The sequence below is a fragment of the Streptomyces sp. SudanB52_2052 genome (assembly GCF_964272415.1).
GTDB classification, from domain to species: Bacteria; Actinomycetota; Actinomycetes; order Streptomycetales; family Streptomycetaceae; genus Streptomyces; species Streptomyces olindensis.
In genome coordinates, this window is sequence record NZ_OZ186796.1 from 4,250,965 (window position 1) to 4,706,902 (window position 455,938).

Sequence of the window (455,938 nt, forward strand, 5' to 3'; positions counted from 1 at the left end):
TGACGGCTGATGCGCGCCGCACGCTCCTGCTGCTCGGCATAGAAGTTCAACGCGAGATTGACCGCCTCCTTCTTGGTCCTGACCTTGGCCAGAGCCATGGCGCGCTCCAGGGCGTCATCGTCGATGTCGATCTGGGTCACAGACATACGAGCACTCCTACGCGATGTTGGTGATGTACATAGAATAGTATGTCACCAACATTGGTGATGCCACACCTGAACGTCGGATCAGCAATCGCAACGGACACTCCAGATCGGTAGAACGGAACCCCAGGTCAGAATCCTGGGGGGTTTCTTCGTCAGTGGGCTGCCGTAACCGGTTCCCCTGCCTCCCTGTCCGGCTTCGTCCCCGCTTCGGCAGGGGCGGCCGCGATCGCCGGTACATGCCGCAGCAGTGTCGTCACCAGGACCGCCGTCACCAGGGTGAGTACCGCACTCGCGGTGGCCGCCGTCTGCAGCCCGGTGGTGAAGGCGGCCTTCGCTGTGGCCAGTAGCGAGGCGCCGTCCGGGAGGCGTTCGGCAGCGGCGATCGCTGCGCCCACAGTGTCCTTGGCCGCGGCGGGCGCTTCGTCCGGGATCTCGCCGCGGTAGACCGCGACCGCGAGGGTGCCCGTGACCGCGATACCCAGGGCGAGGCCCAGGTCGTAGGCCGTCTGGCCGGTCGCCGCGGCGGCACCCGCCTTCTCCACGGGCGCGGCGCCGACCGCCAGGACCGTGCCGAGGACGCTGATCGGGGCGACCCCGAACATGATCACGGCCAGCCCCAGCGAGGCGGTCAGGACGCCCTCGGACAGGGCGATCGCCGCGTAGCCGATGAGGGAGAGCAGCAGGCCGCCGACCAGGACGTACGCCGGACGGATCCGGCGTGCGAGGACCGGGGTGAGCTGGGAGCCGGCGATCAGCCCCGCGGCTCCGGGCAACAGCCACAGCCCGGCTTCCAGCGGCGACTGTCCGGCCACGGCCTGCAGATACTGCGGGACGAGATACTCGACGCCGTTGAGGGCCGTCATCCCGATCAACAGGGTGAGGAGCGCCCCCGTGAAGGCCCGGTCATGAAAGAGCCGCAGATCCAGCAGCGGCGTGGCCAGCCGGTTCTGTCGGCGTACGAACGCGACAGTGCAGACAACCCCGGCCGCCGAGGCGACGGCGGGCTGCCATGCGGGGGCACCCGAGGCCAGGCTCTTGATGGCGTACACCATCGGCAGGACGGCCAGCAGGAACAGTGCGACGCTCGCCAGGTCCAGACGTCCCGGGGTCGGGTCGCGGTACTCCGGCAGCAGCACCCGAGCCGTGGCCAGCGCGAGCAGCATGATGGGTACGCCCATGAGGAAGACCGAGCCCCACCACCAACGCGTCAGCATCACACCGCCGACGAGCGGTCCGACGGCCAGGCCGACCGAGAGGGCGGTCACCCACATCGCGATGGCCGTCGCGCGCTGGCGAGGATCGGTGAACATGTGGCTGATCAGGGAGAGCGTGGACGGAAGCACGGCCGCTCCGGCGACGCCGAGCAGCGCGCGGGCCGTGATCAGCACCTCCGGGCCGGGGGCGTACGCGGCGATCAGCGAAGCCATGATGAACCCGGCCGAGCCGGCCATCAGCAGCTTGCGACGGCCGATACGGTCGCCGATCGTGCCCATGATCACCAAGGTTCCGGCGGTCAGGAATCCATAGATGTCGGTGGCCCACAGGAGTTGGGCGCTGCTGGGCCGCAGATCGGCGGCGAGATAGGGCGTGGCCAGCCACAGCACGCCCAGGTCGGCGGTCATCAGGGTCACAGGGAGCAGCAGCGTGGCGAGCCCGAGCCACTGCCGGGCACCTGCCGTCTCGGGGGCCTGGGTTGCAATGTCTGAGGTCATGGGACGACTGTGCGGGGTGGTGTTTCGGATCCGGCTCGGACGGTGTTGCGGTGGTGTTCGGGAGGGCACACGGCGTCTCGCCTGGGGTGTTCGGGCATGCGCCCCACCTTCCGTTCGACGGCGCGGGAACGGTGAACGCCGCAGCCACCCGGGTGGGTACCGGGTGGCTGCGGCGTTTCGCGGAGGGGGCGACCGTGCTGAGCCGATCGAGCCGGAGAGCGTGCTGAACGGCTCGTCCGGCTGAGCGGTCCGGGGCGGTCACGCGACGGCGTGACCGGCCGGCCGTCAGCGGGGCAGGCGTTCTTCCAGTGCCTCGCCGGCGGCCGTGAGCACCTCCCTTACCCGCGCCGATCGCTGCGCCTGTGGGACGCCGGACAGTTCGGTGCCGTGCAGCAGACGCACCGACGAGTCGACGATCCCGCAGAATTGGGAGACGCCGGCCCGCAGTTGGATGTCCATCGCGGAGTCGAGGCCGGTCTTCGCGTAATCCGAGTCGGGTCCGCCCGCGAGGCCCAGCCAGAGCATCCGCTTCCCGGCGAGCCGGGGCTTGCTGCGGCCGTACGCGAAGCCGTAGTTCCACACCCGGTCGATCCAGCCTTTGACGACAGCCGGCGGCGCGAACCACCACACCGGGAAGACGACGAGGATGTCGTCCGCGGCGGCGATACGGTCCATATGGGCATGGACTTCGGGCGAGTACCTCTTCTCCCGGTCCTCCCAGTCCGGTTCGTCGACGGGCGTCAGCCGCGGGTCGAAGTCCTCCGCGTACAGGTCGAGCACGTCGACCGTGCCGTCCGCCTCCTCCATGCGGGCCTGCAGATGGCCGGCGACCTGGGCGGTCAGCGAGTCGGACCGGTGGTGGGCGAGGACCAGCAGGGTGTGGGGCATGGGTGTCTCCGATCTTCTCCCGTGGGTGAGAGCCTGTGTCGGTCAGATGCCGAGGCCGGAGCCTCCGCTCACGTCGATGTTCTGGCCGGTCACCCATCGGGCGTCGTCGGAGGCGAGGAAGGACACGACGTCGGCGACATCGGCGGGTTGGCCGACCCGGTTGAAGACGGAGAAGCCGGCGGCGTGCGCCTTGGCCGCGGGGTCGGCCATCCAGGGGTGGATGTCGGTCTCGACCGTGCCGGGGGAGACCGCGTTGACGGTGATGTCGCGGGAGCCGAGGGTCTGCGCCAGGGTGAGGGTCAGTACCTCGAGGGCGCCCTTGGAGGCGGCGTAGGAGGTCATGCCGGGGAAGGCGACCTTGGTGACGCCGGAGGACACGTTGATGATCCGGCCGCCGTCGCGCAGGCGTTCCAGGCCCTTCTGGATGATGAAGAAGGGAGCCTTGGCGTTGATGGCGAAGACCTTGTCGTAGGTGGCCTCGGAGACCTCGTGGATCAGGCCGGGACCTGCGATGCCCGCGTTGTTGACCAGGATGTCGAGGCCGTCCGCGTGCGCGTCGAACGCCCGCCACAGTGCCTCGGCGTCGCCGGGGACGCCCAGTTCGGTACGGATCGTGAAGGCGGTGCCGCCGGCCGCCTCGATGGTGGCCACGGTTTCCTTGGCAGCCGCCTCGTTGCTCGCATAGTGGACGCCGACACGCGCGCCCTCGGAAGCCAGACGCAGGGCGATGGCACGGCCGATCCCGCGACTGGCGCCGGTGACGAGAGCGGTTCTGCCGGTGAGTTTGCTCATGGTGGGTCCCCTTTGACGGGCTCAGTGATCGCTGCTGTCGGGGAACACCGTCGGGCGCGATGCTTCGGATCAGGCTCGGGCGGTGTTACGGCCCTGTTCGGGGCGGCTTCCGGCACTCCCTGTCGGAGTCGTGTGGGAAGTGTGCGCGGCCGGTTCGGGGACCGTCTTTCACCAGCTCGTCCCCGGCACGGGTTACCGTGACGCCATGCGATTCGGGGTGCTGGGGGAGACGGCCGTCTGGACCGATGCCGGGCAGCCGGTCCGTGTACCCGAGCTCAAGGTGCGGGCCCTGCTCGCGTCCCTGCTCGTCGCCCCGGAGCGGCCCGTGGCCGCCCACCGGCTGATCGACGACCTGTGGGGCGACGAGCCACCTGGCAACCCGGTCAGGGCACTTCAGGCCAAGGTCTCCCAACTGCGCCGCGTCCTGGAGGAGGCCGAGCCGGGCGGACGCGACCTGGTGGTGTCCCGGGCACCCGGCTACCAGCTGGTCGTGGCGGAAGGAGCCCTGGACGCGGACCGGTTCGCCAGGCTGGCGGCTCGGGCCAGGGCCGAACAGGACTCGCGCTTACGGGCCGGGCTCCTCGCCGACGCGCTCGCCCTGTGGCGGGGGCCGGCGTTCGCGGACTTCGCGGAGGAGACATTCACCCGGGCCGCTGTGAACCGGCTGGAGGAAGACCGGCTCGCCGTCCTGGAGGACCACGCCGAGGCCCGGCTCGACAGTGGTGAGCACACCGAGCTGGCCGGGGAGCTGGCGGAGCTGGTCGAGCGGTATCCCCTGCGGGAGCGGCTGCGGTCGGTGCAGCTGCGGGCGCTGTACCGGTCAGGGCGGCAGAGCGAGGCACTCGCCGGATACGAAGAGCTGCGGACTCGGCTCGCGGAGGAGCTCGGTCTCGACCCGAGCCCCGAACTGGCCGCACTGCAGCGGGCGATGCTCCAGCAGGACCCTGGACTGGGCGCCGTCCGCCAGAACACTGCTCCCGTCCGTACCAGGACGAACATCCTCACCCCGCTCAGCGGTCTCATAGGCCGGGAGGGCGAGGTCGCCGACGTACGCGAACTTCTCGGCACCCGGCGGCTGGTCACCCTCACCGGGCCCGGCGGCGTCGGCAAGACCCGGCTCGCGGTCGCCGTGGCCGAGCAGCTGAAGGGCAGTTTCCCGGATGGGGAATGGCTGGTCGAACTCGCCGGATCCGGTGGCGACCTGGCTGACGTCGTCGCGGCGACCATGGAGTTGCGGGACGACGGGATCTGGGGTGTACGGCCCGAAAGGGAGCGGCCGCTCGACGCGGCGGACCGGCTCGCCGAGGTGCTGCGTGACAAGCGGATGCTGCTCGTCCTCGACAACTGCGAGCATGTGATCGACGAGGCAGCGGCACTGGCGGAGCTGCTGCTGCGGTCGGCTCCCGGGCTGGTGCTGCTGACGACCAGCCAGGAGCCCTTGGCGCTTGCCGGGGAGACCCTGTGGGCCGTGCCGCCGCTCGCCGCGCAGGACGCGGTCGACCTGTTCTCGGCGCGGGCCGCGGCCGCCTCGCCCGGCTTTGTGCTGGATCCGCTCACCGCGGACGCGGTCGGCGCCATCTGCCGTCGTCTGGACGGGATTCCGCTGGCCCTCGAGCTGGCCGCGACCCGGGTGCGGGCACTCGGTGTGCACCGGCTGCTGGAGAGACTCGACGACCGCTTCCGGCTGCTGAGCGCCGGGCAGCGGGGTGCGCCGGCCCGCCAGCAGACACTGCGCGCCGTGATCGACTGGAGCTGGGAACTGCTGAGCGGGCCCGAACAGGCCGTGCTGCGGCGGCTCGCCGTGCACGCCGATGGGTGCACGCTGGAGGCGGCCGAGGAGGTGTGCGCGGGCGAGGGGGTCGACGCAGGGGACGTACTGAACCTGCTGGTGCGGCTGGTGGACCGGTCGCTCGTGGTCGCCGTCGACGCGACTGAGGGGCCTCGGTACCGGCTGCTGGAGTCCGTCTCCGCGTACTGCGTCGAGCGGATGCGGGAAACTCGCGAGACGGAGCCGGTGCGAAGGCGGCATCGCGCGTACTACACGCGACTCGCCGAGACGGCGGAGCCCGAGCTGCGTGGACCCGAGCAAGGTGCGTGGCTGGCACGGTTGGACGCCGAGAGCGCGAATCTGCGCTCGGCCCTGGACGGTGCGGTCGAGCGGCGCGAGACGGAACACGCGCTTCGGCTCGTCCACGCGCTCTCCTGGTACTGGATCCTGCGCGGTCGGCTCGGCGAGGCGCGGCGCTCGCTCACCGCGGCTCTCGCGCTGTCCGGCGGGGACGCGGCACTGCGGGCGAAGGCCGGCGCGTGGCAGGCCGGCATCGCCGTCCTGACCGGCGACGGCACCGACCGGGCGGCCCGGATCGGGACAGCGCTCCAGGCGTGCGAACAGGTCGGTGACCCGGTGGAGTCCGCGTGGGCGCGGTGGTTCCTGGCGCACGCGCTGTGCGCGACGGGAGATGTCCTGGAGAGCGAGGCGCTCACCGAGGCCTCCCTGGACGGCTTCCGGGCGCTCGGTGAGCGTTGGGGAGAGGCGGCCGCGCTGGCGGACCGGTCCGTACAGCGGCTGCTACGGGGCGATCTGGCCGGTACGGAGAAGGACGCGGGGCGCAGCGCGGAGCTCTTCGGGGAAGTCGGGGACGCGTGCGGCCGGCTGTGGTCGGTGTACCCGCTTGCGTCGGTCGCCGAGATCCACGGCGACTACGAGCGGGCGGCCCGGCTGCGGCAGGGCGGGCTGGACACCGCCGAGGAGTTCGGCCTGTCCACCCAGGCCGCGGACCTGCTCTCCGGGCTCGGGCGGACGGCACTGCTCACCGGCGACGTCGGCAGGGCTCGGGAGTACCACGAGCGGTCCCGGCGCCTCGCCGCCGAACTCGGCTTCCGTGCGGGCGAGATCAACGCGGAGCTGGGGCTCGGTCTTGGCGCGCGTCGCGAGGGGCTCCTCGACGAGGCGGAGATCCGGATGCGCACGGTCCTGGAATGGCACCGCCAGGTCGGTCTCGACGGGGCGAACGCCCTGATCCTGGCCGAGCTGGGCTTCATCGCGGAGCTGCGCGGCGACGCGCAGGGTGCGCTGGCACACCATGAGGAGGGCTACGAAACGGCCCTGGCCACCGGTGACCCCCGGGCGGTCGCCCTCGCTCTCGAGGGCCTCGCCGCGGCTTACGCCCTCGCGGACGCCCCCGGGACCGCGGCGCTCCTCCTCGGCGCCGCGTCCGCCGCCCGCGCCGCCACGGGCGCGCCGCTCCCGGCCGCGGAACGGACGGACGTCGACCGCACCACCACCGCGGCGACGGCGGCGCTGGGGGCGGCAGGGTTCGCGGATGCCTTCACGAGGGGGGAGTCGCTGTCGCCGGAGGCAGCGCATGAGCAGGCGCGGACGTCGCGGATCCTGTCCGGACACCAGCAGGCCGCCCGCGGAGCGGACCCGGAAAGCGGGGGGTGACTCCGTTGCTCGTCCCCGTCGGCCGCTGGTGGCGGCCGTGCCCACAGCGTGCCCGTAAGAGCAGACGACCACGGTCAGCAGCGGTGCGATCCGACCCTCACGAGCACCTCAGAGGGACAGCATCTGCGCAGGTCAACGCCATGGTGCCCGCCCGAGCGCCGTCGCTTCCCAAGCTGAGAGCGCGAGTTCGATTCTCGTCACCCGCTCCATGTGAAACCCCCAGGTCAGAGACCCGGGGGTTTTTTGTTGTCCAGACCGGTGGGCCGGTCGCGCACCACAACCGCACCATTAGCCTCCGGCAGCCCCCTCGCTGTGTTGCGCGGGCGAGTCCTTGTGGCGCTTCGCACGCTCGGCGCGCATCAGGTCGTCGAGCCCGGCGGCCACCTCTCGCTGCCGCTCCTCATCGGAGTGCTGATAGATCAGCGCCGCCTTCTCGGAGGACTGCCCGGCGCGCACCATCGTGTCGCGGAGGGTGGCGCCCGAACGGGTCGAAGGCCCGGACACCTGCATCGGACTCAGCATGAGACGCCAGCAGATACCGATCGCATCTGCGAGAGCGTCGACCTGGGCGACGGTGGCGATAGGCCGCTCGGCGGCGGACTCCTGACTCCCGCAATGAGACCAGGGCCTGTCCGGGTGGCGGGGAGGAACACCGGACAGGCCCTGGTGGATTGGGGTGAGGTCAGCCCCGGTGCAGCCAGGCGGTGGTGTCCGGTGGCAGCAGGCCGTCACCGTCCATCGGCCCCGAGACGAGGAGGGGGCTGTGGCCGGTGGGGAGGGGAGCGGGCTGGTCGGACAGGTTCACCGCGCACAGCAGCCCATTGCCCCGCTCGAAGAGCAGCGTGCCGTCCGGGCTGTCCAGCCAACGGAACTCCTCACCGCGCAGGCCGGGTTCGGTGCGGCGCAGGCGCAGGGCGGCGCGGTAGAGCTGGAGCATGGAGGCGGGGTCGGCCTGGTTGGCCTCGGCGGTGTACGACTTCCAGTCCTCGGGCTGGGGCAGCCAGGGCGCGGCGCCGGAGGTACTGAAGCCGAACGGCGGGGTGTCACCGGTCCACGGAAGGGGGACACGGCAGCCGTCGCGGCCGCGGAGGGTGTGGCCGGAGCGTTCCCAGATGGGGTCCTGGAGGAGTTCCTCCGGGATGTCCTCGACCTCGTAGAGGCCCAACTCCTCACCCTGGTAGACATACGCACCTCCCGGCAGGGCCAGCATCAACAGGGCCGCCGCCCGGGCGCGGCGGGTGCCGAGCACGAGGTCGGTGGGGATCGGCCGGTCCCGGAACAGGGCCTGGACGCCGGTGTCGGCGCGGCCGTAGCGGGTGACGTGGCGCGTCTCGTCGTGGTTGGACAGCACCCAAGTGGCGGGCGCGCCGACGGCGGCGAGGCTGGTGATGCTGCGGTCGATGACCTCCCGCAACGCACCCGCGTCCAGAGGGCACTTGAGGAAGTCGAAGTTGAAGGCCGTGTGGAGCTGGTCAGGGCGGAGGTACTCCGGCATACGGCAGGGTCGTACGTGGGCCTCGGCGACGAAGACGCGGGGGTCGGGGTAGCTGTCCGCGATGGCGCGCCAGCTGCGGAAGATGTCGTGCAGTCCGTCGCGGTCCCAGTGCGGGTGGTCCTGCTGGCCCTCGCCCGTGAGGACGGAGAACTCGGTCAGCCCGAGGTCGGGCAGCGCCGGGTCCTTGACCATGCCGTGAGCCACGTCGATGCGGAAGCCGTCGACGCCGAGGTCGAACCAGAAACGCAGGATCGACTCGAACTCGGCACGGACCTCGGGGTTGTCCCAGTTGAGGTCGGGCTGTTCGGGGGCGAAGAGGTGCAGGTACCACTGGCCGTCGGGCGTGCGGGTCCAGGCGGGGCCGCCGAAGGCCGCGTGCCAGTCGTTGGGGGGCAGGGAGCCGTCCTCGCCCTTGCCGTCGCGGAAGATGAAGCGGTTCCGTTCCGGTGAGCCGGGGCCTGCCGCCAGCGCCTGCTGGAACCAGGGGTGCTGGTCGGAGGTGTGGTTGGGGACGATGTCGAGGATCACGCGCAGGCCCAGCTCGTGTGCCTCCGTGATCAGTTGCTTGGCCTCGTCCAGGGTGCCGTAGGCGGGATGGATGTCGCGGTAGTCGGAGACGTCGTAGCCGCCGTCGGCCAGCGGGGACGGGTACCAGGGGTTGATCCAGATCGCGTCGACACCGAGGTAGGCCAGGTACTGCAGTCGGGAGCGGAGGCCGGCGATGTCGCCGGTTCCGTCGCCGTCGCCGTCGGCGAAGCTGCGTATGTAGACCTGGTAGATGGCGGCCCTGCGCCACCAGTCGGCATCGGCTGCGGCTTCGGCGGGCAGCGCGGTGGGGGTCGGGTTGCTCATGGGTGCTCGGTCCTGACTGTCTGAAGATGAAAGTGGGGGTGGTGGTCAGCCCTTGACCGAGCCCTGGAGCAGCGCCTTGACGAAGTGGCGTTGCAGGACCAGGAACACGAGGATCGTGGGGGCCATGATGAGAAGGGCACCGGCGTTCAGCAGGACCTGGTCGGTGCTGTATTTGGTGGTGAACGCCTGGAGCGCGCCTGCCATGGTGCGCTTGTTCGGGTCGTCGATGAGCACCAGGGCGAGCAGGAACTGGTTCCAGGTGGACAGGAACATCAGCAGGGCGAGAGAGGCGATCGCAGGGCGGGCGAGCGGCAGGTGGATGTGGAACAGCGCGCGCCAGGGGCCGGCGCCGTCCATGCCCGCCGCCTCGGACAGCTCCTTCGGTACGCCCACGAAGTGCGCCCGCATCCAGAACACCGCGAACGGCATGTTCATCCCGATGAGCGGGAGGATCAGCGCCCACTGGGTGCCCAACAGGCCCATGGCTCTGGTCTGTTCGTAGAGCGGGACGATCACGATCTCGTACGGCAGGGTCAGCGTCAGGACGAGGACCGTGTAGAAGACGCCGCCCAGCGGGATCTCCAGTACGGCGATCGCGTACGCGGCCATCGTCGCGATCAGGACCGCGACGGGGACGACGCCGAGCACGATGAGCGTGCTGGACTTGAGCAGTGTCGTGATGTTGGCGACGTTCCAGGCGTCGACGAAGTTGTGCCAGTGCGGGTCGGACGGCCAGCTCAGTCCTGAGGGGAACGTGCCCTGGGGGGCGAGGGCCGCGCTGACCATGCTCAGGAGCGGTACGACGGAGTAGAGCGCGGCGGCGGTGATGAGGATGAGTCCGGGAGCGCGACGGCGAAGTGCGCGTGCGGTCTGCGTGCGTTCGGGCATCGGACTACTTCTCCCGGAACAGGCGCTGGAGCGGGACGACGACGGCGATCACGACCAGGGCGAGGACGACGGCGAGCGCGGAGGCCGCGCCGAGGCGAGCGTCGTTGAAGGCCAGGTTGTAGACGGCGACACCGGGGACCATGGTCTGGGTGCCGGGGCCGCCCTGGGTGGAGAGGTAGACGACGTCGAAGCTGGCGAGCGCGGCGATGATCGTGATGGTGACGCAGACGCCGATCTCGTTGCGCAGACCGGGCAGGGTGACCGCCAGGAACTGGCGGATGGGGCCTGCGCCGTCGATGCGCGCCGCCTCGTACAGGCTGTTGTCGATCTTTCCGATGCCCGCCAGGAGCAGCATCGTGCACAGTCCGGTGGAGAGCCAGGTGCCGATGAAGCCGACCGCGGTCAGGGCCCAGGTGAAGTCCGCCAGCCAGGGGCGGGCGACGTCGTCGAGGCCGATGGCGCGCAGGAGTTGGTTGACCACGCCGTTGTCGGAATACATCCACGTCCAGGCGACACCGGCGGCGGCCCCGGGGATGATCTGCGGCAGGAAGAGCAGCGTGCGGGCCAGTGCTCCGGTGAAGCGGCCTTGCAGCTGCCGTAGTACGGAGGCGGTGATCAGGGCGATCGTCACCGGCAGGATGGTGAAGAACAGGATCAGGTAGAAGGCGTGCAGCAGGGAGGAGAACTGCTCGTTGTCCGTGAAGACCTGGGTGTAGTTCTTCAGGCCCACCCAGGTGGAGGCGCCGACGCCGTCCCAGTCGTAGAAGGAGTACTGGACCGACAGCAGGACCGGGTAGAAGTTGAAGACGCCGTAGAAGGCGAGGGCGGGGAGGGCGAAGAGCCAGCCGGCCCACCGCCGGGCCCGGAGCCGGTGGCGGCTGCGGGTGGCGGTGGCACCGGCGGGCGACTTGATGGATCGCATACTGCTCAGCTGCTCTTCAGCGCGTCGGCGTAGGTGGTCTGGAGGGTCTCGACCATCGCGGCGGGCTCGACCTTGCCGGAGACCAGCAGCTGGAGCTGCTGGGTCAGCTTGGTGTTGAGGGCCGGGGCGGCGTTCTGGAGCCAGCTGTCGAAGCCGTTGTCGGCGGCGATCGCGGCGTAACCGGCCTGGATCTGCTCGGTCAGCGTGCCGGACAGCGACGGCTTGCCCGGGGCGGCTGTGCCGGAGGTCAGGGCGGCGTAGCCGTTGTCGACGGCGACCTTCGCGGCCTCGGGGGTGGTGAGGAAGTCCAGGAACAGCGCGGCGGCGTCCTTGTTCTTGGAGCGGGCGGCGATGGAGAAGGCGAGGGTGTTGCTGGTCATGCCCGCGTACGGGCCGTCCTCTGTGGCCGGCGGCATCGGGAAGACGCCGTACTTGCCCTTGAAGTTCTTGTCGAGGGTCTGCGTGATCCAGCTGCCCTGGAAGAAGAACAGGCCCTTGCCGCCGGTGAACTGCCCGTACGACGCCTCCTGGTTGAGGGCGTTGACGTCGGAGGCGAAGTAACCGGCCTTGATCCACTTGTGGAGCGTCTCCGTGGCCTTGACCGCCTCCGGGGTGTCCAGGTTTGCGCCCGGCTGGTGGTACACGATGTCACTGAGCTTCTCGGCGCCCATGTAGTCGCCCAGCAGCAGGTTGTAGAGGTGGCCGATCAGGCCGTCCTGGTTCGAGGCGACGATCGGGGTGATCCCGGACTTCTTCGCCTCGGCCATGACGGCTTCGAGGTCCGAGATGGAGCCGGGCACCTTCTTCATGCCGACCTTTGCGGCCAGCTCCTTGTTGTAGAAGACGCCGACCAGCGGGCCCGCGGACCCGCCCGCCTGATACAGCGGACCGCCGCCGACCGCACCGTTCGACACCCGTCCGGGCGCCAGCGCCGAGGCGGGGACCTTCGAGCTCCAGCCGTACGCCTTGTCGTATGCGTCGAGGTTGGTGAGCAGGTTGTCCTTGACGCCGCCGAGGAGGTCGTAGGGCTGGACGAGGTCGGGCGTGGAGTCGGAGGCCAGCAGCCTCGGCAGGACGGTGTTGTAGTTGTTGTCCGCCTCCACCCGCAGCTTCACCTTGATCTTCGGGTACTTGGCCATGAAGGCGTCCGCCAGTCCCTGCTCGTACGTCTGCAGGCCGGCCGCGGAGAACAGGGTCAACTCCGCGGGGGTGTCGGCGACGGCGGTGTTGACGGCGGTCGGCGTCGGATTCGCCGCCGCGCCGGAGTCCGAGCCGGAGCCCGGAGCGCTGCACGCGGCCAGCGTCACCAGCGCGGACACCGCGGCGACGGACGCCAGCGGGGCACGCAGGCGTCGGCCGGCGATTGTGACGGGGGAGGTGGGGTGCTGCTCGGGCATGATGCCTCCTCGCATCCATGCGGCTGCCGATCCAGGGCACGGTCGGCAGACAGAGGTCGGCGAGCTTCCCGACCGGGCCACAGGGAGTGCGAAGGTCGTTTCGGAAGCGTTTCCGTTCCGGAAAGAGTGAGGCGGCCGAGCAAGCCTGTCAAGTAACGAAGCCGCAACTTACTTTTGACATGCTGAAACGATCAGACTGCCGGTCAGGGCAGCGGTCATCACCACCGAGAAACTCGGAAGCCATTCCGAAGATTCCGGAAGCGTTTCCGATCCGTTCGGCTGGTGGGTTAGCCTTCCGGCATGGCGCAGAGCTCCCAGAAGATCAACATGGCCGACGTGGCCCGTGCCGCCGGCGTCTCGATGGCCACCGCCTCACGCGCGCTCAACAACGACTACGGCGTCTCGGAAGCCACCCGCCGCCGCGTCCTCGCGGTCGCCGAGGAACTCTCCTACGTCGTCTCCCCCGAGGCGTCCCGCCTCGCCGGCGGCGCCACCGGCCGGGTCGCGGTGGTCGTACCGCACATCTCCCGCTGGTTCTTCGCGGCGCTGCTGGAGGGGCTGGAGTCGGTACTGCGCGCGGCCGACCTGGACGTGCTGCTCTACCACGTCGACGGCATCGAGGACCGCCACGACTTCTTCCACCGCCTGCCCGCCCGCCGCAAGGTCGACGCCGTGGTGGTCCTGGCCTTCCCGGTCGGTGAGGAGGAGCAGCGCCGCCTGGAGCTGATGGGCGTCACGATCATCGCCGCGGGCGGCCAGCACGCGCCCTACCCGAACGTGTCCATCGACGACGAGATCGCCGGCCGGCAGGCCATGGACCATTTGCTCTTCCTGGGCCACCGCCGCATCGCGATGATCGCGGCAGTCGACCCGGACCAGCCGGACGAGGTGCAGCCGTCGGGCCGCTCGAACGCGTACTACGCCGCCCTGCGCGACGCCGGCATCCCGGTCGACGAGCGGCTCGTCGTCACCGTCGACTGGGGCGGCGACCAGGGCGCCGACGCCATGGCCAAACTCCTCAGCCAGCCCGAGCCGCCCACCGCCGTATACGCCCACTCCGACGAGGTCGCCCTCGGTGCCATCCGCACACTCCGCCGCGCCGGACTGCGCGTCCCCGACGACATCTCCGTCATCGGCATCGACGACCACCCGGTCGCCGAGCTGACCGACCTGACCACGGTGCGGCAACCGGTACGAGAGCAGGGAGAACGTGCCGGGCGGATGCTCCTCGACATCCTGCGCGGCGAGGAGACCGAACACGACGTCGTCGTACCGACACAGCTGGTGATCAGGGGTAGCACGGCGCCGCCGCGCGGGTAACCGTGTCCGCCCGTCGGCGCAGATTCCGTACGTGGGGCGCCAAGCGCCAGCGGCGTACCTCGAAACATGGCGACGCGGCGAGCGGCATCCTGAGGCACGGCGACTGAGTGGAGGTCATGGAGTCCGGACCGGCGCAGACTGGACTGCCTTGCCGGATGCGGGGAGTTGGTCAAGCGAGCCCGCCACTCTTGGGTCGAGATAGGCGGCACGCGCTCGGGTAGTTGGTTGATCGGAACGCGCGTCGACGTGGGCCGCGCCTTCGCGGACCCGCTGCCTCCGCCGGACGACGAGCAGCTGTACATGCTGGGCGCCGCGCACAGGTCCTGTCTTACAACCGCTGTGGCGCTTCTCCGCACTGGCAGAGCCCAAGTTGCCGGCTCCGCCTGGCCACTGCCCCTTCTGCTTGGACCCACAGGGGCAGCCCACGGACGAGGACATCTACCCGAAGTGGCTCGTACGCGAGATGAAGCGACACGGCATTCGGAGCACGGACCCACAGCGGCGGCGTATCAACTGGCCGACGACACCTGTCTGCCAACACTGCAACCACACGTGGATGTCGGCCCTGGAGAACGACGTCATGCCATCCACAGCATGCCCTTTGTGGTGACACCCAGCAGGGTGGCGTCGAGATCGATGTCGAAGAAGAGTGCGCCGCCGGCCCGCAGGTCGGCCAGCCGGCGGGCCGCTGTGGCGGACGACCAGCCGGTCGCCGCGGCGAGGTCGGTGAGGCCAGCCCGGCCGTCGCGCCGGAGGGCGGCGAGCAGGCCGGCGTCGGCCGGGGTGAGGGCCTGCTGCGCGGGACGGGCGGGCGCGATGGCGGGACCCTTCGGCCGCATCTCACCCGCATCACCCCACATCCGTACGACAGCACAACAGCCGCACGAACGAGCATTCCGCGCCCATCGTCACCCCGCACGGAATTGGGGCAGCTGAGTCAGCGCCGAATCCGAAGAGGGTTCGCGGCGGCCAGGGATCCGTGCACGGGTTGGAGGTAGTGCAGGAACGCCTGGTGCGTCATGCCGGCTCGTGACGGATGGCGGCGATCAGGGTCGGCGTCGGCATCCTTCGTTTCTCCGGTGGAACGAGTGGCGATCGGCATCGCGGGGATATCCGCGATGCCGATCTCGACGGGTGTGTGGTTCTCGTGGTGGACCGGCACCGCGTGGTCAGCCCGCCGTCTGCTGGATCGGGTCCGGGGCGGCCGTCCGGCGGCGCCGGGCGGCGAGGCCGAGTGCGGCGGTGGCGACGGCCCCGGCGAGGGCGAGTACGCCCAGGGCGTTCGCCAGGGTGCCGACGGCGGAGGCGAGCGCGAGGACCACGAGCGGGCAGATGAACTGGCCGAGGAAGAAGAAGCCCGTCCACAGACCGGTGCCGCGGCCGCGGTCGGCGTAGTGGAGCTTGGACATGGCGAGGGTGAGCAGGCTCGGCAGCATGATGCCGCTGCCGAGGCAGTTGATCACCGCGCCGGCGGTCAGTACGACGGGGTTGGGGGCGAGCCAGATCACCGCGAAGCCGACGGCGCACAGGCCGAAGGCGGTGGGCAGCCAGGCTTGCGGGCTGCGGCCGGCCTTGGCGAAGACCACGGCGCCGATCACGACCGCGGCACTGGAGCCGGCGGTGGCCAGTCCGATCACGCCGGGGTTGCTCACGCCCATGTCGTTCAGGAGGAATGCCATCTCCACCTGGACGGTGTAGAAGAGGACGGCTCCGAAGAGGGTCAGCGCGCAGGTGCCGGCCAGCGGACGCCAGGGGAAGGGCCGCTTGGCCATCGGTTCCGAGGCGGTGAGGGAGGGCTCGTCCGCGTGGTCGGCCGGTCGGGGCCGCGGCAGGAAGGCGGCCATGGCCGGGGCGAGCAGCAGGCTCACCGCGTAGGCCCAGAACGGTGCGCGCCAGCCGGCCGATCCGGCCGCGCCGCCCAGCACGAAGAAGGCCGTCGCGGAGATCGAGGCGCACATCGTCTGCATCGCGAGGTAGCGATCGCGTTGCCGGCCGGAGTAGTAGTCGCCGATCAGCGTGGTGCTGCAGGTCATGATGGCGGCTTCGGCGACACCGACGAGGGCGCGACTGGCGACGATGGCGCCGAGGGAGTCCAGCCACAGGGGGGCGGTGCCGAGGATCGCGTACAGCACGGTCGAGACGACGAGCAGGCGTTTGCGGCCGAGCCGGTCGACGATGACGCCGGCGAAGGGGGCCAGCAGCGCCAGGGAGAGGGCGGGGATGGTCAGGGCCATGGGGACGAGCGCGTCGACGCCCGGCACGTCGGCGAAGTGGGACTGCATCTGCGGCAGGACGGGGGCGATGAGTACGGCGCCCAGGATGGGCAGGCAGCTGCCGGCCATCAGCAGCATGAGGCGAAGCCGGTGGCCGGGGCCGGACACGGCCTGCTCGGTCGGGGTGTCCTTGACGGCTGTGGGCGTCGGGGACGGGAGCGGGGGCACGGGTGCAGGCATGCGGGAACTCCACGTGGCGGGTCGGGAGGGGGACGGGATGGTGCGGCCGTCGTGGTCGGGCCGCCCGGTATCTGTGGGGAGCGGGGGGCCGATGACTGCCGGGCGTCGCGGCGGGCCGGCTCGCCGGGCGCCTGCCCGGTCCCGGCAGCGGAGGATGGTGTGGCTCCGGCGCCGGGTGGAGACGACTATGGGCCAACGGACAGGTCCTGCCTAGCCCTCATCCGATCGATATCGAAGATGTGGATCATCCAGACCTTGGATGCCAGGCACCTGCACGGGCCCGCTATCTCGGTGCGACTGTGGCGATACGGCCGGGCTCCGAAGCGGCCAGCTCCGCTCCCACGCGGGCCGCTGTCTCGCGCAGCCAGATGTGGGCCGCGTCGTGGGTGTGCACCGGGTGCCACCACAGTGCCTCCTGGAGAGGGACCGCCCCGTAGGGAGGTTCCATGAGGCGTACGGCGGCCACGCCGCGCAGCAGCTCGGCCAGGCGCTGCTGGACCAGGGCGATCCGGCGGGTGCCGGCGATCAGGAAGGGCAGCGCCTGGAAGCTGTCGACGGAGATCTCCACGCGGGGATCGACACCGAGCATGCTCAGCTGCCGGGCGGCCGGGGCGTCGTAGGCACGCTGGTAGATGACCCAGGGCAGTCGTGCCAGGTCGTCCATGGTCAGCTGGTCGCCGACCTCGTCGTTCGTCTCGGCGACCAGGAAGGCCCAGCGGTCGGTGAACAGGTCGACGGCGGGGAAACCGCCGATGATGCCGCGCGGCATCAGCAGCCCGTCGGCTGTGCTGAGCAGCGGTGTCGTGTCCTCGGTGACGTCGATGGGCGTCCGCTGGAAGCGCAGCCGTACTCCCGGGGCCTCGGCGTGCACGGTCCGGGCGAGCTCGGCGCCGAACACGGCGAGGGCGTAGTCGGAGGTGAGCAGGGTGAACTCGTGCTCCTCGCTGCCCGGGGCGAAGTCGGCCCTGCTGCTGAAGACCCGTTCCAGCAGGTCGCAGGCGGTCGAGGTGCGGTCCAGCAGGGCGCGGCCGAGGGCGGTCAGTTCGTACTGTTTGCCGACGCGCGCGAGCAGGTCGTCGTCGAAGTGGCGGCGCAGGCGGGCCAGGGCCGCGCTCATCGCCGGCTGGCTGAGCCCGACGCGCTGGCCGGCGCGGGTGACGTTGCGTTCCTCCAGTAGGGCCCGCAGGGACAGGACGAGGTTGAGATCGAGGCCTGAGAGGGACACGACGCCTCCAGAGCGAGGCCGCTTGCGGCGGCAGCACCATTTGCACCACAGATGATCAACATCTAAAGAATCTATTTCCCAGATTACGCGCTGGGGTCCAGATTGGTCCCACCGCAATCTGGAGGACATTCCCGTGAAACCCGCAGCCGCTTCCGCGTCCTTCTCCGGACCCTTCGCCCTTGGCGTCCTCTCCGCCCCTGACCAGGCGGCATTCCCCGGTCTCGTGACCCCCGGGGGGCGCGTGCTGGATCTTTCCACGGCCCTGGCAGAGCCGGCCCTGACGACCCGGGGGATCTTCGAGCGGTGGGACGAGGTGCTCCCTCGCCTGCACGCGCTCGCGGCCGACGAGACGGCCGACGAGGCGGCCAGCTGGCGGCCGTTGGAGCACCTGCGGGTGCACGCGCCGGTCGAGCCCCGCCAGGTCTTCCAGTGCGGCGCCAACTACCGGCAGCACGTGATCGACCTGGAGGTCGCCCACCGCTCCCCCGACGACCCCCGCACCGTGGAGGAAGCGCGGGCCGAGATCGCCGCGGTCATGGACCGGCGGGCGGCCGAGGACCTGCCGTACGTGTTCATCGGCCTGCCGAGCGCGATCACCGGCCCCTTCGACGACGTCGTACTCCCCGACTGGGCCGAACAACCGGACTGGGAACTGGAGCTGGCGGCCGTCATCGCCCGGCCCGCCTACCGGGTGACGGCCGAGGAGGCCCTGGAGTACGTGGCCGGCTACACCATCGCCAACGACCTCACCGACCGGGCCACCGTCTTCCGCCGGGACATGAAGGCCATCGGCACCGACTGGCTGCGCTGCAAGAACGCTCCCGGCTTCACCCCGCTCGGCCCGTGGATCGTGCCCGCCGCGTCGATCGCCGACCCCGGTGACCTGCGCGTCACACTGAAGCTCAACGGCGAGACCATGCAGGACGAGTCCACCAAGGACATGCTCTTCGGCATCGCCCGGCTGGTGTCGTACATCTCCCAGACCTCCCGGCTCCTGCCCGGCGACCTGGTGCTCACCGGCAGCCCGGCCGGCAACGGCATGCACTGGGGACGGCTGCTGCGCGACGGCGACGTCATGGAGGGCTCCATCACGGGTCTGGGCGTGCAGCGCACCCGCTGTGTCGCCCAGGGGACCGCGTCGTGACGGCCCCGCCCGACCCCGCGGACGCCGAGGGCGCCATCACCGAGGCCGCCAAGCGGTACTCCAACTGGGGGCGCTGGGGCGAGGACGACGTGCTCGGCACACTGAACTTCCTCGACGAGGCCAAGCGCCGTGAGGGTGCCGCACTCATCCGCCGGGGTGTCAGCTTCTCGCTGTCGCAGCGGTTCGACATGAACGGGCCGCAGAAGGGCTGGCGCCGCCGCACCAACCCCGTCCACACCATGCTGGACACGGGAACGGACGCGGCGCTGGGCAACCAGGGCTTCCCCCACGGCATCGGCGGCGCCGACGACGTGATCGCGATGCCCCTGCAGTGCTCCACCCAGTGGGACGGGCTCGGGCACATCTTCGACCACGGCAAGGCGTGGAACGGGCGGGCGGCCGAGAAGGTCGTCACCTCCGACGGCGATCTGGTCACCGGCATCGAGCACATGGCCCCGTACGTCGCCGGGCGCGGAGTCCTCCTCGACGTCGGCCGGGTGATCGGCGGTGAACGCGGGGAACTGCCGGACGGTTTCGCGATCACCGAGGACCACCTGACCGCGACGGCCGAGGCGCACGGCGTGGCCGTCGGCCGCGGGGACATCGTCGTCGTCCGGACCGGGCGGCTGGCGCGCGCCCGCCGCGAGGGCTGGGGCGACTACGCCGGCGGAGACTCGCCCGGCCTGTCCTTCACCACCGCCGGCTGGCTGCACGCGAGCCAGATCGCCGCGATCGCCACCGACACGTGGGGCTTCGAGGTACGGCCGAACGAGTTCGACGGCGCCTTCCAGCCGCTGCACCAGGTCGTCATCCCCAACATGGGCCTGCTGATCGGCGAGATGTGGGACCCCGACGCCCTCGCGGACGACTGCGCCCGCGACGGCGTGTACGAGTTCTGGCTCACCGCCGCGCCCCTGCCCATCACCGGAGCCGTCGGCTCCCCCGTCAATCCGGTCGCCGTCAAGTGACCTGTTCAACAAAGGAGTCGGCCATGGAAGGAAAACGAGTCCTGGTCATCGGAGGGGGCACCTCCGGCAACGTCATGACCGTGCTGCTGCGACGGGCCGGCATCGACGTCGACCTCGTCGAGGCCAGGCCGGACTGGAACGTACGCGGCTCCGGCATCACCCTTCAGGGCAACGCCCTGCGCGTGCTGCGCGAGGTCGGCGTCTGGGACGAGGTCCGCGAGCACGGCTTCGGCTTCGACGCCCTGGGGCTGACGACGCCCGACGGCACCGTGCTGCACGTCGGCGACGTCCTGCGCACCGGCGGAGACGACCTCCCCGCCACCCTGGGCATGCAGCGCCCGGTGCTCCAGCGCATCCTCGTCGACGCCGTCCGGGCATCCGGCGCGAATGTCCGGCTCGGCACCACCGCCGAGACCCTCACCGAGGACGACACCTCCGTGACCGTCCGGTTCAGTGACGGCACCGAGGGCCGCTATGACCTGGTCGTGGCCGCCGACGGCCTGCACTCCGCGACCCGCGCCGCCATCGGCATCGACGTCAAACCCGAGCCGACCGGCATGGCCATCTGGCGTGTCCCGGCGCCCCGCCCGGCCGGAGTGGAGTGCAGCGTCCTCTCCCACGGCGGACCCTGCTACATCGCCGGCTACACGCCCACCAGCGAAAACACGATCTACGCCTATCTGGTGGAGGCCGGCCGCGACCGCGCCACGATCCCGCCCGAGTCCTACGCGCGGGAGATGCGCCGCCTCGCCGAGGGCTACGGCGGTGCCTGGGACGAGATCCGCGACTCGATCACCGACCCGGCGCAGGTGAACTACACCTGGTTCGACCGGATGCTGGTCGAGGACTCCTGGCACCGGGGCCGGGTCGTCCTCGTCGGCGACGCCGCGCACTGCTGCCCGCCCACGATGGCCCAGGGCGCGGCGATGGCCATGGAGGACGCATGGGTGCTGTCCCAGCTGCTGACCAGCGGATCCGCGTGGGACGAGGAACTGCTCACGCGCTACTACGAGCGGCGGATCGATCGGGTCCGGATGGTCGTCGAAGCGTCCGTGCAGATCGGGCAGTGGCAGCTCGACGGCGTGCCCGGTGACGTGCCCGGGCTGCTGGACGCCACCCTGCCGGTGCTCAAGGAGCTGCCGTGACGGCCCACCCGCCCCCGGCTACCGCTGGGAGCCGCCCCCAGCCCGACCCCCGCCCCTCGTCGAGCACGGACGCCTGCACTTCCCCGACTGTCGACGTACACGCGCACGTTCTGATCCCCGAGGTCGAGGCCCTGGTGGCCGGCCTGCCGGGCCTGGCGGAGGCCAAGGTCCTCGACGCCCGCCGCAACGGGCCCGCGGCCCTGGCCGTCAGCGGCCCCATGGTCGCCGAGCGCATTCCGAGGCTGACGGACGTCGCCGTACGACTGGCCGCGATGGACGCGCAGGGCGTGGACGTCCAGCTGGTCAGCCCGTCGCCCTCGCACTACCACTACTGGGCGGACGAGGAGACGGCGGAGAAGGTGTACCGCCTGGCCAACGAGGCGACGGCCGCCCACTGCGCCCAGGCGCCCGGCCGGCTGCACGGTCTGGGCCTCGTCCCCCTGCAGCACCCGGAATCGGCGGTGCGCGCGCTCGAACTCGCCATGGGTATGGGCCTGTCGGGTGTCGAAATCTCCTCGCACGCGCCGGGCCGGGAGCTGTCGGACCCTGCGTACGAACCCTTCTGGACCCGGGCCGAGGAGACGGGCGCGATCCTCTTCCTGCATCCCTTCGGCTGCACGCTCGACGAGCGCCTGGACCAGTGGTACCTGTCCAACACCGTCGGACAGCCCACCGAGAACGCCGTCGCCCTGTCCCATCTGATCTTCTCCGGCGTGCTGGACCGGCATCCCGAGTTGAAGATCGTCGCGGCTCATGGCGGCGGCTACCTGCCCACTCACATCGGCCGCAGCGACCACGCCTGGTCGGCCCGCTCCGACGCGGGCGCGGGCTGCGCCCACCTGCCCAGCAGCTACCTCAAACGCCTCTACTTCGACTCCCTGGTCCACGACCCGCAAGTACTGCGGGCGCTGATCGGCGCGGTCGGCGCCGACCGTGTGCTGCTCGGCTCCGACTTCCCCTTCGACATGGGCACCGAGGACCCCGTCGGCGCACTGCGCGCCGCACACCTGCCCGACGACGACTTCCACGCCGTGCGCGGTGGCAACGCGACAACGCTGCTGCGCCTCACTTGACCCCCGCACAGGAGAACCCGCCATGAGCGCACGCCTGCTCACCCATCTGCGGCACGTCGACCTCGCCGTGCCCGACTACGAAAAGCAGCTCGACTTCTACGCCGGCGTCTGGGGCCTGACCCAGGTCGCCGAGGACTCCGGGATCTCCTTCCTCGCCGCCGAGGGCAGTCCCGAGCAGTACGTGGTACGGCTGCGCAAGGCCGAGGAGAAGCGCCTCGACCTCGTCTCGTACGGCGCCGCGAGCGCGGCGGACGTGGACACCCTCGCCGAACAACTCCTCGCGGGAGGAGTGCAGTTGATCTCCCAGCCGGGCAAGATCGACACACCCGGTGGCGGCTACGGCTTCCGCTTCTTCGACGTCGACGGCCGCACCATCGAAGTGTCCGCCGATGTGGACGTACGGCAGCACCGCAAGATCGAGGAGAAGGAGTCGATCCCGGTCAAGCTGTCGCACGTCGTCCTCAACTCCCCGGACCTGAACCGCACTCGGGAGTGGTACGAGCGTCACCTCGGGTTCCGGCTCTCCGACACGCTGATGCATCCGAAGATGGGCGAAGCGATGCACTTCATGCGTATCAGCAACCAGCACCACTCCATGGCCATCGCCCAGGGGCCGCACACCGCGCTGCACCACATCTCCTTCGAGATGCGCGGCATCGACGAGTACATGCGGGGCTCTGGACGGGTGCTCCGGGCCGGCTTCCGCAAGATCTGGGGCCCAGGTCGGCACCTGGCGGGCGACAACACCTTCACCTACTTCCTGGACCCGCAGGGCAACACGGTCGAGTACACCACCGAGCTGGAGCTGCTCGACGAGGACACCTGGCACCCGCACGTCTACGACTTCTCCCAGCCCGAGGTCACCGACCAGTGGGGCACGGCGAACCCGATGAACGAGCTGGTCGCCAAGGAGTCCTTCAACGACGTCGACCGCGGCTGCTTCGTAGCCCCGCCGGTCTGACCCCCTCGAACCCCGGGGACGCGGTGGCCCTGTCAACCGCCCTGACGCCCTTGCCGCGTCCCCGGTTCCCACCGCTGTCGAAGACCGCCGGAGCCTGGAGCCGTGCATGCGTTTCGCCACCTATGAACATCGAGACCGGCGCCGGGTCGCCGTCGTGGAGGAGGACGGCACCCTCCACCCCGTTCCCGGCGCGCGGTCGCTCACGGAGCTGATCAGCTGCGGCGACGGACTCGACGCGCTCCTGCGCGCAGGCGCCGCCACGCTGGACGTCCCGCCGGGCCCTCACGTGTCCGAGGTGCGGCTGCTGCCACCGCTTCAGCCGCCCACCGTGCGGGACTTCGTCACCTTCGAGGAGCACGTCGAAGGGGTACGGCGGTCCGTGGACGGCGTCGGCGGGGTGCCCGAAGCCTGGTACGACGCCCCGACGTTCTACTTCACCAACCCGTACGCCGTCATCGGCGCCCACGACGACGTCCCGGTGCCGCCGGGCAGCGGAGTCCTCGACTTCGAGCTGGAGGTCGCCGCCGTCATCGGCCGGGAGGGGCGGGACCTGACGCCAGAACAGGCACGGGACCACATCATCGGCTACACCGTCTTCAACGACTGGTCGGCCCGCGACCTGCAGTCCCGCGAGATGCAGGTCCGCCTCGGCCCGTGCAAGGGCAAGGACACGGCCGCCACCCTCGGCCCGTACCTGGTCACCGCCGACGAGCTGGAGCCGTACCGCGACACCGACGGCCTTCTGCGCCTGGCGCTGACCGCCTCGGTGAACGGCGAGGTGGTCGGCAAGGACCTGCTGTCCAACATGAGCTGGACCTTCGAGGAGATGGTCGCCTACGCCTCGCGGGGCACCGTCGTCCGCCCCGGCGACGTGCTCGGCTCCGGCACCTGCGGCAACGGCGGCTGCCTCGCCGAGCTGTGGGGCGTCCGGGGCGAGCAGTCCCCGCCCCCGCTGAAGCCGGGAGACACCGTCACCCTCACCGTGGAGGGCATCGGCACCGTCTCCAACACCGTGGTCGCGGGCAGGGATCCGGAGCCTCTGCCGACCGCCCGCCGCCGCAGCCGGGAGCGGCCGTGAACGACCTGCACCCCAAGAGGCTCCTCGGCAAGGTCGTCGTCGTCACCGGCGCCGCGCGCGGCCAGGGCGCCGCCGAGGCCGAGGCCCTGACCCGCGAGGGCGCCCGCGTCATCGGCACCGACGTGACCGAGGCCCCCGGCTGCCGCCGCCTCGACGTCACCGACGAGGAGCACTGGGCGGAGCTGGCCGCCGAACTGAGGGAGTCGTACGGCCAGGTGCACGGCCTGGTCAACAACGCGGGCATCACCTGGCGCGCCCGCCTCGACGAAGTGACCCCCGACGACTTCGCCCGAGTCCACGCCGTCAACGTCACCGGCCCGCTCCTTGCCATCCAGCACCTGACGCCGCTGATGCCACCCGGCTCGTCCATAGTCAACGTCGGCTCCACCGCCGCTCTCACCGCCCACTACCCGGTCGCCTACACGACCAGCAAATGGGCGCTGCGCGGCCTGTCGAAGGCCGCGGCCACGGAGCTCGGCCCGCGCGGCATCCGCGTCAACACGATCCACCCCGGCTTCATCGAGACCGAGATGACCGCCTCCGCCGCGCCCGCCTTCCGTGAGGCGAACATCCGCGAGACCCCGCTCGGCCGCACCGGCACGGTGGACGAGGTCGCCCCGCTCGTGGTCTTCCTCCTGTCCGACGAGTCGTCCTTCATCACCGGCGCCGAGATCCCGGTCGACGGCGGACTCACCGCGCACGGCGGCGTCAAGTCCATCTCGGACGCTCTGGGTTCAGCTGCTGTGGATTCGGCCGCTTCGAATCCGGAGGGGCATTGAAACGGCTGGAAGGGAAGGTGGCCCTGATATCGGGCACGGCCCTCACCCCCGGCCCGCTCGACGCGACCGACGAGGACTCCGTCCGTTTCGGTGCCGCCGACACCCAGCCGTACGAGGACTTCGGCTGCACGATGCGCGCCGAGCTGGACTCGGTATGGCTGCCCGCGCACGTCGCCCGGCCCCACCGGGTGCGCAGTCGCACCTCCATCGTCACCGTGGGGTCCCCAGCGAGCCTGACCGGCTCGCTCACCAACCAGCGGACCGCCTGCCCCCATGGCGTCCAAGGGCCGGTGATCGCGATGACCTGGCAGCTCGCCGCCGAAGGCGCCCCGTACGGCATCCGCGCCAACTGCGTCAGCCCGGGGTGATCGACACCGAGGCCACGCGCGGCGACCCCGCCGGCCGACGACCATCCCATGTGGACCATCGCCCGCCACATCTCCCTCGGCCGCGTCGAGCTCCCCGAGGAGGTCGTCAACGGGGCCGTCTTCCTCGCTTCCGACGAGGCGGCCACATCACCGGCGCCAACCTCGTCGTCGACGGCGGCCGGTCGTCCGTACTCCCCAGCTGAAAGGGACCACTTCCGTGAACAAGGTGAGCGCGAACGCCGACGAGGCGGTCGCCGACATTGCCGACGGCGCGTCTCTGGCCGTCGGCGGCTTCGGCCTCAGCGGCATCCCCGAAGTGGTGATCCGGGCCCTGCACGAACAGGGCGCCACCGGCCTGCAGGTCGTGTCGAACAACTGCGGCGTGGACGGCCGGGGGCTGGGCGTGCTGCTCGCCGCCGGCCGGATCGCCCGCGTGACGGGCAGTTACGTGGGCGAGAACAAGGAGTTCGCCCGCCAGTACCTGTCGGGCGAGCTGGAGGTGGAGCTGGTGCCGCAGGGGACACTGGCCGAGCGGCTGCGCGCCGGTGGCGCGGGTATCCCCGCGTTCTACACCCCGGCCGGTGTGGGCACCCAGGTCGCGAACGGCGGTCTGCCGTGGAGGTACGCGGCGGACGGCTCGGTCGCCGTGGCCTCCCCGCCCAAGGAGACCCGCGACTTCCACGGCCGACCGCACATCCTGGAGCACGCCATCACCACCGACTTCGCCCTCGTCCGGGCCTGGCGAGGGGACCGGCACGGCAACCTGGTCTTCCGCCGCGCCGCGGCCAACTTCAACCCGCTCGCGGCGATGGCCGGCCGGATCACGATCGCCGAGGTCGAAGAACTCGTGGAACCGGGCGAGCTGAGCCCCGACGCCGTCCACCTCCCCGGCGTCTTCGTCCAGCGGATCGTGGAGCTCACCCCCGCTCAGGCCGCTGACAAGCAGATCGAGAAGAGGACAGTACGAGCATGAGCACGACGATGGACACGCCCCGCGGCTGGACCCGCGACCAGATGGCCGCCCGCGCCGCCGCTGAACTCACCGACGGCTCCTACGTCAACCTCGGCATCGGCCTGCCCACACTCGTCCCCGGCCACCTCCCGCCCGGCGTGCAGGTGGTGTTGCACTCCGAGAACGGCATCCTCGGCACCGGCCGTTATCCGACCGCCGACGAGGTCGACCCGGATCTCATCAACGCGGGCAAGGAGACCGTCACCGTCCTGCCGGGAGCCTCCTTCTTCGACTCGGCCCTGTCCTTCGGCATGATCCGCGGCGGTCACATAGACACCGCGGTGCTGGGCGCCATGCAGGTGTCGGAAGGCGGTGACCTGGCCAACTGGATGATCCCCGGCAAGATGGTCAAGGGCATGGGCGGAGCGATGGACCTGGTCCACGGCGCCCGCCGGGTCATCGTCCTGATGGAGCACACCGCCAAGGACGGCAGCCCGAAGATCCTGACCGAGTGCACCCTGCCGCTCACCGGCGAACGGTGCGTCCACCGCGTCATCACCGACCTCGGCGTCCTCGACGTCACACCCGACGGCCTCACCATCGTCGAGACCGCACCCGGCATCACCCTCGATGAGATCACGGCGAAGACGGCCGCGCCCATGAGGCCCGGATCATCGATGGCTTCCCAGGCTGGGCACGTGAACCCTGGGCCACCTGCGGAGCAACGAGCCCACAGCATCCGAGAAGGCCGTCGAGAATGATCAGGCTCCGGTCACCCGGACGTGACCAACCCGCGCGGAACTCAGGGTCCTCGGCCTGCGTGGGATGGATCACCTTGACTGCGACCCGGGGTCAGCCGCGTAATCGCAAGCGACAATCCCGGCGACGCCGGCGATCAGGCCCGGGATACTGGTCGCCCATGGATGAGGTCGAAGTCGTCGTCGCCCATTCCGAGCGTGCGACTCTGCGCGTCGGCGACGTGTTCCTGAAGGTGGACGCCGATCAGGCGCGCCTCGACGTCGAGGTCGAGGCGATGTCCCTCGCGCCGGTGCCGACCCCTGAGGTCCTGTGGCGCAAGCCGCCCGTGCTCGCGACCGCCGCGCTCCCGGGCACGACGCTCGGGCGCCTCGGCGGGCCGGCGACCGGGTCGCCGGCGGCGTGGGCCGCGGCGGGCGCCGCCATCCGGAAGCTGCACGACGCGCCGCTGCCGCCCTGGCCCGGCAGGGCCGGCCGGGGCATCGAGGAGCTGACGAAGGAGCTCGCCGACGAGTGCGAGTTGCTCGTGACGAACGGCGTCCTGCCGGCCGACCTGGTCACCCGCAACCGCCAGGTCGCCGAGGCCGCGCTGCGGCCGTGGACTCCGGTGTTCACACACGGCGACCTGCAGATCGCGCACGTCTTCGTCGACGGCGACGAGGTCACCGGCATCATCGACTGGTCCGAGGCGGGCCAGGGAGACGCCCTGTACGACCTCGCCACCTTCCTGCTCGGACACGAGGAGCACCTCGACGACGTCATCGCCGGATACGGCGCCGACATCGACATCGACGTGATCCACGCGTGGTCGTCTCTGCGCAGCCTGCTGGCAGTTCGCTCGCTGATCGAGCAGGGCTTCGACCCCTTCGCGCCGGGCTGTGAGGTCGACGTGCTGAGATCCCGGATGTGAGGCCGCGCAGCCGCGGCAGTGCGCCGCAACGCGAAACCGGGCCTTCCCTCGGGGGGGGGGAGGCCCGGCTCCAAAGTGTGGGAAGCCCTCAGCCGACTGCGGCGAACGCGGCGGCCGTCCTACGGTCGCTCCGCGAGCAGCCGTACGGTGTCGGCGAGCCGCGTACGGAAATAGAAGTGGCCGCCTGGCTGTACGTGGAGCCGGAACCGGCCCGTCGTGCACCGTTCCCAGGGCCGGGCCGCGTGCACCGGCACCCAGGGGTCGGAGTCGCCGACGACGGCCGTGACGTCGCAGCGCAGGGGAACGGGCCGGGCGGTGTACCTCTGCAGCAGCCGGTAGTCGTTGCGCACGATCGGGAAGATGACCGCCCGCACGTCCGGGGTGTCCAGCAGCCTCGGATCCGTACCGCCCTCGCCGGCGAGGTCCGCCCGCAGCTCGTCGTCGGTCAACGCATCGGTGCGGGAGGGAACCTGGCCGATCCGGGAGCCGGGTGCCGAGCGGCCCGAGACGACGAGATGTGCGAGGCGGGCCCCGAAGTCGTCCTCCAGCAGATGCGCGACCTCGTAGGCGACGGACGCGCCCATGCTGTGGCCGACGAGCGTCGTGGGCAGCGCGGGGCCGGCCGCCCCGGCGACCGCGTCGGCCGCCGCACCCGCGAGGGTCGCCATGTCCGGGACGAGCGGCTCCGCCATGCGGTGCTCCCGCCCCGGGTACTGCACGATCCGCAGCTCCACGTCTGCGGGGAGGTGCGCGGCCCAGGCGCGGTAGTAGTTCGCCCCGCCGCCCGCGTGCGGGAAGAGGAGTATCCGGTGCCTGGCGTCCGGGCGCGGACGGGGCACCACGAACCAGTCACCTGGGTCAGCCATCGCCACCTCCCCGCTTTCCGTCCGAGGCGGAGACGAGCGACGTCCCCTCGTCCCCCTGCCCACCCGGTGCGGACGGCTGCGGTCCCTCCTCGCGGATCCGGAAGCGCTGGAGCGACTTCGGGGCCCACCAGATGGTGCGGCCGAAGATCCCCATGAGGGCGGGCACCAGCAGGCACCGCACCAGGGTGGCGTCCACCAGGATGGCCAGGGCGACGCCCAGTCCCAGCATCTTGGTGAGGGTGATCTGCGAGGTGCCGATGGCCACCATCACGATGGTGAGCAGCACCGCGGCGGCGGTGATCACCCCTCCGGTCTGGGCGATGCCGGCGCTCACGGCCTCGCGGTGGTCGCCGTGCCGGTCGTAGTTCTCCTTGATCCGCGACAGGATGAACAGGGAGTAGTCCATCGACAGGCCGAAGGTCAGGCAGAACATCAGCACGGGCAGCGAGGTCTCGATGAACCCGGTGGCCGTGAAGCCGAGCAGCCCGCTGAGGTGTCCCTCCTGGAACACCCAGACGGCGGCCCCGAACATCGCGGTGAGGCTGAGCGCGTTGAGCACGACCGCCAGGAACGGGAGCACCAGCGAACCGGTCATGAGGAAGATCATGACGAGGGTGACCATGACGATGAACAGCAGCGCGTACGGCAGGAGTTCGCCGATGACGTCCCGGCTGTCCACCAGCATGGCGGCCTGCCCGCCGACCCTCACGGAGGACGAGGGCGGCTCCTCCACGGCGCGGACGCGCTTGACGAGGTCCTGGCTCTCGACGGAGATGTCCTCGATGGTGGGGACGGGCCAGACGGTCAGGTAGTCGGTGCCCGACACCGCGCGGGTCGCGCTCGCCGCGGTGGGCGGCTGGACCAGCTGTCCGTCCTGGTAGGTGCCGGTCGGGCTGTCCACGCGCGCCACGCCCTTCAGCGCGGACAGTTTCCCGGCGTAGGCGCCGATGTCCTGCTGCTCCGCGTCCTGGGCCAGTACGTCGATGCCGCCGGTCGGGCTGACGGGGAAGGACTCGCGCAGGGTGTTGTGGACGATCCGGGCCTCGGCCTTCTCACCGAGCGTCCGGTCGTCCACCGTGCCGAACTCGACCTTCAGGAAGGGGAGGCCGACCAGGATCAGGAGCGCGGTGACGAGCACGGTGACCAGCGGCGCGCGGCGCATCGTCGTGCCGGCGAGGGCACGCCAGCGGCGTTCCGCGGCGGCCTCCCGCTCCTGGCCGCCCTTCCGGCGGAGCCGTAGCGCGTCCACCCGGTGGCCGAGGAGCAGCAGCAGGGCGGGCAGCACGATGAGCGCGGCGAGCGCGGCGAGCGCCACCACGGTGATCCCGGCGTACGCGAACGAGCGCAGGAAGTACATGGGGAAGATCAGCATCGCGGCGAGCGACACGGCCACGACGAACGCCGAGAACAGTACGGTCCGGCCCGCGCTGTGCATCGTGGCGCTGAGGGCCCGCGCGGTGTCGGCGTCGCGCTTCAGCTCCTCCCGGTAGCGCCGGACGATGAGGAGCGCGTAGTCGATCGCCAGGCCGAACCCGAGTGCCGTCGTCAGGTTCTGCGCGAAGACCGACACGTCGGTGAGGTGCGTGATCCCCGTCAGGACCGCGTTGGTCCCCAGGATGGCGATCACGCCGATCCCGAGCGGCAGCAGCGCGGAGACGACGCTGCCGAACGCCAGCAACAGGATGAGGAGCACCAGCGGAAAGGCGATCAGCTCGGACTTCACCAGGTCGTCGGCGGTCTGCTGCTGTGACTCGTTGCGCACGGCGACGGTGCCGCCGAGGGACACCTCCAGGTCGCCGACGGCGCCCCGGTAGTCGTCCTCGATACGCTCGAAGACCTTGCCCGCCTCGGTCTCGTTGCCCTTGATGTGGGCGACGATCAGCGCGTACCGGCCGTCCTTCGCGCGCAGCCCGGCATCACCGGTCTGCCAGTAGTCGACGACACCCGTGATGCCCTGTTCCCGGGCCAGTCGCTGGGCCAGCTCGGTGCCCTCGCGTTTCGTGCGGGGGTCGTCGGCCTCCGCCTTCACGAGCAGGACGAGATTGGGCCTGCTGGCCGGGAACTTGGCGTCCATCGTCTCGGCCGCCAGGCTGGACTCCGCGGCCGGGTCCTCGGTGCCGCCGAGTTGGAGCCGGTCGGTGAGACCACCGCCCACGAGTACCGCGCCCACCAGCAGCGCGACGACACAGGACAGCAGCAGCCTGGGCCGCCCCGCGATCCGAAGTAAAGCTGACATGCTTACCGCCGATTCTTCCTCAGAGGGACGCGTTCGGATGTCCGACTGCGACGTGAACGCACCCTGGGTTATGCCTCGGGCTTGGTGACCGCGAACGCGAACACCGAGCCAAACTTAATCAAGCGGTAGTTGACGAATCCCACGTTCTCCAGCTGCACGGGCAGCTGCTTGAGATCCGTGCGACGGATTCCGGTCAACCTGACCCCGATGCGGCTGCTGACGAGATCGTTGACCGCGAAGGTGCTGGCCACGTAGACCCCACCGGGCTTCAGGAGCCGGAACACCGCCTCGTAGGCGCCGACCGGGTCGGCGTACAGGTGCAGCGAACCGGGGTTGTTCACCCCGTCGAAAACACCCTCCTTGAAGGGCAGGTTCCGCACGTCCCCGCGGATCAGGTGAACGTTGCGACGGCCAACGGTCTCCTGCACGGTCTTGTGCAGCATCGCCTCGGAGATGTCCAGGCCGACCACGGTCGCCTCGGGCACCGCCCCGGCGAGTCGATCCGTGAAGTACCCCGCCCCGCAGGACAGATCGAGCCAGGCTCCGGTGCTCTCCTCGTCGAGCTTCAGCCATTTCCGGTAGATCTCGAACTCTTCGGCGTAGGACGGGATGTGGTTGCCGAAGCCGGCGAAGAGCCGGGAGAAGAACGGGCGTGAAACGGTCTCGTAGAGCCGGACGAACGCGGCGCTCTCCATCAGCTTCTGGGCGGGGGTCGGCGCGGCCGGATCGGGCTTGCCCGGCTCCCGGATCATGTCGATGAAGGCAGGGGTGACCGGGGCGCCTCGGCCGCAGGAGGAGCACTTCAGTTCGGTGGGCGAGGTCTGCGTGACCTCCGCCGAGCAGGACGGGCAGGCCAGCAGGTCGAGCACCTGGGTCAGCATCGGATGCCTCTCTTGGGTAGCTGTGTCACGTACTGCGGATCGGAGTGCGGAGTTCACGGCTCGATGCGCTCGCCGATCAGCTTGGCGAGCTGACCCACCTGCGGGCCGGTGAGCATGGAGAGGTGGTCGCCCGGCGTCTCGCACACCTCGACGGGGCCCGCGGTGAACCGTCCCCAGCCGCGCGCTTCGTCGTCCAGGAGCCAGGCCAGCTCGTCCGGGGGGACGTTGTCCGGGTGCAGCTCGGCGGCCCGGAAGAACGTCAGGGTTCCCTCGTACGGCACGGCGGGGACGTACAGGCTGTGCTGGTCGGCGATGTAGGCACGGATGAAGCCGCGCAGCCGGGCCTCGTCGTCGAACTCGGGCGGCAGCACGCTCTGTTCGCGCAGGGTGTCGCGGAACGCGGCGAGCTGGGCCGCCTCGTCGAGTTCCCTCAGCCGCTCGTGCGTGATGTCGAGCCGGCAGCCGAAGATCCGCTCGAAGACCCGGGCCAGGGCCACCAGCCAGTCGACGTGGCCCCAGTCCGCCGTGGCGTGCCGCCGCTCGGGCAGCGGCGCGGCGGTGTCCAGCATCCCGAGCAGCCGGACCTCGTGACCGGCCGCGCGCAGCCGGGTGGCGAGCTCCAGGGCGATGTGCCCGCCGAAGGAGTGCCCGACCAGGTGGTACGGGCCCTGGGGCGCGGCGGAGAGCACCAGGGGAAGGTAGTGCTCGGCGAGTTCCTCGACCAGCGTCTGCGAGGTCGTCTCCTCGGTGAAGAGCGGCTGGAGGCCGTACAGCATGAGGTGTTCGGGGAGGTGGGCGGCGAGGTCGTTGAAGTACACGAGGTTGCCGCCCGCTCCGGGCAGGAGGAACAGCGGCACCTCACCGCCGGGGCGCAGCCGGACCAGCGACCGCCGGTCGGTGTCGGCGGCACCGCTCTGGAGGGCCACGGCCATCTGGGCGATGGTGGGCCCCTGGAAGAGCACGGACAGCGGCAGCCGCCGCCCGAACTGCCGCTCCACCTCGGCCAGCAGCACCACGGCGAGCACGGAATTGCCGCCCAGGTGGAAGAAGTTGTCGCGCACGCCGACCGAGCGCTCTCCGAGGATCTCCTGCCACAGCAGCGCCAGCCGCATCTCGGTGAGCCCCCGGGGGGCGAGCCGGCCGGTGCGGTCGGTGCCGGACGCGGTGGGCTCGGGCAGAGCGCGGCGGTCGATCTTGCCGTTGGGGGTGTAGGGCAGCTCGTCGAGCAGTTGGAGGGAGGCGGGGCTCATGTAGCCGGGCAGCCGCGTGTCCAGGTGGGCGCGGAGCGACGTCTCCGTCAGCCCACTGCCGGGCCGGGGCACGGCGTAGCCGTCGATACGGCGTGCCACTCCGGTGCCGTGCGTGGTCGCCGCGGCCTGCGCGACGTCCGGGTGGGAGAGCAACGCCGCCTCGATCTCGCCGAGTTCGATGCGGAAGCCGCGCACCTTGACCTGGTGGTCGGTGCGGCCGATGAACTCCAGGGTGCCCTCCGGACGGAGGCGCACCAGGTCGCCGGTGCGGTACATGCGCTCGCCGGGCACCGCGGCGAAGGGGTCGGGCAGGAAGCGCTCCTCGGTCAGTTCCGGCCGCTCGAGGTAGCCGCGGCTCACCCCCTCGCCGGCGATGTGGAGTTCGCCGGTCGCTCCCGGCGGCACCAGCGTGCCCTGCTCATCCAGCACGTACATCCGGGTGTTGGCGACGGGGCGGCCGATCAGCGGCCTCCCGTCGGGGTCCACACGATGGGTGCTGGACCAGATCGTCGTCTCCGTCGGCCCGTACATGTTCTGGATACGGGCCGGGGTCAGCCGGGTCAGCCGCTCGGCGAGGGCGGCGGGCAGCTCCTCGCCGCCCAGCAGCAGCAGGCTCAGCTCGGCCAGCGCTTCGGGCCCGCCGGGCTCCGCCAGGATCATCGCCGCCTGGGACGGGGTGCACTGGAGGCGGGTGACCTGGTGGCGCCGGATGAGCTCGGGGAGGGCGGGCTCGGCCTCGGCGGGGCGCGCGGCGTGCAGTTCACGGGCCCGGGCCAGCAGCGGCAGGGAATCGAGGACGGCGTCCTCGTCCATGCCGAAGTCGATGAGCGCGGCCACCTCGTCGACGCCGGTGTCGGCGATGGCGTCGAGCAGGGTGACGGCCTGGTCGACGGTGCCGAAGAGCGCGGCCGTGCCGTAGAAGCGGTCGAAGGCGTGGTCGAGCAGGGTGTTCAGGTCGTCGTCGGGCAGCGCGGAGAGGTCGTCGCCCAGCCCCATGGAACGGGCGAGGCCGGCGAGCAGCCCCAGGGACGAGGCCAGATAGTCGCGGAACGGCCCGCGCACCGCCTCGCGCACCGCCTCCGGGTCCTCGCCGAGGAAGGTGTGCACCATCAGCGTGACCCGTCCCGGTCCCTGGTGTCCTGCCTCCTGCCGGGCCCGGCGGTAGACGGCGACCTTCTCCGCGAGCTGTTCGAGGTCCTGGCCGAGGAGATGGGTGAGGACGTTGCAGCCCGACTCCCCCGCCGCGCGGAAGGTGTCGGGGCTGCCCGCGGCGGTCACCCACAGCGGCAGCTCGGCCTGCACCGGCCGCGGCAGGGTCCGCACGGCGGTGGTCCTGCCGTGGCCGTTGGGGCGCTCGACGGGGGCGCCCGACCACAGGGTGCGCAGGGTGGCGATGCCGTCCAGCATCACCTGTTTGCGGTCCGCGTAGTTGCCGGGCGCGAGCACGAAGTCGTCGGCCTGCCAGCCCGAGGCGACGGAGATCCCGGCGCGGCCCCCCGAGAGGTTGTCCACGACCGACCACTCCTCCACGACCCGGACCGGATCGTGGAGCGGCAGTACGACGCTGCCCGCGCGGATCGCTATCCGTTCGGTGGCGGTGGCGAGTGCCGCTCCGATGACGGACGGGTTGGGGAAGATGCCGCCGAAGGCGTGGAAGTGGCGCTCGGGGGTCCAGACGGCCTCGAAGCCGTGCCGGTCGGCGAATCGGGCGCCTTCGAGCAGCAGCCGGTAGGCGCCGCCGCTCGCGGTCCCCTCGGTGCCGGAGGCGCTGGCGAAGTAGAAGAGGCTGAGGTCGGCGGTCCGGCCCGGGGCGCGCCCGTCGGCCGGGCCGGGGCCGGTCTGGAGGACGACGGTGGAGCCGTGCGTCAGCGTCCACACCAGCTCCAGGACGGAGATGTCGAAGGAGACGGTGGTGACGCCCAGCCAGGTCCCGACGCCGTCGGCGCCGAACTCCTCGGTCATGGCGGCGCAGAAGTTCACCACGTTGCGGTGCTCCACCATGACGCCCTTGGGCCTGCCGGTGGAGCCCGAGGTGTAGATGACGTAGGCCAGGTCGCGGGGGCCCGCCTCGGGGGCCGAGGGGTGGTCGGGGCGGGTCGCGACGTCGAGGGTGTCGAGTGTGTCCAGGCACAGGGGCTCGACGTCATCCGGGCAGTCGAGGGCGGGCAGCAGCGCCGAGTCGCTCAGCAGCAGCCGGACGCCCGCGTCGCGCAGGATGTACGCGGTGCGCTCGGGCGGTGCCGCGGGGTCCAGCGGCAGGTAGGCGGCGCCGGACTTGAGCACCGCCAGCAGTGCGGTCACCAGCGCGGGGGTGCGCGGCAGGCAGAGCGCGACCACCGTGCCCCGGCCCGCGCCGCGGGCGCGCAGCACCCGAGCGAGCCGGTCTGCCTGCGCGTCGAGGGCGGCGTAGGTGAGGCGCGTGTCGCCCTGGACCACGGCCGGCCGGTCGGGGGTGGCGGCGACCTGCCGCTCGACCAGGGTGTGGACGGTGACGGCGGGGAACTCGACGGCGGGGCCACGGCCCGCCTCGACGAGGGCGCCGCGCTCGTCCTCGGTCAGCAGCGGCAGGGCGGACAGCCGGGTGGCGGGGGCGGAGACCGCGTGGCGCAGCAGCGTCTGCCACATGCCCAGGAATCGGCGGGCGGTGTCGGCGTCGTACAGGTCGGTGGCGTACTCCAGGGAGCCGCGCAGCCCGTCGGGCGCCTCCTCGACGAGGAGCGTGGTGTCGAACTTCGAGGTCCCGGTGTGCACTTCCTCCAGTCGGCACTCCAGGCCCGGCAGGCGCGGAGCCTCGGAGGTGGCGTTCTGGAGGATGAACATGTGCTGGAACAGTGGGCTGTGGCTGAGGGTGCGCGGCGGCTGGAGGACCTCCACCAACTGCTCGAAGGGCAGCTCCTGGTGGTCGAAGGCATCCAGCGCGGTGGTGCGTACCCGTGCCAGCAGGTCCTCGAAGGCGGGGTCGCCGGCGGCGTCGACGCGCATCACCAGAGTGTTGACGAAGAAGCCGATCAGCGGCTCCACCTCGGGGCGCAGCCGTCCGGCCACGGGAGTGCCGACCGCCAGGTCGGCCGCGCCGCTCAGCCGCGACAGCACCGCCGACCAGGAGGCCAGCAGCACCATGAAGGGAGTGCAGCCGTGGGCGCGGGCCAGCTCCTCCACCGCGTCGCGGAGAGCCACGTCCAGGTGGTAGGGGACAACCGCGCCACGGTAGGACTGCGCGGCGGGGCGGGGCCGGTCGGTGGGCAGCTCCAGCAGTTCGGGCAACCCCTCGAGGCGCCGCTTCCAGTGTCCGGCCTCGTCGCCCAGCGCCTCGGGGGTGAGGTGGGTGCGCTGCCAGGCGGCGTAGTCGGCGTACTGGACGGGGAGTTCGGGCAGCTCGCCCGCGACGTCACCGTGGCCGGCCGTGCCCTGCTCCTTCTCGAGGCAGGCGCGGTACAGGGCGAACAGTTCGCGGTAGAGGACGCCGAGCGACCAGGCGTCGGCGCTGCTGTGGTGGACCGACAGCAGCAGATGGGCCCGCGCGGGGGTCTCGCGCAGCAGCACGGCCCGCAGCAGCGGGGCCTCACCGAGGTCGAAGGGGCGCCGGGCCTCGGCGGCGGCGAGCTCCTCGACCGACTCGCCCTCGGCGAGGACGCGTTCGGGCAGCGCCACCTCGGGGACGTCGACCACCCGGGCCACCGGCTGCTCGTGGGTGACGGAGATGACGGTGCGCAGGGCCTCGTGGCGCCGGACCAGTTCGGTGAGGGCCCGGCGCAGCGCGCTGACGCCGGTGTCGTCGAGCTCACCGTCGAGGATGACCCGGCCGGCGAGGACGTAGGCGGCGGCACCGCTGTCCGGCAGCATCTCGGCCATCACCCACATGCGCTGCTGCCCGAAGGAGAGCGGCAGCGGACCGGCGTCCCGGTCGAGGGGCGTGACCGGTGGAAGCGTGCGCGGGCCGTCGCCGCGCGCCTCCCGCAGCAGGCCGATCAGGGCGTCCCGCCCGGCGGACAGCCGGGCGCGCAGCTCCTCGTCCAGAGCGCCGGGCGGGGCGCTGAAACGGATGCGTCCCTCGTCCTCCCAGACCCGGATGTCACGGGAGCGCAGCTCCGCGAGGAGTTCAACCGGCGATGTCACAGCTCTCCCTCTTCCCTCTCCGCCGTGGTTCCGGGCGAGTCCGGGTGACGCGCCGCGGGTCCGGCCACCGCCCACAGCAGGGTCTCCAGGCTCTCCGCGACTCCGGCCACGGTCGGCCGGGCGAACACGACCTGCGCGGTGAGGCCGACGCCGTGCTCCTCGCTGAGCCGCAGCGCGGCCCGGGTCACGGCGAGTGAATGGCCGCCCAACCGGAAGAAGTCGTCGTCACGTCCGACCGAGCCGACGCCCAGGACGTCGGCGAAGACGGCGGCGACGGACTTCTCCAGCGGGGTGCTCGGCTCGGCCCCGCCGACGCCCTCCGCCACGGGCGCGGGGAGGCGCTTGCGCTCGATCTTGCCCGCGACGGTCAGCGGCAGCGCGTCGAGCGTGACGTACCGGGTGGGCACCATGTACTCGGGCAGCCGGTCCGCGCAGTGCCGCCGCAGCTCGTGCGGCGTCAGGTCCTGCCCGGCGGTCACCACCCAGGCGACCAGGGCCTGTTCGGCGCCCTGGCCACGGGCCGCGACCACGGCCTCGCGGACGCCGGGGTGGCTCAGCAGGGCGGCCTCGATCTCGCCGGGCTCCACCCGGAAGCCGCGCACCTTGACCTGGTGGTCGATGCGACCCAGGTACTCGATCGCGCCGTCACCGCGATAGCGCGCCAGGTCGCCGGTGCGGTACATCCGTTCCCCGGGCCGGTACGGGTCCGGTACGAAGTGTGCGGCCGTCAGTTCGTCCTGTCCCAGGTAGCCGAGCGCCAGGCACGGTCCGGAGACGCACACCTCGGCGGCGACGCCCTGCGGTACCGGCTCGCCGTGCCGGTCGAGGAGGACGACGCGCACGTTGTCCACGGGCCGTCCCACCGGGGGCACCGGCTCCCACTGGTCGGGCGCGCCGGTCAGGGTGTGCGAGGTGATCACATGGGCCTCGGAGGGGCCGTACTGGTTGTGCAGGACGGCTTCCGTGCGGGTGAAGAAGGTGCGGAGTTCCGATGTGATGTGGAGCTGTTCACCGGCGGAGAAGACCTCCCGCAGCGCGGTCGGCCACTGCTCGCGTGCGGCTGCCACCTCGGCGAGTTGCTGGAGCGCGACGTACGGCAGGAAGAGCCGGGTGATGTCTCGCTCCACCAGCCAGGGCAGCAACTGGAGCGCGTCTCGGCGGGTTTCGGCGTCGACCAGGACGACCGTGCCGCCGGCCGCCCACGTCCCGAAGGTCTCCATCATGCAGATGTCGAAGTGCAGGGGGCTGAACTGGAGCGTCCGGTCGTCGGCGGTGAAGGGGAAGGCCGCCGTCTGCCAGGCCAGCAGGTTGGCGAGGGCGCCGTGCCGCATCACGATGCCCTTGGGGCGGCCGGTGGAGCCGGAGGTGTAGATGGTGTAGATCGGGTCGTCGCGCCCGGTGACGGTGGCGAGTTCGGTCTCGTCGCGGTCCGACCAGTCCAGTTCGTCGAGCCGCAGCAGGCGGATGCCGTCGGGCGTGTCCAGCGGCGCGTCGCTCAGCAGCAGCGGGCAGTGGGCGTCGTCGAGGGTTCCGGCGGTGCGGTCGGCGGGGTGGTCCGGGTCCAGGGGGAGGAACGCCGCGCCCGTCTTCTGGATCGCCAGCATGGCGACGATCTGGCGGATGGAGCGGCGGGCGTACAGCCCGATCAGAGTGGACCGGCCGACGCCCTCCTCGGCCAGCAGCCGGGCGAGCTGGTTGCTCTCCGCCTCCAGCCTGGCGTACGTCCAGGACTCGGTGGCGTGCTCGATGGCGGTCGCGTCCGGGCTGTGCGCGGCCCGCTCCGTGAGGTATCGGTACACGGGCCGGTCGAGGTCCACTTCGCGGTGCGCGCCGTTGCGGCCGTGCACCAGGTGCTCGCGCTGATCGGCGGTGAGCAGGGCGAGTCGGGACACCTCGGTGCCGGGGTCCTCGACGGCGGACGCGGCGAGCTGCTGGAAGGCCGCGGCCAGCCGCTCGGCGGTGTCCCGGTCGAAGAGGTCCGCCGCGTACTCGAGCGAGCACGAGAGCCGCTCTCCCTGGTCCTCCACGAAGAGCGTGAGGTCGAACTTCGCGGTGCCGTTGTGCACCTCCTCGCGGCGGGCGGTGAGCTCCCCGGCCCGGATGTCGCCGAGCGGGCTCTCGTAGTACGTGAGCATGTTCTGGAAGACCGGGGCGTGGCTGGGCGACCGGTCGGGCCGCAGGGCGGCGACGATCCGCTGGAAGGGCACCTGCCGGTTCTCGAAGCCCTCCAGGAAGGTGCGCTGGACCCGCCGCAGCAGCTCGGTGACGTCGGGATCGCCGGACAGGTCGATGCGCAGCGGCAGCGTGCCGACGAAGAAGCCGACGAGGGCGGCCACTTCGGGGCGCTCCCGGTTGCTGACCGGAGTGCCGATCACCACGTCGTCGGTGCGCGCGTGCCGGCCGAGCAGCACCGCCCACAGCGCGAGCACCGCGACATACGGGGTGACCTGCGCCCCGGCGGCGGTCTCGCGCAGCCGGGCCGTCGTCGCGGGGTCCAGGACGAAGGGCACGGTGCCGCCGCGGTACGACTGACTGACCGGCCTGGGACGGTCCGCGGGCAGCTCCAGGAGCGGCGGCGCGCCGTCGAGCCGGTCCTTCCAGTAGGCCAGTTGTCGGGCCTCGGTCACCGGGGAGAGCGCGGCGCGCTGCCACTCCGTCGCGTCGATGGCCTGGACGGAGAGCGGGGGAAGGGCGTTCGTGCCCGCCGCGTACAGCGTGAACAGTTCGTCGAAGAGGACGCCGAGCGAGGCCGCGTCGGCGGCGATGTGGTGCACGGCCAGGAAGAGGTACGCCTGCTGTGGCGCGGTGGTCGCGAGGACGGCTCGCAGCAGACTGCCGCCCGCCAGGTCGAAGGGTTCGCGGGCGACCTCCTCGGCGAGGCGGGCCAGGGTGGCGTCCCGCTCCTGATCGGTGAGGCCGCTCAGGTCCTCGTGGACCAGCGGCAGCGGGGCCGGCGGACACACGGTCTGCTCGGGCGCTCCGTCGGCGCCGGCCCGGAACGCCGTGCGCAGTGACTCATGGCGGCGGACGAGGTGGCTGAGGCAGTCGGTGAGGCGCTCGACGCGCACCGGTCCCGTCAGGCGGACCTTGCCGCTGAGGACGTACGTGGGCTGGTGGCCCTCCATCTGGTCCAGAAGCCACAGCGACTCCTGCGCCGGTGACAGGGGGAAGGCCCGGCCGTCACGTGGCAGCGGCCGGACCGGCTGTTCCGCGGCGGCCTCGGCCCGCAGATGGCTGAGCAGCCCCTCCTTGTGCGCCCGCAGCTCCTCCCGCAGCTCGGCGGTGAGGGCCCCCTTGGCCGCGGAGACCCGCAGCTGGTCACCCTCGGCGTGTAACCGGACGCGTGCGCGACGCAGTTCCCCGAGCAGCTCCACGAGCCGCTCGGGTCCTTCCGCGGTGTCCGCCGTCCTGACGAGGTCCCCGTTCACAGCGTGATCTCCTCTCGTTCCTCGTCGCCGTCCAGCGCGCCGAGCACCTCGGTGAGCAGGCCCAGCACGTGGTCCGTGAGCTGCTCCACGCTGGGCCCTTCCAGCAGCCGCACCATCGGCACCACGACACCCAGGTCGGCCTTGACGCGGACGCGCAGTTCGAGGGCCATCAGCGAGTCCAGGCCCATCTCCACGACGGGCACCTGCGGGTCGATGTCCTCCGCCCCGGTCTGGAGCACCGCGGCGAGCCGCTCGGTGAGGTAGTCGCCGACGATCGTCCGCTGCTCCTGCGGTGCGGCCTGTGCGCAGCGCTCCAGCAGGTGCGCGGAGCCGCCGGTGCCGCCGAACTCCTCGAGGAACGCGGCGAACTGGCCGGTGGCCCGGGCGGAGGGCACGGCGGTGAACACCTCGGGCCAGTCGAGGCGGGCCACCGTGACCTGGGCGGGCCGACGCGCCAGCACACGGCCGAAGACGTCGAGGGCCTCGGCCGGTGCCATGCTGCCCACGCCGAGGCGGGACAACTGCTCGAGGCCGCCCTCGCGCACGGCGAGGCCGATCCCGTTCCAGGGGCCGTAGCCGAGCGCGACGGCGTCCGTGTCCAGGCCCCGCCGGTGGTGGGCGAGCGCGTCCAGGAAGGCGTTGGCCGCGGCGTAGTTGGCGGCGCCGACGCCGACCGGCCCGAAGACCGCGGGCAGCGCCGACACGAGCAGGAACAGCGAGGCGTCCCCGAACACCCGGTGCAGGTTCCACGCCCCGGCGACCTTGGGCTCGGCCACCTCGCGCAGCTGCTCGACGTCCAGCCCCGCGAGCATGGCGCCGCGGGCGATGCCCGCCAGGTGCGCCACCCCCACGACCGGGGGCATGCCCTCGCGCTCCAGTTCCGCGCGGAGCGCCGCGACGTCGTCGGCCCGCGCCACGTCCGCCACCGCGACGTGCACGCGGACACCCCGACCGGTCAGTCCGTCCACGGCCTCGCGCTGCGTGTCGTCGCTCACGCCGCGCCTGCCGACCAGTACGAGGTGGCGCGCCCCGCGCTCGGCCAGCCACCCGGCCATGGCCAGTCCGAGGTCGCCGAGGCCGCCGGTGAGCAGATAGGTGCCGTCCGGGTCGATGTCCGGCGCGGCGGGGGCCGGGGCCGCCATCTCCTCGGCGCGGACCAGGCGGGCGGCGAGCAGACTGCCGTCGCGGACGGCGAGTTGGTCGTCGACGGGGGTTCCCTCGTCGGGGCGCGCGCCGGTGAGGACGGCGCTCAGCAACGCGGCGGAGGCCGCCTCGTCGGGCGCCGTCCGCGCGTCGAGGTCGATCAGGCCGCCCCACAGCTCCGGGTGTTCGGCGGCCAGGACCCGGCCCAGTCCCCAGACCGGGGCCTGGAGGACACCCGCGGCGGTCACGGCCGTTCCTCCCACCGGCTGGGCGCCCCGGGTCAGCAGCCACAGGCGCCCGCAGCGCGTGGGGACATCGACGTCGAGGCAGGCGCGCACCAGGGCGAGCGCGGCCTCGGCGCCGCTCTGCTGTGCGGCACGGACCTGGTCGGTGGTGGCGTCGGGGAGGTCGGGCGCGTCCAGCGGCCGGGCCAGCACCACGCCCTTGAGCGGCCCGTCCGCGAGGGCGCCGTAGAGGGCCTGGCGGATGTGGGCGGCATCGGAGGCGGCGTCGGCTTGTACGGCCTCGACGGAGTCGCCCGCTTCCCGCAGGGCCACGGCGAGCGCCTCGCCGGTGCCCGCCCTGTCGGCGAGGACCAGCCAGCGCCCGGACTCGGTGTCCGCCGCGGGCGCGGCGGACACCGCGGTCCAGTCGGTGCGGTAGCACAGGTCGCGGCCGGGGTCCCCGCCGCCGTCCTCGGGGTCCACCAGGCGCATCCGCAGCCCCTGCGCGTACGCGACGGTCCCCTCGGCGTCGAAGAGCCGTACATCGGCTAGGAGTTCGTCACCCGTCTCGGCGGCCGGGGTGCGCACCACGTGGGAGTAGACCTCGCCCAACGGCTGCCGGTACGGCTCCAGCGTGCCGACGCCGACGGGGAGCGTGAGCGCCCCGCTGCCGTTGAGGGCGCCGGGTGCGAGCGCCCCGAGCAGCAGAAAGGCGTTGTCGAGGAGGGCCGGATGGAAGACATAGCCCTCCTCGGCCCACCGGGCCGGCAGCGTCAGCCGGCCCAGGACCTCGCCGTCGCCGACCCACATCCCTTCCAGGCATCGCATCCGGGGGCCGTAGGCGGCACCCGCGCGCTCGACGTGGTCGAAGAACTCCGCCACCTCGACGGTGTGACCGCACCGGGCCTTGACCACCTCCGGGTCGTCCTCCCAGGCGGGCGGCGAGGGGGAGGCGGCCGGAGCGGGTGCCACGACGCTCGCGGACTCCGGCAGCGACCGGTCCACCGCGGCCTCACGGACCTGCGGGTCCTGCTCCGCGAGCCGACGGAGCCGGTCGAGGTGGGGCAGCCCGTCGAGCACCTGCGCCGTGGTGGGGCCGAAGTCCAGCAGGCAGGCGACCTCGTCCACGAACGGGGCGAGCCGGCGCACCAGCGGCAGACAGGACTCGGGCGAGCCGATCAGCGAGCGGGAGGAGGCGAACCGGTCGTAGAGGAAGCCGGCGAACTGCGTCAGCTCCGCTTCCGGCAGGGCCTCGATGTCCGTGGCGGACTCCCGGCCACGGCTGCTGGCGAGTCCCTTGAGCAGGCCCATGTTCCCCTTGAGATAGGTGCAGTAGGGGTCTCGGGCCAGCTCGGTCGCGGTCTCGGCGTCGGCGCCCACGAAGCTGTGCAGCATGACGGTGACCCGGCCCGTGGCGGGGTCGAGACCCGCATCGGCCCGCGCCTTGCGGTAGACCGCGACGTTCTCGGCGAGCCCGTCCACGCCCTGGTCGAGCAGGTGGGTGAGGAGATTCGCCCCGGTCCGCCCGGCCCGGGCGAAGCTCGCGGGCGAGCTGGCCGCCGTCAGCCACAGCGGCAGCTCCCGCTGGACGGGGCGCGGGTAGGTGCGCAGGCTGACGGGTTCGCCGGTGCCGCTGGTCGCGGTGACCGCCTCGCCCCGCCACAGCGCGCGCAGTTGCTCCATGCCCTCCTCGAGGTGGCGGGCGCGCTCGGCATACCGCTCGGGGAAGTAGGCGAAGTCGTTCGGGTTCCAGCCGGAGGCGAGGGAGATCCCGGCCCGGCCGCCGGACAGGTTGTCCACGACGGCCCACTCCTCGGCCACCCGCAGCGGGCTGTGCAGGGGCAGCACCACGCTGCCCGCGCGCAGCCCGATCCGGCTGGTCTCGCGCGCCAGGGCGGCGTGCAGCAGGGCCGGGTTCGGGTAGAGCGAGCCGAGCGGGGTGAAATGCCGCTCGGGAACCCAGACGTTCTCGAAGCCGTGCGCGTCACCGAACCTGGCGCTCTCCAGCAGCATGTCGTACCGGGCGTCTTCGGCCAGCGCGTTCTCGTCACTGGCGAAGAACATCAGGCTGAATTTCATGACGCGCTCTCCCCGTTCTCCGCGCTGTCCCCGTTCTTCGCGCTCTTCGCGTTCTCCGCGTCGGTCGCGTTCTTCGCGTCGGTCGCGTTCTTCGCGTTCTCCCCCTGCCGCCCGTGCTGCCCGTGCTGCCCGTTCCCCGCGTGCTGCAGGGGCACCATGCGGGCCGAGGCGTGCTGGGTCCACTTGGTGGCGGTGTCGCCCTCGGCCTTGCTGTGCACGGTGAAGGCCAGTGCTCCGTCGGAGCCGTCCCGCAGTCCGACCTGGACGATCCGGGCGCCGCCCGGCGGGATGCTCAGAACGCTGTGGTACGTCACGTCCTGGAGCCGGTACGGCACGTCCGGCGCGAGCTCGCGGGCGGCGGCGAGCGCCATGTCGATGTAGCTGGTGCCCGGTGCGACGACCCGGCCCTGGATGACGTGGTCGTCCAGGACCGCGACCTGGTCGCGGGCGAGCGACCGCTGCCACACGTGCCTGCCGGGATCGGCCGCCACACTCTCCACACGCCGCCCGAGCAGCGGGTGACGGCCGGGCTCCCCGGCGAGGACGACGCCGTCGGCCGGCGCGGCCTCCAGGGTGTCGGGCAGCCAGAACCTGCGGCGCTGGAAGGGGTAGCCGGGCAGCTCGGTCGGCCGCCCCGAGTGCACCCGCGCCCAGTCCACGGCCACGCCTGCCGCCCAGGCGGCGCCCAGCGCGTCCAGCAGCGCGCGCTGCTCGGGCCTCCCGGAGCGCAACGAGGCCAGCCACACCGGACGGGGCTGTCCCTGCCCCTTCGCGGACTCACGCCGCACCGCGCGCCGGGCCAGCGGCGCGAGCACCGCGTCCGGCCCGACCTCGATGCCCGCCGTGCAGCCCTCCTGGCTCAGGGTGGCGATCGTGTCCGCGTACCGGACGGTGCCGCGCAGCTGCTCCACCCAGTAGTCCGCGGTCGCCATGCGGCGTCCGATCAGCTGGCCGGTCAGCGAGGAGACCACCGGGTGCTGGGGCGCGCGCATCCGCACGCCTTCCGCCGCGGCACGGAACTCCTCCAGTACGGGGTCCATGAGCGGGGAGTGGAAGGCGTGCGACGTGCGGATCTGCTGCGCGACGACGCCCGTTTCCGCCAGGTCGTCCACGGCCTTGGCGACCGCGGGGGCGGCGCCCGAGAGCACCACCTCGCCCGGTCCGTTCACGGCGGCCAGCGCCACCTCGTCGGCGTACGGGGCGAGGGCCGCGAGCGCGCGCTCCTCGCTCACCCGCACCGCGTACATCACGCCGCCCGGCGGGAGGTCCTGCATCAGCCGGGCGCGGGTGCCGAGCAGGGCCAGCGCGTCCTCCAACGTGAACACCCCGGCGAGGGTGGCCGCGACGAACTCGCCGACGCTGTGCCCGGACAGGTAGTCCGGCTCGACACCGAGCGAGCGCCAGAGCTGGGCCAGGGCGTACTCCGTCGCGAAGATCGCGGGCTGGGCGTACTCGGTGCGCGCCAGTGATTCCTCGTCCCGCACGACCTGGTGCAGGTCGAAGCCGAAGCGTTCCTTCAGCAGCGCCGCGCACCGGTCGAACGCCTCCCGGAACACCGGCCACTCACGGTGCAGTTCGGTGCCCATGCCCACCCGGTGGGAGCCCTGGCCGGTGAAGAGGAAGGCCAGCACGGGGGCCTTGCGCGGGGCGCGGCCGCGGGCGACCGCGGCCGCGGGCCGGCCCTCGGCGGCGAACCGCTCCAGGGCGGCACGGGCCTCCTCGGCGGAATCCGCGGTGACGGCGAGCCGCTCCGGGAAAGCGGTCCTGCCCTGGGAGGAGGTCCAGGCGAGATCAGCCAGGTCCCCGGGGCCGCTTTCGGTCCGGGCGAGCCGGTCGGCGTAGCGGGCCGCCAGGTCGCGCAAGGCCTCGGGGGTCCGCGCGGAGAGCAGCAGCGCCTCAGGCCGCCGTGCCTCCTTGGTACCGGGGACGGCTGCCGGCGTCGGCGCCGCCGAGAGCACCACGTGCGCGTTGGTCCCGCCGAAGCCGAAGGCGCTCACCCCGGCGGTACGCCGGTCCTCGGGCCAGGCCAGAGGGGCGGTGGGGATCTCCAACGGCGAGCCGGCCGCATCGATGTGGGGGTTGAGTCGGGTGAGGTGGAGGTGCGGCGGCACGGTGTCGTGCTGAAGGGCCAGGACGACCTTGATGAAACCGGCGATTCCGGCCGCGGACTCCAGGTGGCCGATGTTGGTCTTCACCGATCCGAGATAGCAGGGCCCGGCGGCGTCCCCCTCGGCGGCCGGCTCCGTCAGGAGCGCCTCGGTCAGGGCCTCGTACTCGATGGGGTCGCCGAGTGCGGTGCCCGTGCCGTGAGCCTCGATGTAGCCCAGCTCACGCGGAGCGATGCCCGCGGCGCTCCAGGCAGTGCGCAGGACCTCCGTCTGGGCGCGGCCATGCGGGGCGGTCAGGCCGTTGGAGCGGCCGTCCTGGTTGACGGCCGAGCCCCGTACGACGGCGAGCACGCGGTCGCCGTCGGCCAGCGCCAGCGAGAGCGGCTTGAGGATGACGGCCCCGCAGCCCTCGGAGCGCACGTAGCCGTCGGCGCGCTCGTCGAACGCCTTGCAGCGGCCGTCGGACGCCATCATCTGGGCGCGGGAGAAGACCGCGGTGAGGTCGGGCGCGAGGAGCAGATTGACCCCGGCGGCCACCGCCAGCGAGGACTCCCCACGGCGCAGGGCCTCGCAGGCCTGGTGGACGGCGACGAGCGAGGAGGAACACGCGGTGTCCAGAGCGAGACTCGGACCGCGCAGGTCGAGGAGGTACGACAGCCGGTTCGCGGCGACGCTCAGGGCGTTGCCCGTGCCGTAGTACGCGCCCAGGGCTCCCTTCGCTCCGGCGGTGAGCCGGCTGTAGTCGTTGTTGCTGATGCCGACGAAGACTCCGGTGTCGCTGCCCGCGAGGTCGGCCGGGACGATCGCCGCGTTCTCCAGGGCCTCCCAGACGACCTCCATGAGGAGCCGCTGCTGGGGGTCGATGGCCACCGCCTCGGCGGGCGAGATGCCGAAGAACTCGGGCTCGAATCCCGCGACGTCCCCGAGGAAGCCGCCCCAGCGGGTGCTGGCGGTGCCGTCCCGCTTGAGCTCCGGGTCGTAGAGCCTCTCCGCGTCCCATCGGTCGGCGGGCACCGGGGTGACGGCGTCTCCGCCGCCGTGCAGCAGCGTCCAGAACTCCTCGGTGTTCTCGGCGCCGGGGAAGCGGCAGGCCATGCCGACGACGGCGATCGGCTCGGCCGCGGCCGGCGTGGCGGGCGTGGCCGGCGTGCCGGTCCGCGGGGCGGCCTGCGCACCCGCCTCGTGCCCGGCACTCCGTCCGGCACTCCGTCCGGCGAGGTGGCGGGCGGCGGCCTCAGCCGTCGGGTGCTGGTAGAGGAGGGCGGCGGGGACGCGGCGGCCCAGCTCCCGCTGGAGCGTGCCGGAGATCGCCACGGCGGAGGCCGAATCGACCCCGTAGACATGGAAGTTGGCGGTCGGGTCCAGCTCGTCCACGGCCAGGCCCGTGTGCTCGGCGACGGCGTCGAGGATCCGGCGCACCAACGCGTTCTGGTCCCCGTCGGCGCCCGGCCCGTCCCCCTCGGTCTCGGGGCGCGGCGCCGTCCCCTGTGCGGTCCAGGTGGCCAGCGCGTCCAGGGTTCCTTCGAGGTAGCCCTTGCGGGCGGCACGGCGGGCGAGCTTGCCGCTGGAGGTCTTGGGGATGGCGCGGGTGCGCAGCAGCACCAGCGCGTGCAGCGGCACATCGTGCTCCGCGACGACGGCCGCCGCCACGGCCGGGCCGATCCGCTCGGCGTCCGCGTCCTCGCCCCGCACCTCCTGGACGACGACGACCCGCTCCTCGCCGCTCGCGGATTCCACGGAGAAGGCGGCGGTGCAGCCGGGCCGGAAGGAACGGTCGACGGTCTCGACGGTGCGCTCGATGTCCTGGGGGTAGAGGTTGCGCCCCCGCACGATGATCATGTCTTTGATGCGGCCGGTGATGACGAGTTCCCCGTCCGGCGTCAGGAATCCCTTGTCACCGGTGGCGACCCAGTTCGACTCCCCGTCGTCGGCGAGGCGGTTGCCGAAGGTGGCGGCGGTCTCCTCCGTCCGGCCCCAGTACCCCTGGCCCGCGCTGGGGCCGCTGATCCAGATCTCGCCGACCTGGTTGGCGTCGAGGGCACGCCGGGTGGCGGGGTCGACGATCGCGGTCCGTTGTCCGTGGCGGGCGTGTCCGGCGCCGACGAGTGCGCGGGAGCCCGCGGTGCCCGGCGCGACCTGCACGATCCGGTCGTGCTCCAGCTCCGCCCCGTCCACATGGACGATGACGGCGCCGCTGTCCGGGAGGCCGCTGGAGACGTAGACGGAGTTCTCGGCGAGTCCGTACGCCGGGTGCCAGGACTCGGGGCGGAAGCCGTGCTCGGCGTACATCGCCTCGAAGCGGGCGAGGGTGTCGGCGCGTACCGGCTCGGCCGCGTTGAGGGCCAGCCGCCAGTGACTCAGGTCCAGTCCGGCGCGGTCCTCGGGGCGGGTGCGGCGGACGCACAGCTCGAAGGCGAAGTTCGGCGCGGCGCTGAAGGTGCCCCGGTAGTCACTGAGGGCGCGCAGCCAGCGGGCCGGCTCCTGAAGAAACGCCTCGGGCGGCATGTAGACCAGTTCGCTCCCCCAGTAGAGGGCTTGCAGCAGATGGCCGATGAGCCCCATGTCGTGGAAGAGCGGCAGCCAGGAGACATAGACGGGGTTCTCGCTGTGTCCCATGGCGCGGGCCATGAGCTCCAGGTTGTGCATGAGGTTGGCGTGGCTGAGCATCACCCCCTTCGGGTTGCCGGTCGAGCCGGAGGTGTACTGGAGGAAGGCCAGGTCGTCCGGGGTGATGTCCGGGTGACGCCAGTCGTCGGCGGCCTCGAGCGGAACGCGGTCGGTCGCCGCCCAGCGGGCGTTGGGGTGGTACTTGTCCACCAGCGTGTCGCAGAGCCGGCCGGGGGCCGCGATGATCGAGGCCCCGCAGTCCTCGGCGACGGCGTTGAGCCGCGCCGCGTGTTTGTCGGAGCGCGGCGGATAGGCGGGAACGGCCGTCATCCCCGCGTAGAGGCAGCCGTAGAACGCGGTGGCGAATTCCGGACCCGACGGATACAGCATCAACACGCGGTCGCCCGGATGGCCCAGGGTCAGCAAATGCGACGCGATGGCACGCGCCCTCCGGTCGAGATCCGCGTAGCTCAGTCGCTCCGAGACCGTCACACCGTCGGCAAGAAAGGTGAATGCGGCGCGTCGGCCGTTTTCTTCGCCCCGCTGCCGGAGCAGTTCCACGAGATCCCGGGCCTGGACGCCCGGCGGCGTTGTTCGACGAATACCGCTCACGTCTACCTCTCTTAGGCGGGCTCCGCGCGGTGCGTTTCAGGAGCAGTGCGTGCTGGAACGGAAGGCGAGCAGGTGGGGCGTGCCCCACCTGCCGGGACAGACCCCAGGGGTCAGGCCGAGGCGTCCTGCGGCTCCGTCGGCGGGTAGAACAGGTCGACGGCGGGCGCGGCCCGCTTGAGCGCGCTGACCATCTCGTCGGCCGAGGCCAGCGGGATGAGCTTGCCCTCGGTGAAGGCACCGGTGGAGTAGCCGGTCAGCACGGCGGCGTGCGCGGCCTCCGCGTCCGGGAAGTCGACGACCACGGCGAAGTGGTATTCGACATCGCGGGTGAACCAGTAGTTGACGACCTTGCCGCCGAGCGAGCCGTAGAACTTAAAGGCGTGCTCGTCCCTGGCGATAATCGCCTGCGGGTCCTTGAGCACGCCTTCCACCACGTCCTGCGAATAGCGCGCGAGAATCATGTACTGCACGGAAAAGCCCCTCCCGGAGTGGGTCAGACAGAGTGGCGAAGAAACCGGAATCACTCGTCCCGGGGCCGGACGTGGGCGCTCGACACTCAGTGGAACCCCCGTTGCCACGGCCCGGCATTTTGAAATGCCATGCTGCCGAGGCACGGTTCGGGGGGACAAGCGCCGTGTCAGCAAGACGACATCGGCTGTCGCGACGCGGTCAGGGCAGGCCGCCCGGAGGGCGGGACTCCCGCCTTCCGGGCGGCGAGACCATCAGCCCACCGTCAGGATCACCGCGAGGGTGTTCGCCACCGCCTTGAGAACCCTGTCCCGGCGGGCGTTGCCGACGCCCAATCGCCAGCAAGGCCACGATGTGGATGACGTTGCCGTACCAGGTGGAGAAGGTCCCCACCGCGTTCTCGTACGGACGCCCCTCCTGGAACTCACCGCTGTGCACGGTGCCCGTCGTGGACGCGCCCGCGCTTGTGCGCGTACGGGGTGGCACGGGCCTTGAGGTCCCGGCGACTGAGCCGGTACGCCGACACCCCGTGCAGCACCACGGCCGCCTGCCGCCTTCTGCCACTCGGGGCGCACACCCGTATCCGTTGCCATGGGAGCGAACCTAGGGAGGCCGATGACGATAAGTCCAAATCATAGATCTTGTAGTCATCATAGGCGGAACCTATCCAGACCTTCCTCACACCCAGCCACGCTCGGCGGCGAGCATGCCCGCTTCGAACCGGCTGCGTGCCCCCAGGCGCTCCAGCAGGCTGGCGACGATGCGCCGCACCGTGCGGTCCGAGAGGTCCAACTCCCGTGCGATGACACGGTCGGTCGCGCCCTGTGTGAGCATCAGGAGCACCTTGCGGTCGGTCGCGCCCAGGGACTGGTCACCCGCCTCGACGACGGCGTCGGCGCGTCCCCACAGCATGCGCGCCAGTGCGCGGAACGCCTCCAGCACCCGCCCGTCCCGGATCCAGGCGTAGTCGCACCCCTCCTCGAACGCCGTGGTGACCAGCGCCCCGGCGTCCGTCAACAGCATGGCCCCCGGCGGCAGTCCGGCGCTCGTCCCCACCTGGAACCCGCACGCCCGGTGCCAGTCCACGAAGTCGGCGATCTCGGGAGTGAGCAGCACCGTGCGGGGCAGCACGGTGCGCACCTCCCCCGCCCGCTCCCGCAAGTGGAGGCCACTGCGGTGAACGGCTTCCAGCAGCGGCTCCTCCACCGAGGCGTAGTTCCAGTAACAGAAGGCCTCGCCCGTGCTCTCCCCGACGACCTCCCGGGCCGCGGCCTGGAGTTCCTCGGCGGTGCGGAGGCGCGGAGCGGGCAGCGGGCTCAGCATGACTTCCGGTCCTGGTCGAGGAACGTCGCGTCCGGCGGGCGCACGGCAGGCGCATCGGGCGCGGGGCGCGCCGGGCCGGGCGGCCCCTGGACCGGGGGCGGGCCGGCGGCGCTGTCGTCGGCCGCCTCCGACCCGGGCGGCCCGTCCTCCATCGGCAGCGCGCTGACCAGGCACACCACTGCCTCCAGGCCCCCGTGGGACAAGGACCTCAGCCGGAGCCGTCCCCCGGAGGACTCGATGAGCTTGGTGGCGATGGAGAGCCCGATGCCGCTGCCGCCGGACGCGTCCCGGCTCCAGCCGCGCTTCAGCGCCAACTTCCTTTCCACGTCGGACAGTCCCGGGCCCTGGTCCCGCACCGCGATGTGCAGGCCGCCGCCCACCCGCTCGACGCGGACCTCCACCACGCTGTCCTCGGGCGCGTACTTCAAGGCGTTGGCCAGCAGCACGTTGAGGGTCTGCTCCACCGCACCGATCCTGGTCATGGCCCAGGCCCGACGCGGCATGCTCAGCTTCAGCCGGACGCTGCGCGCCTCCGCGACCGGCGCCCACCCCCACACACAGTTCTCGGCGACACCGCACACGTTCTCGATCTGGACGCCCGGCACGTCGGGCGCCGACCGGGCGTGCTCCAGGAGATCCGTCAGCGTGCGGTCCAGCCGGTCCACATCGGCCAGCACGCGGCTGATGCGCACCCCCTCGGCGTCCGCGAGATGGGGGCCCAGGTTCTCGAGCCGCAGGCGCAGCGCGACCATCGGGTTGCGAAGCTGGTGGGCCACGTCCGTCAGGAAGTGCCTCTGCTCCTCGATCGCGGACTGGATCACGGACGCCAACTGGTTGATGTCCCGGGCGAGTCCGCGCACGGCGGGCAGAGCGGCGGCATCGAAGTCGGCCCGGACATGGAACGCGCCCTCGGACAGCGACCGTGTGGTGTCCCGCAGCCGCTCCAGGGAGGACTGCGCCCGACGGCGCAGCACCACCACCGGCAGCAGACACAGGGCGGTGCCGACCGGCACCAGCGCCGACAGCGCGAACCAGGCCATCAGGATCTCGCCCCGCAACCCGACGGCGGACTTCTCCACCAGGAGCGTTCCGGAGGCCCCGGCGGGCCCGAGGGCGCTCGCGACGGCGATCCGCTCACGGCCGCCGGGCGGCATCCCGCGCGGCAGCTCCACGGTGCGGGTCCCGTCCTGCGGGGAGAGCCGCTTCGCCTCCGCCACCAGGTCGGCAGGGGTGCGCGGCGACGTCACCACCGTGCCGTCCGCCCTCCGCACCACGGCACTGGCACCGTGCACGCGGGCCAGTTCGGCCAGTAGGAGCGCCTCGTCGGCCTCCTCCGGGGACTCTCGCGCCAGGGCCCGGACCAGCCCGGGAGTCGCCTCCCGGGCCGTCCGGTGCATGTCCTGCACCGCGCCGTCCACCTTGTTCTCGCCGAGCAGTAGACCGAGCGGCACCAGCAAACCGATGAGGACGCCGACGACGACCAAGGCCTGGACCGCCCCGTACATCTCACGCATCGGATATGTCGGGCGTCGGATCCGACGGCGGGTGGAAGCTGAACCCCACCCCGCGCGACGTTCTGATCCACTCCGCGCTGCCGAGTTTCCGCCGCAGGCTCGCGATGTGCGTGTCCAGTGTCCGGCTGCTGCCCATCCAGTCCTGGCGCCACACCTCCGCCAGCAGATACTCCCGGGAGAACACCCGACCCGGAGCGCTCGAGAGCAGCACCAACAGGTCGAACTCCTTGCGGGTAAGGTGCACGGGACGCCCCATCACCCGCACCTCGCGGCGATCCCGGTCGATGCTGAACGCCCCCTGGGTGACGACGGTGTCGGCGCGCTCCTCCTGGGTCCCGCGCGCGCGGCGCACCACCGCGACCATGCGGGCCAGCAGCTCCTGCAGCCGGTACGGCTTGACCACGTAGTCGTCCGCGCCCAGGCGCAGGCAGAGCACCTTGTCCATCTCGTCCGACCGCGCCGTCACGGCGATGATCGGGGCCCGGCGGACATCGCGCAGCCCCCGGCACACCTCAAGCCCGTCCATGTCAGGAAGGTTGAGGTCGAGCAGAATGACCTCACCCGGATCCTGCACCCGTAACGCCGCCCGGCCGGTGGACACATGGTCCACCGTCCAGCCGTGGTCCTCCAGTCCTTCTGTGAGGGCGCTCGCCACCTCTGCGTCGTCCTCAACCAGCAACACCTTCATACGACCCCCGTTGGTCAACATATGAGTGTGGGACGTCAGTCAACGTACGTCAGACCTCCCACATGTCGTGCCCGCTACAAACTTTTGACGTTGTGTTACAGATGTACAAGCACGTTTCTTTCACTGCCGCCCTACTGTCGGAGGCCCGGAAAGCCACTCCGGGACGCCAACGGGGCTCGCGAAGGGGACAGAGCGCGCGATGTGGAGGTTCCTGACCAATGCTGCGCCCAGGTCGCTGACCGCCTGGGTGCTGTGGGGCCTCATTCTCGGCGCCGCCTTCGGGGCCGCGGCACCCGGACTCGCCGTTCGTCTGCACGTGGTCGCCGACGGCTTCGTGTCCATGATGATGCTGCTGATCCCGCCGATCATCTTCACCACCGTGGCCGGCGGCATGGCCTCGCTGGGCAGCGGACGCCAGATGGGCCACCTCTCGCTGAAGGCCCTGATCTACTACGAGGCGGCCACCGCGGCCGCTCTCGTCATCGGGCTGCTCGTCGGGAACCTGCTCTCCCTGCTGCCTCTCCGGGAGGTCCCGCAGGAGCATGCCGCCGATCAGGTCGCCTCCCTGCGGAACCAGGCCGAGGACTTCTCCACCGGCCTCGACACCCTCCTCCCGGAGAGCTTCTTCTCCGCCTTCACCAGTGGAAATCCGATGCATGCGCTGTGCGTCGGAGCGCTGATCGGCGGTGCGATGATCCTGGGAGGTGAACGGGTCGTCCCCGTACTGGACTTGATCAACCGGTGCAGTCACCTGCTCTTCTGTGCCGTACGCCTCGTCCTCGTCTGCGCCCCGCTGGCCGCCTTCGCAGGCAGCGCGTACACCGCCAGCCGGTTCGGTGCGATGCATCTGAGCGGGCAGCTCTACCTCTTCCTCACCTTCGCTCTCACCTGCACCGTCGTGGTCCTCGGCGGGCTGGGTCCGCTGGCGCGGCTGCACGGCTGGTCGCTGCTCGGCCTGCTCAAGTACCTACGGCACGAGATACTGCTGGTCATCGGGACCTCGTCCTCGGGCCCGGTCTTCCCCCGCGTCCTGCGCAAGCTGGAACTGGCGGGAGTGCCTCGGGCGACGAGCGCCCCCCTGATGGCCGGCGGCCAGTCCCTGCACTTGATCGGCACCTGCATCTACCTCACGCTGGGCGCGGTCTACGTGTCCACCGTGACGGGGAACCCCCTCTCCCTCACGGACCAGTTCCTCTTCGTCGTCCTGGCGATGGTGATGTCCAAATCGGCGGTCGGTGTCACCGGTTCCGGGCTGCTGACGCTGGTCGCGACGGTCTCCTTCACCCAATCGTTCCCGCTCACGGCGATCGCCCTGCTGATCGGCATCGACCGCTTCATGTCGGAGTTCCGGGCCATCACCAACCTGATCGGGAACGCGGTCGCCACCCTGGTCATCACCCGGTGGGCCGGACAGCTCGACCTCGATCGACTGCACCTGACGCTGTCGGCGCGGCGTCCTGTCGAACCGGACCGGCCCGGCGAGGACACCTCCGTCGTCGAGGTCCGCATTTCCGACGACTGACCCACCCCGGAAAAAAACACCACACACGCACCCTCCATCCCCCCGCCCCCGCCCTCCAGCCCTTCCGTCATCGCGCCATCGCGTCATCGCGTCACCATGGAAAGAGGCCGTACGGCATGACAGTGAACGCCACCGCAACCGCACCGAGTCGCTCGCCACGAACCCCGGCACGAATGACCCTCCACCACCCCGACCGGAGGTTCCGCTCCGCCCTGGCGACGGCCCGGCACGAACTCGTACTCGTCCGCTCAGGGGAGACGATGAGCCCGGTCGAACGGGAGGGGGAGCGGCTGCTGCTGTTGAACCTGCTGCGTCGCTGGGTACGGATATCGGTCATCTGGGAGGAGCGGCTCGCCGCCCTTCCCGACGTCCGCGCCTACGTGGAGTGGCAGGCCCGCTCGGGAATCCAGGTGCGCACCTCGGCCCAGGTCCCCCTCCCCATCTCGGTGGTCGACAACACCACGGCCGTGGTCGGCCCCCTGGCCGGCGGGGGGAGCGCCGGCCGGGACCGGGAGGAGAACACCACCGTTTCCGACTGCCCCGAGACCGTGAGCATGCTGCACTACCTCTTCCTGGGCTGTGGGACGAGGCGAAGCCGTTCTCGGTGAGCGTCCACCCCTCGCTGGAAAAGGGACACGCCCAGGAAGTCCTGCGCATGCTGGCCAACGGCTCCACCGACGAGCAGATCGCCCACCGCCTGGTGGTGTCGAAGCGCACGGTCAGCCGTACCGTCGCCCGGCTGCTGGACGAGATGAACGCGCGCAGCAGGTTCGAGGCCGGAGCCATCGCCGCCCGTCGTGGCTACCTGGGCGCGACGAAAAGGGCTTTCTGATCGCACACCCGGATCCGCCGGGATCCGGTTTGTGACAGCGCTCGTCGTCGAGCGGACAGAGAGCTTCAACCACTCCCTACCGGTAGGTAAGTCTGCCTCCGTGACGAGTCCGGGTGACGGCCTCCCCGGCACCGCGCGGGCAAGGTGTTCCGGCAGAAGACGGCATGCGAGAGAAGGGGCGTCGATGACGAGTCCGGAAGCACTGCTGATCTGCGGCAGTCCGAGTGTGGGGTCGCATTCCAGGGAGGCGGTCGCCACCGCCGCCGAGTGCCTGGCGGAGCTGGGCGTGACGAACCGGATCTGGGATCTGGCGACCCGGCCCTTGCCCATCCTGGACGCGGCCCGCCACGGCCGGGGCATGAACTACGCCGACCCGGCCGCGTGCGAACTCGTGGCGCTCGCGGACCGCGCCGATGTGCTCGTGCTCGCGTCCCCCATGTACCACGGCTCCTTCAGCGGAGCGATGAAGAACGCCCTGGACCACCTGGACACCCCGCATGTCCAGGGCAAGCCGGTCGGGGTCCTCGCGCACGGCGAGAACCTCTCCGCCACCCAGGTCTGCGACAGCCTGCGGGTGGTCGTACGCGCCCTGAAAGGACTGGCCGTCCCCGACCAGCTCGTCACCGTACCCACTGACTTCACCCGCACCCACGACGGTCGACGCAGGCTCACCTCACCGGCGGCACGAGCGCGGCTGACCGCCATGAGCCGCCAACTGATCGCCCTGTCGTCCATGTCCTCGGCCGCCGGCGCTCTCGCCCTGCACGGCAACTAAGGAGCAGGTCCCCGATGTCGACGCCAGCACAGACCGGCCGCCGCAGAGCCGACCGCAGCCACTTTCTCTACCTCGCCGTGATCGTCGCTGTCGTCATCGGCGTGACCCTCGGCCTCGTCGCTCCACAGGCGGCGAAGGAACTGAAACCGCTGGGTGCGGCGTTCGTCGCGCTGATCAAGATGATGATCTCGCCCATCATCTTCTGCACGATCGTGCTGGGCGTGGGCTCCGTCCGCAAGGCGGCCAAGGTCGGCGCGGTCGGCGGGCTGGCACTGGGCTACTTCATGGTGATGTCGACCGTCGCCCTCGCCATCGGACTGGTCGTCGGCAACCTCCTGGAACCCGGCCACGGGCTGCACCTGACGCAGGAGACCGCCGAGGTCGGCGCCGAGCAGGCGAAGGACGGCGGCGAGGGGACCGTCGAGTTCCTCCTCGGCATCATCCCCACCACCCTCGTCTCCGCCTTCACCGAGGACGACGTCCTCCAAACGCTGCTGGTCGCGCTGCTGTGCGGGTTCGCGCTCCAGGCGATGGGCTCGGCCGGGGAGCCGATCCTGCGGGGGATCGGACACATCCAGCGGTTGGTCTTCCGCATCCTGTCGATGATCATGTGGGCCGCTCCGGTCGGCGCGTTCGGCGCGATCGCCGCCGTGGTGGGCGAAACCGGCGTCGACGCCCTCACGTCCCTCGCCGTCATCATGACCGGCTTCTACGTCACCTGCGTCCTGTTCGTCTTCCTCGTGCTGGGCCCCCTCCTGAAGCTGTGCACCGGCGTCAGCATCTTCTCCCTGCTGAGGTACCTGGGCCGCGAGTTCCTGCTGATCCTCTCCACCTCTTCCTCCGAGACGGCGCTGCCGCGCCTGATCGCGAAGCTGGAGCACCTGGGCGTCTCGAAGCCCGTGGTCGGCATCACCGTCCCGACCGGCTACTCCTTCAACCTCGACGGCACGGCCATCTACCTCACGATGGCCTCGCTCTTCGTGGCCGAGGCCATGGGTGATCCGCTCTCCATCGGTCAGCAGATCTCCCTCCTGGCCTTCATGATCATCGCGTCCAAGGGCGCGGCGGGCGTCACCGGCGCCGGGCTCGCCACCCTCGCCGGCGGCCTCCAGTCCCACCGCCCCGAACTGGTCGAGGGCGTCGGCCTGATCGTCGGCATCGACCGCTTCATGAGCGAGGCCCGCGCCCTGACCAACTTCGCGGGCAACGCCGTCGCCACCGTTCTCGTCGGCACCTGGACCAAGGAGATCGACAAGGAGCGCGTCGGCCAGGTCCTCGAGGGCCGAATCCCCTTCGACGAGGCCACCTTCGTCGCGGACGTCCCCGAGAGCGACGACGGCGACACCGGACCGAGCAGGCAGTTGACCGCGAGCGCCCCTGCCAAGTGAGGCGACTGAGACGACCGTTCGACTGAGACGACTGTGGGAGCGACATGATGATCGACGAGATACCCAAGGTGTCCGCCTACGCCGCGCCGGACCGGGACTACCGTGTGCCGTACCTCCCGGTCGGGAGCAAGGTCGGAGCCGCGGAGCTCGAAGCGGTCTCCCAGGTCCTGCGTTCGGGCGCGACGCTGTCCGGTGGCGCCTGGCGGGCCCGGTTCGAGCAGGACTTCCGCTCCTACGTCGGCACCCCGCACGCCCTGAGCACCACGAGCGGCACCGTTTCCCTCGAACTCGCCATCCACCTGCTGGACCTGCGCCCGGGGGACGAAGTGGTCGTCACTCCGCAGACCTATCAGGCCACCCTTCAACCGCTGCTCCAGTACCCGCACATACGGGTCAGGTTCTGCGATGTCAGCCCGGACACGATGAACATGGACCCGGTCCGCCTGGAACAGCTGGTCAACCACCGGACCCGCGCCGTCATACTCGTCCACTACGGGGGCCTACCCGCCGACATGCAGACGATCATGGCCATCGCCCGTGCGCACGACGCCGTGGTCATCGAGGACTCCGCACACGCCATCGGCAGCTCCTACCGGGGCCGCCGCCCCGGCTCGCTCGGGGACATGGGCTGCTTCAGCTTCCACTCCAGCAAGAACATCACGACCCTCGGCGAGGGCGGCATGCTCACCCTCCACAACGACGAGTGGGCCGAGCGGGTCGAACGGCTCCGGGGGAACGAGACGGACGCACACTTCGTGCCCCACCGGCACCGCTTCGGTGACTCCGCCGAAGCCCTCCCCGGCGCCCTCTACCCCGGGAACGCCTACACCCACGACTGCGCCGCCCTGCTCCGGCACGGCACCAACGCCACGCTCTCCGAAGCCGCCGCGGCCGTCGGCTCCGTGCAACTGGCCGCCCTGCCCGAGCTGGTGGCACGCCGCCGGCTGATCGCCTCCCGTCTGCGCGAGGTGCTGGAGAACCACACCGACTGCGTCGAACTGCCCGTCGAACCGGCGGGGGCCGAGCAGTCGCACCACCTGTTCACCTTCTTCGTACGCGGACCACGGAAGATCGACAGGGACCGGTTGGTCAACGAGCTCCGCGAGTGCGGGGTGCAGATGATCCTCCGCTACTTCCCGCTCCACCTGACCCCGGAGTGGCGCGCCCGCAGCCACTACTACGGCGAGTGCCCGGTCGCCGAGCGGCTGTGGTTCCACGAGCAGGTCAACCTGCCCTGCCACCCCGGGCTCAGCGACAAGGAGATCGACGTGCTCTGCGACCTCCTGGACGACTCCCTGCGCACCGTACGCTGCGGCTGAGGCCCGCCCGCGCAGCCGAGGGCGCCCCGCACGACGCATCGCCCCCGTCCGTGAACGCCGCGACCGAAAGCAGAACCCGTGTTGAAGCTCCTCGACGCGACCACCATCAGGGACCTGACCTCGGTCTCCGACCTCGCCGCCGTCATCGGCGAGGCGTTCGTCCCGGCCCAGGACGGCAGTGACGGGTTCGTCCGCAGCGCTGTGCAGACCCCGGGGGGACAGCTGCTGTTCATGCCCGCCGCCCACGGGGCCACCCTCTCCGTCAAGCTGGTCAGCCTCTTCGACGGCGCCACCGCCCAGGGGCTGCCGAGCGTCCAGGGGCTCGCCGTGGTCTTCGACGCCCACTCCGGCCGGCCCCTCGCCCTGATGGACGCCACCGCCCTGACCGCACTGCGCACCGCCGCGGTGACCACCCTCGCGACCGACCTGCTGGCACGGCGGGATGCCCGCACCCTGGCCGTCATCGGCGCGGGCGTGCAGGGGCGGAGCCACCTGGAGGGCCTCGCGGGCATCCGCCTCTGGGACTCCGTCCGGCTCCACAGCCGGGACATGGACAGGGCTCGCCGGCTCGCCGAGTGGGCCCGGGGCGTCGGGATCGAGGTCGAGCTCCACGACAGCGTCGAGAGCGCCACCGAGGACGCCGACGTGATCTGCACGGTCACGTCCGCCGTCGCCCCCCTGTTCACCGACGCCTTCCGGCCCCGCCCGGGCGCGCACATCAGCGCGGTCGGAGCGTACGGCCCGGCCCGGCGCGAGCTGCCGTCGCGGCTGGTCGCGGACGCCTCGCTCTTCGTCGAGTCCACGGAAGCCGTGCTGCGCGAGGCGGGCGACATCCTGATCCCGATCGCGGAGGGCCTCCTGCCGCCCCGCCCGCCCATGACCGAGCTGTCGGCCGTCCTCTCCAAGGAGCACCCGGGCCGCACCTCCGCCGAGGAACTGACCCTCTTCGAATCCGTCGGCATCCCCACCGAGGACGCCCTCGTGTGCGACCTGCTCTACCGGCGCGCCGTGCAGGCCCGCGCGGGCCGGGACATCCCCTTCTGAACGGGCGTCCCGGCATGGCCGCAATGAGGACCCGTCCGATTGACATGCCTCGCGGCTCCACCATGATGGGCGAGGCATCGGTGATCACCGTTCCTGACGAGGAAGAGGCTGCGCATGGCATCGGCTCGTTCTCTGCTGCTGCTCGGTGGTGCGCTTCGGCCGACCGGCGCGCACTGCATGGAGCAGGCCGAGGAGCGCGGGCTGGACGTGATACTGGCCGACACCCGGGAGAATCTGAGCAAGGTCCCGGAACTCGTCGAACGCGCCGCCCGCACCGTGGAGTTGCCGTACGCGGATGTCGAGGCCACGGTCGCCTGGGCGATGCGGCAGAAGGAGGCGGGCCAGGAGTTCCTGGGCGTGTACGGAACCCGTGAGACGGCGGCCGAGTCCGTCGCGGCCGTCGCCGAGGCCCTGGGGCTCCCGGGCAACGGCCGGGCCGCCGTGCGGTGTATTCAGGACAAGTTCGCCTGCCGTGCCGCGCTCGCCGAGCGGGGCTTCCGGCAGCCGCCCGTGGCGCGTTGTTCCTCGGAGGAGGAGATACGCGCGTTCCTGGCCGCCCACCGGCCGGGACCGTGGATCGTCAAGCCGCCCACCGGCCGGGGCAGCGCCGGGGTGTCGCTGGTGCGCGACGAGAGCGACCTGGCGGCGGCCCTGGTCCATCTGGCCCGGGCGCGGCGGGAGCTGAGGGAGGAACTCGTCGGTCAGGGGATGGACATGGCTGCCGACGAGCCGACCGAGGCAGCTCTCGCGGGGGACGTCCTCGTCGAGGGATTCCAGACGGGTGAGGAGTTCAGCGCGGAGGGCGTCTTCGTCGACGGTGTGCCGCGGCTGCTGGCCGTCACGGCGAAGGTCACCACGGGCGCCCCGCACTTCATCGAACTCGGGCATGCGATGCCCGCGGACCTTCCGCCGGACGCGCAGGCCGACGTGGCGTCGACTCTGGAGCGGGCCCTGCCGGCCCTGGGGCTGTCCTGGGGCGTGTTCCACGTCGAGTTCTGGCTGGAGCGGGACGGCGGGATCGTGCTCGGCGAGGTGCATGTGCGCCCCGGCGGGGACTACATCCACGTCATGGCGCAGCACATCACGGACACGCAGATGCACGGGGCCGTCTTCGACCAGTTCCTGGGCAAGCCCGTGGACGTCTCGGGCTGGGGCGCCCGGCGCGCCGCCGCCATCCGGTTCCTGACGCCGCCCGCGGGGACCGTCACCGCCGTGGACGGCTGGGCGGAGGTCGCCGCCTCCCCGCATCTCCTCGCCGGGAAGCTCGCCCTCGAGGAGGGGAGCGAGACGGCGCCGCTGAAGTCCTCCTACGACCGTTCGTCCTTCGTCTGTGTCACCGGGGCGACGCTCCAGGAGGCCGTCGACACGGCGGAGCGGCTGGCCGCGAGCGTCAAGATCGAGGTCACCCCCGCTGCAGCAGCAGCGGACGGTCCTGGCGACTGTTTCTGACCTTGTCGTAAAGACCGCTCCGCAAGGCCTTGGTCACCGCCAAGGTGCGGTTGGTGCAGTTCAGTTTGGCGAGGATGTTGGCGACGAGACGCTTGGCGCCGTGCAGGGAGATGCCGAGCTGCCGCGCGATCTGCTTGTTGCTCAGTCCGTCGACGAGGAGGACCAGTGCCTCCTGCTCCCGTGGAGTCATCCGTACCAGGTGGTCCTGAGAATCCCTGGGGGCGCCCACGGCCAGGGACAACAGAGCGTGTATCAGATTTCCGGAAACCGGCACCTCACCCGCGAGCATCCGCTCGATCGCCCGGCAAAGGCCCTTCTCGGACAGTTCCGCGGTCGACAGACATCCGCTCACGGCAATGCCGGCCAGCCGTTCCCACGGGGCCCGTTGCGTGTCGTCCACCAGGACCAGGACCTTCGCTCCCGTGGCCGCGCACAGTGTCAGGGCGGATCGGTTCAAGCCATCGATTTCGTGCAGCGAGACGATCAGTACCGGATTTCTTTCCCGTACGACGTCCTCCACGATCTCCTCGATGTCCTGGGACTCGTACACCCGCGCCCGCCGGCTCGCACCGTTCAGGATCTGCTCGACGCGTAACCGGGTGAGCCTGTCTCGGAGTATGACGAAGATGCCTGCCAGATCCGTCTCATCAGTCGCCGTCGGCTGCACGGACATGGTTCTGACTTCTCCTTGGTGAGGACCAGAGGGGGGAGGGGGCCCTAGCGGGAGATCTCGACCTTCGCGACCGAGGGATCGTCCTCGGGAAGAGGAACACGGGCCGGCGGGCGGCCGAAGCGCCGGACACCGCCGAGCCCAGCGATCGCGCCGACCACCGTGGTGGACACGACCGGCGCTATGAACATCCTCTGAGTGCTCACCGAGTTCTCCTCGTCCCAGCGCAGACGACCAACGTAAGTGGGCTCTGTCAGCACTGTGTTCGGTCCGGCGTACCGGGACGTGAGATCTTCGTAAAAACTCTTCACCGTCGCTCTCCCCCGGGGAGAGGACGCATGAGCCGTCAGACGGACGGGGGCCGGACGCGCCGTAACACCGTCCCGGCCGCGGCCACGGCACCCACCGCGGCGAAGGCCACCCAGTACACGGTGGGCGAGAAGACACCCCGCACGTACTCGAAGAAGCCGCCGCCGAGGAGCATGCCCAGCCCCTCTCCCGAGGCGAGGGTGATCTGCTTGCCGGTGTAGACGGCGACGAAGCTGCCGGTCGACTCGTCCCGCGCCTTCGCGAACGCCGTGTCCACGGACGGCGCGAAGAGGATCTCGCCGAGCGTGAACGTCGCCACCGCCGCGTACGCCGCGACCGGGTCGCCCCCCGACAGGGCGAGCACCGCGAAGGCCGCCGCGAAGCATCCCATGCCGGTGCCGATCACCGTGGTCAGCGCGACCCCGCGGGCCTCCATGAGCCGTGCCACCCCCTTGGAAACGGGGATCTGGAGCACCACGATGATGATCGCGCTCATGGTGAAGTACGTGGCCACCTGGAGCTTGGAGCCCGCGGTGGCGAACAGGTACAGCGGCAGCGCCGAGTACATCTGGGCGTAGAGCACCCACCCGACGGTGGAGACCAGCACCGTACGGCGCAGGAACGGCGACGAGCGCAGCGCCGTCCAGTACTGCCGGAAGGAGAAGCGCTTACCGCCCCGCTCGAAGCCCTTGCCCTCCTTGCGCACGACGAACAGCATCGACAGGGCCGCCGCGTAGTACCCGGCGGCGATCACGACCATCAGCCGCCAGGGGGCGTCGGTGTCCAGCACGGCGGTGCCGATGAGCGGTCCGACCGCCGCCGCCAGGTTCAGCATGACGTTCAGCTTCGCGAAGGCCGTGACCTGGGCCGGGGAGCCGCTGGTCCACTCCGCGACGACCGACCGCACGACCAGGCCGTTGAGGCTCACGCCGGTGCCGCCCGCCGCGAGCAGCACGATGAGCGGCAGCACGGAGTGGGCGACCGACATGGTGAGGAAACAGCTGCCGGACAGCAGGTTGGCCAGCAGCAGCACCCTGACGCCCGACCTGCCCTCGAGCCACGGGCTCAACACGATCGAGCCGGCCCGGGAGGAGCAGCTGAACACCATCAGCGCCAGCCCGACGACCAGGCCGGACTGGTGCCAGCCGTCCCTGACGAGGACGGCCAGGACCGGGGTGAGCGACAGATACCCGGTGAAGGCGAGGACGTACTGGACCAGCAAGGGGCGTATCGCGCGGTTCAGCCGGCGATCGCGCTCCTCGGCGGGGGCCGTGGACGGTAAGGCCGGCCCGCCCTCCGGTTGTGCGCTCACTCGGACTCCCCGGAGAGCAGCCGGGCACGCCAGCGCGCGGCGATCTCCTCCTCCGTGGCACCGCCTTCGTACGCCGGTGAGACGAGCCGGTCGGCCTTCAGGACGCGGACCAGGACGGCTGAGTTGACACGCGCCGGGTCGGTGCCCCGCTCACGCGCGAAGCGCCGCACGATCCGGTCGTACGTCTCCCCTTGCGTGAACACCTGCCCCACCCCGCGGAAGCGGTAGCCCTTGCGGCGGACCGGGTCCACGACATTGATCTCCACCGCCGGGTTCGCGGCGAGGTTGGCGACCGTGCCCGGCGAGTGCAGATCCAGGAAGACCAGGTGCTCGTCGTCCCACACCTCGGTCGTTCCCTTGGGAGACAGGTTCGGGGTGCCGTCCGGGCGGACCGTGGCGACGAAGCCCAGCCCCTGGGCCGCGACCAGGCGGCGCATGTCGTCGTCGAGCATCGCTGTCGAGCTACCTCCGTGCCGAGACCAGTTCCGGTTCCACATCGTTCGGCGCCGAGAAGACCTGCAGCCGTGAGCCGATGTCCACAGGCTGCCGGCGCCTCGCCACGGATCCGTCGCGGACCGGTGTTCCCATATACAACCAGCCCAGCGCGCGCTCGTGTTCGTCCACGGACAGAAACCGCCGCATCGGCGCCGCGTCGGCCTGCTCGCCCGTCCGCCAGATGCTGCCGAAGCCACGCGCGTGCAGCAGCAGCATCAGCGACGTCACCATGCCGGTGGCGGCGGCCAGTTGTTCCCACTCGGGCACGCGGGAGCGGGGGTCCGGGGAGAGGACCAGCCCGGCGAGGAGCGGGGCACGGTGTGTCTTGGCGACCATCGACTCGACGCTCTTGCCGTTGCACTCGGCCATCACCTCGCCCAGCGCCCGCCGGTCGTCACCACTGACCAGCAGCCATCGCCACGGGCGCAACCGGCCGTGGTCGGGGGCGCACGACGCCGCCTTGAGCAGGTAGGTCAGCTCCTCCATGGAGGGGGACGGCTCGACCAGCCGATGCTCGCTGCGGCGGGTGAGCACAGCGGTCATCACGTCCATGAGGTTCCTTTCGCGTAGCGGTCCAGGACGCGGTCGGCCAGGGCGCCGGCGGCACCCGTGTACCGCGTCGGGTCGAGGAGCATGGGCAGCTCCGAGAGGTCCAGGTGGTCCTCGAGTCCGGGTGTCTCGGCCAGTAGGTCGCCGAGTGGACGCCCGGTTTCGGCCGAGGCCGCCGACACCCGGGTGAGCAGTTCGCGTGCGACGGCCTTGCCCAGGCGTGGAGCCAGCACCGCCGTCAGCCGCTCCGAGACGAGCTGGTTCCCGGTCAGTTCGAGGTTCTCCAGCATCCGCGCCGGGCGGGCCCGGAGGCCTTCGGCGAGCTCCACGGCAGTGTGTGCGGCGCCGCCGCACAGGCGCAGGCACTCGCGCAGCATCTGCCACTCGGCGTGCCACATCCCGGCGGACCGCTCGTCCTCCGTCGCCAGGCCCTGGGTGAGCCCCGCCGCGAGTACCGGCACCTGGAGGGCGGCCGAGCGGATCATGGTCGCGAGCACGGGGTTGCGCTTGTGCGGCATGGCCGAGGACGCTCCGCGGCCGGCGGCGGTCGGCTCCGCGACCTCGGCGATCTCGGTCCGCGCCAGCACCAGCACGTCGACGGCCAGCTTGCCGAGGGCACCCGTGACGAACGCCGTCACGGCGGCGATGTCCGCGACCGGTGTGCGCAGCGCGTGCCAGGGCAGGGTCGGGCGGTGACCGAGCCCCACCTCCTCGGCGAAGGCCCGGGCCAACTGCTCCACGTAGGCGCCGCCGTCCAGCGGACGCGCGTACTCCAGGTATCCGGCCAGGGTGCCCGCCGCGCCGCCGAGGGAGACGGGAAGTCCTGCGGTCAGCAGACTGTCGAGCCGTTCGCCGGCGTCCAGCACGAGCTCGAGCCAGCCCCCCGCCTTGAGGCCGAAGGTGGTCGGCACGGCATGCAGGGCGAGGGTGCGTCCGGTCATCGGGGTGTCGCGGTGCTGTTCTACGAGGGCGGCCAGGGCCGTCGCGATGCGCCCCAGGTCGGCGCGTACCAGCCGCAGGGACCGGTCGGCGACGATCATGGCGCCGGTGTCGAAGATGTCCTGGCTGGTGGACCCGCGATGGACGTAGTCGGCCGCCGTCGGTTCGATCGCCGCGACGACCGAGGTCAGGCTCTTGACCAGAGGGACCACGGGGTTGGCGGTCTCCCGTGCCGCGCGGGCGACGGCGACCAGGTCCGTGTCGCTGAAGTGCGAGCCCCGGACCGCTTCGGTGATCGCGCGGGCGGCCGTTGCGGGAACGGTGCCCAGCCTCGCCTGGGCCCGGGCCAGACCGGCCTCGGCCTCCAGCATGGCCCGCAGCCAGGCCTGGTCGCAGACGGCCTCCTCCACTGGGCAGCCCGCGCGGACCGGGGACAGCAGACCCACGTCCAAGCAGGCGCTCACCTCTTCAACCATGGCAATCCGCCTTTCATCGAGCGTCGGCCCGACTGTCGGAGCAGTACGGACCGCCTGTGCCGACCGCGTCGAGGGGAGCGGGTGCGGCCGTCTCGGCCAGGCCGAGCACCGCACGTGCGATCGCGTCCGCATCGCCCAGGGTGACGGAGTCGACCCCGGGTCTGATCCCGGCGGCCGTGACCCAGTGCACCGCTTCCGTGGGCACGCCGTAGGCGAACCGTCGCGGGTGCGCCCGCCCCTGAGCGTCGATCAGGCGGTAGGGGCGGTCGGTGACGTCGAGCCCGTCGGTCTCGTAAGCCTCCGCGCCGCGGCCGGGGATCCGGTACGGGCGGCACTGTGCGGTGTGCAGCAGGTGCGACAGCAGCGGATCGGCGGTCCGCCGCAGGGAGGGCGGGGGCAGCCGGGCCTCGATCAGCGCGGAGACCCGCACCCGGTGTCCGGGGATCCGCGCCGACCACGCCACGAAGGCCGGCCGGACGGGGTCGGTCGACACGCGCAGCCCGGGGCCCAGCACGTCGAGCACCCCGGCCTCGATCAGCGCGCTCATCTCCTCGATCCGCTGGGCCGGCGGCCCGATGGACAGGAACGCGTTCAGCGGCGTGTACCAGCCGTCCAGGTCGTCGCGGTAGGACTCGCCGCTGATGCCCGCGTGGTCCACGACCAGCCGCACCTCGTTGCGCAGGTCCCGCAGGACGTCCAGCGCTGCCTTGAGCGGTCCGCTGACGTTGCCCTCCCGCGCCGCCCGGACGTCCTGCCGCACATACTCCAGCAGCCACTCCCGGTAGCTGTCCTGGGTGGCGAATTCCCGTGACCCGTAGGGGCGTTCGATCCACTCCCAGTCCCAGCGCTCGCCGCGGCCGATGCCGTGCCGGGTCAGCAGCTCGTCCTCCTCGGCGCCGCGGGCCGCGGCCAGGAACCGTGCGGTGAACGCCCCGGTCGCCGCACGGCCTCGGCGCCGGGCGAGGAGGGCGCCGTAGTAGACGCTCTCCACCTCCTTCGCGATCAGCGGCCACACGTCCGTACGGAAGTCCACCGGGGTGCCGTGCTTCGCCGCGGCGCGCAGCCGGGCGATCACCGGCGGGGACAGCAGCCGCGGTTCATGGCGACCGTAGGCGCCCTTCTCGTTCTCGCCCCGGGCGTGGTACGGAACGCCGCGCCGCGAACCGGCGTACAGCTGCGGCTCGCGGCCGGAGGGCAGGTAGACCAGCTCGTCGCCCTTGCGTTCGAAGGAGCCTCCGCGGCCCTCCGTCAGCAGGGCGATGTGGTCGAAGGCGTTCAGGCCGAGGCCGATCAGGAGCGTCGGCTCACCGGGCCGGATCGCGGACAGGTCCGCGTCGGCGGGGTTGCACGGCGGCTCATGGGCCAGACCGTGCTCTGCCGCGAAGCGCGCCAGCGTCAGGGTGTGCGGGTCCGGCCGGGCGGGCACGTGCCCCTGGGCCAGGACGACCGCGTCCAGGCCGGTGAGGCGCGCACCGCCCTCCAACGTCACCACCTGCTCGTCGGGGGCGTCGTCCAGCGCGACCGCCCGACACCGGTGGAAGCGCACGGACACCGACGCGGGGGCACCGTCCACGACGGTACGCAGCACCCACCGCAGGTATGCGCCGTAGAAGGCCCGCGTGGGGTAGGAGTCCGGGCCCAGGCTCTGGGCCTCGGCCAGGGTGGCCTCCCCGTACTCCTCCTCCGGCCCGCCGGGGGCGTCCGGCGATGCCTCGGCGGCCAGTCGGCGGGCCCACTCGTACAGGCTCGGGCCCGGTTCCACCGGCCCGCGCATCGTCACGCTGGAGTCGGTGAACATGGTGACCTGCGAGGCCACCGTGTTCATCAGCAGCTGCCGCGACTGGTCGGTGCGCCACACCCGTCCCGCGCCGGGCGCGGCGGGGTCGACCAGGTGGACCGTGCACGCGAGGGGCTCGGCCGACCGCCGGACGTTCGCGCAGATCCGCTCCACCACCGAGAGGCCACGCGGGCCCGCGCCCACTACGCAGACCTTCATCCGCCCGTCCGTCATCCCCGGCCGCCGGGTTGCGGCCGGCCGGCCACCGCCGCCATGACGCCGCGCAGCTCGTGGGTGGCCTCCTCGGCCCGGGCCAGCCGGCCGGCCAGTCGCTCGCGCGACCCGCCGGACGTGCGGCCGTGGCGCACCTGGTCGAGCCGGTGGGCCAGTCGCCGCCGTTCCCGGGCGAGCTTGCGCAGCCTGCGCCGTACGTCGTCATGGACCGGGGCGCCCAGCGCGGCGGGCAGCCACAGGCGCAGCCCCGGGGCTCCGGGAACCGTCACCGCGAAGGCGCCGTCCGGCGGCGGACCCGGGACCAGGGCCAGCTCGCTGAGGTGCCCGAACCAGCGCGTCGCGAGCAGCCGCGCCACCGCCGTGTCGGTGCTCTCGACGGTCACCGGGACGCCGACCGGGATGCCTGCCACGCCGCGCAGCCGTTCCGCCTCCTCCACCGTCGCCAGGACGGCCCGGACCGCCGCGACCAGTTGCTCGTCGGGCAGCCAGTCCGCGGCCGAGCGGGTGGCCGCCGCCTTGCGCAGCCCGGCCGCCGTGTCCGGCATGAACGGCTCGTACACGGCGGCGAGGTCGAGCAGCAGCTGCGGGGTGACGCCGGCGCCGTCGGCCTTGGCGCGCACGGTCGCGTAGCGTCCCAGGACACGCGTGCCGAACGCGGTGACGGCCTCGACGGCACGGTCGAAGTGCCGCTCCCGCAGATGCCGGCGGACGGCCGCCCGGGTGGACCGAGCGGCGTGCCGGGCGTAGTGCTCCAGCTCGTCCGCGGCGGTGGGCCGAGAAGCGGGCTCGGGGGTGCGCACGACGAGTTCGGCCAGGTCGACGGCGCGGCGGCGGACGACCGCCTGCTGCGTGAAGATGTCCTGGCGGATCCTGATGTCCTCGGCGTCATGGCATGCGGAGAGCAGTGCCGCACGCAGCACGTCGCGGCCGTGCTCGGCGAGAGCGTCGTCCAGGGTGACGCCGTTGCCGCGGCTCTTGCTCATCTTCTGGCCGTGCTCGTCCACGACGAGGCCGTGCAGCCAGCACTCGCGGGTGGGCGGAGAGCCGGTCACGAAGGTTCCGATGGCCAGCAGCCGGATGAACCAGAAGAACAGGATGTCGCGGCCGGACGTCATCACGGCGGCCGGATACCGGCTCCGCGCGGTGGCGGCCGGCCAGCCGGAGACGGCGATCGGCCAGTGGGCCGAGTTGAACCAGGTGTCGAACACATCGGTCTCGGCCCGCAGGGCGCCACCGCAGTCGGGGCAGCTCCCGGCCCCGGCGGGAGGCAGCGTCCAGTAGGCGCAGTCGCCGCAGACGACCGCCGGAATCGGCTGACCCCAGCGGATCTGGCGGCTGATGCACCAGTCGCGCGCGGAGTCCAGCCAGTGCCGCGCCTCGCGCTCCACACTGCTCGGCCGGATCACCAGGTCGCCGTTGTCCAGTGCGGTGCGCACCGGGGCCATGAGCGGGGCCAGCCGCAGATACCACTGGTGGTGGAGCCGGGCCATCAGCTCGCTGCCGCACACCCCGCAGCGCTCGACGGCGCACTGGCGCGCGACGGTGCGCAGACCGAACCGCTCGACCGTCGCACGGCGCAGCTCCTGCCTGGACAGTCCGGGCAGGTCCGGAACCAGCGAGCGGCCGTCGGCGTCGAGTATCCCGGTCCACGGCAGTCCATGGGCCTCGGCGAGTTCCAGGTCCTGCTGCCGGTGCGCGGGTACGACCGGACGCGGTGCGCCGGTCGCAGCCGCCAGGACGGGCAGTTCCCGGCCGGTGGCCGGCAGCACGGCCGTACCGCCGGCCGCCGGGTGCCCCTCGGGGACGGCGAGCGCCACCGCGCCCCACAGTTCCTCGGCCGCCGCGAGCTCCACCACCAGCGGTCTGCCGTGCGGCCGCACGACCAGCAGCGCCAGCGGGACCCGCTCGGTGCCCACCGCGTGCTCCACGTCCGGGACCGTGCTGCGACAGGAGGGACACCACGGCATGACCCGCGCCGAGCGGTGCAGCAGCCCCGCCTCGGCCAGCCGGACGAAGGTCCCGTCGACGAGCTCCCGGTACGCCGGGGACAGCGTGTGCAGTTCCGTGTCCCAGTCGCAGTCGAGGCCCAGGGCGTGGAACTGACCGACGATGACCTTGCGGTAGTGGTCGGCCCAGGCCCGGGTCCGCTCGGCCACCGGCAGGTCCGGCCGGAAGGTCTCGTCCCGGCGCACCGCCGCGTAGGTGCCGAGCCCCGCGTGGTCGGTGCCCGGCACGTACAGCACGTCCGTGCCGTCGAGCCGGGCCGAGCGGACCAGGGCGTCCTGCACCGACAGCGTCAGGGCGTGGCCGAGGTGCAGCGTGCCGGTGACGTTCGGCGGGGGCATGGGGACCACCCAACGCCGCTCGGCGGACGTCACGGATGCCGCCTGGTCATGACCTCGCTGAGCACGGTGCCGGTCGGCGGCCAGACGGTGACCGGGGGCGGGGTCCGCCGCGGCCGGTCGGCGGCGTCCTGCGCCGGCTTGATCCACAGGTTCCGCTGGAAGACGGAGACATCGAGGTTGGACACGAAGAACCCGCGCAGGAACTCCATGTGCGCCGGCAGCCCGTCGGGCAGTTTCAGCGTGAACCAGTACTCGCGGCTCGACCGGGGCGGCACCTCCACCACCTGCGCGCCGGGGGTGACGCTCACCCCGTGCTGGTCCGACTGGTACAGGCGCAACCCGACCGCGCCGCGCAGCGGACGGTCCTGGTTGTTGGTGATCAGGACGCCCTGCGCGTGCTCGCCGCCGCGCCGGGCGGTGTCCTCGCCGAGCGCGATCGGGGGGTGGATCCCGCCCGCGACGTCCCACACGTTGCCGCAGGTGCTGCACAGGGCGAACTCCCGGGCGGCCTGGGGGTGGTAGTCGTGCCGGTACTCCCGCAGGACGACGCGCGCCCGGCAGTACGGACAGACGGTGGGCGGCAGGTGCCGGGTCACCTGGAAGGTGCCGTCCACGGACTCGAACTGCTCGAGCCAGACGAACGCGCCGGAGCCGATGCGGCCGAGGAGGTGGTCGCACAGCGCCTCGTCCAGCCGGGCGACCGTCGCCCGCAGATCGTCGGCGGCCGCGTCCGCCTCCCGCAGTGCCCGGGGCGCGGTACGGCTCTCCGCGCGGCGCCGGGTCAGGGCGGTCGCCCGGGCCCGCAGCTCCTGCTCGGTGTTGTCGAACCCCGGCAGATAGGTGCGCAGGAGTCGGCGGTAGGCGGTCGCGTTCGTCAGCACCCGGCCGAGGTCCTGGACCAGGTCCTGGTGCGGACGGACGGGTTCGACGCGCAGGGAGAGCGAGTTCAGCCGGAGCGTCTGCCAGGAGAAGACGAACAGCCGGGCGCTGCCGTCCTCCTCCAGCGCGATCGCCGTGCGCAGGTCGATGTCGCAGGGCTGCCCGTCCGGGCCGACGGCGTCGAGGACGCGCACCGAGGGGTCGGGGCCGGGGCTCGGCAGGCGCAGCTCCAGCAGTTCGGACTCCACCTCGGTGAACAGCACCTCCACGGCCTGCCCGTCCGTCGCGCGGGTGGCGACCTGGGCGCGGTCGGCTCCCGCGGCGAACGGCGTGAACTGCTGGTCGCCGAGGACCAGGTAGTCGGGGGCCTCGCGTCCCCACAGGGGAATGGCGTTGTTGACCAGCCGGACCACCTCCCCCACGCTCCGGCCGGTACGCAGCAGCCGTTCCGCCAGGGCGAGTTCGACGTTGTCGTCGCCGAAGCGGGTGCGCCGGCTGCCGACCGCGGCGACCCCGGAACCCTCCTGGTAGGTGAACGGCAGGGTGAAGTGGGGGTCGAACGCGCCGTCGCCGCCCAGCCGCATCACGTTGCAGCTGTTGAAGAAGGCGACCGGTGCGGTCAGGGCGTGGGCCGGAAGGACCTCGCCGTCCTTGACGCAGCGGCCGTCGTGCACACAGGCGGGAAGCCGGCTCCCCGGGGCGAACGGCGTGTTCTGCGCCGACCGGCCGCACAGCGCGTCGGGCCCCAGGTGGAACAGGTCCTCGCGGCTGTGCCCGGACAGGAACAGCGCGTTGACGCCGCCCATGGCCTCGAGGTAACCGACCGCGGACCGCTCGCGGTTGAGCAGGAAGGAGTCCGGGCCGACCTCGGGATCGGTGTCCAGCCCGGTGAACACGGAGGTGGTGGTCGCGGCCAGCGGCAGCTCCAGCGTCAGCTGACGGCCCACCACCGAACTGAGGACCTCGACGGAGGTGGCGGTGAGGAAGCCGACGGGGCGGGTGGCGAGGGCGAGGCCGTCCGCGAGGCGCCCGCGTGCCGTCCAGGACCGGCTGGTGGCGAGCTGGGCGATCTGCTCGACCGTCACCTCGTCGTGCGGGAAGGACAGGGTGAGCGGACCGGACCACTGCCCGGCTGCCCGGACGGCCTCGGCGGCGGTCGGCTCCCACAGATACGGGCGTCCGGTGCGCGCGGCGAGCAGCATGCCCGGCAGCGACCACTCGGGGGTGCCCCAGCCGAGGACGGCTCCCTCGCCCACGTCCGGGGTGTCCGCGCCGAGCAGCCGTGCCATCGCGGCCAGCCGCTCCTCACGGACCCTGCCGAGTTGCTGCAACTGCGCGTCGACGCTGCGGTGCACCTCCCGGTGCGGGCCGTCGGTGACGGCGGTCAGATACCAGCGGACCGGGTGGAAGGAGTCCAGCGGGGCCGCCCAGCGGTGCCACAGCACCTGGAAGTGCCGCCACAGCTCGACCGTCTCCGGGGCGGCGTCGCGCAGGAACTCGTGCATGGTGACGGTCGGACCGGGATCCGGCAGCGACGACGCCGGCTCCCGCAGGATCGGTGTCAGGGCGAGGTCCGGACGCCGGATCGCCAGGGCCACCATCGGCCCGTAGTCGTCCAGCGATTCGGTGAGCACCGGCACCGCGGTGCCGCTGTTGTCACTCGTCATCGTCATCGGCGCTCCGACCGAAGTAGTCGGCATTGGTCTTGATGTACGACGTCCACTCCTCCGGCACCTCGTCCTCGGGGTAGATCGCGTCCACGGGACAGACGGAGGTGCAGGCGGCGCAGTCCACGCACACCTCCGGGTCGATGTAGAGCATCGGAGTCTCGGGGGTGCCCTCGATGCAGTCCACCGGGCACGCGTCGATGCACGCGCCGTCCTTGACCCCTTCACAGGGCTGGGTGATGACGTAGGTCATGACGGTGCCCCCTTCCGCGCGCTGATGGCCTGGTCGTAGACGGTGACCTGGTCGTCCTCGACCTCGGTTCGGAACGTCCGCAGATCGCGGCAGTTGGGCTGGTTCACGCGGGCACCGGTGCGGACGTCGAACTTCACGCCGTGCCAGGGGCAGCGCAACAGGGAGCCCGACAGCTCGCCGCCGGCCAGCTCGACACCCTGGTGGGTGCAGCGGGCGGCCGTCGCGTACACCCAGTCCCCGTACCGGAACAGCAGCAGCGCCCGGCGCCCGATGGTGACCGGGTGCGGTGTGCGCTCGGGGATGTCGTCGAGCTTGAGCGTGACGGACGGAACCTGCTCGGAGGGAGCGACGGCGGAGTCCACGGGATGCGTCATCGGCCCTCTCCCAGCATGGCTCGGCGACGTGCGAGTTTGCCGCCGTCCTTGTCCTCGTAGGTGTCCAGCTTCACGCAGTACTTCTCGTCGAACATCAGGCCGTGGCGCCACGTGGTCTCCGTGACGACCTTCATCCACCAGCTGATCCGGATGACCACGGCCAGCTCCGCGGGGGTGAACTGGCGGGCCTCGTCGTGGGTGGCCCGGTTGATGCGGAAGTCCGCGAGACCCTTGAGCCTGCGGGTGCCGCCCGGCAGATCGACGTCGAAGACCAGCGGGGCCCGGGTCACGAAGCGCACGCCGTTGGCGCGGTGCCCGTTGTGATGGGCGTCCTCCATCACCGCGATGTCGGGGTGCTGGAACGCCTGTGCCTGCATGCGCAGGGCGCGGTCGGAGCTGTAGTTGCGCACCCGGCAGACGACGTTGTAGCGCATGCGCTGGCTGATCGCGTTCATGATCTGGTCGTTCTTCAGCCGTACGCCCTTCGCGGCGGGGTCGAAGTCCGAACGCACCGCCGTGTACGACATGACGTCGCTCATGGCGATGTCCTCGGGCGTCTCCAGCTTGTTGCCCCGCGCGCAGGTGATGATCGAGTAGTCGGCGTCCAGCTGCGGCAGGGTCAGCGCGTACGTCGCGAGTGCGACGAGGATCTCCGCGGGGTTGGTGCCGCTCTCGATGACCTGCTCGGTCAGGCCGGTGAACCGCGCGACGTGACCGTCACCGGGGGGCAGCCGGTGCCCGGTGCGTGCCTCGAGGTGGTCCTGGAGGTCCTCCGGGAGCTCGTCCGGGTTGATGTCCGCCTTGGGCAGGAACCACTCCCGGCGTTCCCAGGTGGCCCCGTTGATCCGCATGCAGCGGATGTGGTGCTGCTCGATGTCCTTGCGCAGCCCGACCAGCGACTCCGCGATGTCGAACAGGGACTCGGACTCGGCCGGCGGTGTCTCCGGGCGGCCGAGGATACGGTGGTAGCCGCGGCGCTTGGCGGTGAAGTACTCCTCCAGCAGGCTGAAGCTCAGGTCGGCCTGGTTCAGTTCGCTGACGGCCACCTTGCCGACCTGCCACAGCCAGAGGGTGGTGATGAGGATCAGAGCCTCGTCGGTCCAGTCCGCGACCGGTTTTCCCCTGCATTCGCCGATGATCTCCACGGCCTTGTCGTTGTCGACGGACAGCTCACCGACAAAGAACTGCAGCGGTCGCGGAATGACTACCTGCTCCTGGAGTTTCTCCAGCAGCTCTTCCCTTTTCTCCGTGCCGAGTTCGGACCAGCGCTGGACGGCATCGTCTGCGGACAGCGAGGCGGAGGAGTCGATGACGGGTACGGACATGGCAGCCTTCCCTTCCTCGGCCTCTCAGACGGCCGCGTGCACGTCGTCCCAGAACCTCACGTGGCGGACTATCTGATCCTTGGCCGCCTCGACGAGCCTGCGGTCCTTCTCGGACTGCGTGGCAACCGCTCCCCACAGGCCGCGGAAGTGCTCCACCTCCAGTTCCTCGTGGAGGTGGAAGAACTCCAGGGATTCAGTGATGCCGTACTTCTCCTGGAACGCGTCGATGGTGAGCCGATTGCGCTTGGGCGCCACCAGCTCCCGGCCCGCCAGCGCCGCGAGGGCCTCGTCACCGCTGCGCTCGGGCGTCATGTAGAGCTCCGCGAAGTGGTTCTCGTACGCCGTGGTGTGCGGCAGCGGGAGAACGTCGCGGGGGTTGTCCACGCCCAGGACCTTGAGGAACTGGACGGCCAGGCCGTGGTGGTCGCCGGAGACCTCTTCCTCGATGTGCTCGCTCAGCTCCTGGAGGATGTACTCGGTCTGCCGCCCGCTGCCGAAGGCCGGGCTCTTGGCGATGCACACGCCGAACCAGCGGTGGAAGGTGTTGCGCCACAGGTAGTACTGGAGAAAGACGTCGCGCACGTGCTCCAGCGGGAGTTCACCCCGGGTGAACGCCCGCCAGAAAGTGCTGTTGTCCAGTTCTCGGTCGACCGTGTCCGAAAGCTCACCGACGATGATGTCGCTGGTGAATTCCGTCGTCACTTGCCCTCCTAGGATGGAAACCAGTATCGAAAAGGGCACGGCACAGACCGGAGTCCGGTAACTGGCCAGTGCCGAGTGAGGGACTCGAACCCCCAAAGACCTGAAGGTCCACCCGCAAAAGCAGGCGCGTATTCCTTTCCGCCACCTCGGCCCGAATTGCGGAAACAATTTAACGCGGATCCGGCGCACTGCCAGTGGCCGAGGGGAGTAGCCGTTCGGCTACTTCGCGGGCGCGCACGTGTCCCGGCTCCGGGTGATCGCCCGGCTCAGTCCCACGCGTCCGACAGGCGCCGCGTGACGACCGAGCTGAAGACGCGCACGCCGCGTGTCGAGCCCGGATCGATGCCCGTGAGCTCCCGCACCCGGCGGAGGCGATAGTCCAGGGTGCGGGGGTGGACGTTGAGGGCTGCCGCCGTGGCGCCGCGGTGCATGTCGTGGCGATAGTACGCGTCGAGCGTGACCAGGAGGTCCGGACCGGGCCGCAGGCTCCGTGCCACGGCGTGGAGCCATGCGTCGACGAACGGCGCGTCGGCGACGGCGAGTTCGACGAACACGTCCGACACGGTGTGCGGCCGCGGCCGGGCGGACGCCCGTCGCAGCGGTGCCGCCCGGCTGATCCGCCGGGCCAGGTCGAGGGCGTCGGCGACCTCGGACAGCGGTGAGGTGACGGTGCCGGCGGCGCAGGGGCGACCGAGAGCCTGGGCGAAGTCCCGTACGAGATCCGATACGAGGTCGGGTGCCAGGTCGGGCGCCAGGTCGGACGCCAGGTCGGGTACGGAGTGCGGCTGTTCGGTGCCGGCGGTACCGGGTTCCGGAGACGCCGGGGGTGTGGCGGAACGCAGGGGAATCAGGGCGATCAGCTCACCGCTCCTGTTTCCCTTGCCCGGGCACCACGTCATCGGCGCGTGGTGGGTTTTCACCAGCGCCTCGATCTCCCTTTCCAGGTCGCGATCGCCGGCGGGACGGTCCGGCACCCGGATCACCGTCACCGCGCAGCGCTCGGGCAGTTCCATGCCCAGGGCCGAAGCGAGTTCCGCCGCGATGGGATCTCCGTTCAGCAACGACCTGGCCAGCAGGGCGGCCTGCTCGACGTACGGCAGACGGTGTCGCAGCGCCGTCACGAATCCCTGGCTGTAGGCACGGATACCGCGTTCTCCCTGCGGGGCGAACCAGCTCATCATCCGCATGAGTTCGTCGACGCCGACGCCGCGCTGAGCTTCGGTCGCCTCGTTGATCTCGCGCAGCATGAGTGAGGTGTGCAGGCGCAGGACCCGCTGCCGCGCGTCCAGCGACATCCCCGCCGCGGCCCGCATCTCGCCGATCGCCGCGATGCAGCCGAGGTCGTCGTCGCTCAACTCACTGTTGTCCGGGGACAGTTCGATCGTACGGCGGCGCAGCCACAACGCGTACTCCAGCGTCTCGGCGCGCGCCCGGGAGTTCGTGTCCAGGAACCCGAACTCCGGGATCTCGCGCGCGTACGCCTCGACCTCCCGGCGCGCGTTGGCCGGAGCCTGCCGGGCCAACTCGGCGAAGAAGCTGCCCATGGGCGCGAGCATGCCATTCCGGTCGAAGCGGCCGACAGGGGAAATCCGGACGGCACTTATCACTCTGCGCACATCAGAGACAACCGCGTCTGGGGCGCTTTGTCACAGTGCGCAAAATCCCTGGATCGGGGCATTCCCATCGCCTGCTCCACTTGTGGAGGCGCTGTGAACTGGCCTTAATGGGAACCGCGTACCAGCCCGTGGGGGAACACGACAGCATTCATTCCGGCCACTGCTCCGGATCAGCGCGGGAATCGGTACGGGAATCTCTCATCCGCGCGCCACTCGATGGTGCCTGTTCAAACGGGAGGGAAACACCGATGAAAGCAGGAACGAGAAAGAGAATCGCGGCGGCGGTGGCGGTCATGGCCACGTCGACGGCGCTCATGCTCAGCGCACCGGGCAGTGGCTCGGCCGCTCCCGCCGCCACTCCCAGCCTGCGCGCGTTCGGGATCACGGGTGACGGCACCCAGATGGCCACGTTCACCACCGACCGGCCGAACGTGCTCAACTGGGTCAGGGACGTCATCGGGCTCACGGGCGACACGGCTCTGATCGGCATCGACTTCCGCGTGCAGGACGGCCTGTTGTACGGCGTCGGCAACAAGGGCGGCATCTACACGATCAAGATCCCGACGGGCACTCAGGACGTCGTGATCACGAAGGTGTCCCAGCTCCAGTACGCGCTGCACGGCACGAACTTCGGCGTCGACTTCAACCCGGCCGCCGACCGGCTGCGCGTGATCAGCGACAACGGCCAGAACCTGCGGCACAACCTCAACGACCACACGACGATCCAGGACCTGAACCTCACCACCCCGCCGATCGAGGGCACGACCAAGGGCGTCTCCGCCGCCGCCTACACGAACAACGACCTCAACGGGGCCACCGCGACCACGCTGTTCGACATCAACACGACCGCCGACCAGGTCGTCATCCAGTCCCCGGCCAACAACGGCACGCTGGCGCCGACCGGCGGCCTCGGCATCGACGCGCAGATCAACGCGGGCGTGGACATCTTCAGCACCCTGTCGGGCGGCAAGACGGTCGGCAACGACGCCTTCGCCGCTCTCACCGCCTCCGGCGCCAACAGGCCCTCCCTCTACAGCGTCAACCTCTTCACCGGCGAGGCCACGCTCGTCTCCGACGCCGTCACGTCCAAGTTCCCCCTGAACATCACGGACCTGGCCATCTCCCTGACCGGCAGCTGAGCCCCTCCCGCAGGTCACGTCCTCGCCGCGGCCCGGCTGCTCCCGGGCCGCGGCGAGCCCGGAGGATGTCGCGGGTCGCCGACCCTGTTGATCGCCGACTCGACGGCTGCGATCCGGTCGGCCAGGAGGCCGAGGGCCCCGACGGCTCGGGCGAGTGGGTCGTCCTCGGGGCCGCCGAGTGTCCGGGCTCGGACGTGGGCCGCCTTCACCTCGGTCCAGCGGGCGGTCTGCTCGGGGGTGAGGGTGCCGCGCAGCTCGGCGAGCTTCAGCAGGTTGGCCTCGGCTCCGGTGGTGAGGGTCTGGGCCTCGGCCCGGTAGTGGTCCTCGATCAGCGCGGCCAGTTCGGCGTCGTTCATGACGGGCTGGACGCGCTGGGCGATCCTGTTCATGGTGCGGTAGGAGCCCTGGAGCCGGAACGGCGGTTCCGTGCGGGTCGTGTCCGACTGGGCCGCCGAGGCGATGTACGCCGCGTTCACGGCCAGGACCGTGTCCCGAGCGGTGAGCAGATGACGGAGCACGGCCAGGATCCGTTCCAGCTCCGCGGGGGCGTAGGGATGGGTCAGGCGGTCGGCGCGAGCCGTCGGGTCGTCCTGGGCGAGGCGGATCAGCAGGTCGAGGTCGGCACGATCGCGGCCGGCGAGCGGGGCGAGGGCCTGGTTGGCGGTGAGGGCGTTCTCGATGAAGCTGAGCGCGAAGTGGTCGTCCTTGCCGGTCAGGACGTCACCGAGGTTCCACACGTCGGCGCGGTTGGCGAGCATGTCGGGCACCTGGAAGCGGCTGCCGGACTCGGTGTAGGGATTGCCGGCCATGGAGACGGCGAAGCGTTTGCCGCGCAGGTCGTAGGTGCGCGGTGCGCCGTCCCACACGCCCTCGATGCGGCGCGTGGCGTCGCAGAGGGGGATGAACTTCTGGAGCAGTTCGGGCGAGGTGTGCTGGATGTCGTCCAGGTGGAGGAGGGTGTTGTTGCCCGCCGCCAACGCGAAGTTGATCTTCTCGACCTCCTGGCGGGCGGTGGCGTTCGGGGCCTCGGCCGGGTCGAGCGACGTGACGGCGGGACCGAGTGCCGGGCCGTCGACCCTCACCAGGATCATTCCGAGCCGGTCCGCGACGTACTCCATGAGGGTCGTCTTGCCGTAGCCGGGCGGGGAGATGAGCAGGAGCAGGCCGCCGGTGTCCGTGCGTTTGGCCTCGCCCGTGGTGCCGAGTTGCTTGGCGAGGCTGTCGCCGATGAGGGGGAGGTAGACGTCGTCGATGAGCTTGCTGCGGACGAACGCGGACATCACGCGGGGCCGGTGGTCGTCCAGGCGGAGGCGGGTGCGTTCGGCGTTCACGAGGGCGGTGCGGCGGCGCTGGTAGGCCCGGTGGGCGGGTGCGTCGTGAGTGCGGAAACGGCGTGTGCGGGCCAGGAGTTCGTCGATGCGGACCACGAGGGCGCGGCCGGTGATGCGGGGGTGGCTGCCGAGCAGGCCCGTGACGGTTTCGGTGAGCGGCGCGTCGGACTCGTAGCGGGTCAGGCCGGGGCAGAGTTCGGCGGCCACCGCCTCGGCCAGGTCGCCGGGGGTGAGGTCGGTGCCGGTGGCGGTGGTGTACGCCGTCAGCCATGCCTCGACCAGTTGCTCGCGGGCGGCGGTGTCGGTGAGGGCGGTGAGGTCGTCGTCGTAGGCCGATGTGCCCACGGTGCGGCGGAACTTGTCGAGGAGGGTGCGGGTGCCGGCGCTGATGACGAAGCCGGGCGGGCCGCTGGTCAGTTCCTCGAAGAGGTACGCGGCCGCCGCTTCTCCGCCCGCGACGTCCGCCAGCTCCCGTCGCAGCTCGGCGATGGCGGGCGCCGGGCCGAAGGTGTCCCGGGCCCGGGCGAGGGACACCGCGCGCCGGGTCCAGCTCTGCCGCTCCTCGGCCGTCGTGCCGTGCGCCCAGAACAGCTGGGCGGCCGCGCGTGCGGCCGGTTCGTGGCGCAGCGGACCGGCGCCCTCGTGCAGGCGCAGGAGCGCGGTGAGGATCGCTGTCGCGTCGTGGTCGTGCACGCCGCGCTCGTAGCCCTCGTCGTACGACGACTCCGCGGCCTGCCGCACGAGAGCGGACAGGTCGGCTTCCGCCAGGGCCTCGCGCCCGTGCTCGTCCAGCAGGCGGGCGGCGAGGTGCTCGGCGCGGTAGACCTCGGGCGACTCCGAGGGAAGGGGGCGGTCCCAGTACGGGCGGGTGGCGGTGAAGTCCGGGCCGGTGACCGGGGAGCGGTAGTCGGTGCCGGTCAGGGCGAAGGCGAGGGTGTCGCCGTGCGGGACGAGGGTGAGGTCGAGCGGCTGGGTGTTGACGGCGAAGCGGTGGGTGCCGAGTCGGATCGTGCGGCCGTCGTCGGTGTAGAGGTCGGTGCGGTCGCGCAGGGCGCGGAGCGCTTCCTGCCGGGCGGCCTTGAGGCGACCGTCCAGCTCCTCGGCCCTCACCTGGTCGCCGAGGTCGCGCAGTTCGCCGGCGATGCGACGGACCTTGGCGGGCAGCGGGTCGGAGGTGAAGAACGTGGCGACGGCGTCCGCGTCCGGCTGGGCCGCGGCCCGGCGGGCGACGGTCCGCAGGACGCGGGTCGCCGACTCGGCCAGGCGTTCGGCGCGCCGGGCGCGGGCGTCGGCGAGGGTCTGCTTGCGGGCGGAGAACGCCTCATGCAGCTCGTCACGCCTGTCGGCGAGAGTGGCGAGGAAGTCCTCGGACTCGGCGAACCGGGACTCCAGCGTCTCCACCTGGACGAGCAGGCGGGCGAGCTGCTCGTCGCACGCCTCGGGGCTGTCCGAGGCGGCGAGCGCGCCGGTGACGGACTGGCCGAGCAGGGCGAACTCGGCGGCGAACTCGGCTCGCCCCTCCTGGTCGAGAAGTGCACGGCGGCGGCCGTCCAGGACGGCACGGGCGCGGTTCACGCCGCCGAGGACCTCGGCGATGCGCCCCAGGACCGCGGTACGGACCGTGGCGTCGGCGATGTCGATACCGGCGACGACCTCCGTCACCGTGCGCAGCCCGGCGGCGAGTTCGTCCATGCGGGCGGCGACGGGCGCCGCCTCGGCCACCGTGGCGATCGCCTCGGCGTCGGCGACGAGCCGTTCGACGTCCGCGTGGTGGCCGGCGAAGGCGTCCTCGCGGGCGAGGTGGGCCACGGCGCGCCGGCCGAAGGCGGCGAGATCGGACTCTGTGGCGGCGGCGAGTTCGTCGATGCGGGCGGCGTCCGCGTACCGCAGGTCCTTCAGGGTGAGCAGATGACCTTGCGCCCGGCGCAGTTCGGTCAGGCCGGTCACCCACTCGGCCGCGCTGCGCGCGGACTCGCCCCGCAACCGTCGTACGACCTCGGTGACCCGCGCGGCGGCTTCGGTGAGCGCGTCGTCGGCGTGCCGGGTGAGTGCCTGGACGGTCGCGAACTCGGCCAGCACCTGTTGTGCCGTGTCGCGCAGGTGCGCCAGCGGGGTGCCGAGGTCGCCGAGTTCGGGTTCCCCGAGCCAGTGGTGGGTGTCCGCCGCCCGGGCACAGGCGGCCAGCAGCGCCTCGTACACCTCGCTGGTCGGGGTCGTCCCGGCGACGGCTGCGGTGATGGAGAGGCAGTCGGAGATGCCGCGCACGAGGTCGGCGTTGCCGATGCGTGCCAGGGGGCCGGCGCCGATCGGCCGGGCGGCGGCGTGGGTGTCCGAGACGTACGGGGAGTTCCACAGCTGCACGGGGTGGACGCGCTGCGGTTCGTCGGTGTCGGCCCGGAGGATCACGAGCGCGCCGTCGTCGAAGAGGGCCCAGCCGTTGCAGGGCAGGGGGCTCGCCATCTCCTTGCGGATCGTGTTGTACGGCAGGAGGAGACCGCGGCCCTCCGCGCGCGCGTGGAAGGCGTAGAGCACGTCCTCGCCGTTCGGGGAACGGATCTCGCGCTCGAAATCCGGTTCCGCCGTGTCGAGTTCGTAGGTCTTGTGGGTGCCGGTGGCCAGGCAGTGGCCGCCGGGGAAGACGATCCCCTGGTCCTCGGGCAGGCGGCGGCACGCCCGGCCGATGCCGTCGAGGCGGACGACGGTCCTGGTGAGGGTGTTGAACACCAGGTGGCGGTCGGTGTCCTCCTTGTAGGGGCGGACACGCAGCAGGATGAGGGCGCCCACCCGCGCGTGGGCGATGTCCGCGTCCGCGAGGGACTGCAGCGGCTCGTCGACGGGCTCGGTGTGGACGCCCTCCGCCGTCTCCGTGTCGTCGTCGGTCTTGACGGTGAGGACGCCGCCGACCGTGGAGACGAAGACCTCGCCGCCGATGGAGACGTGCGGGTGACGGCCGGGGACGTGGTCCTCGCGGGTGCTGTCGAGCCATTCGACGTCGTGGGACGGCGGCAGGACGTGGTCGCGTTCCCCCCGGGCGTCGAGGAACGTGGCGGCCCGTCCGCCGTCGGACAGGGCCCAGCGCAACACCCGTGTGTCGTCCGCCTTCTCGCCGGTCTGGAACACGGCGAGCAGCCTGCCGTCGGAGCGTCGGAGCCGGAGCAGCCGGGCCTGGCGGTAGTAGCGGTGCAGGGCGCCGAACTCGCGGACGAAGTCGGGATCGTCGAGCAGGCCGGGCACCGCGTCGTCGGGCAGCCGGTTCAGCTCACGGTCGTACAGGGCCAGGACATCGCCGACGCGCGTGTCGGCCGCGCGGCTCGGGACCGCGTTGCAGCCGGAGAGCAGCACGTCGCCCACGGCCACGATGTCCCGGGGCACCGCGGCGTGTTCGGTGCGCAGGCGGCCGGTGCCGGCGCGTTCGAGCCGCGTCGAGCCGAACTCCTCGCCACGGCGGGCGTTGAGGGCCTCGGCGCGGCGGGCGAGTTCGGCGGCCTGCGCGCTGAGGCGGTCACGCAGCACCTCGTACGTGCCGGTGTCCACGGGATCGTGCGTACCGGCGCCCGGGCCGATCGTCATGGCATGCCTCTCAGGAAGTCGGTCAAGGGCCGGTCCGGAGCCGCCGCCCCCTGTGCGGCGGCTCCGGAACCGACAGGGCGGGTCAGGCGTGGGCGGCACTGCCGTTCAGGGCGGTGAGCGGCTTGTCCGCCAGGCCCAGTTCGCCGGCGCGGTCGAGCAGCTGCTGGAGCTGCCCCGAGTCGGCCCCGCCGGTCTTCATCAGCTTCAGCAGCAGCGCCGAGACCGTCAGGTTCCGCACGTCGGCCGTGGAGACCGAGCCGAGGACGCGGCCCAGGTCGTCGGTGAAGCTGGAGGTGCCGTCCAGCCAGGGCCGGGCCAGGGCCTGTGCGGTCTCGGAGTGCTGGACGAAGCCGTCGACGCCCTTGCCGAGCGCGATCGAGGACATCAGCCGGTCGAAGAAGACCGACTCGCCGCCGACGATGCTGATGTCGGCGCTCTCCAGACCTGTGGCGAGCACCGCCGCCTGTGCCTCGGCGACCTGCCGCTGCACGTCGAGCCCGGCGAGGCGGATCTCCTTGTCCGCCTGGACGCGCAGCCGGTACTCCTCGTGGCCGCGTGAGGCGTCGTCCAGGGCGGCCATGGCGGCGGCCTTCTGGGTCAGGCCCTCGGCCTCCGCCTTGAGCTTCTCGCCGATGGCCGCGGCCTCCGCCAGGGCCTGGGCCTGGGCGCCCTCCGCCTCGGCCCGCAGCCGGGCCTCGGTGGCGACGGCCTCCGCGCGGCCCGCCTTCTCGATGACGTCGGCTTCCTTGTCCCGGACCTGGACGGCCGCGAGGCCTTCGGCGGCCGCCTCGGCCTGGATGCCCTCGGCGAGGCGGAGCCTGGCCCGCGCGTCGAGGTCGGCCGTCTTCAACCGGGCCTCGGCCAGCGTCAGTTCCTCGGAGGCGCGGTGCGTGGCGGCCTGTTCGGCGGCCTCGGCGGCCTTGATGTCCTTGACCAGCTTCTCCTGCGCCTCGGCTTCGGCGGCGATGATCACGGCCTGCCGCTGCCGTTCCGCCTCCTCCACGGCCCGCAGCTTCTTGATGGACTCCTCCTGCTCGGCGACCGTACGGTCCACGGCGACGCGCTCGCGGATGACCTCGGCGATGTCCCGCCGCTCCGCCTCGATCTCCTTCTCGGCGGCGATCCGGGTCAGCTGCGTCTCCCGTTCCCGGCCGATGACTTCGAGGAGCCGGTCCTTCTCGATGCGCTCGTTCTCGACGGCGATGACCCGCTCGCGGTTCTTCGCGGCGACGGCGACCTCGCGGGCCTGGTTCTCGCGCTGCACACCGAGTTTCTCCTCGGTGGCCAGGAAGGCGCCCTGGGCCCGCAGCCGCTCCTCCTCCACCACCCGCGCCGTCTCGGCCTCCTCCCGGGCCCGTACGGTCGCGATCTCGCGCTTCTGCTTGATCTCCGCGTCGGCCTGCCGGCGCTCCAGTTCGAGGATGGCCTCGCGGGCGTCGACGTTCTGCCGGGTGATCTCCTTCTCCTCGGTGCGCTGCGCCTCGTTGGTGCGCACGTGCTCCACGGCCGTCAACTCGGTGATCTTGCGGATGCCCTGGGCGTCGAGGACGTTGGCCGGGTCGAGCTGGGCGACCGGTGTCTGCTCCAGGTAGTCGATCGCCGCGTCCTCCAGGTGGTAGCCGTTGAGGTCGACGCCGATGACCTCGATGATCCGGTACCGCAGCTCCTCGCGCTTGGTGTAGAGGTCGGTGAAGTCCAGTTGCTTGCCGACGGTCTTCAGCGCCTCGGAGAACTTCGCGTGGAACAGCTCCTGCAGCGTGTCCCGGTCGCTCGCCCGCGCGGTGCCGACGGCCTGCGCGACCTTGATGACGTCGTCGACGGTCTTGTTGACCTTCACGAAGAACGTGATCCGGATGTCGGCGCGGATGTTGTCCCGGCAGATCAGACCGTCCTTGCCGGTCCGGGTGATCTCGATGGCCTTCACCGAGATGTCCATCACCTCGGCCTTGTGCAGCACGGGCAGCACGACCTGCCCGGTGAAGGTCACGTCGACCTTCCGCAGCTTGGAGACGATCAGCGCCTTGCCCTGTTCCACCTTGCGGAACAACCGGGAGACGACCAGTACGGCGAGCAGGGTGACGGCGACGAGGACGCCGACGCCCAGGAGGATGACATTCATGGCAAACGTCCTTGAGGCGTGAAGGAAGCGAAGCGTGAGGGCGCCGGCGGCGAGGGCCGGCGGGGCACTGCTCTCAGGCGGCGTGACCCACGTGGTCCCGGACCTCGCCACGTTCGGGCGAGCCGGGTTCGTCGGGGAAGAGCCGGTGCAGGGGACGTACGAACAGGCGGGTCAGCCGCCATGCGACCGGCAGGGCCGCGACGGGCAGGGCCATGCGCAGCAGCCCGGTGGCGGGAGAGGGCGGCGCGCACGCGGCCAGCAGGAGGACGCCCCCGACACTGAGGAACCAGGCCACGGCCGTCAGCGTGGACACGGCCACCGACACGGGCACGCCGCCCATGCCCCAGGCACGGAGGTTCACGTCCGCGTCGAAACTGCCGGCCGAGGTGAAGCCGGCGGCGACGAGGAGCCAGAAGCACAGCACCACGACAAGGGCGGTGGTCAGGAGGATCGTGGGCGGGCCGGTGGCCGCCGAAACCAACGTCCGCATGCCCTCCCCCTCCCGTCCCGTCCCGTCCACATCGCCCGTCCACCGTGTTCGGCGGCGCGTCGCTCACTCAGGGTTTCCGATGCCGGACACCTGCCGGTGTCCGGCATCCAGATCCCCCGTAGTGCTCCCCGCGACCCATCCTGCACCGGCGGCGCACGCCCGCGCATTGCCGGTTCCCGGCAGTGTTGTCTAGGGTCTGCATGCCGGTCCGCCGCCAAGAAACCGTCAGCGGCGCGTCAAGAACTCGGGGGCGGCATGGCGGAGTTGGAGATTCCGGAGCAGCCTGGGAAGTCTGGTCAGCGTCCGTAGGGCCGTGTGCCCATTTCGCCGACCCCCGGAGGATCGCCGCCTTGGCCGCCACCCCGCCCCGCACCCCGTTCCTCGGTCTGCTCTCCTGGCCCGAACGACAGGCAGTGGCCCGCCGTCCTGATCGCCTCGCCCACCGGGGACGCCGACACCATCCCCGACGTCCACCAGCGCACCGAAGCGGGCGGAGCATGACCTGACCGCCACCGTGACGCGGCAGGCGGCGCCGATGGTGACCGCGGGTGGACTCAACCGCCGGACGTCTGCCCCCGGCGCGGCGTCTGGGGCGACCTGGCGGCCTCCGCCTCCGCCTTGGCGTCGCTCACGGCGGCGGCGGCCTGTTTCCCGGCCTCGTCAGCGGCCGCGGCGGCGGCGGACGATACCGTCCAGCCCGCATCCAGCTCCGGAGTGCCGCCCTCGTCCGACGACGGGCCGGCACCGGCGCCGGCCGCTTCCTCGGGTCGCGCCGCCGGCTGGTCACCGAACGCGCGGGTGACGGTCCGCACCGCCTCGGTCAGCTCTCCCGGGATCACCCAGAAGGTGTTGTTGTCACTGCTCGCCAGGTGCGGCAGCGTCTCCAGGTACTTGTAGGCCAGGATCTTCGGGTCGGCGTTGTTGCGGTGGACGGCCTGGAAGACGAGCTCCACCGCCTTGGCCTCGCCGTCCGCCCGAAGGATCATGGCCTGCTGCGTGCCCTGCGCCTCCAGGATGTCCTTCTGCTTCGTGCCTTCCGCGGTGAGGATCTTGGCCTGCCGCTCCCCCTCGGCGTGCAGGATGGCCGCGCGCTTGTCCCGCTCGGCCCGCATCTGCTTCTCCATCGCCTCCTTGATGGTGGCCGGTGGATCGATGGCCTTGATCTCGACGCGGTTGACCCGGATGCCCCACTTGCCGGTGGCGTCGTCGAGGACCGCGCGCAGCCGGGAGTTGATCTCCTCGCGCGAGGTGAGCGTCTCCTCCAGGTCCATGCTGCCGATGACGTTCCGCAGCGTGGTCACGGTGAGCTGGTCGATCGCCTGCAGGTAGTCGGCGACCTCGTAGGCCGCCGCCCGTGGGTCGGTGATCTGGTAGTAGAGCACGGTGTCGATGTTCACCACGAGGTTGTCCTCGGTGATCACCGGCCTGGGATCGGACGAGTAGACCTGCTCGCGCACGTCGAGCTTGGTGTTGATGCGGTCGGCCACCGGCACGACCAGGTTCAGTCCGGGCTGCAGCGTCCGGCGGTACCGGCCGAACCGCTCGACGTTGTAGCGGCGCGCCTGCGGCACGATCCGCACGGTGGAGGCCACGAGGAAGACGACGACGAGGGCCGCCACGAGAATGGGGATGACAACTGGATCCACAGTGCCTCCACTGCTGTGTGTTCAGCCGTTCACGGAAGGAGCTCGCGGGGGTAGACGATCGCCGTGGCCCCTTCGATCTCCATGACGTCCACCAGCGCCCCCACCGGGATCACATGGCTCTCGTCGAGGGCGCGCGCGGACCACTCCTCCCCGGAGAGCTTGATCAGGCCACGGGTCGCGGTGACCTCCTGCACGACCTCGGCCCGCTTGCCGATCAGCGCGTCACTGCCCTCGCGTACGAGGGGCTGCTGCGCCATCTGCCGCAGCGCCACCGGACGGACGACGACAAGGCCCACCGCCGCTGCCGCCCCGAGGGCCAGGAGCTGGCCGAGGAGGCCGACGCCCACACCGGCCACCACGGCGGCGACCAGCGCGGCGCCCGCCAGCAGGCCGAAGACGAGGGTCAGGGTGAAGAACTCCGCGACGCCCAGTGCCCCGGCGGCGAGCAGCCATACGAACCACGGCATGGGATCGCCCTCCTTCCGGGGCCTTCTCCACCAAGGTACCGACCGGACCGGCCGCCGCCTACCGGCCTCCGCCCGCCCCCGTCAGCGGTGCTCGGGATTGTCCGCACCCGGGCGGCAGCCTGCGTCCCACTGCGAGCGCTGGTTGCCGTGGGCGGGGATGCCTCCGGCGCGCTTCAGCAGGGCCGCGAGGTGCATCAGGTTCCAGGTCATGAAGCTGGTGTTGCGGTTGGTGAAGTCGTTCTCCGGGCCGCCCGAGTCCGGGTCGAGGTACGACGGGCCGGGGCCGACCGCGCCGATCCAGCCGGCGTCGGCCTGCGGCGGGATCGTGTAGCCGAGGTGCTGGAGGCTGTAAAGGACGTTCATCGCGCAGTGCTTCACGCCGTCCTCGTTGCCGGTGATCAGACAGCCGCCGACGCGGCCGTAGTAGGCGTACTGCCCCTGTGTGTTGAGAAGGCTGGAACAGGCGTAGAGGCGCTCGATCACCTTCTTCGTCACGGAGCCGTTGTCGCCGAGCCAGATCGGCCCGGCGATGACCAGGATGTCCGCGGCCATCACCCGCTCGTACAGCGCGGGCCACTCGTCGGTGGCGAAGCCGTGTTCGGTCATGTCCGGGTAGACGCCGGGTGCGATGTCGTGGTCGACGGCACGGATCTCGGACGTGGTGACCCCGCACGACATCATGATCGCCGCACTCTTGTCGATCAGGCCCTGGGTGTGGCTGAGCTGCGGGGACGGTTTGAGGGTGCAGTTGATGTAGAGGGCGGTCAGGTCGTCGAAGCGGTACGCGGCGTCGGTGGCGGCGTCGGTGGAGGGTGCGGCTGTCACGGGGGCAGCATCTCGCGCGGATTCCGGTTTGTCCCGGTCCGACGCACACCCTCACGCCTTACGGAGTCATGACGTACGGGCGCGCTCCCGTGGTGCGGTGCCTGGGCGTGCCTAGCGTGGCCCCCATGCGGGTACTGGTCACCGGCGGTGCCGGGTTCATCGGCTCTCATGTGGTGGAGGCGCTGACGGCGCGCGGGCACGAGGCGGTCGTCTTCGACGTACGGGAGGATCCCGGCGCCGACGTGCGGGACCCGGCGGCGGTCGCCCGCGCGCTCGCCGGTGTGGACGCCGTGTGTCACCAGGCCGCGATGGTCGGGCTCGGCAACGGGGTCCTCGATGCGGCGGAGTACGTCTCGCACAACGACCTCGGGACCGCCGTCCTGCTCGCCGCCATGGCGGAGGCGGGGGTGCGGCGCCTGGTGCTGGCCGGGTCGATGGTCGTCTACGGGGAAGGGCGGTACGACTGCCCGCGGCACGGGGGCGTACGACCCGGGCCGCGGGCCGTCTCCGACCTCGACGCGGGACGGTTCGAGCCGCCGTGTCCGGTGTGCGGGGAGGACCTCGCCCCCGGGCTGGTCGACGAGGACGCCCCGGCCGACCCCCGGAACGTGTACGCGACGACCAAACTCGCCCAGGAGCACCTGGCCGCCGCCTGGGCCCGCTGCACGGGTGGGTCGGCCGTGACGCTGCGCTACCACAACGTGTACGGGCCCGGCATGCCCCGCGACACCCCGTACGCCGGTGTCGCCTCCTTCTTCCGCTCGGCGCTCGCCCGGGGCGAGGCCCCGCGGGTGTTCGAGGACGGGCGGCAGCGGCGGGACTTCGTGCACGTCCGGGACGTGGCGGCGGCCAACGTCTCCGCCCTGGAGGCCCCGTCGCCCTCGGGGGCACTCACGGCGTACAACACCGGCAGCGGTGACCCGCACACCGTCGGCGACATGGCGCGGGCGCTGGCCGCCGCGTCCGGCGGGCCCGAGCCGGTGGTCACCGGCGAGTACCGGCTCGGAGACGTACGGCACATCACCGCGGACTCGTCCCGGCTGCGGGAGGCGCTGGGCTGGAAGCCGGAGGTCGGCTTCGAGGAGGGCGTGGCGGAGTTCGCGCGGGCCGGAATGCGGGACGCATAGGACCGGTGGTGCTGCCCGCATCAGGAAGCGGCGGCGGGCAGCACCACCTCGAAGCGGCGACCGCCGGGAATGGTGCGCACGGTGGCCCGGCCCTGGTGTGCCTCCCCTGCCCGGCGCCGAGCGCCCGTCGGCGCCATGCTGAGCACCGCCGGCGCCACCGCCCCCGACGTCCCTGTTTCGTAAGGAGCGTCAGTCCGGTATGCCCGATTCCCGTTCGTAGGGTGAGACCCGTGACGACGACATCTGCGGATTCGGACGTCGACGTGGTGCTGCCCTGCCTGAACGAGGCCGAGGCCCTGCCCTGGGTGCTCGAACGGATCCCGCCGGGCTGGCGCGCACTCGTCGTCGACAACGGTTCCACCGACGGCTCCGACCGGGTGGCCCGTGCGTACGGCGCGACCGTCGTGCACGAGCCGCGCCGGGGCTTCGGCGCTGCCTGCCACGCCGGGCTGACCGCCGCCACCGCCGACGTGGTGTGCTTCTGCGACTGCGACGCCTCCCTCGACCCGTCGCTCCTCGTCCCCTTCGTCCGCGAAGTGCGCGGCGGCGAGGCCGACCTGGTGCTCGGGCGACGGCGACCGCGAGGCCGCGGCGCATGGCCCGCGCACGCCCGGGCCGGCAACCTCGCGCTCGCGCGGATGCTGCGCCGCCGCACCGGACTGCGGCTGCACGACCTCGGTCCCCTGCGCGCCGCCCGCCGCGAGCCGCTGCTCGCCCTCGGCCTCACCGACCGGCGCAGCGGCTACCCGCTGCAGATGGTCGTCCACGCGGCCGACGCCGGCTGGCGGATCGCCGAGCACGACGTGCCCTACCTGCCGCGCACCGGAACCTCGAAGGTGACGGGCACATGGCGGGGGACCTGGCAGGCCGTACGGGACATGAGCCGCGTGTTGAGCGAGGCCCCGGCAGACCGAGGAGGAACCGTCCGTTGAGTGGGTTGCCCACGCTCCTGATCATCGCCAAGGAGCCGCGGCCCGGCCGGGTCAAGACCCGGCTCACGCCGCCGTTCACGCCGAAGGAGGCGGCCGAGCTGGCCGAGGCGGCCCTCGCGGACACCCTGCGCGCCGTGGCGGCCACGCCCGCCTCCCGGCACGTCCTCTGCCTCGACGGCACGCCCGGCCCCTGGCTGCCGCCCGGCTTCGACGTCGTACGGCAGTGCGCGGGCGGGCTGGACGAGCGGCTGGCGGACGCCTTCGCGCACTGTGACGGCCCGGCGCTGCTCATCGGCATGGACACCCCGCAGGTGACACCGGAGCTGCTCACCGTGGACTTCTCCGACTGCGACGCCCACTTCGGCCCGGCCGAGGACGGCGGCTACTGGGCCCTCGGCCTGGCACGCCCCGACCCCACCCTGCTGCGGGGCGTCCCCATGTCCACGTCCATGACGGGAGCGGTCCAGCGGAACCGGCTCGTCAGCGCAGGCCTGAGGGTGCGGGACCTGCCCCGGTTGCGGGACGTCGACACGGCCGCCGACGCCCACGCCGTCGCCGCGCTGGCCCCGCACGGGACGTTCGCGGCCCGGCTGACCCGGTACCGGACGGCGCGGCGCCCATGACCACGACACCCGCGGCCTGGGCCGCCGCCGACCCCTACGCCACCGCCCTGCGCGCGGGCCGTGGCCCGCTGTTCCTGCGCCGCGCCGACGGCTGGCTGCTCCCGCTCGACGTGGAACGCTGGTGCGCGCACGCCGACCCCGTCGACCGGGACGTGCTGGACCGGTGCGAGGGCAGCGTGCTGGACGTCGGCTGCGGACACCGTCCTGCTCATGGACGGCAACGTCGGCATCGGAGGCGATCCGCGCGCCCTGCTGAACCGGGTGGCCGAACTCCTCTCCCCCGGAGGTTTGTTGATCGCCGAGACCGCGCCGGTGGACATCGACGAGCGCGTCGAGGTGCAGGTCGTCGACGTCATCCACAGCTGTGGACCGGGCGGTGCGTTCCCCTGGGCGCGGCTCGGTACGCCGGCCCTGCTGCGGCAGGCCCGCCGGGCGGGGTGGCGGGCCGCCGGTCAGTGGGTGGCCGGCGGGCGCTGCTTCGTCGCCCTGCGCAGCCGCAGCGCCAGCAGCAGCGCCGCTGCGCCGAAGAGTACGGCGGTGATCAGCAGCCAGCGGGCGAGGAAACCGTCCGGCGAGAGACCGGTGCCCAGGCGGTAGCGCCGCTCCACCCTCCCGCTGATCAGCGGGAACCACACGAGCAGGAGCAGGCCGGACAGGGCCGCCGGGACGCGGACGTACAGGGCACGGTCCCGGTGGCCTGTCGCGTCCAGCCCCCGGACGACGGACCGGTCCGCCACCGCGTACAGCGGCAGCAGCACGAGGTCGTGCAGCAGCGCCGCCCCCACGAACCACACGGCCACCGCGAACCAGTCGTCGGCGAGGAGGCGGACGCCCGCGTAGCCGGTGAGGGCGAACGAGGCGCAGAGCAGCAGAAGCCGGAAGGGACTTCCGACGGGGACCCCGCGTCGCACCATGGGTTTCCCGGGCCGCAGCGCTGGTTTCCTGGGTCGCATCACAGATCTCCGAACGTCATGCGGGCCACCCACTTGGTGTTCAGCACGCCGGGCGCCGCGGGCACGATGATCCGCGCCGGGAAGCCATGGTCGGGGGAGAGGTCCTCGCCGTTGACGTACAGGGCGAGCAGGGAGCGCGGGTCGGCTACCTGATTGGCCCGCAGGGCGGCACGGCGGAAGGCTCCGCGCCGCTGGAGGGACTCGATGAGCACATCCGGCGGGTCCTCGTCGTACCCGACGAGCGCGGCGAGGTCGCGCAGCCGCACCCCACGCCACCACTGGTCGGACGTCGACCAGCCCTCGACGCAGGCGATGGGCAGCGCCGCGCTGTGCAGGGGAAGCCGGGCCAACCGGGCACGGCTCAGATGGACGGTGCCGGTGCGTCCGGTCACGACGAGGCGCCAGGCGTCCTCGGTCGTCTCCACCGGATCGATTCCGGCGTACCGGGCCGTCTTGTTGATCTGGAAGCCGTTCGGGCCGCTGCCCGGGTCGGCTCCGCCGTGCGGGGCCAGCAGGGCGGTGCGCCGCGGCAGCCCGTCGAAGCTCTGCCCGACGGTGGTCGCGAACAGCAGCAGCGAGCCGCCCCCGACGAACCACAGGGCGCCGCGCCGGGAGACGGTCGGCGGGTCCGGGCGCGGGGAGACCAGATCGGACGGGAGCGGATCCCGCGGGACCGGATCGGGCGGGACCGGATCGGGCGGGACACGATCCGGCAGGGTTTCCTCCCGCAGCCGGCGCAGGTTGCGCAGGGCCGCGGGCGCCTTCAGGACGACGTGGGCGGCGAACGCGGCGAAGAACACCCAGGCCCCGTAGAAGTGCAGGGTGTAGAAGGAGCCCGGGAAGACGTAGTCCAGCTGGATGTTGAGCACGCCCGTCACGAACTCGAACAGCGCACCCCCGACCAGGAGCAACAGCGAGATCCGCTCCAGCGCTTGCGCGAGCGAGCGGGCCGGGGGCAGCTCGAACAGCCTCGGGATCACCGACCACAGCTTGGCCAGCAGCACGGGGATCAGCGTGATTCCGAGCGTGACGTGGACGCCCTGGTTGAGCCGGTATAGCCATTGGGGGTCCGTCGGCCAGGAGAACAGGTAGAAGCCGAGGATCCCCTTCTCCGGGGTCTTGTCGTTCACCGGCGCCAGATTCGGGTTGTAGGCGGCGTAGGACACCAGCCCCGTCACGAACAGCACTGTGACCCCGCCGAGCAGGACGACGCCCAGCACCGAGGTCAGCCACGGGCCGCGCAGGGGACTGCGCCAGAAGCCCGGCGAGGAAGGAGACCGTGTCATGGCCCGACCGTAGGCCCGGCGCACCCCCGGAACGGCTCCGCGGCCCATGACGAAACGCTGACATCCGGCCCGGACGGAGGTACTTCCCCCCATCACCCGGCCTAGCGTGCGGATGTGACCCGCCCCCTCCTCCGCGATCTGTACGCCGCCCTGGCAGCCTCCCTCCTCATCACGGCGGCCGTGCTGGCCGGCCGGCACCTCCAGCACGCCCACCACACCCTGTTCGTCAAGTGGCCCCCGGTGCTCGCCACTTGGGACCCGCATGTGGGCCCCGGCACCCCGGCCGCCCTGCTCGTGGCGGCGGCAGTGGTGGCGTACGGCCCCGCCCTCGCCGCCGGCCTGCCCTGGCGGGCCCTGCTCGCGACGGCATGGGCGACGGCGACGGCCTGGATCGTCTCCCTCGCCCTGGTCGACGGCTGGCAGCGGGGTGTCGCGGGCCGGCTCACCACCCGCCACGAATACCTCCAGGTCGTCGACCGCTTCGACGACATCCCGGCCACCTTGCGCGACTTCACCCACCACATCCTTCTGGAGTCCCCCGACAACTGGCCCGCCCATGTCGCCGGACACCCCCCGGCGGCACCCCTCACCTTCGTCCTCCTCGACCGGCTCGGGCTGCGGGGCGGCGGCTGGGCCGGGGTGTGGTGCATCGCCGTCGGCGCCACGGCATGCGTGGCCGTGCTGGTCGCGGTACGGGCACTGGCCGGTGAGAGCCTCGCGCGTCGAGCGGCGCCCTTCCTGGTCCTGGCCCCGGCCGCGGTGTGGATGGGCACCTCGGCCGACGCGTACTTCGCGGCGGTCGCGGCGTGGGCCGTGGCGTCGCTGGCACTCGCGGTCAGCGGAAGGTCGGCGTGGTGGGCGGCCGCGGCCGGGCTCCTCTTCGGGCTCACCTGCTACCTCTCATACGGCCTCACGCTCGTCGCGCTCATCGGCGCGGCGGTCCTGCTGCTCGGCCGGCGGCGCGTCCGGGAACGGCCGGTGCTGCTCCTGCCGCTGCTCGCCGGTCTGGCCGTCGTCCCGACGGCCTTCACCCTCGCCGGATTCGACTGGTGGGAGGCGTACCGGCTCCTGGTGACGCGCTACCACCAGGGGGTGGGCGGCATCCGCCCCTACGGCTACTGGGTGTGGGCGAACCTCGCCTGCACGGTCCTGATCACGGGCCTGGCGACGGCACCAGGGCTGCGGCGGACGGGTGCCGTGCTGCTCCGGCGCCGTGCCGAAGCCCCTGGGCACGTCCGCCTCGCCGTTCTCGTGTCCGCGGCCCTCCTCGCCGTCCTGGTGGCCGACCTGTCCGGCATGAGCAAGGCCGAGACGGAACGCATCTGGCTCCCCTTCGCGGTGTGGCTGCTGCCGGCGTGCGCGTTCCTCACCCGCCCCCGCGTCTGGCTGGCCGCCCAAGCGGTACTCGCACTCCTGCTCAACCATCTGCTGCTCACCGGGTGGTGACACCCAGGAGGCGCGGGATCAGGTGTGCGCGCTTCCGGGGCGGGGCCATCGGATCTCCTTCGTCAGCGCTGTTTGTGCCCACGCACCCGGGTAACCCGCTCGACAGGACAGAGGCACCGTCGACCTCGCTTTTTGCCGCCCTTTGACGTGGCCGTCCGCTCATCGTCGGCCGGCCCGTCCGCTGACAGCCATCAGGAACCAGGAGGGGTCGTGGACTGGTACCCCTTGCGGCTGACCACCCCGGTCAAGCAGCACGTCTTCGGCGGCCGGGCCCTCGCCGAACGGCTGGGCCGTACCGGCCTGCCCGACGGCCCGGTCGCCGAGACCTGGGAGGTCAGCGATGTGGACGGCGAGGGAGCACGGGTCGTGGACGGCCCGCTGGCCGGCCGCACGCTGCGCCGGCTCGTCGAGGACCACCCCGACGAACTGGTGGGGCGCGGATGGCGCGGCCCGCGCTTCCCGGTGCTGACCAAGTTCATCGACGGCGCCGGTGCCCTGCCGGTCCATCTGCACGCCGACGACGACACCGCACGCCGGCTGGAGGGCGAGCCCCACGGCAAGACCGAGGCGTGGCACGTCCTCGACGCGGCACCGGGAGCCACCGCCCTGCTGGGGACGAAGGCCGGTGTGGACCGGGACTCGCTGCACCGGGCCCTGCTCGCGCAGGACTTCGACGCGGTCATGCGCCGGCTTCCGGTGCGGGCCGGGCAGACGGTCTACGTGCCCGGCGGCACCCTGCACAGTTTCGGCCCCGGCACCCTGGTCTACGAGATCGAGCAGACCTCCGACATCCAACAGCACGCCATGCGCCGGCACATGGAGGACGGCTCGGCACTCGACGACGAGGAGTGGCACACCAACCTCGGGCGGCTCCTCGACGAGTGGCGTCCCGGCCCACGCCCCGAGTTCCGCTCCGGCCTGAGCGTCCAGGTCGACGACGCGGTGGAACGCACCGTGCTGTGCGCCGGCCCGTACTTCGCCCTGGAACGGTGGCGGGCGGGCACCGCGGCCCCGCTGGTGTACGACTTCTCCACCGCGCTGGTCGTCAGCAACGCGGGCGCCCCGGTCACCGTGGAGTCCGGTGGCCGGTCCGAGCGGCTCGGACGCGCCCGGAGCCTGCTGCTGCCGGCCGCGCTGGGCCGCGTCCGGATCCAGGGGCCCGCCGACGTCCTCCTCGGCTACCTGCCCGACCTGGAACAGGACGTCCGCGCGCCGCTGCTCGCGGCCGGACACGGAGCCGCCGCCGTGGCCGCGCTCGGCGAGGGCCTCGCCGACCCGCTCACGTAGGAGGAGACCCGTAGGAGACCCATGAGCACCGTCACCACCAGCGACGACGTCAGCATCCACTACGAGGAGCAGGGCACCGGCCCTCCCCGGTCAGTCCCGCCCGGACTGCCTCTGTACCTGTTCCAGGACCTGTTCCGCGGAGCTCGCCCCGCTGAAGAGCTTGTCCCCGTGCTGGTTGAGCAGTTCGTTGACCCGGTCCCAGTTCTCCGTCGTACGCAGCGGAGTCGCCGTGGCGTTGGCGGCTTCGAGAACCTCCCGGGCACCGGCGAGGCGGGCGTTCTCGTACCACGCGTGCTGGGCCGACTCACGTGACGGATAGGCACGCCCCACCCCGCCGAGCCACTCCAGTTGCCTGGTGGCGGTCATGAGCGTGATCGCCTTGAACGCCCGATCCGGGTCGGGGCAGGACTTGGCGATGCCGAACCCGGAACCGGACGAGTACGTCCTGCTGCCGTCCGGGCCGGCGGGAAGGGTGGCGAGGCCCACCTGGAAGCCGGCCTGGTTCTTCAGGTTCAGCAACGCCCACGGCCCGCTGGTGCCCATGGCCACCTTGCCGCTGAGGAACTCCCTGTCGGCGAACGCGGGATCGGCCGCGGGCACTTGGGGGGCGACCTTCTTCCTGGCCACCAGGTCGGCGTACCACTGCACGCCGTTGACCAGGGCGGGCGTGGTCAGTCGCAGGTGGCCCGCGCCGTCGGTGGGCTGTGCCCCGGTCTTGGTCAGCACCATGGAGAACATCCACAGATCCTGAGGCGCCGCCACGAACCCGTACCTCCGGTGCCCGGTCAGCTCACGGGCGGCCGACTCGAACTCGGCCAGCGTCCACCCCGGCCTGGGCTCGGGCACGCCCGCGTCGCGGAACATGTCCTTGTTGTAGGTGAGGATCACCGGGCCGACGTCGTACGGCAGCGCGTACTGCTTCCCGTCGGCGCTCAGCCCCTCCATGACGGACTTGTCGAAGTCCGTCACGTCGAACTTGTTCCTGGCGATCAGGTCGTCGAGCGGCAGCATGCCCCGGGTGTAGCCCGTGGTGCGGAGCGCCTGCATGGAGACGATGCAGGGCGCGTCGCCGCTGTCGAGACGCGTGCCGAGCTCGGCGAAGTAGTCGCCGAAGGACGAGGTCTCGAGCTTGATCGTGATCCGCGGGTCTTCGAGGGACACCCGGTCCGCGAACTGCTGCCAGACCCGCTGTTCCTCACCGCCGTCGGCCCACATCGACCAGGTCAGCGTCTTCGGGCTGTCGTCGGCGCCGCACGCCATGACCAGCGTCCCGGCCAGCGCCGCGGCGACGGCTGCCCTCACTGCGATGCGCGGCCCTGTCATGACATATCCAAATGTCCCCTTGGTGCAATTTGCACACATTGTGACACAGGTGAATGTGCTCCCAGGCGAGCGGGTGCCAGGCGACTCCAAGAGCGCAGGGGTCACGAGCCCTCTTCCTGGGCGGGCCAACCGTCCGTGCCGGGTAGGAAGTCCACCGACATCGGCAGAAGTGGGGGGCGTGCGGTGAGCCTGAACGTGGTGACGTTGCTGGTTTCCGTGATCGCACTGGTCACGTCGGCCGGACTGGCGTGGGGACAACTCACGTCACACCGGAAGTCGACGGTGCTCGCGATGATCCTTGAGGGGTTCAGGGACACACGCGGCGACGAGTACCTGGCGTCAGTCGAGTACGTGCTGTACCGGCTGACGGTCGAGCACCCGGAGCCCGTGCCTTATCTGCAGCTGCCGGAGGAGACGAGGCGGCATGTTCAGCGCGTCGGTCTGTTCTACAACGATCTCGGCAAGCTGGTGGCTCATGGCCTGGTGGATGAGTCACTGATCATTGGTGCCTACGGCGGGAGCCTGCTACGGGCATGGAATCTGATGGCTCCGTACGTGTACCTGGAGCGGCAGGAGCACCAGCGAAGCCCCATGCGCTATTTCGAGGACCTCGCGTGGCGGGTGTCCTCCCGTCGGCCGGAAGACGTGTACCGCAAGCTGGGCTTGCGGGTCCTCCCGCCCTCGAACAGGCTCTGACCCCGACGGGGGCGGGAACGCGCCACCGTATGGACCAGCCACCCCGCCCCCGCACCTACCGCATACCAGAACAAGTCAGGCGCGTTGAAGGTGGACCCGAGTACGAGGCGGGCGAGGGTGCTGTGCGCGGAGAGTTCCGCCGGCACCTGGGTGAGTTGCAGGAACTCGACGGCCCAGCTGACGGCCAGGGCGCATCCGGCGGCCGGCAGGGGCCTCAGCCGTGGGGCCGCCAGGACGACGAGGGTGAGGATCAGGACGGTGTACAGCGCGTCTCCGCCGTACTTGGCCAGGCCCCCCGCCGCGACGGCCCTGAGTCCCAGCCCCGCGCCGACCGTCACGACCGCGGCCCCGGCCGCCGCCATGCGGGTCCGGGCCGGATCGGCGGCGCCGCAGCGGGTTTCGGCGATGCGAGTCACCCGGTCATGGTGCCTCACCGCCCTGACCGTGTTCGCCGTCTTCAGTGCCTTCAGTACCTTCGCTGCGATGTGACCTTCCTCGCGGCAGCGGGGTCCCCGCCCGTCCGGCGCCCTGCCGCCCGACGACACCCGCCGCAGTGGCACATCCACCGTCGAGGGAGGTCACAGCGCTGCGGACGAAGACGCCCGGCCAGAAAACCGTGCCCCCGGGACGAAATATCTGTGCTCGCGAAATGAGAAATAAGGGCAGGGCGCGCCGAGTATTCCCCGCCGCCGGGACGGATCGAAATTCATGGACCGCACACGGCCGATCGCACCGTGCTACTGTCGGTGTCAGTTGCAGGTGTGGTTGCCAGAGGGTTCATTTCCGACGGGTTAATCATCACGGCGACACGGAATTCACACAGGGTGGATTCCTGACACCGTCTCCGAAGGAGAATGAAATGGCTACTGGCACCGTGAAGTGGTTCAACGCGGAAAAGGGCTTCGGCTTCATCGAGCAGGACGGCGGCGGCGCCGACGTCTTCGCCCACTACTCGAACATCGCCACCCAGGGCTTCCGCGAGCTGCTGGAAGGCCAGAAGGTGTCGTTCGACATCGCGCAGGGCCAGAAGGGCCCGACGGCCGAGAACATCGTCCCCGCCTGACATCGGCGCTGACGCATACTTCGCAGCTGGGGCCCGCACCTCTGGGGTGCGGGCCCCAGCTCGCTGCTTTTCGGGGCGCGAGCCGTGAAGGCTCCCCCCACCTCTACTCCGGCTCGTATCGAGATTCTCGGCGCCGCTCATCCGCTGCGGGAATTCCTTGCCACGTGCCTCATCAAGGAAGGTCCCGCATGAAGCGCGCCCACACATCCCGCACCTATGACCGCTCCGCCGGTCCCCGCCGCTCCAAGGGCTACGGAAACCGACCGGCCCGACGGGCCGCCGTCCAGGGCGAGTTCGCACCGCCCGAGACGATCACGCCCGCGCTGCCCGCCGTCGAGTCGTTCGCCGATCTCGGCATGCCCGCGGCACTGCTCGCCACGCTCGGCCGCGAAGGCGTGACCGTGCCGTTCCCGATCCAGGCCGCGACCCTGCCGAACTCCCTGGCCGGCCGTGACGTCCTCGGACGTGGCCGCACCGGTTCGGGCAAGACCCTGGCCTTCGGCCTCGCGGCGCTGGCCCGTACGGCGGGACGGCGCGCCGAGCCGCGGCAGCCGCTCGCCCTGGTACTCGTCCCCACCCGCGAGCTCGCCCAGCAGGTCACGGACGCCCTCACGCCGTACGCCCGTTCCGTGAGCCTGCGGCTGGCCACCGTCGTGGGCGGCATGTCCCTCGGCAGGCAGGCCGGTGCGCTGCGCACCGGGGCCGAGGTGGTCGTCGCGACGCCGGGGCGGCTCAAGGACCTCATCGACCGGGGCGACTGCCGACTGGACGACGTCGCCATCACGGTCCTCGACGAGGCCGACCAGATGGCCGACATGGGCTTCATGCCCCAGGTCACGGCCCTGCTCGACCAGGTGCGGCCGGACGGGCAGCGGATGCTGTTCTCGGCCACCCTCGACCGCAACGTCGACCGGCTGGTCCGCACATACCTGCACGACCCGGTCGTGCACTCGGTCGATCCGTCCGCGGGCGCGGTCACCACGATGGAGCACCACGTCCTCCATGTGCACGACGCGGACAAACACCGGACGACCACCGAGATCGCCGCGCGGGACGGCCGGGTGATCATGTTCCTGGACACCAAGCACGCCGTGGACCGGCTGACCAAGCACCTGCTGAGCAGCGGTGTCCGCGCCGCGGCGCTGCACGGCGGCAAGTCCCAGCCGCAGCGCACCCGGACCCTGGCCCAGTTCAAGACCGGGCATGTGACGGTCCTGGTGGCGACCAACGTCGCGGCACGCGGCATCCACGTCGACCACCTCGACCTGGTCGTCAACGTGGACCCCCCGAGCGACCACAAGGACTACCTGCACCGCGGCGGCCGGACGGCCCGCGCCGGCGAGTCCGGCAGCGTCGTCACCCTGGTGACCCCCCACCAGCGTCGCGGCATGACCCGGCTGATGGCCGCGGCGGGCATCACCCCGCAGGTCGCCCAGGTGCGTTCGGGCGAGGCGGAACTGAGCCGCATCACCGGCGCCCAGGCCCCGTCCGGCATCCCGGTCGTCGTCACCGCGCCGGAAGCGGAACGCCCCCGCGGTGCTTCCTCGTCCCGGCCGCGTCGTGGTCGGCGCGGCCACGGCCGACCCGGCGGCGAGGCGGCGCGCCCCAGGGCACAGCGGCGGACCGGCTTCGGCTCGGCCGCCTGGAACTGATCCGCGGCCTCACCTTCCACCGGCCCGACGAGGGCCCTGCCGACGCGCGTCGGCAGGGCCCTCGTCGTCATGTCGCCGCCTTGCCACCGAGGGGATGCCGACGGAACCCTGCGATCCTCGGATCCCAAAATCTATCTTTGTCAGAGTAGACATTGCCTTCTGAGGCAGTTAGCATTTTTCCCGTTGACACAGTCAGGAAGAACGGAGGAGCAGACGCCATCAGGATCGCCCGGCCCGGGACGCTCTCGGTCCGGGTACCGCAAGACCCCGGATTGGATGGTGGTCCCCGGTCACGCAGCCGCGATCCCCGCACCCCTCCCCTCACCGGGCCGGGTAGCGGAAACAGAAGGTCGGCCGAGCATCACAGGGCCGACAGATGGTGTTGAATTTCCTTCGGGGCCCTGGTGCCGTACGGCACCAGGGCCCCTCGACGCGTTGCACTACGAGGTGACATGGCAGCAGATACCCCGCTCAGCGATCGTCTGGACGACGACGACTACCCCGCGTACACCATGGGCCGGGCCGCCGAGATGCTCGGCACGACCCCCGGTTTCCTCCGTGCCATCGGCGAGGCCCGGCTGATCACTCCGCTGCGCTCGGAGGGCGGACACCGCCGTTACTCCCGCTACCAGCTGCGGATCGCCGCGCGGGCCCGCGAGCTCGTCGACCGGGGCACCCCGATCGAGGCCGCCTGCCGCATCGTCATCCTCGAGGACCAGCTCGAAGAGGCCCAGCGCCTCAACGCGGAGTACCGCCGCGCCGCGCAGGAGGCGTCCGGCGGTTCCGGTACCGGAGCGAGCTGATCACATCCCCTCCCCGGCCTATCGATCATGCACGCGGCAACTGCTACGATCCGGCCATTCACCTGGGGGGGTGTCTGAAAACGCCATGTCGAGCCGCGCGTCGTGACCCGCGGCTCACCGGCGCACGCACAAGCCTCTCCAAGTCCCCGCCCACTCCCCGGAGAGGTCCCGCATGGGCAGACGTGCGCTCGTACGAGGCGCCACCGCCGTCGCCGTTTCCCTCACGCTCGCCGTAGGTCTCGGCTCGCTGACCGCCGGCAGCGCGCACGGTGAGACGGTCGCCGGAGAGGTGGTCGTGCCGGCCACCACGGCCGCCGTCCCCTGGACGAGCCTGCTGAGCGCCGGGCCTTCGGGATTCCTCCGCTACGAGGAGGGGCGCGGTCACCTCTGGACGAGCTACGACGGCACCGACACGGTCGTCGACCCGTCCGGCTGGGACTCCTACGGCAGCACGGCGTCCGGCGCGGGCACCGACGTCGTCGCCCGCTACGACCAGTCGGCCAGGACCGTGACGCTGCGCGACATGACCTCCGGCGAGGTCCGCGAGGTCCCGCTCCCCGAGGGGCACACGTACTACAGCACCCTCGGCTCGACGGTCGTCACGACCACGGGAAAGCCGGGCACGGACACCGTGCTGCACCTGCTGGACCTCGGCGAGGACGGCTCGGTCGCCGACCGCACGGTGACGGGCCTGCCCTCCGGCAGCTACCTGTGGCACTCGTCGCTGAGTGACGCGCGCGGGCAGATCGTGCGGTACCGCACGGGCGACGACGAGTTCACCGGCTGGCTCGACGTCGCGCAGGGGCGGGTGACGACCCTGCCGTACGAGGTGAAGGCCTGGTACTACCTCGTCGCGCTGAGCTCCACCCACCTGGTGTGGTGGCACGACGGCACCCTGTTCACCGTCTCGCGCGACGACCTGACCGGCACTCCGCGGACCGTGCCGCTCACCGACGTCGGGCAGGTGCTCGGCCTGGTCGGCGACACCGTGATCGTGTCCCGGTACGACGCGTCCTACGGACGCAACAGCACCCATCTGCCGGTCTCACGGGTCGACGCCGTCCCGCTCGACGGCTCCTCGCCCCGGACGATCCTGGGCCGCACGTCCCGGCAGGCCATGCCCACTCCGGGCGGCGGGCTCCTGATACCGGGCGGTGCCCACCCGGACCAGTGGGGCGTCTCCCTCGTCGAGCCCGCCGACGGCGGCGGGGTCACCGTGCGCAGGGTCGCGGACGCGTACCCCAAGCGGGCCGCCCACACGGTCTCCCGGCTGACCCTCGCCCAGGGGCGGCTGACCACCGTGGAGGAGGACCCCGCCGGGGAGTGGACCTACCTGCACACCCGTGACACCGGCGCCACCGGCTCCCCCACGGCGGGCACGCGCGTCAACCGCGGCCGTCTCGACCTGCTGCACTACGGGCAGGGCGGCCCGCGCCCGCTCGACACCGGCGACGGCCGGACGATCGTCTCCGGCTACGGCACGGAGGCCGAGGCGCAGCCGCGCGTCCTCGGGCCCACCCAGTCGATGCCCGGCACCCGGATCGACAGCTCCCGCGTCTACCAGACCGCGACCGCCGCCAGTGGCCGTTTCGCCGCCCTGACCAGGCCGTGGGACAGCGCCGGGGTGTCGGAGACCCGGGTCCTCGACCTCGACTCGGGGCGCACGGTGTTCACGACGACGGAGCGGGTGCGGGCCCTGTGGGGCACCACCGCCTGGGTGATGTCCGGCAACGACACGGTGGTCCCCTACGACCTGCTGACCGGGCGGCAGGGCGAGCCGGTGTGGTTCGGGCGCGGCTGCCTGCTGAACGACTTCCAGGCGGTCGGCCGCTGGCTGCTGTGGAACTGCGTGCTCAACCAGGAGGGCCAGGGCGTCTACGACACCGTCACCAAGCGGAACCTGACGCTCGTCTCCGGCGACGGCTGGGAACAGGCGCAGCTCGGCGACGGTTTCGTCGCGACCGTCGCGGACGGGCAGCTCAAGGTGATCGACGTCCGCAGCGGGACGCCCGTGTCGCACACCGCCGGGACGTTCGAGTGGAACTCCTGGGACGTCGACCCGTACACCGGCGTGATCGCCCAGCTCCGCTCCGACCACTCCATCCGCCTGACGCCCAGCGGGATCCCCGTGTCACCCCTCGCCCAGCTCGACGCCACCGTGCCGGCCTCGGCGGACGTGAAGGGCGGCGCGGCGCAGTGGAGCCCGAAATGGTGGCTGAACAAGCCCGCGGCCTCCTGGAAGCTCGTGATGGGCAACAAGGCCGGTGCGGTCGTCCGCACCCTCTCCGGTGGCCCGGCGCGCGGCGTGGTGGCCGCCGCGTGGAACGGCAAGGACGGCGCCGGCCGGCTGGTGCCCAACGGCGCCTACACCTGGACGTTGACCGTCACGCCCGCCGACGGGCAGGGCGCGGCGCTGACGAAGTCGGGCACGGTGAAGGTCACCGGCGCGGCGGCGGCCTGGCGGGACTTCGTCGCCTCGGACGGCTTCGGCGAGCTGGTGACGCTGAACGGCTCGGGCGGGCTGACGTACCAGTCCGGGACCGGCACCGGGACGTTCACCGGGAAGACGACGGGCTCGGGCTGGCCGACGACCGTGAAGGTGGTGCCGTTCGGCGACCTGAGCGGGGACCGGTGCAACGACGTGCTGGTGCGGTTCAGCAGCGGCGCGCTGCGCGCCTACCGGCCGGGGTGCGGGAAGGCGGTGACCCCGTCGACGGCGTACACCTCGCTGGGGACGTCCGGCTGGACCCAGTACAACGTGCTGACCTCGCCGGGGGACGTCAGCGGTGACGGGCGGGCGGACCTGATCGCCCGGCACGCCTCGACCGGGGACGTCTACCTCTACAAGGCGACGAGCACGGGGAAGCTCTCGACGCGGGTGAAGATCGCGTCCGGGTGGACGGGCTACAGGAAGGTCGTGGGCGCCGGTGACCTCAACGGCGACGGCCACGGCGATCTGCTGGCGCAGGACAAGTCGAACGAGCTGTGGCGCTACGACGGCACGGCCGCGGGCACGTTCAAGAGCCGGGTGAAGGTGTTCGACGACTGGGGCGCGTCGTACAACGTGGTCGTCGGCGTGGGCGACATCACCGGTGACGGCCGCGCCGACCTCGTCTCCCGCGACACCTCCGGCGCCGTGTGGCGCAACAGCGGCAACGGCAAGGGCTCCTTCGGCGGCCGTACGAGGATCGCCACCGGCTGGCAGGGGTACAAGGGCCTGTTCTGAGCCGTCCTGCGCGACTGTCCCCGGGGCGCGGCCCGACCGGTTGAACGGTCGGGCCGCGCCGCGTCGTTCAGTACGTCGTTCAGGAACGTCGTTCAGGGACGGGCGGGGTGGGGTCGCGTCACCCGGTCCGGCCGTACGTCCCCGTGCCGAGCAGGTCGGGCAGCGGGTTGACGAGGCCACCGGCCGGTGACTTCCGCTGGGCGGAGGGTGCGTCGGCCGGCCAGACCGCGGGGCAGTGGGTGCCGTCGCGCGGTGTCTTCAGGGTGAGGAGGTAGGTGTCGATGGCGTCCCGCGCGCACGGGCTGAGCCAGTAGTCGCCGTGGCCGACGCCGTCGTACGTGAGGAACACGGCCTCGCGGCCGATCTGCCGGGCCGCGTTGGAGCCCCAGGAGTGCGGAGTGGCCGGGTCGAAGCGGCTGTTGGTCATCAGGATCTTCGGGGTGCCGTCGACGTCCAGCCTGCGCTGCGGGTTCGTCACCTCGGCCGGCCAGTCCTGGCAGCCGGTCATGACCGTCCAGCCGAGGGGGCTGAGGCGGGTGACGGGGGACCGGCGGGCGAGTTCGCGTTCGAAGCGGGCGAGGGTGCCGTACGAGGAGACGTTGAAGTCGTAGTCCTGGCACATCACCGAGTAGAACGGGAACTCCGTCGGCTCGCCGAACTTCCGCAGGGACCGTGCCGCGGCGGGCTTGACGGCGTCCAGCTCGGCGAGGGTCCGGGCGAAGTCGAACCAGCCGGCCGGGTCGTAGAGGTTGCCCAGGGCGAAGCTCTGGAGGTCCTGGGGGGTGACCGTCTCGGGCGGGTCGCCCGGCAGGACGAGTTCCCCGGCGTCGGCGCGCTGGTAGAGGGCGTCGAACAGGGCGCGGGCGTCCCGGCCGTGGAGCGCGCAGGACGGGGTGCGGGCGCACCAGTCGGCGAACTGGCCGTACGACTCCTCCACCGCGGCGGCCTCGGTCTTCTGGAAGCCCCAGGGGCCCAGGCTGTGGTCCATGTTGGAGTCGAGGGTCATCGCGCGGACGCGGTGCGGATAGCGCTCGGCGTACTGCTGGCCGATGGCGGTGCCGTAGGAGACGCCGTAGTAGCTGATCCGCCGCTCGCCGAGGCCGGCGCGGATCGCCTCCATGTCGCGGACGACGCTCCCGGTGTCCATGTGGTCGACGAGCGGCCCGGTGAGGTCGCGGCAGCTCGCGCCGAGCGCGCGGTTCGCCTCGCGGAGGGCGGCGAAGGAGGAGGCGCTGTCCGGATAGAGCAGCGCCTCCTGGGCGTTCACCCGGTCGGTGTCGCACTTCACCGGGTTGCTGCGGCCGACGCCCCGCGGGTCGAAGCCCACGATGTCGAAACGGGCCAGCAGGTCCGGGGAGAAGCTGTCGGGGGCGCTGAACGCGAAGTCCACGCCGGAGCCGCCGGGGCCGCCGGGGTTGATCAGCAGCGAGCCGATGCGGCGCTCGGGGTCGGTGGCCCGGTGGCGGGCGAGGGCCAGGTCGATGGTGGCGCCCCGCGGCCGCTTCCAGTCCACGGGCACCTTGAGGGTGGCGCACTCGAAGGTGCCCTGGCCGGACGGTGACGCGCAGGGTTCCCAGGCTATGCGCCCGGTCGGCGAGGTCGTGGCGGTCGGGGCCTGGGGCGAGGGGCCGGCGACGGCGTTGCCGGCGAGCAACTGGCCGAACAGCGCGGTGGCCAGGGCTCCGACGGCCAGTCTGCTGCGCGTTCTCGCGCGCGGGGCGCGTGGGGGGTTGGACGGCACGGATGTTCCTCCATGAATCAGGAGTTCACAGACGGAACACAGCCTCGGTCCAACGCCCCTGCGAATCAAGGAAAATGATGTGCAATCAGGTGTGTTCTCGCCGACTGCGGCAGGGCCTACTTCGGGCCGGCGTCGAACTTGGAGGTCGACCAGAAGTAGCCGAGCACGGCCAGCCCCACGCACCAGGCCACGGCCAGCCATCCGTTGTGGCCGATCCCGGTGCCGAGCAGCAGGCCCCGCAGCGTCTCGCTGGCCGGGGTGAACGGCTGGTACTCGGCGATGGGCCGGAACCAGCCGGGCATCGCGTCGACCGGGACGAAGGCGCTGGACAGCAGCGGCAGGACCATCAGCGGCATCGCGTTGTTGCTGGCGGCTTCGGCGTTCGGGCTGACCAGGCCCATGCCGACCGCGATCCAGGTGAGCGACAGGGAGACGAGCGCCAGCAGCCCGAACGCGGCCAGCCACTCCAGAGCGGTGGCGTCGGTGGATCGGAAGCCGATGGCCACGGCGACGGCGCCGACGAGGACCACGCTCAGCACGCACTGCAGCACGCTGCCGACGACGTGCCCGACGAGCACCGAGGGGCGGTGGATCGCCATCGTGCGGAAGCGGGCGATGATGCCCTCGGTCATATCCATGGCGACGGACACCGCGGTGCCGATCGTCGTGCCGCCGATGGTCAGCATCAGGATGCCCGGGACGAGATACGCGAGGTACGCGGACCGGCCCTCCACGCTGCCCATCCCCGCGCTCATGGTGTCGCCGAAGATGTAGACGAACAGCAGCAACAACATGACCGGCGTGAGCAGCAGTTGCAGCGTCATGGACGGGTAGCGGCGGGCGTGCAGCAGGTTGCGGCGCAGCATCGTGGACGAGTCGCGCACGGCGAGGGAGAACCGGGCCGGGCGGGCGGGTGCCGGGGGTGTGCTCATCGGGCGGCCTCCGTGAGGGCGAAGAAGACGTCGTCGAGGTCGGGGGTGTGCAGGGTGAGTTCGTCGGCCTCGATGCCGGCGGCGTCGAGCCAGTCGAGCAGGGAGCGCAGTTCGCGCTGGCTGCCGTCGCTGGGCAGGTGCAGGGTGAGGGCGTCGTCGTCGCCGGTGGCCTCGCGCAGGGCGGTGGCGGCGGTGCGGTAGGCGGCGGGGTCGGTGAAGCGGAGCCGGACGTGTCCGCCGGGGACGAGCCGCTTGAGTTCCTCGGCGGTGCCCTCGGCGGCGATCCTGCCGTCGTGCAGGACGGCGATGCGGTCGGCGAGCTGGTCGGCCTCCTCCAGGTACTGGGTGGTGAGGAAGACGGTCACGCCGCCGGTGACCAGTTCGCGGATGATCTGCCACATGGTGTGGCGGGAGCGGGGGTCCAGGCCGGTGGTGGGTTCGTCGAGGAAGATGACGCGCGGGCCGCCGACCAGGGTCATGGCGATGTCCAGGCGGCGTTTCATGCCGCCGGAGTAGGTGGAGGCGGGCTTCTTCGCGGCCTCGGTGAGGTCGAAGCGGTCCAGCAACTCGGCCGCGATGCGCCGTCCTTCGTGTGTGGGCAGGTGGTGCAGGTCGGCCATGAGGAGCATGTTCTCCTCGCCGGTGATCAGTCCGTCGACGGCGGAGAACTGTCCGGTGACCCCGATCGCGGCGCGTACGGCCTGGGCCTGGGTGGTCAGGTCGTGGCCGGCGACCCGGGCCTGTCCGGCGTCGGCGGTGATGAGGGTGGAGAGGATCTTCACGGCGGTGGTCTTGCCGGCCCCGTTCGGGCCCAGCAGCGCGAACACGGAACCGGTCGGGATGTGCAGGTCGATGCCGTCGAGGACGGTCTTGTCGCCGTAGGACTTGCGCAGCCCGGTGGCGGAGACGGCGGCCGGCGGCCGACCATCCCCCTGTGTGGACGTGGACATGACAGATACAGGCATGGGGCCCTCCGTGAGAAGGCTGGGTGTGGGTGGGAGGTGCGGTGGTGGTCAGGCCTTGGCGCGGAGGATGTCGATGTTGCCCCAGTTGGTCCGTGCGCGGACCTTGACGCTGTCCTCGGTCTCCTCCGGGGCCTCGGACGCGACGAGCCTGTTGCGTACCTGCCCGCGGTTGGAGCTGACGTCGAGCCAGGCGGCGGTGCCCTGGCGGACGCCGATCTCGATGGAGCCGTTGGAGGTCTCCAACCGGACGTCGCCGCGGGCGACTTCGGCGACGCGCAGCGGGCCGTTGGTGCTGGTGCCGGTGACCGAGGCCTCGGCGCGCGCGATGTCGATGGCGCCGTTGGCGCCGCTCACCCGCAGCTCGCCGGTCACGACGCCGAGAGTCGTGTTGCCGTGCGAGTTCTTCAGGACGGCGGGGCCGTCGACGGTGCCGACGCGCACGTGGCCGGTGCTGCTGGTGATCTCGGCCGGCCCCTCGACACGGTCCACCGTGACCGGGCCGTGCGTCACGCTCAGCGTCAGCGGGCCGGTGGTGTCGAGGCGCACCTCGCCGCTCGACGTCTTCACCCGGACCTCGCCGAGCCGGCCCTCGCCGAGCACCTGGGCCCAGGAGCCGCCGGACACGTCGATGTCCGAGCCCGCGGGCAGCTCGACCGACACGTCGACGAGGCCGTTGGGCCCGAGGAGGGTGCGGCGCCTGGGCAGGGTCCTGATGGTCAGGACGCCACTCGCGTAGCCGACCTCGGTCTGTTCGGCGGTTCGTACGTCCTTGTCGCGCTTGGGGTCGCGGGGCCGCACCTCGACGACCGTGTCGGTGCGGTCGCCCGCGGCGAACCGGATGGCCGCGGCGGGCACGTGGGCGGTGACCGAGATCGGTTCCGGGGTGTCGAAAGAAGGCATGGCTGTCCCGTCCTCTTGAGTCCTTGGGACGTCCCCGCTGGTGGGACGTGGTGTGAGGTGGAGCGAGTGCGAGGGGGTGCGGCTAGCGCACCCAGCCGGTGAAGCTCTGTCCGATGGTGCGGGTCGTGTCCGTCGTGTGCGCTCGGGCACCGCCGTCGACCGCGGCCGACACGGCGCGCACCAGCCACGCGTTGACCGACAGGCCCTCGCGGGTCGCCGCCTCCTCGGCGCGGGCCTTGAGGTGGGCCGGCAGCCGCAGGTTGACGCGGGCGGTGCCGCCCTCGTCGCCGTCGGCGGGCGCCTGCGCCCTGACCGGTTCGACGGGCCCGGCCGGCTCCGCGGGGCCGCTGCCGTAGGCGGGCGGTGGTGTCACCACGAAGTCGGGGTCGAGCCCGCGCAGCCGTACGTCGACCGAGCCCGGGGCGAGTTCGCGGGTGATCTCGTCCATCGCGGCGGAGAGCACGTTGAGCAGCGTCAGCCGGGTCGCCGACTCCAGGGGAGCGGTGAGCCTCTCGGCCAGCTCGCGGGCGTCCTCGCCGCCGGCCTCGGCGGCCACCGCGAGTTCGCGGCGGAGAGTGTCGACATACGGGGTGAGATCCATGACGCCATCTTGGCACCACTATGGCGCCACACGCAAGCTCGTTTGGCGCGGAAGGCCTGGCGCCGCGTGACGCCACATGGCGCCAAGTGGCGTCGAGTGGCACCACTTGGCGCCATCGGATGCGCCACCTGTGCGGCCGGTCGTCTGCTGTGACGGTTGGGGCGGGGCGGGCGCTTCTACAGTGGGGCCGGCCGGTCCCCTGGACTGTGCCGCAGCTCGCCTGTGCCGCAGCCCGGTACGGAAACGATCCCTTGGGGGGACCGTGGCGAGAAGTGCCATGCCGAGACGTGTACGGAACCGCGCGATGGGCGTGGTGACGGCCCTGACGATCGCGCTCACCGCCGCACCGCTGGCGGGGGTCGCGCAGGCCCACCCCGCGCAGTCGGGCACGCTGAGCTTCAGCGGCGAGGCGGGCGAGCCCATGACGGGCGGCCAGTCGTACGCGTACTCGGCTGGTTCGGTCCAGCTGTTCGACGTCCAGGGCAGCACGGACGGGAACGCCCTCACCGTCGCGGTCGACGCGCAGGAGGGCACGCTCTGGCGCCTCCACATCGCCGCCCCCGACGGGCAGCGGCTGACCCCGGGCACCACGTACACCGGCGTGAAGCAGTGGCCGTACGCGCAGCCCGAGGACCCGGAGATGGTGTTCAGCGGGACCGACAACGGAACCGAGAAGTGGTGCAACACCAGCACCGGTTCGTTCACCGTCCAGAACATCTCGTTCGGCCCCTACGGCTACGTCCGCGCACTCGACGCCACCTTCGAGCAGTACTGCAACGGATCGACGGTGCCGCTGCGCGGTGAGGTGCACGCGGTCATGCCGGAACCGCCGGCCGAGCTGTCCCTGCGGATGGACACCTCCCCCGAGGGCACGGTCGACGTCCCGGACGGGAAGATCACCGTCGGCGGCACGGTGACGTGCAACAAGCCCGCGAGCGTCGCGCTGTCCGGGCAGGTCTTCCAGATCCAGAAGAAGGCGACGCCGGGCGCTTCCTACCAGGCGACCGTGGCCTGCACGCCCGGCGCGCCCGTCCCGTGGTCCGTCACCCTCACCAGCATCGAGCCCGGCACGTCCTTCCAGCCCGGCACCGCGACACTGCGCAGCAGGGCCCGCGCGGACGACCGCGACTACCCGGTGACGGCCGACACGGGCCAGCAGGAGTCCCAGATCACCCTGTCCAAGTCCTGATCCCAGGACGCGGGCGACCCCGGGCCCCCGGGTCGGCGACCCGGGGGCCCGCGCGGGTCAGGCCGACTCCCTGACCAGCGCGCCCGTCGCGGCGGGCGCCTGCGTCACGCGGCGGCGTCGGACGGGCATGCCGATGGTCGGGTGGGCGACGCCCCAGGCCGCGCCCTTGCAGACGAGTTCCTTGTAGACGGCGGCGAGCCGGCCCGTCAGCGCCGCCCCGACGGCACGGTCGTCGGCGGTGACGTACTGGATCAGGCCTTCCCCGCGGCCCAGCGAGATGCACTGGTTGAAGTAGCGCAGCGGCACGTTCGGGAGCTTCGCGCCGGTCAGGCGGGCCGCGATGGCGTCGGCGGCCTGCCAGGCCATGGGGACGCCCGAGGCGCACGACATCCGCAGCGGCTTGTCGCCGGCGCCCAGCGCCAGGGCCGCGTCCCCGACGGCGTACACGTCCGGGTGCGAGACCGAGCGCATGGTCCGGTCGACCACGATCCGGCCGGTGTCGGTCACCTCCAGGGTGGTGGCCCGCGCGATCGGGTGGACGGCGAAGCCGGTGGTCCACACGGTGACCGCGGCGGGGATCCGCTCACCCTCGGCGGTGGTGACGTGGTCGGCCTCGACCGCGGTGACCGCGGTGTGCTCGTGCACGGTGATGCCGAGCCGGTCGAAGACCTTCCGCAGATGCCGACGGCCCTTGGGCGAGAGCCAGTCGCCGAGGCCGTCGCGGGCGGCGAGGGCGACGTCGAGGTCCGGGCGGGCCTCGGCGATCTCGGTCGCGGCCTCCAGGCCGGTGAGGCCGCCGCCGACCACCACCACGGGCTGTCCGGCCTCCAGACCGGCCAGGCGCTCGCGCAGCCGGAGGGCGCCCTGCCGGCCGGCGATCTCGTGGGCGTGCTCGGCGGTGCCGGGGACGCCCTGGGCGTTCCAGCCGCTGCCGAGGGCGTACACGAGGGTGTCGTACGCCAGCAGTTCCTCGGTGCCCTGCGCGTCGGTGACGGTGACGGTCCGGCCGTCGACGTCCACGCCGGTGACCCGCGCGAGCCTCAGGGTGACGCCGGTGCCCGCGAACATCTCGCTGAAGGGCCGGGGCGTGAGGTCCTGGCCGGTGGCGAGCTGGTGCATCCGGACGCGTTCGACGAAGTCGGGCTCGGCGTTGACCAACGTGATGGCGACGTCTTCGCGGTGCAGCCGCTTGGCGAGGCGCCCGGCGGCGATGGCGCCGGTGTAGCCGGCCCCGAGGACGACGATGCGGTGCTGCATGTCCTGGCTCCTGTCGTGAGCAACCTTGAGCGGATTCGCCCCTTGAACCGGGCGGCCCGCCGTTTCCTGACAGGAATGCGGTGTGAACCAGCTCACACTGCGGTCAGAGCAGTCAGGAGGCTCAGAAGGCGGCGCGCAGGAGAGGTTCGCCGTGCTCGGTCGCGGCCCAGTGCTCGGTCGCCCGTTCGAGCTTGTCCGGGTTGACCTGACTGCGGAACGCGGCGATGCCGTCGGCGCCGACCTCCAGGCAGGTGATGCCGACGACCCGGCCGTCCACGACCGCCACGATGGCCGGGTCGCCGTTGGCGGTCGTGGCGTAGACCTCGGGCGAGCCGCCCACCAGGGCGCGCTTGGCCTTGCTCGGCTTGAACAGGCCCCGCATGAACGTCGCGACCGCGAGGGCGCCCTCGAACGCCTTGGCCCGGGCCGGGACCTTCCCTCCGCCGTCGCCGATCGAGACGGCGTCCTGGGTGAGCAGCCGCACGAGCGGCTCGGTCCGGCCGCTGGTGGCGGCGGCGAGGAACTCCTCGACGATCCGCCGGGCGGCGGCCTCGTCGACCTCGGTGCGGGCCTTGCCGTCGGCGACGTGCTTCTTGGCGCGGTGCAGGATCTGCTGGCTGGCGGCCTCGGTGATGTCGAGGATCGCGGCGATCTCCCGGTGCGGGTAGTCGAAGGCCTCCCGCAGCACGTACACCGCCCGCTCGTTGGGGGACAGGCGCTCCAGCAGCGCGAGGACCGCGTACGACACCGACTCGCGCTGTTCGGCGGTGTCGGCGGGGCCGAGCATCGGGTCCCCGGCGAGCAGCGGCTCGGGGAGCCACTGGCCGACGTAGGTCTCGCGCCGGGCACGGGCCGAGGTGAGCTGGTTGAGGCAGAGGTTGGTGAGCACTTTCGTCAGCCACGCCTCGGGCACCTGGATGTGCTCGACGTCGGAGGCCTGCCAGCGCAGGTACGTCTCCTGCACGGCGTCCTCGGCCTCGCTCGCGGAGCCGAGGAGGCGGTAGGCGATGGCCTCCAGACGGGGCCTGGACGCCTCGAACCGGTCCACGTCGTGCACGGTCATGGCCATGGCCGGGATCCTAACCCCCGTGGCGCGCGGGTGCGCGAGGGCGGCCGGGCCGGAGGGTGACGGCCGGTGTCGCGGTCAGGGGTGTTCGGCCGCGTGGTCCGCGTCGTCGTGCGGCCGTTCCCCGGGGCGAGGCGGCGGTAGGCGGCGCGGGCGTGGGCGAGGCGGGCCAGGGACGTGCCGACGAGGGCGGCGGTGAGCAGGCAGGCGAGCCAGGCGGTGTCGCGGTGCCCGGCCCAGGTGAGGGTGCCGGCGGGCGGGATGGCGAAGCCGTTGAGGAAGAACCAGCAGAGCACGGCCGTGCCGGGGGCCGCCGTGAAGCGTGCGCACAGCCCGAGCACGGCGGCCAGCAGGGACAGCCGGTCAGGGCCAGTTCGGGCCGGTCGGGTCCCACCACGGTGTTGATGAGCGCCACCAGGCCCAGTGCGCCGGCGAAGGCTCCGGCCCAGACCAGCGGGGTCGCCACGGGCTGCGGGACGGGCCTGGCTCCGGTGGCCAGAGGCATCCACTCGATCATGCCGGCGCTTCCTTCCGAGTTCCCTGGACAGGGATTGTCCCCCCGCGCCCGCGCCGCCGGGCCCGGTCGGCGGATTCGGCCCGTTCGTCAGGTGCCTTCCAGCCGTTCTCGCCGAACCGTCGGTGTCAGCCGTCGGTCTCAGGCACCGGCGGCGTTGCGTACGGCGCGCGGCGAGGCGCCCAGTTCCCTGCGGCACGTCTTGTTGAACGCCTGGAGGTCGGGGATGCCGACGGTCGCGGCGACCGCCGGGATCGCCAGGGTCGAGGCGATCAGCAGATGCCGGGCCCGCGCCATGCGGCGGCGCCGCACCCAGCCCACGACCGTGTGCCCGGTGTCCTCGCGGAACAGCCGGGTCAGGTGCGTGTGCGACACCCCGGCGGCACGGGCGATCTCCGGGACGCTCAGGGGGTCGGCCAGGTGCTCCTCGATGTGGGCCATGGCCGTCCGCAGCGCGGGGTGGCGAGACCCCGAGGGATCCTCTCCCGCGTCGGTCAGGGCGGTGGTGCGCCACAGCACCGTCCACAGTTCCGCCGAGGCCCGGGCCGGGGACTGCGCGCTCGCCGTGATCGTGTGTCGCAGCAGCCCGCTCAGCACGGCCGCGTCCGCACCGGCGTCCTGCATCACCGGGACCCGGCGCCGCTCACCGTCGCCCGGCAGCCGGAAGTGCGCGTACAGGTGCTCGCAGCGCGGGGCGTCGTAGTGGAAGTGCACCTCCGTGTCCGGTGGTACGAGGCTCACGTGCCCCGGGCGGATCGGGTGCCGGGAGCCGCCGAACTCCAGGGTGCCGGAGTAGCCGTAGAGGTGGAGCTGCCACAGGTGCGGCAGACGGAAGACCTCGTGCGGGCCGGCGGAGCCGTGGACGCCCACGCCCGCGTGCACCAGGTCGGGCGGCAGGTCGAGGGCCAGTTCCACATCCGGCGTCATGGCGAGAATCTACCAGCACTCGCCGATTACAACCCACGACCGACAAGGAGGCTCTTCCTACGGTTGCTTCATGCCAACCACAAACCAGTTGCTGAGCTCCGTCCAGGTGGCGCGGTTCGTGGCGCACGGTTTCCTGCGCCTCGACGACGTCGTCCCGCCGGAGATGAACGAGGAGGCGCTCGGCGTGTTCGCCGCCGGGCTGCCCTCCGTGCCGTACGGCACGCCCGTGCCGGAGGCGTTCCCCGAGGGGTCCTTCGCCCGCAGGCTCGTCGAACTCCCCGCAGTCGCGGGCGCGTTGGAGAGCCTGGTCGGGCCGGACCCGACCGTGGACCACCACTTCGTGCACACCCGCCTGCCCCACGAGGGCAGTGCGCAACCCCTGCACGCCGACGCGCTCATCGATCTGCGGACCGAGGCGTTCGACGTGCAGCTCATGTACTACCCGCAGGCGGTCACCGCCGACATGGGCGGCACGCTCGTCGTCCCCGGCAGCCATCTGCGCCGCACCAACGAGTCCGACACCGGCCGCTACCAGAACCTGCGCGGGCAGACCCGGCTGACCTGCCCGGCCGGCACGGTCCTGCTGCTGCACCACGGGATCTGGCACGGCGGCCGGCGCAACGACAGCGACACCGTCCGCCACATGTACAAGATCCGCTTCAACCCGACCGTGCCGCAGGTGCGGTTGTGGGACACGGCGGACCTGCACGATCCCGCCGTCCGCGAGGAGTTGCGGCGCACCTTCCCCTGGTACGAGCAGGCCACCGCACGCCTGGAGATCCACAACCGCATCGGGCTGTGGCGCTCCCTGTCCGCCGACCCCGGCTTCGACATCGACCACTGGGCCACCCGCATCACCAACCGGCCCGCCCCGCAGAGGAGCACCGCGTGACCACCACCCGACAGCAGGTCCTCGTCCTCTACCTGGACACCTCCGCCCTCGACTCCCCCGTGGTCGGCTGGGCCCGCTACGACGGCACGGGCACCAGCCACCCCACGACCGGCGACAGCGACGAACCCCCGTACTCCACGGGCGTCGCCGCCCTCCAGGACGGCTGGCGCCTCTTCCAGGCCGCCCAGCTCATCCCGCCGTACCCCGGAGCGGAACACGAGACGTCGTTCCTCAAGCACGAGTTCTTCTTCGAGAGGCTCGTGGACGGTGCGACAGACCAGTGAGCCGGACGGACCTGCCCCGCCGACGGGCCCTCTCGCACGGCCCGTCGGCGGGGTGTCAGGTCAGGAGTCCTCGATGGTGATGAAGGGGTCCCACTGGAAGTAGCCCTTCGGGTGCCGGCCGCGGTCCAGGATCTGGAAGTAGAAGTGGTACACGACCTTGCCGACCTTCTTGACGGTCGTGCGCCAGTAATGGTCCTGGTACGTCTGGTAAGTGAACAGGTCCGGCTTGCCCTCGGTGCCCTCCTGCGGTATCGGATAACGGGTTTCGATCAACTCGATCTCCGGCGTCCTGATGAGCGTGTGTCCGGGGTCGCTGCTCACGTACCGGTACAGCAGCGCCTTGTAGTCGCTGCCGAGCGACAGCGTCGTCTCCCGCCACTTGATGGTGTCCCCGGGTTCGGCCCGGAGGTTCAACTCCGCGCCCGAGGTGCCGATGATGTGGTCGTGGCGCGTCGTCATGTAGATCAGGCTGGTGTCGACGTAGGTCGGCTGGTCGGGGTTCCTCGACGCGTTGGGGTTCCGTTCGACGATCGTTGCCGCGTCGAACGCGATCATGACGTTGATGTCAGCCATTTCCCTGCTCCTTCTTCTTCGGAACCTTGTAGGCCATCGCCCGCGGGTAGTCGTGCCGGTGCAGGCGGACCCGGACCAGGAGTGGTCCGGCGTTGAGCGGGTCGGTCGGGTCCAAGAGGCGTTCCAGGAGTTCGTCCAGTTCCGCGGCGTGCGCGATGACCGCGCCGTGCGCCGGGGTGTCCCGGCCGGTGAAGACGTCCGCGAGGCGGTCGTAGTGCCAGGGGTGCAGGACGTTGTAGTGGTCGGGTTCGTGATCCCGGCCGGCGTAGTACGACGGGTGCACCAGCATCTGCTCGATGCCGTAGAAGTGGCCGTTGTCCATGACGAACACCACCGAGCGCAGCCCCAGCCTGGTGTGCGTGGACAGTTCCTGGCAGGTCTCCTGGAAGGCGCCGTCGCCGACGAAGACCATCGGGCGGGCCTCCGCGCGCTCGGGTGCGAGGGCGGCGCCGGTGGCCGCGCCGACCGACCAGCCGATGGACAGCCAGCTCACCTGGGAGAGGAACCCGCCCGCCGGCAGCGACAGGTTCATCGCCCCGATGAGGGAGAACGCGGCGTCGGAGACGACCGTCCAGTCCTCCCCGCTCTCGTGGTTCAGGAAGTGGTTGATCCGGTCGAACACGCCGTCGTACGTGAGGTGTTCGCCGCGCCGGTGCGCCGAGCGGCCGACGCGCAGTGACGCCCGGTGGTGTTCCAGGGCCGCCGGGCGGTGGGCGCTCGGGCCGTGGTGGGCGTGGGACTCGGCGTAGTAGTCGGCCTCCAGGCCCCCGGAGCCGTACGCCTTCACCAGCGCGTCCTGGAGCGCGGGCAGCAACTGTTCGAGCTGCACGTCGGGGAAGTAGGAGGTGCCGACGCTGACGCCGCCGCGCGCGGCCATCACCCAGTCGTCGCCGACGCACTGCTCCCCGCCGAGGTTCTTCGACGTCGACCAGGCGCCGAGCCCGATCCGGCAGGTGGCCCACTCCTTGAAGACCGCGTGCACGTCGGGGTGGCTGGCCTTGCCGTTGTAGACACCGTGGAACTGCGGCAGGTCCTCGTCGACGACGGCCTTGGCGCCGACGGTCGTGCAGAACGGCACGCCGGTGGCCTCCACCAGGTCGGTGAGCTGCCCGCCGAGCCGGAACCGGTCGATCTCCTCACCGGCCCACACGATCGGGCGGGGCCTGCCGTCCGGGCCGGGACACTCCTCGACCAGGGCGAGGACCGCCTGCACGGCGTGGTCCAGCATGGGCTGGTTGCGGGCGCTGAACGGCCGGTCGCGGCGGACGAGCGGCGCCTCCGGCCGGGGACACGGCTCGTCCCACAGGTCCTCCATGACCTCCAGGTAGACGGGCCGGCGCTCGGAGAGGCACGCGGTGAGCGCCGCGTCGATCTGGCCCGGGGCGAGGCCCGGGTTGGAGATGACCTGGGCGTCCACGGTGACCTGCCGGTAGGCCTCCAGGTTGCTCTCGGCGCGCGGGCTCATGTGCGAGGTGAGCAGGCCGAGGGCGCGGTAGTTCTGCCACTGCTCGTACGGCGGGGAGGCGTTGATCGCGACCAGCGGGACCTGCTCGACGTAGGCGCCGCCGCAGGCGTTGAGCAGGTTGAACGCGCCGACGCTGTAGGTGACCGCCGCCGCCCCGATGCCGTGGAGGCGGGCGTAGGCGTCGGCGGCCTGGCCCGCGCCGCCCTCGGTGGGGGTGCCGACCCACTCGACGTCGCCCTCGGCCCGCAGGGTGGTCAGGAACGGTCCGAGGTGGTTGCCGGGGACGCCGAACAGGTGGGTGATACCCAGCTCGGCCAGGCGCAGGGCGAGATGGCGGGCGACCGTGCACTCCGGGTCGATCGCGGTCACCGGCGCTCCTCCCCCGCGTCCGGGGCCGGGGTGGTGACCGTCGGGGCCCGGTGGACGGCGAGGGCGGCGCGGACGGCGCTCTCCAGGGCGCCCTCGATCCAGGCGTGCTTGAGGGAGGTGTGCTCGCCGGCGAAGTGCACCGGGCCCTCGGGCCGGGAGACGTCCAGGTGGAAGCTGGTCATCTGGTGCGCGGTGTAGAGGGCGGCCTCGCCGAAGGCGTACGGGTCGCGGGCCCAGCTCTTGGTGGCGCCGCGGCCGGTGAAGAACACCTCGATCCGGCGGCCGTGCAGGGCCTGGAGGTTGCGCAGGGCGTAGACGTAGCGCTCCGGGCCGCGCATGGAGTCCCAGCGGGCGGCGTCGTCGGACCAGCAGTACGAGGCGAGGACGACGCCGCCGGTGCTGCCCTCGACCCGGTGCGAGGGGTAGTACATGAACCGGTTGGGGTTGTCGGCCGCGGAGCCGCCGCCGAAGCAGTGGGTGGCGGGGCGCACGGCCGGGCCGCGCAGCGGCAGGCTGCCGTTCAGCTGCCGCATCTCCTCGGTGACGCCGCTGTCCTTGACGGCGGCGCCGAGCAGGCCGCTGCCCGCCCCGGCGAACGAGGAGACCTCACCGGTGCCCGGCTCGCCGCCCAGCTGGTAGAACTCGTACAACCCCGGCGCAATGCGGTCGAGTTCCTCCCGCCAGTCGTCCTCGGTGAACTCCCACCACCGGTGGCTGAACTCCAGCAGCACCTTCGTGGCCTGGTCGTAGTGGGTCTCGATGATCGCGCGGCGCTTCTTGTACGACATCGAGGGGACGATCTCCACGAAGCGCAGGGCGGAGAACGGGATGGTGACGATCGCCAGGTCCGCCGTCCACAGACGCGGTGGGGCCTGTGGATCGTCCTCGGCGACGGTCTGCACGGCCACGCCCCAGCGGTCGGGTCCGACGGCGCCGGTACCCTCGGGGTCGGTGTCGCGGCTGGGGTCGTGGAACTCCAGCCGGATCATGCGGTGCCCGAGCCGCACCTCGTCGCGCAGGCCCTCGTACAGGGCGTGCGGCAGGCGCCAGCTGCCGCCGGGTATCTCCCAGTAGCGGACGCCCGGGTTGATGTCGCTGCGGCTGAGGAAGCTGTGGAAGAACGACAGGTGCAGCCGCGAGGACATGTTCTCCAGGGTTCCGACGGCCTCGATCGCCTCGTCGCTGAGCCCGGCGTGGTCGCGCAGGAAGCCGCCCATGGAGTAGCCGTCGAAGTCGCGGATGACCCGGGCCCAGCCCTCGACCCACTCGTCGAAGGGCTTGTTGACGCGCTTGCCGTCGACGACGTCGGAGTAGTGATCGCGCACGCTCTCCAGCGCGTCGTCGACCATCTTCACCACGGGGGCGCGGACTTCGTCGTCGGTGAGGTGGAAGCCCTCGTTGATCCGCTCGGGACCGGCGGCGTAGTCGGCGCGCCGCACCTGAGTGCGGTTGGCGCGGATCCAGGAGTTGCCGCGCTTGTCGGGCTCGCGGAAGTCGGGGCTGTCGTCGCCGTAGGTCCACGTCCGGCCGGTGAAGGACGTGTACGTCACCGGGGGCACGGGGACGTCGGGGCCGCTGCCGGTGCCCGGGTCCACGTCGACGTTGTAGAACTGGCGGCGGCCGAGACCGAGTTTGTCGACCAGGGCGAGGACGAGCGGGTGGAAGTCGGGCAGCCGCATGGCGCCGGCCTCGGCGTACTGGGCCGGGTCGTCGAAGGGCTGGTGGTGTTTGGTGGCGCGGAAGGTCTTGATGCGGCCGCCGACCCGGCTGGCGTTCGCTTCCAGAATGGTGACGTCGTGGCCGGCGTCCTTGAGTAATCGGCCGGCGACCAGGCCGGTGATTCCGGCGCCGATGACGAGGATCTTCTTGCGCGGGTGGTGGGTGGGGCCGAGGCGGCCCGTGTCGATCAGTGTGTGCAGGTAGTGGAGCTTGAGGTCCTCGTCGTCCGGCCCGACGAGAAGGAGTTCGCGGGCGAGCCGGAGACACGTCTGCCAGCGCGCACGGGTGGCGGAGTTCTCCCGGGAAGTGTCGGTCATAGCTTGCGATCGTAGATATGGAAAAACGGTTCCGTGGTTTCCCGGAGCACAAAGTCCGGAAAATGCCGATCGCACAGCTTGGCGGAATTTTAACTTGTTCGCATTTCTTTTCGAGAACGGGTGTGGTTCGGCAGAGGCGGAAAAGGGCGGAAGGGAAATGGAATGCCTCGGACCGGGAATTCACTTTCGGAATTACGGCATCCTGATGGGTGGCGGCAGGAGCCTCCGGGCGGGGGCCGGCCGCCACCGGACGGCGCCCGTGCCGTCGCGCACGACGCGGCCGAAGGCCTGGTCGCCGAAGTGGAAGGCGAACGCGTGGGTGCGGGGCCGGAGCAGTCGGGCCAGGAGGGTTTCGCGGGCCCTGCGGACCGCCTCGGTGTCCGTGTCGGGGCCGGAGGGCCACTCGGGGTGGGTCAGCTGGGCGGGGGTGTGGAACGCGTCGCCGAAGACCAGGACCTGTCGTCCCCCGGAGGCCGAGACGACATACGTCGTGTGGCCGGGGCTGTGTCCCGGGGTGACCAGGGCGGTGACGCCGGGCCACACCTCGGCGCCGTCCTCGAACCTGTGCAGCACCTTCGACATCGGGACCATGAATCCGTCCCAGGAGGGGGCGCCGACCTCGATCTCGCGCCGCCAGAACGGCTCCCACTCGGCGGCGGCCACCAGGTAGTCGGCGCGCGGGAACGCCTTGCGGGGCGCCCCGCCGCCGTCCGTGCGGAAGCCCAGCCCGGTGTGGTCGGTGTGCAGGTGGGTGAAGGCCACCGTGTCGACGGACTCCGGGGGCACCCGGAGGCGGCGCAGCGTGCGCAGCAGCGCGCCCGCGCGGGAGCTGCCGAGCGCCGGGGACAGCACGTTGCCGCCGAGTCCCGCGTCGATCAGCAGCCGCCGCCCGCCCCGCTCGACGAGCACCCCGCCCGCAGAGGCGGCGATCCGGCCGGAGCGGTTCAGCGCCTCGGGGTGCTCGCGCCAGTAGGCGGCGGGCACGGCGGGCAGGAAGCCGGCGGGATCCAGCTCCATGGCGCCGTCGACGACGTACGTGAGCCGGGTGTCGCCGACGGTGAAGGTACGGACGGCGGACTGTTCGTTCAGCGCGCCGAAGAGGGGGGCGGCGGGGCGGTCCGTGGTGGCGGACGCGGTGGTGGCGGACGCGGTGGTGGCCGCCGCGCCGCGCAGGACGGCGCGGCGCGAGGGGAGGTGCGACACGTCTGTCATGAGCCTTCCTGGTACGGCCGTTCAGAGCGCCAGCAGCGCGGCCGGGTTGAGTGCGGTGACGGCCCGGACCTGCTGAGGAGTCAGGTCCGCTTCCCGGAACCAGCCTTCGCTGGTCGTCAGCCATGCGGCCGGGTCCGGCTGGTCGGGCTGCCCGAGGTCGGAGCTGAACACCACCCGGGGGTGGGCGCGGACGACGTCCCCCAGGTGCCGGGCGTCGCGGTGCCCGAGCAGCAGGGTCAGGGCGGTGATCTCGACGTGGACGCCCGGCACGTCGGCGAGTCGGGCGAGGTCGTCGAGGGTGAGGCCGGTCATCGGGTGCGTGGGGTGGGTCAGCAGCAGCCGGGGCAGCTCCAGGCGGGCCGCCTCCTCGACGACGCGCAGCGTCTCCTCCCGGTCGCAGTGGCCCGTCGCCAGGACGACCGGCAGGTCCCGGGCGGCCCGGAGGACCTCGCGCACGGGGCGCCTGAGCCGTCCGCTGTCGTCCGTGACCCGGGCGCCGCGCCAGCGGTCGGGGTCCAGCCGGGGGTGGAAGGGCTGCCTGCGCAGCCGGGAGGCATGGGCGGGGCCGACCAGGGTGGGGAGGTGAACGACCAGCCGGGCGGGGCTGTCCTCGCCGTGGGTGTAGACGGCCTGTTCCACGACCCGGGGGTGCACGCCCCCGGCGAGGTCGTTGAGGACGACGGTGCCGGAGACGGGCAGCCCCTCCTGGCGGGCCTCCCACGCGCTCGCCGCGGTGCAGCCCAGGTGGCTCTTGATGACCACCCAGCCGTCGATCTCGGCGTAGGCCCGGCCGGCGCCGCCCGTGGTGAGGCGGCGCCGGTACAGGTCGGGTCCCGCGTGGTAGTGGACGTCCACCACCCGCCGCGCGAGCTCACGCATCGGCGGTCTGCCGGGCCGGGCCCTCCCAGGGGCGGGCGTAGCCGAACCGCTTGCGGGCCTCGTCCAGGCGCAGCCCGCCGCCCACGGCCTCGGCGATCGCGGTCTCGGTCCGCTCCACGCGCTCGGCGCGGTCGGCGACCTCGGCGGCGTGCGCCGCGGGGACGACGAGGACGCCGTTGTCGTCGGCGACGACGACGTCGCCGGGGCGCACGGTCACGTCGCCGACGGTGACGGGCCGGCCGGTCGCGGCGAGTTCCACCCGGTTCTTGCCGCTGACCATGGTGGCGCCGGTGCTGAACAGCGGGTAGCCGGCGGCGCGGATCTCGTCGATGTCCCGGGCCGAGCCGTGCACGGCGGTGCCGCGGACGCCGCGGCTGCGGGCCACGGAGGTCAGCAGCGAACCCCAGTTGGTGCAGGTGGTGCTGCCCGCGTTGTCGACGACCACGAAGGAGCCGGCGGGCACGTCGTCCAGGTAGTTCGCCGCGTTGCGGAAGCCCTGGCCGTCGCCGCCCACGGGCCGGTAGGTGACGGTGTAGGCCAGGCCGGCCGTCCGGGCGCCGGGCACCCGGGCGCTCAGGCCCGCGAGCACGCCGCCGACGCCGAGGCTGTCCAGGGCGTCGGAGACGGAGGCGGTGTCCAGGCGGGCCAGCCGGTCGACGACGTCCTCGGGGACGACGGTGTCCTCCGCCGGGTCGGCCTCCTTACGCCCCAGCCGGTCGGCGACGGCACGCGCCACCTCGCGGGTGCCCGCCGTGCCGCCCAGGTCGTACGTGACGGTCGTCCGGGCGCGGGCGACGGTCCGCACGGCGTCGCGCAGCTCCTCCCCCGGCACGTCGAACCCGAGGTGGTCGAGCATCTGGGCGACGGTGAGGAGCATCGCCATGGGGTTGGCCTTGTCCTGGCCCACCATGCCGGGGGCGCTGCCGTGCACCGGCTCGAAGTAGCTGCCGTGGTCGCCGATGTTGCCGCTGGGGGCGAGGCCGAGTCCGCCCATGACGCCGGCGCCGAGGTCGGAGAGGATGTCGCCGAACATGTTCTCGGCGACGAGCACGCCGAACCGTTCGGGCCTGCGGACCATCCACAGGGCGACGGCGTCGACGTTGAGGATCTCGGTCTCGATGTCCGGGTGGTCCCGGGCGATCAGCTCCAGGCGCTCGCGCAGCAGGTTGCCGCTGTTGCGGAGCACCATCGGCTTGTCGACGACCGTGAGCAGCCGCTTGCCGTGGGCCTCGGCGTGGGCGAACCCGAAGCGGAGCAGGCGGTCGATGCCGTGGCGGGTCTGCAGGCGCAGGGTCAGGCTGGTGTCCTCCGGGCCCGAGGCGGCCGCGTTCGGGTGGTGGCGTACGGCGTTCCAGAGCGGCTCGTCGAGGCCGTGGACGTCGATGCCGGCGTACAGGCCCTCGGTGTTCTCGCGGATGACGGTGAAGTCGAACCGGCCCTCGTCCAGGTCGGTGACGGGGCGGATGTTGGCGTACAGGCCGAGGCGCTGGCGGAGTTGGAGGACCGGCGAGACGTACGTCAGTCCGGTGCCGCGCAGGGACGGGTCGAGTTCGGCCTCCGTCTCGCGCAGGGGCTTGCTGGTGATGGCGCCCAGGAGGCAGGTGTCGGTCTCCTCGAGGAGCTTCCAGGTGCGCTGGGGGACGGGGTCGCCCTCCTGGCGCCAGCAGTCCCAGCCGATGTCCCCGAGGCGGAAGTCCAGGGGCAGGCCGAGTTTCTCCACGGTGTCGAGGGCGGCGGAGACGACCTCCGGGCCGATGCCGTCGCCCGGGAGGACGGCGACGCTCTTCGTCGGGGTCGGCTTCATGTCAGTCCCTTCTCCCGCAGGAAGGTCTCGATGAGTGCGGAGACCTCCGCGGGCTGATCGGTGTGGGGGCGCATGCCGGCGTCGGGGACGACGTGCACCCGGTGGTGCGGGGCGGCGGCGGTGTGCCGCCGGGTGACGAGCTGCGAACGCCCGCCGACGAGGTGCAGCAGCGGGCCGGGGTGCGCCTCGACGGCCGGGGTGAGGTCGATGCCGCACAGCAGCCGCAGGCCGCCGTCGAGCCGTTGGGCCGGGGTGTTACGGGGGGTGGGCTCGGAGGTGGGCCGGTTGGGGGCCTCGGCGGTGGGCCGGCCGGTGGGGCGAGGAGCCGGAGCGACTGCCGCTGAGACCGTCCTGGGCGCGGGCGTGCCGTCCGGCAGGACGCGGTGGTGCAGCAGGGCGAGGGCCGCGTCCGTGTGGCCCGTCGCCGCCAGGTCGGCGATCTCCGTGAGGCGCTGTTCCAGCAGCGCGTCCGAGCGGGCCGGGCCCGAGACCAGCAGGACGCCGGTCTCGGGGGCGACGTACGGGAGCAGTCCCTGGGCGACGGCTCCGCCCAGGGCGTTCCCGCACAGCAGGTCGACCGGGCCGAACTCCGGGAGCAGGGCCCGCCAGCGGGCGACGAGGTCGCCCAGCGTGCGCACGTCCTCGTCCAGCAGCGCGAGCGTGTCGACGACGGTCACCCGAAGCCCGCCCCGCGCCCCGGCCGCCGCCCGCGCGCGGGGACCCGTCCCGGTCCCGGTGCGGGCTCCGGCCTCTGCCCGGGCCCCGGCGCGGACTCCGGAACCGGCCCCGGCCCGCGCTCCCGGACCGGTACCGCTCCCCCGGCGCACCGCGCTCGCGGCACTGGTGACGCCGGCGGCGCGGCCGCCCACGGCAGCGGGAGCCGGGTCCGGCCCGGCCGTTGCCCCCGCGCCCGCGCCCGCCGCCCCCGTCAGTGTCTCGATGACCGGGGCGAAGAACGCTCCCTCGTCCCAGGTCGGTGTGACGGGGGCGAAGACCAGGGCGTGGGCCGTGCCGGTGGTGGTCCGGGGGTCGTGGACCACCACCGGCACGGCGGGTCCGGCGTGGGTCACCGGACGCCCGCGAGGGTGCGCGCGGTGGCGATGACCTCGCCGTGCCGGCCCACCAGTTCCTTGCGGTGCTCCACCGGCAGGTCGTACCGGCCCAGCACCAGGTCCGGCAGCGGCAGCGAGGGCCGGCCCTCCGGGACGTTCGCGAGCAGAAGGTCCGCCAGCTCCAGCACGGGCGCCAGGTTCAGGCGCGCGGCGGCCTCCGGGTCGGTGCGGTCGAGGTGGGCGAGCCACTGCTCGGCGATGAGGTTGCCCGGGCCCTTGCCCATGCCCTGGATCGAGGAGTCCATCCAGGTCGCGCCGGCGGCCTCGGCGCTGATGGCGTTGGCGAGGGCGAGCCCCAGGTTGTTGTGGGCGTGCAGCCCGACCGGGCGCCCGGTGACCGACTTGGTCAGGGTGGTCAGATGGGCGCTGTCCATCGGGGACAGGCTGCCGTTGGAGTCGGCCAGGTAGACGAACTCGGCGCCCGCGTCGGTCGCCGCCGCGGCCACCTCGACGACGTCGCGGCCCGGCCACTGGGTGATCCGGGCGAAGTTGACGCCCACCGTGAAGCCGATGTCACGGGCCTGGCGGATGTAGTCCAGGCCGGGCTCGTAACCCTTGGCGGGCAGGATGATCCGGACCAGCCGCGCCCCGGCCGCGTACATGGCGGGCAGGTCGTCGCGGGTGATGTTCTTCGGGTGCAGGATCATCGCGACGTGCCGGGGGCCGATCTCCTGGGCCATCGCGGCGATGTAGTCGTCGTCGCCGCGGCCGGTGATCCCCAGGTTGGGTATCGGGACCAGCGAGCCCTTGCGGTAGGCGATCTCGACCCAGTCGAAGCCGGCCTCGACGCTCAGTTTGGCGTGCTTGAGGGCGTAGCCGAGCGGGAAGTCGAAGCCGTTGCGATAACCGCCGTCGCGGAGGGTGACATCGATGTTGACCATACTCATGGGTCCTCCAGGGGACTGACGTGAGGGTGTGTCAGACGGACTGATGGGCCTGGGCCGCGTGGTGCGCGGCGAGCCGGCCGAAGATCAGCGAGCGCAGGACGGACGTGGCCGGCGGGTAGGCCTTGTAGAAGAGGCCGGTGGCCTCACCGGCGGCGTACAGGCCGGGGATGGCCGTGCCGGACGGGGTGACGACCCGGGCGTCGAGGTCGGTGCGGACGCCGCCGTAGGTGAAGCAGATCGCCGCGGTCACCGGCACGCCGATGAACGGCGCCGTGTCCAGGGGCGTGGCCCAGTTGGACTTCGGCGGGGTGAGGCCGACGGTGCTCTTGCCGTCGAGACGGGTCGGGTCGAACTCGCCCGGTCCGACGCCCGCGTTGAACTCGGCGACGGTCTTCTGCAGCCCCTCGGCGTCGATGCCGAGCTTGTCGGCGAGCTCCTCCAGGGTGTCCGCCTGCTCCGGCGGCACGTCGCTGAGGAGCGAGTTCATGATGCCCGGGATGGCGAGGGTCTTGGCGTCGGCGATCCAGTACGCCTCCTGGTCCTGGTTCCGCCAGATCTCGTAGCCGACGTGCTCGAAGGTGTTGTCCCAGGTGTCGCGGCCCTCGTCGAAGAAGCGCTGCATGCGGCCGTTGACGAAGATGCCGCAGCTGAAGCCGTACAGCACCGCGTCGGCCTTGGTGGTGCGGCGGTCGACCGGCTCGGCGTGGATGCCGTCGAACTGGCCGGCCGTGTCGGCGCCGAGCTCCAGGGCCATGCGCAGGGCGTCGCCGCGGTTGTTGGCGATGCCGGGCGCGATCAGCGGCAGGTCGCAGGCGCGGTCGCCGACGTAGCGGGTGAGCATCTCGGTGTTGCCCTCGAAGCCGCCGCAGGCCAGGACCACGGCGCGGCCGTCGAGCCGCCGGGTGCGGCCGTCGGGGCCACGCACCACGACACCGTCGACGGCACCGTCGTCGGACGTGGTCAGGCGCAGCGCCTCGGTCTCGTAGTGGATGTCGACGCGGGGGTCCTTCTCCAGGGCCGCGCCGAGGTGCTCGACGATGGAGGCGCCGCCGCCGCGCGGGCTGGCGGGCGGGGTCATGGAGGGGGTGCCGCCCTCGAAGGTGTGCGGCAGCGGGAAGTCGGCGTAGTCGATCTGGACGCCGTGCTTCTCGACGAAGGCGAGGGTCTGCGGGGACTCGCGCTCGACCGTGCGGCAGTAGTCGAGGTCGGCGAGGCCGCCGGAGACGCGGCCGACGTGCTCGGCCCAGTCGGTGTCGAGCCTGCGCTCCTGGTCGACGCGGAGGAAGGCGCCGGTCCAGCGGGTGGCGCCGCCGCGCTCCTCCTTCGTGGAGCGTTCGAGGATCGCGATGCGGGCGGGCGTGGCGCGTCCTTCGGTGGCCTCGGCGTAGGAGAGCGCGGCGGACAGGCCGGCGGCGCCGAATCCGACGACGACGAGGTCGTACGGCGTGGCGGGCGTGGAGGGGACGGACATGGTGGCTCCTTGAGCGTCTTGCGGGTGTGCCGTGCGGTGCGCGGGGAGGGGGCAGGTCAGCGGTTGGGGCTGATGACCCGGCTGGTGCGGTAGAGGCGGTACTTGGCGCCGGTCACCGTCTTCGCGAACTCCTGGTAGCGGCTGGTGAAGCCGGGGTCGTCGAAGATGGCGTTGAACCGCTTCTCGTCGGTCCAGGCCGCGAGGTTGATCACCGCGTCGCCGTCGACGCTGGTGAGCAGGCGGGAGCCGCGGAAGCCGTCGGCGGTGGCGGCGACGTGCTCCACGGCGGACGCCAGGGCGTCGACCGTGGCGGGCGCGTCCTCGGTGGTGGCCACGTTGATGAGCAGGACGCTGTCGTCCGGCTCGGCCGCGGTGACGACACCGGGGCTGGCGTTCTTCCCCTCGAAGGAGACCCGCTCGTACGCGGCGATGCCGAGCTTGTGCCACGGGTCGCTCTCGATGAGCTCCGTGACCGTGGCCTCGTCGAGGTCGGCCGTGACGATGACGGCGCCGCCGTCGGGCCGGGGCCCGCTCAGCAGGATGCGGCCCCGGTCGGAGTGGTCCCGCAGCCATGCCTTGTGCTCGGGCATGTGCGCGAGGACGGTCTCGCGGGGCTGGAGGTAGGAGAGGGTCAGGACGTGGATCATGGGTGACTCCGGAGCTGCAAAAGGGGTGTACGGGATGGGTGGAAGAGCGCTCAGGGCGTGAGCCGCGCGGTGAGACCGCGCAGGATGGCCTCGGCCTCAGTGACCGTGTCGCGCACGACACTCGCCGCCGGGCGGACGTCCTGGACCAGGTCGAGGACCTCGCCGGCGAACAGCGCCCGCTGGCTCGTGTCGTCGCGGGCGACCGCCGCGGCCCACTCGGGCTCGATCTCGCCGCGCCGGGCCGCGAGTTCGCCGTCGCGGCCGGTCCAGGCGCGGGTGAAGGCGTTGCTCACCGAGCGCGCCCGGTACACCTCGTCCCACGGGATGCCCCGTACGACGTCGAAGGCCCGGGTGTCGACGAGGTCCGCGGTGGCTCCCGAGATCAGCGAGGACTTGAAGCCGGGCGTGCCCATCGACTCCTCGGTGACGGCGAAGCGCGTGCCCATCATCACGCCGTCGGCGCCGAGGGCCAGCGCGGCGGCCAGGCCCCGCCCGTCCGCGAAACCGCCCGCGGCGACCACGGGCACCGCGCCCTGGGTGAGGTCGAGCACGGCCGGGATCAGCGGCAGCGTCGCCTGGGTCTTGTGGTGGCCGCCGGCCTCGGCGCCCTGGGCCACCAGCACGGAGGCCCCGGCCTGCACGGCCACGGCCGCCTGCTCGGGGTCGTGCACCTGGACGACGACGTGGGCGCCGCTGTCGGCGGCGGAGGCGACGTACCGGCGCACCTGGTCGGCGTCGCCGAAGGACAGGGCGATCACGGGCGGGGCGTAGCCGAGCACCTTGTCCCACAGGCCCGGGCGCTCGTCGAAGGTGAACATCACGCAGCCGACGCCCCAGACACCGCCGCCCTGCGCGGCCTGCGCCACGTGCTCGTCGATGAAGGCGGCGTCGCCGTAGCTGACACCGACGAGTCCCAGCCCGCCGGCGCGGGTGACGGCCGTGGCGAGCCGTCCGCCGGACACCGAGCCCATGGGGGCACTGATGACCGGATGGTCGATGCCGAGCAGTTCCGTCAGCTTGGTCGAGATCACGCTTCTCTCCTGTTTTCCCGGCCGCGGCCGAAGGGTTCGGAAATGAATCAGGAATGAATCCGAGGTTCACGGAAATGCGGAATTCACCGCGCGACCGAATTGGATCCGTGTCGCATACATGAGACTAGGTTCGGGGAATCTCGCCTGTCCAAGACGGAAACCGCGTAGTAGCCATAACTCTCCGACTATGAAGGAATGTGACCTTCCGGTAAGTTGACCTCGCAGTAAGTTCAGGCGCGTATTTCCGCACGGAACGAAAATGGCCCGTGTCACCGGCGCGTCACGGCACTGTCATGGCCGCATGACGGCATCGAACCCGTGGCGGTCCACGGCCGTAGGGCGGATCGGCAACAGCGGCACCGGACATGCGGTGCCGCGCATCCGCACCTCGGAGAGGAATCACCGTCATGAACCGTCGTCCGCGCACCGCCCTCGCCGCCACCGCCCTGCTCGGCGCGGGGCTGCTGATGACCGCCTGCCAGGGCGGCGACACGACACCGGCCCCGCGGAGCGGCTCGTCGTCGTCGGCGGCGCCCGACGCCTCGGCCGCCACCGGCTCGGGCAAGGGCGAGGGGAGCGGGAGCGGTGGTTCCCGGGCCCCGGAGCCGTCCGGCGGCGGGGCCGCGGCAGGCGGCACGTCGAGCGGCACGTCCGGGAAGCAGGACGGGACGTCGAACGGCGCGTCCGGCGCGGGGAACGCGGGGAAGAAGGGCAGCGGCGGCGCCGGCGACAAGAGCGGCTACGGGCAGGCCTGCGGGGCCAACGACATCTCCTGGAGCGTGGCGTCCAAGACGCAGGCCGGCGGCTACTTCCTCCTCCAGGCGAAGGCCAAGTCCGGCATCACCTGCACCCTGCCCGCCGCCCTGCCCACCGTGGCCTTCGGCTCGGACGGAACCCAGGCCGGGCCCGCCGAGCAGTCCGTCGGCCCGGCGATCACGCTGCGCGCGGGGGTCGTCGCCTACGCCGGTGTGAACCCGAAGACCACCGACGGCGACTCGGGCAAGGAACTGGACAGCCTCATCGTCGCGATCGGCGACGACGACCCGAACCCGGTGTCCCTGCGGGTCGGCACGTTCACGGTCGACCGGCCGGTCGTCACCAACTGGCACACCTCCGCGGCGGACGCGGTGCCGTTCTCCTGAGGACCGCGAACAGGCCGTGGGCCGGCCGGACTTTCCCAGTCCGGCCGGCCCACGGCGTTTGTGGTCGACGTGCGCGGCCGACGGCTACTGCTGCGGCTCCTGCGTCTCCCACTCGGTCCTGCCGGGCAGGTAACCGTAGAGCGGACGGCCGGTCATGGACGTGGTGCGGAAGGGTTTGCCGCCGTCCGTGATCTCGATCGTTCCCTGGCGGCCGCCGCTGCTCCACTCCAGCACCAGGTACCACTGCACGTCGCGGGTGTCGGTGTGGGCGGTGACGTACAGCACCTCCGGGTCGGACTGGCTGACGCTGTAGGGGAAGCCGCGCTGGCCGCCCTTCGGGCGCACGGCGGGCCGGGCCGCGTCGAGGTCGAGACCGAACTCCCTCGGCTCCACGCCGCCGCCGCAGCCCACGCCCATCTCGTACGCGTTCCAGGCGAGGGGCGCGCCCGAGCCGACCACCCGGACGTCCAGCGACTCGATGACGACGGCCTTGTCCCCCGTGCCCTGGACGGCCAGCGACACACGGTGCCGGCCCGAGGCGACGGCTCCGGCGTCGCCCACCCACTTCGGGGCGTCCTGCAGTGTCGCGGGCGGCAGGGGGACCTGGGCGGGAAGCTTGTCGGCCAGGTAGAACGTGCCGCAGTAGCCCTCCCAGTCGTGGGCACGCGCGCTCACCGTCAGCGGCACGGAGTCCTTTTCGGCGGCGGACCCCGGTGCGCTGTCCCCCGTCGCGGCGGCACCGCCGGCGGCCGACGCCGGCTCCGACGCCGACGGCTTCGCGCTCGGCGACTTCGAGGCGGGAGAGCCGCTCGGCCGCGCGGAGGGGGACGTGGACGGGGGCGCCGACTCGTGCGGCTCCCAGGAGTCGGTGGACACGGTCGCGGCGCGCGGCCGGCCGTCCGGGTTCGCGCCGGCGTCGATGTTCTCCAGGACCGCCGTCGTCAGGGCGACCACGGCCAGGGTGCTCGCGGCGACCACGACCCGCCGCTTCCGGAAGAAGCCCCGCCGCCGCGCCGGACGCCGCGGGGTCACTTCCGTTTCCGGGGTCACCTCGGCCCCGGCTCCGAGCGGATCCTCACTCCCTGCCGTGGCCACCACTTCCGACTCGCCGGCACCCCCGGGCGCCGACTCGTGGGCACCCCCGGGCCCGGCCAGGTCACCCGCCCCCGCCCCTGGCAGGGCTCCGGGCTTGGTTCCGGGCGGGGCTCCGGCCTCGGCGCCCGGCACAGCTCCGGCTTCAAGTCCCGTGGCGGCTCCGGCCTCAAGTCCCGTGGCGGCTCCGGCCTCAAGTCCCGTGGCGGCTCCCGCTCCAGCCTCAGGCACAGCTGCCGAGTCAGAGCCCCGCCCGGCCCCCGTCCCGTACCCCGGCAGGGCAGCGGACTCGGCGTCGGGCCCAGGCCCCGTTCCCGATCCCGCTCCCAGGCCCGGCCCTGCCCCCGGCTTCGGCGAAGCAACCCCTGGCTCCTCGCCGGACCCGGGCACGTCGTCGTTCTGCCCCGCGCCGGCCGACGGCTCTGCCGTCCTGTCCGCCGCCGCTGCCGCCACTGCCGCCGCTCGCCGGGCGCGTTCCCGGGCCGCGTCGGCCATGACCCACCGTCGGTGCAGTTCGACCATTTCCTCGGGGGTCGCCCTGCACACCCGCGCGAAGCGCGAGACCGACGCGTAGTCGGCGGGCACCCCCTCCCCCTTGCAGTAGCGGTGCAGCGTCGACGTGCTCATGTGCGCCCGCTTGGCCAGAGCTTCGTAGCTGAGCCCCGAACGCTGCTTCAACTCGCGTAGAAGCGCCGCGAAATCAGCTGTCTCCTCAGCCGCCCCCACCGGTCCTCCATCTCGTTCGGCATCCCACGAATGGGACGTTCCCCCTGGTCAGAGCCGGTGCCGACATCCCAGCGTGCCAAAGGTCGGTTTGGCATGGCGGCTGGGACGGAGCGTGGCACAGGCTTGGGTCATCCAAGCACGCCGCCCTGCTGAAGAGCGGTGACGCCGATCTCAACTTCCCTTTTCGGCCGTGAATCTGACCGGCCGACAACCATCAACCGGAATCCCTAACTCCGGATCTCGGCACTCAGAGAAAGCAGTTCATCCCATGCGTATCGCACGTCGCTCCACCACCACCCGCCTGGCCGCCTCCTCCCTGGTCGCCGCCGCCGCGTTCGCACTCGTCGGTGTCCAGGCCGCGGGCCAGACGGCCTCCGCCGCCACCCCGAAGGCCACCGCGACCGTCGACTGCACCGCGGCGAACACGAAGCTGAAGGTCGAGGACGTCACCCGGCCCATCAACACGCTGTTGCTCACGGCCACCAACACCGGAACCAAGCCCTGCAACCTCTACGGCGCCCCCTACCTGGCCGCAGGCGCCGGCGCCCAGGCTCCCGTGACATGGCTGGACTCCAGCCGGCCCGATGCCGTGGTGACGCTGGCCCCGGGCGAGTCCGGGTACGCCGGCATCGGGACGTCCAGCCCCGACGGCGACGAGGGCTACATCGCCAAGACCCTGGGCGTGGACTTCTCCAACAAGGATCTGAACGGCTCCCTCGGCAAGCGCGTGACGCTGCCGCTGCCCGACGGCGGCGTGTACTTCAACAGCGCCAACTTCGTGACGTACTGGCAGAGCGACGTGTACGACGCGCTGTTCGGCTGAGCCGTCCGGCGTTCCACGGCACCGTCGGCGGTGGCCGGCGGTGCCGTGGGACGCGGAGCAGGGGCCGTACGGCCGTGATGCCTGTCCTTGTGACTACGGGGGATTCGCGTGAGGAAGTGTGAGGCGCCGTGACGCTGGTCGCCGAGGTACGGCCGACCGGAACGCCGGCCGGAACGCCGACCGGGGACGCCGAGACGTTCGTCCGGGCGGTGTACGCGCAGCACGGCGGAGTGCTGTTGGGGTACGCGGCCCGACGGCTGCGGGGCGACTGGCACCGGGCCGAGGACATCCTGCAGGAGGCCGTCGTCCGGGCCTGGAGCCACGCCGGGGCGCTGGGTACCGCGCCGGAGACGATGCGGCCGTGGCTGTTCACCGTCGTCCGCAACCTGCTGATCGACGATCACCGCGCACGGGCGCTGCGCCCGGTGACCGCGGACGCGCTGGAGGACACGGACGTCCCCGTCGCCGACGAGGTGAACCGGCTGCTGACCGGGCATGTGGTGACGGAGGCGCTGGGTGATCTCACCGAGCGGCAGCGGGAGATCCTCCGGCTCGTGTACTTCGACGGCAGCAGTGTGGCGGAGGTCGCGGAGCTCCTGGGCGTCCCGGAGGGGACGGTGAAGTCCCGCACGTACTACGCGGTGCGGGCGCTGCACCGGGCCCTGGCCGCTCGCGGCGTCCACCGCTGACTCCGTCGCGCCGAGGTCCGTTCGAGCATGGGCGACCGACGCGGCCTGCCGGTGTGCCCCGGCAGAGAGGGTCAGGCGCGGTAGGGCCATCCGCACTGGGTGGCCACCCGGCCCAGATAGCGGGCCGCGCGGCTGCCGGCGAGCGCGGTCACGGCCAGGCGCTCGCGCGGTGCGGAGGCGGTGGGCAGCGGGCGCCAGACGAGCTGGGGGTCGTCCATCACGGCGACGCTCGGACGCAGCGCCACCAGATCGCGGGTGGTCTGCAGCGCGTGCACGAACAGGGCCCGCTGGTCCTGGTCGACCGGGTGCAGCACGGCCTTCCAGCCCAGTGCCGTCAGCTGCGCGGGGACGGCGTCGGCGTATCCGGGCGCGCATCCCTCGTCGTACCAGAGGAGGCGCTGCGTGGAGAGGTCCTCCCAGGTCAGCCGGGGGCGGGCGGCCAGGGGGTGGGTGGTGGACAGGACGACGCCGAGCGGCTCGTCCCACACGACGGCCCGGGAGAGGCGGGGCGCGGTGACCGGCAGCCGCATGATCCCGAAGACGATCTCGCCGTGCTCCAGCAGCTCGGGCTGGTCCGCCGCACTGACCGAGCGCATCCGCAGATGCGGCCCGGTCCGGCCTCTGCCCTGGTGGGCGCTCTGCCCGGCGAGGCCGTTCTGCACCTCGGTCAGCACCTGCGCCGGTACGCCGCCGCACACGCCGACCGGCCACAGGGTAGGGGTGGGGGCGGCGGCCGCGATGGCCGACCGGAGCTGGCCGGGGATGCTCTGGATTTCCTTCAGAAAGGCCCGGCCGCCCGCCGTCAATTCCACCCCGCGGGAACTGCGGACGAAAAGCGAGGCCCCTATTCGCTGTTCCAGGCGCTTGATCTGCTGGCTGAGGCTGGGCTGTGATATGCGCAATTCCTTGGCGGCCGCGGAGACCGTGCCGGAGCGGACCACCGTCAGGAAATACCGAAGGTGCCGCATGTCGAAGTCGTCGACATGCTCGGCATGCGCGACAGCGCGCTGAATCTCCTCCTGGTGCGACTCCTCGGGGGACGGGCCGGGGGCTGCGCGCCCGAGGGGGAACGGACCGATCCTTTCATCCAGCACACTCATCTGCCTGCCTCCGTCACTTCATGTCGACCGCCTCCGCGGACCGGCCGGCGGCCGGGCGGCGAGCGGCCCGGCGGACCGGGACGACCTCATCATGACAGAAAATTCCTTCGGGATGGTATTTTTTACGTGTCCGAAACGGCACCCTCATCGCCCGGCCATGTCGCGGTCGCCTCCGCGGCCGCCTCCATGGCCGCCCCCATGGCCCTCTCCACGGCCGTCTCCATGGCGGTCTCCATGTCCGTCTCCGCGCTCCCCGGCGAGCGCGTCGAGCAGCAGCCGCCACACCGCCTCCCGCGTGGGGGCGCTGCCGTGCCGGTCGTCGCACTGCGAGGCGTGCAGCACGCCGTGCAGCGAGGTGAGCAGCAACTCCCCGACGAGTTCCGGCGGATAGGGGGCCATGGCGCCCTCCTGCTGCGCCCGGCGGACGAGGCCGACGAGGTGGCTCCGGACGTCCTCGAAGAGGTCGGGGGTCGCGCGTGCCAGGCAGGGCAGGTCGGTCGCCAGCCGGAGGGCCGCGCGGAGCCGGATGTCCGACCCCAGGCGCCGGGCGAGCTCCAGGACCAGTTCCTCCAGCACCGCCCGCGCCGCGGTGCCCGGCCGGTCCCGGGTGTGCCGCAACTCCTCCCACGCCACGCGGGACTGGGCGAGCAGGGTCCCGGCGAGGATCTCCTTGGACGGGAAGTGTCCGTAGAGGGCCCCTTTGGTCATCCCCGTCCGCCGCGCCACGTCGTTCAGCGTGGCCTTGGCGTATCCCTGCGCCGCGAACTCCTCGGCCGCGGCGTCCAGCACCTTCTCACGCGTGCGCAGCGCCCTTTCCTGTTTGGCCATGCGGGGTGCCCTCCGGTCTTGATCGAGAGCACAAACATACCCTTGGGAAGGATTGCTCCGAGGAGGGGAAAGTCGGCCGTACATCAGGTGCCTGAGACGGCCGGATCATGCCGTTGGCCTGCGGCGGAACGGGGAGGTCGACCGGTCGTGAAGGTGGGGGCGGCCGGCCCGTCGGCTTCGACAGGACGATCCACAAGCACAGGACCGAAGCCTTTGTGACAAGGTCTGGGCGTGACGACGTTGTTCCTGACGGTCGGCCTGCCCGGGGCCGGAAAGACCACGAGGGCTCGGCTGTTGGCGAAGGAGCACAACGCGCTGCGGCTGACGCCGGATGAGTGGATGCTCCCGCTGTTCGGCGATCCGCAGCCGGCCGGGAAGCGCGACGTGCTGGAAGGACGGCTGCTCTGGGTGGGTCTGGAGGCACTGAAGCTGGGAACGAACGTGGTCCTGGATTTCGGTTGCTGGTCTCGTGACGAGAGGTCCGCGATCCGCTGGTTGGTGAGGTCCGTGGGCGCGTCCTGCCGGCTCGTGTACGTGCCGGTGGACCATGAGACCCAGCGTGCTCGGGTCGCCCACCGCCAGTCGACCAGCCCTGGTCAGACCTTCGCGATGAGCGAGGCGGACCTCGCACACTGGAGGACGCTGTTCGAGGAGCCCGACGCCACGGAACTCGATGGACATGAGGTGGGAGGTCCGCCTCCCGGGTGGTCGGGCTGGCCGGAGTGGGCCGCCGACCGCTGGCCATCGCTCGCGTGACGGTCCGGCCGACCTCGGTGCCGCCCAGCAACGCAGCCGCGCATGCACTCCGAACAGGGCACGTCGTCGGATCGCCAGGTCATTCGAGAGCGTGTGCTGCGGCCTGAATGGCTCGGGGCTGGTCGAGGAGATCAGTGCTGTCGGCCCACTGGTCCACGCTTCCCACGAGCGCCAACCTCCGAAGGTCCCGGTCCGTGACCGTCTCCGCGAGCGCCTGCGCGAAACGCTCAGCGCGCAGAACCTGGAACGGGCGCGAGTGGTAGGGCCGCCGCTTCGGGTCCACGGGTCTGTGGAGCCCCGACGCGTTCTGAAGAGCGGCGACACCCTCATAGGCATCACACAGATGTGCCTCCCGGGTCCGGAAATCCGTCGCGGCCAGTGCACCCCGGAGAGCCGGCTTGAGCGACTCGGCCGCGGGAAGCTGCCCGAAGGCACTGCCCAGCCACTTGCTGTAGGGGGCGTAGCGGCGCTCCAGCAACAGGCACAGGCGCATGAGATCGCGAACCAGCCGAGCGGCCACGACGGCCGAACCGATGTCGTCGCCGACTTCCGCGCACCGTCCCACGAACGCTTCTTCCTGCGAGACGCGCTGCCACTGGCAAGCCAGCAGATACCGCCACACCTGGTCCGGGTACCAGGCCAGCCGTCGACGGACGTCGGTGAGAGTGCCGAGCCCATCGTGGAACACGGCTCCGCCGGTGGTCTCGGCGAGCCGCTGCTGCGGCATCGCCAGCCATTCACGCGTGGTCGGTCCTGCACCGGCCGAACGCACTCCGAGCCGTTCGGTCAGCCATCCGTCCACGTCGTGCACGTCTACGCGGTGGTTTACCGGGCCGTCGGTCGACCGCATACGCCCGACCGGGTCCAGCGGGTCGTCACTCTCCTGGAAGTGGGTGGGCCAGCCCCGAATTTCCTTGGGCAGTCTCTCGGCCAGGGTGCGGCGGACCGCAGCACCGTGCCGAGCCCGGTCCTCGGCCGTCAGGAAGATCTCGAGTCGCGGGCCCCATTCATGATCGGCCGACCGCGGTGTGTCGAAGCCCAGCACCTCGGAGCCGCTACCGATCCGAGCAGCCGCGTGACGCAGCCCGGGAAACGCATCCCGGAGGATCGGTTCCACCGCCTCCTCGTACAAGACCTCGGACAACTCGATGCCAGGCGTGAACGGGGCCCCGGAGATCGTCATAACCCAACCGTGCTGGACCTGCACAGCCCGAGGCCACCGGATATCCGCCCTGCCGGCCCCGCTCGCTCACCCGTGGAGCCGGATCACTTCGTAGCTCACACACAACCTCGGGCTCACGCCTGGTACAGGTCGATGTGGTTGCCGCCGGGGTCCTGCACGGTCGACGACCGTGGCTTCCAGGGCCTGTCGACCGGTGCCCCGATCTCAACGGCGCCGGCGGCGAGCGCACGCGCGTGTGCGGCGTCGATGTCGTCGACGCCCAGGCCGAATTTGGCCGGCCCGCCGGCCCACGGGTGTGACGCGGGGTTGGCCACCGTCAGGAGGAAGAAGTCGTCGTCAGGGTAGGTGCCGAACTGGAAGGAGCTGATCTCCTCGTGGTAGGCGGCGTCGAAGGCGTCGCGGTAGAACGCGATCGACGCAGGCAGGTCGTCGACCACGATCGTGACCTGGCTGATGCGGCGGGTCTTCACGGGTAGCCCCTTCTCCATGTAGCGATCGACGGTGTCGATGAGCTCGGCCAGCGCTTCGGCTCCGGCTCGCAGGCGTTCACGGTGCTCGGCAAGCACCGCGCCGACGCCGCGTTCGCGTACCGCGCGCATGGCATCGACGGGAACCTGGAGACGGCGCAACGTCGCGTACAGACGCGCCTCGTCCACCTGGTCGGGCCGGTACCGCCGGTATCCGGTGTCGGGGTCGACATAGGCGGGTTTCAGCAGCCCGACGTCGTCGTAATGCCGCAGCGCGGTGATCGACAGACCGGTGACCAGGGAGAAGCTCCCGATGCTCAGCACGGGACCATTGTGCGAGTCTCGGGTCGCCCGAGAGTCAAGCAGCGTCGCAGATCAGATTTTCGAGGGTCCCCGGGCGGAGACGGAAGTCATTCCGGTGATGCGGGGCGTTTGCGGTGGCTGGCGTTGAAGCGGGCCTTCTTCTCGCGGTTGCCGCACGTGTTCATGTCGCACCATCTGCGCGTGCGGCTTCGGCTGGTGTCGAAGAAGGCGGCTCGGCAGGTTGGTGACGCGCACAGGGCCAGTCTTCCGTCTCGTTCGCCCGCGATGATGCCGATCGCATCGGCGGCGATCACGCCGAGGGCGTCCTCCACGGCGGAAGCCGAGCCGAACCTCCACCGTCGCTCCCCCTCGGGCGTCAGGATCGCCGCGGCCCGGCCCTGAACGCTGCGGTCGTTGATGACGCGGACGGCGGACGCGGGAAGTGCCTCCTGGAGCGCGGCCGCGGTCGCGGCGGCGTGGATCGACTCCCTCAGTTCCCGGGCGAGGTCGAGCTGTGCGCTGGTGCAGGAGTCCACGGCGAGGCCGTATACGGCCAGCCAGTCGACGAGTCGCTGTGGCGTGGGGATGCGCTCCACGGGATGGCCGTGGCGCTCCGACAGGGTCCCCGTGAAGCTCGTCGCCAGCACGCTGCCGAGGCGGAAGTCAGGGAACGCAGGACACATGGAACCACCTTAGCCGGTTGCCCGCTGCCGCGCCGGGGTGTTAGAACCGTCTTAGCCGGTTCCGCTATGGCCAGGAGGCCTCATGCCCCGTCCGACCAGCGACGTGTACGCAGACGTGCAAGCAGATGTGCAAGCGTTCGAAGCCCGCGCGACTGATGCCGACCTCGACGATCTGCGCGCGCGGCTGGCCGCGGCGCGACTGCCGGAGACGGAGACGGTCCACCGCGCCGCGCCCGGTCCTCGCCGGTGGGACCAGGGCGTTCCGCTCGCCGACCTCGTCGACGTCGTGAACTACTGGCGCGACGGGTACAACTGGCGGACGTTCGAGGAGCGCCTTGCCCGTATCGGCCAGTTCCGTACGACCATCGATGGTCTGGGGATCCATTTCCTGCACCGCCGGTCCGCGCGCGCGGACGCCACTCCGCTGGTCCTGACGCACGGCTGGCCGGGCAGCATCGCCGAGTTCGTCGATGTGGTGGACGAACTGGCGGATCCGAAGGACGGGGACGCGCCCGCGTTCCACGTCGTGGTTCCGTCGCTGCCCGGCTTCGGTTACAGCGACAGGCCCGCCGCCACCGGGTGGGGAACCGAGAAGATCGCCGCCGCGTGGGTCGAACTGATGGGCAGGCTCGGCTACCGCGAGTTCCTGGCCCACGGCGGCGACTGGGGAGGGAACATCACCACCGTTCTCGGCGGCAGGTTCCCGGACCACGTTCTCGGCATCCACTCGACGTTCGCGGAGGCACCGCCCGGGTTGACGACGGACGGGCTGACGGCGGTCGAGCGCGAGTGGACCGAGGAGACCCGCGACTTCTGGAGCCGGCGCGCGGCGTACGCGAAGCAGCAGGCGACCCGGCCGCAGACCATCGGCTACTCGCTCGTCGATTCGCCGGTCGGCCTCCTCGCCTGGATCCTCGACAAGTTCGCCGAGTGGTCGGACACCGAGGACAGCCCGTTCGAGACGATCTCCATGGACAGGATCCTCGACGACGTCACCCTGTACTGGCTGACGCGGACCGGTGCGTCGGCGGCCCGCATCTACTACGAGAGCCACGCCTCGCTGGATCCCGAACTCCGGGTCGACGTCCCGTCGGCGATCACGATGTATCCCCGCGACATCGAGAAGTGTCCGCGCCCCTGGGCGCAGGAGCGGTACCGGCAGATCGTCCGGTGGAGGTCACCCGAGCGCGGGGGGCATTTCCCGTCACTGGAGGTTCCCGGGTACTTCGTCAGGGATCTGCGGGAGGGCCTCGCGGCGGTGCTGGCCGCACGTCGGTGAACGCGGCTCGGCTGCCCGGCACTCGCTGACCGGCGACCGACGACCGGCGACCGGGGTCAAGACCGCTTGCCCCGGGCTCCGGAGAGGGTCGGCCAGCCGAGGCGGGCGGCCTCGTCCCGCAGGGCGGGGGAGCCGCCGACCACGACCGGGTGGCCGACCGCGCGCAGCATGGGCAGGTCGCTGTCGTGGTCCCCGTAGGCGTGGCAGTCGGCGGCCCGGCCGCCGCGCTCGGCGAGGAACGCCTCGACCGCGTCGGCCTTGGCCCGGCCGATCATCGGGCGGTCGATGTCCCCGGTCAGCACGCCGTCCGCCGTGACGGCCTGGGCGGCGCACCGTACGGCGGTGGCCCCGAGGTCCGCGGCGACGGCGTCGACGACGGGGCGCAGGGAGCCGGACACCAGCACGACCTCGTGCCCGAGGGCCCGGTGCCGGGCGAGGGCGTCGAGTCCGGCCGTCACGAACGCCCGCTCGCCCCGGCGGTAGGAGGCGTACCAGCGGTGGGCGGCGGTGCGCAGGGTCCGCAGGGGGACGCCGGTGTAGCGCCGGTAGTAGTCGCGGTTGAGCCGCGACCGGTCGGCCGGAACCCGGGCGGGGCGGGGAGCGGGTGGGGTCGCGGGGAGCGGCCCGGCCTCCTCCGAAGCCGTCCAGAAGTCCCAGAAGTCGAGGAGGCTCTTCGTGGCGAGCAGGGTCTCGTCGACGTCGAAGAACGCGACCGGGACGGGAGGCGATGCGCTCATGCCGCGGCGCCTCCCGTCGGGGACAGCACCGCTTCCGCGTACGAGCGGGCCGCGGCGTCGGGGTCCAGTGCGGCGTGGGCCGCGAGGGCCGTGGCGTCCCGCCATGCGCGCTGGACGGCGCTGTCGGGGGACTGGGCGCGCAGCCCGGACGCGTGGAACAGGGCGTCGACCGCCTCCCGGCACAGCGTGGCCGCGGTGGTGGCGTCCCGGCGGTTCTCCGCCACCGTGAGGGGCGTGATCCTCGCCCGGTCGGCCCGTTCCGCCGCGCCGTCGAGCAGCAGGCCGGCGGTGTGGATCCGCGCGGAGGCCTGTGCCAGCACGGTGTGCGTCGCGGGGTGCGGCCGCTCCGCCCCGATCCGCTCGCCCGTCCAGGCGCGCAACGCGCCCCGGGCGACGCCGAGCAGAGGGGCGGCGAACATCAGCGCGGCGACCATGGGGTACGGCACGGTGTGGCAGCGGGCCGCGCCGGGTTGCGGCCGCAGCAGGACGTCCAGTGTGAACGTCCGGTCCCGCGGTACGACCACGCCCGCGCAGCGCACGGTGTTGCTGCCGGTGCCCCGCAGGCCCGAGGTGTGCCAGGTGTCCACCACGGTCACCTGGGAGCGGGGGACGGCGAGGACGCGGTGTTCCCGTCCCTGCGTGCCGTGCGTCCACGCGGCGAGCAGGACCCAGTCCGCGTGGTCGACCCCGCTGGCCGGGCGCCACGCGCCGTCGAGACGCCAGCCGCCGTCGACCGCCGTGGCCTCGCCCTGGGGCGGTACGACCGCGGCGGCGATCCGCGCGTCCGGGCCGTCGGCCCACACCTCGTGCCGCCCCTCGGGCGGGAGGTAGGCGGCCAGCCGGCCGTGCGCGGCGAACAGCGCGGCGCACCAGGCCGTGGCGGCGCACTCCTCCCCCACGGCGGCCGCGCCGGCCACGAGCGGGGCGAACTCCCCTGCCGCGCCGCCCAGTTCACGGGGTACGAAGTGGCGCGGGAAGCCCGCGCGGGTCAGGGCGGCGACGGTGTCGGCGGCGAGGACCCGCCGTTCCTCCGCGAGGGCGGCGTCCCGGCGGGCGGTCTCCCTCAGGGCCGTGAGGTCGCGCGGGACGACCCCGGCCTCGGTGCGCGTGGACTCGCCGGTCAGCATGCGATCCCCGTCCGGCGGCGGGCGCGGCCCGTCGTCCCGCACCGTATCCGGGCCTGGGCGAGCGTGCGGTCCCCCTGCGTGGCGGTCAGCAGGAGGGCGGCGGGACCGCCGCACGGCTCCCCCGGCTTCCCCGGCTCCGTCGGCTTCCCCGGCTCCCTGGGCTCCGTCGCGCGCACGGGCTCCGCCACGTCCTCCGGCGCCCCCATGCCCCGGGGCGCCCCCGTGCCCCGGGGCCCCGCCGTGCCCCCGGGTTCCGCCGTGGCCCCGGCTTCCGCCGCGCCCCCAGCCCCCGCCGTGCCCGCCGGTTCCACCGTGATCGCGACCGGCAGGTCCGGCTCGCCGAAGGACGTGAACTCGACGGTCAGCGCGCTGACATCGCGTACGCGGTCGGGGGCGACGGCACCGCGCGCGACCGCGGTGAGACCGGCCGCCTGGCGGAACGCCTCGACGAGGGCCATGCCCGGTATGTGGTCCGAGGGGTGGTCGAAGAGGACCGGGTGGCCCGGGTCCAGCCGCAGCCACCACCGGCCGGACCGCCCGGCGTCGGCGGCGAGGAGCACGTCGCGGTCCTGCCGCAGCCCGAGCAGGGCCGGTGACAGCGCGACAGCACCGTCCACTCCCGGGTCGGCGGGCCCGGACGCCGTCGCGCCCCGCGTGCGGAGCAGGGCGTACCGGCGTGGCTCCATGGCCTCCCAGCGCACCCGTGCCCGGCCCGCCGCCCGGCCCGCCTCCCGGCCCGCCGCCCGGACCGTCGCCCGGACCGTCGCGTCCAGCTCCAGACAGGCGCGGCGGGGGTGCCCGGCGGCGCGCCGGCAGTGCGTCTCCAGCACCGCGTCGGTCAACGCCGGCAGCGTCTCGTCGAGTTCGACGGAGATCTCGCCGAGGACGAAGGGGTGTCCGAGGGGGATGTCGTGGAAGCGGTGGGAGAGGTGGATCGCCGCCTGCCGTGCCGTCTCGGCCAGCAGGACGGGGTCCAGGGTGCGGCCGTCGAGCGGAACGGCGAGGGCGTCCGAATCGACGAGGGCATCCGAGTCGACGAGGTCGTCCCGGTCGACGAGCCCGCCCCCCTCGATGAAGCGGTCGCGGTGCCAGCGGGCCGCGACCGCGTACCGGTCGCCGCCCAGGTGCTGTGCGTCGGTCAGGAGCACTTCCGCGGTGGCGGACTTGTGCACGGTTTCGCGGGGTACGCGGCGGTCGTGGCGGAGTCGGTCGCCGGGACGCCGGGAGGTTTCGGGGTCCGGCGGAGCGGCGGGGGACGGTACGCGGTGCAAGATTCTGTTCCCTTCCGGGTCGCGGAAGCGGGAGTGGGCCCGCTATGGTCCCGTCGTTCACGGGCAAGCGACGCGGAAAAAGATACCTTCCAGAAGGTATCGTGCCGAGAATTGTTTTGAGCCAGTACGGCCGGAATGATTCAGCCTGCCCTGGCCGCACACCCCCCGCCCGCGCCGGCCGAGGCCGCCGAGTCAGAGGAACCGACCATGCCCGAGCCCCAGCCAGCCATCGCCGCGTTCGCGTCGAGGAAGTTCGTCACCCGCAGGGGGCCGGACCCCAAGCAGGAGCGGTCCGCGCGCACCAGGCTGCTGGTGCTCAGGGCGGCGTCCGAGCTGTTCGCGCAGCACGGGTTCCGCCACACGTCGGTCAAGGACGTGGCCGACCGCATGGAGATGACCAAGGGGGCGGTCTACTTCCACTACCCCTCCAAGGAGGCGCTGGCGGTGGCGGTGGTGGAGGAGCACTACGCCCGCTGGCCGGCGCTCCTCGAGGAGGTCCTGGCGGAGGGCTTCGGGCCGCTGGAGACCGCCGAGCAGCTGCTGGCGCGGACGGCGGTGGCGTTCCGGGACGACATCGTCGTCCAGGCGGGGGCGCGGTTGCAGATAGAGCGTCCGCACATCGACGCCGAGCTGCCGACGCCGTACGTCGACTGGACCGATCTGCTGGCCTCCCTGCTCGTCGCGGCGCGGGATCAGGGCCTGCTGCGGGAGGGGGTCGCGCCGGACGCGGCGGCGCGGTCGCTCGTCTCGGCGTTCTTCGGGGCCCAGCACATCTCGGACGTGCTCCAGGGGCGGGCGGACGTGGTGGAGCGCTGGGCGGAGACGAGCGAGCTGCTCTTCCACGCCATCCGGGCGCACTGAGGCGGCGCCGGGGTCCGGCGGCCGGAACCGTGCGTGGCGGTGCTCTGCGGTGTGGGCCGCGGAGCACCGCCACGCCGGTCCACGGGGGTCCGGCGGTCCCGCCGTGGCGTCACGCCGGCTCGGGCACCCGGCGGTGGCCGGTGAGGACGACGATGCCGCCGATGACGGCCAGACCCATCAGGACGGTGCCGAAGATGGTCGCCCCGGTGGGCAGGCCCACGGCGTCCATGAGGTAGCCGGTGGACACCGGCAGCAGGCCGGCCGGGATGTAACCGCCCACGTTCAGCGCGGCGTTGGCCTCGGCGAGCCGCTGCGCCGGGACGGTGGAGTTGAGCAGCGACAGGCCGCCGAGCTGGCCCATGCCCTGGCCGGCCCCGGCGAGCAGGGCGGAGGCGACGAGCAGGGCGACCGACGAGGCGTGCACGGCGGCGATCAGCGCGCCCATGCTGAGGGTGGTGCTGATGGCGCCGGCGGTCAGGATGGTGCGCCGGCGCAGCTTCTGCACGGCGAACTGGACGCCGGTGGCGGCGAGGAACATGACGAACGCCATGGCCCCGGAGACGATCCGGCTGGTGGTGCCGAGCAGTTCGGTCAGCAGGGTCGGGCCGAGCGACAGCACGAAGGACGTGGCGGTGATGCCGGGCGCGAACACCGCGATGCCCAGGGCGAGATGGATGCCGTTGCCGTGCGGCACGCCGGGCACGCGCACCCAGGCGCCCTTGCCGCGGGCGGCGGGACGGCGCACGGGCATGCGCAGCACGGCGAGGACGGCCGTGGCCAGCAGGACGGCCTCGACGACGAAGACGGTCACGGTGGGGGCCGGGAGCGTCTCGGACAGCAGGCCGGCGAGCAGCGGGCCGAGGCCGGCCCCGAAGACCATGGCGCAGGAGGCCAGTAGCGCGGCGAGCCGCTTGCGCTCCGGGCCCGCCACGTCCGTCACGGCCGCCATGCCGGCGGAGACGACGGCGCCGACGGCGATGCCGGTGAACAGCCGGGCGATGATCAGCGCGGCGACCGTCGTGGCGGTCGCGAAGATCGCGCAGGCGGCGAGGGCGAGGCCGAGGGCGGGCAGCAGCACGGGCTTGCGGCCCAGCCGGTCGGAGACGACGCCCGAGACCAGCAGCGAGCCGAGCAGCCCGACGATGTAGAGCGCGAAGACGACGGTCAGGGTGCCCTTGGAGAACCCGATGTCGCGCTGCCACAGCACGTACAGCGGGGTCGCCGCGTTGGACAGCACGAAGACGGCGGTGACGGGCCACGCCGCCAGCCACACCCACCAGGTGGGCGTACGGCGCTCGGACCGCGCCGGTGCGTCCGGCTCCGGTGGTGCGGGGGCCGCGGGGCGTTGCTGTGCGTCCACCGCCTCGGCGGACACGGTCTGACTCTCCGACATGGGTGCTCCCTCCGGGCAAGCTCAGTACGAGTCCATTCGAACTTAGCATGCAGTACGATTAAACTCGTACATAGGATTCGGGTTATAGGGAGTGGCCTATGTCTGCGACGGTGCGAGAGGCGCCGGTCATCAAGGTCGTGCCGGAGCCGGACGACCTGCCGGAACCGCTGCCCGAGCCGGCGGTGGAGGACCTGCGGCTGGAGACGGTGCTGGGCGCGCTGAGCGACCCGCTGCGCCTGCGGATCGTGCAGAAACTGCTGCTGGAGTCCGAGGCGTTCGACCACTCCTGCGGCTGGTTCGGCCTCGACCGCCCCAAGTCCTCCCTCACCCACCACTTCAAGGCCCTGCGCGAGGCCGGCGTCACCCGCCAGCGCCAGTACGGCCTGGAACGCCGCAGTCACGTCCGGGTCGCCGACCTCGATGCCCGCTTCCCGGGCCTGCTTGGCCTGGTGGCGGCGTGGACCCCGCCGGACACGGCCTGAACGGACGCCCGCACCCGGCGTCCGCGTTCCGCCGGGTCGCCGGGTCGCCGGGTCGCCGGGGGCGCGTCCCTTACGGTTCCGTTGTCAGCCGGCACGGGACGGGGGTCGTGAGTCGCCATGGGCGTACGCGGGGGGCCGTGGGAGTGGTGGGAGCGGGGACGGGCCCTTGCGGCGGCCAATCCGCTCCTGAGTGACATCGGCGTCGCGCTGCTCGTCCAGGGCGCGATGACCATGCCGTTCCTCGTGCCGCGCGCACCCGGGGCACCGCCCGCGACCTGGGCGGCGTACGGGCTGAGCACCCTCACCGTGCTGCCCCTGGCGTGGCGGCGGCGCGCCCCCGTGGCCGTGCTGTTCGCGGTGCTGGCCACCACCGCGCTGTACCGGCTGACCTTGGACGGGCCCGGGCAGCCGCTGCCGTACACCGGACTCGTGGTCGTGTACACGATTGCCGCGCTGTCGCCCCCGCGCAGGCGGCTCCTCGCCGCGCTGGTCATGGTCGTCGCGGTGCCCGTGGGCGTGTGGCTGAACACGCGGTCCGCGCGGGAACTGACCTTCTCCTTCTTCGTCCTGGTCGCCGCCTACGTCTTCGGGCGGCTGACCGACGTCCGCCGGCGCGCGCACCGGGTCGAGGCCGAGCGGGCCGCCGCGCGGGAACGGGCCCGGATCGCGCGGGAGATGCACGACATCCTCTCCCACGCGGTGAGCCTGATGATCGTGCAGGCGGAGGCCGGTCCGGTCGCGGTGCGGGTCGCGCCGGAGCGGGCCGAGGCCGCCTTCGACGCGATCTCCGCCACCGGACGGGACGCCATGGCCCAGCTGCGCCGGATGCTGGGGGTGCTGCGCGACGGGGAGGAGCCCGGCGGCTCCCCGCGCGCCCCGCAGCCCGGGCTCGGCGAACTGCCCGCCCTCCTCGACCGGGTGCGGGACAGCGGTCTCGCCGTCGGGTACGGGACGACGGGCCGCGCCCGGCCGGTGCCGGACGCGGTCGCCGCCACCGTCTTCCGGGTGGTCCAGGAGGCGCTGACGAACACCGTTCGGCACGCCGCCGCCCGTACCGTGTCCGTTCAACTGGACTACAGAGAAGATGAGTTGGAGGTCCGGGTGACGGATGACGGGCGCGGGCCGCGCCCCGCGCCCGGTGCCGGCGGGCACGGGCTGGTCGGTGTCCGGGAGCGGGCGACGGCCCACGGCGGCAGCGCGGTCGCCGGGCCGGGGCCGGACGGGCGCGGGTTCGAGGTGCGGGTACGGATTCCCGTACCGGCCTTCGCGGAGCACCGGCAGCCGGCCCCGCGCGCGGTGGAGGCGGGGTCGTGACGATCCGGGTCGTGGTGGCGGACGACCAGGAGCTGGTGCGCAGCGGCTTCGCGCTGATCCTGGACGTCCAGCCGGACATCGAGGTCGTCGCGGAGGCGGGCGACGGGGCGGCGGCGGTCGACGCGGTGCGGCGGCACGCGCCGGACGTGGCGCTCCTCGACATCCGGATGCCGCGCCTGGACGGGATCGAGGCCTGCCGTGCGATCGGCGCGGCGGGCGACTGCCGGACGGTGATGCTGACGACGTTCGACTCCGACGAGTACGTCTACGAGGCGCTGCACGCGGGCGCGAGCGGCTTCCTGCTGAAGGACGTCCGGCGGGACGACCTGGTGCACGCGGTGCGGGTCGTCGCCCGTGGCGACTCGCTGCTCGCGCCGTCCGTGGCCCGGCGCCTGGTGGAGCAGTACACCCGGCCCGCCGCCGCCCGCCCGCGCCGGCCCGACCCCCGCCTGGACGTGCTGACCGCACGGGAGAGGCAGACGCTGCTGCTGCTCGCGCGCGGCCTGTCCAACGCCGAGATCGCCGCCGAGCTGGTGGTCAGCGACCACACGGTCAAGACGCACGTCGGCAACGTCCTCGCGAAGCTGGGCCTGCGGGACCGCATCCAGGCCGTGATCTGCGCGTACGAGACGGGCCTGGTCACGGCCGGGGATCCCCCGCCCGGGTGAGCGGCCCGGGCCGGTGCCTCCCCCGCACCGGCGAGGAACCGGCCGGCCGGAACCGCCCGTCGGGGCGATCCGCGTGCCGTCCCCGGTCCGGAGGATGGAGCCGTCCACAACGACGCCTGCCGCCCCTGGAGTTGACCATGAAGGCCCGTACCTGCCTGCTCGTCGCCGCGCTCGTCGCAGGGGTGACGGCGGGCCCGTCCGCGCTGCCGGCCGCCGCCTCGGCCCCGGCCGCGTCGTCCGCCGCGCAATCCCCGAACCCGGCCCTCGACGCCGCCCTCGCCGGGCTCCCCCACGCCGACGCGACGGCGGCACTCGTGCGGGTCGGGGGCAAGGACGGCGTCCGGCGGGGCCGTTCGGGCGTGCACGACCTGCGGACCGGCCGCCCGGCCGATCCGGCCGGCCGCTTCCGCGCCGGGTCCGTCACCAAGGTCTTCACCGCGGCGGTCGCCCTGCAACTGGCCGCCGAAGGCCGGCTGGACCTCGACCGCAGCGCCCGCTCGTACCTGCCGGAGCTGATCCCGGCCTCGTACGGGACCGTGACCGTCCGGCAGCTCCTCGACCACACGCACGGCATCCCCGCGCCGGACCTCCCCGGGACCACCGTCGAGGAGTGGTACGCGAACCGCTTCCAGGTCCACGACACCCGCGACCTGGTCCGCTCGGCGACGTCGAAGAAGCCCGAGTTCGCGCCGGGCACGCGGCAGCACTACCTCAACATCGGCTACCAGATCGCCGGCCTCGTCATCGAGCGCGTCACCGGCGACACCTACGAACGCCAGGTCGCCCGCCGGGTGCTGAGGCCGCTGGGGCTGCGCGACACGTACTACCCGGGCACGAACCCGCGCATCGTCGGGCCGCACAACCACGGCTACCAGCGGATGCGGCTGGACGACGGGACGCTCGGGCTGCGCGACGTGTCCGTGTGGGGGGCGACGGACGCGTGGGCGGCCGGGGACCTCGTCTCCACGACGGCGGACCTGGAGCGGTTCACGCACGCCCTGTTCGAGGGACGCCTCGTGCGCGGCCCGCTGCTGGAGGAGATGTTCACCCTGCCGAAGGTGACCGATTTCCCGAGCGGCGAGCCGGCCGCCCACTCCGCCGGCCTCTCCATGAAGGTGCTGGGCGGGCGCGAGGTCTGGGGCAAGACGGGCGGGCGCTGGGGGTACAACACGGCCGTCGCCGCCACCCGGGACGGCGCGCGCACGCTCGTGTACAGCGTCAACTCCACGGACGCCAAGGGCCGGGACATGAACGAGGTGGCGGAGGACATCATGGTGGCGGTGTACGGCCGGCCGTAGCCCCCGCCGTGCCCCAGTGGGCCGCAGCCCCGTTCCTGCCCCAGCGGTCCGCAGCCCCGCCCTCACGCCGGGGGCGTCGCCCGGACCAGGCCCGTCTGGTAGGCGATGACGACCAGTTGGGCCCGGTCCCGGGCGCCCAGCTTGGTCATGGCCCGGTGGATGTGGGTGCGTACGGTCAGCGGGCTGAGCGTGAGGTCCTCGGCGATCTCGGTGTTGGAGCGCCCCTCCGCCGCCAGGGCCATCACCTCGCGCTCCCGGACCGTGAGGTCGGCGAGGCGCTCCGGCGGCGCCAGGTGCGTGCCGGGGGCCGGTGCCGTGAGGAAGCGGCTGATGAGGGAGCGGGTGGCGACGGGCGAGAGGAGGGCCTCGCCCGAGGCCACGGTGCGCAGGCCGGTCAGCAGGGTGTCCGCGGTGACGTCCTTGCCGAGGAACCCGCTGGCGCCGGCGCGCAGGGCCTGGGCGACGTAGTCCTCGGTCTCGAACGTGGTCAGGATCAGCACGCGGGTGGCGGACAGCTCCGGGTCGGCGCACAGCGTGGAAGTGGCGGTCAGGCCGTCGGTGCCGGGCATGCGGATGTCCATGAGGACGATGTCCGGGCGGTGGGTCCGGGTCAGCTCCACCGCCTCCGCGCCGTCGGAGGCCTCGGCGACCACCTCCATGTCCGCGCAGGAGTCGATGAGGATCCGGAACGTGGCCCGCAGCAGGGCCTGGTCGTCGGCGAGCAGCACCCGGATGCTCATGGTGTCGTTCCTTCCGCGAGGTGGGTGGCGGGTTGCAGCGGCAGCGCGGTGGTGACCTCGAAGCCGCCCTGGGGGCGGGGGCCCGCGCACAGCTCGCCGCCGATGGACTGGGCCCGTTCGCGCATGCCCATGACGCCGAAGCCGCGCCCCGGGGCGGCCCCCGGCTTGCTGGGACCGTCGTTGGTGACCGTGAGCAGCAGCCGCGACCCGGTGTACTCCAGGCGCACGTGGGCGGACTCGGCGGCGGCGTGCTTGCTGACGTTGGTCAGGGCCTCCTGCACGATCCGGTACGCGGTCAGGTCGACGCCGGGCGACAGCGGCTGCCGCTCGCCCTCCGTGGTGACGGTGACCGCCAGGCCCGCCGACTCGCACGCCGAGACCAGCTCGGGCAGCCGCGCCAGGCCGGGGGACGGCTCCAGCGGCGGCGCGCCGGGGGCGTCGTCGTCCTGCCGCAGCAGGCCCAGCGCGGCCTTCAGCTCCCGCAGCGCGGAGGACGTGGTCCCGGTCAGGTCGGTGAGGATCTTCTTGGTCTGCTCGGGGTTGGTGAGGGCCAGGTGGGCGGCCGTGCCGGCCTGGGCGTTGGCCAGGGCCATGTGGTGGGCCACCACGTCGTGGAGCTCCCGGGCGATGCGCACCCGTTCCTCGGTGACGCGCAGCCGGGCCTCCTCCTCACGGGTCCGCTCGGCGTGCTCGGCCCGGGCCTGCACGGCCTTGAGATAGCCGCGCCTGGCCCGGGTCCCGCGGCCGGCGGCGAGCGGCAGCATCAGCCAGAAGACCGGGCCCATCGCCCTCAGCAGCAGCGACAGGTGGTTCATGGAGTCGGCGAAGACGGCCGCGACCGTCACCGCCAGCATCGTGGTGAGGCCGTAGACGCGGGTGGTCCGGCGGTCGGTGAGCGTGGCCAGCCAGTACAGCGCCGCCATGATCGGCGCCAGCAGCAGGGGCGTGACCAGGTAGCCGACCTTGACCGCGGTGACGGTGCAGATCGCGGTGACGACGACGCCGGTGCGGGGGTGCGTGCGGTGCTTGATCAGAGAGAGGCAGGAGATGCCCATGAGGACGGTGGCGGTCTTGTCCTGGTCGGGCGGGTCCGCGTTGGGCAGGGTGAGCGAACCGCCGAGCGTCGCGCAGCCCATCAGGGCCAGGACCATGATCAGGTCGACGAGGAAGGCGTGGCGGTCGGTGAACTCCTCCAGGCGATCGGCGTAGCGCCGCTCCGGGGTGAGGGACATGGGGGTTCTCCGGGTCGATGGGCTGGATCCATCGTGGTCGACGTCGGGTCGGAACGCCCGAGGGGCCGCCCGTGTCCTTCGCCACGGGCGGCCCTGGGGGTGGGGGTTCCTCAGGTGCGGGCCGGCTCCAGGTCGGGTGCGGACCGCGGGGCCGGGTCCGTCTCCGGCCGGCGGCTGAGCGCCTCGCCCTCCACGTCGACGCGGGGCAGCAGCCGGTCGAGCCACTTCGGCAGCCACCACGCCTTGTCGCCGAGCAGGGCGAGGACGGCCGGCACGATCGCCATCCGGACGACGAACGCGTCGAACAGGACGGCCGAGGCGAGCCCGAACCCGATCATCTTGATCATGGAGTCGCTCTCGCCGATGAACCCGGCGAACACCGCGATCATGATCAGGGCGGCGGCCACGACCACCCGGGCGCTGTGCCGGAACCCGGACGTGACGGCCTTGTCGGGCGTCTCGCCGTGGACGTAGGCCTCCCGCATCCGGGAGACGAGGAACACCTCGTAGTCCATCGCGAGGCCGAAGACGATGCCCACCAGGAAGATCGGCATCAGGCTCATGATCGGGCCGGTCTGCTCCACGCCGAGGAGTTCCGCCCCGTGGCCCTGCTGGAAGACCACGACGACCGCGCCGAGGGAGGCCAGCACCGACAGCAGGAACCCGAGCGCCGCCTTCAGCGGAACGAGCAGCGACCGGAAGACCACCAGCAGCAGCACGATCGCCAGGCCGACCACCACGATCAGGTACGGGACCAGCGCGGCCTGCACCTTCTCGGCGATGTCGATGTTCATCGCGGTGGTGCCGGTGACCTCGTAGGTCGCGCCGCTGTCCGACTCGATGCCGGGCCGCTCGCCCCGGATGGTCGTCACCAGGTCCTTGGTCTTCTCGTCGGTCGGCGCGGTGGACGGCACCACCGAGAAGACGGCGGTGTCACCGGCGGCGTTGAAGCGGGCCGGGGAGACGGACACCACGCCCTTGGTGGCGCCGATCTCCTTCGCGATCGTGTCGGCGGCGGCCTCGGGGTCGGCGGCGCCCTTGCCGTCCACGACGATGGTCAGCGGCCCGTTGAAACCCGGCCCGAAGCCCTCGGCGAGCGCGTCGTAGGCCCGGCGCTCGGTGGTGGAGGTCGGCTTGGCCTCGTCCCCGGGCATGCCCAGCTGGAGGTCGGTCGCGGGCAGGGCGAGGGCGCCCAGGCCGACGACGCCGAGGAGGAGGACGGGCAGGGGGCGGCGCAGCACGAACCGGGCCCAGCGGGTGCCGCCGTTGGCCTCGGTGCCCTCCTCGATCCGGCCGCGCTTGCGGGCCTTGCGGGTGAGCACGGCGTTCGGCCAGAAGCCGAGGAACGCCGGGACGAGGGTCAGCGCGATCAGCACGGCGAGGACGACCGCGCCCGCGGCGGCCAGGCCCATCTTGGTGAGCATCGGGATGCCGACGACGGCGAGCCCGGCGAGCGCGATGACGACGGTGAGTCCGGCGAACACGACCGCGGACCCGGCCGTGCCGACGGCCAGCCCGGTCGCCTCCTGGGGCGTGCGGCCCTTGGCGCGCTCCTCCCGGTACCGGGAGACGACGAACAGGGCGTAGTCGATGCCGACGGCGAGGCCCAGCATCATCGCGAGGGTGCCGGTGGTGGTGGACAGGCCGAGGGCGCTCGACAGGGCGAGGATCGTGGCCATGCTGACGCCGACGCCTATGACGGCGGTCAGCAGGGGCAGCCCGGCCGCGGCCAGCGAGCCGAAGGTGATGAGCAGTACGACGGCGGCGATCGCGACGCCGATCACCTCGGCCATGCCGCCCGGCCCGCCCTCCTCGGCCAGCGCGGTGCCGCCGGCCTCGACGGTCAGCCCGGAGTCCCGGGCCTGGTCGATGGCGTGCTCCAGGTGGGTGCGGCTGGCGTCGGTGAGGTCGTTGGCGCCGACCTTGTAGGTGACGGTCGCGAAGGCGGTCGAGCCGTCCTTGCTGATCGTCTTCGCCTGGAACGGGTCGACGGCGCTCGCGACCTGCGTGCCGTCGCCCAGCTCGCCGACGGCCTGCTCGATGGCCTGCTTGTTCCCGGCGGCGGTGACCTTCTCGCCGCCCGGCGCGATGAACACGACCCGGGCGGTCGCGCCGTCGGCGGTGGCTCCGGGGAAGCGCTCCTCCATGAGGTCGAACGCCTTCTGGGACTCGATGCCGGGCATCGAGAACTCCTCGTCCACGGCCCCCGGCGCCTTGAGGGCGCCCAGCCCCACGGCGGCCAGGACGGCCGCCCAGACCAGGGCGACGTACCAGCGTCGCCGGAAGGCCAGTCGGCCCACTCGATACAGGAAAGTAGCCACGGCAGGAGGTCTCCACATCTGGTGTCGATCGTCCGCCAAGCGTCTCCGTGAGCGGGCCGTCCCGTCGTCGTGCGGCTGCCGACAATCTCCGGTACTCGGATCGCAGTACGCGGGGGCGTGCGGGTCCACCGCGGGTACGACATTCCCCTGACTTCGCCCCGGGCCTGTGCTACCTTGCTTGTTGTTGCAGTTTTGGTTCCCAGAGACTTCGAGTGCTCTTTCGACCTTTGTCGACGAGCGCTCTTTTTTGTTGCCGAGGATTTTCGGATCTCTCCGGCGGGTGATCATTTCGGCGACTCCGGTTTCCGCACGGTGCGGATTCCGGGTACGGCACCCCCCAAAGGAGATTCACATGGCCACCGGCACCGTGAAGTGGTTCAACTCGGAAAAGGGCTTCGGCTTCATCGAGCAGGAGGGCGGCGGTCCCGACGTGTTCGCCCACTACTCGAACATCGCCACCTCCGGCTTCCGTGAGCTGCAGGAAGGCCAGAAGGTGACCTTCGACGTCACGCAGGGCCAGAAGGGCCCGCAGGCCGAGAACATCGTTCCCGCCTGACGTCGGCGCGCATGCCCTGACCGGGGCCCGCACCCCTGCGGTGCGGGCCTCGGCTCTTTTCGTTTCCCCATTCCGGCCCGCTCTTGCGAATCCTGCGGCGCTCCGGCGCCGCCGCGCATTCCCCGATCCGTGCCGCATCGAGGAAGGTTCCCCTTGGACCGCACGGCTCGCAGGAACAACAACGGCTCCACCCGCTCCCGCAACGGCGGGGCCCGGTCCCGCAAGGCGGCGGGCCAGCACACCGCCTCCCGTCCGGCGGGCGGCAACGGTGGCAACGGCGGCAACGGTGGGCGCCGCCCCGCCGCCGGCCGGGAGTTCGCACCCCCGGTCACCCTCACCCCGGCCCTCCCCGCCGTCGAGTCGTTCGCCGAACTCGACCTGCCCGAACGGCTGCTGACGGCGCTGCGCGCCGAGGGCCTGACCGCCCCGTTCCCGATCCAGGCGGCGACCCTGCCGAACTCGCTGGCCGGCCGGGACGTCCTGGGCCGCGGGCGCACCGGGTCGGGCAAGACGCTCGCCTTCGGCCTCGCCCTGCTGGCCCGCGTCGACGGGCAGCGCGCCGAGTCCCGGCAGCCGCTGGCGCTCGTCCTCGTGCCCACGCGGGAGCTGGCCCAGCAGGTCACCGACGCCCTCACGCCGTTCGCCCGGGCGCTGCGGCTGCGGCTCACCACGGTGGTCGGCGGCCTGTCGATCGGCCGGCAGGCGAACGCGCTGCGCACCGGTGCCGAGGTCGTCGTCGCGACGCCCGGGCGGCTCAAGGACCTCATAGACCGCGGCGACTGCCGACTGGACCAGGTCGGCGTCACGGTCCTCGACGAGGCCGACCAGATGACCGACATGGGCTTCATGCCCCAGGTCACGGCCCTGCTCGACCAGGTGCGGCCGGACGGGCAGCGGATGCTGTTCTCGGCCACCCTGGACCGCAACGTCGACCGGCTGGTCCGCACGTACCTGCACGACCCGGTCGTGCACTCGGTCGATCCGTCCGCGGGCGCGGTCACCACGATGGAGCACCACCTGCTGCACGTGGAGGACGACGACAAGCACGCCACCACGACCCGGATCGCCGCCCGCGACGGACGCGTGATCATGTTCCTGGACACCAAGCACGCCGCGGACCGGCTGGCCAAGAAGCTGCTGGCGGTCGGCGTGCGCGCGATGGCGCTGCACGGCGGCAAGTCCCAGTCGCAGCGCACCCGGACCCTGGCCCGGTTCAAGGACGGGCAGGTCTCGGTGCTGGTGGCGACCAACGTGGCCGCGCGCGGCATCCACGTCGACCAGCTCGACCTGGTCGTCAACGTGGACCCGCCCGGCGACCACAAGGACTATCTGCACCGGGGCGGCCGGACCGCCCGGGCGGGCGAGTCCGGCACCGTCGTCACGCTGGTCCTGCCGCACCAGCGCCGCGAGATGAGCCGGCTGATGGCCGACGCCGGCATCACCCCGCGTGTCACCCGGGTCCGCTCCGACGAGGCCGAGCTGAGCCGGATCACCGGTGCCCGGGAGCCGTCCGGCGTGCCGGTCGTCCTCACGCCGCCGGCCGCCGAGAACCGCCCGGCGCGCACGGGTTCCGCCCCGGGCGCACGGCGGGGCGGGCCGTCCCGGGGCCGCCGCCGCTGAACCGGTGGCGGGGCCGACGGCAAGGTGACGACAGGGTCTAGGCGTCCGGTGTCAGCCGCAGCACCGTGCCCTCCGCGTCGGCCGACAGCAGCAGGGAGCCGTCCGGGGCCGCGGCGAGGCCCGCGAACCGGGGCGCGAGGCCGGGAACGCCGTGCGTGAAGAGGGCCGGGGCGGGGCCGGGCGGCCGGCCGACCGGCAGGTCCTCGGCCGCGACGCGCCGCTCGCCGGTGGTCCGGTCGCCGACGCAGGTGATGCCGTTGGGCACCTTCACCTCGTCGGAGACCAGGCCGTACGCCCCGTCGGGGCTGCGGCGCCACACCCGGCCGGGGACCAGGTCGGCGATGTACATCGAGCCGTCCGCCCCGAACGCCAGGTCGTCGGGCGACCGGACCGGGCCGCCGCCGGGACCACGACCTCGACGTCACCGGTGGCCGGGTCCACGGCACTGATCCGTCCCGCGAGGAACTGCGCCACGTACAGCCGCCCGTGGGGGCCGAACGCGACGCCGTTGGAACCCTGCAGCGGGTTGGGTGGGTTGAGGCGTTCGCCCCGCCGCGGTGTCACGAGCCCAGCACCTCGTCCATGCCGCCCTCCGCGCGCCAGCGCCGGATCAGCTCGTAGAAGGCGATCGGGCCGTCCCCGTACGACTCGCCGCGCGGTCTCGGCATGCCCTCGGCGTTGTAGTAGCCGGGGGTGCACTCGGACTGGAACGCGAACAGGTCGACCGACTTCTCGCGGAGGGTGGCCACCCAGGCGTCCTGTGCCTCGGCGGCCGGTTCCACGCGGGGGGCGCCGCGCCTGCCGGCCTCGGCGCTCACCTCGGCGACATGGGTGGCCTGCTCGTCCAGGACGTGCACGTAGTTCACGGAACTCGCGCTCTGCACCGAGCCGAGCATGAACAGGTTGGGGAAACCCCGGCTGTAGAAGCCGTGCAGGGTCCGCGGGCCGGTCTTCCGCCAGGCGTCCAGCAGGGCGACCCCGTCCCTGCCGTACGCGGGGAGCTGCCCGGACAGCAGACCGGAGACGCCGACCTCGAAGCCGGTGCCGAAGACGACGCAGTCGACCTCGTACTCCACGCCGCCGGCCACCACCGCGCTCTCGGTGAAGCGCTCGACGCCCCCGTGGTCGGCCGTGTCGACGAGCGTCACGTCGGGCCGGTTGAAGGTCTCCAGGTACGAATCGCTGAAGGTGGGCCGCTTGCACATGTAGCGGTACCAGGGCTTGAGCTTCTCGGCCGTCTCCGGGTCGCGGACGATCGCGTCGACGCGGGCCCGCAGTTCGTTCATCTTCTGGAAGTCGGCGATCTCCTCCAGCCGTTCACGCTCCTCGGGCGCGAGACCGGCGAAGCCGTCGCTCGGGATGAGCTTCTGCTGGAGGCGGGCGCTGCTGGTCCAGCCGTCGGCGACCAGGTCCTCGTCGGTGCGGGCACCGGTGACGACCGCGAGGAAGTTGTCCCGGCGCCGCCGGGCCCAGCCGGGCTGCAGCGAGGCGGCCCACTCGGGGTCCGTCGGGCGCTGGCCGCGCACGTCCACGGAGGAGGGCGTCCGCTGGAAGACGTACAGGTGCCGCGCGTCCCGGCCGAGGTGGGGGACGACCTGGATGGCGGTGGCGCCGGTGCCGATGAGGGCCACGCGCTTGTCGGCGAGCTTCGTCAGACCGCCGTTCGCGTCGCCGCCGGTGTAGTCGTAGTCCCAGCGGCTGGTGTGGAACATGTGGCCCTGGAAGGTCTCGATGCCTTCGATGCCGGGCAGTTTCGGCTGGCTGAGCAGCCCGGTCGCCACGACGACATGGCGGGCGGTCATGCGGTCGCCGCGGTCGGTCGTGACGATCCAGGCGGACTCGCCCTCGTCCCAGCGCAGTTCGCGGACCTGTGTGCGGAAGCAGGCGTCGCGGTAGAGGTCGAAGTGGCGGGCGATCGCCCGGGCGTGCTCGCGGACCTCCTCGCCCGGCGCGTACTTCCACTTCGGGACGTGGCCCAGTTCCTCCAGCAGCGGCAGGTAGACGTACGACTCGATGTCGCAGTGGATGCCCGGGTACCGGTTCCAGTACCAGGTGCCGCCGAAGTCGGCGCCCTTCTCGATGATCCGGATGCCGCGCAGGCCCGCCTGGCGCAGCCGGGCACCGGTGAGCAGGCCACCGAAGCCGCCGCCGACGACCACCACGTCCACGTGGTCGTTCAGGGGCTCCCGGGTGAACCCGGGCTCGGCGTACGGGTCGTCGTCGAAGTGGCCGAACTCGCCGGTGGTGCGCCGGTACTGGCGGTTGCCGTCCGGCCGGATCCGCCGGTCGCGCTCGGCCCGGTACCGCGCGCGCAGGGCGTTCGGGTCGAAGTCGAGCGGGGTGTGGGGGGTGGACATGGTGTCCTCTTCCTCTCGTGACTCTCCGGCGGGGGGAAGGGTGGGGAACGGAGACTTCGGCGGTTCGGGGGACGGGGACTTCGTCGGTCAGACGGCGGCCCAGGCGTTGTCCACCGGCAGGATCACGCCGTTGACGCCGCTCGCCGCGTCGGACGCGAGGTAGACGATGGCGGCGGCCTGCTCCTCCGGCTCGCACAGCCGGCCCATGTTGACGAAGTGCCTGCCGACGACGGCCGGTCCGTGGGCCTCCGGGTCGATGCGCACGTCGGCCGTGATGGCGGTGGCCGTGCCGCCCGGGGCTATGGCGTTGGCGCGGATGCCCTGGTCCCGGTACATCACCGCGAGGGAGCGGGTGAGCCCGAGGACGCCGTGCTTGGAGACGGTGTAGGCCGTCCCCGCCGCGCTGCCGCGCAGCGACGCCTCGGACGCGGTGGTGACGATGGCGCCGCCACCGGCCGCGATCATGTGGGGCAGGGCGGCGCGCGTCAGCAGGAACGGGGCCGTGAGGTTGATGCGCAGGACCCGCTCCCACTCGGCGTCGCTGACGTCCGCCGCGGCGGACATGCTGTCCATGACGCCCGCGTTGTTGACCAGGACGTCGATGCCGCCGAAGGTGTCGGTCGCGGCGGCCACGACCGCGTCCACCACCGCGGCGTCGCTCAGGTCGCCCGTGACGGCGACGGCCGTGCCGCCCGCGGACGCGATGGCCTCGACGGTGCTCTCGGCGCCCTCCGCGTTCAGGTCGGCGACCACGACCTTCGCCCCCTCGGCGGCGAAGTGCAGCGCGGCGGCGCGGCCGATGCCGGAGGCGGCCCCGGTGACGATGACGCTCTTGCCTGACAGACCCGTGGCACGCATGGCGCCTCCTCTGCTCGTCGCGGTGTGGCGTCAGGCAGCGTACTGGTTTCTGGCGCAGCGTGACATAAAGACACGGCATGCCACACGGTCGTGCTCCGCCAGGACGACAGGTCGCGACCTAAAATAGGGTGAGCGGGGGAAGTCGAGGAGGGCGCATGGCCGGACGAGCAGGTGGTGCCACGGGGCGGCCACCGCTGACGGAGCGACGGCGCGCCGCGACGCGCAGGGAGATCGCCGAGGAGGCGGTCCGGCTCTTCGCCGCCAAGGGCGTGGCGGCGGTCACCGCGGAGGACATCGCCTCCGCGTCCGGGGTGTCGACGCGCACGCTGTGGCGGTACTTCCGCTCCAAGGAGGAGTGCGTGCGCCCCCTGCTCACCACCGGCCTGGAGCTGCTGACCGAGCGGCTGCGGGACTGCGAGGGCGACCAGCGCTCCCTGGCCGAGGCCATCCTCAGCTTCCGGCGCGACGCCGGCGACGCCCCCGGCCTCCAGGCGCTGGGCGACCTGCTGCGGCTGTGCCGTGACGAGCCGGGCCTGCGGGCGGTGTGGCTGGAGGCGCACTACGACGCGGAGGCCGCGTTCGCCGCGATGATCGCCGAGCGCACGGGTCGTCCCGCCGAAGACCTCGCGGTCCGGGTCGAGGCAGGGGTGCTCAACACCGCGCTGCGCATCGGCGTGGAGGAGTGGGCGCTGCGCCCGGACCGGTCGAAGGGGCCGTCGATCGCGGAGACGCTCACGCGGGCGTTGCGGATGGTGGACGCCCTGGAGATCAGCGGCCTGGCCGGAACGCGCCGAACCAGCGACGCGGGGCGGTGACGAGGGACGTCTCGGGGTCCCGGTGCGGAGCAGCGCCCCGCGGCCCTCTGGCTGGAGCGTGGCCGGCCGGACGGCGCCGCCGCCCGCGGAGGCCGGGCGTTCGATGAGGAGTCGGGGCGGGCCCGGCCGAGGAGACCGGCCGGCGCGGAATCCCCCATGCAGCGACCCTTCGACCGCCACGGCGTCCGCAGCCACGCGGCCATCGTCGCCAAGCGGCTCACGCACTGCACCTGAACGACACCGGCCTCGGCGAGGCGGACCCTGTGCCCGGCCCGACGGCCCCCACGGCGTCCGCAGCCACGCGGCCATCATCGCCAAGTGGCTCACGCACTGCACCTGAACAACACTGGCCTCGGCTGGGCGGGCCCTGTGCCCGGCCCGTCGGCCGCCGCGACTCAGACCGCCCGAAGCAAGGACGTCAGCTGCCCGTGCGCCCGGTCCCACCCCCATTCCCGCCGCACCCACGCGCGGCCCTTGCGGCCCATGTCCCGGGCCAGTCCGGTGTCGCCGAGGAGCAGTGCGAGCCGGTCGGCGAGCGCCCGTACGTCGTGGCCGTCGACCAGGTATCCGGTCTCCCCGTCCCGGACGGTGTCCGGTGCCCCGCCCGAGTCGCCGACGACGACGGGCAGTCCGGCCGCCGACGCCTCCAGGAACACGATGCCGAGCCCCTCCACCTCCATGCCCGCCCGGCGCGTCCGGCACGGCATGGCGAAGACCTGGGCAGCAGCGTAGAAACCGGGCATGTCCTCGTGCGGATGACCACCGGCGAAGACGACCGCGTCCGCCACCCGCTCCTCGACCGCGAGCCGGTGCAGGGCCCGGGCGTGCGGGCCGTCCCCGACCAGCAGCAGCACCACGCCGGGGATGCTGCCGCGCACCCCACGCAGGGCCCGTATCAGCGTGTCCTGGCCCTTGCGCGGAATGAGCCGGGCCGCGCACAGCACCACCGGCCGGTCGCCCAGTCCGTATCGCTCCCGGACCCGGACCCCCGCGGCCTCGGAGCCTTGGAAGACGTCGGCGTCCACACCGGGCGCCAGCCGCCGCATCCGCGCCGCCGCCTCCGGCCCGACCGCGGCGGCGATCCGCGCCCGGGTGTACGAGCCGAGGTACGTGACGCTGTCCACCCCGGCCCCGATCCGCCGCAGCAGCGCACGCGCCCCGGGGGTGCGCGCCCACCACACCTCGTGCCCGTGCGTGGTGGCCACCAGCCGCCGGACGTCCGTACGGCGGCGCAGCTCACCCGCCATCAGCCCGAGCGGGGCGGCCGCCCCGAACCAGACGCTGTCGCAGTCGTGCGCGCGGGCCAGCTCGACCGCCCGGGCGGTGACCCGCCGGGTCGGCAGCAGCATCCCGGTGCGGTCCCGCACCACCGGGAACGGCAGCCGGGCGTCGTAGGCCCGGTCGCCCGGGGTACCGGAGGTGTAGACGGCGACCCGGTCGGCCGGGAAACGCGCCGTCATGGCGTGGACGAAGGTCTCGATGCCGCCCTGGCGGGGCGGGAAGTCGTTGGTGACGACGAGCGTGCGCGGCATGGTCGGTCAGTCCTCCAGCGGCTTCACGGCGAACAGGTGGTTGCGGTGCGCCGCGGTGACCCGGTCGCGCAGCAGGGAGGACGTCCAGCGCAGCGGACGCCCGGTCTCCGGGGGCGTGGCGAGTCGCGTGGGCACGGCACCTCCTGGCCGTGCCGTCCGGCGGTCGGCCTGCGCGAGCCGGAACCAGCCGAACAGCACCAGCGGGTAGACGGCGTATCCGAAGCGGGTGGCGGGGATCAGGCACATGGCGATCCCGAGGCCCAGCGCCAGCCGGTCCGCCGCGGCGACGGTGGTGCGCGGCGGACGCGTCACGAGGGACACGGCCACCGCGACCGCGCTCAGCGCCAGCGCCGCCACCGCCAGGGCGAAGCCGCCCGGCACCCGGGTCGCCAGGAGGTGCCCCGGCAGCGGGCTGGTCGCCGGGGACGCGGTGCCGCCCTCGCCCAGCGGGAAGAGCAGCGCGTGCTCGGCGAACGCCCTCGGGTCGGCCAGCGCGACCGGCACCACGGCGAGCACACCGAGCGCGACGGCCGTGGCCCCGGCCCGTACGGCGGCCCGCCGCCCGGCGGTCACGGCGAGCAGGGCCAGCCCGACGGGCAGCAGCGGCCAGGCGGTCCACTTCAGCGAGGCGGCGGCCCCGAGCGCGAGCCCGGCGGCGACGGGACGTCCGCGGCCCGCGAGGGCCAGCGCGAGGCACATCAGCGCGATGACGGGCAGATCCACACCCCCGACGGCGAGGGGAAGGGCTGCGGCGGGGGTGGCGGCGAGCCAGAGGAGGGCCTGGCCCGGGGTGGGGCTGCGGCGGGCGTTGTTCAGGGACCCGGGACCACCGGAGCCACGGCACACCGCGGCCGCCAGCCCCATGGCCCCGAGCGAGACCACCGCGAACCACACCCGGCCGTCCGCGAGCGGGACGTCGCCGAGGACGGCCCGGGGCAGTCCGAAGAGCGCCATGCCCGGCAAGTACGGGTTGTAGTCGCCGAGTCGGTCCGGGTCGGGCACGTACGGCGTGCCGGAGTCCAGCAGCAGGCCACCGGACCGCTCCACGACCGCGACCTCCATCTGGCACCGCCCGTGGGCGACCAGGAACACCAGCGGCACCAGGACCGACCCGGCCGCGGCCACGGCCGCGCTCACCCGCCCCCAGGCCCGTGCGGAGCGGTGCGCGACGAGCCCGGCGAGCCCGTACCCGACGGCGGCGCAGGCGCCCCAGACCCGGTGCGGCGTGATCGTCGTCCACAGGCACAGCAGCAGCGCGAAGACCGAGCAGGCCGCCCAGCAGGCGGTCTCCCAGCGCCGGGTGGAGCCGCGGCGCCGGGGCCGCACGGGGGAGACCGGCACCGGAGCCGGACGCGGCGGGTGCGTACGCACGGCCGCCACCGAGGAGGTCGGCACATCGACCGGTCCCCGCCAAAGCTCCTGCATCCCGCTCCCCCTGTCAGCCGGCACTCGTGTCGGCCAGTCTTCGCAAGGAGCGGACGAGAAGCGTCACACCGGATTCCGATCCTGGGCGTCAACCCGTGGTACTCACCCGGCACTTGAGTCAACCCGTACGGTGACGCGGCCGGAACGCCCGCGGCCGACAATGTGGGCATGCGTCAGTCGCCGTCCCTGCGCCCCACCGCCTGGTCGCGCTCGCCCCGCTACCCGTACGTCACCGGCGTCCTGCTGGTCGTCCTGGCCGCGGCCGAGGTCCTGCACTCCCGCGTCACCTCGACGACGGTCCTGGCGACCCTGCCCTTCGTGGTGCCGCCGCTCTTCTGGCGCCGGCGCGAGCCCCGCGTCGGACTCCTGGTGGTGCCCGCCGCGCTGCTGAACTTCCTCTTCCGCCCCGAGCTGCTGATGACGGTCGCGGTGGCCGGGGTCATGGGCCTCTACTCGCTCGCCCGCCACCGCGTCCTGCACCCCGCCGTGCTGAGCACGGCCGCGATCACCGGCGCGCTCCTCGTCAACGCGGGCCACGTGGCGATGGGCGTGTACGACCTCGGGGGCCGGGCGCCCGCCGTCGGCGCCGACGGCTCGCTGTCGTACTTCACGGAGTCCTTCGTCCTGGCCGTGGGCGTGGTGGCGACGGTCGGCGTCGCGGACGCCTTCCGCAGCCGGGAGGAGTCACGGCAGGCCCGGGAGGCCGCCCAGCGGGAGCTGATCGCCATGGAGCGCCGGCACGCCGCCGCACAGGAACGGGCCGCCATAGCACGGGAGTTGCACGACATCGTGGCGCACTCGGTGTCCGTGATCGCCGTCCGGGCGGAGAGCGCCACGTACACCACGCCCGACCTGTCCCCGCCCGCCCGCGACGGCTTCCAGCAGATCGCCGCCTCGGCCCGCTCGGCCCTGACGGAACTGCGCCAACTGCTCAGCGTGCTGCGCGCGGACGACACGGCCGAGGACGCCCCCGTCCTCCCGCAGCCGACCCTGGACTCCCTCGACGCGCTGCTGGAGGCCCACCGCTCGGGCGGCGGGGAGGTCACCCTCCACACGGAGGGCACCCGCTCCCCGCTCCTCCCCCCGTCCCTCGAACTCACCGCCTACCGCATCGTCCAGGAGGCCCTGACCAACGCCCGCCGCCATGCCCGCGGCGCCGCGGTCGACATCCGCCTCGCCTTCGCGGACGACGAGGTCCGCCTCCGGATCACCGACGACGGCCCGGGCCCCCAGGGATCCCCGCAGGACTCGGGCGGGCACGGCTTGAGCGGCATGCGGGAGCGTGCGAACCTGGTCGGCGGACGTCTGACCTGCGGGCCGGCCGGTCCCGGGGGCGGCTTCCTCGTCGAGGCCGAACTCCCGGTGCGGGCCGGGGCGAAGAGCTTCGCGGAGGGTGTGTCGTGACGGCGGGGGAACCGATCCGCGCGATCGTGGCCGACGACCAGGCGGTGGTACGGACCGGCTTCGTGAACCTGCTGTCCACGCAGGACGACATCGACGTCGTCGGCGAGGCGGAGGACGGCGAACAGGCGGTCGCCCTCGCGCTCACCCACCGCCCGGACATCGCGCTCCTCGACATCCGCATGCCGAAGCTGGACGGCATCCGGGCCGCGCGCACGATCCTGCGGGAGACCGAGGGCGGCACGAAGGCGCTGATGCTCACCACCTTCGACCTCGACCAGTACGTCTTCGACGCCCTCGCGGCCGGCGCCAGCGGCTTCCTCCTGAAGGACGCGACCTTCCCCGAACTCCTGCACGCCGTGCGGGTGGTGGCCGCCGGCGACGCCATGCTCGCCCCCGGCATCACCCGCCGCCTGATCGCCGAGTTCGCCCCCCGCCGCCCGGTCACCGCCCCCAGGACCCTCCTGGACCGCCTCACCGCCCGCGAGGTCGAGGTCCTCCTCCTGATCGCCCAGGGCCTGTCCAACGCGGACATCGCCGACCGCCTCACCATCACCGACCACACGGTCAAGACCCACATCAACCGCCTGTTCACCAAGCTGGAACTACGCGACCGGGCGCAGGCGGTGATCGTGGCGTACGAGGCGGGGCTGGTGACGCCGGGGGAGGGTGGCGAGAGCGTGTCTCTTTGACGTCCGGCTTTCCTTGGAGGGTTCAGCGATCGCCGTGGCTCGGCATCCCCAGGTCGGCACGCATCGAATTGCGCATCTCGCGAACCTCGCTCCGGCTTCGCTCGACCCTGGTTCTCACCTCGTCAAGGACCGCGGTTTCACCGCTTTCCTCAAACTTCATCATCAGCCTGTGAATCGCGTACAGGTTGTTCAGGAAATTGCTGGCGATCTCCAGCGACTCCTCGGATCCAAAAAGCTGAGCCTCGGAATAGGCGTCTCGTGCAGCATTTCGCGCCTCATCCTCCTGTTCCGGGTCTACGGCGAAACTCGTACCCTCGGCCAGATTCCGGAAATGGCGCTGCAGAAGGGACTGGAAGGCTCGGGCGGTTCTGTTGAGCTCAATGTATGCGGCCTTCATCTCGGAGCTCCGATGCCGGTGCTGCTCGGCGGCCATACTCGCTCGCCACTGACGCTCCATATGCTCCAGCTCCGCCATCTTCACCTTGCGAGACCCGTAGTTGGCGAGCGCACCGGACGCCACCGTCCCCAGCACACCGGCGACAGCCACCAGGAGGGTGGCCTGCGAAGCATCCATGGGAAGACCCTAGACCCTCCTCGCGGTGATGTACTCGACAAACACCAGCCAGGCACTTTCGGTGGCGTGGATCAACCCTCCGCCATCGTCCTTCGAGTCGCGGATCAACATCCCTTTCGCGACCGGAAGGCACTCGACACAGTTCTCCTCGGCTCCGCTTGCGCTGCTCTTACGCCAAGATATCTCCGACGTCGCCACCGCAACCACCACCTACTTTTTGACTTGTTGATCCCCTGGCGCTTTTATAGCATCGACTTCCCTTACTGTCACGCGCGCAAAAGTGACACATTTTCGTAAGGAACTCGCCATCCTGGTTTCGAAAAGCTCCGCACTCGACTCCACTATCTGGCTGCGCTCGGCCCCGACCTGCCTCAGCACCAGCTCCGGACGATCCCTCACCTCGAGGACCCCGGCGCCCCCGTGCTCGCCCTCCGGACCAGCCGGGTCGGCACCAGCGTCGTCCCGTGCTCCGTCCCGTCCTGCCGCATCTTGCTCAGCACCCCCTCCACGCACAGCCGTCCCACCTCGGCGAAGTCCTGGTGGATCGTGGTGAGGGGCGGGAGGAAGGACGCGGACTCGGGGATGTCGTCGAAGCCGACGACGCTGATGTCGTCGGGGACGCGGCGGCCCCGTTCGTGCAGGGCCCGGAGGAGGCCCAGGGCCATCTGGTCGTTGGCCGCGAACACCGCCGTGCAGTCCGGCTCGTCGGCCAGGCGGAGGCCGGCCCGGTAGCCGGACTCGGCCGACCAGTCGCCGCGGACCGGGGGCGGCGGGGTGCGGCCCGCCTCGGTGAGCGTGGCGTGCCAGGCGTTGGCGCGGCGCTGGGCGGCGAAGGAGCCCTCGGGGCCCGCCAGGTGCCACACCGTGTCGTGACCGAGGTCCAGCAGGTGCCGTACGGCGTCCCGGGCGCCGCCCGCCTGGTCGGTGTCGACGACGGTGTAGCGGTCGCCGGCGTCGGAGTCGGCCACGACGACCTGCACCCCGGGCGGTAGTGAGACCGTCGCCGCGTCGAGCAGGTGGATCTCCATGATGACGATGACGGCGTCGACCGCGAGTTCCCCGAGGCGTGAGAAGGCGCCGTTGACCTCGTCCTGGGTGGGGACGGCCACGGGCAGCAGCGTGACGGCGTAACCGTGCTGGGCCGCCGACGTGGCGATGGCCTCCAGGGTGCGGATGTTGCCCATGGTGGACAGGGAGAAGGTGATCACGCCGAGGGTGCGGAACTCGCCGCGGCGCAGCGCGCGTGCCGCGCTGTTGGGCCGGTAGCCCAGCTCCCGCATGGCGGCCAGGACCTGTCGGCGGGTGTCCTCGGTGACGCCGGGGAAGCCGTTGGAGACCCGGGAGACCGTCTGGGAGGACACACCCGCGAGCTGGGCGACGTCCGCCATGGACGCGCCCTGGCGGGGGCGGGCCGCACGCCTTCTCGTACGGCTCGTGCCCCCCGACACGCTCTCGCTGTCCACGGTGCCCACCTGCCCCTCGCTGCCCTCGCCGCGCGACTGCCGCGGATTTCGGTCCGGAACGACTCCTTGACCCCTGAGATTCGGACAGTGTAGACATCCCGCCAGTGGATGTTTACGTAAACATTGCCTAGTCGAAATCGTACGAGAAGCTGCCAAACCAGTACCACTCGCACCCCCGTAGACCCCGATCTCTGTGTCCCGCCGGGACGCGCGGCACGCAGAAGAGCTGGAGTACTCGAGATGGCACACCGCACCCGCAAGAGAAGGCTCCTCGGGGCCATCGGCGTCACCGCGCTGGCGACCGGAACCGTCCTGGCCACGACGACCCTGCCGGCCGCGCACGCCGATTCCGCGGTCCAGGCCGCCGGGGTCACGGTCCGGCCGGACCCCTCCTACTCGGGGGAGAAGTTCGAGGGCTGGGGCACGAGCCTGGTCTGGTTCGCCAACGCCACCGGCGACTACCCGCCCGCGATCCGCGAGAAGCTCTACAAGCTCCTCTTCGGCGACGAGGGCCTCGCCCTGAACATCGCCCGCTACAACATCGGCGGCGGCAACGCCCCGGACGTCAAGGACTACCTGCGCGCGGGCGGCGCGGTCGAGGGCTGGTGGAAGGCCCCGGCGGGCACCACCCGCGAGGACGTCGACTGGTGGGACGCCGAGGACCCGGCCGACTGGAACAAGAACGCCGACAAGACGCAGCGCTGGTGGGTCGACCGCATCAAGAAGGACATCACCCACTGGGAGACCTTCAGCAACTCCCCGCCCTGGTTCATGACCGAGAGCGGCTACGTCTCCGGCAACTTCGACGCCGGCAAGGACCAGCTGAAGCCCGAGTCCGTCGAGGACTTCGCCAAGTATCTGGTGGGCGCGACCGAGCGTCTGGAGAAGGCGCACGGCATCAAGGTCGACACCCTCGACCCGTTCAACGAGCCGAACACCAACTACTGGGGCACCAAGCTCGGCCCGGACGGCGAGCCGACCGGCGGCCGCCAGGAGGGCGCCCACATGGGCCCCGAACTCCAGCAGAAGGTGCTGCGCGCGCTGGCCCCGGTCCTGGAGAAGTCCCGGAGCGACGCGGAGATATCCGCGATGGACGAGACCAACCCCGGCACGTTCGCCACCAACTGGAACTCCTACCCCCAGGAGGTCCGCGACCTGGTCGACCAGATGAACGTCCACACCTACGGCACCGGCCAGCGCACCACGGTCCGCGACCTCGCCAAGGCCGCCGACAAGCCGCTGTGGATGAGCGAGGTCGAGGGCGACTGGGGCGACGGCCAGAGCTTCACCGACATGCGGCCCGGCCTCGGCCTCGCCCAGCGCATCGTCGACGACCTGCGCGAACTGGAGCCCAAGGCCTGGGTGTTCTGGCAGCCCGTCGAGGACTACGACAACATGAAGCCGGGCGGCGAGTCCGCGAAGGGCGGCAACTGGGGCGAGATCCAGCTCCCGTTCAGCTGCACCTCCAAGGACACCCTGGAGACCTGCCCGATCTACACGAACACCAAGTTCGACACGGCCCGCAACTTCACGCACTTCATCAAGCCCGGCGACCGGCTGATCAAGACGAACGACACGTCCAGCACCGCGGCGATCTCCCGCAAGGGTGACGCGGCGACGGTCGTCCACGTCAACAGCGCCACCGAGGCCCGCGAGGTCACGCTCGACCTGTCGAAGTTCGGCCGGGTCTCCTCCCGAGCCACCGTCACCCCGGTGGTGACCAGCGCCGACGGCAAGCTGGAGAAGCAGAAGGCCGTCGCAGTCACCGGCAAGCAGGCCACGCTCACCGTGCCCGCCCAGTCGGTGACGTCGTTCCTCGTCAAGGGCGTGTCCGGGGTCGCCAAGGACGCGGCCGAGCTGCGCAAGGGCCACACCTACCGCCTGACGGGCGTCCAGAGCGGCAAGGACCTCACGATCGCGGACAACGGCACGGGCCTCGTCATCCGGGGCGCGTCCGCCGACCCGGCCGGCCGGCAGTGGACGGTGGAGCAGATCCGCGGCGCCGACAACCGCAAGCGGTACGTCCTCACGGAGGCGTCCTCGGACAAGCGCCTGGCCGTCCGGAACGGCGCGCTGGTGGCGGAGCCCGACGAGGGTCGCCGCGACAAGGCCACCGAGTGGATCATGTCGACGACCGGCGACGGCACCTGGACCCTGGTCAACGCCGCGACCGGCCAACTCCCTGATGTCTCCGGCCAGTCCACGAACGAGGGCGCGTCCGTGGGGCTGTGGCAGCCGAACTCCGGGGCGAACCAGCGCTGGAGGGTGACGGAGGTGACGGGCGGCTAGTCCCCCGCCCTCCCGCGCAGGGCCTGCTGTGACGCCCCGCTCCCGCCCCCGCCTCTGCCGCCGTGTGCGCGGCGGGGGCGGGGGCGTCGCGCTGCCCCCGCCCCGGACCACCGCGGCTCAGGCGGCCCGGCTCGGTCGGCGGACCGGCTCAGTGGGCAGGCCGGCTCAGTGGGCAGGCCGGACGAACTCCGGCTGGTCCAGCACCCGCAGCCAGCTCCCGTCCGCCTGGCGCCGTACGACCTGCGCCCGGGCCCCGGCGCCGTCCCTCGGCGGGGTCGACGTCAGGGCGATGTCGCCGCTGACCAGGGTCGGCAGAGGTGGCTCTGGCTCGAAGTGCGGACGGTCGGCCAGGACCTTCTCCCAGAGGGCGCGGATCGCCTCCCGGCCCACCGTGCGCTCGCCGGGCGGGTAGGCCAGCACCGCGTCCTCCTCGTAGAGCGCGGCGACCCCGGCCGCGTCACCGGCGTTGGAGCGTTCGACGAACAGGCGGGTGAGGTCTTCGGGACGCATGGCCTTCTCGTACACGGCATCTCCTGAGGACGGACGGAACGGATTCCTTCTGTGCTGCTTCCAGCGTCCCCGGGGGCCCGGCCAGAAGTCCAACAGATGGATCTACTGATAACTAGAATCCTCGGTCATGGAACTGAGGCAGCTGGAGTACTTCGTCGCGGTCGCCGAGGAGCGGAACTTCACGCGGGCCGCCGAGCGGGTGCACATCAGCCAGTCCGGGGTCAGCGCTCAGATACGCCAGTTGGAGCGGGAACTGGGCGCCGAGTTGTTCGACCGGTCGGCGCGCACCGCCACCCTCACCGCCGCGGGCCGGGCCGCGCTCGACCACGCCCGTGCGGCGCTCGCCGCGGCCGGGGCGGTCGAGCAGGCGGTGGGCGAGGTGACGGACCTGATCCGGGGCCGGCTCGGGGTCGGGATGGTCATCGGCTGCACACTCACGCCCCTGTTCGACGCCCTGTCCGCCTTCCACCGGGCGCATCCGGGAGTGGAGCTCTCCCTGTTGGAGGACAACTCGGACCGGCTCGTCGAGGCGGTGCGCGACGGGACCGTCGACCTGGCACTCGTCGGGACCGCCGGCACCCCCGAGGGACTGGAATCGCTGACGGTCATCAGCGAACGGCTCGTCGCGGCGGTCCCGGCCGGGCACCCCCTGGCGCGGCAACGCCGGGTGCTGCTGGGGGACTTGGCCGACCATCCCCTCGTGTGCATGCCCCCGGGCACGGGCCTGCGCACGGTCTTCGACCGGGCCTGCGCCGCGCAGGGTCTCCGCCCGGTGATCGCCTTGCAGGCCAGCGCCGCGGACGCCGTCGCGGACCTGGCGGCCCGCGGGCTCGGGGTCGCCGTGCTGAGCGAGTCGATGACGGCCGGCTATCGCGGCCACCTGGTCGCCCGCACGATCGACGACGTCACGACACCGGCCCTGCTCGCCCTGGTCTGGCGCAGCTCGCACGGCCCCGCGGTGCGGGAGCTGCTGGCCCACAGCAGGCGGGCCTTCGTCGGCTGACCTGCGGTGTCAGGCCGTTGCCGGGCCGATGCGGTCGCAGAGGTCGTCCGTCGTTCCGTGGAGCAGGCGGACGTCCTTGTAGCCGGTGGGGCTGATGCTCATCGTGAAGACGCCGTCGACGATGTACAGGCCGCGGGGCAGGTTCCCCAGGCCCTCGCCCACGCCGACGAGCACCGGCCCGCGCACGGTCCAGGACTGTGAGCCGTCCCGCCCGTACTCGACGACGGCCGAGCCTCCGGCGTCGGCGTCGTAGAAGGCACCGGTCCCGGTGTTCGTGACGCGGACGACGAGATCGCCCTGGTAGGCGACGTGCCGGGCGGAACCGTCGGGGTGGGTGCCGAGCACGCGCCGCACCACCTCGTCGACGACCGGCTCACCGTGGACGGGGAAGTCGCAGCGCGCGCCGGCACCGACGTCCCACGGCGCGGAGGGAGCCGGCTCCCAGCCCGGGCCGGTCGCCGCGGACGCGGACGCGGACGCGGGCTGCGCGGTGAAGAGGACGGCGGCGAGGGCCAGTGGTGCGAGGACGGTTCGTCGCATGGTTCTCGGGTTCTCCTCGGACAGGCGGACGGGTCGTACGCCACCCTCGCCCCCGCCGCTGACCAGAACCTCACCACCGGCCCCCGTTAGGCTGCCGGGCCATCATGGAGTTCCAGCTGCTCGGTCCGTTCACCGCCCGTCACGAGGGGCGGCAGGTGCCGCTGGGCAGCCGCCGCCAGGAGCGGTGCCTGCTGGCGGTCCTGTTGCTGCACGCGGGCCGTGCCGTCACGACCGAGCGCCTCATCGACCTGCTGTGGGACGGCATGCCGCCGGCCTCCGCCCGGGCCACCGTGCACACCTACGTCGGCCGGCTCCGCGCCGCCCTGCGGCGGTACGAGGTGTCCGTCGAGACCCGGCACGACGGTTACGCCGTGGACCGGGGCCCGCATCGGATCGACGCGCGGGAGTTCACCGCACTCGTCGGGCAGGCCGCCGAGGCGGGCGACCCGATGGAGCGGATCGGCCACTACGACCGGGCCCTCGCGCTGTGGCGCGGCCCGCTCCTCGCGGACGTCGCCGACGACCGGCTGCGCTCGCGCCTCGGCAACGGGCTCGTCGAACTGCGGCTGTCCGCGGCGGAGCACCGGGCGGAGGCCCAGCTGACGACGGGTCTGCACGAGCGGGTCGTCGCCGAGGTGCCGCCGCTGCTCGATGAACACCCCACGCGGGAACGCCTGGTCGCCGCCGGGATGACCGCCCTGCACCGCGCGGGCCGCCGGGCCGAGGCGCTCCGCCTGTACGACCGCACCCGCGCACTGCTGGCCGACCGGCTCGGCGTCGAGCCCGGGACCGACCTGCGCACGCTGCACGCCCGCATGCTGCGCGGCGACCCACGCCTGGACCGGCCGCCCGGGCCCGTCTACGCGGTACGGGTCGACGACCAGTGGCTGCCGTGGAGCACGGGCGGCCACCCGGCGCTGGAGTTCTGCAACACCTACGCGGGCTGGGGCGGGGAGCGGCTGCCCGGGTCGGACTGGCTGCGGGGGTACGCCACGCTGGCCGTCTGGGCCGGACACCTGGACCTGATCGAGGAGCGGCACGTCGTCCGGCTGCGCGAGCGGGCCCGACGGCAGCCGGAGGAGGCCGCCGCCGCGCTGGACGAGGCCCGGCGCTTCCGTACGGACCTGTACGCCTGCCTGACCGACCCGCAGGACGGCCGCGCCTTCAGGGCGGTGGCCGAGGTGGTGGAGGACGCCGCGCGGCTCTCGGTCTTCACCCGGGGCGAGGACGGGCTCGCGCGCTGGCAGCCGTCGCCGTCGGCCGGGCTGCGGCTGCCCCTGTGCGCGGTGGCCCGCACGGCGGGCGAACTGCTCGCCGACGCCCGCCGCTTCACCCTGCGCAGCTGCCCGAGCCCCGACTGCGGCTGGCTGTTCCTCGACGAGCGGGGGCGGCGCAGATGGTGCAGCCTGGCGACGTGCGGCAACCGGCGCACCTCCGTTCGGGACGCCGGTGGGTGATCCTCACCCGACGCTGAACCGTTGCGTCGCCGCCAGCACGGCGTCCGTCGTCGCGTCTCCCGACAGCCCGTGGCCCTCCCCGCCGATCAGCACCAGTTCCGCGTCGGGCCACCGCTGGGCCAGCTGCCAGGCGATGTCCGGGGGTCCGCTGATGTCCATCCGGCCGTGGATCAGCACGCCGGGGATGCCGGTGAGCCGGGGCGCGTCGCGCAGGATCGCCCCGTCGTCCAGGAAGGCCGCGTGCCGCCAGTAGTGCGTGACGAGGCGCGCGAAGCGGAGGCGGAAGCGCGGGTCCTCGTAGCGCGGGTCGGGCTTGTGCCCCGGGTGGGTGGAGACGTGCACGTCCTCCCACCGGCACCACTCCCGCGCGGCCCGCTCCCGCACGGCCGGATCGGGGTCGGCGAGCATCCGGGCGTACGCGTCCACCAGGCTGCCGTCGCGCTCCGCCTCCGGCACGGCTTCCCGGAACCGGGCCCACTCCTCGGGAAAGATCCGGCCCATGTCCCTGGTGACCCACTCGACTTCACGGCGCGTGGTGCTGGTGACGCTGAAGAGGACCATCTCGCTGACGCGCTCCGGGTGCCGCTCGGCGTAGGCCAGCGCGAGGGTCACGCCCCAGGAGCCGCCGAGGACCAGCCAGCTGTCGATGCCGAGGTGGCGCCGCAGCAGTTCGATGTCGGAGATGAGGTGGTGCGTGGTGTTGGCGGCGAGCGAGGTCCGCGGATCGGCCGCGTCGGGCGTACTGCGCCCGCACCCGCGCTGGTCGAACAGCACGATCCGGTACGCCGCCGGGTCGAACAGCCGCCGCCAGAACGGCCCCGCGCCCGATCCCGGCCCGCCGTGCAGCACGAGCGCGGGCTTGCCGGCGGGGTTCCCGCAGGTCTCCCAGTGGACGCGGTTGCCGTCGCCGACGTCGAGCAGGCCGTGCTCGTACGGCTCGACGAGGGGATGGAGCCCAGACATAGGTGATGTACCTCCCCAAGTCGGTATGCCTGCCCGCGATATGTAACAGCGCTGTTAGATTACCAACCATGAGCGGTCATCCGGATCCCGTCGCCGTGGGCACCCTGCTCCGCCACGTCCTCGAACTCCTCGACGGCGACGTGGCCAAGGTCTACGAGGAGCAGGGCCTCGCCGAGTACCGGCCCCGGTTCTCCCCGGTCGTACGGGCCCTCGTCGCCGAAGGCCCCCTCTCGGTACGCGACGTGGCCACCCGGCTGGGCGTCACCCACTCCGCCGCGAGCCAGACGGCCGCGCAGATGGCCCGCGCGGGCCTGGTCACCCACGCCCCCGACCCCCGCGACGCCCGCCGCCGCCTCATCGACCTCACCCCCAAGGCCCGTGCCCTCCTGCCCCGGATCGAGGCGGAGTGGGAGGCCACGCGGGCGGCGATGGCCGAGTTGGACGCGGAGTTGTCGATGCCGCTGGCCGCGTTGCTGACGGAGGTGACGGAAGCGGTGGAGCGGCGGTCGTTCCGGGAGCGGGTGGTGGGGGCGTATCGGCTTTGAGAGGGCTGGGCCTTGGAGTGACGGGAGTGCCAATCGCAGGGGGTCGGCAACCCGGCACCCGTGCTCAGGACCCGTTGACGCCGGCCGCACCGACCCAGCGGTGATAGGCGTCCACGTCGACGTTGCTCCCGCACAGGATGGTGACCACGTGCCGGCCGGCGAAGCGGTCGCGGTCTTCGAGGATCGCCGCGACGCCGAGCGCGGCCGACGGTTCGACGACGAGGCCGGCGTGGTCGAGGAGCATCCGCATACCGGCGATGATCGACGCCTCCTGGACGAGGACGGCGTCGTCGGCGACCAGGAGGAGGTCGTCCAGGACGGCCGGGATGGGGTACCGGCCGGCGACGCCGTCGGCGATGGTGTCGGTCGAGTCGGTGGTGACGACGCGCCGCCGGTGCCACGAGTGGGTCAGCGCCGGTGCGCCCAGGGGCTGGACACAGATCACCTCGACCTCGGGCGCCATGGCCTTCACCACGTGACCCACGCCGGTGGCCAGCGCTCCGCCGCCGAGGGCGATCAGGACGGCGTCGAACGACGGCGTGGCGTCCACCAGTTCCAGGCCGATGGTCGCCGCTCCCTCGCAGGTCTCGATGTCCAGGCTGTCCTCGACCAGCCGGATGCCGTCGCGGCGCGCGATGGCCGCGGCCCGCTCGCGTGCCACCTCGTGGTCGCCGTCCACGAGTTCCAGCGTGGCGCCCAGAGCGCGGATGCGGTCCAGCTTGGCCGTGGTCGCGAAGCGGGAGGCCACGACGGTGACGTCCAGCCCCCGGCCGCGCCCGGACCAGGCGAGGGCTTGGCCGAGGTTGCCCGCGCTGGCGCACACCACGGCCCGCGAGTCCTGGTCGGCGAGCAGGCTCGCGACCACCTCGGTGCCGCGGGCCTTGAAGCTGCGGACCGGGTTCGCCGTTTCGAGCTTGATGCTCACCGCGCACCCGAGGCCGGGCTCCAGCGCCTCGCAGCGGTACAGCGGAGTGTCGAGGAAAACCGGGTCGATGACCCGGCGTGCCGCTCGGATCCGAGCGGTGTCGAGGCGCGTTTCCCGCATGACACGACAGCGTAGGGCCGTCGGCGCTGTTCCACGCGGTGCGTTCAGGTCCGAGGGCCGGGGAGCAGAAGCGGCAGAGGCCTCGGATCTCTCCGAGGCCTCTGTTCCTCACCTACCGGACCCTGTCCCGAAATTCATTGGGCCCTGTCCGAACCGGCTTTACTGCGCGTCCAGTTGGCCGCTCAGTTCCGTGACGAGGTGGTACCCCCCGGCGAGATCGATGTCCGTCCGTTCCCTGAGCAGCTTGATCGCGGAGTCGCGGTGGCCACTGGCCAGCAAGTCGGTCATCTCGGCGACCAGCGGAGCGTCGAGGTGCCGTAGGGCGTCCAGCGCCTGGCTGTACGTGGTGGGCAGTGCCTGGCCCTGCGTGAGCAGGTCCAGGGCCACGGAGGCCGTGTCCAGGCCGAGGCCCGAGTCCTTGCGCAGGCGACGGACGGCTTTGGCGGTGCGCCCCTCACCCGCCAGTGCCTGCGCCTCCTGCTGCGCTCCCTGCTCGACGGGCGTGATCAGTGCGGTGGTACGTGCCTTGGTGCTCGTCATGACGCCTCGCCCCTATCGGCAGTTCTTCTTGATCCCGTCGATCCCGAGTATCACCGAGGCCAGGCCGCCGAGCGTGGCGCCCAGTTCGCTGATCTTCTCCTCGCCCTTGGAGACGCGGATGAGGAGGTAGGCGGCCTCCTTGACGGAACCGACCTTCTTGATGAACGCCTTCAGCTTCAGGATCTTCGCGACGGGAACCGCGCCGCCGGCGATGGCGGCCGTGATGGACCCCACGCACTTGGCCGTCTGCCACCAGCCGAAGGCCATGCGCGGCTTCCCGGCGGGGAGGTGTTCGTCGAGGTAGGCCTGGACGGCTGCCTCTCCCTGCTGCTCGACGCCGGCGGGGATCCCCTCGATCACCTTCAGCATGGCGATGAGCTTCTGCCCTTCGGCCGAGTCCAGTTCCTCGGCGGCGGTCATGGGCTCGTCGTCGGCGACGACCGCTGCCGGGGCCGGGTTGCCGCGGTCGGCGGCCACGGCGGCCTGGCTCAGACCCGTGCCCAGGATCGCGGCGGCGGTCAGCACGGCGGTGGCAGCGGTCAGTCTCTTGATCTTCACGATGTTCCCCTCTTCGGTCTTGCGTCCAGTTGGTCATTCCTGGACCGGACCCGACGTCTCCCCTGGTCAGAGGGAGGCCGTGTCCCGCAAATGATCATTAACCCGCCCTTGCGGCAAGGCAAGGAATTTGAGCGGATTCTGAGGGACCCTCAGAGAGGAGCCCAACGGCCGCGACCCGCCCGCCCCTTCCGGCGGAACCTCCCCTGACGGGACCGGCAGTCCGGTCACAGACCCCCGGACAATCCATGGTTTTCTGAATTCAGAGATCCGTGTACTGTCGTCCCATGCTGACCGTCGCCCCCGACATCGAGGTCCTCGCCCGGTTCGGGCGCGCCCTCGCCGACCCGATCCGCTGCCGCATCCTGCTGACCCTGCGCGACGCCCCCGCCTACCCCGCCGATCTCGCCGACGCCCTCGGCGTCTCCCGGACGCGGCTGTCGAACCACCTGGCGTGCCTGCGCGACTGCGGGCTGGTCGTCACCGTTCCCGTCGGGCGCCGCACCCGCTACGAACTCGCCGACGAACGCCTCGGTCACGCCCTCGACGACCTGCGCACCGCCGTAGTGGCCGTCGAGACCGACCGCACCTGCCCGGACGCCGACGCGAAGGGCTGCTGCTGAGCATGGCCGCCCCGGCTCCCCTCACACTCGGTCCCGGCCCGGCCCGCCGTGACGCGCTCACCCGCCGGATACGGCTCCTGGTCGCCGCGACCATCGCCTACAACGTCGTCGAGGCGATCGTCGCCCTCACCGCCGGTGCCCTCGCCTCCTCCACCGCGCTGATCGGCTTCGGCCTCGACTCCGTCATCGAGGTCTCCTCCGCCGCCGCGGTCGCCTGGCAGTTCTCCGCGGCCGACCACGCCGTGCGCGAGGCGCGCGAGAAGACCGCCCTGCGGATCATCGCCGTGTCGTTCGTCGCGCTCGCCGCGTACGTCGCCGTCGACGCCGTACGGGCGCTCACCGGTGACGGCGAGGCCGAGCGCTCCGTCCCGGGCATCGTGCTCGCCGCCCTGTCCCTCGCGGTGATGCCGTTCCTGTCCGCCGCGCAGCGCCGTGCCGGACGGGAACTCGGCTCCGCCTCCGCGGTAGCCGACTCCCGCCAGACCCTGCTGTGCACGTATCTGTCCGCCGTCCTCCTGGTCGGTCTCGTCCTCAACGCCACGCTCGGCTGGTCCTGGGCCGACCCGATCGCCGCCCTCGGGATCGCCGCCGTGGCGGTCAAGGAGGGGCGGGACGCCTGGCGCGGCGAGGGCTGCTGCGCCGCACCGCGCCAGGCGTCCGTCAGGGAGCCGGCCGCCGACTCGGGGGCCGCCAACGCGCGGGAGGACACTCAGGAAGGCACGCCGGAGGACGGCTGCGCGTGCCGTCCGGGCTGCTCGTGCTGCAACCCGGCCGGACGCCGCACGCGCCCCGCACCGACAGCGCGCCCCTGACCTTCGCGCACCTCAACGGGTCACCCGTCACCCATACAGCGCCACCCGCGGCAACACCGTCCCCTGCACCTCCGGCTGCACGGCAGTGACCCGGTACCGTTCCGTGAGCGTTTCCCCCGCGCTCAACGTCCGCCGCGCACCCATGAGTTCCGTGTACAGCGTCCCCGTCTGGCTGCCCACGGCCACGGGCTTCCAGCAGCCGTGCCCCGTGCGCCGCTCCACCGTGACGTCCGACGGTGTCAGGTACGGGCCGGTGTCGGGGGACAGCACCAGGAGCTGCGGGGCGACCGTCACCGGCGTCGGACCGTCGTTGCGGTACGTGACCGTGAAGTCCCGGCTCCCCTCGGCCTGGAGCGGGCTCGGGGTCAGGTCGACGAAGTCGGTGGGTATGGCGGCCTCCCGCGTCTGCGACGTCGCGGGCGGCGGCGTGGCCGCCAGGGCGGGGCCGGCCGTGGTCAGGCCGATGGCGGCGACGGCGAGGGCCAGGAGGGTGAGCCTGAGACGGCGGTTTCTGAACGGCATGTGCGTCGGTCCTTCGGATTCGCTCGGGCGAACTGGGGGTGCCTGCACGGCCCTTGACCTGAAGGCGCTGCGGGGCCGCCGCGGTCATCGTAGGCAGTGGTGGAGCCGCCCGGATCAGCCATACGGCCGAGGCGGAAAACCGTCGCCGCCGCGTACGCTCCAGCCGTTCCGAAGGTGAACGGCTCGGCAACTACCGCCGGGTACCGCGGAGATGTGGTGGAAAGAGTCGCCGCAACAGGTCGCGCGCCCCGTCGGATTGGGCTAGACATGCGGCGGAACACGCCGGCATCAGGACGCGCCAGTCGGCGCATCCGCCCCAAGGGGGAACGGAAAGAGTGACCACACCCGACCACACCTCGCGCCACTCCGGCTCCGGAGCGCGCAGACGCATCCCACGGCTCAGAATCGCCCTGGCCACCGCGGCCGCCTTCGTCGTCGCCGGAAGCGGGGTCCAGGCGACGGCCGCCCAGCCCGCCGGGGCATCCACGGAACCGCCCGTGCCGAACCTCACCTGGTCCGACTGCCAGGGCGGGTTCGAGTGCGCGAACGCCGATGTGCCCCTGGACTACCGCGATCCGCAGGGCAGGACCATCGCCCTCGCGGTGATCCGCAAGAAAGCCTCCGACCAGGGCCGTAAGAAGGGCACCCTCTTCCTCCAGCCGGGAGGACCGGGCAACTCGGGCGTCGACTTCGTCCGCAACAACTACGCCGACCTGCCCGCCGCCCTGCGCGACTCCTTCGACGTCTTCGGGTACGACGTACGGGGCGTCGCCCGCAGCTCGCAGGTGGAGTGCTGGGACGACGCGACGTACACGAAGGCCATCCGGGAGGCCAAGGGCGCGCCCGGCCCGGAGGCCTACGACAACGCCGTGCGCCAGGGCGCCGAGTTCGACCAGGCCTGCCAGGACCGGGCGGGCGAGCTGCGGCCGTACGTCGGCACCGGGTACGTCGCCCGCGACATCGACCTGCTGCGCCAGGCCCTCGGCGAGGACCGGCTCACCTACTACGGCCGCTCCTTCGGCAGCTACATCGGCACCGTCTACGCGGCCATGTTCCCCGAGCGTGTCCGCGCCCTGGTGCTCGACGGCGCCTACGACCCCGAGCACTACGCGAACCACCCCTACGCCTACGACCGACCCCAGTACCTGGCCCTGGACGGCGCGATGAGCCGCTTCCTGGACTGGTGCGAGGCGGACCAGGCGACGTGCGGGTTCGGCGACGGCGACCCGCGGGCCGCGTTCGAGAAGCTCAAGGCCGACCTCGACGCCAACCCCGTACCGACGGCGGGCGGCGGCCAGGCGAACGGCTACACCGTCGTCTACCGCCTGATGTTCAACATCAACGAGGGCAAGGTCATCTGGCCGTCCCTCGGTGAGGCCCTGCGCAAGGCCCAGCAGCGCGACACCACCTCGTTCCTGCTCCGGCCGCCGTCCCCGGCCAGTTACGACTTCCTCAACCCGAACATCGTGGTCGAGTGCGTCGACAAGGACTACCCGCGCAACCCGGCCCGGCTGAAGCGGCAGGTCACCACCAACGCCAGGCTGGCCCCGCTGCTCGGCCCGGCCCTGGCGTACGGCCCGCCGCTCTACGACCACCAGCACGCCACCACGTGCGCCCAGTGGACCGGTGACAAGCCCAGCCGCTACGACGGGTCCTTCCGGGCCGAGGGCTCCGCGCCGATCCTGGTCCTCGGCACCACGGGCGACCCGGACACCCCGTACCAGGACGCGATCGCCCTGTCCCGGCAGTTGGACAACGGCCGGCTGCTCACGTTCCGGGCCGAGGGGCACACCGCCTTCGGGCGCAGCGCCTGCGCGACGGACGCCGTGACGAGCTACCTCGTCGACGGCAAGGTCCCGGCGCGTGGCACGACCTGCGCGGACGAGACCCAGCCGCCCTCCTCCACGCCGAAGACGGCCCCCGCGGGCACGACCCTCGGTGAGCTGCGCAACGGCGTCAACGAGCGGCTCGACCGCATCGGCACCCTGCGCTGACCCGCTCCGTCCCGGAACCCCGGACTCCCCGTTCCGCACGGGGAGTCCGGGGTTCCGGGGTCTTGACCCCCTCTTGTGGCAGGCCCTACAACTGACACCCGGTAGAAACCGTTTACTACCTGTTTGCCGAGAGGGGTCCCGTGATGAGCCCGACCAGAGGGTCACGCGTGCAGGAAGAGCCCACGCCGGGCAGAGCGGCCGCGCGACCGGCCCCGGCCTCCCGCCGGACGGTGCTGAAGGGCGCCGCCGTCACCGCCGGGCTGGCCGCCACGGGCCTCACCACGGCCGGGCCCGCCCACGCCGCCCACGCCGCCCACGCCGCCGACGACGGCCGCCCGGAGAGCGTCACCGCCCGCATGGGCGGCACCTCCATCACCCTCGCCCTCGCCGGGGGCGCCCTGCGCTGGTCGGCTCGGCGCGGCGGCAGGACCGTCATCGACGACTCCGCCCTCGGCCTCCGGCTCGGCGACGGCACGGTCCTCGGCAACGATGTCAGGGTGACCGGCCACCGGTTCGACACCCGCCGCACCACCTGGACCCCGGTCTACGGCCGCAACGCGACCGTCACGGACCTCTACCAGGAGCAGTGCTGGGACCTCCAGGACCGCGCCACGGGCATCCGCTTCGGCGTGCAGGTCCGCGCGTACAAGACGGGCGTCGCTCTGCGCCACCTCCTGCTCGACGAGGGCACCGCGACCATCGCCGAGGAGCTGACGACGTTCGTCTTCCCCGACGGCACGACCGTCTACAGCGCCCGCGACGAGAACGCCTACGAGCCGCTGGCCCCGGGCGCCCTACCCGTCACCGGCACCTCCACCACGGACACCGGCCCGCTCACCGACCTGCCGCTCACGGCGACGCTCGGCGACGGCCTCATCGCCTGCGTCTGCGAGTCCGACCGCGTCGACTACCCCCGGCTGATGCTGAGTTCGGTCCCGGGCGAGCCGAACACCCTCGCCGCCTTCCTCATGGAGCACACCGCCCGCGGCACCGGCCCGGTCGAGACGACGTCGACCGTCGCCACGCCCTTCGCCACGCCGTGGCGCGCGGTGGTCATCGGCGCCACGCACGCCGAACTCGTCGACAACGCCGAGCTGGTGCTCAACCTGGCCCCGCCGAACGCGCTGGCCGACACCTCGTGGATCAAGCCCGGCAAAGTGTTCCGCTGCGAGCTCTCCACCGCCGCCGGCCTCCAGGGCGTCGACTTCGCGGTGGCCCGGGGCCTGGAGTACATCGAGTACGACGCCGGCTGGTACGGCCCGGAGTTCACCACCCCCGACGCCACCAGGCCGATCCCCGCGATCGACCTCCCCGCCGTCATCGCGTACGCCACGAGCAAGGGCGTCGGCGTCTTCCTCTACGTCAACCGGCTCGCGCTGACCGACGCGGACTCGCTGTTCGGCCTGTACAAGAGCTGGGGCGTGCGGGGCATCAAGCTCGGGTTCATCAACGACGGCACGCAGACGATGACGAACCAGATCGTCGACTGGGCGAAGACGGCCGCGAAGTACGAGCTGCTGATCGACATGCACGACGACGTCCGGCCGTTCGGCTACGAGCGGACCTACCCGAACTGGATCAGCCTGGAGGGCGTGCGCGGCAACGAGCAGTTCCCGACGGCCGCGCACAACGTGACGCTGCCGTTCGCCCGCAACGTCGGCGGCCCGATGGACTACACGATCTGCTACGGCCAGTCCCGCGACAAGACGACCAACGCCCACCAGATGGCGATGGCCGCGGTGTACTACCAGCCCCTCAACTTCCTCTTCTGGTACGACAAGCCGTCCAAGTACAACAACCCGGCCAACTGGCCCGGGCTGCCCTGGTTCAACGCCGTCCCGGTGACCTGGGACGAGAGCCGCACCCTGGCCGGCTCGATCGGCGAGTACATCGCGGTGGCCCGCCGCAGCGGCGCCGACTGGTACCTGGGCGCGATGACGAACGAGTCGTCCCGCACCCTGTCCCTGCCCCTGTCCTTCCTCGGCAGCGGCACCTACACGGCGACCGTCTACGCCGACGGCACCCCGGCCGCGAGGCCGTACCAGACGCCGGTCGTGGTGAGCACCCGCACCGTCACCGCCGCCGACACGCTCGACGTGGCCATGGCCCCGGCGGGCGGGCAGGCGATCGTCCTCAGGCCGAACTGACCGACCGGCCGCGGGGGTTTTCCCCCGGGCCCGGGTCCACCGACCGGTGGACGGCAGGTTCAACCGACTGCCTCTGTCGGCCAACTGCCCAGGTCAGCAAGGCTTTCGTGCATGAACTCACTCACTGTGCGCGTGGCGCGCTGGAGCGCCCGGCACCCCTGGCGGGCGATCGCCGGCTGGTTGGTGTTCGTGGCGCTGTGCCTGGGGGCCGGCAGTGCCGTCGGCACCAACAGCGCGAGGACGGCGGACTACCGGGTCGGCGAGGCCGGCCGTGCCGAGGCGCTCGCGGCCGAGGCCCGGCTGGAGCGCAGGGCCGCCGAGCAGGTGCTGATCTCCTCCCGTTCGGGCGGTGCCCTCGACGAGGGTGCCGCCCGGGCCGCCGCGAAGGACCTGACCGACCGGATGCGCCGGGTGCCCGACGTGGCCGGCGTGGCGGACCCGCTGCTGTCCGACGACCGCCGGTTCCTCATGGTCGAGGTGTCCCTGAAGGGCGGGGAGCGGGACGCCAAGGACAAGGTCGACGCGCTCCTGGCGCAGACGGCGGCGGTGCAGCAGGGCCATCCCGGGCTGCTGCTGGAGGAGACCGGAAGTCCCTCCGTCAGCAAGGGAGTCGACCGGCAGCGCAGCGACGACCTGGCGCTCTCGGAGGCGATCACCCTGCCGGTCACGCTGGTCACGCTGCTGATCGTGTTCGGGTCGGTGACCATGGCCGGGGTGCCGCTGCTGCTGGCGCTGTCGTCGATCGCCGCCGCGGTCGGGCTGTCCATGGTCGTCTCGCACGTGTCGCCCGACGCGGGGGTCGGTACGAACGTCATCCTGATGATCGGCCTGGCGGTCGGCGTCGACTACACGCTCTTCTACCTCAAGCGCGAGCGGGAGGAACGGGCCCGCTCCGGCGGGCGGCTGGGCTCCGAGGCACTGGTGGAGCTGGCCGCGGCGACCTCGGGCCGCGCGGTCGTGGTCTCCGGGCTCGCGGTGGTGGCCACCACGGCGACGCTGTACCTGGCCTCCGACGTGATCTTCTCGTCCCTCGCGACCGGCACGATCGTGGTCGTCCTGGTCGCGGTGGCCAGTTCGCTGACGGCCCTGCCCGCGCTGCTCGTCAAGCTCGGGCAGCGGGCGGAACGCCGGGCGCGGCGGCGGGCCGAGCGCGGCAGGCCGGCGCGGCGGGTGCGGGGCGAGAGCGGCGGCGGCCGGATCTGGGGCGCCCTGCTGCGTCCCGCGGCCCGGCATCCCCTGGCCACCCTGTGCGTCTCGGTCCTCGCCCTGCTCGCGCTCGTCGTCCCGCTGGCCGGACTGAAGATCACCGAGATGAGCCGGGACACGCACTCCCGGGACATCCCCGCGATGCGGGTGTACGACCGGCTCAACGAGGCGTTCCCCGAGCAGCGGGTGACGCACCAGGTCGTCGTGCGGGCCGACGCCTCCCGGTCGGGGGAGGTGGGCGCCGCCCTGCGCGAGGTCGCCGAACGAGCCGACGCCGACCCCCTGTTCACCGGCGCCGCACGCATCCGCGCCGCGTCCGACGACCGCACCCACACCCTCGAACTGAAGGTGCCGCACCTCGGCAACTCCGACGAGGCGTACGACTCGCTGGACCGGTTGCGGGACGACTTCCTGCCCGCGACCGTCGGCCGGATCACCGGCGCCGAGTACGGCGTGAGCGGCGACGTCGCCCGCTACGCCGACTATCCCGCCCACCAGAACGGCAAACTGCCCCTGGTGCTGGCCGCGTTGCTGCTGGTGACGTTCGCGATGACCGTGTACGCCTTCCGCTCGGTGGTGCTCGGGCTGCTCGGCGTCGCCCTGAACCTGCTGTCCGCGGCGGCGGCGCTGGGGCTGCTCGTGCTGGTCTTCCAGGGGACGTGGGCGGAGGGCCTGCTGGACTTCGACTCCACCGGGTCGATCGGGTCGCGCGTGCCGCTGTTCCTCTTCGTGATCCTGTTCGGGCTCTCGATGGACTACCAGGTGTTCGTGGTGAGCCGGATCCGGGAGGCGGTGCTCGCGGGCGTGCCCACACGGCGGGCCGTGCTGGACGGCATCCGCTCCTCGGCGAGCGTGGTGACCAGCGCGGCGGTGGTGATGACGACGGTGTTCGCCAGTTTCGTCTTCCTGCACATCATCGAGATGAAGCAGATCGGCTTCGTGCTGGCGGCGGCCGTGCTGATCGACGCGTTCGTGGTGCGGGTCATGGTGCTGCCGGCGGCGATGCTGCTGCTCGGGGAGGCGACCTGGTGGCCCTCACGGTCCGCGGTCACTCCGGCTCCGGAGAAAAGCCCCGCCTCGCGTGCGGCGGCCGACGTACGTTGACCCTCATGACCGCTCTCGCCGGGTCCACCGCCGACGCCTTCTGGGCGACGTCACTGCGCCGCTGGAACACGGTGTGCTGGCTGCTGTTCGCCGTGATGGCCGTCGGGCTGGTCGCCATCGACCGGCCCGGCGGGAGCAAGTACGCGGCGCTGGCGCTGCTGGGCGGCATGGTGCTCTGCTACGCGGTCCTGGACCGCTTCCCGAACAACCCCGTCGTACGGCCGCACGTCTACCTGTGGGTGCTGGTGGTCGCGCTGGGCGGGCTGGCGTATCTGCGGGGCAACTACGCGGCGCTGTTCATGGTGACGCTGCCGCACTACTGGATGTTCGGGCGGACGCCGAGGGCCTCGATGGTGTTCCTGGGGCTCGCCACGGGCGCGACCCTGGCCGGGTCCGTGCTGCGGGAGGACGGCTGGAGCATCGGCTTCTTCACCGAGACGCTCGTGTCCACGCTGATCGTCGTCGCCGTGGGGGCGCTGATCGGGCTGTGGGCGCGCTCGGTGGTCGCGCAGAGCGCCGAGCGGGCCGAGCTGATCGCCGAACTGGAGCAAGCCCAGGCCGAGTTGACCGAGGCGCACCGGCGCCAGGGCGCGGCGGACGAACGGGAGCGCATGGCACGCGAGATCCACGACACCCTCGCCCAGGGTTTCGCCTCGATCATCGTGCTGGCCGAGGCGGCCCGGGCGGGCCTCGGCTCCGAACCGGCCCGCACTGCGCAGCAGTTGCGGTCGATCGAGTCCACCGCGCGGGAGAACCTCGCCGAGGCCCGGGAGCTGGTCGGCTCGGCCCAGCGGCCCGGCCAGGCGGCCGCCGGTCCGGTGGCCCGCACCCTCCGCCGCATCCTGGACCGCTTCGCCGAGGACACCGGCCTCACCGTCGACGCCGACCTGGCCGACCTGGAGTGCGACCAGCAGACCCGGATCGCGCTGCTGCGCTGCACCCAGGAGTCCCTGGCCAACGTGCGCAAGCACGCCCGCGCCTCCACGGTCGGGGTGGTCCTGGCCCGGCAGCCGTACGGCGTGGAGCTGGAGATCACCGACGACGGGACCGGGTTCGTGGTGGAGGAGTCGACGGGCTTCGGCCTGGACGGCATGCGCAAGCGGCTGGCGGAGCTGGGCGGGAGGCTGACGGTGACGAGTTCGGTGGGCGACGGGACACGGGTGCAGGCGCTGATCCCCCTGGGGGTGCGGGCATGACCGAGGGACCGCTCCGGGTGGTCATCGCGGACGACCACACGGTCATGCGGGCCGGCGTCGTGGCCCTCCTCGCCTCCGACACCGGCATCGAGATCGTCGGCGAGGCGGGCGACGGCAGCGCCGCCCTCACCCTCGTCGAACGCCACGGGCCGGACGTCGCCCTGGTCGACCTGCGGATGCCGGTACTGGACGGAGTCGCCACGACGACCGAGATCGTGACGCGCTTCCCGCACACCCGCGTGCTGATCCTGACGACGTACGACACCGACGCGGAGATCGAGCGCGCGGTGGAGGCCGGGGCGATCGGCTACCTCCTGAAGGACACCACCCGCGAGCAGCTGGCCGACGCGATCCGCGCGGCGGCACGCGGCGAGACCGTGCTGGCTCCCCGGGTCGCCGAACGCCTGGTCGCCCGCATGCGCCAGCCCGTCCAGATCCCGCTCACGGCCCGCGAGGAGGACGTCCTCGACGCGGTCGCGGACGGCCTCACCAACGCCGAGATCGGCCGCCGCCTGGTCATTTCGGAGGCCACGGTGAAGACCCACCTGCTCCGCCTGTTCGCCAAACTCGACGTCAACGACCGCACGCGGGCGGTGGTGGTGGCGATGGAACGGGGGCTGCTGCGCAGGCCGTCCGGCACGGAGGGCGCCTGACGGGGCGGCGGCTCCTGGGTGAGCCGGGGACCGCGCGCGATGCTCGTGCCCATCACGCCCCCGCCGACGATGACGACGTCGGCGATGCGGGGGACGGTGGGGAAGCCGGGTGTGGAGAAGACGGGTGAGGAGGTCAACGGGCCGGTCAAGGGGCCATCCCTTCCGGGGCCCTGCGCGTCGGGAGGCCATCGTGCGCCGGACCGGCCCCCGGCGTCGACAGGACGTCGACAGGGCGGCACCCGCCTTCCTCCCGGGCGACTTTGCCATCTCTTTACAACCCGCCCGGTCCCCGCCTCGTCTCTCCGCACGACCTGTCACCCGAACTGGGAGTGCGACTCCATGCGCCGAACCGTCCTCAGCGTCCTGGCCCTCACGGGCACCGCCGTCCTGATGGGCACGGGGCCCGCTTTCGCGAGCGGTACGACGGCCCCGAGCCCGGTCCCGGCGTCCGGGGCGCCCACCGCCCGACCGGCGGAGAGCGCCGTACCGACGCCCAGCGCCGAACCGGCCCGCCCCGCGCCCGGCGCCGAACCGACCCGGACACCGGCGCAGAGTGCCGAGCCGACCCCGGCACCGGCCGAGGACCAGGTCTCCGTCCGGCCGAGCGGCGCGCCCGACACCGGCGTGACGACGGCGTCCCAGGGGTCGGGGAGCGACGGCACGGCGATCGGCGCGGGTGCCGCCGCGGTGCTCGCCGTCGGCGGCGGCACGGTCTTCGTCGTACGCCGCCGCCGGGCCACCGGGGCATGACCGCGTTCTCCGGGCGCGCCTTCTCCCAGCGCGCGGTTTCCAGGAACGCGTTCCCCAGGCGCGTGTTCACGGCCGGGGCGCTGGCGTCCCTGGTGACGGCCTGCGGCGGCGGCTCCGCGACGCACGGGGGCGCCTCCCGGACGGCGCCCCCACCGGTCACGGCCGGGCGCAGGCGCTCCGCGGCCCCTTCAGTCCCGGTCCGGCTGCTGATCCCGGCGATCGGCGTCGACACCCCGGTGATCCGGCTGGGGCTGGCCGAGGACGGCACGGTGGAGGTGCCGCCGGTCACCGCCGACGACCGGGCGGGCTGGTACCGGCACTCGCCGCCGCCCGGCCGGACCGGCCCGTCGGTGATCCTCGGCCACGTCACGGTCGGCCGGTACGGCGACGGCGTCTTCCGCCACCTGGCCCGGCTGCGCCGCGGCGAGCGGATCGTGGCGCGCCTGGAGAACGGCACGGCGGCGGAGTTCGCCGTCACGGCCGTACGCACGGTCCCGAAGAACGACTTCCCGGCGGACGACGTCTACGGGAACGTGGACCGACCGGAGCTGCGGCTGATCACGTGCGGCGGAGCGCGGACCGACGAGGGATACGCGGACAACGTGATCGTGTTCGCCGCGCTGCGCGGCGCCGGGTCCCCCACCCCTGGAGAGCGTTGAAACGGTCCCGCGAGAAGGCCGCGTCCGAGCTGTTCGCCGCCCTCTACCCGCGCCTCGCCGGCTGGTGCCGCCGTCTCGTCGACGACGACGAGACGGCGCACGAGATCGCCTCCGAGGCGTTCACCCGGCTCTGGGCCCGCTGGACGAAGGTGGAGGAGCCCCGCGGCTTCCTCTACGTCACCGCGGCCAACCTCGTCCGGGACCACTGGCGCAAACTGGAGCGCGAGCGCCGGGCCCTGCACCGCGTCACCTCGGAAGCCGCCGTACGCCCCCACCCCGAACAGGCCGACCCGTCGGTGCGGCTGCTCGTGCAGTCGCTGCCGGAGCGACTGCGCGTCCCGATCCTCCTCCACTACTACGCTGACATGCCGATCCGGGAGGTGGCCGTGCTCACCGGACGCAAGGAAGGAACCGTCAAGGCCGACCTGCACGCGGCCCGGGAACTGCTCCGCGTCCACCTGAGGAGAAGCCTTGACCACACGCCTTGACGACGACCCGGGCGACGCGGGGACCGGCCCCGAGGACCCGCTCGCCGTGATCCTGCGCCCCTCCTCCCCCGACTACCTGGGCGCGCCGCCCGGCCGGTTCGAGGCGGTCCGCCGCAGGGCCTCCCGCCGGCGCCTGCTGCGCACCGTGGCCGGAGCCGGTGTGTGCTGCGCCGTGGCCGCCCTCATCGCCCTGCCGCTGCGCCACACGGCACCGGAGCGTCCCGCGACCCCGACGATCCCCATGGCCCCGCCCACGCGCACGGCACCGCCCGCCCCCTCGGCGTCCCCCACCCCGGAGCCGCGCCCGTCCGAGTCCCGCGCACCGGCCGCGGACTCGCCGCGGCCCGGCACCGAGAGCCCCCGCCCCGGCAGCGAGAGTCCCCGCACGGCCGGCCCCGCCACCCGCGGCCCCGGCGAGCCGACCGGTACGACGGCCCCGTCCCGCGCACCCTCGGCCGTCCCGACCTCGGCGGAGTCCGTCCCGACGGGGGCCCGTCCCGCCACGGACCAGCGGTCGGCGGCCGACAGCGGGTGACCGGCGCGCCGGGCCGGCTCAGCCGCCCGTGCCCGGACCCGGCTCAACCGCCCATCCCGGGGCCCGGCTCAGCCGCCCGTCCCCTGCCGCCGCACCCGTTCCGCCACCTCGCCCGCCTCGGTCTCCCACCACGGCCGGACCAGTTCGGGAGCCCCTGCCGCGCCGGCCGGGCGGGCGGCCGGTACGAGTTCGCCGTCCAGCCGGGCGTCCAGTACGGCGGTCTGGGCGCGCTCGGCCCGCACCCACTGGGCGAGGACCGTCAACAGGAACGGCAGCGCGACCAGTTCGGAGACGCCCAGCATGGCGCCGCCGCCGATCTGCTGGTCGTGGTGGACGTCGGGGGACCAGGGCGGCGCGTGGTGCAGGTACCACGCGCCCGCGATCAGCGTGCCGTGCGTCATGACCACCAGCCCCGGGAGCGCGTCGACCACGCCGTCCACGAAGACCAGGGCCGCCCGCACGGGGTGGGTGCACCAGGCGGGCAGGGCCTGCTCGCGGGTGAGCACCGGGAGGACGAAGAGGCAGCCCGCCGCCAGCAGGTGCAGGTACATCAGCTCGTGCAGCCAGCCCACGCGCAGGGCGGTGGCGAAGTACGGAGTGAGGTAGACGGACAGCTCCGTGGCCAGTACCAGGACGGTACTGACCAGCGGGAACGTCACTACCCGGACCAGGCGGCCGGTCAGTGCCCGCCGCACCCGCCGCGCCCCGCGCCCGGGCAGCGCCTCGACCGCGAGCCGCAGCGGGTCGCCGAGGGCGAGGCCCAGCGGCGCGAGCAGGTCGAGCGCGACGTTCTGCACGGCGGCGGGCCAGAACAGCTCGTGGTCGTAGACGGCCAGGCCGGACATCGTGGCCACGACGACGGTCCCCAGCCCGAGCACCACGAAGGCGGCGAGGCGTCCGAGCGGCCAGGTCCCGCCCCGCCCGCGCACCCGCGCGACGCCCCACACGTAGAGCCCGCCCAGCACCACGACCAGCACCAGCGCGGGGACGTCCCACCGCCACGATCCCAGCAGCCGCCCGACGGTCGGCTCCGGCAGATGTCCGCCCACGATGTTCCTCGCCTCTTCCCTGTCGGCCTGTCGGCCAGGGCGGACGGTAGCCGCGGAAGGTCAATTCAGGGTGAGAAGGACTCGTTTTGCGGAACCTTTGCCCGTGGGCCGGGCGTTGGACGGGTGTGCGCGCGTGAGCGAGTGCGCCAGTTGATGCTGACGAATACCGAGGTGGCGGCAATGGCAGTGTGGGACCGGCTCAAGGACCAGGCCAAGGCTCTCCAGCAGGGTCAGGCCGGGCGAGGCGCGACGCCCGGCGGGCACAGTGGCGGACACGGCGGCGGGACGAGGTCCGGCGGCGGGAGCAAGGCCCAGCTGGTCGGCCTGCTGAAGACGCAGCTCGGCTCGCTGAAGAACGAGTTGAAGAGCGGTGCCTACCGGGACGCGAGCATGGCGGTGTGCGCCCTGGTCGCGGCGGCCGACGGGACGGTGGATCCGGCCGAGCGCCAGCAGGTCGAGTCGATGATCCTGAGCAACGACGTCCTGCAGAACTTCCCGCCGGAGCAGCTGCGCCAGCGCTTCAACAAGCACGTGGACCAGCTCACGCACAACTTCCAGCACGGCAAGGCCGAGGCGATGCAGGAGATCGCCAAGGCCGCCAAGAAGCCGACCGAGGCCCGGGCGGTGATCCAGACCGGCATGGTCATCGCCGGTGCCGACGGCCACTTCTCCCAGGCCGAGGCGATGGTCCTGCGCGAGGCCTGCGCGGCGCTGGGGGTGAATCCCGCCGAGTTCCAGCTCTGAGCGAGCGGCGGGCCGCGCGGTGCCTCAGGGAGCGCGCAGGGCGTCCACGGCCAGGCGGGCCGCCGTGCCGATGACGGCGTCGGCGGCGGGCAGCAGCGCGGAGGTCCGGGCGGTGCGCGTGAAGACGGCGACGGCGTAGCGGCCCCCGTCGGGGTACTCGACGACGCCGACCTCGTTGCGCACGGTCGGCAGGCTGCCGGTCTTGCCCGCGACGTGCACGTCGTCGAAGGGGAAGCCGGAGGCCATGCGGTGCGGCCACACCTGGAGCCCCAGGAGGCGGCGGACGGCCGCGCCGTGCTCGGGCGGGCACGCCTCGTCGCGCCAGACGGCGGCGAGCAGCCGGGTCATGTCGCGCGGGGTGCTGCGGTTGGTGCGGGCCGGGTCGAGCGCGCGGAGCCGGGTGACGACGTGCGGGTCGGCGAGCGCCCCGGCACCACCGGGCCCGGCGTCCTCCTTGATGGTGGCGAGGAGTTCGCCGAAGGTGTGGACGGCGCGGGTGCGGGTGAGCCCGAGCCGGGCCGTGGTGCGGTTGACGGCATCGAGACCGACGCGCCCCAGCAGCAGGTCGGCGGCGGCATTGTCGCTGACGGCCATCATCAGGTACGCGAGGTCCCGCAGGGACAGCCGGGCGCCGTCGAGCATGGCGGCGAGCCCCGTCGGTCCGGTGGTGCGGCCCTCCGGCGGGCAGTCCACCTGCTCGGTGAGGTCCAGGGTCCCCGCCGCGGCCTGCTCGTGCAGCGCGACGAGCAGACACAGCTTGTGGACGCTGGCGGTGCACACCGGCTGGTCCGCACCGGCGTCGAGCTGCGCGCCGGTGTCGATGTCGACGGCGTGCAGCCGGCCGGTGACCCCGGCGTCGGCGAAGGCCGCGTGGATGCGGGCGAGGGCGTCGGTCACAGCCAGTACTCCGAGGCCGGGCGCAGATGGAGCGGGCGGGAGGGCAGGTCGGGGGTCGCGCCGGCGGTGGTGCGCAGCGCGTGCGTCGCGGCCCCGGCGAAGGCGGCCACGGCGGGGTCACCGCGCCCCTCGGGCCAGGCGACGGAGTGCCGCAGGGCGAGCGGCGCCCCGGTGAGGGGTCGCCAGACGACGCTGGAGTCCGGGCCCTGGCCGGGGTCCTCCGCCCCGTCGCCGTGCGCGTCACGCGGGCCGAAGGCCACCGCCCGCGCCGACAGCACCAGTCCGCGGACGAAGCTGGCGCCCTGGGCGTGGCGGACGGCGGGCGGGGTGTAGCCGTTGCGGGCGCAGGTGGTCAGCAGGTCGTCGTAGACGGCGGGGGCGGCGGGGCGCGGGAAGAGGATCAGGTCGTGGCCGGTGAGGGAGGCGAGCGGGACCGAGGGCAGCCCGGCCGGCGCCGCGTCGCCCGGCAGCAGCACGCCCAGTTCGCGCCGCAGCACCGGGCCGAGCTCCAGGCCGGAGACGTCGCAGGGGTGGTGGATCAGCCCGACGTCCAGCTCGTGCGCGGCGAAAGCGGCCAGTTGCTGGGCGGTGGACAGCTCGTGCAGTTCCAGTTCCAGGCCGGCGGCGCCCTCGGTGAAGCCCGCCAGCAGCGCGGCGACCGTCCGGCCGGACAGGTCCGGGGGCAGCGCGGCCCGCAGCAGGCCGGTCTCGCCGTCGCGGATGCGGCGCGCGGTGGCCATCAGCGCCTCGGAGCGGGCCAGCACCTCCCGCGCCTCGGCCAGCAGCAGCGACCCGGCCTCGGTGATGGTCACCTGACGGCTCGTGCGCTCGAAGAGGCGGACGCCCAGGTGCCTCTCCAGGCGCTGGATGCGCTGCGAGAGGGGCGGCTGGGCCATGCCCAGGCGAGCCGCGGCACGGCCGAAGTGTGACTCTTCTGCAACAGCCACGAAGCACTCCAGGTGCCGCACCAGGTCCACGAGCAGCGATCATATCGACTGGATATTGATCCGACACCGATACCGGTCTTGGACAGGATGCCGAGCCGCTGCTGTCCTCGGTGCATGGACACTCATGCCGACCACACGGGCGTCACCACCGGCACAGCGCGACCGCGCCGCAGGGCCCCGCGGGCCGTCGTCGCCGGGGCGGTGGTGCTCGCCGCCGTCGCGGGCGGGGCGTACGCGGCCGGACTCGGGCCCTTCGCGCGGGACACCGGGCCCGACCCCGCCGCGGGGAAGCAGGCCCGTGCCTTCCTCGCCGACTGGGCCGCCGGCCGCATGCCGAGCGCGGCGGGCCGTACGACCAACCCGGATACGGCCGAGCGCGTGCTGGACAGCTTCACCGCCGGACTCGACATCGACGGGCCCAGGCTCACGGCCGGGTCCCCGGCCGAGGCCGAGGACGGCACGATCACCGTCCCGTTCACCGCCAGGATGCCCGTCACCGGCCTCGGCACGTGGACGTACCGGTCCGAGCTGCCGCTGCGCGAGCAGGGCGACGGCTCCTGGAAGGTGGACTGGACACTGTCCCTCGTCCACCCGCGTCTCAGCGACACCGAGAAGTTCCGCCTGGAACGGGAGGAGACGAAGCCCCCCGAGGTCATCGACCGGCAGGGGACGACCATGACCGGCGACGCGTACCCCTCCCTCGCGCCCCTCATGACCCGGCTCGGCGGAGGCGACAGCACCGGCTCGGGCGCGCGCGGCGCCATCCGCCTGGTCGACCGGGCCACCGGGAAGGTGGAGCGCACGGAGGCCACGTTCGGCGCGCGGACCGTCCGGGACGACGGCCCCGTGCGCACGACCCTCGACGCCGACTGGCAGGCCGCCGCCGAGAAGGCCCTCGCCGCCCACGCCGACGGCAGGAACGCCGCGCTCGTCGCCCTGCGCGTCGACGACGGCGAGATCCTGGCCGTCGCCAACTCCCCGTCCTCCGGCTTCAACCGCGCCCTCTCCGGCACCTACGCGCCCGGCTCCACCTGGAAGGTCGTCACCAGCAGCGCCCTGCTGCTCAAGGACGCCGTCGCGCCGGACGACGTCGTGGACTGCCCCAAGTACCTCACGGTGGGCAAGCGGTTCCAGAACGTGGAGCTGTCCGAGCATCCGGGCGCCACCTTCCGCAAGGACTTCACCGAGTCGTGCAACACCGCCTTCATCAGCCTGCGCGACCGGCTCGACGACGGGGAGCTGGGCGACGTGGCCCGCACCTACTTCGGCGTGGGCCAGGAGTGGCACATCGGGGCTCCCTCGTACGACGGCGCGGTGCCGGTGCCGAAGGACGAGACGGAGAAGGCCGCCTCGATGATCGGGCAGGGCCGCGTGCAGGCCAACCCGCTGATCATGGCGTCCGTCACCGCGACAGCCGTCTCCGGCACCTTCCACCAGCCCTCGCTCACCGACGGCACCGAGGACACGACCGAGACGACACCGCTGCCGAAGGACGTCGTCACGCGGCTGCGCGAGATGCTGCGGGCCACCGTCACCGACGGCACCGCGAAGATCCTCGCCGACCTGCCCGGCGAGATCGGCGCCAAGACCGGCACCGCCGAGGTGTCCGACGAGCAGGACAACAACGGCTGGCTCGTCGCCCACCGCGGCAACGTCGCCGTCGCCTGCGTCGTCGAGGAGGGCGTCACCGGCGGCGGCTCCGCCGGGCCGGTCGTGCGCGGCCTGCTGGCCGCCGTGCCCGGCGACCCCGAGTGACGGCGAGCGAGACCGCAGCGACAACCCCGCTGAAACCGCAGTGGAAACCGCGGTGAAAACCGCAGTGAATGGAGCACCCCGCATGTCCGCCGACCGGTCCGCCTCCACCCGCCGCGCCTTCCTGGCCGCCGCGACCCTGCTCCCCCTCGCCGCCTGCGGCACGGACGACCCGCCCGCCGACCGCGCCGGGCGGTCCGCCCCGGCCACCCGGTCCGCCCCGGCGCCGAGCCGCCCGCCGGTACACCGCCCCCGGCTGGCGGACCTGGAGCGCGCGTACGGCGCCCGGATCGGGGTGCACGCCCTCGCGACCGGCACGGGCGCCACGGTCGTGCACCGCGCCGACGAGCGCTTCGCGTTCTGCTCGACCTTCAAGGCCCTGGCCGCCGCGGCGGTCCTGCACCACCGCTCCCCGCACGACATCGACCGGCGCGTCACCTACACCCGCGCCGACCTGCGCTCCACCACCCCGATCACCGGCAGGCACCTCGCGACCGGCATGACCCTCCGCCAACTCTGCGACGCCGCCGTCCGCTTCAGCGACGGCGCGGCCGGCAACCTGCTGATGCGCGACATCGGCGGCCCCGCGGCACTCACCGCCTACCTGCGCCGGCTCGGCGACGACGTCAGCCGCATGGACCACTACGAGCCCGAACTGCACGACGTCCCGCCGGACGACCCCAGCGACACCACCACCCCGCGGGCGATCGCCACCGACTTCCACCGGCTCCTGCTGGGCACCGCCCTCCCGGCCCGCGACCGCGCGCTGCTCATGGACTGGCTCTCCCGCAACGCCACCGCCGTCGGCGCCCGCCGCATCCGGGCCGGACTCCCCCGGGGCTGGAAGGTCGCCGACAAGACCGGCACGGGCGACTACGGCCGGGCCAACGACATCGCGGTCGTCCACCCGCCCCGCGCCGAGCCGCTCGTCCTGGCCGTGATGACCGACCGCCCCGGCCGCGACGCCGAGCCGTCGGACGCCGTGATCGCCGAGGCGACCCGGCGGACCGTCGCCGCCCTGGGCCTGTGACACCGGACCGGGGTCTATAACGGGGGCCATGATCTATCACGTCGTACCGCAGACCGACTGGAACACCGCCCCCGACCGGCCCTACGCCCCCGCCTCCCTCGCAGAGGAGGGCTTCGTGCACTGCTCCCCCGACGAGGCGACCACGCTGGCCGTCGTCAACGCCTTCTACCGGGACGCGCCCAGGCCACTGCTGGTCCTCGCCCTCGACGAGGCGCGGCTCACCGCGCGGGTGGAGTGGGAGGCGGCGGCCCCCGCCCCGCCGCCCGGCGTCGGCGGCGACACCCTGTTCCCGCACGTCTTCGGCCCCCTCGACCGGGACGCGGTCGACCACGTCCTGGAGGTGCGGTGGGACGGGGCGGGCCGGGCTTCGGACCTGAGTACGACAGGATGACCGGGTGACCGATCAGGAAACCCCTCCCGCCGCTCCCGCTCCCGCCCTGCGCCCGATCGGCGGCGCGGCCCGCTGTGCCGTCGTGGGCCTCGGGCTCGCCTCGCTCGCCTGGGCGGCCCGGGCGGTGTGGCACGTCCGGCTCGCCCGCGCCGGGCAGCCGGCGTCGGGACCGCCGGACCAGGGCGGCGGAGTGCACCGCCCCCTGACCGCGCTGGAGGACTCCTACCACCTGGTCGCGTCCCTGGGCAGCGCCGTCACGGCCGTGTGCGCGGTCGCGTTCCTGCTCTGGCTGGACCGCGTGCGGGACAACGCCCGGGCCCTGTCGGGCACGGAACCGCGCTACGGGTACCACTGGCTCTTCCTGGGCTGGATCGTGCCCGTCGGGAACCTCTGGATACCCCGAGGCATCGTCGCGGACGTCCACCGGTCGGTCTTCCCCGACCGGCGGCTGCCGTCCGTCGTGAACTGGTGGTGGGGCCTGTGGCTGGCCGGCCTGGCCGGCGGCGTGGGACTCGTCTACTCCGACTCCCACGACGAGGTCATCGCCCGCGCCTACACCGGCGTCCTGCCCCTGCTCGCCGCCGACCTGGTGATCATCGCCGCGGCGGTGGCCGCCGCCCTCATGGTCCGTACGCTCACGGCGGCGCAACAGGGGCACATCGCCCGCAGGGGCTACTGACCGGTCCGGCGGGGCCGGTGCACCGACACGAGGAACGAGGCGGTCACCCGCACCGGTGTCCCCGACCCGGCGACCCGGTGCCGCAGTTCCTCGGTGTCGAGGTGGTGCGCGGTGGGGGTCATGGCCACCAGGCCGGTGACGTCCTCGGCCGTGAGGGTCATGGCGTACTCCAGCGGCTCCGGGCGGCCGGGCCGGAAGCCGGCCGACAGGGTGCGGCGCAGGCGTTCCTCCTTCCTGGCGTCGACCGCCAGCAGCCCGAGCGGCTCGTGCAGTTCGCGCAGGTGCCGGCGGGTGGGCGTGACGACGAGCAGGGCGCCGTCCGGGCGCAGGACGCGGTGGAACTCCGGGCCGTTGCGGGGTGCGAAGACGTTGAGCAGGAGGTGGGCGCAGCCGGTGCGGACGGGCCACGGCCGCCAGACGTCCCAGCCGGCGGCCTCCGCGCGGGGATGGGCGCGGGCGGTGGCGCGCAGGGCGGCGGCGGAGGTGTCCAGGCCGACGCCCAGGGCGCCGGGGAGGGCGTCCAGGACGGCGGCCAGGTAGTGGCCGGTGCCCGCGCCGGCGTCCAGCACGGTGGCGTCGGGCGGGGCCAGTTCGGTGGCGAGGTCCGCGAGGGTGCGGGCGAGCGGGTCGTAGTGCCCGGCGCGGAGGAAGGCGGCGCGGCAGCGGACCATGTCGGCGGAGTCGGCGCTCGTCGCCCGCGACCGGCCGGTCAGCAGGCTGACGTAGCCGTGGCGGGCGAGGTCGAAGGTGTGCCGGCCGGGGCAGCGCAGGGCGCCGTCGGCGCGTTCGAGGCCGGCTCCGCACAGGGGGCAGGTCAGGATCGTCAGCAGCCGGTCGGACGGGCGGCGTCGGCCGGTGCCCGTGGGCAGGGGTGGCATGGGTGCTCCTCGGAGCGCGGCGCGGCGCGACGGGGCGCGGGGCCGCGCGGGCGGTGGACGGTGAGTCGTCGGCGCCCGCGTCCGGCCGCGGCGCCCTCGGCGGGGCGTCGGTGGCGGCCGGTTGCGGACACGCCGAGGACGGCGACGTGAGCGGTCCACGTCGCCGTCCTCACCGCCGCGTCAGAGGAAGGAGTGCGGCAGGGCGTTGTGTGCCGGAGCCATGCGTCCAGGCTACTGGGCGCCGCCGAACGTCACCACGAGCCGCCCGTCCGAGGCGAAGGACCAGCGCAGGGCACCGGCGTAGGAGGAGCAGCGGGAGCCGTTCGTGCCGGACCAGAACTGGTTCGAGCCGTCGGAGTCGCCGATGATCCGGTCGTTGGAGCCGCTGTCGCACGAGGTGTTGGTGCGGAACACCGACGTGCTGCCGGAGTCGAAGTTGAAGTTGCGCTGCTCGTTGCCGACGCCGACGTTGTCCGAGATCTGCATCGTGCCGGTGTTGCGGTTGTAGGTGAAGCCGTGCTTGCCGTTGCCGTAGGCGATGTTGCGGCGCACGACGTGGGGGACGGCGATGTCCTCGCCGCCGAGCTTGTAGCCGTTGCGGTCGCCGTTGCCGGCCTGGGAGCCGTCGCTGAGGGTGCCGTTGCCGAAGGCGAGGGAGTCCTCGATGGTCACCGCGCCGATGGGGCCGGTGTCGGACTTGGTGTACAGGTCGTAGCCGTCGTCGATGTTGTGGTGGGCGACGGTGTGGCGGAAGACGTTGCCGGGGCCGACGGTGAGCTTCGGGGCGAAGCCGTCGGCGTCCTCGCCGTCGGAGTCGGCGTTGTCGTGCGATTCCGCGCTGAGGATGAGGTTGTTGGACGGCCACTGGTCCTTCGGCGTGCTGGAGAGCGCGCGCGAGAGCTGGAGCCCGGAGTCGCGGTTGAAGCGGGTCACCGTGCGCTCGATGACGTTGTTGCTGCCGCTGAGGAAGATGCCGTTGTCGCCGGCCCGTTCGACGACGATGCCCTTGACGTGCCAGTACGAGGCGTTGACGGCGAGGCCTCGGTTGGCCGGGTCCTCGCTCTGGGCGGAGAAGTTCAGCACGGGTGTCTCGCCGGGGTGGGCGAACAGTTCCGTGCGGTCGCCCGCCGTGCCGTTCCTGCCCGCCGGGATGGTGACGGTCTGGGAGTGGCGGTACGTGCCGCCGCGCAGGTAGATGGTGCCGCCGGCGGAGATGCGGCTGATCGCGGAGGTGAGGGTCGTCGGGGCGGACTGGGTGCCGGCGGCGCCGTCGGTGCCGTTCGGCGCGACGTACAGGACCGGGCCGGTGGGCTGCGGTTCACTGCCGCCCGTCTCGACGTCGACGTAGTCGACGTTGGGCAGGCCGGCGGAGGTGGTCGGGCCGAGGCGGACGGTGTTGGCGCCCGCCCGCACCGGCACGGTGAGCGTCTTGGTGGCCCAGGTGCTCCACGCGCCGGTGCCCTCGAAGGAGGCCGTGCCGGCCGTCGTGCCGTTCACGGTGATGTTCGCGGGCCGTGCGGTGGTCGTGCCGTTGGCGAAGCGGATGTGCAGCGTCGCCGTGCCGGCGGCGGACGCGTTCACCGTGAACTGGGCGTAGCCGCCGGTGCCGTTGTCGCCGTTGCAGAAGCCGCTGCCGGAGAACCCGGCCCAGTCCGAGTCGATGGTGCCCGTGCAGACCGACGGCGAGGCCTCGGCCTCGTACCGGGTGGTCGCCGCCTGGGCCGGGGGGCCGGACACCGCGACGAGGGTGCCGGCCAGCAGGCCGGCGGACGCGATCACTGGTCTCAGTTGCATCGTTCGTCTCATCGTTCGTCTCCAAGAGGTGGGGTGCCGAACGGGGGCAAGCGCTTTCTGGCCGCAACGTAAGAGCCTGCCGTGGACGCGTCAATAGACCCGTACATGATTTCAATTCATGAACATGAACCCGAGGGACGGGAATCAGCCACCCGGAACGCCGACTGCCCGCACCCGGCGAACCGGGTGCGGGCAGTGAGATGACGCTACGTCAGGCGCGGTCGCGCCGGTGGAGCATCAGCCGTTGTCGCGCGAGCGGAGCCGCAGACGCGGACCGAACCGGAAGGCCGCGAAGCCCACCGCGGCCAGACCCGCCGCCGCCGCGAGCAGCAGGCCGATGCCGCCGGCGCCCGTGGAGGCGAGGCTGCCGGAGTCGAGGTTCGTCGACGTGCCGCCCGTGCTGGAGCCGCCGGTGCCGCCGGTCGTGCCGGAGGTGTCCGCGCCGGCGCTGGGCGAGGGGCTCGGGGTCGCCGAGGGGCTCGGGGAGCCGGAGGGGTCCGGGCTCGGGTCGCCGGAGCCGTCACCGGCGACGACCTCGACGGCGAACTGGGCCATGGCGTCGCCGACCGACGCGGCGACGGTGTAGGTGCCCGTGCCCTCGCCGGCGGTCAGGGCCGGCGCCGTGGCCTCGCCCTGCTCGTCGGTCTTCACGCGGACGACCTGCTCGCCGCCCTCGAAGCGGGGCGCGTCCTCGCTGTCGTCCTCGACACGGAACTCGACCTCCGTGCCGGCTGGTGCCGCGGCACCGGACTTGACCACCTTGGCCGTCAGTGCCTCGGCGAAGTCCTCGCCCTGTTCGGCCCGCTGGTCGTCACCGCCCGCCACGGACACGACGTAGGCCGACTTCTTCACCGTCACGGTGAAGAGCGTCGACACGCCGTCGACCTCCGCGCGGATGGCGAACTCGCCCTCCCGGGAGCTGCCGCCCGACTCGATCAGCGGGGACTGGGCACGGCCCCGCGCGTCGGTCGGCACGGCCAGCTTCGTGGTGTCGGCACCGCCCTTGAGGTAGAAGTAGGCGCCCAGCTTGTCCGGGTCCTCGATGGTGAAGGTGACGGAGGCGTTCTCGACCGGGTTGCCCGCCTTGTCCCGCGCCACCACGGCCACCGGGTCGGCGCCGCCGCCCGGCTGTGTGGTCTGGTCGGCGCCGGAGACCTGGACCAGCTCCGCGATCGCCGGGGTCTTCCACTGGAAGACGACGCGGCCGTGGCCGGAGCGGTCGGTGTTGACGCCGCCCTCGCCGATACCGCCGCGCACCGGCTCGCCGGAGCCCTGCCAGAACGGGTCGTCCTTCGCGGGGGGCACCGTGCGCTGGCCGCTGAGCAGTCGGGCGCCGGTCACCCGGTCCGGGTCGACGTAGCTGCTGCCGCCCCCGCCGCTGCCGACGGTACCCCGCTCCTCGTCGGCACCGCCGCCACCGCCGCCGCCCGCGTAGCCGGCGCCGCCGCCCCCGCCTTCGCCGCCGGAACCGGAGCCGCCCGCACCGCCCTTGCCGCCGCCGGACGCGTCGGCGCCCGAGGAGCCGTTGCCGCCGCCCGCGCCGCCGTTGGCACCGGCCGCGCCCTTGCCGCCGCGCTCGGACTCGGTGTCGTCCTGGCCGCGCTCACCGCCACCGGGGCCGCCCTGGCCGGTCTCGCCGTAGCCGTACCCACCGCCGCCGCCACCGGCGGCGATGAGCAGCGGCGTGCCGTTGCTCGTGCGGACGCCGCTGCTGTTGCCGCCGACGGCGGCGTTCGGGCCGCCGCCCTTGCCGCCGAGCGCGTCACCGAAGCCCTGCACGCCGACCGCGACCGACAGCCGCTCCCCGGGCGTGACGCCGAGCGAGCCCGCGGTGTAGCCGCCCGCGCCGCCGTTGGCGTGGGGGTTGCTCTCGCCGCCCTGGCCCCAGGCCCGCACGTCCAGCGCCGTGACGCCGGCCGGGACCTGGAACTCCTCGCGGGCACCGGTCGGATCGAAGAGCCGGCACCCGGAGAAGCCCGCCGTCGGCGTGCAGGTCTTCCCGGCGAGCACCTCGCTGCCGGCGGCCGTGGCGGCCGGCGCGCCCGACAGAGCCGTGCCGGCCGTCAGGGCCACGAAGGCCAGCGCGGCCGCGCCGCGCCGGAAGCCGGCGCGGCGCGGCACAACGGAATCGTGATGCATCAAGGAAACTCCCCAACTCGTCACAAGCTCCCCCCCTGGGAGCCAGACATCGCTCGATCAGAATCGAACAAGACTAGGGAGACACCTGATCAAACTTGAGGCTGCTGGTCAACTGAGAATGGTCGATTCCGGGCAGCAGTTCGGACAGCGCGCCCCGGGCGTCCCGCGTCGCGGGAGCGGCCGTGCCGGTGTCCGGGCAGAGGGCGCGGACGGCGTGCCGGCTCAGGGCGTCGTCGATCGGGTGCGGCAGCGGGCGGCCGTTCTCGTCGAGGCTCTGGTACTTCATCAGGTTCTGCGCGAAGGCGACCTGGCGCTTGCCGTCCTGGCTGGTCAGGGCGAACGTGCCGGCGCCGAACACCGCGCCGTTGTGGCCCCAGAAGCGGCCGCAGCCGCGCAGCTCCACCGTGTAGATGCCGAGGCCGTACTCCATGCCGCCCACGCGGACCGTGCGCATCATCTCGCCGAGGGCGGCCTCGCCGACCAGCTTCCCGCCGAGCAGGGCGCGGTAGAAGCGGTTCACGTCGTCCATGGTGGAGACGACCGCGCCCGCCGAGCGGATCCAGGACATGTCGTAGACGCTGTAGTCGCGGGGCGGGTCGATCAGGCCGTACAGCGCCTCGTACATGCGCGGGTGCGGGCCCTTGAGGTACGGCGTGCGCGGCAGGTAGGTGTGGCGCAGCCCGGCCCGGTCGATGACGTGGCGGGTGACGTACGCGTCGGCGTCCTGGCCGGTGACCTTCTCCAACAGCAGCCCGGCGATGACGTAGTTGGTGTTGGAGTACGTCCCGGGCACCTCGCCGGGGCGGCCGGTGGCGGGGGCGGCGAGGCCCAGCCGGACCAGTTCCTCGGGCGGGATGGAGCGGAAGCGCTCCTCGTCGAGGCTGGCCGGCGAGTTCTGCAGGAGGGAGGGGAAGGCGGGTATCACGTGGTCGCCGATCCCGCTGGTGTGGTTGAGCAGCATCCGGACGGTGATCTCCCGGCCGCGCTCGCCGGGTATCAGGTCGGGGAGGTAGTCGGCGACGGGCGCGTCGAGCCGGATCCGGCCGCGCTCGGCCTGCTGGAGCACGGCCACGGCGGTGAAGGTCTTGCTGATGCTGCCCACCCGCTGCCGCATGCCCGGGGTGACGGGGCGCCCGGTGGCCACGTCGGCCAGCCCGGAGGCGCCCGTCCACCGCTCGCGGCCGTCCCGCACGGCGGAGAAGACGCCGTACAGGCCCGCCTCGTGCGCGGCGTCCAGCGACTCCTGGAGCGCGGCCTCGTCCAGGGAGCCGCGTCCTAAGGACGTGGACGGTGGTGCGGACGGTGCGGCCTGGGCGGGCGCGGTCAGTACGGCGGTGGTCGTCAGCAGCGTGGTGCCCAGGACGGTGCCGAGAAGCCGGGCGATGCGCAACGGCCTTCCCCTTCCTTGGTGTTCGAGTACGCCGGTGTTCGAGTACGTCGGAGCTCCAGTACGTCCGAGCTCCAGTACGTCGGAGCTCGAGTACGTCGGATCGCGCGTACTTCTTGTTCGAAAGGTCGGGGATCATCGTCGTGGGGAGCGGGCGGGCGCCACATCCCCCCAGGGGGTGATCGAAAACCGGCCGTGCGTCGGCTGGATCGTGGTCAACGCCCTCCGGACGCGGCCGACTTCACCCCCGGCCCGGCGGTCGCTCACCGGCCACCCGCCGCCCGGCCCCGTCACACCGACTGCGGGTCCGCGGCAATGCGCAGGGCCTCCACCAGCTCGCGGTACAGCGCGTCCGTGGCGAGGAGTTCCGCGTGGCTGCCCCGGGCGCGGACGCGGCCCGCCTCCATCACCACGATGGTGTCCGCGTCGATCACGGTCGACAGCCGGTGCGCGATCGTGACGACGGCGCCGCCGGCCGCGCGGGCCCGGACACACTCCTGGACGGCGGCCTCGGTCAGCCCGTCCAGCTGGGCCGTCGCCTCGTCCAGGAGCAGCACGTCCGGCGTGCGCAGCAGGGCCCGGGCCAGGGCGATGCGCTGTCGCTCGCCGCCCGAGACCGCCGCGCCGGACAGGGGCGTGTCGAGTCCCTCGTCCAGGGCGTCGATCTTCTCGGCCAGCCGTACCTCGCGCAGGACCCTTCGCAGCTCCGCGTCCGTCGCGTCGGGGCGGGCCAGCAGCAGGTTGTCGCGGATCGTGCCGGGCACGACCGGGGTGTCCTGCTCGACGTAGGCCAGGCGGGTGCGGATCTCGTCGTGGGTGTGCTCGCGGTAGGGGCGGCCGTCCAGCAGCAGTTCGCCGCCGGTCGGCTCCAGGAAGCGCAGCACCAGCGAGAACAGGGTCGTCTTGCCCGCCCCCGAGGGCCCGACGATCGCGGTGTGCCCGCGCCGGGGGATCGCGAGGCCGACGCCGCGCACCGCCGGTTCGGCGTCGGGGCCGTAGGCCGCGGTGACGTCGCGCAGCTCCAGCACCGGGATGTCGTCCGCCGGGGCGGCCGGGCGCGCCGGCACCGGCACGCGGGCGTCGTCGTCCGTCTCCGACTCCAGGTCGTCCGTCTCCCGGATCCGCTCCGCCGCGGCGATGCCTGACTGGAGCGCGGTGACGTTCTGGCTGAGTTCGCTGATCGGGTCCATCAGGCCGAACGCGTAGAGCAGGAATGCGATGAGGCCGGAGACCTCCAGGGTCCCTTCGGCGACCCGCCAGGCGCCGACGCCCAGCACCAGGATGATCGCCAGCTGGATGCCGGCCAGCGCGATCGTCCAGGCGAGGGCCTCGCGGCGGACCGCGCGGACGCCGTGCTCGGCGGAGGTGCGGGCGTCGGCCACGATGCGCTCGGCCGTGCGGTCCTCGGCGCGGCCGGCCTTGACCGTCCGGATCGCGCGCAGCGCGCCCTCCAGATTGCCGCCGAGCCGCCCGAGGTGGTCCTGGGCGCGCTGCTGCGCGGTCGCGATCCCGGGCATCAGGACGGCGAACAGCACGCCGACCACCAGCACGGCCGCCGCGACGGTGCCCAGCAGCACCAGGTCGAGGACCGCCATGAGGGCCAGGGTCCCGACGAGCATGACCACGGCGTTGATCAGGCCGACCGGGGCGCCGGTGGCGGCCTGGTGCAGCAGGACCGTGTCGGAGGTGACGCGGGTGACGAGTTCACCGGGCGGGCGCCGGGTGACGGCGGTGACGGTGGCCCGCAGGAAGCACCGCACCATGGACTCGCGGGCCCGCAGCACCACGCGCTCCCCGAGGGCGCCGATCAGCGTCCACTGCCAGTAGGTGACGGCACTGCCGACGACCAGCAGGAACAGCAGGGCCAGCAGCGGCCCCCGCAGCGACGCGGATCCGCCGAGCGCGTCCAGCACTCCCTTCGTGACCATGGGCGTGGCCAGCCCCATCCCGGACCCGACCAGGGCGAGGACGAGCGCGAGCGCCAGGGCGCCTTTGTGCGGCCGGGCGAACGACCAGAGGATGCGCAGCCGCGGGACGGACACCGTGCGAGACGTGCCTTTCGGAACAGTCATGCCGCCGAATGGAACACCACTGTTCCATAACGGTCAAGGGATTTTCGTCATGGAGGAGCGCGCTACCGTATGCGCATGGGTGAGGACCGGAGCGTCGCGGCCGAGAGCGGAACACGGGCACGCACACGGCGCGCGATCGTCGACGCCGCCGTCGCCCTGCTGGCCGGCGACCCGACCGCGTCGCTCGGCGACGTCGCGGCGGCGGCGGGCGTGGGGCGTACGACCGTCCACCGGTACTTCCCCGAGCGGTCCGACCTGCTGGCGGCCATCGGCGCCGACGTCCTGGAGAAGGTCGCGGCGGCCACCGAGCGGGCCCGTCTGGACGACGGCCCGGCCGCCAAGGCCCTGGAGCGGCTCTGCCAGGAGTACTTCGAGCTCGGCGACGGCCTCACGCTGATGTTCGAGACGCCGCAGCTGACGAACTGGTCCGGCTGGGACGAGGAGACCGAGGCCGACCGGCGCTTCCTGGACACGGTCCGCCGCGGCCACGCGGAGGGCAGCATCGACCGCGAGCTGGACGAGGAGTGGGTCCGCAACCTGGTGTGGGCGCTGCTCTACTCGGCCTGGGAGCAGGCCCGCACCACCGGCACGTCCAAGCACTCCGCCCTGGCCCTGTGCCTGCACACCCTGCGCAAGGCTCTCGCGCCGTAGGGCCTTCGGCGAGCGGGAGTTCGCGTCCGGGTCATTGACGCCGTGCGGTCGACGGCCCTACGGTCTGGCCGAATTGCCGAACCACGTTCGGTATTTCAAACGGCGATTTCGCATGCCCTGCCCCCGCACCGCTTCGCTCCGTACCCCCCGACGGAAGGCCGAGCCGCCATGACCTCCCCCCGCAGACCCTCCCGCCGCCACGTCCTCGGCATGGCCGCGACCCTGCCGCTCGCACTCACCACCGACCTGGCCCTGGGCGCCGGCGCGGCCGGAGCGGCGACCGGACCGGCGTACGTGATGGGCTACTTCACCGAGTCGACCAACCTCGGCGCCGGCACCGCCTACGGCCTGCACCTCGCCGTCAGCCTCGACGGCCTGGAGTGGACCCCCCTCAACCAGAACAACCCGGTGGTCACCCCCACCCAGGGCGCGGGCGGCCTGCGCGACCCGTTCATCCTGCGCAAGCAGGACGGCACCTTCGCCGTACTGGCCACCGACCTCAAGGGCACCGACTGGAACCGCAACAGCCAGTACATCCACGTCTGGGACTCGGCCGACCTGCGCTCCCTCACCGGCTACCGGCTGCTGAAGCTGCACGACATGGCCACCCACAGCTGGGCCCCGGAGGCCTTCTGGGACGCCTCGCGCGGGCAGTACGGGATCGTCTACTCGTCCGTGAACTCCAGCGGCCACAACGTGCTGATGGTCAACTACACGACCGACTTCCGCACGGTCTCCACGCCCCAGGTCTTCTTCGACCCGGGCTACGACGTGATCGACGGCAGCTTCGCCCTCGGCGTCGGCGGCACGCACTACATGTACTTCAAGGACAGCTCCAAGCAGACCCTGGTCGGCGCCCGCTCCGCCACCCTCGCCCCGGGCAGCTGGCAGGTCTTCAGCACCCCGGTCGCCCACGGCGGCACCGAGGCGCCGATCCTCGTGCGGTCGCACTCCACCGGCACCTGGTACCTCTGGGGTGACACGTACACGCCGAACGGCGTCTTCTACGCCTGGCAGACCACCGACCTCGCCTCCGGCACCTGGACACCGGTCGACCAGCGCCGCTACACGCAACCCCTGAACTCCAAGCACGGCAGCATCGCCCCGCTCACGGGCACGCAGTACGACAACCTCCTCGCCCACTGGGGAGCCCCGGCCTGGAACCGGCTGAAGTCGTACAACCACCCCGACCGCTACGTCCGCCACGCCGGTTTCGCGGGCCGGATCGACCCCTACCCCCTCGCCCCGTACACCGACTCCCAGTGGAAGCTCGTCCCGGGCCTCGCCGACGCCTCCGGGGTGTCCTTCCAGTCGGTCAACTACCCGGACCGCTACCTGCGGCACTACGGCTACGCCCTGCGGCTGGACGCCCCGGACGGGACGTCCGCGTTCGCCCAGGACGCCACGTTCCACAAGGTCCCCGGGCTGGCCGACTCCTCCTGGACGTCGTTCCGCTCGCACAACTACCCGGACCGGTACCTCCGCCACTCCGGTTACGCCCTGCGCATCGACCCCGTCGCCACCGCCACCGACCGCGCGGACGCGACGTTCCGGATCGGCTACTGACCCGCCGCACCGGCAGGCGGGAAGGCCGGACCGGGCTCCCGAGCGGCACACGCGGGGACGCGACGGCCCGTGCCCGGCCTTCCACTGCCCGCAATCTCCCATCCGGCACCCCGCGCCGCCTCCCGGGACGGCCCGAACGAGGAAGGCCGAACGAAGACGGCGGGGCGAGGAGGGCGGGACGGGGACGGCAGGCCGGGGCTGCGATGATGCGCGCATGTCGACCCTCGCCACGCTCGCGGTGCTGGCCCTCGCCGCGCTCCACGCCTACATCCTGGTGCTGGAGATGTTCCTGTGGACCACGCCCCGGGCCCGCGCCGCCTTCGGCACCACCGCCGAGTTCGCCACCGACACCAAGGCCCTGGCCGCCAACCAGGGCCTCTACAACGGCTTCCTCGCCGCCGGACTGGTGTGGGGCGCGGTGGCGTCCGACCCGGTGGGCTTCCAGGTCTCGGTGTTCTTCCTGGTGTGCGTGGCGATCGCGGGGGTGTACGGCGCCGCCACGGCCAGCCGGAAGATCCTCTTCGTCCAGACGGTCCCGGCGCTGGTCGCGCTCGCCCTGGTGCTGATCGCGCGGTAGTCAGGCGCCCTGCTCGACGGCCCGTGCCATGAGACGGCCGGCTTCCGCCTCCGCCGTGCCGGGCGGGACCACCAGCAGGTCCCAGCGGCCGCGGCCGGGGGCGAGCAGGCAGACCGTGTGCGGGGCGGTCGGCGAGTCCTTCCGGCCCACGTGGACGGCCTGCCCGGCGACGAGCATCCGCTCCGGGCAGGACGGCCAGACGTCCCCGTTGACCAGGACGCTGCTGATCCGGCCCCAGGCCCGGGGCAGCACGCCGAGCAGCCCGGGCAGTTCCGTGGTCAGGTCGTAGGAACGGGGCCACCACGCCCCGTCGATCCGGCGTGCCGTGCGGCCCTGGCGCGGCTGGGCCGCGAGCCGGAGCCGCACCTCGGAGGGTGCGGGGTGGGGCGGCGGCGGTGTGGAGGCGGACGTCATCGGGGGGCTCCTGCTGCGGACGGGGTGCGTGGCCAGGAGGTGGCGGAGCCGCGAGCCCGGTGTGCGGAGGCAGGGGGTTCGTCGAGCGCCGAGGGCGGGACCGGTTCGGCCACCGGTTGCGACATACCCGCGGTTCCTCCACGGTACCCCGCGGGGCGGCGCGGAGGCCGGGGCCGTCCGCGCCGCCCGGTGCCGGTCAGAGGCCGTAGCGGCTCTTCAGGTGGCGCCAGAAGTCACGCAGCATCCATGTGTCGAACTCGGTGATCTGCGTGGCACTGCCCGCCTTCATCAGGAAGCAGCACTGGCCGGTGGGCGTCCAGTCGTAGAAGTCGTCGAGGCCGAAGGTGTGGCCGACCTCGTGCAGGTAGATGTGGATGTTCTCCTGGTTCAGGGCGCCGGTGAAGTACTCCTGGCCCATGCGCTGGCCCCAGTCACCGCCCGCACCGCCCTGGAAGCCCTTGGTGAGCCACAGCGACTGATCGTAGTGGCGGGCGGCGCCGCCCGGGCACTTCGAGTAGTTGCCGTCCTGGTGGAAGAAGCGCCCGCAGTCCGGGGCGCACTGCGGGGCGCCGCCGCCGTCGAGGATGCCGGTGTAGATGTCGACGGAGTTGTCGGTCCACTGCAGGGTGGAGCGGTTCTTCACGGCCCAGCCGACGATGTTGACGGGGACGGTGGTGTACGGCCAGGCGTTGTGCCCCTTGCCGTTCTCCACCATGGCCGCCATCCACTTGCCGAACTGCTTCTTCAGCGCCGCGTGGATCCGGTCGCGCAGGGCGGCGCTGACCGGGGCGTCGGACTCCCAGCGGACGCAGTAGTTGACGCTGCCCCGGTTGGCCATGACCTGGTCCCAGCCGTAGTTGCGGAAGCCGTACAGGTTCCCGTAGGTCGACTCGACGTGGTTCCACACCTCGTTCAGGGGCTGGGCGAGGTGCGCGGGCGGGTTCCACTCGTCGGCGGCCTGGGCCCGGCCGGACGCCATGCCGGGCGTGGCGAACGCGGCCGCCAGCACGGCGAGCACGGTGAGCAACCGCGCGAGGTGTCTGCGCATGGTGATCTCCCTGGTGTGGGGGAAGGGGGCTCACCGTCTGGTCGTCACCGGCGCCGCACGGGTTGCCCGGCTTTTGTCACCGGGCATTCCGGGCGCTTTATGGCAATCCGTCGGCGATAATCGGAGCATGACTACGGCAACGTACGAAGTGCTGGCGGCGTCGTCAGATCATGCGGTCGCCGTGACCATCGCCTTCATCGGCGGGCTGATCGTGGCCTGCGCGCTGATCTGGGCCGTGCGCGTCGGGATGCGCGTCATGGACAAGGACACCCACCACCCCGACCCCGCCGAGCAGCCGCACCTGCCGGACACGGGACCGGTCCGCGAGACGCGGGAGATGCGGGAGCCGGACGAGATGCCGGTCGTGCCGCGCGACGGCGAGCGGCTGCTGCCGCACGAGCTGCACCACGCGAGCACCAGGACCGGCAAGGACCAGAAACCGCGGCGCTGGCTGCCCGGATCCAGCGGGTCCTTCGGCGGCGGCGGCCTCGGACACACGTGATGCCCTAGGGGGTGTCCGCGGCTTCCCAGGGAGGCGACATGGCTGCCCGCCACCGGACGCGCCGGGCGACGGCAGGGGCGGTGGTGGCGTTCGCCCTGGCCGCCGTGGTCGCGGGCTGCGGCGGCGACAGCCCCGCGGAGACGACCCGCAGGGCGGAGTCGGCGGTCGAGTCGCTCGCCTCGCGGGCCTCCGAGGCGGTGGAGTCGGCGACGGCGGAGGCCGAGCGCCGGCTCGACGACATCAAGGACGGCATCGACGTGAAGGACGACGTGCGGCTCGGCACCGTCACGGTCGGCTCCGACGGCCGGGCCCGGGTCGAGGTCACCGTCGCCAACACCGGCGACGCGACCCGCTCCTTCGCGGTCCAGGTCGACTTCACCGACACCGACGGCGGACTGCTCGACACGGTCGTCGTCACCGTCGACGACGTCCCCGCCGGTGAGTCGAGCACGGTCACCGCGCGCGGCACGCACGACCTGTCCGGGGAGGTCCGGGCGGAGGTGGCGCGGGCGCTGCGCTACTGACCCGCGGCGGCCTCGGTGGCCACGGAGATGTCGATCTGCTCGCTCATGGCGCTCACCCCGTTGAGGGTGGCCCGGGGTGCACGTCCGGGTGCCGTCGGGGGCGGCGGCGGTCGCGCAGGCCTCGTGCTCGCCCTTGTCCCGGACGGTGACCCGGGCGCCCGGGTGCGCCGTGCCGGCGATCTCCGGCCGGGTCTCCAGCGGCACCCCGGACAGCGGGCGGAGCAGCGTCGGCGCGGCCAGGCCCACGGTCACGGCACACCGGCCGACGGCCCGCCGCAGGCCCCGCGCGTCGGTGACCAGCAGGTCGCAGTCGCGCAGCCCGCGCCCTCGACGACGCCCTCCCGGCCGGGCGCGATGGTCGCGGCACCCCACAGGACGCCGTCCCGGGCCTGCGCGGGCGTCCCCGCCCATGCGAGCACCCCCGCGACGACGGCCCCCGCCACCGCTGCTGACCTGCTGGACCTGTTCATGGCGGGCGAGGCTCCCTGTCCGATACAGCCTGTCGAGGACACTCCGCCGACGATCCTCGCGGCCGTCGGGGCGGACGGCACCCGTTGCTCACCCACGCGGGTGGACCCGCGCCCCCGAAGGGGCGCGGGGAACCACGCGACCAGCCACGGCAGCGGCGCCCCTCATCTCCGGCGGACCGCTACCTCCCCAGCCACACCGTCGTGTCCGGCCCGAGCAGGCCGTCCTCCAGCGGCGCGCTGCTCAGCAGCACCTCACCGGCCGGCAGCGGCACCGGCGCACCGGACAGGTTCGTCACGCAGCGCCAGCCCTCGCCGCGGTCGAACCGCAGGACACCGTCCGGGGCGTCCGCCGCCCAGGTCAGCTCCTCACCGTCGAGCAGCTTGCGGCGCAGCCGCAGTGCCGTGCGGTACAGCTCCAGCGTCGAACCCTCCACGCCGTCCTGCGCCTCGACGGCGTACGCGGCGAAGCCGGGCGGCTGGGGCAGCCAGGCGCCGCCGGGCCCGAAGCCGTACGACGGTCCGGTCGTGGTCCACGGCAGCGGCACCCGGCAGCCGTCACGGCCCTTGCGGACGTGGCCCGTCTGCTCCCAGATCGGGTCCTGGAGGACCTCGGTGGGCAGGTCCGCGACCTCGGGCAGGCCGAGTTCCTCGCCCTGGTAGACGTAGGCCGAGCCGGGCAGCGCCAGCATCAGCAGGGTGGCGGCCCGGGCCCGGCGCAGCCCGGCCGCCGCGTCGACGGCCGGGGCGCGGCCGCCGGAGAGCAGCCAGGCGTTGAGGTCGGTGTCCGGCGGGAGCATCAGCCGGGAGGCGTGCCGGATCACGTCGTGGTTGGAGAGCACCCAGGTGGCCGAGGCGCCGGCCGCCCGGGCGGTGGCGAGCGAGTCGGTGATGACCTGCCTCAGCTCGTCCGCGTCCCAGCCGGCCTCCAGGTACTCGAAGTTGAAGGCCTGCCCCAGTTCGTCGGGACGGGCGTACAACGCGCGCCGCGCCCCGGGCACCCACGCCTCGGCGACCGCCATGCGGGGCGGGCGGTAGGCGTCGAGGATCTTGCGCCAGTCGCGGTAGATCTCGTGCACGTCCTCGCGGTCGTAGAAGGGGTGCGTGCCGGGCGGCATCGAGGTGAGTGCCTCCTCGCGGCTCAGCTCGGGCGCGCCGAGGTCGCGCAGCGGTTCGCTCAGGTCCTTGACCAGGGCGTGCGCGACGTCGACGCGGAAGCCGTCGACCCCGCGGTCGGACCAGAAGCGCAGGGTGGTGCGGTAGTCCGCGCGGACCTCCTGGTTCTCCCAGTTGAGGTCGGGCTGTTCGGGCGCGAACAGGTGCAGGTACCACTGCCCGTCGGGCACCCGCTTCCAGGCGCTGCCGCCGAAGACGGACTGCCAGTCCGTGGGCGGGAGTTCGCCGTGCTCGCCGCGGCCGTCCCGGAAGACGTACCGGTCGCGGGCGGCCGATCCGGGGCCGGCGCGCAGGGCCTCCTGGAACCAGACGTGCTGGTGCGAGGAGTGGTTGGGCACGATGTCGACGATGACCTTCAGGCCGAGGCGGTGGGCCTCGGCGACCAGGGCGTCGAAGTCGTCGAGCGTGCCGAGGCGTGGGTCGACGCCGCGCGGGTCGGCGACGTCGTAGCCGCCGTCGGCGAGCTCGGACGGGTAGAAGGGGCTCAGCCACAGGGCGTCCACGCCCAGGGCGGCGAGGTGGGTGAGGCGGCGGGTGATGCCGCGCAGGTCACCGAGGCCGTCCCCGTCGGCGTCGGCGAAGCTGCGGGGATAGATCTGGTAGACGACGGCCTGGCGCCACCAGTCGGGATCCCGGGACGACAGGTCAAGGGTGGAGCGATCGGTCACGCGGTCTCCTCTGCAGGGCATACGAGCGACAGCATTAAATCTGTCCAGAATGCCGGAAAGAGGAACCATCACACCGATCGGAGTCATCCGTTCCTGCTGTGATGAAAGTGTGATGAGGGAGCAACTCCCTTTGCATACTCGCAGGTTGACAGCCTGATGCGGCGCGGACACCATGGGGGCGCACCGAGGCGCATATGACCAATGAGCCCAGTGTTTCTCAGACCACTCACCCCCGGTATGGCCGGCGGCCGCATGCTGCCCTGCTGCCGTCCCCGGGTTCCGGCACACGCCAAGAAACGGGATACCCCTATGTCCATAGCGAGACGTGTCACCGCGCGCCGCCTGCTGGGGACGGGCGCCGCGGCCCTCGCCCTCTGCGCCGCCTCCGCCACCACCGCCTTCGCCACCGGTACCCCCGGCGGTGACGGCTGGTCGTCCGGCGGCAGCTACCAGCCCGGCACGGGCGCGGGCACGGAGACGGGGACCGACCGCTGCCAGTTCTCGCTCGACGGCGTGAACTTCTTCGACTCGGTGAAGGTCGACGACCAGAACCTGAAGCCGACCGAGGACGGCAAGGTCCACATCAAGGTCCGCACCGCCGGTGACGCGGCCACCTGCACGGCCTCCCTCGCCTCCTACCTGGCGCACGGCGCGACCTTCGCGACCTCCGGCGAGCAGGTCTTCGTCGACTTCGACACGGTGACGGTCAAGCCGGGCGGCACCGACTCGCTCGACATCGCCATCCCGGACAAGGGCTGCTTCGGGCAGATCGACCTCTACCGGGGCGCGGTGAAGTTCGACGGCGAGCTCGACGCGAAGGACGGCTTCGAGCACGGCGAGCTGCCCAAGGGCCCGGACCGCCCGGTCATCAAGGACAAGCTGATCGCGGCCTGGAACGGCGGCACGAAGGACTGCACGACCCCGCCGCCCGCCGAGGAGGAGCCGCCGGCCTCCACGCCGCCCGCGAGCCCCTCCGAGCCGGCCGAGGAGACGACCCCGCCGGCGTCCCCGTCCGAGCCGGCCGAGCCCTCGACGCCGCCGTCCTCCGACACGGACACGCCCACCCCGACCGCCTCCGAGTCGAGCACGCCCCCGGCGCCCACGCCGAACGGCGGTGGCGGCGACCTCGCCGAGACCGGCGCCAACAGCAGCACCGGCCCGATCGCCGCGGGCGCGGCGGTGCTGCTTGCGGGCGGCGCGGCCCTCCTCGTCGCGACCCGCCGCCGCGCGGCGAAGCGCAACGCCGCCTAGTCACCGGTGATCGTGCCGCCCGGCGGGTCCCTGTGGGACACCGTCAGGGCGGCACGACTCCGCGCGCGGGCGCTACACCGTCTCCAGGTAGAGGTTCACGTACCGCTCCGCGTCCACGTCCAACGCGACCTCCACCAGCGGCTGGTCCCGCACGCCCTCGTGGATCTCGGACTCCCCGGGCCGCGGCCGGCGGTCGACGATCGTCTGGCCGCGCGAGGGCCCCGGGGCCAGCACGACCTCGACCGGCAGGCGCTCGGTGGTCAGCCCCTTCGGGTCGACGACCGCGCAGACCGCGCCCGCGTCACCGAGCCCGCCCATGGGCGTGGGATCGCCGGACGTGGCCGGGTCCCGGTGGGCGAGCAGCTCACCGGCCATGCGCAGGCTCGGCTCCGGACTCGTCCGCAGCCGCTGCACCTCCCCCGCGGGCACCAGGACCTTCTTGAACACGTCCAGGCCGTACATCGTGATCGGCACGCCCGCGGTGAGCAGGATCGCGGCCGCCTCCGGGTCGTGCCACACGTTGAACTCCGCGACCGGCGTGGCGTTGCCCGTCGCCACCGCGCCGCCCATGAACACGATCCGCTCGATGTTGCGGGTCACCTCGGGATGCGTGCGCAGCAGCAGCGCGATGTTCGTCAGGGGCGCCATGGGAATCAGCGTGACCGGCCTCGGCGAGGCGAGGATCTCGCGCCGCAGCAGCGTCACCGCGTCCACGTCGACCGGCACGCGGGTCGGCGCGGGCAGCCCCAGGTCCCCCATCCCGTCCTGCCCGTGCACGTGCCGCGCCGTCCGCACCGGCTCGATCAGCGGACGCTCGGCGCCCCGGGCCACGGGAATGTCACCGGCGCCGGCCACCTCCAGCACGGTCAGGGTGTTGCGGACGACGCCGTCCACGTCCGTGTTCCCGGCCACGCAGGTGATCGCGCGCACGTCGAGCGCCGGGTGCCGGACGGCGAACAGCAGGGCGAGGGCGTCGTCGACGCCGGTGTCGCAGTCGATGACCACGGGGATGCGCTGACCGTCCGTCACGGCGAGGACTCCTTCCGCTTCGGCTCACCCCGGGCGGGGGCCGTACCAGCGACCTTACGGCCTCGCTGCGGCGGCGCACCGTCGTGATCAGGACTGCCGGATCGCCGCGATGTCCAGCTCCAGCGCCACCTTCCGGCCGACCATGCCGCGGCCCCCGCTCACGCCCCAGTCGTCGCGGTCGAGGGTCGCCCGGCCCGTGAAGCCGACCCGGAACGCGCCCCCCGGGTCGCGTCCGGCGCCGGTCAGCTCGACGTCCACGGTGACCGGCCGGGTCAGGCCGCGGACGGTCAGGTCACCGGTGACCCGGAAGCCGGTCGCGCCGGCCCGCTCCACCCGGGTCGAGGTGAAGGTGAGGGACGGGTGGACGTCCGCGTCGAGGAAGTCGCCGCCGCGCAGGTGGTCGTCGCGCTTGTCGTTGCCGGTCCGGACGCTCTCCGCGCGGATCGCGAGCCGCACGGCGGACCTCGACGGGTCGTCGCCGTCCAGCCGCCCGCCGCCCTCGAACGCGCCGAACGTCCCGCGCACCCTGCTGACGAGCAGGGCCCGCGCCACGAACCCGATGCGGGTGCGGGCGGGGTCGAGGACGTAGTCGCCGGTCAGTTCGCCGAGTGTGCTCGTGGTCGTCATGGTGGTGTCTCCTGGTAGGGAAGGCCCGGTGCGGGTCCTCACCGGTTCGACGACACAGCCCCGGGGAATGTGAGGCGGCGCGGGCCGGCCTCACATTCCGGGGCGCTGTCTCGTCGTATGGAAGTGAGGACCCGCGCGACCGAGGGAGCCAGCCGCACCATGAGCACACCGTCCGAGCCCGCAGACGACCCGAGCGCGATCACCCGCGAGCGGCGCCGGCTGCTCAACCTCGCGTACCGCCTGCTCGGGTCGCTCGCCGAGGCCGAGGACGTCGTGCAGGAGACCTACGCCCGCTGGTACGCCCTGACCCCGCGGCAGCGGGACGGCATCGACTCCCCCGGCGCCTGGCTGACGACGGTCGCGGGCCGCGTCTGCCTCGACCTGCTGGGCTCGGCCCGGGCCCGGCGCGAGCGGTACGTGGGCACATGGGTCCCGGAGCCGCTGCCCAGCGGTACCGAGTGGGTCGGCGGGCGGTGGGGCGGCACCACGGCCGACCCGGCCGACCCCGCCGACCGCGTCACGCTCGACGAGTCCGTCAGCATGGCCTTCCTCGTCGTGCTGGAGTCGATGACCCCGGCCGAGCGGGTCGCGTTCGTCCTGCACGACGTGTTCCGCTACTCCTTCGCCGAGGTCGCCGAGATCGTCGGCCGTACCCCGGCCGCGTGCCGCCGGCTGGCCTCCTCGGCCCGCCGCCGGGTGCGCGCGGCCCGGCCTCCCGCGCCCCCGGCGGCCGAGCGGGCCGCCCTCGTCCGCTCCTTCCGGCGGGCCTGGGAGGCCCAGGACATCGACGGCCTCATCGGCCTGCTGGCCCCCGACGCCATCGCGACCGGCGACGGCGGCGGACTCGTCTCCGCCGCACTCCACCCGGTCGAGGGCGCCGAGCCGATCGCGCGCTTCTTCGTCGACCGGGCCCGCGCGGTCCCCGGCGTGACACTCCTGGAGTGCGCGGTCAACGGCCAGCCCGGCCTGCTGGCCCGCAAGGACGGCGTCACGGTGTCGGTGCTGGCGTTCGACGTCGCGGGCGACCGCATCACCCACGTCTGGGCCGTCCTCAACCCCGACAAGCTCCGCCCCTGGACGGCGGCCTGACGAGAAATCAGCTGAACTCCCGGAGCCCCTTGCCTAGCATCGCGCCCATGCACTCCGCCTCCCCCGCCCTCGACGACCGCATCGACCGCCTGCGCGAGCTCGCCCACGCCGACCCCCGCCTGGAGGGCGTCCTGCTCTACGGCTCGTGGACCGTCGGCGAGGCCGACGCCCACTCCGACATCGAGGCCTACCTCTACATCCAGGACGACCAGGCCGACGGCTTCGACGGCCGCGCCTTCCTGGAGCAGCTCGCGCCGCTCCGGCTCGCGTACACCAACATGTGGGGCATCCTCGCCGTCGTCTTCGACGACCTCATGCGCGGCGAGTTCCACCTCACCCCCGCGGGCCCCGGCATCGACGAAGTCCCCACCTGGCAGGGCCAGATCCACCTGCCCCGGCCGGACGACGCCGTCCTGCTCGACCGCACCGGGCGGCTGACGCGGGCCGCCCGGCAGCTGGCGGAGTTCCGCCCGCGCGAGCCGGTGTCCACCGCCCGGCAGCTCACCGACGAGCTGGCCAACTGGACGCTGATGGTCGCCCACATCCTGGCCCGCGGCGAGATCGCCCGCGCCCACGCGGCGCTGCACATCGTCGTCGCCCCGCTGCAGCTCCAGCTCTGCCGCCTGCTGCGGGACAGCACCGCCCACTGGCTCACCCCCAGCCGCGCCCTGGAGCAGGAGCTGCCGGCCGCCGACCGGGAGCGCTACGTCGCCGTCACGGCCACCGCCCGCGAGCAGGAGGTGCGCAGGGCCGCGCGCGAGAGCTGGCGCTGGAGCCGGGACCTGGCCGGCGAGGCGGCCGCACGCTGGGCGCTGGACCTGCCGCACGAGCTGCACGAACAGATCACCGGCCTCCTGGACGCCCCGCGCTGACCCCGCCCCGCTCGCCCTACGCGGCTTCCCACAACCCGGTGCCGCGCGCCGCCACCCGGTCCGCGATCCGCCGCAGCAGCTCGCCCTCGGGCAGCGGGCCCGGCCGGCGGCCGTCCCGCAGGCGCGGTGCCACGAGCCCGGCGTCGGCCTCGCGCCCGCCGATCACCGCCTGGTAGGGGACCAGCCGGGCCGCGCGGATCCGGGCGGCGAGGGTGCCCTGCTCGGGCCCGGCGACCTCGGCCCGCAGACCGAGCCCCCGGGCACGCTCCGCGAGGGCGTGGGCGGGCCCGGCCTGCTCCTCCCCGACCGGCAGCACGACCAGCTGCACGGGGGACAGCCACGGCGGGAAGGCGCCGCCGTGCGCCTCGATGAGGTGGGCGACCGCGCGTTCCACGCTGCCGATGATGCTGCGGTGCACCATCACCGGGCGGTGCTTCGCCCCGTCGGCGCCGATGTAGTGCAGGTCGAAGCGCTCGGGCTGGTGGAAGTCGATCTGGACGGTGGACAGGGTGGCCTCCCGCCCGGCCGGATCGGTGATCTGCACGTCGATCTTCGGCCCGTAGAAGGCCGCCTCGCCCGCGGCCGCCTCGTAGGGGATGCCGGAGCCGTCCAGGACCTCCCGGAGCAGGGCGGTGGCCCGCCGCCACAGGTCCGGGTCGGCCACGTACTTGCCGCCCTCGCCGGGCAGCGAGAGGCGGTGGCGGAACGCGCTGATGCCCAGGTCGGCGTAGGCGCGGCCGATCAGCTCCAGCGCGGCACGCGCCTCCTGCACGGCCTGCTCCAGGGTGCAGAAGATGTGCGCGTCGTTGAGGGTGATGGCCCGCACCCGGGTCAGCCCGCCGAGCACGCCCGACAGCTCCGAGCGGTACATGCCGCCCAGTTCCGCCATGCGCAGGGGGAGTTCGCGGTAGCTGCGGGAGCGGGAGCGGTAGATCAGGGCGTGGTGGGGGCAGAGGCTGGGGCGCAGCAGGACCTGCTCGGCGCCCAGCTCCATCGGCGGGAACATGTCGTCGCCGTAGTGGTCCCAGTGGCCGGAGATCTCGTACAGCTCGCGTTTGCCGAGGACGGGCGAGTACACGTGCCGGTAGCCGGCCCGCCGCTCCGCCTCGCGGATGTACTCCTCCAGGGTGTGCCGCACGAGCGCGCCGTCGGGCAGCCAGTACGGCAGCCCCGCGCCCATCAGCGGGTCGGTGTCGAACAGGTCCAGTTCACGGCCGAGTCGGCGGTGGTCGTGCATGGTGGCTCCTCCGGGTCTGGGACGAGCACCACACGCCGAAGCCCCGGGGCACTCGCCCCGGGGCTTCGGACACTCAGGTCAGCTGTCAGCGCGCCGGGACACTCTCCGGCGTCGTCGTGCGGAACGGGAACGACTGGGCGCGCTTCATGGGCGGGACCGTAGCAAGGGGAGCGGCCGCAGGGCGACGGGTTTTCCGCCCCGGGCGGTCGTGGCCGTGTTCGCCGCGCGGCCCGGGGCCGTGCGCTCACCCGGACGGCCCGTCGCGCTGGTGGCCGGGCGGGCGCGGTGGTGCCGTATGAGCAGTACCCGATCCGGTGCCGGTGGCGGTGCCGGATGAGCGGTACCCGATCCCGGCCCGCCCGCTCCCACCGGGCCCGCCCCAGCAGGAGGCACCCCGATGTCCCACCCTCCGGTCGCCGCCCGTGCGCTCCTGGCCTCCGCACTGTCCGTGATCGCCCTGCTGGCCACGGCCGGCTGCTCCGTCGAGGACGAGCCGCGGCCGCGCTGGTTCTCCGCCTCGGCCTCCGCCGCCTCGCCCGCCGTCGAGCAGCCCGCCGGGCCGGGGACCGCCCTCACCGAGGCGCAGGCCCGGGCGGCCCTGATCACCGAGGCCGACCTGGGGGAGCCGTGGGGGCCGACGCGGGGCGCCAGGACCTGGCGGGACGGGCTGCTCAAGGCGACCACGGAGGACCCGGAGTGCCAGCGGCTGCTCGACGCCCTGTACACGGAGGAGCTCTTCGGCGTCCCGAAGGGCCCGCACGCGACATCGGCGTTCGACGACGCCGAGACCGACGCCCAGGTGCGCTACCAGGTCGCCGCGCACCCGCCCGCGGACGTGGACCGCACCCTGGAGTGGCTGAAGTCGCTGCCGGGCAGGTGCGGCCAGTTCACGGCCGCGACGTTCCGCGGCGGGGTCCAGGGCGTGGAGGTCGGTGACCTGCCGCTGCCGCCGGTGGGGGACGCCCGCCAGGCCCTGCGGGTGACGCTGGCCGGCGAGACGGAGGAGGGGGAGCTGATGTACCTGACCATGGACCTCGCCGCCGTGCGGGTCGGTGAGGAGGCCATCGTCCTCACCCACGGCGGTCTCGACGAGGTGTACGCGGAGGTCACCCAGCAGGCCGTGGAACTCGGGACGCGGCGGCTCGTGGAGATCGGCAAGCGGGGGCGGGCGCAGATCTGACGCCCCGGGCCCCTTCGTCACGCCCGGGCCCCGCCGTCACGTCAGTCCCGGTCGAAGCGCCTGCGGTGGGCGATCACGTCGCGCGCCACGTCGAGGGCGGTGCACCCGCGTGCGAAGGCGTCACCCCGCAGCCGCGCGAGAGCGTCGTCGGCGCCGACGGCGAGCTGCGCCATGATCATGCCGACGGCCTGGTAGACCTCGTGGTGGTCCGCGGCCAGCCCGCTCAGCCAGCGCTCCCCGCCCCGCGCCTCGGCCTCGTCCTCGTCCTCGTCCTCGCGGGGGAGCGCCATCAGGGCCACCGTCATGACACCGGCCACCAGCAGCGCGACGTGCAACTGGCGGTCGGTGAGACCGCCCGGGCTGTCCCGGTAGAGGTCCAGCGTCCCCACGCACACCGCGTCGCTGCCCAGCGGCACGGCGTACACCGCCCGTACCCCGGCCGCCGTCGCCTGCTGGGCGAAGACCGGCCAGCGTCCGGCGTCCCGGCCCGTGGTCAGATCGCAGGCCAGCACGGGCTCCCCCGCCTCCAGCGCGCTCTGGCAGGGGCCGTCGCCCAGGGTCGCCTGGATCTCCGCCAGGTGCGCGGCGTGCGGACTGCTCGCGCTCAGCCGTACGGGCATGCCGTCGCTGCGCAGCGACACACTGGCGCCGGTCACCGGCAGCAGCTCGACCGCGACCTCGCACAGCCGCCCCGGCACCTGCCCGGGCTCGGCCCCGCGCACGCCCCTGGCGATCACGTCGGCGGCGCGGGCCCCGTCCAGGTCCAGGTCACCGCCCCCGGTGCCGCGGGGACCGGGGTCGCCGCCGGGGGCACCTTGGGGATCGTCCCTGGGCCGCACGACAACCGCCTCCTCTGATTCACCGCGGCCTGCACGCTTGACGGTCTTCCGGGGCGGGCCCCTGGCTGGGCGCGGCGAGGAACGGCATGTGACCGCCCTCCCGGAATCGTGCCCCGACTACCCGACGCGGGTGGGGCGAAACCCGTGCGCGCGGCCGTCGCGGCGGGGCCGCCCCTCAGCGCTTCTCGTACGGGTTGTCCGGTTGCGCCACCTGCCGCACGGACGCGGCGTCGACGACCGGCGGCCAGGCCGCGTCCGAGCCCAGCGCGCCCTCGGGACGCCAGGTGCCGGTGACCGTGACCCAGGTGTCGACGGGCGGGGCGTCGGCGCCGCGGACCTCGGCCCTGGCGGTCGTCGCGTCGGCGGCGCAGCAGGCGACGAGGAGGCGCGTGACGTACCAGGTGCCGTCGTCGTCCCGGGTGACGAAGCCGGTGAGCCGGATCGTGCGCCCTCGCAGGGAACGGTCGCTGTCGTAGACCGCCCGGGAGCCGAACTCTCCGAGGGTGAGGTCGACGGGGTCCCCGGACGGCAGCGCCGGGAAGCTGCCGACGCCCTGCGCCGCCCGCTGGTCCGCCTCGCGCTGCGCGCTGTAGGAGCCGAGGGCGGGCGGCGGGAAGAGCAGCAGGGCCAGGGCGGGGAGGGTGAGGAGCCAGGCGACGCGGGGGCCGGCGGGGCCGTGGTCATGACCGTGGCTGTGGTCCTGGTCGTCAAGGTCCTGGTCGAGGTCGTCGTAGTGGTCCTGCTTCCCCGCCGTCCGCGTCAGCACCGCCACCACCACACCGAGCAGCACCAGCAGCACCCCGGACACCACCAGACAGGGCCGCAACCCCGGCTGCACGTACCGCAGGTACAGCTCGCTGAAGGCCGACACCCGCAGGATCGCCGCCCCGACGAGCGCGAGCAGTACGGCCGGTCCGTAGCGCCTCACAGCAGCCACCACCCCACCAGGACACTGGCGGCCACGGCCACCACCCAGGTCGCGGCCGAGAACCGCAGCGCGAAGGCCCGGCCGAACGTGCCCGTCTGGAGCGCGATCAGCTTCAGGTCCACCATCGGCCCGACCACCATGAACGCCAGCCGCGCGGTCGGTGAGAAACCGCTCAGCGACGCCGCCACGAACGCGTCGGCCTCGCTGCACACGCACAGCACGACCGCCAGCAGGGCGAGCAGCAGCACCGACAGCCAGGCCGATCCGGTGAACACCTCCAGCAGCGACCGCGGCACGACGATCGCGAAGGTCGCCGCGGCCGCCGCGCCGACCACCAGGAAGCCGCCCGCGTGCAGGAAGTCGTGCTGGAGCCCGGCGACGAAGGCCCGCGGCCCGCCGCCCGGCGCGGGGGCGCCGCTCCGCTTCGGCGGCCGCAGCCACTCCTCCCGCCCGAACCGCGCCCACAGCCAGCCCATCACCACGGCCGTGGCGAGCGAGGCGACCAGCCGGCCGAGGACCATCTCCGGCTGCCCGGGGAAGGCGACCGAGGTTGCCACCAGGACGACGGGGTTGATGGCGGGCGCCGACAGCAGGAAGGCGAGCGCGGCGGCCGGGGCGACACCCCGCCGCATCAGGCTGCCCGCCACCGGCACGGACGCACACTCGCAGCCGGGCAGCACGACACCCGCCGCTCCCGCGACCGGCACGGCGAGCACCTCGCGGCGGGGCAGCAGCCGGGTGAAGACCCGCTCGGGCACGAACGCCCCGATCGCCGCCGACACGACCGTGCCCAGCAGCAGGAAGGGCACGCCCTGCACGGCGATCGCGGTGAACACCGTCCACCAGGCCGCGACCGGCGGGGTGTACAGGTCGAGCGCGACCATCGGCCCGAGCACCGACACCACCGTCACCACGGCGATCAGCGCGGCGCCCCCGAGGACGGCGTACACCAGGGCCCGCAGGCCCAGCCGTATGCCGTCGGCCACCGTCCGTTGGTTCTCCACGCACCCCACCCTGGTCGTTCACATCCCCGCAGGAGGCTAACCCGCACGGCTGTGCGACGCCCTTGCTTCCTCAGAGAGGAGGCTGTGCGGGCGCGGGCCCGAGGGTGGTCGTGCCGGGGGCCGTACGGTGCCCGAGTCCGGTCCGGTAGGCGTCCAGGGCCGCCTCCACCCGGCCGGTGCGCCGCAGCAGGTCGCCCAGCAGCCGGCACAGGTCGGCCAGGTCCCCGGCCGCGCCCGCCCGCTCCAGCAGGCTCAGGGCGCGGACGTAGTGCTCCTCGGCGTCCTCGGTACGGCGGGCGTCCTCGGCGATGATGCCGAGCAGCCGGTGCGCGGCGGCGGAGTGGACGGCGCCGCGCTCGGGGGACAGGTGCCCGAGGACGTCGTGCAGCAGGGCCGCGGCCTCGTCCGACCTGCCGCGCCGGTGCAGCACGTCGGCCAGCTCCACGGCGACCTGGCTGCTGTACAGGGCGGCACGCCTGGCCGACAGCATGCCGAGGGCCTCGCGCAACTCCTCCTCCGCGCGCTCCAGTTGCCCGTCCTGGGCGTAGACGTAGCCGCGCATCCAGTGGCAGTTGGCGAGTTCCGTGCGGATCTGCAGGCCGCGGTACAGCTCGGCCGCCTTGGCCAGCGAGGCGTCGGCCTCGGCGAGACGGCCCTCGGCGACCAGGGTGCGGGCGACCGAGCGGTGCATGCGGGCGACCAGGGCGGGGTCGCCGGACTGCGGGGCGAGAGCCAGGGCGAACTCGGCGGCCTGGGCGGCGCGGGCGTGCGCGCCCATGTCCATGTACGGGCCGATGGCGCTGGCGTAGAGCAGCAGCAGGGCGTCCGGGTCGTGCAGGCCGCCGCGGTTGAGTTCGTCGAGGGTGGTCTCCAGCAGGTAGACGGCGTACCGGAGTTCACCGGCGAGGTAGTGGGCGACGGCCCGGCCGCGCAGGGCCGGGACCCGGGCGGGCAGCGGCGCCCCGGCCAGGCAGGTCTCGGCCCGCTCGAAGAACTGCCGCCCCGGCACCAGCTCGCCCGTCTCCAGGGCGCACTCGCCGAGCCCGAGCAGCGCGGCGGCCTGCTCCGCGGCCAGGCCGTGCGTCTCGGCCTCGCCGAGCAGCCCGGCGTACTGCTCCGCCGCCTCCTCGGCCTCGCCGACGGCGAGGGTGCGCTGCGCCTCGGTCAGCCGCAGCCGCAGCTCGGTCACGCGCCGCGCCGAGTGCCCGCTGGCGAGTTCGTCGAAGGCGACGCCGAGCCGCTCGGCGAGATGCCGCAGGGCGTCGTCGGAGGGCCGCACCCGGCCGGACTCCAGGGTGGAGATGTAGGCGGGCGTGTACACGGGCTCCGCCAACTGCCGTTGCGTCAGTCCTCGTTCGACACGCAACCGCTGCACCCGGCGGCCGATGGTCCCCGGATCGTCACGCTCCCCCACGCCAACTCCCCCTGCCCCTCTTGCCGTTCGCCCTGGACAACCCCTAGGTTAAACGGAGTGTTAAGCCGCAGTGTTGGACACGCTTAACACTCCACCGTCCTAGCCGCCGCCCCTGTTGCGAGGTCGCCGTGCTCGAACGCACACGCACCGCCGAGCGGTACGCCAGAGGCTTCGCCGCCGCGTTGGTCGCCGTCGCGACACTACTGCTGGCAGCGAACGCGGGACCGGCACGGGCCACGGAAGCGCAACAGGGTTCCCAGACGGTCACCGACGCCCGCTGACCGCCCCCTCCCCGGCAGGCGAAAAGGGCTCACCAGGCTCGTACTCGCCGTGGGCACCGTGTGGACCGGCTTCTTCATCCCGGTTCCGAGTGGCTCTTCCACAGGCTCCGGAAAGCCGAGCTTCTCGGGCGTGCGATCAAGGTGACACCGGACAGTTTTCGGGAGATCCACGCAGTAATTTCCGAACTCCGAAGAAAACTCGACTACCACCGCCCGATCGATGTCTACATCCTCGACGAGGTCGACGGGAAAATGGAAGTGACCAGTATGCTCGGGACGCGGGTGCTTCTCATCAAAGGAGAATTCGCAGCGGCCCTCCAGGAAGACGGCCCCGCGTCCCTGCGTTTCATACACGTGCGACAAGTTCGGTTATCTGTGCGCCGAGGACCTCTACAGGCGTGCTCGAGCAGGCCCACCAGGCGACCCGGCGTCCCCTCTCGCGCTACGCCGAGCTGTTCCAGTCGGAGTCCCACCTGGTGAAGCGCTAGGCCAACCTCGTCGCGTTCGCGGGGGCCGTGATGCCCGCCGACCAGGAACGGTTCCTCGCCGGCCTGGACGAGAAGGGCCGCCGTGTCCTCCGCGACCTGCTGATCCGGTCGCCCCTCGTCAGGCGTCCGGATCGCGGTCCCGGCCGGCGGCCCACCCCGGCTGACTAGCGCGCGTCCCCGCGCGAGCGGACGAAGCGCCACCCGAAGTAGCACGCCCCGAGCGCTCCGCCGACCGCGCCGACCGCACACGCCGCCGTCGCCCAAGCGGCCATGTCCTGGCCGATCCACAGAAGGCTCACCACGACCAGCGCCACGGAGAACAGCAGGCGTTCCCCGTAGCCCGGGCCGCGACGTCCGGTCAGTCCCCGGTAGCCGTGCACTTGTACGTCACGCCCTTCATCCTGATGTCGCGGTACCCCACCTTCACGGTCGGGGTGGCGGGGGCGACGTCGGTGCCGCCGCCACCGCCGCTGTCCTTCTTACGGCAGTAGTAGCCGAGAGCGTCGAGCTTCTTGATGTCGCTCATCGCCTGGTACTTCTTGTAGGACGCGATCATCGCGGCCCGCTTCTGCGCGGGCGTGGCTTCCTTCGCCTTGGTGTACGCGTAGCACCCGATACTGGCGCCGATTCCCACCCAGGAAGCCCCCTTGGCCAGTGCCTTGGAAAGGCCCGCCGCGCCACTGCCGATCCCGAGGACCGCGCAGATCTCGTCCGCTCCGGCGCGGATCTCCGGTTGTGTTGGAGCCGCATGGGCCGCCTGCGCCCCGATGCCGCACAGCGCGCCCGTCATGGCGAAAGCGATGACAGTGGATATCCCCTTGCTTCGTACGCTCACGAAGTCCGTCCCCGTTTTGTTGAGTTGCATGGTGAGTTGCATGGTGAGTTGCATGGTCAGTGCGAGAAAGAGGCTACGCACGGGGCGGACGCGTATGCAATGGCGAAATTGTGAACATCACTGGTTGGACAAGACTTTACGCAATGCCTCGTGCAGGCGTTTCGCCAACTCCGCGTCGCCCGGCGGGTCCGCCTCGGCCCGAGGGCCGTACAGGGCGTCCAGTTCGGTGATGAGGGTCTGGGTGACGGCGCCGTACAGGGGAGTGCGCGGGCGGTGGACCGCCTCGCGGAGTGCCGGGAGCAGGATGTCGCGGGAGTAGCTGAGGCCGCCCGCGAGCCGGTCGGGTGCCGTGCGCTCGGCGCTCTCTCCCGTGGGGGACACCGAGGGGCCCTCGGCGTACGCGGGGGCGTGCCGGCATGCCGGGGCGGTGCCGGTCTCCTGGTAGGCGGAGACGCGTGTGGCGGCGAACCCGGCGCGCAGCAGGCAGCGTTCGCTGTCGGGGTCGGTGAGGAACGCGATCAGTTCGGCGGCCTTCGCGGCCCGCTGCTCGGACGTGGACGAGGTGACGGCCAGGTTCTGGCCGCCGAGCACGGCCTTGCCGGGCAGCCGGGCCACGCCGAGGTCTTCCTCGAAGGTCGCGTACAGGGTCGGGTAGACGTAAGGCCAGTGCCGCAGGAACGTGGTGCGGCCCTCCGCGAAGGCGCTGAGCGATTCGGCCTCGCGGGAGGCGGAGGTGTCCTTGAGGGTGTACGGCGACACCGTGCGCTCGCGCAGTTCGGTCACTCCGGCCGTCAACTGCTGCTCGTCGGCGGTGTACTCGCCGTCCGCGTCGGTCAGTTCGAGGCCCGGCACGGCCGAGGCGAACGCCTCGATCGCGTTGACGGTCCGGCCCTCGTAGGCGGCGAGCTGGGTGGTCCAGTCCGCCTGGGTGCCGACGCCGTTCACCGCGTCGAACATGCGCCGCAGTTCGTCCCAGGTCAGCTCGTCGTCGCCGAGGTCGGTCCGGGAGACGCCGGCCTCCCGCAGGTGGTCCTTGCGGTAGTAGAGCAGGCCGGCGTCGCTGTTGAAGGGGACCGCGTACCGCTTGCCGTCCCAGTACGACGTGCTGTCGACGGAGGGGATGAGGTCGTCGGGCGCCCTGACGGCCGCGTCGGTCAGCGGGCGGATCAGGTCCGCCTCGGCGAATTCCGGGACCCAGGTCACGTCCAGGTTCACCACGTCGTAGTCGGCGCTGCCGGACTGGAGGGCGCCGAGCAGCTGGCTGCGCTGCTGGTCGGCGGAGCCGGGCAGTTCCACCAGGCGGGCCTCGTACCCCTGCGGGCCCTCCTCGGCGTTCCAGGCGTCGATGAGCTGCTGCCGTATGCCGTTCTTGCCGGTGACGTCCTGGCCGCTGGCCACCACGATCCGGCGGCGGTCGTCGGTTGCCGTCGGCTCGTCCCGCACGTCACCGCCGGTGCAGGCGGCCAGGGACAGCAGGGACAGCAGCGCCAGGGCGGCGGCCGGCAGGCGTCGGGCCATCATTCCTCCCCCGTTCCGGTGCGGGCGACCTCGTCGCGCAGCGCGGGCACGAGGTCGTCCCCGGCGTCCAGGCAGCGGCCTTGGGCGGCCTCCGCGACGCGCGTTCCGGGGCGGTCCCGGTCGCAGCCCCCGCTGTTGAGCGCCACCATGACCACGGGCACACCGGAGGCGCGGGCCCGCTCCTCCACCTCGCGGAGGCGGTCGCCGGTCAGGCGGTCGTCGTCCTCGCCGTCGGTGAGGTACACGATCAGCTGCGGCCGCTCGTCGGAGGCACCGCGCTCCCGCATGAACGCCAGCGCGTCCAGCAGGGCGGCGCCCGGATCGGCTTCCGCGTCCCGCACCTCGGCGCCTCCCCTGACGGCCCTGAGGGCCTTCTCCGCCTGCGCGCGGGAGTGCGTGCCGAAGTCCAGGAGTTCGGTGTGCGTGCGGCCCCCCAGGCCGTGCACCGCCCACACCCCGTACTCGTCCCCCCGGCCGAGCCCCTTCAGCGTCTGCTTGAGGATGCCGGGGCCGCCGCTGGGGCCGTCCCACAGGCCGGCCATCGAGCCGGAGCTGTCGAGGAGGTACAGCACCCGGCCGGGCCCGTGCGCGTTGCCGTACCGCTCCAGTGTCCGGTCCAGTCGTGTCGCGTCGGCGGGGTCCGCCGGCGGGACGGAGGGTTCCAGTCCGTGGTCGTCCGCCTTCCCGCCGAGCAGGCCGCGTGCGCCCGTCGCGGACCTGAAGCCGTGCTCGCCGAGCACCTTCCGGCCGTCCTCGCCCGTCAGCCAGTCGCGGAACCGGTCCACCTCGTCGTCCCGCGCCTGCGCGTCCTGGTCACCGCCCTCCCAGCGCACCCGCACGAACGTCGGTTCCAGACCGGGCACGTCGTCCGGGTAGACGGCCGTGCGCTCGGCGCGCGTGACCGAGTGGCAGCCGACACCGCTCCTGAGCAGGAACTCCGGCACCAGGACCGCGCTGCGGCCGTCGGCCGCGTCGTCCTCGGGCAGTGTGCACAGCAGCCTGACGGCCGAGGACTCCGGCCGCCCGGCCCGGTCGATGAGCTGCTCGGCGCCGCGCACATCGGCCCCGTCGCCGTACAGCCCGACCGTCGCCAGCAGCGCCGCGTCGCTGAACTCGGGGTCGGGCCTGCGCACTTCGGCCCTGGGGTCGGCCTGCTTGAGGGCCCGGACCAGCTCCGTCAGCGACCGCCGCGTGGGCGGGAGGTCGGCGCCGAGGCCCTCCGGTACGGCCAGCACGACCGGCGAGTACGCGAGCGGCTCGGCGTCCGGCTCCAGCCGGGCGAAGACGCGTTCCACCTGCGCTTCCTCGGCCCGGCCGACGTCTGCGCGGGTCGCGGGGATCCACACGTCCGGCTGCGGGCCGATGTCCCGCTGCGGGTTGACGTCCTCACGCGGCTGCTGCCACGGGTCGGACCGCTCGCCCAGGGCGGTCACCACGTGGGCGGCACCCGCGCTGTAGACGGTGATGCCGCTGCGCCGGCACCCCTCGGTGGTGTTGGCCGCCGAGGCGAGGTAGGCGTCCGCCGCCGCCCGCATCGCCGGCTCCAGGTCGGGATCGGTGAGGACCCGCAGTTCCAGGGGCGGTTCGCAGGGGCCGGAGTCGCCGGTCAGCACGAGGACGCCGTAGCCGCCGGCGCCGGTGGCGATCAGGGCCAGCAGGACCGACAGGGCGGTGCGGCAGAGCCGCTGGGCGGCTTTCCGGGCGGCGATGAGGACACGCTGGAACCAGGAGGGTTTCGGGTCCGGCCATGACGTGATGGGGCCCGCCGCCAGCAGCACGTCCGCATCCGGGTCCCACGGAGGCGCGAGCGCCTGCGGCCGCTGCGAGTCGTTGTCCTCCGCCTTGTACTTCGCCTCGGCCATCCGCTGCTTCACCGCGTCGTACAGCTTGGAGAGCCACACCTGCCCGCCCTCGTCGAGGACGCGCACCATCTCGCGGGTGAACGGCGTCGCGACGTCGGCGTCCCCGCCCAGGATGCAGCGGTTGGGCTGCACGCTCATCAGCAGCAGGATCTTGTGCTTCTTCCGCTTCGGGTCGTCGAAGCGGTGCCAGATGCCCGCGGCGTTGCCGGCGTAGCAGCAGTCGAGGATGACCACCACCTGCTCGGCCTTGCTCTCGACGAGTTCGCCCAGCACCTCGCTGAAGGTGATCGAGCCGGGCAGCCCGTTGCCGGTGAGCACTCGCGCGGTGCGCATCTGCAGGTGCAGTTCGTTGCCGGAGGTGGAGGTGACGGCATGCCCGGCGAAGTAGAGCAGGAGCAGTCCCCTGGCCTCGTCGCAGGCGCTGTGCAGTGCCCCGGTGAACTCGTCCGGGGTCGGTGAGGCCAGGGCCCGCACCTCGCCGGTGCCGAACACATGGCCTCGGTTCAGCGCGTTCTCGAGTGCCTTCCGGTTGCGCAGCACGGCGGGGAGCTGGCCGTTGACGCCCTGCGGATCCGGCACCGTGTGGTCGTACTCGGACACACCGACCAGCAGCGCCCGGTTCACTCTGCCGCGCGGGTCGAAGCGGCTCACCGGCCTACTCCCCGTCGGGGTCCAGCGACCGGATCTGTGGGTCGGGATCGCCGCCCTGGAGCCTGCGGCGGTTGTTCGCCCAGGTCTTCACCGCGCGGGCGGTGTACTCGGTCAGGGCCGCGACCGTGACGACGTCACCGAGCACTTTCAGCACGAGTTCGAGGTCCGGTCCGAGCCGTCCGTCGGCCCCCTCCGTGCCGGCCTGCTCCTCGATGGTCAGTTGCCCGGTGGAGACCAGTTCCTCCAGTGACTCTTCGCGCTCCAGCCACGTCTTCAAGGCTCTGACATCGTCCATGGTCGCGCCGGCGCCCAGCCGCACGCGTACGCCTAAGACAGCCACTCGCTCCCCCTCTGTCATGCTCGCCATCATGACACCGGGTCGGGCCTCGGCGGCAGACCTGTGACGAGACCGGCGAAAGCGATTGCACGCCCCCTTCACGCCAGGCGCACACGGCGCACGCGTGTTCAGGGCTGGGTCTGCAACTGCCGTAGCTGGCGCTGCACATGGTCGAGCGCTCCCTCGCGCCGCCCGGGGACCCGTCCCCGCAACTCGGCGAGGGCCGCGCCCAGTTCGCGGGCCCGCGTGGTGTCGCGGACCTGGCCCCACTGGTGGTGGGCCCGGTCCACGGCGGCCTCGACGGCGGGCGCGTCCGGGGCCTGCCCGGCGTTCAGGCGGGCGGTGGCGATCATCAGCCAGGTGCGGCAGCTGCGCGCCGCGTCCCCGGCGAACATCGCCAGGTCGGCCCGTACCTCGGCCCAGTGCAGGGCCTCTTCGGAGGCGGGCCCGTGCGCGGCGACGGCGGCCTGCTCGTGCCGGGCGGCGAGCGCGTCGGCGTCGGAGTGGCGGCCGGCCTGGACGGCGGCGGTGATGACGGCGTGCGGATCCCCGCCCGTCGGGCCCGGCGTGCTCAGCACGAGGTCGGCGCCCGCGCTCTCGGGCGCGATCCGGGCCAGGGCCTGCTGGTGCAACTGCTCCGTCGGCGGCCGGAACCCGCTGCGCAGGATCGTCGCGACGGCCTTCATGTACGACGGTGCCGCGACCGTGCGTCTGGAGGGCGGCGGCGCGATCCGCCCGTGGACGGCGTTGCCCCGCCCCGAGTCCAGGGGCGTGCTCCGCAGCAGCTCCCAGGTCTCGGCGTCCGCGTGCAGGTCGAGCAGGAGGGTCGTGGCCCCGGCGGGCCGCAGCCGCAGCTCCTCCCGGAACCAGTGCCAGGGGAAGGCCGTGTAGCGGGCGGTGGAGGGGGTGGTGCGGGCCAGCGCGAGGTGGGGCAGGCGCTGGCGGCGGTCGAGCTGGAGCTGCCCGGTGACGTACACGGTGAGCGGTCCGGGGGCCGCGGCGGCGGCCCGCAGCCGGGTGAGGACGGCCTGCGGTTCCAGCGGGTCGGCGAGTTCGACGACGTTCGCGGTATCCGTACCGGCCAGTACGGCGGGCGGCACGGCGGCCAGGACGGGGAGCACGGAGGCGGCGTCCACCAGGCGCCCCCTGCCCACCGGTGAGGCCGCCAGCAGCAGCACGGTTCCGGGCATCGCCCCTCCCCCTGTGTCGATCACGTACGTCAGCACCGTAACCGCTGCGGCTGCAAAGGTGAGCCCCAGGACCGCAAACGCCCGCCTTCGGGTGCTTCGCCCCCGTTGTCGCGGTGCGGGGCGCTCCGACCCCGACTTGCCTGCGCTGCCGCGGCGGTGTGCTCTGGAAGCAGGGGCAGGGAGAGAGGAGAGCTCTCATGGCTCATGCGGCACCCGCCTCACGCAGGGTGACCAGGCAGCGGCGCAGGCCCGATGTCTTCGGCGCGCGGACCCACGCCGCCGCGAAGGTCGCGCTGCCCGTCGTCCTCGGTCTGGTCTACGGCTACTGGGCCGCCGCCAACCGGCGCGACTCCGGGCCCATCACGGGCTGGAACCTCCTGTTCGGCTTCCTCACCGCGCTCGTGTTCGCCGTGGTGTTCGCCGCCCTGTGGGAAATGGCCCCCAGGCTCGGGCGCGAGCTGCACGCGCTGGTCTGGTTCGTGTTCACGGGCTGCGCGGTGGGCTTCCTCATCAGCCAGTCCGACGAGTCCGTGCTCAAGTCCGCCGGGCTGGGGGTGGTGGTCGGGGCCGGCGTCCTCGTGACGCTGTTCTACCGCTACTACACGCACGAGGACGCCGCGGGCCGCCGCGTCGACTGATCCGGGACGGGTAGGGCTCCCCGGGCGCTCGTCCGGGGAGCCCTCGGGCCCGAATGCAGTCACCCCGCTCGCGGGCCCGGCCCGGTGCGCCTTGCCTGGAAGGGTGTCCGAGCGCGACCGGGCGCCCGTACCCGAGCAGGCGGCGCCCCCACGACCGCGGAACGTCCTGTCGGCCGTTCTGCTGGCCCTCGCGTGCCTGCTCCTGCCGTTCGGGGCGCTCGCGTCCTGGGCGGCGCACGGGCTGACCGACACCGGCCGCTACGTCCGCACGATGGCGCCGCTCGCCGCCGACCCGGACGTGCGGCGGGCGGTGGCGGACGCCGTCGGGGACGGGTTCCTGCGGGAGACCGGACACGAGTTCGACACCGGTCCGCTGCGCGGCGCGGCCGAACCCTTCGTGCGCGACGCGGTGCGGTCCTTCACCCGGACCGAGGCGTACCGAACGGGCTGGGACGCGGCGAACCGGGCCGTCCACACCGCCGTGCTGCGCGCCCTGCGCGAGGACGCCGCGCGGCCGGGCCCGGTCACCGTCGACATCGCCCCGGTCCTCCACCGGGTCAAACACCGGCTCTCCGCCGACCACGTGCCGTTCGCCCACCGCATCCCGGTCACGCACCTGCGCGTCCCGGTGCTCCCGGCCGCGGACGCGGACCGACTGCGCAAGGGGTTCCACGTGCTGGACACCGCCGCCTTCTGGCTGCCGCTCGCCGCCGCCGTCCTCGCCGCCGCCGGGATCGCCGTCGCCGCGTGCCGCCGCCGGGCGGTCACCGCCCTCGGCCTCGGTACGGCCCTCGGCGGCGCGCTGCTGGTCCTCGCCGTGGCGGTCGGCCGCCGCCTCACCCTCGCCGACCTGCCCGACGCCCCGCACCGCCCGGCGGCGGGCGCGGTCTACGACGCTCTCACGGCAACCCTGCGCTCGGTGTCCTGGCTGCTGTGCGCCCTGGGCCTCGCGGTGGCCCTCGGCTCGTGGCTCACGGGGCGATACGGTCCCCGGCGCGCCGCGCGGCGACGTGCGCGAGGGTCCGCAGGGCCTTCCGCAGATCCGGCTCCGGAGCCGAGGCGAGCCCGAGCCTGACCGCGTCCGGCGTGTGGCCGGGGGCGACGGCGAAGGCGGGGCCGGGCGTGACGGCGATGCCGTGCGCGGCGGCCGCGGCCGTGAAGGTGTCCGCGCGCCAGGGGGCGGGCAGCTCCCACCAGGCGAAGTAGGCGCGCGGGTCGGACCGTACGGCGAAGCCCGCGAGTTCCTCGGCGAGGATCCGCTGGCGCCGGGCCGCGTCGGCCCGCTTGGCCTCCACCAGCCGCGCCACCGTCCCCTCCGCGGCCCATCGCACGGCCGCCTCCAGCGCGAACCGCCCCGCGCTCCACCCGCCCGAGCGCACCGCGTCGGCCACGGCGGCGACCCGGTGCGGCGGCACGACGAGGAAGCCGACCGTGAGCCCGGGGGCAACCCGCTTGGAGAGGCCGTCGACGACGTGGGCGAGGGCCGGGGCGTGGACGGCGAAGGGGTCGCCGGTGGCGTGGAGGAAGGACCAGATGCGGTCCTCGACCACGGGCAGGTCCAAGTCGTGGACGAGACGGGCGAGTTGCAGCAGCCGGGTGTGGCTCGTCGTCAGAGACGTGGGGTTGTGCAGCGTCGGCTGCACGTAGAGGGCGGACAGCGGAGCCGAACGGTGCGCGGCGGCGACGGCCTCCGGGAGCAGCCCGGCCGCGTCGCCCGCCAGCGGCACCAGGGTGATGCCCAGCCGTGCCGCGATCTCCTTGACCAGCGGATACGTCAGCTGCTCCACGCCGACCCGGCCGCCCGGCCGGACCAGGGAGGCCAGCACGGCGGCGATGGCCTGGCGGGCGTTGCCGGTGAACAGCAGCCGCTCCGGGCCGGGGCGCCAGCCCGGGGTGGCGAGGAGGGCCGCCGCGGCCTCCCGGGCGGGCGCGGTGCCGGTGGCGGCCGCCGGCAGCAGGGCCTCGGCCAGCACGTCGGGACGCAGCAGCGGCGCGAGCACGGGGGCGAGCAGCTCCGGCTGGCCGGGCGCGGACGGGTAGTTGAGCTCCAGGTTGACGGGCGCTCCGGCCGCACCGGCCTCGATGAGCGCCTGCCCCACCGGCCCGGCCGGAGCGGCCCGCACGAAGGTGCCGCGCCCGACCTCGCCGACGACCAGCCCGCGCCGGACCAGTTCCGCGTACACCCGCCCGGCCGTCGACGGGGCGATGCCGCGCCGCCGGGCGAACGCCCGCTGCGGAGGCAGCCGTTGCCCGGGCTTGAGCCGCCCGCCCGCGATGTCGTCGGCGATGCGGTCGGCGATGCGCCGGTAGTCCCGCCGGTAGTCACCCATCGGTCGGCCTCCCCCTTGGATTGCACCGAGAGCAAAGATCTTATTGCACCGAGTAGTTGGGCCGCCTAGGGTCGACGTCATGGCACCCTTCCTCGCATACGAGGACAAAGGCCCCGTATCCTCCCGGCAGCCGGTTGTCCCTCTGGTTCCCCTGGTCCTCGTCCACGGCCACCCCTTCGACCGCACGATGTGGGCCCCGCAGCTCCGGACGTTCTCGGCGGCCCGCCGCGTCATCGCCCCCGACCTGCGCGGCTACGGCGCCTCCCCGACGACCCCGGCCGTCCCGGACTTCTCCGGGTTCGCCCGGGACATCGAGGCCCTGCTCGACGAGCTGGGGGTGGAGTCCTGCGTACTGGCGGGCCTGTCGATGGGCGGCCAGATCGTCATGGACTGCTACCGCCTGTTCCCCGAGCGCGTCCGCGGCCTGGTCCTCGCGGACACCTTCCCGTCGGCCGAGACCCCTCAGGGCGTCCGCGACCGCGACGCCATGGCGGACCGGCTCCTCGCGGAGGGCATGCGCGGCTACGCCGACGAGGTCCTGGAGCGGATGGTCGCCCCCTACGCCCCGGCCGAGGTCAAGACGCACGTCCACCGCATGATGACGGCCACCTCCCCCGAGGGCGCCGCCGCGGCCCTGCGCGCCCGCGCCCGCCGCCCCGACTACAGCGCCCTGCTCACCCGCGTCACCGTCCCGGCCCTGGTCGTCGTCGGAGCCGACGACACCTACACACCGGTCTCCGACGCCCGGGCCATGCACGCGGCCCTCCCGGACGCGGCCCTGCACGTCATCGAGGGCTCGGCCCACATGCCGAACCTGGAACGCCCGGCGGAGTTCGACACGGCACTGGCGGAATTCCTGGCCCGCGTCGACGAACGGCAACCTTCCCCCGCCCCGCCCCGTCTTTGAGGGAGGATTCGGGCATCACACCCCGTGAACGGAAGGCCGGGCCTTGGACACCGCCGCTGCCGAGTGGACCGCCACCGACGACGAGCCGGAGCGCCGCCGTCCGCCCGGACGGCGGCTCGGCGCCTGGTGCGCGGGCCTGCTGCTCGCCGGGGTGAGCGTGGTCGTCGGCTTCCGGACCGCCGACAGCGACGGCACCACCCCCGTCCCGCAGGTCCTCGCCTTCCTCCCCTGGCTGCTCGCGCCCACGGCCCTGGCGCTGCTGTTCACCCTGCTGTCCCGCTGGTGGCTCGGGACGGCCTGGGGAGTCGTCCTGCTCGGCCTGCTGGCCTGGTTCATCGAGCCGTACGGCAAGACGGGCGATCCCGCGGGCCGCCCCGTCGCCGAGCTGCGCGTGCTGACCTCGAACGTCGAGTTCGGCCAGGGCACCGGCTCCCTCGTCGCCGCCGTCCGCCGCGAGAAACCGGACCTCGTCTTCGTCCAGGAATGCGAGTACACCTGCGACGCGCGGCTGAAGCGGGACCTGGCGCGGGAGTACCCGCACCGCCGCGCCGTCGAGGGCGGTGGCTCCGAGGGCTCCGTCATCCTCAGCCGCTACCCGCTGCGGCCCACGGACGGCGTCCGCGCCACGATGGGCATGCCCGGCGCGATCGCCGACGTGGACGGGCACCCCGTACGACTCCAGCTCGCCCACCCCATGCCCCCGATACCCGGCCAGGTGGGCCTCTGGACCAGGGAGCTCGACGCCGTGCGCGACGCGGCCGCCGCCGACCGCGGCACCCCCCTGGTCCTGGCCGGCGACTTCAACGCCTCCCAGGACCACGCCGCCTTCCGCCGCATCCTCGACACCGGCCTGTACGACGCCGCCCGGCTGGACGGCGCCGACCGCACGGCCACCTGGCCGGCCTCGACCGCCCCGACGTTCGGCACGCAGATCGACCACGTGCTGGTGTCCGAGGAGTTCGCGGCCGACCGCACCCGCGTCCTGGACCTGGCCGACACGGACCACCGGGCGGTGATCACGGACCTCACGCTGCACGACGGCCGATAGGGGCGGACAGACGCAGACAGGGGACGCCCGCCGGACGCCCCCTGTCACCGCTGCGCGACCCGCTGCGTGACTCCGTCAGCAGCCGATGTCGCCGCCGTCGGCACGCCACACGGCCACGACCGCCGGCCGGACGTAGCTGCCGGGCCCGTCGGGCCAGGTGCTGGCGGGCTTCTCCACGGACGCGCCGTCGATCTCGCCCGGGTGCTGCACGGCGACGAGGACCCGCCGGTCCTGGATGATCGGACCGCAGGTCTCGGCGCCCTTCGGCACGGTCAGGAACTGCTTCAGCTCACCGCGCCGCTCGCCCCGGGTCGCCACGCCGAACAGGCCGTCGTGCGAGCCGAGCTGGGCGCCGTCGGTGGAGATCCACAGGTTGCCGTAGGGGTCGAAGGCGACGTTGTCCGGGCAGGAGATCGGGCTGACGCCGTCCTTCGGGAACCCGGCGAAGTAGGTCGCCGGGTCGTCCGGGTCACCGGCGACCAGGAACAGCGACCAGGCGAACTTGGTGCTCTCGGGCCGGTTCCAGCGCTCGGTGAGCTCCAGCACGTGCCCGTGCTTGTTGGCGTTGCGGGGGTTGGCCTCGTCCGCCTTGGCGTTGGAGCCGACACCGCGGTTGCTGTTGTTGGTCAGGGCGACGTACACCTTGCCGGTCACCGGGTTGGGCTCGATGTCCTCGGGCCGGTCCATCTTCGTCGCGCCCACCTTGTCTCCGGCGAGACGCGTGAAGACGAACACCTCCTCGGCGCTCATCCCGTCCACGTGCGAGACGGCACCGTCGGCGGTGGCGGTGGCCAGCGGAATCCACTGACCGCTCCCGTCGAACTCGCCGTCCTTCGGCAGCTTGCCCGTGCCGTCGATCTCGATGGCGGGGGAGTCTCCGGTGAGCTTGGCGACGTACAGCGTGCCCTCGTCGAGCAGGGAGAGGTTGTGCTCGCGCACGGCCCGGGAGGTGCCGCGCTTCATCCGCTTGCTGCTGACGAACTTGTAGAAGTAGTCGAACCGCTCGTCGTCACCGGAGTAGACGACCGGCCGCCCGTCGTGCGTCAGCCGCACGGTGGCGGCCTCGTGCTTGAACCGCCCGAGCGCGGTGTGCTTGCGGGGCGTGGAGTCAGGGTCGTACGGGTCGAACTCGACGACGTACCCGAACCGGTGCACCTCGTTCGGCTCCTGGGCGACGTCGAACCGCTTGTCGAACCTCTCCCACTTGCGCTCGCTGGCCCCGGTCCCGATGCCGTACCGCTTGTCGGTCGCCCGGCTGCTGTTGGCGAAGTACTGGTTGAAGTTCTCCTCGCCGTGCAGGGTCGTGCCCCACGGGGTGACGCCACCGGAGCAGTTGTTGAGGGTGCCGAGCACCTTGGTGCCGCTCGGGTCGGCGGAGGTCTTCACGAGGTCGGACCCGGCGACGGGCCCGGTGAGCCGGAACTCGGTGGTGGCGGTGACCCGCCGGTTCAGCTGGTGCCGGGGAACGGCGGTGAGCCTGCCGGTCTTCCGGTCCTCCTCCACGACGACGGCGGACAGCCCGTGCGCGGCCCAGGCGATCTCCACCTGCTCCCGGCTCGGGTTGGCGGCGTCGTACCCCCGGAACATCAGGATCTCGTCGGTGTACTCGTGGTTGGCGACGAGCAGCTGCCGGTTGCGCTCCCCGGGCAGCGGCAGCAGGGCGAGGAAGTCGCAGTTGTACCCGAACTGCCCGGCCTGGGCCTTGGCGGTCTGCTTCTCCGGGTCGAAGGCGGGCGCGCCGCGCAGGATGGGCTCGCCCCAGCGGATGACGACGTTCTGCCGGTACCCCTCCGGCACGGTCACGGCGTCCGCGGTGTTGGGCGCGACGGGCGCGAAGCGCAGCCCGCGGGCGCCGGGCTTGCGCCGGGCGACATCCGAGGCGGTGGCGGCCGGGACGGCGGCGGCGGCCTGCGGAGCCTGCCCGGCCCCGACGGCACCGGCGCCGGCGGCGGCCACGGTCACGACAGCCGCGGCGCGCATCATCGACCGCCGGCTGAGGGCACCGGCGATCACGTCACCGACGTACTCGTTGGAGCTGGTGTTGGGCACCTCGTGGAAGCAGGCGTCACCACACCGGAAACGACAGGTCAGGGCGGACCGGCCGCCGGGATGCGAACCGGACGGCGTTCCGATCAACGGCAGCAGCTTTCGCACTTTGCTCTCTCCTTGGATGCCCATGGTGTCAGCGCGACCGTAGGGGCACATACGTGCGGGAGCCGGGCGCCCGGGTGAACAACGAGTGAACCCACAGCAGCCGTACGGGGGTTGCCGCCATTCAGCGTGGCGACACCTGCGCAGGCCGGATGTGCCCCTTGACAGGGTGGATCCCGCACACCTGACCCTGCCCAAGATCGCGCAGGCGGGCCGCTAACCTTACGTGTCCGTCCTGGCCAGGGATTGACGGGCTTCAACTCACGCGAAGGGTTGCGCGCACATGGGCATTCTCACTCTCTTGCGGAACGCGTTCGGACGGTCACGCAAGTCACGGACCGCCGAGGCGGAGGGTGCGGCGCAGACGACGACCACGGAGACGGCGCCCGCACAGGAGCCGCCCGCGTCCCCCACCACGGTCCCGTCCCAGGAGACCCCGACGCCCCCCACCCCCGACCGGAAGGTCCCCTCCCCCTCCCCCTCGCCCGAGCCGCCCCCCAGCCCCTCGGCCACCGTCCCCGACCCTCGTACGTCGTCCCCCGACGAACACGACCTGGTGGCAGCGGCCTTCGACAACGTGACGGTACCGAGGCCTACGCCGTCGGGGGAGGGGGAGCCGACGGTTTCGGAGCCGACGGTTTCAGAGGAGTCGGCGGTTGCTGAGTCGTCGGTTTCGGAGGAGCCGAAGGCCGCGGAGCCGACGGTTTCGGAGGAGCCGGCGGCTGTGGGGGAGCCGGTTGCGGAGAAGTCCGCGGTTGCGGAGGAACCGGCGGCTGCCCACGAGTCGGCCGTTGCCGAGAAGCCGGCGGCTGCGGAGCGGTCTGCGGATGCCGCGGAGCCGATCGTCGAGGAGCCGGAGGTCTCGGGATCGGAAGGCGTGGAGGAGCCGGTCGCCGAGAAGGCCAAGGCGGGCGAGGCGTCGACCGACGAGCCGGAGATCGTCGAGGAGTCGGTGGTGGACGAGCCGACGGTGGCGGAGACGGCGGCCGAGACGGAAGCCGAGACCGCCGCCGAGACCCGGACGAGCGACGAGCCCGAGTCGTCGTCGGTGCCCGAGACGTCGGCTGAGGAGCCCGCGGCCGACCCGGAGGGCGAGGCGCAGCCCGCGCCCGAGGCCGACCCGGAGGGCGAGGCGCAGCCGGAGCCCGAGGCCGAGGCCGAGGCGAAGCCGACGCCTGAGGCCGAGGAGAAGCCCACGGCCGACCCCGAGCCGTCGGCCACCCCCGAACCCGCAGCCGCCGACGGCGCTCAGCCCCCGCAGGGGCCACCCGCAGCCGACGACGAAAGCCGCACGGGTGGTGCGGGTGGGCACGACACGGCCGAAGGCGAAGCCGAGGCCGAGGCCGCCCCCAAGCCCCCCACCACCCCCAAGCCCGCCCTCACCCTCACCCAGCTCAAGACCCGCGCCCCCGGCCTGGCCACCGCCTACCGCACCGCCGCCACCACCCTCAAGACCCACAACCTCACCGGCACCCGGGCCAAGGTCTACCTCGTCCTCGACCGCTCCGCCTCCATGCGCCCGTACTACAAGGACGGCTCCGCCCAGGCCCTCGCCGAACAGACCCTCGCCCTCGCCGCCCACCTGGACCCCGAGGCCACCGTCCCGGTCGTCTTCTTCTCCACCGAACTCGACGGCACCGGCGAGATCACCCTCACCGACCACGAGAACAAGATCGACGACCTGCACGCCTCCCTCGGCCGCATGGGCCGCACCAGCTACCACGCGGCGGTCGAAGCCGTCCTGGCCCGGCACGACAAGGAGACCCCCGGCACCCCCGCCCTCGTGGTCTTCCAGACGGACGGCGCCCCCGACGCCAAGACCCCCGCCACCCAGTCCCTCACGGACGCCGCCAAGACCCACCCCACCGTCTTCTTCTCCTTCGTCGCCTTCGGCGACCCGGAGAACAAGGCCTTCGACTACCTCCGCAAGCTCAAGACCCCCAACACGTCCCACTTCCTCGCGGGCGAAACCCCCCGAGAGCTCACGGACAAGCAGCTCTACGACGGCGTACTGGCGAACTGGCGCCCGTAGCCCGACGCGGGGTGGACAGGGCGGAACCCCCTGTCCACCCCCCGAAACGCGTGTGAGTCGATCTTCGGCGGACCAGTAGGATTTCGACCATGGCGGCCACTGGATCCGAGAAGCAGGGGGCGAAGGCGTACTACGTCTCGACCCCCATCTACTACGTCAACGACGCTCCTCACCTGGGCCACGCCTATACGACCGTCGCAGGCGACGTGCTCACCCGCTGGCACCGTCAGCGCGGCGAGAAGGTGTGGTACCTCACCGGCACGGACGAGCACGGTCAGAAGATCATGCGCACCGCGGAGGCGAACGGCGTCAGCCCCCAGCAGTGGGCCGACAAGCTCGTCACCGAAGCGTGGAAGCCTCTCTGGGAACACCTGGAGATCGCGAACGACGACTTCATCCGCACCACGCAGAAGCGCCACACGGACCGCGTCAAGGAGTTCGTCCAGGACCTGTACGACAAGGGCGAGATCTACAAGGGCGGCTACGAGGGCCCGTACTGCGTCGGCTGCGAGGAGTACAAGCTCCCGGGCGAGCTCCTCGACGGCGAGGGCGAGTACGCGGGTCAGAAGCTCTGCCCGATCCACAAGAAGCCGGTGGAGATCCTCAGCGAGGAGAACTACTTCTTCAAGCTGAGCGAGTACGGCGAGAAGCTCCTCGCCCACTACGAGGCGAACCCGGGCTTCATCCAGCCCGAGTCGGCGCGCAACGAGGTCGTGAACTTCGTCCGCCAGGGCCTGCAGGACCTCTCCATCTCCCGCTCGACCTTCGACTGGGGCATCCCGATCCCCTGGGACGACAAGCACGTGATCTACGTGTGGGTCGACGCCCTGCTGAACTACGCCACGGCGGTCGGCTACAACGAGAACCAGGCGAAGTTCGAGGAGACCTTCCCGGCCGACGTCCACCTGGTCGGCAAGGACATCCTCCGCTTCCACGCGGTGATCTGGCCGGCGATGCTGATGGCGCAGGGCCTCCCGCTCCCCGGCAAGATCGCGGCCAACGGCTGGCTGATGGTCGGCGGCGAGAAGATGTCGAAGTCGAACCTGACCGGCATCAAGCCGCAGGACCTGACCTCGCACTTCGGCGTGGACGCCTACCGCTGGTACTTCCTGCGCGCCATCGCCTTCGGCCAGGACGGCTCCTTCTCCTGGGAGGACTTCTCGGCCCGCTACACGAGCGAGCTGGCGAACGACTACGGCAACCTCGCGTCCCGCGTCGCGGCGATGGTCGGCAAGTACTTCGGCGGCGAGCTGCCGGCGTCGACGGCCGACGGCGAGGCGGAGAAGGCGATCCACGACGGCCTGGCGAAGGCGGTGACGGAGGCGGACCGCCGCATCGGCGACGACCTGGACTTCCAGGGCGGCATCCTCGCGGTCTTCGACTTCGTGAAGCAGGTCAACGGCTACATCACCGAGCAGGAGCCCTGGAAGGTCGCGAAGGACACGTCGGACGAGGGCAGGGCCCGCCTGGCCACGATCCTCTACACGGCGGCGGAGTCCCTGCGCGCCGTGGCGGTCCTCCTCAACCCGGTGATGCCGGAGACGTCGCAGAAGCTCTGGGACTCCCTCGGCGCGGAGGCCTCCCTCGGCGCGCTCGCCGACCAGAAGATCGGCGAGGCCGGCGAGTGGGGCAGGCTCCCCGCCGGCACGACGGTCACCAAGGGCGCGGTCCTCTTCCCGCGCCTGGAGGAGAAGCCGACGGCGTAACAGCGGTAACACGCTCGCTACAGCATGGGCCCGGGAGAAACGAGAACCTTCTCCCGGGCCCGTCGCTTTGCGAAGATCGCGGGAGAGCGGCCACGAGGCCGCGACCACACCCACGGGGGACTACCCATGGCACTCTTCGGCAACGCCCACACCGTAGACCCGGCCTCGGCCCAGCAGGACTACGCCCGCCTCCTGGGCCACGGCGAGCAGGTCCACGCCGCGTTCCTGCTGATCCGCGACACCATCCTCTTCACCGACCGCCGCCTGATCCTGATCGACAAGCAGGGCATCACCGGCAAGAAGGTGGAGTACCACTCGGTCCCCTACCGCAGCATCACCCACTTCGCGGTGGAGACGGCCGGCACGTTCGACCTCGACGCGGAACTGAAGATCTGGATCTCCGGCACCCCCACCCCCCTGCAGAAGACCTTCACCAAGGGCGTCGACATCTACGAGGTCCAGGCAATCCTGACCCAGTTCGTCGCAAGGTAGCCCCGGAACGTTCCTCCCAGCCTCGAATGGGTGAACCCACCCGGCGCGCCGCATATGCCGGCCCTTGATCGGCCTAGCTTGCGCACATGGTCATTGGCGTACTTACGCGCGAAGTACGGCGTGCCCGTGCTGCTCGTCGCCGTCTGCAAGAACCGGCCGACCGCGTCGTGGGCGGCGGGCCCCTTCGAGTGCCGCGTCGGCACGTGGACGCCACAGAGCACCCGACCCTTCGCGCTGGGCCCGGACAACGTTCCCGAGATCACCGACGAGTCCGTGGTAGCCCATGAACCGCCATGCTGAGCATGCTGGCACGCGGCATGCGGTCGTTCGACAAGGCAACAGCGAAGTACTGGAGATGACAGGGCCCGCCCCCCACCAGGGAGCGGGCCCCGCGTCGGCTTGTGTCAGCGCGCCTCCCCCGCGACCGGCTTCCCCACCACCGCCGTGGCACCGGCACCGGAACCGCCCTGCATCCCCCGCTTCGTATGCCGCACGAACGCCACCCCCACCACCGCCAGCACGGACGCCGCCGACAGCGTGTACAGCCCCCCGTTCGTGCTCCCCGTCGTGTCCTTCAGGTAGCCGAACAGCGTCGGCGACACGAACCCGCCCAGGTTTCCGATGGAGTTGACCAGGGCCAGCCCGGGCGCCGCGATCTTCAGGTCGAGTCCCGACTGGGCCATCGGCCAGAACAGGGTGGCCGCGCACTTGCCGCCGACCGCCGCGAGGGTGAGGGCGACGAGGCCGAACCAGGGGGACCCGAGCGTGGCCAGGAAGGTGCCGGTCGCGGAGAGGACCAGGGCGATCGCCAGGTAGGGACGCCGGTCGGGGGCCCGGTCCGTGAAGTGGCTCATCGTGTACATCGCGATCACCGCACAGATCCACGGAATCGCCGACAGCAGGCCGATCTGGAAGGGGGACAGCCCGCCGATCTCCTCCACCAGGCTCGGCAGCCAGAACGTGATCGCGTAACCGGTGAGCGCCATCGCGAAGAAGACCGCGGTGAGCACCGCCACCTGCGGGTGCAGGATCAGCTTCCAGCGCGACACCGACGGCGCCCGGTCGCGCGCCTCCTTGTCCCGGGCCACCGCCTCGCTCAGCGCGTCCTTCTCCTCCTGCGTGAGCCACTTGGCGTCCTGGATCCGGGAGACGAGGAAGAACCCGGCGATGAAGCCGACCAGGATGGAGAAGGCTCCCTCGAGGGCGAACATCCACCGCCAGCCGGCGATGCCGCCCGCGCCGTGCAGCTCCAGCAGGGCGCCCGTGATCGGGCCGGTCACGATGTACGCCGTCGCCGAGCCGCCCAGGAAGATCGCACTCGCCCGGCCGCGGCTGGAGTCCGGCAGCCACTGGGTGAAGTACAGGAGCACGCCGGGGAAGAACCCGGCCTCCGCGACGCCGAGCAGGAAGCGCAGGGCGTAGAACATCCACACGCTGTGGATGAAGCACATCGCCACGATCACCGCACCCCAGGTGATCATGATCCGGGTCAGCCAGATCCGCGCGCCGAACCGCTCCAGCCACATGTTGCTCGGGACTTCGAACAGCGCGTATCCGATGAAGAACAGGCCCGCGCCGAGCCCGTAGGCGGTGGCGCTCACCCCGACGTCGGCCCGCAGCTCGTCCTGGACGAAGCCCACGTTCGTCCGGTCCATCTGGTTGACCAGCAGCATCAGAACCAGGATCGGCAGCATCCGGCGCAGGAATTTGCCGACCGCTCGCTGCTCGGCCTCGGGTATGGCTGTCGCGGCTTCTGACATCGTTGTCTCCCCTGGGGCATACGCGTACGTGAACAGCAATCACGTAGGCGGGAACACTACGGAGGCCCTACTTCCGGGTCAATGGGTTGACGAGTATTCATGTATATGAACGAAAGGGGTGCAGCGGCCGGTCGTGGGCACGACACCGCTTACGCTGGTGCAGCCTCGGCCGAACCGCGCCAGGCGGTTCCCCCGGAGAAGGTGCATGTCAGCAGTCACTCGCCGGCGCGTCGGCTGGACGGCCGCCGCCCTGCTCCTGTTGCTGCTCGCCGTCCTGCTCAGCCTCGCCGTCGGCAGCCGCCCGGTCGCCCCGGGCGCCGTCTGGGACGCGTTGGTACACGGCGGACAGAGCGAGAACGCGCAGGTCGTACGGTCCCTGCGGGTACCGCGGACGGTCATCGGCGTGCTGGTGGGCGCCGCACTCGCCGTCGCCGGAACGGTTCTCCAGGGCATCACCCGCAACCCCATCGCCGAACCCGGCATCCTCGGCATCAGCCAGGGCGCCTCGGTCGGCGTCGTCTGCGCCATCACCTTCTTCGGCGTGCACACGCTCACCGGCTACGTCTGGTACGCCTTCGCCGGCGCGGGACTCGCGGCCGTCGCCATCTACGCCGTCGCGGGCAGCGGACGCGGCGGTGCCTCGCCCGTGAAGCTGGCGCTGGCGGGCGCGGCGATGAACGCCTTCCTCGCCTCCGTCGTCTCCGGCATCGTCACGACCGACGCCCGCGCCCTGGACGAGTTCCGGTTCTGGGACGTCGGGTCGATCAGCGGACGCGATCTGACGATCGCGGGGCAGGTCTGGCCGTTCCTCACCGTCGGGCTGCTGCTGGCGTTCGCCCTGGCCCGGGGCCTCGACGCGCTCGCCCTCGGTGACGACGTCGCCCGCGGACTCGGCCGCAACGTGCCGCTGCTGCGCGCGACCGGCGCCCTGTCCGCGACCCTGCTGACCGGTGCCGCGGTCGCCGCCGCGGGCCCCATCGCCTTCACCGGCCTCGCCGTCCCGCACATCGCCCGCGCCCTGGTCGGCCCCGCGCACCGCTGGCTGCTGCCGCTCGCCGCCCTGCTCGGGCCGGTGATGCTGCTGCTCGCGGACGTCCTCGGCCGGATCGTCGTACGCCCCTCGGAGGTGCCGGTGGCCGTGATGACCGCGCTGGCCGGTGTGCCGTTCCTGGTCGTCCTGGTGCGGCGGAAGGCGGTGCCCGCCGTATGACGCGAGTCGTGGAGTCACCGCCTCCGGTGGCCGCCCGCCCCGCCGGGTACGCCGTGCTGCGGGCCGGGCGGTGCAGTGTGCTGCTGCACCGCAGGGCCGTCGTCGTCGCGGTCGTGCTGGCCGTGCTGCTGGCGGTCACCGTGGTCGCCTCGCTGTGCCTGGGCCAGTCGTACGTCTCCCCGGGCGAGGTCGTCCGGGTGCTGCTGGGGCTGCCCAGCCCCGACGAGCTGGTGGTGGGCACCCTGCGGCTGCCGCGGCTCGTGACCGGGCTGCTGGTCGGTGCCGCGTTCGGCCTGGCCGGCGGGCTGATCCAGACCGTGGCCCGCAATCCGCTCGCCAGCCCCGACGTCATCGGCGTCACGCACGGGGCGGGCGCGGCCACGGTCGCCGCGATGACCTTCGGCGTCACCTCGTACGCCGTCCTGCCGTACGTGTCGGTGGCCGGCGGGCTCGGCGCGGCCCTGCTGGTCTATCTGCTGGCCTGGCGCGGCGGCCTGCACGCCAACCGTTTCGTGCTCATCGGCATCGGCATCTCCGTGGCGCTGGCCTCGCTGACCCGCCTGTTCGTGACCAAGGGGGACTACCTCGTCGCCCAGCAGGCGAAGGTGTGGCTGACCGGGTCCCTCAACGGCCGCGGCTACGACCAGGCCGCGCCGCTCGCCACGATCCTGCTGCTGCTCCTGCCCTTCCTGGTGTGGGCGGCCCGGGCCCAGCGCGGCGCCGACTTCGGGGACGACACGGCCGTCGCCCTCGGGATCCGGCTCGGCCGGGTGCGGCTCGGGCTCAGCGCGCTCGGGGTGGTGCTCGCCTCCGCGGCCACCGCCGCGGCCGGGCCGGTGGACTTCGTGGCGCTGCTCGCCCCGCAGATCGCGCGGCGGCTCACCCGCACCCCGCACATCCCGCCGGTGTGCTCGGCCCTCATGGGAGCACTGATCGTCGTGGTGGCGGACCTGATGGCCCGTCGGCTCCTGTCGCCGCTGGAGCTGCCGGTCGGCGTGTTCACCGCCGTCGTGGGTGCTCCGTACCTGATGTGGCTGATCGTCAGGAGCCGGGCCCGACGATGACGGGATCCCCACAGTCCGGATACATCCCGCGCACAGGATTCGCTTAAAGTAAGGCTCGCCTAAGTTCTACCGAGGTTCAGGAGTCTCCATGTCCGTCACCAGCCGCGGCGCCACCGCTGTCGCTCTCGCCCTCGCCGCCGCGCTCTCCCTGACGGCATGCGGCGGCTCCTCCGGCGAGGAACCGTCCGGGGAGGCCTCCGCCGGAGCCGGGGACAAGAAGGCCGTCGCCCAGGGCGGCAAGGAGTTCGCCGACGCCGCGAGGAAGACCGCGGCCATGGGCACGGACGCCGCGCCCGGCCAGTGGCCCCGCACCGTCGAGCACGCCATGGGCGAGACCGAGATCAAGGCACAGCCCAAGCGCGTCGTCGTCCTCGACGTCGGCGAGCTCGACAACGTCGTCTCCCTCGGCATCAAGCCGGTCGGCCTCGCCCCGACCGAGGGCTCCCCCGAACTCCCGTCGTACCTGAAGGGCAAGGCGGGCAAGCCCGAGAGCGTCGGCACCATCAACAACCTCAACCTCGAGGCCATCGCCGCGCTCAAGCCCGACCTGATCCTCGGCAGCCAGCTGCGCGCCGCCGACAAGTACGACGAGCTGTCGCAGATCGCCCCGACCGTCTTCTCCCTGCGCCCCGGCTTCACCTGGAAGGAGAACTACCTCCTCAACGCCGCCGCCCTGGACAAGACGGCCGAGGCCAAGGCGAAGCTCGCCGCCTACGACAAGAAGATCGACGCCCTGGACGAGAAGCTCGGCGCGAAGAAGCCGTCCGTCTCCATGGTCCGCTTCATGCCGGACGGCGTGATCCGCCTGTACGCCAACGCCTCGTTCATCGGCACGATCCTGAAGGACGCCGGCATCCCGCGTCCGAAGAACCAGGACATCGACGACCTCGCCGCCGAGGTCAGCGCCGAGAACATCGACCAGGCCGACGCCGACTACATCTTCACCGGCGTCTACGGCGACCCCAAGGCCACCGACAAGTCCAAGGCCCAGGGCAACCCGCTGTGGAAGAACCTGAAGGCGGTCAAGTCCGGGCACGCCCACGACGTTCCGGACGAGACCTGGTACCTCGGCCTCGGTGTGATGGCGGCCGAGGAGGTCGTCGCCGACCTGGACCGGCACCTCACCGCGTAACCCCGCGTACGACAGTGGCCCGGAACCGACGGCGGTTCCGGGCCACTCTCGCGTCCGCGCCTACTTCGGCTGCGGCTTGCGCACCGACAGGTGCAGCTCCTTCAGCCGCGCCTCCTCCAGCTCCGTCGGCGCGCCCATCATCAGGTCCTGGGCGTTGCCGTTGAGCGGGAAGGCGATGGTCTCGCGGATGTTCGGCTCGTCGGCGAGCAGCATCACGATGCGGTCGACGCCGGGGGCGATGCCGCCGTGCGGCGGGGCGCCGAAGCGGAAGGCGCGCAGCATGCCGGCGAACTTCTCCTCGACCGTGTCGCGGTCGTAGCCGGCGATCTCGAAGGCCTTGAGCATGATCTCCGGCTCGTGGTTCCGGATCGCGCCGGAGGACAGCTCGACGCCGTTGCAGACGATGTCGTACTGCCAGCCCAGGATGTCCAGCGGGTCCTGGGTCTGAAGGGCCTCCAGGCCGCCCTGCGGCATGGAGAAGGGGTTGTGCGAGAAGTCGATCGCGCCGGTCTCCTCGTCCTTCTCGTACATCGGGAAGTCGACGATCCAGCAGAACCGGAAGACGTTCTCCTCGAAGTGCCCGGCGCGCTTGGCGGCCTCGACCCGGACCGCGCCCATGATCTTGGAGACCTCGTCGAACTCGCCCGCGCCGAAGAAGACCGCGTGGCCGGCCGCGAGCGACAGGCGCTTGGTCAGCTCGGCGACGTTCTCCTCGGTGAGGAACTTCGCGATCGGGCCGGACAGCGAGCCGTCCTCGCCGACCCGGACCCAGGCCAGGCCCTTGGCGCCCTGGGAGACGGCGAAGTCACCCAGCTGGTCGAAGAACTTGCGGGGCTGTGCGGAGACGTCCGGCACCGGCAGGGCACGGACGTGCTTGCCGGCGAAGGCCTTGAACTCCGAGCCCTCGAAGATGTCGGTGATGTCGACGAGTTCGAGCTGGGCGCGCAGGTCGGGCTTGTCGGAGCCGTACTTCAGCATGGCCTCGCGGAACGGGATCCGCGGGAACGGCGAGGTGACGTGGCGGCCGTTGCCGAACTCCTCGAACAGCTCGGTCATCAGCTTCTCGACGGGCTGGAAGACGTCTTCCTGCTCGACGAAGCTCATCTCGATGTCGAGCTGGTAGAACTCGCCCGGCGAGCGGTCGGCGCGCGCGTCCTCGTCGCGGAAGCAGGGCGCGATCTGGAAGTAGCGGTCGAAGCCGGAGATCATCAGCAGCTGCTTGAACTGCTGGGGCGCCTGGGGGAGGGCGTAGAACTTGCCCGGGTGCAGGCGGGAGGGGACGACGAAGTCGCGGGCGCCCTCGGGGGAGGTCGCGGACAGGATCGGCGTCGCCATCTCGTTGAAGCCGAGAGCCGTCATCTTGTGGCGGATGGCGGAGATGACCGCCGTGCGCAGCATGATGTTGCGGTGCATGCGCTCGCGGCGCAGGTCCAGGAAGCGGTACTCCAGGCGCCGCTCCTCGTTGACCCCGTCCTCGGTGTTGATGGTGAAGGGCAGCGGGGCGGCCGCGCCGAGCAGTTCGACCTCGCCGACCTCGACCTCGACCTCACCGGTCGGCAGTTCGGGGTTGATGTTCTCGGCGCCCCGGGAGACGACCTTGCCGTCGACGCGGACGGTCGACTCCTTGGAGAGCTTGTCTAGGGCCTCGTAGGCGGGCGTGCCGGGACGGGCCACGAGCTGCGTGATGCCGTAGTGGTCGCGCAGATCGATGAAGAGGATGCCGCCCAGGTCGCGCCGATTGTGCAGCCAGCCACTCAGCCGGACGTCGGTGCCGACGTCAGAGGAGCGGAGCTCGCCGCAGGTGTGGGACCTGTACCGATGCATCGTCGTTCATCCAGTCTTCGCTGATCGGGGTCTGTGTTTCACGTGAAACACAGACCCCAGCGTACCGGCCAGGCGAAGATCGGCTCTCCTGAGTTCTCCACAGGGTAACGATCGAGCACGCTTCCGCTTTCGGTGGCAGTGCTCGAGCGCGTCTTCTTAAAGTAGGGCAATGCGCACTGGCGAGCCCCTGCCCGCCGTGGGGGAGGCCCTCGCCGCCCTCGCGACCGGCCTGTGGCACTGGGACACCGCCACCGGGCTGGTCACGGTCGACGCCGAGGCGGCACGGTTGCTCGGGCTGCCCGCGGAACAGGTCAGCCTCACGGAGGCCCAGGCCCGGGCCCGGCTGCACCCGGTCGACTGGAACGAGATCACCGGCGTGATCCAGCTCGCCGTCTCCGAGGGCACCCTCGCCGAGGTGCGGGTCCGGATCATGGACGAGCAGGGCCGGATCGTCCGGGTGGTCCGCAGCCGGTCCAAGCCGTCCTTCGACCGGGTCCGCAAGGCGTACCGGCTGATCGGCACCCTCCAGGAGGTCACCGAGCCGACGCCGGGCACCCCGGCCGGACGCAGCGCGGTCACCGGCGACTGGCGGCGCTCGCGGGAGGCCTTCCTGCTGGACGCGGGCCGGGCCCTGGCCGAGGCGCGCTCCACGCAGGAGGTCCTGCGGGTCACGGCCAATCTGTCGATGCCGGGGTTCTCGCCGGACGGGCTGGCGGTGTTCGGCGTGGAGGGTGACCGGCTGACGGTCATCGGCCACCACGGGCAGCAGCAGGGCGACGAGAACCCGTTCTCGGACATGCCGCTGGACACGGACTACCCGGCGGCCGAGGTGGCCCGGACCGGCCGGGCCGTGTATCTGTCCTCCGCCGAGCAGTACAAGGCCCGGTATCCGCTGACCTGGCCGCTCGCCGAGCGGTTCGGCCGCAGGTCCTGGGCGTTCCTGCCGCTGACCGTGGCCGGCCGCACGATGGGCGCCTGGATGGCTGCCTTCGCCTACCCGGTGGCGTTCACGCCGGACGAGCGGTCCGTGCTGGCGACGGTGGCGCGGATGCTGGCTCAGGCGCTGACCCGGGCGGGTGTGGCCGAGAGCGAGCGCGCCCTGACCGACGGACTCCAGCGCACGATGCTGCCGAGGCTCGGCCCGCAGCGCATCCCGGGCATGAGCGTCGCCGCCCGCTACGTCCCCACCGGCGGCGGACTCCAGGTCGGCGGCGACTGGTACGACGTGATCCCGCTGCCCAGCGGCCGCTTCGCCCTGGTCATCGGGGACGTCCAGGGCCATGACGTACGGGCGGCGGGGCTGATGGGCCAGCTGCGGATCGCCCTGCGGGCCTACGCCTCGGAGGGGCACCGCCCGGACGCGGTGCTGTCCCGCGCCTCGCGCTTCCTGCACGGCATCAGCGACGAGGACCCGGCCGACCCGCGCTTCGCGACCTGTGTCTACGTCGAGGTCGACCCGGCGACGGGGGTGCTGGACATCGCCCGCGCCGGGCACCCGGACCCGGCGATCCGGATGGCCGACGGCACGGTGCTGACGCGGCCGACCTCGGGCGGACTGCCGCTGGGCATCGACCCGGACGCCGACTATCCGACGACCCGGCTCGCCCTGGAGCCCGGCGAGACCATGCTGATCTGCACGGACGGCCTGATCGAGACCGGCGGCCACGACCTGGAGACCGGCTGGCGGCGGCTGCGCGCGATCCTGGAGGAGCACAAGGGCGATCTGGAGGAGCTCGCCGACGCCCTGGTGCAGGCCGTGCACGGGCCGTCCTCGCACCACACCACCGGCCCGCTGGCCGACCGCCGCGAGGACGACATCGCCATGCTGCTGCTGAGCCGGGACGGCGAGGGCTGCGGCTGCGGCGGGTCCATGACCGTGCGGCCCCCGGTGCGGCGCTCGGTGCTGACGGTCGCGCAGGCCGAGCCCGAGCGGGTCGCGGTGTCCCGGCAGCAGCTGCGCGAGCTGCTGCACGACTGGGCCTCGCCGGACCAGGTCGACTCGGCGGTGCTGCTGCTGTCCGAGCTGCTGACGAACGTCCTCGTGCACACCGACTCGGACGCGCTGCTCGTCGCCGAGATCACCGGCGAGGTGGGCGACCGGCGGCTGCGGATCGAGGTCACCGACGCGGGTGACGACCTGCCGCACAAGCGCAGACCCGGGGAGCTGGCGTCCTCCGGCCGCGGCCTGGTGCTGATCGAACTGCTCGCGCACACCTGGGGGGTGGACCCGCGGGGCGAGGGCAAGAGCATCTGGTTCGAGCTCTACGAGTCGGTGAACGGCTCGGGCGACGGCTCCTGGTCGCCGTAGCGGGTGCGCAGTTCCTGGACCACCCCGAAGGCGGCCGCGGTGAGCGGCACGGCGAGCAGCATGCCGAGCACGCCGGCGACCGACGCCCCGGCCGTGATCGTCACCATCACCACCGCCGGGTGCATCTGCACGGTCCGGCTCTGGATCGCCGGCTGGAGCACGTGCCCTTCCAGGACCTGCACCGCGAGCACCACCCCGAGCACCCACAGCGCGATGACGAACCCCCGGTCGGCGAGCGCGACCAGCACGGCCACGGCTCCCGAGACGAAGGCGCCGAGGTAGGGGATGTACGCCCCGACGAAGACCAGCGCCCCGAGCCCGGCCGCCCCGGGCACGTCGAGGACGAGCAGGCCGACCGTGATGCAGAGGGCGTCGATGAGGGCGATGAGGGTGGTACCGCGCATGAACCCCTCGACGGCGTGGAACGCCCGCCGCGCCATGGCCTCCAGGGTGTCGGCGGAGCCGCGCGGGGACAGGGCCCGCAGCGTCCCGGTGGCCCGGTCGGAGTCGCGCAGGAAGAAGAAGACGAGCAGCAGCGCCAGCACGGCCATGGCGAGGGCCTCGCCGACCACGCTGACCCCGCTGATCACACCGGAGGCGGCGGTGCCGCCGAACCTGCCCAGCAGCTCCCGGGCGTTGGAGGCGAGGTCGTCCAGCGAGGTGCCCGCGGCGCCGAAGTGGTCGGAGACGCCGCGCGCGGCCTGCCTGAGGGAGGCGACGATCTCGTCGCCGGTGTCGATGAGCGCGGCGACCACGATGTAGACGGCCCCGCCGACCACGGCGACGACGGCGACGCAGGTGAGCCCGGCCGCGACCGAGCGGTGCACCCCGGCCTTCACGAGCCTTCGGTGCAGCGGCCGGAGCAGTGCCGTCCCGAGCAGCGCGAGCAGCACGGGCACGACGGCGGTGCGGAACTCGTCGCAGAGCCGGATGCCGACGTAGACGACTCCGGAGACGAGCAGGAGGAGCACGCACCAGGCGGCGAGGCGCCGGAGGGGGTCCGGCAGGAGGAGCCCGGGGCCGGGGAGGGGCGGCTTGGAGACCTGCACGCCTCCACCCGAACACGCCCCGGGCGGGCCGTCCCGTCGGGACGGCCCGCCCGGGTGAGGGGGCGTCAGCCCTGCGGGCCGCCCGCCGTCATGCCGTGCACCGCCGGGACCGTGCCCAGGCGGCCCTTCTGGAAGTCCTCGAAGGCCTGCATGAGTTCTTCCTTGGTGTTCATCACGAACGGGCCGTAGTGGGCCATCGGCTCACGGATCGGCTGTCCGCCGAGCAGGACGACCTCCAGGTCCGGCGTGTGGGAGTCCTGCTTCTCGTCCGCGCGGACGGTCAGCGAGGAACCGGCGCCGAAGACGGCGGTCTGGCCCATGTGGACCGGGCGCCGCTCGGTGCCGACGCTGCCGCGCCCGGCCAGCACGTACGCCAGGCCGTTGAAGTCCTCGCGCCACGGCAGGGTCAGCTCCGCGCCCGGCGCCAGCGTCGCGTGGATCATCGTGATCGGCGTGTGCGTGATGCCGGGGCCCTGGTGCCCGTCCAGCTCACCGGCGATGACGCGGAGCAGCGCGCCGCCGTCGGGGGTGGTGAGCAGCTGGACGGAGCCGCCGCGGATGTCCTGGTAGCGCGGGGCCATCATCTTGTCCTTGGCCGGGAGGTTCACCCACAGCTGCAGGCCGTGGAAGAGCCCGCCGGACATGACGAGATGCTCCGGTGGCGCCTCGATGTGCAGCAGGCCCGAGCCCGCGGTCATCCACTGGGTGTCCCCGTTGGTGATGGTGCCGCCACCGCCGTTGGAGTCCTGGTGGTCGAAGATGCCGTCGATGATGTAGGTGACGGTCTCGAAGCCGCGGTGCGGGTGCCAGGGGGTGCCCTTGGGCTCGCCCGGGGCGTACTCCACCTCGCCCATCTGGTCCATCATGATGAACGGGTCGAGGTGGCGGTAGTTGATCCCCGCGAAGGCCCGGCGCACCGGGAAGCCCTCGCCCTCGAAACCGCTCGGAGCGGTGGTGACGGCCAGCACCGGACGGGCCACGGCATCGGCCGGCGCGGTCACGCGGGGCAGCGCCAACGGGTTCTCGACGGTCACAGCAGGCATGTCGGTTCCTCCTCGTGTACGCCCAGTTTAGTTGAGCATTGAACTTTCTGCCACTCCAAACAGAGAAAACCGGGAGGGCATTCCCAGCGGACGCGGGAGGCAACCCCGGAACAGACCGAAGGCCGGCACCTTGAGGGTGCCGGCCTTCGTCCGCCCTGGTCAGGCGACCAGTTCGCGCTCCTCGCGCTCCTCCCCGGCGGGCTCCGCCCTGCGGTCCCGCATCACCAGCGTGGCGACGACGGCCGCGACCAGGACACCGATCGCGCTGATCGTGAAGGTCGTCGACATCGAGGCGGTGAAGGCCTCCCGGGCCGCCCGGACCAGGCCCGAGTCACCGCCCGCGACGGCCAGGGCCCCGCCGATGGACTCCCTGGCCTGCTCGGGGGCGCCGGCCGGCATCTCGTCGGCGTAGCCGCCGGAGAGCAGGGAGCCGAGGATCGCGATGCCGAGGGCGGTGCCGGACTGCTGGATGGTGTCGTTGAGGGCGGAGCCGACGCCCGCCTTCTCCTCCGGGATGGTGCCCATCAGCGCGGCCACCGCGGCCGGCATGGCCAGACCGGCACCGAGGCCCAGGATCCCCAGCGCCACGGCCGGGACGGTGAACCCGCTGTCGGCGGTGAGCGTGGTGAGCAGCCCGAAGGAGACGGCCATCAGCAGCATCCCGCCGAGGATGACGAACCGGTTGCCGACCTTGACGGCGAGCTGCGCCCCGGCCGCGTTGCCGGCCAGCGCGGCCACGGCCAGCGGCAGGAAGGCCAGGCCCGCCTTGACCGCCGACCAGCCGAGGACGAACTGCAGGTACTGGGTCAGGACCAGCAGCAGGCCGGCGTTGCCGATCTGGACGAGGGCCAGGGAGAGCGAGCCGCCGCTGAAGTTGCGGTGCCGGAACAGGACCAGCGGGACCATCGGCGCGGAGGTGACGTTCTCCCAGACCACGAAGCCGGCCAGGGCGACCACCGCGACGGCCAGCACCACCAGGGAGCGGCCCTCGAAGGCGCCGTGCTGCGGGATCTCGATGATCCACCACACCAGGGCCGTCATCCCGACAGCCGACAGCACCGCGCCCAGCGGGTCGGGCTTCTGCCACGGCGCCTTCGACTCCGGCATCAGCAGCACACCGGCCAGCAGCGCCAGGGCGACGATCGGGACGTTGATCAGGAAGATCGCCTGCCAGGCGAAGTGGTCGATGAGCACACCGCCGAGCACCGGGCTGCCGACCAGCCCCAGCATGGACACCGAGCCCCACGCCGCCATGGCCTTGGGCCGCTCGTCCTCGTCGAAGACGGTGATCAGGATCGACAGCGTCGACGGCATGATCAGCGCCCCGCCGACGCCCATCGCGATCCGCACCGCGATCAGCTCACCCGGGCTGGAGCAGAACACCGCCCCCAGCGAGGCCGCCCCGAAGAGCAGGAGGCCGATCAGCATCACCCTCCGGCGCCCGAACCGGTCCCCCAGGCTTCCCGAGGTCAGCAGCAGCCCGGCGAAGACCAGGGTGTAGGAGTCGAGGATCCACTGCATGTCCTGGCTGCTCGCGCCGATGTCCTCGGTCAGCGCGGGCACGGCGACCGTCAGCGCCATGTTGTCGACCACCAGCACCAGCGTGCTCAGGCACAGCACGACCAGGATCCACCAGCGGCGTGGATTGCGAGCGTCCATGTCCTCTTCCCCTCCTGCGAACACCGTTCCTGTGATGCGAACACTGTACGCAGAGCGGAACAGTGTTCGCAACCCTTGAGTTCTGTACGCTGATTGCGCACGCTGTTCGCACCAGAGGGTCATTCAGGAGGAGCGCCCATGAGCAGGAGCAGGACGACGGACAGGAACCCGATCCCGTCCGTCTGGACCCGGGAGCAGCGCCGGACCGACCAGCCCGCGCTCAGCCGGGACGCGATCGTCCGCGAGGCGATCGCCATGCTCGACGCGGACGGCATCGAGGCGCTCTCCATGCGCAAGCTCGGCGCCCGCCTGAACGCCGGCGCGACCTCGCTGTACCGGCACGTGGCCACGAAGGACGAGCTGATGGAGCTGGCGGTGGACGAGGTCGCCGCGGAGATCCACGTCCCGCCGGCCGACAGCCCGGACTGGCGCGCCGCGGTGACCGAGGCGGCCGGGTCCTTCCGTACGACGGCGCTACGACACCCCTGGCTGACCCTGGTGCTGGGGCAGGCGGGGCTCGCCTATCTGGGCCCCAACTACATGAGCTTCTCCGAGCGCCTCGCGGCCCTGTTCACCGCCGCCGGATTCCCCGAGCCGAGCCGCGCGATCGACGCCGTCTTCTCGTACGTCATCGGCATGAGCACGACCGAGGCCGCCTGGCTCACCACCGTGGCGCGCTCCGGTGAGTCGGAGACGGAGTTCGTGGCCCGCCTGCTGCCCACGGCCCAGCAGGTCTCCGCCGGCTACGACCACCTGGCGGCCGCAGGGCCCGAGACCAGCGCGCAGGCCGCCGACCCCGCGAAGCTGCGCGACGACAAGTTCGCCTACGGCCTGGAGGTCGTCCTGGACGGCCTGGCGCTGCGCCTGCCGACATAACGAGAACGAGGAGGGCCGGGCTCAGCCGCCATACATCCGGCGCATCGCGAACTCGACCATCTGCTCCACGGCCTTCGCGTCGAACACCATCCGGTGCTCGCCCTCCATGTCGAGGACGAAGCCGTAGCCGGTGGGCAGCAGGTCCAGCACCTCGGCGCCGGTGATCACGAAGTACTTGGACTCCTTGCCCGCGTACCGGCGCAGCTCCTTGAGCGTGGTGAACATCGGGATCACCGGCTGCTGGGTGTTGTGCAGGGCGAGGAAGCCGGGGTTGTCGCCGCGCGGGCAGTAGACCTTCGACGTCGCGAAGACCTGCTGGAAGTCCTCGGCGGCCATCTGCCCGGTCGTGAACGCGCGCACCGCGTCCGCGAGCGAGGGCGGGGACGGCTCGGGGTACAGCGGCGGCTGCTGCCCGTACCCGCCGGACATCGGCTGCTGCGGAGGGGCGTACTGCGCTTGCGGGCCCGCTGTCTGGTCGTAGCCGTACATGAGCGCAAGCGTACCGAGAGCGGCCGGGCGGGAGGTGCGGTACGGCGGTGACGGCGAACCGACAGCGACTCGACAGCGACCTGACAGCCGTGACTATGGATCGCCACAGCCGCGGCTCATAGCGTCGGAGCCATGACCGAACGCCACGACGAGGGCCCGCACGAGCACGACAGAGGCCTCTCCTACGACCTTCCCGTCCTCGCCCGCCGCCGGATGATCCGGCTGATGGCCGGAGCGAGCCTGATACCGCTGGTGGGCTGCACGTCAAAGGAGGAGACCCCGGCGTCCTCCTCGTCCCCGGCGTCCTCCTCGACCTCCTCCTCGTCGTCCTCGTCCGCCGCGTGCGCGGAGATCCCCGAGGAGACCGCCGGGCCCTTCCCCGGCGACGGCTCCAACGGCGTGAACGTCCTGAAGGAGAGCGGGGTCGTCCGCAGCGACATCACCAAGAGCTTCGGCGACTCCGCGGGCGGCACCGCCGAGGGCGTCCCCCTGACGATCACCCTGACCGTGGTGGACGCGGCCTCCGGCTGCGGCAGCCCCAAGAAGGGCGCCGCCGTCTACCTCTGGCACTGCGACCGCGAGGGCAACTACTCCCTGTACTCCGAGGGCGTCACCGACGAGAACTACCTGCGGGGCGTCCAGGAGACCGACGACCAGGGCCGGGTCACCTTCACGAGCGTCTTCCCGGGCTGCTACGCCGGCCGCTGGCCGCACATCCACTTCGAGGTCTACGGCAGCCTGGCCGACGCCACGGCGGCCACCTCCATCACGAACACCTCGCAGCTCGCGTTCCCCAAGGACGTCTGCGACACGGTGTACGCCACGGAGGGCTACGACGCGAGCGTGCGGAACCTGAGCAGCCTCTCCCTGGAGACGGACAACATCTTCAGCGACGGCCACGCCCAGCAGCTGGCGACGGTGAAGGGCAGCACCACGGAGGGCTACACGGCGACACTGACCGTTCCGGTGTGACCTGTCACAGATGACGGGATCGGGGTTGCTTCTTATTACCGGCGGGTAGCATCATCGGAGCTACTTGTTGGTACGTGAACTAGCGCGAGGATCCAGTGCCTCGCCGATCTCTCTACGGAGCCGGGAGCCGTCGCCATGGGGCACTACAAGTCGAATCTCCGCGACATCGAGTTCAACCTCTTCGAAGTACTCGGGCGCGACAAGGTGTACGGCACCGGCCCGTTCGAGGAGATGGACGCCGAGACCGCGAAGAGCATCCTGGAGGAGCTGACCCGCCTCTCGGAGAACGAGCTGGCCGAGTCCTTCGCCGACGCCGACCGCAACCCGCCGGTCTTCGACCCGGAGACCAACACCGCGCCGGTCCCGGCCTCCTTCAAGAAGAGCTACCAGGCCTTCATGGACTCCGAGTACTGGCGCCTCGGCCTGCCCGAGGAGATCGGCGGCACCACCGCGCCGCGCTCCCTGATCTGGGCCTACGCCGAGCTCATCCTGGGCGCGAACCCCGCCGTGTGGATGTACTCCTCGGGCCCCGCCTTCGCCGGCATCCTCTTCGAGGAGGGCAACGAGGTCCAGAAGCACATAGCCAAGATCGCCACGGAGAAGCAGTGGGGCTCCACGATGGTCCTCACCGAGCCCGACGCGGGCTCCGACGTGGGCGCCGGCCGCACCAAGGCCGTGCAGCAGGAGGACGGCTCCTGGCACATCGAGGGCGTGAAGCGCTTCATCACCTCCGGTGAGCACGACATGTCGGAGAACATCCTCCACTACGTGCTGGCCCGCCCCGAGGGCGCCGGCCCCGGCACCAAGGGTCTGTCCCTCTTCCTCGTCCCGAAGTACCTCTTCGACTTCGAGACCGGCGAGCTGGGCGAGCGCAACGGCGTCTACGCCACCAACGTCGAGCACAAGATGGGCCTGAAGGCCTCCAACACCTGCGAGATGACCTTCGGCGACCAGCACCCCGCCAAGGGCTGGCTGATCGGCGACAAGCACGACGGCATCCGCCAGATGTTCCGCATCATCGAGTTCGCCCGCATGATGGTCGGCACGAAGGCGATCTCCACGCTCTCCACGGGCTACCTCAACGCCCTGGAGTACGCCAAGGAGCGCGTCCAGGGCCCCGACCTGGCGAACTTCATGGACAAGACCGCGCCCAAGGTCACCATCACCCACCATCCGGACGTCCGCCGCTCGCTCATGACGCAGAAGGCGTACGCGGAGGGCATGCGCGCCCTGGTGATGTACACCGCCTCGATCCAGGACGCCATCCAGATCAAGGAGGCCGCCGGCGAGGACGCCGCCACCGAGCACGCGCTGAACGACCTGCTCCTGCCCATCGTCAAGGGCTACGGCTCCGAGAAGGGCTACGAGCAGCTCGCCCAGTCCCTGCAGACCTTCGGCGGCTCCGGCTTCCTCCAGGAGTACCCGATCGAGCAGTACATCCGGGACTCCAAGATCGACACTCTCTACGAGGGCACCACGGCCATCCAGGGCCAGGACTTCTTCTTCCGGAAGATCGTCCGCAATCAGGGCGCCGCGCTGAACTCCCTCGCCGAGGACATCAAGAAGTTCCTCGCCCTCGGCACGGGCGGCGAGGAGCTGGCCGGTGCCCGCGAGCACCTCGCCAAGGCCGCCGTCGAGCTGGAGGCCATCGTCGGCCTGATGCTCACCGACCTCGCCGCCACCGAGCAGGACGTCAAGAACATCTACAAGGTGGGCCTGAACACCACCCGCCTGCTGATGGCCTCCGGTGACGTCGTCGTCGGCTACCTGCTGCTCAAGGGCGCCGCGGTCGCCGCCGAGAAGCTGGAGACCGCCTCCGCCAAGGACAAGGCCTTCTACACCGGCAAGATCGCCGCCGCCAAGTTCTTCGCCGCCAACGTCCTGCCGGGCGTCACCCTGGCCCGTAAGGTCGCCGAGGGCGTCGAGCTGGACCTGATGGAGCTGGACGAGGCCGCGTTCTGATCCTCACGTCCGTTGTTCGAGGGCCTGTTCCTTACCCAGAGGAACAGGCCCTCGTCCGTCGTTAAGGTGAACCCATGACCGAACGAGCCCGCTTCGACCGCGGCCACACCGACGACCTCATGACCTTCCTGGCGGCGAGCCCCTCGCCGTACCACGCCGTGGCGACCGCCGCCGAACGGCTGGAGAAGGCCGGCTTCCGGCAGGTCGCGGAGACGGACGCCTGGGAGGGGACGAGCGGCGGCAAGTACGTGCTGCGCGGCGGCGCGATCGTCGCCTGGTACGTCCCGGAGGGGGCCGGGCCGCACACGCCGTTCCGGATCGTCGGCGCCCACACGGACTCCCCCAACCTGCGCGTCAAGCCGCTCCCCGACAGCGGCGCGCACGGCTGGCGCCAGGTGGCCGTGGAGATCTACGGCGGACCCCTGCTCAACTCCTGGCTCGACCGCGACCTCGGCATCGCCGGCCGCCTCACCCTGCGCGACGGCTCCACCCGCCTGGTCAACGTCGACCGCCCGCTGCTGCGCGTGCCGCAGCTCGCCATCCACCTGGACCGCTCGGTGACGTCCGAGGGCCTCAAGCTCGACAAGCAGCGGCACATGCAGCCGGTCTGGGGCCTGGGCCACGACGTGCGCGACGGCGACCTCATCGCCTTCCTGGAGGAGACCGCCGGCATCCCGGCGGGCGAGGTCACCGGCTGGGACCTGATGACGCACTCCGTGGAACCGCCCGCCTACCTGGGCCGCGACCGCGAACTGCTGGCCGGCCCGCGCATGGACAACCTGCTGTCGGTGCACGCCGGCACGGCCGCGCTCGCCGCCGTCGCCTCGGCGTCGTCCAAGCCCGCGTCCATCCCGGTCCTGGCCGCCTTCGACCACGAGGAGAACGGCTCCCAGTCGGACACCGGCGCGGACGGACCGCTCCTCGGCACCGTGCTGGAACGCTCGGTCTTCGCACGCGGCGGCACCTACGAGGACCGGGCCCGCGCCTTCGCCGGCACCGTCTGCCTGTCCTCCGACACGGGCCACGCCGTCCACCCCAACTACGCGGAGCGGCACGACCCGACGCACCACCCGCGCGTCAACGGCGGCCCCATCCTCAAGGTCAACGTCAACAACCGCTACGCCACGGACGGTTCGGGCCGCGCGGAGTTCGCGGCGGCCTGCGAGAGGGCCGACGTGCCCTTCCAGTCCTTCGTCTCCAACAACTCCATGCCCTGCGGCACCACGATCGGCCCGATCACCGCCGCCCGGCACGGCATCAGGACCGTCGACATCGGCGTGGCCATCCTGTCGATGCACAGCGTCCGCGAACTGTGCGGCGCCGACGACCCGTTCCTGCTCGCCAACGCGCTCACGGCGTTCCTGGAGGGTTAGAACAGGCCATCACCGCATGGGTGTTCCCCACGGGGGTACCCGGTGTGCGGACCGGAACGACCGGACCGTACAGGGAGGCGACACTCATGGGCCTCGGCGGATGCATCATTCTCATCGCCGTGGGAGCCATCCTCACGTTCGCGACCGACTGGGACATGCAGGGGGTCAACCTGGACCTCGTCGGCATCATCCTGATGATCGTCGGACTGATCGGCGTCACGACCTTCAGCAGCATCGCCCGGCGCCGCCGAGTGGTGGTGCCACCGACCACACCGGTGGTCGACGACCCGGCGGTGCACCACCACCGCCGCGACGGCTACAGCGACGGATACGGGGTGTGACGCCCCGGACCATCAGGCGTCCATCCCCGCCAGCACCAGGGGAAGCCGGTCCGTCCCCGCCTCCGTGAGGCGGACGGGGACGCCCCAGTCCTGCTGGTGGACGTGACAAGCCGGATACTCGTTCGACGGATCGTCGTCGCAGGAGGCGGCCATCGCGGAGACGTGCAGCACACCCTCCGGCACGGAGGGGTCGAGTTCGAGGGCGCGGGACAGCTCGGTTCCCGCGCCCTCGCCGCTGCGCAGCAGCTCCGGCGGGCTCGCGGAGACGAGCAGACGGGTCGAGGGACCGTACCGGGTGTCGAGCTTCTGGCCCGCCGGGGCCTGGAAGACGACGTCCAACCGGAGCCGCCCCGGGGCGACTTCGGTGGCCTCGCGCCGCGTGCGGTGGGCGACCTCCGGCACCTTCACCGCCTCCTCCGGCAGCCGCAGCCGGGTCAGCCGGTGCCGGGCCGACTCCACGACCACGATGTCGTCGCCGTCGAGCACCGCGTCGCTGGGCTCGCGCACGTCCGTGGCCAGGGTCGTCACCTCGCCCGTCGCCGGGTCGTAGCGGCGCAGGGCGTGGTTGTAGGTGTCGCTGACCGCGACCGAGCCGTCGGGCAGCGCCGTGACGCCCAGCGGGTGCTGGAGCAGGGCCTGGTCCGCGGCGCCGTCCCGGTGCCCGAAGTCGAACAGGCCCGCGCCGACGGCCGTGTGGACGGAGCCGTCGGGCTCCACCCAGCGCAGGGCGGACGTCTCGGAGTCCGCGACCCAGAGCCGCTCCGGTGTGGCGGCGAGACCGGAGGGCTGCGCGAACCAGGCCTCGCCGCCCGGCCCGTCGACCAGCCCCTCGTTGGTCGTCCCGGCCGTGACGGACACCGTCCCGTCCTCCGGGTCGTACGCCCACAGCTGGTGGACGCCGGCCATGGCGATCCACACCCTGCCCTGCCACCAGGCCACGTCCCACGGGGAGGACAGGTCGGTCTCGCGGGCCGGGCCCGAGGTGGGGGAGCCCTGCCACCACTGCCGGCCCGTACCGGCGAGGGTGGTGACCTCGCCGGTGGTGAGGTCCAGCCGCCGCAGCGCGTGGTTGACCGTGTCGGCGACGACCACCGAGCCGTCGTCGAGGAGGGCGAGCCCCTGGGGTTCGTTGAAGGCAGCAGTCCCGGCGGCCCCGTCGGCGAAGGCGCGCGCCCCGGAGCCGATCCGCCGCACGACGCTCTCCCCGTCCTCGGCGAGCTCCACCAGCTGATGCCGGGTGGTGTCGCTCACCAGGAAGCTCCCGCCCGGCAGCAGCAGGGCCTTCCCCGGGAACCTCAGCACGGTCGGCTCCGGCTCCGGCGCCACATACGGCCCGTCCCCGCGCCGCAGCGTCCCCTTCGCCTCGTGCTCGGCCTCCAGCTCCGCCACCAGCCGCTCGATGGCGTGCACATGCCCCTCACCGGCGTGCTGGGCGACGACGTACCCCTCCGGGTCGATCACCACGAGCGTCGGCCAGGCCCGCACGGCGTACTGCTTCCACGTGGCCAGCTCGGGGTCGTCGAGCACCGGGTGCTCCACCCCGTACCGCTCCACGGCGTCGACGACCGCCCCGTGCTCCGTCTCGTGCGCGAACTTCGGCGAGTGCACCCCGATGACGACGACCGTGTCCCGGTGCTTCTCCTCCAGCTCGCGCAGTTCGTCCAGGACGTGCAGGCAGTTGATGCAGCAAAAGGTCCAGAAGTCCAGGATGACGATGCGTCCGCGCAGGTCGGCGAGGGTGTACTGCTGTCCGCCGGTGTTCAGCCAGCCGCCCTTGCCGGTCAGCTCGGGGGCGCGGACGCGGGCGCGTCGGGGTGCGGAGTGGTTCATGCGTCCAGGGTGTCATCCGGCACTGACAGTCACCCCAGGGCATGCCCCGTCGTCGCGTCCACATGGTCCGGTACCTCGTCGTGGCGGTCGCCGACCGTGAGGGTGCCGGTGGGCTCGAACACCAGGATCGCGGTCGGGACGGGGGCGTACGGCTTGTGTTCGGTGCCGCGCGGGACCGTGAAGACGCTGCCCTTGGGGAGCACGACCGTGCGCTCGCCGGCCGGTTCGCGCAGGCCGATGTGGAGTTCGCCGTCGAGGACGAGGAAGAACTCGTCGGTGTGGTCGTGGGCGTGCCAGAGGTGCTCGCCCTCGACCTTGGCGATGCGGACGTCGTAGTCGTTGACGGCGGTGACGACGCGGGGGCTCCACTGTTCGGCGAAGGAGGCCAGGGCGTCGGCGAGGGAGATGGGTTCCTGGGTCATGAGGTGATCCTGCGGGGTGCCGTGCGGCGGGCACGAGTGCTAGGAATCGCACATGTCGCAAGGATTCTCGCAGGGCCCGCACCCTGAGCACGCAACCTCGCAGCGCCCGCACCGCGTCGCCGTGATCGTGGACGAGGGCACCAACCCCTTCGAGGTGGGGGTGGCCACCGAGCTGTTCGGGCTGCCGCGGCCCGAGCTGGGGCTGCCGGGGCCGCTGTACGAGGTGACGCTGTGCGGGCCCGCGCCGGAGATCCGGATGAACCACGGCTTCTGCACGCTCACCGGTGTCCCGGGTCTGGACGCCGTGGACGGGGCGGACACGCTGGTGGTGCCGGGCCGGCCGGACAACGTCGTGCCCCGGGTCCCGGCCGTCCTGGACGCCATCCGGCGCGCACACGCGCGGGGCGCCCGGATCATGAGCCTCTGCACCGGCACCTTCGCGCTCGCCGAGGCAGGGCTGCTCGACGGGCGGCGGGCGGCGACGCACTGGCGCTGGGCGGACTCCTTCCGGCAGTTGCACCCGCGGGTGCTGCTGGAGCCGGACGTGCTCTTCGTCGACGACGGCGACGTCCTCACCGCGGCGGGCAGCGCGGCCGCGCTCGATCTCGGGCTGCACGTCTGGCGCCGTGACCACGGCGCGGAGATCGCCAACCACGTCTCCCGGCGGCTGGTGTTCGCCGCCCACCGGGACGGCGGGCAGCGGCAGTTCGTGGAGCGGCCGGTCCCCGAGGTGCGGGACGAGTCCCTGGGGCCGGTGCTGGCGTGGGCGCAGGAGCGGCTGGGCGAGCCGCTGACGGTGGCGGATCTGGCGGCCCGCGCGCGGGTCAGCCCCGCCACGCTGCACCGCCGCTTCCGCGCCCAGCTCGGGACGACCCCGCTGGCGTGGCTGACCGGGGAGCGGGTGGCGCTGGCCTGCCGGCTGATCGAGCGGGGCGAGGAGCGGCTTGAGGTGGTGGCGGCCCGGAGCGGGCTGGGCACGGCCGCCAACCTGCGGGCGCGGCTGCGACGGGCGACCGGGCTCAGCCCGTCGGCCTATCGGCGGCGTTTCGGAACCGGCGGCGGGGAAGCCCTGGTCTCATGAGATTCCTCGTGTACGACCGGCTCCTGGGCTTCGGTGACGACTACTGGATCGAGGACGACCGCGGCAGCAAGGTGTTCCTCGTCGACGGCAAGGCGCTGCGGCTGCGGGACACCTGGGAGCTGAAGGATCCCCAGGGGCGGGTCCTCGTCGACCTCCACCAGAAGATGCTCGCCCTGCGCGACACGATGGTGCTCCAGCGGGGCGGGGAGCCGCTGGCGAGGATCCGCCGGAAGCGGTTGTCCCTGCTGCGCAACCATTACCGGGTGTCCCTGGCCGACGGCAGCGAACTGGACGTCAGCGGCAAGATCCTCGACCGGGAGTTCGCCGTCGAGTACGACGGGGAGCTGCTGGCGGTGATCTCCCGGCGGTGGCTGACCGTGCGGGACACCTACGGCGTGGACGTCGTCCGCGAGGACGCGGATCCGGCGCTGCTCATCGCGGTGGTGGTGTGCGTGATCCACCTGGCGGAGAAGGAGCGGGAGGACTGAGGCGCAGGGTCAGGGCCTGCGCGGGGGCTGGAGCCCGAGCACCCGGTCCTTCAGCGCCGGGAACTGCTCGCGCGTGGTGGCGACCTTCCCCGGGTCGAACTCCACGGTCAGGATCTCCTCGCCGGCGCCCGCCTCGGCCAGCACCTCGCCCCACGGGTCGACCACGATCGAGTGGCCGGCCTGGGGAACTCCGGCGTGTGTGCCGGCCGTTGCGCAGGCGAGGAGGAACGACTGGTTCTCCACGGCCCGTGCCTGGGCGAGCAGCGTCCAGTGGCTCCGGCGGCGCTCCGGCCAGCCCGCCGGTACCACGAGCGTCTCGGCCCCGGCGTCGACGAGCCCGCGGAAGAGTTCGGGGAAGCGGAGGTCGTAACAGGTGCCCAGGCCCAGGGTGGTCTCGGGCAGACGGACGGTCACCAGCTCGCTGCCCGCGCCCATCAGCACGGCCTCGCCCTTGTCGAAGCCGAACCGGTGGATCTTGCGGTAGGCGGCGGCGAGGTCGCCGGAGGGGGAGAAGACGAGGGAGGTGTTGTAGAGGGGGCCGTCGGGGTCACGCTCGGGGATGGAGCCGGCGTGCAGCCAGACGCCCGCGTCGCTCGCGGCCTTGGCCATCGCCTCGTACGTGGGCCCTTCGAGCGGTTCCGCCTCGCGCCCGAACTCCTCGTAGGCGAAGGCACCCGTGGTCCACAGCTCCGGCAGGACGACGAGATCGGCACCGGCCTGGTCCCGGACCGTCGAGGCCATCCGCCGACGACGCGATTCGACCGATTCGCCCTCGTCTACGGCGATCTGGATCACAGAGGCGCGCACACTACCACCGTCCTGGCAATCGACCCGTCCACAAGGGCCTCCCCACGGGCCTACGATCGTCACACGAAAGCACTGCCGGGGTGCCTCACAGCAGCGTAACTTAGCTGGCAAGACACCCGCCGACAGCCGCCACCTCCCACTGGCAACGCCGCCACCACCTGCCCGTGCACCGACCGCCGAGGGGTCCCGTTCCGTGAGTCTGCATCCCACCCTCCAGCCCTACGCCGACGCCTGGACCCACTCCATCGAAGCGATATCCGAGCTGCTCCAGCCGCTCGCGGAGGCCGAATGGAACCGGCGCACGCCATGCCCCGGGTGGTCGGTGCGGGACGTGGTCTCCCATGTCATCGGCCTGGACTGCGAGATGCTGGGCGATCCGCGCCCCATCCACACGCTGCCGCGCGACCTGTTCCACGTGACGAACGACCACCAGCGCTACATGGAGATGCAGGTCGACGTCCGCCGTCACCACACGGCGCCGGAGATGACCTCCGAGCTGGAGTACGTCATCATCCGCCGCAACCGCCAGCTGCGGAACGACTCGCGTGACCCGGGCACCAAGGTGCGGGGCCCGCTGGGCAAGGAGCTCACCCTCGAGGAGTCGATGCGGCGGCACGCCTTCGACGTGTGGGTGCACGAGCAGGACCTGCGCACGGCCCTCGGCCGGCCCGGCAACCTCGACTCCCCCGGCGCGCACGTCGCCCGTGACGTGCTGCTCGGCGAACTGCCGCGCGTGGTGGCGGAGGAGGCGCAGGCGCCGCGCAGCTCGGCCATCGTCTTCGACGTCCACGGGCCCATCGAGTTCCTGCGCACGATCCGCGTCGACATCCAGGGCCGCGGCACCCTGGAGACGGCCCCCGCGCTGGGCCCCGCCGCGACCCTCACCCTCGACTGGGAGACGTACGTCCGCCTGGCCTGCGGCCGGGTGAGCCCGGAGGCGGTCTCCGACCGGCTGAAGCTCGAGGGCGACCCGGACCTGACGGCGGCGATCCTCCGCACCTTCACGGTGACGCAGTAGGCGCTGCCGGAAAATCCCGTGCCGCGGCCCGGCCTTCCGCCGTAGCGTCCCCTGCCATGACTCCACCCCACCACACCCGCCTCACTTTCCACGGCCCCCTGTCGGAGGCCCGGGCGAACCGGCTCGTGCGGCGGCTCGCGGGCAACGCACCCGCGACCGTCCTGGACATCGGCTGTGGCTGGGGCGAGCTGATGCTGCGCGTCCTGGCCGCCACGCCGGGGGCGACCGGCACGGGCATCGACCTGGACGCCGAAGACCTGGCCCGCGGCCGGCAGGCCGCCCAGGCGCGCGGGCTCACGGACCGGGTCCGCTTCCTGGAGGAGTCCGCCACCGGCACCACGCGCGGCCCGGCCGACCTCGTCCTCTGCGTCGGCGCGAGCCAGGCCCTCGGCGATCTCTCCCAGGCCCTCGCGGAACTGCGTCGCCTCGTCCGCGACGACGGGCGCGTGCTGCTCGGTGAGGGCTTCTGGCAGCGCACCCCCACCCCGGCGGAACTGTCCCGCATGTGGCCGGACGCCGCCGCCACCGACCACCCCGACCTCGCCACGCTCGTGGGCCTGGCGGTCGACGCGGGGTTCAGGCCGGAGTGGACGGAGACCGCGAGCCTGGAGGAGTGGGAGGAGTTCGAGTCGGCGTACCTCGCGGACACCGAGGTGTGGCTCGCCGGGAACCCGGGCCATCCCCTGGCGGAGGAGACCCGGCAGCGCGCCGACCGCCACCGGGCCGCCTGGCTGACCTACCGGGGCGTCCTCGGGCTCGCGTACCTCACCCTCGTACCGGTGGCCCGCTGACCCGGACGGCTACGCCGGCACGTGCACCGTCTCCACCCGGCTCGCCACCAGCCGCTCCCGTTCCCGCCGGGCGGCCCGCGTGCGCAGCCGCAGGATCTGGGTGACACCGAGCGCCTGGAGCAGGAACACCACCGAGAAGGCCACGGTGTAGTCGTCGCCGGTGGCGTCCAGCAGGACCCCGATCGCGAACAGCGTGGTCATGGAGGCGACGAAGCCGCCCATGTTGGTGATGCCGGAGGCCGTGCCCTGCCGCTCGGGCGGGTTGGCCGGGCGGGCGAAGTCGAAGCCGATCATCGAGGCGGGCCCGCACGCCCCGAGCACCGTGCACAGCGCGATCAGCAGCCACATCGGGGCGTGCGCACCGGGGTAGGCGAGCGTCGCCGCCCAGAGGGCCGCCGTCGTGCCGACCGTGCCGAGCGCGAGGGGCAGCCGGGCCCCGTGGTGCCGGGCGACGATCTGGCCGTAGACCAGGCCGACGACCATGTTCGAGAGCACGACGAGCGTGAGGAGTTCACCGGCCGCGGCCCGGGACAGCCCCTGCGCCTCGACCAGGAACGGCAGGCCCCACAGCAGCAGGAACACCATGGCCGGGAACTGGGTGGTGAAGTGCACCCACAGGCCCAGCCGGGTCCCCGGCTCCCGCCAGGCCGCGGCGATCTGCCGCCGTACGTACGCCGCCCCCTGGTGCGGCAGCGGCTCCGGCTCCTGGCCCTCCGGGTGGTCCTTCAGGAACAGCAGCACCAGCACGAAGACGACGGCCCCGGCGACCGCGCTGCCGGCGAACGCCGCCGTCCAGCCGATGCCGTGCAGCAGCCGGGCGAGGACGAGCGTGGAGACCAGGTTGCCCGCCATGCCGACCAGCCCCGCGAACTGGGCGACGAGCGGCCCGCGCCGGGCCGGGAACCACCGGCTGCCGAGCCGCAGCACGCTGATGAACGTCAGCGCGTCACCGCAGCCGAGCAGCGCCCGGGAGGCCAGCGCCGTGCCGTACGACGGGGAGAACGCGAAGCCCAGCTGCCCGGCGGTGAACAGCACCGCGCCGAGCGCCAGCACCTTCTTGGTGCCGAGCCGGTCGACGAGCAGGCCGACGGGTATTTGCATGCCCGCGTAGACCAGCAGCTGGAGGATGGAGAAGGTCGACAGGGCCGAGGCGTTGACGTGGAAGCGGTCGGCGGCGTCGAGGCCGGCGACGCCCAGGGACGTGCGGAAGATGACCGCGACGAAGTAGACCGAGACGCCGATGCCCCAGACGGCCAGGGCCCGACGGCCGCCCGGCGGGTCGCCCGGCATGGCGGTGGCGCTCATCGGACCTCTCCCCGGGCCAGGTGCGAGAACCAGCCGACGTGCCGGTGGACGAGCCCGACGGCCGCCTCCGCGTCCCCGGCGCGCAGCGCGTCGAGGATCTCCTCGTGCTCGGCGAGGGTCTTGGCGATGCGGTCGGGGTGGGAGTGCATCACGGCCACGCCCATGCGCAGCTGGCGGTCGCGCAGCTGGTCGTAGAGGCGGGAGAGGATCTCGTTGCCGCCGCTGCGGACGATCTCGGCGTGGAAGCAGCGGTCGGTGACGGCGGCCCCTGCGAGGTCCCCGGCGGCGGCCTGCTTCTTCTGCCGGGCGAGCAGTTCCTCCAGGCGCTCGATGAGCCCGGGGGGCGCGGGGACGGCCTTGCGCGCCGCGTGCTCCTCGACGAGCAGCCGCGTCTCGACGACGTCGGCGATCTCCTGTGCGGAGACCGGCAGGACGAGGGCGCCCTTCTTCGGGTAGAGCCGGATCAGACCCTCGGCCTCCAGCCGGAGCAGCGCCTCGCGCACGGGCGTGCGCGAGACCCCGACGGCCTCGGCGAGCTCGCCCTCGGTGAGGAGGGTCCCGCCCTCGTAGCGGCGCTCCAGGACGCCCTGTTTGACGTGGGTGTAGACGCGGTCGGCGGCGGGAGGTTGCTTCACGGCCAGGGTCATGCCGACAGCATAGATACAACAGGTACCCATGGAGGGATACGTCCAGTATGCGGACTCGAATGTCACACATCTGTGGCAAAGCCGGGGCCCCCCTCGGCAAGGACACAACCGGGTGTGCTAGTTACAAGTCAGACACGTGCGGCCCCTTTCCCCTCGTCCTCAACTCGGCCGCATTGATGGGGCATTCAACGCAATCGGGGTACTTCACTTGATAACCGGCATTCAGGGCACCCGTCTCCGGAGAGCCGCGGCCGTCACCGTGACCACCGGCGCCATGCTCGCGAGCGGAGCCCTCACCATCGCGCCGGCGCAGGCCGCCACGGCGCCCACGATCGCCGCCAAGGGCGGCTACGTGATGAACAACGCGACCGGCAAGTCGCTCTACACCAAGGCTGCCGACACGCGTCGCTCCACCGGCTCGACCACCAAGATCATGACCGCTCTGGTGGTGCTGAAGCAGTCGAACCTCAACCTGGACAGCAAGGTCACGATCCAGAAGGCGTACAGCGACTACATCGTCGACAACAACTGGGCGTCGAACGCCAAGCTGATCGTCGGCGACAAGGTCACCGTCCGCCAGCTGCTCTACGGGCTGATGCTGCCGTCGGGCTGCGACGCGGCGTACGCGCTCGCCGACAAGTTCGGCTCGGGCTCGACGCGCGCGGCGCGCGTGAAGTCGTTCATCGGCAAGATGAACACCACCGCCAAGAACCTGGGCCTGAAGAACACCCACTTCGACTCGTTCGACGGCATCGGCAAGGGCGCCAACTACTCCACGCCGCGCGACCTGACGAAACTCGCCAGCGCGGCGATGAAGAACTCCACGTTCCGCACGGTCGTCAAGACGAAGAAGTACACGGCGAAGACGACCACCAAGTCCGGCGGCACGCGGACGATGGCGCCGTGGGAGAACACCAACCCGCTGCTCAGCAGCTACACCGGCGCGATCGGTGTGAAGACCGGCTCCGGCCCGGAGGCCGGGTACTGCCTGGTCTTCGCCGCCACCCGCAACGGCAAGACGGTCATCGGCACGGTCCTGTCCTCGACCAACGGGACCACCCGCAAGTCGGACGCGACGAAGCTGCTGAACTACGGCTTCGCCAAGTAGCGGACACAGAGCGAAAAGGGGGCTCGCCGCAGCCGGTGGCGAGCCCCCTTCGCGTGTCCCGGCGCCTTACGCCGCCGTCCGCTGGCGGCGCTCCAGCGCCCGCGCCGCCTTGCGCCGGCCACCGGCCAGCACGTTCACCCGGGAGCCCGCACCGGCCCCCGGCTCCAGCTGCCAGCCGCGGATCCGCGCCGCGACCTCGGCCAGCCGCTTGTCACCCGGCCGTACGTCGATGGAGAACAGGGACTCGTCGGGCGTGCGGTCGTCGCCGCCCCAGCGGACCACACCGTCGAGCTCGGCGAGGATGTCGCGGATCACGACCTCCTGCTGCGGGAAGAACCCGCCCCGGACGCCGCGTGGGTAGGAGCCCGGCCTGATCCGCACCGCCGTGCCGGACGCCAGGTTGGACTCCGGCCGGGCCCGGCCGACCTCGGACGGGTCGTGCCAGCCGACGACATCGCCCCGGCGCAGGGCGTCGACCTCGTAGTGGAACCGGCGCAGCAGATGGACGAGGACGGTCTCCACGTCGCCCATGCGCACGGCGACGCCCTTGAGCGGCGTGCCGGGCACGGGGCGGGTGTAGACGGTGCCGCCGTCGTCGGCGACGTTCTCCATCTCCCAGCCGTTGCGGGAGCGCGAACCGGCCAGCACGCGCCGGGTCCGGTCCTGCGCGCTGCGCAGCGCGTCCCGCACGCTGCCCGGGATGGGGTTGTTCGCGTCGGCGTACGCCTGGGAGAGGAAGTGCGAGACGGGCAGGGCGGCGACGCCCACGGCGCCGCCGATCGCGGCGATCCGGCCGAGCAGGGCACGGCGGGACAGGACCCGGCGGTGCGCGGCAGCACCGGGCCGGGGCTCTCTGCGGAGGAAGGCGAGCTTCAACGGGATCTCTTTCCGGAGGTTCACGCGTTGCGGGCGATGCTGTTGTACTTCTCGAAGATCTGGTAGACGGCCATGCTCTGGTGCGTCTGGGACTCCACGTCCGGGTCCCAGGCCCGGTAGCGGCGCAGGAGTTCGGTGATCTCGAACTCGGCGAGGTCGAGGCGCATGGACCGCGGGGTGGTGACGCGGTCGCCGGGGGGCAGTTGGCCGCCGGGCCTGCCCCGGGTGCCCCACAGGTGGATCAGGGCCGCGGTGCGCACGCTGAACCCGTTGTCCTTGCTCAGCTGCTGCCACACGGCCCACAGGTCGGCGTCCTTGGCGGGGTCGCGGTGGTCGCCCGTGGCGAAACCCCAGCCGATGCAGTGGTTCCAGGCCTGGATGGCGTCGGCGGCGCTGATCTCGCCGATGCCGGTGTGCGAGTCGCGGACCGAGCCGGAGCCCGACAGGTGGTGGTCGGCGACCTGCTGGTCGGTGGCCTGGTCGGCGAGGCTGTAGTCGCGCATGGCCCAGTAGACGACGGTCTGGATCAGCGCCTTGCGCATCTTGTACGTGGTCGACAGCTCGGTGATCAGCGCGTCCTGGTCCTGGATCGCCTCGACGGCCTGGGCGTTGGTGTAGAGCTTGGCGTCACCGCCGACGCCGCCCATGTCGGGTCGTCCGATCGACCGCATGTAGCGCGCGAGGTCGGCCCGCAGCGCCGGCACCTGGCGGCTGTCGAAGGCGACGTCCGGGACGGCGGGCCGCGGCCGGTCGAACGAGCCCTGGCCGGTGTCCCGCCCGGAGGCGATGTCGACGTCGACCTCCAGCTGCCCGTCGCCCGAACCGAGGGTGCGGATGACGAACTGGTCGTAGGCCCAGTCCCGCGGCAGCGGGCGCCCGGCGTTGCCGTCGAAGCCCGGGGACATGTCGGCCACGAAGCTCGCGGTGGAGTAGCCGGCCGCGCCGACCCGCGCGCACACGTTGCGGGAGCCATAGACGCCGATCTCGTACGGGTGGCCCGAGTCCGCCATCGCCTCCTTGATGCCCTTGAAGTGCGGCAGGACGTTCGCGGTGATCTCGGCGTCGATCGCGTCGAAGTCGACGGCGAAGAAGATCCGCGTGCCGCGCCTGAAGCCGTGGTCCCGGGCGGCGTTGACCGCCGCGTACCCGGCGGTGCGCCCGGCGACGTAGTCGAAGTCGGCGGCGTCGCTGTTGACGGTCTGGTAGATCGGGAAGCAGCGCAGGCCGTACTGGGCGATGGTCGCCAGCTCGCCCGGCTGGATGGCCTTCTCCGGGAGGGAGGTGGCGCTCGGGTTGGTGAGGTAGCGGCCGACGTACGTGATACCGGCCGCCTTGAGCGTCGCCGCCCGCGCCGGAGTGACCTTCGTGATGGTGTCGCAGGCCCGGCCCGGGCGGGACTGGTCGCCGTAGGACGCCAGGAGGGAGGCGAAGGTGGAGAAGTCGCCCTCTCCCGTGGCCGGGAGCGCCACGAAGGTCTGGAAGGCCCGGACGGCCGAGGCCAGGTAGGAGTCGAAGGTGTCGGTGAGGGCGACGGGCCGCCGGTTGACGACCATCCCCGCGGAGAACAGCTGGACGTACACACCCGTGTCGCCCTGCTTCACCGGGTGCGATTTCAGGGCCGACTGGGTGCCGGGCCCGAAGTTGCCGTTGGCGGTGCCGTCCGCCATGCCGACCTCGTACTGCACGGCGAAGACCAGCGCCCTGACGGTGTCCCGGGTGACGCGGCCGTCGCAGGCGATGACGAAGAAGTCCTGCCGCTGGAGGTAGCGGCCGTTGAGCCACCGCTGGACCTCGCGGACCTGCGGGGTGCCCGAGGGGCCGAGGACGTAGGCGTCCATCGTCAGCAGCGCCTTGAACACCTTGGGCGTCAGATCCGCGCCGGGGAAGGCCCGTTCGACGCCCATGTCCGTCTTCAGCTTCGTGACGGCCGCCGCCGTGCGCTCGCCGTACGTGCCGTCGAGGTCGCCGCCGTCGTAGCCCTTGCAGTACAGGCCGGCCTGGATGATGCGGCAGAAATCGGGCGAGGGGACGGTGTCCGCGTTGAGCTTCGGGTACTTGGCGGTCAGCGTGGAGAGCGTGGTGGGGCCGAAGTTGTCGGACAGTGCCGTGATGCCCAGCTCGTACTGCAGGGCTCGGGTCAGTGCGTAGAGGGTGGTCCAGTCGGCCTCTCCGGTCTCCTCCACGGTCGTGCCGATGCGGCTGCCGTAGACGGAGTTCACGAATCTCTGGGCCTTGAGCACCATCGCGTCGCGCATGGGGGGTTTGACTCACCTTCGAGGGAGTGACCCGGGTTTCCCCCCTGGACGCCGGGCAGTGGTCGATCTCTTGGTGAGAGTGATCGTATGTCCGGCTAAACCGCTTACTGTGGGGTACTTGGGCGGGTTCGAGGAGCTTCTTGTGCTCGTCGGGAACCCTCCGGTTCACCCGTGTCCACCCGGGTGGACAGACGCCGGCGGCCCCCCGCCCCGGGTGGGACGGGGGGCCGCGGGCGGTCGGCTCACGCCCAGGTGATCAGCCGCTTCGGCTGCTCCAGGATCGCCGCCACGTCGGCCAGCACCTTCGAGCCCAGCTCGCCGTCGACCAGGCGGTGGTCGAAGGAGAGGGCCAGGGTGGTGACCTGACGGGGCTTCACCTTGCCCTTGTGGACCCACGGCTGGAGCTTGATCGCGCCGACCGCGAGGATCGCGGACTCGCCCGGGTTGAGGATCGGCGTGCCCGTGTCGACGCCGAAGACGCCGACGTTGGTGATCGTCACCGTGCCGCCCTGCATCGCGGCCGGGGAGGTCTTGCCCTCCCGCGCCGTGGACACCAGCTCGCCCAGCGACTCGGCCAGTTGCGGCAGCGTCTTGGCGTGAGCGTCCTTGATGTTCGGCACGATCAGACCGCGCGGGGTCGCCGCCGCGATGCCCAGGTTCACGTAGTGCTTGACCACGATCTCCTGCGCCGCCTCGTCCCACGACGCGTTGATCTCCGGGTTGCGCCGGATCGCGACGAGGAGGGCCTTGGCGATCAGCAGCAGGGGGTTCACGCGCAGGCCCGCGAACTCCTTGTCCTCCTTGAGCTCCTCGACCAGCTTCATCGTGCGCGTCACGTCGACCGTCACGAACTCCGTGACGTGCGGCGCGGTGAACGCCGAGCCGACCATCGCCGCCGCCGTCGCCTTGCGGACGCCCTTGATCGGGATGCGGGTCTCGCGGGCGGTGTCGTACGAGGCCGGGGCGGAGACCGGGGCGGGAGCGGCCGACGGCTCGGGGGCCTTCGGCTCGGCGGCGGCCACCGCCGCGTGCACGTCCTCGCGCGTGATGATGCCGTCCGGGCCGGTCGGGACGACCGTCGCCAGGTCGACGCCCAGGTCCTTGGCCAGCTTGCGGACCGGGGGCTTGGCCAGCGGACGCTCGGCGGTGACCGAAGCGGTCGGGGCCGGGGCGGTCGCGGCCGTCGAGGCCGGGGCGGCCGGGGCCGGAGCCGCCGACGCCGCCGGCGCGTGGCCGTTCAGCTCCGTCTGGATCGCCGTCGAGGCCTGCTGGACCGGGACCTCCGGGCCCTTGCGGGGGCGGCGGCGCGTGGACGAGGTCGCCACGCCGTAGCCGACCAGGACCGGCTGGCGGCCGGAGCCGGAACCTTCCGCCTTCGGCTCCTCGACGGACCTGGGGGCTTCCGGCCGCGGCTCGGCCGGCGCGGCCCCTCCGCTGACGTCCACCGCGATGATCGCCGTGCCCACGTCGACCGTGGTGCCCTCGGGGAAGTGCAGCTCACGGACGACGCCGTCGTACGGAATGGGCAGTTCGACGGCCGCCTTCGCCGTCTCGACCTCGCACACCACCTGGCCGTCGGTGACGGTGTCACCGGGCTGGACGAACCACTTGAGGATCTCGGCCTCCGTGAGCCCCTCACCCACGTCGGGCATCTTGAACTCGCGCACGGACGCTTCCGTCATCGTCGTCACGACCCTCTCCTCAGTACGCCAGCGAGCGGTCGACGGCATCCAGCACCCGGTCCAGGTTCGGCAGGTACTCCTCCTCCAGGCGGGCCGGCGGGTACGGCGCGTGGTAGCCGCCGACCCGGAGCACCGGGGCCTCCAGGTGGTAGAAGCAGCGCTCCGTGATCCGGGCGGCGATCTCCGCGCCGGAGCCGAAGAACACCGGCGCCTCGTGCACGACGACCAGGCGGCGCGTCTTCTCCACCGACGCCTGGATCGAGTCGAAGTCGATCGGGGAGACCGAGCGCAGGTCCAGGACCTCCAGGTTCCGGCCCTCCTCGGCGGCCGCGTCCGCGACCTCCTGGCAGAGCTTCACCATCGGGCCGTAGGCGGCGAGCGTGAGGTCCGTGCCCTCGCGGACCACGGCTGCCTTGTGCAGGGGGCCCGGGATCGCCTCGGTGTTGACCTCGCCCTTGTCCCAGTAGCGGCGCTTGGGCTCGAAGAAGATCACCGGGTCGTCGCTCTGGATGGCCTGCTGCATCATCCAGTACGCGTCCGACGCGTTCGACGGGCTGACGATCTTCAGGCCCGCCACGTGCGCGAAGAGCGACTCGGGCGACTCGGAGTGGTGCTCCACCGCGCCGATGCCGCCGCCGTAGGGGATGCGCACGACGACCGGGAGCTTGACCTTGCCCAGCGAGCGGGCGTGCATCTTCGCGAGCTGCGTGACGATCTGGTCGTACGCCGGGAAGACGAAGCCGTCGAACTGGATCTCCACCACGGGGCGGTAGCCGCGCAGGGCCAGGCCGATCGCCGTGCCGACGATGCCCGACTCGGCGAGCGGGGTGTCGATGACGCGGCTCTCGCCGAAGTCCTTCTGCAGCCCGTCCGTCACACGGAAGACGCCGCCGAGCTTGCCGACGTCCTCGCCCATGATCAGGACCTTGTCGTCGGCGTCCAGGGCGCGCCGCAGCGACTCGTTGATCGCCTTGGCCAGTGCCATCTTCTCAGCCATGTCAGTTGCCCCCCTCGTCGGCGAACGACGCCTGGTACGCGGCGAACTGGGCGCGCTCCTCGTCGACGAGCGCGTGGCCGTCCGCGTAGACGTTCTCGAAGATGGCGAAGTGGTCCGGGTCCGGCATGGCACGGACCGCCTCGCGCACTCGTTTGCCCAACGCCTCGGACTCGGACTCCAGTTCCGCGAAGAATCCCTCGTCCGCGTGGTTTGAGGCCTCCAGGTAGCGGCGAAGGCGCAGGATCGGGTCCTTGGCCTCCCAGGCCTGGCGCTCCTCGTCGCCTCGGTAGCGGGTCGGGTCGTCGGAGGTGGTGTGGGCGCCCATGCGGTAGGTGAACGCCTCGACGAGGGTCGGGCCCTCGCCGGCGCGGGCCCGCTCCAGGGCCCACCGGGTGACCGCGAGGCAGCCGAGCACGTCGTTGCCGTCGACCCGGACGCCCGGGAAGCCGAAGCCCTGGGCGCGCTGGTAGATCGGCACGCGGGACTGCTTCTCGGTGGGCTCGGAGATGGCCCACTGGTTGTTCTGGCAGAAGAACACGACCGGGGCGTTGTAGACCGCGGAGAAGGTGAACGACTCGGCCACGTCGCCCTGGCTGGAGGCGCCGTCACCGAAGTAGGCGATCACCGCGCTGTCCGCGCCGTCCTTGGCGACGCCCATCGCGTAGCCGGTGGCGTGCAGCGTCTGGGAGCCGATGACGATCGTGTACAGGTGGAAGTTGTTGCCGTTCGGATCCCAGCCGCCGTTGTTCACGCCGCGGAACATGCCGAGCAGGTTGGTCGGGTCCACCCCTCGGCACCAGGCGACGCCGTGCTCGCGGTAGGTGGGGAAGACGTAGTCGTCGTCGCGCAGGGCCCGGCCGGAGCCGATCTGGGCGGCCTCCTGGCCGAGCAGCGAGGCCCACAGGCCCAGCTCGCCCTGGCGCTGCAGGGCGGTGGCCTCGGCGTCGAAGCGACGGGTGAGCACCATGTCGCGGTACAGGCCGCGCAGCTCTTCCGGGGTGACACCGGCGACGTACTTGTCGTACTCGGCGTTCTTGACGCGCTTGCCTGCGGGCGTCAGCAGCTGCACGAGCTCGGGCTCGGCGCCGGCGTCCTTCTTGGCGGTCGTGCGGGTGGTGCGCTTGGTGCCGGTGGTGCCGGCCTTGCTTCCGGCGCTGCGTCGCGGTGTGCGCGCGGCAGTGCTCTCCACGGTCACGTGCTGCTCCTCCGTCGGTCCGGCCCCCGGGGTTGCCGGTAGGCCAGTGCGGCTCACCTGTTCCGACCACCGGGCACGGGGTGGGTGCCACTCGGCCGGGAACAGGCGTGACAGGTGCCCCGGCGAGCGCCCTGCAAAAAGCACGTTACCCAGTGCGCCACATTTCTGTGAAACCCCTCCTGACCTGCGATTTTGCTTGGATATCCAAGTAAATCGGGGAGGCGTCGAAGGGGCCCTGGTCACAGCCTTGCAGGAGGCCGGAGCTACCGCACGTTAACCCGGTGACCCAGGTCACGGGAAGACTTGTTCTGTCGGCGTGCCCGAACGACACGCGCGCGTGGGCCCCATCCCCGGGTCCCACGCGCGCGTGGATCACGTTTTTCTCCGGCTGTCAGCCGCCGCCTTCCTCGCCCGGGCCCCCGACCACACCGGTGGTGGTGCCGGCGTCGGTGCCGCCCGTGCCGCCCGTCGGCGTGCCGCCCGGGTCCGTGGGCTCCTCACCGGTCGGCTCGCCCGTCGGCTCACCGGTCGGCTCCGCGGTGGTCGGCTCGCCGGTGGGCGACTCGGGGGCGCTCTGCGACGGCGTGTAGGACGGGGTGTACGACGGCGTCCAGTTGCCGTTGCCGTTACCGGTGCCCGTGCCGTCGTCCGTGGACGTGTCGGTCGGCTCGTCGGTGACCTCGTCGCTCGGCGTCTCGCTGGGCGTCTTCTCCTCGGTCGTCTGGGAGGAGGTCGGCGACTGCTTCTTGCTCGGGTCGTCCTTGTTGTCACCGGTGTTCTGCAGGGCCAGGGCGACACCCGCGGCGATGGCGATCACCGCGAGCACGGCGAGGACCCACAGCTTGCCCCGGCCGCTGCCCTTGTTGCCGTTGCCCTCGAAGCCGCCGTCGTCCCCGCCGCCGTAGCCCGCGGGCAGGATCGGCGAGGGGATCTGCGTGGTGCCGGAGGCGTCCCCGGGGTGGCCCATGACGGCCGTGCCGGTGAAGCCGCCCGACGGGGTGTGCCGGCCCTCGTGCATGTCGACCGGGCCGGTGTTCCAGGTGCCGGTGTGGCCGCCCTGGTCGTAGAGCATCTGCAGCGCGTACTGGACCAGTCCGCGCATCTCCTCGGCCGTCTGGAAGCGGTCGTCGGGCTCCTTGGCCAGGGAGCGCATGACCAGGCCGTCCAGCTCCGGCGGGCAGGCGTCGGAGGCCTCGGACGGCGGGGTCGGGATGTCCTGCACGTGCTGGTAGACCACCGACAGCGGGGTCTCGCCGGTGAAGGGCGGGCGCAGCGAGAGCAGTTCGTAGAGCAGGCAGCCCGTGGCGTACAGGTCGGAGCGGTGGTCGACGGCCTTGCCGAGGGCCTGCTCGGGGGAGAGGTACTGCGGGGTGCCCATGACCATGCCGGTCTGCGTCATCGTCGTGGACGCGCCGTGCAGGGCGCGGGCGATGCCGAAGTCCATCACCTTCACGGCGCCGTTGTGCGTGATGATGACGTTGGCCGGCTTGATGTCGCGGTGCACGATGCCGTGCTGGTGCGAGTAGGCGAGCGCCTCCAGGACACCCGAGACGATGATCAGCGCCTGCTCGGGGCCGGGCGCCTCGGCGTTCAGGAGGAGGTCGCGGATGGTGCGGCCCTCGACCAGTTCCATGACGATGTACGGCACGGACTGGCCGCCCACGAAGTCCTCGCCGGAGTCGTACACGGCGACGATCGCGTGGTGGTTGAGGCCGGCCACCGACTGGGCCTCGCGCGTGAAGCGCGCCTTGGACACCGGGTCCTCGGCGAGGTCGGACCGGAGCAGCTTGACGGCGACGGTGCGCCCGAGGCGGACGTCCTCGGCTGCGAACACCTCGGCCATGCCGCCCCGGCCGAGTCTGCGGGTCAGCCGGTACCGGCCGTCCCCGACCAGCCCGCCGTTGCCCCAGGACTCCGGCGCGTCCGACATGCCGCCGCCAGTCGCCTCGGGGTCGGACGGGCCCTGAGCGCGCTGCTGCTGTGCCATCAGTCCTCGCCGTCGTTTCTGCCCGCGGTGCGCGCGGTGTTGTTACGGTCTCCGTCGGCCACGCTACAGCCTCCGCGCAAGCCTCCGGTCCGAGACGGGTGCCAGGACCGGCACGGGACGGACGGGCCATGAAACCTTTACTCCGTACTGTCGTGCAAATTCTGTGCACCGGCCGTACGCCCCCTGTAACGCTTCCGCGACGCTTCCTTCGCGTACGGTCACGGAACGGGCACCGCGCTTGACGTGTCAGTGCCCTGGGGCAGACTTGGCCGGGAATGGCGGTTTGGATCAACGACGGATCAGAACAGTCGGCGGCGCCTTCAAGGGCTACGGGGGACAGGGAACATGAGCCAGGACGGCGCACAGGGCCGGCACATGGGGCGGGCACTGGCCAACGGCCGCTATCAGCTGCGTGATCTCCTCGGCCAGGGCGGCATGGCCTCGGTGCACCTCGCCTACGACAGCGTGCTCGACCGACAGGTCGCGATCAAGACACTTCACACGGATCTCGGACGGGAACAGGCCTTCCGCGAGCGGTTCCGCCGCGAGGCCCAGTCCGTGGCCAAGCTCACGCACACCAACATCGTCTCGGTCTTCGACACCGGCGAGGACACCCTCGACGGCATGACGACGCCGTACATCGTCATGGAGTACGTCGAGGGCCGCCCGCTCGGCTCCGTGCTCGACGAGGACGTGCGGCAGCAGGGCGCGATGCCCGCCGACAAGGCGCTGAAGATCACCGCCGACGTGCTGGCCGCGCTGGAGATCAGCCACGAGATGGGCCTGGTCCACCGCGACATCAAGCCGGGCAACGTGATGATGACCAAGCGCGGCGTGGTCAAGGTCATGGACTTCGGCATCGCCCGCGCCATGCAGTCCGGTGTGACGTCGATGACGCAGACCGGCATGGTCGTCGGCACCCCGCAGTACCTCTCGCCGGAACAGGCCCTCGGCCGCGGCGTCGACGCCCGCTCCGACCTGTACTCGGTCGGCATCATGCTGTTCCAACTGGTCACCGGGCGGCTGCCCTTCGACGCGGACTCGCCGCTGGCCATAGCGTACGCACACGTCCAGGAGGAGCCGCCGGTCCCGTCCTCGGTCAACCGCGCGCTGCCCCCGGCCGTGGACGCGCTGATCGCCCGCGCCCTGAAGAAGAACCCGAACGAGCGCTTCCCGAGCGCCGAGGCCATGCGCGACGAGTGCCTGCGCGTGGCGGCGTCCTTCCAGGCCGCGCCGCCCAGCATCGTCCCGGGCGCGCAGACCCCGAGCGGCGCGGGCGTCGGCTCGGCCGTCTTCCCGCCGGTCGACCAGGCGGCCCCGGCGCCCTCGGGCCAGGTCCGGACGCCGTACCAGCCGACCCCGCCGCCGAACCCGTACGGCACGCCCGCCCCGGCGGCGCCGTCCCCGGCCTACGGCTATCCGCAGCAGGGCGGCTACCAGACGCCGTCCCCGGCCGGCTACTCCCCGCAGCCGGGACCGTCGACGCCGCCGCCGTACAACCTCACGCCCCAGCCCGCGCCGGCCTCCTCGGGCGGCGGCCGGAGCAACCGGCCGGTGATCATCGGCTCGATCGTCGTGTCCGTCGTCGCGGTCGGCGGCCTGGTCACCGCGCTCCTGCTGAACGGCGGCGGCGAGGAGAACCAGGGCGGGGGCGGCGGCGCGAGCGCGTCCGCGTCGGCTTCCGCGACCAAGCAGCCCGGCTACCGGGGCCCGGACACCTCCAGGACGATCGACACGGAGGAGTGCACGGAGCCGCAGGAGTCCTACAACGACCCCGAGAAGATCCGCCTCCCGGACTTCAAGTTCAAGGACATCACGTCGGTCAAGGCCTGCCTGCAGGCGGCCGGCTGGCAGGTGAAGACCACGGACGTCGACGAGAACACCTACGGCGACGGCACGGTCATGAACCAGTTCCCGTCCGCCGACACCGACGTCGACCCGAAGAACATGCCGGAGATCGAACTCGGCGTCTCGACGGGCAACCCGCCGTCCTGACAGCCCGGACGGCCCGGACGGCTTGGACGGCCCGGATGTGAGGAAGGGCCCGGCGGCTTCGGCCGCCGGGCCCCTTTTCGTCCGCTTCTCGTCCCCGTAACGCCTACAGGTACGGGCCGCCCGAACGGCCGCCCGGGTGCTGCTCGTCGAGGCCGTCGTGGCCGACGCCCGGAGGGAGGGCGCGGCGCATCTGCTCCAGCTGGGCGCGGGCCGCCATCTGCTGGGCGAACAGCGTGGTCTGGATGCCGTGGAACAGCCCCTCCAGCCAGCCGACCAGCTGGGCCTGGGCGATGCGCAGTTCCGCGTCGCTCGGGGTCGCCTCGTCCGTGAACGGCAGGGAGAGCCGCTCCAGCTCCTCGACCAGCTCGGGCGCCAGACCGTCCTCCAGCTCCTTCACCGAGCTGGCGTGGATCTCCTTGAGCCGGACCCGGCTGGCCTCGTCCAGGGGAGCCGCGCGCACTTCCTCCAGAAGCTGCTTGATCATGCTGCCGATCCGCATGACCTTGGCGGGCTGCTCCACCTGTTCCGTGACCGGGGTCTCGCGGGACTCCTCGTCTCCGCTGCCGCCGCCGAGCGCCATGCCGTCCTGGCCCACGACCAGGATCTGCGGGTTCTCCGGCGACCTTTCGTTCCTCGGCATCTCCATGCCGCCATTCTCTCGCACGCCTGCACCTCACCTCCGTGGTGCCCCCACGCGAGGCTGATCCACCGTGCTGGGAGAGACGTGTCGCTCAGGGCCCGGGTTGCTCGCCGGCGGGCGGTTCCCCCTCGCGGGTGAAACGGAGCAGGCGCGCCTCGCAGTGGTCCAGCCAGCGGACCTCGGCCTCGGCGTGGAGCACGAGCTGTTCGAGGACGAGCAGCCGGGCCATCTCCTGGGGGTGCTCAGGGGTGCGGGACAGGGCCTCGGCCCGCTGCCGGACGTGGTCGTGCAGCGCCCGCGCCACGTGCCGGCGCTGGGCCTCGACGACCTCCCGTACGTCGACGCCGTCCGCGCCGACCGCCATCACGAGCTTGATCGCCAGCTCGTCGCGCGGCGGCCCGGCCCGTTCCACGGGACGCGCATACCAGGACCGCAGCTCCTCGCGGCCCGCCTCGGTGAGCGCGTACAGCGCCCTGCCCGCCGCGTCGACGCCGTCCTGGACCACCATGCCGTCCCGCTCCAGGCGGCCCAGGGTCGTGTAGACCTGCCCGATGTTCAGGGGCCAGGTCCCGCCGGTGCGGGTCTCGAAGTCGGTGCGCAGGCGGGCGCCGTAGCGGGGGCCGGCCGCCAGGAGCGCCAGCAGCCCGTGTCGTATCGACATAACCGGATTGTGCAGCGGTTCCACCCGTCGGCCGAACCCGGAATGCCGGAGGTCCGGGGGAATGTGAGGCTGATGGCCTCTATATGACCGAACGTGCCGATCTTGCCCTACCGGGCACGGCGGGAGGGGGTCACCCACGTGACTCCATGGCAACGCGCACTGCGGGCGGCGGGACTGGCGCTCGCCCTCGGGGCGGGTGCGGTCGTCTCACCGTACGGATCCGTCCCGTCCCACGGTGCCGTCCTCGCGTACGACGACCAGGCCGGGGCCGGGGCGGTCGTCGCCGCTCCGACCGCCCCGTCCGCCCTGTCCGCCCCGTCAGGCTTCTCGGCCCCGTCAGCCCTGTCCGCGCCGTCCCGGCCCGGCGAGCCCTCGCGGGCCGGGAGCCGGGCGGGTGAGGGGCGGCAGCGGCCCGGGCGGCCGGAGGACACCGGGAAGCCGGACGCCGCCGCCACCACCGCCAGGCCCGAGGCGTCCCGGGAGGCCGCCCCGCTGCCCTCCGAGCCGACGGAGCAGCCCGTACGGGAGGCCGCGACCACCGAGCGCCCCGTCGGGCCGGTCCTGCGGATCCTGCCGCTGGGCAGCGGCCTGGTGCTGATCGGGCTGGGGCTGGGGCTCGCGTTCGTCGCGCTGAGGCTGCGGCGGGTCTAGAGGATCTCCGCGCAGTCCCGCCTGCCCTGCGACGGCCCCCCGGGCGCGGTCCCGGTAACCGGGCCGTCGCCCCGGGGCCGGTGCGAACGTCAGGCCGCCTGCGGGGCGATCAACAGCACCTTGCCGATGTGGCCGCTCTCCTCCACGACCCGGTGGGCGGCGGCCGCCTCCGGCATCGGGATCTCCCGGTCGACGACCGGGCGGAGACGGCCGCCGGTGAACAGGGGCCAGACGTGTTCGCGCACGGCCGCGACGATGGCCGCCTTCTCCTCCAGCGGCCGGGCGCGCAGGGACGCCGCGGTGATGGCGGCGCGCTTGGCGAGCAGGGCGCCGATGTTCAGCTCGCCCTTGACGCCGCCCTGCATGCCGATGATCGCGAGCCGGCCGTTGACGGCGAGGGCCTTGACGTTGCGCTCCAGGTACTTGGCGCCCATGTTGTCGAGGATGACGTCGGCGCCCGCCCCGTCCGTGGCCTTCCTGACCTCCTCGACGAAGTCCTGCTCGCGGTAGTTGACCAGGATGTCGGCGCCCAGCTCGGCGCACCGGTCCAGCTTCTCCCTCGTACCGGCGGTGACGGCCACCCGGGCGCCGACGGCCTTGCCGAGCTGGACGGCCATGGTGCCGATGCCGCTGGAGCCGCCGTGCACCAGGAGCGTCTCGCCCGGGCGCAGGTGGGCGATCATGAAGACGTTCGACCAGACGGTGCAGACCACCTCGGGCAGGGCCGCGGCGTGCTTCAGCTCGACGCCGTCCGGCACGGGCAGCAGCTGTCCGGCCGGGACGACCACCTTCTCGGCGTAACCGCCGCCGGCGAGCAGCGCGCACACCTCGTCGCCGACGTTCCAGCCGGAGACGCCGGGGCCGATCTCGGCGATCCGCCCGGAGCACTCCAGGCCTGGGTAGGGGGATGCGCCGGGCGGCGGATCGTAGAAGCCCTGCCGCTGCAGGAGGTCGGCCCGGTTGACGGCGCCGGCCGCCACCTCGACCAGGACCTCGCCCTCTCCGGGCGCGGGATCCGGGACCTCGTCCCAGACCAGCGCCTCGGGTCCACCGGGTTCGGGAATCGTGATCGCATGCATGGAGGCGACGCTACCCCTCGGTCCCCGGGCGGAGTCCCCTCCGTCGCCGGAACGGTTCCGCCTACGCCGTTGGTCCGGTTCTGGCGAAGACCCGTGTGCGCGACCGATGAGTTTCAGCGACGGTGAAGGTCTCTCCATGCGTAGCCCAGTACTCGGAAGGACCCGAAGCATGAGCACGCAGTCGTCCGGCCTGGCGATCGAGACCGCGGGCCTGGTGAAGACGTTCGGTGAGACGAGGGCCGTCGACGGAGTCGACCTGTCCGTGCCCGCGGGCATGGTCTACGGGGTGCTCGGCCCGAACGGCGCCGGCAAGACCACCACCGTGAAGATGCTCGCCACACTCCTGCGGCCGGACGGCGGCGAGGCCCATGTCTTCGGCCACGACATCGTCCGCGAGGCCGACGAGGTGCGCGGCCGGGTGAGCCTCACCGGCCAGTACGCGTCGGTGGACGAGGACCTCACCGGCACCGAGAACCTGGTCCTGCTGGGCCGACTCCTCGGCCACCACAAGAAGGCCGCCCGCGAGCGTGCCGCCCAGCTCCTGGAGGCCTTCGGGCTGACGGAGGCGGCCGGGAAGCAGGTCAAGCACTACTCGGGCGGCATGCGGCGCCGGATCGACATCGCCGCGTCCATCCTCAACACGCCCGACCTGCTGTTCCTCGACGAGCCGACGACCGGCCTGGACCCGCGCAGCCGCAACCAGGTGTGGGACATCGTGCGGGCCGTGGTCGCCCAGGGCACCACCGTGCTGCTGACCACGCAGTACCTGGACGAGGCCGACCAGCTGGCGTCCCGGATCGCCGTCATCGACCGCGGCCGGGTGATCGCCGAGGGCACCAAGGGCGAGCTGAAGTCGTCCGTCGGCGCCGGATCCGTCCATCTGCGGCTACGGGATCCCGACCGGCGGACCCTCGCCGCCGACCTGCTGCGCCGGGCCCTGGACGCCCAGGTGCAGCTGGAGCCCGACCCGGTGGCCCTGACCGCCCGGCTCGGCACGGCGGCGAGCGACGACTCCGCCGCCGAACAGGCCGCCCGCGCGCTGAGCGAGCTGGCCCGGGCCGGGATCACCGTCGACAACTTCTCGCTGGGCCAGCCCAGCCTGGACGAGGTGTTCCTCGCCCTCACCGGACACGACACGCACGACTCCTCCGACCGCTCCGACGACCCGAAGGACGAGGTGGCGGCATGAGCACCGCGACGAGCACCGAGAGCAAGGACCTCGCCCCGGTCAGCGCCGAGTCCCTCGCCGCGCTGCTCATCGCCAAGGCCCGGCCGCCACGGCCCAGCGCCTGGTCGGCGTCCATGACCTTCGGCTGGCGGGCGATCCTGAAGATCAAGCACGTGCCGGAGCAGCTCTTCGACGTCACGGCGTTCCCGATCATGATGGTGCTGATGTACACGTACCTGTTCGGCGGGGCGCTGGCCGGCTCGCCGAAGGAGTACATCCAGTTCCTGCTGCCGGGCATCCTCGTGATGTCGGTCGTGATGATCACGATGTACACGGGTGTCTCGGTGAACACCGACATCGAGAAGGGCGTCTTCGACCGGTTCCGCAGCCTGCCGATCTGGCGGCCGTCGACGATGGTCGGCTATCTCCTCGGTGACGCCCTGCGGTACACGATCGCGTCCGTGGTGATGCTCACCGTCGGCGTCATCCTCGGTTACCGGCCGGACGGCGGCGTTGCCGGTGTGCTGGCTGGGATCGCCCTGCTGGTGCTGTTCTCGTTCGCGTTCTCGTGGATCTGGACGATGTTCGGGCTGATGCTGCGCACCGAGAAGTCGGTGATGGGCGTCAGCATGATGGTGATCTTCCCGCTCACCTTCCTGTCGAACGTGTTCGTCGACCCGAAGACCATGCCGGGCTGGCTCCAGGCGTTCGTCAACAACAGCCCCATCACGCATCTGGCGTCGGCGGTGCGCGGCCTGATGGGCGGGGACTGGCCGACCGCCGAGATCGCCTGGTCGCTGGGGTGGGCCGGACTGTTCGTGCTGGTCTTCGGGCCGGTCACGATGCGGCTGTACAACCGGAAGTAGCCCTCGGGGCCTTGAGCCGGCCGTCGCGCCCGGGTGGGTGCGGGCGGCCGGCGCTCCGCTGCCGCGCCGGTCAGTCCCGTGACATCGGGCGGAGGTCGGGCGTGACCTGAGTGGCCGGTGTCTTCCGCACGATCGTGATGAGCCGGTCGGTCAGCTCCAGCCGCCCGACGGCCGGATCGTCGTAGCCGAGTACGCGGTGCCCCCGTATGACGCTCACCACCAGGTCGGCGATCTCCCGCGGTGTCTTGCCCACCTCGGCCTTGACGACCGGCCGTTCGACGATGTCGAGCCCGCTGCCCTGGTGGATGAGGTCCTCCATCACCATGCCGGCCGAGGGGCTGAGCACGGACAGGCCGAGCAGGCGGCCGGCGGCGCTGGCGCTGGTGATGACGGCGTCGGCGCCCGACTGCTTGACCAGCGGCGCGTTCTCCTCCTCCCGCACCGTGGCCACGATCTTCGCCCCGCGGTTGAGCTGCCGGGCCGTCAGGGTCACCAGGACCGCCGTGTCGTCGCGCTGGGTCGCGATGATGATCTGCCGTGCCTTGTGGAGCTCGGCCCGCTTGAGCACCTCGCTGCGGGTCGCGTCCCCGACGATGCCCGTGTAGCCCTCCGCGGTCGCGGCATCGATCACCTTGGAGCTCGGGTCGACGACGACGACCTGCTCCTTCTTCAGGCCCGTCGCGCAGACGGTCTGGATCGCCGACCTGCCCTTCGTGCCAAAGCCGATGACGACGGTGTGATCGCGCAACGTGGACCTCCAGCGGGTCAGTCGCCACTCCTCACGGGTGCGTTCGGTGAGGGCCTCGAGGGTGGTGCCGACCAGGATGATCAGGAACAGCACGCGCAGGGGCGTGATGACGAGGATGTTCGTGAGCCGGGCGGCATCGCCGGCGGGGGTGATGTCACCGTAGCCGGTGGTGGAGAGGGTGACGGTCGCGTAGTAGAAGGCGTCGAGGAGGGTGATGCCGCCGCCCGCGTTGTCGTTGTAGCCGTCGCGGTCGGCGTAGACGATCAGCGCGGTCACGACAAGGACCACCAGGGCCATGGAGAGCCGCTTGGCGACCTGGCGGATCGGATGTTCCACCACTTTCTTCGGGAGTTTCACCCGATGGGTCACCAGATGCTCGTCGGCCTGGCGGGCGATCGCGTCCTGGCCCGGAAGTTTCACGTGAAACACACCCCGATTCCTGCGGACGCCCAGGGCAGGTCGAGCAGTTCCGTCTCCTGCCCGGGACGTGTGCCCCCCGGTGGCACGACGGCCAGCGCGTCGGCCGCCGCGATGCCGCGGAGCATGGCCGGGCCGTTGTAGTGCAGCGGCACGGCCTCGTCTCCGCGCAGCACGACGGGAACGAGCCGGGTGTCGTACGGGTGCCCCTGCACGGCGTCCCTGAGCGGCATGGTGTACGGCTCCGGGGCCGGGCGGGCCGCGAGGGTCCGCAACAGCGGCTCGGCGAGGGTCAGCAGCCCGGAGACCGCGGCGAGCGGGTTGCCCGGCAGGCCGACGAGGTGCTGGGTCTCGCCGGTGCGGGCCAGCAGCATGGGGTGGCCGGGGCGCACCTGGACGCCGTCCACGAGGAGTTCGGCGCCGATCCGGCGCAGGGTGGGGTGGACGTGGTCGACAGGGCCCGCGGCGGTGCCGCCGGTGGTGACGATGACGTCGGCGCCGGCCGTGGCGATCGCCTCGTGCAGGGCGTCGGCGTCGTCGCGGATCCGTCGTACGGCGGTGACCTCGGCTCCGAGGGCGCGCAGCCAGGGCGGCAGCATCGGGCCGAGCGCGTCCCGGATCAGGCCGTCGTGCGGGCGTCCCTCGGTGAGCAGTTCGTCGCCGAGGACCAGGACCTCGACGCGGGGGCGGGGGACGGCGGTGACCGTGTCGTATCCGGCCGCCGCGGCGAGTCCGAGGACGGCCGGGGTGACGAGGGTGCCGGCGGGGAGGAGCTGGTCGCCGCTGCGGCACTCCTGGCCGCGCGGGCGGATGTCCTGGCCGGGGACGACGTCCCGGGTGGCGTGCAGGCGGCCCTTGTCGTCGGTGCGGCCGTGCTCGCTGCGCAGGACGGCGGTGGTGTCCGGGGGGATGCGGGCGCCGGTGGCGATCCGGACGGCCTCGCCGTCGGTGAGGGGCGCGGGTGCGGCGTGCCCGGCCAGGACGCCCTCGTCCCGTACGACCCAGGGGGCGGGGCCGACGACCGCCCAGCCGTCCATCGCGGAGGTGTCGAACGAGGGGAGGTCGGTGAGGGCGTCGAGCGGGGCGGCCAGGGTGAGGCCGAGCGCCGCGTCGAGAGGCACGGAGACGGGGGCGCGACGGGCGGCCCGGGCGGCGCTCCGGGCGGCGCGTTCGGCGTGGGCACGGGCCTCGGGCCAGGGGGTGGCGTGGTGGCGGGTGTCCGGCCGGTGCGGCGTGCGGGTGCTGTCCGTCCCGCCGCGGGCCGCGGGGTCGGGCGGAGGATTGCCGTTGCTGTTCCTCACGAGGGCGAGCACCTCCTCGACGTCGAGGTCCTCGGCGTCCTCACCGGCGCGGGTGCCGTGCGGGGTCATCCGGCGTCCGGGCGGGTGTCGGGCGTGGCGTCGGGGGCGACGTCGGGCTGGGCCGAGGCCGCGGACGGGTCCTGCGCGGTGCTCTCCTCCGCCCAGCGGGCCGCGAGGGCCGCGGCCTTGCGGGACGCCTCGGCGACCGCCTCGGGGCCTCCACCGGCCCGTGCGGCCGCGTAGCCGACGAGGAAGGTGGTCAGCGGCGCCGCGGGCCGGTCCACACCGTGGGCGGCGTCGCGGGCGAGGTCGAGCAGGGCGCGGGTGTCGACGTCGAGGTCGATCCCCAGTTCGTCCTTGACGGCGGAAATCCATTCATCCAACACGTGACCATGCTCCCTGATGCGTGCCCTGGCGGTGGCGATGTCGTCCCAGGTGTCGCAGTCGAACGACGCGACGGGATCGGGGACGCGGGTGAGATCCAGCTCGGCGACGAGGCGCCGCAGCGGGAGGCCGTCCAGACCGCCGTGTCTCCCGGTGAGGAGGTCCAGCGTCTCGTGCAGGCGGCGCGTGCGGTACGCGGCCACGAGCGGCTGGTCGCGGCCGTCGGGGTCGGTCAGCAGCACGCCGTCGGCCCCGCTCGTGCGGAGCGTGCCCAGCAGCCGCTCGACGGTCCGCTCCCGGAGGAACGGCAGGTCGGCGGAGAGCACCACGACGTGCTCCGCGGTGACGGGCCGCAGCCCGGCGCCGAGCGCGGCGAGCGGGCCGCCGCCGGGCGGGTCCTCACGGGCCCAGGTCACGGGGCGTGCGGTCGGCCGGGGCGCGGCGACGACGACGGTGGTACGGGCGCCGCCGCACGCGGCGAGCACACGGTCGAGCAGGGCCCGCCCGCCCACGCGCACACCGGGTTTGTCGGTGCCGCCGAGACGCCGGGCGGCACCACCGGCGAGCACGACGGCGTCGTACGCGGCGGGGTCCGCCCCTCGCGCGGGGCCGGGGCCGGCGCCGGGTTCTCCGGGGGGCTCGTAGGCGGTCACGCCTCGAGTATGCGTGCCCCCGCGATCACAGGGAACGCGGGGGAACCGGCGCGATCACGGGCGCCTGCTCAGGCCGGGAACAGGAATCACAGCGTCCGCAGCAGCACCGCCGGTTGCTCCACGCAGTCCGCCACGTACCGCAGGAAGCCGCCCGCCACGCCGCCGTCGCACACCCGGTGGTCGAAGGTGAGCGAGAGCTGGACGACCTGCCGCACGGCCAGCTCGCCCGCGTGCACCCACGGCTTGGGGACGATGCGGCCGACGCCGAGCATGGCGGCCTCGGGGTGGTTGATGATCGGTGTGGAGCCGTCGACGCCGAAGACCCCGTAGTTGTTCAGCGTGAAGGTCCCGCCGGTGAGGTCCGCGGGTGTCAGCGTCCCGGCGCGGCCCGCCTCGGTCAGCCGGGCGAACTCCGCGGTGAGCGACTCGGCGTCGCGGGCGTGCGCGTCCCGTACGACCGGGACGACGAGCCCTCGGTCGGTCTGCGCCGCGAAGCCCAGGTGCACGTGGTCGAACCGGACGACCTCCCGGGCCTCCGCGTCCACCGTGGCGTTGAGCTCCGGGAAGCGGGCGAGCGCCGCCGTGCAGATCCGGGCCAGCAGGGCCAGGAGGGAGATCTTGGGTCCGCCTGCCGCGTTCATGGCCGTGCGGGCCCGCATCAGTTCCGTGGCGTCGGCGTCGACCCAGCAGGTCGCGTCCGGGATCTCCCGGCGGCTGCGCGCCAGCTTGTCGGCGACGGCGCCGCGGACGCCCTTGAGCGGGGTGCGGGTCTCGCCGAGGGCCGCGGTGGCCGGGGGCCGCGGTGCGGTGACCGGCGCGGTGGCCGGGCTCGCCACCGGCGGCACGCCGGCGTGCGGCCCGGCCGCCGGAGCCGCCGCGCCCGCCGGGGCGGCGGCCCGCAGGGCGTACTCGACGTCCGCCCGCAGGATCAGCCCGTCGGGGCCGGAGCCGGTCAGCTCCCGCAGGTCGATGCCGTTCTGCCGGGCCAGCCGGCGCACCAGGGGCGAGATCACGGGGACGGGGCCGTCCTCCGCCTCGGCGTCCCCGGCCTCGCCGTTCACCGCCGCCGGGACGGCAGCGCCCCGGCCGTCGACCGCTTCCGTCACCGGCCGCCCCGGCGGCACCCGGCGTCGCCGCGCGGGCGCCTCCGCGGTGCCGTACCCGACGAGGACGTTGCCCGAGCCCTCGCTCCGGGATCCCGCCGTGCCGTCGCCGGACGGCGGGCGCTCCCCCACCGCCACCGTGATCAGCGGCGCCCCGACGGGCAGCTCCTGGCCCTCCTCGCCGAAGCGGGCCGTGACCACGCCGCCGTAGGGACAGGGCACCTCGACCATCGCTTTGGCCGTCTCCACCTCGACGACCGGCTGGTCGACGGCGACGACGTCACCCACCTCGACCAGCCAGCGGACGATCTCCGCCTCGGTCAGCCCCTCACCGAGGTCGGGCAGCTTGAACTCCAGCACCTGTGCCATCAGCTCTCGGCCTCCCACTGCAGGCGCCCCACGGCGTCCAGGATCCGGTCCACACCGGGCAGGTGGTGGCGCTCCAGCATCGGCGGCGGGTACGGGACGTCGAACCCGGCCACGCGCAGCACCGGCGCCTCCAGGTGGTGGAAGCAGCGCTCCGTGACCCGGGCCGCGATCTCCCCGCCCGGGCCCCCGAAGGAGCCCGACTCGTGGACGACGACCGCGCGTCCCGTCCGCCGCACCGAGGCGCACACCGTCGCGTCGTCGAACGGCACCAGGGAGCGCAGGTCGACCACTTCGAGGTCCCAGCCCTCGGCCCGGGCCGCCTCGGCCGCCTCCATGCAGACGGGTACGGACGGCCCGTACGTGATGAGCGTGGCGCTCCGGCCCGAGCGCCGCACCACCGCGCGGCCTATCGGCTCAACGGGCGTGGGCTCCTCGGGGTTCCAGGAGTCCTTCGACCAGTACAGCCGCTTCGGCTCCAGGAACACGACCGGGTCGTCGGAGGCGATGGACGCGCGCAGCAGCCCGTAGGCGTCGGCGACGGTCGCGGGCGTGACGACATGGAGCCCCGGAGTCGCCATGTAGTACGCCTCGGAGGAGTCACTGTGGTGCTCGACGCCGCCGATGCCGCCGCCGTAGGGGACGCGGATGGTGATCGGCAGGGGCATGGCGCCGCGGGTGCGGTTGCGCATGCGGGAGACGTGCGAGATGAGCTGCTCGAACGCCGGGTAGGCGAACGCGTCGAACTGCATCTCCACGACCGGGCGCAGGCCGTACATGGCCATGCCGACGGCCGTGCCGAGGATGCCCGCCTCCGCGAGCGGGGTGTCCGTGCAGCGGTCCTCGCCGAACTCCTTGGCGAGGCCGTCGGTGACGCGGAAGACGCCGCCGAGGGTGCCGACGTCCTCGCCCATGACGTGCACGGCGGGGTCGGCGGCCATCGCGTCGCGCAGCGCGCGCGTGAGGGCCTGCGCCATGGTGGCCGGCTTGACGGCGACGGTGGTCATCGGTGCGTGCCCCCCTCGGGCTCGGCGTCGGCCTCGGCCTCCAGCTCGGCCCGCAGCTGGGCCTGCTGCTCGCGCAGCTGCGGGGTGGGCTCGGCGTAGACGTGGGTGAACAGGTCCATGGGGTCCAGGGCCGGGTCCTGGTTCATGCGCTCGCGCAGGGCCGCCGCCATGGTCTCGGCGTCCTGCCGGGCGGCCTCGACGCCGGCCTCGTCGAGCAGGCCGCGCGTGGTCAGCTCCCGCTCCAGCAACTGGATCGGGTCGTGGGCGCGCCAGGTCTCGACCTCGGCGTCGCCGCGGTAGCGGGTCGCGTCGTCGGCGTTGGTGTGGGCGTCGACGCGGTACGTGATGGCCTCGACGAGGGTGGGGCCGCCGCCCTCGCGCGCGTGCCGCACGGCGTCGGAGAGCACCTCGTGGACGGCGGCGGCGTCGTTGCCGTCGACCAGGCGGCCGGGCATGCCGTAGCCGACGGCCTTGTGGGCCAGCGACGGGGCCGCGGTCTGCTTGGCGAGCGGGACGGAGATCGCGAAGCCGTTGTTCTGCACGAGGAAGACGACGGGGGCCTGCCAGACGGCGGCGAAGTTCAGCGCCTCGTGGAAGTCGCCCTCGCTGGTGCCGCCGTCGCCGACCATGGCCAGCGCGACGACGTCGTCGCCCTTGAGGCGGGCGGCGTGCGCGAGACCCACGGCGTGCGGCAGCTGGGTGGCGAGCGGCGTGCACAGCGGGGCGACCCGGTGCTCGTAGGGGTCGTAGCCGGTGTGCCAGTCGCCGCGCAGCAGGGTCAGCGCCTCGACGGGGTCCACCCCGCGGGCCACCACGGCGAGCGTGTCGCGGTAGCTCGGGAAGAGCCAGTCCTGCTCCTTCAGGACCAGCGCGGCGGCGACCTCGCAGGCCTCCTGGCCGGTCGTGGAGGGGTAGACCGCGAGACGGCCCTGCTTGGTGAGGGCGGTGGCCTGCGCGTTGTAGCGGCGGCCCTTCACCAGCTCCGCGTAGAGCCGGCGCAGCAGCTCCGGGTCGGCCTTCGCGGCCGCCTCGGTGCCGAGGACGCGGTACGGCTCGGCGTCGGGCAGCAGCGGCGCGGGATCCATGCGCGGCTGCCAGGCGGGCGGCGGGGTCGGCCGGTACGCGCCCCGCTGCTCCATGACCGTCATGACGGCACCTCCTCATGGGAGCTTCGAGAGGCACGTCGGCTGTGACACGCCTCACCTACCGATTGTTCGGTCGTCGGCACATTTTGGCTACGGGTGACCTCAGGCTGTGGACAAACGGTTCTCCACAGCCTGAGATGGACGCAGTACGTCCATGGCAGGGAGGCGGGCGCAGGTGGCATCTGAACAAATGGCCGAGAGCCCGGAGGACAGCGGTGCGCTGCCGCCGGCGCGGCCCCTGGACGCCATCGACCAGGACATCCTGCGCATGCTCCAGGCGGACGGCCGCGCCTCGATACGGTCGGTCGCCGAGCGGGTCCACGTCTCGCGCGCGAACGCCTACGCCCGCATCAACCGGCTCGTCGAGGACGGCGTCATCCGCGGCTTCGGCGCCCGCGTCAACCACGAGCGGGCCGGTCAGGGCACGTCCGCGTACATCACCCTGAAGATCGTCCAGAACTCCTGGCGCACGGTCCGCGAGCAGCTCAGACAGCTGCCCGGCGCCTCCCACATCGCCCTGGTGGGCGGGGACTTCGACGTGCTGCTGCTGGTGCACGTGTCGGACAACCGGGCCCTGCGCGAGCTGGTGCTGACCCGGCTGCAGGCGATCCCGGAGGTGCTGAGCACGCGCACGCTGCTGGTGTTCGAGGAGGAGGACCTGGAGCCGCAGGGCTGAGCCGGGCCGGGCTCAGGCGTCCTTCCGGAGCCCGCCGAACGCCAGCTGCACCACCGCGTCGGCCACCTCGCGCTCGCTCATGCCCCGCCCGCCCGGCTTGTACCACTCCACGATCGAGTTGATCATGCCGAAGACCAGCCGGGTCACCAGCCGGACCTCTATGTCGCCGCGCACGTCCCCGTCCGCCGCCGCGGCCTTCAGCAGGTCGGCGACCCGGTGGTCGAAGTCGCGGCGGCGCTCCAGGGCCCACCGCTCGGTTTCGGTGTTGCCGCGCACCCGCAGCAGCAGCGTCACGTAGGGCAGCTCGACTATGAGCACCTCGACCATGCGCCGCACGACGTACTCCAGGCGCTCGGCGGCGCGCCCCACGCGCGCGTGCTCCTCGTCGAGGATCCCGAAGAGGCCGTCCAGGGCCCGGCTCACGGCCCGGCGCAGCAGCTCCTCCTTGCCGGTGACGTGGTGGTAGATCGACGACTTGGAGATGCCGGCCGCCTTGGAGAGGTGCTCCATGGAGGTGCCGTCGTAGCCGCGCTCGTTGAACACCCGGACGGCGACGGACAGCAGGGTGTCCGGGGTGTAGGTGTCGCGCTTGGCGGTGGTCATGGGGCGGTGCCCTCCCGCTGGTCGGAGGCGTGGGCGTGGCGGTACAGCGCGAGGGACGGCGCGTAGCGGCCGGAGGGGTCGCGCAGGTGCAGGTCGTCCAGGAGGGCATAGGCCCAGGAGCGGCCGAGCCGGCGGCTCCACTCGAAGGGGCCCAGGGGGTAGTTGACGCCGAGGCGCATCGCGGTGTCGATGTCCTCCTCGGTGGCGACGCCCTTGGCGACGGCGTCGTGCGCGAGGTCGATGATCCGGGCGACCGTGCGGGCGACGATCATGCCGGGCACGTCTCCGATGACGGTGACCTTCTTGCCGAGCGCCTGGAAGAGGCCGGTGGCCTCGGCGAGGGTCTGGGGGGCGGTGTCCTGGGAGGCGGACAGGGCGATCCGGGTCGCCTTGCGGTAGTCCAGGGCGAGGTCGAAGTAGACGACGTCCCGGAACTCCACGGAGGTCTGCCCGTCGGCGAGGACGAGCTGGCCGCCGCTCGGCAGCACCAGGCGGGTGCCGTTGTCCTCGTCCTCCTCGCGGACCGGGATGCCCGCCTCGCGGATCAGCGCGAGCAGGTCGGAGGCCGGGCCCAGGTCGCCCTCGGCGACGACGTAGGCGGGCGGCTGCCGCTGCTCGGCGGTGTCCGGCTCGGGCCGCTCGGCGCCGCCGCCGTAGTCGTACCAGCCCTGCCCCGTTTTGCGGCCCAGCCGGCCGGACTCGACCAGGCGGCGCTGGGCAAGGGACGGGGTGAAGCGCACGTCCTGGAAGAAGGACTCCCAGACCGACCGCGTCACCGACTCGTTGACGTCCTGGCCGATCAGGTCGGTCAGCTCGAACGCGCCCATCCGGAAACCGCCCGACTCGCGCAGCACGGCGTCGATGGTGGCGGGGTCGGCGCCCTGCGCCTCGTACACCGCGAAGGCCTCGGCGTAGAAGGGCCGGGCGATGCGGTTGACGATGAAGCCGGGGGTGTCCGCGCAGGCGACCGGCGCCTTGCCCCAGGCGCGGGCCGTCTCGTACGCGCGCGTGGCGTACGTGACGTCGGTGGCGAACCCGGAGACGACCTCGACCAGCGGCAGCAGCGGGGCGGGGTTGAAGAAGTGCAGGCCGACGAAGCGGCCGGGGGCGCGCAGTGCGCCGCCGATGGCGGTGACGGACAGCGACGAGGTGTTGGTGGCGAGCAGGCAGTCGTCGTCGACGATGTCCTCCAGCGCGCGGAACAGCTCCTGCTTGACGTCCAGGCGCTCCAGGACGGCCTCGACCACCAGGGCGCAGTCGGTGAGGTCGGCGAGGTCGTCGGCGGGCAGCAGCCGGGCGCGGGCGGCGTCCCGGTCGGCGCCGGTGAGCCGGTCCTTCTCGACAAGCCGGTCCAGGCGGGCCCCGATCGCGTCGGCGGCCTCCCGCGCCCGCCCGGGCACCGCGTCGTACAGCCGTACGGGATGGCCCGCGACCAGCGCGACCTGGGCGATTCCCTGGCCCATGGTGCCGGTGCCGACGACGGCCACGGGGCTGCTGAGGTCCAGTGCTGTCATGTGCGCGATCCTCCCGCACGGGGTTTTCCACAGATGCGGCGGACCCCCTTGAACCGACCGATCGTTCGGTTACTCTAGCTCTGTCCGAGTGTTCCTGCCCAGGATTCTGCCCAGGTCATGAACTCGACGAGGAGTTCTTGAGACGAGGAGTTGGTCACCCATGACCGCCGCACTCTCGGCGCACGAGCTGATCGCCCGGCACCGGTCCACCCTCGACCAGGCGCTGGAAGCGATCCGCACGCGCGCGTACTGGTCCCCGCACCCCGAGCACCCCAAGGCCTACGGGGAGAACGGCAGCCTGGACGCGGCGGCGGGCAAGGCCGCCTTCGACGCCCTGCTCGGCACCCGCCTCGACCTCGGCCAGCCCGGGACGGACGACTGGGTGGGCGGCGAGACGTCCCCGTACGGCATCGACCTGGGCGTGACGTACCCGCACGCGGACCTCGACGTGCTGCTGCCCGCCATGAAGGCCGGGCAGCGGGCCTGGCGGGACGCGGGCGCGGAGCAGCGCGCGGTGGTCTGCCTGGAGATTCTCAAGCGGATCAGCGACCGGACGCACGCGTTCGCGCACGCGGTCATGCACACCTCCGGCCAGGCGTTCATGATGGCGTTCCAGGCGGGCGGGCCGCACGCGCAGGACCGCGGCCTGGAAGCGGTGGCGTACGCGTATGTGGAGCAGGTGCGCACGCCGGACAACGCCGAGTGGACCAAGCCCCAGGGCAAGCGCGACCCGCTGGCCATGACCAAGCAGTTCACGCCGGTCCCGCGCGGCATCGGCCTGGTGATCGGCTGCAACACCTTCCCGACGTGGAACGGCTACCCGGGCCTGTTCGCCTCCCTGGCCACGGGCAACGCGGTCCTGGTCAAGCCCCACCCGCGCGCGGTGCTGCCGCTCGCGCTCACCGTGCAGGTCGCCCGCGAGGTGCTCGCCGACACCGGCTTCGACCCCAACCTGGTGGCGCTGGCCGCCGAGCGCCCGGGCGAGGGCATCGCCAAGACGCTCGCCCTGCGCCCCGAGATCCGGATCATCGACTACACGGGCTCGACCACCTTCGGCGACTGGCTGGAGGCCAACGCCCGCCAGGCGCAGGTCTACACGGAGAAGGCCGGCGTCAACACGGTCGTCGTCCACTCCACGTCCGACTACAAGGGCATGCTCTCCAACCTGGCCTTCTCGCTGTCCCTGTACAGCGGCCAGATGTGCACGACCCCGCAGAACCTGCTGGTCCCGCGCGAGGGCATCGCCACGGACCAGGGCCCCAAGTCGTACGACGAGGTCGTCGCGGACCTCGCGAAGGCCGTGGACGGCCTGCTGGGCGACGACGCCCGGGCGAACGCGCTGCTCGGCGCGATCGTCAACCCGGACGTGAAGGCGCGGCTGGACAAGGCGTCGGGCCTGGGCGAGGTCGCCCTGGCGTCCCGGGAGATCACCAACGCGGACTTCCCCGGGGCGGTCGTCCGCACGCCGGTGATCGTGAAGCTGGACGGGGCCAAGCCGGACGCGGAGGCCGCGTACATGAGCGAGTGCTTCGGGCCGGTGTCCTTCGCCGTCGCGGTCGACTCGGTGACGGACGCGGTGGAGCTGCTGGGCCGGACCATCCGCGAGAAGGGCGCGATGACGGTCGGCGCGTACACCACCGACTCCGAGGTCGAGCAGGCCGTGCGGGAAGTGTGCCTGGAGGAGGCGGCGCAGCTGTCGCTGAACCTGACGGGCGGGGTGTACGTGAACCAGACGGCCGCGTTCTCCGACTTCCACGGCTCGGGCGGCAACCCGGCGGCCAGCGCGGCGCTGTGCGACGGGGCGTTCGTCGCCAACCGGTTCCGGGTGGTCGAGGTGCGGCGGGAGGCCTGAGCCCCGCGGCGGCTCCAGTGGTACCGGGAGGCCTGAGCCCCGCGGCGGCTCCAGTGGTACCGGGAGGCCTAAGTCCCGCGGCAGCTCCAGTGGTACAGGGTCATGGCCACGCTCGTCGCCAGGTTGTAGCTGCTGACCTGGGGGCGCATGGGCAGGGACAGCAGGTGGTCCGCACGCGCGCGTAGTGCCGTCGACAGGCCCGTGCGCTCCGAGCCGAACGCGAGGACGGCGTCGTCCGGGAGCTTGACGCCCCGGATGTCGTCGCCCTCGGGGTCGAGGGCGAACAGCGGGCCGGACGGCAGCTCGGACACCTCCAGCCGCTCCACCGCCGTCGCGAAGTGCAGCCCGGCCCCGCCTCGTACGACCGTGGGGTGCCAGGGGTCGACCGTCCCCGTGGTGACCACGCCCGTCGCCCCGAAGCCGGCGGCCAGGCGGATCACCGCCCCGGCGTTGCCCAGGTTGCGCGGGTTGTCGAGGACCACGACGGGGGCCGTGCGGGGCGTGGCCGCGAGCTTGTCGAGGTTGGATTCACGGGACGGCCGTACGGCCAGGGCGGCCACCGCCGTCGGATGCGGGCGCGGCACGAGCGACGCGTACGTCTCCGGCGGCACCTGAGTCAGCAGCGCGGCCAGACCGTCCCGTACGTCGGGCGCCAGCTCGTCGGCGAGGGCGAGCGCGGCCGTCCGGTCCGCGGCGACCGCCACCGGCACCTCGGCGCCGAACCGCAGCGCGTGCTTGAGGGCATGGAAGCCGTCGAGCAGGACGGTGTCGCCGGCGAGCCGGTGCCAGAGGGTGACGGGGTCGGTCATGCCCCGAAGCCTACGTGCGTGCTCTCGGGGCTCTCGTGCCCGCGTGGCTCGGGCAGCGGCGTACGCCGGTCGCGCCGCAGGAAGCGGTCACGCGCGCGGGCCGCGCCGCCGCCCAGGCGGCGCAGGAAGGTCGTCGGCAGGAACACCGCGTCCGCCGCGATCATCGCCAGTGAGAAGAACGGCAGGCCCAGGACGACGGCGATCACGGCGTGCTCGGTGATCATCGCGGCCAGCAGGACGTTCTTCACCCGCCGGTTGAACAGGGTGAACGGGAAGGCGACCTGCACGAGGACGGTCCCGTAGGTCATGAGCATCACCAGCGTGCCGCTGGCGGACAGCAGGTCGGCGAGCGCCGGCCAGGGCGAGAAGTACTCCAGGTGCAGCGGGTAGTAGACCGCGGTGCCGTCCTGCCAGCGGGAGCCCTGGATCTTGTACCAGCCGGCCGTGGCGTAGATCAGGCACGCCTCCGCCATGATCACGAGCAGGGCGCCGTTGTGCACGACGTTCGCGACGACGTCGAGCAGGATCCGCGTCTCGCCGGACCTCGCGCGGCGCCCGGCCAGCCACCACAGCGCCTGCCCGCCCCACACGGTCCACAGCAGCGCCGGTATCAGCCACTCGCCCTCCATCCGGCCGGCCAGGGTCACCGCGACCAGCACGGCCCCGAGCACGCCCCACAGGACCGGCCCGGTGCGGTCCGTGACGCGTTCGCACCGCGCGCGTGCCGCCCCGGCCCGCGAGGCCCGCCGGGCGTCCAGCGACCACACCTGGGCGCAGCGCGTGAACACCAGGTAGACCGACATCAGGTGCAGCACGTTGTCGCCGCCGTCGCCCATGAAGACGCTGCGGTTCTGCAGCGACAGCACGCCGACCATGAACAGCACCGACATGGTGCGGGTCCGCCAGCCCAGCATCAGCAGGGCACTGGCCAGGATCGCGAGCGCGTAGACGCTCTCGAACCAGAATCGGCCGTCGGACCACATCAGCGTGGTGAAGGCCCCGTTCGTGCCGATCAACTGCTCGGCCAGGGTCCAGCTCCACGGGCCGTCGGGGCCGTAGAGCTCATGACGGTGGGCAGCTCGCGCAGCAGGAACAGCAGCCAGGTCGCGCTGAACCCGATGCGGATGACGGCGGTCTGGTACGGGCCGAGGGCGGCCTCGGTGACACGGGCGATCCCGCGCGAGACGCACAGCGAGAAGCGGTTCACCGCACACCTCCCCCGGCCTCGTCCCGCGGCACCTGCCACCACGGCAGCTCGCGGTAGGACGGCGTCGTGGAGACCTTCTCGCGGCTCCAGTCGGGCGGGGGCACGTTGCTGGTGCGGGAGCGGATCTGCACCCGCTCGACGGCACCGCCGCCCCCGGTCGTCGCCCGCACCGCGTCGTCGCGGTCCAGGCGCAGCACCGCGATCCGGCGCAGGTACGACTCGGAGAGCGAGCCGCGCAGGCTCACCGGGCGGTTCTCGCCGTCATGCGTCGCGACGAAGAAGTCCCAGGCGCGGCGCAGCTCGTTCTGCTGGATGTGGCTGGGCAGCAGGTTGCCGTCGATGGCCCGGCCGTCCTCGGCGGACAGGTCGTACCAGCCCGTCGTCAGCGTCATGCCGTCCGTCGTCCGCACCTGGGCGCGCACCTGGATCGAGATGTTCTGCTGGAGCGGGTTCGGCGCGAAGAGCTTCCAGTTCTGCTCGAACTCCGGGTAGACCCACTCGTCCACGGCCCTGCCGTGCTCCTTGGTGAGCGTGTTCGGCGGCGCGACGTGCAGGAACATCATCCCCAGGTGCACACAGACCCCGATCGCGACGACCGCCAGCGCCACGGCGACGACGACCTGGTAGCGCAGGGAGAGCGCGGCGACGCCGGTGCGAGGGCACGCGGGGGGACCCGGCTCCAGGGAGGGGCCGGGCTCGGCCGGCGGACGCTCCAGGGGCCGGCCGGGCTCGCCGGGCGGGCCCGGCTCGGGGGGCGGACCCGGCTCGGCGGGCGCGCCCGGCCCGTGCCGGGCGTCCGAGCCCTCGTCGTACGCGTCCATTCCGCCCCGTTCCCGATCACGGTCCGTCGTTCCGCCCGCCCGGCGCGGGGCGTCGTACCGCCCGCGTCAGCGCCGCGCGCGTCGGCACCGGCACCGTACTCAGGCGGCCCACCCGGGCACAGCCCCTTACGCCGGTCCGGGCCATGGCACTCGCCACACCGCGCGAGCCGACCGTACGGCGCCCGCGCCCGCCCGGGAGCGCGGTCCCCGGTCCACAGGGGACCCCCGCAGGTTATCCACAGGGCACCCGGTCGGATGGCCCGCAGGAGTGACACCCTACGGCGCCCGCCCGTATGCCCATTCCCTTCTTCTAGAACCTGTTCTATCTTGACGCCCCGTCAGCTCAACGGGATCGCCGGGAGGACAGCCACCGTGGACTTCACCTTCACCGAGGAGCAGCAGGCGGCGGCCGAAGCGGCGAAGGGCGTGTTCTCCTCCGTCGCCCCCGACGCCGTGCCGAGCCCGGCCCTCACCCGGGGCGCCGTCGCCGAGACGTACGACCACGCCCTGTGGGCCCGGCTCGCCGACGCGGACCTGCTGAGCCTGCTGCTCGACGCCGAGTACGGCGGGGCCGGCCTGGACGCCATCGCGCTGTGCCTGGTGCTGCGGGAGTCGGCCCGGGTGCTGGCCAGGGTGCCGCTGCTGGAGAACAGCGCGGCAGCGGCGGCCGTGCAGGCCTACGGCGGTGACGAGGCCAGGTCCGCTCTGCTCACCCGGGCCGGCCGGGGCGAGACCGTGCTGACCGTCGCCGGGCACGGCCGCACGGGCCACGACCCGGCCGAGCTCGCCGTGACCGCGCGGCGGGACGGCGGGGCCTGGGTGCTGGACGGCGTGCAGACGGCGGTGCCGTGGGCGTACGACGCGGACGTCACGGTCGTCCCCGCGCACACCGGGACCGGCCGGAGCGTGCTGGCCCTGGTTCCGCGTGGGCACGAGGGCGTCGTCCTCGCCGAGCAGATCTCCACCAGCGGCGAGCGGCTCGCCGAGCTGCGGCTGGAGTCGGCGCGGCTCGCCGCCCGGGACGTCATCGACGCCGACGGGGCCTGGGAGTGGCTGCGGAACCTGCTGGCCACCGGGACGTGCGCGCTGGCGCTCGGGCTGGGGGAGCGCGTGCTGCGGATGACGGGGGAGTACACGAGCAAGCGGGAGCAGTTCGGCTTCCCCCTCGCGACCTTCCAGGCCGTTGCCGTGCAGGCCGCCGACCGGTACATCGACCTGCGCGCCATGGAGGCCACGCTGTGGCAGGCGGCGTGGCGGATCGCCTCGGGGGCACCGGGCGCGCTGCCCGCCGCCGGTGACGTCGCCGTCGCCAAGATCTGGGCGGCGGAGGGCGTACGCCGGGTCGTGCAGACCGCGCAGCACCTGCACGGCGGGTTCGGCGCCGACGTCGACTACCCGCTGCACCGGTACCACGCCTGGGCCAAGCACCTGGAGCTGTCGCTCGGCCCGGCGGCGGCGCACGAGGAGACCCTGGGCGATCTGCTGGCCGCCCACCCGCTGGCCTGACCCCACCCGCGCGTGGGCGCTACAGATCTCCAAGGGCGCTTACAGGACGACCCCGGGCTGCCCGTCGTCCGTCACGACGGGACGGCCCGCCGCCTCCCACACCTGCATGCCGCCGTCGACGTTCACCGCGTCGATGCCCTGCTGGGCCAGGTACATCGTGACCTGCGCGGACCGGCCGCCGGAGCGGCAGATCACATGCACCCGGCCGTCCTGCGGGGCGGCCTCGGTCAGCTCACCGAACCGGGCGACGAACTCGCTGATGGGGATGTGCAGCGCGCCTTCGGCGTGACCGGCCTTCCACTCGTCGTCCTCCCGGACGTCCAGCAGGAAGTCGCCGTCCTTGAGGTCCGCGACCGCGACCGTGGGCACACCAGCTCCAAAACTCATGCGTCCGACGCTACCGGAATGTCCGGTGGGACGGCCGGGGCGCGGCTCAGCTCTCGCCGAGCAGCGCGGCCAGCTCCCTCTCGCGGTCGGCGAGCTGGGTGAGCAGTCCCTGCCCGATCTCGTCCAGGAGGCGGTCCGGGTCGTCCGGGGCCAGCTGGAGCATGTGGCCTATGGCGCTCTCCTCCAGTTCCCGGGCGAGCAGGGCGAGCAGTTCCTTGCGCTGGGCGAGCCACTCGAGGCGGGCGTACAGCTCCTCGGCGCGGCTCGGGCCCCGCTTCAGCTCAGGCCCCTTGGCCCACTCCTCGGCGAGCTCGCGCAGCTCCGCCTCGTCGCCCCGGGCGTAGGCGGCGTTGACGCGGGTGATGAACTCCTCGCGCCGCTCGCGCTCCTTCTCCTCCTGGGCGAGGTCCGGGTGGGCCTTGCGGGCCAGGTCGCGGTAGAGCTTGCGGGCCTCCTCGCTGGGGCGGACCCGCTGCGGCGGCCGGACCGCCTGGTCCGTGAGCATCGCCACGGCCTCGGGGAACAGGCCGCTGTCGTCCATCCAGCCGTGCAGCAGCTCCTCGACGCCGGGGATGGGCGCGAGCCGTGACCTGGCCTCCTCCGCCCGGCGCCGGTCCTCGGGGTCGCCGCTGCGGGCGGCTCTGGCCTCCAGGATCCGGGCGTCCAGCTCCTCGAGCCGGGCGTACAGCGGGCCGAGTTTCTGTTCGTGCAGCCGAGAGAAGTTCTCGACCTCGACGCGGAAGGTCTCCACCGCGATCTCGTACTCGATCAGCGCCTGCTCGGCGGCCCGCACGGCCCGCTCCAGCCGTGCCTCGGGGCGGGCGGCGTCGCCACCGTCCTGCTCAGCTTCGGGGGTCGTCACCCGACCAGCGTAGGCCACGTGCCGACCACCTCCACGCCCGTGCCCTCCGAGCACCCTGGGGGCGGGCCCGAGGTGCTGCACGGACCAGCGCAGCAGCCTGCCGCCCCGCTACACCCCCAGCTCCGCCGCGACCTTCCCCGCCCGCACGCCTGCCACCAGCTCCGCGTGGTCCGCCTCGGTGCGGTCCGCGTAGGCCACGGCGAACGCCGCCATCGCCTCGTCCAGTTCCTCGCTCTTGCCGCAGTACCCGGCGATGAGGCGGGGGTCGGCGCTGTGGGAGTGGGCCCGCGCCAGGAGGGCGCCGGTCATCCGGCCGTAGTCGTCTATCTGGTCGGCGGCCAGGGCGGCCGGATCGACGCTGCCCTTGCGGTTGCGGAACTGGCGGACCTGGAAGGGGCGCCCGTCGACCGTCGTCCAGCCGAGCAGGATGTCGCTGACGACCTGCATCCGCTTCTGGCCGAGCACGACCCGCCGCCCCTCGTGGCCGGCCTCCGGCGCCTCGAAGCCGGCGGTCACCAGATGCGGCACCAGCGCCGACGCACGCGCCTCCTTCACCTGGAGCACCAGCGCCTCGCCCCGGTGGTCCAGGAGCAGCACGACGTAGGAGCGGGTGCCGACGCTGCCGGTGCCGACGACGCGGAACGCCACGTCGTGCACCGCGTGCCGGGCGAGGAGGGGAAGGCGGTCCTCGGGCAGCGTGCCGACGTACTCCTCCAGGGACGCCGCGACGGCCGCGGCCTCCGCGTCCGGGACGCGCCGCAGCACCGGCGGGGCGTCGACGAAGCGGCGCCCGCCGCCCTCGACGGCCTCGGTCGACTTGGCCGCGAAGCGTCCGCTGGTGTTGTGGCGGGCCTTCTCGGAGACCCGCTCCAGCGTGCCGAGCAGGTCATGGGCGTCCGTGTGGGAGACGAGCTCCTCGTCGGCGATGGCGTTCCACGCGTCCAGCACCGGCAGTTTGGCCAGCAGCCGCATGGTGCGGCGGTAGGCGCCCGCCGCGTCGTACGCCGCCTTGCGGCACTGGTCCTCGTCGGCGCCCGCCTCCCGGCCCGCGAGCACCAGGGAGGCCGCGAGGCGCTTGAGGTCCCACTCCCAGGGGCCGTGCACCGTCTCGTCGAAGTCGTTCAGATCGATGACGAGGCCGCCGCGCGCGTCGCCGTACAGGCCGAAATTGGCCGCATGGGCGTCGCCGCAGATCTGGGCCCGGATCCGGGTCATGGGCGTGCGCGCGAGGTCGTAGGCCATGAGGCCCGCGGCGCCGCGCAGGAACGCGAAGGGGGTGGCGGCCATGCGGCCGACGCGGATCGGCGTGAGCTCGGGCAGGCGGCCGCGGCCCGACTCCTCGACGGCGCTCACCGCGTCGGGCCGGGACGCGTCCAGGTCGAGGGTGGCGTGCGCGTGGCGCGGGATGCGCCTGCGCAGGGCCTTGCCCTCCTCCTTGGGCGAGCCCTCGGCCGGCCACTCGGCGAAGCCCCGCACCCGGGGCAGCCGACGCCCCGCCCCGTTCCCGGTCTCGTCCTCAGCCCTGGTCATACCGACCGCCTCCCCCGCACGCGCACGAACATCAACTCGTGCCGACCGTACAACCGGCGGCCGAAACGCGTCAGACCCTGTGGACAACTCCACATCTGTGGACAACCTGCGTCAAGGCAACGGCCGTACGCCGGAAGACCCGATCTCCGAGTGCCCCGGCCGTCACGCCCCAGACGAGGCCTGCGCAGGCACAACCGCCCCCTGCTCCGCCTGCCCCTCATCCACGGGTGCGTGGGCCACCCGTCCGTCATCCACGGGCCCCTGCTCCACCCGCCCCTGCGCCAGCACCCGTTCGGCCCGCTCCACCGAGATGTCGATTCGGGCCAGGACCGCGGGGACCGTGATGCTCGGCAGGAAGTGTTCGAACATCACGACGACACGGCGCTCAAGATCCTGCCGCTGGCAGCGCAGCTGGGACAGCAGCTGCACGCCCGAGAAGCTGCCCACCAGCAGTTCCGCCGTCTCGGCCACGTCGACGTGCGGCAGCAGCTCGCCCTGTGCCTTGGCCTCCGCCAACCGCTGCACGTTCTGTTCGAACCACATGCGGAAGGCCGCCGTACGGTCGAGGTCCATGGCCCCCTGGTCGAGCGCGAGCCCCACGCTGGCCCGCACCAGCGGCTCGGACCGCAACCGCCGGGCCAGGACCAGGCCGGAGTCGACGAGTTCCTGGAGCTTGCTGGACTGCGGCGGGAGCGTGATCGCGAGCTGCTCCTCGAACACCCCGACCGCCAGCTCCTCCTTGGAGCCGAAGTGAAAGTACAGCGCGCCCTTGGTGACGCCGGCCCGGTCCAGGATCTCCCCGATGGTCGCCGAGGTGTAGCCGCGTTCGTCGAAGACGGCCGCCGCCGCCTCCAGGATGGTCCGCCGGGTGCGGATCGCGCGCTCCTGTCGCGCCATCGGGTGCCTCCTGATCTCCGTCGATCCCTGTGAAGTCGCTGTGCAGCGAGGGCGCGAGAGCCTGTCCCGGCAGCTTGACCCACCCTTTGAAAAAAACCGGCTCGTCCGTATCTTAGTCAGACGCCGACCGCAGCCAGGCAGCCGATCCTTGGGGTTCTCATGCCGCAGACAGGACCTTTAAGCGCACTCACGGACGATCAGACCGGACGAGAGGGCCGTCCGGCAAACAGAACCGTTGCGGCCGTCGAGAACACGCCACAGACGACCGCCACCGCGGAGGCCGCGCCACAGCCCGCCACCGCCACAGCCACCACCGAAGACGACACCACCCCCGGCACCGACACCACCCCCGTCACCAAGGAACTCGCCCACCGCACCGCCGACAGGGACGTCTTCCCCCTCCGGTGGAGCAGAATCTCCGACACCCGCTTCCGTTTCACCGCGCACTGGCCGGCCGCCCACCCCTTCTTCGGCCCCATGGACGACCGCCACCAGGACCCGATGGTCGTCGGCGAAACGTTGCGGCAGGCCTCGATGGTGCTCGCGCACGCCGAGTTCGGCGCCCCGACCGACACCCACTTCGTGATGTGGGACCTGACGGTGTTCGCCGACCCGTCCGCGCTGCTGCTGTCGGACGCCGCCGAACCGGTCGAGGTCGACGTCGTGTGCTCCGAGATCCGCCGCCGCGGCCGCGGCCTGGCGAGCATGCGGACCACGATGGAGTTCCGCCGTGCCGGGCGCTTCGTGGCGCGCGGCACGGGCAGCACCGGCTGCACCTCGCCGCTCGCCTACCGCCGCCTGCGGGGACGGCAGTTGGCCGCCGTGGGCACCCCCGTGCCGCTGCTGCCCGGCATCGAGCCGGAACTCGCCGGCCGTTCCCGCGCCGAGGACGTCGTCCTCGCCCCGGACGATGGCCCCGGTGTCTGGCAGCTGCGCGTGGACACCGGCCACCCGGTCCTCTTCCCCCGGCCGAACGACCACGTCCCGGGCATGGTCCTGTTCGAGGCGGCCCGCCAGGCCGCGGCCGCCGCGTCCGGCCACCGCCCCTTCCTGCCCCGCACGATGACGGCCGACTTCGCCCGGTACGCCGAGCTGCACAGCCCGTGCCGACTCGAGACGGAACTGCTCGACAAGGACCCGGAGGAGGTGACCGTGCGCGTGACGGGGCGGCAGGACGGCGAGACCGTCTTCACCGCCACGCTGACCTCCGCGGGGACGGCGGAGGTACGGTCCCTGTCGTGACGGTCACCTTCCTGATCACCGGCGCGAGCGGTTTCGTCGGCAGCCGCGCCCTCGCCGCGGCCCGTGACCGGCCCGGCGTCCGGGTGCGGACGCTGTCCCGGCACGCGGAGCCCGGGACCGACGCCGTCCACGGCGACCTGTCCGACCCGGCGTCGCTGCGCGGGGTCTGCGCGGACACCGACGTCCTGGTGCACTGCGCCACCCGGATCGGCGGCGACGCCGAGACCGTCGAGGCCGTCAACGACCGGGGCACCCGGGCCCTGGTCGAGGAGGCGGTGCGCGCCGGGGTGCGCCGGATCGTGTACGTGAGCACGGCCGCCGTGTACGGCCGGGGCCCCTTCCGCGGCGTACGCCCCGGCGAGGTGCCGATCGCGCCCGCGTCGGCCACCAGCCGCACCCGGGCCGCCGCCGAACGGCACGTCCTCGACGCGGGCGGCCTGGTGCTGCGGCCGCACCTCGTGTACGGCAAGGGCGACCGCTGGGTCGTCCCCGGACTGGTCGGGCTGCTGCGGGAGTTGTCGGCGACGGTGACCGGCTGCACGGCGCTGCAGTCGATGATCGACGTGGACACCCTGGGCCGTGCGGTCGTGGCAGCGGCGCTGTCCCCGGCGCACGGCGGTGGCGCGCACCACGTCGGCCACCCCGAGCCGGTGGCGGTTCCGGAGCTGCTCGGGGCGGTGCGCGAGCATCTGGGGGAGCCCGGCGGCGGTGCGGCGGTGGACGTGGCCACCGCCCTGGACCGGGCCGCCGGTTCGCCGCTGGCCCTCCATCACCTGGGCATGCTCACCGTCGACCACTGGTTCGTGGACGACGCCTTCTGGAAGGACCTCGACTGCTCTCCCGGCGAGGGCTTCGCGGCCGGATTCAGGCGCGCGGCCCCCTGGTACCGCTCGTTCCTGCGGGACCGACCGGCCTCCTGACCGCCTACGCCACCTCCGGACCCGCCCCCTCGCCTACGCCACCTCCGGACGCGGGTTCGCCTCCCGGCCGTGCAGCAGCACGGGCAGCGACTCGTGCCCCGTGGAGATGATCGACCGGAGCCGCTTCGGCGGCCGGGACGGATCGGCCAGGGCCAGCCGCGGGAACCGGTCGAACAGCGACGTCAGGGCCGCCGTCGCCTCGGCCATGGCCAGGGGCCGGCCCAGGCAGTGGTGCACGCCGTGGCCGAAGGAGATGTGGTCGCGGCTCGTGGTGCGGGTGACGTCGAACCGGTCGGCGTCCGGGCCGTGCCGCTCGGGGTCGCGCCCGGCGCCGGCGAAGGACACGACGACCGCGTCGCCCTTCGGGATGGTGAGACCCGGCTCGATCTCGATGTCCTCGACGGCGTAGCGCAGGCCCGACATGGCGCCCGGCGCCTCGTGGCGCAGCGACTCCTCGATGGCGTCCTCCCAGGACACCCGCCCGGAGCGGACGAGGTCGAGCTGGTCGGGGTGGGTGAGCAGGCTGTGCACGGTGTTGTCGATGAGGTTGACGGTCGTCTCGAAGCCCGCCGTGAGCAGCAGGATCAGGTTGTCCATCAACTCCTGTTCGCTGAGGCTGCCTTCGTCGCGTGCGGCGATGAGCGCGGTCGTCAGGTCGTCGGCCGGGTGCGCGCGCTTGTCCTGGAGGAACGCGGTGAGCGTGGCGTAGAGGTCGACGGCGTTGGCCTGGGCGTCCTCGAGGGAGATCGCCGTGTCGAAGAAGCCGTTGATGATGCGGTAGAGCGCGGCCCGCGGACCGTCCTCGCCGCGGGGTACGCCGAAGAGTTCGCACACCACCTCGTGCGGCACCGGCGCCGCGAACGCCGCCCGCAGGTCGACGACTTCGCCCTCCGGGACCTGCTCCAGGTCGTCCAGGGCACGGTCGACGATCTCCTGGACGCGCGGCAGCAGGGCGTCGACGCGGCGCTTGGTGAAGGCGGCGGCCATCGGTTTGCGCAGCCGGCTGTGGTCGGTGCCGTAGGCGGTGACCATGTTGCGCACGGAGACCCAGATGGCGAGGGGCCAGGTGCGGGAGATGTCCCCGTTGATCCAGGCGGGCCAGTGCTGGTAGGCGTCCTTGCTCGTCTCGGGTCCGGCCAGGAGCCGCTTGTTCAGCTCCAGACCGTTGATCCACCACGCCCTGACGCCGCCGGGGAGTTCCACCTCCACGGCCGGGCCCTGGGCGCGGATCCGGGATATCTCGCCGTAGAGGTCCTGGCCGGACGGGTCGATCGCCAGGAAGGGGCAGGCCTGCTGTGCCATGACTTCGCTCCTCGGTCCAGAGGCTGGGACACCATGGTGCGATCCGGACGCGGAGAAAACTTGGCATCCGGTTTGTTTTAGCCATCACTTCACACACTGTCAGCCACGGAGGGTGAGCCGGAACGCCCCTACCGCAGCGCCAGCCCCGCCGCCGTGCCGGACTCCTCCAGGTCTCCGCGCGCGGTCGGACCCGCCTCGACGTCCGCGCCCTCCGGGTCGGTGCCCGCCGGGTGCAGCGCGCCGGCCAGGTGCGACGCCGCCACGCACGGCAGGAGCAACTGCCACAGGTCGGTCAGCGAGGGCCGCGCGAGCCACCCGTGGTCCTCCCGGGCCAGCACCTCGATGCCGGTCGTGGCGGCGAGGACGACGGCGCTGGTGCGGTGCGGCGGCACCCCGGCGGCGAGTTCGCCCCGCCGCTCCGCCTCGGCCAGCAGCTCGTGCACGCACTCCCGCCACTCCCGGCGCAGGTCGCGGACCCGCCCGGCGACCGCCTCGGCGTTGAGCCGTAACCCCGCCCGCACCACGACGTCGGCGCACAGCAGCCGGGCGACCCGGTGGGTGACGTCGACGAGGCGCTGCAGGGCGCACCCGTCCCCGCCGCGCCCCCGGCGCGCGATCCGGCGCAGGGCGAGGGCGGCGGCGTCCTCGACGGCCTCGGCCACGGCGGCCTTGTTCGCGAAGTGGAAGTGCAGGGCGCCGGAGCTGACGCCGGCCCCCGCGCTGATCTCCGCGAGACTGGCCCGCACGTACCCCCGTGCCTCGAACTGCTCGGCCGCCGACCGGATCAGCGCGAGGCGGGTCCGGACTGCCCGGTCCTGTTTGGTCACCCGTGGCTCCCCTGCAGGGCTGCGATGGCGACGCAATGAAACCAACTCGCTGGTTTTTGCACAACGCGCCGCCGCCCCACCGGACCACGCCCGCCGCCCCGCCCGACTACGCCCGCCGCCCCACCGGACCACGCCCGACACTCCGCCGGACTACGCCCGCAGGTACGCGAGCACGGCCAGCACCCGGCGGTGGGTGTCGTCCGCCGGCGGCAGGTCCAGCTTGGTGAGGATGCCGGAGACGTGCTTGCCCACGGCCGCCTCGGAGACGACCAGTTCCCGCGCGATCGCCCCGTTGGACCTGCCCTCCGCGATCAGCGCCAGTACGTCCCGCTCGCGTGGGGTGAGCCGCTCCAGCGGGTCGCGGCGGCGGCGCAGCAACTGCCGTACGACCTCGGGGTCGACGACCGTGCCGCCGCCCGCGACCTCGCCGAGCGCCGCGACGAACTCCTCGACCTGGCCGACGCGGTCCTTGAGCAGGTAGCCGACGCCCGTGCCGTCGCCGGAGTCCAGCAGCTCGGCGGCGTACCGGCGCTGCACGTACTGGCTGAGGACCAGGACGGGCAGCGTGGGCCGCTCCCGGCGCAGCCGCACGGCCGCGTGCAGGCCCTCGTCCTGGAAGCCGGGAGGCATCCGCACGTCCGGCACCACCACGTCGGGCCCGTGCTCCCCGACGGCGGCGACCAGCGCCTCGGCGTCTCCCACGGCCGCGACGACCTCGTGCCCGCAGCGTGCGAGCAGCCCGACGAGCCCGTCCCGCAGCAGCACGCTGTCCTCGGCCAGGACGACCCGCAGCGGCCGGTCAACCCGCAGCGGCCGGTCAACTCGCAGCGTCACAAGGGATCTCCACACGCAGCAGGGTCGGCCCGCCGGGCGGGCTGGACAGGGAGAGTCTGCCATCGAGCACCGACACCCGGTCGGCGAGTCCGGTCAGCCCACTGCCCGCCCCGGCCCGGGCACCACCACGCCCGTCGTCGCGGATCTGGAGCACCAACCGGCCCTCGCGGTGACCGCCGCTCACCTCGGCCCGGCTCGCCCCGCTGTGCCTGCCCACGTTGGCGAGCGCCTCGCACACCACGAAGTACGCCGCCGCCTCGACCGCAGCGGAGAGCCGCCCGGGCAGCTCCAGGTCGACGTCGACGGGCACGGCCGAGCGGTCGGCGGCGTCGGCGACGGCCGCTTCGAGACCGTAGTCGGCGAGGACCTTGGGGTGGATGCCCTGGATGAGCTCCCGCAGCTCCGCCAGGGCCGCGCCCGCCTCCTCGTGCGCCTTGGCGAGCTGGTCGGCGAGCGGACCGGGCGGGGCGTCGAGACGGGCCAGGCCGAGCGTCATCGTCAGGGCGACGAGCCGCTGCTGCGCCCCGTCGTGCAGATCGCGCTCGATCCGCCGCCGCTCCGCCTCGAAGGCGTCCACCAACCGCGCCCGGGACCGGCTCAGTTCGACCACCCGGGCCCCCAGGTCGGCCTCGCGCGGGGCGACCAGCAGCCGGGCCAGCCCCGCCCGGGCCCCGGCCACGACGCCCAGCAGGTAGGCGCCCAGGGCCAGCAGGACCAACCCCAGGACGGCGCACCCGGCGGCGGCCGGCCAGGTGGTGACGAGCCACACCTTGAGCACCTTCGCCTCACCGTTCACGGCCAGCACCAGCGGCGTCGCGACCACGGACAGCGGGCCCGGCAGGAAGACGGCGAACGCGAGGGCGTCGACCTGCCACAACAGCCCCGCGAACAGCAGCGCGTGCCCCAGCTCCCGCCAGGTGGCCCGCTCCCGCAGCCGCGTCACCAGCCAGGGCCGCAGCCCCGGCTCCCCGGGCGGCTCGTGCGGGTCCGACGCCGGCTCCGTGTCGACCAGCCGCAGCCGGCGCCGCTCCACCGCCGCCACGGGAACGCCCGCCAGCGCCGTGGCGAGCAGCAGCGGCAGCCCCACCAGCGCGAGCGCGAGCACCCCGCCGACCGCCGCCGACGTCACCACCCCCACCAGCACGACGACGCCGGTCACCGCGCCGGTGAGCAGGTAACCGGCCGACCGCCAGGGCCACGCCGACAGCAGATAGCCGGGGCGGGCCAGGGCCTGCCACACGTTCCGAGGGAGCATGGGGATCACCGTAGGAGCGCTCCCCGGCCCTGGCCATGGGCCCGGAGGGAGGCTCCGGGGTAGGCCTGGCCCTACCCCAGGTCTAGCCCCCGCCGCACTGCGCCACCCCGCCCCGGCCCGGTTTCGTGGACGCCACACCGGAACACCGGTGGACGCCACACCGACATCGGCGAAGACGCGGCACCGACACCGATGGAATCCGCACCGACACCAGGGGGACCCCATGACACACGACGCCGTCCGGCTGGACTCGGTCACCAGGACCTACGGCCCCGTGACCGCACTCCACGACGTCTCCCTCGCGTTCCCCACGGGCACCTTCACCGCCGTCATGGGCCCCTCCGGCTCCGGCAAGTCCACCCTCCTCCAGTGCGCCGCCGGCCTGGACCGGCCCACCTCCGGGTCGGTCACCGTGGGCGGCACCGAACTGACCGGCCTGAGCGAGCGGCGCCTGACCCTGCTGCGCCGCGAGCGCGTCGGGTTCGTCTTCCAGGCGTTCAACCTGCTGCCCTCGCTGACCGCCGAGCAGAACGTGGCCCTGCCGCTGCGCCTGGCCGGCCGCCGCGTGGCCAGGGCCCGGGTGCGCCAGGCCCTCGCCCAGGTCGGTCTGGCCGAGCGGGCCCGGCACCGGCCCGGGCAGTTGTCCGGCGGCCAGCAGCAACGCGTCGCCCTGGCCCGCGCGTTGATCACCCGCCCCGACGTGCTGTTCGGCGACGAGCCGACCGGAGCCCTGGACACCCGCACCGGCCGCGAGGTCCTCGGCCTGCTGCGCGGCATCGTCGACCGCGAGGGCCAGACGGTCGTCATGGTCACGCACGACCCGGTCGCCGCCGCGTACGCCGACCGCGTGCTCTTCCTCGTCGACGGCCGGGTGAGCGGGGAGTTGACCGGCGCCGGCGCCGACACCATCGCCGCGCGCATGACCCGCCTGGAGGCCGTGCCGTGCTGACCGTCGCCCTGCGCACCCTGCGCACCCGCTGGGCCGGCTTCACCGGCAGTTTCGTCGCCCTCTCGCTGGGCGTGGCCCTGCTCACCGTGACCGGCCTGGCCCTGGCCTCGTCCGCGGCCGCCCCGCCGCGCGGCCCCGAACGCTTCGCCGCCGCTCCGGTCGTCGTCAAGAGCCAGGACACCCTGCGCGTGCCGACCCGGATCGGCGACCGCACGGCCCGGCTCACCCACCCGCGCCCCCTCCCCGCGGCGACCGTCGCCGCGGTACGGAAGCTGGGCCCGGTCGTCGAGGACCGGTCGTTCCCCGTACGGGGCGGCCCCGCAGACCTGACGGGCCACCCCTGGTCCACCGCCCGGTTCGCGCCCTACCACCTCGCGACCGGCCGGGCACCCCGCACGGCCGACGAGGTCGTCGTCACCGGCGACCGGGCACGCCCCGGCGGGCGGCTCCCCACCGACCGCGGCACGGTACGCGTCGTCGGCACCCTGACCCCGCGCGGTTTCGAGAACGCCGTGTTCTTCACGGACGCCCGCGCCGCCCAGCTGGCCCCCGCCGTCCACCAGTTGGTCGTCACGGCCGATCCGGCGGCCGTGCGGCGGGCGGTGGGCGACAGCGCCCAGGTCCTCACCGGTGACGCACGCCGCCTCGCCGACGCCGACCCCGACCGGGACAGCGAGGCGCTCACCGCGATGAACGCCCTGTTCGGCACCGCCGGCGGCGTCACCGCCTTCGTGTCGGTCTTCGTCGTGGCGTCGACCTTCGCGTTCGCGGTGGCCCAGCGGCGCCGGGAGTTCGCCCTGCTGCGCACCACCGGCGCCACCCCGGGCCAGATCCGCCGCACCGTCCTCGCCGAGGCCCTCACCGTCGGCACGGTCGCCTCGGCCGCGGGATGCGTACTCGGCTCCCACCTCGCGCCCCTGCTGGCGGCCCGGGTCGCCGACGAGGGCCTCGCCCCGGCCTGGTTCACCATCGGCGACCACACCTGGCCCTACCACGCGGCCTTCTGGACCGGCCTCCTCGTCGCCCCGGCCGGAGCGACCGCGGCCTCCTGGCGGGCCGGCCGCACCGCCCCCACCCGGGACCTGCGCGAGGACAGCGGACGGATCACCCCGGGCCGCCTGCTGTGCGGCACGGCCCTCCTGCTCACCTCCGCCGTGACCCTGGCCCTCTCCCTCACGGGCGACCCCGGCGACCTCCTCCACCGCAAGACCTACATCAGCCGCCCGATGCTGCTGATCACCGCGGCCGCCCTGCTCGCCCCCCTCGTCCTGCGCCCCCTGACCCGGCTGCTGACCTGCCCGGCCTCCACCGTCGGCATGCTGGTCCGCGCGAACACCGCCACCGGGGTACGCCGTACCGCGGCGCTCGCGGCACCCGTCCTGGTCACCGTCGCCCTCACGGGCTCCCTCCTCGGCGCCACCGCGACCCTGGACCGCGCGAAGACCACCGAGACGCGCGACCGCACCACCGCCGCCTTCGTCATCACCCCACCCGCCGGAACGGGCTTCGACGACACCACCCTGCGCAGACTGCGCGCCGTCCCCGGCACCGACCTGTCACCCACGTCCTCGACGGCCGTCTACGTCCTGGAGGACGGCGTGGCCCTGATCCGCTCCGAGGGCCGCGCCGCGACCCCCGGCGCCCTGGCGGCCACCACCCGCCTCCCGCTCGCCGCGGGCAGGGTGAGCGACCTGGACGACGACTCGATCATCGTCAACGAGGAGTGGCGGCGGCACCGGGTGGGCGAGCGAGTACGCGTGTGGCTCGGCGACGGCACGCCCCGCACCCTGCGCATCGCCGCGGTCATGACCACCGGCACGGGCAACAACGGTGTCTACGTCACCCCGCGCAACGCCCCGGGCGCCGCGATCGACCGGATCGACGTGGCCCTCGAGGACGGCGCGGACCCGGCAGCCGTGGCCACCGCCCTCACCCGGGCCGCGGGCCCCGCCCAGGTCCTCTTCCGCGACGCCTGGATCCGGGACACCCACCCCGGGACCAAGCGCACCACCCGCCTCGGCCTCCTGCTGATCCTCGGCATCGCCCTCCTCCACACGGGCATCTCCGTGGCCAACACCATGGTCATGGGGGCTTCCGACCGGGCCCGCGACCTGGCCGTGCTGCGGCTGACCGGGGCCACCCGGTGGCAGGTGCTGCGGCTGACCGGCGCCGAGGCCCTCACGGTCGTCGCGGCCGGCGCGCTCCTCGGCCTCCTGGTCACCGCCGTCAACCTGGCCGGCCTGACCGGCGCCCTCGCGCTGCTGTCGGCCCGACCCGCCCCCGCCCTGCCGTGGCAGGCCCTCGGCACGACCGTGACGGCCTGCGCCCTGATCGCCACGGCCGCCGCGGTCGTGCCCACCGCCCTGGCCCTGCGCCGCCCGGCGAACGCAGCGAACCCGGCGGGCCTTCGGGAGTGAGTCCGTGGCAACAGCCCTGAGAGCTTCCTCACACGGCGGGACACCGAGACAACCGTCACATCCGCAGACACGAAGAACGGGCGGCATCTGATCGATGCCGCCCGTTCCGACGGTGGGGCACCGACGGAATGCGCTGGTCAGCGCCGACGTGGGGACCCACAAGATCGTTTCCCGCGCTCGGGGTGATCGTTTCCCACCGCGCAGGTGCCCCCTTTTGCCTCGCGTAGGCGGATGGGATCCCAGGAGCCCCTGGCGATCAGAAGCGGCTGACCATCCCCGGGATGCCCGGGGGTGTCGGGAGCGGCAGCCGGTTGGGAGCGTTGCGCTCGTCTGCGGCCGGAGCGGCCTTGCAGGTCATGTCCTTCCTGGGGAGCTTGCCGGTGGTCAGGTAGGTGGTGGCCGTCTTGTCGGCGCACGACTTGGTGCCGTAGATGCCGTGTCCGACTCCTCCGGCGACCGTGACCATCTTGGAGCCCTTCATGGCGCGGCGCAGGCCCTGGCCGCTGGTCAGCGGCGTCTGGGAATCCCACTCGTTCTGGAGGATCAGCGCGCCCACCTTGTTGCCGATCCTGGTGGCGGGCTCGCTGCCGCTCTTCTTCCAGAAGGCGCACGGCTTGATGTGGGAGGCGAAGTCGCCGTACAGCGGGTACCTGGCCTTGTCCCGGATCGCGTCCTTGCGGTACTGCTCCGGGTCGCGCGGCCAGGCGCGGGTGTCGGCACACACGACGGCCCAGAAGCCGGCGTCACCGTTGTCCTCGGGCACGGTCCGCCCGAAGGACGGCGGAACCGGCTCGGGCGTCTTGAGCTCCCGGTCGGCGGACGAGGGTGCACCGGCGGCGGCCTTCTTCAGCTCGGCGACCGCTTCGGCGGCGTCACGCGTGCCAAAGAACATGCCCCGCAGGCCGTGGCGGATGTCGTCACCGGTGAGCAGCGTGCCGTCGAGGTCGATGGGCTTGCGGTCGGCCTGGGCGACCATGCCGTAGAAGGTCTTGCGGACCGCCTCGGGAGTCCGGCCCAGCTTGTAGGTGCTGTGCCGCGCGGCGGTCCATTCGGTCCAGCGGGTGAAGGCGGGCTCGGCGCCCTCCGCCCAGACCTGGATCATCCCACGCCAGACCCGGGCCGGGTCGACGGCGCTGTCCAGTACGAAGCGGTCGGTGCGCTTGGGGAACATCTGCGTGTAGACGGCCCCGAGGTAGGTGCCGTAGGAGTATCCGAGGTAGGAGATCTTCTTCTCGCCGAGCACGGCGCGAATGACGTCCATGTCCCGGGCGGTGTTGCGGGTGGTGATGTGGCGCAGCTTGTCGCCCTGCTTCTTGTCGCACTTCTCGGCGACGGTCCGGGCCCACTTCACGTCCTTGGTGAACGTCTCGGCCTTGTACGGCCGTTCCCAGTTCCGCTCGTCGGACGTCAGACCACAGCCGACGGGGGAACTTCGGCCGATGCCGCGCGGGTCGAAGCCGACGAGGTCGTACTTGTTCTTCACGGCCTTGGGAAGCTCGTCAGCCATGTATTGCGGCATGTCGACGCCCGGCCCGCCCGGGCCACCGGGGTTGAGCAGAAGCACCCCGCGCCGTTCCTTCTTGGTGCTCGTCTTCATCCTCGATATCGCCAGGTCGAGCTTCTTGCCGCCAGGTCTGCCGTAGTCGAGCGGCACTTTGATCGTGGCGCACTGGAGGGAGGCGGGCAGTTCCGTGTCGCAGCGGTGCCAGGCCGGTTTCTGCTGGAGGTAGGGGCGAAGGGAGTTCTCGGCGGCGGATGCGGTGGCGGGCGTCAGCGCGGTCACCAGCGGGGTGACGGCGCCGACCGCCAGGAAGAGGGCTATTCGGCTGTTGCGCACGCGCGTTGGGTCCTTGGGTCGATGCGTACGGGACGCACCCACCCTGCCGTGCGCGTTGTGCGGATTGATCCCTCCACAGGGCGGTGTTTCTCCCACCGTGGACGTACGGGGAGTTGGGGCGGATAGTGCTGGAGTCGGACAACCGCGACCGGCTCTTTGCCATCTGTCTCAAGTGGCGTTCTGAAATAAAGTTGAGTCGTGTACGATCTCGATTGATCCGCGTTTCAAGAACTTTCTTCGCTTCCTTGCGGTGTCAGTTGCGATTCCACCGGCGTCTTCGACAAGAGGCCTGATTCAAGTGGGTCGTTCCGGTAGGCAGTCGTGATCCTTTTCACGCGTCTTCTCTTATGCCGGACCTCCCTCGGGATGTCAGAGTCTCGTCCGTGATCACCTCCATGACCTGGAGGTGAGGACCACGGAACCGTCTCCCTGACCTGGAGACGAATGAACGACTACTGGGGAATCCAACATGCGTAAGACCACCACGCGCCGCGTCTCTCTGGCCGGAATAGCCGCCGTCACCAGTGCCGCCCTGCTCGCCACCGCGGCTCCCAGCGCCACGGCCGCCGACGACAGCCGGGGAACGGCTCGCGCCGTGGCTGCCACCTCCGCGACGCAGGCTCCTGAACTGACGGCCGAGCAGCGCCAGTTCATCGAGCAGGAGATGGGCCCGGAGGCGCTGGCCGAGATCGAGAAGGCCATGAGCCGCAACGGCGGCTTCGCCTTCCCGATCGCTGCGGCGGCCATCGGTGCCGCGGCATGGTGCGCGAAGGGCGCGCTGGCCAGCATCCCCACCTCGGTGCTCAGCGACATCGCGGCAGGCAAGGCCTCCAGCAAGAAGACCTACGTCAGAAACGCCGTCATCGGCTGCCTCGGGGGCGAGATCGGGGGCGTCGTCTGGAAGTTCCTGCCGGGCTGGGTCAAGAACAAGGCCATCAACATGGTGATCGCCTTCATCATCAAGTACATCCGCTGACGCCGCTCGGCACCGCGACAACCCTGGGGCATCCATGGCCTACATCTTCATCTTCGGTTGCTTCCTCCTGCTGGGCGTGGCCGCTTCGCTGGCCGCACGCACCGGGTACCGGGGCAAGGTCTGTGACCGGTCCGACGGGTACGAGGTCCCCGCGGAGGTGAAGTCCGACCCGGGGCTGAGGAAACGGGCGAATGACCTGGTGGCCTTCTGGTGCACCGGGGCCGCGGTGCTCAGCTTCGCTCCGTTGGTGCCGATCGGCACGGTCATCATGAGCGGCGGTGGCCGAACGGTCGGCACCTGGGGACTTGTAGTCCTCGCCGTCTACGGCCTGGCCGTGGTGACCGTGGGTGCCTACCCGTTCGAGAAGATCAAGAGCCTGGGGCGGTCCGCCGAGCGGTGAACAGAGCAAGGGCTGCTGCGTCGTGCGGCTGGCGGGAGCGACTGTCGCCCTGTCTGCAGTTCGCACCCTGCACCGGTCCATCTCGCTCGGCACCGGTCTCCCCACCCTCATGGGGACCGGTGCCGATGCCCGCCAGCGGCTGCACGCCGGGGCCTGTGGCGCTGCTGTTCGGCACGACACACTGGACGGGTGCGTCGATCAGCATCCGCCGACGTGACTTGGCCGACCTGCCCCGCCGCGCTTCCAGGGCTGTGGACCAAGGGGGTCACTTACGTCGAGGTGCCTGTGGACCGGACATCCTCGATCGGCCAGGGCGCCGCAGTGGTGTGGGGCGCCCAACACTCTCATCGTTCGACTCGTCGAGGAAAGGTGTCGTCGACTCGGTGTCGGCCGAGGAGGCTGAGGGTCCCCTGCGCACGGCACCAGACCGTGATGGACTGACCGGGGTGTGGACCAAGCGCAGTTCGGGGCGTGGCGCCGAGGGTGTCCCAGGCGCCCTCGCGGAAGCGGTAGTGGTCGCGACGGCTGCCCGGTGCGGGGACGCGCTCGACGAGGCCGACGGGGATGAGCTGCTTGATCGCGGTGGAGACGTCTCCTGAGCTGATCGACAGCTCCTCGCACAGGGCAGCGGCGGTCATGGTGTCCTGTTGGTGGTCGCAGGCACGTACCGCTTCAACCACCGCGACCTCAACGGCTGACGAGCCGGCCGGTCCGCAGAGCCGCCGCACCCACGTGCGGGATAGCCTCCTTGGTCACCGGCCTCGACCAGGCTGGTGACCACCGGGGGAAGAGGAGACCGCCATGGCACCCAAGCCGGTCCGGGCAGCGATCGGGGAGATGCGGATCACCTGCCAGGTCTGCGGCAGTGATCGCTGGCGGTGCGGATTCGTGCACCTCTTCGTGAACAGAGACCTCAAGCTCTATCGCGCGGACAAATAGCTGCCGGAACGGGGCTTCAGCTGAGCTCGGCGAACGACTCCACCGCGCGGGTCTTGCCGGTGACGACGATGACGTCGCCCTTCTGGACGACCGTCTCGGCGGTGGCGTAGGAGAAGCCCTCTCCCGGCCGCTTGATGCCGACCACGGTGACGCCGTACCGGCTGCGGACTTGGCTCTGGCCGAGCGGCACGCCGGTGGCGATGTCCGGGGCGACGGTTTTCACCAGGGCGTAGTCGTCGTCGAACTCGATGAAGTCCAGCATCCGGCCCGTGACCAGGTGGGCGACGCGCTCACCCATCTCGTGCTCGGGCAGGACGACATGGTGCACACCGAGGCGCTCGAGGATCTGGCCGTGCTGGCGGCTGATGGCTTTGGCCCAGATGTTGGGCACCTCGGCCTCCAGCAGATTGGAACTGACCAGGATGGACGCCTCGATATCGGTTCCGATGGCGACGACAGCGCTGGTGATCTCGTGCACGCCGAGCTGGCGCAGCACCTCAGGGTCAGTGCAGTCGGCGACGGCGGCGTGGGTGAGCCCGTCGCTGTACTTCTGGACGAGTCGGGCGTCGGTGTCGATGCCGAGGACGTCCCAGCCGCGCCGCATCAGCTCGCTGGCCAGCGAGGATCCGAAGCGGCCGAGCCCGATGACGGCGACGCGCTGGTCACCGCCATGAACGTCGGTCTCCGTCGGGCGCTTGCGGTGGCGACGGCGCAGGGCGTGCAGCTTGTTAACCAATGACGGGTCGCTCCTCTGGCAGGTCGTAACGGCGGGTGCGCTCGCGCAGGGCGAGGGCCGAGACGAGCGTGATGGGGCCGAGGCGGCCGACGAACATCAGGACGACCAGCAGCAGTTGCCCGGCCGTGGGCAGGTCGGCGGTGATACCGGTGGACAGACCGACCGTGGCGAAGGCGGACACGGTCTCGAACAGCACCGCGTCCATGGGCTCGTCGATGAGCGTGAGCAGGACGAGCGTCGAGCCCATGACGAGGCCCACCCCGAGCAGCGCAACCGTCAGGGCCTGGCGCAGTGCGTGCGGTGCCAGACGGCGGCCCAGCACCGTGGAGGTGGGCTCGCCCCGCACTTCGGCGACGATCGCGGCGAGCAGCACCGCGAAGGTGGTGACCTTGATCCCGCCCGCGGTACCGGCGCTGCCTCCGCCGATGAACATCAGCACACACGTCATCAGCAGCGTCGAGGAGTGCAGCGCGCCGACGTCGATCGCGTTGAAGCCGGCCGTGCGGCTCATGGCGGAGTGGAAGAAGCCGTCGAGGATCTTGCCCGCCGTGGTGTGCGGGCCGAGCGTGCCGGGGTTGGTCCACTCCAGCAGGCAGGTCAGCAGCGTTCCGGCGACGAGCAGAACGACGGTGGCGCTCAGGGTGAGTTTGGCGTGCAGGCTCCAGGTGCGGTGCCCCGTCGTACGACGCCGGCGGCGGTGGCGCATCAGTTCCAGCAGCACCGGGAAACCGAGCCCTCCCAGGATCACCGCGGCGGCGACGGGCAGGGTCACCCAGGGGTCCTGGGCGTAGCGGGTGAGGCTGTCGGCGTGCAACCCGAAACCGGCGTTGTTGAACGCCGACACGGCGTGGAAGTAGCCGAGGTACACGGCGCTGCCGATGTCTTCGCCGTAGCCGTACCGGAAGCGCAGGGACAGCACCGCGCCGACCGCGAGTTCCACGACCATCGTGGTACCGGCCACGCCCAGCAGCACGCGCCGTACGTCACCGATGCCCAGGCTCTTGGTCTCCGCCTGAGCGGTCAGCTGCATGCGCAGCCGCAGCCGGCCCGAGATCAGCACCGCCAGCAGTGACGCCAGGGTCATGATGCCGAAACCGCCGACCTGGATCAGGGCCAGGATCACGCCCTCACCGAAGCCGCTCCAGTACGTTCCGGTGTCCACCACGGCCAGGCCTGTCACGCACACCGCCGAGGTGGCCGTGAACAGCGCGGTCACGAAACCGGGCGAGGAACCCCGCTCCGAGGCGAAGGGCAGGGACAGCAGCACAGTGCCGAGAAGGACCACCAGCGCGAACGCCACGACGACCGCGCGGGCGGGGTGGGCGGTGAGCAGCGCCGACCATGACCGCAACCGCGTCGCCAGGCCCACCATGGCTGTCCCTCCCCCGTCTGCACGACGGTCGTTGTCTTTGCCCACCGGCGCGGCATGCTCGCCAAGATCCCGGCCGCACACCCTACCCGTGAGTCCCTCCCGGGGAGCATGCCCCGTGCGATGCCGAGGCGCCACTACGGGCCCGGCCCAGGCAGCCGTACCTGCGGATGCCCATGCGGTGGGCCGCGGAGGCCTCAGGGCTCAGCGACTTCCGTGATCGTGCGCATAGGTGGTCAGGACCTGTTGGGGCGCGGTGTCCCGCGTGTGCAGGAAGCGGTCGTCGAGTACGGCGGCGAGGTCGTCGAGTGCTGCGGCGAGCACCGAAGCCGCGAGGCGGACATCCGTGTGTTCCGCCCGCCGCGCCTGCTCGGCCAGTCGGCCGCGAAGCCGATCGTCCGGGCCAGCGAGGTGTCGCCGGGGCCGTCGTGGAAGTAATAGGACTCGGGGTACTGGGTGAAGTCCACGCAGACCCGGGCGATGTCGCGAGCGAGTCCGTCCAGCACCGCGGCTCCGGCGCCGGGCCACAGCGGGATAGATGCCGAGGACCCAGGAGACGGTTGCTGTCAGCAGCACGAAGCCCACCAGGGCTTCGAGGGGTGCGACGACGCGCAGCCGGCCCTCCGCGGGGCGATGTCGCCCAGGCCGAGGGTGGCGACGATCACCAGGGAGATGTAGAGGGCGTCCACCGGTCCCGAGTGCTCGGCCGGCTCCAGCGAGCTGGAGAAGGTGAAGCCTTCCGTCAGGTGCGGCCAGTGCACCAGGGCCCAGCCCACGGTCACTCCACCGGCCCACATCACCATCGCACCGACCATGCCGAGCGGCCCGACCAGCCCCGCCGCCCCGCGTACCGCACGGCCCGGGAGAGAAGCCGCCACAGCCCCGTCATCACGATCCGGCTCAGTGCCTGTTTCACATTTTCGACGGCCGCTGGTCTGTCTGAAGTCTGTTCCGGTCTGTTGTGATGGCGATGTCAATGTCGGGGAGCCAGGAGTCTGAGGGGCGTTCGAGCCACCCCTCAGCTGTGCCGAGGGCTTGAGCGGCGTCGATCAGAGCGCTCACTCTGATGTTGGCCAGAACCGACCAGCTGTGCTTGTCCATGACTCGTCTGAATTCAACCTCGCCCTCGATCTTCGGGAAGGGCGGTGCCAGCTTGATGCCGCGGCCCGCGAACAGGGTGCGCGCGTAGTCCGTCCACTCGGTGGTGTCTTCATTGCCTGCGGCGGCGTAGACGGTTTCGCCTGCCAGCGCTGCCAGCGGAACCCGTGGCAGGGCAGTCAGCCGATGGCCAGGAGGCAGGTGGACGGCCAACTGGTCGTAGCGGATCAGTCGGTGTTCAAGACCGTCGCGGACAGTTGGCGGCAGCCCGGCGACGCGGCCGAATGAGACATCCAGCCGACCGTCCGCTATCTCGGCCGCTGCCCGCGCCAGGCCGCTGTGGAACCGGGGGACGAATTCCAGGTCGGGAGCTGCTTCACGGGCCGCTGCCAGTACTGGAGGACCAGTGGAACCGTGGAGGGCGACATCCACGATCAAGGGGCGGGCGTTTCCGGAAACCTGTGTGTGGTCCAGTTCCTCGCTCAGCTGCGCATGGGCGGACAGGACGCGGCGCACGATGGGCAGCAGGCGCTTCCCCTCGGGGGTGAGGGCGACGTGCCGGGTGTCCCGGTCGAACAGGGCCCTGCCCCACGCCTGCTCCAAGCGCCGGATGTCCCGGCTGAGCGCCTGCTGCGCGATGAACAGGCGGGCCGCGGCCCGGGTGAAGTGCAGTTCCTCCGCGACGGCCACGAACGCGCGCAACAGCCTGGGACTGATGTCATGGCGCACGCCTCCATTCTCACCAACTCGACTTGATTCACAACGGAATTGCCTAAACGCAGGAGAAACAGGTGTTGGACGCCTCAGCACACTGCTGACGAGGCTGGCTCCATGACAGATTGCTATGCGTCCAGGCCGGACCGCCGGCCCCCGCACGGTCTTGCGCTCGCCGTCCTGGGGGAGACCTTCGTCGTTGCTGCATTACCGGAGTTCACGGAGTCCCCGACAGACGCCCGGCGTCGCCGACGGCCGAGCCGGTTGTGGCGGGCGCTCAGACACCTGGCATGGTCCCGGTCGAGCAAGACCGTCGAATGATGGAGACGGAGGCGCGTGTGGGAGGCGTCAGGTGGCGGCCGCAACCGGGAGCCTCCGGCCCCGTCGTCGTGTCGGGTGACGGGTCCGGCGGCGGGTCATCAACGTAATGGACGCCCAGGTGATGAGCGTTTCGCTGACCTGCGGAAGCCGTTCGTGGTCCCGACAGTGCCGACGTGCTCTCATGGAGGTGTTCGCCGAGTCCGGCTGCACGGTCCTCGCGCCCTCACGTCCCGGCTACGGTCGTACGCCACTGTCGACCGGCACCTCGGTGAGCGGTTTCGCCGACGTCCCCCGGGCGCTGCGCGAGCACCTCGGTATCGGCAACGTCGCCGCCGTTGTGGGCATCTCTGGGGGAGGCCCGACGGCGGCCACGATGCGGCGCGCCATCCCGACCTGGTGGAGCGGTTGATCTTGCAAAGCGCCGTCGGGCGACTTGCCTGAAGAAGACCCACGGTTGGAACGCGTCCCGCTCCGCCGGACGGCCTGCGTATCCGGTCCGCAGGTGCGTGGGCATCAGGATGTCCGAGAACGCCAGTGGGGCTCCCCCGCCCACAAGAACGGGAAGCCCCACACCTGCCTGCGCCGGTCAACCGGCCATGGCCGCCCCGACCAGCGTCACAGCCGCACCGCACAGCAGCACGACAAGCGGCCATGCCGGCCGGCCGCGCCCCGTACGCCTGCGCCACAGCACCAGCCACAGCGCACACACCGCTACGAAGACGACCGTCACACCGCTCAGCTCGCCTTCCCGCCACGCCACCCGCACGGCGCCAGGGTCGGCACCCCACACGAGGAGCGCAACGAGGACGCCCACCGTCAGCGCACACACCGCTTCCAGCAGCCTGCTCATACGGTGCCCTTCTCCTCCGGCATGTCCATCAGGTCAGTGTGCGGGCGGAACGGACGGCCTGACCTCGACGGTCTCCGTCTTGCGGCCTTCTGCGTGCGTGCTGGTGGACCGCTTATCCCCGGCCGGGGACCGGCCGGGCTCCTGCGGCGCACCGGACTGCGCGATCTTGGCGCACGTCTCGACCATGCGAGTCTTGCCCTTTGCGTCCTTGACCACCTTGCCGTCAGCCCCGGTCAGCGGCAGCTTCGGGCCTGATGAAGTGCTGTCCGGACCAATGAGGACCAGCGCAAGCGGAGTATCAAGCACTCAGCTCAGGCATCGTCGGCGATGTCACGGCGTCCGGCTACCACCGCGTCTGCTTTCGTGCTGTTCTCCTCCTCGCTGGGGATGCCGACCAGATCCTCCACATCGAACATGCGGGCGATCGGCACGTCCGTGGAGCTGTGCGCGATGATCGAGAACGCGATGCACACCGCGATCAGCGTGTAGGCCTCCTCAGCCTGCGGAATGCCGGACTGCAGCACCAGCAGGCCATAGACCACCGAGGCGAAGCCCTTCGGCCCGAACCAGGCGGCGGTCAGCTTCTCCCGGCGGTTGAAGCGCGTGCCGATCAAGGAGATCAGCATGGATGCAGGCCGGATCAGCACGATCGCCAGCACCACCGCTGCGTACCCGCCCAGCGACAGGTCCCCGAACAGTTGAGGTGTCAGCAGCGCACCGAACACCAGCAGCGCGGCGAACTTCGCCAGTTCCGCCAGTGCCTCGCCCAGCGGCTCGAAGGCTTCCTTCGCCTCCGGAGACACGGCGACCAGTACCGCGCCGGCGGAGAAGGCGGCCAGGTAGGGGTTGGCGTGCGTGAGGTGGCAGGTTGCGTACAGGAGGATTCCGGTGGCCAGCGGCAGCAGGGGCTGCAGCTTCGGTTCCGCGCCCAGCAGCCGGAAGCGGACGAGGCCGTTGACGAGGAGGGGCAGCAGGACGCCGAAGAGGAGCCCGAGCAGAAGCTCCAGGGCGATCTTCCCCAGCGACGCTTCCGCGGTGCCGGCCGTCGGGCCCGCAGCCGCGATCAGGATGAGGACGATCGGCAGGGCGAGGCCGTCGTTGATGCCGCTCTCCACGTTCAGCAACTCACGCAGTTTGGAGGGCACTTCCTTGCGGCCAACGATCGCCGAGGCGAACACGGGATCAGTCGGTGCCAGGACCGCGCCAACCAGGAACGACGTCGTCCAATCCAGGCCGACCAGAAAGTGCGTGACGAGCGCCATGAACACGAAGGCCAGCGGCATCCCCAGTCCCAGAGCGCGTGCGGGGTTGCGCCAGTTGGCGCGCAGTTTGGAGAACGAGACGTGCTGGCCGTCCGTGAACAGCACCGCGAACAGCGCCAGGTCCGCCGTCGTGGCCACGATCGCACTGTCCGGCGTGATGTGGATCAGGCCCAGGAACCCGTCACTGACCAGGGCTCCGCCGACCAGGAAGAGAAAGGAGGTGGACAGCACCGTGCGGGCGGCGAGCCCGGACAGCAGTACCGCGACCAGCAGTGCCACACCGAAGACAGCGACGAGTACCACGGACAACCCCGATCAGCGACAGAGCACTTCCCCAAAACGCCGACCAGGCTTCCCGGCACACCGCCCATGACCTTACACATTCCTTACGCACCATTGACAGGGCCCTGACGGCAGCCGGAGCCGGGGAATCCTGCCGGGATACGGAAGCGTGCCGCCTGCCTCCTCCGCGACAAGCGGCCAACTCCCGTTCGTGGAGAGGTGATCGTGGAAGAGGTACCGTCGATGCCCACCGGTTGAGGTGAGTGGTCCTGCCTCGCTGATGTCCACAGGATCGGTACAGGGGGGCGATGAGTACGGACGAGTTCTGGCAGCAGTTCCTCCGGGACAGCGAGCGGGCCATCGATGAATCCGCCCCCAAGGAGCCGTCCGCACAGGAACGCATGGACCGGGTCGAGCGGCTCCGAGCAGGCGAGCGTATTGCTTCTCACCGGCAGGACGGGCAAGAGCAGATCGAAGCTGTCGGCGAGCTGTACGACCCTGAGGCCCCGTGGCAGGGGCCGGCGTGGCAGGACATGGATGTCCGAGCCAGACGCCGGCTCATCGGCCGAGTCCTCGGGCTGGTTACGGCGATCGTCGTGGTCCTGGGAGCGACGTCCCAGTTCTCCAGCGACTCCGGCAACGGTGTCGACACGCCCGGAGACATGGTCTCGACGCAGTCGGACGATGTCTTGGACCGGGTCCCCACGGGTCCTGCCGCCCCGGCCCCGGGACGACCCGCATCACCGCTCGTCAGCAAGGAGTAGAGCGTTTCCTCGCCGATCCTGGTCCGGTGAGGACGCACGGGAACCAGGGCAGGACCGTCTCGAAGGCGTCACCGGGCGGTAGCTTGGAAGGGAAGGCCCCATAAGGAGGGCGAATCGAACGGCGAGGCCAAGGCGGTGGAGCTCGTCTTCCAGGCCGTCCACCGCAACAACGCCGACCCGAAGATCCTGGCCTACAAGTACCTGGAGACGCTGCCGCACCTGGCGAGCAGTGACAACAACACCTTCTGGGTGATCCCCGGGGAGCTGACCGAGGCGATCCGCACCGTCACCCGCGCATTCGGTGACCAGCCGGCGGCGCCACCCGAGGAAGCAGCCGACGCCGGTGCCGGCCCGTCGTCGGACGAGGGCGGCACTCCGGAGCTGGATGCGGGCTGGACGGCATCGTCCGCCGCCACGGCAGCGAACGAGGCCGGGAAACAGGCCGCCGCCGCGGTGAGCGACGCCAAGGCCGAGGCCGAGGCCGCCAAGTCGCCCCAGACACCGCGCCGTGGACAGACTTCCCGCGGTTGAGCCCGCCCCCGGTTGTCACCGAGGAACGCCGTGGGACTTCCCGACCCCGCGGGAGGACCGGGCACGTTTGTCGCGCCCGAAGGCCGCTGCGCAGCCGGCGCGGCACGCTTACCGCAACGCGGCACCCCTACACGGCGGCCACGGTTGCCGGACCGCAGAACAGCAGATCGGCCACTGCGGTGAGCAGGTGACGGCGCGGTGGTGGCCAGGTCATGCGCCGCCTGCTTCGGTGCGCTGGTAGATGTCGGGGACGCCGTCGGCGTCCTCGTCGAGGTTCTCTTCCTCGTACAGGCGCCGGTACACGGCGTTCCTGCGGCGCAGGAGCAGGGCGGCCAGCAGGGCGGCGGTGAGCGATGCGATCAGGACGGCGGCCTTGACGTGCTCGCCGACGGCGGTGCCGGGGAAGGCCAGTTCGCCGATGAGCAGGGCGACCGTGAAGCCGATCCCGGCCAGGGTCGCCAAGGCGAGGACGTCGGCCCAGGCCAGGGCGGGATTGAGCCGCGCGCGGGTGAAGCGGGCGGCGAGGTAGGTTCCGGCGAAGATCCCGAGGATCTTGCCCGCGACGAGCCCGGCGATCACGCCGAGGGGTTCTGGGGTGGTGAACACCTTGCCCAGCGCGTCGCCGGAGACGCTGACCCCGGCGGCGAACAGCGCGAACAGCGGCACGCACACGCCGGCGGAGAGAGGGTGCAGCAGATGACCGGTGCGTTCTGCGGGTGATTCCTCTTCGTTCCGGTCGCGGACCGTGCGCAGGATCAGGCCCATGGCGACTCCCGCGACGGTGGCGTGGATGCCGCCGTTGTAGAGCAGCGCCCAGATCGCCACCCCGAGCGGCACGTACCACCACCAGCCCCGAACCCGTCGCCGCTGCAGGACGTAGAAGACGACCAGCCCGGCGAACGCCCCCGCCAGCGCCCAGTAGTTGAGGTCCGAGGTGAAGAACAGGGCGATGATCAGGATCGCGCCGAGGTCGTCGACCACCGCGAGGTCAGCAGGAAGGCCCGCAGGGCGGTCGGCAGGTGGGTGGACATGACCGCCAGGACCGCCAGGGCGAAGGCGATGTCGGTGGCCATCGGCACCGCCCAGCCGTCCATGCTGCCGCCGCCGGCCGCGACCGTGACGGCGTAGAAGGCGGCGGGAAGGGCCATGCCGCACACAGCGGCGATGACGGGCAGAGCAGCCGTCGCCGGGGTGCGCAGGGAACCGACGACCAGTTCCCGCTTCAGCTCGATCCCGGCGACCAGGAAGAAGACGGTCAGTAGTCCGTCGGAGGTCCAGTGGCCGACCGAGAGGTCCAGTCCCAGTGCGGGTATCCCGAAGTGGAAGTCGCGGATGGTGGTGTAGGCGCTGCTGAGTGGAGTGTTCGCCCATACCAGCGCGACCACCGCGGCGGCCAGCAGGACAAGACCGCCCACCGTCTCGGTGCGCAGAGCACGGGCCACTGCCTGTCGTTCGGGCCACGAGAGGCGACCGAGGAACGGGGTGCGGGGTGGGGTGGCGGCCAAGACGGCGAACCTCCGGGGTGTCGGCGAAACGGGCACACGCCCTACGGACGCCGACCAGACTTCCCGGCACACCCCGCGCCCTGCTTGACGCGTTCTTCACACCCTAACCGGAGCCGGCCCGTCGGCCCACCCCCACCTCGGGGCCGCAAACGGGCAGGCAGCGGGCTCGGTGACGTACTCGGGCGAGGCACCGGTGCGGACGGGGTACACACCTGGCCTGGAGTGATCACGTCGGGCAGGAGGTCGCAGTGACGCTTTCGGACGTGGTCTACGTCTTTCTGGGCCTGGGGGCGCTGGGGGCTGCCGTGCTGCCCCGGGTGGTGTCCAGGCGGCCGTTGTCCCTGCCCATGGTCTTCCTCGCCGCGGGGGTTCTGATCGAGTTGCTGCCGGTGGGCGTGCCGGCCGTGGATCCCGTTCGTGAGCGCCTGTGGGTCGAACACACCACCGAGGTGTGTGTGATCGTGTCGCTGATGGGCGCGGGGCTCGCCATCGACCGGCCCTTCGGGTGGCGCCGGTGGTCCAGTACGTGGCGGTTGCTGGGCATCACGATGCCGCTGACCGTGGCGGTCGTCGCCCTGCTGGCCTGGGGGCTGCTCGACTGGCCGCCCGCCGCCGCTCTGCTGCTGGGGGCCGTGCTCGCGCCGACGGATCCCGTGCTGGCCGGTGAGGTGCGGGTGGGCGAGCCGCTGGGTACCGAGCGCGACGAGGACGAGGTGCGGTTCTCCCTGACCAGTGAGGCGGGGCTGAACGACGGACTCGCCTTTCCGTTCGTCTACGCGGCGATCGCCCTCGCCGCGGCGGCCGGGACGGGATGGTCGGCCGAGTGGATCGGCACGTGGGTACTGACCGACCTGCTGGGCAAGTGCGCTGTGGGGCTGGCCGTCGGGGGTGGTGTCGGCTGGCTGCTGGGGTGGATGTTCTTCCGGGTCCGCAAGTCGGCGCTGCGGCTGTCCGAGCACATGGAGGGCTTCGTGGCGCTGGGCGCCACCTTCCTGTCGTACGGCATCGCAGAGGTGCTCCACGGCTACGGCTTCCTGTCCGTGTTCGTGACCGCCTGCGTCATCCGGGCCGCCGAGCGCAGCCACGGCTATCACAAGGTGCTGCACGAGTTCACCGAGCAGATCGAGCGGTTGCTCACGGCCGTGCTGCTGTTCCTGCTCGGCGGCTATCTGGTGGCCGGCGCCTTGTCCGCCCTGACGCTGATGGGCGCGGTGCTGGGCGTGCTGGTGCTGCTGGTTGTGCGGCCGCTGACCGGGTGGCTGGCGCAGGCACGGAGCGCCGTAGGGAAGAAGGAGCGTGCTGTGGTCGCCCTGTTCGGGATCCGGGGCATCGGTTCGCTGTTCTACCTGTCCTACGCGCTGGGGCAGGACTCCTTCGGCGGGCTGGAACGGGAGCTGTGGGCGATCGTGGCCCTCACCGTGGTGATCTCGGTGGTGCTGCACGGAGTCATGGCGACCCCGGCCATCGGCTACCTGGACCGGCGGCGCGACGGGACGGAGCTCGGCGGTCGTTCGTAGGCGGTCGTTCCCGGGCAGACGTACGGGCCCGTACCCACCAAGGCGCGAGGTGAGCACGGGCCCGTACCGGAGCCGGGCCGCCGGGGGGGCGGTCAGACGGTGGTCTTCACCGACTCCTGGTCTTCGTCGCCGTCGTCGCTGATCTCGCCGGCCTTGCGGGCGCGGACGAACTCCAGGAAGGAGCCGAGCTCGCGCTTGACGACCGGGGCGAGCAGGTACAGGCCGATGATGTTGAAGACCGACAGCAGGAAGAGCGCGGAGTCGGCGAGGCTGATCAGCGAGTCGAGGGACATCAGGGAGCCCAGGATCACGAACAGGCTCCAGACGACCTTGAAGACGGTCTCGCTGGCCTTGCTCTTGCCGAACAGGTACGACCAGGCCTTGAGGCCGTAGTAGCCCCAGGTCAGGATCGTGGAGAAGGCGAACAGCAGCACCGCGATCGTGAGCACGGTCGGGAACCAGGGCAACACGGTCTCGAAGGCGTCGGAGGTGATGGTGACTCCGCCGATGTCCTTGCCCTCGCGGGCCTCGCCCCAGCTGGCCGGGTCGGCGATGACGATGGTCAGCGCGGTCATGGTGCAGATGACGACCGTGTCGATGAACGGCTCCAGCAGGGCGACCAGACCCTCGCTGGCGGGGTGCTTGGTCTTGACCGCGGAGTGGGCGATCGGGGCGGAGCCGAGACCGGCCTCGTTGGAGAACGCGGCGCGCTGGAAACCGATGATCAGGGCACCGAGCACACCGCCGACGACGCCGTCGGCCTGGAAGGCGCCCCGCAGGATTTCCTGGAAGGCGTCCGGCACCGCGGTGACGTTGCCCAGGATGACGACCAGGCAGGCCACGATGTAGATACCGGCCATCGCGGGCACCAGCCGACTGGTGACCGAGGCGATGGAGCGGATGCCGCCGAGCAGCACCAGGCCGACCAGCGCGGAGACGACCAGGCCGAAGAGGACGGCACCGGCGGAGGAGGCCAGGAAGCCGTCCTCGCCGCCGAAGGTCGAGGAGACCTGCGCGTAGCTCTGGTTGGTCTGGAACAGGTTGCCACCGAACAGACCGAAGAAGAGGATCATGATCGAGGCCAGGACGGCGAGCACCTTGCCGAGCTTGGCGCCGCCGTTGCCGAAGCGGTCCTTGAGGCCCTTGGGCAGGTAGTGCATCGGGCCGCCGGAGACGGTGCCGTCGGCGTGCACCTCGCGGTACTTCACGCCGAGGGTGACCTCGACGAACTTGGTGGCCATGCCGAGCAGGCCGCACAGGATCATCCAGAACGTGGCGCCGGGGCCGCCGATGGAGACGGCGACGGCCACACCGGCGATGTTGCCGAGGCCGACCGTGCCGGAGACGGCGGCGGTCAGGGCCTGGAAGTGGTTGACCTCGCCGGCCGACCCCTTCTCGTCGTACTTCCCGCGCACCACGTCGACCGCGAGTCTGAACTTGCGGACCTGCACGAACCCGAACCAGCCGGTGAAGACCAGACCGGCGACGACGAGCCAGGCGACGATGAGGGGAAGTTCCGTTCCGCCGACGGGAACCGCGTAGAAGACGACTTCTCCGAGCCACTTGGCTATCGGTTCGAAGAAATCGCTGACGGCTTCGTCGACGTTCTGGGTGACGGAGTCGAGTGACACAGTGGCTACCTCGATGGTGCGAGCCCGGGGCACGGGGAAGTGCCGCCGGTCGATGTGCGGTCTCTGAACGAACGCCGTTGTCCGATCGGCGACGCTGGGCGGGCTGTCCGTGAATGCGGATCGTGATCACCCGGGTCGTGCTGCCGGTGCATGCCGACCGCTCCGCAGTGTGGTGTTGAGCGGTTCCACCTGCGGAGTTGCGCAGTTCTACCACGCCCTTTGCCATGTGTTTAGTGACTCAAGTCACATAACTCACAGTCGCAGTCGAAAGTGCCAGCGAGCGATATCGGACCGTTATGCGGAGCCGGAGATCCGTTCACCGGACAGCTGATGAACGTGCATACACATGGGCCAGGCAGCGCCGAAGGCACGGTCGCCTCATGCGTCAGTGGTTCGCGCCCCCAGCCGTGACTGCCGGCCGAGGAGTTCGGCCAGGCCCTGGCGCGTCGCGGCGAGTACCACACGATCCTCGGGCCGTAGGACATAGCCGGGGTGCAGGTCCCATACGAGTCCGCGGGGACGGTCGGCACCGTGGTGCGTCGGTGTGGCGGCGAGGTCCGGCAGCCGCTCGCCCGGATCGGCTGTGTCCAGGGCCAGAACGCGCCACTTCTCCGGACGGAACGACTCGGCGATGGTGCGCCCTTCCAGCTGCGGGTGCCCGGCGACAGCGAGGGCGGCGAAGAGCAGGACGCGACGCTCGACGGGTATGGCCCCCAGAACCTGACGGCCCATCATGGCTCCGGCGAAGGCGGGGGCCGCGAGGGTCGAAACGCTGCGGCTGCGGGTGAGGGCGCGCGGGTGGGCGGTGCGCAGGGTGCGGTAGACAGCGGTGGCGAAGGCGTCGTCGTACAGGCGCAGGGCCACCCGCAGGTCCGCTTTGACGGAGCGTGCGTACAGGGCGGATTCGAGGTTGGTGGTGTCGTGGCTGGTGAGGGCCAGCAGGGAGTGCGCCCGGTGGATCTTTGCGGCCTCCAGAACGCCCTCCTGGGTGGCATCGCCAAGGACGGTGGGGACGCGCAGGCGGCGGGCGAGCGGGATGCCGCGCGCTTCCGGGTCCTCCTCGACGCACACCACGGGGATGTCGAGCTCCCGCAGACGGGCCAGGACCCGAGTGCCGATCTTGCCGAGGCCGACCAGGACGACATGGCCGGACAGGCCGCGGGGTGGCCGGCGCAGCGCGGAAGCCGTGCGGAATGTACCGAGCGCCTCCAGGACGGCCGCGAGCAGCACGGGCATCAGCAGCAGGCCGGCCAGTCCGGCGAGAAGCTGGAGCACCTGACGCGCGGTGGGCTCGTCGAGGGCCGGGTCGCCGATCGCGAAGAGATCGAGCAAGGTGAGGTAGGCGGCGTGCAGCGGGTGGTGCCCGGTGGTCAGCCAGGTGGCGACGGCCACCCCCAGGACGCACCCCAAGAGCCCGGCCAGTGACCAGCGCAGTCGGCGCGAGAACAGCGAGCCGAGCGGCAGTCCGCGCCCCGCCAGCCGACGCGGTGCGGAACCGGAAGAGGTGTGCGTGACCGTTTCGAGGACCACCGTGCCGCGTCCGGTGGCGCCCGCGACCGTGTCGTCGTCCGGCAGCAGAATCGGCGCCTCCCGGCCGCTGGCGTCCGAACCTTCCGCTCCGGCGGGGTCGTTGGTGGTGGACGACAGCAGGGCCAGGGTGCACAGCCCTGGATCGGCGACCCGGCCGTGGCCGGGTGGAGTGCGTTCCACGGCACGCAGCAGCAGTCCGTCGGCCTGGACGACCTTGCTGGTGCCCGCGACGGCGGTGGCCGCGAGCGCGGGTGCCGCGGTGTCGGCGTCCGACAGCACGGTGGTGGAGGTGTCCAGAGCCTCGGGGTCCAGGCCGGGCACGGCGAGGGTGGCGGCCTGGTCGAGGAGCTCCTCCAAGTGCTGTCCGAGCTTGCGGTTGTAGAGCCGGATGACCAGGCGCAGCCGGGGATTGAGACGGCGGGCGGCCAGCGCGGCATGGATGTTGGTCTCGTCGTCGTCATGCACGAGCGCCAGCGCGGCGGCCTCACGCACGCCCATCCCGGCCAGGGCGGCTTCGTCGAGGACGGCCGTCTCGACGATGCGGGCTGTGCCGGTCGCGACCGGATCGGCCGATCCCTCCGTGCGGTTCATGGCGGCCTGTATCCGGCCGAGCAGCGCGGCGGCACGCGCCCTTCCGGTGCTCGCGCCGGGCCGCGGCAAGGACGGTACGACGAGAGTGACCCGCTCCCGGTACACCGTGGCGAGCTCGGCGGCCAGCCGCTCGGCGAGCGCGTCGTCCCCGCACACGATCATGTGGCCCGGACGTGACACGCCAGTCGCGGGCTGAGGGAACGTGATCATGCCGTACGGCACCCCCGGCTCAGGCGGAGGTGACGCCGGGCAGGGGCGCGTACCGCGCCAAGGGCGATTCTGAAGACCGTCACGAGCACCACGTCGAGCCCCCCGTTCGGCGAAGCATCTCCGCCTTCTTCCGTCAAGATCGCCGACCAGACTTCCCGTCACACCGCTGGGAACGGTACAGCTTCCTGACGCAGTGTCACAGAGCATCGGCACCGGCTTCACCCGCCGACCGTCCAGCTGTTCGGGGTGCGGCATTAAAGCCGCGTAAAGATTGCCGGAATCAGGCAATGTACCGTCCGGTGTCCGCGTGTGACGATGCCTGCGACAACGGGGGAAGGGCAAGGAGAGGCGGTGTGCGCGGATGGCCTGGTTTCTCGGGCTCGGCATAGCGGGGGTCGTTCTCCTTGCCCTGTCATTCGTCCTTGACGGCGTACTGGAGGGCCTGCTCGACGGAGTCTCCGTTCTGGACGGCCTGCTCGACGGGCTGCTGTCGCTGCCCGTGATCGCCGGATTCCTGTCCATGCTCGGTTTCTCGGGGGCGATCGTCCTGGGGACCACTGGGCTGGGCCCGGTGGGCGCCACGGTGATCGGAGTGCCGGCGGGTGTCCTCACCGGCTGGTTCACCTACCGGCTCAGCCGGGCTCTGGTGCATGACTCCTCGGGCGCCGCTCCGCGTGACGCCGACTTGATCGGCGCATCCGGCTCGGTGGTGACCGCGATCCCCGCCGAGGGCTACGGCGAGGTGCTGGTGCACGTGGCCGGGCAGCCGAGGAAGTTCGCGGCCAGGAGCCAGGTTGCCGTGGGCCGGGGAGCCGACGTCTGGGTCGAGCAGGCGCTGTCGCAGTCGGCTGTGTCCGTCCGCCCCGTCGAACGCTGACCCGGCGAAACGGTCCTCCTTTCCGGCACCCGCCCGAGGTGCCGTTCTCATCCACACATCTCTTACCGCATGCCGTCCTCAGGGAGGGCTGAGGGGACATCACCATGAGTTCTGTTGCCATCGCGGCGGGAGGAGTCTTCGTACTCCTCGTGCTGATCGCGCTGGTCGTGGTCAGCCGGTACAAGGTCGCCGGTCCGAGCGAGGCGTTCATCGTCACCGGTCGGCGCGGCAAGACGGCCACCGATCCGGAGACCGGGCGGGTGTTCACCGACAACAGCGGCCAGAAGGTCGTGGTCGGCGGCGGGGTCTTCGTCGTGCCGTTCGTGCAGCAGAGGTTCACCCTGGACCTGTCCTCGCGGCACATCCCCGTCGCGGTGCGCGGCGCGGTCACGCTGCGCGGGGTGAAGGCCAACCTGGAGGGCGTCGCCATCGTCAAGGTCGGCGGCAGCGAGGACGCCATCCGGGCCGCCGCCCAGCGGTTCCTGATGCAGCAGGACGGCATCGTCGGCTTCACCCAGGAGGTGCTCTCCGGCGCACTGCGCGCGATCGTCGGCCGGATGTCGGTGGAGGACATCATCCGCGACCGGGCCGCGTTCGCCGGACAGGTGGCGGAAGAGGCGGAGGCGAGCCTGTCCGGGCAGGGCCTGGTGCTGGACGCCTTCCAGATCCAGGACATCACCACCGAGGGCTCCTACCTCGAGGACCTCGGCCGGCCCGAGGCCGCCCGCGCCAAGCAGGAGGCCGACATCGCCGAGGCGGTCGCACGGCGCGCGGCCGAGCAGGCGCGGCTGAAGGCCGAGGAGGAGATCGCGATCGCGCAGCGGACCTTCTACCTCAAGCAGGCCGAGATCAAGGCCGAGACCGACGAGGCCGCGGCCCGGGCGGCGGCGGCCGGCCCGCTCGCGGAGGCCGCACGTCAGCAGGAGATCCTCGCCCAGCAGGAGAAGGTCGCCGAGCGGCAGGCCGCGCTCACCGACCGCCAGCTCGACACCCAGGTCCGCAAGCCCGCCGACGCCCAGCGCTACGCCGCCGAACAGGAGGCCGAGGCCAGGCGCGTCGCCCGGGTCAAGCAGGCCGAAGCGGACAAGGCGGCCGGCATCGCGGCAGCGCAGGCGGAGGCCGAGCGGTCCCGTCTCACGGGTGAAGGCGAGAAGCAGCAGCGCAGCGCGCTGGCCGAGGCGCACGCGATCGAGGGCCTCAAGCAGGGTGAGGCAGAGCGGTCCCGGCGTGCGGCGATCGCCGAGGCGGTGCGGCTGGAGGGCGAGGCCGAGGCGGCGGCGATCGGCGCGAAGGGTGAGGCCGAGGCCGAGGCGATGCGCAAGAAGGCCGACGCCTTCTCCCAGTACGGCGACGCCGCCGTGCTGCAGATGCTCGTCGAGGTGCTGCCGCAGGTCGTCGCGAAGGCATCGGAGCCGCTCAGCGCGGTGGACAAGATGACGGTCATCTCCACCGACGGCGCGAGCCAGCTCTCCCGTACCGTCGCCGACAACGTGGCCCAGGGCGTCGAACTCCTCAGCTCGACCACGGGAGTCGACCTCGCCGAGCTGCTGAAGAGCATCACGCAGCGCAACGGCGACGTCCAGCCCTCGACCACACCGGCCACCGCCGAGGCCAACGGAAAGATCCAGATCGGCTGAGAGCAGGCAGCCGGCACAGGGGCCCGCGCGGCATCGAGCCGCCGGGCCCCGTACTGGGGCGATTGCGGCAGACGGCGCTGCCGGTCCCTTCAGCGACTCCGCGCACTGGCCGTGTTCTGTGTCGGCTGCGGTCCCGTCGCCGGCGTCGTCGGGGTTGCCGCACTCGTCAACTCCCGCCACATCGGGCGTGCCGTGGTCGCGCACGCATGGACGGCCTGCAGTGCGGTCGCCATCCCGCCGAGGCAGGGACCGCCACGGGTCGTGCTGCGCCATCCGGCGGATGGATCTCTGATTCCGCTGTCCGTGTGCACCGTGGCGTCGCGGTACCACCTGGCCAACCCCGAACCCCGAGGGGTGCTGTGGTGGGCCGGAGACCCCCGAACCGGTGGGGTCATCGCGCCACCGGGCGGGAAGCGGCTGGTCCGGGTGCGCCCCACGCGATCCGACCAGGTGCGTCGTCGCGACGCGGAAGCCGCCGTCCGGCACGGACCGCTGACCAGACCGGCACCACCACAGCCGCAACTCGCCGTGCTCGAGCCGGCAGACCAAGCCCAGCATCTGAACCTGTCCCGCGGGCGGCATTCGGTGAGGTGTGAAGCGGGTCCGCCGGGACGTCTGTCACTCTGGTCCGCTGTGCGTGGGGAACGCCGGCGGAGCAACAACATCGAGGAGGTCGCGTGACGCGGTCAGCCATACCCGACGAGTACCTGGAGGGCTATGCCGGGATCCTGGCCGACGTCTGTGCCACGGGCCGCCGCCTCACCCGAAACGAGCTGGAGTCCCTGCGCGCCCGGGGAGAACGCGCCGCGGAGGCGGGCCTGGGACTGCGTCTTCTGGTCCGCCGGCATCTGTCCGCGGCCCGCGAGCTCTCGCCCGCCCTTTCGACCGTCGGAGCCGATCGTGTGCTCGCCGCCGTGGAGCAGGCGGTGGACGCCTTCGCCGAAGGATACGAACGGTCCCAGAAACTCGCGGTCAGGCAGGAAGAGGCCGCGCGGCGGGAGTTCATCGACGACCTGCTCTACGGCCGAAGCGACCTGGGCCGCCTGGCCGAACGGGCGGAACGCTTCGGCCTGCTCCTCTCCCGCGCCCACGCGGTCGCCGTCGCCCAGGGCGCCACGCCGGTCGACGACACGCACCCGGCGACCCGGCAGGTGGAGAGCGCCCTGGTCGCCCGGTTCGGAGAGCGCCGCATCCTGCTCACGACCAAGGACGGCCGCCTGGTCTGCATCGCACCCGGCGACCAGGACGACGTACTCGTGTACTTCGCCAAGCAGGCACACGCCGCCACCGACGGTGGCCGGGTCGCCCTCGGCCGCGCCCACCCCGGCGCCGGCGGGGTCGTCCACTCCTACGAGGAGGCCCTCAACGCCCTCGACCTGGCGGACCGCCTGGAACTGGAGGAGCTGGTGCTGCGCTCTGCCGACCTGCTCGTCTACCCGGTCCTCACCCGCGACCGGCAGGCCATGGCCGACCTCGTGCATAGTGCCCTCGGCCCGCTCCAGGCCGCCCGTGGCGGCGCCCAGCCCCTCCTCGACACCCTCACCGCGTACTTCGACTGCGGATGCGTCGCGGCCGAGGCGGCACGCCGCCTGCGCCTGAGCGTGCGGGCCCTGACCTACCGCCTGGAGCGCATCCACAAGCTCACCGGCACCAACCCGGCCGACCCCGTCCACCGCTACACCCTGCAGACCGCCGTCATCGGCGCCCGGTTGCTGGGCTGGCCCGGCAACGAGGTCTGACCTGTGTGCCGGCTAGATGCACGTCCTGTCGGACGCGAACGGACTGCCCCTTCTCGTCGGCATCCCAGCCGCCAACCCCCACGACAGCGAAGCGCTGAAGCCCATGGTGGAGGGTCACCAAATGAGACACGCCCCTCACCGCGGCCGCCACTTCAAGCCCCAGCGCCTGCATGCCGACAAGGCGTACGACCTCCCCCACCTGCGGAGACGGTCACGAGGCAAGCGCATCGGCGTGCGCATCGCCCGCAAAGGCATCGAGTCCAGCGAACGGTTGGGCCGCCGCAGGTGGGTGATCGAGCGCACCATCTCCTGGCTGTCCGGCTACCGCCGACTCAGCCCCCGCTACGAACGCCACTCCCGCAACTACCTGGCCTTTCTCGGCCTCGCTGCAGCCCTGTGCTGCTACAAGCGACTGGTCCGTCTCACCACATAGGACACCGTCTAAGCCGCCGACTGCCTGGTCGCCGAGTGGATGGTCGACGACATCAGCCACGAGGGCCTTCGGGTCCTGCTCCGCGAAGAAGAGGGCGTCTCGTGTCAACGCGTGAAGTCCCCCTCGCCCTGGACGGCCTCACCCCCGCCGAGGCAGTCAGCGGCAGTCAGAAGACCAACGGGGAGAGGAAGACCGAGAGGATCAAGAAGCGCCTCTTCGGCTACCACGCCTCCCTCGTCGTCGCCCGCGACCCCGAGCGCCACGGCGCCCCGTTGCCCGACGGTTCCGCCAATCCCGACGTGGTGCCCGCCCTGATCGTGGCCTTCTCGGTCGACAAGCCAAGCCACCGCCCCGGCCAGGTCGCCATCGAGGCACTCCAGCACGTCGACGACCGCTTCCCCGCGGTTACCTGGCCGGTGACCGCGCCTACAACGGCCAGAAGCCGGAGAACTTCCAGCTCCCCATCCGAGCCATGGGCTACGAGCCCGTCTACGACTACGCCTCGGACCAACTTGGCGTCCAGACCGGCTTCGCCGGAGCCCAACTCGTCGAGGGCAACTGGTACTGCCCGTCCATGCCTCAGCCCCTCAAGGACGGCACCAAGGACCTCCCCGCCAAGAAGATCGACAAGCAGACCTGGATCGACCGCATCCGCGCCCGCACGAACTACGTATTCATGCCCAAGCAACGCCCCGACGCCGAAGGCCACCGCCGCGTGATGTGCCCGGCAGAGGCCAACCGCGCGCAGTGCCCCCTCAAGCCCCGCACGCTCGGCCGCGGCATCCACCTGCCCCTCGTCGACCCCGCCCCGAACCCGGCCGGCTCACCGCCGTGCTGCTCCCAGCGCACCGTCACCGTCCCCCCGGAAGCCGGCGCCAACCTCTGGCAGCCCCTCCAGTACGGCTCCGAAGCCTGGCAACGGGTCTACTTCCGGCTCCGCAACAGTGTCGAAGGCATCAACGGCTTCGCCAAGGACCGCCTCCAGGAACGCCTCGAAGACGCCGGCACCCGCCACATCCGCGGCATCGCCGCCCAGACCCTCCTCCTGGCCTTCCAGCTCGCCCACGCCAACCGCCGCAAACTCGCCTCCTGGGCCGACGCCATCGCCCTGAGCGGCGAACGGCCCCGCCGCCGGCCCACCCGCCGCCGCAGGACCAAGCCCCTGGGCACCTGGACCCCCAAGGGCCACATCACCCAGCGCTGAGACCTTCCTCACAGAGCGCGCACCCCGAGAGCTACTCAAGCAAGATCCACAAACGAACGCGGACCGCCGACGGCTCTAGGCCACCGACGGTCCGCTTCACCGTGTCCAGAGACAGACATCACACCGCAGGAACAGGAATGGGCGGCATCGCCATCGCGATGCCGCCCATTCCGTCGGTGCAGCTAGAGCACTTTCGTCGGTGCTCCACGGTGCGCGAGGGGGGAGTTGAACCCCCACGCCCTTGCGGGCACTGGAACCTGAATCCAGCGCGTCTGCCTATTCCGCCACCCGCGCATTGGGTGTGTCCTGGGCTCCTTGCCCCTTGGGGGCTGGCGCCTTCCGACACCCAGAACATTAGCACGCTGGACGGGGTGGGTTCACATCCCTTGTTCCGCAGGCAGAACCCCCGCCGAACCTTCGGTGCCCCCGCCACGTATCAACGCGTGTCGCTTCACGTATCAACCTCGTACCGGTCCCCCCTGTCTCCCCAGGAGGGGGTCGGGGTCCACAGTCCGGTGCGGGACACTGGTCTCCGGCCGCCTCTACGATCCTTGGCAGGGGTACCTGAAGCGGTTGCGCGCGGCGGTACTCCCGCCGGAGTTCGAAGAGGAGCTCCACAGGGAACTTCGTCATGCGTCGACACCCGTCGGCCGGGCTGACAGGGGGAACCAGCCGATCGACCGGCGCGTGGATACGATCAGTAAGCAGTACCAGGCAAGCGGCCCGCAGGGCAGTACACAGGACGGCAGCGACGGAGGAGGTGCCCCATGGGAGTCCTGAAGAAGTTCGAGCAGCGTCTCGAAGGTCTGGTCAACGGCACCTTCGCCAAGGTGTTCAAGTCCGAGGTCCAGCCCGTGGAGATCGCCGGAGCGCTCCAGCGCGAGTGCGACAACAACGCCACCATCTGGAACCGCGACCGGACGGTCGTGCCCAACGACTTCATCGTGGAGCTGAGCACGCCGGACTTCGAACGGCTCAGCCCCTACTCCGGCCAGCTCGGCGACGAGCTCGCCGGCATGGTGCGCGACTACGCCAAGCAGCAGCGCTACACCTTCATGGGCCCGATCAAGGTGCACCTGGAGAAGGCGGACGACCTCGACACCGGCCTGTACCGGGTGCGCAGCCGTACGCTCGCCTCCTCCAGCAGCCAGGCCGGCCCGGCCGGCGGCGCCGCGCCCGCCGCCCCGCCCGCCGGACGCCCCGGTGGCTACGGCTACCCGCCCGCCGCCGCGCCCGCGGGCGCCCCGCCCATGCCCGCCGCGCCGCCGCCCGGCGGCCGCCCCGGCGGCTACGGCTACCCGCCCGCCGCGAGCGGCCAGCGGCCCCCGGCCGCCCCGGCCGCCGGCGGACGCACCCGCCACTGGATCGAGATCAACGGCACCCGCCACCAGATCTCCCGCCCGACGCTCGTGCTGGGCCGCAGCACCGACGCCGACGTGCGGATCGACGACCCCGGCGTCTCCCGCCGGCACTGCGAGATCCGGACCGGAACGCCCTCGACGATCCAGGATCTCGGATCCACCAACGGCATCGTGGTGGACGGGCAGCACACCACCCGCGCTACGCTCCGCGACGGCTCGCGGATCGTCGTGGGCAGTACCACCGTTATCTATAGGCAAGCCGAAGGGTGAAGCGGGGGCAATGTCAGAGCTGACCCTCACGGTCATGCGGCTGGGGTTCCTGGCCGTTCTGTGGCTGTTCGTGATCGTGGCCGTGCAGGTCATCCGGAGCGACCTGTTCGGTACGCGCGTCACCCAGCGCGGATCGCGCCGCGAGGCCGGACGCCAGCAGCAGGCCGCCCGCCAGGCGCCGCCGCAGCAGCGCCAGCAGGCCACCGGCGGCCGACGCGGCCGCAACGCCCCCACCAAGCTGGTCGTGACCGAGGGCACCCTCACCGGCACGACGGTCGCGCTCCAGGGCCAGACCATCACCCTGGGCCGGGCGCACGACTCGACGATCGTGCTGGACGACGACTACGCCTCCAGCCGCCATGCCAGGATCTACCCGGACCGCGACGGCCAGTGGATCGTCGAGGACCTCGGCTCCACCAACGGCACGTACCTGGACCGGACCCGGCTGACGACTCCCACACCGATTGCGCTGGGCGCGCCGATCCGCATCGGCAAGACCGTCATCGAGCTGCGGAAGTAGTACGACAATGAGCGAGCGGAGCGAGCACGCAGTGGCGGGCCCCACCCCGGGCCCCGGCGCGCTCCCGACCGGAGGGTGGGCAGTGTGGCTCGACACGACCGGCTGTACCCGGAGCCGACAGGCGAGGTGCGCATGAGTCTGTCACTGCGCTTCGCGGCCGGATCGCACAAGGGCATGATCCGGGAGGGCAACGAGGACTCCGGATACGCCGGCCCACGCCTGCTCGCCATCGCCGACGGCATGGGCGGCGCCGCCGCCGGTGAGGTCGCCTCCTCCGAGGCCATCTCCACCATCGTCGCCCTCGACGACGACGTCCCCGGCTCCGACATCCTCACCTCGCTCGGCACGGCCGTACAGCGCGCCAACGACCAGCTGCGCTCCATGGTCGAGGAGGACCCCCAGCTGGAGGGCATGGGGACCACCCTCACCGCGCTGCTGTGGACCGGCCAGCGCCTCGGCCTGGTGCACGTCGGCGACTCCCGCGCCTACCTGCTCCGCGACGGCGTGCTCACCCAGATCACCCAGGACCACACCTGGGTGCAGCGCCTGGTCGACGAGGGCCGCATCACCGAGGAAGAGGCCACCACCCACCCGCAGCGCTCACTCCTCATGCGCGCGCTCGGCTCCGGCGACCACGTCGAGCCGGACCTCTCCATCCGCGAGGTCCGCGCCGGCGACCGCTACCTGATCTGCTCCGACGGCCTGTCCGGCGTGGTGTCCCACCAGACCCTGGAGGACACCCTCGCCAGCTACCAGGGCCCCCAGGAGACCGTCCAGAACCTCATCGAGCTGGCCCTGCGCGGCGGCGGCCCGGACAACATCACCGTCATCGTCGCCGACGTCCTCGACCTCGACACCGGCGACACCCTCGCCGGGCAGCTCTCCGACACCCCGGTCGTGGTCGGCGCCGTCGCCGAGAACCAGCACCAGCTGCACGACAACGGCATCATGCAGACCCCCGCCGGCCGCGCCTCCGGGCTCGGCCGCCAGGGGCACGGCGGCGGAGGCGGCGAATTCGGCCCGCCCGGCTCCGGCGACACCACCGGCTACATCCCGGCGACCGGCTTCGGCTACGGCGACGACGACTTCGTCAAACCGCGCAAGAAGGGCCGCTGGCTGAAGAGATCCCTCTACGGCGCCCTCGCGCTCGCCGTGATCGGCGGCGGACTGTACGGCGGCTGGCGCTGGACGCAGACGCAGTACTACGTCGGTGCCCAGGACGAGCACGTCGCGCTGTACCGGGGCATCAGCCAGGACCTGGCGTGGGTCTCGCTCTCGAAGGTCGAGAAGGACCACCCCGAGATCGAACTCAAGTACCTGCCGCCCTACCAGCAGAAGCTGGTCAAGGCGACCATCGCCGAAGGCGGACTGAAGAACGCCCAGGCGAAGATCCAGGAACTGTCGGTGCAGGCCTCCGCGTGCAAGAAGGAAGCGCAGCGGCGCGAGGCCGAGAGCCGGAACAACGCCAAGACCGGCGAAGGCGAGGCCGGGGGCACCACGGGAACCACTCCCGCCTCCTTCACGTCCAAGGCCACACCGACGCCGAACCCGTCGAACCCGTCGGGCTCGCCGTCGGCGCCTGAGAAGTCCACGCCCCCGACCACGACCGCACCCACACCCAGCCCCGGCCCCAGCCTCTCGGAGGAAGAGCAGAAGGTCGTCTCGCTGTGCGGTAAGCAGTAGGCAAGCCGTGAGAGGCCCCGTCACACGATGAGCAGTACTACGAACTCGCCGACGCACCACACGTCCACGATCGGCGCGATCGGCGCCCCGAGCCGACGCAACACCGAACTGGCTCTGCTGGTGTTCGCCGTCGTCATCCCGGTCTTCGCCTACGCCAACGTCGGGCTGGCCCTGAACGACTCGGTGCCGCCCGGCCTGCTGAGCTACGGCCTCGGACTCGGCCTGCTCGCGGGCGTCGGCCACCTCGTCGTACGGAAGTTCGCCCCGTACGCGGACCCGCTGATGCTGCCGCTCGCGACGCTGCTGAACGGGCTCGGTCTGGTCGTCATCTGGCGGCTGGACCAGTCCAAGCGGCTCAGCAACTACGCCGAAGCCGCCCCGCGCCAGCTGCTGTACTCCGCGATGGGCGTCGCCCTGCTGGCCGTCGTGCTGATCTTCCTCAAGGACCACCGCGTCCTGCAGCGCTACACCTACATCTCCATGGCCGGAGCGCTGTTCCTGCTGATCCTGCCGCTCGTGCCGGGCCTCGGCGCGAACATCTACGGCGCCAAGATCTGGATCAAGATCCCCGGCCTCGGCACGCTGCAGCCCGGCGAGTTCGCCAAGATCGTCCTCGCGGTCTTCTTCGCCGGCTACCTCATGGTGAAACGAGACGCCCTGGCCCTCGCCAGCCGCCGCTTCATGGGCCTCTACCTGCCCCGCGGCCGCGACCTCGGCCCGATCCTCGTCGTCTGGGTCATCTCGATCCTCATCCTGGTCTTCGAGACCGACCTCGGCACCTCCCTGCTGTTCTTCGGCATGTTCGTCATCATGCTGTACGTCGCCACCGAGCGGACCAGCTGGATCGTCTTCGGTCTGCTGATGTCCGCCGTCGGTGCCGTCGGCGTGGCGAGCTTCGAACCCCACATCCAGACCCGTGTACAGGCCTGGCTCGACCCGATGCGCGAGTTCGAGCTCTCCCGCGCCGGCGTCCAGGACGGCGTCGTCCACTCCGAGCAGGCCATGCAGGCCCTGTGGGCCTTCGGCTCCGGCGGCACCCTCGGCACCGGCCTCGGACAGGGCAACTCCGACCTCATCGGCTTCGCCGCCAACTCCGACTTCATCCTCGCCACCTTCGGCGAGGAACTCGGCCTGGCCGGCGTCATGGCGATCCTGCTCCTCTACGGCCTGATCATCGAAAGGGGCGTCCGCACCGCGCTCGCCGCCCGCGACCCGTTCGGCAAGCTGCTGGCCATCGGCCTCTCCGGCGCCTTCGGCCTCCAGGTCTTCGTCGTCGCCGGCGGTGTCATGGGCCTCATCCCGCTCACCGGCATGACGCTGCCGTTCGTGGCCTACGGCGGTTCCTCCGTGATCGCCAACTGGGCGCTCATCGGCATCCTGCTCCGCATCAGCGACACCGCCCGACGCCCGGCCCCCGCTCCCGCCGCCAACCCCGACGCCGAGATGACCCAGGTGGTCCGCCCGTCATGAACAAGCCCCTGCGCCGGATCGCGATCTTCTGCGGCCTCCTCGTCCTGGCACTCCTGATCCGCGACAACTGGATCCAGTACGTCAAGGCCGACGAGCTGAGGACCGACACCAAGAACCGCCGCGTCTCCATCGAGCGCTACGCCTCACCGCGCGGCGACATCATCGTCGGCGGCAACCCCATCACCGGGCATGCCACGACCACCTCGGGCGACTTCAAGTACAAGCGCACCTACAAGGACGGCCCCATGTGGGCGCCCGTCACCGGCTTCGTCTCGCAGGCCTTCGGCGCCAACCAGCTGGAGTCCATCGAGGACGGCATCCTCACCGGCAACGACGACCGGCTCTTCTTCCGCAACACGCTCGACATGCTCACGGGCAAGAAGAAGGAGGGCGGCAACGTCGTCACGACGCTCAACGCCGACGCCCAGAAGGCCGCGTACAACGGCCTGAAGAGGCAGGGCGGCAAGGGCGCGGTCGTGGCGCTGGAGCCGTCCACCGGCAAGATCCTGGCGCTGGCCTCCTACCCGTCGTACGACCCCTCGTCGATCGCGGGCAACAGCGACAAGGACGCCGAGGCCTGGAAGAAGCTCGACAAGAAGAACAACCCCGACGACCCGATGCTCAACCGGGCCCTGCGCGAGACGTACCCGCCCGGCTCGACCTTCAAGGTCCTCACCGCGGCCGCCGCCCTGGAGGACGGCCTCTACACGGACCCGGACGCGAAGACCGACTCGCCCGACCCGTGGGTCATGGAGGGCACCACCACCAGGCTGCCCAACGAGGGCAACATCCCCTGCAAGAACGCGACGCTGCGCGTGGCGCTGCAGTACTCCTGCAACACCGTCTTCGGCAAGATCGGCTCCGACCTCGGCAACGACAAGATGCTGGACATGGCCAAGAAGTTCGGCTTCACCGAGGAGCAGTACACCCCGGTCCGCTCCAGCGCGTCGGTGTTCTCCGACGACATGAACCCGTCGCAGACCGCGCTGTCCTCCATCGGCCAGTTCAACACCGCCGCGACCCCGCTGCAGATGGCCATGGTCGCCTCGGCCGTCGCCAACAACGGCACCCTCATGAAGCCGTACATGGTCGACGAACTCCAGGCCCCGAACGTCGACACCATCGAGAAGACCGAGCCCGAGGAGATGAGCCAGCCGCTGTCGGCGAAGAACGCCCAGATCCTCCAGTCGATGATGGAGACGGTCGTCGACAAGGGCACGGGCTCCAACGCCAAGATCCCCGGCGTCAAGGTCGGCGGCAAGACCGGTACCGCCCAGCACGGCGTCGACAACAGCGAGAACCCCTACGCGTGGTTCATCTCCTACGCCAAGGGCGCCGACGGCACCGCCCCGGTCGCCGTGGCGGTCGTGATCGAGGACGACAACGCCGTCCGTGACGACATCTCCGGCGGCGGCCTCGCGGCACCGATCGCGAGGAACGTGATGGAGGCAGTCATCGAGAGCAAGAAGTGACCCCGCTCACGTCTGCTTCACATCGGTGCACGTTGCGATACCGGTCCTGTATCGGCTGACGGGCTTGGCCAGGTCACACAAAACAAGCCGGGTACGGTAGGCCCGGACGGCAGCCTCCGACCGTACAAGCTTCCGGTCGGGACCGACGGAGAGGGCTGGTAGGTAGCTATGGAAGAGCCGCGTCGCCTCGGCGGCCGGTACGAACTGGGCCAGGTGCTCGGGCGTGGTGGCATGGCGGAGGTCTACCTCGCGCATGACACCCGCCTCGGCCGCACCGTGGCGGTGAAGACGCTCCGCGCGGACCTCGCGCGTGACCCTTCCTTCCAGGCCCGGTTCCGCCGGGAGGCCCAGTCGGCCGCCTCGCTCAACCATCCCGCGATCGTCGCGGTCTACGACACGGGCGAGGACTACATCGACAACGTGTCGATCCCGTACATCGTGATGGAGTACGTCGACGGCTCCACGCTCCGTGAGCTCCTCCACAGCGGCCGCAAGCTGCTGCCGGAGCGGGCCATGGAGATGACCATCGGCATCCTCCAGGGCCTGGAGTACGCCCACCGCAACGGCATCGTCCACCGCGACATCAAGCCCGCGAACGTCATGCTGACGCGCAACGGCCAGGTCAAGGTGATGGACTTCGGCATCGCCCGCGCCATGGGCGACTCCGGCATGACGATGACCCAGACGGCGGCCGTCATCGGCACCGCCCAGTACCTCTCGCCGGAACAGGCGAAGGGCGAGCAGGTCGACGCCCGCTCCGACCTGTACTCCACCGGCTGTCTGCTGTACGAGCTGCTGACCGTCCGCCCGCCCTTCGTCGGCGACTCCCCGGTGGCCGTGGCCTACCAGCACGTCCGGGAGGAACCGCAGGCGCCGAGCGTCTTCGACCCCGAGATCACGCCCGAGATGGACGCGATCGTGCTGAAGGCGCTCGTCAAGGACCCGGACTACCGCTACCAGTCGGCCGACGAGATGCGCGCCGACATCGAGGCCTGCCTGGACGGCCAGCCCGTCGCGGCCACGGCCGCGATGGGTTCCGTCGGTTACGGCGGCTACCCCGACGACCAGCCGACGACGGCCCTGCGCGCGGACTCCGGCGCCGGCGCCACGTCGATGCTGCCCCCCATGAACCCGGACGACGGCGGCTACGGCTACGACGATCGCCCCGACCGGCGCCGCGGCCAGCAACGCAAGTCCAACACCTCGACGATCCTGCTCGTGGTGGCGGGCATCCTGGTGCTGGTCGGAGCGATCCTGATCGGACGGTGGGCGGTCACCGGCGGCGGCACGGGCGACGACACCCTGCCGGCACCCAACTTCGTCGGCGAGACCGAACAGAGCGCCCGGAAACTCGCGACCAACTCCGACCTGCAACTGACGTTCTCGAAGAAGCCCTGCGAGAACCAGGCCAAGGGCAACATCTGCTCCCAGAACCCGAAGGCCGGCACGGACGTCCAGAAGGGCGACACCATCGCCCTGGTGGTGTCGGCCGGAGCGCCGAAGGTGGCGGTGCCGAGCGTCGTCGGCGAAAGCCTCGACGACGCCAGGGCGAAGCTGGAGGGCGACAAGTACCAGTTCGTGGTCGAGACGAAGGCCAAGGAGTCCTCGGAGGACCCCGGCACCGTCCTCGAGCAGGACCCGGAACTGGGCGCCGAGGTGGAGAAGGGCTCCACCATCACCCTCACCATCGCCAAGGCCGAAGCGAAGTCCACCGTCCCGGACGTCCTCGGCCAGAGCTGTGACGCGGCCAAGCAGCAGATGCAGGCCAGCAACCTGGTCGGCAACTGCACCGAGGTCGAGACCGACGACGACAACCAGGTCGGCAAGGTCATCGCGACCACCCCGCAGGCCGGCACCTCCGTCGAGAAGAACTCGTCGGTCAACATCCAGATCGGCAAGAAGAAGGAACAGCAGAAGACCCGCGTGCCCCAGGTCGTCGGCCAGACCGTCGGCCAGGCCAAGCAGACCCTGGCGGCGGCCGGCTTCACCAACATCCAGTTCGCCAACGGCAGCGACCAGAGCGACAACGCCCTCGTCGCCGGCCAGGACCCCCAGGGCAACCAGGAGGTCGACGACCCCGCGAGCACGACGGTGACACTCCAGACCGTCAGCTTCGGCAACAACGGCGGCAACAACAACGGCGGCGGCGGCAACGGCGGCATCTTCGGCGGCCTCAACGGCGACGACTGACCCACCACCCCGCTCGCACAGAGCCCCGGCACCCGTGAGGGTGCCGGGGCTCGCCCGTCCTTCGGCACGCCCGTGACCGAGAGCTCGACTCGTATCTCCGTACGCCCCTCGATCGTGTCTTCCTGCTGGAATCCCGGACTCTGCGCAACAGCGTGCTGGACCGCACCGACGTACTCGACCGGGTCAAAGCGCTGTCGCTGCTGCCGGCCGGGATGCATGTGACGACGGCGCTGGTAGCGGCGTACTTCAACGTCACAGTGGAAGCCATCCGCGCTCTCGTGCACGACCACCGAGCCGAGCTGGAAGCCAGCGGGTACCGAGTCCTGACAGGATCGGAACTGAGTGACTTCAAGCAACTCAGTGGCACCCAGTCCCGCAGCCGCTCCCTCGCCCTCTTCTCCCGTCGAGCCGTCCTCAACATCGCCATGCTGCTCCGGGACAGCGAAGTCGCACGTCAGGTGCGTGTCCATCTCCTCGACATGGAGTACCTGGCCCGCACACAGCCTGTGGAAAACCCTGCCCCGGCCGACACCGCCCTCCTCGACGCACGCATCGACCAACCGCATCACCCACATCCTGGGCAAGACCGTCGTCCCCATGTTCAACGCCCTGATCGAAACATCAGGCGAGCACCAGCGAGAGCTCGTCGCCCTCCGGGCAGGCGTCCAGCACATCGAGAAGCGGCTCCGGCAGCACCACGCCCGGCTGCAACGGCTCGAAGGCCCACGAGAAGACCGTCCCCTCGCCGGAGTCATGGCCGCCATGGACGCCATGAACGGGCGTGAGTTCGAAGAACGCGTCGCCGAACTGCTGCGCCGCGACGGCTGCACCGGCGTCATCGTCCGAGGCGGCGGACGGGACCGCGGCGTCGACATCACCGCGCTCACAGCCGACGGGCGGCGCGTCGTCGTCCAGTGCAAGAGGTTCGCGCCACACCTCTCCATCACCAGCCCCGACGTCCAGAAGTTCATCGGAGCCGCCAAGGTCCTGCACGCTTCGGACGTGGCCCTCTACGTGGCGACCTGCCCCTTCACCCGCGACGCCCTGAACATCGCGGCCGAGAGCGGCATCACCGCCGTCCATCGCGGACTGCTGGAGGAATGGAGCGCCGGGGCACCCCTGAGCGCATTGGGTTAGAACCGGCCCGACGGCCCGCGACACCAGGCCCGAAGGAGCACCGTCAGCGCAGTTCCTTCGGCGGTGTGCGGTCCGCGTCCACCTTCTCGACCCGCTCCAGTTCGCCCCACACGATGTACCGGTACGTGCTCGTGTACACCGGCGTGCAGGTCGTCAGCGTGATGTAGTGACCCGGCTTCTTCCTGCCGGACTCCTTGGGGACCGCAGACAGGACCTTGACGTTGTACTTCGAGGTCTCGGGAAGGATCGCGTAGGTCTTGTAGACGTACCACTTGTCCTTCGTCTCGAAGACGATCGGGTCACCCTGCTTGATCTTGTCGATGTTGTGGAACTTGGCCCCGTGGCCGTCGCGGTGGGCGGCGAGGGAGAAGTTGCCGGGCTTGCCCGACATCGGCAGGGCCGACTTGACGGGCTCGGTGTAGTAACCGGCGACACCGTCGTTCAGGATCTTGTTCGACGTGCCCTTCTCGACCAGGACCTCACTGCCGCTCATCGCCGGCACGTGCAGGAAGCCGATGCCGTTCTTCGTGTCCAGCGCCCCCGGCCCGCCCCGGCCCTGCGCCCAGTCGTCCCGAACACGGTCGGCCTGCTTTCCGGCCGCACGGTCGGCGACGACGTTCGTCCACCACAGCGAGTAGACGACGAACAGGCCGAGGACCAGGCCCGCGGTGATGAGGAGTTCCCCGAAGACGCTGACCGCCCGCGCGATCGGGCCGGGCCTGCGGCGCGCCGCAGGCCGCCGCGACGCCGCGCCGGTGTGCTCTTCGTGGTCCGTGTCGGTGGTCGCTGCCACTGGTCATCTGCCCTTAACTGACGAGCGCATCCGGCTTGCCCTTGCTGCGCGGCCGTTCCTCGACCATCTTGCCCCAGACGATCATCCGGTACTTGCTGGTGAACTCCGGCGTGCACGTGGTCAGCGTGATGTAACGGCCGGGCTCGGTGAACCCCGACCCCGCGGGGATCGGGTTCAGAACGCTCGTGTTGCTCGGCGAGGTCACCGGCAGGATCGACGCCATCTTGTACACGTAGTACTCGTCCTGTGTCTCCACGACGATCGGGTCGCCCGGCGTGAGCCTGTTGATGTACCGGAACGGTTCTCCGTGGGTGTTGCGGTGGCCCGCGAGCCCGAAGTTCCCGGTCTTGTCACCGGGCATGGCGGTCTTCAACGCACCCTCGGCGTAGTGGCCCACCATGCCCCGGTCGAGCACGCCCTTGTTGCTGGTGCCCTCCGCGATCGGCACCACCACGTCCAGCTTAGGGATGTGCAGGATGGCGAAGCCCTGCCCCGGCTCGAACGCCCCCGGATTGCGCTTGCCGTTCGCCCAGTCGTCCTGGAGGCTGCTGGCCTCCTTGCCGGCCTGCGCGTGCGCCCGCACGTTCGTCCACCACAGCTGGTAGGTGACGAAAAGCAGCATCAGCACACCGGTCGTGATGAAGACCTCACCTATGGCCCGGCTGGCGACGACCGCGGCGCCCGGCTTGCGCGCCCGCGCCTGCCGCCGCGCCTCGACCCGCGACAGCGGCGCCCGGGACTCTTCCACCGACCGGGTCTCCGGCGCGCCGCCATGGCGCCCGTGACGGCGCTTGGCGGCCTTCCTGCGGGCCGCCCGGCCGCCCTGGGTCCCTCCGTCGGTCCGCGAGCCGGCAGCGGCCCCAGAGCCCGGTACGGACTCACCGGCCGCTGGCGGCGGATCCGGTATCCGCAGCGCCACCGTCTCCTCGTCGACCGGAGGCACGTACGGCTCCTCCGGGACGGGTTCGAAGGACGCCGCGTACGGCTCCGCCTCCGACCCCAGCAGCTGCGACTCGTACGACGACTGCGCCTGCGCTCCCGGCTGCGGAGACGCACCGTACGCCCCTCCGCCCGACCAGTCCTCGAACGCACCCGGCACCCCGTACGACTGCTGCCCGTACGAGGTGTCGGACTCGCGCTCGGGGCGCAGCGCCGTCACGCCGTGGCCCTGCCCACCACCGGGGCGAGCCCGGCCGACCTCGCCACCGCGCCCTCGTCGCCGCACTCCACCAGCCAGTTGGCCAGCATCCGGTGCCCGTGCTCGGTCAGCACCGACTCGGGGTGGAACTGCACACCCTCGACCGGCAGTTCACGGTGCCTGAGGCCCATCACAATGCCGTCGTGCGTCCGCGCCGTGACCTCCAGCTCGGCCGGGACCGTCGCCGGCTCGGCGGCCAGCGAGTGGTACCGCGTCGCCGTGAAGGGCGAGGGCAGGCCGGCGAAGACCCCTCCGCCGCCATGCTCCACCAGCGAGGTCTTGCCGTGCAGCAGCTCCGGCGCCCGATCCACGACACCGCCGTACGCCACCTGCATCGACTGCATGCCCAGACAGACGCCGAACACCGGGACACCCGTGGCGGCGCAGTGCCGGACCATGTCCACGCAGACGCCCGCCTCCTCCGGCGTGCCCGGCCCCGGGGAGAGCAGGACACCGTCGAAGCCGTCCTGGGCATGCGCCGTCGAGACCTCGTCGTTGCGCAGGACCTCGCACTCGGCGCCCAGCTGGTACAGGTACTGGACCAGGTTGAAGACGAAGCTGTCGTAGTTGTCCACGACGAGAATGCGCGCGCTCACTGGTTGTCCACCGTCACATCGTTGAAGGGCAGCAGCGGTTCCGCCCACGGGAAGACGTACTGGAAAAGCACGTAGACCACGGCCACGACCAGGGCGAGTGAGATCAACGCCCTCACCCACGTGTTCCCCGGCAGATGCCGCCAGATCCAGCCGTACATGCCGTCCCTTCCGTCGTACCACGGCACCAGACCTACGCCGTACAGCCACCAGACTAGCGGCGCAACGCCTCAGGTTTCCCTGCCTCCACGGGCTGGGTGGAGTCCAGGTGCGCCCAGACGATCAGCCGATGACTGTGGCCCCATTCCGGTTCGCACGTCGTCAGCGTCAGATAGCGGCCCGCACGCGTGTACCCGGATGTACGTGGGACAGGGTCGATCACCTCGATGTCCGAGGGCACTGTTTTGTACGGGCCTTTGTCGATCCGATACGTGAACCACGTCGTGCCGTCGGTCAGCACCACCGCGTCACCCCGCCGCAGCCTGGGGAAATCCTCGAAGGGATCACCGTAGGTACGGCGGTGGCCGGCGACCGCGAAGTTCCCCTTCTGCCCCAGCTGGGCGGTCTCCGCGTAGTGCCCGAGGCCCTTCTTCAGGGTGCCGGTCGCGGTGCCCTCCAGCACCGGCTTGTTCCACGTGAAACCAAGACGCGGAATGTACATGATCGCGAAAGGCCTGCCCTCGGCGTACGGCGCCGGCTTCGCCGGGCTCCCGGCGACCTCGGTCGGCGGGCGGGGTCTCGACCACTCCTCGCGGAGCAGATCAATCTGATCGTCCATGACGTCGTCGGCCTTCACACCGGTCCAGAACAGCACATAGACGACGAACAGCACGATCACGCTGCCGACGGTGATGCACAGTTCGCTGACGGTCCTGACGATCACACGCACCGGCGGCTCCCCCGGCCTGGGCTCCTACTCCACGGGCTTCGCGTAGTGCAGATCCACTGTGCCCGAGTAGCCGGGCAGAGTCACCGGGCCGTTCTCCTCGACTTTCCAGCCGAGCCCGTAGACGTTGACGTAGACCATGTAGTTCTGGATCGCCGGAGACGCCGCCAGCGCCTTCTTCAGCTTCCCGGGGTCCCCGACCGCCGTGATCTTGTACGGCGGTGAGTAGACCCGGCCCTGGAGGATCAGGGTGTTGCCCACGCAGCGCACCGCGCTCGTCGAGATCAGCCGCTGGTCCATGACCTTGATGCCCTTGGCGCCGCCCTGCCACAGCGCGTTCACCACGGCCTGCAGGTCCTGCTGGTGGATGACCAGGTAGTCGGGCTGCGGCTCCGGGTAGCCGGGCAGCTTGGCGGTGGCGTCCGGCGGGGCGTCGTTGAGCGTGACCGTCAGCGACTCGCCCTTGAGCTTCTGGGTGCCCGCACGCTTCTCCAGCGCCGCCAGCTTGTCGTCCTCGGCCTTGGTGGAACCGTCGTCCCGCTCGGCGAGCGCCTCTATGTCCTTGCGCAGGGCCCCGTTGGTCTCGTCCAGCTGGCCGTTCTCCCGGCTGCGCTCCTGGATCAGGTCGGACAGCTTCAGCAGCGAGGCGTCCGTGCGGATATCGGTGCCCTTGGCCGTGTTGAAGCTGGTGAAGAAGATCAATCCGGCGAGAGCGAAGACGGCCGCGGTGAGGATCCGCACGGGCCGGAAACGGCGCGCGCGCTCAGGGCTGGATCCCGTCCCGGGGGAGTCGGCAGAATTGCTCAACGTACCCTTATCTCCTTCGGCGCGGCGGAAGCACTACGCTAACGGACGCCCGGGGGAGCAATCGGAGTCCCCTTACGCTGCCCCGAGACCGACCCAGTTACCTGCGCGGCCACGCAGCGCATCGACAGGAGAGACCCTCGTGCCGAAGTCACGTATCCGCAAGAAGGCCGACTACACGCCGCCGCCGTCGAAGCAGACGACCGCGATCAAGCTGAACAGCCGTGCCTGGGTCGCGCCCGTCATGCTGGCCATGTTCCTCATCGGTCTGGCCTGGATCGTCGTCTTCTACGTCACCGACGGCTCGCTGCCCATCGACTCGCTGGGGAACTGGAACATCGTGGTGGGCTTCGGCTTCATCGCGGCCGGATTCGGCGTCTCGACGCAGTGGAAGTAGCGGTCACCGCAAGGTGAACGCAGCTCTGCCCAGGGTTGTTCGCTGAGTTATCCACAACCACTGTCCACAGGTGGAAAAAGAACGACGATCTGTGGATAACTCGCCGAGCGTTGACGCCGGTATGACGGAAGTACCGCAACTCGAAAACATGTTCGCCCCCTGCCTGACCTGCGAAAACACTCGTCGGCGACCGGGGGCACATGTGTTCCTGCACCGTATGCACAAGATCCGCCACCCGCTGTGGACAACGGCCGCGCTCAGCTGAGCTGGGTCGTCCTCAACAGCGTCAACAGCACGACCACGGCCAGGACCAGCGCGCACGTGCCGTACTGGACCAGGGCGCGTCGCTCGCGCGGGGCGTGGACCATGGCGTAGCCGACGGCGACACCGGCGACGAGGCCGCCGATGTGGGCCTGCCACGAGATGTTGAAGCCCGGGCTGAAGGTGAAGATCAGGTTGATCACCAGCAGGGCGATGATCGGCCGCATGTCGTAGTTGAGGCGGCGCATCAGGACGGCCGTCGCGCCGAAGAGGCCGAAGATGGCGCCGGAGGCGCCGAGGGTGGCGGTGTTCGGCGAGGCGAGCAGATAGGCCAGGGCGCTGCCCGCGAGTCCCGAGATGAAGTAGAGCGCGAGGTAGCGAACGCGACCGAGGGCTGCTTCGAGGGGGCCGCCGAGCCACCAGAGGCTGAGCATGTTGAACGCGATGTGCCAGATCTCCTGGTGGGTGAAGATCGAGGTCACCATGCGGTACCACTCGCCGCCCGCCACGCCCTGCGTGGGTGTGAAGGGTGCGGGTGGCCAGGCGCCGAGCAGGACGAAGTCGTTCAGGAGGGACTGGTTGACCTGGACGGCGATGAAGACCGCCAGGTTGATGCCGATGAGGATCTTGGTCAGCAGGCGGGGGTCGGCCGTGATGGTGCCTCCGGCGATGGTCCGGGGCATGGCGGCCGTGGGCGCGTGGCCGGTGCCGGAGCCGGAGCGGACGCACTCGGGGCATTGGAAGCCGACGGAGGCGTTGACCATGCAGTCGGGGCAGATCGGCCGTTCGCAGCGGGTGCAGCGGATGCCGGTCTCACGGTCCGGGTGGCGATAGCACGTGGGGACGCTGTGGGCGTTCTGCGGGCTGCCCGCAGCCTGGTCGTCCATGAGATCCCCTAAGTCGTGATGAGAGCCGTGGGGGCAAAGCCCCGCCCCGCTCATCCTTACGGATGAGCGGGGCGATTGGTTCCCTGTGGGGGCTTTCGCGCTCAGCGGGTCTCGACGACGACCGACTCGATCACGACGTCGTTGACCGGGCGGTCGGTGCGCGGGTTGGTCTGGGTCGAGGCGATGGTGTCGACGACCTTCTGGCTGGCGGCGTCGGTGACCTCGCCGAAGATGGTGTGCTTGCGGTTCAGCCAGGCCGTCGGGGCGACGGTGATGAAGAACTGCGAGCCGTTGGTGCCGGGGCCGGCGTTGGCCATCGCCAGCAGGTAGGGCTTGTCGAAGCGCAGGTCCGGGTGGAACTCGTCCTCGAACTGGTAGCCGGGGCCGCCGGTGCCGTTGCCCAGCGGGTCACCGCCCTGGATCATGAATCCGCTGATCACCCGGTGGAAGACCGTGCCGTCGTAGAGCTTGTCCGTGGACTTCTTCCCGGTCTCGGGGTGGGTCCACTCCCGCTCGCCCTGGGCGAGCTCGACGAAGTTCTTGACCGTCTTGGGGGCGTGGTTCGGCAGAAGCCGGACTTCGATGTCGCCGTGGTTGGTCTTCAGGGTGGCGTAGAGCTGCTCAGCCACGATCTGCCTTCCGTTGTCTTTCCGTGACTCCCTGATCCTCGCATGGACGGGGCTCCGCGTCGCCCGACCTCCGTTCTCCGGGGGTCAAGCGGGCCGTCCGGCTGCGGAAAACCAGTCGAGTAGTCGCGGGGCGGGGGCGCGCGGCGGCGATCCGTGGCATTGTCGACGACAAGCTCACGTTGCCCCCTATTCATCCGTTCTTGTACTCGATCAACTCCATCGGCACCCGTATGCCCGTCTCGCATGGCGCGGAGCGCCCGGGCAGGCATGATCCGTAAAAGGGTGGAAAGTCGAAATACCGTACGCCACCGAGGAGGAGGAACCCGTGACCCGCATCGACAGCGTGCGCGCCGCGACCGGTTCGGCGAAGGACAGCGTGCTGCACGCCGCGGAAGTGGTGGCGCCCTACGCCGACACGGCCAAGGACAGGGCCGCGCACTACGCACACGAGGCACGCGTACGGCTAGCGCCCAAGGTGACGCAGGCCGCCGGGCAGGCCCGCGTCCAGTACGGCACACATGTGCAGCCGTATCTGGAGCAGGCCCGCACGCATGTGCCGCCGAAGGTCGACCAGGCCGCCCACGAGGCCGCCGTCCGTACACGCAAGGCCGCCCGTCAGGCGGCGGACTACTCCCGGCCGAGGATCGAGCAGGCGATGGCCGCGGCCGTCCCGGTCACGACCGAGGCCGCGGCTCGGAGCGCGGCCGCGATGGCCGCCTTGCGCGGCCAGGTCTCGTCCAAGGAGATCCAGAGGCTGGTCCGCAGGCATGAGCGGCGGGCCAGGGCCGGGAAGGCCATGAAGACGCTGGTGATCCTGGGCGCCGTCGCGGGCGGTGCCTTCGCCGCCTGGAAGTGGTGGGACAAGCAGGCGAACCCGGACTGGCTGGTGGAGCCGCCCGCCGCGACGGAGGTTCCCGAGTCCGGCCGACTGTCCTCCGTGGACGGCAGCGGCCAGTCGGCGCTGGACCCGGAGGTCCAGGCCAAGGAGGCCGAGGAAGACGCCGCCCAGCGCGACGACCGTTCCTGACGGTCGCCGGATCTCGCAGTACGGCGGGACGGGAGCCTTGAGGATGTGCCTCGGGGCCTCCCGCCTCGCCGTGCTGTTTCACGTGAAACACGAAATGCCCTCCGCGCTGCGTTTCCGCAGTTCGGAGGGCATTTCCAGGGGTGGAGCCTAGGGGAGTCGAACCCCTGACATCTGCCATGCAAAGACAGCGCTCTACCAACTGAGCTAAGGCCCCGGAAGAGGACGTCCGACCGGAGGAAACCGCGTACCGGCGGGCGTCGGAGACCAGAGTACCGGGTCACCCCCGTGATTCCGCAAAAGGATTGGGGGTCCCCGTCGCCGACCACTCTCCGTAAGATGCTCGGCGTGGTTCGCTACCGCGAACCGCCGTACATGGGGAAGCGATGGGGAGACGCAATGGACGCCGCACAGCAGGAAGCGACCGCAAGAGCGCGGGAACTGCAGCGGAACTGGTACGGGGAGCCGTTGGGGGCGCTCTTCCGTAGGCTCATCGACGATCTTGGTCTCAACCAGGCTCGTCTCGCGGGGGTTCTGGGACTGTCCGCGCCGATGCTCTCGCAGCTGATGAGCGGTCAGCGGGCGAAGATCGGCAATCCGGCCGTGGTGCAGCGGGTGCAGTTGCTGCAGGACCTGGCGGGGCAGGTCGCGGACGGCAGCGTGAGCGCCGCCGAGGCCACCGAGCGCATGGAGGAGATCAAGAAGTCACAGGGGGGCTCGGTGCTCAGCAACACCACGCAGACGACGAGCAGTTCGGGGGCGCCCACGGTCAAGCGGGTCGTCCGCGAGATCCAGTCGCTGCTGCGCTCGGTCGCGGCGGCGGGCGACATCATCGAGGCAGCGGACACCCTCGCCCCGAGCCACCCGGAACTGGCAGAGTTCCTCCGGGTGTACGGGGCGGGCCGCACCTCGGACGCGGTCGCGCACTACCAGTCCCACCAGAGCTGATCCCGCCGCCCGGCGCCGAAGGGGGTTCGGCAGCGGGCACCGGGTGAGGTGACGGGGGGACGCGTCACGGTACGGACGGGCACGAGGGGGCGTGTCCCGTACGGGGGACCGGTCGACGCCAGGGGGATGTGTATCGCTCATCGGGGGAGTCGTTCCGCCCGGCGGGGAGTCGTAGCGCCCGTCGGGGGGAAGCAAGGGGGGAAGCCACAGGGGGAGGAGCGACGTACAGCCATGGGTGAGGTCTTCGCCGGCCGGTACGAACTGGTCGACCCGATCGGGCGCGGAGGAGTCGGTGCCGTCTGGCGCGCCTGGGATCACCGCCGTCGCCGCTATGTGGCCGCCAAGGTCCTGCTCCAGAGCGACGCGCACTCGCTGCTGCGCTTCGTCCGCGAACAGGCGCTGCGGATCGATCATCCCCATGTGCTCGCACCCACCAGCTGGGCCGCCGACGACGACAAGGTCCTGTTCACCATGGATCTGGTGGCCGGCGGTTCGCTGGTCCATCTCGTCGGGGACTACGGCCCCCTGCCGCCGGCCTTCGTCTGCACCCTGCTCGACCAGCTGCTGTCCGGGCTGTCGGCGGTGCACGCTGAGGGCGTCGTGCACCGTGACGTGAAACCCGCGAACGTGCTGCTGGAGGCCACGGGCACGGGCCGGCCTCGGCTGCGGCTGTCCGACTTCGGCATCGCGATGCGGCTGGGCGAGCCCCGGCTGACGGAGACCAACCTCGTGGTGGGGACGCCCGGTTACCTGGCGCCCGAGCAGATGATGGGTGCCGAGCCGGACTTCCCCGCCGACCTGTTCGCCGTGGGGCTGGTCGCGCTGTACCTGCTGGAGGGTGCCAAGCCGGACAGCAAGGCGCTGATCCAGTACTTCGCCGAGCACGGGACCCCCGGTGCGCCCAAGGGCATCCCGGAGCCGCTGTGGCAGGTGGTGGCCACGCTGCTCCAGCCGGACCCGCAGGCGCGGTTCCGTACGGCCACGGGGGCACGCAAGGCCCTTGCCGCAGCGGCGGAGCTCCTTCCGGAGCCCGGTCCGGACGACGAGCTGATCGAGATCTTCGACCAACTCGGGCCGCTGCCCGCCGGGTTCGCGCCGGAGGGGCCGTTGGTGAGAGCGCGAGGGCTGGGCTCGGGGGACGAGCCGCCGGGCGCGGCGTCGGGTACGGAGCGGCCGGGGCGGATGTCAGGCGCGTTGCCGTCCGGCCTGGCGTCGGGGGCGTTGCGGCCGGGGCCGGAGTCGGGAGCGTTGCCGTCCGGCCCGGGGGCGGGCGAGCAGTGGCCCCAGCGGGACGTCCCGGCTCCGGCAGGCGCGGACTCCTGGCAGCGCGCCGACGCCACCGGCACGAGCGACACCACGGGCGCAGGGGCCCCCACGCCAGGGAGAGGGGCCGATACCCCGGGCAGAGGGGACGACACCCCCGGCAAGGGGACGACCGACACTCCGGCCGCAGGGGCGGACACCCCTCCCTCCGGGGCCGTACAGCCCGATCCCCGCCAGGACACCGACCCTCCGCCGGGGCCGCCCGCCCCGCCAGCCCCATCCGCCACACCTCCGCCGTCCTCCATGTCGGACACCGGCAGCTTCCACCTGCCGCCTCCGCAGGCCACGGCCACCTCCTCCCCCACCCCCGTGCAACCGCACCACGGCCAGCACCAACCCCAACTCCGAGCCCAGCAGCAGGCCCAGCAGCAGCCCCCCGTCTCCCCCTACGACCCGACGTACCCGCTGTCCTTGTCCCAGCCGCTCCCGCCGCCCTACCCCGCCGCACAGGGCTACGCCGGTCACCTCTTGCCCCCAGCGGTACAGGAGCTCGCCGACGCCACCACGGCCTCGTACACCGCGCAGTCCCCGCAGACTCCGACGCCGCCCAGGACGGCTTCGCGACACCGGGCGGAACGGCCGCGCCGCCACGTCGGCCCGCCGGCCAAGGTGGCGGTGCCGCTTCTGCTGCTCGCCCTGGCCTGTTACGCGGTCGGCTTCTGGGCCCTGAGCCGCATCTGAGCGGATGCGGTCGCGACCCGGGCGCCCGTCGCCGCCCGCCCTACGCGGCGGGGCGCCGCCGAGCCACCAGGGTCCACACCCCGAGCCCCACGAGCAGCGCGCTCCCGGTGCCGATCCCTCCCACGGCCACCGCCCGCATCACGGTGTCGTCGCCGGCGGCCACGCCTTCCGCCGCCGCCTCCCGGTCCTCGTCCGTGACCTCGAAGACGTCTTTCGGCGCGGACTCCCCCGCGTACGCCGGCCCGGCCTGGGCGGTCCCGTCCACCCGGACGCGCAGGGTCATCGGGAAGGGTCCGTCCCCGAAGCTGTCGGCGACGCTCTCGGAGAGGTGGGCGACGAGGTAGTAGGAGCCGGCGAAGCGCACGGCGCTGACCTGGCGGGTGACGGCGTAGCGGTTGGCGTGGTCGACGGGCGGCAGGGGCGGCAGGCTGCCGGACTTCTGGTCGCCGTCGTAGCCGACGCCCACGTCGGCGACGGGTCCGCGTGCGGGGTTGTAGAGGGCCAGGTCCAGCGCGTCGGGTGTGTAGCCCGTGCCGGTGGAGTCCGAGCTGCCGAGGTCGGCGGTGACGTGGAGCTGTCGGCCCCAGTCGACCGGTACCTCGTAGAAGAGCGTCTGGCCGGGCCGGATGTCGTCGCGCCAGACGCCCTGGTCCAGGGGGGTGGCCGCGGCGAACCCGGCCCCGCCCCGGCGGCGTTCGGCCTGCCCCAGGAGGGGCTGGGGCGAGGCGGAGTCCCACGCCTCGGGAGCGCTCGTCGCGCCGGTCTTCGCGGTCGGCGGCTCCGTCGTGGCGACGAGTTCCAGGTCCCAGGCGTCCGGCGAGGAGCCCTCGCCGTCCGGGTCGACCCGCTCGACGGACACGTAGTACGTGCCGGCCTCCCGGCACAGAGGTTTGGCGGGAGACCTCTCGCGCATGCCCCATGCCGCGATCGGGTGCGGACTGCGGGCGGCGCCGAAGCTCGCGGTGTCGACGGAGCAGGAGACGCCCTCGGCGTCCTGCACGGACACTTTGATCCCGTCGATGACGGAGACGCTGCTGCCGGGGGAGGGGACGGCGGTGACGGAGACGTACGCGTTCGACACGGCGTCGAGTTGGAGGCTGTAGTTGACCTTGCCGTTGCTCGGGAGGGAGCTCTTGTAGGGCGTGCCGGGCTTCAGGAGTGGGGCGTCCGCGGTGCTGCGGGCTCCGTCGATGCTCTGGGCGCCGTCGGCGAAGGCGTACGGGCTCGGCGCCAGTGTCGTGCCGGGGGCTCCGGCGGCGGCCAGGGCGGCCTGGCCGGGTGCCAGGGCGGCCGTCGTTCCCAGTGCCACCGCCACCGCGCCCAGGCGTACGGCCACCGGCGGGCGGCCGTGCCACGTGCCCGCGCGCCCCCACGCCGTACGACACCGTCCCCTCACGCGCCACCCCTCACCGTCGACCGCGGAACCGTGCACCGTGCACCGTGCACCGTGGCCCATCCTGCCCCGCCGATGCGGACCGCGGCTGTCCCTTGACACACAAAACCCCGACCGCGAGGCGGCCGGGGTGTGCTCGGTATGGGGTGTCGTGACTCAGGAACCCGTGGGCACGGAGTCAGTCGCCTCCGTCCACAGATCCTGCTCGGCGCGATCCGCCTGGATCTGGCGGTACACGAGGAGCCCGCCGATGGCGGCCAGTGCGACCAGGAGAAGCTTCTTCACCGCGCGACCTCGTCTTTCCTTGACGTAGGGGACCTCTGGCGCCCGACTATACACACCGACCGATACCGATCGGTGACCTGCGTCGGCCCTCAACTCCCGCCCGGGGAACCCGGATAGAAGCGGAGTTCGCCGCTCCGATCGGAGGGTGACCACACGCCGACGGACGGTTACTTTGACCTCCCTCCTCCACTCTTCTCACCTTTTCAACCTGCTTGCGCCCATACGGGTGGTGTTCATCTGAACATCGCCGCGCCACGGGCGTCGGTCCACCACTTCTCGGCCCCCATACACATCATGAGGAAAGTACGCAAATCGCCCAACCCGAAAGTGAGGGGCCCATGGCCCGCAACAAGGTCATGAAGCTGTGGACCGCCATCGTCACCGCCTTCCTCGCCCTGTGCACGGCGCTCGGATTCATCACCACGACTGCCGCCGCGGCGGTACCGCAGGCCGAGCAGAAGCGCAACAGCAACGGGAAGGGCAACGGCATCAGCGTCCCGCAGCAGCGGACGGCGCCGGCGGCACCCCCCTGGTCCTTCGCCAGGGCCCTGCCTCCCACGATGAAGCAGCGCATCCGCGCCGAGGCCCACGGCAAGTCCCCCCGCTGCCGCCACCGCCCCCTCACGGACACGGCGACGCCACCGAGCACCACGTGCACGGACGACGAGGAAGACGCCGACAGCGACACCACGGCGGACCGCCTCATGCCACTCCAGCGCTGAACTCCCGCACCCTGGTACGTCCTGGCGATCTTGCGTACACCCCACGACACACCAGTGATCCAGAAGGCCCCGACCGCACCGGTCGGGGCTTTCGCACGCCACCCCTCACCCAGCTCGGCCCACAGCTCCGTGAGATTCCGCATCCCCTCCGGGCGATCCGACCGGTGGTGAACGGGCCGGACTCGGCGGTCATCAGGTTGAGGCACTGGACGTCGGTGGGGTGCAGCTCGAGATGGTCCGCGACCGCCTGGTTGAACATGACGTAGGAGGCCAGGTAGCGGCGGGACTCCTGCTGGAGATCGTCGATCAACAAGGGGCCGGCCCTCATAACGGTCCTCGGCCCGGCCGTGTTCATGGACAACTACACGGTCGAATGGTCGCTCGAAGGTCTGCGCAAGGGCAGATTCGTCCTGCCGGTGCCGGCCGACTGCGGCAGGCCGATCGTCTTCGAGCAGCTGCCGATCGCCCGCGTCGAGGCGTTCTCGACGGACCTTGCCGCGATGTTCCGCTACTTCACCGAGGTCGGCCTCGACATCGACGTGAACGCCCTACGACGCGACTTCCCGGAGATCGGCTGGCAGCGCTTCGCCACCTGGGCGGCCGAGCGCACCTGGCCGGTCGACTGACCACCCCGTCGGTGCGTTCTCCCCAGGGCACGGCCTCTCCCGGGTCCCGCAAGGAACCTGCGGACGTACCGCACCAAAAACCCCCGGCCCTGTGGACCGGGGGTCTTCGTGCTGGTGGGGCTAACAGGATTTGAACCTGTGGCCTCATCCTTATCAGGGATGCGCTCTAACCAACTGAGCTATAGCCCCGCCGCGCTCTGCGGTGTGTGTCCCGCGCGCTGACTCCTGAAGATTAGCGCACGACATGGGCAGTCCCAAAATCGGTTGTCGGAGCACCGTCAGCGGGACACCCGCTGCACGTCGGAGGGACGTCACTCGTCCTCGGCGAGCGTCAACTCCACACCGCCCACGAACCCCGCGGAGAGGTTGTAGATGAACGCGCCGAGCGTCGCGAGGGCCGTCGCCAGGACGACGTCGATGACCGCGATGATCGACGTGAACATCAGGACGTTGGGCAGCGACAGGAAGGCCTGCAGGTCGAAGCCGTTGGACTCGTTCGAGCCGGTCGCCTCGGAGATCGTGCCGCCGACCGTGGAGAAGACGCCCATGGCGTCCATGACCATCCACAGCACGGCCGCCGCGACGATCGTGCAGATGCCCAGCGCGATGGAGAGCAGGAAGCTGACCTTCATCACCGACCACGGGTCGGCCTTCGCCACCCGCAGCCGCGCCTTGCGGACCCGGGGCGTGGTCCGCGCCCCCGTGCGCGGACGCCGTACGGCAGCTGCGGCGGCACCGGGAGCCGCCCCCTGCTGCGCCGGGTACGCCTGCGGCGGGTGGTACGGCCCGGCCGGCTGCTGCGTCTGCCGCTCCCCCGGGAGCGGGGAGGCCGCGGCGGCTCCCTGCTCCTCCACGGCCGGCTGGGCCTGCGGCTGCGGCTGTGGCTGGGCGGCGGTCGCCGCCGGGGCCGCGCCGCCCTTGTGCTGCTGTGTCTGCGGACCTCGGGTGTCCGTCACGCTTCCCCCCTGGGATTCCTGCGCGTCAGGCGAGGGCTTGTCCTTGGTCGGGGACTTGATCGCCTTCAGGTTGGTCGTGTGCGGGTCCGCCGCACGCGCGGCGGAGCCACGGCCGCCGTCGTCCGTGTCCGTACCCGTCGAGGTACCGCTCGGTCCGGCGCCCGTGGCTCCGCTCACGCTGACTCACTCCTCGTGCCTACTCGGACGAGGGCGCCTCACCCTCGTCCGTGCCGGTGACAGCGGCACCCTCGGCGTCCTCGTCGACGACCACGTCGCCGTCGACCTCCTCCGCCTCGCGTCCCGCCTCGGCGTTGCGAGCGATGCCCACGACGGCATCGCGCTTGCCCAGATTGATCAGTTGGACGCCCATGGTGTCACGGCCGGTTTCCCTGATCTCGTTGACTCGCGTACGAATCACACCGCCCGACAGCGTGATGGCGAGGATCTCGTCGGTCTCCTCGACCACCAGCGCGCCGACGAGGGATCCGCGATCCTCGACGATCTTGGCGGCCTTGATGCCGAGGCCGCCGCGACCCTGAACGCGGTACTCGTCGACGGCGGTCCGCTTCGCGTACCCACCGTCCGTGGCAGTGAACACGAACGTACCGGGTCGAACAACATTCATCGAGAGCAGCTCGTCACCCTCGCGGAAGCTCATGCCCTTGACACCGGAGGTGGCACGGCCCATGGGGCGGAGGGTTTCGTCCGAGGCGGTGAACCTGATCGACTGCGCCTTCTTGCTGATCAGAAGCAGATCGTCGTCGGACGAGACCAGTTCGGCACCGATCAGTTCGTCGTCCGAACCGTCCTCCATCGAGCGGAGATTGATCGCGATCACACCGCCGGAACGCGGCGAATCGTAATCCTTCAGAGGCGTCTTCTTCACAAGTCCGGCCTTGGTGGCGAGCACCAGGTACGGAACGGCCTCGTAGTCGCGGATCGCCAGGATCTCGGCGATCGCCTCGTCCGGCTGGAAGGCGAGCAGGTTCGCGACGTGCTGGCCGCGCGCGTCCCGGCCGGCGTCCGGCAGCTCGTAGCCCTTGACGCGGTAGACGCGGCCCTTATTGGTGAAGAACAGCAGCCAGTGGTGCGTGGTGGACACGAAGAAGTGGTCGACGATGTCGTCTTCCTTGAGCTTCGTGCCGCGCACGCCCTTGCCGCCGCGCTTCTGGGCGCGGTAGTCGTCTGTCTTGGTGCGCTTGATGTAGCCGCCCCGGGTGACCGTGACGACGATGTCCTCCTCGGCGATCAGGTCCTCGATGGACATGTCGCCCTCGTAGGGGATCAGCTTCGTCTTGCGGTCGTCGCCGTACTTCTCGACGAGCGCGGTCAGTTCCGCGCTGACGATGCCCCGCTGGCGGACCGGGGAGGCCAGGATCTCGTTGTACTCGTTGATCTTCGCCTGGAGTTCGTCGTGCTCCTGGACGATCTTCTGGCGCTCCAGGGCGGCCAGTCGGCGCAGCTGCATCTCGAGGATGGCGTTGGCCTGGATCTCGTCGATCGTCAGCAGGTCCATCAGGCCGCCGCGGGCGATCTCGACGGTCTCACTGCGCCGGATCAGCGCGATGACCTCGTCGATGGCGTCCAGGGCCTTCAGCAGACCGCGCAGGATGTGCGCCCGCTCCTCGGCCTTGCGCAGCCGGAAGCGCGTACGGCGGACGATGACCTCGATCTGGTGCGTCACCCAGTGGCGGATGAACGCGTCGAGCGAGAGCGTGCGCGGCACGCCGTCGACCAGCGCCAGCATGTTGGCGCCGAAGTTCGTCTGCAGGTCGGTGTGCTTGTAGAGGTTGTTCAGCACGACCTTGGCGACCGCGTCGCGCTTCAGCACGATGACCAGGCGCTGACCCGTACGGGACGACGTCTCGTCGCGGACGTCCGCGATGCCGCCGATCTTGCCGTCCTTCACCAGGTCGGCGATCTTCTGGGCGAGGTTGTCCGGGTTGACCTGGTACGGGAGTTCGGTGACCACCAGGCACTGGCGGTTCTGGATCTCCTCGACCTCGACGACCGCGCGCATCGTGATGGAGCCGCGGCCGGTGCGGTACGCCTCCTCGATGCCCCGGCGGCCGACGACGAGCGCGCCGGTCGGGAAGTCCGGGCCCTTGATGCGCTCGATGAGCGCGTCGAGCAGCTCCTCGTGCGAGGCCTCGGGGTTCTCCAGGTACCACTGGGCGCCGGCGGCGACCTCGCGCAGGTTGTGCGGCGGGATGTTGGTCGCCATGCCGACCGCGATGCCGGCCGAGCCGTTGATCAGCAGGTTCGGGAAGCGCGCCGGCAGGACGGTCGGCTCCTGGGAGCGGCCGTCGTAGTTGTCCGTGAAGTCGACGGTCTCCTCGTCGATGTCGCGGACCATCTCCATCGACAGCGGCGCCATCTTGCACTCGGTGTACCGCATGGCCGCGGCCGGGTCATTGCCCGGGGAACCGAAGTTGCCGTTGGAGTCGACGAGCGGCATGCGCATCGACCAGGGCTGGGCGAGGCGCACGAGCGCGTCGTAGATGGAGGAGTCGCCGTGCGGGTGGTAGTTGCCCATGACGTCGCCGACGACGCGGGCGCACTTGTAGAAGCCGCGCTCGGGGCGGTAACCGCCGTCGTACATGGCGTACAGCACACGGCGGTGGACGGGCTTGAGGCCGTCGCGGACGTCCGGCAGCGCACGCGAGACGATGACGGACATCGCGTAGTCGAGGTACGAGCGCTGCATCTCCGTCTCGAGCCCGACGGGCTCGACGCGCATGGCCAGGGCGTCACCCTCGGGCGTCGTCACGGGAGTGTTCTCGTCGGTCATTGCTGGTGAAGGTCCTTCCTGGTGCGGTCAGCTGAGACCGACTCAGATGTCGAGGAAGCGGACGTCCTTGGCGTTGCGCTGGATGAACGCGCGGCGGGCCTCGACGTCCTCGCCCATGAGGACCGAGAACAGGTCGTCGGCCTGGGCGGCGTCGTCGAGCGTGACCTGGCCGAGGACGCGGTGCTCCTGGTCCATGGTCGTGATGCGCAGCTCCTCGGCGTTCATCTCGCCGAGACCCTTGAAGCGCTGGACCGAGTCCTCGCGGATGCGCTTGCCGGCCTGGCGGCCCATCTCGATCAGGGCGTCGCGCTCACGGTCGGAGTACGCGTACTCGAAGTCGTCCTTGCCCCACTTGATCTTGTAGAGCGGCGGACGGGAGAGGTACACGTGCCCGGCCTCGACCAGGGGCCGCATGAAGCGGAACAGGAAGGTCAGCAGCAGGGTGTTGATGTGCTGGCCGTCGACGTCGGCGTCCGCCATCAGGATGATCTTGTGGTAGCGGAGCTTCTCGATGTCGAAGTCCTCGTGCACGCCCGTGCCGAACGCGGAGATCATCGCCTGGATCTCCTGGTTCTGCAGGATGCGGTCGATGCGCGCCTTCTCGACGTTGAGGATCTTGCCGCGGATCGGGAGGATCGCCTGGTACTGCGGGTTGCGGCCGGACTTGGCCGAGCCGCCGGCGGAGTCACCCTCGACGATGAAGATCTCGCACTTGGTCGGGTCGTTCGACTGGCAGTCCGAGAGCTTGCCCGGCAGGGACGCCGTCTCCAGCAGGCCCTTGCGGCGGGTGAGGTCGCGGGCCTTGCGGGCCGCCACGCGCGCGGTGGCCGCCGCGATGCCCTTGCGGATGATGTCCGCGGCCTCGTTCGGGTTGCGGTCGAGCCAGTCCGCGAGGTGCTCGTAGACGACCTTCTGGACGAAGGTCTTGGCCTCGGTGTTGCCCAGCTTGGTCTTCGTCTGGCCCTCGAACTGCGGCTCGCTCAGCTTGACCGAGATGATCGCCGTCAGGCCCTCGCGGATGTCGTCACCCGTGAGGTTGTCGTCCTTCTCGCGGAGCAGCTTCTTGTCGCGCGCGTACTTGTTGATCAGCGAGGTCAGCGCGGCCCGGAAGCCCTCTTCGTGCGTACCGCCCTCGTGGGTGTGGATGATGTTGGCGAACGAGTACACGCCCTCGGTGTAGCCGCCGTTCCACTGCATGGCGACCTCGAGGGACAGCTGCCTGTCCTTGTCCTCGGCCTCCAGGTCGATGACGGTGGGGTGGACCGCCTCGCCCTTGCGGGAGTTGAGGTACTTCACGAAGTCGACGATGCCGCCCTCGTAGTGGTACGTGACGGTCTTGACGTCGGCGGTCTCGTCCGCGCCCGCCTCGTCCGCGCCGGAGGTGGCCTTCGCGGACTCGCGCTCGTCGGTGAGCCTGATCGTCAGGCCCTTGTTGAGGAACGCCATCTCCTGGAAGCGCCGCGAGAGCGTCTCGAAGGAGTAGTCGGTGGTCTCGAAGATGTCGCCGTCGGCCCAGAAGGTGACCGACGTGCCGGTCTCGTCCGTGGCCTCGTGCTTGGCGAGGGGCGCCGTGGGGACGCCCATCTTGTAGTCCTGCGTCCAGCGGTGGCCGTCGGTCTTCACCTCGACGGAGACCTTGCTGGACAGGGCGTTCACGACCGAGACGCCGACGCCGTGCAGACCACCGGAGACCGCGTAGCCGCCGCCGCCGAACTTGCCGCCCGCGTGCAGCACGGTCAGCACGACCTCGACGGCCGGCTTGCCCTCGGACGGGACGATGCCCACCGGGATGCCACGGCCGTTGTCGACGACCCGCACACCGCCGTCGGCGAGGATCGTCACGTCGATCGTGTCCGCGTGCCCGGCCAGTGCCTCGTCGACGGAGTTGTCGACGACCTCGTACACGAGGTGGTGCAGGCCACGCTCACCGGTCGAGCCGATGTACATGCCGGGTCGCTTGCGGACCGCGTCCAGACCCTCGAGGACGGTGATGGCACTGGCGTCGTACGAGGCGGTGACCTCGCCGTTGGAGGTGATCGCCTCGCTGGTCACGCCTGCGTCGGTGGACGGGATGTTCTCGTTGGGGTTGCCGGAATCGGCCACGAAGCGCCCTTTCTGGCACAGCACGAGCCAGGCTCGTCGGCGGGTTGCCGGAGCGGCTGCGGCATGTTGCGTTGGTAAGCCTTGATCAGCGTTGCTCAGCTTTTCCCGGACGGTCCCCACGATTGGGGCGGGATTGCTTCCAGTCTACCGGTAGCACTGACACTGATGGGGGTTTGCCGGTACCTGAGTCCGCATGTGCCGCCCTCGACGGGTCTTGCCCGACTCCCGATATGCGGATGGGGGCTCCAAGAGGCTCACGGAGCCACTCAGCGCTTCCGGCCGTCAACCCTTGGCTACTTCGGAGTCAGGTCGCGATTCGCAATCGTGTGCGGTGCCGCGACGAGCGGGCCGCGCCCGCCGAACCGGGCCGTCAAGACGTGACGTAAGTCACCTATAGGTGTCGCCAGGACCACTGCTGCCGGGGGCACGCAGGGGGCCGTAGCGGCGAGTGGGACCACTGGGTCCCATGACCTTGATCTGCCGCACGGCGCCGTGGCCCAGGTCCTCGTTGAGACGGGCGACGAGGGTCGGGGCGAGGAGCCGGAGGTTCGTCGCCCAGGCCGTCGAGTCGCAGCGCACGGTCAGCACACGCTCGTCCTCGTCGTACCTCTCCGGCACACAGTGCTTGGCCACGTCCTCCCCGACGATCTGCGGCCAGCGGCCCATCACCCCGCCCACCGCGGCCGGGGCCTCCCAGCCGCGCTCGGTGATCAGCCGGTTGATCGCGGCGCCGAGCGCCATGGGGTCGCGGCCGTCGGCGCGCGCGCCGGAGCGCAGTCCGCCACCGCGGCGCGCCTGCTTCTTCTGCTGCGCCGCGTCCCCACGCGCGCGTGCGGCCTCCTTCGCCGCGCGGAGCGCCACGCGCGCGAGATCCACCCCGGACGGCTCGGGGGCCTTCCTCGGTTCCTCGGGGGTCTTCTTCGGTTCCTGTGGACTCATACGCGCTCCACCGTCCCCTCGGACACGGTGAACCGCGCCCCGGACAGCACATGCGGTACGTCGTCGTCGACCGCGGCGGTCACCAGGACCTGCTCACCGGGCGCGACCAGCTCGGCGAGGCGCTCACGGCGCCGGGTGTCCAGCTCGGCGAAGACGTCGTCGAGCACCAGCACGGGCTCATTGCCCTCGGCCCTGAGCAGGTCGTACGAGGCCAGGCGCAGCGCCAGCGCGTACGACCAGGACTCACCGTGGGAAGCGTAGCCCTTGGCGGGCAGCTGGCCGAGCTTCAGCTGGAGGTCGTCACGGTGCGGGCCGACCAGCGTGACGCCCCGCTCGATCTCCTGCTTGCGGGCCTCGGCGAGCGCGGCCATCAGCTGCTCGAACAGGTCCTCGCGCGTGTGCGCCTCACCCGGCGCGGACGGCTTGTACTCCAGCGCGATCGGGCCGCCGCCGGGCGCGAGCTGCTCGTACGCCTTGTCGGCCAGTGGCTGGATCGTGGCGATCAGATCCAGCCGCTGGGCGAGCAGCTCGGCGCCGGCGCGCGCGAGGTGCTGGTCCCACACGTCGAGCGTGGACATGTCCATGCTGCGGCCGCCGTGCCGCCGGGCCAGCGCGGCCGACTTCAGCAGGGTGTTGCGCTGCTTGAGGACCCGGTCGTAGTCGGACCGGACCCCGGCCATGCGCGGAGAGCGGGCGGTGATCAGCTCGTCGAGGAAGCGGCGCCGCTCCCCGGGATCGCCCTTGACCAGGGCGAGATCCTCCGGCGCGAACAGCACGGTCCGTACGATCCCCAGCACATCACGCGGCCTGACCTGCGAGGACCTGTTGATCCGGGCCCGGTTGGCGCGCCCCGGGTTCAGCTCCAGCTCGACCAGCTGCTGCCGCTCGCCCTGCCTCACCTGGGCTCGGATGATCGCGCGCTCGGCGCCTATGCGGACCAGAGGGGCGTCGGAGGAGACCCGGTGGCTGCCGAGGGTGGCGAGATAGCCGACGGCCTCGACGAGGTTGGTCTTGCCCTGCCCGTTCGGCCCGACGAAGGCCGTCACCCCCGGGTCGAGCGGGACCTCGACCCTGGGATAGGAGCGGAAGTCGGCCAGCGACAGATGCGTGACGTGCATGGTCGTTTCGCCGACCTCCCAGGACCTCGGTGGTGCTTACTTCTTCTCGACCGCGTGGCCGCCGAACTGGTTCCGCAGCGCCGCGATCATCTTCATCTGGGGCGAGTCCTCCTGGCGGGAGGCGAACCGCGCGAACAGCGACGCGGTGATCGCCGGCAGCGGCACCGCGTTGTCGATGGCGGCCTCCACAGTCCAGCGTCCCTCGCCGGAGTCCTGTGCATAGCCCCGGAGCCTGTCCAGGTGCTCGTCCTCGTCGAGCGCGTTGACCGCGAGGTCGAGCAGCCAGGAGCGGATGACCGTGCCCTCCTGCCAGGAGCGGAAGACCTCCCGGACGTCGGTCACGGAGTCGACCTTCTCCAGCAGTTCCCAGCCCTCGGCGTAAGCCTGCATCATCGCGTACTCGATGCCGTTGTGGACCATCTTCGCGAAGTGGCCCGCGCCGACCTTGCCGGCGTGCACCGAACCGAAGTCGCCCTCCGGCTTGAGGGCGTCGAAGACCGGCTGCACCTTGGCGACGTTCTCCGCGTCACCGCCGTACATCAGCGCGTAGCCGTTCTCCAGGCCCCAGACACCGCCGGAGACACCGCAGTCGACGAAGCCGATGCCCTTGGCCGCCAACTCCTCGGCGTGCTTCTCGTCGTCCGTCCAGCGGGAGTTGCCGCCGTCCACGACGACGTCGCCCGGCTCCAGCAGCTCGGCGAGCTCGTCGATCGTGGACTGCGTGGGCTCGCCTGCCGGGACCATGACCCAGACCACGCGCGGCCCGCTCAGCTTGCCCACGAGTTCCCGCAGGCTGTGGACATCGGCGAGGTCCGGGTTGCGGTCGTATCCGAAGACGGTGTGGCCCGCGCGGCGGATCCGCTCGCGCATGTTGCCGCCCATCTTGCCGAGGCCGACGAGACCGAGCTCCATCAGTTGTGTTCCTTAGGTTCTGCGACGTGGCGTGGCGGCACGTTCGTACCGCCAGGCACTTTCGTACCCACGTCCGAGCCTAGACCCGGACGCTCGCGCACATCTGTGGGCATACGCGCTCAGTCGCACGCCCTCACCTGCAGGTTTGTCCTCAGCCTGTGGACAACGGCTCGCGAGGAGAGCCTCAGCCGCTGAGGCGCACCGGCATGATCAGGTACTTGTAGGCCTCGTCCGCCTCGGCGTCCAGCGCGGGCTTGCCACTGAGCAGCGCGGGCTTCGTGGACGTCGTGAAGGAGAGCTGGGCCACCGGGGAGTCGATGGCGCTCAGGCCGTCCAGCAGGAACGTCGGGTTGAAGGCGATCGAGATGTCGTCGCCGTCGAGCTGGGCGTCCACCCTTTCCACAGCCTGTGCGTCGTCGCTGGAACCGGCCTCCAGGATGAGCACGCCCTGCTCGAAGCTCAGCCGCACCGGGGTGTTGCGCTCGGCGACCAGGGCCACGCGCTTGACGGCCTCCACGAACGGGGCCGTCTCGATGACGGCGACGCTGTTGAACTCCGTCGGGAACAGCGTGCGGTACTTCGGGAGGTCGCCCTCCAGCAGCCGGGTCGTCGTACGGCGGCCGGCGCCCTCGAAGCCGATCAGGCCCTCGCCCGAACCCGAGCCGGACAGCGCCAGGGTGACCTGGTCGCCGCTCGTCAGGGCCTTGGCGGTGTCCAGGAGCGTCTTGGCGGGCACCAGGGCGACCGCGGAGGCCTCCGGGTTCTCCGGCTTCCACAGGAACTCGCGGACCGCGAAGCGGTAGCGGTCGGTGGACGCCAGCGTGACCGTGTCGCCCTCGATCTCGATGCGGACGCCCGTGAGGACGGGCAGCGTGTCGTCACGGCCCGCCGCGATGGCCACCTGGGCGGCCGCGGAGGCGAAGACCTCGCCCGGGACCGTGCCTGTCGCGTTCGGCATCTGCGGCAGGGCCGGGTACTCCTCCACAGGCAGGGTGTGGAGTGTGAACCGCGAGGAACCGCAGACCACCGTCGCCCGTACACCGTCTGTGGAAATCTCCACCGGCCGGTTCGGGAGCGCGCGGCAGATGTCCGCGAGCAGACGGCCCGAGACCAGGACCGTGCCCTCCTCCTCGACCTCGGTCTCCACCGACACGCGTGCGGAGACCTCGTAGTCGAAGCTGGACAGGCTCAGCTGACCGTCCTCGGCCTTCAGCAGCAGGCCGGCGAGGACCGGCGCCGGCGGACGGGCCGGGAGGCTGCGCGCCGCCCAGGCCACTGCCTCCGCGAGTACGTCGCGTTCCACCCGGATCTTCACTGTTGCCGCCTCCTGCTGTTGCCGGCGCTTCTCGCTCTGCCTGGCCCTCGTCGTCTGTCTCGGTGTCGACGGTCCCCGGGATGGGGAGGACACCGGGGACCAGTCTGACGCACGGCACTGACAGTAGGTGCCTCTCGGGGTCAAGTCGTGACGAGGGGCGGTCGGGCACCGGAGAGCGAGTTGTGCACAGGACCCGCTTCGAAACGAATTCCGCTCTCTCTCTAGTCGGACGTAGTAGTAGGGCCTGTGGATACCGTGGATAACCACGTTTGCCCAGCTCAGAGCGGAAATTTTGTCCACCGGGCCTGTGGGCACGAGCAGTGGACAACCTGGTGTCGCTGTGGAGAACGGAAAGTTCTGCACACCCCGTGCACAGGTCGAGGCGAGTTCTCCCCAGTGCTGTCCCCAGCTTTACCCACCTTTCCCACAGACCAACCCGGCAGCTTTGTGTGACGCCTTTCACTCGACTCGGTGAGAGGGCGCGTCGGGTTGCCGAACAGTGGACAGGGATGTGGAGAAGCCGCTGATCGCTGGGGACAACCGACCCCAGCCTGTGGGTTGCCCGTGGACAACTCGGTGCACAGCCTGTGGATCCCTGCTCCGTCCACAGTCTGTGGAGATCATTCGTCCACGGATCCACAACCACCTGAGCTGGTCTGATGGTCTTTCAACCCCGGGCCCTGTGGACACGATCTGGACAACTCCCCGGTCCCCAGGATGTGGACGGCAGAAAGTCCGCGAATCTGTGGAGGGAGGCCGTAACGCGGCGGGTATTCGAACAGAGCGTTGCGATCGGGTTTCCGCGGCGGAGGCCGGACGGCATGTGAAGAGGGCGCCCCCGAAGCCTCGGGGGCGCCCTCAGTGGCGTACTGCCGTCGCTGTCAGCCGTTCTTGATGCGGTTGGTCAGCTCGGTGACCTGGTTGTAGATGGAACGGCGCTCGGCCATCAGATTGCGGATCTTGCGGTCCGCGTGCATCACCGTCGTGTGGTCGCGGCCGCCGAACAGCGCGCCGATCTTCGGCAGCGACAGGTCCGTCAGCTCACGGCACAGGTACATCGCGATCTGGCGGGCCGTGACGAGGGCGCGGCCGCGGGAGGTGCCGCACAGGTCCTCGACGGTCAGTCCGAAGTAGTCCGCCGTCGCGCTCATGATGGCCGTGGACGTGATCTCGGGAGCCGAGTCCTCGCCGCCGGGGATGAGGTCCTTGAGGACGATCTCCGTCAGCCCCAGGTCCACCGGCTGCCGGTTGAGCGAGGCGAACGCGGTGACGCGGATCAGCGCGCCCTCCAGCTCGCGGATGTTCCGCGAGATCCGGGACGCGATGAACTCCAGCACCTCCGGCGGCGCGTTCAGCTGCTCCTGCACCGCCTTCTTGCGGAGGATCGCGATGCGCGTCTCCAGTTCCGGCGGCTGGACGTCGGTGATCAGACCCCACTCGAAACGGTTCCGCAGCCGGTCCTCCAGCGTCACCAGTTGCTTCGGCGGCCGGTCGCTGGAGAGCACGATCTGCTTGTTGGCGTTGTGGAGCGTGTTGAACGTGTGGAAGAACTCCTCCTGCGTCGACTCCTTGTCCGCGAGGAACTGGATGTCGTCGACGAGCAGGATGTCCATCTCGCGGTAGCGCTTGCGGAAGCTGTCGCCCTTGCCGTCGCGGATGGAGTTGATGAACTCGTTGGTGAACTCCTCCGAGCTCACGTACCGCACGCGCGTGCCCGGGTAGAGGCTGCGCGCGTAGTGCCCGATGGCGTGCAGCAGGTGCGTCTTGCCGAGTCCGGACTCCCCGTAGATGAACAACGGGTTGTACGCCTTCGCCGGTGCCTCGGCGACGGCGACCGCGGCCGCGTGCGCGAAGCGGTTGGAGGCGCCGATGACGAACGTGTCGAAGAGGTACTTCGGGTTCAGGCGCGCGGTGGGCTCGCCCGGGCCGGTCGCCGGCGCGGGCTGCGCGGCCAGCGGGCCCGGCGCGCCGGTCGTGGGCAGGTTCGGGCCGACCGGGCCGCCCCGGTGCACGTGGCCCGAGCCGGGCGGCGGCTCCGGCAGCTCCCGGCGGACCGGGTCGCGCTGGTCGTAGTCGGGGCGTGACGGCTCGTAGTCGGAGCGCGGTGGCTCGTAGGAGGGGCGCTCCATGGACTGCGGGCGGTAGTCCTGGGAGGGGGAACCGTAGGCGTCCTGGGAGGGCCCGCCGTACGAGTCCTTGGAGCCGTAGGTGTCCTTGGGGCCGTACGAGTCCTGCGAGTCGTACGCGTCCTGGGATCCGTAGGTGTTCTGAGAGCTGTATGCGTCCTGGGGGGCGTAGGAGTCCTGGGAGCCGTGTCCGGGTGACGCGTACGGGTCACGCTCCGGGAAGCCGAGGCGCTGCTGCTGCCAGCCGTACTCGTCCTGCGTCGGCCGCGGCCAGGAGCCGGGCTCGGGGCGCTGGTACTCGGACGGGTAGGCGGGGCGAGCGGTCGGGAGTTGATCTCCGCGCGTAGGCGGAAGCTGATCGCCGGCCGACCCGGGCAGCTGGTCGGCGCGGTGGCGGCCGTACCCCTCGTACCCCTCATATCCGTCGCGGTCCTGGCGCGCGGCCGGGAGCTCCGGTTCCTCGTAGCGCGGCTGGGCGCGAGCCTGGGGCGCGGGTGTGGCCGGGGGGTCGCCCGCGGAGTCGTCGACGGTGATCGCGATCCGGATCGGGCGGCCGCACTCACGGCTCAGCGTCTCGCTGACGATCGGCGCCAGGCGGCCCTCGAGGACGCCTTTCGCGAATTCGTTCGGTACGGCGAGCAGGGCGGTGTCCGCGACCAGCGCGAGCGGCTGGCAGCGCCGGATCCAGTGCTCGTCCTTCGCCTCGACACCCTGGCCGCGGCCCTCCCCGAGGAGCTGCTCCAATACGCGTGGCCACACTGCGGCAAGATCGGCAGGTACGTCAGCCACAGGGCACGCTCTCTCACAGGTCCCACGAACGTGTGGTTCTGGGACGGGTCGGGATGTAAATCGGGTGGGGCAGGGATAAGGGAACGAATCGGAGTTCCGTCACGGTAGTCAGGGCGGCCGGTGCGGTTCAAGTTGTTGTCCCCAGGCTGTGGACAAGTGTCTCCCGGGGACTCCTGGTTTGACCGGATGGCGTAGCCGCGCGTACCGTAACCAGGTCGAGTTGTCGATGGCTGCTGCCGCCTGCCTCCGATGGGCACAGGTCACTGGGGTGATCGGTAAGCGGTGCACTCGGGCGTAACTGCGAGCTACTCGTGGGCGCACGGTGACAGCCAGGACGGCACCCCGCAACTACCGATTTCTTCTGGAGCCCCCGAGTGAGCAAGCGCACCTTCCAGCCGAACAACCGTCGTCGCGCGAAGACCCACGGCTTCCGGCTGCGTATGCGCACCCGTGCCGGCCGCGCGATTCTCGCGTCCCGCCGTAGCAAGGGTCGCGCCCGTCTGTCCGCCTGATCCCGGTCAGGTCATGACGTCGTGCTGCCCACCGAGAACCGGCTGAGGCGGCGCGAGGACTTCGCGACCGCGGTGCGACGGGGTCGTAGGGCCGGCCGCCCTACCCTCGTCGTCCACCTTCGTAGCGGTGCCACGGACCCGCACGTGCCTGGGGAGAGCGCTCCCCCGACGCGTGCGGGTTTCGTCGTGAGCAAGGCCGTCGGTGGCGCGGTGGTCCGCAACAAGGTGAAGCGCAGGCTTCGCCACCTGATGCGCGAGCGAGTCGCCCAGCTGCCCCCCGGTAGCCTGGTAGTCGTACGAGCGCTGCCCGGATCGGGCGACGCCGACCATGCACAGCTGGCCCGAGACCTGGACGCCGCTCTTCAGCGGCTGCTGGGAGGGGGCGCGCGATGAAGTACCCGCTGCTGGCTCTGATCAAGCTCTACCAGTGGACGATCAGTCCGCTGCTCGGGCCGGTCTGCAAGTACTACCCGTCGTGCTCCCACTACGGCTACACGGCCATCGACCGGCACGGTGCCATCAAGGGAACGGCACTCACGGCCTGGCGCATCCTGCGGTGCAATCCGTGGTCGCTGGGCGGTGTGGACCATGTCCCGCCGCGCAAGCGTCCGCGGTGGCACGAAATGCTGCGTCACGCGTGGCGCGCACGCAAGGGCGGGCCCTCCGCCGCCGACCCGGCCATCGAGGGACAGACTTCTCCCACAAGTCAGTCCAGTCCTTCGAGCCCGGCCGCAGAGACACCGTCCCATGCCCAAGGAGCATGATTAGTGGACACGATTGCCAGCCTCTTCAGCTTCATCACCACACCCGTCTCCTGGGTCATCGTCCAGTTCCACACGGTGTACGGCGCCATCTTCGGCCCCGACACCGGGTGGGCCTGGGGCCTGTCGATCGTGTCCCTGGTGATCCTGATCCGTATCTGCCTGATCCCGCTCTTCGTGAAGCAGATCAAGGCGACCCGGGCCATGCAGACGCTCCAGCCCGAGATGAAGAAGATCCAGGAGCGCTACAAGAACGACAAGCAGCGTCAGTCCGAAGAGATGATGAAGTTGTACAAGGACACGGGCACCAACCCGCTGTCCTCGTGCCTTCCCATCCTGGCGCAGTCCCCGTTCTTCTTCGCCCTGTACCACGTGCTCAACAGCATCGCGTCGAACGACACCATCGGCGTGATCAACGAGAACCTGCTGCAGAGCGCCCAGAAGGCACACATCGTCGGCGCGCCCCTGGCGGTGAAGTTCACCGACAGCTCGTCGAAGGTGGAAGCGCTCGGTGCCTCGCTCACCGACGTGCGCGTGGTCACCGCCGTCATGATCGTCCTGATGTCGGCGTCGCAGTTCTTCACCCAGCGCCAGCTGATGACGAAGAACGTCGACACCACGGTGAAGACGCCGTTCATGCAGCAGCAGAAGATGTTGATGTACATCTTCCCCGTCATGTTCGCCGTCTTCGGCATCAACTTCCCGGTCGGTGTCCTCGTCTACTGGCTGACCACCAACGTGTGGACCATGGGCCAGCAGATGTACGTCATCCGCAACAACCCGACCCCGGGCTCCAAGGCCCAGGCCGAGTACCTGGAGCGCCTGACCAAGCACGTCACGCAGCGCAGCAAGGTCAGCCGGCGCCGTGACCGGGTCATCGTCAAGGCGATCGTCGCCAAGGGACGCGACCGCAACGAGTTCGAGCGCAAGTTCATCAACGGCCTCAGCAAGGCCGGTCTCGCGGCCCAGGCCGATGGCACTGTGATCAAGAGCGAAGCCGCTGCCGCCGCCCAGGTTGAGGACGGCGCGCCGACCACCGCCGGCACCCCGAAGCGTCAGCAGCCCAAGCGGCAGAGCAAGGCCCAGCGTCAGTCCGGTGCCGCGAAGGCGGCCGGTGAGCAGCACGAGCCGAAGACGTCGCTGACCAAGTCCGACGAACCCGAGGACGCCAAGCCCGCAGCCGTTGCCAAGAAGGGCGGCGCGAAGCCCGGCAGCGGTACCCGCAGCAAGGCCCAGTCCGGACAGCGCAAGGGTCCGCAGCGGCCCAAGTCCCCGTCCAAGAAGTAAGAAGGAGTCCATCCCGTGACGGAAGGCACCACCTCCGCCGCTGCCGAGGGTGCAGACACCCTGACTCGCCTGGAGCAGGAGGGCGAGATCGCGGCGGACTACCTGGAGGGTCTGCTCGATATCGCCGATCTCGACGGCGACATCGACATGGACGTCGAGGCCGACCGCGCCTCCGTCTCGATCATCAGCGACACGGGCAGCCGTGACCTGCAGAAGCTGGTCGGCCGTGACGGCGAGGTGCTGGAGGCGCTCCAGGAGCTCACCCGTCTGGCGGTGCACCGTGAGACCGGTGATCGCAGCCGTCTGATGCTCGACATCGCGGGATACCGCGCCCGGAAGCGTTCCGAGCTGTCCGAGCTGGGCGCCAAGGCCGCCGCCGAGGCCAAGAGCAGCGGTGAGGCCGTGAAGCTGAAGCCCATGACTCCGTTCGAGCGCAAGGTCGTGCACGACGCGGTCAAGGCCGCGGGCCTGCGCAGCGAGTCCGAGGGCGAGGAACCGCAGCGCTTCGTCGTCGTGCTTCCCGCCTGATCGGCCCGTACGTTCCCCGGCCCCGTCTGTTGCGCAGACGGGGCCGAACTTTGTCAGCCTGATAGTTCTGGTGGTTCTTGTGTCGGCGCTGGATGCGCCGACGCGGTACGGAAGGACGGTCCCCGTGACGGAGGCAGCGGAGCTTCCCCCCGCGCCCGAGCAGGCGCGCGAGGTGTTCGGTGAGCGCTTCGCGGATGCGGTGCGGTACGCCGAGCTGCTCGCAGAGGCGGGCGTGCAGCGCGGTCTCATCGGCCCGCGTGAGGTGCCCCGCCTGTGGGAGCGGCATCTGCTGAACTGCGCGGTTCTCTCGGAGGTCGTGCCGCAGGGTGTGACGGTGTGTGATGTCGGCTCGGGTGCCGGCCTGCCCGGCATTCCCCTGGCGCTGGTCCGGGAGGATCTGAAGATCACGCTGCTGGAGCCGCTGCTGCGGCGTACCAACTTCCTCACCGAGGTCGTGGAGCTGCTCGGCCTCGACCATGTGACCGTGGTGCGTGGTCGGGCCGAGGAGGTCATGGGGAAGATCCAGCCCGTCCACGTCGTGACCGCCCGAGCCGTCGCGCCGCTCGACCGTCTCGCCACCTGGGGCATCCCGCTGCTGCGGCCGTACGGGGAGATGCTCGCGCTCAAGGGTGACGCGGCCGAGGAGGAGCTGAAGAGCGCGTCGGCGGCACTGAGCAAGCTGGGTGCTGTGGAGACGTCCATCCTGCATGTGGGTGAGGGAGTGGTGGACCCGATGTCCACCGTCGTACGAGTCGAGGTCGGGGAGAGTCCGGGCGGCGTGCGCTTCGCCGCGAAGCGGGCCAAGGCGGCTCGTACGGGCCGTGCACGTCGGCGACGCTGATCCGTCCTGCGGACGAGACGTACTCCACACAAGCTGCCAAACCTATGCATGCCGGAGTGTCGCGGCAGTCCGGCCACGGCTGCTGTGCATCGTGTTTCACGTGAAACGTCGCTCACTGCTGCACGGCATCATCAGTCGTGGCCGCGCTGCGGCCGAACCCCGCGACCGTAAGCCTCTCGGTTCACTCGATGAGGGACCTGAGTTGTCCACAGAGGTGGATTTCTCCACAGAACGCCAGGCCTCACTGGTTCACGACCCCGAAGACATGGGAGGCTCTGTTCATTGCGAGCCTGAAGTCGAGGAGAGTGAATCCTTGCGGTCCGACGCCAACATCGCGGGACCGATGACCGATCCGGTCCCCGGTCCCCGTACCGAGTCGATGGGGGCGGATGTTTCACGTGAAACACCGCCTCCGATGGACGACACTCCCATCGGTCGTGCTGCCCAACTGGCGGTGGAGGCTCTGGGCCGCGCCGGCGAGGGCCTGCCACGGCCCGAGCAGACCCGAATCATCGTGGTCGCCAACCAGAAGGGCGGCGTGGGGAAGACGACGACGACCGTCAACCTCGCCGCGTCACTGGCCTTGCACGGCGGCCGGGTTCTGGTCGTCGACCTCGATCCACAGGGCAATGCGTCCACCGCGCTGGGCATCGACCACCACGCCGAAGTCCCGTCCATCTACGACGTGTTGGTGGAGAGCAAGCCGCTCTCCGAGGTCGTCCAGCCGGTCCCCGATGTCGAGGGCCTCTTCTGTGCCCCGGCCACGATCGATCTCGCCGGTGCGGAGATCGAGCTGGTGTCGCTGGTGGCACGGGAGAGCAGGCTGCAGCGCGCCATCCAGGCGTACGAGCAGCCGCTGGACTACATCCTCATCGACTGCCCGCCCTCACTCGGTCTCCTGACGGTCAACGCGCTGGTGGCGGGCCAGGAGGTCCTCATCCCGATCCAGTGCGAGTACTACGCGCTGGAGGGGCTGGGCCAGCTGCTACGCAACGTCGACCTGGTGCGCGGGCACCTCAACCCCGCCCTGCACGTGTCGACCATCCTGCTCACCATGTACGACGGCCGGACGCGACTCGCGTCCCAGGTCGCGGAAGAGGTCCGCACCCACTTCGGCGACGAGGTGCTGCGGACGAGCATCCCCCGATCCGTCCGTATTTCGGAGGCGCCGAGTTATGGGCAGACGGTACTGACTTACGATCCTGGTTCCAGTGGTGCCCTCTCCTATCTTGAGGCGGCACGAGAGATCGCGCTGAAGGGCGTGGGCGTCAGTTACGACGCGACGCACGCCCACATCGGCGTACAGCAGAACGACCCGAGCATGGTGGAGGGCATCCAGTGAGCGAGCGACGGAGGGGGCTGGGCCGTGGTCTCGGCGCACTGATCCCTGCTGCACCGACGGAGAAGTCGGTGGCCCAGGCCGCGGCGGGGGGCGCCGCTCCCACGTCCCCGGCGGCCGTGCCCACGCTGCCGAACGACCGTGGGGTCGCCGCAGCGAAGGTGACGACTCTGCCGACTGTTTCACGTGAAACGGAGGAGCCGGCGCAGCCCAGCGCTCCCGCCGCGCCTGCGGCGCCCATCGGTGCGCACTTCGCCGAAATCCCCCTCGACTCCATCAAGCCGAACCCGCGGCAGCCGCGTGAGGTCTTCGATGAGGACGCGCTCGCCGAACTCATCACCTCCATCAAGGAAGTGGGGCTCCTCCAGCCGGTCGTCGTACGGCAGGTGGGTCCCGGCCGCTACGAGCTCATCATGGGCGAGCGCCGCTGGCGTGCCTGCCGTGAGGCGGGGCTCGAGGCGATCCCGGCGATCGTGCGGGCCACGGAGGACGAGAAGCTCCTCCTGGACGCTCTGCTCGAGAACCTGCACCGCGCCCAGCTGAACCCCCTGGAAGAGGCAGCCGCCTACGACCAGTTGCTCAGGGACTTCAACTGCACGCACGACCAGCTGGCGGACCGCATCGGCCGTTCCCGCCCGCAGGTCTCCAACACACTGCGTCTGCTGAAGCTCTCGCCGGCCGTGCAGCGTCGGGTCGCCGCCGGGGTGCTCTCCGCCGGTCATGCGCGGGCTCTGCTGTCCGTGGAGGACTCGGAGGAGCAGGACAGGCTGGCGCACCGGATTGTGGCCGAAGGGCTCTCGGTGCGGGCGGTGGAGGAGATCGTGACCCTGATGGGCTCGCGGCCTCAGAAGGCTCAGCGGCCCAAGGGCCCCCGGGCCGGTGCCCGGGTCTCTCCCGCGCTCTCCGACCTCGCCACCCGGCTCTCGGACCGGTTCGAGACGCGGGTGAAGGTCGACCTGGGGCAGAAGAAGGGCAAGATCACCGTCGAGTTCGCCTCCATGGAGGACCTTGAGCGGATCCTCGGGTCTCTCGCGCCTGGCGAGGGCCCGGTCCTGCAGAAGAGTCTCCTGGAGGGCGACTCCGAGGAAGACGAGTCCTGAGCCTCCGGCAGGAGCCTCTGCTGCGCATCCGACAGAGCGGGTCGTGTCCGGTGTGTACCGGAACGTGGCCCGCTCTTTCCTTTCTGGCGGTATCGATGGAATCGCATCGTCGATACGATGCGTTCGGGTAGGGCGCGACCACCCGGGAGCACCTCTGAGACGGAGGCAGGGGCCATGCGAACGATGAGCCGCACCGGACTGGTGAGCGCCGGTTTGGGGCTGGGAGCCGTCGGTGGATTCATCGGCAGTCTCCTCAGGGAACGGAGCGCTCTGACAGCCGCCCGCGATGCGGCGGGCGAAGGAAGCGAGGAACAGCCTTCATGGGGCGTCGGCTCGTACCGCTCACGCTGGACAACCTTCAGGACCTTCCCAAGCGCTGCCGCACATGTGTCTTCTGGGAACTCGACCCAGTCAGCGGCGAGGCCGCGGTAAAGGCTGGCACGCCGGCGCTGGAGAAGGAGGCCTGGATCTCGGCGGTCCTGTTGGACTGGGGGTCCTGCGGTCGGGTGGTCTATGTCGACGAGGTGCCGGTGGGTTTCGTGATGTACGCCCCTCCCGCCTATGTGCCTCGCTCCACGGCGTTTCCCACGAGTCCTGTCTCCCCTGACGCCGTCCAGCTGATGACCGCGTTCATCGTGCCGGGCTACCAGGGGCAGGGGCTGGGCCGCGTGATGGTCCAGACGGTCGCCAAGGACCTGCTACGGCGTGGCTTCAAGGCGATCGAGGCATTCGGAGATGCGCGGTGGAAGGAACCGGCCTGTGTGCTGCCCGCCGACCATCTCCTGGCGGTGGGCTTCAAGACGGTCCGGCAGCATCCCACTCATCCCCGGCTGAGACTGGAACTGAGATCGACGCTCTCCTGGAAGGAAGACGTCGAGATGGCGCTGGACCGGCTTCTGGGAGCCGTGCAGAAGGAGCCGGCGCTGCGACCGCTGTAGCGGGACGTGGATCAAACGAATGGGCCAACCCTTCCGGGTTGGCCCATTCGTGTTTCACGTGAAACATGCACCGTCGCGGCGACGGCTCAGTCGCCTTACTCGGCGATGAACTCCTCGAGGTCGCGAACGATCGCGGCCTTCGGCTTTGCGCCCACGATGGTCTTGGCGACCTCGCCACCCTGGTAGACGTTCAGGGTCGGGATGGACATGACGCCGTACTTGGCGGCCGTACCCGGGTTCTCGTCGATGTTCAGCTTGACGACCTCGATCTTGTCGCCGTACTCGGAGGCGATCGCCTCGAGGGACGGCGCGATCTGGCGGCAGGGACCGCACCAGGCGGCCCAGAAGTCCACGAGGACGGGCTTGTCGCTCTTGAGGACGTCCTGCTCGAAGGAGTCGTCGGTCACGTTCTTCAGGGTGCCGGCCACGGCGGGCTCCTTAACTGGTTGGTGCGTGGGGCGGGTAGGGAGAGGTCAGACAGAGGTCTTCTCGGGCTCGGGCTGCTCCTCGTCCGCGAGGGCGGCGAGGTAGCGCTCGGCGTCGAGAGCGGCGGAGCAGCCGGTCCCGGCCGCGGTGATCGCCTGACGGTAGGTGTGGTCCACCACATCGCCGGCAGCGAAGACACCGGTCAGGTTGGTGCGCGTCGAGGGCGCGTCCACCTTCAGGTAGCCCTCTTCGTCCAGGTCGAGCTGACCCTTGAAGAGCTCGGTGCGCGGGTCGTGGCCGATGGCGATGAACAGACCGGTCACCGCGAGGTCCGAGAGCTCGCCGGTCTTGACGTTGCGCAGCTTCAGGCCCGAGAGCTTCGGGTCGCCCTGGATCTCGGCGACCTCGCTGTCCCACACGAACGAGATCTTCGGGTCGGCGAAGGCGCGCTCCTGCATGGCCTTCGAGGCGCGCAGGGTGTCGCGGCGGTGGACGACGGTCACGGACTTCGCGAACCGCGAAAGGAAGGTGGCCTCCTCCATCGCGGTGTCGCCGCCACCGATGACGGCGATGTCCTGGTCCTTGAAGAAGAACCCGTCACAGGTGGCGCACCAGGACACGCCCCGGCCGGACAGCGCGTCCTCGTTCGGCAGACCGAGCTTGCGGTGCTGCGAGCCGGTGGCGACGATGACGGCCTTGGCCCGGTGGACGGTGCCGGCCGTGTCCGTGACGGTCTTGATCTCACCGGTCAGGTCGACGGCCACCACGTCGTCCGGAACGAGCTCGGCTCCGAAGCGCTCCGACTGGGCGCGCATGTTGTCCATGAGCTCGGGGCCCATGATCCCGTCCTGGAAGCCGGGGAAGTTCTCGACCTCGGTGGTGTTCATGAGCGCGCCACCTGCCGTGACGGCGCCCTCGAACACCAGTGGCTTCAGCGACGCGCGCGCGGTGTAGAGCGCCGCCGTGTAGCCGGCGGGCCCGGAGCCGATGATGATCACGTTACGGACGTCGCTCACGGCTTGATTCCTCGTCTCTGGACTGCGTCGTTCGACCGGTGGGAGCTTCTCTCGGAACTCTCACCCCACCCAACGGATCCTAAGGGGCGCGCATTCCCACTGTGTCCGGGCACACGGAGATGCCGATCCGTGCCGGATACCACGAAGGGAGAAGACGAAGCACTCTCGCTGGGGAAGAAGACGAAGCTCACTCAGGAGGACGGGTAGGAGCGCTCCAGGAGGATCTTGCCGCGGGCGGTGGACGCCTGGGGATCCACACAGGTCGCGTCGACGATGTAGGCCGTGACCCGGGTGGTGTCGTCAGCGTCGGGGAGCAGCACGAGCATGGCCTTCTTCCCCTGATACCTGCCGTTCTCCACGGCGAGGGCGTCGTCGTCGCGCCCGATGCCGTCGCGGACGCAGCCGGGCACCACAGGCTCCTCGGCGACCTTGGGGTGGTTGCCGCCGGGGGCGGTCGCGGCACCGAAGGGCGTGCGGGAGTCGCCGCCCTCGGTCTTGTTCTCGGCCAGGAGGTCGGTGACCTGCTTCCGCAGCTTCCCCTCGGAGAACGAGTCCGCGGGGGTGGTCTGCGGGCCGCCCGCCGTGTCGTGGGGCGGCTTGTTGTCGCCGAGTGACGACAGCAGAACGGAGCCCAGTCCCAGGGCGGCGACCGTGAAGACGGTCCCCAGCACGGCGATCCTGCGGCGGCCGTTCCGCGTGCGGTCCTTGCGGCCCGGGCCGGTGGTGGAAGAGCGCGGGCGCCCGGCGGGCGTCGATGTTTCACGTGAAACATGCGCACCGCTGTCGTCCTCGGCTCCGGAAGGGGACGCGCTCACCGGGGCCCGGGTCTCGGCGGACTCCGGCTCCGTGGCGTTCAGGAGCGCCTCTGCGGCGAGGGCGGCATCGATACGGCCCGCGACATCAGCGGGCATGCGCGGCGGGCCCGGCAGTGTGCCGAGCAGCCCGCGGATCTCCTCCAGGGAGGCGTAGACGTCCGCGCAGAGCTCGCACGCGTCCAGATGCCGGCGTACGTCGGTGATCCGGGACGGTGGGAGGAGGCCCTCGGCGAGGTCGGAGATCTCCGAGACGTCCGGGTGCCCGGCCATGTCTGTCGTCGACGTCACGCTCGTCCACCTCCGCCCTTCACTGCAGCTGGGTCGCTCGGTCCTGTGTCCGGTGGTCCCGCTCGCTGCGGTCCCGCTGCGGGTGGGACGGCCGGCCCCTGCGTCCGGTTCCGTTCTCCGCCCGGCTTCATCTCCCCACCGGTGCCGTCCGGCCGGAGATGGGTGAGCAGCGGCAGGAGTCTGGCTCTGCCGCGTGCGCATCTGCTCTTCACCGTGCCGGTCGGCACGTCCAGGATGCGGGCCGCCTCCGCGACCGGGTAGCCCTGCATGTCCACCAGGACGAGCGCAGCGCGCTGGTCGGCGGGCAGGGTGCCCAGGGCCTCGATGAGCTGCCGGTGGAGATCGTTGCGCTCGGCCGGTGCCGAGGCCGACTCGTGCGGCTCCAGCAGCTGCTCCAGGCGCTCGGTGTCGTCGACGGGAGAGGTTTTGCGGGAGGCCACCTTGCGGGCGCGGTCCAGGCAGGCGTTCACCGTGATCCGGTGCAGCCAGGTTGTGACGGCCGACTGGCCCCGGAAGGTGTGGGCGGCCCGGTAGGCGGAGACGAGGGCGTCCTGCACCGCGTCAGCGGCCTCCTCGCGGTCCCCCAGCGTTCGCAGGGCGACGGCCCAGAGCCGGTCGCGGTGCCGCCGCACGATCTCACCGAAGGCTTCGGGGTCGCCCTCGACATGCCGGGCGAGGAGGTCCTGATCACTTGCACCGCTGTGCTCGGCGCGGTCCGCCATCGAACCCCCTTCCCTGTCGGAGCTCAGCCCGTGAACTTCACTTCGGTGATGGCCTGCTTGTAGCCCGGGTTGCTGTAGTTGGCGGGGTCGTCACCGGAGTACGGCAGCGCCGTCAGCCAGACCAGGACGTACCGGCTCTTCACCGGCTTGTCGACGGTCACCTTGGCGGAGGTGCTGCTCGTCGTCGCGGTGCCCAGCTTCTTCATGGAGCTCAGCGGGGTGGACGAACCGAGGGAGTCGGTCGCGTACAGCTCGACCGTGGTGTGGTCGCCGCCGTACCGCAGGGAGAGGGCCGCGGCCGACACTTCCTTCTCGGAGCCGAGGTCGTAGACGATGCCGACGCCCGGCTTTATCACCATCTTCGGGCCGTCCAGGTAGCTGCTGGTGCGCCAGCCCGTGGACGTGTTGCCGTCGTAGGTCTCGTCCACGTCGGCGGGGTGCTGGGCGTCGCCCTTGGCGACGTACTCCTCGGCGCCCTTGATGGCGATGGGCTTCGGTGCCTCGGACTTGTTGTCCTTGTCGCCGTCCTCGGTGTTCTGCGTCTTGTTGGGGTCGTCCGTCTTGCCGCCCTGGTCCATGAGCGCGTCCGCCAGCTGCCAGCTGCCGAGGCCCAGCGCGGCGATCAGGAGAGCGGACACGGCCCACTTCAGGGCCTTGCCGGTACGGCTCTGCAGCGGGGGCGGCGGGGCCGGGACCGGCTGGGTGGCGCCGGGGCGCGCCGACTGACGGCCGTATGTGCCCTGCTGGTACGTCGTGCGCTGGTACTCGGGCGGGGCGGTGAACGCCGGCTCCGGCGGGCGGATGCGGGGCATCTCGCCGATCGCCTTCACCAGCTCCTCCGGAGTGGTGCACGGCGACTCGTGCCGGGAGGCGGTGGCTCCGTCGTTGACGAGCGCGCGCATGGAGAGCTCGGACAGACCGCGGTGCACACCGGCCCGTACCTGATCGGGAGCGATGAGGCCGATGTCCTTCGGCAGTCCAGACAGCCCGTAGGCGTCGCTCTCGTACGGCCAGCGCTGGGTGAGCGCGGCGTACAGCAGGGCACCGATGGCCTCCGTGTCGGTGCGCTGCGGGGTGTCGGACGAGATGCCGCGCAGGGCGGCGTTCACGGCGAGGCCGCGGATGCGCCACTGGCCGGTCGAGGTGCGCAGGACGGCGTTGGGGTTCAGTCGCAGATGGGCGAGGCCCTCACGGTGGGCGGCGGCCATGGCGGCGGAGATCTGGCTGACCATCTGGTAGGCGTCGTACGGCTCCAGGGGCCCGGAGGCGAGGAGCGTGGTCAGTTCCGTCGCGTCGGGAAGCCACTCGTGGACGACGTAGACGAGGTCGTTCTCCTCCACCGCGTCCAGGACCTGGACGAAGCGGGGATCGCCCAGGAGGGCGGAGGAGCGGGCGGCGGCCAGCACGGAGCGGGCCCGCGAGTGGTCCGCGGGCAGGATGTGCACGCCGACGGCGCGGCGGAGTTTCTCGTCCACGGCCCGCCAGCTGCTGAAACCGTCCAGACGGGTGACGCACTCCTCGAGGCGGTAGCGTCTGGCGAGCTTGTGACCACTGTGCAGTTCGGGCGGCGAGGTCTTTCCGGGACCGTCGGTCCGGGTGCTCTCCTGTACCTCGTCGCTGTCCGTGTCCCGCTCCCGGTTCTTGGCCACCCCGTCGGCCGTGGACTGGTCCGCCTGTGCGGTCAGCGACGTCTCGTCGCTGTTGTCTGCCACGTCGACGGCAGCCGTACTCCGTTCCGCCACCGTCGTTCCTGCCTCCCCATCCATTGCGCGCCGGCCGGTATCCGTTGCGCGCCGTCCGACGCCGAAACCAATTGTGCCCACAGTCCGCCGCTATGCACGACACGCGGTGGCTGACGATGGTTGTGCGCCTACCCCCCGTCTCAGCGTCCCAGGCGCCCGCGGACCATGCCGACCAGCGAGTTGAGTTCCTCGATGCGCATGCGGCGGGCGGCGATGAAGAAGATCCCGAGGAGAACGGCACCGCCGGCGAACACCGCGGCGAGCGAGCCCGCGACGCCCTGGCCGAGCGTGTGGCCGATGCCGTAGCAGGCCGCGCCGCTGAGCAGGGCGGCCGGGACGGACGCGATGCACAGCCGGGCGTAAGTCCGCAGGACTCGGGCGCCGTCGAGGTCCCCGCCCAGCCGCTTGCGCAGCCGGCGCCAGGCGACTCCGACGCCGATCGCGTAGGCCAGTCCGTACGAGGCCGCCATACCGACCACGGCCCAGCGGGACGGGATGACGAAGTAGCAGACCGCCGAGGCGCCGGCGTTGACCGCGGCGACGATGACCGTGTTGTAGAAGGGAGTTCGGGTGTCCTCGTAGGCGTAGAAGGCACGCAGGACCACGTACTGCACGGAGTACGGGATCAGGCCGAGACCGAAAGCCATCAGCATGTAGCCCATGTTGGTGGCCTCGCTGGTGCCGGAGGAGCCGAACATCAGCGTGCACATGGGGATGCCGAGCGAGAGGAATCCAAACGCGATCGGCACGATCGCGACGGCGGTGGTGCGCAGGCCCTGGGAGATGTCGTCGCGGACGGCGCCACCGTCGCCCTCGGCCGCCGAGCGCGACAGGCGCGGTAGGAGGGCGGCCATGAGGGAGACCGTGATGATGGCCTGCGGCAGGCCCCAGATCAGCTGCGCGTTGGCGTAGGCGGAGACGCCGGTGCCGTCGACTGGCGAGGCCTTGCCCGCCGCGGTGGACAGCCAGATGACGACCATGGCGCCGGCCTGGTTCGCGAGGACGAACAGGACCGTCCACTTGGCGAGCGTGACGGCCTTGCCGAGACCCTGGCCCTTCCAGTCGAAGCGCAGCCGCAGCCGGAAGCCGGTCTCCCGCAGGTAGGGGATCATCGCCAGCGCCTGGACCACGAGACCGAGCAGGACACCGACGCCGAGGAGGCGCTGGCCCTCCGGCGGGATGGTCGTGACCTTCATCCCGGAGTCGGCGGCGGTGCCGTAGACGTAGATGAACATACCCAGCGTCACGATGATGACGATGTTGTTCAGGACCGGGGTCCACATCATCGCGCCGAACTTCCCGCGGGCGTTGAGGATCTGGCCCATCACCACGTGGACGCCCATGAAGAAGATCGTGGGCAGGAAGTACTGGGCGAAGGTGATGGCGACCTGGTTCGCCGCGGGATCACTGGCGATCGAGGGAGACATCACTCGGATCAGGACGGGTGCGCCGAAAACCCCCAGTGCGGTGAGTGTGCCGAGCGCCACCATGACGAGGGTCAGTAGACGGTTGGCGTATGCCTCGCCGCCGTCCTCGTCGTTCTTCATGGCGCGCACGAGCTGTGGCACGAAGACGGAGTTCAGACCGCCACCGACCGTGAGGATGTAGATCATCGTCGGCAACTGGTAGGCGACCTGGAAGGTGTCACCGAGGAAGCCGACGCCGATGGCCGACACGATCAGCGCGGAGCGCACGAAGCCGGTGAGGCGGGAGACCATCGTGCCCGCGGCCATCACGGCGCTGGACTTCATCAGGCCCGCGGCCCGGCCGGTCTTCTTGGGGGCGGGTGAGGCGGGGGGCTCCTGGGCGGACGTCTCGTCCACGGGGGGCGGCGTCGCCGCGGCCTGGTCGGGTGCCGCGTACTGGCCCTGTGTCATCGGGGCCGGGGAGGGGCCGGGGACCGAGGGCGACTCGTACGAGGGGTGGCCGCTGCTCTGCTGCTGGTCCCTGAAGAGGTGCGCGAAGGCGTCCGGCTCCTGGCGCGGCTCGCCCGCCTGGGAGACGAGGTCGTCGACACCCACGAACTGGGTGGTGCGGGGGTCGTCGCCGTACGGCAGGTGCCGGGTCGGGCCCTCCGGCTCCGGCGCGGGGGTCTGGGCCCATACCCGCGGGTCGGGGGCGTACGGCGACTGAGGAGGCTGGGCGTACATCTGATGCGGCGGGTACGTGCCCGGAGGGGGCGGCGGGTGCGCGGCGCGGTCGTAGAGCGCCTCGGCGACCGGGTCCTGGGCGGAGAGGTCCTGCGCCCGGTAGGGGTCCTGGGCGTAGGCGTCCTGGAGGTACATGTCCGCGGGCGGCTGCGGCGGCACCTGGCCGTGCTGGGGCGGCGCGCCCTCGGGCCCGCCGGACTCGGGGTAGCCCGAGTCGCCCACGGCACGGCCGTGGTCACCGTCGTACGGCGCGTTCATGGTTACCCCACCTCATCGTCCCGGGCCCACCGGCCACGACATCTCAACGGTCCACTCTCTCACCCGTGCCGGACGGGTCGGCGCTTTCCGCTGCGGTGTCCGGGGTCGGGTCACTCGGCTGCTCGGGGGCTTCTGCCCGGGAGCCGGTCTCGGACTCCTCCTTGAGACGGTCGCCGGGGGCCTCCGGGTGCTGCCGGGCGCCGACGGGGTCCTGCGGGCTGTCGGCGTCGTCGTCCGTCCCGGCGGTGCCGTCCTCGGCGGCCTCGCGTGCGGCCGCGCGCTTGCGCTGGGTGTACATCCGGAAGCCGGCGAGGACCAGGAGCAGGACGCCGCCGCCGATGACCAGCATGACGGTGGGCGTGACCTCGGTGACCTTCACATCGAAGGTGACGGCGGCACCGTACGGCCGGCCGTCCTCCGTGTACAACTGCGCGACGACCTTGGCCCGGCCGTTGGCGTTGGCGGACGTGGTGAACTTCACCGACTGGCTGTGGCCGCCGTTGACGGTGACCTGCTGCTCCTCGTAGGCGTCACCGCCGATCTTGAGGCGCGTCGGGTTCTGCGACGTGAGCCGCAGCTCCAGGTGCTCGACGCCTTGGACCAGGTTGTTCTGGACGGTCACCGGGATCGTGGCGCTGCGGCCGGAGAGCTTGGTCTCCGACTTCTCGATCAGCTTCACGCTGCCGATGAGCCCGTCGAGGTACCCCTCGATGCCGCTGCGGTAGGTCGACGCCGCGACGTCGTCGCCGCGCCACGACGTGGACATCTCGCGGTTCATGGCCCGTCCGAAGGGGGTCACGACCCGGGACTGGCGGGTCAGGATCACCTTGAACTTGTCGAGCTTGTCCTGCGTCTTCGCGATCTGCTCGAACGCGGCCTGTGGGAGCTCCTGGGCGCGCAGCGGGCGGGGATACGTGGAGGCCGGCGGCACCTTCGTGTTGGCCGCAGGGTCCGGCTTGGCCTTGGCGGCGGCGGAGAGGTCCTGCGGCTCGGACCAGTTTCCGCCTTCGAGGGCCGCCAGCGCCTCGGCCATGGCCTGGGCCTGGCTAACGGATGGCATGCGCTGCGGGGCGACGACGACGCTGCGCTGCTTGCCGGTCTGCAGGCCGAGCGTGAGGCTCTGGGCGAGGAAACGCTGCACGGCGAGCGTGGAGGCGGAGGCCTTCGTCAGGTTGCCGTGGAACGCCGTGGACAGCCTGGAGTCCGCGACGACCGCCGTGGTGCCGCCGCCGATGGGCCGGGCCGCGGAGGGCGTGTACGACAGGTTGTCCTGGAGGCTGTCGCTGCGGGCGATCACCTTGTCGGCACCCGCGGAGGTCGCGACCTTCACGATCGACGGGTCGACGGCGCCGTCCACGGGCCACGCGAAGTCCGTGGACGGTTTCACGTGGAGGATCGTCTCCACCGTGTCGTCGACGACGTCGGTGGCTTCCTTGAAGTGGCTCAGGGAACCGGTGACCTTCGTGCCGTGGTGGGCGAGCGAGGCGAGGTCCGGGTCGCCGAACGGCAGGGCGACGATGTCCTTGCCCGCGACCGCCTGCTGGAGCTCCGCGAGCCAGTTCTTGGCGATCTCCTGGCTCTTGCCGGGGGTGGTGGTGCCGTCCGCGCCGCGGATCTCGTAGCTCTTCGTCATCGCGTCGACGGAGGCCAGCAGATCCGGATCGACTACCCACGTGACGTCGAGGCCCTTGCCCAGCGACACCATCTGGTCGAGGCGGCCGCCCGGCGCGATCTCCTCGGCCAGCTTGTCGTCGCGGAAGACCGGCGTCTGCTGCTCGTTCGACCCCGTCTCGGCGGCCATGTGGGCCGTGGAGACGAGCGGCCAGAGGAAGGTGGTCTTCGTCTTCGTGCCGGCCTCTTCCGGCTGCCACGGCAGGAACGTGCGCTGGATGCCGAGGACCTGGTCCCAGGGCTGCGCGGCGGTCTCCCCGGAGAGCGAGACGGCCAGCTGGTAGACGCCGTCCTCGCCGAGGTCCAGCTCGTCCACCGGCACGGAGATGTTGAAGGGCTCCGCCACGCCGGGGATGAGCTTGGGGAACTTCTCCGCGTACTTGCCGCCGATCTCCTCGCCGACGGGGCCCTGGACGTCGTCGCTCTTCTTGGCGAGGGTGTCGATGGACGAGCGGGTGTCGATCGAGGGTCCCACCCGCAGATCGACGTGGGCGTCGGTGACGGCCTGCTTGCCGTTGTTGGTGACCGTGCCCGACACGGTCACCGTGTCCCCCTCCGTGGGGGCGCTGGGGCTGAGCGAGTCGACCGCGACGGACACCGAGCCGGCGCCGGAGGCAGCCTGCGCGGACTCCTGCCCGGCCGCGTCGGCGGGGGCCGCGGCCGGCAACTGGAGGAGTCCGGCCAGCAGGGGCGCACCGGCGAGCAGTGCTCCTGTGCGCCGCAGCCACCGGCGGGCAGGTGAGGCACTGGTCCCCTGGAAGTCTGCCGCCTCGGCCACGCGCTCGCCCGTCCCTCGTCGTCGTCAGTGGTCGTCGGAATGTGCGTCCACGCATGGTAACGATGCGCGCTGAGGGGAAGTGCCGCGGTCCGCTCGACAAGATCGCGGGCTGATGGCGGGCTGTCCGGTATGCGGCGTATGGCGGTGAGCGGTCCTTTGCTTCTCGAGGGCGGGCCTTGTGCGCCTATTGACGGACGTGTCCGCACCGGTAATGGGGGAGCTCGCGGTCGCCCGGGCCACGTACCCTCTTCTGTTGTGCCGAACGCCAACGAAGAAAAGTCCAGTGCCCTGAGCCAGGTGCAGCACCGCGCGGTGAGTGAACTGCTGCGGGTCGCTCCTGTCGCCGACGACCTCGCCCGCCGCTTCCAGGAGGCCGGGTTCTCACTTGCCCTGGTCGGCGGCTCGGTCCGGGACGCGCTGCTGGGCCGGCTCGGCAATGACCTGGACTTCACGACCGACGCCCGCCCGCAGGACGTGCTCAAGATCGTCCGTCCGTGGGCGGACGCCGTCTGGGAGGTCGGTATCGCCTTCGGCACGGTCGGCGCCCAAAAGGGCGGCTACCAGATCGAGGTGACCACCTACCGGTCGGAGGCGTACGACCGCACCTCACGCAAGCCCGAGGTGTCCTACGGCGACTCCATCGAGGAGGACCTCGTCCGCCGTGATTTCACGGTGAACGCGATGGCCGTCGCGTTGCCGGAGAAGGAGTTCGTCGACCCGCACGGTGGGCTGGAGGACCTCGCGTCGCGTGTGCTGCGCACGCCTGGCACTCCTGAGCAGTCCTTCTCGGACGACCCGCTTCGGATGATGCGGGCCGCGCGGTTCGCGGCTCAGCTCGACTTCGAGGTGGCCCCCGACGTCGTCACGGCGATGAAGGAGATGGCCGGGCGGATCGAGATCGTCTCGGCCGAGCGGGTACGGGACGAGCTGAACAAGCTGATCCTCTCGCCCCACCCGCGCAAGGGACTGTCGCTGCTCGTGGAGACCGGCCTCGCCGACCACGTGCTGCCCGAGCTGCCGGCCCTGCGCCTGGAGCGTGACGAGCACCACCGGCACAAGGACGTCTACGACCACACGCTGATCGTCCTGGAGCAGGCGATGGCGCTGGAGGACGACGGCCCTGATCTGACGCTGCGGCTGGCCGCCCTGCTGCACGACATCGGCAAGCCGCGCACACGGCGCTTCGAGAAGGACGGCCGGGTCTCGTTCCACCACCACGAGGTGGTCGGGGCGAAGATGACCAAGAAGCGCATGACGGCTTTGAAGTACTCCAACGAGCTGGTGAAGGACGTCTCACGGCTGGTCGAGCTCCACCTGCGCTTCCACGGCTACGGCACCGGCGAGTGGACGGACTCGGCGGTCCGCCGTTACGTCCGTGACGCCGGCCCGCTCCTCGACCGGCTGCACAAGCTGACCCGCTCGGACTGCACCACGCGCAACAAGCGGAAGGCAGCGGCTCTGTCGCGGGCGTACGACGGCCTGGAGGAGCGGATCGCCAAACTCCAGGAGCAGGAGGAGCTGGACTCCATCCGCCCGGACCTCGACGGCAACCAGATCATGGAGATCCTGGGCGTCGGTCCCGGTCCGGTCATCGGCCGCGCGTACAAGCACATGCTGGAGCTGCGGCTGGAGCACGGGCCGATGGAGCATGACGCAGCGGTGGCCGCCCTCAAGGAGTGGTGGGCCGGCCAGGAAGGCTGAGGCTGTGAAACGGGGCGATGTTTCACGTGAAACATGACCCCGCGGGAGACAGAACATAGCGAGGGGCGGTGTTTCACGTGAAACACCGCCCCTCGCTGCGTCTGCCTTACTTCTTGTGGTCCTTCAGGCAGAGCAGGAAGTCCTTGCCGTCACCGCTCTGGGTGTACACGTACTGGAAGTCCTTGGCCTCGGCCTCGCACTTGCTGGACGCCATGGCGTCCGTGAGGAACTTGCCCTCGACCTTGGCGAGCACCTCGTACTGGGCCTTCGCGTCACCACAGTCGACGACCTCGAGGTCCGGGTTGTTGTCGTTGGTGCTGCCGCGGTGCATGCAGTCGCCGACCGCTGCCGTGTTGGCGTCGTCCCGGCTGGCTATGTAACCGCCGATGGCGACGCTCGCCACGGCGAGGACGATCACGATGTTCTTGATGGTCTTGAAGCTGAGCTTGCGGCCGGACGGCTGCGGGGGAACCGGGGCGTAAGGAGCCGCGCCCTGGGGCGGGAAGCCGGGCTGGCCGGGCTGCTGGGGGTAGCCGCCCTGCGGCGGGTACGGGGCCTGGGGCTGACCCGCGGGCTGGCCCTGTGCGAACGGGTTGCCCTGGGGCGGCGGAGTAGTCACTTGGGGGTCCCCCTAGAACATGGAAGAGTGACGCGAACATGTCGCGAGATAAGACCCACGTAAGGTAGCGGTCCCCACTGACACCCCAGTAGTCAGATGGGACTCTGTGGCATTGATGTGACACTTACTGGCGGCCAAACCGGCCCATAGTCACCGCTACTGCCGCGTAGATAACGGCGATCGTGATCACCAGAGGCACGGACCGGCCGTCCGGCGGCAGCATCAGCGCGGCAACGGCGGCCGCTCCGACGAAGAAGACGTTGAAAAGGACGTCGTAGACCGAGAAGATCCGGCCACGGAAGCCGTCGTCGACGGACGACTGGACGATGGTGTCCGTGGCGATCTTGGCTCCCTGGGTCGTCAGGCCCAGGACGAAGGCCGCGGCCAGCAGCGGGGCGGTGGCGAACGGCAGGCCGAGAGCCGGCTCCAGCAGCGCGGCAGCGCCCGCGCACACCACGATCCAGCGGCCGGGGCCCAGCCGCCCCGCGGTCCAGGGCGTCACCACGGCGGCCGCGAAGAAGCCCGCGCCGGAGACGCCCAACGCCAGCCCGAGCAGCGCGAGTCCCTCGTCCGTCGACGAGGTGAGCGCGTACCGGCAGAGCATCAGGAGCATGACCAGCAGGGCGCCGTAGCAGAACCGCATCAGCGACATCGCCGCGAGCGCCCAGGCCGCCTCCCGGCGCTGCGGCGCTGCCAGGTGACGTACCCCCGCCACCAGATCGCGGACGGTGCCCGTGATCGCCGTCCCGATGCGAACACGGGCCAAGGTCCGGTCTGGGCCGAGGAGTTCCCGCGCCATGCTCAGCGAGGCCAGGGCCGCGCACAGATACAGCCCGGCCGCCACGAGCACCACGGCGGCGTCGGAGTCCGCCACCACCAGGCGGACGACGAAGGCGAGGCCGCCGCCCGCGGTCGCCGCCAGCGTTCCGGCGGTCGGGGAGAGGGAGTTGGCGAGGACCAGGCGCTCGGCGTCGACCACCCGCGGCAGGGCGGCGGACAGGCCCGAGAGGACGAAGCGGTTGACGGCGGTGACGCACAGGGCGGAGACGTAGAAGAGCCAGTCGGGTACCGGACTGAGTATCAGCACGGCCGTCGCCGAGGCGAGCAGGGCGCGCAACAGGCTGCCGTACAGCAGGACCTGACGGCGCCGCCAGCGGTCCAGCAGGACGCCGGCGAACGGGCCGACGAGCGAGTACGGGAGCAGCAGCACCGCCATCGCCGAGGCGACCGCGGCCGCCGAGGTCTGCTTCTCCGGGGAGAAGACGACGTACGCGGCGAGCGCGACCTGGTAGACGCCGTCGGCACCCTGGGAGAGCAGGCGCACGGCGAGCAGGCGCCGGAAGCCCTGGAAGCGCAACAGGACGCGCAGGTCACGGACGACGGCCATGGGGCACAGCCTCACATACGGGGAGGGTCCCCGGGTCGTACGACCCGGGGACCCTCACAGCCCTGGCAGGAGCGATCAGTTGCGGCGCGTCAGCGCTCGACCTCACCCTTGATGAACTTCTCGACGTTCTCGCGGGCCTCGTCGTCGAAGTACTGCACGGGCGGGGACTTCATGAAGTAGCTCGACGCGGAGAGCACGGGGCCGCCGATGCCGCGGTCCTTGGCGATCTTCGCCGCGCGCAGGGCGTCGATGATGACGCCGGCGGAGTTCGGGGAGTCCCAGACCTCGAGCTTGTACTCGAGGTTCAGCGGGACGTCACCGAAGGCGCGGCCCTCGAGGCGGACGTAGGCCCACTTGCGGTCGTCCAGCCAGGCGACGTAGTCGGACGGGCCGATGTGGACGTTGCCCTCGCCCAGGTCGCGGTCGCGGATCTGGGAGGTGACGGCCTGCGTCTTGGAGATCTTCTTCGACTCGAGGCGGTCGCGCTCGAGCATGTTCTTGAAGTCCATGTTGCCGCCGACGTTCAGCTGCATCGTGCGGTCCAGGATGACGCCGCGGTCCTCGAACAGCTTCGCCATGACGCGGTGCGTGATGGTGGCGCCGACCTGCGACTTGATGTCGTCGCCGACGATCGGGACGCCCGCCTCGGTGAACTTGTCCGCCCACTCCTTGGTGCCGGCGATGAAGACCGGAAGGGCGTTGACGAAGGCGACCTTGGCGTCGATGGCGCACTGGGCGTAGAACTTCGCCGCGTCCTCGGAACCGACGGGCAGGTAGCAGACGAGGACGTCGACCTGCTTGTCCTTGAGGACCTGGACGACGTCGACGGGCTCCTCGGCGGACTCCTCGATGGTCTCGCGGTAGTACTTGCCGAGGCCGTCGAGGGTGTGGCCGCGCTGGACCGTCACACCGGTGCGGGGTACGTCGCAGATCTTGATGGTGTTGTTCTCGGAGGCGCCGATGGCGTCCGCGAGGTCGAGACCGACCTTCTTGGCGTCCACGTCGAACGCGGCGACGAACTCCACGTCGCGGACGTGGTAGTCGCCGAACTGGACGTGCATCAGGCCCGGCACCTTGGACGCCGGGTCGGCGTCCTTGTAGTACTCGACTCCCTGCACCAGCGATGCGGCGCAGTTGCCCACGCCGACGATGGCTACGCGAACCGAACCCATTCCGGTTGCTCCCTGTGTGTACGAGTGAGGCCCTCGGCGGGCTCTCACGTGGCGGTGTCGTCGGGCGTATCCGGACGGGGGTCGTCCCCCGGCCGGGGCAGGCCGCCCGACGCTCCAGATGTGGTGTCACGCGAACCGGGCTCCCCGGAGGCGGGACCCTTGAGGTCCCGCCCCGCCCGCTCGCTCTCGATGAGCTCGTTCAGCCAGCGCACCTCGCGCTCCACGGACTCCATCCCGTGGCGCTGGAGCTCAAGCGTGTAGTCGTCGAGGCGCTCCCGGGTCCGGGCCAGGGAGGCGCGCATCTTCTCCAGGCGCTCCTCCAGCCGGCTGCGGCGACCCTCCAGCACGCGCATGCGTACGTCGCGTGAGGTTTGCCCGAAGAAAGCGAAACGGGCGGCGAAGTGCTCGTCCTCGTACGCGTCGGGCCCGGTCTGCGAGAGCAGCTGCTCGAAGTGCTCCTTGCCCTCCGCCGTCAACCGGTAGACGATCTTGGCGCGGCGGCCGGTGAGGGGGACGGCCTCGGCGTCGTTCCCCTGTTCCTCGATCAACCAGCCGTTGGCGACCAGCGTCTTGAGGCAGGGGTAGAGGGTCCCGTAGCTGAACGCACGGAAGACGCCCAGTGATGTGTTGAGTCGTTTGCGCAGCTCATAGCCGTGCATCGGAGATTCGCGGAGCAGGCCGAGGACGGCGAACTCGAGGATCCCGGAACGCCGGCTCATCGTCGCCTCCTCTCTGCCGCGGTGCTCATGTATCCGCTCGATGTGTCGAGCTGATGTATCGACTCGATACATCACGACGATAGAACGGCCTTCCGCATGCGACAAGAGGGGGTGTGGTGAACGGGATCACATCACCGATTCATCGGACGCGAGTTGCCTGATTTGAGGTGAACTTTGGGGCTCGGCAGGTTTTGGCGGTGCGTAGTCTGTGCGCCATGCACATCACCGGGAACCAAGTGACGTCTGAGAGCGTCGTCGTCTTCGGTGTAGTACGGGTGCATGCGGGACCGATGAATGCGGAGCCGACCGCATCCGTACTTCGGGGGGACCGGAAACCAGCCGCCGTTTCCAGGCGCGCAGGAGTGCGCCTGCCCGAGGAGTAGTCGTTCGATGAGCGAGCACCGTCGCAAACCGCCGCAGCCGCAGGGAGGCGGACGTGCCGCGGCCCGACGCGGCCAGTCCGGCTCGTCCTCCGGCCGCCGCGCGGCACCGCGAGGCGCCACCGAGTCTCCGTCCGACTCCTATGGGTCGGGTTCCTACGGCTCGGGGGGTGAGGAGCGTCCGTACGGCGGCCGTGCCGAGGCCCGGCGTGCGGCGCAGAGAAGCGGAGGTGGCCGACGCAGAGCCGCCGAGCCGGCCCGTGGTGGCCGGCGCGCCGCTCCCGCCGGTCCGGTCGGCCCGGGGCGCGGCCGAGGGCGCGCACCCGTGTCCGACAAGAAACGGCTGATCGACTACCCGCGCGCCGGCAAGTACGGCTGGCAGCGCTGGGTGCCCTCCTGGAAGCTCGTCTCCGGCCTGTGCATCGGGTTCTTCGGCAGCCTGGTGGCCGTGGCGGGCATCGGGTACGCCATGGTGGGCGTCCCCAACGAGGAGAACGCGGCGGCCCTGTCGCAGAACAACGTCTACTACTGGTCCAACGGCCAGCAGATGGTGGCGACGGGCAGCGGCCAGAACCGGCAGAACGTCACGATCGACCGGATCCCCAAGGCCATGCAGCAGGCGGTGATCTCGGCCGAGAACAAGACCTTCTACAAGGACTCGGGCGTCGACCCGATGGGCATCGCCCGCGCCCTGGCGAACATGGCCCGGGGCGGTGACACGCAGGGTGGCTCGACGATCACCCAGCAGTTCGTCAAGAACACGTACCTGAGCCAGGAACAGACGATCACCCGTAAGTTCAAGGAGATGTTCATCTCGATCAAGGTGGGCACGAAGCTCTCCAAGGACGAGATCCTCCAGGGGTACCTGAACACCTCGTACTACGGGCGTGGCGCCTACGGCATCCAGGCCGCCGCCCAGACCTACTACGGCAAGGATGCGAAAGACCTCACGGCGAGCCAGTGCGCCTTCCTCGCCGCTCTGCTCAAGGGTCCGACGTACTACGACCCCGCGGGCAACGAGAGCCTCGACCCGTCGGCGAACAAGGACGCCAACCTCAAGCGGTCCAAGGAACGCTGGGGCTGGATCCTGCAGCAGATGCACAACGACAACAAGCTCACGGACGCCCAGTACCAGGAAGCGATCAAGGAGTACCCCATGCCGCAGGGTCGCAAGGCGACCAAGGGCATGAGCGGCCAGATCAGCTACCTGGTGGACACGGCCAAGAAGTACGTCCTGAACCACTCCAACATCACGGAGCAGCAGTTCGACCAGGGCGGCTACCAGATCAAGACGACCTTCGAGAAGAGCAAGGTCGAGGCGCTGGCCAAGGCCGTCAAGAAGGTCGAGGACGAGAAGCTCGATCCGGAGAAGCGTGAGCTGGACAAGCACGTCCAGTTCGGCGCGGCGTCGGTGAAGCCCAAGGACGGCGCGATCGTCGCGCTCTACGGTGGTGCGGGCTACGAGAAGGGCCACTTCAACAACAACGCGGACACCTCGGGCGTCCCCGTCGGTTCGACGTGGAAGCCGTTCGTGCTCGCCGCGGCCATGGAGCACGGCACCTACCGGAGCGACGGTCCCCTCTCGCCGCTCAGCAAGTACAACGGCAACGACAATCTGAGGGTCAGGAACAACGACGGCTCCTACGTTCTGAAGAAGGACAACACGCCCTTCCGCCAGAAGAACGAGAGCGACCGCCCCTGGGGCTACATCACCTTGCGCAAGGCGATGGAGCAGTCCGTCAACACCCCGTTCGTGCAGCTCGGCATGGACGTGGGGATGAGGAACGTGCGGGACGTGGCCGAGAAGGCCGGCATCCTGGACGCCAGCTTCGCCACGCTCAACCCGTCGTTCGCGCTCGGTACCTCGACCCCCAGCGCGATCCGCATGGCCGACGCCTACGCGACGTTCGCCGCCGCCGGCAAGCAGGCCGCCCCCTACTCGGTGACCAGCGTCAAGTTCAACGGGCAGGAGGTCGACGGCTTCGACAAGCCGAGGATCACCCAGGCGATGCCCGAGAACGTGGCGAACAACGTCACCGACGTGCTGGAGAACGTCATCCAGAACGGTACGGGTAAGAACGCGCTGGCTCTGGGCCGTACGGCGGCCGGCAAGACCGGTACGACGGACGAGAACAAGTCGGCCTGGTTCGTCGGCTACACCCAGCAGCTGTCGACCTCGATCGCGATGTTCCGTGAGGATCCCAAGAGCGCCAAGCTGCTCTCCATGAACGGCACCGCGGGCGAGGAGTCCATCCACGGTGGTGACACCCCCACCGAAGTGTGGACCGAGTACATGAAGGCCGCGCTGAAGGGCGAGCCCGACCTCGGCTTCCCGGAGGCCGAGAAGATCGGCGAGGTCCAGGACGCGGTGGGCGCTCCGTCGCCGACCCCGAGCCCGAGCGTGGAGCCCAGCGAGACACCGACCGAGTCGCCGAGCGCGACGCCCAGTGAGAGCCCGACGCTCCCGTCGCCCTCGCCGAGTGACACCTGCGGTTTCTTCGGTTGCGAGAACGACGGCGGCGGCCAGAACGGTGGCGCGGACAGCGGAGGCACGGACGGAGGGGCGAGTACCGAGCCCACGCCGACCGACACGAATCTGGACGGCGGCAACACCAGAGGCAATGGCAACGGAGGCATCTTCGGAGGCCCCGCCGGATAGCCGACCGATCGCCCGGCTTGGGTGTTTCACGTGAAACGTCAGGCTGTTTCACGTGAAACAAGGGCCGCCGCACCCACTCGGGTACGGCGGCCCTCGGCGTATTACTAGACACGTACGGCAGGATGTGCGGCATGCCCAGTGCAGAATCGACGCGAGCGAGCGTCCACGAGCCGGAGCCGGTGCGGCCGACCAAGGAGGACGAGGTCGCCGCGGCCGGCAGCGAGCTGATCGGCGGCCCGCTCGGGCGGCGTGCCCTGCTCGGGTCGTCCTGGTGGACTCCGGTGCGAGTGATCGCGCTGGTGGCGATCGGCATGTTCGCCCTCGGCCTGGTCCAGAAGGCGCCCTGCTACAACGGCGCCTGGTTCTTCGGCGCGAGCTCCCAGTACACGCATGCCTGCTACTCGGACATCCCGCACCTCTACCAGGGGCGTGGCTTCGCCGACGGTCTCGTGCCGTACTTCGACCGGCTCCCCGGCGACATGCAGTACCTGGAGTACCCGGTGCTCACCGGTGTCTTCATGGAGGTCGCCTCCTGGCTCACGCCCGGCAGCGGCACCATCCAGTACCAGGAGCAGTGGTACTGGATGGTCAACGCCGGGATGCTCATGGTGTGCGCGTCGGTCATCGCCGTCTGCGTGACCCGCACCCACGCCCGGCGTCCCTGGGACGGCCTGCTGGTCGCCCTGGCGCCCGCCGCCGCACTGACGGCCACCATCAACTGGGACCTGCTGGCGGTCGCTCTGACGGCCGCTGCGATGCTGATGTGGTCGCGAGGCCGGTCCCTGGCCTTCGGCGTCCTGCTGGGGCTCGCCACGGCGGCCAAGCTCTATCCCTTCCTGCTCCTCGGGCCGCTGCTGGTGCTGTGCTGGCGCGCGGGCAAGTGGCGGGAGTTCGCGAAGGCACTGGGCGGCGGGATCGTCGCCTGGGTCGTCGTGAACGGGCCGGTGATGCTCTTCGCGTTCGAGGGCTGGTCGAAGTTCTACACGTTCAGCCAGGAACGGGGCGTCGACTTCGGCTCCTTCTGGCTGATCATGGCCCAGAACTCCGACAACCCGCTCGGCACCGAGACCGTCAACACGCTCGCCACGCTGCTGATGCTGGTGTGCTGCGCCGGTGTGGCGGCCCTCGCCCTGACCGCACCGCGCCGTCCGCGATTCGCCCAGCTCGCCTTCCTGATCGTCGCGGCGTTCATCCTCACCAACAAGGTCTACTCGCCGCAGTACGTGCTGTGGCTGGTGCCGCTGGCCGCGCTAGCGAGGCCGAAGTGGCGGGACTACCTGATCTGGCAGGCCTGCGAGGTGGCCTACTTCCTGGGGATCTGGATGTACCTCGCGTACACGACCAGCGGAGACGCCCACAAGGGCCTGCCCACCGACGGCTACCACTGGGCCATCGGCATGCATCTGCTGGGGACGCTGTACCTGTGCGTCATGGTCGTGCGGGACATCTTGATGCCGGAGCGGGACCCGGTGCGGCGGTCCGGCGACGACGACCCGTCGGGCGGGGTGCTCGACGGTGCGGAGGACGTGTTCGTCCTCGGTCCCGCGGCCCGGTCCCGGCAGCAGGACGCCGTCCGGTTCGACGGGCCGTCGGTCGAGTGGGGCAAGCAGGGCGCCTCGGGCGGTTCACTCTGAGCGAACGGCCCCAGCGGCCGCCGAGCAGCCGCTCAAGAAGTCGCGCAGAAGCCGACGCCTGAAGCCAAGAGGCCGTACACGGAAGCCCGTGTACGGCCTTTGCGCTGAACCGCGTCGGTCAGCGGTCCACGATCCGGTCGAACTGCGTGGTGGTATGCCGCAGATGGGCCACCAGCTCATCGCCCACCTTCGGCTCCGGCGCGTCCGCGGGCACGAACAGGATCGAGACCTGCATGTGCGGCGGCTCGGCGAACCAGCGCTGCTTGCCGCCCCAGACGAACGGAGAAAGGTTCCGGTTCACCGTCGCGAGGCCGGCGCGGGCGACGCCCTTGGCGCGCGGCATGACGCCGTGCAGCGCCTTGGGGGCCTCCAGGCCCACCCCATGGGACGTGCCGCCCGCCACGACCACCAGGAAGCCGTCCGAGGCGGCCTTCTGCTGCCGGTAGCCGAAGCGGTCGCCCTTGGCGACGCGTGTGACGTCCAGGACCGCGCCACGGTATTCGGTGGCCTCGTGGTCTCCCAGCCACAGCCGCGTGCCGATGCGGGCGCGGAAGCGGGTCTGCGGGAACTGCTGCTGGAGCCGGGTGAGTTCCTCCGCCTTGAGGTGGCTGACGAACATGGTGTGCAGGGGCAGCCGGGCCGCACGCAGCCGGTCCATCCAGCCGATGACCTCCTCGACGGCGTCCGAGCCGTCGGTGCGGTCCAGCGGCAGGTGGATGGCGAAGCCCTCCAGGCGGACGTTCTCGATCGCGGCGTGCAACTGGGGCAGGTCCTGCTCGCTGATGCCGTGGCGCTTCATCGAGGACATCACCTCGATCACCACGCGGGCGCCGACGAGACCGTACACACCGTCTATCGACGAGACGGAGCGGATCACCCGGTCCGGCAGCGGCACCGGCTCCTCGCCGCGCCGGTACGGCGTCAGCACCAGCAGGTCACCGCCGAACCAGTCCTTGATCCGGGCGGCCTCGTACGTCGTGCCGACGGCGAGGACGTCCGAACCCAGCCGTGTGGCCTCCTCGGCCAGCCGCTCGTGCCCGAAGCCGTAGCCGTTGCCCTTGCAGACCGGCACGAGGCCCGGGAACTGCTCCTGCACGTGCTTGTGGTGCGCCCGCCAGCGCGCGGTGTCGACGTAGAGCGTGAGCGCCATGGCCGGACCTGGAACCTTTCTCGTGGTCGCCGTGTATCAGCGGTTGCCGTGTGTCAGAGGGTGCGGTGTCAGAAGTATGGAAGCACTGAACGTGACGTCAGCGGCGCGACATGTAGATGTCGAGCGCCTTGTGCAGCAGCTTGTTCAGCGGGAAGTCCCACTCGCCGAGGTACTCGGCCGCCTGTCCACCGGTGCCCACCTTGAACTGGATCAGGCCGAAGAGGTGGTCCGTCTCGTCCAGTGAGTCGGAGATGCCGCGCAGGTCGTAGACGGTGGCGCCGAGCGCGTAGGCGTCCCGCAGCATCCGCCACTGCATCGCGTTCGACGGCCGGACCTCACGGCCGATGTTGTCGGAGGCGCCGTAGGAGTACCAGACGTGCCCGCCGACGATCAGCATCGTCGCCGCCGACAGGTTCACGCCGTTGTGCCGGGCGAAGTACAGCCGCATGCGGTTGGGGTCCTCGCTGTTGAGGGCCGTCCACATGCGCTGGAAGTACGACAGCGGGCGCGGCCGGAAGTGGTCGCGCACCGCTGTGATCTCGTACAGCCGCTGCCACTCCTCGAGGTCCTGGTAGCCGCCCTGGACGACCTCGACGCCGGCCTTCTCGGCCTTCTTGATGTTGCGGCGCCACAGCTGGTTGAAGTTCTTGTGGACCTCTTCCAGGGAGCGGTTCGCCAGCGGCACCTGGTAGACGTAGCGGGGCTGGACGTCGCCGAAGCCGGCACCGCCGTCCTCGCCCTGCTGCCAGCCCATGCGGCGCAGCTTGTCGGCCACCTCGAAGGCGCGCGGCTCGATGTGGTCCGCCTCGATGTCGCGCAGGCGCTTGACATCGGGGTTCTGGATGCCCTGCTTGATGGAGGCGGCCTCCCAGCGGCGGATGATCACCGGCGGGCCCATCTTCACCGAGAAGGCGCCCTGCTGCTTCAGGTGCGCCAGCATCGGCTCGATCCATTCCTGCAGATTCGGCGAGAACCAGTTGATGACCGGGCCCTCGGGCAGGTACGCGAGGTAGCGCTTGATCTTGGGCAGCTGCCGGTAGAGGACCAGACCGACACCGACCAGCTCGCCGGTGCGGTCGTCGAACCAGCCGAGGTTCTCGGAGCGCCACTCCGCCTTGACGTCAGCCCAGGCCGGGACCTGCATGTGGCTCGCCGACGGCAGGCTCTGGATGTAGGCCAGATGCTGCTCTCGACTGATGGTCCTCAGGGTCAGGCTCATTCGGGGCGCTCCTCGGGCTGGTGTGTCCCCATGGGTTCAGGGGCTCCGGCTCTCGCGCGAAGCCTACTGCGCCTTGGGAGCGCGCCGGTTGGGCGTACGGCACCTTCGCCACGGCCGTGCGCGGCCGCGGCGTTACCCGGTGTTCGAAAGGAGTGCCCCGGCGTCAGTCGATGAGCCCGCCGAAGAGGCCGCCGTGCGCCATGCCCAGGAAGAACCCGACGCCCGCCGCGCCCAGCCCCAGGATCAGGCCGAACCGCTCACGGGTCGTCTCCGAGATCCACTGGCCGTACGCGCCGGTGAGAATGCCCACCAAGCCGGTCCAGGAGCTGAGCAGGTGCAGGTCGTCGTCGACCAGGGCCGTGACGAACGATGTGATGCCCAGCACCAGGGTCACCGCGAGCAGGGTGTCCTGGAGGGGGTGGGGCTTTCCGTCCGTGGCGAAGAGGCCGCCGGCGGTGTTGGGTCGCAATGCCTGTGCCATAGGGCACCTCCTGCGAAAGTCGGCGCATCGTAGCGCCATACACACCCGATGTGTACAGATTGGCTGCCCTCGCGACCGGATTTCAACCGCAAGCCGCTGTGCGGGTACTCTGTACCGTCCGCACCGGTGTCTGCCCATGTCACGGCAAGGGCTTCTCCACAGAACCCCTGATTGTCAGTGGTGGCCGATACCGTTGCCTACGCATCACAACCCTCCTGCCACGGAACGACCGTGGCCGCTGAGTCCAAAGGAGGTGGGTTCCACATGCGTCACTACGAGGTGATGGTCATCCTCGACCCCGACGTCGAGGAGCGCGCTGTCTCCCCGCTGATCGAGAACTTCCTCTCTGTCGTCCGTGACGGCGGCGGAAAGGTCGAGAAGGTCGACACCTGGGGCCGTCGTCGTCTCGCGTACGAGATCAAGAAGAAGCCCGAGGGCATCTACTCGGTCATCGACCTGCAGGCCGAGCCTGCGGTCGTCAAGGAGCTCGACCGCCAGATGAACCTGAACGAGTCGGTCCTCCGGACCAAGGTCCTCCGTCCCGAGATGCACTGAGCTTCCACGCTCAGCTGATCCCGGGATTCGAGTAGCAAGCAGCCAGAGCAAACCCGCCGAGAGGTTCCCCCATGGCAGGCGAGACCGTCATCACGGTGGTCGGCAATCTTGTCGACGACCCCGAGCTGCGCTTCACCCCCTCCGGTGCGGCCGTCGCGAAGTTCCGTGTCGCGTCCACTCCCCGCACCTTCGACCGCCAGACGAACGAGTGGAAGGACGGCGAAAGCCTCTTCCTGACCTGCTCGGTCTGGCGTCAGGCGGCGGAGAACGTCGCCGAGTCGCTCCAGCGAGGCATGCGCGTCATCGTGCAGGGCCGGCTGAAGCAGCGGTCCTACGAGGACCGTGAGGGCGTCAAGCGCACGGTCTACGAGCTGGACGTCGAGGAAGTCGGCGCCAGCCTGCGCAACGCCACGGCCAAGGTCACCAAGACCAGCGGCCGCGGTGGCCAGGGCGGCTACGGCGGCGGTGGCGGTGGCGGCCAGGGTGGCGGCGGCTGGGGCGGCGGCCCCGGTGGCGGCCAGCAGGGCGGCGGCGCTCCCGCTGACGACCCGTGGGCGACCGGCGCTCCCGCCGGTGGCCAGCAGGGCGGTGGCGGCGGCTGGGGTGGAAACTCCGGCGGCGGTGGCGGCGGCTACTCGGACGAGCCCCCCTTCTAAGGGCGGGTTCGCACCCACACTTCTTGATCACACAGGAGAAACACCATGGCGAAGCCGCCTGTGCGCAAGCCGAAGAAGAAGGTCTGCGCTTTCTGCAAGGACAAGGTCACGTACGTGGACTACAAGGACACGAACATGCTGCGGAAGTTCATTTCCGACCGCGGCAAGATCCGTGCCCGCCGCGTGACCGGCAACTGCACGCAGCACCAGCGTGACGTCGCCACGGCCGTCAAGAACAGCCGTGAGATGGCGCTGCTGCCCTACACGTCCACCGCGCGATAAGGGAAGGGTGACCGACTCATGAAGATCATCCTCACCCACGAGGTCTCCGGCCTCGGCGCCGCGGGCGACGTCGTCGACGTCAAGGACGGTTACGCTCGCAACTACCTGATCCCGCGGAAGTTCGCGATCCGCTGGACCAAGGGCGGCGAGAAGGACGTCGAGCAGATCCGTCGTGCTCGCAAGATCCACGAGATCCAGACCATCGAGCAGGCCAACCAGGTGAAGGCCCAGCTCGAGGGCGTCAAGGTCCGTCTGGCTGTCCGCTCCGGCGACGCCGGTCGTCTCTTCGGTTCCGTCACCCCGGCCGACATCGCTTCCGCGATCAAGGCTTCCGGTGGCCCCGAGGTCGACAAGCGCCGTATCGAGCTGGGCTCGCCGATCAAGACGCTGGGCGCCCACGAGACGTCCGTGCGTCTGCACCCCGAGGTTGCCGCCAAGGTCAACATCGAGGTCGTCGCGGCCTGAGTGCCGCGCTCGCTGAAGCAGTGAGCGATGGGGTCGCGCCCTGCGGGGTGCGACCCCATCGTCGTGTCTGCTGGGAGACTCTCTGTCTCACGTCTCCTGTTTCACGTGAAACAGCGCGTTCTGGGAAACATCACGTTCTTTGGAGCGCACCTAGTTTCACGTGAAACAGTCGGCCTGTTTCACGTGAAACGGTCAGCGGGTCGCCCCTGTCACGATCCAGCGGCCCGAGCGTGTACGGAGCCACAGGGTCAGCATCCGCACGGTCATCATCAGCGTCATCGTGGCCCAGAGGGCCGTGAGCCCACCGCCCCACACCGGTACGAGCAGGGCCACCGGGGTGAAGACCGCCAGGGTGAGCAGCATCGCCCAGGCCAGGTAGGGGCCGTCGCCGGCGCCCATCAGGACTCCGTCCAGGACGAAGACGATGCCGGAGATCGGCTGTGAGAGGGCGACGATGACCAGAGCGGGCAGCGCCGCGTCCTTGACCGCCGAGTCGCTGGTGAACAGGGGCAGGAACACCGGTCGGGTGATGACCACGAGGATGCCGAGGAGGACGCCGACGGCGATACCCCACTCCACCATGCGACGACATGCTTCACGGGCACCCTGTGAATCACCGGCTCCGAGGTAGCGCCCGATGATGGCCTGGCCCGCGATGGCGATGGCGTCGAGGGCGAAGGCGAGCAGGCTCCACAGGGACAGGATGATCTGGTGCGCGGCGATGTCGGCATCCCCGAGGCGGGCGGCGACCGCGGTGGCGATCATCAGGATCGCCCGCAGGGAGAGCGTGCGCACCAGCAGAGGCACACCAGCTTGAGCGGAGGCCCTGATCCCGGCGGCGTCCGGGCGCAGCGAGGCACCGTGCTTGCGTGCTCCGCGCAGGACCACCACGAGGTAGGCCAGGGCCATGCCGCACTGGGCGATGACGGTGCCCCATGCGGAGCCGGCGATCCCCAGGTCGGCACCGTAGACGAGTCCCAGATTGAGAGCGCCGTTGGCGACGAAGCCGGCGATGGCCACATAAAGCGGGGTCTTGGTGTCCTGCAGGCCGCGCAGGACACCGGTTGCGGCGAGGACGACGAGCATGGCAGGTATGCCGAGCACCGAGATGCGCAGGTAGGTGGTCGCATAGGGAGCTGCCGCGTCCGAGGCGCCGAAGAGGTCTACGAGGTGGGGCGCGGTCGGCAGTGCGACGGCGACCAGGACGGCGCCGAGGAACAACGCCAGCCAGATGCCGTCCATGCCCTGGCGAATGGCGGCCTGGAGGTCGCCCGCGCCGACCCGGCGGGCGACCGCTGCCGTGGTGGCGTAGGCGAGGAAGACGAAGACGCTGACGGCGGTCATCAGCAAGGCCGAGGCGACGCCGAGGCCGGCGAGTTGGGCCGTGCCCAGATGGCCCACGATGGCGGTGTCGGCCATGAGGAAGAGGGGCTCGGCGACGAGGGCGCCGAACGCCGGGACGGCCAGTGCGACGATCTCTCTGTCGTGCTGTCTCCGGCCGACTCGGCGGCGCGCGGGGGCCTGTGTCATGTGCATCAATCTAATCGTCCACAGGTAAGAGATGCAAAGCTTTTGCGGCCCTTACTTTCCGTCCAGCAGTACGCACTCCTGTGCACCATTCGAAGCGATCTTGGCCCGGTTGGGGAAGTTTTTCTTCTGCACAGCCGGTGGACGGTAAAAGTCCAGGTCAGAGCGGTGCCTTCAAGGCGGCCCAACGCTTGTTCACAGGCCTGTCCACCGGGTCGTGCACAGGTTTCGCGGAGTTCTCCACAGCATCTGGGCCGTCGTCCACATGGCCTGTGGATAACCAGATTGGCTGACGGTGCCGACAGGCCTACGGTGGTCCGGCGCCCGCTCCGTCCGCCGGTTTTCAAAACGCCACAAAACCGGCGTCCGTCAAACGGAGTTGGGCCTCTCATTTGTCAGTGCCGTGCCGTAGAAAAGAGGGGCATGGCGAGGTCTGCTGCGGCGGACGGGAGGAGGTCGCTCGGTGAGCATTTCCGAGCCCTTGGACGACCCGTGGGCCGACAGCGGTCCCAGTGATCGTCTGCCCGCCTCCCGCCGCCGTGGTGACGCATCCCGGGGCCGCGACGAGCAGCACGAACGCGGCGTTGACAACGGGGTGTGGGACGGCGGCTCAAGCCCGTCGTTCGAGCGGGTGCCGCCGCAGGACATCGAGGCCGAGCAGTCCGTCCTCGGCGGCATGCTCCTGTCCAAGGACGCCATCGCCGACGTCGTCGAGATCCTCAAGGGCCACGACTTCTACAAGCCGGCCCACGAGACGATCTACCAGGCCGTCCTCGACGTCTACGCCAAGGGCGAGCCGGCCGACCCCATCACGATCGCGGCCGAGCTCACCAAGCGCGGCGAGATCAACAAGGTCGGCGGCGCCTCGTACCTGCACACGCTCGTCCAGACGGTGCCGACGGCGGCCAACGCCGCCTACTACGCGGAGATCGTCCACGAGCGGGCCGTCCTGCGCCGCCTGGTCGAAGCCGGTACGCGCATCACACAGATGGGATACGCGGCCGACGACGACGTCGACGAGATCGTCAACCGCGCCCAGGCGGAGGTCTACGCGGTTACCGAGCAGCGGACCAGTGAGGACTACCTGCCGCTCGGCGACATCATGGAGGGCGCGCTCGACGAGATCGAGGCGATCGGCTCGCGCAGCGGCGAGATGACCGGTGTGCCCACGGGGTTCACGGACTTCGACTCGCTCACCAACGGTCTGCACCCGGGCCAGATGATCGTCATCGCCGCGCGCCCCGCCATGGGCAAGTCCACGCTCGCGCTGGACTTCGCGCGGGCCGCCTCGATCAAGAACAACCTGCCGAGCGTGATCTTCTCCCTGGAAATGGGGCGCAACGAGATCGCGATGCGTCTGCTGTCCGCCGAAGCCCGGGTGGCCCTGCACCACATGCGGTCCGGCACGATGACGGACGAGGACTGGACGCGCCTGGCCCGGCGCATGCCCGACGTCTCGGCGGCGCCGCTCTACATCGACGACTCGCCGAACCTGTCGATGATGGAGATCCGCGCCAAGTGCCGCCGCCTCAAGCAGCGCAACGACCTCAGGCTGGTCGTCATCGACTACCTCCAGCTGATGCAGTCCGGCGGGTCCAAGCGGGCCGAGAGCCGGCAGCAGGAGGTCTCGGACATGTCCCGTAACCTCAAGCTGCTGGCCAAGGAGCTGGAGATCCCGGTCATCGCGCTCTCGCAGCTGAACCGTGGTCCCGAGCAGCGCACGGACAAGAAGCCGATGGTCTCCGACCTGCGTGAGTCCGGTTCCATCGAGCAGGACGCCGACATGGTCATCCTGCTGCACCGTGAGGACGCCTACGAGAAGGAGTCGCCCCGCGCAGGTGAGGCCGACCTGATCGTGGCCAAGCACCGAAACGGCCCGACGGCGACGATCACGGTCGCCTTCCAGGGCCACTACTCGCGTTTCGTCGACATGGCGCAGACCTGACAGCCACAAATGTAGGTTCGTATTTCGCGTGTCCCTTTCTCATTGACGGTGGCCTCTGTTCGGCTCAAGGGACATGACGGTGAGACGAACTCGTTGTCCTGTTGTCCCGCCTTCGGGCACATGGGTCGAGTCGATGAGCCGGGCGGCCCGCCATCCGTTCCATCGTGCCCATACCGGTCACACGGGGCGGATCCCGCGTTCCTCGAAGACCTCGCGCAGGACACCGACGGCATTGAGCGCGCGGGGGAAGCCTGTGTACGGGACGGCCTGGATGACCGTCTCGATCACCTGCCGGGGCGAGAGTCCCACTCTGAGCGCGGCGTTGAAGTGGACCTTTTGCTGGGGTGCCGTGTCACCCAAGGCGATCAGTCCGCCCAGGGTGACAAGCTGCCGTTGCCGCAGGTCGAGCCCCGGTCGCGTGTAGATGTCTCCGAAGGGGAATTCGACGATGTACCGGCCGAGATCCGGCGCCACGTCGTTCAGGGACTCGATCACCTCGATGCCGTGCTCGCCGTCGACCTCGCGCAGTTTGTCCTCGCCCCGTGCATAACGGTCCCCGCCTGGCTCCACCTCGATCGGCTCGATGTGCACCCCTCGCTCCTCGAACACGGCGCGTGCGGCGGCCAGCGCGTTGAGCGTCCGCGGGAACCCCGCGAAGGGAACCAGGTGGATCAGCGCCTCCACCACCTGCGCCGCGTCCAGACCGACATGCAGCGCCGCGTCGATGTGGAACCGTAACTGAGGGGCGGTGTCCCCGGCGGCGGTCAGTGCGCCGATGGTCACCAACTGCCGCTGCTTTACGTCGAGTCCGGGCCGTGCGTGCACATCCCCGTACGCGAACTCGACCACGAAGCGCCCCAGATCAGGGGCGATGTCCTCCAGCGCCTCCACCGTGGGGAGGGCATCCTCGCCGGCGATCTCCTTCATACGGGCAGTGCCCCGCGCGTACCGCTCGGACGGCCCACGATCCGCACTGTCGGCCACCGCTGCGCCCGGCCTCGTCAGGGGTGCCGTCATCGCGCCGACCCCTCCAACAGCTCCGTACCGCAGGAGGGCCCGCCTGCCCCTGCCCGCCTCGTCCCTCGGCCGTGCGTCACGCCCGTCGTCCGCTGTCCCCATCCCGTTCCTCCACCAGTCGCTCGTAGTGCGCAATCTTGTTGTCGATGGCGTCGAGGCTGCGCATGACGGCCTCATACCTCCTGCTGACCTGTGCCTGTGTCTCCGCAACAGCTCCAGCCGCTCCCGCACGGTGTCGTTTCCGCCCCGGCGCAGCTCCGCGAACGCCAACATCCCCTGGATGGGCATCCCGGTCGTCCGCAGCCGCAGCAGGCCACTCGGTCGCCACACGACGACCGTACGAGTTGAAGCGCGCTTCAACGCAAGGGAGCCGTCGCAGCCACGGGCGCGACGATCTCCGGGTGCCGCCCCCCGCTCAGGGGTAGGACCGCGGTGAGCCGCTATGACATCCTCGCGGAGCTCGACGGAGAGGCAGTGCGCTTCGGCGGCCACGGCTTCCGGCATGCCGCCGTTCCGCTCCCTCGATCCGGCAGGTGGCGGGATCCCGGGGCTGCGCTGCCAACTGGCCAGAGAATGGGCGGCCGTTCCCGGCGCGTCGTCGTCCCCCTCTCCAGCACCTCGCCGGTGCCGGCGTCCAGCATGAGGTGCCTGTCCTGGCAAGTGCGGGCGAGCAGGCGGCGCTCGAACACGCCGGTCAGGGGCGGTTCGGCCACTGCCCCGCGACGAAGTCCCTGGAAGCGCAGTTCCTCGCCATCGGGCACGCGACTGGCGGAGTGATCTCCGAGGCATGGTGCCGCCAGATTTCTCCTGCCCCTGCAGCGAGCTGGGCGGGGAAGCGAACGAGGCCCAGCCGGGGTTCGAGGGCGTCTGGGGCGAGGGGCTGTCCGCCCTGCTGGCCTGGCGAGAGGCATCGGGTGTCCGGACCGGCTGCGGTCGTGGTGTCCGGCCGCTGCACAGCCTGGAATGGGACAGCCCAAGTGAGAACTACGACTAATGTGCTCGACGCGGAGACGCCGGGCCGGGTGGACTGGGATCCATGACATCTCAGGGAGAGCTGCTTCCCGGCACGCGTCGCGCGCTGCTGCACCGGATCGCTGTCGCGCAGACCGAAGGACGGGCGCCGTCGCTCGTCGCTGCGGTCGTGCGAGACGGGAAACCGGTGTGGACCGGTGCGCGGACCTTGGTGGAAGGCCATGCGCCGGACGAGAACGTGCAGTACCGGATCGGCTCCATCACCAAGACCTTCACGGCGGTTCTCGTCCTGCGGCTGCGTGACGAGGGCGCCCTGGAACTCGGGGATCCGCTGGAGAAGCACCTGCCGGGCACCGGTGTGGGGGAGGTGACCGTCGCCGAACTGCTCGCGCACACTGGAGGGTTGGCGGCCGAGACCCCAGGCCCGTGGTGGGAGCGGAGCCCCGGATCCCTGCGGCCCGAGCTCGCCGACGTGCTGGGCGTGCGGCCCTCGCTGTTCCCTCCCGGCCGCCGGTTCCACTACTCGAACCCGGGTTATGCGCTGCTGGGTGCGCTGGTCGAGGAGCTGCGCGGCGACGCGTGGGAGGAGGTCCTTCGGCGGGAAGTGCTCGAACCCCTGGAGCTGCACCGGACGAGCGTGCGGCCGCAGGCGCCGTATGCGGGTGGCTGGGCCGTGCATCCCTGGGCCGATGTGATGCTGCACGAGCCCACCGAGGATCTGGGGCGCATGGCCCCGGCCGGCCAACTCTGGTCGACCGCAGATGACTTGGCGCGGTTCGCTGCCTTCCTGGTCAAGGGCGACGAGCGGGTGCTGAGCCCGGAGTCGCTGCTGGAGATGCGGACACCGGCAGCGCCCCACGAGGCCTCGGACGTAGCGAGCGGCTATGCCTACTGTCTGGGCATGGAGATCCGGCGACGGGACGGACGGTCCCTCGTCGGTCACACCGGTTCGCTGCCCGGCTTCCTCGCCTGCCTGATGATCAGTGTCGAGGACGACGTGGCGGCGATCGTCCTGGCCAACTGCACGTCGGGCCCCCTGTTGTTCCCCGTCGCCTCCGACCTGGTCCGTATCGTCGCCGAGGCGGAACCGCGCATCCCGATCGCGTGGAAACCGCTGCGCGATGTCGACCCGTCCGTGCTGGAACTGACGGGTCCGTGGTACTGGGGGACGCAGGCCTTCGCGCTGCGCCTCACGGCTGACGGGATCCTCTCGCTGGGGCCGCTGTCGGGCAGCGGTCGTGGCTCGCGGTTCCGTCCGAACGGCGACGGCACCTGGACCGGGCTGGAGGGCTACTACGCCGGCGAGCTCCTGAAGGCCGTACGGCGGTCGGACGGGTCCGTGAGCCACCTGGACCTCGGGTCCTTCGTGTTCACGCGTCAGCCGTACGACGAAGGGGCTCCTGTGCCGGGCGGGGTCGATCCCGAGGGGTGGCGTGGGATCGGCTAGGTGGTGACACGAAAGGGGCGGCCTGTTTCACGTGAAACAGGCCGCCCCTTTCGTGTCGGTCACAACGGGAGCTTGAAGCCCGTGTGGGAAGCCGTGAAACCGAGCCGTTCGTAGAAGCGGTGGGCGTCGGTGCGGGTCTTGTCGGAGGTCAGCTGGACCAACTGGCAGCCCTGGTCCCGGGATTCCGCGATCGCCCACTCGATGAGCTGTGTTCCGAGGCCGCTGCCGCGCTCGTCGGCGTGGATGCGTACGCCTTCGATGATCGACCGGATCGCACCGCGTCGGGACAGCCCGGGGATGATCGTGAGCTGGAGCGTGCCGACCACGCGGCCCTCGCGTGCCGCGACGACCAGGTGTTGGTTCGGGTCGGTGCTGAGCCGCTCCAACGCGGTCAGATACGGGGCGAGGTCGTCCGGTGACTCGCGCTGCGCACCCAGGGGGTCGTCGGCGAGCATGGCCACGATCGCCGGGACGTCGTCTGCGACGGCAGCACGTATCTCAAGGTCTCCCATGGGCGCACCCTACGCAGAGCCGGCCCGCGCCGGGGTCGTCAGGCAGGCACCGGGGCCTTCAGCGTCTCCACGACTCGGACCAGCGGGGCCAGCTCCGGATTCTTCGCCGCCTCGTCGAGGGCCTCGCGCAGAGCGGCGTCATTGGTCGGTCGGGCCGCCTCCAGCAGCTCGAGGCCGGCTTCGGTGACGTTCGTGTAGATGCCCCGGCGGTCGGTGGGGCACAGGTAGCGCTCCAGGAGTCCGCGGTCCTCGAGCCGGGTCACCAGACGCGTGGTGGCGCTCTGGCTGAGGACGACCGCGTCGGCGACCTGCTTCATCTGCAGATGGCCTCCGTCGCCGTCATGCTGCCGGCTGAGCACGTCCAGCAGGGAGTACTCGCGCGCACTGAGGTCGTGCTTCGCCTGCAGGGCGCGCTCGATGTGGGTCTCGATCCTCCCGTGCAGCAGGGAGAGGGCGCACCAGCCCTGGGCGAGGGCGGTGAGCGCGGGGTCCGTCGCTGTCATTGGGTTTTCCTCCGTCCCGGAGTGGCTGACACCCAGGGTAGAGCAGCGCTGCAATAGTCGGCGGTTGCATATAGCCCGCGTCTGCAACTATTGTGAACGCACGCAAAGCGCTCCTGCAATCTTCTGGGAAGGTAACCCCTCCATGCCTCTCGCGCTTCTGGCCCTCGCGATCGGGGCCTTCGGGATCGGAACGACAGAGTTCGTGATCATGGGCTTGCTGCCCGAGGTCGCGGGCGACTACGGGGTGTCCATCCCCACCGCCGGATACCTGGTCACCGGCTACGCGCTCGGTGTCGTGTTCGGCGCCCCCCTGATGACCGTTCTCGGCACCAAGGTCTCCCGCAAGCGGATGCTGATGCTGCTGATGGGCCTGTTCATCGTCGGCAACCTGCTCTCGGCGCTCGCCCCGGCCTTCGCCGTGATGCTGATCGGCCGGATCGTCGCCTCCCTGGCCCACGGCGCCTTCTTCGGCATCGGCTCGGTCGTCGCCGCCGATCTGGTCGCCCCGGACAAGAAGGCCGGCGCCATCGCGATGATGTTCACCGGGCTGACCGTGGCCAATGTCGTCGGCGTCCCGCTGGGCACGCTCGTCGGGCAGTCCGTCGGCTGGCGGGTGACCTTCGGCATCGTCGCCGCCCTCGGGGTCATAGGCCTGCTCGGCGTCGCCCGGCTCGTCCCCGACATGCCCAGGCCGGAAGGCGTACGCCTGCGGCACGAGCTGGCCGCCTTCAAGAACGTGCAGGTGCTGCTCGCCATGGCGATGACCGTCCTCGGCTTCGGCGGTGTCTTCGCGGCCATCACCTACATCGCGCCGATGATGACCCACGTCGCCGGCTTCGCCGACGGCTCCGTCACCTGGCTGCTGGTCCTCTTCGGCCTCGGCATGGTCGGCGGCAACCTCGTCGGCGGCAAGTTCGCCGACCGGGCCCTGATGCCCATGCTGTACGTCTCCCTGGGGGCCCTGGCCGTCGTGCTGGCGCTGTTCACGCTCACCGCGCACGACAAGGTCCTGTCGGCCGTCACGATCGCGCTCATCGGTGCCCTGGGCTTCGCCACCGTGCCGCCGCTGCAGAAGCGGGTCCTCGACCAGGCGCACGGCGCCCCGACCCTGGCCTCCGCCGTGAACATCGGCGCCTTCAACCTCGGCAACGCCCTGTCCGCCTGGCTCGGCGGGCTGGTGATCGCGGCGGGACTCGGTTACACCGCCCCCAACTGGGTCGGAGCCGCTCTGGCCGCCGCCGCCCTGCTCCTGGCCGTTCTCTCGGCCGCCCTGGAGCGCCGCGCCGGTGCGCCCAGCACCGTCGTCACCGGGTCCGCTCCCGCCGAGCAGCGGGCCGCTGTCCACCACTGAGCGGTCGGGCCACCCCGACCGACCCCACTCTCACGTCCTCCAGGAGAACCATCCATGAGCACCACCACCGCAGTCGCCCCGCTGACCACCCAGGACGCCGACGTCCTCGTCACCGCGGCCCGTCGGGCGGCCGAGGCCGCCGGAGTCACCGTCAGCGTCACGGTCCTGGACGCGGGCGGGCACCTGCTCGCCTTCCGGCGTGACGACCGCGCCGTGCTGATCTCCGGCGAGACGAGCACCCGCAAGGCCTACACGGCGCTCCAGCTGGACACGCCCACCACCGATCTCGTCGACGCCGTGCAGCCCGGAGGCCTCTTCCACACGCTGCCCACCGCGCTCGACCGGCCGCTGCTGTTCATCGCCGGCGGTGTGCCGGTACACCGCGACGGCCGGCTGATCGGCGCGATCGGTGTCGGCGGCGGTGCCCCGGAGCAGGACCACGCCTTCGCCATGGCCGCCGTGGAGGCCCTCGGCTGACCTGGCCCCTCCACCGAGACCCCGACCTGGCCCCTCCAGCGAGACCCTGACAAGGCCCTTCAGTGAGACGGTGCCGGCTCCCCGACCCCCTGGGGAGCCGGCGCCGTCGTGTCGGAGTCCTTCAGCCCGCCGCGACCGTCACCGGTGCGAACCGCCGGCTCCAGTCTCCGGGCAGCTCGGTGATCCCGTACGCCATCACCGAGTTGAAGGCGACGGGCGCCAGACCACGCTCCTTCACCCACGTGAGCAGCTCTTCGTGCCGCATATCGATGTCGGTGCGCAGCGGGCGGTCGGTGTGGGCGGCGAGGGAGGCGATGAGTGCCTGGGCCACCGACGTGTCGCGTGCGATGAGCGGACCCACCACGTGGGTCTCCATGTTGGGCCAGGCGGCCGCGTACCCGACGATCCGCCCGCGCTCCTCCGCCACGCGCAGCTGGTCGGCGAAGGCGGGCAGCCGGGTGATGATGTGCGTGCGGTCGGTCCCGAAGGCCTGCTCGTCGAGCCGGAGGATCGCGGAGAGATCCTCGGCGGTCGCGGCGCGGGTGGCGACCTTCGGCTCCGGTCCGCCGGGAGTGAAGCGGCCGGACACCATCTCGGCCCGGCCGATGACCTTGAAGCCGAGCTCCTCGTAGAGGGGGCGGCCGTACGGTGTCGCGTGCAGGGTGAGAGGCGTGGCACCCATCGCGGAGACGACCTGGCGCATCAGCCGGCGTCCCACGCCCTGCCGCGCGTGCCGTTCCGCCACGAGGACCATGCCGATCGCCGCGAGGGCGGGGTGCTCCTGAGGCCCGTACTCGGTGACGACACAGGCACTCACGAGGCCGCCGTCAGGGTCGTCGATGCCGTATCCCTTCCCGGCTGTGAGGAGGAAGCCCCACTTGTGCTCCTCCCGGGGCCACCCCCGGTCCTCGGACAAGTCGGCGCAGGCGGCGAGATCGCGGAGCGTCAGACGGCGGATGGGCAGGGAGGCAAGGGAAGGAGTCGACACGCAGGTCAGGCTGTCCGACAGGGACCCCTGCCGTCCACCTCTTTCAGCGGAGACATACGAGCTTTTGGCCAGTTGTCGCCGCATGCACAGCGCGTGGACAGGTGCTGGTTGTTTCACGTGAAACACGTAAGAACAGCCGATGTCCGATCGAGACGAGGAACTAGCGGTTCTTGTCGCGTAGTTGACGGAACCGACGGTTCGCGTCGCGCCCGCATTCGTGACGAGGGAAGGGGGGACTTGTGTGCGCGGCGGTGGCCGGTAGGGTCGACTCCGGTTCGCGTCAGGGGTGAGGTGACCCGCCCCTGCGGGCCGAGTGCAGGGCAATGCAGCCTAACGGGACGGAGAGATCGAAGACCCGCGTTTCCGGTTATGGGACTGAGCCGTCCAGGCGAGTGGGAAGCTCGGTGAGAGGACTGCGGTCAATGTCACACTCTCCCCTACTTGTCCGTACGGAGCCGAAATACGGGTTAAATGTGGCGGCATTGGCCACGACACAGGACGGGAACGCAATCCGTCCACGGGGGAAAGCAGGCACCTTCCGACCGGGGAAGTGCGCAGACCGACCGAAAGATGCTCGAGGCGAGGCACACCATGGACGCTCCGACCACCACGTCGGCCGACAACGGCACTTCTGGCGGCGGGGGCGGCTGGTTCACGCCCCGCAAGAAGCCGACACCGGGCAGCGAGCCCGGTACTGCAGAGGGGCGTCGACCGGCAGCGATACGCCCGGTGGGCAGGCCCGCCCCAGACCCGGCAGCGCCGTCGGACGGCACAGCCGCGCCGTCCGACGCGACGACCGGCAGCACGAGCCCCGGGCCGGACCAGGAGCGCGAGACCCCGGACGCCATACCCACGCCGACCCCCACTCCTATGGGCTCGAGAGCCGCCGCGGCGTCATCGCCACGCCCCGCGCCCACGACGTTCGCCCCGTCTCCGGAGCCCTTCGCCGGCACCACCGCCGCTCCGCCCGCAAGTGCCGCGGCCGAGCCACGTGTTCCCGGCCAGCGGCCCGCTCCGAGAACGGATCCGGGGCCTGCCGCCTCCGCTCCGGCCGAGGAAGCGTCCCCGGACGCCGTCCTCATCCGCCGTGCCATGGCCGAGGTCGCGCCCGTGGCCGACAAGGTCACGTCGTACTTCTACGCTCTGCTCTTCGTGCGCCACCCCGACTTGCGGCCGCTGTTCCCGGCCGCGATGGACACCCAGCGGGACCGGCTGCTCAGAGCACTGCTCACGGCTGCCGAACACATCGACAACACCGACGTCCTCGTCGCCTACCTGCAGAACCTGGGCCGGGGCCACCGGAAGTACGGAACACGGGCGGAGCACTACCCGGCCGTCGGCGAATGCCTCATCGGCGCGCTGAGCAAGTACGCCGTCGGCGTCTGGAACGAGGAGATGGAGGCGGCCTGGGTCCGCACCTACACCACGATCTCCCAGATCATGATCGACGCGGCGGCCGCGGACGAACTGCGGGCCCCGGCCTGGTGGTACGCGGAGATCGTCACGCATGACCTCCGCACTCCGGACGTCGCGGTCGTCACCGTCCGGCCCGACCAGCCGTACCCCTTCCTCGCCGGGCAGTACACGAGCCTGGAGACCCCCTGGTGGCCCCGCATCTGGCGGCACTACTCCTTCGCCTCGGCGCCCCGCTCGGACGGGCTGCTGTCGTTCCACGTGAAGGCCGTGCCGGCCGGCTGGGTCTCCAACGCCCTGGTGCACCGCGCCCGCCCCGGTGACATCATCCGGCTCGGCCCGCCCGCCGGCTCCATGACCGTGGACCACACCACCGACAGCGGCCTGCTCTGCTTGGGCGGCGGCACCGGCATAGCGCCCATCAAGGCACTGGTCGAGGACGTCGCCGAGCACGGCGAACGCCGGCCGGTCGAGGTCTTCTACGGCGCCCGCACGGACCACGATCTGTACGACATCGACACCATGCTCCGCCTGCAGCAGAGCCACCCCTGGCTCTCCGTCCGCGCGATCATCGACGAGCAGGCGCACCAGCAGCTCCCGGACGCCATACGCGCCTACGGGCCGTGGAACGAGTACGACGCCTACCTCTCGGGCCCGCCCGGGATGATCCGCAGCGGTGTGGACGCCCTGCGGGACATCGGCATCCCGTCGGACCGCATACGGCACGACTCGGTGGAGGAACTGGTCACGGCCGGGCCCTGACCCGCCGCTCAGCCGAGGTCGGGGGCGTGCATGGCGCGTACGCCCTCGATGTTCCCGTCCAGGTAGTGCCGCAGGGACAGCGGGACGAGATGGACGGAGGCGATCCCGACCCGGGTGAAGGGCACCCGTACGATCTCGTACTCGCCGATGGGCTCGTCCACTTCGGGGCCGTGCCGGAGCGAAGGATCCATGGACTCGAGGCGGCAGACGAAGAAGTGCTGCACCTTCACGCCGGTCGCGCCGCCGCCCTCCCCGATGTGCTCCACGGTGTCCACGAAGCAGGGCACCACGTCGGTGATCTTCGCGCCGAGCTCCTCGTACACCTCGCGGTGCAGGGCGTCGACGACGGTGGAGTCGCCGGGCTCGACCCCGCCGCCGGGAGTGAGCCAGTAGGGGTCCATGCCCGGCTTGGTGCGCTTGATCAGGATCAGGTCGTCACCGTCCAGCAGAACGGCGCGGGCGGTGCGCTTGACCACGGGTCGGACGGTCATGGGTGAAATGTGGCCCGGCTGGTTCCACGTGAAACATCGCGAAATGTCACCGGCCGAACTCCCAGAGTGAGGCACGGCACCGGGCGCCCCCACACCCTCTCGGGACCTCTGTCCGTGCAGTCCGTCGCCCGCCTGGGAGCGGCCTCAGCACCAGTCGGCCGCGGCCCTCTGCAGCCATTCATGAGCCCGCGCGATGTGCGGCATGGCCATGGTCCCGGTGCGGACCACCAGGAAGTACGTGCGCAGCGGTGGCACCGCCGGCTCGTGCAGGGCGACGACGTCACCCCGCTGCAACGCCGTCGCGCACAGATAGCGCGGCAGCACCGCCAGCCCCGCGCCCGCGACCGCGCAGGCCAGGACCGCGCGCAGGTCGGGGACGACGACCGTGCCCGGAGCGGCCGGTCGGGAGTCGAAGACGGAGGCCCAGTAGCGGGAGACGAAGGGCAGTGACTCGTGCACCTCCACCACGGGCACCTGCTCCAGGGCCGGTTCCGGCTTGCGGTCCGGCTGCCCGGCGCCGAGCTGTTCGGCCCAGCGCGGGGCGGCGACCAGGACGTGCTCCTCGTCGCAGAGCGCAGTCGCCGTGAGCAGGGCACCGCGTGGCCGGGCCGTGCTGATGGCCAGATCGTGATGCCCGGCGGAAAGCCCTTCCAGCGTTTCCTCGGCGTTTCCGAAGGAGGCGCGCAGGGCGAATCCCTGGCCGTCCTCGCCGGTCAGCTCCGTGAGCGCGGGCAGGGCTCGTTCGGCGGTGAACTCCGGCGGTCCGGCGAGGTGCAGCGTCCGTAAGGAGGAGTCGTCGTCGAGGCCGGTCTCGGTGATCTCCACCAGAGCGTCGAGATGCGGGGCGGCCTTGTGGGCGAGTTCGTCGCCGATGCTCGTCGGGGTCACGCCGCGGGCCTGCCGCAGGAACAAGGGGCGGCCCAGTTGCCGTTCGAGCGTCCTGATCTGCGAGGTGACGGCCGGCTGGGACAGACCGAGCAGGGCGGCGGCGCGGGTGAAGGAGCCGGCCCGGTGCACGGTCACGAAGGTCCGCAGCAAGGCCAGATCCACCGCGCACACTCCCCTCTTCGGCCCCGCTCCCAGCCCCCCGGCCGCGCCCAACTATAAATAAGTCGATAGGTCTCTGTCGCTACTGTGATTGGACACTGACAGAGAGTCAACTAGCCTTGGTCGCGCGGTTCTTGCGCGCGGAACCGGGGGACGGTCCGAGCCACGAGGGGGGAGGTTCGGACCGTCCGTCTTTCGTATGCCGATCCAGCCGACCGCGCAAGCGCTGTCAGTGCCACGTCGTACGGTTCGGGCAGGGAGCCACCGCCGGGTGCGGGAGTACAGGCCTACTACGCCGAGTCGGCGGAGCGGCTGGCGACGGTGTACGAGAGCGTTCGGTTCGAGTCGGTGCACGGGGCGCTGCCGGAGTCGCCCGCGCGGGTCCTGGACGTCGGCGCGGGGACCGGTCGGGACGCGGCGGCGCTCGCCGGGCGGGGCTTCACGGTCGACGCCGTGGAACCGGTGACGGAGCTCCGGCGCGTGGCCGAGCGGCTGCACCAAGGCACCGGGGTGACGTGGCGGGCGGGCGCGCTCCCCTCCTTGCACGGCGTCCAGGGGCCGTACGACGCGGTGTTGCTGTCCGCGGTGTGGATGCATCTCCGGCCGGAGGAGCGCCCCGTCGCGATGCGGCGCCTGGCGGGGCTGCTGGCGTCGGGCGGCATCCTGCTGATCACTGGAGTCCGACAGTCCGCCGAGCGAGGCCGTCAGTCCGCCGACGCGTCCAGCGCGCGCAGGAGGTCCGCCACCAGGTCCTCCGGATCCTCGGCACCGACCGACAGGCGGATGAAGCCCTCCGGCACCGAGTCCCCGCCCCAGCGTCCTCGCCGTTCGGCCGTGGACCGCACTCCGCCGAAGCTCGTCGCGTCGTCCACGAGCCGCAGCGCCTCCAGGAAGCGGTCGGCACGCGCGCGCGTGGGCAGCGTGAACGACACCACGGACCCATAGCGCCGCATCTGCTGTGAGGCGATCCTGTGCGCGGGGTCGTCGGGGAGCCCCGGGTAGCGCAGCGCGGTCACCTCGGGCCGCTCGCGCAGTACCTCGGCGACGGCCAGGGCGGTCGCGCTCTGCCGGTCGACCCGCATCTGGAGCGTCGCGATCGAACGGTGTGCGAGCCAGGCTTCCATGGGCCCGGGAATCGCCCCGACGATCTTCCGCCAGCGGCGTACGGCGGCCATGGCCTGGGCGTCCCGGCCGACGACATAGCCCAGGAGGACGTCGCCGTGGCCGGTCAGCTGCTTGGTTCCGCTCGCCACCGCGAAGTCGGCGCCCAGCTCCAGAGGGCGCTGGCCCAGCGGTGTCGCGAGGGTGTTGTCGACGGCCACGACGGCACCACGCGCGTGTGCCGCCTCGGCGAGCCGCCGGATGTCGCACACGTCGAGCCCGGGGTTCGACGGCGTCTCGATCCACAGCAGCTTCGCGCCGTCGAGGACGTCGAGCTGGGCGTCGCCGCCGGTCGGCGCGGTGCGCACCTCGATGCCGTACGCCTCCAGCTGGGCACGGACCAGGGGCAGCGCCTGGTAGCCGTCGTCGGGCAGGACGCAGACGTCCCCGGTGCGCAACTGGGAGAACAGCACCGCCGAGATCGCGGCCATGCCCGAGGCGAAGACGAGCGTCTCGGCACCGTCCTGGCCGGGCGCCTCAAGCTCGCCGACGGCGCGCTCCAGCAGCGTCCACGTCGGGTTCTCGTCGCGGCCGTAAGTGTAGGGACCGGTCGGGTCGCCCGGCAGGTGGTAGTGGGCGGCGAACACGGGCCCGGGCAGGGTGGGCTCGTACTTGACCGCCTCGGGCAGCCCGGCCCGCACCGCCCGCGTACCGTCACCGACACCGACGGCGACCCGGCTCACGCCGCCTGTCACCTGACCTGCATCGCCTGTCACCTGACGCGCGTCACCCGCGTCGCCCGTCGCCCCGCCCCCGTCACCCGTCGCGGATTCACTCATGCCGCCTGTCCCTCCACACCCTCACGCACCGCCGCGAGCAGACCGGCGCTCGCGGCCTCCACCATCTCAAGGCACTCCTCGAAACCGTCCGCACCCCCGTAGTAGGGATCCGGTACGTCGAGGTCGTCCCCGGCGGCCGGGTCGTAGGAGCGCAGCAGCCGCACCTTCTGGGCGTCCTGTTCCGTGGGTGCGAGGCGCCGCAGCGCCCTGAGGTGGCCGGTGTCGAGGGCGACGACCAGGTCGAGGCGGGCGAACCAGGACGGCTGGAACTGCCGGGCCGTGTGGCCGCAGGCGTAGCCGTTCTCCTCCAGGACGGCCACCGTGCGCGGGTCGGCGCCGTCGCCCTCGTGCCAGCCGCCCGTGCCGGCGCTGTCGACCTCCACCAGACCGTCGAGTCCGGCCTCCGCCACACGCGCGCGGAAGACGACCTCGGCCATCGGGGACCGGCAGATGTTGCCCGTGCAGACGAAGCAGACGCGGTACGTCATGCGCCCTCAGTCCCCGTCCGGCAGGACGACGTGCAGCGCCCAGGAGACGACCGAGATGATCAGACCGCCCAGGACGGCCGTCCAGAAGCCCTCCACGTGAAAGCTCAGGTCGAGCTTGTCGGCCAGCCACGATGTGAGCAGCAGCATCAACGCGTTGACGACCAGGGTGAACAGTCCGAGCGTCAGGATCAGCAGCGGCAGGCTGAGGAGCTTGACGACCGGCTTGACCAGGAAGTTCACCAGGCCGAAGATCAGCGCGACCACGATCAGGGTGCCGACCTTCTTGCCCGTGCTGTCACCGGTCAGGGTGATCTTGTCGAGCAGCCATACGGCGACCGCCAGGGCACCCGCGTTGGCGATCGTCTTGACTACGAAATTCTTCATGTGTCTGATCGTGGCAGACCTGATCGGACATGGGCACAAGAGGCAGGGGCGGACAAGGCGATGAAGGCATTCCGGCTGGACGAACTGGAGGCGGAGCGCGCCGCCAACGAGGGCGCCTACCTGCAGTTTCTCCGGGAGCAGAACATGTCGGTCGGCCTGTACGCCCTGGACGCGGGCGAGCAGGATCCACAGAAGCCGCACAATCAGGACGAGGTCTACTTCGTTGTGAGCGGCCGTGCCGCGATCACCGTCGGACTGGAGACGACCCAGGTGGCGCGCGGCAGCGTCGTGTACGTACCGGCGGGGGTCGCCCACAAGTTCCACCACATCACCGAGGACCTCAGGGTGCTGGTGGTCTTCTCTCCGCCCGAGAGCTGAGGGGCCGCCTCCGGGTTCCCTAGGGGACCGGTCAGGGGAGGACAAGGGGTGCGAGGGCCCCGCGAGGCACCCTCCCGGACCTAGCATCGAGTGCAGGACACCAGAGATCCAGAAGGACCGACAGGACCCGGCACTCGAACGGGTGGAGAGGTAAGGACGAGGGCGATGCGAGAGATCTTCGCGGGACTGCCGTGGTGGGTGAAGTGGGTCGCGGTGCCGGTCATCGCCCTCGTCGTGTTCGGCGGGCTGATAGCCAGCGTGGTGGGCTTCGTCATCGGACTGCTCTTCAAGGTGCTGGTCTTCGTGGCGCTGGTCGGCGGACTGATCTACGTCGTACGGAAGTTCACTTCCAGCTCCTCGTCGCGCAGCGACTGGTGAGACCGGTGGGAAACCGGTGGGGGTAGCGGGAAACGCCTGGAATCACCGGTTCCCTCGCCCGAGGGAAGTTTCCCCGCGGGGCCGTCTGCGCGCGGTGGCAGACGAATAGAGTCCGGAACTCGACGCGGGGACATCCCCGCGAGTGGCGTACACCCCCACCCGTGTCCATCGGCACGGGCTGCCCCCTCGCGTTTCGGGAGTGCCCCTTGGCTCCGGCTGACATCGCCCCTGTCCACCTCCACACTGTCCCCGCGCAACCCCGCTCGGCGGCACCCCCCGAGCCACCATCCGCCGTCACGCCCCCGCCCCCGCCTCCGGCGACCCTCATCGGCTCCGTCCAGCGCGCGATGCGCCTGCTGGAGACCGTCGCCGAGCACGAGTACGGCGCCCCCGCCAAGCAACTGGCCCGCGAGACCGGGCTGGCCCTGCCCACGACCTACCACCTGCTGCGCACTCTCGTGCACGAGGGCTATCTGCGCCGCGACAAGGGGCTGTTCTTCCTCGGTGATGCGGCCGAGCGGCTGAGCAGCAGCGGGGCACGGCAGAAACGTCGCAGCACGGTCGTCGACGCACTCGCGCACTGGCGGGACCTGCTCGGCGTCCCGGTGTACTACGCGGCGTACCGCGAGGGCGAGATCGAGGTCATGTGCGTCTCCGACACCCCGGGCAACCCGGCGGTGGAGGAGTGGGCCGACTTCCGGGAGACCGGGCACGCGCACGCCATCGGGCAGTGCCTGCTGTCCCAGCTGGACGAGGACGCCCGCCGCGACCACCTCGACCGCTACCCGGTGCGGCCCCTCACCCCGTACACGGTGCGGGACAACCACAGTCTGCTCCGGCGCCTGGAACGGGTGCGGCGGATGGAGCCGGTGACCGAGCGTCAGGAGTACGCCCTGGGCGCGGTCTGCGCGGCGATCCCCCTCACCCTCGGCACCACGGCCGCGACGATGGCCATCTCCCTGCCCGCTCACCAGGAGGACCGGCTGCTGCCCGCGGCCCGTCAGTTGCAGAGCGAGATCGGTCGCAGGCTCGGGACGCTCGCGCTCTCTATCAGTATGTGAAAACTCACTCCTTGTGATCTGCTGTGTACGTTCAGCAAGATTCCACCAAGTGTCAGAGGTTCGTTCCCGGCCAGTCCACGGCGAATGACGGGGTTATCGATGCGCGAGTCCGTACAGGCAGAGGTCATGATGAGTTTTCTCGTGTCCGAGGAGCTCTCCTTCCGCATTCCGGTGGAGCTGCGCTATGAGACCAGTGATCCCTATGCCGTCCGGCTGACCTTCCACTTGCCCGGTGATGCCCCCGTGACGTGGGCTTTCGGGCGGGAGTTGCTGATCGACGGGGTCGGCCGCCCGTGCGGTGAGGGCGATGTGCGGGTGACTCCCGTCGAGCCGGACGCGCTCGGCGAGGTGCTGATCAGGCTTCAGGTGGGAAGCGACCAGGCGTTGTTCAGGTCCTCGACGGCACCGCTCGTCGCGTTCCTCGACCGCACCGACAAGTTGGTGCCCCTCGGCCAGGAGGGCTCGCTCGCCGACTTCGACGCCCACCTCGACGAGGCCCTGGACCGCATCCTGGCGGAACAGGGCGCCGGGTGAGGCATCGGCCGGCGGCACCGTGGAGTAACGCTTCACCGGATGCCGCCGGGCTGTGCAGGAACGCTTCTCCCTGCGATGTGACAAGTAAGGCGTGCTGGGCGCAGAGGCGTCAGCGCTTGCGGCGCCGGCCACCCTTCCCCCCGCGGGCCGGGACCGCTGAGGCCTCCGCGGCAGGCTCCGCTCCCGTGCGGTCGGCCGAGACGACGAGCGCGGCCAGGGCCGTGGTGACCGGCACCGAGGCGACCAGGCCGATCGAACCGATCAACGTCCGCACGATCTCCTCCGCGACCAGCTCGCTGTTGGCGACGGTCCCCACACTGCTCTGCGCGATGGAGAACAGCAGCAGCAGCGGCAGCGCGGCACCCGCATAGGCGAGGACCAGCGTGTTCACGACCGAGGCGATGTGGTCGCGGCCGATCCGGATGCCCGCGCGGTAGAGCCCGCGCCAGCCCATCGACGGGTTGGCCTCGTGCAGCTCCCAGACCGCCGACGTCTGCGTGACCGTCACGTCGTCGAGCACACCGAGCGAACCGATGATGACGCCGGCGAGCAGCAGACCGCTCATGTCGATCGTCGGGTAGAGGCCGTGGATCAGACCGGTGTTGTCGTCGGTGTTGCCGGTGAGCGCGGCCCAGTCGATGAACACCGAGCCGAGGACACCGATCAGCAGCAGCGAGATGAGGGTGCCGATCACCGCCACGGATGTTCGCGCGGACAGGCCATGGCACAGATACAGCGCGATGAGCATGATGGCGCTCGCGCCCACCACCGCCACGACCAGCGGGTTCGAGCCCTGCAGGATCGCCGGGAGGATGAAGAAGTTCAGCACCAGGAAGCTTATCGCCAGCGCGACCAGGGCCATGACGCCCCGCAGCCGCCCGACGACCACGACGGCGAGGGCGAAGATGCCGGCGAGCAGTGCCAGGGGCAGTCGGCGGTTGACGTCGGTGACCGAGTACTGCAGGTCCCGCGGAGCGGAGGGCTCGTAGGCGACCACGACCTTCTGGCCCTCGTGCAGTTGGCGGGACTGGTCCGGCTGGACGATCTCCGTGAAGGTACGGCCCTTGTCGTCGCCGCTGTCGACCCGGATCGTCGCCCGCTTGCAGGTGCCGTTCTCCTGCTGCACCGCGGAGGAGCCCTCGGCGGTGGAGGTGTCACCGGTCGGCGGGACGCCCGAGGCACCGGCCTCCTTGCAGCTCACCTCGACGACCTTGGTGACCGTGGCCTGCTGGGTCTGCCGGTCGAAGCCGACGCCGGTGCGCTCGTGCGGCGGGGCGCCGCCCGGCCACAGCACGACGAGGCCGACCAGCACGGCCGCGGCGAACGGGATCAGGACCGCCGCGATGACCTTGCGCAGATGCAGGGAGACGGGCGTGGCCGGGCCATGGCTGTGACTGTGCGAATGCCCGTGTCCGCCGCCCGGTCCGGAGCCGTGTCCGCCACCTGGGCCGGAGCTGGAGCCGTGTCCGCCACCTGGGCCGGAGCCGGAGCCGTGTCCGTGTCCGCCGTCCGGTCCGAAGCCGGAGCCGTGCCCGTGCCCGTCACCGCCGCCGGGGCCACCTCCGGAACCGGGGCCCTGCCCACCGGCGCGGCCAGGACCCTGCCCACCGGCCGGGCTGCCCTGTCCACCAGTGGGGCCACCCTGTCCACCCGCGGGACCGGGGCCTTGGCCACCGCCGTAGCCAGGCCCGTACGCACCGGTGGCGCCGAGGCCCTGCCCATCAGTGGAGCCGACGCCAGGGCCTCCGGGAGAACCCGGACCATGCCCACCGGCGGAGCCGACACCATGCCCTCCGCCAGAACCGGCACCATGCTCACCGCCGGTTTTGGTGCCGCTCCCGGCCCCGGGCCCGAAACTCGCACCGGTTCCATACCTGTGCCCCTGCCCCTGCCCCCGGGCAGGCGTATGCCCGGCCCCGGCGGTGAAATCATGGCCGTCTCCCGGGCCGTTACCGTTTCCGGCGCCGGATCCGCGGGGCGGCTCGGGCGGTGGATAAGGGGGACGCTGCGTCGTGGTCACCGACCGATCATCGCAAGAACGACGGGGGCCCTCTGTTCACCGCGCCAAGATTGCCGCTAGCGTGGAGGCACCTTTTGTACACGCGGGAGCTCGGAGCACCGGGCTGAGAGGGCGCTGACCTCCGTCCCAGCGATGTTTCACATGAAACATCGCCGGAGTCGAGTGATGTTTCACACGAAGCATCGCCGGACGGATACCGCTGCGTCGACCGCCGAACCTGTTACCGGGTAATGCCGGCGTAGGGAGTAGGTCTCATGACCAACAAGGACGCACGCACGCCTGCCTCCGTTCAGGACGGACAGTCCGAGGAGGCCGGGAAGTCCATCGGCTGGCACAAGGCGTACGTCGAGGGCACCCGCCCCGACCTGCGGGTGCCGGTCCGCCAGGTGCATCTCACCAACGGGCAGTCGGTCACGCTGTACGACACGTCGGGCCCGTACACCGATCCGCTCGTCGAGACCGACGTCCGCAGGGGCCTGCCGCCGCTGCGCGAGAACTGGATCATCGCCCGCGGCGACACCGAGGAGTACGCGGGCCGGCCCGTCCGCCCCGAGGACGACGGCATCAAGCACACCTCGCCACGCGGGGGCCTGCGCAACCTCGACGCCGTCTTCCCCGGTCGGCCGCGCCAGCCGCGCCGCAGCAGGGACGGCAAGGCGGTCACACAGCTCGCGTACGCCCGCCGGGGCGAGATCACACCCGAGATGGAGTACGTGGCCATCCGGGAGAACGTTGCGCCCGAGGTCGTGCGCGACGAGATCGCCGCGGGCCGGGCCGTGCTGCCGGCCAACGTCAACCACCCTGAGATCGAGCCGATGATCATCGGCAAGCGGTTCCTGGTGAAGGTCAACGCCAACATCGGCAACTCGGCCGTGACGTCCTCCATCGAGGAGGAGGTCGAGAAGATGACCTGGGCCACCCGCTGGGGCGCCGACACGGTCATGGACCTGTCCACCGGCCGCAACATCCACACCACGCGCGAGTGGGTGCTGCGCAACTCCCCCGTGCCCATCGGCACCGTGCCGCTCTACCAGGCCCTGGAGAAGGTCGACGGCCGCGCCGAGGAACTGACCTGGGAGATCTACAAGGACACGGTCATCGAACAGGCCGAGCAGGGCGTGGACTACATGACGGTCCACGCGGGCGTGCGCCTGGCGTACGTGCCGCTGACGGCGAACCGCAAGACCGGCATCGTCTCCCGCGGCGGCTCGATCATGGCCGCCTGGTGCCTCGCGCACCACAAGGAGTCGTTCCTCTACGAGAACTTCGAGGAACTCTGCGAGATCCTCGCCGCCTACGACGTCACATACTCCCTCGGGGACGGCCTGCGGCCCGGCTCGATCGCGGACGCCAACGACGAGGCGCAGTTCGCGGAGTTGAGGACGCTCGGGGAACTCAACCGGATCGCCAAGCGTTTCAACGTACAGACCATGATCGAAGGCCCGGGGCACGTCCCGATGCACAAGATCAAGGAGAACATCGACCTTCAGCAGGATATCTGCGATGAAGCTCCGTTCTATACGCTCGGCCCGCTGACCACGGACGTCGCGCCGGCGTACGACCACATCACCTCCGGCATCGGCGCCGCGATGATCGCCTGGTGGGGCACGGCCATGCTCTGCTACGTCACGCCCAAGGAGCACCTGGGCCTGCCGAACCGCGACGACGTCAAGACCGGCGTCATCACCTACAAGATCGCCGCGCACGCCGCCGACCTCGCCAAGGGGCACCCGGGCGCGCAGGAGTGGGACGACGCGCTGTCCGACGCCCGCTTCGAGTTCCGGTGGGAGGACCAGTTCAACCTGGCCCTCGACCCGGACACGGCGAGGGAGTTCCACGACGAGACCCTGCCGGCGGAGCCCGCCAAGACGGCTCACTTCTGCTCGATGTGTGGTCCGAAGTTCTGCAGCATGAAGATCTCGCAGGACATCCGCCGTGAACACGGCGGCAGCCGGGCCGAGATCGAGGAGGGCATGGCCCAGAAGTCGAAGGAGTTCGCGGCGAGCGGGAACAGGGTGTACCTGCCGATCGCGGACTGAGCCGGCGTCCGCCGGCCGCGTAACGGAAACAGCACGGCGTACTGTGCCCGGCCCAAGATCCCTAAGGTCTCTGGCATGGATGGGATCGATGTGGTCAACGGCGTCGTGGGCGCTGTACTCGGCATGTTGTTCGCCGTGCTGTTCCAGCAGCCGTTGCAGGACGCGTGGTACCGCCTGCGGAGACGCTCGACGAGCGCGATCCGCAGCGTGGGCCGGCGGGACGAGTCGGCGCCCGCCTGGCGGGCGTTCTCCCTCGGCCCGCTCCACACGTCCGCTCTCATCGTCGAGGGCGACGGAGAGTTGCCGATATCGCCCGAAACCGTCCATGTGCATGTACTGGACGAGGAGGTGACCCTGCCCGAGGACATGACCGGCTGGCGGGACGAGATCGCCGAGGAGAGCGAGCGCCTGCAAGCCGAGGGACGCACCCCCCTGTGGAACGGCCCCCGGTACGCGGTCGAATCCCTCGACATCTCCCGTACGGCCCTGGAGGAACGCCCCGAAGTCCACCTGCGGCTGCGGCCGACCGACTACTACACCTTCCTCGCCGCACAGCAACTGGATCGCCGGCTCCCGGACGGTACGACGCCCAGGTCGCGCTATCTGGACCCGGACGAGCCGCTCAAGGCCCCGGCGTTCCTGCAGTGCAGCCTCGGGGTCAACATCGCGGTCGTCACCGCGGACGACATGCTCGTGGTGACCCAACGCAGCGACCGGGTCCGGATGGCACCTGGCGTCTGGAACTCCTCCGTCAACGAAGGTCTGTCACGCCACATCGACTCATCAGGGAGGAACGCACCTGACCTGCATGCCGTGGCGCGCCGCGGCATGCGGGAGGAACTGTCCCTGGAGGCCAACGAGTACACGCTCGACCTGCTGGCCTTCGTGCTGGACGTGGAGAGGAGGGGGTGGAGTGCGCACTTCTACGCCAGGTTGCGGGAGCTCAAGAGCACGGATCTGCAAGCCCGGATGAGCAGGGGTGTCGCCGACCGCTGGGAGCACCAGACCATCGACTTCGTCCCCTTCCGGCCGACGACGGTGGTCAGGTACCTGCTGCGCGACGACCGCATCCACCGGTGGGCGTCGACGGCACCGGCGCTGTACCACCTCGCGCTGGTGCACGCCTTCAGCCGCCGCACGGTCGAACGGGTCGAGGCACAGATCCTCCGCCGACTGTGAAACCACCGATGTGAACCCACCGACCGCACAGATCCGGTGCCACAGGGCCGGAAGTCCGGCTTGCGCTCCCTGTGTTGCTCCCCGCGGGGGAGCGCAAGCCGACGGGCGCTGCGCAAGGGCGCCGACGGCTACTCCGGCTGGTGTTCCGGTCCTCCGAAGTCCGGGCTGGTGTAGTCCGGGCTGGTGAAGCTCGGCCGCGAGCCGCGGCTGCCGTCGTCCGGGCTGGTGAAACCCGGGCGGTCGTAGCCGAGGTGCGGCATGCGGCTGACCGGCGTGGACGGGGACGTGTGGTGCAGCGCGGCGGCCGCACCCGGGTCGGTGAGGGCCTCCCGCAGGAAGGGCAGGATGCCCCGCTCCAGCAGGGCCTCACGCCAGTCCTCCCTGGCCCGGTCCACCTCCCGTTGCAGTTCGCCGTACGGACCGCTCTCGGCCGTCGGCTTGTTGCGCAGGGCGGTGAGCAGGAGTCCCACGGCGGCGACGAGGATCGCGACCGCGGTGACGGCGCCGAAGACCCAGCCCGTGGTGAGCAGGGTCTGGGCGAACGCCTGCCCGGGGTCGAGCATCCGCAGGATGTAGCCGACGAGCAGGAAGATCGCCGCCGCGGTGCCGGCCAGGACAGGGGCGAGGACGGCGACGACGGCGACGGCGCCCGCGCCTGCGGTCTCGGCGACCTCGCCCATCGTTGCGGCGAGCCCCGTCGCGCCCGTGCCCGGCTCGGAGGAGCCGGACTCGCGGACGGACGGCGAGGCGGAGGGAGCCGGGTGGCGCAGGTCCTCGCGGACCTTGACGTAGTGCTGGTATTCGGTCGACGCGGCCGCCGTGATGAGCGCGGTGGCGTTGAGTGCCATGGTGCGCAGCTGTTCGGGGTTGAGCCGCTGACCGACAGCGGCCAGTTCCGGACGGTGTGGTGCGGAGCGCAGCGCCTCATCGAGGATCCGCTCGTATTCCTGGCGGTCCTCGCTCAGCAGGTGCTGCGGAACGCTGTTCATGTGCATCCCCCGATGCTCCGTAGGGCTTGGGGCTCGGCATGCTGACGAGCCGTCGGGCAGAAACGGAGGGGAGCCTGCTACGGATAAGCCGATGGTAGAGCGGTGGAGGTGGGCGGTGACAGGGGGTTTACCGAAATTGACCCCTCACCGGTCCGGTCCTGTGACGGGGAACGCCTGCCCGGTGAGCGTTCACGTACCCAGCGGCAGTTGCTGGACCAGCAGCTTTCCGGCCATGGTCACGCCGCCGTCCATCGCGATGGCGAGACCGTCGGCGTAGACGTGCGGTCCCTCGATGACGGGGTCGCCGCTGTCCTCGTCGTCCTCGGAGCCGACGTCGCCCACCAGATAGGGAATCGGGCTGTGGCCGTGAACGATGCGGGTGCCCCCGTACGTATCGAGCAGGGAGCGCACGGCGTCCGCGCCGCCCTCGTCGCGGAAGGAGAACCGCTTGGTGAACTTGCGGAACAGGTCCCAGACCTCGTCCGCGTCGTTGCGCGTGAGCGTCTCGCGGACGGTGTCGTTGACCTCTTCGATGGAGCGGCCGTAGTCGAGGTAGGCGGTGGTGTCGGAGTGCACGAGCAGGTGACCGTCGACCTCCTCGACGGCGTCCAGGCGGGACATCCACTGCAGGTGGTGGTCCTGGAGGCGGTCCATGTCGGTCTTCTGGCCGCCGTTGAGCAGCCAGGCCGCCTGGAAGGTGGCGGTGCCGGCGCCGGAGTTGACGGGGGTGTCGCCGAACCGCTTGGCGCCGAGCAGCAGCAGCTCGTGGTTGCCCATCAGCGCCTTGCAGTAGCCGCCGGCCGCGGCGGCTTCGGCGGAGAGCCGCATCACCAGGTCGATGACGCCGATGCCGTCCGGGCCGCGGTCGGTGAAGTCGCCGAGGAACCACAGCCGGGCGGTGCCCGCGCACCAGTTGCCCGCAGCGTCGAGCAGGCCCTTCTCCTGCAGGGCGGACACCAGTTCGTCGAGGTAGCCGTGCACGTCGCCCACGACGTACAGGGGGCCCTGCCCGGTGGAGGTCTGCGGGGCGGCGGCGGTCTCGGGGTCGACGGTCACCTGGACAGTGTCGCCCCGGTTGACGACGGGAAGGTCGCGCTGGGTCGGCGTGTAGCCCTCGGGGTAGGTCTCCTCGGGCGGCGGGGCGACCTCGCCGGGGTGGACGCTGTGGACGTACGGACCGGTCTCGTGGACGTACGCGGGCACCCGGAAGTCGCGCAACGTCGCCGTCCGCTCCACCTCGGGTCCCTGACCGGCCCCCTGAGTCATCGACCCCTCCACCATCGCGCCGCATCTGCACCGCATCGGACTGCCTGGTCGTAGCGGCCCGCCGGTGTCGTGGGCCCATCATAGGAATGCGGATCGCGCCATGTGATGACCCAGGGGTGGTGAATCGGAGCAAGACTCCAGTTCACCGCGGCTTTCGCCCCGATTGAGCCGGGCTTTGACCACCGTGTGACCGTCCTCGCTTTCCTTCTCTTCGCGAGAACGATCCCTTCTCTCCGGGGGACCGGCCCCGTTTCTCCCCAGGAGAGCAACCTTCCCCTGACCGGGCAGCGGGCGTGCCCGGGCCGGATCTATGCCCCTTCGGGGGACCGCGGCGGGCTGACCGTCGTGCGCGGCGGGCGTCGCTGCGAGGACGTGCGCACGATCAGCTCCGTCGGTATCACCTGCTCGACCGGATGGTCGGATTCCACTCCCTCGATGGCGTCGATGAGGAGCTGCACCACCGCCGTGCCGATGCGGCGCGGCTTCAGGGAGAGCGTGGTGATCGGCGGCTCGGTGTTGGCGTACACGGTGGACTCGCTGCAGCAGACCAGCAGCAGGTCGTCGGGGACGCGCAGCCCGTAGCGGCGGGCGGCGGCGAGCAGGTCGGTGCCGTTCGGGTCGAACAGGCCGTAGACCGCGTCGGGCCGGTCGGGCCGGGCGAGGAGGCGGTCGGCGGCGACGGCGCCCGCGCACGGATCGTGCGCCGGGTACGCCTCGTACACCGGGTCCTGGCCGACCCGCTCGCACCAGCGCAGGTAGGCGGTGGTCGACAGGTGGGTGTACGTGTCCGTGGTCGTGCCCGTCAGCAGGCCGATGCGGCGGGCGCCGGCGTCGGCCAGGTGGTCGAGGATGCCGAGGACGGCGGCCTCGTGGTCGTTGTCGACCCAGGCCGTGACCGGCAGCGAGCCGGCCGGGCGGCCGTCGGAGACGACCGGGAGGCCCTGCCGGACGAGCTCGCTGACGACCGGGTCCTGGTCGGAGGGGTCGATGACGACCGTGCCGTCCAGGGCGACGTTCGACCACACGTCGTGGCGGGAGGTCGCGGGCAGGATGACGAGGGCGTAGCCGCGGGCGAGCGCGGCGGAGGTGGCGGCGCGCGCCATCTCGGCGAAGTACGCGAACTCGGTGAAGGTAAAAGGTTCATCACCGTACGTCGTCACGGTGAGGCCGATGAGGCCCGACTTGCCGGTACGGAGGGTCCGGGCGGCGGCCGAGGGCCGGTAGCCCAGCCGGTCGGCGACCTCGCGGACGTGGCGTCGGGTGGCGTCCGGGAGCCTGCCCTTGCCGTTGAGGGCATCGGAGACGGTCGTGATGGAGACTCCGGCGGCGGCGGCCACGTCTCTGATACCCGCCCGACCCGGCCGACTGCCTCGACGTGAGGTTTCCGCGCGGCTCACCTGGTGCTTCCCTGCTGCTGTCATGGCGAGCCGATAGTAGGGCTCATGCGGCGGGGTAGTGCGGACGCATATGCGCGCGTTGACAGGCACGTTTCTGCATGATCATTTAGCCTCAATTGCCGTGGAAAACAAGGGCGTTGAGCGCTCCCATGGCAGTACGTGGTGTGGCGGCCCGCACGGGCCTGCCGAGGGGTCGAGGTTGCGAAGAGGTCTCAACTCACCTGCACGGGGGATGCGCGCCACGGCGTGCACCACCGGCGCGTAGATATATGTGTGGCGCGCCCCTGGATTCGTACGCCTTCGTACGGCGATGCCCGTGATGTTGTCGGGGTGCAGGAGGTCGGTGGGCGTCGCTCTGCCGTGGCTATACGCAGCGGCGCGGAATCCTCATAAGGTGAGGAGTATTGGATGTCGGCGGCGGTCATGGGCCGCCGGTCTTCGCGAGGAGGACTGCGGTGAGCGAGACGAGCCCCAAGCTGCGCGCCGAGCTGGAGGGTATCCCCACCTACAAGCCGGGCAAGCCGGCCGCGGCCGGTGGGCCGGTGGCCTACAAGCTGTCCTCCAACGAGAACCCCTACCCGCCGCTTCCGGGTGTGATGGAGACCGTGACGGCGGCGGCGTGCAACTTCAACCGCTACCCGGACATGGCCTGCACGGCGCTGATGAACGAGCTGTCCGAGCGGTTCGGCGTTCCGCTGTCCCACCTGGCCACCGGCACCGGGTCGGTCGGTGTCGCCCAGCAGCTCATCCAGGCCACCGCCGGTCCCGGGGACGAGGTGATCTACGCCTGGCGGTCCTTCGAGGCGTACCCGATCATCACGCAGATCAGCGGAGCCACGTCGGTGCAGGTGCCGCTGACCTCCGGGGACGTGCACGATCTCGACGCGATGGCGGAGGCGATCACCGACCGGACCCGGCTGATCTTCGTCTGCAACCCCAACAACCCGACCGGCACGGTCGTGCGTCGGGCGGAGCTGGAGCGGTTCCTCGACCGGGTGCCGGGTGATGTGCTGGTGGTGCTCGACGAGGCCTACCGGGAGTTCATCCGCGACCCCGAGGTGCCGGACGGTGTCGAGCTCTACCGCGACCGGCCCAATGTCTGCGTCCTGCGGACCTTCTCCAAGGCGTACGGCCTGGCCGGCCTGCGGGTCGGGTTCGCCATCGCCCATGAGCCGGTGGCGGCGGCGTTGCGCAAGACGGCGGTGCCATTCGGTGTGAGCCAGCTCGCGCAGGAGGCGGCGATCGCCTCGCTGCGGGCCGAGGACGAGCTGTTCGGCCGGGTCGGCTCGCTGGTGTGCGAGCGCACGCGTGTGGTCGACGGACTGCGGGCCCAGGGCTGGACGGTGCCCGAGACGCAGGCCAACTTCGTGTGGCTGCGGCTCGGGGAGCGCACGGTCGCGTTCGCGGAGGCGTGTGAGCAGGCGGGCGTGATGATCCGGCCGTTCCCGGGTGAGGGTGTGCGGGTGACGGTCGGGGAGGCCGAGGGGAACGACATCTTCCTCAAGGTGGCGGAAGGGTTCCGCAAGGAGCTCTAGCAGCTGGGCGGGGAGTCGTGGTGGAGCCGGTCGGCGCTGGGCGCCGGCCGGCTCCGCGTGTGCGGGGAACGTCGCCGGACGCGGCGGTCGGCTGTCGGTGGGCGTCTGGTTCCGGGCGCCTGTTTCACGTGAAACGGACACTCTCTCCGCCGAAGTGCCGGGGTTGACGAGCGTCACATGGGGCCCCCTCCATCCGTCGAAAGTGCGTGCTGCATAATGGCTTGTGAATGTGAACGCTTTCACAAGCGTATGTAAGGAGCGGCGACGTGGACCTGGCTTTGGCGCCGGAGACCCTGGCGCGATGGCAGTTCGGCATCACCACCGTCTATCACTTTCTGTTCGTCCCCCTGACGATCTCGCTGGCCGCGCTCACCGCCGGGCTGCAGACCGCCTGGGTGCGGACGGAGAAGGAGAAGTACCTCCGGGCGACGAAGTTCTGGGGCAAGCTCTTCCTGATCAACATCGCGATGGGCGTGGTCACCGGCATCGTGCAGGAGTTCCAGTTCGGCATGAACTGGTCCGACTACTCGCGCTTCGTCGGGGACGTCTTCGGTGCGCCGCTCGCCTTCGAGGCCCTGATCGCCTTCTTCTTCGAGTCCACCTTCATCGGTTTGTGGATCTTCGGCTGGGACAAGCTGCCCAAGAAGATCCACCTGGCCTGCATCTGGATGGTGTCGATCGGCACGCTGCTGTCGGCGTACTTCATCCTCGCCGCGAACTCGTGGATGCAGCACCCGGTCGGCTACCGGATCAACGGTGAGAAGGGCCGGGCCGAGCTCACCGACTTCTGGCTGGTGCTGACCCAGAACACCACGCTCAACCAGGTCTTCCACAGCTTCTCCGCGGCCTTCCTGACCGGCGGCGCCTTCATGGTGGGGATCGCCGCCTTCCACCTGCTGCGCAAGAAGCACATCCCGGTGATGCGCACCTCCCTCCGGCTCGGCCTGGTCACCGTCGCCGTCGGCGGCCTGCTCACCGCGGTCAGCGGGGACACCCTGGGCAAGGTCATGTACGAGCAGCAGCCGATGAAGATGGCCGCTGCCGAGGCGCTGTGGGACGGCGAGAAGCCGGCGCCCTTCTCGGTGTTCGCCTACGGGGACGTCGACAAGGGGCACAACAAGGTCGCCCTGGAGATCCCCGGTCTGCTCTCCTTCCTGGCCCACAGCGACTTCGAGTCGTACGTGCCGGGCATCAACGACACCAACAAGGCGCTGCAGGAGAAGTTCGGCCCCGGTGACTACAAGCCCATCGTCCCCGTCGCCTACTGGGGCTTCCGCTGGATGATCGGCTTCGGCATGGCGTCGTTCTCGATCGGCCTGCTGGGGCTGTGGCTCACCCGGAAGAAGTTCCTGCTGCCGGCCGCCTGGCGGACCGGGGAGGACGAAGTGCCGCATCTGGTGCTGTTCCGGAAGCCGCTCCGGCCGCGACTCACCCGCCTGTACTGGCTGGTGGCGGTCTGGACGATGGCCTTCCCGCTGATCGCCAACTCCTGGGGCTGGATCTTCACCGAGATGGGCCGCCAGCCGTGGGTCGTCTACGGCCTGTTCCAGACCCGGGACGCGGTCTCCCCCGGTGTCTCCCAGGCCGAGGTCCTCACCTCGATGATCGTCTTCACCACGCTGTACGCGATCCTCGCCGTCGTCGAGGTCAAGCTGCTGGTCAAGTACGTCAAGGCGGGCCCGCCGGAGCTCACCGAGGCCGACCTCAACCCGCCCACGAAGATCGGCGGCGACTCCCGTGACGCCGACAAGCCGATGGCCTTCTCGTACTAGGCCGAGGGAGCTGCACAGTCATGGAACTGCACGACGTCTGGTTCGTCCTGATCGCCGTCCTGTGGACCGGCTACTTCTTCCTGGAGGGCTTCGACTTCGGAGTCGGTGTGCTCACGAGGCTGCTCGCCCGGAACCGGCCCGAGAAGCGGGTGCTGATCAACACCATCGGGCCCGTCTGGGACGGCAACGAGGTGTGGCTGCTCTCTGCGGGTGGCGCGACCTTCGCCGCCTTCCCCGAGTGGTACGCCACGCTCTTCTCCGGCTTCTACCTCCCTCTCCTGGTCATCCTGGTCTGCCTCATCGTCCGGGGCGTGGCCTTCGAGTACCGGGCCAAGCGGCCCGAGGAGAGCTGGCAGCGCAACTGGGAGACGGCGATCTTCTGGACCTCGCTGATCCCCGCGTTCCTGTGGGGTGTGGCCTTCGGCAACATCGTGCGGGGCGTGAAGATCGACCAGGACTTCAACTACGCCGGCGGCGTCCTGGACCTGCTCAACCCGTACGCGCTGCTGGGCGGTCTGGTGACGCTGGCGCTGTTCACCTTCCACGGGACGGTGTTCGTCGGGCTCAAGACCGTCGGGGAGATCCGGGAGCGGGCGCGGAAGCTGGCGCTGCGCGTCGGTCTGGTGACCGCCCTGCTGGCCCTCGCCTTCCTGGGGTGGACGCAGTCCGACCGGGGTGACGGGGTGTCGCTCGTCGCGGCGGTCGCGGCCGTGGCCTCGCTCGCCTTGGCGCTGGTCGCGGCTCGGGCGGGACGTGAGGGCTGGGCGTTCAGCCTCTCGGGGCTCACCATCGTGGCCACGGTGGCGATGCTCTTCCTGACGCTGTTCCCGAACGTCATGCCGTCGACGCTGAACTCCGACTGGAGCCTGACCGTCACCAACGCCTCGTCCAGCCCGTACACGCTGAAGATCATGACGTGGTGCGCGGCGGTCGCCACACCGGTCGTGATGGTCTACCAGGGCTGGACGTACTGGGTGTTCCGCAAGCGGATCGGTACGCAGCACATCGCCGATCCCGTGCACTGAGGTGTGTTTCACGTGAAACCAATCGATCCGCGTCTGCTCCGGTACGCCCGTGCCACCCGGGGCTTCCTGGTGGCGGTCGTCGCCCTGGGAGCCGTCGGAGCGGGGCTGGTCATCGCGCAGGCGATGCTCATCGCCGAGATCGTGGTCGGCGCGTTCCAGCACCGCATGGCGGTGTCCGGACTCGTCACTCCCCTGCTGCTGTTGGTCGTCGTCGCGGTCGGGCGGGCACTGGTCGGCTGGCTCACCGAGCTCGCCGCGCACCGGGCGAGTGCGGCGGTGAAGTCGGAGTTGCGGGGGCGGTTGCTGGAGCGGTCCGCTCAGCTGGGCCCGGGGTGGCTGAGCGGGCAGCGGACCGGTTCGCTGGTCGCCCTGGCCACCCGGGGCGTCGATGCCCTCGACGACTACTTCTCCCGGTATCTGCCGCAGCTGGGTCTGGCGGTGGTGGTGCCGGTGGCGGTGCTGGCGCGGATCGTCACCGAGGACTGGGTCTCCGCGGCCATCATCGTGGGCACCCTGCCGCTGATCCCGGTCTTCATGGTGCTGATCGGCTGGGCCACCCAGTCCCGGATGGACCGTCAGTGGCGGCTGCTGTCGCGGCTGTCCGGGCACTTCCTGGACGTCGTCGCGGGGCTGCCGACGCTGAAGGTGTTCGGGCGCGCCAAGGCCCAGGCCGAGTCGATCCGGCGGATCACCGGCGAGTACCGGCGGGCGACCATGCGGACGCTGCGGATCGCGTTCATCTCCTCGTTCGCGCTGGAGCTGCTCGCGACGATCTCGGTGGCGCTGGTCGCCGTGACGATCGGCATGCGGCTGGTGCACGGCGAGATGGACCTGTACATCGGCCTGGTCATCCTCATCCTGGCGCCCGAGGCGTATCTGCCGTTGCGGCAGGTCGGGGCGCAGTACCACGCGGCGGCGGAGGGGCTCGCCGCGGCCGAGGAGATCTTCGCCGTCCTCGAGACGTCCGTTCCGGCGCCCGGTTCCAAGGCCGTGCCGGAGGGGGCGCTGGCCTTCGAGGGCGTGACCGTCCGGTATCCGGGGCGGTCGGCGGACGCCGTCTCGGAGGTGTCCTTCACCGTCGAGCCCGGGGAGACGGTCGCGCTGGTCGGCCCGAGCGGGGCGGGCAAGTCGACGCTGCTGCACGTGCTGCTCGGGTTCGTGCCTCCGGCCGAGGGGCGGGTGAGGGTCGGGGGAGTCGACCTCGCCGAGGCCGACCTGGAGCAGTGGCGGTCCCGGGTCGCGTGGGTGCCGCAGCGGCCGCATCTGTTCGCCGGGACGATCGCCGAGAACGTACGGCTGGCCCGGCCCGACGCCGACGACGAGGCCGTCCGGCGGGCGCTGCGGGACGCCGGGGCGCTGGAGTTCGTGGACGCGCTGCCCGAGGGTGTCGGCACCCGGCTCGGCGAGGACGGGACCGGGCTGTCCGCCGGTCAGCGGCAGCGGCTCGCGCTGGCCCGGGCGTTCCTCGCGGACCGGCCGGTGCTGCTGCTCGACGAGCCCACGGCCGCGCTGGACGGGGCCACGGAGGCCGAGGTCGTGGCAGCGGTGCGGCGGCTGGCGGCCGGGCGGACGGTGCTGCTCGTGGTGCACCGGCCGGCGCTGCTGGGGGTGGCGGACCGGGTGGTGCGGCTGGCGGAGCCCGAGGCCACCGCGGCGCCCTCTGCGCCGGCCGCGCTCCATGGAGCGCGTTCCGCCGAGGCCGAGCTGCCCGTGCCGGCCATGTCGGCGGTGCCGGTCGTGCCGGCCGTGTCTGTCGACGAGCCCGCTTCCGGTGGTGTCCTCGCACGCGTCCGCGCCATGTCCGGTGCCCGGGGCGGGCGGCTGGGACTCGCGCTGCTGCTGGGGAGTCTCGCGCTCGGAAGCGCCGTGGGGCTCATGGCCACCTCCGGGTGGCTGATCTCGCGGGCCTCGCAGCAGCCGCCCGTGCTGTACCTGATGGTGGCCGTGACGGCGACGCGGGCGTTCGGGATCGGGCGGGCCGTGTTCCGGTACGCCGAGCGGCTGGTCTCGCACGACGCCGTCCTGCGGATGCTGGCGGACACCAGGGTCGCGGTGTTCCGCAGGCTGGAGCGGCTGGCGCCCGCCGGGTTGCGTGAGGCCCGCCGGGGCGATCTGCTCTCCCGGCTGGTCGCGGACGTGGACGCGCTGCAGGACTACTGGCTGCGGTGGCTGCTGCCGGCCGGGGCGGCCGTCGTCGTGTCGGCCGCGTCTGTCGGCTTCACGGCGTGGCTGCTGCCCGAGGCCGGGGCGGTGCTTGCGGCCGGGCTGCTGGCCGCCGGTGCGGGCGTGCCGCTGATCACCGGTGCCGTCGCCCGGCGGGCCGAGCACCGACTGGCGCCCGCCCGAGGGGTGCTGGCGACCCGGGTGACCGATCTGCTCACCGGCACGGCGGAGCTGACCGTCGCCGGTGCCCTGCCGGAGCGGACCGCCGAGGCGCGCGAGGCCGACGGGGCGCTCACCCGGATCGCCTCGCGCGCCGCCACCGCCACGGCCCTCGGCGACGGGCTCACCGCGCTGGTCTCCGGCCTCACGGTCACGGCCGCCGCCCTGCTCGGCGCGCAGGCGGTCGCGGCCGGAAGGCTGGACGGCGTGACCATGGCCGTCGTCGTCCTCACCCCGCTGGCCGCCTTCGAGGCCGTGCTCGGGCTGCCGCTGGCCGTGCAGTACCGGCAGCGGGTGCGCCGCAGCGCCGAGCGGGTGTACGAGGTGCTGGACGCCCCGGAGCCCGTGAGGGAGCCGGAGCGGCCCCGGCAGTCGCCCGCCTCGCCCTTCCCGCTCCAGGTCAGGGGGCTGACCGCGCGGCACGTGGGGCAGGAGCGGCACGCGCTCGCCGGCCTCGATCTGACCCTGGAGGAGGGCCGCCGGGTCGCCGTGGTGGGACCCTCCGGCTCCGGCAAGACCACGCTGGCGCAGGTGCTGCTGCGGTTCCTCGACGCGGAGGCGGGTTCCTACACGCTCGCGGGCGTGGACGCGTACGCCCTGCTCGGCGACGACGTCCGCGGGCTCGTCGGGCTGTGTGCGCAGGACGCGCACCTCTTCGACAGCTCACTGCGGGAGAACCTGCTGCTCGCCCGGAAGGACGCCACCGAGGACGAACTGCGTGGCGCGCTGGGCCGGGCCCGGCTGCTGGAGTGGGCCGACAGCCTGCCCGACGGGCTCGACACGCTCGTCGGCGAGCACGGGGCCCGGCTGTCCGGAGGGCAGCGGCAGCGGCTGGCACTGGCCCGGGCCCTGCTCGCCGACTTCCCCGTCCTGGTGCTGGACGAGCCCGCCGAGCACCTGGACCTGCCGACCGCCGACGCGCTCACCGCCGACCTGCTGGCAGCCACGGAGGGCCGTACGACGCTGCTGATCACGCACCGGCTGGCGGGCCTGGAGGCAGTGGACGAGGTGCTCGTGCTGGAGCACGGACGGGTCGTGCAGCGCGGTCCGTACGCGGAGCTGGTGTCCGCGGACGGGCCGCTGCGGGACATGGCGGAGCGCGAGGCGGCGGCGGAGTCTCTCGTGGGAGCGCCCTGACACGTACGGGACCTGCCGGGCCGACCGCCCCGGCCCCGGACAGGTCCCGGCCGGGGCAGGCGTCGCGCTGATCCGTTCGGGGCAGCCCGTCCCCCGGCCGTACGACATGAACAGGGCCGGGACCGCCGGGCTGGGCGACGATCACTGACATGCGCTCACATCGCCGCCTGAAGCTGCTGGTTCCGGTCCTGCTGTGCACGCTGGCGGTCCTCGGGGCCCGGCCCACGGCGGTGGAGAAGGAACCCGGGAGCGGCAGCGGCACGAGCGGCCTCAGCGCCGAGGTGGTGCGGCTGTACGAAGAGGCCGCGGTGGCGACCCAGCAGTACGAGGCCGGCCGCAAGGAGGCCGACGAGCAACGGGCCAGAGCACAGCGGGCGGAGGAGCTCCTGGACGCCCAGCGGCGGCACATCGCCGACCTGCACGAGGACCTGGGGCGGATCGCCCGCGCCCAGTACCGCACCAGCGGTGGCCTGCCGGTGGCCGCGCGGATGATCCTGGCCGACAGCCCCGACGACCTGATGCGCGGTCAGCACGCCTTCTCGCAGGCGGATCTCGCCCTGAACAACGCGATCTCCAAGAACCGCCGGGCCGAGGCACGCCTGGCGGCGGACGAGGCCAAGGCGGCGGCCCAGTGGCAGGCGCTGGAGACGCGGAACACCCAACTCGCCGCTCTGAAGTCGGACATCGAGCAGAAGCTCGAAGCGGCACGCTCCCGGCTCCAGGGGCAGGCGGACGCCGCGGTCGCCGCCGGGGCCTGTCACGGGGCCGTCCGGCTGGACCAGCCGGATACCGGGTTCACCAGTGACTGGGTCGCGCCTGTGGAGACGTACGAGTTGTCCGCGTCCTACGGCAGCGGCGGTGCGCGGTGGTCGAGCCGGCACACCGGGCAGGACTTCGCGGTGCCGATCGGCACGCCGGTGCAGGCCGTGGGCGCCGGCCGGGTGGTGCGGGTGTCCTGCGGTGGTGCCTTCGGCATGGAGATCGTGCTCCAGCACGCGGGCGGCTACTACACGCAGTACGCCCATCTCGCGTCCGTCGCCGTCGACCAGGGCGAGCACGTCAGCCCCGGCCAGTGGATCGGCCAGTCCGGCAGTACGGGCAACTCCACCGGACCGCACCTGCACTTCGAGACCCGGGTCACGCCGGAGATGGGCTCGGCGGTGAACCCGGTGGCGTGGCTGGCGGCGCGCGGGGTGTCGCTCTGATCCGAGACGGACGGGTGGACCGGGCCTAGGGGGTGTCCGCAAAGTCCCGCCTGCCCGCGACGCTAGGGCAGCTCGGTCAGCAACCGCTCGATCACGACCGCCACACCGTCGTCGTTGTTCGCGACCGTCCGCCCGGAGGCGGCGGCGATCACGTCCGGGTGGGCGTTGCCCATCGCGTACGACCGGCCCGCCCAGGTCAGCATCTCCACGTCGTTCGGCATGTCGCCGAAGGCGACGACCTCCTCGTGCGTGATGCCGCGCTCGGCGCAGCACAGGGCGAGCGTGCTGGCCTTGGACACTCCGGGGCCGCTGATCTCCAGCAGGGCGCTGGGGCTGGAGCGGGTCACGTTGGCGCGGTCGCCGATGGCGAGCCTGGCCAGGGTGAGGAAGGCGTCGGGGTCGATCTCGGGGTGATAGGCGAGGATCTTCAGCACCGGCTCCGCGGCCGCCGGGTGATCCGGAGAGAGCAGTTCCTCGGCGGGGTCCAGGCTGTCGGGTATCTCCATGTGCAGCTTCGGATACGCCGGCTCCTGGTAGAAGCCGTACGTCTGCTCCACCGCGTACACCGTGCCGGGCGCCGCCTCGCGGAGCAGTCGTACGGCGTCCAGCGCGTTCTCCCGCGCCAGCTCCCGCACCTTCACGAACCGGTGGGCGCCGGGGCCGCCGTGCAGGTCGACCACGGCGGCGCCGTTGCCGCAGATCGCCAGGCCGTGGCCGTGCACATGGTCGCTGACGACGTCCATCCACCGGGCCGGGCGGCCGGTGACGAAGAAGACCTCGATGCCCGCCTCCTCGGCGGCGGCCAGTGCGGCGACCGTGCGCGGGGACACCGACTTGTCGTCGCGCAGCAGGGTGCCGTCGAGGTCGGTGGCGATGAGCCGCGGCGGGAGGGTCTGCGGGGCGGTCTCGGGCTGTCGGGTCGCTGAGGTCACCCGGCCATTGTCCCGCATATGCCTGCACGGGCGTGCGGGACTCCGCACAGGTGAGTGGATACCGTCCTCACCAGGGCTCCCTCGGGTCGTGCGCCGTCAGCGCAGCTGCGCCGGTGCCTCCATCGCGATCTGCTCGAAGACCTTCTCGTCCGCCGCGAAGTCCGAGTCGGGGATCGGCCAATGGATCACCAGCTCCGTGAAGCCCAGTTCCGCGTGCCGGCCGGCGAAGTCGACGAAGGCGTCCAGGGACCGCAGCGGGCCGCCGCGCTCCGGGGTGAATCCGGTGAGCAGGACCTTGTCGAGGTCGGTCATGTCCCGGCCGATCTCGGCGCAGATGTCGGCCAGCTTCTCCGCCTGTCCGCGAATGGCCTGAATCGACTGTTCAGGAGTGCCGTTCTCGTACAGCTTGGGGTCGCCGGTGGTCACCCACGCCTGCCCGTACCGGGCGGCGAGCCGCATCCCGCGCGGCCCGGTCGCGGCCACCGCGAACGGCAGCCGGGGGCGCTGCACACAGCCGGGAATGTTCCGCGCCTCATGCGCCGAGTAGAAGTCGCCCTCGTACGACACCGCGTTCTCGCTGAGCAGTCGGTCGAGCAGCGGCACGAACTCGCCGAAGCGGTCGGCGCGCTCCCGCGGCGTCCACGGCTCCTGGCCGAGCGCGGTGGCGTCGAAGCCCGAGCCGCCCGCGCCGATACCCAGCGTGACGCGCCCGCCGGAGATGTCGTCCAGGGAGATCAGCTCCTTGGCGAGGGTCACCGGATGCCGGAAGTTCGGCGAGGTCACCAGGGTGCCCAGCCGCAGCCGCTCGGTGATGGTCGCGGCGGCGGTGAGGGTGGGCACAGCACCGAACCAGGGGCCGTCCCGGAAACTGCGCCAGGACAGGTGGTCGTAGGTGTACGCGGTGTGGAAGCCGAGCTGCTCGGCGCGCGTCCAGGCCGCACGGCCGCCTTCGTGCCAGCGGCGGTACGGGAGGATCACGGTGCTCAGACGCAGACTCATGACACCGAGCCTAAGGGACCCCTGCGGAACGCCCCTGTTTCACGTGAAACAGTCACCCTCGGTCACGGAGGGCGGGGCGGACGGTAAGTCAGTGAGGATCGGGAAAGCGCAGGTACCCCGGAGGTACGGCCCGGGTCAGCCAGACCCCGTTCGCGCTGACGTGGAAGACGTGGCCGTCGCGGTGCATGGCCGCCGCGTCCACCACCAGCACCACCGGTCGGCCGCGCCGGGCACCCACGCGGGTCGCCGTCTCGCGGTCGGACGAGAGATGGACGGCATGCCGGTTCATCGGCCGGAGGCCCTCGGCCCGGATCGCGTCCAGGGTGCGGGCGACGGTGCCGTGGTAGAGGCGCGCGGGAGGCGTCGCCGGCGGCAGCCCGAGGTCGACCTCCACGCTGTGGCCCTGGCTGGCGCGGATCCGCGTGCCCTCGACGGCGAAGCGCCGCTTGTCGTTGGTGGCGACGACATGGTCCAGTTCGGCACGGGTGAAACGGAAGCCGTGCGAGGCGGCCGGGCGATCAGCGCGTCGATCTCGACCCAGCCGCCCCCGTCGAGTGCCAGCCCGATCCGTTCCGGCTGGTGGCGAAGGTGCTTGGAAAGGTACTTCGATACCTTCACGGTGCGTCGCTCGTCCATGCCACCAGGGTGCGGGAGAGACGTGAATCACGCGATCGAGTTTCGATCCGCAGGTTTGATCCACAGCCAAGTGGTGTTATCCACAGGGGAATTGGCGATTCTGTGGACAACTGGCCTTCGTTTCCGCTGCCTTGGGCCGTCAGACCGGCGGCTTCACCCGTGCGATGCGCCGCAGGATCCCTGGCGCGAACCGCGACAGCACCCGTGCGCCGCGAGCCTCCGGTGTCACCGGAACCACCGCCTCGTTGCGTGCCACCGCTCGCAGGATCGCCGCGGCCACCTTCTCCGGCGGATAGTTGCGCAGCCCGTAGATGCGGGCGGTACGCCGCTGGAGCCGCTTCTCCTCGTCGGCGTCGACCCCGGCGAAGTGCGCCGTGGAGGTGATGGCGGTGTTGACGAAGCCGGGACAGACCGCCGTCACACCGATCCCCTGCCCGGCGAGCTCCGCCCGCAGGCACTCGCTGAGCATCAGCACGGCCGCCTTGGAGGTGCTGTACGCGGGCAGCGCCCGGGACGGCTGGTACGCAGCCGCCGACGCCACGTTGACGATGTGGCCCCCCTGCCTCCGCTCGGCCATCCGCCCGCCGAAGAGCCGGCAGCCGTGGATCACCCCCCACAGGTTGATGTCGAGGACCTTCTTCCAGTCCTCCGGGGTGGTGTCGAAGAAGGAGCCGGACAGTCCGATCCCCGCGTTGTTCACGAGGACGTCCACCACGCCGTACTCGGCGCCGACCTTCGCGGCGAGCCGCTCCATGGCCTGTTCGTCGGAGACGTCGGCCGTCTCCGCCCAGGCCGCGGGCGCGCCTGCCCTGAGGGAGGACTCGGCGGTGCGGGCCGCCGCCTCCGCGTCCCGGTCGACGGCGACCACCCGCGCGCCGGCCTCGGCGAAGGCGAGCGCCGTCGCCCGCCCGATGCCGCTGCCCGCGCCGGTGACCAGCACGAGCTGCCCGCCGAACCGCTCGGCGTGCCTGCCGCTCGCCGCCACGCGGGGCCGGTCGTCCTCGACGGACGTGACGAACTCCGTGATCCAGGCGGCCAGCTGGTCGGGACGCGTACGGGGAATCCAGTGCCCCGCCTGGACGGTCCTCCGGGTCAGCTGCGGAACCCACTGCTCCAGGTCGTCGTGGATCCGCTCCGACAGGAACCGGTCGCCCAGGGGCGTGACGAGCTGCACGGGCGCGTGGGCGTACGCGTCCGCGCGGGGGTCGCGCAGCCGGGGCCGTACGTTGTCGCGGTACAGCCAGGCACCGTGGGCCGCGTCCGACGCCAGGGACGAGGTCGGATAGTCGCCGCGGGGCACCTTCTCGACGCGCTCCAGGACCCGGGGCCAGCCTGCGCCGAGCGGGCCGCGCCAGGCCAGCTCGGGCAGCACGGGCGCGTGCAGCAGATAGACGTACCAGGACCTGGCGCCCTGCCCGAGGAGCTGGCCGATCCGGCGCGGGGTGGGGCGCTTCACGCGCCGGTCGAGCCAGTGGCCGAAGTGGTCGAGGGACGGCCCGGACACCGACGTGAAGGAGGCGACGCGGCCCTCGGTGCGCTTGACGGTGGTGAACTCCCAGCCCTGCACCGAGCCCCAGTCGTGCCCCACCAGGTGCACGGGCCGGTCCGGACTCACCGCGTCCGCGACGGCCAGGAAGTCGTCCGTCAGCTTCTCCAGCGTGAACCCGCCCCGCAGCGGTCGCGGCGCCGTCGAGCGGCCGTGGCCGCGGACGTCGTACGTCACCACGTGGAACCGCTCGGCGAGTCGCGCGGCGACCTCCGACCAGACCTCCTTGCTGTCGGGATAGCCGTGCACCAGGACGACCGTCGGCCGGCCCGGATCGCCCAGCTCGGCCACGCACAGCTCGACTTCGCCGGTCCGCACCCTGCGCTCCCGCGCACCCGTGAGCAACGTCATCCGGCGAATCTGGCAGTTGTTAGAGAGTTCGTCAATAGCGGCTTCCCGGTCGTGGTAACCCTGGAGAACCAGGCCCCCTAAGGGCCCGTACTACTCGAGGTTGACCCGAAGACAGACCTGCGGAGTGACGACCGCCACGCGCCCGGGCCCTACCTTCGAGGGGTGACTGTGATCGCGACCGAAAGCCTGAGCAAGCGGTTCCCCCGGGTGACCGCGCTTGACCGGCTCTCCGTGGACGTCGGGCCCGGTGTGACCGGACTCGTCGGAGCCAACGGGGCCGGCAAGTCCACACTGATCAAGATCCTGCTGGGTCTGTCCCCCGCCACGGAGGGCCGCGCCGAAGTGCTCGGCCTCGACGTCGCCACCAAGGGCGCCGCCATCCGCGAGCGGGTCGGCTACATGCCCGAGCACGACTGCCTGCCGCCGGACGTCTCGGCCACCGAGTTCGTCGTCCACATGGCGCGCATGTCCGGCCTGCCGCCCACGGCCGCCCGCGAGCGCACGGCCGACACCCTGCGCCACGTCGGCCTCTACGAGGAGCGCTACCGCCCCATCGGCGGCTACTCGACCGGCATGAAGCAGCGCGTGAAACTCGCGCAGGCCCTCGTCCACGACCCGCAGCTGGTCTTCCTCGACGAGCCGACCAACGGCCTCGACCCGGTCGGCCGCGACGAGATGCTCGGCCTGATCCGCCGCATCCACACCGACTTCGGCATCTCGGTCCTGGTCACCTCCCACCTCCTGGGCGAACTGGAGCGCACCTGCGACCACGTCGTCGTCATCGACGGCGGCAAGCTCCTGCGCTCCAGCTCCACCACGGACTTCACGCAGATCACCACGACCCTCGCCATCGAGGTCACCGACAACGACGAGCACCCCGACGGCACCCGCGCGGTGCGCGAGGCGCTGCAGGCGCGCGGGGTGAGCGTCGAGGACGGCAGCGGCCTGCCGGGCGCCGGCCACGTCCTGCTGCTCACCGCGCAGGGCGAGGAGACGCACGACCTGGTCCGGGACGTGATCGCCGACCTCGGCCTCGGCCTGGTGCGCATGGAGCAGCGCCGGCACCACATCTCCGAGGTCTTCACGGCCAGTGACCAGCACGAGCAGCGGAAGGAGGCGGTCGGCCATGGCGGTTGAGCACTCCACGGGGACATCCGCCCCGGCACCGGGTGACCAGACCCGCATCCACAACATCGGCTACCGCAGCTACGACGGCCCCCGTCTCGGCCGCGCCTACGCCCGCCGCTCCCTGTACTCGCAGTCCCTGCGCGGCGCCTACGGCCTCGGCCGCTCGGTGAAGTCCAAGGTCCTGCCGATGCTGCTGTTCGTGGTGATGTGCGTGCCCGCGGCCATCATGGTCGCCGTCGCGGTCACCACCAAGGCCAAGGAACTGCCCCTGGACTACACGCGCTACGCGATCGTCATGCAGGCGGTCATCAGCCTGTACGTCGCCTCGCAGGCACCCCAGTCCGTCTCGCGCGACCTGCGCTTCAAGACGGTGCCCCTCTACTTCTCGCGGCCCATCGAGACCGCCGACTACGTCCGCGCCAAGTTCGCGGCGCTGGCCTCGGCGCTGTTCATCCTCACGGCCGCTCCCCTGCTCGTGCTCTACGTCGGCGCCCTGCTGGCCAAGCTCGACTTCGCCGACCAGACCAAGGGATTCGCACAGGGACTCGTCTCCGTGGCACTGCTCTCACTGCTCTTCGCCGGCATCGGCCTGGTCATCGCCTCCTTCACCCCGCGCCGCGGCTTCGGCATCGCGGCCGTGATCGCCGTGCTGACCATCACCTACGGCGCCGTCTCCACCCTCCAGGCCATCGCCGACGTGCAGGGCAGCGCCGACGCCGTGCCGTGGATCGGGCTGTTCTCGCCGATCACGCTCGTCGACGGTGTGCAGTCGGCCTTCCTCGGCGCGACCTCCGCCTTCCCCGGCGGGGTGGGCCCGAGCAACGCCGAAGGCGTCGTCTTCGTCCTCGTCGCCCTCGGCCTGATCGCGGCGAGCTACGGCCTCCTGATGCGCCGCTACAAGAAGGTGGGACTGTGACCACGCTCTCCATCGACCACGTCTCCCGCTGGTTCGGCAACGTGGTCGCCGTCAACGACATCACCATGACCATCGGCCCCGGCGTCACGGGCCTGCTCGGCCCCAACGGCGCCGGAAAGTCCACCCTCATCAACATGATGGGCGGTTTCCTGGCCCCCTCCACCGGCACGGTCACCCTCGACGGGCAGCCGGTCTGGCGCAACGAGGAGATCTACCAGCACATCGGCGTCGTCCCCGAGCGGGAGGCGATGTACGACTTCCTCACCGGCAAGGAGTTCGTTCTCGCCAACGCCGAGCTGCACGGCCTGGGCGCCAAGGCAGCCCAGAAGGCGCTCGCCACGGTCGAGATGGAGTACGCGCAGGACCGCAAGATCCAGACGTACTCCAAGGGCATGCGCCAGCGCGTGAAGATGGCCTCCGCCCTCGTGCACGACCCCTCCCTGCTCCTGCTGGACGAGCCCTTCA

General features: G+C 71.5%; 387 protein-coding genes, 4 tRNA genes and 12 pseudogenes (2 of these 403 running past the window's edge). 174 read left to right on the forward strand and 229 right to left on the reverse strand.

Annotation, left to right across the window (positions count from 1 at the left end; all coding sequences use genetic code 11):
* The 4 genes from ACSUPV_RS18800 to ACSUPV_RS18815 all read right to left on the reverse strand — a co-directional run.
* Positions 1–146, reverse strand: the 5' portion of a protein-coding gene (locus ACSUPV_RS18800) for a type II toxin-antitoxin system VapB family antitoxin (protein ID WP_031120842.1). Its footprint begins 76 nt before the window's first position; only the first 146 of its 222 coding nucleotides appear in the window; it begins with the start codon at positions 144–146; the stop codon falls past the left edge of the window.
* 152 nt (positions 147–298) lie between these two features.
* The gene (locus ACSUPV_RS18805) at positions 299–1,858 is read right to left on the reverse strand and encodes an MFS transporter (RefSeq protein WP_436947867.1); all 1,560 of its coding nucleotides are present in this window, start codon (positions 1,856–1,858) and stop codon (positions 299–301) included.
* Positions 1,859–2,143: 285 nt separating this feature from the next.
* A complete protein-coding gene (locus ACSUPV_RS18810) occupies positions 2,144–2,746 on the reverse strand; it encodes an NAD(P)H oxidoreductase (RefSeq protein WP_436947868.1) in 603 nt (200 codons plus the stop codon).
* Between the two features lie 42 nt (positions 2,747–2,788).
* A complete protein-coding gene (locus ACSUPV_RS18815; RefSeq protein WP_037765266.1) occupies positions 2,789–3,538 on the reverse strand; it encodes an SDR family oxidoreductase in 750 nt (249 codons plus the stop codon).
* 205 nt (positions 3,539–3,743) lie between these two features.
* Here ACSUPV_RS18815 and ACSUPV_RS18820 point away from each other — a divergent pair, with 205 nt between their 5' ends.
* Positions 3,744–6,983 (forward strand): BTAD domain-containing putative transcriptional regulator, encoded by a 3,240-nt coding sequence (locus ACSUPV_RS18820; protein ID WP_436947869.1) that lies wholly within the window; start codon positions 3,744–3,746, stop codon positions 6,981–6,983.
* Positions 6,984–7,271: 288 nt separating this feature from the next.
* Here the strand turns inward: ACSUPV_RS18820 and ACSUPV_RS18825 are convergent.
* From ACSUPV_RS18825 to ACSUPV_RS18845, 5 genes and pseudogenes are all read right to left on the reverse strand, one after another.
* Positions 7,272–7,475 (reverse strand): annotated as a pseudogene (locus ACSUPV_RS18825) (tyrosine-type recombinase/integrase); the annotation flags it as partial.
* A gap of 190 nt (positions 7,476–7,665) precedes the next feature.
* A complete protein-coding gene (locus tag ACSUPV_RS18830) occupies positions 7,666–9,330 on the reverse strand; it encodes a glycoside hydrolase family 13 protein (RefSeq protein WP_382613642.1) in 1,665 nt (554 codons plus the stop codon).
* Positions 9,331–9,375: 45 nt separating this feature from the next.
* Positions 9,376–10,218, reverse strand: a complete 843-nt coding sequence (locus ACSUPV_RS18835) for a carbohydrate ABC transporter permease (protein WP_436947870.1) — start codon at positions 10,216–10,218, stop codon at positions 9,376–9,378.
* A gap of 4 nt (positions 10,219–10,222) precedes the next feature.
* A complete protein-coding gene (locus ACSUPV_RS18840; protein WP_359785473.1) occupies positions 10,223–11,140 on the reverse strand; it encodes a carbohydrate ABC transporter permease in 918 nt (305 codons plus the stop codon).
* A gap of 5 nt (positions 11,141–11,145) precedes the next feature.
* The gene (locus ACSUPV_RS18845; protein ID WP_359785476.1) at positions 11,146–12,537 is read right to left on the reverse strand and encodes an extracellular solute-binding protein; all 1,392 of its coding nucleotides are present in this window, start codon (positions 12,535–12,537) and stop codon (positions 11,146–11,148) included.
* Positions 12,538–12,837: 300 nt separating this feature from the next.
* On the opposite strand from ACSUPV_RS18845, the gene ACSUPV_RS18850 reads away from it, so the two are divergent.
* Positions 12,838–13,857, forward strand: coding sequence for a LacI family DNA-binding transcriptional regulator (locus ACSUPV_RS18850; RefSeq protein WP_037765275.1), 1,020 nt, complete (start codon positions 12,838–12,840; stop codon positions 13,855–13,857).
* A gap of 578 nt (positions 13,858–14,435) precedes the next feature.
* Here ACSUPV_RS18850 and ACSUPV_RS18855 read toward each other — a convergent pair.
* From ACSUPV_RS18855 to ACSUPV_RS18865, 3 genes are all read right to left on the reverse strand, one after another.
* Positions 14,436–14,696 carry an AsnC family transcriptional regulator gene (locus tag ACSUPV_RS18855; protein ID WP_382613637.1) on the reverse strand — a complete coding sequence of 87 codons (261 nt, stop codon included), beginning with the start codon at positions 14,694–14,696 and terminating at the stop codon, positions 14,436–14,438.
* A 330-nt stretch (positions 14,697–15,026) separates the two neighbouring features.
* Complete coding sequence (locus ACSUPV_RS18860; protein ID WP_037765282.1) at positions 15,027–16,310, reverse strand: MFS transporter; 1,284 nt, start codon at positions 16,308–16,310, stop codon at positions 15,027–15,029.
* A 283-nt stretch (positions 16,311–16,593) separates the two neighbouring features.
* Entirely contained in the window at positions 16,594–17,535 is a 942-nt protein-coding gene (locus ACSUPV_RS18865) for a LysR family transcriptional regulator (protein WP_037765285.1), read from the reverse strand.
* A 133-nt stretch (positions 17,536–17,668) separates the two neighbouring features.
* On the opposite strand from ACSUPV_RS18865, the gene ACSUPV_RS18870 reads away from it, so the two are divergent.
* The 11 genes from ACSUPV_RS18870 to ACSUPV_RS18920 all read left to right on the forward strand — a co-directional run bounded on the left by ACSUPV_RS18870 (position 17,669) and on the right by ACSUPV_RS18920 (position 27,669).
* Entirely contained in the window at positions 17,669–18,679 is a 1,011-nt protein-coding gene (locus ACSUPV_RS18870; RefSeq protein WP_436947871.1) for a fumarylacetoacetate hydrolase family protein, read from the forward strand.
* Entirely contained in the window at positions 18,676–19,647 is a 972-nt protein-coding gene (locus ACSUPV_RS18875; protein WP_382613630.1) for a cyclase family protein, read from the forward strand. The genes ACSUPV_RS18870 and ACSUPV_RS18875 overlap by 4 nt, the downstream gene beginning before the upstream one ends.
* A 23-nt stretch (positions 19,648–19,670) precedes the next feature.
* Positions 19,671–20,792 carry an FAD-dependent oxidoreductase gene (locus tag ACSUPV_RS18880; RefSeq protein WP_031120853.1) on the forward strand — a complete coding sequence of 374 codons (1,122 nt, stop codon included), beginning with the start codon at positions 19,671–19,673 and terminating at the stop codon, positions 20,790–20,792.
* The gene (locus ACSUPV_RS18885; RefSeq protein WP_436947872.1) at positions 20,789–21,865 is read left to right on the forward strand and encodes an amidohydrolase family protein; all 1,077 of its coding nucleotides are present in this window, start codon (positions 20,789–20,791) and stop codon (positions 21,863–21,865) included. Before ACSUPV_RS18880 ends, ACSUPV_RS18885 begins: the two co-directional genes overlap by 4 nt.
* 22 nt (positions 21,866–21,887) lie before the next feature.
* On the forward strand, positions 21,888–22,826 hold the full coding sequence (locus ACSUPV_RS18890) for a VOC family protein (protein WP_382613624.1): 939 nt from the start codon (positions 21,888–21,890) through the stop codon (positions 22,824–22,826).
* Positions 22,827–22,932: 106 nt separating this feature from the next.
* Positions 22,933–23,904, forward strand: coding sequence for a fumarylacetoacetate hydrolase family protein (locus ACSUPV_RS18895; RefSeq protein WP_436947873.1), 972 nt, complete (start codon positions 22,933–22,935; stop codon positions 23,902–23,904).
* Positions 23,901–24,683 carry an SDR family NAD(P)-dependent oxidoreductase gene (locus tag ACSUPV_RS18900; RefSeq protein ID WP_436947874.1) on the forward strand — a complete coding sequence of 261 codons (783 nt, stop codon included), beginning with the start codon at positions 23,901–23,903 and terminating at the stop codon, positions 24,681–24,683. The genes ACSUPV_RS18895 and ACSUPV_RS18900 overlap by 4 nt, the downstream gene beginning before the upstream one ends.
* Before the next feature lie 17 nt (positions 24,684–24,700).
* Complete coding sequence (locus ACSUPV_RS18905; RefSeq protein WP_051648789.1) at positions 24,701–25,051, forward strand: SDR family oxidoreductase; 351 nt, start codon at positions 24,701–24,703, stop codon at positions 25,049–25,051.
* Positions 25,052–25,268: 217 nt separating this feature from the next.
* Positions 25,269–26,024, forward strand: a complete 756-nt coding sequence (locus tag ACSUPV_RS18910) for a CoA transferase subunit A (RefSeq protein WP_037762385.1) — start codon at positions 25,269–25,271, stop codon at positions 26,022–26,024.
* Positions 26,021–26,764, forward strand: a complete 744-nt coding sequence (locus ACSUPV_RS18915) for a CoA transferase subunit B (protein ID WP_436947875.1) — start codon at positions 26,021–26,023, stop codon at positions 26,762–26,764. Before ACSUPV_RS18910 ends, ACSUPV_RS18915 begins: the two co-directional genes overlap by 4 nt.
* A 158-nt stretch (positions 26,765–26,922) precedes the next feature.
* A complete protein-coding gene (locus tag ACSUPV_RS18920; protein WP_436947876.1) occupies positions 26,923–27,669 on the forward strand; it encodes a phosphotransferase family protein in 747 nt (248 codons plus the stop codon).
* A 119-nt stretch (positions 27,670–27,788) separates the two neighbouring features.
* On the opposite strand, the gene ACSUPV_RS18925 is transcribed toward ACSUPV_RS18920, so the two are convergent.
* The 12 genes and pseudogenes from ACSUPV_RS18925 to ACSUPV_RS18980 form a co-directional block, all read right to left on the reverse strand.
* Positions 27,789–28,535 carry a thioesterase II family protein gene (locus tag ACSUPV_RS18925; RefSeq protein ID WP_382613615.1) on the reverse strand — a complete coding sequence of 249 codons (747 nt, stop codon included), beginning with the start codon at positions 28,533–28,535 and terminating at the stop codon, positions 27,789–27,791.
* Positions 28,528–30,771: an MMPL family transporter gene (locus ACSUPV_RS18930; protein WP_436947877.1), complete on the reverse strand. Its 2,244-nt coding sequence runs from the start codon at positions 30,769–30,771 to the stop codon at positions 28,528–28,530. The genes ACSUPV_RS18925 and ACSUPV_RS18930 overlap by 8 nt, the downstream gene beginning before the upstream one ends.
* Positions 30,772–30,839: 68 nt before the next feature.
* Complete coding sequence (locus tag ACSUPV_RS18935; protein WP_031116772.1) at positions 30,840–31,652, reverse strand: class I SAM-dependent methyltransferase; 813 nt, start codon at positions 31,650–31,652, stop codon at positions 30,840–30,842.
* Between the two features lie 53 nt (positions 31,653–31,705).
* Positions 31,706–37,018 carry a MupA/Atu3671 family FMN-dependent luciferase-like monooxygenase gene (locus tag ACSUPV_RS18940; RefSeq protein WP_436947878.1) on the reverse strand — a complete coding sequence of 1,771 codons (5,313 nt, stop codon included), beginning with the start codon at positions 37,016–37,018 and terminating at the stop codon, positions 31,706–31,708.
* Entirely contained in the window at positions 37,015–40,446 is a 3,432-nt protein-coding gene (locus ACSUPV_RS18945) for an amino acid adenylation domain-containing protein (protein ID WP_436947879.1), read from the reverse strand. Before ACSUPV_RS18945 ends, ACSUPV_RS18940 begins: the two co-directional genes overlap by 4 nt.
* On the reverse strand, positions 40,443–43,892 hold the full coding sequence (locus ACSUPV_RS18950; protein WP_436947880.1) for a bifunctional LLM class flavin-dependent oxidoreductase/SDR family oxidoreductase: 3,450 nt from the start codon (positions 43,890–43,892) through the stop codon (positions 40,443–40,445). Before ACSUPV_RS18950 ends, ACSUPV_RS18945 begins: the two co-directional genes overlap by 4 nt.
* Positions 43,889–49,219, reverse strand: a complete 5,331-nt coding sequence (locus ACSUPV_RS18955) for a beta-ketoacyl synthase N-terminal-like domain-containing protein (protein ID WP_436947881.1) — start codon at positions 49,217–49,219, stop codon at positions 43,889–43,891. The genes ACSUPV_RS18950 and ACSUPV_RS18955 overlap by 4 nt, the downstream gene beginning before the upstream one ends.
* Before the next feature lie 110 nt (positions 49,220–49,329).
* On the reverse strand, positions 49,330–49,680 hold the full coding sequence (locus tag ACSUPV_RS18960; RefSeq protein ID WP_234310764.1) for a GYD domain-containing protein: 351 nt from the start codon (positions 49,678–49,680) through the stop codon (positions 49,330–49,332).
* A 261-nt stretch (positions 49,681–49,941) separates the two neighbouring features.
* A pseudogene (locus ACSUPV_RS18965) lies at positions 49,942–50,234 on the reverse strand (succinate dehydrogenase); the annotation flags it as partial.
* A 131-nt stretch (positions 50,235–50,365) separates the two neighbouring features.
* Complete coding sequence (locus tag ACSUPV_RS18970) at positions 50,366–51,010, reverse strand: response regulator transcription factor (RefSeq protein WP_436947882.1); 645 nt, start codon at positions 51,008–51,010, stop codon at positions 50,366–50,368.
* Positions 51,004–52,515 (reverse strand): sensor histidine kinase, encoded by a 1,512-nt coding sequence (locus tag ACSUPV_RS18975; RefSeq protein ID WP_436947883.1) that lies wholly within the window; start codon positions 52,513–52,515, stop codon positions 51,004–51,006. Before ACSUPV_RS18975 ends, ACSUPV_RS18970 begins: the two co-directional genes overlap by 7 nt.
* 1 nt (position 52,516) lies before the next feature.
* Positions 52,517–53,212: a response regulator transcription factor gene (locus ACSUPV_RS18980; RefSeq protein WP_031116785.1), complete on the reverse strand. Its 696-nt coding sequence runs from the start codon at positions 53,210–53,212 to the stop codon at positions 52,517–52,519.
* Positions 53,213–53,411: 199 nt separating this feature from the next.
* On the opposite strand from ACSUPV_RS18980, the gene ACSUPV_RS18985 reads away from it, so the two are divergent.
* From ACSUPV_RS18985 to ACSUPV_RS19020, 8 genes are all read left to right on the forward strand, one after another.
* Positions 53,412–54,734, forward strand: coding sequence for a cation:dicarboxylate symporter family transporter (locus tag ACSUPV_RS18985; RefSeq protein WP_078650835.1), 1,323 nt, complete (start codon positions 53,412–53,414; stop codon positions 54,732–54,734).
* 173 nt (positions 54,735–54,907) lie between these two features.
* Positions 54,908–55,342: a hypothetical protein gene (locus ACSUPV_RS18990; RefSeq protein ID WP_436947884.1), complete on the forward strand. Its 435-nt coding sequence runs from the start codon at positions 54,908–54,910 to the stop codon at positions 55,340–55,342.
* The gene (locus ACSUPV_RS18995; protein ID WP_436947885.1) at positions 55,339–55,566 is read left to right on the forward strand and encodes a response regulator transcription factor; all 228 of its coding nucleotides are present in this window, start codon (positions 55,339–55,341) and stop codon (positions 55,564–55,566) included. Before ACSUPV_RS18990 ends, ACSUPV_RS18995 begins: the two co-directional genes overlap by 4 nt.
* Before the next feature lie 184 nt (positions 55,567–55,750).
* Positions 55,751–56,341: an NADPH-dependent FMN reductase gene (locus ACSUPV_RS19000; RefSeq protein ID WP_063740782.1), complete on the forward strand. Its 591-nt coding sequence runs from the start codon at positions 55,751–55,753 to the stop codon at positions 56,339–56,341.
* A gap of 14 nt (positions 56,342–56,355) precedes the next feature.
* Complete coding sequence (locus ACSUPV_RS19005; protein ID WP_382613592.1) at positions 56,356–57,729, forward strand: cation:dicarboxylate symporter family transporter; 1,374 nt, start codon at positions 56,356–56,358, stop codon at positions 57,727–57,729.
* A gap of 47 nt (positions 57,730–57,776) precedes the next feature.
* Entirely contained in the window at positions 57,777–59,048 is a 1,272-nt protein-coding gene (locus tag ACSUPV_RS19010) for a DegT/DnrJ/EryC1/StrS family aminotransferase (protein WP_436947886.1), read from the forward strand.
* Positions 59,049–59,126: 78 nt separating this feature from the next.
* A complete protein-coding gene (locus ACSUPV_RS19015) occupies positions 59,127–60,092 on the forward strand; it encodes an ornithine cyclodeaminase family protein (RefSeq protein WP_436947887.1) in 966 nt (321 codons plus the stop codon).
* A 114-nt stretch (positions 60,093–60,206) separates the two neighbouring features.
* Complete coding sequence (locus ACSUPV_RS19020) at positions 60,207–61,541, forward strand: ATP-grasp domain-containing protein (RefSeq protein WP_051648811.1); 1,335 nt, start codon at positions 60,207–60,209, stop codon at positions 61,539–61,541.
* Here the strand turns inward: ACSUPV_RS19020 and ACSUPV_RS19025 are convergent.
* The 15 genes from ACSUPV_RS19025 to ACSUPV_RS19095 all read right to left on the reverse strand — a co-directional run bounded on the left by ACSUPV_RS19025 (position 61,495) and on the right by ACSUPV_RS19095 (position 77,391).
* Positions 61,495–62,214 carry a helix-turn-helix transcriptional regulator gene (locus ACSUPV_RS19025; protein WP_051648812.1) on the reverse strand — a complete coding sequence of 240 codons (720 nt, stop codon included), beginning with the start codon at positions 62,212–62,214 and terminating at the stop codon, positions 61,495–61,497. The genes ACSUPV_RS19020 and ACSUPV_RS19025 overlap by 47 nt on opposite strands.
* 44 nt (positions 62,215–62,258) lie before the next feature.
* Positions 62,259–62,417, reverse strand: coding sequence for a hypothetical protein (locus tag ACSUPV_RS19030; RefSeq protein ID WP_359785544.1), 159 nt, complete (start codon positions 62,415–62,417; stop codon positions 62,259–62,261).
* Between the two features lie 140 nt (positions 62,418–62,557).
* Complete coding sequence (locus ACSUPV_RS19035; RefSeq protein ID WP_359785547.1) at positions 62,558–63,832, reverse strand: MFS transporter; 1,275 nt, start codon at positions 63,830–63,832, stop codon at positions 62,558–62,560.
* Positions 63,829–64,284, reverse strand: coding sequence for a pyridoxamine 5'-phosphate oxidase family protein (locus ACSUPV_RS19040; protein WP_031116795.1), 456 nt, complete (start codon positions 64,282–64,284; stop codon positions 63,829–63,831). The genes ACSUPV_RS19035 and ACSUPV_RS19040 overlap by 4 nt, the downstream gene beginning before the upstream one ends.
* Before the next feature lie 10 nt (positions 64,285–64,294).
* Positions 64,295–64,870, reverse strand: coding sequence for a nitroreductase family protein (locus ACSUPV_RS19045; RefSeq protein ID WP_382613581.1), 576 nt, complete (start codon positions 64,868–64,870; stop codon positions 64,295–64,297).
* Positions 64,870–66,291, reverse strand: a complete 1,422-nt coding sequence (locus ACSUPV_RS19050) for a class-II fumarase/aspartase family protein (RefSeq protein WP_436947888.1) — start codon at positions 66,289–66,291, stop codon at positions 64,870–64,872. The genes ACSUPV_RS19045 and ACSUPV_RS19050 overlap by 1 nt, the downstream gene beginning before the upstream one ends.
* A gap of 13 nt (positions 66,292–66,304) precedes the next feature.
* On the reverse strand, positions 66,305–68,302 hold the full coding sequence (locus tag ACSUPV_RS19055; RefSeq protein WP_436947889.1) for an FAD/NAD(P)-binding protein: 1,998 nt from the start codon (positions 68,300–68,302) through the stop codon (positions 66,305–66,307).
* Positions 68,299–70,647 carry a class I tRNA ligase family protein gene (locus ACSUPV_RS19060; protein ID WP_436947890.1) on the reverse strand — a complete coding sequence of 783 codons (2,349 nt, stop codon included), beginning with the start codon at positions 70,645–70,647 and terminating at the stop codon, positions 68,299–68,301. Before ACSUPV_RS19060 ends, ACSUPV_RS19055 begins: the two co-directional genes overlap by 4 nt.
* 29 nt (positions 70,648–70,676) lie before the next feature.
* A complete protein-coding gene (locus tag ACSUPV_RS19065) occupies positions 70,677–73,199 on the reverse strand; it encodes a hypothetical protein (RefSeq protein WP_031116801.1) in 2,523 nt (840 codons plus the stop codon).
* Positions 73,183–73,446, reverse strand: a complete 264-nt coding sequence (locus tag ACSUPV_RS19070; RefSeq protein ID WP_031116802.1) for a 4Fe-4S dicluster domain-containing protein — start codon at positions 73,444–73,446, stop codon at positions 73,183–73,185. Before ACSUPV_RS19070 ends, ACSUPV_RS19065 begins: the two co-directional genes overlap by 17 nt.
* Entirely contained in the window at positions 73,443–73,820 is a 378-nt protein-coding gene (locus ACSUPV_RS19075) for a Rieske (2Fe-2S) protein (RefSeq protein ID WP_436947891.1), read from the reverse strand. Before ACSUPV_RS19075 ends, ACSUPV_RS19070 begins: the two co-directional genes overlap by 4 nt.
* Positions 73,817–75,145 (reverse strand): hypothetical protein, encoded by a 1,329-nt coding sequence (locus tag ACSUPV_RS19080; protein ID WP_436947892.1) that lies wholly within the window; start codon positions 75,143–75,145, stop codon positions 73,817–73,819. The genes ACSUPV_RS19075 and ACSUPV_RS19080 overlap by 4 nt, the downstream gene beginning before the upstream one ends.
* Positions 75,146–75,169: 24 nt before the next feature.
* Complete coding sequence (locus ACSUPV_RS19085; RefSeq protein WP_031116805.1) at positions 75,170–75,847, reverse strand: iron-containing redox enzyme family protein; 678 nt, start codon at positions 75,845–75,847, stop codon at positions 75,170–75,172.
* A 69-nt stretch (positions 75,848–75,916) separates the two neighbouring features.
* A tRNA-OTHER gene (locus tag ACSUPV_RS19090) sits at positions 75,917–75,998 on the reverse strand.
* 115 nt (positions 75,999–76,113) lie between these two features.
* Positions 76,114–77,391 (reverse strand): PucR family transcriptional regulator, encoded by a 1,278-nt coding sequence (locus tag ACSUPV_RS19095; RefSeq protein WP_436947893.1) that lies wholly within the window; start codon positions 77,389–77,391, stop codon positions 76,114–76,116.
* 365 nt (positions 77,392–77,756) lie between these two features.
* Here ACSUPV_RS19095 and ACSUPV_RS19100 point away from each other — a divergent pair, with 365 nt between their 5' ends.
* Positions 77,757–78,602, forward strand: coding sequence for a DUF4394 domain-containing protein (locus tag ACSUPV_RS19100; protein WP_436947894.1), 846 nt, complete (start codon positions 77,757–77,759; stop codon positions 78,600–78,602).
* Positions 78,603–78,616: 14 nt separating this feature from the next.
* Here ACSUPV_RS19100 and ACSUPV_RS19105 read toward each other — a convergent pair whose 3' ends face one another.
* From ACSUPV_RS19105 to ACSUPV_RS19130, 6 genes are all read right to left on the reverse strand, one after another.
* A complete protein-coding gene (locus ACSUPV_RS19105) occupies positions 78,617–83,503 on the reverse strand; it encodes a DNA repair ATPase (RefSeq protein WP_436947895.1) in 4,887 nt (1,628 codons plus the stop codon).
* An 82-nt stretch (positions 83,504–83,585) separates the two neighbouring features.
* Entirely contained in the window at positions 83,586–85,622 is a 2,037-nt protein-coding gene (locus ACSUPV_RS19110) for a hypothetical protein (protein WP_031116809.1), read from the reverse strand.
* Positions 85,623–85,695: 73 nt separating this feature from the next.
* Positions 85,696–86,112 (reverse strand): hypothetical protein, encoded by a 417-nt coding sequence (locus tag ACSUPV_RS19115; RefSeq protein ID WP_051648820.1) that lies wholly within the window; start codon positions 86,110–86,112, stop codon positions 85,696–85,698.
* Between the two features lie 554 nt (positions 86,113–86,666).
* Positions 86,667–87,758: an SPFH domain-containing protein gene (locus ACSUPV_RS19120; RefSeq protein WP_359785580.1), complete on the reverse strand. Its 1,092-nt coding sequence runs from the start codon at positions 87,756–87,758 to the stop codon at positions 86,667–86,669.
* Positions 87,759–87,787: 29 nt separating this feature from the next.
* Positions 87,788–88,225: an NfeD family protein gene (locus ACSUPV_RS19125; protein ID WP_031120323.1), complete on the reverse strand. Its 438-nt coding sequence runs from the start codon at positions 88,223–88,225 to the stop codon at positions 87,788–87,790.
* Positions 88,226–88,306: 81 nt separating this feature from the next.
* A complete protein-coding gene (locus ACSUPV_RS19130) occupies positions 88,307–89,050 on the reverse strand; it encodes a flavodoxin family protein (protein WP_031120322.1) in 744 nt (247 codons plus the stop codon).
* Positions 89,051–89,175: 125 nt separating this feature from the next.
* Between ACSUPV_RS19130 and ACSUPV_RS19135 the strand changes: the two genes are divergently transcribed.
* The 3 genes from ACSUPV_RS19135 to ACSUPV_RS19145 all read left to right on the forward strand — a co-directional run bounded on the left by ACSUPV_RS19135 (position 89,176) and on the right by ACSUPV_RS19145 (position 91,732).
* The gene (locus tag ACSUPV_RS19135) at positions 89,176–90,177 is read left to right on the forward strand and encodes an NAD-dependent epimerase/dehydratase family protein (protein WP_382613549.1); all 1,002 of its coding nucleotides are present in this window, start codon (positions 89,176–89,178) and stop codon (positions 90,175–90,177) included.
* A gap of 221 nt (positions 90,178–90,398) precedes the next feature.
* Positions 90,399–91,109, forward strand: a complete 711-nt coding sequence (locus ACSUPV_RS19140; protein ID WP_436947896.1) for a glycosyltransferase family 2 protein — start codon at positions 90,399–90,401, stop codon at positions 91,107–91,109.
* A gap of 5 nt (positions 91,110–91,114) precedes the next feature.
* Positions 91,115–91,732 (forward strand): TIGR04282 family arsenosugar biosynthesis glycosyltransferase, encoded by a 618-nt coding sequence (locus ACSUPV_RS19145; RefSeq protein WP_031120320.1) that lies wholly within the window; start codon positions 91,115–91,117, stop codon positions 91,730–91,732.
* 452 nt (positions 91,733–92,184) lie between these two features.
* Here ACSUPV_RS19145 and ACSUPV_RS19150 read toward each other — a convergent pair whose 3' ends face one another.
* A complete protein-coding gene (locus tag ACSUPV_RS19150) occupies positions 92,185–92,646 on the reverse strand; it encodes a hypothetical protein (RefSeq protein ID WP_436947897.1) in 462 nt (153 codons plus the stop codon).
* Between the two features lie 38 nt (positions 92,647–92,684).
* The gene (locus tag ACSUPV_RS19155; protein WP_382613541.1) at positions 92,685–94,019 is read right to left on the reverse strand and encodes a molybdopterin-dependent oxidoreductase; all 1,335 of its coding nucleotides are present in this window, start codon (positions 94,017–94,019) and stop codon (positions 92,685–92,687) included.
* A gap of 66 nt (positions 94,020–94,085) precedes the next feature.
* Between ACSUPV_RS19155 and ACSUPV_RS19160 the strand changes: the two genes are divergently transcribed.
* Both ACSUPV_RS19160 and ACSUPV_RS19165 read left to right on the forward strand, forming a co-directional pair.
* Positions 94,086–95,417 carry a hypothetical protein gene (locus ACSUPV_RS19160; protein WP_031120316.1) on the forward strand — a complete coding sequence of 444 codons (1,332 nt, stop codon included), beginning with the start codon at positions 94,086–94,088 and terminating at the stop codon, positions 95,415–95,417.
* A gap of 210 nt (positions 95,418–95,627) precedes the next feature.
* Entirely contained in the window at positions 95,628–96,704 is a 1,077-nt protein-coding gene (locus ACSUPV_RS19165) for a class I mannose-6-phosphate isomerase (protein WP_436947898.1), read from the forward strand.
* 90 nt (positions 96,705–96,794) lie between these two features.
* Here the strand turns inward: ACSUPV_RS19165 and ACSUPV_RS19170 are convergent, their stop codons facing one another.
* A complete protein-coding gene (locus ACSUPV_RS19170; RefSeq protein ID WP_436947899.1) occupies positions 96,795–98,027 on the reverse strand; it encodes an ABC transporter substrate-binding protein in 1,233 nt (410 codons plus the stop codon).
* A 183-nt stretch (positions 98,028–98,210) separates the two neighbouring features.
* Between ACSUPV_RS19170 and ACSUPV_RS19175 the strand changes: the two genes are divergently transcribed.
* Positions 98,211–98,723 carry a DUF4760 domain-containing protein gene (locus tag ACSUPV_RS19175; protein ID WP_382613530.1) on the forward strand — a complete coding sequence of 171 codons (513 nt, stop codon included), beginning with the start codon at positions 98,211–98,213 and terminating at the stop codon, positions 98,721–98,723.
* On the opposite strand, the gene ACSUPV_RS19180 is transcribed toward ACSUPV_RS19175, so the two are convergent.
* Complete coding sequence (locus ACSUPV_RS19180; protein ID WP_436949913.1) at positions 98,624–99,085, reverse strand: DUF2809 domain-containing protein; 462 nt, start codon at positions 99,083–99,085, stop codon at positions 98,624–98,626. The two genes, ACSUPV_RS19175 and ACSUPV_RS19180, sit on opposite strands and share 100 nt — an antisense overlap.
* 497 nt (positions 99,086–99,582) lie before the next feature.
* Between ACSUPV_RS19180 and ACSUPV_RS19185 the strand changes: the two genes are divergently transcribed.
* The 4 genes from ACSUPV_RS19185 (at position 99,583) to ACSUPV_RS19200 (ending at position 105,467) form a co-directional block, all read left to right on the forward strand.
* Positions 99,583–99,786, forward strand: coding sequence for a cold-shock protein (locus ACSUPV_RS19185; protein WP_028799214.1), 204 nt, complete (start codon positions 99,583–99,585; stop codon positions 99,784–99,786).
* A 188-nt stretch (positions 99,787–99,974) separates the two neighbouring features.
* Positions 99,975–101,438, forward strand: a complete 1,464-nt coding sequence (locus ACSUPV_RS19190; protein ID WP_436947900.1) for a DEAD/DEAH box helicase — start codon at positions 99,975–99,977, stop codon at positions 101,436–101,438.
* A 452-nt stretch (positions 101,439–101,890) separates the two neighbouring features.
* Positions 101,891–102,241, forward strand: coding sequence for a MerR family transcriptional regulator (locus ACSUPV_RS19195; protein ID WP_031120198.1), 351 nt, complete (start codon positions 101,891–101,893; stop codon positions 102,239–102,241).
* 172 nt (positions 102,242–102,413) lie between these two features.
* Positions 102,414–105,467 carry an FG-GAP-like repeat-containing protein gene (locus ACSUPV_RS19200; protein WP_436947901.1) on the forward strand — a complete coding sequence of 1,018 codons (3,054 nt, stop codon included), beginning with the start codon at positions 102,414–102,416 and terminating at the stop codon, positions 105,465–105,467.
* Positions 105,468–105,585: 118 nt separating this feature from the next.
* Here the strand turns inward: ACSUPV_RS19200 and ACSUPV_RS19205 are convergent, their stop codons facing one another.
* The 5 genes from ACSUPV_RS19205 to ACSUPV_RS19225 all read right to left on the reverse strand — a co-directional run bounded on the left by ACSUPV_RS19205 (position 105,586) and on the right by ACSUPV_RS19225 (position 110,606).
* On the reverse strand, positions 105,586–107,208 hold the full coding sequence (locus ACSUPV_RS19205) for an alpha/beta hydrolase (RefSeq protein ID WP_382613518.1): 1,623 nt from the start codon (positions 107,206–107,208) through the stop codon (positions 105,586–105,588).
* A gap of 116 nt (positions 107,209–107,324) precedes the next feature.
* Positions 107,325–108,140 carry an ABC transporter permease gene (locus ACSUPV_RS19210; protein WP_436947902.1) on the reverse strand — a complete coding sequence of 272 codons (816 nt, stop codon included), beginning with the start codon at positions 108,138–108,140 and terminating at the stop codon, positions 107,325–107,327.
* The gene (locus ACSUPV_RS19215) at positions 108,137–109,090 is read right to left on the reverse strand and encodes an ATP-binding cassette domain-containing protein (RefSeq protein ID WP_436949914.1); all 954 of its coding nucleotides are present in this window, start codon (positions 109,088–109,090) and stop codon (positions 108,137–108,139) included. The genes ACSUPV_RS19210 and ACSUPV_RS19215 overlap by 4 nt, the downstream gene beginning before the upstream one ends.
* A 63-nt stretch (positions 109,091–109,153) precedes the next feature.
* On the reverse strand, positions 109,154–110,005 hold the full coding sequence (locus tag ACSUPV_RS19220; protein WP_436947903.1) for a DUF4097 family beta strand repeat-containing protein: 852 nt from the start codon (positions 110,003–110,005) through the stop codon (positions 109,154–109,156).
* A gap of 82 nt (positions 110,006–110,087) precedes the next feature.
* Entirely contained in the window at positions 110,088–110,606 is a 519-nt protein-coding gene (locus tag ACSUPV_RS19225) for a toxin-antitoxin system HicB family antitoxin (protein WP_382616903.1), read from the reverse strand.
* A 277-nt stretch (positions 110,607–110,883) separates the two neighbouring features.
* On the opposite strand from ACSUPV_RS19225, the gene ACSUPV_RS19230 reads away from it, so the two are divergent.
* On the forward strand, positions 110,884–111,795 hold the full coding sequence (locus ACSUPV_RS19230) for a hypothetical protein (RefSeq protein ID WP_031117972.1): 912 nt from the start codon (positions 110,884–110,886) through the stop codon (positions 111,793–111,795).
* A 57-nt stretch (positions 111,796–111,852) separates the two neighbouring features.
* On the opposite strand, the gene ACSUPV_RS19235 is transcribed toward ACSUPV_RS19230, so the two are convergent.
* From ACSUPV_RS19235 to ACSUPV_RS19250, 4 genes and pseudogenes are all read right to left on the reverse strand, one after another.
* Entirely contained in the window at positions 111,853–113,052 is a 1,200-nt protein-coding gene (locus tag ACSUPV_RS19235; RefSeq protein ID WP_382616906.1) for an NAD(P)/FAD-dependent oxidoreductase, read from the reverse strand.
* A gap of 121 nt (positions 113,053–113,173) precedes the next feature.
* Positions 113,174–114,121 carry an RNA polymerase sigma factor SigJ gene (sigJ, locus tag ACSUPV_RS19240; protein WP_436947904.1) on the reverse strand — a complete coding sequence of 316 codons (948 nt, stop codon included), beginning with the start codon at positions 114,119–114,121 and terminating at the stop codon, positions 113,174–113,176.
* Positions 114,112–114,635 (reverse strand): annotated as a pseudogene (locus ACSUPV_RS19245) (hypothetical protein). Before ACSUPV_RS19245 ends, sigJ (ACSUPV_RS19240) begins: the two are co-directional and overlap by 10 nt.
* Before the next feature lie 138 nt (positions 114,636–114,773).
* Positions 114,774–115,559: an AraC family transcriptional regulator gene (locus ACSUPV_RS19250; RefSeq protein ID WP_031117979.1), complete on the reverse strand. Its 786-nt coding sequence runs from the start codon at positions 115,557–115,559 to the stop codon at positions 114,774–114,776.
* A gap of 70 nt (positions 115,560–115,629) precedes the next feature.
* Here ACSUPV_RS19250 and ACSUPV_RS19255 point away from each other — a divergent pair, with 70 nt between their 5' ends.
* On the forward strand, positions 115,630–116,451 hold the full coding sequence (locus ACSUPV_RS19255; RefSeq protein WP_359792801.1) for a phytanoyl-CoA dioxygenase family protein: 822 nt from the start codon (positions 115,630–115,632) through the stop codon (positions 116,449–116,451).
* Positions 116,448–116,735 carry a hypothetical protein gene (locus tag ACSUPV_RS19260; RefSeq protein ID WP_436947905.1) on the forward strand — a complete coding sequence of 96 codons (288 nt, stop codon included), beginning with the start codon at positions 116,448–116,450 and terminating at the stop codon, positions 116,733–116,735. The genes ACSUPV_RS19255 and ACSUPV_RS19260 overlap by 4 nt, the downstream gene beginning before the upstream one ends.
* A gap of 60 nt (positions 116,736–116,795) precedes the next feature.
* Here ACSUPV_RS19260 and ACSUPV_RS19265 read toward each other — a convergent pair whose 3' ends face one another.
* The 11 genes from ACSUPV_RS19265 to ACSUPV_RS19315 all read right to left on the reverse strand — a co-directional run bounded on the left by ACSUPV_RS19265 (position 116,796) and on the right by ACSUPV_RS19315 (position 130,221).
* A complete protein-coding gene (locus ACSUPV_RS19265) occupies positions 116,796–117,308 on the reverse strand; it encodes an inclusion body family protein (RefSeq protein ID WP_031117982.1) in 513 nt (170 codons plus the stop codon).
* Complete coding sequence (locus tag ACSUPV_RS19270; RefSeq protein WP_436947906.1) at positions 117,301–119,142, reverse strand: thiamine pyrophosphate-binding protein; 1,842 nt, start codon at positions 119,140–119,142, stop codon at positions 117,301–117,303. The genes ACSUPV_RS19265 and ACSUPV_RS19270 overlap by 8 nt, the downstream gene beginning before the upstream one ends.
* A complete protein-coding gene (locus ACSUPV_RS19275; protein ID WP_436947907.1) occupies positions 119,139–121,178 on the reverse strand; it encodes a flavin monoamine oxidase family protein in 2,040 nt (679 codons plus the stop codon). Before ACSUPV_RS19275 ends, ACSUPV_RS19270 begins: the two co-directional genes overlap by 4 nt.
* Before the next feature lie 192 nt (positions 121,179–121,370).
* A complete protein-coding gene (locus tag ACSUPV_RS19280; RefSeq protein ID WP_436947908.1) occupies positions 121,371–122,390 on the reverse strand; it encodes an MBL fold metallo-hydrolase in 1,020 nt (339 codons plus the stop codon).
* A gap of 21 nt (positions 122,391–122,411) precedes the next feature.
* Positions 122,412–123,269: a DUF6282 family protein gene (locus ACSUPV_RS19285; protein WP_359792809.1), complete on the reverse strand. Its 858-nt coding sequence runs from the start codon at positions 123,267–123,269 to the stop codon at positions 122,412–122,414.
* The gene (locus ACSUPV_RS19290; RefSeq protein ID WP_031117988.1) at positions 123,262–125,073 is read right to left on the reverse strand and encodes an isocitrate/isopropylmalate family dehydrogenase; all 1,812 of its coding nucleotides are present in this window, start codon (positions 125,071–125,073) and stop codon (positions 123,262–123,264) included. The genes ACSUPV_RS19285 and ACSUPV_RS19290 overlap by 8 nt, the downstream gene beginning before the upstream one ends.
* The gene (locus tag ACSUPV_RS19295) at positions 125,070–126,143 is read right to left on the reverse strand and encodes an alpha/beta fold hydrolase (RefSeq protein ID WP_436947909.1); all 1,074 of its coding nucleotides are present in this window, start codon (positions 126,141–126,143) and stop codon (positions 125,070–125,072) included. Before ACSUPV_RS19295 ends, ACSUPV_RS19290 begins: the two co-directional genes overlap by 4 nt.
* The gene (locus ACSUPV_RS19300; RefSeq protein WP_078650843.1) at positions 126,140–127,072 is read right to left on the reverse strand and encodes a hypothetical protein; all 933 of its coding nucleotides are present in this window, start codon (positions 127,070–127,072) and stop codon (positions 126,140–126,142) included. The genes ACSUPV_RS19295 and ACSUPV_RS19300 overlap by 4 nt, the downstream gene beginning before the upstream one ends.
* Positions 127,073–127,103: 31 nt before the next feature.
* Positions 127,104–128,543 carry an FAD-binding protein gene (locus ACSUPV_RS19305; protein ID WP_037762480.1) on the reverse strand — a complete coding sequence of 480 codons (1,440 nt, stop codon included), beginning with the start codon at positions 128,541–128,543 and terminating at the stop codon, positions 127,104–127,106.
* A 56-nt stretch (positions 128,544–128,599) separates the two neighbouring features.
* Complete coding sequence (locus ACSUPV_RS19310) at positions 128,600–129,190, reverse strand: YciI family protein (protein WP_382616928.1); 591 nt, start codon at positions 129,188–129,190, stop codon at positions 128,600–128,602.
* A 50-nt stretch (positions 129,191–129,240) separates the two neighbouring features.
* The gene (locus ACSUPV_RS19315; RefSeq protein ID WP_436947910.1) at positions 129,241–130,221 is read right to left on the reverse strand and encodes an NAD(P)H-dependent flavin oxidoreductase; all 981 of its coding nucleotides are present in this window, start codon (positions 130,219–130,221) and stop codon (positions 129,241–129,243) included.
* A 407-nt stretch (positions 130,222–130,628) separates the two neighbouring features.
* Here ACSUPV_RS19315 and ACSUPV_RS19320 point away from each other — a divergent pair, with 407 nt between their 5' ends.
* Entirely contained in the window at positions 130,629–131,363 is a 735-nt protein-coding gene (locus ACSUPV_RS19320) for a DUF4232 domain-containing protein (protein ID WP_436947911.1), read from the forward strand.
* An 84-nt stretch (positions 131,364–131,447) separates the two neighbouring features.
* Here ACSUPV_RS19320 and ACSUPV_RS19325 read toward each other — a convergent pair whose 3' ends face one another.
* On the reverse strand, positions 131,448–132,395 hold the full coding sequence (locus tag ACSUPV_RS19325) for a hypothetical protein (RefSeq protein ID WP_436950000.1): 948 nt from the start codon (positions 132,393–132,395) through the stop codon (positions 131,448–131,450).
* Positions 132,396–132,977: 582 nt separating this feature from the next.
* A pseudogene (locus ACSUPV_RS19330) lies at positions 132,978–133,181 on the reverse strand (helix-turn-helix domain-containing protein); the annotation flags it as partial.
* A gap of 268 nt (positions 133,182–133,449) precedes the next feature.
* On the opposite strand from ACSUPV_RS19330, the gene ACSUPV_RS19335 reads away from it, so the two are divergent.
* Both ACSUPV_RS19335 and ACSUPV_RS19340 read left to right on the forward strand, forming a co-directional pair.
* Positions 133,450–134,004, forward strand: a complete 555-nt coding sequence (locus tag ACSUPV_RS19335) for a DUF4232 domain-containing protein (RefSeq protein ID WP_031117999.1) — start codon at positions 133,450–133,452, stop codon at positions 134,002–134,004.
* Positions 134,005–134,132: 128 nt separating this feature from the next.
* Positions 134,133–134,693, forward strand: coding sequence for a sigma-70 family RNA polymerase sigma factor (locus ACSUPV_RS19340; protein ID WP_031118000.1), 561 nt, complete (start codon positions 134,133–134,135; stop codon positions 134,691–134,693).
* A 71-nt stretch (positions 134,694–134,764) separates the two neighbouring features.
* Here ACSUPV_RS19340 and ACSUPV_RS19345 read toward each other — a convergent pair whose 3' ends face one another.
* Together ACSUPV_RS19345 and ACSUPV_RS19350 are read right to left on the reverse strand one after the other, a co-directional pair.
* Positions 134,765–135,793, reverse strand: a complete 1,029-nt coding sequence (locus tag ACSUPV_RS19345) for a LysR family transcriptional regulator (RefSeq protein ID WP_359792829.1) — start codon at positions 135,791–135,793, stop codon at positions 134,765–134,767.
* Positions 135,794–135,937: 144 nt separating this feature from the next.
* Positions 135,938–136,621: a TetR/AcrR family transcriptional regulator gene (locus tag ACSUPV_RS19350; protein ID WP_051648844.1), complete on the reverse strand. Its 684-nt coding sequence runs from the start codon at positions 136,619–136,621 to the stop codon at positions 135,938–135,940.
* A 231-nt stretch (positions 136,622–136,852) separates the two neighbouring features.
* Here ACSUPV_RS19350 and ACSUPV_RS19355 point away from each other — a divergent pair, with 231 nt between their 5' ends.
* Positions 136,853–137,377 carry an AAA family ATPase gene (locus ACSUPV_RS19355; protein ID WP_359792831.1) on the forward strand — a complete coding sequence of 175 codons (525 nt, stop codon included), beginning with the start codon at positions 136,853–136,855 and terminating at the stop codon, positions 137,375–137,377.
* A 79-nt stretch (positions 137,378–137,456) separates the two neighbouring features.
* Here ACSUPV_RS19355 and ACSUPV_RS19360 read toward each other — a convergent pair whose 3' ends face one another.
* From ACSUPV_RS19360 to ACSUPV_RS19370, 3 genes are all read right to left on the reverse strand, one after another.
* Entirely contained in the window at positions 137,457–138,560 is a 1,104-nt protein-coding gene (locus tag ACSUPV_RS19360; RefSeq protein WP_436947912.1) for a DUF4037 domain-containing protein, read from the reverse strand.
* Between the two features lie 113 nt (positions 138,561–138,673).
* On the reverse strand, positions 138,674–139,351 hold the full coding sequence (locus tag ACSUPV_RS19365; RefSeq protein WP_436947913.1) for a VOC family protein: 678 nt from the start codon (positions 139,349–139,351) through the stop codon (positions 138,674–138,676).
* Positions 139,352–139,437: 86 nt separating this feature from the next.
* Positions 139,438–140,013, reverse strand: a complete 576-nt coding sequence (locus ACSUPV_RS19370) for a CGNR zinc finger domain-containing protein (protein WP_037762494.1) — start codon at positions 140,011–140,013, stop codon at positions 139,438–139,440.
* An 82-nt stretch (positions 140,014–140,095) separates the two neighbouring features.
* On the opposite strand from ACSUPV_RS19370, the gene ACSUPV_RS19375 reads away from it, so the two are divergent.
* On the forward strand, positions 140,096–141,292 hold the full coding sequence (locus ACSUPV_RS19375; RefSeq protein ID WP_031118005.1) for an epoxide hydrolase family protein: 1,197 nt from the start codon (positions 140,096–140,098) through the stop codon (positions 141,290–141,292).
* Positions 141,293–141,348: 56 nt separating this feature from the next.
* Here ACSUPV_RS19375 and ACSUPV_RS19380 read toward each other — a convergent pair whose 3' ends face one another.
* Genes ACSUPV_RS19380 through ACSUPV_RS19390 form a run of 3 tightly spaced genes read right to left on the reverse strand, consistent with a single transcriptional unit; the run spans position 141,349 to position 144,328 of the window.
* A complete protein-coding gene (locus ACSUPV_RS19380) occupies positions 141,349–142,029 on the reverse strand; it encodes an HAD family hydrolase (RefSeq protein ID WP_037762497.1) in 681 nt (226 codons plus the stop codon).
* Entirely contained in the window at positions 142,026–143,156 is a 1,131-nt protein-coding gene (locus ACSUPV_RS19385; protein WP_436947914.1) for an oxidoreductase, read from the reverse strand. Before ACSUPV_RS19385 ends, ACSUPV_RS19380 begins: the two co-directional genes overlap by 4 nt.
* A complete protein-coding gene (locus ACSUPV_RS19390) occupies positions 143,150–144,328 on the reverse strand; it encodes an AfsA-related hotdog domain-containing protein (RefSeq protein ID WP_436947915.1) in 1,179 nt (392 codons plus the stop codon). The genes ACSUPV_RS19385 and ACSUPV_RS19390 overlap by 7 nt, the downstream gene beginning before the upstream one ends.
* Positions 144,329–144,634: 306 nt before the next feature.
* On the opposite strand from ACSUPV_RS19390, the gene ACSUPV_RS19395 reads away from it, so the two are divergent.
* Positions 144,635–145,288, forward strand: a complete 654-nt coding sequence (locus ACSUPV_RS19395) for a ScbR family autoregulator-binding transcription factor (RefSeq protein ID WP_078650847.1) — start codon at positions 144,635–144,637, stop codon at positions 145,286–145,288.
* Positions 145,289–145,397: 109 nt separating this feature from the next.
* On the opposite strand, the gene ACSUPV_RS19400 is transcribed toward ACSUPV_RS19395, so the two are convergent.
* Positions 145,398–146,681, reverse strand: a complete 1,284-nt coding sequence (locus ACSUPV_RS19400) for an MFS transporter (protein ID WP_359792846.1) — start codon at positions 146,679–146,681, stop codon at positions 145,398–145,400.
* A 98-nt stretch (positions 146,682–146,779) separates the two neighbouring features.
* On the opposite strand from ACSUPV_RS19400, the gene ACSUPV_RS19405 reads away from it, so the two are divergent.
* From ACSUPV_RS19405 to ACSUPV_RS19420, 4 genes are all read left to right on the forward strand, one after another.
* Positions 146,780–147,163, forward strand: a complete 384-nt coding sequence (locus ACSUPV_RS19405; protein ID WP_037762502.1) for an ArsR/SmtB family transcription factor — start codon at positions 146,780–146,782, stop codon at positions 147,161–147,163.
* Positions 147,164–147,280: 117 nt separating this feature from the next.
* A complete protein-coding gene (locus ACSUPV_RS19410; RefSeq protein ID WP_436947918.1) occupies positions 147,281–148,477 on the forward strand; it encodes a sensor histidine kinase in 1,197 nt (398 codons plus the stop codon).
* A complete protein-coding gene (locus tag ACSUPV_RS19415) occupies positions 148,474–149,145 on the forward strand; it encodes a response regulator (RefSeq protein WP_037762505.1) in 672 nt (223 codons plus the stop codon). Before ACSUPV_RS19410 ends, ACSUPV_RS19415 begins: the two co-directional genes overlap by 4 nt.
* A 137-nt stretch (positions 149,146–149,282) precedes the next feature.
* Entirely contained in the window at positions 149,283–150,443 is a 1,161-nt protein-coding gene (locus tag ACSUPV_RS19420; protein ID WP_436947920.1) for a serine hydrolase domain-containing protein, read from the forward strand.
* A 62-nt stretch (positions 150,444–150,505) separates the two neighbouring features.
* Here ACSUPV_RS19420 and ACSUPV_RS19425 read toward each other — a convergent pair whose 3' ends face one another.
* The 3 genes from ACSUPV_RS19425 to ACSUPV_RS19435 form a co-directional block, all read right to left on the reverse strand.
* Positions 150,506–151,183, reverse strand: coding sequence for a response regulator transcription factor (locus tag ACSUPV_RS19425; protein ID WP_359792852.1), 678 nt, complete (start codon positions 151,181–151,183; stop codon positions 150,506–150,508).
* Positions 151,180–152,415, reverse strand: coding sequence for a sensor histidine kinase (locus ACSUPV_RS19430; protein ID WP_436947922.1), 1,236 nt, complete (start codon positions 152,413–152,415; stop codon positions 151,180–151,182). The genes ACSUPV_RS19425 and ACSUPV_RS19430 overlap by 4 nt, the downstream gene beginning before the upstream one ends.
* Before the next feature lie 110 nt (positions 152,416–152,525).
* A complete protein-coding gene (locus ACSUPV_RS19435; RefSeq protein ID WP_436947924.1) occupies positions 152,526–154,736 on the reverse strand; it encodes an MMPL family transporter in 2,211 nt (736 codons plus the stop codon).
* Positions 154,737–155,088: 352 nt separating this feature from the next.
* Here ACSUPV_RS19435 and ACSUPV_RS19440 point away from each other — a divergent pair, with 352 nt between their 5' ends.
* Positions 155,089–155,292 (forward strand): cold-shock protein, encoded by a 204-nt coding sequence (locus ACSUPV_RS19440; RefSeq protein WP_003991681.1) that lies wholly within the window; start codon positions 155,089–155,091, stop codon positions 155,290–155,292.
* A gap of 153 nt (positions 155,293–155,445) precedes the next feature.
* Positions 155,446–156,912 (forward strand): DEAD/DEAH box helicase, encoded by a 1,467-nt coding sequence (locus ACSUPV_RS19445; protein ID WP_436947926.1) that lies wholly within the window; start codon positions 155,446–155,448, stop codon positions 156,910–156,912.
* A 228-nt stretch (positions 156,913–157,140) separates the two neighbouring features.
* On the opposite strand, the pseudogene ACSUPV_RS19450 reads toward ACSUPV_RS19445, so the two are convergent.
* The 3 genes and pseudogenes from ACSUPV_RS19450 to ACSUPV_RS19460 all read right to left on the reverse strand — a co-directional run.
* Positions 157,141–157,515: pseudogene (locus ACSUPV_RS19450) on the reverse strand (SMP-30/gluconolactonase/LRE family protein); the annotation flags it as partial.
* Positions 157,473–159,269: a flavin-containing monooxygenase gene (locus ACSUPV_RS19455; protein ID WP_436949915.1), complete on the reverse strand. Its 1,797-nt coding sequence runs from the start codon at positions 159,267–159,269 to the stop codon at positions 157,473–157,475. The pseudogene ACSUPV_RS19450 and the gene ACSUPV_RS19455, both read right to left, overlap by 43 nt.
* An 87-nt stretch (positions 159,270–159,356) precedes the next feature.
* Positions 159,357–160,127 carry an SDR family NAD(P)-dependent oxidoreductase gene (locus ACSUPV_RS19460; RefSeq protein WP_436947928.1) on the reverse strand — a complete coding sequence of 257 codons (771 nt, stop codon included), beginning with the start codon at positions 160,125–160,127 and terminating at the stop codon, positions 159,357–159,359.
* A gap of 155 nt (positions 160,128–160,282) precedes the next feature.
* Between ACSUPV_RS19460 and ACSUPV_RS19465 the strand changes: the two genes are divergently transcribed.
* Entirely contained in the window at positions 160,283–160,942 is a 660-nt protein-coding gene (locus ACSUPV_RS19465; protein ID WP_436947929.1) for a helix-turn-helix domain-containing protein, read from the forward strand.
* A gap of 395 nt (positions 160,943–161,337) precedes the next feature.
* Here ACSUPV_RS19465 and ACSUPV_RS19470 read toward each other — a convergent pair whose 3' ends face one another.
* Both ACSUPV_RS19470 and ACSUPV_RS19475 read right to left on the reverse strand, forming a co-directional pair.
* Positions 161,338–162,474 carry a glycosyltransferase family 4 protein gene (locus ACSUPV_RS19470; RefSeq protein ID WP_436947931.1) on the reverse strand — a complete coding sequence of 379 codons (1,137 nt, stop codon included), beginning with the start codon at positions 162,472–162,474 and terminating at the stop codon, positions 161,338–161,340.
* Between the two features lie 6 nt (positions 162,475–162,480).
* Positions 162,481–163,899 (reverse strand): glycosyltransferase 87 family protein, encoded by a 1,419-nt coding sequence (locus ACSUPV_RS19475; protein ID WP_436947933.1) that lies wholly within the window; start codon positions 163,897–163,899, stop codon positions 162,481–162,483.
* 168 nt (positions 163,900–164,067) lie between these two features.
* Between ACSUPV_RS19475 and ACSUPV_RS19480 the strand changes: the two genes are divergently transcribed.
* Both ACSUPV_RS19480 and ACSUPV_RS19485 read left to right on the forward strand, forming a co-directional pair.
* A complete protein-coding gene (locus ACSUPV_RS19480; RefSeq protein ID WP_436947935.1) occupies positions 164,068–165,303 on the forward strand; it encodes a sensor histidine kinase in 1,236 nt (411 codons plus the stop codon).
* Positions 165,300–165,992 carry a response regulator gene (locus tag ACSUPV_RS19485; RefSeq protein WP_436947937.1) on the forward strand — a complete coding sequence of 231 codons (693 nt, stop codon included), beginning with the start codon at positions 165,300–165,302 and terminating at the stop codon, positions 165,990–165,992. Before ACSUPV_RS19480 ends, ACSUPV_RS19485 begins: the two co-directional genes overlap by 4 nt.
* A gap of 22 nt (positions 165,993–166,014) precedes the next feature.
* Here the strand turns inward: ACSUPV_RS19485 and ACSUPV_RS19490 are convergent, their stop codons facing one another.
* The 3 genes from ACSUPV_RS19490 to ACSUPV_RS19500 form a co-directional block, all read right to left on the reverse strand.
* Positions 166,015–166,566 carry a hypothetical protein gene (locus tag ACSUPV_RS19490; protein WP_051648851.1) on the reverse strand — a complete coding sequence of 184 codons (552 nt, stop codon included), beginning with the start codon at positions 166,564–166,566 and terminating at the stop codon, positions 166,015–166,017.
* A gap of 9 nt (positions 166,567–166,575) precedes the next feature.
* On the reverse strand, positions 166,576–166,776 hold the full coding sequence (locus ACSUPV_RS19495) for a DUF397 domain-containing protein (protein ID WP_436947939.1): 201 nt from the start codon (positions 166,774–166,776) through the stop codon (positions 166,576–166,578).
* A 185-nt stretch (positions 166,777–166,961) separates the two neighbouring features.
* Entirely contained in the window at positions 166,962–167,954 is a 993-nt protein-coding gene (locus ACSUPV_RS19500; RefSeq protein WP_037762537.1) for a LacI family DNA-binding transcriptional regulator, read from the reverse strand.
* A gap of 315 nt (positions 167,955–168,269) precedes the next feature.
* Here ACSUPV_RS19500 and ACSUPV_RS19505 point away from each other — a divergent pair, with 315 nt between their 5' ends.
* Entirely contained in the window at positions 168,270–170,318 is a 2,049-nt protein-coding gene (locus ACSUPV_RS19505; protein WP_436947940.1) for a glycoside hydrolase, read from the forward strand.
* Between the two features lie 165 nt (positions 170,319–170,483).
* Here the strand turns inward: ACSUPV_RS19505 and ACSUPV_RS19510 are convergent, their stop codons facing one another.
* Positions 170,484–170,828 carry a YybH family protein gene (locus ACSUPV_RS19510; RefSeq protein WP_382617041.1) on the reverse strand — a complete coding sequence of 115 codons (345 nt, stop codon included), beginning with the start codon at positions 170,826–170,828 and terminating at the stop codon, positions 170,484–170,486.
* 127 nt (positions 170,829–170,955) lie between these two features.
* Between ACSUPV_RS19510 and ACSUPV_RS19515 the strand changes: the two genes are divergently transcribed.
* Positions 170,956–171,831: a LysR family transcriptional regulator gene (locus ACSUPV_RS19515; protein WP_436947941.1), complete on the forward strand. Its 876-nt coding sequence runs from the start codon at positions 170,956–170,958 to the stop codon at positions 171,829–171,831.
* A 9-nt stretch (positions 171,832–171,840) separates the two neighbouring features.
* Here the strand turns inward: ACSUPV_RS19515 and ACSUPV_RS19520 are convergent, their stop codons facing one another.
* Positions 171,841–172,371, reverse strand: coding sequence for a hypothetical protein (locus ACSUPV_RS19520; RefSeq protein WP_436947943.1), 531 nt, complete (start codon positions 172,369–172,371; stop codon positions 171,841–171,843).
* Between the two features lie 104 nt (positions 172,372–172,475).
* On the opposite strand from ACSUPV_RS19520, the gene ACSUPV_RS19525 reads away from it, so the two are divergent.
* Entirely contained in the window at positions 172,476–173,828 is a 1,353-nt protein-coding gene (locus ACSUPV_RS19525; protein ID WP_436947945.1) for a BTAD domain-containing putative transcriptional regulator, read from the forward strand.
* Between the two features lie 3 nt (positions 173,829–173,831).
* Here the strand turns inward: ACSUPV_RS19525 and pip are convergent, their stop codons facing one another.
* Positions 173,832–174,791: a prolyl aminopeptidase gene (gene pip, locus ACSUPV_RS19530; protein ID WP_436947947.1), complete on the reverse strand. Its 960-nt coding sequence runs from the start codon at positions 174,789–174,791 to the stop codon at positions 173,832–173,834.
* A 68-nt stretch (positions 174,792–174,859) separates the two neighbouring features.
* On the opposite strand from pip, the gene ACSUPV_RS19535 reads away from it, so the two are divergent.
* Positions 174,860–175,336: a MarR family winged helix-turn-helix transcriptional regulator gene (locus ACSUPV_RS19535; RefSeq protein ID WP_436947948.1), complete on the forward strand. Its 477-nt coding sequence runs from the start codon at positions 174,860–174,862 to the stop codon at positions 175,334–175,336.
* Positions 175,337–175,400: 64 nt separating this feature from the next.
* Here the strand turns inward: ACSUPV_RS19535 and ACSUPV_RS19540 are convergent, their stop codons facing one another.
* The 3 genes from ACSUPV_RS19540 to ACSUPV_RS19550 form a co-directional block, all read right to left on the reverse strand.
* Positions 175,401–176,381, reverse strand: a complete 981-nt coding sequence (locus ACSUPV_RS19540) for a threonine ammonia-lyase (protein WP_359793949.1) — start codon at positions 176,379–176,381, stop codon at positions 175,401–175,403.
* Positions 176,382–176,540: 159 nt separating this feature from the next.
* A complete protein-coding gene (locus ACSUPV_RS19545) occupies positions 176,541–176,921 on the reverse strand; it encodes a hypothetical protein (RefSeq protein WP_436947950.1) in 381 nt (126 codons plus the stop codon).
* Between the two features lie 12 nt (positions 176,922–176,933).
* Complete coding sequence (locus ACSUPV_RS19550; protein ID WP_436947952.1) at positions 176,934–177,479, reverse strand: hypothetical protein; 546 nt, start codon at positions 177,477–177,479, stop codon at positions 176,934–176,936.
* Between the two features lie 284 nt (positions 177,480–177,763).
* On the opposite strand from ACSUPV_RS19550, the gene ACSUPV_RS19555 reads away from it, so the two are divergent.
* Entirely contained in the window at positions 177,764–178,099 is a 336-nt protein-coding gene (locus ACSUPV_RS19555) for an ArsR/SmtB family transcription factor (protein ID WP_037762556.1), read from the forward strand.
* Positions 178,100–178,101: 2 nt separating this feature from the next.
* Entirely contained in the window at positions 178,102–178,911 is an 810-nt protein-coding gene (locus tag ACSUPV_RS19560) for a cation diffusion facilitator family transporter (protein ID WP_382616995.1), read from the forward strand.
* Positions 178,912–178,938: 27 nt separating this feature from the next.
* Here the strand turns inward: ACSUPV_RS19560 and ACSUPV_RS19565 are convergent, their stop codons facing one another.
* Positions 178,939–179,433 (reverse strand): signal peptide protein, encoded by a 495-nt coding sequence (locus ACSUPV_RS19565; protein ID WP_436947953.1) that lies wholly within the window; start codon positions 179,431–179,433, stop codon positions 178,939–178,941.
* Positions 179,434–179,768: 335 nt separating this feature from the next.
* Between ACSUPV_RS19565 and ACSUPV_RS19570 the strand changes: the two genes are divergently transcribed.
* The 9 genes from ACSUPV_RS19570 to ACSUPV_RS19610 all read left to right on the forward strand — a co-directional run bounded on the left by ACSUPV_RS19570 (position 179,769) and on the right by ACSUPV_RS19610 (position 190,165).
* Complete coding sequence (locus ACSUPV_RS19570) at positions 179,769–181,427, forward strand: alpha/beta hydrolase (RefSeq protein ID WP_436947955.1); 1,659 nt, start codon at positions 179,769–179,771, stop codon at positions 181,425–181,427.
* Positions 181,428–181,594: 167 nt separating this feature from the next.
* Positions 181,595–183,574: a glycoside hydrolase family 97 catalytic domain-containing protein gene (locus ACSUPV_RS19575; protein ID WP_436947957.1), complete on the forward strand. Its 1,980-nt coding sequence runs from the start codon at positions 181,595–181,597 to the stop codon at positions 183,572–183,574.
* A gap of 111 nt (positions 183,575–183,685) precedes the next feature.
* Positions 183,686–185,884 (forward strand): MMPL family transporter, encoded by a 2,199-nt coding sequence (locus tag ACSUPV_RS19580; protein WP_436947959.1) that lies wholly within the window; start codon positions 183,686–183,688, stop codon positions 185,882–185,884.
* Between the two features lie 5 nt (positions 185,885–185,889).
* Positions 185,890–187,080, forward strand: a complete 1,191-nt coding sequence (locus tag ACSUPV_RS19585; protein WP_436947961.1) for a sensor histidine kinase — start codon at positions 185,890–185,892, stop codon at positions 187,078–187,080.
* Complete coding sequence (locus ACSUPV_RS19590; RefSeq protein ID WP_031118040.1) at positions 187,077–187,733, forward strand: response regulator; 657 nt, start codon at positions 187,077–187,079, stop codon at positions 187,731–187,733. The genes ACSUPV_RS19585 and ACSUPV_RS19590 overlap by 4 nt, the downstream gene beginning before the upstream one ends.
* 339 nt (positions 187,734–188,072) lie before the next feature.
* The gene (locus ACSUPV_RS19595; RefSeq protein WP_359793933.1) at positions 188,073–188,483 is read left to right on the forward strand and encodes a sortase-dependent protein; all 411 of its coding nucleotides are present in this window, start codon (positions 188,073–188,075) and stop codon (positions 188,481–188,483) included.
* Positions 188,480–189,142: a class F sortase gene (locus tag ACSUPV_RS19600; RefSeq protein WP_382617007.1), complete on the forward strand. Its 663-nt coding sequence runs from the start codon at positions 188,480–188,482 to the stop codon at positions 189,140–189,142. Before ACSUPV_RS19595 ends, ACSUPV_RS19600 begins: the two co-directional genes overlap by 4 nt.
* A complete protein-coding gene (locus ACSUPV_RS19605) occupies positions 189,139–189,630 on the forward strand; it encodes an RNA polymerase sigma factor (protein WP_031118043.1) in 492 nt (163 codons plus the stop codon). The genes ACSUPV_RS19600 and ACSUPV_RS19605 overlap by 4 nt, the downstream gene beginning before the upstream one ends.
* Positions 189,614–190,165, forward strand: a complete 552-nt coding sequence (locus tag ACSUPV_RS19610) for a hypothetical protein (RefSeq protein WP_436947963.1) — start codon at positions 189,614–189,616, stop codon at positions 190,163–190,165. The genes ACSUPV_RS19605 and ACSUPV_RS19610 overlap by 17 nt, the downstream gene beginning before the upstream one ends.
* Before the next feature lie 68 nt (positions 190,166–190,233).
* Here the strand turns inward: ACSUPV_RS19610 and ACSUPV_RS19615 are convergent, their stop codons facing one another.
* On the reverse strand, positions 190,234–191,217 hold the full coding sequence (locus ACSUPV_RS19615; RefSeq protein ID WP_436949916.1) for a cytochrome c oxidase assembly protein: 984 nt from the start codon (positions 191,215–191,217) through the stop codon (positions 190,234–190,236).
* Positions 191,218–191,394: 177 nt separating this feature from the next.
* Between ACSUPV_RS19615 and ACSUPV_RS19620 the strand changes: the two genes are divergently transcribed.
* Positions 191,395–191,958 carry a tellurite resistance TerB family protein gene (locus ACSUPV_RS19620; RefSeq protein WP_031118046.1) on the forward strand — a complete coding sequence of 188 codons (564 nt, stop codon included), beginning with the start codon at positions 191,395–191,397 and terminating at the stop codon, positions 191,956–191,958.
* Between the two features lie 24 nt (positions 191,959–191,982).
* Here the strand turns inward: ACSUPV_RS19620 and ACSUPV_RS19625 are convergent, their stop codons facing one another.
* Positions 191,983–192,855 carry a serine hydrolase gene (locus ACSUPV_RS19625; protein ID WP_436947965.1) on the reverse strand — a complete coding sequence of 291 codons (873 nt, stop codon included), beginning with the start codon at positions 192,853–192,855 and terminating at the stop codon, positions 191,983–191,985.
* The gene (locus tag ACSUPV_RS19630) at positions 192,852–193,802 is read right to left on the reverse strand and encodes a LysR substrate-binding domain-containing protein (RefSeq protein ID WP_436947967.1); all 951 of its coding nucleotides are present in this window, start codon (positions 193,800–193,802) and stop codon (positions 192,852–192,854) included. Before ACSUPV_RS19630 ends, ACSUPV_RS19625 begins: the two co-directional genes overlap by 4 nt.
* Before the next feature lie 114 nt (positions 193,803–193,916).
* Here ACSUPV_RS19630 and ACSUPV_RS19635 point away from each other — a divergent pair, with 114 nt between their 5' ends.
* The 4 genes from ACSUPV_RS19635 to ACSUPV_RS19650 all read left to right on the forward strand — a co-directional run bounded on the left by ACSUPV_RS19635 (position 193,917) and on the right by ACSUPV_RS19650 (position 197,654).
* Complete coding sequence (locus ACSUPV_RS19635) at positions 193,917–195,557, forward strand: penicillin-binding transpeptidase domain-containing protein (protein WP_436947969.1); 1,641 nt, start codon at positions 193,917–193,919, stop codon at positions 195,555–195,557.
* An 82-nt stretch (positions 195,558–195,639) separates the two neighbouring features.
* Positions 195,640–196,584 (forward strand): class A beta-lactamase, encoded by a 945-nt coding sequence (gene bla, locus ACSUPV_RS19640; protein ID WP_436947971.1) that lies wholly within the window; start codon positions 195,640–195,642, stop codon positions 196,582–196,584.
* 28 nt (positions 196,585–196,612) lie between these two features.
* Positions 196,613–196,975, forward strand: coding sequence for a DUF952 domain-containing protein (locus tag ACSUPV_RS19645; protein ID WP_031118052.1), 363 nt, complete (start codon positions 196,613–196,615; stop codon positions 196,973–196,975).
* Between the two features lie 4 nt (positions 196,976–196,979).
* Positions 196,980–197,654, forward strand: coding sequence for a DUF4328 domain-containing protein (locus ACSUPV_RS19650; protein WP_031118053.1), 675 nt, complete (start codon positions 196,980–196,982; stop codon positions 197,652–197,654).
* Here ACSUPV_RS19650 and ACSUPV_RS19655 read toward each other — a convergent pair.
* From ACSUPV_RS19655 to ACSUPV_RS19675, 5 genes are all read right to left on the reverse strand, one after another.
* The gene (locus tag ACSUPV_RS19655) at positions 197,648–198,532 is read right to left on the reverse strand and encodes a putative RNA methyltransferase (protein ID WP_382617020.1); all 885 of its coding nucleotides are present in this window, start codon (positions 198,530–198,532) and stop codon (positions 197,648–197,650) included. The genes ACSUPV_RS19650 and ACSUPV_RS19655 overlap by 7 nt on opposite strands.
* A 231-nt stretch (positions 198,533–198,763) precedes the next feature.
* On the reverse strand, positions 198,764–200,326 hold the full coding sequence (locus tag ACSUPV_RS19660) for a carbohydrate-binding protein (RefSeq protein ID WP_436947973.1): 1,563 nt from the start codon (positions 200,324–200,326) through the stop codon (positions 198,764–198,766).
* Between the two features lie 237 nt (positions 200,327–200,563).
* On the reverse strand, positions 200,564–202,465 hold the full coding sequence (locus tag ACSUPV_RS19665) for a glycine-rich protein (RefSeq protein ID WP_436947975.1): 1,902 nt from the start codon (positions 202,463–202,465) through the stop codon (positions 200,564–200,566).
* A gap of 73 nt (positions 202,466–202,538) precedes the next feature.
* A complete protein-coding gene (locus tag ACSUPV_RS19670) occupies positions 202,539–203,855 on the reverse strand; it encodes a serine hydrolase domain-containing protein (protein WP_436947977.1) in 1,317 nt (438 codons plus the stop codon).
* Between the two features lie 287 nt (positions 203,856–204,142).
* Complete coding sequence (locus tag ACSUPV_RS19675; RefSeq protein WP_436947979.1) at positions 204,143–205,924, reverse strand: ABC transporter ATP-binding protein; 1,782 nt, start codon at positions 205,922–205,924, stop codon at positions 204,143–204,145.
* Positions 205,925–205,999: 75 nt separating this feature from the next.
* Here ACSUPV_RS19675 and ACSUPV_RS19680 point away from each other — a divergent pair, with 75 nt between their 5' ends.
* The 3 genes from ACSUPV_RS19680 to ACSUPV_RS19690 all read left to right on the forward strand — a co-directional run bounded on the left by ACSUPV_RS19680 (position 206,000) and on the right by ACSUPV_RS19690 (position 208,718).
* A complete protein-coding gene (locus ACSUPV_RS19680; RefSeq protein WP_031118060.1) occupies positions 206,000–206,575 on the forward strand; it encodes a TetR/AcrR family transcriptional regulator in 576 nt (191 codons plus the stop codon).
* A gap of 168 nt (positions 206,576–206,743) precedes the next feature.
* A complete protein-coding gene (locus ACSUPV_RS19685) occupies positions 206,744–208,141 on the forward strand; it encodes a glycoside hydrolase family 43 protein (RefSeq protein ID WP_436947980.1) in 1,398 nt (465 codons plus the stop codon).
* 214 nt (positions 208,142–208,355) lie between these two features.
* Complete coding sequence (locus ACSUPV_RS19690) at positions 208,356–208,718, forward strand: DUF1304 domain-containing protein (protein ID WP_359790968.1); 363 nt, start codon at positions 208,356–208,358, stop codon at positions 208,716–208,718.
* On the opposite strand, the gene ACSUPV_RS19695 is transcribed toward ACSUPV_RS19690, so the two are convergent.
* Complete coding sequence (locus ACSUPV_RS19695; RefSeq protein ID WP_037762582.1) at positions 208,719–209,132, reverse strand: DUF5994 family protein; 414 nt, start codon at positions 209,130–209,132, stop codon at positions 208,719–208,721.
* Between the two features lie 196 nt (positions 209,133–209,328).
* Positions 209,329–210,180, reverse strand: coding sequence for a hypothetical protein (locus ACSUPV_RS19700; RefSeq protein WP_037762584.1), 852 nt, complete (start codon positions 210,178–210,180; stop codon positions 209,329–209,331).
* A gap of 127 nt (positions 210,181–210,307) precedes the next feature.
* Here ACSUPV_RS19700 and ACSUPV_RS19705 point away from each other — a divergent pair, with 127 nt between their 5' ends.
* Both ACSUPV_RS19705 and ACSUPV_RS19710 read left to right on the forward strand, forming a co-directional pair.
* Positions 210,308–210,682 (forward strand): DUF6479 family protein, encoded by a 375-nt coding sequence (locus ACSUPV_RS19705; RefSeq protein WP_037762589.1) that lies wholly within the window; start codon positions 210,308–210,310, stop codon positions 210,680–210,682.
* A 38-nt stretch (positions 210,683–210,720) separates the two neighbouring features.
* Positions 210,721–211,206 (forward strand): FxLYD domain-containing protein, encoded by a 486-nt coding sequence (locus ACSUPV_RS19710; protein ID WP_037762592.1) that lies wholly within the window; start codon positions 210,721–210,723, stop codon positions 211,204–211,206.
* A gap of 248 nt (positions 211,207–211,454) precedes the next feature.
* Here the strand turns inward: ACSUPV_RS19710 and ACSUPV_RS19715 are convergent, their stop codons facing one another.
* Together ACSUPV_RS19715 and ACSUPV_RS19720 are read right to left on the reverse strand one after the other, a co-directional pair.
* Positions 211,455–211,676: a hypothetical protein gene (locus tag ACSUPV_RS19715; RefSeq protein ID WP_359790962.1), complete on the reverse strand. Its 222-nt coding sequence runs from the start codon at positions 211,674–211,676 to the stop codon at positions 211,455–211,457.
* A 179-nt stretch (positions 211,677–211,855) separates the two neighbouring features.
* Positions 211,856–213,517 (reverse strand): glycoside hydrolase family 13 protein, encoded by a 1,662-nt coding sequence (locus ACSUPV_RS19720; RefSeq protein ID WP_436947984.1) that lies wholly within the window; start codon positions 213,515–213,517, stop codon positions 211,856–211,858.
* 309 nt (positions 213,518–213,826) lie between these two features.
* Here ACSUPV_RS19720 and ACSUPV_RS19725 point away from each other — a divergent pair, with 309 nt between their 5' ends.
* Positions 213,827–214,768, forward strand: a complete 942-nt coding sequence (locus ACSUPV_RS19725) for an LAETG motif-containing sortase-dependent surface protein (protein WP_436947986.1) — start codon at positions 213,827–213,829, stop codon at positions 214,766–214,768.
* A 72-nt stretch (positions 214,769–214,840) separates the two neighbouring features.
* On the opposite strand, the gene ACSUPV_RS19730 is transcribed toward ACSUPV_RS19725, so the two are convergent.
* Positions 214,841–215,797, reverse strand: a complete 957-nt coding sequence (locus ACSUPV_RS19730; RefSeq protein ID WP_031118071.1) for a nucleoside hydrolase — start codon at positions 215,795–215,797, stop codon at positions 214,841–214,843.
* Between the two features lie 87 nt (positions 215,798–215,884).
* Positions 215,885–216,424, reverse strand: coding sequence for a YceI family protein (locus ACSUPV_RS19735; RefSeq protein ID WP_037762602.1), 540 nt, complete (start codon positions 216,422–216,424; stop codon positions 215,885–215,887).
* A 159-nt stretch (positions 216,425–216,583) separates the two neighbouring features.
* On the opposite strand from ACSUPV_RS19735, the gene sigJ (ACSUPV_RS19740) reads away from it, so the two are divergent.
* Positions 216,584–217,513, forward strand: a complete 930-nt coding sequence (gene sigJ, locus ACSUPV_RS19740; RefSeq protein ID WP_436947989.1) for an RNA polymerase sigma factor SigJ — start codon at positions 216,584–216,586, stop codon at positions 217,511–217,513.
* Positions 217,514–217,560: 47 nt separating this feature from the next.
* Positions 217,561–218,385: a nucleotidyltransferase domain-containing protein gene (locus tag ACSUPV_RS19745; RefSeq protein ID WP_436947991.1), complete on the forward strand. Its 825-nt coding sequence runs from the start codon at positions 217,561–217,563 to the stop codon at positions 218,383–218,385.
* Between the two features lie 16 nt (positions 218,386–218,401).
* Here the strand turns inward: ACSUPV_RS19745 and thrS are convergent, their stop codons facing one another.
* Complete coding sequence (thrS, locus tag ACSUPV_RS19750; protein ID WP_037762612.1) at positions 218,402–219,622, reverse strand: threonine--tRNA ligase; 1,221 nt, start codon at positions 219,620–219,622, stop codon at positions 218,402–218,404.
* 397 nt (positions 219,623–220,019) lie between these two features.
* On the opposite strand from thrS, the gene ACSUPV_RS19755 reads away from it, so the two are divergent.
* Complete coding sequence (locus tag ACSUPV_RS19755; protein ID WP_436947992.1) at positions 220,020–220,802, forward strand: hypothetical protein; 783 nt, start codon at positions 220,020–220,022, stop codon at positions 220,800–220,802.
* 41 nt (positions 220,803–220,843) lie between these two features.
* On the opposite strand, the gene ACSUPV_RS19760 is transcribed toward ACSUPV_RS19755, so the two are convergent.
* The 4 genes from ACSUPV_RS19760 to ACSUPV_RS19775 all read right to left on the reverse strand — a co-directional run bounded on the left by ACSUPV_RS19760 (position 220,844) and on the right by ACSUPV_RS19775 (position 224,987).
* A complete protein-coding gene (locus ACSUPV_RS19760; RefSeq protein WP_436947993.1) occupies positions 220,844–221,641 on the reverse strand; it encodes a GAF and ANTAR domain-containing protein in 798 nt (265 codons plus the stop codon).
* 175 nt (positions 221,642–221,816) lie between these two features.
* Positions 221,817–222,569 carry a TIGR03943 family putative permease subunit gene (locus ACSUPV_RS19765; protein WP_436949917.1) on the reverse strand — a complete coding sequence of 251 codons (753 nt, stop codon included), beginning with the start codon at positions 222,567–222,569 and terminating at the stop codon, positions 221,817–221,819.
* Positions 222,566–223,573 carry a permease gene (locus ACSUPV_RS19770; protein ID WP_037762624.1) on the reverse strand — a complete coding sequence of 336 codons (1,008 nt, stop codon included), beginning with the start codon at positions 223,571–223,573 and terminating at the stop codon, positions 222,566–222,568. Before ACSUPV_RS19770 ends, ACSUPV_RS19765 begins: the two co-directional genes overlap by 4 nt.
* A gap of 70 nt (positions 223,574–223,643) precedes the next feature.
* Positions 223,644–224,987, reverse strand: coding sequence for a tetratricopeptide repeat protein (locus ACSUPV_RS19775; RefSeq protein WP_436947994.1), 1,344 nt, complete (start codon positions 224,985–224,987; stop codon positions 223,644–223,646).
* Positions 224,988–225,115: 128 nt separating this feature from the next.
* Between ACSUPV_RS19775 and ACSUPV_RS19780 the strand changes: the two genes are divergently transcribed.
* A complete protein-coding gene (locus ACSUPV_RS19780; RefSeq protein ID WP_359790949.1) occupies positions 225,116–225,268 on the forward strand; it encodes a hypothetical protein in 153 nt (50 codons plus the stop codon).
* A gap of 652 nt (positions 225,269–225,920) precedes the next feature.
* Here the strand turns inward: ACSUPV_RS19780 and ACSUPV_RS19785 are convergent.
* The 6 genes from ACSUPV_RS19785 to ACSUPV_RS19810 form a co-directional block, all read right to left on the reverse strand.
* Positions 225,921–226,136 carry a hypothetical protein gene (locus ACSUPV_RS19785; protein WP_031118081.1) on the reverse strand — a complete coding sequence of 72 codons (216 nt, stop codon included), beginning with the start codon at positions 226,134–226,136 and terminating at the stop codon, positions 225,921–225,923.
* Positions 226,115–226,633 (reverse strand): hypothetical protein, encoded by a 519-nt coding sequence (locus tag ACSUPV_RS19790; protein ID WP_436947997.1) that lies wholly within the window; start codon positions 226,631–226,633, stop codon positions 226,115–226,117. The genes ACSUPV_RS19785 and ACSUPV_RS19790 overlap by 22 nt, the downstream gene beginning before the upstream one ends.
* 75 nt (positions 226,634–226,708) lie before the next feature.
* Positions 226,709–228,109 carry an extracellular solute-binding protein gene (locus ACSUPV_RS19795; RefSeq protein ID WP_436947998.1) on the reverse strand — a complete coding sequence of 467 codons (1,401 nt, stop codon included), beginning with the start codon at positions 228,107–228,109 and terminating at the stop codon, positions 226,709–226,711.
* A complete protein-coding gene (locus tag ACSUPV_RS19800) occupies positions 228,109–230,622 on the reverse strand; it encodes a substrate-binding domain-containing protein (protein ID WP_436948000.1) in 2,514 nt (837 codons plus the stop codon). Before ACSUPV_RS19800 ends, ACSUPV_RS19795 begins: the two co-directional genes overlap by 1 nt.
* Positions 230,623–230,626: 4 nt before the next feature.
* Complete coding sequence (locus ACSUPV_RS19805) at positions 230,627–230,962, reverse strand: effector-associated constant component EACC1 (RefSeq protein ID WP_382615723.1); 336 nt, start codon at positions 230,960–230,962, stop codon at positions 230,627–230,629.
* 125 nt (positions 230,963–231,087) lie between these two features.
* Positions 231,088–232,149: a hypothetical protein gene (locus tag ACSUPV_RS19810; protein WP_037762638.1), complete on the reverse strand. Its 1,062-nt coding sequence runs from the start codon at positions 232,147–232,149 to the stop codon at positions 231,088–231,090.
* A gap of 197 nt (positions 232,150–232,346) precedes the next feature.
* On the opposite strand from ACSUPV_RS19810, the gene ACSUPV_RS19815 reads away from it, so the two are divergent.
* Complete coding sequence (locus ACSUPV_RS19815; protein ID WP_037762641.1) at positions 232,347–232,787, forward strand: hypothetical protein; 441 nt, start codon at positions 232,347–232,349, stop codon at positions 232,785–232,787.
* A 103-nt stretch (positions 232,788–232,890) separates the two neighbouring features.
* On the forward strand, positions 232,891–233,862 hold the full coding sequence (locus ACSUPV_RS19820) for a hypothetical protein (protein ID WP_436948002.1): 972 nt from the start codon (positions 232,891–232,893) through the stop codon (positions 233,860–233,862).
* Here ACSUPV_RS19820 and ACSUPV_RS19825 read toward each other — a convergent pair.
* Entirely contained in the window at positions 233,759–235,117 is a 1,359-nt protein-coding gene (locus tag ACSUPV_RS19825; protein ID WP_436948004.1) for a PLP-dependent aminotransferase family protein, read from the reverse strand. The two genes, ACSUPV_RS19820 and ACSUPV_RS19825, sit on opposite strands and share 104 nt — an antisense overlap.
* Positions 235,118–235,196: 79 nt before the next feature.
* Here ACSUPV_RS19825 and ACSUPV_RS19830 point away from each other — a divergent pair, with 79 nt between their 5' ends.
* Both ACSUPV_RS19830 and ACSUPV_RS19835 read left to right on the forward strand, forming a co-directional pair.
* Positions 235,197–236,024, forward strand: a complete 828-nt coding sequence (locus tag ACSUPV_RS19830; protein ID WP_436948006.1) for an alpha/beta fold hydrolase — start codon at positions 235,197–235,199, stop codon at positions 236,022–236,024.
* A 43-nt stretch (positions 236,025–236,067) separates the two neighbouring features.
* Positions 236,068–237,072, forward strand: a complete 1,005-nt coding sequence (locus ACSUPV_RS19835) for an endonuclease/exonuclease/phosphatase family protein (protein WP_436948007.1) — start codon at positions 236,068–236,070, stop codon at positions 237,070–237,072.
* 75 nt (positions 237,073–237,147) lie between these two features.
* Here the strand turns inward: ACSUPV_RS19835 and ACSUPV_RS19840 are convergent, their stop codons facing one another.
* The gene (locus ACSUPV_RS19840) at positions 237,148–239,226 is read right to left on the reverse strand and encodes a PhoX family protein (RefSeq protein WP_359790932.1); all 2,079 of its coding nucleotides are present in this window, start codon (positions 239,224–239,226) and stop codon (positions 237,148–237,150) included.
* A 280-nt stretch (positions 239,227–239,506) separates the two neighbouring features.
* Between ACSUPV_RS19840 and ACSUPV_RS19845 the strand changes: the two genes are divergently transcribed.
* The 3 genes from ACSUPV_RS19845 to ACSUPV_RS19855 all read left to right on the forward strand — a co-directional run bounded on the left by ACSUPV_RS19845 (position 239,507) and on the right by ACSUPV_RS19855 (position 243,453).
* Positions 239,507–241,255, forward strand: a complete 1,749-nt coding sequence (locus ACSUPV_RS19845) for a VWA domain-containing protein (RefSeq protein WP_436948009.1) — start codon at positions 239,507–239,509, stop codon at positions 241,253–241,255.
* Between the two features lie 89 nt (positions 241,256–241,344).
* Positions 241,345–242,961, forward strand: coding sequence for a methionine--tRNA ligase (gene metG, locus ACSUPV_RS19850; RefSeq protein WP_037762658.1), 1,617 nt, complete (start codon positions 241,345–241,347; stop codon positions 242,959–242,961).
* 126 nt (positions 242,962–243,087) lie between these two features.
* Positions 243,088–243,453 (forward strand): PH domain-containing protein, encoded by a 366-nt coding sequence (locus tag ACSUPV_RS19855; RefSeq protein ID WP_031118097.1) that lies wholly within the window; start codon positions 243,088–243,090, stop codon positions 243,451–243,453.
* Positions 243,454–243,857: 404 nt separating this feature from the next.
* Here ACSUPV_RS19855 and ACSUPV_RS19860 read toward each other — a convergent pair whose 3' ends face one another.
* Complete coding sequence (locus ACSUPV_RS19860) at positions 243,858–245,213, reverse strand: MFS transporter (RefSeq protein WP_436948011.1); 1,356 nt, start codon at positions 245,211–245,213, stop codon at positions 243,858–243,860.
* 205 nt (positions 245,214–245,418) lie between these two features.
* Here ACSUPV_RS19860 and ACSUPV_RS19865 point away from each other — a divergent pair, with 205 nt between their 5' ends.
* The 3 genes from ACSUPV_RS19865 to ACSUPV_RS19875 all read left to right on the forward strand — a co-directional run bounded on the left by ACSUPV_RS19865 (position 245,419) and on the right by ACSUPV_RS19875 (position 248,619).
* The gene (locus ACSUPV_RS19865; RefSeq protein ID WP_031118100.1) at positions 245,419–246,423 is read left to right on the forward strand and encodes a FecCD family ABC transporter permease; all 1,005 of its coding nucleotides are present in this window, start codon (positions 245,419–245,421) and stop codon (positions 246,421–246,423) included.
* Positions 246,420–247,487 carry a FecCD family ABC transporter permease gene (locus ACSUPV_RS19870; protein ID WP_031118101.1) on the forward strand — a complete coding sequence of 356 codons (1,068 nt, stop codon included), beginning with the start codon at positions 246,420–246,422 and terminating at the stop codon, positions 247,485–247,487. The genes ACSUPV_RS19865 and ACSUPV_RS19870 overlap by 4 nt, the downstream gene beginning before the upstream one ends.
* A gap of 88 nt (positions 247,488–247,575) precedes the next feature.
* Entirely contained in the window at positions 247,576–248,619 is a 1,044-nt protein-coding gene (locus tag ACSUPV_RS19875) for an ABC transporter substrate-binding protein (protein WP_436948013.1), read from the forward strand.
* A 60-nt stretch (positions 248,620–248,679) separates the two neighbouring features.
* Here the strand turns inward: ACSUPV_RS19875 and aspS are convergent, their stop codons facing one another.
* Positions 248,680–250,443 (reverse strand): aspartate--tRNA ligase, encoded by a 1,764-nt coding sequence (aspS, locus tag ACSUPV_RS19880; protein ID WP_031118103.1) that lies wholly within the window; start codon positions 250,441–250,443, stop codon positions 248,680–248,682.
* A 169-nt stretch (positions 250,444–250,612) separates the two neighbouring features.
* Between aspS and ACSUPV_RS19885 the strand changes: the two genes are divergently transcribed.
* The gene (locus tag ACSUPV_RS19885) at positions 250,613–252,751 is read left to right on the forward strand and encodes a SpoIIE family protein phosphatase (protein WP_037762664.1); all 2,139 of its coding nucleotides are present in this window, start codon (positions 250,613–250,615) and stop codon (positions 252,749–252,751) included.
* Here ACSUPV_RS19885 and ACSUPV_RS19890 read toward each other — a convergent pair.
* From ACSUPV_RS19890 to ACSUPV_RS19900, 3 genes are all read right to left on the reverse strand, one after another.
* Entirely contained in the window at positions 252,706–253,800 is a 1,095-nt protein-coding gene (locus tag ACSUPV_RS19890; RefSeq protein ID WP_031118105.1) for an AI-2E family transporter, read from the reverse strand. The two genes, ACSUPV_RS19885 and ACSUPV_RS19890, sit on opposite strands and share 46 nt — an antisense overlap.
* Before the next feature lie 65 nt (positions 253,801–253,865).
* Complete coding sequence (locus ACSUPV_RS19895) at positions 253,866–254,843, reverse strand: pirin family protein (RefSeq protein WP_037762666.1); 978 nt, start codon at positions 254,841–254,843, stop codon at positions 253,866–253,868.
* 159 nt (positions 254,844–255,002) lie between these two features.
* Complete coding sequence (locus tag ACSUPV_RS19900; protein WP_031118107.1) at positions 255,003–256,502, reverse strand: MFS transporter; 1,500 nt, start codon at positions 256,500–256,502, stop codon at positions 255,003–255,005.
* Between the two features lie 138 nt (positions 256,503–256,640).
* Between ACSUPV_RS19900 and ACSUPV_RS19905 the strand changes: the two genes are divergently transcribed.
* Entirely contained in the window at positions 256,641–257,378 is a 738-nt protein-coding gene (locus ACSUPV_RS19905; RefSeq protein WP_031118108.1) for a TetR/AcrR family transcriptional regulator C-terminal domain-containing protein, read from the forward strand.
* A 21-nt stretch (positions 257,379–257,399) separates the two neighbouring features.
* Here the strand turns inward: ACSUPV_RS19905 and ACSUPV_RS19910 are convergent, their stop codons facing one another.
* Positions 257,400–257,867 (reverse strand): SseB family protein, encoded by a 468-nt coding sequence (locus ACSUPV_RS19910; RefSeq protein ID WP_031118109.1) that lies wholly within the window; start codon positions 257,865–257,867, stop codon positions 257,400–257,402.
* A gap of 132 nt (positions 257,868–257,999) precedes the next feature.
* On the opposite strand from ACSUPV_RS19910, the gene ACSUPV_RS19915 reads away from it, so the two are divergent.
* The 4 genes from ACSUPV_RS19915 (at position 258,000) to ACSUPV_RS19930 (ending at position 262,515) form a co-directional block, all read left to right on the forward strand.
* On the forward strand, positions 258,000–258,839 hold the full coding sequence (locus tag ACSUPV_RS19915) for an intradiol ring-cleavage dioxygenase (protein ID WP_436948018.1): 840 nt from the start codon (positions 258,000–258,002) through the stop codon (positions 258,837–258,839).
* A 135-nt stretch (positions 258,840–258,974) separates the two neighbouring features.
* The gene (locus ACSUPV_RS19920; RefSeq protein WP_031118111.1) at positions 258,975–260,801 is read left to right on the forward strand and encodes an acyl-CoA dehydrogenase; all 1,827 of its coding nucleotides are present in this window, start codon (positions 258,975–258,977) and stop codon (positions 260,799–260,801) included.
* A 74-nt stretch (positions 260,802–260,875) separates the two neighbouring features.
* Complete coding sequence (locus tag ACSUPV_RS19925) at positions 260,876–262,174, forward strand: M18 family aminopeptidase (protein WP_436948020.1); 1,299 nt, start codon at positions 260,876–260,878, stop codon at positions 262,172–262,174.
* Positions 262,175–262,260: 86 nt separating this feature from the next.
* Complete coding sequence (locus tag ACSUPV_RS19930) at positions 262,261–262,515, forward strand: DUF6458 family protein (protein ID WP_031118113.1); 255 nt, start codon at positions 262,261–262,263, stop codon at positions 262,513–262,515.
* Positions 262,516–262,527: 12 nt separating this feature from the next.
* Here ACSUPV_RS19930 and ACSUPV_RS19935 read toward each other — a convergent pair whose 3' ends face one another.
* Positions 262,528–264,345: a thioredoxin-like domain-containing protein gene (locus tag ACSUPV_RS19935; protein WP_031118114.1), complete on the reverse strand. Its 1,818-nt coding sequence runs from the start codon at positions 264,343–264,345 to the stop codon at positions 262,528–262,530.
* 29 nt (positions 264,346–264,374) lie between these two features.
* Positions 264,375–264,767 (reverse strand): cupin domain-containing protein, encoded by a 393-nt coding sequence (locus ACSUPV_RS19940; RefSeq protein WP_031118115.1) that lies wholly within the window; start codon positions 264,765–264,767, stop codon positions 264,375–264,377.
* Between the two features lie 52 nt (positions 264,768–264,819).
* Here ACSUPV_RS19940 and ACSUPV_RS19945 point away from each other — a divergent pair, with 52 nt between their 5' ends.
* Positions 264,820–265,848: a GlxA family transcriptional regulator gene (locus tag ACSUPV_RS19945; RefSeq protein ID WP_037762675.1), complete on the forward strand. Its 1,029-nt coding sequence runs from the start codon at positions 264,820–264,822 to the stop codon at positions 265,846–265,848.
* Entirely contained in the window at positions 265,845–266,336 is a 492-nt protein-coding gene (locus tag ACSUPV_RS19950; protein ID WP_436948023.1) for an LURP-one-related/scramblase family protein, read from the forward strand. Before ACSUPV_RS19945 ends, ACSUPV_RS19950 begins: the two co-directional genes overlap by 4 nt.
* A gap of 9 nt (positions 266,337–266,345) precedes the next feature.
* Here the strand turns inward: ACSUPV_RS19950 and ACSUPV_RS19955 are convergent, their stop codons facing one another.
* Positions 266,346–267,143 (reverse strand): carbon-nitrogen family hydrolase, encoded by a 798-nt coding sequence (locus ACSUPV_RS19955; RefSeq protein ID WP_031118119.1) that lies wholly within the window; start codon positions 267,141–267,143, stop codon positions 266,346–266,348.
* 193 nt (positions 267,144–267,336) lie between these two features.
* On the opposite strand from ACSUPV_RS19955, the gene ACSUPV_RS19960 reads away from it, so the two are divergent.
* Together ACSUPV_RS19960 and ACSUPV_RS19965 are read left to right on the forward strand one after the other, a co-directional pair.
* Positions 267,337–268,161, forward strand: a complete 825-nt coding sequence (locus ACSUPV_RS19960) for a maleylpyruvate isomerase family mycothiol-dependent enzyme (RefSeq protein ID WP_031118120.1) — start codon at positions 267,337–267,339, stop codon at positions 268,159–268,161.
* A gap of 56 nt (positions 268,162–268,217) precedes the next feature.
* Positions 268,218–268,952, forward strand: a complete 735-nt coding sequence (locus ACSUPV_RS19965) for an SAM-dependent methyltransferase (protein WP_436948025.1) — start codon at positions 268,218–268,220, stop codon at positions 268,950–268,952.
* A gap of 9 nt (positions 268,953–268,961) precedes the next feature.
* Here ACSUPV_RS19965 and ACSUPV_RS19970 read toward each other — a convergent pair whose 3' ends face one another.
* Positions 268,962–270,257: an MFS transporter gene (locus ACSUPV_RS19970; protein ID WP_031118122.1), complete on the reverse strand. Its 1,296-nt coding sequence runs from the start codon at positions 270,255–270,257 to the stop codon at positions 268,962–268,964.
* Positions 270,254–270,904 (reverse strand): GntR family transcriptional regulator, encoded by a 651-nt coding sequence (locus tag ACSUPV_RS19975; RefSeq protein ID WP_031118123.1) that lies wholly within the window; start codon positions 270,902–270,904, stop codon positions 270,254–270,256. The genes ACSUPV_RS19970 and ACSUPV_RS19975 overlap by 4 nt, the downstream gene beginning before the upstream one ends.
* A 274-nt stretch (positions 270,905–271,178) precedes the next feature.
* Between ACSUPV_RS19975 and ACSUPV_RS19980 the strand changes: the two genes are divergently transcribed.
* The gene (locus ACSUPV_RS19980) at positions 271,179–272,012 is read left to right on the forward strand and encodes a D-alanyl-D-alanine carboxypeptidase family protein (protein ID WP_382615752.1); all 834 of its coding nucleotides are present in this window, start codon (positions 271,179–271,181) and stop codon (positions 272,010–272,012) included.
* Between the two features lie 66 nt (positions 272,013–272,078).
* Here the strand turns inward: ACSUPV_RS19980 and ACSUPV_RS19985 are convergent, their stop codons facing one another.
* From ACSUPV_RS19985 to ACSUPV_RS20010, 6 genes are all read right to left on the reverse strand, one after another.
* Positions 272,079–272,828, reverse strand: coding sequence for a hypothetical protein (locus ACSUPV_RS19985; protein ID WP_031118125.1), 750 nt, complete (start codon positions 272,826–272,828; stop codon positions 272,079–272,081).
* Positions 272,829–272,908: 80 nt separating this feature from the next.
* Positions 272,909–275,143 (reverse strand): glycoside hydrolase domain-containing protein, encoded by a 2,235-nt coding sequence (locus ACSUPV_RS19990; protein ID WP_436948028.1) that lies wholly within the window; start codon positions 275,141–275,143, stop codon positions 272,909–272,911.
* Between the two features lie 242 nt (positions 275,144–275,385).
* Positions 275,386–276,834: a dihydrolipoamide acetyltransferase family protein gene (locus ACSUPV_RS19995; protein WP_436948030.1), complete on the reverse strand. Its 1,449-nt coding sequence runs from the start codon at positions 276,832–276,834 to the stop codon at positions 275,386–275,388.
* A 10-nt stretch (positions 276,835–276,844) separates the two neighbouring features.
* Positions 276,845–277,822: an alpha-ketoacid dehydrogenase subunit beta gene (locus tag ACSUPV_RS20000; RefSeq protein ID WP_436948031.1), complete on the reverse strand. Its 978-nt coding sequence runs from the start codon at positions 277,820–277,822 to the stop codon at positions 276,845–276,847.
* A 1-nt stretch (position 277,823) separates the two neighbouring features.
* Positions 277,824–279,017 carry a pyruvate dehydrogenase (acetyl-transferring) E1 component subunit alpha gene (gene pdhA, locus ACSUPV_RS20005; protein ID WP_031118130.1) on the reverse strand — a complete coding sequence of 398 codons (1,194 nt, stop codon included), beginning with the start codon at positions 279,015–279,017 and terminating at the stop codon, positions 277,824–277,826.
* 391 nt (positions 279,018–279,408) lie between these two features.
* Positions 279,409–281,004 carry a protein kinase domain-containing protein gene (locus ACSUPV_RS20010; RefSeq protein WP_037762682.1) on the reverse strand — a complete coding sequence of 532 codons (1,596 nt, stop codon included), beginning with the start codon at positions 281,002–281,004 and terminating at the stop codon, positions 279,409–279,411.
* 345 nt (positions 281,005–281,349) lie between these two features.
* Here ACSUPV_RS20010 and ACSUPV_RS20015 point away from each other — a divergent pair, with 345 nt between their 5' ends.
* Positions 281,350–282,999 (forward strand): protein kinase domain-containing protein, encoded by a 1,650-nt coding sequence (locus tag ACSUPV_RS20015; protein ID WP_382615761.1) that lies wholly within the window; start codon positions 281,350–281,352, stop codon positions 282,997–282,999.
* Positions 283,000–283,102: 103 nt separating this feature from the next.
* Here ACSUPV_RS20015 and ACSUPV_RS20020 read toward each other — a convergent pair whose 3' ends face one another.
* Together ACSUPV_RS20020 and ACSUPV_RS20025 are read right to left on the reverse strand one after the other, a co-directional pair.
* The gene (locus ACSUPV_RS20020) at positions 283,103–283,645 is read right to left on the reverse strand and encodes a bacterial proteasome activator family protein (RefSeq protein ID WP_031118134.1); all 543 of its coding nucleotides are present in this window, start codon (positions 283,643–283,645) and stop codon (positions 283,103–283,105) included.
* A gap of 85 nt (positions 283,646–283,730) precedes the next feature.
* Complete coding sequence (locus ACSUPV_RS20025) at positions 283,731–284,300, reverse strand: PadR family transcriptional regulator (protein WP_031118135.1); 570 nt, start codon at positions 284,298–284,300, stop codon at positions 283,731–283,733.
* 138 nt (positions 284,301–284,438) lie between these two features.
* Between ACSUPV_RS20025 and ACSUPV_RS20030 the strand changes: the two genes are divergently transcribed.
* Positions 284,439–284,951, forward strand: a complete 513-nt coding sequence (locus ACSUPV_RS20030; protein ID WP_436948032.1) for a hypothetical protein — start codon at positions 284,439–284,441, stop codon at positions 284,949–284,951.
* Between the two features lie 89 nt (positions 284,952–285,040).
* Here ACSUPV_RS20030 and ACSUPV_RS20035 read toward each other — a convergent pair whose 3' ends face one another.
* The gene (locus ACSUPV_RS20035) at positions 285,041–286,030 is read right to left on the reverse strand and encodes an NAD(P)H-quinone oxidoreductase (RefSeq protein ID WP_436948033.1); all 990 of its coding nucleotides are present in this window, start codon (positions 286,028–286,030) and stop codon (positions 285,041–285,043) included.
* Between the two features lie 169 nt (positions 286,031–286,199).
* Between ACSUPV_RS20035 and ACSUPV_RS20040 the strand changes: the two genes are divergently transcribed.
* Positions 286,200–287,219: an ATP-binding cassette domain-containing protein gene (locus ACSUPV_RS20040; protein WP_037762688.1), complete on the forward strand. Its 1,020-nt coding sequence runs from the start codon at positions 286,200–286,202 to the stop codon at positions 287,217–287,219.
* Positions 287,216–288,064 carry an ABC transporter permease gene (locus tag ACSUPV_RS20045; RefSeq protein ID WP_031118138.1) on the forward strand — a complete coding sequence of 283 codons (849 nt, stop codon included), beginning with the start codon at positions 287,216–287,218 and terminating at the stop codon, positions 288,062–288,064. The genes ACSUPV_RS20040 and ACSUPV_RS20045 overlap by 4 nt, the downstream gene beginning before the upstream one ends.
* 70 nt (positions 288,065–288,134) lie before the next feature.
* Here ACSUPV_RS20045 and ACSUPV_RS20050 read toward each other — a convergent pair whose 3' ends face one another.
* From ACSUPV_RS20050 to pdhA (ACSUPV_RS20075), 6 genes are all read right to left on the reverse strand, one after another.
* Entirely contained in the window at positions 288,135–289,232 is a 1,098-nt protein-coding gene (locus ACSUPV_RS20050; RefSeq protein WP_037762690.1) for a potassium channel family protein, read from the reverse strand.
* Positions 289,229–290,599 (reverse strand): molybdopterin molybdotransferase MoeA, encoded by a 1,371-nt coding sequence (locus tag ACSUPV_RS20055; protein ID WP_031118140.1) that lies wholly within the window; start codon positions 290,597–290,599, stop codon positions 289,229–289,231. Before ACSUPV_RS20055 ends, ACSUPV_RS20050 begins: the two co-directional genes overlap by 4 nt.
* Positions 290,596–291,567 (reverse strand): NTP transferase domain-containing protein, encoded by a 972-nt coding sequence (locus ACSUPV_RS20060; protein WP_031118141.1) that lies wholly within the window; start codon positions 291,565–291,567, stop codon positions 290,596–290,598. Before ACSUPV_RS20060 ends, ACSUPV_RS20055 begins: the two co-directional genes overlap by 4 nt.
* Positions 291,568–291,653: 86 nt before the next feature.
* The gene (locus ACSUPV_RS20065; protein WP_436948035.1) at positions 291,654–293,039 is read right to left on the reverse strand and encodes a dihydrolipoamide acetyltransferase family protein; all 1,386 of its coding nucleotides are present in this window, start codon (positions 293,037–293,039) and stop codon (positions 291,654–291,656) included.
* Positions 293,039–294,043: an alpha-ketoacid dehydrogenase subunit beta gene (locus tag ACSUPV_RS20070; protein ID WP_031118143.1), complete on the reverse strand. Its 1,005-nt coding sequence runs from the start codon at positions 294,041–294,043 to the stop codon at positions 293,039–293,041. The genes ACSUPV_RS20065 and ACSUPV_RS20070 overlap by 1 nt, the downstream gene beginning before the upstream one ends.
* Entirely contained in the window at positions 294,040–295,191 is a 1,152-nt protein-coding gene (pdhA, locus tag ACSUPV_RS20075; protein WP_031118144.1) for a pyruvate dehydrogenase (acetyl-transferring) E1 component subunit alpha, read from the reverse strand. Before pdhA (ACSUPV_RS20075) ends, ACSUPV_RS20070 begins: the two co-directional genes overlap by 4 nt.
* Positions 295,192–295,378: 187 nt before the next feature.
* On the opposite strand from pdhA (ACSUPV_RS20075), the gene ACSUPV_RS20080 reads away from it, so the two are divergent.
* A complete protein-coding gene (locus ACSUPV_RS20080; protein WP_031118145.1) occupies positions 295,379–295,864 on the forward strand; it encodes an Lrp/AsnC family transcriptional regulator in 486 nt (161 codons plus the stop codon).
* A 12-nt stretch (positions 295,865–295,876) separates the two neighbouring features.
* Here ACSUPV_RS20080 and ACSUPV_RS20085 read toward each other — a convergent pair whose 3' ends face one another.
* Both ACSUPV_RS20085 and ACSUPV_RS20090 read right to left on the reverse strand, forming a co-directional pair.
* Complete coding sequence (locus ACSUPV_RS20085) at positions 295,877–296,467, reverse strand: TetR/AcrR family transcriptional regulator (RefSeq protein WP_436948037.1); 591 nt, start codon at positions 296,465–296,467, stop codon at positions 295,877–295,879.
* Positions 296,464–297,981, reverse strand: coding sequence for a 3-hydroxyacyl-CoA dehydrogenase (locus ACSUPV_RS20090; protein WP_037762703.1), 1,518 nt, complete (start codon positions 297,979–297,981; stop codon positions 296,464–296,466). The genes ACSUPV_RS20085 and ACSUPV_RS20090 overlap by 4 nt, the downstream gene beginning before the upstream one ends.
* A gap of 160 nt (positions 297,982–298,141) precedes the next feature.
* Between ACSUPV_RS20090 and paaN the strand changes: the two genes are divergently transcribed.
* Entirely contained in the window at positions 298,142–299,833 is a 1,692-nt protein-coding gene (gene paaN, locus ACSUPV_RS20095) for a phenylacetic acid degradation protein PaaN (protein ID WP_436948040.1), read from the forward strand.
* A 68-nt stretch (positions 299,834–299,901) separates the two neighbouring features.
* Here the strand turns inward: paaN and ACSUPV_RS20100 are convergent, their stop codons facing one another.
* The 3 genes and pseudogenes from ACSUPV_RS20100 to ACSUPV_RS20110 form a co-directional block, all read right to left on the reverse strand.
* A complete protein-coding gene (locus tag ACSUPV_RS20100; protein WP_359794727.1) occupies positions 299,902–300,642 on the reverse strand; it encodes a TrmH family RNA methyltransferase in 741 nt (246 codons plus the stop codon).
* Positions 300,639–301,849 (reverse strand): annotated as a pseudogene (locus ACSUPV_RS20105) (HTTM domain-containing protein). Before ACSUPV_RS20105 ends, ACSUPV_RS20100 begins: the two are co-directional and overlap by 4 nt.
* Positions 301,846–302,670: a DUF5819 family protein gene (locus tag ACSUPV_RS20110; protein WP_436948042.1), complete on the reverse strand. Its 825-nt coding sequence runs from the start codon at positions 302,668–302,670 to the stop codon at positions 301,846–301,848. The pseudogene ACSUPV_RS20105 and the gene ACSUPV_RS20110 overlap by 4 nt, the downstream one beginning before the upstream one ends.
* A 372-nt stretch (positions 302,671–303,042) precedes the next feature.
* Between ACSUPV_RS20110 and ACSUPV_RS20115 the strand changes: the two genes are divergently transcribed.
* Positions 303,043–304,176, forward strand: coding sequence for an acyl-CoA dehydrogenase family protein (locus tag ACSUPV_RS20115; protein ID WP_436948044.1), 1,134 nt, complete (start codon positions 303,043–303,045; stop codon positions 304,174–304,176).
* 39 nt (positions 304,177–304,215) lie between these two features.
* Here ACSUPV_RS20115 and ACSUPV_RS20120 read toward each other — a convergent pair whose 3' ends face one another.
* The 4 genes from ACSUPV_RS20120 to ACSUPV_RS20135 form a co-directional block, all read right to left on the reverse strand.
* Entirely contained in the window at positions 304,216–304,545 is a 330-nt protein-coding gene (locus tag ACSUPV_RS20120; protein ID WP_037762711.1) for a rhodanese-like domain-containing protein, read from the reverse strand.
* Between the two features lie 64 nt (positions 304,546–304,609).
* Positions 304,610–305,425 (reverse strand): hypothetical protein, encoded by an 816-nt coding sequence (locus ACSUPV_RS20125; RefSeq protein WP_037762714.1) that lies wholly within the window; start codon positions 305,423–305,425, stop codon positions 304,610–304,612.
* Positions 305,426–305,533: 108 nt separating this feature from the next.
* Positions 305,534–306,955 carry a DUF2252 domain-containing protein gene (locus tag ACSUPV_RS20130; protein ID WP_037762717.1) on the reverse strand — a complete coding sequence of 474 codons (1,422 nt, stop codon included), beginning with the start codon at positions 306,953–306,955 and terminating at the stop codon, positions 305,534–305,536.
* A 162-nt stretch (positions 306,956–307,117) separates the two neighbouring features.
* A complete protein-coding gene (locus ACSUPV_RS20135; RefSeq protein WP_436948046.1) occupies positions 307,118–307,852 on the reverse strand; it encodes a ScbR family autoregulator-binding transcription factor in 735 nt (244 codons plus the stop codon).
* A 159-nt stretch (positions 307,853–308,011) separates the two neighbouring features.
* Here ACSUPV_RS20135 and ACSUPV_RS20140 point away from each other — a divergent pair, with 159 nt between their 5' ends.
* The gene (locus ACSUPV_RS20140; RefSeq protein WP_436948048.1) at positions 308,012–309,094 is read left to right on the forward strand and encodes a ScbA/BarX family gamma-butyrolactone biosynthesis protein; all 1,083 of its coding nucleotides are present in this window, start codon (positions 308,012–308,014) and stop codon (positions 309,092–309,094) included.
* Positions 309,091–310,014 (forward strand): NAD-dependent epimerase/dehydratase family protein, encoded by a 924-nt coding sequence (locus ACSUPV_RS20145; RefSeq protein WP_436948049.1) that lies wholly within the window; start codon positions 309,091–309,093, stop codon positions 310,012–310,014. Before ACSUPV_RS20140 ends, ACSUPV_RS20145 begins: the two co-directional genes overlap by 4 nt.
* Positions 310,015–310,047: 33 nt before the next feature.
* Here ACSUPV_RS20145 and ACSUPV_RS20150 read toward each other — a convergent pair whose 3' ends face one another.
* The 4 genes from ACSUPV_RS20150 to ACSUPV_RS20165 all read right to left on the reverse strand — a co-directional run bounded on the left by ACSUPV_RS20150 (position 310,048) and on the right by ACSUPV_RS20165 (position 314,232).
* On the reverse strand, positions 310,048–311,316 hold the full coding sequence (locus tag ACSUPV_RS20150; RefSeq protein ID WP_382615780.1) for a cytochrome P450 family protein: 1,269 nt from the start codon (positions 311,314–311,316) through the stop codon (positions 310,048–310,050).
* Positions 311,317–311,444: 128 nt separating this feature from the next.
* Entirely contained in the window at positions 311,445–312,143 is a 699-nt protein-coding gene (locus ACSUPV_RS20155) for a ScbR family autoregulator-binding transcription factor (protein WP_037762727.1), read from the reverse strand.
* Between the two features lie 150 nt (positions 312,144–312,293).
* Positions 312,294–312,953, reverse strand: a complete 660-nt coding sequence (locus ACSUPV_RS20160) for a response regulator (protein WP_436949918.1) — start codon at positions 312,951–312,953, stop codon at positions 312,294–312,296.
* A 7-nt stretch (positions 312,954–312,960) separates the two neighbouring features.
* On the reverse strand, positions 312,961–314,232 hold the full coding sequence (locus ACSUPV_RS20165) for a sensor histidine kinase (RefSeq protein ID WP_436948051.1): 1,272 nt from the start codon (positions 314,230–314,232) through the stop codon (positions 312,961–312,963).
* A gap of 223 nt (positions 314,233–314,455) precedes the next feature.
* Here ACSUPV_RS20165 and ACSUPV_RS20170 point away from each other — a divergent pair, with 223 nt between their 5' ends.
* Both ACSUPV_RS20170 and ACSUPV_RS20175 read left to right on the forward strand, forming a co-directional pair.
* Positions 314,456–315,181 (forward strand): ABC transporter ATP-binding protein, encoded by a 726-nt coding sequence (locus tag ACSUPV_RS20170; RefSeq protein ID WP_436948053.1) that lies wholly within the window; start codon positions 314,456–314,458, stop codon positions 315,179–315,181.
* Positions 315,175–317,598, forward strand: a complete 2,424-nt coding sequence (locus ACSUPV_RS20175; RefSeq protein WP_436948054.1) for an ABC transporter permease — start codon at positions 315,175–315,177, stop codon at positions 317,596–317,598. Before ACSUPV_RS20170 ends, ACSUPV_RS20175 begins: the two co-directional genes overlap by 7 nt.
* A 256-nt stretch (positions 317,599–317,854) precedes the next feature.
* On the opposite strand, the gene ACSUPV_RS20180 is transcribed toward ACSUPV_RS20175, so the two are convergent.
* On the reverse strand, positions 317,855–319,435 hold the full coding sequence (locus tag ACSUPV_RS20180) for an alpha/beta hydrolase (RefSeq protein ID WP_436948056.1): 1,581 nt from the start codon (positions 319,433–319,435) through the stop codon (positions 317,855–317,857).
* A 469-nt stretch (positions 319,436–319,904) separates the two neighbouring features.
* Here ACSUPV_RS20180 and ACSUPV_RS20185 point away from each other — a divergent pair, with 469 nt between their 5' ends.
* Both ACSUPV_RS20185 and ACSUPV_RS20190 read left to right on the forward strand, forming a co-directional pair.
* Positions 319,905–320,411, forward strand: a complete 507-nt coding sequence (locus ACSUPV_RS20185) for a hypothetical protein (protein WP_382615787.1) — start codon at positions 319,905–319,907, stop codon at positions 320,409–320,411.
* A gap of 34 nt (positions 320,412–320,445) precedes the next feature.
* Positions 320,446–320,811, forward strand: a complete 366-nt coding sequence (locus tag ACSUPV_RS20190) for a hypothetical protein (RefSeq protein WP_102908278.1) — start codon at positions 320,446–320,448, stop codon at positions 320,809–320,811.
* A gap of 344 nt (positions 320,812–321,155) precedes the next feature.
* Here the strand turns inward: ACSUPV_RS20190 and ACSUPV_RS20195 are convergent, their stop codons facing one another.
* From ACSUPV_RS20195 to ACSUPV_RS20205, 3 genes are all read right to left on the reverse strand, one after another.
* A complete protein-coding gene (locus ACSUPV_RS20195; protein ID WP_382615788.1) occupies positions 321,156–321,539 on the reverse strand; it encodes a GbsR/MarR family transcriptional regulator in 384 nt (127 codons plus the stop codon).
* Positions 321,540–321,766: 227 nt separating this feature from the next.
* Positions 321,767–322,486, reverse strand: coding sequence for a potassium channel family protein (locus ACSUPV_RS20200; RefSeq protein WP_382615791.1), 720 nt, complete (start codon positions 322,484–322,486; stop codon positions 321,767–321,769).
* Positions 322,479–323,858 (reverse strand): TrkH family potassium uptake protein, encoded by a 1,380-nt coding sequence (locus ACSUPV_RS20205; protein ID WP_382615793.1) that lies wholly within the window; start codon positions 323,856–323,858, stop codon positions 322,479–322,481. The genes ACSUPV_RS20200 and ACSUPV_RS20205 overlap by 8 nt, the downstream gene beginning before the upstream one ends.
* Before the next feature lie 264 nt (positions 323,859–324,122).
* Between ACSUPV_RS20205 and ACSUPV_RS20210 the strand changes: the two genes are divergently transcribed.
* On the forward strand, positions 324,123–324,293 hold the full coding sequence (locus ACSUPV_RS20210; RefSeq protein WP_382615795.1) for a hypothetical protein: 171 nt from the start codon (positions 324,123–324,125) through the stop codon (positions 324,291–324,293).
* 128 nt (positions 324,294–324,421) lie between these two features.
* On the opposite strand, the gene ACSUPV_RS20215 is transcribed toward ACSUPV_RS20210, so the two are convergent.
* Both ACSUPV_RS20215 and ACSUPV_RS20220 read right to left on the reverse strand, forming a co-directional pair.
* Complete coding sequence (locus ACSUPV_RS20215) at positions 324,422–324,733, reverse strand: ion channel (RefSeq protein ID WP_382615797.1); 312 nt, start codon at positions 324,731–324,733, stop codon at positions 324,422–324,424.
* A gap of 34 nt (positions 324,734–324,767) precedes the next feature.
* Positions 324,768–325,682 carry a LysR family transcriptional regulator gene (locus ACSUPV_RS20220; protein ID WP_436948059.1) on the reverse strand — a complete coding sequence of 305 codons (915 nt, stop codon included), beginning with the start codon at positions 325,680–325,682 and terminating at the stop codon, positions 324,768–324,770.
* A 487-nt stretch (positions 325,683–326,169) separates the two neighbouring features.
* Between ACSUPV_RS20220 and ACSUPV_RS20225 the strand changes: the two genes are divergently transcribed.
* Positions 326,170–326,397 carry an alpha/beta fold hydrolase gene (locus tag ACSUPV_RS20225; protein ID WP_382615799.1) on the forward strand — a complete coding sequence of 76 codons (228 nt, stop codon included), beginning with the start codon at positions 326,170–326,172 and terminating at the stop codon, positions 326,395–326,397.
* A gap of 177 nt (positions 326,398–326,574) precedes the next feature.
* On the opposite strand, the gene ACSUPV_RS20230 is transcribed toward ACSUPV_RS20225, so the two are convergent.
* Positions 326,575–326,838 (reverse strand): hypothetical protein, encoded by a 264-nt coding sequence (locus ACSUPV_RS20230; RefSeq protein ID WP_382615800.1) that lies wholly within the window; start codon positions 326,836–326,838, stop codon positions 326,575–326,577.
* A gap of 311 nt (positions 326,839–327,149) precedes the next feature.
* Positions 327,150–328,403 carry a cation:proton antiporter gene (locus tag ACSUPV_RS20235; protein ID WP_382615802.1) on the reverse strand — a complete coding sequence of 418 codons (1,254 nt, stop codon included), beginning with the start codon at positions 328,401–328,403 and terminating at the stop codon, positions 327,150–327,152.
* A 287-nt stretch (positions 328,404–328,690) separates the two neighbouring features.
* On the opposite strand from ACSUPV_RS20235, the gene ACSUPV_RS20240 reads away from it, so the two are divergent.
* A complete protein-coding gene (locus ACSUPV_RS20240; protein WP_382615804.1) occupies positions 328,691–329,146 on the forward strand; it encodes a hypothetical protein in 456 nt (151 codons plus the stop codon).
* Positions 329,147–329,260: 114 nt separating this feature from the next.
* Positions 329,261–329,677: pseudogene (locus ACSUPV_RS20245) on the forward strand (SPFH domain-containing protein); the annotation flags it as partial.
* A gap of 210 nt (positions 329,678–329,887) precedes the next feature.
* Here the strand turns inward: ACSUPV_RS20245 and nhaA are convergent.
* Positions 329,888–331,182, reverse strand: a pseudogene (gene nhaA / locus ACSUPV_RS20250) (Na+/H+ antiporter NhaA).
* Between the two features lie 248 nt (positions 331,183–331,430).
* Between nhaA and ACSUPV_RS20255 the strand changes: the two are divergent.
* Complete coding sequence (locus ACSUPV_RS20255; protein WP_382615808.1) at positions 331,431–332,699, forward strand: cation:proton antiporter domain-containing protein; 1,269 nt, start codon at positions 331,431–331,433, stop codon at positions 332,697–332,699.
* A 92-nt stretch (positions 332,700–332,791) separates the two neighbouring features.
* On the opposite strand, the gene ACSUPV_RS20260 is transcribed toward ACSUPV_RS20255, so the two are convergent.
* Both ACSUPV_RS20260 and ACSUPV_RS20265 read right to left on the reverse strand, forming a co-directional pair.
* Positions 332,792–334,330 (reverse strand): alanine/glycine:cation symporter family protein, encoded by a 1,539-nt coding sequence (locus tag ACSUPV_RS20260; RefSeq protein ID WP_382615810.1) that lies wholly within the window; start codon positions 334,328–334,330, stop codon positions 332,792–332,794.
* Positions 334,331–334,708: 378 nt separating this feature from the next.
* Entirely contained in the window at positions 334,709–336,661 is a 1,953-nt protein-coding gene (locus ACSUPV_RS20265) for an NAD-binding protein (RefSeq protein WP_436948063.1), read from the reverse strand.
* 361 nt (positions 336,662–337,022) lie between these two features.
* On the opposite strand from ACSUPV_RS20265, the gene ACSUPV_RS20270 reads away from it, so the two are divergent.
* From ACSUPV_RS20270 to ACSUPV_RS20290, 5 genes and pseudogenes are all read left to right on the forward strand, one after another.
* Positions 337,023–337,538 (forward strand): hypothetical protein, encoded by a 516-nt coding sequence (locus tag ACSUPV_RS20270; protein ID WP_436948064.1) that lies wholly within the window; start codon positions 337,023–337,025, stop codon positions 337,536–337,538.
* A gap of 104 nt (positions 337,539–337,642) precedes the next feature.
* A complete protein-coding gene (locus ACSUPV_RS20275; protein WP_436948066.1) occupies positions 337,643–339,175 on the forward strand; it encodes a flotillin family protein in 1,533 nt (510 codons plus the stop codon).
* A 677-nt stretch (positions 339,176–339,852) separates the two neighbouring features.
* Complete coding sequence (locus ACSUPV_RS20280) at positions 339,853–340,914, forward strand: PucR family transcriptional regulator (protein WP_382615817.1); 1,062 nt, start codon at positions 339,853–339,855, stop codon at positions 340,912–340,914.
* Positions 340,915–340,930: 16 nt separating this feature from the next.
* Positions 340,931–341,347 (forward strand): annotated as a pseudogene (locus ACSUPV_RS20285) (transposase); the annotation flags it as partial.
* Between the two features lie 472 nt (positions 341,348–341,819).
* Positions 341,820–342,551: a hypothetical protein gene (locus tag ACSUPV_RS20290; protein ID WP_382615819.1), complete on the forward strand. Its 732-nt coding sequence runs from the start codon at positions 341,820–341,822 to the stop codon at positions 342,549–342,551.
* Between the two features lie 210 nt (positions 342,552–342,761).
* Here ACSUPV_RS20290 and ACSUPV_RS20295 read toward each other — a convergent pair.
* A tRNA-Leu gene (locus ACSUPV_RS20295) sits at positions 342,762–342,845 on the reverse strand.
* A 473-nt stretch (positions 342,846–343,318) separates the two neighbouring features.
* Here ACSUPV_RS20295 and ACSUPV_RS20300 point away from each other — a divergent pair.
* From ACSUPV_RS20300 to ACSUPV_RS20330, 7 genes are all read left to right on the forward strand, one after another.
* Complete coding sequence (locus ACSUPV_RS20300; RefSeq protein WP_436948069.1) at positions 343,319–344,182, forward strand: FhaA domain-containing protein; 864 nt, start codon at positions 343,319–343,321, stop codon at positions 344,180–344,182.
* A 10-nt stretch (positions 344,183–344,192) separates the two neighbouring features.
* Positions 344,193–344,702 (forward strand): FHA domain-containing protein FhaB/FipA, encoded by a 510-nt coding sequence (locus ACSUPV_RS20305; protein ID WP_037759980.1) that lies wholly within the window; start codon positions 344,193–344,195, stop codon positions 344,700–344,702.
* A 132-nt stretch (positions 344,703–344,834) separates the two neighbouring features.
* Positions 344,835–346,385 carry a Stp1/IreP family PP2C-type Ser/Thr phosphatase gene (locus ACSUPV_RS20310; protein WP_037759981.1) on the forward strand — a complete coding sequence of 517 codons (1,551 nt, stop codon included), beginning with the start codon at positions 344,835–344,837 and terminating at the stop codon, positions 346,383–346,385.
* A gap of 27 nt (positions 346,386–346,412) precedes the next feature.
* Positions 346,413–347,855, forward strand: coding sequence for an FtsW/RodA/SpoVE family cell cycle protein (locus ACSUPV_RS20315; RefSeq protein ID WP_037759983.1), 1,443 nt, complete (start codon positions 346,413–346,415; stop codon positions 347,853–347,855).
* The gene (locus ACSUPV_RS20320; RefSeq protein ID WP_037759985.1) at positions 347,852–349,327 is read left to right on the forward strand and encodes a peptidoglycan D,D-transpeptidase FtsI family protein; all 1,476 of its coding nucleotides are present in this window, start codon (positions 347,852–347,854) and stop codon (positions 349,325–349,327) included. Before ACSUPV_RS20315 ends, ACSUPV_RS20320 begins: the two co-directional genes overlap by 4 nt.
* A 168-nt stretch (positions 349,328–349,495) precedes the next feature.
* Positions 349,496–351,517: a Stk1 family PASTA domain-containing Ser/Thr kinase gene (gene pknB, locus ACSUPV_RS20325; protein ID WP_436948072.1), complete on the forward strand. Its 2,022-nt coding sequence runs from the start codon at positions 349,496–349,498 to the stop codon at positions 351,515–351,517.
* Positions 351,518–351,979: 462 nt separating this feature from the next.
* Positions 351,980–352,654, forward strand: a complete 675-nt coding sequence (locus ACSUPV_RS20330; RefSeq protein ID WP_436948074.1) for a restriction endonuclease — start codon at positions 351,980–351,982, stop codon at positions 352,652–352,654.
* A 43-nt stretch (positions 352,655–352,697) separates the two neighbouring features.
* Here ACSUPV_RS20330 and ACSUPV_RS20335 read toward each other — a convergent pair whose 3' ends face one another.
* Genes ACSUPV_RS20335 through ACSUPV_RS20360 form a run of 6 tightly spaced genes read right to left on the reverse strand, consistent with a single transcriptional unit; the run spans position 352,698 to position 356,931 of the window.
* Positions 352,698–353,447, reverse strand: a complete 750-nt coding sequence (locus tag ACSUPV_RS20335; RefSeq protein WP_037759990.1) for a class E sortase — start codon at positions 353,445–353,447, stop codon at positions 352,698–352,700.
* A 13-nt stretch (positions 353,448–353,460) separates the two neighbouring features.
* Positions 353,461–354,606, reverse strand: a complete 1,146-nt coding sequence (locus tag ACSUPV_RS20340; protein ID WP_037759992.1) for a class E sortase — start codon at positions 354,604–354,606, stop codon at positions 353,461–353,463.
* Positions 354,603–355,241, reverse strand: coding sequence for an aminodeoxychorismate/anthranilate synthase component II (locus tag ACSUPV_RS20345; RefSeq protein WP_031115154.1), 639 nt, complete (start codon positions 355,239–355,241; stop codon positions 354,603–354,605). The genes ACSUPV_RS20340 and ACSUPV_RS20345 overlap by 4 nt, the downstream gene beginning before the upstream one ends.
* A complete protein-coding gene (locus ACSUPV_RS20350) occupies positions 355,238–355,399 on the reverse strand; it encodes a hypothetical protein (RefSeq protein ID WP_037759996.1) in 162 nt (53 codons plus the stop codon). Before ACSUPV_RS20350 ends, ACSUPV_RS20345 begins: the two co-directional genes overlap by 4 nt.
* A 53-nt stretch (positions 355,400–355,452) precedes the next feature.
* Entirely contained in the window at positions 355,453–356,127 is a 675-nt protein-coding gene (locus tag ACSUPV_RS20355) for a class E sortase (RefSeq protein WP_436948077.1), read from the reverse strand.
* A gap of 24 nt (positions 356,128–356,151) precedes the next feature.
* Positions 356,152–356,931 carry a DUF881 domain-containing protein gene (locus ACSUPV_RS20360; protein WP_359788383.1) on the reverse strand — a complete coding sequence of 260 codons (780 nt, stop codon included), beginning with the start codon at positions 356,929–356,931 and terminating at the stop codon, positions 356,152–356,154.
* Between the two features lie 139 nt (positions 356,932–357,070).
* Between ACSUPV_RS20360 and crgA the strand changes: the two genes are divergently transcribed.
* Positions 357,071–357,325, forward strand: a complete 255-nt coding sequence (crgA, locus tag ACSUPV_RS20365) for a cell division protein CrgA (RefSeq protein WP_031115158.1) — start codon at positions 357,071–357,073, stop codon at positions 357,323–357,325.
* Positions 357,326–357,582: 257 nt separating this feature from the next.
* On the opposite strand, the gene ACSUPV_RS20370 is transcribed toward crgA, so the two are convergent.
* Complete coding sequence (locus tag ACSUPV_RS20370) at positions 357,583–358,473, reverse strand: rhomboid family intramembrane serine protease (protein WP_031115159.1); 891 nt, start codon at positions 358,471–358,473, stop codon at positions 357,583–357,585.
* A gap of 101 nt (positions 358,474–358,574) precedes the next feature.
* A complete protein-coding gene (locus tag ACSUPV_RS20375; RefSeq protein ID WP_031115160.1) occupies positions 358,575–359,102 on the reverse strand; it encodes a peptidylprolyl isomerase in 528 nt (175 codons plus the stop codon).
* A gap of 325 nt (positions 359,103–359,427) precedes the next feature.
* Here ACSUPV_RS20375 and ACSUPV_RS20380 point away from each other — a divergent pair, with 325 nt between their 5' ends.
* Positions 359,428–360,129: a DUF5324 family protein gene (locus ACSUPV_RS20380; RefSeq protein WP_037760003.1), complete on the forward strand. Its 702-nt coding sequence runs from the start codon at positions 359,428–359,430 to the stop codon at positions 360,127–360,129.
* 141 nt (positions 360,130–360,270) lie between these two features.
* Here ACSUPV_RS20380 and ACSUPV_RS20385 read toward each other — a convergent pair.
* Positions 360,271–360,343, reverse strand: a tRNA-Ala gene (locus ACSUPV_RS20385).
* Positions 360,344–360,525: 182 nt separating this feature from the next.
* On the opposite strand from ACSUPV_RS20385, the gene ACSUPV_RS20390 reads away from it, so the two are divergent.
* Entirely contained in the window at positions 360,526–361,074 is a 549-nt protein-coding gene (locus ACSUPV_RS20390; protein ID WP_030244913.1) for a helix-turn-helix domain-containing protein, read from the forward strand.
* A 231-nt stretch (positions 361,075–361,305) separates the two neighbouring features.
* Positions 361,306–363,078, forward strand: a complete 1,773-nt coding sequence (locus tag ACSUPV_RS20395) for a protein kinase domain-containing protein (RefSeq protein WP_436948081.1) — start codon at positions 361,306–361,308, stop codon at positions 363,076–363,078.
* A gap of 40 nt (positions 363,079–363,118) precedes the next feature.
* On the opposite strand, the gene ACSUPV_RS20400 is transcribed toward ACSUPV_RS20395, so the two are convergent.
* The gene (locus ACSUPV_RS20400) at positions 363,119–364,474 is read right to left on the reverse strand and encodes a hypothetical protein (protein ID WP_436948083.1); all 1,356 of its coding nucleotides are present in this window, start codon (positions 364,472–364,474) and stop codon (positions 363,119–363,121) included.
* A gap of 153 nt (positions 364,475–364,627) precedes the next feature.
* Positions 364,628–364,756: a DLW-39 family protein gene (locus ACSUPV_RS20405; RefSeq protein WP_003999697.1), complete on the reverse strand. Its 129-nt coding sequence runs from the start codon at positions 364,754–364,756 to the stop codon at positions 364,628–364,630.
* Positions 364,757–365,094: 338 nt separating this feature from the next.
* On the opposite strand from ACSUPV_RS20405, the gene ACSUPV_RS20410 reads away from it, so the two are divergent.
* Positions 365,095–365,478 carry a DUF6344 domain-containing protein gene (locus ACSUPV_RS20410; protein WP_359788373.1) on the forward strand — a complete coding sequence of 128 codons (384 nt, stop codon included), beginning with the start codon at positions 365,095–365,097 and terminating at the stop codon, positions 365,476–365,478.
* A 151-nt stretch (positions 365,479–365,629) separates the two neighbouring features.
* Here ACSUPV_RS20410 and ACSUPV_RS20415 read toward each other — a convergent pair.
* A pseudogene (locus tag ACSUPV_RS20415) lies at positions 365,630–365,806 on the reverse strand (MarR family transcriptional regulator); the annotation flags it as partial.
* Positions 365,807–365,831: 25 nt separating this feature from the next.
* On the opposite strand from ACSUPV_RS20415, the gene ACSUPV_RS20420 reads away from it, so the two are divergent.
* Positions 365,832–366,104, forward strand: a complete 273-nt coding sequence (locus ACSUPV_RS20420; RefSeq protein WP_382614720.1) for a hypothetical protein — start codon at positions 365,832–365,834, stop codon at positions 366,102–366,104.
* 112 nt (positions 366,105–366,216) lie between these two features.
* On the opposite strand, the gene ACSUPV_RS20425 is transcribed toward ACSUPV_RS20420, so the two are convergent.
* The 9 genes from ACSUPV_RS20425 to dnaA form a co-directional block, all read right to left on the reverse strand.
* Positions 366,217–366,293: transfer RNA gene (locus ACSUPV_RS20425), tRNA-Ile, on the reverse strand.
* A gap of 122 nt (positions 366,294–366,415) precedes the next feature.
* Positions 366,416–367,237 (reverse strand): DUF3566 domain-containing protein, encoded by an 822-nt coding sequence (locus ACSUPV_RS20430; RefSeq protein ID WP_382614701.1) that lies wholly within the window; start codon positions 367,235–367,237, stop codon positions 366,416–366,418.
* A gap of 19 nt (positions 367,238–367,256) precedes the next feature.
* Positions 367,257–369,851, reverse strand: coding sequence for a DNA gyrase subunit A (gyrA, locus tag ACSUPV_RS20435; protein ID WP_031115166.1), 2,595 nt, complete (start codon positions 369,849–369,851; stop codon positions 367,257–367,259).
* A 42-nt stretch (positions 369,852–369,893) separates the two neighbouring features.
* The gene (gyrB, locus tag ACSUPV_RS20440) at positions 369,894–371,954 is read right to left on the reverse strand and encodes a DNA topoisomerase (ATP-hydrolyzing) subunit B (RefSeq protein ID WP_359788366.1); all 2,061 of its coding nucleotides are present in this window, start codon (positions 371,952–371,954) and stop codon (positions 369,894–369,896) included.
* A 387-nt stretch (positions 371,955–372,341) separates the two neighbouring features.
* Positions 372,342–372,893 carry a DUF721 domain-containing protein gene (locus ACSUPV_RS20445; RefSeq protein ID WP_031115168.1) on the reverse strand — a complete coding sequence of 184 codons (552 nt, stop codon included), beginning with the start codon at positions 372,891–372,893 and terminating at the stop codon, positions 372,342–372,344.
* A complete protein-coding gene (gene recF / locus ACSUPV_RS20450; RefSeq protein ID WP_436948087.1) occupies positions 372,890–374,011 on the reverse strand; it encodes a DNA replication/repair protein RecF in 1,122 nt (373 codons plus the stop codon). The genes ACSUPV_RS20445 and recF overlap by 4 nt, the downstream gene beginning before the upstream one ends.
* A 36-nt stretch (positions 374,012–374,047) precedes the next feature.
* Positions 374,048–374,923, reverse strand: a complete 876-nt coding sequence (gnd, locus tag ACSUPV_RS20455; RefSeq protein ID WP_037760016.1) for a phosphogluconate dehydrogenase (NAD(+)-dependent, decarboxylating) — start codon at positions 374,921–374,923, stop codon at positions 374,048–374,050.
* A gap of 184 nt (positions 374,924–375,107) precedes the next feature.
* Positions 375,108–376,238, reverse strand: a complete 1,131-nt coding sequence (gene dnaN, locus ACSUPV_RS20460) for a DNA polymerase III subunit beta (RefSeq protein WP_031115173.1) — start codon at positions 376,236–376,238, stop codon at positions 375,108–375,110.
* 881 nt (positions 376,239–377,119) lie between these two features.
* Positions 377,120–379,153 carry a chromosomal replication initiator protein DnaA gene (gene dnaA / locus ACSUPV_RS20465; protein ID WP_359788357.1) on the reverse strand — a complete coding sequence of 678 codons (2,034 nt, stop codon included), beginning with the start codon at positions 379,151–379,153 and terminating at the stop codon, positions 377,120–377,122.
* A gap of 374 nt (positions 379,154–379,527) precedes the next feature.
* Here dnaA and rpmH point away from each other — a divergent pair, with 374 nt between their 5' ends.
* From rpmH to ACSUPV_RS20510, 9 genes are all read left to right on the forward strand, one after another.
* Positions 379,528–379,665, forward strand: coding sequence for a 50S ribosomal protein L34 (rpmH, locus tag ACSUPV_RS20470; RefSeq protein WP_003956500.1), 138 nt, complete (start codon positions 379,528–379,530; stop codon positions 379,663–379,665).
* Positions 379,666–379,686: 21 nt separating this feature from the next.
* Positions 379,687–380,058 carry a ribonuclease P protein component gene (gene rnpA / locus ACSUPV_RS20475; RefSeq protein WP_382614692.1) on the forward strand — a complete coding sequence of 124 codons (372 nt, stop codon included), beginning with the start codon at positions 379,687–379,689 and terminating at the stop codon, positions 380,056–380,058.
* Complete coding sequence (gene yidD / locus ACSUPV_RS20480) at positions 380,055–380,429, forward strand: membrane protein insertion efficiency factor YidD (protein WP_037760018.1); 375 nt, start codon at positions 380,055–380,057, stop codon at positions 380,427–380,429. Before rnpA ends, yidD begins: the two co-directional genes overlap by 4 nt.
* 3 nt (positions 380,430–380,432) lie before the next feature.
* Positions 380,433–381,713 (forward strand): membrane protein insertase YidC, encoded by a 1,281-nt coding sequence (gene yidC / locus ACSUPV_RS20485; RefSeq protein ID WP_031115177.1) that lies wholly within the window; start codon positions 380,433–380,435, stop codon positions 381,711–381,713.
* Positions 381,714–381,728: 15 nt separating this feature from the next.
* Positions 381,729–382,241 (forward strand): protein jag, encoded by a 513-nt coding sequence (locus ACSUPV_RS20490; RefSeq protein ID WP_010032717.1) that lies wholly within the window; start codon positions 381,729–381,731, stop codon positions 382,239–382,241.
* Positions 382,242–382,365: 124 nt separating this feature from the next.
* Positions 382,366–383,082 carry a 16S rRNA (guanine(527)-N(7))-methyltransferase RsmG gene (gene rsmG, locus ACSUPV_RS20495; RefSeq protein WP_031115178.1) on the forward strand — a complete coding sequence of 239 codons (717 nt, stop codon included), beginning with the start codon at positions 382,366–382,368 and terminating at the stop codon, positions 383,080–383,082.
* Between the two features lie 265 nt (positions 383,083–383,347).
* The gene (locus tag ACSUPV_RS20500; protein WP_078650734.1) at positions 383,348–384,424 is read left to right on the forward strand and encodes a ParA family protein; all 1,077 of its coding nucleotides are present in this window, start codon (positions 383,348–383,350) and stop codon (positions 384,422–384,424) included.
* Entirely contained in the window at positions 384,421–385,521 is a 1,101-nt protein-coding gene (locus ACSUPV_RS20505) for a ParB/RepB/Spo0J family partition protein (protein WP_359788350.1), read from the forward strand. The genes ACSUPV_RS20500 and ACSUPV_RS20505 overlap by 4 nt, the downstream gene beginning before the upstream one ends.
* A 320-nt stretch (positions 385,522–385,841) precedes the next feature.
* Positions 385,842–386,459, forward strand: a complete 618-nt coding sequence (locus ACSUPV_RS20510; RefSeq protein ID WP_031115181.1) for a GNAT family N-acetyltransferase — start codon at positions 385,842–385,844, stop codon at positions 386,457–386,459.
* 95 nt (positions 386,460–386,554) lie between these two features.
* Here ACSUPV_RS20510 and trxA read toward each other — a convergent pair whose 3' ends face one another.
* The 7 genes from trxA to ACSUPV_RS20545 form a co-directional block, all read right to left on the reverse strand.
* Positions 386,555–386,887, reverse strand: coding sequence for a thioredoxin (gene trxA, locus ACSUPV_RS20515; protein ID WP_010032728.1), 333 nt, complete (start codon positions 386,885–386,887; stop codon positions 386,555–386,557).
* 45 nt (positions 386,888–386,932) lie between these two features.
* Positions 386,933–387,901, reverse strand: coding sequence for a thioredoxin-disulfide reductase (gene trxB / locus ACSUPV_RS20520; protein ID WP_037760020.1), 969 nt, complete (start codon positions 387,899–387,901; stop codon positions 386,933–386,935).
* 191 nt (positions 387,902–388,092) lie between these two features.
* Positions 388,093–389,004 carry an anti-sigma factor family protein gene (locus tag ACSUPV_RS20525; RefSeq protein WP_436948093.1) on the reverse strand — a complete coding sequence of 304 codons (912 nt, stop codon included), beginning with the start codon at positions 389,002–389,004 and terminating at the stop codon, positions 388,093–388,095.
* Entirely contained in the window at positions 389,001–389,726 is a 726-nt protein-coding gene (sigM, locus tag ACSUPV_RS20530) for an RNA polymerase sigma factor SigM (protein ID WP_436948095.1), read from the reverse strand. The genes ACSUPV_RS20525 and sigM overlap by 4 nt, the downstream gene beginning before the upstream one ends.
* Before the next feature lie 23 nt (positions 389,727–389,749).
* Complete coding sequence (locus ACSUPV_RS20535) at positions 389,750–391,468, reverse strand: protein kinase family protein (RefSeq protein WP_031115185.1); 1,719 nt, start codon at positions 391,466–391,468, stop codon at positions 389,750–389,752.
* Positions 391,469–391,608: 140 nt separating this feature from the next.
* Positions 391,609–393,876, reverse strand: coding sequence for a murein biosynthesis integral membrane protein MurJ (gene murJ, locus ACSUPV_RS20540; RefSeq protein WP_436948097.1), 2,268 nt, complete (start codon positions 393,874–393,876; stop codon positions 391,609–391,611).
* Positions 393,877–393,919: 43 nt separating this feature from the next.
* A complete protein-coding gene (locus tag ACSUPV_RS20545) occupies positions 393,920–396,325 on the reverse strand; it encodes a DUF6049 family protein (protein ID WP_436948099.1) in 2,406 nt (801 codons plus the stop codon).
* A 255-nt stretch (positions 396,326–396,580) separates the two neighbouring features.
* Here ACSUPV_RS20545 and ACSUPV_RS20550 point away from each other — a divergent pair, with 255 nt between their 5' ends.
* Positions 396,581–398,026 (forward strand): CCA tRNA nucleotidyltransferase, encoded by a 1,446-nt coding sequence (locus ACSUPV_RS20550; RefSeq protein ID WP_436948101.1) that lies wholly within the window; start codon positions 396,581–396,583, stop codon positions 398,024–398,026.
* Between the two features lie 106 nt (positions 398,027–398,132).
* Here the strand turns inward: ACSUPV_RS20550 and ACSUPV_RS20555 are convergent, their stop codons facing one another.
* The 4 genes from ACSUPV_RS20555 to ACSUPV_RS20570 form a co-directional block, all read right to left on the reverse strand.
* Positions 398,133–398,645 carry an LppU/SCO3897 family protein gene (locus ACSUPV_RS20555; RefSeq protein ID WP_037760030.1) on the reverse strand — a complete coding sequence of 171 codons (513 nt, stop codon included), beginning with the start codon at positions 398,643–398,645 and terminating at the stop codon, positions 398,133–398,135.
* Positions 398,646–398,769: 124 nt separating this feature from the next.
* Positions 398,770–400,032, reverse strand: coding sequence for an MFS transporter (locus ACSUPV_RS20560; RefSeq protein ID WP_359788336.1), 1,263 nt, complete (start codon positions 400,030–400,032; stop codon positions 398,770–398,772).
* 89 nt (positions 400,033–400,121) lie between these two features.
* On the reverse strand, positions 400,122–401,204 hold the full coding sequence (locus ACSUPV_RS20565) for an inositol-3-phosphate synthase (RefSeq protein ID WP_031115192.1): 1,083 nt from the start codon (positions 401,202–401,204) through the stop codon (positions 400,122–400,124).
* 44 nt (positions 401,205–401,248) lie between these two features.
* Positions 401,249–401,923 (reverse strand): PadR family transcriptional regulator, encoded by a 675-nt coding sequence (locus ACSUPV_RS20570; RefSeq protein ID WP_037760038.1) that lies wholly within the window; start codon positions 401,921–401,923, stop codon positions 401,249–401,251.
* 390 nt (positions 401,924–402,313) lie between these two features.
* Here ACSUPV_RS20570 and ACSUPV_RS20575 point away from each other — a divergent pair, with 390 nt between their 5' ends.
* Both ACSUPV_RS20575 and ACSUPV_RS20580 read left to right on the forward strand, forming a co-directional pair.
* On the forward strand, positions 402,314–404,962 hold the full coding sequence (locus ACSUPV_RS20575) for a transglycosylase domain-containing protein (RefSeq protein ID WP_382614679.1): 2,649 nt from the start codon (positions 402,314–402,316) through the stop codon (positions 404,960–404,962).
* A 122-nt stretch (positions 404,963–405,084) separates the two neighbouring features.
* The gene (locus ACSUPV_RS20580) at positions 405,085–406,596 is read left to right on the forward strand and encodes a glycosyltransferase family 87 protein (RefSeq protein WP_436948104.1); all 1,512 of its coding nucleotides are present in this window, start codon (positions 405,085–405,087) and stop codon (positions 406,594–406,596) included.
* Positions 406,597–406,714: 118 nt separating this feature from the next.
* Here ACSUPV_RS20580 and ACSUPV_RS20585 read toward each other — a convergent pair whose 3' ends face one another.
* The 3 genes from ACSUPV_RS20585 to ACSUPV_RS20595 form a co-directional block, all read right to left on the reverse strand.
* Entirely contained in the window at positions 406,715–407,746 is a 1,032-nt protein-coding gene (locus tag ACSUPV_RS20585; protein WP_037760041.1) for an alanine racemase, read from the reverse strand.
* 97 nt (positions 407,747–407,843) lie between these two features.
* A complete protein-coding gene (femX, locus tag ACSUPV_RS20590) occupies positions 407,844–408,965 on the reverse strand; it encodes a peptidoglycan bridge formation glycyltransferase FemX (protein ID WP_031115197.1) in 1,122 nt (373 codons plus the stop codon).
* Positions 408,966–409,128: 163 nt separating this feature from the next.
* The gene (locus ACSUPV_RS20595) at positions 409,129–409,446 is read right to left on the reverse strand and encodes a hypothetical protein (protein ID WP_031115198.1); all 318 of its coding nucleotides are present in this window, start codon (positions 409,444–409,446) and stop codon (positions 409,129–409,131) included.
* A gap of 264 nt (positions 409,447–409,710) precedes the next feature.
* Between ACSUPV_RS20595 and rpsF the strand changes: the two genes are divergently transcribed.
* The 4 genes from rpsF to rplI all read left to right on the forward strand — a co-directional run bounded on the left by rpsF (position 409,711) and on the right by rplI (position 411,404).
* Positions 409,711–410,001 carry a 30S ribosomal protein S6 gene (rpsF, locus tag ACSUPV_RS20600; protein WP_030237450.1) on the forward strand — a complete coding sequence of 97 codons (291 nt, stop codon included), beginning with the start codon at positions 409,711–409,713 and terminating at the stop codon, positions 409,999–410,001.
* Between the two features lie 71 nt (positions 410,002–410,072).
* Entirely contained in the window at positions 410,073–410,657 is a 585-nt protein-coding gene (locus ACSUPV_RS20605; RefSeq protein ID WP_031115199.1) for a single-stranded DNA-binding protein, read from the forward strand.
* A gap of 45 nt (positions 410,658–410,702) precedes the next feature.
* Positions 410,703–410,939, forward strand: coding sequence for a 30S ribosomal protein S18 (gene rpsR, locus ACSUPV_RS20610; protein WP_003949403.1), 237 nt, complete (start codon positions 410,703–410,705; stop codon positions 410,937–410,939).
* A gap of 18 nt (positions 410,940–410,957) precedes the next feature.
* Positions 410,958–411,404 (forward strand): 50S ribosomal protein L9, encoded by a 447-nt coding sequence (gene rplI, locus ACSUPV_RS20615; protein WP_010032778.1) that lies wholly within the window; start codon positions 410,958–410,960, stop codon positions 411,402–411,404.
* A 192-nt stretch (positions 411,405–411,596) separates the two neighbouring features.
* Here rplI and ACSUPV_RS20620 read toward each other — a convergent pair whose 3' ends face one another.
* Positions 411,597–412,934: an MATE family efflux transporter gene (locus ACSUPV_RS20620; protein WP_359788325.1), complete on the reverse strand. Its 1,338-nt coding sequence runs from the start codon at positions 412,932–412,934 to the stop codon at positions 411,597–411,599.
* A gap of 460 nt (positions 412,935–413,394) precedes the next feature.
* Here ACSUPV_RS20620 and dnaB point away from each other — a divergent pair, with 460 nt between their 5' ends.
* The gene (dnaB, locus tag ACSUPV_RS20625) at positions 413,395–414,876 is read left to right on the forward strand and encodes a replicative DNA helicase (RefSeq protein ID WP_031115201.1); all 1,482 of its coding nucleotides are present in this window, start codon (positions 413,395–413,397) and stop codon (positions 414,874–414,876) included.
* A 177-nt stretch (positions 414,877–415,053) separates the two neighbouring features.
* On the opposite strand, the gene ACSUPV_RS20630 is transcribed toward dnaB, so the two are convergent.
* Positions 415,054–415,767 (reverse strand): carboxymuconolactone decarboxylase family protein, encoded by a 714-nt coding sequence (locus ACSUPV_RS20630; RefSeq protein WP_436948108.1) that lies wholly within the window; start codon positions 415,765–415,767, stop codon positions 415,054–415,056.
* 913 nt (positions 415,768–416,680) lie between these two features.
* On the opposite strand from ACSUPV_RS20630, the gene ACSUPV_RS20635 reads away from it, so the two are divergent.
* Positions 416,681–416,887, forward strand: a complete 207-nt coding sequence (locus tag ACSUPV_RS20635; protein WP_359788318.1) for a hypothetical protein — start codon at positions 416,681–416,683, stop codon at positions 416,885–416,887.
* 42 nt (positions 416,888–416,929) lie between these two features.
* The gene (locus tag ACSUPV_RS20640) at positions 416,930–418,312 is read left to right on the forward strand and encodes a serine hydrolase domain-containing protein (protein ID WP_436948110.1); all 1,383 of its coding nucleotides are present in this window, start codon (positions 416,930–416,932) and stop codon (positions 418,310–418,312) included.
* A 59-nt stretch (positions 418,313–418,371) separates the two neighbouring features.
* Here the strand turns inward: ACSUPV_RS20640 and ACSUPV_RS20645 are convergent, their stop codons facing one another.
* A complete protein-coding gene (locus tag ACSUPV_RS20645; protein ID WP_031115205.1) occupies positions 418,372–418,824 on the reverse strand; it encodes a GNAT family N-acetyltransferase in 453 nt (150 codons plus the stop codon).
* A gap of 38 nt (positions 418,825–418,862) precedes the next feature.
* Positions 418,863–419,327 (reverse strand): MarR family winged helix-turn-helix transcriptional regulator, encoded by a 465-nt coding sequence (locus ACSUPV_RS20650; protein WP_031115206.1) that lies wholly within the window; start codon positions 419,325–419,327, stop codon positions 418,863–418,865.
* Between the two features lie 142 nt (positions 419,328–419,469).
* On the opposite strand from ACSUPV_RS20650, the gene ACSUPV_RS20655 reads away from it, so the two are divergent.
* Positions 419,470–420,678, forward strand: coding sequence for an MFS transporter (locus ACSUPV_RS20655; RefSeq protein WP_436948112.1), 1,209 nt, complete (start codon positions 419,470–419,472; stop codon positions 420,676–420,678).
* Between the two features lie 54 nt (positions 420,679–420,732).
* Complete coding sequence (locus tag ACSUPV_RS20660; RefSeq protein ID WP_031115208.1) at positions 420,733–421,155, forward strand: GlcG/HbpS family heme-binding protein; 423 nt, start codon at positions 420,733–420,735, stop codon at positions 421,153–421,155.
* A gap of 121 nt (positions 421,156–421,276) precedes the next feature.
* Here the strand turns inward: ACSUPV_RS20660 and ACSUPV_RS20665 are convergent, their stop codons facing one another.
* Positions 421,277–422,143 carry a GNAT family N-acetyltransferase gene (locus ACSUPV_RS20665; protein WP_436948114.1) on the reverse strand — a complete coding sequence of 289 codons (867 nt, stop codon included), beginning with the start codon at positions 422,141–422,143 and terminating at the stop codon, positions 421,277–421,279.
* A 570-nt stretch (positions 422,144–422,713) separates the two neighbouring features.
* On the opposite strand from ACSUPV_RS20665, the gene ACSUPV_RS20670 reads away from it, so the two are divergent.
* Positions 422,714–424,318, forward strand: a complete 1,605-nt coding sequence (locus ACSUPV_RS20670) for a globin domain-containing protein (RefSeq protein WP_436948116.1) — start codon at positions 422,714–422,716, stop codon at positions 424,316–424,318.
* Between the two features lie 8 nt (positions 424,319–424,326).
* On the opposite strand, the gene ACSUPV_RS20675 is transcribed toward ACSUPV_RS20670, so the two are convergent.
* On the reverse strand, positions 424,327–424,809 hold the full coding sequence (locus tag ACSUPV_RS20675) for an NUDIX domain-containing protein (protein WP_436948118.1): 483 nt from the start codon (positions 424,807–424,809) through the stop codon (positions 424,327–424,329).
* Positions 424,810–424,953: 144 nt separating this feature from the next.
* Entirely contained in the window at positions 424,954–425,859 is a 906-nt protein-coding gene (locus ACSUPV_RS20680) for a LysR family transcriptional regulator (protein WP_031115212.1), read from the reverse strand.
* A 345-nt stretch (positions 425,860–426,204) separates the two neighbouring features.
* On the opposite strand from ACSUPV_RS20680, the pseudogene ACSUPV_RS20685 reads away from it, so the two are divergent.
* A pseudogene (locus ACSUPV_RS20685) lies at positions 426,205–426,522 on the forward strand (class I SAM-dependent methyltransferase); the annotation flags it as partial.
* Between the two features lie 38 nt (positions 426,523–426,560).
* Here the strand turns inward: ACSUPV_RS20685 and ACSUPV_RS20690 are convergent.
* From ACSUPV_RS20690 to ACSUPV_RS20700, 3 genes are read right to left on the reverse strand one after another with little or no spacing between them, the layout of a single operon-like run.
* Positions 426,561–427,796, reverse strand: a complete 1,236-nt coding sequence (locus tag ACSUPV_RS20690) for a cystathionine gamma-lyase (protein WP_436948120.1) — start codon at positions 427,794–427,796, stop codon at positions 426,561–426,563.
* On the reverse strand, positions 427,793–428,284 hold the full coding sequence (locus ACSUPV_RS20695) for a low molecular weight protein-tyrosine-phosphatase (protein ID WP_031115215.1): 492 nt from the start codon (positions 428,282–428,284) through the stop codon (positions 427,793–427,795). The genes ACSUPV_RS20690 and ACSUPV_RS20695 overlap by 4 nt, the downstream gene beginning before the upstream one ends.
* Before the next feature lie 6 nt (positions 428,285–428,290).
* Positions 428,291–428,668: a phage holin family protein gene (locus ACSUPV_RS20700; RefSeq protein ID WP_031115216.1), complete on the reverse strand. Its 378-nt coding sequence runs from the start codon at positions 428,666–428,668 to the stop codon at positions 428,291–428,293.
* Between the two features lie 60 nt (positions 428,669–428,728).
* Here ACSUPV_RS20700 and ACSUPV_RS20705 point away from each other — a divergent pair, with 60 nt between their 5' ends.
* The 4 genes from ACSUPV_RS20705 to ACSUPV_RS20720 all read left to right on the forward strand — a co-directional run bounded on the left by ACSUPV_RS20705 (position 428,729) and on the right by ACSUPV_RS20720 (position 431,019).
* Entirely contained in the window at positions 428,729–429,046 is a 318-nt protein-coding gene (locus tag ACSUPV_RS20705) for a cupin domain-containing protein (RefSeq protein WP_031115217.1), read from the forward strand.
* A 165-nt stretch (positions 429,047–429,211) separates the two neighbouring features.
* Positions 429,212–429,424 carry a DUF5326 family protein gene (locus tag ACSUPV_RS20710; RefSeq protein ID WP_003991465.1) on the forward strand — a complete coding sequence of 71 codons (213 nt, stop codon included), beginning with the start codon at positions 429,212–429,214 and terminating at the stop codon, positions 429,422–429,424.
* A 206-nt stretch (positions 429,425–429,630) separates the two neighbouring features.
* Positions 429,631–430,485, forward strand: a complete 855-nt coding sequence (locus ACSUPV_RS20715) for an IclR family transcriptional regulator (protein ID WP_382614659.1) — start codon at positions 429,631–429,633, stop codon at positions 430,483–430,485.
* Positions 430,486–430,584: 99 nt separating this feature from the next.
* On the forward strand, positions 430,585–431,019 hold the full coding sequence (locus ACSUPV_RS20720; RefSeq protein ID WP_031115219.1) for an SsgA family sporulation/cell division regulator: 435 nt from the start codon (positions 430,585–430,587) through the stop codon (positions 431,017–431,019).
* A 109-nt stretch (positions 431,020–431,128) separates the two neighbouring features.
* On the opposite strand, the gene ACSUPV_RS20725 is transcribed toward ACSUPV_RS20720, so the two are convergent.
* A complete protein-coding gene (locus ACSUPV_RS20725) occupies positions 431,129–432,331 on the reverse strand; it encodes a YibE/F family protein (protein WP_436948123.1) in 1,203 nt (400 codons plus the stop codon).
* Between the two features lie 962 nt (positions 432,332–433,293).
* Here ACSUPV_RS20725 and thiC point away from each other — a divergent pair.
* Together thiC and ACSUPV_RS20735 are read left to right on the forward strand one after the other, a co-directional pair.
* Positions 433,294–435,078: a phosphomethylpyrimidine synthase ThiC gene (gene thiC / locus ACSUPV_RS20730; RefSeq protein WP_436948125.1), complete on the forward strand. Its 1,785-nt coding sequence runs from the start codon at positions 433,294–433,296 to the stop codon at positions 435,076–435,078.
* Positions 435,079–435,153: 75 nt separating this feature from the next.
* Positions 435,154–436,257 (forward strand): hypothetical protein, encoded by a 1,104-nt coding sequence (locus tag ACSUPV_RS20735; protein ID WP_037760074.1) that lies wholly within the window; start codon positions 435,154–435,156, stop codon positions 436,255–436,257.
* A 128-nt stretch (positions 436,258–436,385) separates the two neighbouring features.
* On the opposite strand, the gene ACSUPV_RS20740 is transcribed toward ACSUPV_RS20735, so the two are convergent.
* From ACSUPV_RS20740 to ACSUPV_RS20750, 3 genes are all read right to left on the reverse strand, one after another.
* Positions 436,386–437,252: a membrane protein gene (locus tag ACSUPV_RS20740; protein WP_037760076.1), complete on the reverse strand. Its 867-nt coding sequence runs from the start codon at positions 437,250–437,252 to the stop codon at positions 436,386–436,388.
* A 183-nt stretch (positions 437,253–437,435) separates the two neighbouring features.
* A complete protein-coding gene (locus tag ACSUPV_RS20745; RefSeq protein WP_359788290.1) occupies positions 437,436–438,527 on the reverse strand; it encodes a metallophosphoesterase in 1,092 nt (363 codons plus the stop codon).
* A 293-nt stretch (positions 438,528–438,820) separates the two neighbouring features.
* Positions 438,821–439,933 (reverse strand): LacI family DNA-binding transcriptional regulator, encoded by a 1,113-nt coding sequence (locus tag ACSUPV_RS20750; RefSeq protein ID WP_078650726.1) that lies wholly within the window; start codon positions 439,931–439,933, stop codon positions 438,821–438,823.
* Positions 439,934–440,364: 431 nt separating this feature from the next.
* Between ACSUPV_RS20750 and hisC the strand changes: the two genes are divergently transcribed.
* From hisC to ACSUPV_RS20775, 5 genes are all read left to right on the forward strand, one after another.
* Positions 440,365–441,444, forward strand: coding sequence for a histidinol-phosphate transaminase (gene hisC / locus ACSUPV_RS20755; protein ID WP_359788286.1), 1,080 nt, complete (start codon positions 440,365–440,367; stop codon positions 441,442–441,444).
* Positions 441,445–441,710: 266 nt separating this feature from the next.
* Positions 441,711–443,216 carry a cytochrome ubiquinol oxidase subunit I gene (locus ACSUPV_RS20760; RefSeq protein ID WP_037760080.1) on the forward strand — a complete coding sequence of 502 codons (1,506 nt, stop codon included), beginning with the start codon at positions 441,711–441,713 and terminating at the stop codon, positions 443,214–443,216.
* A 20-nt stretch (positions 443,217–443,236) separates the two neighbouring features.
* Positions 443,237–444,241, forward strand: coding sequence for a cytochrome d ubiquinol oxidase subunit II (cydB, locus tag ACSUPV_RS20765; protein WP_031115230.1), 1,005 nt, complete (start codon positions 443,237–443,239; stop codon positions 444,239–444,241).
* A 12-nt stretch (positions 444,242–444,253) separates the two neighbouring features.
* Positions 444,254–447,760 carry a thiol reductant ABC exporter subunit CydD gene (gene cydD, locus ACSUPV_RS20770; protein WP_436948128.1) on the forward strand — a complete coding sequence of 1,169 codons (3,507 nt, stop codon included), beginning with the start codon at positions 444,254–444,256 and terminating at the stop codon, positions 447,758–447,760.
* Between the two features lie 149 nt (positions 447,761–447,909).
* On the forward strand, positions 447,910–448,965 hold the full coding sequence (locus ACSUPV_RS20775; RefSeq protein WP_382614645.1) for a M23 family metallopeptidase: 1,056 nt from the start codon (positions 447,910–447,912) through the stop codon (positions 448,963–448,965).
* A 62-nt stretch (positions 448,966–449,027) separates the two neighbouring features.
* Here the strand turns inward: ACSUPV_RS20775 and ACSUPV_RS20780 are convergent, their stop codons facing one another.
* From ACSUPV_RS20780 to ACSUPV_RS20795, 4 genes and pseudogenes are all read right to left on the reverse strand, one after another.
* Positions 449,028–449,915 carry an HAD family hydrolase gene (locus ACSUPV_RS20780; protein ID WP_031115234.1) on the reverse strand — a complete coding sequence of 296 codons (888 nt, stop codon included), beginning with the start codon at positions 449,913–449,915 and terminating at the stop codon, positions 449,028–449,030.
* A 78-nt stretch (positions 449,916–449,993) separates the two neighbouring features.
* The gene (locus tag ACSUPV_RS20785; RefSeq protein ID WP_031115235.1) at positions 449,994–450,896 is read right to left on the reverse strand and encodes an LLM class flavin-dependent oxidoreductase; all 903 of its coding nucleotides are present in this window, start codon (positions 450,894–450,896) and stop codon (positions 449,994–449,996) included.
* 88 nt (positions 450,897–450,984) lie between these two features.
* Positions 450,985–451,532, reverse strand: a pseudogene (locus tag ACSUPV_RS20790) (RNA 2'-phosphotransferase).
* Between the two features lie 139 nt (positions 451,533–451,671).
* Positions 451,672–453,429: an SDR family oxidoreductase gene (locus tag ACSUPV_RS20795; protein ID WP_436948131.1), complete on the reverse strand. Its 1,758-nt coding sequence runs from the start codon at positions 453,427–453,429 to the stop codon at positions 451,672–451,674.
* Positions 453,430–453,597: 168 nt separating this feature from the next.
* Between ACSUPV_RS20795 and ACSUPV_RS20800 the strand changes: the two genes are divergently transcribed.
* The 3 genes in view from ACSUPV_RS20800 to ACSUPV_RS20810 are tightly spaced (each overlapping or abutting the next) and all read left to right on the forward strand, a layout consistent with a single transcriptional unit that may run on beyond the window.
* Entirely contained in the window at positions 453,598–454,566 is a 969-nt protein-coding gene (locus ACSUPV_RS20800; RefSeq protein WP_382614744.1) for an ABC transporter ATP-binding protein, read from the forward strand.
* Positions 454,556–455,473, forward strand: a complete 918-nt coding sequence (locus ACSUPV_RS20805; RefSeq protein WP_037760095.1) for a membrane protein — start codon at positions 454,556–454,558, stop codon at positions 455,471–455,473. Before ACSUPV_RS20800 ends, ACSUPV_RS20805 begins: the two co-directional genes overlap by 11 nt.
* On the forward strand, positions 455,470–455,938 hold the 5' portion of the coding sequence (locus ACSUPV_RS20810) for an ABC transporter ATP-binding protein (protein WP_436948133.1). The gene runs 443 nt beyond the window's last position; 469 of the gene's 912 nt are visible here — the first part of the coding sequence; its start codon is at positions 455,470–455,472; its stop codon lies beyond the right edge, outside the window. The genes ACSUPV_RS20805 and ACSUPV_RS20810 overlap by 4 nt, the downstream gene beginning before the upstream one ends.

Bases quoted from the DNA above. Each gene is read 5' to 3' on its own strand.
- ACSUPV_RS20720 (WP_031115219.1), top strand. From the start codon at position 430,585: ATGCGCGAGTCCGTACAGGCAGAGGTCATGATGAGTTTTCTCGTGTCC.
- ACSUPV_RS20015 (WP_382615761.1), top strand. From the start codon at position 281,350: ATGAGCCAGGACGGCGCACAGGGCCGGCACATGGGGCGGGCACTGGCC.
- ACSUPV_RS20270 (WP_436948064.1), top strand. From the start codon at position 337,023: ATGGCCTGGTTTCTCGGGCTCGGCATAGCGGGGGTCGTTCTCCTTGCC.
- ACSUPV_RS18970 (WP_436947882.1), bottom strand. From the start codon at position 51,010: ATGCTGAGCCCGCTGCCCGCTCCGCGCCTCCGCACCGCCGAGGAACTC.
- ACSUPV_RS19305 (WP_037762480.1), bottom strand. From the start codon at position 128,543: ATGTCCGTCCCCTCCACGCCCGCCACGCCGTACGACCTCGTCGTCGTC.
- ACSUPV_RS20275 (WP_436948066.1), top strand. From the start codon at position 337,643: ATGAGTTCTGTTGCCATCGCGGCGGGAGGAGTCTTCGTACTCCTCGTG.
- ACSUPV_RS20225 (WP_382615799.1), top strand. From the start codon at position 326,170: ATGGAGGTGTTCGCCGAGTCCGGCTGCACGGTCCTCGCGCCCTCACGT.
- ACSUPV_RS18920 (WP_436947876.1), top strand. From the start codon at position 26,923: ATGGATGAGGTCGAAGTCGTCGTCGCCCATTCCGAGCGTGCGACTCTG.
- ACSUPV_RS19945 (WP_037762675.1), top strand. From the start codon at position 264,820: ATGTCGCAAGGATTCTCGCAGGGCCCGCACCCTGAGCACGCAACCTCG.
- ACSUPV_RS19875 (WP_436948013.1), top strand. From the start codon at position 247,576: ATGTCCGTCACCAGCCGCGGCGCCACCGCTGTCGCTCTCGCCCTCGCC.
- ACSUPV_RS19025 (WP_051648812.1), bottom strand. From the start codon at position 62,214: ATGTCCGTGCAGCCGACGGCGACTGATGAGACGGATCTGGCAGGCATC.
- ACSUPV_RS18960 (WP_234310764.1), bottom strand. From the start codon at position 49,680: ATGATTCTCGCGCGCTATTCGCAGGACGTGGTGGAAGGCGTGCTCAAG.
- cydB (WP_031115230.1), top strand. From the start codon at position 443,237: ATGGAACTGCACGACGTCTGGTTCGTCCTGATCGCCGTCCTGTGGACC.
- ACSUPV_RS20110 (WP_436948042.1), bottom strand. From the start codon at position 302,670: ATGGACGCGTACGACGAGGGCTCGGACGCCCGGCACGGGCCGGGCGCG.
- ACSUPV_RS18845 (WP_359785476.1), bottom strand. From the start codon at position 12,537: ATGCCCGAGCAGCACCCCACCTCCCCCGTCACAATCGCCGGCCGACGC.
- ACSUPV_RS18820 (WP_436947869.1), top strand. From the start codon at position 3,744: ATGCGATTCGGGGTGCTGGGGGAGACGGCCGTCTGGACCGATGCCGGG.
- ACSUPV_RS18840 (WP_359785473.1), bottom strand. From the start codon at position 11,140: ATGCGATCCATCAAGTCGCCCGCCGGTGCCACCGCCACCCGCAGCCGC.
- ACSUPV_RS19970 (WP_031118122.1), bottom strand. From the start codon at position 270,257: ATGAGCGCCACCGCCATGCCGGGCGACCCGCCGGGCGGCCGTCGGGCC.
- ACSUPV_RS20045 (WP_031118138.1), top strand. From the start codon at position 287,216: ATGAGCACCGCGACGAGCACCGAGAGCAAGGACCTCGCCCCGGTCAGC.
- ACSUPV_RS19320 (WP_436947911.1), top strand. From the start codon at position 130,629: ATGAACCGTCGTCCGCGCACCGCCCTCGCCGCCACCGCCCTGCTCGGC.
- ACSUPV_RS19600 (WP_382617007.1), top strand. From the start codon at position 188,480: ATGACCGCGTTCTCCGGGCGCGCCTTCTCCCAGCGCGCGGTTTCCAGG.
- ACSUPV_RS19440 (WP_003991681.1), top strand. From the start codon at position 155,089: ATGGCCACCGGCACCGTGAAGTGGTTCAACTCGGAAAAGGGCTTCGGC.
- ACSUPV_RS19505 (WP_436947940.1), top strand. From the start codon at position 168,270: ATGGCACACCGCACCCGCAAGAGAAGGCTCCTCGGGGCCATCGGCGTC.
- ACSUPV_RS19180 (WP_436949913.1), bottom strand. From the start codon at position 99,085: ATGGCGGCGGCCGGGGCCGCGGTCGTGACGGTCGGCGCGGGGCTGGGA.
- ACSUPV_RS19095 (WP_436947893.1), bottom strand. From the start codon at position 77,391: ATGGGCAGCTTCTTCGCCGAGTTGGCCCGGCAGGCTCCGGCCAACGCG.
- ACSUPV_RS19590 (WP_031118040.1), top strand. From the start codon at position 187,077: ATGACCGAGGGACCGCTCCGGGTGGTCATCGCGGACGACCACACGGTC.
- ACSUPV_RS19895 (WP_037762666.1), bottom strand. From the start codon at position 254,843: ATGCCTGCTGTGACCGTCGAGAACCCGTTGGCGCTGCCCCGCGTGACC.
- thiC (WP_436948125.1), top strand. From the start codon at position 433,294: ATGACCAACAAGGACGCACGCACGCCTGCCTCCGTTCAGGACGGACAG.
- ACSUPV_RS19010 (WP_436947886.1), top strand. From the start codon at position 57,777: ATGATCGACGAGATACCCAAGGTGTCCGCCTACGCCGCGCCGGACCGG.
- ACSUPV_RS19940 (WP_031118115.1), bottom strand. From the start codon at position 264,767: ATGACCCAGGAACCCATCTCCCTCGCCGACGCCCTGGCCTCCTTCGCC.
- ACSUPV_RS18855 (WP_382613637.1), bottom strand. From the start codon at position 14,696: ATGCGGCCGAAGGGTCCCGCCATCGCGCCCGCCCGTCCCGCGCAGCAG.
- ACSUPV_RS20300 (WP_436948069.1), top strand. From the start codon at position 343,319: ATGGGAGTCCTGAAGAAGTTCGAGCAGCGTCTCGAAGGTCTGGTCAAC.
- ACSUPV_RS19465 (WP_436947929.1), top strand. From the start codon at position 160,283: ATGGCCGGACGAGCAGGTGGTGCCACGGGGCGGCCACCGCTGACGGAG.
- ACSUPV_RS19265 (WP_031117982.1), bottom strand. From the start codon at position 117,308: ATGGCTGACATCAACGTCATGATCGCGTTCGACGCGGCAACGATCGTC.
- ACSUPV_RS20130 (WP_037762717.1), bottom strand. From the start codon at position 306,955: ATGACCAGGGCTGAGGACGAGACCGGGAACGGGGCGGGGCGTCGGCTG.
- sigJ (WP_436947904.1), bottom strand. From the start codon at position 114,121: ATGGCCATGACCGTGCACGACGTGGACCGGTTCGAGGCGTCCAGGCCC.
- sigM (WP_436948095.1), bottom strand. From the start codon at position 389,726: ATGGCGGACCGCGCCGAGCACAGCGGTGCAAGTGATCAGGACCTCCTC.
- ACSUPV_RS20390 (WP_030244913.1), top strand. From the start codon at position 360,526: ATGGACGCCGCACAGCAGGAAGCGACCGCAAGAGCGCGGGAACTGCAG.
- ACSUPV_RS20640 (WP_436948110.1), top strand. From the start codon at position 416,930: ATGACATCTCAGGGAGAGCTGCTTCCCGGCACGCGTCGCGCGCTGCTG.
- ACSUPV_RS19300 (WP_078650843.1), bottom strand. From the start codon at position 127,072: ATGAGTATGGTCAACATCGATGTCACCCTCCGCGACGGCGGTTATCGC.
- ACSUPV_RS19535 (WP_436947948.1), top strand. From the start codon at position 174,860: ATGAGCGGTCATCCGGATCCCGTCGCCGTGGGCACCCTGCTCCGCCAC.
- pknB (WP_436948072.1), top strand. From the start codon at position 349,496: ATGGAAGAGCCGCGTCGCCTCGGCGGCCGGTACGAACTGGGCCAGGTG.
- ACSUPV_RS20670 (WP_436948116.1), top strand. From the start codon at position 422,714: ATGCTCGAGGCGAGGCACACCATGGACGCTCCGACCACCACGTCGGCC.
- ACSUPV_RS20020 (WP_031118134.1), bottom strand. From the start codon at position 283,645: ATGGAGATGCCGAGGAACGAAAGGTCGCCGGAGAACCCGCAGATCCTG.
- ACSUPV_RS20560 (WP_359788336.1), bottom strand. From the start codon at position 400,032: ATGGCCGTCGTCCGTGACCTGCGCGTCCTGTTGCGCTTCCAGGGCTTC.
- ACSUPV_RS20070 (WP_031118143.1), bottom strand. From the start codon at position 294,043: ATGACCACCGTCGCCGTCAAGCCGGCCACCATGGCGCAGGCCCTCACG.
- ACSUPV_RS20370 (WP_031115159.1), bottom strand. From the start codon at position 358,473: ATGGACGACCAGGCTGCGGGCAGCCCGCAGAACGCCCACAGCGTCCCC.
- ACSUPV_RS19975 (WP_031118123.1), bottom strand. From the start codon at position 270,904: ATGACCCTGGCCGTGAAGCAACCTCCCGCCGCCGACCGCGTCTACACC.
- ACSUPV_RS20700 (WP_031115216.1), bottom strand. From the start codon at position 428,668: ATGAAGAATTTCGTAGTCAAGACGATCGCCAACGCGGGTGCCCTGGCG.
- ACSUPV_RS19990 (WP_436948028.1), bottom strand. From the start codon at position 275,143: ATGCGCGACGCGATGGTGCTCAAGGCCCAGAGATTCGTGAACTCCGTC.
- ACSUPV_RS19500 (WP_037762537.1), bottom strand. From the start codon at position 167,954: ATGGCGGACGTCGCCCAGCTCGCGGGTGTGTCCTCCCAGACGGTCTCC.
- ACSUPV_RS19540 (WP_359793949.1), bottom strand. From the start codon at position 176,381: ATGCGGGAAACGCGCCTCGACACCGCTCGGATCCGAGCGGCACGCCGG.
- ACSUPV_RS20570 (WP_037760038.1), bottom strand. From the start codon at position 401,923: ATGAGCCGGCGTTCCGGGATCCTCGAGTTCGCCGTCCTCGGCCTGCTC.
- ACSUPV_RS20575 (WP_382614679.1), top strand. From the start codon at position 402,314: ATGAGCGAGCACCGTCGCAAACCGCCGCAGCCGCAGGGAGGCGGACGT.
- ACSUPV_RS19915 (WP_436948018.1), top strand. From the start codon at position 258,000: ATGACCGAACGCCACGACGAGGGCCCGCACGAGCACGACAGAGGCCTC.
- ACSUPV_RS18950 (WP_436947880.1), bottom strand. From the start codon at position 43,892: ATGAAATTCAGCCTGATGTTCTTCGCCAGTGACGAGAACGCGCTGGCC.
- ACSUPV_RS19510 (WP_382617041.1), bottom strand. From the start codon at position 170,828: ATGCGTCCCGAAGACCTCACCCGCCTGTTCGTCGAACGCTCCAACGCC.
- ACSUPV_RS20660 (WP_031115208.1), top strand. From the start codon at position 420,733: ATGAGCACCACCACCGCAGTCGCCCCGCTGACCACCCAGGACGCCGAC.
- ACSUPV_RS19490 (WP_051648851.1), bottom strand. From the start codon at position 166,566: ATGGATGCTTCGCAGGCCACCCTCCTGGTGGCTGTCGCCGGTGTGCTG.
- ACSUPV_RS20735 (WP_037760074.1), top strand. From the start codon at position 435,154: ATGGATGGGATCGATGTGGTCAACGGCGTCGTGGGCGCTGTACTCGGC.
- ACSUPV_RS19135 (WP_382613549.1), top strand. From the start codon at position 89,176: ATGCGGGTACTGGTCACCGGCGGTGCCGGGTTCATCGGCTCTCATGTG.
- ACSUPV_RS19710 (WP_037762592.1), top strand. From the start codon at position 210,721: ATGGCTGCCCGCCACCGGACGCGCCGGGCGACGGCAGGGGCGGTGGTG.
- ACSUPV_RS19155 (WP_382613541.1), bottom strand. From the start codon at position 94,019: ATGGGCCGCGGAGCCGTTCCGGGGGTGCGCCGGGCCTACGGTCGGGCC.
- ACSUPV_RS19405 (WP_037762502.1), top strand. From the start codon at position 146,780: ATGTCTGCGACGGTGCGAGAGGCGCCGGTCATCAAGGTCGTGCCGGAG.
- ACSUPV_RS20740 (WP_037760076.1), bottom strand. From the start codon at position 437,252: ATGCACATGAACAGCGTTCCGCAGCACCTGCTGAGCGAGGACCGCCAG.
- metG (WP_037762658.1), top strand. From the start codon at position 241,345: ATGGCGGCCACTGGATCCGAGAAGCAGGGGGCGAAGGCGTACTACGTC.
- ACSUPV_RS19050 (WP_436947888.1), bottom strand. From the start codon at position 66,291: ATGGTTGAAGAGGTGAGCGCCTGCTTGGACGTGGGTCTGCTGTCCCCG.
- ACSUPV_RS19250 (WP_031117979.1), bottom strand. From the start codon at position 115,559: ATGACGCCGGATGTGGAACTGGCCCTCGACCTGCCGCCCGACCTGGTG.
- ACSUPV_RS19790 (WP_436947997.1), bottom strand. From the start codon at position 226,633: ATGCAACTCACCATGCAACTCAACAAAACGGGGACGGACTTCGTGAGC.
- ACSUPV_RS19585 (WP_436947961.1), top strand. From the start codon at position 185,890: ATGACCGCTCTCGCCGGGTCCACCGCCGACGCCTTCTGGGCGACGTCA.
- ACSUPV_RS19475 (WP_436947933.1), bottom strand. From the start codon at position 163,899: ATGCAGGAGCTTTGGCGGGGACCGGTCGATGTGCCGACCTCCTCGGTG.
- ACSUPV_RS20170 (WP_436948053.1), top strand. From the start codon at position 314,456: ATGACACACGACGCCGTCCGGCTGGACTCGGTCACCAGGACCTACGGC.
- ACSUPV_RS20065 (WP_436948035.1), bottom strand. From the start codon at position 293,039: ATGGCACAGGTGCTGGAGTTCAAGCTGCCCGACCTCGGTGAGGGGCTG.
- ACSUPV_RS19845 (WP_436948009.1), top strand. From the start codon at position 239,507: ATGGGCATTCTCACTCTCTTGCGGAACGCGTTCGGACGGTCACGCAAG.
- ACSUPV_RS19855 (WP_031118097.1), top strand. From the start codon at position 243,088: ATGGCACTCTTCGGCAACGCCCACACCGTAGACCCGGCCTCGGCCCAG.
- ACSUPV_RS20040 (WP_037762688.1), top strand. From the start codon at position 286,200: ATGAGCACGCAGTCGTCCGGCCTGGCGATCGAGACCGCGGGCCTGGTG.
- ACSUPV_RS19520 (WP_436947943.1), bottom strand. From the start codon at position 172,371: ATGCGACGAACCGTCCTCGCACCACTGGCCCTCGCCGCCGTCCTCTTC.
- ACSUPV_RS19480 (WP_436947935.1), top strand. From the start codon at position 164,068: ATGCGTCAGTCGCCGTCCCTGCGCCCCACCGCCTGGTCGCGCTCGCCC.
- ACSUPV_RS19545 (WP_436947950.1), bottom strand. From the start codon at position 176,921: ATGACGAGCACCAAGGCACGTACCACCGCACTGATCACGCCCGTCGAG.
- ACSUPV_RS20500 (WP_078650734.1), top strand. From the start codon at position 383,348: ATGGGAGGCTCTGTTCATTGCGAGCCTGAAGTCGAGGAGAGTGAATCC.
- thrS (WP_037762612.1), bottom strand. From the start codon at position 219,622: ATGCACGACCACCGCCGACTCGGCCGTGAACTGGACCTGTTCGACACC.
- ACSUPV_RS19310 (WP_382616928.1), bottom strand. From the start codon at position 129,190: ATGATCCACGTCCTGACCCTCTCCTACCTCCAGCCCCGCGAGACCGTC.
- ACSUPV_RS19220 (WP_436947903.1), bottom strand. From the start codon at position 110,005: ATGCCTTCTTTCGACACCCCGGAACCGATCTCGGTCACCGCCCACGTG.
- ACSUPV_RS18925 (WP_382613615.1), bottom strand. From the start codon at position 28,535: ATGGCTGACCCAGGTGACTGGTTCGTGGTGCCCCGTCCGCGCCCGGAC.
- ACSUPV_RS19830 (WP_436948006.1), top strand. From the start codon at position 235,197: ATGGCACCCTTCCTCGCATACGAGGACAAAGGCCCCGTATCCTCCCGG.
- ACSUPV_RS19515 (WP_436947941.1), top strand. From the start codon at position 170,956: ATGGAACTGAGGCAGCTGGAGTACTTCGTCGCGGTCGCCGAGGAGCGG.
- ACSUPV_RS20265 (WP_436948063.1), bottom strand. From the start codon at position 336,661: ATGATCACGTTCCCTCAGCCCGCGACTGGCGTGTCACGTCCGGGCCAC.
- ACSUPV_RS20710 (WP_003991465.1), top strand. From the start codon at position 429,212: ATGCGAGAGATCTTCGCGGGACTGCCGTGGTGGGTGAAGTGGGTCGCG.
- ACSUPV_RS20350 (WP_037759996.1), bottom strand. From the start codon at position 355,399: ATGTACGGCTGGATCTGGCGGCATCTGCCGGGGAACACGTGGGTGAGG.
- ACSUPV_RS19965 (WP_436948025.1), top strand. From the start codon at position 268,218: ATGACTCCACCCCACCACACCCGCCTCACTTTCCACGGCCCCCTGTCG.
- ACSUPV_RS19190 (WP_436947900.1), top strand. From the start codon at position 99,975: ATGAAGCGCGCCCACACATCCCGCACCTATGACCGCTCCGCCGGTCCC.
- ACSUPV_RS20150 (WP_382615780.1), bottom strand. From the start codon at position 311,316: ATGGCACAGCAGGCCTGCCCCTTCCTGGCGATCGACCCGTCCGGCCAG.
- ACSUPV_RS18915 (WP_436947875.1), top strand. From the start codon at position 26,021: ATGAGCACGACGATGGACACGCCCCGCGGCTGGACCCGCGACCAGATG.
- ACSUPV_RS19110 (WP_031116809.1), bottom strand. From the start codon at position 85,622: ATGAATGTCATCCTCCTGGGCGTCGGCGTCCTCGTCGCCGTCACCCTG.
- ACSUPV_RS20595 (WP_031115198.1), bottom strand. From the start codon at position 409,446: ATGGCACAGGCATTGCGACCCAACACCGCCGGCGGCCTCTTCGCCACG.
- ACSUPV_RS19455 (WP_436949915.1), bottom strand. From the start codon at position 159,269: ATGTCCACCCCCCACACCCCGCTCGACTTCGACCCGAACGCCCTGCGC.
- ACSUPV_RS19350 (WP_051648844.1), bottom strand. From the start codon at position 136,621: ATGGCCAAACAGGAAAGGGCGCTGCGCACGCGTGAGAAGGTGCTGGAC.
- ACSUPV_RS19950 (WP_436948023.1), top strand. From the start codon at position 265,845: ATGAGATTCCTCGTGTACGACCGGCTCCTGGGCTTCGGTGACGACTAC.
- ACSUPV_RS19065 (WP_031116801.1), bottom strand. From the start codon at position 73,199: ATGACGATGACGAGTGACAACAGCGGCACCGCGGTGCCGGTGCTCACC.
- ACSUPV_RS19885 (WP_037762664.1), top strand. From the start codon at position 250,613: ATGCGCACTGGCGAGCCCCTGCCCGCCGTGGGGGAGGCCCTCGCCGCC.
- ACSUPV_RS19700 (WP_037762584.1), bottom strand. From the start codon at position 210,180: ATGCGCAGACACCTCGCGCGGTTGCTCACCGTGCTCGCCGTGCTGGCG.
- ACSUPV_RS20580 (WP_436948104.1), top strand. From the start codon at position 405,085: ATGTGCGGCATGCCCAGTGCAGAATCGACGCGAGCGAGCGTCCACGAG.
- ACSUPV_RS20290 (WP_382615819.1), top strand. From the start codon at position 341,820: ATGGGCTACGAGCCCGTCTACGACTACGCCTCGGACCAACTTGGCGTC.
- ACSUPV_RS19705 (WP_037762589.1), top strand. From the start codon at position 210,308: ATGACTACGGCAACGTACGAAGTGCTGGCGGCGTCGTCAGATCATGCG.
- ACSUPV_RS19645 (WP_031118052.1), top strand. From the start codon at position 196,613: ATGATCTATCACGTCGTACCGCAGACCGACTGGAACACCGCCCCCGAC.
- ACSUPV_RS18805 (WP_436947867.1), bottom strand. From the start codon at position 1,858: ATGACCTCAGACATTGCAACCCAGGCCCCCGAGACGGCAGGTGCCCGG.
- ACSUPV_RS18850 (WP_037765275.1), top strand. From the start codon at position 12,838: ATGGCGCAGAGCTCCCAGAAGATCAACATGGCCGACGTGGCCCGTGCC.
- ACSUPV_RS19980 (WP_382615752.1), top strand. From the start codon at position 271,179: ATGCTCGCGAGCGGAGCCCTCACCATCGCGCCGGCGCAGGCCGCCACG.
- ACSUPV_RS19410 (WP_436947918.1), top strand. From the start codon at position 147,281: ATGGGCGTACGCGGGGGGCCGTGGGAGTGGTGGGAGCGGGGACGGGCC.
- femX (WP_031115197.1), bottom strand. From the start codon at position 408,965: ATGAGCCTGACCCTGAGGACCATCAGTCGAGAGCAGCATCTGGCCTAC.
- ACSUPV_RS20190 (WP_102908278.1), top strand. From the start codon at position 320,446: ATGGCCTACATCTTCATCTTCGGTTGCTTCCTCCTGCTGGGCGTGGCC.
- ACSUPV_RS19345 (WP_359792829.1), bottom strand. From the start codon at position 135,793: ATGAGTGTGCTGGATGAAAGGATCGGTCCGTTCCCCCTCGGGCGCGCA.
- ACSUPV_RS20420 (WP_382614720.1), top strand. From the start codon at position 365,832: ATGGACAACTACACGGTCGAATGGTCGCTCGAAGGTCTGCGCAAGGGC.
- ACSUPV_RS19075 (WP_436947891.1), bottom strand. From the start codon at position 73,820: ATGACGCATCCCGTGGACTCCGCCGTCGCTCCCTCCGAGCAGGTTCCG.
- ACSUPV_RS19125 (WP_031120323.1), bottom strand. From the start codon at position 88,225: ATGCCGTGGTTCGTATGGCTGCTCGCCGCCGGGGCACTGGGCGTCGCG.
- ACSUPV_RS19525 (WP_436947945.1), top strand. From the start codon at position 172,476: ATGGAGTTCCAGCTGCTCGGTCCGTTCACCGCCCGTCACGAGGGGCGG.
- ACSUPV_RS20000 (WP_436948031.1), bottom strand. From the start codon at position 277,822: ATGGCTGAGAAGATGGCACTGGCCAAGGCGATCAACGAGTCGCTGCGG.
- yidD (WP_037760018.1), top strand. From the start codon at position 380,055: ATGAAGTACCCGCTGCTGGCTCTGATCAAGCTCTACCAGTGGACGATC.
- ACSUPV_RS19425 (WP_359792852.1), bottom strand. From the start codon at position 151,183: ATGAGCATCCGGGTGCTGCTCGCCGACGACCAGGCCCTGCTGCGGGCC.
- ACSUPV_RS20635 (WP_359788318.1), top strand. From the start codon at position 416,681: ATGGTGCCGCCAGATTTCTCCTGCCCCTGCAGCGAGCTGGGCGGGGAA.
- ACSUPV_RS20805 (WP_037760095.1), top strand. From the start codon at position 454,556: ATGGCGGTTGAGCACTCCACGGGGACATCCGCCCCGGCACCGGGTGAC.
- ACSUPV_RS18895 (WP_436947873.1), top strand. From the start codon at position 22,933: ATGCGTTTCGCCACCTATGAACATCGAGACCGGCGCCGGGTCGCCGTC.
- ACSUPV_RS19555 (WP_037762556.1), top strand. From the start codon at position 177,764: ATGCTGACCGTCGCCCCCGACATCGAGGTCCTCGCCCGGTTCGGGCGC.
- ACSUPV_RS19115 (WP_051648820.1), bottom strand. From the start codon at position 86,112: ATGCGGACGTTGGTTTCGGCGGCCACCGGCCCGCCCACGATCCTCCTG.
- ACSUPV_RS20655 (WP_436948112.1), top strand. From the start codon at position 419,470: ATGCCTCTCGCGCTTCTGGCCCTCGCGATCGGGGCCTTCGGGATCGGA.
- ACSUPV_RS19815 (WP_037762641.1), top strand. From the start codon at position 232,347: ATGGCTCATGCGGCACCCGCCTCACGCAGGGTGACCAGGCAGCGGCGC.
- rpsF (WP_030237450.1), top strand. From the start codon at position 409,711: ATGCGTCACTACGAGGTGATGGTCATCCTCGACCCCGACGTCGAGGAG.
- ACSUPV_RS20395 (WP_436948081.1), top strand. From the start codon at position 361,306: ATGGGTGAGGTCTTCGCCGGCCGGTACGAACTGGTCGACCCGATCGGG.
- ACSUPV_RS18930 (WP_436947877.1), bottom strand. From the start codon at position 30,771: ATGTCAGCTTTACTTCGGATCGCGGGGCGGCCCAGGCTGCTGCTGTCC.
- ACSUPV_RS20080 (WP_031118145.1), top strand. From the start codon at position 295,379: ATGGCCGAGAGCCCGGAGGACAGCGGTGCGCTGCCGCCGGCGCGGCCC.
- ACSUPV_RS18880 (WP_031120853.1), top strand. From the start codon at position 19,671: ATGGAAGGAAAACGAGTCCTGGTCATCGGAGGGGGCACCTCCGGCAAC.
- murJ (WP_436948097.1), bottom strand. From the start codon at position 393,876: ATGAACGCGCCGTACGACGGTGACCACGGCCGTGCCGTGGGCGACTCG.
- ACSUPV_RS19045 (WP_382613581.1), bottom strand. From the start codon at position 64,870: ATGACCGCTGTGCTCACCCGCCGCAGCGAGCATCGGCTGGTCGAGCCG.
- ACSUPV_RS19420 (WP_436947920.1), top strand. From the start codon at position 149,283: ATGAAGGCCCGTACCTGCCTGCTCGTCGCCGCGCTCGTCGCAGGGGTG.
- ACSUPV_RS19695 (WP_037762582.1), bottom strand. From the start codon at position 209,132: ATGACGTCCGCCTCCACACCGCCGCCGCCCCACCCCGCACCCTCCGAG.
- ACSUPV_RS19655 (WP_382617020.1), bottom strand. From the start codon at position 198,532: ATGCCACCCCTGCCCACGGGCACCGGCCGACGCCGCCCGTCCGACCGG.
- ACSUPV_RS18835 (WP_436947870.1), bottom strand. From the start codon at position 10,218: ATGCCCGAACGCACGCAGACCGCACGCGCACTTCGCCGTCGCGCTCCC.
- ACSUPV_RS19580 (WP_436947959.1), top strand. From the start codon at position 183,686: ATGAACTCACTCACTGTGCGCGTGGCGCGCTGGAGCGCCCGGCACCCC.
- ACSUPV_RS19735 (WP_037762602.1), bottom strand. From the start codon at position 216,424: ATGACGACCACGAGCACACTCGGCGAACTGACCGGCGACTACGTCCTC.
- ACSUPV_RS19460 (WP_436947928.1), bottom strand. From the start codon at position 160,127: ATGCGTGCCACGGGTCTGTCAGGCAAGAGCGTCATCGTCACCGGGGCC.
- ACSUPV_RS19935 (WP_031118114.1), bottom strand. From the start codon at position 264,345: ATGAACCACTCCGCACCCCGACGCGCCCGCGTCCGCGCCCCCGAGCTG.
- ACSUPV_RS19860 (WP_436948011.1), bottom strand. From the start codon at position 245,213: ATGTCAGAAGCCGCGACAGCCATACCCGAGGCCGAGCAGCGAGCGGTC.
- rplI (WP_010032778.1), top strand. From the start codon at position 410,958: ATGAAGATCATCCTCACCCACGAGGTCTCCGGCCTCGGCGCCGCGGGC.
- ACSUPV_RS19195 (WP_031120198.1), top strand. From the start codon at position 101,891: ATGGCAGCAGATACCCCGCTCAGCGATCGTCTGGACGACGACGACTAC.
- ACSUPV_RS19370 (WP_037762494.1), bottom strand. From the start codon at position 140,013: ATGTGTCCTGCGTTCCCTGACTTCCGCCTCGGCAGCGTGCTGGCGACG.
- ACSUPV_RS18935 (WP_031116772.1), bottom strand. From the start codon at position 31,652: ATGCTGACCCAGGTGCTCGACCTGCTGGCCTGCCCGTCCTGCTCGGCG.
- ACSUPV_RS19930 (WP_031118113.1), top strand. From the start codon at position 262,261: ATGGGCCTCGGCGGATGCATCATTCTCATCGCCGTGGGAGCCATCCTC.
- ACSUPV_RS19380 (WP_037762497.1), bottom strand. From the start codon at position 142,029: ATGAGCGCATCGCCTCCCGTCCCGGTCGCGTTCTTCGACGTCGACGAG.
- ACSUPV_RS19385 (WP_436947914.1), bottom strand. From the start codon at position 143,156: ATGCTGACCGGCGAGTCCACGCGCACCGAGGCCGGGGTCGTCCCGCGC.
- ACSUPV_RS20620 (WP_359788325.1), bottom strand. From the start codon at position 412,934: ATGACACAGGCCCCCGCGCGCCGCCGAGTCGGCCGGAGACAGCACGAC.
- ACSUPV_RS19040 (WP_031116795.1), bottom strand. From the start codon at position 64,284: ATGCTCGACGACGACATGCGCCGCCTGGTCGCGGCCCAGGGGCTGGGC.
- ACSUPV_RS18990 (WP_436947884.1), top strand. From the start codon at position 54,908: ATGACCCTCCACCACCCCGACCGGAGGTTCCGCTCCGCCCTGGCGACG.
- ACSUPV_RS18980 (WP_031116785.1), bottom strand. From the start codon at position 53,212: ATGAAGGTGTTGCTGGTTGAGGACGACGCAGAGGTGGCGAGCGCCCTC.
- ACSUPV_RS20690 (WP_436948120.1), bottom strand. From the start codon at position 427,796: ATGAGTGAATCCGCGACGGGTGACGGGGGCGGGGCGACGGGCGACGCG.
- ACSUPV_RS19925 (WP_436948020.1), top strand. From the start codon at position 260,876: ATGACCGAACGAGCCCGCTTCGACCGCGGCCACACCGACGACCTCATG.
- ACSUPV_RS20135 (WP_436948046.1), bottom strand. From the start codon at position 307,852: ATGGCGCGACAGGAGCGCGCGATCCGCACCCGGCGGACCATCCTGGAG.
- ACSUPV_RS19400 (WP_359792846.1), bottom strand. From the start codon at position 146,681: ATGTCGGAGAGTCAGACCGTGTCCGCCGAGGCGGTGGACGCACAGCAA.
- ACSUPV_RS18860 (WP_037765282.1), bottom strand. From the start codon at position 16,310: ATGCCTGCACCCGTGCCCCCGCTCCCGTCCCCGACGCCCACAGCCGTC.
- ACSUPV_RS20025 (WP_031118135.1), bottom strand. From the start codon at position 284,300: ATGTCGATACGACACGGGCTGCTGGCGCTCCTGGCGGCCGGCCCCCGC.
- ACSUPV_RS20705 (WP_031115217.1), top strand. From the start codon at position 428,729: ATGAAGGCATTCCGGCTGGACGAACTGGAGGCGGAGCGCGCCGCCAAC.
- ACSUPV_RS20230 (WP_382615800.1), bottom strand. From the start codon at position 326,838: ATGAGCAGGCTGCTGGAAGCGGTGTGTGCGCTGACGGTGGGCGTCCTC.
- ACSUPV_RS19280 (WP_436947908.1), bottom strand. From the start codon at position 122,390: ATGACAGACGTGTCGCACCTCCCCTCGCGCCGCGCCGTCCTGCGCGGC.
- ACSUPV_RS19870 (WP_031118101.1), top strand. From the start codon at position 246,420: ATGACGCGAGTCGTGGAGTCACCGCCTCCGGTGGCCGCCCGCCCCGCC.
- ACSUPV_RS19060 (WP_436947890.1), bottom strand. From the start codon at position 70,647: ATGCCCCCGCCGAACGTCACCGGCACGCTGCACCTCGGCCACGCCCTG.
- ACSUPV_RS19225 (WP_382616903.1), bottom strand. From the start codon at position 110,606: ATGGATCTCACCCCGTATGTCGACACTCTCCGCCGCGAACTCGCGGTG.
- ACSUPV_RS20750 (WP_078650726.1), bottom strand. From the start codon at position 439,933: ATGACAGCAGCAGGGAAGCACCAGGTGAGCCGCGCGGAAACCTCACGT.
- sigJ (WP_436947989.1), top strand. From the start codon at position 216,584: ATGAGCACACCGTCCGAGCCCGCAGACGACCCGAGCGCGATCACCCGC.
- ACSUPV_RS19230 (WP_031117972.1), top strand. From the start codon at position 110,884: ATGCCGAGACGTGTACGGAACCGCGCGATGGGCGTGGTGACGGCCCTG.
- ACSUPV_RS19335 (WP_031117999.1), top strand. From the start codon at position 133,450: ATGCGTATCGCACGTCGCTCCACCACCACCCGCCTGGCCGCCTCCTCC.
- ACSUPV_RS20140 (WP_436948048.1), top strand. From the start codon at position 308,012: ATGCCGCAGACAGGACCTTTAAGCGCACTCACGGACGATCAGACCGGA.
- ACSUPV_RS19795 (WP_436947998.1), bottom strand. From the start codon at position 228,109: ATGGCCCGACGCCTGCCGGCCGCCGCCCTGGCGCTGCTGTCCCTGCTG.
- ACSUPV_RS19285 (WP_359792809.1), bottom strand. From the start codon at position 123,269: ATGCGTGAGCTCGCGCGGCGGGTGGTGGACGTCCACTACCACGCGGGA.
- ACSUPV_RS20605 (WP_031115199.1), top strand. From the start codon at position 410,073: ATGGCAGGCGAGACCGTCATCACGGTGGTCGGCAATCTTGTCGACGAC.
- ACSUPV_RS19560 (WP_382616995.1), top strand. From the start codon at position 178,102: ATGGCCGCCCCGGCTCCCCTCACACTCGGTCCCGGCCCGGCCCGCCGT.
- ACSUPV_RS20320 (WP_037759985.1), top strand. From the start codon at position 347,852: ATGAACAAGCCCCTGCGCCGGATCGCGATCTTCTGCGGCCTCCTCGTC.
- ACSUPV_RS18830 (WP_382613642.1), bottom strand. From the start codon at position 9,330: ATGAGCAACCCGACCCCCACCGCGCTGCCCGCCGAAGCCGCAGCCGAT.
- ACSUPV_RS20085 (WP_436948037.1), bottom strand. From the start codon at position 296,467: ATGACCACCGCCAAGCGCGACACCTACACCCCGGACACCCTGCTGTCC.
- ACSUPV_RS20205 (WP_382615793.1), bottom strand. From the start codon at position 323,858: ATGGTGGGCCTGGCGACGCGGTTGCGGTCATGGTCGGCGCTGCTCACC.
- ACSUPV_RS20165 (WP_436948051.1), bottom strand. From the start codon at position 314,232: ATGCTCCCTCGGAACGTGTGGCAGGCCCTGGCCCGCCCCGGCTATCTG.
- ACSUPV_RS19185 (WP_028799214.1), top strand. From the start codon at position 99,583: ATGGCTACTGGCACCGTGAAGTGGTTCAACGCGGAAAAGGGCTTCGGC.
- ACSUPV_RS18975 (WP_436947883.1), bottom strand. From the start codon at position 52,515: ATGTACGGGGCGGTCCAGGCCTTGGTCGTCGTCGGCGTCCTCATCGGT.
- recF (WP_436948087.1), bottom strand. From the start codon at position 374,011: ATGCACGTCACGCATCTGTCGCTGGCCGACTTCCGCTCCTATCCCAGG.
- ACSUPV_RS19170 (WP_436947899.1), bottom strand. From the start codon at position 98,027: ATGACAGGGCCGCGCATCGCAGTGAGGGCAGCCGTCGCCGCGGCGCTG.
- aspS (WP_031118103.1), bottom strand. From the start codon at position 250,443: ATGCATCGGTACAGGTCCCACACCTGCGGCGAGCTCCGCTCCTCTGAC.
- ACSUPV_RS20780 (WP_031115234.1), bottom strand. From the start codon at position 449,915: ATGCGGGACAATGGCCGGGTGACCTCAGCGACCCGACAGCCCGAGACC.
- ACSUPV_RS19685 (WP_436947980.1), top strand. From the start codon at position 206,744: ATGACCTCCCCCCGCAGACCCTCCCGCCGCCACGTCCTCGGCATGGCC.
- ACSUPV_RS20410 (WP_359788373.1), top strand. From the start codon at position 365,095: ATGGCCCGCAACAAGGTCATGAAGCTGTGGACCGCCATCGTCACCGCC.
- ACSUPV_RS19865 (WP_031118100.1), top strand. From the start codon at position 245,419: ATGTCAGCAGTCACTCGCCGGCGCGTCGGCTGGACGGCCGCCGCCCTG.
- ACSUPV_RS19900 (WP_031118107.1), bottom strand. From the start codon at position 256,502: ATGGACGCTCGCAATCCACGCCGCTGGTGGATCCTGGTCGTGCTGTGC.
- bla (WP_436947971.1), top strand. From the start codon at position 195,640: ATGTCCGCCGACCGGTCCGCCTCCACCCGCCGCGCCTTCCTGGCCGCC.
- ACSUPV_RS20055 (WP_031118140.1), bottom strand. From the start codon at position 290,599: ATGACCCCGCACGGCACCCGCGCCGGTGAGGACGCCGAGGACCTCGAC.
- ACSUPV_RS20305 (WP_037759980.1), top strand. From the start codon at position 344,193: ATGTCAGAGCTGACCCTCACGGTCATGCGGCTGGGGTTCCTGGCCGTT.
- ACSUPV_RS19905 (WP_031118108.1), top strand. From the start codon at position 256,641: ATGAGCAGGAGCAGGACGACGGACAGGAACCCGATCCCGTCCGTCTGG.
- ACSUPV_RS19395 (WP_078650847.1), top strand. From the start codon at position 144,635: ATGCCCGAGCCCCAGCCAGCCATCGCCGCGTTCGCGTCGAGGAAGTTC.
- ACSUPV_RS18815 (WP_037765266.1), bottom strand. From the start codon at position 3,538: ATGAGCAAACTCACCGGCAGAACCGCTCTCGTCACCGGCGCCAGTCGC.
- ACSUPV_RS19150 (WP_436947897.1), bottom strand. From the start codon at position 92,646: ATGGTGCGACGCGGGGTCCCCGTCGGAAGTCCCTTCCGGCTTCTGCTG.
- ACSUPV_RS20585 (WP_037760041.1), bottom strand. From the start codon at position 407,746: ATGGCGCTCACGCTCTACGTCGACACCGCGCGCTGGCGGGCGCACCAC.
- ACSUPV_RS20100 (WP_359794727.1), bottom strand. From the start codon at position 300,642: ATGACCGACCCCGTCACCCTCTGGCACCGGCTCGCCGGCGACACCGTC.
- gnd (WP_037760016.1), bottom strand. From the start codon at position 374,923: ATGGAGCTCGGTCTCGTCGGCCTCGGCAAGATGGGCGGCAACATGCGC.
- ACSUPV_RS18890 (WP_382613624.1), top strand. From the start codon at position 21,888: ATGAGCGCACGCCTGCTCACCCATCTGCGGCACGTCGACCTCGCCGTG.
- ACSUPV_RS19675 (WP_436947979.1), bottom strand. From the start codon at position 205,924: ATGACTGTTCCGAAAGGCACGTCTCGCACGGTGTCCGTCCCGCGGCTG.
- ACSUPV_RS19565 (WP_436947953.1), bottom strand. From the start codon at position 179,433: ATGCCGTTCAGAAACCGCCGTCTCAGGCTCACCCTCCTGGCCCTCGCC.
- ACSUPV_RS18985 (WP_078650835.1), top strand. From the start codon at position 53,412: ATGTGGAGGTTCCTGACCAATGCTGCGCCCAGGTCGCTGACCGCCTGG.
- ACSUPV_RS19235 (WP_382616906.1), bottom strand. From the start codon at position 113,052: ATGCAGCACCGCATCGTCGTCCTCGGGGCCGGCTACACCGGCGCCATC.
- ACSUPV_RS20650 (WP_031115206.1), bottom strand. From the start codon at position 419,327: ATGACAGCGACGGACCCCGCGCTCACCGCCCTCGCCCAGGGCTGGTGC.
- ACSUPV_RS19660 (WP_436947973.1), bottom strand. From the start codon at position 200,326: ATGCAACTGAGACCAGTGATCGCGTCCGCCGGCCTGCTGGCCGGCACC.
- ACSUPV_RS20010 (WP_037762682.1), bottom strand. From the start codon at position 281,004: ATGGCACAGCAGCAGCGCGCTCAGGGCCCGTCCGACCCCGAGGCGACT.
- ACSUPV_RS19005 (WP_382613592.1), top strand. From the start codon at position 56,356: ATGTCGACGCCAGCACAGACCGGCCGCCGCAGAGCCGACCGCAGCCAC.
- ACSUPV_RS19105 (WP_436947895.1), bottom strand. From the start codon at position 83,503: ATGACGATCGGCCCGGGCGCCGGTACGCACGATCCCGTGGACACCGGC.
- ACSUPV_RS19680 (WP_031118060.1), top strand. From the start codon at position 206,000: ATGGGTGAGGACCGGAGCGTCGCGGCCGAGAGCGGAACACGGGCACGC.
- ACSUPV_RS20785 (WP_031115235.1), bottom strand. From the start codon at position 450,896: ATGAGTCTGCGTCTGAGCACCGTGATCCTCCCGTACCGCCGCTGGCAC.
- ACSUPV_RS19360 (WP_436947912.1), bottom strand. From the start codon at position 138,560: ATGACGATCTCCGGGGCCCCGTTCACGCCTGGCATCGAGTTGTCCGAG.
- ACSUPV_RS20035 (WP_436948033.1), bottom strand. From the start codon at position 286,030: ATGCATGCGATCACGATTCCCGAACCCGGTGGACCCGAGGCGCTGGTC.
- ACSUPV_RS19635 (WP_436947969.1), top strand. From the start codon at position 193,917: ATGGACACTCATGCCGACCACACGGGCGTCACCACCGGCACAGCGCGA.
- ACSUPV_RS19255 (WP_359792801.1), top strand. From the start codon at position 115,630: ATGCCAACCACAAACCAGTTGCTGAGCTCCGTCCAGGTGGCGCGGTTC.
- ACSUPV_RS20775 (WP_382614645.1), top strand. From the start codon at position 447,910: ATGCGCTCACATCGCCGCCTGAAGCTGCTGGTTCCGGTCCTGCTGTGC.
- ACSUPV_RS19055 (WP_436947889.1), bottom strand. From the start codon at position 68,302: ATGACGGACGGGCGGATGAAGGTCTGCGTAGTGGGCGCGGGCCCGCGT.
- ACSUPV_RS20695 (WP_031115215.1), bottom strand. From the start codon at position 428,284: ATGACGTACCGCGTCTGCTTCGTCTGCACGGGCAACATCTGCCGGTCC.
- ACSUPV_RS20310 (WP_037759981.1), top strand. From the start codon at position 344,835: ATGAGTCTGTCACTGCGCTTCGCGGCCGGATCGCACAAGGGCATGATC.
- ACSUPV_RS19755 (WP_436947992.1), top strand. From the start codon at position 220,020: ATGTCCCACCCTCCGGTCGCCGCCCGTGCGCTCCTGGCCTCCGCACTG.
- ACSUPV_RS19825 (WP_436948004.1), bottom strand. From the start codon at position 235,117: ATGGGTGACTACCGGCGGGACTACCGGCGCATCGCCGACCGCATCGCC.
- ACSUPV_RS19275 (WP_436947907.1), bottom strand. From the start codon at position 121,178: ATGACCGACACTTCCCGGGAGAACTCCGCCACCCGTGCGCGCTGGCAG.
- ACSUPV_RS20795 (WP_436948131.1), bottom strand. From the start codon at position 453,429: ATGACGTTGCTCACGGGTGCGCGGGAGCGCAGGGTGCGGACCGGCGAA.
- ACSUPV_RS19810 (WP_037762638.1), bottom strand. From the start codon at position 232,149: ATGCCCGGAACCGTGCTGCTGCTGGCGGCCTCACCGGTGGGCAGGGGG.
- ACSUPV_RS19595 (WP_359793933.1), top strand. From the start codon at position 188,073: ATGCGCCGAACCGTCCTCAGCGTCCTGGCCCTCACGGGCACCGCCGTC.
- ACSUPV_RS20510 (WP_031115181.1), top strand. From the start codon at position 385,842: ATGGGGCGTCGGCTCGTACCGCTCACGCTGGACAACCTTCAGGACCTT.
- pdhA (WP_031118144.1), bottom strand. From the start codon at position 295,191: ATGACGGTCATGGAGCAGCGGGGCGCGTACCGGCCGACCCCGCCGCCC.
- ACSUPV_RS20090 (WP_037762703.1), bottom strand. From the start codon at position 297,981: ATGACAGCACTGGACCTCAGCAGCCCCGTGGCCGTCGTCGGCACCGGC.
- ACSUPV_RS20645 (WP_031115205.1), bottom strand. From the start codon at position 418,824: ATGGGAGACCTTGAGATACGTGCTGCCGTCGCAGACGACGTCCCGGCG.
- ACSUPV_RS19100 (WP_436947894.1), top strand. From the start codon at position 77,757: ATGGCCACGTCGACGGCGCTCATGCTCAGCGCACCGGGCAGTGGCTCG.
- ACSUPV_RS19430 (WP_436947922.1), bottom strand. From the start codon at position 152,415: ATGTCCCTCACCCCGGAGCGGCGCTACGCCGATCGCCTGGAGGAGTTC.
- ACSUPV_RS20240 (WP_382615804.1), top strand. From the start codon at position 328,691: ATGAGTACGGACGAGTTCTGGCAGCAGTTCCTCCGGGACAGCGAGCGG.
- ACSUPV_RS19470 (WP_436947931.1), bottom strand. From the start codon at position 162,474: ATGCCGCGCACGCTCGTCGTCACCAACGACTTCCCGCCCCGCCAGGGC.
- ACSUPV_RS19620 (WP_031118046.1), top strand. From the start codon at position 191,395: ATGGCAGTGTGGGACCGGCTCAAGGACCAGGCCAAGGCTCTCCAGCAG.
- ACSUPV_RS20745 (WP_359788290.1), bottom strand. From the start codon at position 438,527: ATGGTGGAGGGGTCGATGACTCAGGGGGCCGGTCAGGGACCCGAGGTG.
- ACSUPV_RS19920 (WP_031118111.1), top strand. From the start codon at position 258,975: ATGGGGCACTACAAGTCGAATCTCCGCGACATCGAGTTCAACCTCTTC.
- ACSUPV_RS19210 (WP_436947902.1), bottom strand. From the start codon at position 108,140: ATGAGCACACCCCCGGCACCCGCCCGCCCGGCCCGGTTCTCCCTCGCC.
- gyrA (WP_031115166.1), bottom strand. From the start codon at position 369,851: ATGACCGACGAGAACACTCCCGTGACGACGCCCGAGGGTGACGCCCTG.
- ACSUPV_RS19290 (WP_031117988.1), bottom strand. From the start codon at position 125,073: ATGAAGCCGACCCCGACGAAGAGCGTCGCCGTCCTCCCGGGCGACGGC.
- ACSUPV_RS19690 (WP_359790968.1), top strand. From the start codon at position 208,356: ATGTCGACCCTCGCCACGCTCGCGGTGCTGGCCCTCGCCGCGCTCCAC.
- ACSUPV_RS19000 (WP_063740782.1), top strand. From the start codon at position 55,751: ATGACGAGTCCGGAAGCACTGCTGATCTGCGGCAGTCCGAGTGTGGGG.
- ACSUPV_RS18810 (WP_436947868.1), bottom strand. From the start codon at position 2,746: ATGCCCCACACCCTGCTGGTCCTCGCCCACCACCGGTCCGACTCGCTG.
- ACSUPV_RS19070 (WP_031116802.1), bottom strand. From the start codon at position 73,446: ATGACCTACGTCATCACCCAGCCCTGTGAAGGGGTCAAGGACGGCGCG.
- rpsR (WP_003949403.1), top strand. From the start codon at position 410,703: ATGGCGAAGCCGCCTGTGCGCAAGCCGAAGAAGAAGGTCTGCGCTTTC.
- ACSUPV_RS19910 (WP_031118109.1), bottom strand. From the start codon at position 257,867: ATGTACGGCTACGACCAGACAGCGGGCCCGCAAGCGCAGTACGCCCCT.
- ACSUPV_RS20675 (WP_436948118.1), bottom strand. From the start codon at position 424,809: ATGACCGTCCGACCCGTGGTCAAGCGCACCGCCCGCGCCGTTCTGCTG.
- pip (WP_436947947.1), bottom strand. From the start codon at position 174,791: ATGTCTGGGCTCCATCCCCTCGTCGAGCCGTACGAGCACGGCCTGCTC.
- ACSUPV_RS19715 (WP_359790962.1), bottom strand. From the start codon at position 211,676: ATGAACAGGTCCAGCAGGTCAGCAGCGGTGGCGGGGGCCGTCGTCGCG.
- ACSUPV_RS19375 (WP_031118005.1), top strand. From the start codon at position 140,096: ATGCCCCGTCCGACCAGCGACGTGTACGCAGACGTGCAAGCAGATGTG.
- ACSUPV_RS20315 (WP_037759983.1), top strand. From the start codon at position 346,413: ATGAGCAGTACTACGAACTCGCCGACGCACCACACGTCCACGATCGGC.
- ACSUPV_RS20565 (WP_031115192.1), bottom strand. From the start codon at position 401,204: ATGGGTTCGGTTCGCGTAGCCATCGTCGGCGTGGGCAACTGCGCCGCA.
- ACSUPV_RS19200 (WP_436947901.1), top strand. From the start codon at position 102,414: ATGGGCAGACGTGCGCTCGTACGAGGCGCCACCGCCGTCGCCGTTTCC.
- ACSUPV_RS19665 (WP_436947975.1), bottom strand. From the start codon at position 202,465: ATGCATCACGATTCCGTTGTGCCGCGCCGCGCCGGCTTCCGGCGCGGC.
- ACSUPV_RS20445 (WP_031115168.1), bottom strand. From the start codon at position 372,893: ATGAGTCCACAGGAACCGAAGAAGACCCCCGAGGAACCGAGGAAGGCC.
- paaN (WP_436948040.1), top strand. From the start codon at position 298,142: ATGACCGCCGCACTCTCGGCGCACGAGCTGATCGCCCGGCACCGGTCC.
- ACSUPV_RS20185 (WP_382615787.1), top strand. From the start codon at position 319,905: ATGCGTAAGACCACCACGCGCCGCGTCTCTCTGGCCGGAATAGCCGCC.
- ACSUPV_RS19745 (WP_436947991.1), top strand. From the start codon at position 217,561: ATGCACTCCGCCTCCCCCGCCCTCGACGACCGCATCGACCGCCTGCGC.
- ACSUPV_RS19725 (WP_436947986.1), top strand. From the start codon at position 213,827: ATGTCCATAGCGAGACGTGTCACCGCGCGCCGCCTGCTGGGGACGGGC.
- ACSUPV_RS19215 (WP_436949914.1), bottom strand. From the start codon at position 109,090: ATGTCCACGTCCACACAGGGGGATGGTCGGCCGCCGGCCGCCGTCTCC.
- ACSUPV_RS19020 (WP_051648811.1), top strand. From the start codon at position 60,207: ATGGCATCGGCTCGTTCTCTGCTGCTGCTCGGTGGTGCGCTTCGGCCG.
- ACSUPV_RS19080 (WP_436947892.1), bottom strand. From the start codon at position 75,145: ATGTCCGTACCCGTCATCGACTCCTCCGCCTCGCTGTCCGCAGACGAT.